At 52.1% G+C, this 461,373-nt stretch carries 420 protein-coding genes, 9 tRNA genes, 2 other RNA genes, 6 pseudogenes, 2 CRISPR repeat arrays and 1 other annotated feature (1 of these 440 only partly in view); of the genes and pseudogenes, 175 read left to right on the top strand and 262 right to left on the bottom strand.

The window, feature by feature from the left end; translation table 11 throughout:
* Positions 1 to 503 precede the first annotated feature (503 nt).
* The 3 genes from clpB to rluD form a co-directional block, all read right to left on the bottom strand.
* Complete coding sequence (gene clpB, locus J4614_RS12735) at positions 504 to 3,077, bottom strand: ATP-dependent chaperone ClpB (protein WP_001235092.1); 2,574 nt, start codon at positions 3,075 to 3,077, stop codon at positions 504 to 506.
* 129 nt (positions 3,078 to 3,206) lie between these two features.
* Entirely contained in the window at positions 3,207 to 3,938 is a 732-nt protein-coding gene (yfiH, locus tag J4614_RS12740; protein WP_000992639.1) for a purine nucleoside phosphorylase YfiH, read from the bottom strand.
* Positions 3,935 to 4,915, bottom strand: coding sequence for a 23S rRNA pseudouridine(1911/1915/1917) synthase RluD (rluD, locus tag J4614_RS12745; RefSeq protein ID WP_023138905.1), 981 nt, complete (start codon positions 4,913 to 4,915; stop codon positions 3,935 to 3,937). Before rluD ends, yfiH begins: the two co-directional genes overlap by 4 nt.
* A 131-nt stretch (positions 4,916 to 5,046) precedes the next feature.
* On the opposite strand from rluD, the gene bamD reads away from it, so the two are divergent.
* The 4 genes from bamD to pheA all read left to right on the top strand — a co-directional run bounded on the left by bamD (position 5,047) and on the right by pheA (position 7,805).
* Positions 5,047 to 5,784 (top strand): outer membrane protein assembly factor BamD, encoded by a 738-nt coding sequence (gene bamD / locus J4614_RS12750; protein ID WP_000197660.1) that lies wholly within the window; start codon positions 5,047 to 5,049, stop codon positions 5,782 to 5,784.
* 271 nt (positions 5,785 to 6,055) lie between these two features.
* The gene (gene raiA, locus J4614_RS12755; RefSeq protein WP_000178449.1) at positions 6,056 to 6,394 is read left to right on the top strand and encodes a ribosome-associated translation inhibitor RaiA; all 339 of its coding nucleotides are present in this window, start codon (positions 6,056 to 6,058) and stop codon (positions 6,392 to 6,394) included.
* A 102-nt stretch (positions 6,395 to 6,496) separates the two neighbouring features.
* Positions 6,497 to 6,622: a sequence feature (Phe leader region), on the top strand.
* The gene (gene pheL, locus J4614_RS12760) at positions 6,498 to 6,545 is read left to right on the top strand and encodes a pheA operon leader peptide PheL (RefSeq protein ID WP_010989056.1); all 48 of its coding nucleotides are present in this window, start codon (positions 6,498 to 6,500) and stop codon (positions 6,543 to 6,545) included. It overlaps the preceding feature by 48 nt.
* A gap of 22 nt (positions 6,623 to 6,644) precedes the next feature.
* The gene (pheA, locus tag J4614_RS12765; protein WP_208293192.1) at positions 6,645 to 7,805 is read left to right on the top strand and encodes a bifunctional chorismate mutase/prephenate dehydratase; all 1,161 of its coding nucleotides are present in this window, start codon (positions 6,645 to 6,647) and stop codon (positions 7,803 to 7,805) included.
* On the opposite strand, the gene J4614_RS12770 is transcribed toward pheA, so the two are convergent.
* From J4614_RS12770 to aroF, 3 genes are read right to left on the bottom strand one after another with little or no spacing between them, the layout of a single operon-like run.
* A complete protein-coding gene (locus J4614_RS12770; RefSeq protein ID WP_000210991.1) occupies positions 7,766 to 8,674 on the bottom strand; it encodes an SMP-30/gluconolactonase/LRE family protein in 909 nt (302 codons plus the stop codon). The two genes, pheA and J4614_RS12770, sit on opposite strands and share 40 nt — an antisense overlap.
* A 57-nt stretch (positions 8,675 to 8,731) precedes the next feature.
* The gene (tyrA, locus tag J4614_RS12775; RefSeq protein ID WP_000225191.1) at positions 8,732 to 9,853 is read right to left on the bottom strand and encodes a bifunctional chorismate mutase/prephenate dehydrogenase; all 1,122 of its coding nucleotides are present in this window, start codon (positions 9,851 to 9,853) and stop codon (positions 8,732 to 8,734) included.
* 9 nt (positions 9,854 to 9,862) lie between these two features.
* Positions 9,863 to 10,933, bottom strand: a complete 1,071-nt coding sequence (aroF, locus tag J4614_RS12780) for a 3-deoxy-7-phosphoheptulonate synthase AroF (RefSeq protein ID WP_001168062.1) — start codon at positions 10,931 to 10,933, stop codon at positions 9,863 to 9,865.
* Positions 10,934 to 11,372: 439 nt separating this feature from the next.
* Between aroF and J4614_RS12785 the strand changes: the two genes are divergently transcribed.
* The gene (locus J4614_RS12785; RefSeq protein WP_079827262.1) at positions 11,373 to 11,891 is read left to right on the top strand and encodes a YfiR family protein; all 519 of its coding nucleotides are present in this window, start codon (positions 11,373 to 11,375) and stop codon (positions 11,889 to 11,891) included.
* Complete coding sequence (gene dgcN / locus J4614_RS12790; RefSeq protein ID WP_001030990.1) at positions 11,884 to 13,104, top strand: diguanylate cyclase DgcN; 1,221 nt, start codon at positions 11,884 to 11,886, stop codon at positions 13,102 to 13,104. Before J4614_RS12785 ends, dgcN begins: the two co-directional genes overlap by 8 nt.
* A gap of 156 nt (positions 13,105 to 13,260) precedes the next feature.
* Here dgcN and rplS read toward each other — a convergent pair whose 3' ends face one another.
* The 5 genes from rplS to ffh all read right to left on the bottom strand — a co-directional run bounded on the left by rplS (position 13,261) and on the right by ffh (position 16,890).
* Positions 13,261 to 13,608 (bottom strand): 50S ribosomal protein L19, encoded by a 348-nt coding sequence (gene rplS, locus J4614_RS12795; RefSeq protein WP_000065257.1) that lies wholly within the window; start codon positions 13,606 to 13,608, stop codon positions 13,261 to 13,263.
* Between the two features lie 40 nt (positions 13,609 to 13,648).
* The gene (trmD, locus tag J4614_RS12800) at positions 13,649 to 14,416 is read right to left on the bottom strand and encodes a tRNA (guanosine(37)-N1)-methyltransferase TrmD (protein ID WP_000469813.1); all 768 of its coding nucleotides are present in this window, start codon (positions 14,414 to 14,416) and stop codon (positions 13,649 to 13,651) included.
* A gap of 44 nt (positions 14,417 to 14,460) precedes the next feature.
* Positions 14,461 to 15,009, bottom strand: a complete 549-nt coding sequence (rimM, locus tag J4614_RS12805) for a ribosome maturation factor RimM (protein ID WP_000043266.1) — start codon at positions 15,007 to 15,009, stop codon at positions 14,461 to 14,463.
* Positions 15,010 to 15,027: 18 nt separating this feature from the next.
* A complete protein-coding gene (rpsP, locus tag J4614_RS12810) occupies positions 15,028 to 15,276 on the bottom strand; it encodes a 30S ribosomal protein S16 (protein ID WP_000256453.1) in 249 nt (82 codons plus the stop codon).
* 252 nt (positions 15,277 to 15,528) lie between these two features.
* Positions 15,529 to 16,890 (bottom strand): signal recognition particle protein, encoded by a 1,362-nt coding sequence (gene ffh / locus J4614_RS12815; protein ID WP_000460052.1) that lies wholly within the window; start codon positions 16,888 to 16,890, stop codon positions 15,529 to 15,531.
* 165 nt (positions 16,891 to 17,055) lie between these two features.
* Here ffh and J4614_RS12820 point away from each other — a divergent pair, with 165 nt between their 5' ends.
* From J4614_RS12820 to J4614_RS12830, 3 genes are all read left to right on the top strand, one after another.
* On the top strand, positions 17,056 to 17,847 hold the full coding sequence (locus J4614_RS12820) for an inner membrane protein YpjD (protein ID WP_001537507.1): 792 nt from the start codon (positions 17,056 to 17,058) through the stop codon (positions 17,845 to 17,847).
* 19 nt (positions 17,848 to 17,866) lie between these two features.
* Positions 17,867 to 19,153 carry an HlyC/CorC family transporter gene (locus J4614_RS12825; protein WP_127172650.1) on the top strand — a complete coding sequence of 429 codons (1,287 nt, stop codon included), beginning with the start codon at positions 17,867 to 17,869 and terminating at the stop codon, positions 19,151 to 19,153.
* A gap of 120 nt (positions 19,154 to 19,273) precedes the next feature.
* The gene (locus tag J4614_RS12830; RefSeq protein ID WP_023243603.1) at positions 19,274 to 19,879 is read left to right on the top strand and encodes a hypothetical protein; all 606 of its coding nucleotides are present in this window, start codon (positions 19,274 to 19,276) and stop codon (positions 19,877 to 19,879) included.
* 34 nt (positions 19,880 to 19,913) lie between these two features.
* On the opposite strand, the gene grpE is transcribed toward J4614_RS12830, so the two are convergent.
* Positions 19,914 to 20,504: a nucleotide exchange factor GrpE gene (gene grpE / locus J4614_RS12835; RefSeq protein WP_001518875.1), complete on the bottom strand. Its 591-nt coding sequence runs from the start codon at positions 20,502 to 20,504 to the stop codon at positions 19,914 to 19,916.
* Between the two features lie 122 nt (positions 20,505 to 20,626).
* Here grpE and nadK point away from each other — a divergent pair, with 122 nt between their 5' ends.
* From nadK to bamE, 3 genes are all read left to right on the top strand, one after another.
* The gene (nadK, locus tag J4614_RS12840) at positions 20,627 to 21,505 is read left to right on the top strand and encodes an NAD(+) kinase (protein ID WP_001059155.1); all 879 of its coding nucleotides are present in this window, start codon (positions 20,627 to 20,629) and stop codon (positions 21,503 to 21,505) included.
* An 85-nt stretch (positions 21,506 to 21,590) separates the two neighbouring features.
* Positions 21,591 to 23,252, top strand: coding sequence for a DNA repair protein RecN (gene recN / locus J4614_RS12845; RefSeq protein ID WP_000880965.1), 1,662 nt, complete (start codon positions 21,591 to 21,593; stop codon positions 23,250 to 23,252).
* Between the two features lie 148 nt (positions 23,253 to 23,400).
* Positions 23,401 to 23,739, top strand: a complete 339-nt coding sequence (gene bamE, locus J4614_RS12850) for an outer membrane protein assembly factor BamE (RefSeq protein WP_001203445.1) — start codon at positions 23,401 to 23,403, stop codon at positions 23,737 to 23,739.
* A 160-nt stretch (positions 23,740 to 23,899) separates the two neighbouring features.
* On the opposite strand, the gene J4614_RS12855 is transcribed toward bamE, so the two are convergent.
* Positions 23,900 to 24,190: an RnfH family protein gene (locus J4614_RS12855; protein WP_001112990.1), complete on the bottom strand. Its 291-nt coding sequence runs from the start codon at positions 24,188 to 24,190 to the stop codon at positions 23,900 to 23,902.
* A complete protein-coding gene (locus J4614_RS12860) occupies positions 24,180 to 24,617 on the bottom strand; it encodes a type II toxin-antitoxin system RatA family toxin (protein ID WP_001543334.1) in 438 nt (145 codons plus the stop codon). Before J4614_RS12860 ends, J4614_RS12855 begins: the two co-directional genes overlap by 11 nt.
* A 188-nt stretch (positions 24,618 to 24,805) precedes the next feature.
* Between J4614_RS12860 and smpB the strand changes: the two genes are divergently transcribed.
* The 6 genes from smpB to ssrA all read left to right on the top strand — a co-directional run bounded on the left by smpB (position 24,806) and on the right by ssrA (position 42,633).
* Positions 24,806 to 25,288, top strand: a complete 483-nt coding sequence (gene smpB, locus J4614_RS12865; protein WP_001518569.1) for an SsrA-binding protein SmpB — start codon at positions 24,806 to 24,808, stop codon at positions 25,286 to 25,288.
* Between the two features lie 614 nt (positions 25,289 to 25,902).
* The gene (gene bapA, locus J4614_RS12870; protein WP_208293193.1) at positions 25,903 to 37,377 is read left to right on the top strand and encodes a biofilm-associated protein BapA; all 11,475 of its coding nucleotides are present in this window, start codon (positions 25,903 to 25,905) and stop codon (positions 37,375 to 37,377) included.
* Between the two features lie 64 nt (positions 37,378 to 37,441).
* The gene (locus tag J4614_RS12875; protein WP_000533851.1) at positions 37,442 to 38,851 is read left to right on the top strand and encodes a TolC family outer membrane protein; all 1,410 of its coding nucleotides are present in this window, start codon (positions 37,442 to 37,444) and stop codon (positions 38,849 to 38,851) included.
* Positions 38,848 to 41,028, top strand: coding sequence for a type I secretion system permease/ATPase (locus tag J4614_RS12880; protein ID WP_208293194.1), 2,181 nt, complete (start codon positions 38,848 to 38,850; stop codon positions 41,026 to 41,028). The genes J4614_RS12875 and J4614_RS12880 overlap by 4 nt, the downstream gene beginning before the upstream one ends.
* A gap of 7 nt (positions 41,029 to 41,035) precedes the next feature.
* The gene (locus J4614_RS12885) at positions 41,036 to 42,199 is read left to right on the top strand and encodes an HlyD family type I secretion periplasmic adaptor subunit (RefSeq protein ID WP_074416939.1); all 1,164 of its coding nucleotides are present in this window, start codon (positions 41,036 to 41,038) and stop codon (positions 42,197 to 42,199) included.
* A gap of 71 nt (positions 42,200 to 42,270) precedes the next feature.
* Positions 42,271 to 42,633: a transfer-messenger RNA gene (gene ssrA, locus J4614_RS12890) on the top strand.
* 254 nt (positions 42,634 to 42,887) lie between these two features.
* On the opposite strand, the pseudogene J4614_RS12895 reads toward ssrA, so the two are convergent.
* From J4614_RS12895 to J4614_RS12905, 3 genes and pseudogenes are all read right to left on the bottom strand, one after another.
* A pseudogene (locus J4614_RS12895) lies at positions 42,888 to 43,109 on the bottom strand (helix-turn-helix domain-containing protein); the annotation flags it as partial.
* A 27-nt stretch (positions 43,110 to 43,136) separates the two neighbouring features.
* Positions 43,137 to 43,676 (bottom strand): phase 1 flagellin gene repressor FljA, encoded by a 540-nt coding sequence (gene fljA, locus J4614_RS12900; protein WP_094888730.1) that lies wholly within the window; start codon positions 43,674 to 43,676, stop codon positions 43,137 to 43,139.
* Between the two features lie 67 nt (positions 43,677 to 43,743).
* The gene (locus tag J4614_RS12905) at positions 43,744 to 45,264 is read right to left on the bottom strand and encodes a FliC/FljB family flagellin (protein WP_023213078.1); all 1,521 of its coding nucleotides are present in this window, start codon (positions 45,262 to 45,264) and stop codon (positions 43,744 to 43,746) included.
* 91 nt (positions 45,265 to 45,355) lie between these two features.
* On the opposite strand from J4614_RS12905, the gene hin reads away from it, so the two are divergent.
* The 5 genes from hin (at position 45,356) to J4614_RS12930 (ending at position 54,063) form a co-directional block, all read left to right on the top strand.
* A complete protein-coding gene (hin, locus tag J4614_RS12910) occupies positions 45,356 to 45,928 on the top strand; it encodes a flagellar phase variation DNA invertase Hin (RefSeq protein ID WP_000190917.1) in 573 nt (190 codons plus the stop codon).
* Between the two features lie 961 nt (positions 45,929 to 46,889).
* Positions 46,890 to 48,005, top strand: a complete 1,116-nt coding sequence (gene iroB, locus J4614_RS12915) for a salmochelin biosynthesis C-glycosyltransferase IroB (protein ID WP_001221111.1) — start codon at positions 46,890 to 46,892, stop codon at positions 48,003 to 48,005.
* An 80-nt stretch (positions 48,006 to 48,085) separates the two neighbouring features.
* Positions 48,086 to 51,742 carry a salmochelin/enterobactin export ABC transporter IroC gene (gene iroC, locus J4614_RS12920; RefSeq protein WP_023208257.1) on the top strand — a complete coding sequence of 1,219 codons (3,657 nt, stop codon included), beginning with the start codon at positions 48,086 to 48,088 and terminating at the stop codon, positions 51,740 to 51,742.
* 109 nt (positions 51,743 to 51,851) lie between these two features.
* Positions 51,852 to 53,096: an esterase family protein gene (locus J4614_RS12925; protein ID WP_023208258.1), complete on the top strand. Its 1,245-nt coding sequence runs from the start codon at positions 51,852 to 51,854 to the stop codon at positions 53,094 to 53,096.
* Between the two features lie 31 nt (positions 53,097 to 53,127).
* On the top strand, positions 53,128 to 54,063 hold the full coding sequence (locus J4614_RS12930; protein WP_001645728.1) for an alpha/beta hydrolase: 936 nt from the start codon (positions 53,128 to 53,130) through the stop codon (positions 54,061 to 54,063).
* A 41-nt stretch (positions 54,064 to 54,104) separates the two neighbouring features.
* Here J4614_RS12930 and J4614_RS12935 read toward each other — a convergent pair whose 3' ends face one another.
* Together J4614_RS12935 and pipB2 are read right to left on the bottom strand one after the other, a co-directional pair.
* A complete protein-coding gene (locus J4614_RS12935; protein WP_063916899.1) occupies positions 54,105 to 56,279 on the bottom strand; it encodes a TonB-dependent siderophore receptor in 2,175 nt (724 codons plus the stop codon).
* Positions 56,280 to 57,322: 1,043 nt separating this feature from the next.
* Positions 57,323 to 58,375 carry an SPI-2 type III secretion system effector PipB2 gene (pipB2, locus tag J4614_RS12940; protein WP_208293195.1) on the bottom strand — a complete coding sequence of 351 codons (1,053 nt, stop codon included), beginning with the start codon at positions 58,373 to 58,375 and terminating at the stop codon, positions 57,323 to 57,325.
* A 516-nt stretch (positions 58,376 to 58,891) separates the two neighbouring features.
* On the opposite strand from pipB2, the gene J4614_RS12945 reads away from it, so the two are divergent.
* Both J4614_RS12945 and J4614_RS12950 read left to right on the top strand, forming a co-directional pair.
* Positions 58,892 to 59,821, top strand: a complete 930-nt coding sequence (locus J4614_RS12945; RefSeq protein ID WP_000178742.1) for a VirK family antimicrobial peptide resistance protein — start codon at positions 58,892 to 58,894, stop codon at positions 59,819 to 59,821.
* 293 nt (positions 59,822 to 60,114) lie between these two features.
* A complete protein-coding gene (locus J4614_RS12950; protein ID WP_000701508.1) occupies positions 60,115 to 61,011 on the top strand; it encodes an antimicrobial resistance protein Mig-14 in 897 nt (298 codons plus the stop codon).
* Positions 61,012 to 61,732: 721 nt separating this feature from the next.
* On the opposite strand, the gene J4614_RS12955 is transcribed toward J4614_RS12950, so the two are convergent.
* The 3 genes from J4614_RS12955 to tctD all read right to left on the bottom strand — a co-directional run bounded on the left by J4614_RS12955 (position 61,733) and on the right by tctD (position 64,955).
* Positions 61,733 to 62,746 (bottom strand): HoxN/HupN/NixA family nickel/cobalt transporter, encoded by a 1,014-nt coding sequence (locus J4614_RS12955; RefSeq protein ID WP_001059353.1) that lies wholly within the window; start codon positions 62,744 to 62,746, stop codon positions 61,733 to 61,735.
* A gap of 132 nt (positions 62,747 to 62,878) precedes the next feature.
* The gene (locus J4614_RS12960; RefSeq protein ID WP_134935839.1) at positions 62,879 to 64,294 is read right to left on the bottom strand and encodes a sensor histidine kinase; all 1,416 of its coding nucleotides are present in this window, start codon (positions 64,292 to 64,294) and stop codon (positions 62,879 to 62,881) included.
* Positions 64,281 to 64,955: a transcriptional regulator TctD gene (gene tctD, locus J4614_RS12965; RefSeq protein ID WP_001237934.1), complete on the bottom strand. Its 675-nt coding sequence runs from the start codon at positions 64,953 to 64,955 to the stop codon at positions 64,281 to 64,283. Before tctD ends, J4614_RS12960 begins: the two co-directional genes overlap by 14 nt.
* A 154-nt stretch (positions 64,956 to 65,109) precedes the next feature.
* Here tctD and J4614_RS12970 point away from each other — a divergent pair, with 154 nt between their 5' ends.
* The 9 genes from J4614_RS12970 (at position 65,110) to csiR (ending at position 75,652) form a co-directional block, all read left to right on the top strand.
* Positions 65,110 to 66,087, top strand: coding sequence for a tripartite tricarboxylate transporter substrate binding protein (locus J4614_RS12970; RefSeq protein WP_000744413.1), 978 nt, complete (start codon positions 65,110 to 65,112; stop codon positions 66,085 to 66,087).
* Between the two features lie 11 nt (positions 66,088 to 66,098).
* Positions 66,099 to 66,533, top strand: a complete 435-nt coding sequence (locus J4614_RS12975) for a tripartite tricarboxylate transporter TctB family protein (RefSeq protein WP_208293196.1) — start codon at positions 66,099 to 66,101, stop codon at positions 66,531 to 66,533.
* 10 nt (positions 66,534 to 66,543) lie between these two features.
* Complete coding sequence (locus J4614_RS12980) at positions 66,544 to 68,058, top strand: tripartite tricarboxylate transporter permease (RefSeq protein WP_000382034.1); 1,515 nt, start codon at positions 66,544 to 66,546, stop codon at positions 68,056 to 68,058.
* A 301-nt stretch (positions 68,059 to 68,359) separates the two neighbouring features.
* On the top strand, positions 68,360 to 69,337 hold the full coding sequence (gene glaH / locus J4614_RS12985) for a glutarate dioxygenase GlaH (RefSeq protein WP_023233242.1): 978 nt from the start codon (positions 68,360 to 68,362) through the stop codon (positions 69,335 to 69,337).
* Between the two features lie 25 nt (positions 69,338 to 69,362).
* On the top strand, positions 69,363 to 70,631 hold the full coding sequence (gene lhgO, locus J4614_RS12990) for an L-2-hydroxyglutarate oxidase (protein ID WP_183054833.1): 1,269 nt from the start codon (positions 69,363 to 69,365) through the stop codon (positions 70,629 to 70,631).
* 21 nt (positions 70,632 to 70,652) lie between these two features.
* Positions 70,653 to 72,101 carry an NADP-dependent succinate-semialdehyde dehydrogenase gene (gabD, locus tag J4614_RS12995; RefSeq protein WP_001176532.1) on the top strand — a complete coding sequence of 483 codons (1,449 nt, stop codon included), beginning with the start codon at positions 70,653 to 70,655 and terminating at the stop codon, positions 72,099 to 72,101.
* 14 nt (positions 72,102 to 72,115) lie between these two features.
* Positions 72,116 to 73,399 carry a 4-aminobutyrate--2-oxoglutarate transaminase gene (gene gabT / locus J4614_RS13000; RefSeq protein WP_031571310.1) on the top strand — a complete coding sequence of 428 codons (1,284 nt, stop codon included), beginning with the start codon at positions 72,116 to 72,118 and terminating at the stop codon, positions 73,397 to 73,399.
* Positions 73,400 to 73,532: 133 nt separating this feature from the next.
* Positions 73,533 to 74,933, top strand: coding sequence for a GABA permease (gene gabP / locus J4614_RS13005; RefSeq protein ID WP_000531288.1), 1,401 nt, complete (start codon positions 73,533 to 73,535; stop codon positions 74,931 to 74,933).
* Positions 74,934 to 74,974: 41 nt separating this feature from the next.
* Positions 74,975 to 75,652, top strand: a complete 678-nt coding sequence (gene csiR, locus J4614_RS13010) for a DNA-binding transcriptional regulator CsiR (RefSeq protein ID WP_000126152.1) — start codon at positions 74,975 to 74,977, stop codon at positions 75,650 to 75,652.
* Between the two features lie 21 nt (positions 75,653 to 75,673).
* Here the strand turns inward: csiR and lysM are convergent, their stop codons facing one another.
* Together lysM and J4614_RS13020 are read right to left on the bottom strand one after the other, a co-directional pair.
* On the bottom strand, positions 75,674 to 76,123 hold the full coding sequence (gene lysM / locus J4614_RS13015; RefSeq protein ID WP_000522406.1) for a peptidoglycan-binding protein LysM: 450 nt from the start codon (positions 76,121 to 76,123) through the stop codon (positions 75,674 to 75,676).
* Positions 76,124 to 76,222: 99 nt separating this feature from the next.
* Entirely contained in the window at positions 76,223 to 76,381 is a 159-nt protein-coding gene (locus J4614_RS13020; protein WP_000508175.1) for a YqaE/Pmp3 family membrane protein, read from the bottom strand.
* A gap of 182 nt (positions 76,382 to 76,563) precedes the next feature.
* On the opposite strand from J4614_RS13020, the gene J4614_RS13025 reads away from it, so the two are divergent.
* The 3 genes from J4614_RS13025 (at position 76,564) to J4614_RS13035 (ending at position 77,658) form a co-directional block, all read left to right on the top strand.
* Positions 76,564 to 76,863 carry a metalloregulator ArsR/SmtB family transcription factor gene (locus J4614_RS13025; protein WP_000137434.1) on the top strand — a complete coding sequence of 100 codons (300 nt, stop codon included), beginning with the start codon at positions 76,564 to 76,566 and terminating at the stop codon, positions 76,861 to 76,863.
* 9 nt (positions 76,864 to 76,872) lie between these two features.
* Positions 76,873 to 77,400 carry a rhodanese family protein gene (locus J4614_RS13030; protein ID WP_000022011.1) on the top strand — a complete coding sequence of 176 codons (528 nt, stop codon included), beginning with the start codon at positions 76,873 to 76,875 and terminating at the stop codon, positions 77,398 to 77,400.
* A gap of 78 nt (positions 77,401 to 77,478) precedes the next feature.
* Entirely contained in the window at positions 77,479 to 77,658 is a 180-nt protein-coding gene (locus tag J4614_RS13035) for a hypothetical protein (protein ID WP_000494935.1), read from the top strand.
* A gap of 89 nt (positions 77,659 to 77,747) precedes the next feature.
* Here the strand turns inward: J4614_RS13035 and stpA are convergent, their stop codons facing one another.
* Entirely contained in the window at positions 77,748 to 78,149 is a 402-nt protein-coding gene (gene stpA, locus J4614_RS13040) for a DNA-binding protein StpA (RefSeq protein ID WP_001051100.1), read from the bottom strand.
* A gap of 899 nt (positions 78,150 to 79,048) precedes the next feature.
* Here stpA and alaE point away from each other — a divergent pair.
* Positions 79,049 to 79,498, top strand: a complete 450-nt coding sequence (gene alaE, locus J4614_RS13045; protein ID WP_000492669.1) for an L-alanine exporter AlaE — start codon at positions 79,049 to 79,051, stop codon at positions 79,496 to 79,498.
* Positions 79,499 to 79,532: 34 nt separating this feature from the next.
* Here alaE and J4614_RS13050 read toward each other — a convergent pair whose 3' ends face one another.
* Positions 79,533 to 79,883: a DUF2002 family protein gene (locus J4614_RS13050; RefSeq protein ID WP_000281304.1), complete on the bottom strand. Its 351-nt coding sequence runs from the start codon at positions 79,881 to 79,883 to the stop codon at positions 79,533 to 79,535.
* Positions 79,884 to 80,044: 161 nt separating this feature from the next.
* Between J4614_RS13050 and J4614_RS13055 the strand changes: the two genes are divergently transcribed.
* Positions 80,045 to 80,371, top strand: coding sequence for a DUF883 domain-containing protein (locus J4614_RS13055; RefSeq protein ID WP_001549924.1), 327 nt, complete (start codon positions 80,045 to 80,047; stop codon positions 80,369 to 80,371).
* Between the two features lie 83 nt (positions 80,372 to 80,454).
* Here the strand turns inward: J4614_RS13055 and J4614_RS13060 are convergent, their stop codons facing one another.
* Entirely contained in the window at positions 80,455 to 81,789 is a 1,335-nt protein-coding gene (locus J4614_RS13060; protein ID WP_001138473.1) for a PLP-dependent aminotransferase family protein, read from the bottom strand.
* 88 nt (positions 81,790 to 81,877) lie between these two features.
* Between J4614_RS13060 and J4614_RS13065 the strand changes: the two genes are divergently transcribed.
* The 12 genes from J4614_RS13065 (at position 81,878) to emrB (ending at position 95,226) form a co-directional block, all read left to right on the top strand.
* A complete protein-coding gene (locus tag J4614_RS13065; RefSeq protein WP_000209808.1) occupies positions 81,878 to 82,309 on the top strand; it encodes a carboxymuconolactone decarboxylase family protein in 432 nt (143 codons plus the stop codon).
* Between the two features lie 271 nt (positions 82,310 to 82,580).
* Positions 82,581 to 82,826, top strand: coding sequence for a glutaredoxin-like protein NrdH (gene nrdH, locus J4614_RS13070; protein WP_000028870.1), 246 nt, complete (start codon positions 82,581 to 82,583; stop codon positions 82,824 to 82,826).
* Positions 82,823 to 83,233, top strand: coding sequence for a class Ib ribonucleoside-diphosphate reductase assembly flavoprotein NrdI (gene nrdI, locus J4614_RS13075; protein WP_001275402.1), 411 nt, complete (start codon positions 82,823 to 82,825; stop codon positions 83,231 to 83,233). The genes nrdH and nrdI overlap by 4 nt, the downstream gene beginning before the upstream one ends.
* Positions 83,206 to 85,350 carry a class 1b ribonucleoside-diphosphate reductase subunit alpha gene (gene nrdE / locus J4614_RS13080; RefSeq protein ID WP_079822423.1) on the top strand — a complete coding sequence of 715 codons (2,145 nt, stop codon included), beginning with the start codon at positions 83,206 to 83,208 and terminating at the stop codon, positions 85,348 to 85,350. The genes nrdI and nrdE overlap by 28 nt, the downstream gene beginning before the upstream one ends.
* A gap of 10 nt (positions 85,351 to 85,360) precedes the next feature.
* Positions 85,361 to 86,320, top strand: a complete 960-nt coding sequence (gene nrdF, locus J4614_RS13085) for a class 1b ribonucleoside-diphosphate reductase subunit beta (protein WP_000777911.1) — start codon at positions 85,361 to 85,363, stop codon at positions 86,318 to 86,320.
* A gap of 354 nt (positions 86,321 to 86,674) precedes the next feature.
* Positions 86,675 to 87,877 (top strand): glycine betaine/L-proline ABC transporter ATP-binding protein ProV, encoded by a 1,203-nt coding sequence (gene proV / locus J4614_RS13090; RefSeq protein ID WP_208293197.1) that lies wholly within the window; start codon positions 86,675 to 86,677, stop codon positions 87,875 to 87,877.
* Entirely contained in the window at positions 87,870 to 88,934 is a 1,065-nt protein-coding gene (proW, locus tag J4614_RS13095) for a glycine betaine/L-proline ABC transporter permease ProW (protein WP_208293198.1), read from the top strand. Before proV ends, proW begins: the two co-directional genes overlap by 8 nt.
* Before the next feature lie 69 nt (positions 88,935 to 89,003).
* The gene (proX, locus tag J4614_RS13100; protein ID WP_001216613.1) at positions 89,004 to 89,999 is read left to right on the top strand and encodes a glycine betaine/L-proline ABC transporter substrate-binding protein ProX; all 996 of its coding nucleotides are present in this window, start codon (positions 89,004 to 89,006) and stop codon (positions 89,997 to 89,999) included.
* Positions 90,000 to 90,163: 164 nt separating this feature from the next.
* A complete protein-coding gene (locus J4614_RS13105) occupies positions 90,164 to 91,348 on the top strand; it encodes an MFS transporter (protein ID WP_208293199.1) in 1,185 nt (394 codons plus the stop codon).
* Positions 91,349 to 91,844: 496 nt separating this feature from the next.
* Complete coding sequence (gene mprA, locus J4614_RS13110) at positions 91,845 to 92,375, top strand: transcriptional repressor MprA (RefSeq protein ID WP_000378431.1); 531 nt, start codon at positions 91,845 to 91,847, stop codon at positions 92,373 to 92,375.
* A 126-nt stretch (positions 92,376 to 92,501) separates the two neighbouring features.
* On the top strand, positions 92,502 to 93,674 hold the full coding sequence (gene emrA / locus J4614_RS13115) for a multidrug efflux MFS transporter periplasmic adaptor subunit EmrA (RefSeq protein ID WP_001275603.1): 1,173 nt from the start codon (positions 92,502 to 92,504) through the stop codon (positions 93,672 to 93,674).
* A 16-nt stretch (positions 93,675 to 93,690) separates the two neighbouring features.
* Positions 93,691 to 95,226: a multidrug efflux MFS transporter permease subunit EmrB gene (emrB, locus tag J4614_RS13120; protein ID WP_001528552.1), complete on the top strand. Its 1,536-nt coding sequence runs from the start codon at positions 93,691 to 93,693 to the stop codon at positions 95,224 to 95,226.
* A gap of 48 nt (positions 95,227 to 95,274) precedes the next feature.
* On the opposite strand, the gene J4614_RS13125 is transcribed toward emrB, so the two are convergent.
* The 15 genes from J4614_RS13125 to pncC all read right to left on the bottom strand — a co-directional run bounded on the left by J4614_RS13125 (position 95,275) and on the right by pncC (position 107,083).
* Positions 95,275 to 96,645, bottom strand: a complete 1,371-nt coding sequence (locus J4614_RS13125; RefSeq protein WP_000645140.1) for a carbohydrate porin — start codon at positions 96,643 to 96,645, stop codon at positions 95,275 to 95,277.
* A gap of 345 nt (positions 96,646 to 96,990) precedes the next feature.
* Complete coding sequence (luxS, locus tag J4614_RS13130; protein WP_001130194.1) at positions 96,991 to 97,506, bottom strand: S-ribosylhomocysteine lyase; 516 nt, start codon at positions 97,504 to 97,506, stop codon at positions 96,991 to 96,993.
* A gap of 149 nt (positions 97,507 to 97,655) precedes the next feature.
* Entirely contained in the window at positions 97,656 to 99,212 is a 1,557-nt protein-coding gene (gene gshA / locus J4614_RS13135) for a glutamate--cysteine ligase (protein WP_000611821.1), read from the bottom strand.
* 76 nt (positions 99,213 to 99,288) lie between these two features.
* Positions 99,289 to 99,714, bottom strand: coding sequence for a YqaA family protein (locus tag J4614_RS13140; protein WP_208293200.1), 426 nt, complete (start codon positions 99,712 to 99,714; stop codon positions 99,289 to 99,291).
* Positions 99,711 to 100,277, bottom strand: a complete 567-nt coding sequence (yqaB, locus tag J4614_RS13145; RefSeq protein WP_000271296.1) for a fructose-1-phosphate/6-phosphogluconate phosphatase — start codon at positions 100,275 to 100,277, stop codon at positions 99,711 to 99,713. Before yqaB ends, J4614_RS13140 begins: the two co-directional genes overlap by 4 nt.
* Before the next feature lie 236 nt (positions 100,278 to 100,513).
* A tRNA-Arg gene (locus J4614_RS13150) sits at positions 100,514 to 100,590 on the bottom strand.
* A 193-nt stretch (positions 100,591 to 100,783) separates the two neighbouring features.
* Positions 100,784 to 100,860: transfer RNA gene (locus tag J4614_RS13155), tRNA-Arg, on the bottom strand.
* A gap of 62 nt (positions 100,861 to 100,922) precedes the next feature.
* Positions 100,923 to 100,999, bottom strand: a tRNA-Arg gene (locus tag J4614_RS13160).
* 61 nt (positions 101,000 to 101,060) lie between these two features.
* Positions 101,061 to 101,137: transfer RNA gene (locus tag J4614_RS13165), tRNA-Arg, on the bottom strand.
* A gap of 3 nt (positions 101,138 to 101,140) precedes the next feature.
* Positions 101,141 to 101,233: transfer RNA gene (locus tag J4614_RS13170), tRNA-Ser, on the bottom strand.
* A 303-nt stretch (positions 101,234 to 101,536) separates the two neighbouring features.
* Entirely contained in the window at positions 101,537 to 101,722 is a 186-nt protein-coding gene (csrA, locus tag J4614_RS13175) for a carbon storage regulator CsrA (RefSeq protein ID WP_000906486.1), read from the bottom strand.
* A 234-nt stretch (positions 101,723 to 101,956) separates the two neighbouring features.
* Positions 101,957 to 104,587 carry an alanine--tRNA ligase gene (alaS, locus tag J4614_RS13180; protein ID WP_000047220.1) on the bottom strand — a complete coding sequence of 877 codons (2,631 nt, stop codon included), beginning with the start codon at positions 104,585 to 104,587 and terminating at the stop codon, positions 101,957 to 101,959.
* A 235-nt stretch (positions 104,588 to 104,822) separates the two neighbouring features.
* The gene (recX, locus tag J4614_RS13185; protein WP_001294862.1) at positions 104,823 to 105,323 is read right to left on the bottom strand and encodes a recombination regulator RecX; all 501 of its coding nucleotides are present in this window, start codon (positions 105,321 to 105,323) and stop codon (positions 104,823 to 104,825) included.
* Positions 105,324 to 105,439: 116 nt separating this feature from the next.
* On the bottom strand, positions 105,440 to 106,501 hold the full coding sequence (recA, locus tag J4614_RS13190; protein ID WP_000963150.1) for a recombinase RecA: 1,062 nt from the start codon (positions 106,499 to 106,501) through the stop codon (positions 105,440 to 105,442).
* Positions 106,502 to 106,585: 84 nt separating this feature from the next.
* Complete coding sequence (pncC, locus tag J4614_RS13195) at positions 106,586 to 107,083, bottom strand: nicotinamide-nucleotide amidase (protein ID WP_023251531.1); 498 nt, start codon at positions 107,081 to 107,083, stop codon at positions 106,586 to 106,588.
* A gap of 194 nt (positions 107,084 to 107,277) precedes the next feature.
* Here pncC and J4614_RS22155 point away from each other — a divergent pair, with 194 nt between their 5' ends.
* On the top strand, positions 107,278 to 107,523 hold the full coding sequence (locus J4614_RS22155) for a hypothetical protein (protein ID WP_000053776.1): 246 nt from the start codon (positions 107,278 to 107,280) through the stop codon (positions 107,521 to 107,523).
* Positions 107,524 to 107,560: 37 nt separating this feature from the next.
* Here J4614_RS22155 and mltB read toward each other — a convergent pair whose 3' ends face one another.
* Complete coding sequence (mltB, locus tag J4614_RS13200; RefSeq protein ID WP_023251532.1) at positions 107,561 to 108,640, bottom strand: lytic murein transglycosylase B; 1,080 nt, start codon at positions 108,638 to 108,640, stop codon at positions 107,561 to 107,563.
* A gap of 252 nt (positions 108,641 to 108,892) precedes the next feature.
* Here mltB and srlA point away from each other — a divergent pair, with 252 nt between their 5' ends.
* The 7 genes from srlA (at position 108,893) to gutQ (ending at position 113,954) form a co-directional block, all read left to right on the top strand.
* Complete coding sequence (gene srlA / locus J4614_RS13205; RefSeq protein WP_000573333.1) at positions 108,893 to 109,456, top strand: PTS glucitol/sorbitol transporter subunit IIC; 564 nt, start codon at positions 108,893 to 108,895, stop codon at positions 109,454 to 109,456.
* The gene (locus tag J4614_RS13210) at positions 109,453 to 110,424 is read left to right on the top strand and encodes a PTS glucitol/sorbitol transporter subunit IIB (RefSeq protein ID WP_000199042.1); all 972 of its coding nucleotides are present in this window, start codon (positions 109,453 to 109,455) and stop codon (positions 110,422 to 110,424) included. Before srlA ends, J4614_RS13210 begins: the two co-directional genes overlap by 4 nt.
* Before the next feature lie 11 nt (positions 110,425 to 110,435).
* On the top strand, positions 110,436 to 110,798 hold the full coding sequence (gene srlB / locus J4614_RS13215; RefSeq protein ID WP_000111555.1) for a PTS glucitol/sorbitol transporter subunit IIA: 363 nt from the start codon (positions 110,436 to 110,438) through the stop codon (positions 110,796 to 110,798).
* A gap of 11 nt (positions 110,799 to 110,809) precedes the next feature.
* Positions 110,810 to 111,589, top strand: a complete 780-nt coding sequence (gene srlD, locus J4614_RS13220; RefSeq protein WP_001077372.1) for a sorbitol-6-phosphate dehydrogenase — start codon at positions 110,810 to 110,812, stop codon at positions 111,587 to 111,589.
* 76 nt (positions 111,590 to 111,665) lie between these two features.
* A complete protein-coding gene (gutM, locus tag J4614_RS13225; RefSeq protein ID WP_000255198.1) occupies positions 111,666 to 112,025 on the top strand; it encodes a transcriptional regulator GutM in 360 nt (119 codons plus the stop codon).
* Between the two features lie 197 nt (positions 112,026 to 112,222).
* Positions 112,223 to 112,996 carry a glucitol operon DNA-binding transcriptional repressor SrlR gene (gene srlR / locus J4614_RS13230; protein ID WP_000804536.1) on the top strand — a complete coding sequence of 258 codons (774 nt, stop codon included), beginning with the start codon at positions 112,223 to 112,225 and terminating at the stop codon, positions 112,994 to 112,996.
* A complete protein-coding gene (gutQ, locus tag J4614_RS13235) occupies positions 112,989 to 113,954 on the top strand; it encodes an arabinose-5-phosphate isomerase GutQ (protein WP_001278204.1) in 966 nt (321 codons plus the stop codon). Before srlR ends, gutQ begins: the two co-directional genes overlap by 8 nt.
* On the opposite strand, the gene norR is transcribed toward gutQ, so the two are convergent.
* The gene (gene norR / locus J4614_RS13240) at positions 113,951 to 115,471 is read right to left on the bottom strand and encodes a nitric oxide reductase transcriptional regulator NorR (RefSeq protein WP_023206437.1); all 1,521 of its coding nucleotides are present in this window, start codon (positions 115,469 to 115,471) and stop codon (positions 113,951 to 113,953) included. The two genes, gutQ and norR, sit on opposite strands and share 4 nt — an antisense overlap.
* A gap of 184 nt (positions 115,472 to 115,655) precedes the next feature.
* Here norR and norV point away from each other — a divergent pair, with 184 nt between their 5' ends.
* Together norV and norW are read left to right on the top strand one after the other, a co-directional pair.
* Positions 115,656 to 117,095 carry an anaerobic nitric oxide reductase flavorubredoxin gene (gene norV, locus J4614_RS13245; RefSeq protein WP_000026004.1) on the top strand — a complete coding sequence of 480 codons (1,440 nt, stop codon included), beginning with the start codon at positions 115,656 to 115,658 and terminating at the stop codon, positions 117,093 to 117,095.
* Positions 117,092 to 118,225, top strand: coding sequence for an NADH:flavorubredoxin reductase NorW (gene norW, locus J4614_RS13250; RefSeq protein WP_114053085.1), 1,134 nt, complete (start codon positions 117,092 to 117,094; stop codon positions 118,223 to 118,225). Before norV ends, norW begins: the two co-directional genes overlap by 4 nt.
* A gap of 96 nt (positions 118,226 to 118,321) precedes the next feature.
* Here the strand turns inward: norW and hypF are convergent, their stop codons facing one another.
* The 12 genes from hypF to hycA form a co-directional block, all read right to left on the bottom strand.
* Positions 118,322 to 120,562: a carbamoyltransferase HypF gene (gene hypF / locus J4614_RS13255; RefSeq protein ID WP_208293201.1), complete on the bottom strand. Its 2,241-nt coding sequence runs from the start codon at positions 120,560 to 120,562 to the stop codon at positions 118,322 to 118,324.
* Positions 120,563 to 120,707: 145 nt separating this feature from the next.
* Positions 120,708 to 121,253 (bottom strand): electron transport protein HydN, encoded by a 546-nt coding sequence (hydN, locus tag J4614_RS13260; RefSeq protein ID WP_001078787.1) that lies wholly within the window; start codon positions 121,251 to 121,253, stop codon positions 120,708 to 120,710.
* A 200-nt stretch (positions 121,254 to 121,453) separates the two neighbouring features.
* On the bottom strand, positions 121,454 to 122,263 hold the full coding sequence (locus J4614_RS13265) for a hypothetical protein (RefSeq protein ID WP_023214350.1): 810 nt from the start codon (positions 122,261 to 122,263) through the stop codon (positions 121,454 to 121,456).
* Positions 122,264 to 122,289: 26 nt separating this feature from the next.
* Entirely contained in the window at positions 122,290 to 122,760 is a 471-nt protein-coding gene (gene hycI, locus J4614_RS13270; RefSeq protein ID WP_000132981.1) for a hydrogenase maturation peptidase HycI, read from the bottom strand.
* Positions 122,753 to 123,163, bottom strand: a complete 411-nt coding sequence (locus J4614_RS13275; RefSeq protein ID WP_001660787.1) for a formate hydrogenlyase maturation HycH family protein — start codon at positions 123,161 to 123,163, stop codon at positions 122,753 to 122,755. Before J4614_RS13275 ends, hycI begins: the two co-directional genes overlap by 8 nt.
* Positions 123,160 to 123,927 carry a formate hydrogenlyase subunit HycG gene (gene hycG, locus J4614_RS13280; RefSeq protein ID WP_000067419.1) on the bottom strand — a complete coding sequence of 256 codons (768 nt, stop codon included), beginning with the start codon at positions 123,925 to 123,927 and terminating at the stop codon, positions 123,160 to 123,162. Before hycG ends, J4614_RS13275 begins: the two co-directional genes overlap by 4 nt.
* Entirely contained in the window at positions 123,927 to 124,469 is a 543-nt protein-coding gene (gene hycF, locus J4614_RS13285) for a formate hydrogenlyase subunit HycF (RefSeq protein ID WP_000493767.1), read from the bottom strand. Before hycF ends, hycG begins: the two co-directional genes overlap by 1 nt.
* 9 nt (positions 124,470 to 124,478) lie before the next feature.
* Positions 124,479 to 126,188, bottom strand: a complete 1,710-nt coding sequence (gene hycE, locus J4614_RS13290) for a formate hydrogenlyase subunit HycE (protein WP_208293202.1) — start codon at positions 126,186 to 126,188, stop codon at positions 124,479 to 124,481.
* A 17-nt stretch (positions 126,189 to 126,205) separates the two neighbouring features.
* On the bottom strand, positions 126,206 to 127,129 hold the full coding sequence (locus J4614_RS13295) for a respiratory chain complex I subunit 1 family protein (RefSeq protein ID WP_000110563.1): 924 nt from the start codon (positions 127,127 to 127,129) through the stop codon (positions 126,206 to 126,208).
* A 2-nt stretch (positions 127,130 to 127,131) separates the two neighbouring features.
* Positions 127,132 to 128,958 carry a formate hydrogenlyase subunit 3 gene (hycC, locus tag J4614_RS13300; protein ID WP_208293203.1) on the bottom strand — a complete coding sequence of 609 codons (1,827 nt, stop codon included), beginning with the start codon at positions 128,956 to 128,958 and terminating at the stop codon, positions 127,132 to 127,134.
* Positions 128,958 to 129,566 (bottom strand): formate hydrogenlyase subunit HycB, encoded by a 609-nt coding sequence (gene hycB, locus J4614_RS13305; protein ID WP_001079163.1) that lies wholly within the window; start codon positions 129,564 to 129,566, stop codon positions 128,958 to 128,960. The genes hycC and hycB overlap by 1 nt, the downstream gene beginning before the upstream one ends.
* A 145-nt stretch (positions 129,567 to 129,711) precedes the next feature.
* Entirely contained in the window at positions 129,712 to 130,173 is a 462-nt protein-coding gene (gene hycA, locus J4614_RS13310; RefSeq protein WP_000158074.1) for a formate hydrogenlyase regulator HycA, read from the bottom strand.
* Positions 130,174 to 130,382: 209 nt separating this feature from the next.
* Here hycA and hypA (J4614_RS13315) point away from each other — a divergent pair, with 209 nt between their 5' ends.
* The 6 genes from hypA (J4614_RS13315) (at position 130,383) to flhA (ending at position 136,368) form a co-directional block, all read left to right on the top strand.
* Positions 130,383 to 130,739, top strand: a complete 357-nt coding sequence (hypA, locus tag J4614_RS13315; RefSeq protein ID WP_000544461.1) for a hydrogenase maturation nickel metallochaperone HypA — start codon at positions 130,383 to 130,385, stop codon at positions 130,737 to 130,739.
* Between the two features lie 68 nt (positions 130,740 to 130,807).
* Positions 130,808 to 131,680 carry a hydrogenase nickel incorporation protein HypB gene (hypB, locus tag J4614_RS13320; protein WP_000337636.1) on the top strand — a complete coding sequence of 291 codons (873 nt, stop codon included), beginning with the start codon at positions 130,808 to 130,810 and terminating at the stop codon, positions 131,678 to 131,680.
* Positions 131,671 to 131,943 (top strand): hydrogenase 3 maturation protein HypC, encoded by a 273-nt coding sequence (gene hypC / locus J4614_RS13325; protein ID WP_000334871.1) that lies wholly within the window; start codon positions 131,671 to 131,673, stop codon positions 131,941 to 131,943. The genes hypB and hypC overlap by 10 nt, the downstream gene beginning before the upstream one ends.
* Positions 131,943 to 133,064 (top strand): hydrogenase formation protein HypD, encoded by a 1,122-nt coding sequence (gene hypD / locus J4614_RS13330; RefSeq protein WP_001540773.1) that lies wholly within the window; start codon positions 131,943 to 131,945, stop codon positions 133,062 to 133,064. The genes hypC and hypD overlap by 1 nt, the downstream gene beginning before the upstream one ends.
* Positions 133,061 to 134,071 carry a hydrogenase expression/formation protein HypE gene (gene hypE, locus J4614_RS13335; RefSeq protein ID WP_001059959.1) on the top strand — a complete coding sequence of 337 codons (1,011 nt, stop codon included), beginning with the start codon at positions 133,061 to 133,063 and terminating at the stop codon, positions 134,069 to 134,071. Before hypD ends, hypE begins: the two co-directional genes overlap by 4 nt.
* A gap of 218 nt (positions 134,072 to 134,289) precedes the next feature.
* A complete protein-coding gene (flhA, locus tag J4614_RS13340; protein ID WP_000122691.1) occupies positions 134,290 to 136,368 on the top strand; it encodes a formate hydrogenlyase transcriptional activator FlhA in 2,079 nt (692 codons plus the stop codon).
* A gap of 61 nt (positions 136,369 to 136,429) precedes the next feature.
* Here flhA and J4614_RS13345 read toward each other — a convergent pair whose 3' ends face one another.
* Positions 136,430 to 136,774, bottom strand: a complete 345-nt coding sequence (locus J4614_RS13345) for a nitrous oxide-stimulated promoter family protein (protein WP_001117938.1) — start codon at positions 136,772 to 136,774, stop codon at positions 136,430 to 136,432.
* 181 nt (positions 136,775 to 136,955) lie between these two features.
* On the opposite strand from J4614_RS13345, the gene sitA reads away from it, so the two are divergent.
* The 4 genes from sitA to sitD are packed head-to-tail and all read left to right on the top strand — an operon-like array spanning position 136,956 to position 140,387.
* A complete protein-coding gene (sitA, locus tag J4614_RS13350; RefSeq protein WP_000182930.1) occupies positions 136,956 to 137,873 on the top strand; it encodes an iron/manganese ABC transporter substrate-binding protein SitA in 918 nt (305 codons plus the stop codon).
* The gene (sitB, locus tag J4614_RS13355) at positions 137,870 to 138,691 is read left to right on the top strand and encodes an iron/manganese ABC transporter ATP-binding protein SitB (protein ID WP_000083153.1); all 822 of its coding nucleotides are present in this window, start codon (positions 137,870 to 137,872) and stop codon (positions 138,689 to 138,691) included. Before sitA ends, sitB begins: the two co-directional genes overlap by 4 nt.
* Positions 138,688 to 139,548 carry an iron/manganese ABC transporter permease subunit SitC gene (sitC, locus tag J4614_RS13360; RefSeq protein WP_001104336.1) on the top strand — a complete coding sequence of 287 codons (861 nt, stop codon included), beginning with the start codon at positions 138,688 to 138,690 and terminating at the stop codon, positions 139,546 to 139,548. Before sitB ends, sitC begins: the two co-directional genes overlap by 4 nt.
* Positions 139,539 to 140,387, top strand: coding sequence for an iron/manganese ABC transporter permease subunit SitD (sitD, locus tag J4614_RS13365; protein WP_000480209.1), 849 nt, complete (start codon positions 139,539 to 139,541; stop codon positions 140,385 to 140,387). Before sitC ends, sitD begins: the two co-directional genes overlap by 10 nt.
* A gap of 98 nt (positions 140,388 to 140,485) precedes the next feature.
* On the opposite strand, the gene avrA is transcribed toward sitD, so the two are convergent.
* The 10 genes from avrA to prgH all read right to left on the bottom strand — a co-directional run bounded on the left by avrA (position 140,486) and on the right by prgH (position 148,119).
* Positions 140,486 to 141,394 (bottom strand): type III secretion system YopJ family effector AvrA, encoded by a 909-nt coding sequence (gene avrA / locus J4614_RS13370; protein ID WP_077905364.1) that lies wholly within the window; start codon positions 141,392 to 141,394, stop codon positions 140,486 to 140,488.
* 160 nt (positions 141,395 to 141,554) lie between these two features.
* Positions 141,555 to 142,310 carry a transcriptional regulator SprB gene (sprB, locus tag J4614_RS13375; protein ID WP_001246662.1) on the bottom strand — a complete coding sequence of 252 codons (756 nt, stop codon included), beginning with the start codon at positions 142,308 to 142,310 and terminating at the stop codon, positions 141,555 to 141,557.
* A gap of 384 nt (positions 142,311 to 142,694) precedes the next feature.
* Positions 142,695 to 143,582 (bottom strand): invasion transcriptional regulator HilC, encoded by an 888-nt coding sequence (hilC, locus tag J4614_RS13380; protein ID WP_058344396.1) that lies wholly within the window; start codon positions 143,580 to 143,582, stop codon positions 142,695 to 142,697.
* A gap of 345 nt (positions 143,583 to 143,927) precedes the next feature.
* Entirely contained in the window at positions 143,928 to 144,380 is a 453-nt protein-coding gene (locus J4614_RS13385) for a type III secretion system effector protein OrgC (protein ID WP_000612177.1), read from the bottom strand.
* A gap of 15 nt (positions 144,381 to 144,395) precedes the next feature.
* Complete coding sequence (orgB, locus tag J4614_RS13390) at positions 144,396 to 145,067, bottom strand: type III secretion system linker protein OrgB (RefSeq protein WP_000916655.1); 672 nt, start codon at positions 145,065 to 145,067, stop codon at positions 144,396 to 144,398.
* The gene (gene orgA / locus J4614_RS13395; RefSeq protein ID WP_001591231.1) at positions 145,024 to 145,623 is read right to left on the bottom strand and encodes an oxygen-regulated invasion protein OrgA; all 600 of its coding nucleotides are present in this window, start codon (positions 145,621 to 145,623) and stop codon (positions 145,024 to 145,026) included. Before orgA ends, orgB begins: the two co-directional genes overlap by 44 nt.
* Positions 145,595 to 146,353: a type III secretion system inner membrane ring lipoprotein PrgK gene (prgK, locus tag J4614_RS13400; protein WP_000621238.1), complete on the bottom strand. Its 759-nt coding sequence runs from the start codon at positions 146,351 to 146,353 to the stop codon at positions 145,595 to 145,597. The genes orgA and prgK overlap by 29 nt, the downstream gene beginning before the upstream one ends.
* Positions 146,350 to 146,655: a type III secretion system inner rod protein PrgJ gene (gene prgJ / locus J4614_RS13405; RefSeq protein ID WP_138019897.1), complete on the bottom strand. Its 306-nt coding sequence runs from the start codon at positions 146,653 to 146,655 to the stop codon at positions 146,350 to 146,352. Before prgJ ends, prgK begins: the two co-directional genes overlap by 4 nt.
* Before the next feature lie 18 nt (positions 146,656 to 146,673).
* Positions 146,674 to 146,916, bottom strand: a complete 243-nt coding sequence (prgI, locus tag J4614_RS13410) for a type III secretion system needle filament protein PrgI (protein ID WP_001143113.1) — start codon at positions 146,914 to 146,916, stop codon at positions 146,674 to 146,676.
* A 24-nt stretch (positions 146,917 to 146,940) separates the two neighbouring features.
* On the bottom strand, positions 146,941 to 148,119 hold the full coding sequence (gene prgH / locus J4614_RS13415; RefSeq protein WP_000450196.1) for a type III secretion system inner membrane ring protein PrgH: 1,179 nt from the start codon (positions 148,117 to 148,119) through the stop codon (positions 146,941 to 146,943).
* A 315-nt stretch (positions 148,120 to 148,434) separates the two neighbouring features.
* Here prgH and hilD point away from each other — a divergent pair, with 315 nt between their 5' ends.
* From hilD to iagB, 3 genes are all read left to right on the top strand, one after another.
* Positions 148,435 to 149,364, top strand: coding sequence for a transcriptional regulator HilD (gene hilD, locus J4614_RS13420; protein WP_000432701.1), 930 nt, complete (start codon positions 148,435 to 148,437; stop codon positions 149,362 to 149,364).
* A gap of 1,087 nt (positions 149,365 to 150,451) precedes the next feature.
* Complete coding sequence (gene hilA / locus J4614_RS13425; protein ID WP_001120090.1) at positions 150,452 to 152,113, top strand: transcriptional regulator HilA; 1,662 nt, start codon at positions 150,452 to 150,454, stop codon at positions 152,111 to 152,113.
* 17 nt (positions 152,114 to 152,130) lie between these two features.
* On the top strand, positions 152,131 to 152,613 hold the full coding sequence (gene iagB, locus J4614_RS13430) for an SPI-1 type III secretion system invasion protein IagB (protein WP_058344397.1): 483 nt from the start codon (positions 152,131 to 152,133) through the stop codon (positions 152,611 to 152,613).
* A 53-nt stretch (positions 152,614 to 152,666) separates the two neighbouring features.
* On the opposite strand, the gene sptP is transcribed toward iagB, so the two are convergent.
* The 22 genes from sptP to invF all read right to left on the bottom strand — a co-directional run bounded on the left by sptP (position 152,667) and on the right by invF (position 174,519).
* Positions 152,667 to 154,298 carry an SPI-1 type III secretion system effector GTPase-activating protein SptP gene (gene sptP / locus J4614_RS13435; protein WP_208293204.1) on the bottom strand — a complete coding sequence of 544 codons (1,632 nt, stop codon included), beginning with the start codon at positions 154,296 to 154,298 and terminating at the stop codon, positions 152,667 to 152,669.
* Complete coding sequence (sicP, locus tag J4614_RS13440; protein WP_001147854.1) at positions 154,285 to 154,677, bottom strand: chaperone SicP; 393 nt, start codon at positions 154,675 to 154,677, stop codon at positions 154,285 to 154,287. Before sicP ends, sptP begins: the two co-directional genes overlap by 14 nt.
* Before the next feature lie 26 nt (positions 154,678 to 154,703).
* On the bottom strand, positions 154,704 to 154,964 hold the full coding sequence (locus tag J4614_RS13445; protein ID WP_000692251.1) for a hypothetical protein: 261 nt from the start codon (positions 154,962 to 154,964) through the stop codon (positions 154,704 to 154,706).
* Positions 154,965 to 155,007: 43 nt separating this feature from the next.
* The gene (locus J4614_RS13450) at positions 155,008 to 155,256 is read right to left on the bottom strand and encodes an acyl carrier protein (RefSeq protein ID WP_001055579.1); all 249 of its coding nucleotides are present in this window, start codon (positions 155,254 to 155,256) and stop codon (positions 155,008 to 155,010) included.
* 18 nt (positions 155,257 to 155,274) lie between these two features.
* Positions 155,275 to 157,332 carry an SPI-1 type III secretion system effector SipA gene (gene sipA, locus J4614_RS13455; RefSeq protein WP_208293205.1) on the bottom strand — a complete coding sequence of 686 codons (2,058 nt, stop codon included), beginning with the start codon at positions 157,330 to 157,332 and terminating at the stop codon, positions 155,275 to 155,277.
* Between the two features lie 18 nt (positions 157,333 to 157,350).
* On the bottom strand, positions 157,351 to 158,373 hold the full coding sequence (sipD, locus tag J4614_RS13460) for an SPI-1 type III secretion system needle tip complex protein SipD (RefSeq protein ID WP_208293206.1): 1,023 nt from the start codon (positions 158,371 to 158,373) through the stop codon (positions 157,351 to 157,353).
* A gap of 70 nt (positions 158,374 to 158,443) precedes the next feature.
* The gene (gene sipC, locus J4614_RS13465) at positions 158,444 to 159,673 is read right to left on the bottom strand and encodes an SPI-1 type III secretion system needle tip complex protein SipC (protein WP_000909028.1); all 1,230 of its coding nucleotides are present in this window, start codon (positions 159,671 to 159,673) and stop codon (positions 158,444 to 158,446) included.
* Between the two features lie 27 nt (positions 159,674 to 159,700).
* The gene (gene sipB, locus J4614_RS13470; RefSeq protein WP_000245782.1) at positions 159,701 to 161,482 is read right to left on the bottom strand and encodes an SPI-1 type III secretion system needle tip complex protein SipB; all 1,782 of its coding nucleotides are present in this window, start codon (positions 161,480 to 161,482) and stop codon (positions 159,701 to 159,703) included.
* Positions 161,483 to 161,484: 2 nt separating this feature from the next.
* Positions 161,485 to 161,982, bottom strand: coding sequence for a SycD/LcrH family type III secretion system chaperone SicA (gene sicA, locus J4614_RS13475; RefSeq protein ID WP_000386309.1), 498 nt, complete (start codon positions 161,980 to 161,982; stop codon positions 161,485 to 161,487).
* A 137-nt stretch (positions 161,983 to 162,119) separates the two neighbouring features.
* Positions 162,120 to 163,190 carry an SPI-1 type III secretion system export apparatus protein SpaS gene (spaS, locus tag J4614_RS13480; RefSeq protein WP_000097719.1) on the bottom strand — a complete coding sequence of 357 codons (1,071 nt, stop codon included), beginning with the start codon at positions 163,188 to 163,190 and terminating at the stop codon, positions 162,120 to 162,122.
* Positions 163,177 to 163,968, bottom strand: coding sequence for an SPI-1 type III secretion system export apparatus protein SpaR (gene spaR, locus J4614_RS13485; RefSeq protein WP_000498965.1), 792 nt, complete (start codon positions 163,966 to 163,968; stop codon positions 163,177 to 163,179). Before spaR ends, spaS begins: the two co-directional genes overlap by 14 nt.
* 3 nt (positions 163,969 to 163,971) lie before the next feature.
* Entirely contained in the window at positions 163,972 to 164,232 is a 261-nt protein-coding gene (gene spaQ, locus J4614_RS13490) for an SPI-1 type III secretion system export apparatus protein SpaQ (protein WP_000342503.1), read from the bottom strand.
* A 25-nt stretch (positions 164,233 to 164,257) separates the two neighbouring features.
* Positions 164,258 to 164,932, bottom strand: coding sequence for an SPI-1 type III secretion system export apparatus protein SpaP (spaP, locus tag J4614_RS13495; RefSeq protein ID WP_000526016.1), 675 nt, complete (start codon positions 164,930 to 164,932; stop codon positions 164,258 to 164,260).
* A complete protein-coding gene (gene spaO / locus J4614_RS13500; protein ID WP_000058731.1) occupies positions 164,922 to 165,833 on the bottom strand; it encodes an SPI-1 type III secretion system protein SpaO in 912 nt (303 codons plus the stop codon). Before spaO ends, spaP begins: the two co-directional genes overlap by 11 nt.
* The gene (spaN, locus tag J4614_RS13505) at positions 165,833 to 166,843 is read right to left on the bottom strand and encodes an SPI-1 type III secretion system protein SpaN (protein WP_023212176.1); all 1,011 of its coding nucleotides are present in this window, start codon (positions 166,841 to 166,843) and stop codon (positions 165,833 to 165,835) included. Before spaN ends, spaO begins: the two co-directional genes overlap by 1 nt.
* A complete protein-coding gene (gene spaM / locus J4614_RS13510) occupies positions 166,843 to 167,286 on the bottom strand; it encodes an SPI-1 type III secretion system protein SpaM (protein ID WP_000555884.1) in 444 nt (147 codons plus the stop codon). The genes spaN and spaM overlap by 1 nt, the downstream gene beginning before the upstream one ends.
* A complete protein-coding gene (gene invC / locus J4614_RS13515) occupies positions 167,264 to 168,559 on the bottom strand; it encodes a SctN family type III secretion system ATPase InvC (RefSeq protein WP_000856766.1) in 1,296 nt (431 codons plus the stop codon). Before invC ends, spaM begins: the two co-directional genes overlap by 23 nt.
* Positions 168,556 to 168,963: an SPI-1 type III secretion system chaperone SpaK gene (gene spaK, locus J4614_RS13520; protein WP_001164066.1), complete on the bottom strand. Its 408-nt coding sequence runs from the start codon at positions 168,961 to 168,963 to the stop codon at positions 168,556 to 168,558. Before spaK ends, invC begins: the two co-directional genes overlap by 4 nt.
* A 23-nt stretch (positions 168,964 to 168,986) precedes the next feature.
* Complete coding sequence (gene invA, locus J4614_RS13525; RefSeq protein WP_000927219.1) at positions 168,987 to 171,044, bottom strand: type III secretion system export apparatus protein InvA; 2,058 nt, start codon at positions 171,042 to 171,044, stop codon at positions 168,987 to 168,989.
* 24 nt (positions 171,045 to 171,068) lie between these two features.
* Positions 171,069 to 172,187, bottom strand: coding sequence for a type III secretion system gatekeeper InvE (gene invE, locus J4614_RS13530; protein WP_000612171.1), 1,119 nt, complete (start codon positions 172,185 to 172,187; stop codon positions 171,069 to 171,071).
* On the bottom strand, positions 172,184 to 173,872 hold the full coding sequence (gene invG / locus J4614_RS13535; protein WP_000848101.1) for a type III secretion system outer membrane ring protein InvG: 1,689 nt from the start codon (positions 173,870 to 173,872) through the stop codon (positions 172,184 to 172,186). Before invG ends, invE begins: the two co-directional genes overlap by 4 nt.
* A complete protein-coding gene (gene invF, locus J4614_RS13540; protein WP_001674874.1) occupies positions 173,869 to 174,519 on the bottom strand; it encodes a type III secretion system transcriptional activator InvF in 651 nt (216 codons plus the stop codon). The genes invG and invF overlap by 4 nt, the downstream gene beginning before the upstream one ends.
* A gap of 456 nt (positions 174,520 to 174,975) precedes the next feature.
* Between invF and invH the strand changes: the two genes are divergently transcribed.
* From invH to J4614_RS13560, 4 genes and pseudogenes are all read left to right on the top strand, one after another.
* On the top strand, positions 174,976 to 175,419 hold the full coding sequence (gene invH, locus J4614_RS13545; protein WP_000715100.1) for an SPI-1 type III secretion system invasion lipoprotein InvH: 444 nt from the start codon (positions 174,976 to 174,978) through the stop codon (positions 175,417 to 175,419).
* 431 nt (positions 175,420 to 175,850) lie between these two features.
* Positions 175,851 to 176,300 carry an STM2901 family protein gene (locus tag J4614_RS13550; protein ID WP_000381614.1) on the top strand — a complete coding sequence of 150 codons (450 nt, stop codon included), beginning with the start codon at positions 175,851 to 175,853 and terminating at the stop codon, positions 176,298 to 176,300.
* Positions 176,285 to 176,632: a DUF1493 family protein gene (locus J4614_RS13555; protein WP_001543246.1), complete on the top strand. Its 348-nt coding sequence runs from the start codon at positions 176,285 to 176,287 to the stop codon at positions 176,630 to 176,632. The genes J4614_RS13550 and J4614_RS13555 overlap by 16 nt, the downstream gene beginning before the upstream one ends.
* Before the next feature lie 49 nt (positions 176,633 to 176,681).
* Positions 176,682 to 176,774: pseudogene (locus J4614_RS13560) on the top strand (GNAT family N-acetyltransferase); the annotation flags it as partial.
* Positions 176,775 to 176,846: 72 nt separating this feature from the next.
* Here the strand turns inward: J4614_RS13560 and J4614_RS13565 are convergent.
* Positions 176,847 to 177,277: pseudogene (locus J4614_RS13565) on the bottom strand (transposase); the annotation flags it as partial.
* A gap of 223 nt (positions 177,278 to 177,500) precedes the next feature.
* Between J4614_RS13565 and pphB the strand changes: the two are divergent.
* Positions 177,501 to 178,157: a protein-serine/threonine phosphatase gene (pphB, locus tag J4614_RS13570; RefSeq protein ID WP_023262722.1), complete on the top strand. Its 657-nt coding sequence runs from the start codon at positions 177,501 to 177,503 to the stop codon at positions 178,155 to 178,157.
* Between the two features lie 171 nt (positions 178,158 to 178,328).
* Here pphB and J4614_RS13575 read toward each other — a convergent pair whose 3' ends face one another.
* Complete coding sequence (locus tag J4614_RS13575; protein ID WP_208293207.1) at positions 178,329 to 178,850, bottom strand: cytoplasmic protein; 522 nt, start codon at positions 178,848 to 178,850, stop codon at positions 178,329 to 178,331.
* A 157-nt stretch (positions 178,851 to 179,007) separates the two neighbouring features.
* Between J4614_RS13575 and mutS the strand changes: the two genes are divergently transcribed.
* Complete coding sequence (gene mutS / locus J4614_RS13580; RefSeq protein WP_001005807.1) at positions 179,008 to 181,575, top strand: DNA mismatch repair protein MutS; 2,568 nt, start codon at positions 179,008 to 179,010, stop codon at positions 181,573 to 181,575.
* Between the two features lie 55 nt (positions 181,576 to 181,630).
* On the opposite strand, the gene J4614_RS13585 is transcribed toward mutS, so the two are convergent.
* Both J4614_RS13585 and J4614_RS13590 read right to left on the bottom strand, forming a co-directional pair.
* Entirely contained in the window at positions 181,631 to 182,011 is a 381-nt protein-coding gene (locus J4614_RS13585) for a DUF4440 domain-containing protein (protein ID WP_001070458.1), read from the bottom strand.
* Positions 182,008 to 183,216 carry an MFS transporter gene (locus tag J4614_RS13590; protein ID WP_208293208.1) on the bottom strand — a complete coding sequence of 403 codons (1,209 nt, stop codon included), beginning with the start codon at positions 183,214 to 183,216 and terminating at the stop codon, positions 182,008 to 182,010. Before J4614_RS13590 ends, J4614_RS13585 begins: the two co-directional genes overlap by 4 nt.
* Positions 183,217 to 183,303: 87 nt before the next feature.
* Between J4614_RS13590 and J4614_RS13595 the strand changes: the two genes are divergently transcribed.
* On the top strand, positions 183,304 to 184,236 hold the full coding sequence (locus tag J4614_RS13595) for a LysR family transcriptional regulator (RefSeq protein WP_000216305.1): 933 nt from the start codon (positions 183,304 to 183,306) through the stop codon (positions 184,234 to 184,236).
* Between the two features lie 41 nt (positions 184,237 to 184,277).
* Here the strand turns inward: J4614_RS13595 and J4614_RS13600 are convergent, their stop codons facing one another.
* Genes J4614_RS13600 through ltnD form a run of 6 tightly spaced genes read right to left on the bottom strand, consistent with a single transcriptional unit; the run spans position 184,278 to position 190,356 of the window.
* Positions 184,278 to 185,774 (bottom strand): gluconate:H+ symporter, encoded by a 1,497-nt coding sequence (locus J4614_RS13600; protein ID WP_000202725.1) that lies wholly within the window; start codon positions 185,772 to 185,774, stop codon positions 184,278 to 184,280.
* Positions 185,771 to 186,721 carry a D-erythronate dehydrogenase gene (gene denD / locus J4614_RS13605; RefSeq protein ID WP_208293209.1) on the bottom strand — a complete coding sequence of 317 codons (951 nt, stop codon included), beginning with the start codon at positions 186,719 to 186,721 and terminating at the stop codon, positions 185,771 to 185,773. The genes J4614_RS13600 and denD overlap by 4 nt, the downstream gene beginning before the upstream one ends.
* A gap of 39 nt (positions 186,722 to 186,760) precedes the next feature.
* Entirely contained in the window at positions 186,761 to 187,537 is a 777-nt protein-coding gene (locus J4614_RS13610) for an HPr family phosphocarrier protein (protein ID WP_001136896.1), read from the bottom strand.
* A 4-nt stretch (positions 187,538 to 187,541) separates the two neighbouring features.
* Positions 187,542 to 188,180: an aldolase gene (locus tag J4614_RS13615; RefSeq protein WP_000209068.1), complete on the bottom strand. Its 639-nt coding sequence runs from the start codon at positions 188,178 to 188,180 to the stop codon at positions 187,542 to 187,544.
* Complete coding sequence (gene otnK / locus J4614_RS13620; RefSeq protein ID WP_208293210.1) at positions 188,177 to 189,439, bottom strand: 3-oxo-tetronate kinase; 1,263 nt, start codon at positions 189,437 to 189,439, stop codon at positions 188,177 to 188,179. The genes J4614_RS13615 and otnK overlap by 4 nt, the downstream gene beginning before the upstream one ends.
* Positions 189,433 to 190,356, bottom strand: coding sequence for an L-threonate dehydrogenase (gene ltnD / locus J4614_RS13625; protein ID WP_000206958.1), 924 nt, complete (start codon positions 190,354 to 190,356; stop codon positions 189,433 to 189,435). The genes otnK and ltnD overlap by 7 nt, the downstream gene beginning before the upstream one ends.
* Before the next feature lie 196 nt (positions 190,357 to 190,552).
* Here ltnD and ygbI point away from each other — a divergent pair, with 196 nt between their 5' ends.
* Positions 190,553 to 191,317 (top strand): DNA-binding transcriptional repressor YgbI, encoded by a 765-nt coding sequence (gene ygbI / locus J4614_RS13630; RefSeq protein ID WP_000613178.1) that lies wholly within the window; start codon positions 190,553 to 190,555, stop codon positions 191,315 to 191,317.
* A gap of 18 nt (positions 191,318 to 191,335) precedes the next feature.
* Here the strand turns inward: ygbI and J4614_RS13635 are convergent, their stop codons facing one another.
* Complete coding sequence (locus J4614_RS13635) at positions 191,336 to 191,740, bottom strand: MarR family winged helix-turn-helix transcriptional regulator (protein ID WP_000423338.1); 405 nt, start codon at positions 191,738 to 191,740, stop codon at positions 191,336 to 191,338.
* 170 nt (positions 191,741 to 191,910) lie between these two features.
* On the opposite strand from J4614_RS13635, the gene J4614_RS13640 reads away from it, so the two are divergent.
* The 3 genes from J4614_RS13640 to J4614_RS13650 are packed head-to-tail and all read left to right on the top strand — an operon-like array spanning position 191,911 to position 194,178.
* Positions 191,911 to 192,504, top strand: a complete 594-nt coding sequence (locus tag J4614_RS13640; RefSeq protein ID WP_001237180.1) for a non-oxidative hydroxyarylic acid decarboxylases subunit B — start codon at positions 191,911 to 191,913, stop codon at positions 192,502 to 192,504.
* Positions 192,504 to 193,931 (top strand): non-oxidative hydroxyarylic acid decarboxylases subunit C, encoded by a 1,428-nt coding sequence (locus J4614_RS13645; protein ID WP_000863167.1) that lies wholly within the window; start codon positions 192,504 to 192,506, stop codon positions 193,929 to 193,931. The genes J4614_RS13640 and J4614_RS13645 overlap by 1 nt, the downstream gene beginning before the upstream one ends.
* Positions 193,932 to 193,941: 10 nt before the next feature.
* The gene (locus J4614_RS13650; protein WP_000562967.1) at positions 193,942 to 194,178 is read left to right on the top strand and encodes a non-oxidative hydroxyarylic acid decarboxylases subunit D; all 237 of its coding nucleotides are present in this window, start codon (positions 193,942 to 193,944) and stop codon (positions 194,176 to 194,178) included.
* Between the two features lie 45 nt (positions 194,179 to 194,223).
* Here the strand turns inward: J4614_RS13650 and rpoS are convergent, their stop codons facing one another.
* Positions 194,224 to 195,216, bottom strand: a complete 993-nt coding sequence (gene rpoS, locus J4614_RS13655; RefSeq protein ID WP_000081498.1) for an RNA polymerase sigma factor RpoS — start codon at positions 195,214 to 195,216, stop codon at positions 194,224 to 194,226.
* A gap of 62 nt (positions 195,217 to 195,278) precedes the next feature.
* Positions 195,279 to 196,361, bottom strand: coding sequence for a murein hydrolase activator NlpD (gene nlpD / locus J4614_RS13660; RefSeq protein WP_223163312.1), 1,083 nt, complete (start codon positions 196,359 to 196,361; stop codon positions 195,279 to 195,281).
* Here nlpD and J4614_RS22160 point away from each other — a divergent pair.
* Positions 196,291 to 196,449 (top strand): peptidase, encoded by a 159-nt coding sequence (locus J4614_RS22160; RefSeq protein WP_223148970.1) that lies wholly within the window; start codon positions 196,291 to 196,293, stop codon positions 196,447 to 196,449. The two genes, nlpD and J4614_RS22160, sit on opposite strands and share 71 nt — an antisense overlap.
* 138 nt (positions 196,450 to 196,587) lie before the next feature.
* Here the strand turns inward: J4614_RS22160 and J4614_RS13665 are convergent, their stop codons facing one another.
* The 10 genes from J4614_RS13665 to cysD all read right to left on the bottom strand — a co-directional run bounded on the left by J4614_RS13665 (position 196,588) and on the right by cysD (position 204,029).
* A complete protein-coding gene (locus J4614_RS13665) occupies positions 196,588 to 197,214 on the bottom strand; it encodes a protein-L-isoaspartate(D-aspartate) O-methyltransferase (protein WP_000253542.1) in 627 nt (208 codons plus the stop codon).
* On the bottom strand, positions 197,208 to 197,969 hold the full coding sequence (surE, locus tag J4614_RS13670; protein WP_001221538.1) for a 5'/3'-nucleotidase SurE: 762 nt from the start codon (positions 197,967 to 197,969) through the stop codon (positions 197,208 to 197,210). Before surE ends, J4614_RS13665 begins: the two co-directional genes overlap by 7 nt.
* Positions 197,950 to 198,999 carry a tRNA pseudouridine(13) synthase TruD gene (gene truD / locus J4614_RS13675; RefSeq protein WP_079972093.1) on the bottom strand — a complete coding sequence of 350 codons (1,050 nt, stop codon included), beginning with the start codon at positions 198,997 to 198,999 and terminating at the stop codon, positions 197,950 to 197,952. The genes surE and truD overlap by 20 nt, the downstream gene beginning before the upstream one ends.
* Positions 198,996 to 199,475 (bottom strand): 2-C-methyl-D-erythritol 2,4-cyclodiphosphate synthase, encoded by a 480-nt coding sequence (gene ispF, locus J4614_RS13680; RefSeq protein WP_001219244.1) that lies wholly within the window; start codon positions 199,473 to 199,475, stop codon positions 198,996 to 198,998. The genes truD and ispF overlap by 4 nt, the downstream gene beginning before the upstream one ends.
* Positions 199,475 to 200,185 (bottom strand): 2-C-methyl-D-erythritol 4-phosphate cytidylyltransferase, encoded by a 711-nt coding sequence (gene ispD / locus J4614_RS13685; protein WP_000741649.1) that lies wholly within the window; start codon positions 200,183 to 200,185, stop codon positions 199,475 to 199,477. Before ispD ends, ispF begins: the two co-directional genes overlap by 1 nt.
* Before the next feature lie 18 nt (positions 200,186 to 200,203).
* On the bottom strand, positions 200,204 to 200,515 hold the full coding sequence (gene ftsB / locus J4614_RS13690; protein WP_000517480.1) for a cell division protein FtsB: 312 nt from the start codon (positions 200,513 to 200,515) through the stop codon (positions 200,204 to 200,206).
* 190 nt (positions 200,516 to 200,705) lie between these two features.
* Complete coding sequence (locus J4614_RS13695) at positions 200,706 to 201,029, bottom strand: DUF3561 family protein (RefSeq protein ID WP_180312717.1); 324 nt, start codon at positions 201,027 to 201,029, stop codon at positions 200,706 to 200,708.
* Positions 201,030 to 201,079: 50 nt separating this feature from the next.
* Positions 201,080 to 201,685: an adenylyl-sulfate kinase gene (cysC, locus tag J4614_RS13700; protein WP_114053080.1), complete on the bottom strand. Its 606-nt coding sequence runs from the start codon at positions 201,683 to 201,685 to the stop codon at positions 201,080 to 201,082.
* Complete coding sequence (gene cysN, locus J4614_RS13705) at positions 201,672 to 203,111, bottom strand: sulfate adenylyltransferase subunit CysN (RefSeq protein ID WP_023214376.1); 1,440 nt, start codon at positions 203,109 to 203,111, stop codon at positions 201,672 to 201,674. The genes cysC and cysN overlap by 14 nt, the downstream gene beginning before the upstream one ends.
* 9 nt (positions 203,112 to 203,120) lie before the next feature.
* Positions 203,121 to 204,029: a sulfate adenylyltransferase subunit CysD gene (gene cysD / locus J4614_RS13710; protein ID WP_000372384.1), complete on the bottom strand. Its 909-nt coding sequence runs from the start codon at positions 204,027 to 204,029 to the stop codon at positions 203,121 to 203,123.
* A 250-nt stretch (positions 204,030 to 204,279) separates the two neighbouring features.
* Here cysD and J4614_RS13715 point away from each other — a divergent pair, with 250 nt between their 5' ends.
* Positions 204,280 to 205,326 carry an aminopeptidase gene (locus J4614_RS13715; RefSeq protein ID WP_079972097.1) on the top strand — a complete coding sequence of 349 codons (1,047 nt, stop codon included), beginning with the start codon at positions 204,280 to 204,282 and terminating at the stop codon, positions 205,324 to 205,326.
* Between the two features lie 14 nt (positions 205,327 to 205,340).
* Positions 205,341 to 205,613: direct repeats of the CRISPR family, unit length 29 nt; unit sequence CGGTTTATCCCCGCTGGCGCGGGGAACAC.
* Between the two features lie 96 nt (positions 205,614 to 205,709).
* Here the strand turns inward: J4614_RS13715 and cas2e are convergent.
* The 8 genes from cas2e to cas3 are packed head-to-tail and all read right to left on the bottom strand — an operon-like array spanning position 205,710 to position 214,160.
* Positions 205,710 to 206,003, bottom strand: coding sequence for a type I-E CRISPR-associated endoribonuclease Cas2e (gene cas2e / locus J4614_RS13720; protein WP_023204590.1), 294 nt, complete (start codon positions 206,001 to 206,003; stop codon positions 205,710 to 205,712).
* Entirely contained in the window at positions 206,003 to 206,923 is a 921-nt protein-coding gene (gene cas1e, locus J4614_RS13725; RefSeq protein ID WP_000144832.1) for a type I-E CRISPR-associated endonuclease Cas1e, read from the bottom strand. Before cas1e ends, cas2e begins: the two co-directional genes overlap by 1 nt.
* Positions 206,920 to 207,570, bottom strand: coding sequence for a type I-E CRISPR-associated protein Cas6/Cse3/CasE (gene cas6e / locus J4614_RS13730; RefSeq protein WP_000281480.1), 651 nt, complete (start codon positions 207,568 to 207,570; stop codon positions 206,920 to 206,922). The genes cas1e and cas6e overlap by 4 nt, the downstream gene beginning before the upstream one ends.
* Entirely contained in the window at positions 207,552 to 208,298 is a 747-nt protein-coding gene (cas5e, locus tag J4614_RS13735) for a type I-E CRISPR-associated protein Cas5/CasD (protein ID WP_000085108.1), read from the bottom strand. The genes cas6e and cas5e overlap by 19 nt, the downstream gene beginning before the upstream one ends.
* Positions 208,299 to 208,308: 10 nt before the next feature.
* A complete protein-coding gene (gene cas7e, locus J4614_RS13740) occupies positions 208,309 to 209,367 on the bottom strand; it encodes a type I-E CRISPR-associated protein Cas7/Cse4/CasC (protein WP_208293211.1) in 1,059 nt (352 codons plus the stop codon).
* Between the two features lie 13 nt (positions 209,368 to 209,380).
* Positions 209,381 to 209,929, bottom strand: a complete 549-nt coding sequence (casB, locus tag J4614_RS13745) for a type I-E CRISPR-associated protein Cse2/CasB (RefSeq protein WP_138019901.1) — start codon at positions 209,927 to 209,929, stop codon at positions 209,381 to 209,383.
* Positions 209,926 to 211,485, bottom strand: a complete 1,560-nt coding sequence (gene casA, locus J4614_RS13750) for a type I-E CRISPR-associated protein Cse1/CasA (protein WP_138019902.1) — start codon at positions 211,483 to 211,485, stop codon at positions 209,926 to 209,928. Before casA ends, casB begins: the two co-directional genes overlap by 4 nt.
* 11 nt (positions 211,486 to 211,496) lie before the next feature.
* On the bottom strand, positions 211,497 to 214,160 hold the full coding sequence (gene cas3 / locus J4614_RS13755; RefSeq protein ID WP_138019903.1) for a CRISPR-associated helicase Cas3': 2,664 nt from the start codon (positions 214,158 to 214,160) through the stop codon (positions 211,497 to 211,499).
* Between the two features lie 443 nt (positions 214,161 to 214,603).
* Between cas3 and sopD the strand changes: the two genes are divergently transcribed.
* Positions 214,604 to 215,557, top strand: coding sequence for an SPI-1 type III secretion system effector SopD (sopD, locus tag J4614_RS13760; protein ID WP_080177019.1), 954 nt, complete (start codon positions 214,604 to 214,606; stop codon positions 215,555 to 215,557).
* Positions 215,558 to 215,644: 87 nt separating this feature from the next.
* Here the strand turns inward: sopD and cysH are convergent, their stop codons facing one another.
* The 3 genes from cysH to cysJ form a co-directional block, all read right to left on the bottom strand.
* A complete protein-coding gene (gene cysH / locus J4614_RS13765; RefSeq protein WP_000080398.1) occupies positions 215,645 to 216,379 on the bottom strand; it encodes a phosphoadenosine phosphosulfate reductase in 735 nt (244 codons plus the stop codon).
* A 75-nt stretch (positions 216,380 to 216,454) separates the two neighbouring features.
* On the bottom strand, positions 216,455 to 218,167 hold the full coding sequence (gene cysI / locus J4614_RS13770; RefSeq protein WP_023217766.1) for an assimilatory sulfite reductase (NADPH) hemoprotein subunit: 1,713 nt from the start codon (positions 218,165 to 218,167) through the stop codon (positions 216,455 to 216,457).
* A complete protein-coding gene (gene cysJ / locus J4614_RS13775) occupies positions 218,167 to 219,966 on the bottom strand; it encodes an NADPH-dependent assimilatory sulfite reductase flavoprotein subunit (RefSeq protein ID WP_208293212.1) in 1,800 nt (599 codons plus the stop codon). The genes cysI and cysJ overlap by 1 nt, the downstream gene beginning before the upstream one ends.
* A gap of 435 nt (positions 219,967 to 220,401) precedes the next feature.
* Here cysJ and queD point away from each other — a divergent pair, with 435 nt between their 5' ends.
* Complete coding sequence (queD, locus tag J4614_RS13780) at positions 220,402 to 220,764, top strand: 6-carboxytetrahydropterin synthase QueD (RefSeq protein WP_000108312.1); 363 nt, start codon at positions 220,402 to 220,404, stop codon at positions 220,762 to 220,764.
* Between the two features lie 87 nt (positions 220,765 to 220,851).
* Here the strand turns inward: queD and J4614_RS13785 are convergent, their stop codons facing one another.
* The 5 genes from J4614_RS13785 to mazG form a co-directional block, all read right to left on the bottom strand.
* Positions 220,852 to 221,649, bottom strand: coding sequence for an MBL fold metallo-hydrolase (locus tag J4614_RS13785; RefSeq protein WP_001208007.1), 798 nt, complete (start codon positions 221,647 to 221,649; stop codon positions 220,852 to 220,854).
* A 97-nt stretch (positions 221,650 to 221,746) separates the two neighbouring features.
* Positions 221,747 to 222,873: direct repeats of the CRISPR family, unit length 29 nt; unit sequence CGGTTTATCCCCGCTGGCGCGGGGAACAC.
* Positions 222,874 to 223,169: 296 nt separating this feature from the next.
* On the bottom strand, positions 223,170 to 223,841 hold the full coding sequence (queE, locus tag J4614_RS13790; RefSeq protein ID WP_001199956.1) for a 7-carboxy-7-deazaguanine synthase QueE: 672 nt from the start codon (positions 223,839 to 223,841) through the stop codon (positions 223,170 to 223,172).
* A 135-nt stretch (positions 223,842 to 223,976) separates the two neighbouring features.
* On the bottom strand, positions 223,977 to 225,275 hold the full coding sequence (gene eno, locus J4614_RS13795) for a phosphopyruvate hydratase (protein ID WP_000036734.1): 1,299 nt from the start codon (positions 225,273 to 225,275) through the stop codon (positions 223,977 to 223,979).
* An 82-nt stretch (positions 225,276 to 225,357) separates the two neighbouring features.
* Complete coding sequence (pyrG, locus tag J4614_RS13800) at positions 225,358 to 226,995, bottom strand: CTP synthase (glutamine hydrolyzing) (protein ID WP_000210864.1); 1,638 nt, start codon at positions 226,993 to 226,995, stop codon at positions 225,358 to 225,360.
* A gap of 227 nt (positions 226,996 to 227,222) precedes the next feature.
* Entirely contained in the window at positions 227,223 to 228,023 is an 801-nt protein-coding gene (gene mazG, locus J4614_RS13805) for a nucleoside triphosphate pyrophosphohydrolase (protein WP_000210451.1), read from the bottom strand.
* Between the two features lie 605 nt (positions 228,024 to 228,628).
* Between mazG and J4614_RS22165 the strand changes: the two are divergent.
* Positions 228,629 to 228,772: pseudogene (locus tag J4614_RS22165) on the top strand (fimbrial protein SteA); the annotation flags it as partial.
* Positions 228,773 to 228,790: 18 nt separating this feature from the next.
* On the opposite strand, the gene J4614_RS13810 reads toward J4614_RS22165, so the two are convergent.
* From J4614_RS13810 to rlmD, 4 genes are all read right to left on the bottom strand, one after another.
* The gene (locus tag J4614_RS13810; RefSeq protein WP_001261199.1) at positions 228,791 to 229,087 is read right to left on the bottom strand and encodes a type II toxin-antitoxin system RelE/ParE family toxin; all 297 of its coding nucleotides are present in this window, start codon (positions 229,085 to 229,087) and stop codon (positions 228,791 to 228,793) included.
* Positions 229,053 to 229,409, bottom strand: a complete 357-nt coding sequence (locus tag J4614_RS13815; protein ID WP_000480218.1) for a type II toxin-antitoxin system ParD family antitoxin — start codon at positions 229,407 to 229,409, stop codon at positions 229,053 to 229,055. The genes J4614_RS13810 and J4614_RS13815 overlap by 35 nt, the downstream gene beginning before the upstream one ends.
* Before the next feature lie 84 nt (positions 229,410 to 229,493).
* On the bottom strand, positions 229,494 to 231,728 hold the full coding sequence (relA, locus tag J4614_RS13820) for a GTP diphosphokinase (protein ID WP_000226841.1): 2,235 nt from the start codon (positions 231,726 to 231,728) through the stop codon (positions 229,494 to 229,496).
* 51 nt (positions 231,729 to 231,779) lie between these two features.
* On the bottom strand, positions 231,780 to 233,075 hold the full coding sequence (rlmD, locus tag J4614_RS13825; protein WP_000046857.1) for a 23S rRNA (uracil(1939)-C(5))-methyltransferase RlmD: 1,296 nt from the start codon (positions 233,073 to 233,075) through the stop codon (positions 231,780 to 231,782).
* A gap of 57 nt (positions 233,076 to 233,132) precedes the next feature.
* Between rlmD and barA the strand changes: the two genes are divergently transcribed.
* Positions 233,133 to 235,889 carry a two-component sensor histidine kinase BarA gene (barA, locus tag J4614_RS13830; protein WP_000186400.1) on the top strand — a complete coding sequence of 919 codons (2,757 nt, stop codon included), beginning with the start codon at positions 233,133 to 233,135 and terminating at the stop codon, positions 235,887 to 235,889.
* Between the two features lie 43 nt (positions 235,890 to 235,932).
* Here barA and J4614_RS13835 read toward each other — a convergent pair whose 3' ends face one another.
* From J4614_RS13835 to syd, 8 genes are all read right to left on the bottom strand, one after another.
* Positions 235,933 to 237,075, bottom strand: coding sequence for a glycerate kinase (locus tag J4614_RS13835; protein ID WP_023251880.1), 1,143 nt, complete (start codon positions 237,073 to 237,075; stop codon positions 235,933 to 235,935).
* A gap of 77 nt (positions 237,076 to 237,152) precedes the next feature.
* Positions 237,153 to 238,493, bottom strand: a complete 1,341-nt coding sequence (gene gudD, locus J4614_RS13840) for a glucarate dehydratase (protein WP_000107109.1) — start codon at positions 238,491 to 238,493, stop codon at positions 237,153 to 237,155.
* 20 nt (positions 238,494 to 238,513) lie between these two features.
* On the bottom strand, positions 238,514 to 239,854 hold the full coding sequence (locus J4614_RS13845; RefSeq protein WP_000211804.1) for an enolase C-terminal domain-like protein: 1,341 nt from the start codon (positions 239,852 to 239,854) through the stop codon (positions 238,514 to 238,516).
* Positions 239,851 to 241,209, bottom strand: a complete 1,359-nt coding sequence (gudP, locus tag J4614_RS13850; protein WP_079779773.1) for a galactarate/glucarate/glycerate transporter GudP — start codon at positions 241,207 to 241,209, stop codon at positions 239,851 to 239,853. The genes J4614_RS13845 and gudP overlap by 4 nt, the downstream gene beginning before the upstream one ends.
* 481 nt (positions 241,210 to 241,690) lie before the next feature.
* Positions 241,691 to 242,140, bottom strand: a complete 450-nt coding sequence (locus tag J4614_RS13855) for a flavodoxin (RefSeq protein WP_000807739.1) — start codon at positions 242,138 to 242,140, stop codon at positions 241,691 to 241,693.
* A gap of 18 nt (positions 242,141 to 242,158) precedes the next feature.
* A complete protein-coding gene (gene truC / locus J4614_RS13860) occupies positions 242,159 to 242,941 on the bottom strand; it encodes a tRNA pseudouridine(65) synthase TruC (RefSeq protein WP_000890034.1) in 783 nt (260 codons plus the stop codon).
* A complete protein-coding gene (locus tag J4614_RS13865; RefSeq protein WP_000207010.1) occupies positions 242,941 to 243,270 on the bottom strand; it encodes a YqcC family protein in 330 nt (109 codons plus the stop codon). Before J4614_RS13865 ends, truC begins: the two co-directional genes overlap by 1 nt.
* Before the next feature lie 612 nt (positions 243,271 to 243,882).
* Entirely contained in the window at positions 243,883 to 244,428 is a 546-nt protein-coding gene (gene syd / locus J4614_RS13870; protein WP_000343990.1) for a SecY-interacting protein, read from the bottom strand.
* A gap of 68 nt (positions 244,429 to 244,496) precedes the next feature.
* Here syd and queF point away from each other — a divergent pair, with 68 nt between their 5' ends.
* The 5 genes from queF to xni all read left to right on the top strand — a co-directional run bounded on the left by queF (position 244,497) and on the right by xni (position 251,028).
* Positions 244,497 to 245,345: an NADPH-dependent 7-cyano-7-deazaguanine reductase QueF gene (gene queF, locus J4614_RS13875; protein ID WP_000100465.1), complete on the top strand. Its 849-nt coding sequence runs from the start codon at positions 244,497 to 244,499 to the stop codon at positions 245,343 to 245,345.
* Between the two features lie 113 nt (positions 245,346 to 245,458).
* Positions 245,459 to 246,823, top strand: a complete 1,365-nt coding sequence (gene ppnN, locus J4614_RS13880; RefSeq protein WP_000627973.1) for a nucleotide 5'-monophosphate nucleosidase PpnN — start codon at positions 245,459 to 245,461, stop codon at positions 246,821 to 246,823.
* A 564-nt stretch (positions 246,824 to 247,387) separates the two neighbouring features.
* A complete protein-coding gene (gene sdaC / locus J4614_RS13885; protein WP_000450462.1) occupies positions 247,388 to 248,677 on the top strand; it encodes an HAAAP family serine/threonine permease SdaC in 1,290 nt (429 codons plus the stop codon).
* A gap of 58 nt (positions 248,678 to 248,735) precedes the next feature.
* Positions 248,736 to 250,103, top strand: coding sequence for an L-serine ammonia-lyase II (sdaB, locus tag J4614_RS13890; RefSeq protein WP_000626384.1), 1,368 nt, complete (start codon positions 248,736 to 248,738; stop codon positions 250,101 to 250,103).
* Positions 250,104 to 250,272: 169 nt separating this feature from the next.
* Complete coding sequence (gene xni / locus J4614_RS13895) at positions 250,273 to 251,028, top strand: flap endonuclease Xni (protein WP_001530269.1); 756 nt, start codon at positions 250,273 to 250,275, stop codon at positions 251,026 to 251,028.
* A 91-nt stretch (positions 251,029 to 251,119) separates the two neighbouring features.
* Here xni and fucO read toward each other — a convergent pair whose 3' ends face one another.
* Complete coding sequence (gene fucO, locus J4614_RS13900; RefSeq protein ID WP_000013562.1) at positions 251,120 to 252,268, bottom strand: lactaldehyde reductase; 1,149 nt, start codon at positions 252,266 to 252,268, stop codon at positions 251,120 to 251,122.
* A gap of 16 nt (positions 252,269 to 252,284) precedes the next feature.
* Positions 252,285 to 252,932: an L-fuculose-phosphate aldolase gene (gene fucA / locus J4614_RS13905; protein WP_000440831.1), complete on the bottom strand. Its 648-nt coding sequence runs from the start codon at positions 252,930 to 252,932 to the stop codon at positions 252,285 to 252,287.
* A 555-nt stretch (positions 252,933 to 253,487) separates the two neighbouring features.
* On the opposite strand from fucA, the gene fucP reads away from it, so the two are divergent.
* The 5 genes from fucP to fucR all read left to right on the top strand — a co-directional run bounded on the left by fucP (position 253,488) and on the right by fucR (position 259,322).
* The gene (gene fucP / locus J4614_RS13910; RefSeq protein WP_000528622.1) at positions 253,488 to 254,804 is read left to right on the top strand and encodes an L-fucose:H+ symporter permease; all 1,317 of its coding nucleotides are present in this window, start codon (positions 253,488 to 253,490) and stop codon (positions 254,802 to 254,804) included.
* A 31-nt stretch (positions 254,805 to 254,835) separates the two neighbouring features.
* On the top strand, positions 254,836 to 256,611 hold the full coding sequence (gene fucI / locus J4614_RS13915) for an L-fucose isomerase (RefSeq protein ID WP_000724131.1): 1,776 nt from the start codon (positions 254,836 to 254,838) through the stop codon (positions 256,609 to 256,611).
* Positions 256,612 to 256,711: 100 nt separating this feature from the next.
* Entirely contained in the window at positions 256,712 to 258,130 is a 1,419-nt protein-coding gene (fucK, locus tag J4614_RS13920) for an L-fuculokinase (RefSeq protein ID WP_208293213.1), read from the top strand.
* 1 nt (position 258,131) lies between these two features.
* Complete coding sequence (gene fucU, locus J4614_RS13925; protein WP_000920848.1) at positions 258,132 to 258,554, top strand: L-fucose mutarotase; 423 nt, start codon at positions 258,132 to 258,134, stop codon at positions 258,552 to 258,554.
* A gap of 57 nt (positions 258,555 to 258,611) precedes the next feature.
* The gene (fucR, locus tag J4614_RS13930; protein WP_023262703.1) at positions 258,612 to 259,322 is read left to right on the top strand and encodes an L-fucose operon activator; all 711 of its coding nucleotides are present in this window, start codon (positions 258,612 to 258,614) and stop codon (positions 259,320 to 259,322) included.
* 58 nt (positions 259,323 to 259,380) lie between these two features.
* Here the strand turns inward: fucR and rlmM are convergent, their stop codons facing one another.
* The 4 genes from rlmM to J4614_RS13950 all read right to left on the bottom strand — a co-directional run bounded on the left by rlmM (position 259,381) and on the right by J4614_RS13950 (position 262,379).
* Positions 259,381 to 260,481 carry a 23S rRNA (cytidine(2498)-2'-O)-methyltransferase RlmM gene (gene rlmM, locus J4614_RS13935; protein WP_001045494.1) on the bottom strand — a complete coding sequence of 367 codons (1,101 nt, stop codon included), beginning with the start codon at positions 260,479 to 260,481 and terminating at the stop codon, positions 259,381 to 259,383.
* On the bottom strand, positions 260,474 to 260,869 hold the full coding sequence (locus J4614_RS13940) for a DUF423 domain-containing protein (protein ID WP_000203913.1): 396 nt from the start codon (positions 260,867 to 260,869) through the stop codon (positions 260,474 to 260,476). Before J4614_RS13940 ends, rlmM begins: the two co-directional genes overlap by 8 nt.
* 18 nt (positions 260,870 to 260,887) lie before the next feature.
* Positions 260,888 to 261,805 carry a glycine cleavage system transcriptional regulator GcvA gene (gene gcvA, locus J4614_RS13945; RefSeq protein WP_000044409.1) on the bottom strand — a complete coding sequence of 306 codons (918 nt, stop codon included), beginning with the start codon at positions 261,803 to 261,805 and terminating at the stop codon, positions 260,888 to 260,890.
* 346 nt (positions 261,806 to 262,151) lie between these two features.
* Complete coding sequence (locus J4614_RS13950; protein ID WP_000750393.1) at positions 262,152 to 262,379, bottom strand: YgdI/YgdR family lipoprotein; 228 nt, start codon at positions 262,377 to 262,379, stop codon at positions 262,152 to 262,154.
* Between the two features lie 192 nt (positions 262,380 to 262,571).
* On the opposite strand from J4614_RS13950, the gene csdA reads away from it, so the two are divergent.
* The 3 genes from csdA to rarD all read left to right on the top strand — a co-directional run bounded on the left by csdA (position 262,572) and on the right by rarD (position 265,407).
* Positions 262,572 to 263,777, top strand: coding sequence for a cysteine desulfurase CsdA (gene csdA, locus J4614_RS13955; RefSeq protein WP_000991053.1), 1,206 nt, complete (start codon positions 262,572 to 262,574; stop codon positions 263,775 to 263,777).
* Positions 263,777 to 264,220 carry a cysteine desulfurase sulfur acceptor subunit CsdE gene (gene csdE, locus J4614_RS13960; protein WP_000184198.1) on the top strand — a complete coding sequence of 148 codons (444 nt, stop codon included), beginning with the start codon at positions 263,777 to 263,779 and terminating at the stop codon, positions 264,218 to 264,220. The genes csdA and csdE overlap by 1 nt, the downstream gene beginning before the upstream one ends.
* A gap of 299 nt (positions 264,221 to 264,519) precedes the next feature.
* Complete coding sequence (rarD, locus tag J4614_RS13965) at positions 264,520 to 265,407, top strand: EamA family transporter RarD (RefSeq protein ID WP_077248417.1); 888 nt, start codon at positions 264,520 to 264,522, stop codon at positions 265,405 to 265,407.
* Positions 265,408 to 265,458: 51 nt separating this feature from the next.
* Here rarD and tcdA read toward each other — a convergent pair whose 3' ends face one another.
* Complete coding sequence (tcdA, locus tag J4614_RS13970; protein ID WP_001528031.1) at positions 265,459 to 266,265, bottom strand: tRNA cyclic N6-threonylcarbamoyladenosine(37) synthase TcdA; 807 nt, start codon at positions 266,263 to 266,265, stop codon at positions 265,459 to 265,461.
* A gap of 109 nt (positions 266,266 to 266,374) precedes the next feature.
* Entirely contained in the window at positions 266,375 to 267,472 is a 1,098-nt protein-coding gene (gene mltA, locus J4614_RS13975) for a murein transglycosylase A (protein ID WP_000678626.1), read from the bottom strand.
* A gap of 207 nt (positions 267,473 to 267,679) precedes the next feature.
* On the opposite strand from mltA, the gene J4614_RS13980 reads away from it, so the two are divergent.
* A tRNA-Met gene (locus J4614_RS13980) sits at positions 267,680 to 267,756 on the top strand.
* 29 nt (positions 267,757 to 267,785) lie between these two features.
* Positions 267,786 to 267,862: transfer RNA gene (locus tag J4614_RS13985), tRNA-Met, on the top strand.
* Between the two features lie 109 nt (positions 267,863 to 267,971).
* Here J4614_RS13985 and amiC read toward each other — a convergent pair.
* Positions 267,972 to 269,225: an N-acetylmuramoyl-L-alanine amidase AmiC gene (gene amiC, locus J4614_RS13990; protein WP_000011919.1), complete on the bottom strand. Its 1,254-nt coding sequence runs from the start codon at positions 269,223 to 269,225 to the stop codon at positions 267,972 to 267,974.
* A 232-nt stretch (positions 269,226 to 269,457) separates the two neighbouring features.
* On the opposite strand from amiC, the gene argA reads away from it, so the two are divergent.
* The gene (gene argA, locus J4614_RS13995; RefSeq protein WP_000588963.1) at positions 269,458 to 270,789 is read left to right on the top strand and encodes an amino-acid N-acetyltransferase; all 1,332 of its coding nucleotides are present in this window, start codon (positions 269,458 to 269,460) and stop codon (positions 270,787 to 270,789) included.
* Positions 270,790 to 270,891: 102 nt separating this feature from the next.
* On the opposite strand, the gene recD is transcribed toward argA, so the two are convergent.
* The 12 genes from recD to rppH form a co-directional block, all read right to left on the bottom strand.
* Positions 270,892 to 272,727, bottom strand: a complete 1,836-nt coding sequence (gene recD, locus J4614_RS14000) for an exodeoxyribonuclease V subunit alpha (protein WP_000155138.1) — start codon at positions 272,725 to 272,727, stop codon at positions 270,892 to 270,894.
* Positions 272,724 to 276,269: an exodeoxyribonuclease V subunit beta gene (gene recB, locus J4614_RS14005; RefSeq protein ID WP_208293214.1), complete on the bottom strand. Its 3,546-nt coding sequence runs from the start codon at positions 276,267 to 276,269 to the stop codon at positions 272,724 to 272,726. The genes recD and recB overlap by 4 nt, the downstream gene beginning before the upstream one ends.
* Complete coding sequence (gene ptrA / locus J4614_RS14010) at positions 276,262 to 279,150, bottom strand: pitrilysin (protein ID WP_023201475.1); 2,889 nt, start codon at positions 279,148 to 279,150, stop codon at positions 276,262 to 276,264. Before ptrA ends, recB begins: the two co-directional genes overlap by 8 nt.
* 177 nt (positions 279,151 to 279,327) lie before the next feature.
* On the bottom strand, positions 279,328 to 282,699 hold the full coding sequence (recC, locus tag J4614_RS14015) for an exodeoxyribonuclease V subunit gamma (protein ID WP_208293215.1): 3,372 nt from the start codon (positions 282,697 to 282,699) through the stop codon (positions 279,328 to 279,330).
* 15 nt (positions 282,700 to 282,714) lie between these two features.
* A complete protein-coding gene (locus tag J4614_RS14020) occupies positions 282,715 to 283,035 on the bottom strand; it encodes a prepilin-type N-terminal cleavage/methylation domain-containing protein (protein ID WP_000019288.1) in 321 nt (106 codons plus the stop codon).
* Positions 283,020 to 283,427, bottom strand: coding sequence for a DUF2509 family protein (locus J4614_RS14025; RefSeq protein WP_001078532.1), 408 nt, complete (start codon positions 283,425 to 283,427; stop codon positions 283,020 to 283,022). Before J4614_RS14025 ends, J4614_RS14020 begins: the two co-directional genes overlap by 16 nt.
* Positions 283,424 to 283,987 (bottom strand): prepilin peptidase-dependent protein, encoded by a 564-nt coding sequence (locus tag J4614_RS14030; protein WP_000029156.1) that lies wholly within the window; start codon positions 283,985 to 283,987, stop codon positions 283,424 to 283,426. The genes J4614_RS14025 and J4614_RS14030 overlap by 4 nt, the downstream gene beginning before the upstream one ends.
* Positions 283,978 to 284,448, bottom strand: a complete 471-nt coding sequence (locus tag J4614_RS14035; RefSeq protein WP_000744665.1) for a prepilin peptidase-dependent protein — start codon at positions 284,446 to 284,448, stop codon at positions 283,978 to 283,980. Before J4614_RS14035 ends, J4614_RS14030 begins: the two co-directional genes overlap by 10 nt.
* A gap of 184 nt (positions 284,449 to 284,632) precedes the next feature.
* Positions 284,633 to 285,427: a thymidylate synthase gene (gene thyA / locus J4614_RS14040; protein ID WP_000816247.1), complete on the bottom strand. Its 795-nt coding sequence runs from the start codon at positions 285,425 to 285,427 to the stop codon at positions 284,633 to 284,635.
* Between the two features lie 6 nt (positions 285,428 to 285,433).
* Entirely contained in the window at positions 285,434 to 286,309 is an 876-nt protein-coding gene (gene lgt, locus J4614_RS14045) for a prolipoprotein diacylglyceryl transferase (protein ID WP_000204645.1), read from the bottom strand.
* A 215-nt stretch (positions 286,310 to 286,524) separates the two neighbouring features.
* Positions 286,525 to 288,771, bottom strand: a complete 2,247-nt coding sequence (ptsP, locus tag J4614_RS14050; RefSeq protein WP_000957887.1) for a phosphoenolpyruvate--protein phosphotransferase — start codon at positions 288,769 to 288,771, stop codon at positions 286,525 to 286,527.
* Positions 288,772 to 288,783: 12 nt separating this feature from the next.
* Positions 288,784 to 289,314, bottom strand: coding sequence for an RNA pyrophosphohydrolase (gene rppH, locus J4614_RS14055; RefSeq protein ID WP_000564481.1), 531 nt, complete (start codon positions 289,312 to 289,314; stop codon positions 288,784 to 288,786).
* Positions 289,315 to 289,996: 682 nt separating this feature from the next.
* On the opposite strand from rppH, the gene mutH reads away from it, so the two are divergent.
* The 4 genes from mutH to J4614_RS14075 all read left to right on the top strand — a co-directional run bounded on the left by mutH (position 289,997) and on the right by J4614_RS14075 (position 293,206).
* Positions 289,997 to 290,692, top strand: a complete 696-nt coding sequence (gene mutH, locus J4614_RS14060) for a DNA mismatch repair endonuclease MutH (RefSeq protein WP_001274930.1) — start codon at positions 289,997 to 289,999, stop codon at positions 290,690 to 290,692.
* Positions 290,693 to 290,873: 181 nt separating this feature from the next.
* Positions 290,874 to 291,587 (top strand): TerC family protein, encoded by a 714-nt coding sequence (locus tag J4614_RS14065; protein ID WP_000895635.1) that lies wholly within the window; start codon positions 290,874 to 290,876, stop codon positions 291,585 to 291,587.
* A gap of 169 nt (positions 291,588 to 291,756) precedes the next feature.
* Complete coding sequence (locus tag J4614_RS14070) at positions 291,757 to 291,975, top strand: YgdI/YgdR family lipoprotein (protein ID WP_000758662.1); 219 nt, start codon at positions 291,757 to 291,759, stop codon at positions 291,973 to 291,975.
* 190 nt (positions 291,976 to 292,165) lie between these two features.
* Positions 292,166 to 293,206: an NADP(H)-dependent aldo-keto reductase gene (locus J4614_RS14075; protein WP_023212722.1), complete on the top strand. Its 1,041-nt coding sequence runs from the start codon at positions 292,166 to 292,168 to the stop codon at positions 293,204 to 293,206.
* An 86-nt stretch (positions 293,207 to 293,292) separates the two neighbouring features.
* Here the strand turns inward: J4614_RS14075 and lplT are convergent, their stop codons facing one another.
* Complete coding sequence (gene lplT, locus J4614_RS14080; RefSeq protein WP_000004690.1) at positions 293,293 to 294,495, bottom strand: lysophospholipid transporter LplT; 1,203 nt, start codon at positions 294,493 to 294,495, stop codon at positions 293,293 to 293,295.
* Entirely contained in the window at positions 294,488 to 296,647 is a 2,160-nt protein-coding gene (gene aas, locus J4614_RS14085; protein ID WP_000896095.1) for a bifunctional acyl-ACP--phospholipid O-acyltransferase/long-chain-fatty-acid--ACP ligase, read from the bottom strand. The genes lplT and aas overlap by 8 nt, the downstream gene beginning before the upstream one ends.
* 592 nt (positions 296,648 to 297,239) lie before the next feature.
* Between aas and galR the strand changes: the two genes are divergently transcribed.
* Positions 297,240 to 298,268, top strand: a complete 1,029-nt coding sequence (gene galR / locus J4614_RS14090) for an HTH-type transcriptional regulator GalR (protein WP_000201030.1) — start codon at positions 297,240 to 297,242, stop codon at positions 298,266 to 298,268.
* Between the two features lie 10 nt (positions 298,269 to 298,278).
* Positions 298,279 to 299,301, top strand: a complete 1,023-nt coding sequence (locus tag J4614_RS14095) for a LacI family DNA-binding transcriptional regulator (RefSeq protein ID WP_000968338.1) — start codon at positions 298,279 to 298,281, stop codon at positions 299,299 to 299,301.
* 9 nt (positions 299,302 to 299,310) lie between these two features.
* Here the strand turns inward: J4614_RS14095 and lysA are convergent, their stop codons facing one another.
* Positions 299,311 to 300,573: a diaminopimelate decarboxylase gene (gene lysA / locus J4614_RS14100; RefSeq protein WP_001657232.1), complete on the bottom strand. Its 1,263-nt coding sequence runs from the start codon at positions 300,571 to 300,573 to the stop codon at positions 299,311 to 299,313.
* Between the two features lie 117 nt (positions 300,574 to 300,690).
* Here lysA and J4614_RS14105 point away from each other — a divergent pair, with 117 nt between their 5' ends.
* A complete protein-coding gene (locus J4614_RS14105; RefSeq protein WP_000741798.1) occupies positions 300,691 to 301,626 on the top strand; it encodes a LysR family transcriptional regulator in 936 nt (311 codons plus the stop codon).
* On the opposite strand, the gene J4614_RS14110 is transcribed toward J4614_RS14105, so the two are convergent.
* The 6 genes from J4614_RS14110 to J4614_RS14135 form a co-directional block, all read right to left on the bottom strand.
* Positions 301,598 to 302,305 carry an aspartate/glutamate racemase gene (locus tag J4614_RS14110; protein ID WP_000848629.1) on the bottom strand — a complete coding sequence of 236 codons (708 nt, stop codon included), beginning with the start codon at positions 302,303 to 302,305 and terminating at the stop codon, positions 301,598 to 301,600. The genes J4614_RS14105 and J4614_RS14110 overlap by 29 nt on opposite strands.
* Positions 302,306 to 302,417: 112 nt before the next feature.
* A complete protein-coding gene (gene araE, locus J4614_RS14115) occupies positions 302,418 to 303,836 on the bottom strand; it encodes an arabinose-proton symporter AraE (RefSeq protein ID WP_000253650.1) in 1,419 nt (472 codons plus the stop codon).
* 352 nt (positions 303,837 to 304,188) lie between these two features.
* Complete coding sequence (kduD, locus tag J4614_RS14120) at positions 304,189 to 304,950, bottom strand: 2-dehydro-3-deoxy-D-gluconate 5-dehydrogenase KduD (protein WP_000602478.1); 762 nt, start codon at positions 304,948 to 304,950, stop codon at positions 304,189 to 304,191.
* A gap of 56 nt (positions 304,951 to 305,006) precedes the next feature.
* Positions 305,007 to 305,843, bottom strand: a complete 837-nt coding sequence (gene kduI / locus J4614_RS14125) for a 5-dehydro-4-deoxy-D-glucuronate isomerase (RefSeq protein WP_000383274.1) — start codon at positions 305,841 to 305,843, stop codon at positions 305,007 to 305,009.
* A gap of 429 nt (positions 305,844 to 306,272) precedes the next feature.
* Positions 306,273 to 307,451, bottom strand: coding sequence for an acetyl-CoA C-acetyltransferase (locus tag J4614_RS14130; RefSeq protein WP_208293216.1), 1,179 nt, complete (start codon positions 307,449 to 307,451; stop codon positions 306,273 to 306,275).
* Between the two features lie 122 nt (positions 307,452 to 307,573).
* Positions 307,574 to 308,437, bottom strand: coding sequence for a LysR family transcriptional regulator (locus J4614_RS14135; protein ID WP_001270773.1), 864 nt, complete (start codon positions 308,435 to 308,437; stop codon positions 307,574 to 307,576).
* A 103-nt stretch (positions 308,438 to 308,540) separates the two neighbouring features.
* Here J4614_RS14135 and J4614_RS14140 point away from each other — a divergent pair, with 103 nt between their 5' ends.
* Positions 308,541 to 308,996 (top strand): multidrug/biocide efflux PACE transporter, encoded by a 456-nt coding sequence (locus J4614_RS14140; RefSeq protein WP_017465480.1) that lies wholly within the window; start codon positions 308,541 to 308,543, stop codon positions 308,994 to 308,996.
* Between the two features lie 141 nt (positions 308,997 to 309,137).
* On the top strand, positions 309,138 to 310,367 hold the full coding sequence (locus J4614_RS14145; protein WP_079946110.1) for an amino acid permease: 1,230 nt from the start codon (positions 309,138 to 309,140) through the stop codon (positions 310,365 to 310,367).
* 30 nt (positions 310,368 to 310,397) lie between these two features.
* Here the strand turns inward: J4614_RS14145 and rcnR are convergent, their stop codons facing one another.
* A complete protein-coding gene (rcnR, locus tag J4614_RS14150) occupies positions 310,398 to 310,670 on the bottom strand; it encodes a Ni(II)/Co(II)-binding transcriptional repressor RcnR (RefSeq protein ID WP_000019953.1) in 273 nt (90 codons plus the stop codon).
* Between the two features lie 121 nt (positions 310,671 to 310,791).
* Between rcnR and J4614_RS14155 the strand changes: the two genes are divergently transcribed.
* Positions 310,792 to 311,646, top strand: a complete 855-nt coding sequence (locus tag J4614_RS14155; protein WP_023207641.1) for a nickel/cobalt efflux protein RcnA — start codon at positions 310,792 to 310,794, stop codon at positions 311,644 to 311,646.
* A 209-nt stretch (positions 311,647 to 311,855) separates the two neighbouring features.
* Here J4614_RS14155 and J4614_RS14160 read toward each other — a convergent pair whose 3' ends face one another.
* The 9 genes and pseudogenes from J4614_RS14160 to vapC form a co-directional block, all read right to left on the bottom strand.
* Positions 311,856 to 312,614, bottom strand: a complete 759-nt coding sequence (locus J4614_RS14160; protein ID WP_023262941.1) for a hypothetical protein — start codon at positions 312,612 to 312,614, stop codon at positions 311,856 to 311,858.
* Positions 312,601 to 313,107: a CaiF/GrlA family transcriptional regulator gene (locus J4614_RS14165; protein ID WP_000093331.1), complete on the bottom strand. Its 507-nt coding sequence runs from the start codon at positions 313,105 to 313,107 to the stop codon at positions 312,601 to 312,603. Before J4614_RS14165 ends, J4614_RS14160 begins: the two co-directional genes overlap by 14 nt.
* Before the next feature lie 107 nt (positions 313,108 to 313,214).
* Positions 313,215 to 314,297, bottom strand: coding sequence for a fimbrial protein (locus J4614_RS14170; RefSeq protein ID WP_080176963.1), 1,083 nt, complete (start codon positions 314,295 to 314,297; stop codon positions 313,215 to 313,217).
* Positions 314,294 to 315,037 (bottom strand): fimbrial biogenesis chaperone StdC, encoded by a 744-nt coding sequence (gene stdC, locus J4614_RS14175; protein WP_023213846.1) that lies wholly within the window; start codon positions 315,035 to 315,037, stop codon positions 314,294 to 314,296. The genes J4614_RS14170 and stdC overlap by 4 nt, the downstream gene beginning before the upstream one ends.
* 40 nt (positions 315,038 to 315,077) lie before the next feature.
* Positions 315,078 to 317,567, bottom strand: coding sequence for a fimbrial outer membrane usher protein StdB (gene stdB, locus J4614_RS14180; RefSeq protein WP_000705477.1), 2,490 nt, complete (start codon positions 317,565 to 317,567; stop codon positions 315,078 to 315,080).
* A 119-nt stretch (positions 317,568 to 317,686) separates the two neighbouring features.
* Positions 317,687 to 318,271, bottom strand: coding sequence for a fimbrial protein (locus J4614_RS14185; RefSeq protein WP_001244639.1), 585 nt, complete (start codon positions 318,269 to 318,271; stop codon positions 317,687 to 317,689).
* Positions 318,272 to 318,989: 718 nt separating this feature from the next.
* On the bottom strand, positions 318,990 to 319,622 hold the full coding sequence (locus J4614_RS14190) for a YfdX family protein (protein ID WP_000835269.1): 633 nt from the start codon (positions 319,620 to 319,622) through the stop codon (positions 318,990 to 318,992).
* 46 nt (positions 319,623 to 319,668) lie between these two features.
* Positions 319,669 to 320,205 (bottom strand): STM3031 family outer membrane protein, encoded by a 537-nt coding sequence (locus J4614_RS14195; RefSeq protein ID WP_001038499.1) that lies wholly within the window; start codon positions 320,203 to 320,205, stop codon positions 319,669 to 319,671.
* 803 nt (positions 320,206 to 321,008) lie between these two features.
* A pseudogene (gene vapC / locus J4614_RS14200) lies at positions 321,009 to 321,179 on the bottom strand (tRNA(fMet)-specific endonuclease VapC); the annotation flags it as partial.
* A gap of 190 nt (positions 321,180 to 321,369) precedes the next feature.
* Between vapC and J4614_RS14205 the strand changes: the two are divergent.
* Positions 321,370 to 322,176 carry a DUF1460 domain-containing protein gene (locus tag J4614_RS14205; RefSeq protein ID WP_077905450.1) on the top strand — a complete coding sequence of 269 codons (807 nt, stop codon included), beginning with the start codon at positions 321,370 to 321,372 and terminating at the stop codon, positions 322,174 to 322,176.
* Positions 322,177 to 322,298: 122 nt separating this feature from the next.
* On the opposite strand, the gene J4614_RS14210 is transcribed toward J4614_RS14205, so the two are convergent.
* Both J4614_RS14210 and actS read right to left on the bottom strand, forming a co-directional pair.
* Positions 322,299 to 322,372 (bottom strand) — tRNA-Gly (locus tag J4614_RS14210).
* 79 nt (positions 322,373 to 322,451) lie between these two features.
* Positions 322,452 to 323,210, bottom strand: a complete 759-nt coding sequence (gene actS, locus J4614_RS14215; RefSeq protein WP_000244328.1) for an amidase activator ActS — start codon at positions 323,208 to 323,210, stop codon at positions 322,452 to 322,454.
* 264 nt (positions 323,211 to 323,474) lie between these two features.
* Here actS and idi point away from each other — a divergent pair, with 264 nt between their 5' ends.
* Positions 323,475 to 324,020 (top strand): isopentenyl-diphosphate Delta-isomerase, encoded by a 546-nt coding sequence (idi, locus tag J4614_RS14220; protein WP_000133994.1) that lies wholly within the window; start codon positions 323,475 to 323,477, stop codon positions 324,018 to 324,020.
* 75 nt (positions 324,021 to 324,095) lie between these two features.
* On the opposite strand, the gene lysS is transcribed toward idi, so the two are convergent.
* The 5 genes from lysS to xerD form a co-directional block, all read right to left on the bottom strand.
* Positions 324,096 to 325,613 carry a lysine--tRNA ligase gene (lysS, locus tag J4614_RS14225; RefSeq protein ID WP_000003339.1) on the bottom strand — a complete coding sequence of 506 codons (1,518 nt, stop codon included), beginning with the start codon at positions 325,611 to 325,613 and terminating at the stop codon, positions 324,096 to 324,098.
* Between the two features lie 9 nt (positions 325,614 to 325,622).
* Positions 325,623 to 326,721 (bottom strand): peptide chain release factor 2 gene (prfB, locus tag J4614_RS14230; RefSeq protein WP_010989230.1). Its coding sequence is split into 2 segments (ribosomal slippage): positions 325,623 to 326,645 and positions 326,647 to 326,721, totalling 1,098 coding nucleotides; the frame shifts between segments, so codons are not numbered across the junction.
* Between the two features lie 104 nt (positions 326,722 to 326,825).
* On the bottom strand, positions 326,826 to 328,559 hold the full coding sequence (gene recJ, locus J4614_RS14235; RefSeq protein ID WP_000813394.1) for a single-stranded-DNA-specific exonuclease RecJ: 1,734 nt from the start codon (positions 328,557 to 328,559) through the stop codon (positions 326,826 to 326,828).
* Between the two features lie 5 nt (positions 328,560 to 328,564).
* The gene (gene dsbC, locus J4614_RS14240) at positions 328,565 to 329,278 is read right to left on the bottom strand and encodes a bifunctional protein-disulfide isomerase/oxidoreductase DsbC (RefSeq protein WP_000745614.1); all 714 of its coding nucleotides are present in this window, start codon (positions 329,276 to 329,278) and stop codon (positions 328,565 to 328,567) included.
* Between the two features lie 23 nt (positions 329,279 to 329,301).
* On the bottom strand, positions 329,302 to 330,198 hold the full coding sequence (gene xerD / locus J4614_RS14245; RefSeq protein WP_000434302.1) for a site-specific tyrosine recombinase XerD: 897 nt from the start codon (positions 330,196 to 330,198) through the stop codon (positions 329,302 to 329,304).
* Positions 330,199 to 330,310: 112 nt separating this feature from the next.
* Here xerD and fldB point away from each other — a divergent pair, with 112 nt between their 5' ends.
* Positions 330,311 to 330,832 carry a flavodoxin FldB gene (fldB, locus tag J4614_RS14250; protein ID WP_001055885.1) on the top strand — a complete coding sequence of 174 codons (522 nt, stop codon included), beginning with the start codon at positions 330,311 to 330,313 and terminating at the stop codon, positions 330,830 to 330,832.
* A 52-nt stretch (positions 330,833 to 330,884) separates the two neighbouring features.
* Here the strand turns inward: fldB and J4614_RS14255 are convergent, their stop codons facing one another.
* Together J4614_RS14255 and sdhE are read right to left on the bottom strand one after the other, a co-directional pair.
* Positions 330,885 to 331,298, bottom strand: a complete 414-nt coding sequence (locus tag J4614_RS14255) for a protein YgfX (RefSeq protein WP_000244757.1) — start codon at positions 331,296 to 331,298, stop codon at positions 330,885 to 330,887.
* Entirely contained in the window at positions 331,279 to 331,545 is a 267-nt protein-coding gene (sdhE, locus tag J4614_RS14260; protein ID WP_000351186.1) for an FAD assembly factor SdhE, read from the bottom strand. Before sdhE ends, J4614_RS14255 begins: the two co-directional genes overlap by 20 nt.
* Positions 331,546 to 331,794: 249 nt before the next feature.
* Between sdhE and ygfZ the strand changes: the two genes are divergently transcribed.
* Positions 331,795 to 332,775, top strand: coding sequence for a tRNA-modifying protein YgfZ (gene ygfZ / locus J4614_RS14265; protein ID WP_000874170.1), 981 nt, complete (start codon positions 331,795 to 331,797; stop codon positions 332,773 to 332,775).
* 115 nt (positions 332,776 to 332,890) lie between these two features.
* On the opposite strand, the gene J4614_RS14270 is transcribed toward ygfZ, so the two are convergent.
* Together J4614_RS14270 and yqfB are read right to left on the bottom strand one after the other, a co-directional pair.
* On the bottom strand, positions 332,891 to 333,550 hold the full coding sequence (locus tag J4614_RS14270; RefSeq protein ID WP_000250289.1) for a hemolysin III family protein: 660 nt from the start codon (positions 333,548 to 333,550) through the stop codon (positions 332,891 to 332,893).
* A gap of 163 nt (positions 333,551 to 333,713) precedes the next feature.
* On the bottom strand, positions 333,714 to 334,025 hold the full coding sequence (gene yqfB, locus J4614_RS14275) for a N(4)-acetylcytidine aminohydrolase (protein ID WP_001182976.1): 312 nt from the start codon (positions 334,023 to 334,025) through the stop codon (positions 333,714 to 333,716).
* A gap of 158 nt (positions 334,026 to 334,183) precedes the next feature.
* On the opposite strand from yqfB, the gene bglA reads away from it, so the two are divergent.
* Positions 334,184 to 335,617, top strand: a complete 1,434-nt coding sequence (gene bglA, locus J4614_RS14280) for a 6-phospho-beta-glucosidase BglA (protein ID WP_001230152.1) — start codon at positions 334,184 to 334,186, stop codon at positions 335,615 to 335,617.
* Positions 335,618 to 335,664: 47 nt separating this feature from the next.
* Here the strand turns inward: bglA and J4614_RS14285 are convergent, their stop codons facing one another.
* The 8 genes from J4614_RS14285 to J4614_RS14320 form a co-directional block, all read right to left on the bottom strand.
* Positions 335,665 to 336,558, bottom strand: a complete 894-nt coding sequence (locus tag J4614_RS14285) for a transporter (protein WP_001527943.1) — start codon at positions 336,556 to 336,558, stop codon at positions 335,665 to 335,667.
* 455 nt (positions 336,559 to 337,013) lie between these two features.
* The gene (gcvP, locus tag J4614_RS14290) at positions 337,014 to 339,887 is read right to left on the bottom strand and encodes an aminomethyl-transferring glycine dehydrogenase (RefSeq protein ID WP_031566498.1); all 2,874 of its coding nucleotides are present in this window, start codon (positions 339,885 to 339,887) and stop codon (positions 337,014 to 337,016) included.
* Positions 339,888 to 340,049: 162 nt separating this feature from the next.
* Positions 340,050 to 340,439, bottom strand: a complete 390-nt coding sequence (gene gcvH / locus J4614_RS14295; protein ID WP_001295377.1) for a glycine cleavage system protein GcvH — start codon at positions 340,437 to 340,439, stop codon at positions 340,050 to 340,052.
* 25 nt (positions 340,440 to 340,464) lie between these two features.
* The gene (gcvT, locus tag J4614_RS14300; protein WP_000068736.1) at positions 340,465 to 341,559 is read right to left on the bottom strand and encodes a glycine cleavage system aminomethyltransferase GcvT; all 1,095 of its coding nucleotides are present in this window, start codon (positions 341,557 to 341,559) and stop codon (positions 340,465 to 340,467) included.
* Positions 341,560 to 342,013: 454 nt separating this feature from the next.
* Positions 342,014 to 343,216 carry an FAD-dependent 2-octaprenylphenol hydroxylase gene (gene ubiI, locus J4614_RS14305; RefSeq protein WP_001192144.1) on the bottom strand — a complete coding sequence of 401 codons (1,203 nt, stop codon included), beginning with the start codon at positions 343,214 to 343,216 and terminating at the stop codon, positions 342,014 to 342,016.
* Between the two features lie 125 nt (positions 343,217 to 343,341).
* A complete protein-coding gene (ubiH, locus tag J4614_RS14310; protein WP_000111137.1) occupies positions 343,342 to 344,520 on the bottom strand; it encodes a 2-octaprenyl-6-methoxyphenyl hydroxylase in 1,179 nt (392 codons plus the stop codon).
* Positions 344,517 to 345,833 carry a Xaa-Pro aminopeptidase gene (gene pepP, locus J4614_RS14315; RefSeq protein ID WP_000193681.1) on the bottom strand — a complete coding sequence of 439 codons (1,317 nt, stop codon included), beginning with the start codon at positions 345,831 to 345,833 and terminating at the stop codon, positions 344,517 to 344,519. Before pepP ends, ubiH begins: the two co-directional genes overlap by 4 nt.
* A 25-nt stretch (positions 345,834 to 345,858) precedes the next feature.
* Positions 345,859 to 346,437: a YecA family protein gene (locus J4614_RS14320; protein WP_000027236.1), complete on the bottom strand. Its 579-nt coding sequence runs from the start codon at positions 346,435 to 346,437 to the stop codon at positions 345,859 to 345,861.
* Positions 346,438 to 346,603: 166 nt separating this feature from the next.
* On the opposite strand from J4614_RS14320, the gene zapA reads away from it, so the two are divergent.
* From zapA to J4614_RS14335, 3 genes are all read left to right on the top strand, one after another.
* Positions 346,604 to 346,933 carry a cell division protein ZapA gene (gene zapA, locus J4614_RS14325; RefSeq protein ID WP_001276011.1) on the top strand — a complete coding sequence of 110 codons (330 nt, stop codon included), beginning with the start codon at positions 346,604 to 346,606 and terminating at the stop codon, positions 346,931 to 346,933.
* A gap of 41 nt (positions 346,934 to 346,974) precedes the next feature.
* Positions 346,975 to 347,158, top strand: a non-coding RNA gene (gene ssrS / locus J4614_RS14330) — 6S RNA.
* 20 nt (positions 347,159 to 347,178) lie between these two features.
* Positions 347,179 to 347,775, top strand: coding sequence for a 5-formyltetrahydrofolate cyclo-ligase (locus tag J4614_RS14335; protein WP_001528060.1), 597 nt, complete (start codon positions 347,179 to 347,181; stop codon positions 347,773 to 347,775).
* Positions 347,776 to 348,155: 380 nt separating this feature from the next.
* Here the strand turns inward: J4614_RS14335 and serA are convergent, their stop codons facing one another.
* Positions 348,156 to 349,388, bottom strand: coding sequence for a phosphoglycerate dehydrogenase (gene serA, locus J4614_RS14340; protein WP_001151627.1), 1,233 nt, complete (start codon positions 349,386 to 349,388; stop codon positions 348,156 to 348,158).
* Between the two features lie 266 nt (positions 349,389 to 349,654).
* The gene (rpiA, locus tag J4614_RS14345) at positions 349,655 to 350,314 is read right to left on the bottom strand and encodes a ribose-5-phosphate isomerase RpiA (protein WP_000189741.1); all 660 of its coding nucleotides are present in this window, start codon (positions 350,312 to 350,314) and stop codon (positions 349,655 to 349,657) included.
* Positions 350,315 to 350,467: 153 nt separating this feature from the next.
* Here rpiA and argP point away from each other — a divergent pair, with 153 nt between their 5' ends.
* The gene (argP, locus tag J4614_RS14350; RefSeq protein WP_000828345.1) at positions 350,468 to 351,361 is read left to right on the top strand and encodes a DNA-binding transcriptional regulator ArgP; all 894 of its coding nucleotides are present in this window, start codon (positions 350,468 to 350,470) and stop codon (positions 351,359 to 351,361) included.
* A gap of 167 nt (positions 351,362 to 351,528) precedes the next feature.
* Here the strand turns inward: argP and J4614_RS14355 are convergent, their stop codons facing one another.
* The 6 genes from J4614_RS14355 to epd all read right to left on the bottom strand — a co-directional run bounded on the left by J4614_RS14355 (position 351,529) and on the right by epd (position 357,700).
* Complete coding sequence (locus J4614_RS14355; RefSeq protein ID WP_000669854.1) at positions 351,529 to 352,275, bottom strand: oxidative stress defense protein; 747 nt, start codon at positions 352,273 to 352,275, stop codon at positions 351,529 to 351,531.
* A gap of 93 nt (positions 352,276 to 352,368) precedes the next feature.
* Complete coding sequence (gene argO / locus J4614_RS14360; protein ID WP_000626876.1) at positions 352,369 to 353,004, bottom strand: arginine exporter ArgO; 636 nt, start codon at positions 353,002 to 353,004, stop codon at positions 352,369 to 352,371.
* A 200-nt stretch (positions 353,005 to 353,204) separates the two neighbouring features.
* Positions 353,205 to 354,065 carry a small-conductance mechanosensitive channel MscS gene (locus J4614_RS14365; protein ID WP_208293217.1) on the bottom strand — a complete coding sequence of 287 codons (861 nt, stop codon included), beginning with the start codon at positions 354,063 to 354,065 and terminating at the stop codon, positions 353,205 to 353,207.
* Positions 354,066 to 354,287: 222 nt separating this feature from the next.
* Positions 354,288 to 355,367: a class II fructose-bisphosphate aldolase gene (gene fbaA / locus J4614_RS14370; protein ID WP_000034387.1), complete on the bottom strand. Its 1,080-nt coding sequence runs from the start codon at positions 355,365 to 355,367 to the stop codon at positions 354,288 to 354,290.
* A 101-nt stretch (positions 355,368 to 355,468) separates the two neighbouring features.
* A complete protein-coding gene (gene pgk / locus J4614_RS14375) occupies positions 355,469 to 356,632 on the bottom strand; it encodes a phosphoglycerate kinase (protein WP_000111274.1) in 1,164 nt (387 codons plus the stop codon).
* A gap of 21 nt (positions 356,633 to 356,653) precedes the next feature.
* On the bottom strand, positions 356,654 to 357,700 hold the full coding sequence (gene epd, locus J4614_RS14380; protein WP_000218338.1) for an erythrose-4-phosphate dehydrogenase: 1,047 nt from the start codon (positions 357,698 to 357,700) through the stop codon (positions 356,654 to 356,656).
* A gap of 373 nt (positions 357,701 to 358,073) precedes the next feature.
* On the opposite strand from epd, the gene J4614_RS14385 reads away from it, so the two are divergent.
* From J4614_RS14385 to J4614_RS14405, 5 genes are read left to right on the top strand one after another with little or no spacing between them, the layout of a single operon-like run.
* Entirely contained in the window at positions 358,074 to 358,499 is a 426-nt protein-coding gene (locus J4614_RS14385) for a PPC domain-containing DNA-binding protein (protein ID WP_000218562.1), read from the top strand.
* 25 nt (positions 358,500 to 358,524) lie between these two features.
* Positions 358,525 to 359,103, top strand: a complete 579-nt coding sequence (locus tag J4614_RS14390) for an ECF transporter S component (protein WP_000124001.1) — start codon at positions 358,525 to 358,527, stop codon at positions 359,101 to 359,103.
* The gene (locus tag J4614_RS14395) at positions 359,104 to 359,811 is read left to right on the top strand and encodes an energy-coupling factor transporter transmembrane component T (RefSeq protein ID WP_000553281.1); all 708 of its coding nucleotides are present in this window, start codon (positions 359,104 to 359,106) and stop codon (positions 359,809 to 359,811) included.
* Entirely contained in the window at positions 359,799 to 360,476 is a 678-nt protein-coding gene (locus J4614_RS14400) for an energy-coupling factor ABC transporter ATP-binding protein (RefSeq protein WP_001520421.1), read from the top strand. The genes J4614_RS14395 and J4614_RS14400 overlap by 13 nt, the downstream gene beginning before the upstream one ends.
* Positions 360,470 to 361,159 (top strand): ATP-binding cassette domain-containing protein, encoded by a 690-nt coding sequence (locus J4614_RS14405; protein WP_208293218.1) that lies wholly within the window; start codon positions 360,470 to 360,472, stop codon positions 361,157 to 361,159. Before J4614_RS14400 ends, J4614_RS14405 begins: the two co-directional genes overlap by 7 nt.
* Here the strand turns inward: J4614_RS14405 and J4614_RS14410 are convergent.
* The 7 genes from J4614_RS14410 to tkt all read right to left on the bottom strand — a co-directional run bounded on the left by J4614_RS14410 (position 361,128) and on the right by tkt (position 368,983).
* Positions 361,128 to 361,844: a nucleoside/nucleotide kinase family protein gene (locus tag J4614_RS14410; RefSeq protein WP_001630723.1), complete on the bottom strand. Its 717-nt coding sequence runs from the start codon at positions 361,842 to 361,844 to the stop codon at positions 361,128 to 361,130. The genes J4614_RS14405 and J4614_RS14410 overlap by 32 nt on opposite strands.
* Complete coding sequence (locus tag J4614_RS14415; protein ID WP_000209974.1) at positions 361,841 to 362,350, bottom strand: MltR family transcriptional regulator; 510 nt, start codon at positions 362,348 to 362,350, stop codon at positions 361,841 to 361,843. Before J4614_RS14415 ends, J4614_RS14410 begins: the two co-directional genes overlap by 4 nt.
* A 213-nt stretch (positions 362,351 to 362,563) precedes the next feature.
* A complete protein-coding gene (gene glpX, locus J4614_RS14420; protein WP_001549372.1) occupies positions 362,564 to 363,535 on the bottom strand; it encodes a class II fructose-bisphosphatase in 972 nt (323 codons plus the stop codon).
* Entirely contained in the window at positions 363,532 to 364,806 is a 1,275-nt protein-coding gene (locus tag J4614_RS14425) for a zinc-binding dehydrogenase (protein WP_000853170.1), read from the bottom strand. Before J4614_RS14425 ends, glpX begins: the two co-directional genes overlap by 4 nt.
* A 23-nt stretch (positions 364,807 to 364,829) precedes the next feature.
* Positions 364,830 to 366,209 (bottom strand): PTS mannitol transporter subunit IICB, encoded by a 1,380-nt coding sequence (locus tag J4614_RS14430; protein ID WP_000400411.1) that lies wholly within the window; start codon positions 366,207 to 366,209, stop codon positions 364,830 to 364,832.
* A gap of 27 nt (positions 366,210 to 366,236) precedes the next feature.
* A complete protein-coding gene (gene cmtB, locus J4614_RS14435) occupies positions 366,237 to 366,680 on the bottom strand; it encodes a PTS mannitol transporter subunit IIA (RefSeq protein WP_001518319.1) in 444 nt (147 codons plus the stop codon).
* Between the two features lie 311 nt (positions 366,681 to 366,991).
* Positions 366,992 to 368,983, bottom strand: coding sequence for a transketolase (gene tkt, locus J4614_RS14440; protein ID WP_000098648.1), 1,992 nt, complete (start codon positions 368,981 to 368,983; stop codon positions 366,992 to 366,994).
* Positions 368,984 to 369,258: 275 nt separating this feature from the next.
* On the opposite strand from tkt, the gene J4614_RS14445 reads away from it, so the two are divergent.
* Entirely contained in the window at positions 369,259 to 370,017 is a 759-nt protein-coding gene (locus tag J4614_RS14445; protein WP_061377831.1) for a M48 family metallopeptidase, read from the top strand.
* 100 nt (positions 370,018 to 370,117) lie between these two features.
* Here the strand turns inward: J4614_RS14445 and speB are convergent, their stop codons facing one another.
* From speB to J4614_RS14470, 5 genes are all read right to left on the bottom strand, one after another.
* A complete protein-coding gene (gene speB, locus J4614_RS14450; RefSeq protein ID WP_000105550.1) occupies positions 370,118 to 371,038 on the bottom strand; it encodes an agmatinase in 921 nt (306 codons plus the stop codon).
* Between the two features lie 228 nt (positions 371,039 to 371,266).
* A complete protein-coding gene (gene speA, locus J4614_RS14455) occupies positions 371,267 to 373,243 on the bottom strand; it encodes a biosynthetic arginine decarboxylase (RefSeq protein ID WP_001278580.1) in 1,977 nt (658 codons plus the stop codon).
* A gap of 8 nt (positions 373,244 to 373,251) precedes the next feature.
* On the bottom strand, positions 373,252 to 373,383 hold the full coding sequence (gene yqgB, locus J4614_RS14460) for an acid stress response protein YqgB (protein ID WP_000729109.1): 132 nt from the start codon (positions 373,381 to 373,383) through the stop codon (positions 373,252 to 373,254).
* A gap of 85 nt (positions 373,384 to 373,468) precedes the next feature.
* The gene (locus J4614_RS22260; RefSeq protein WP_001751809.1) at positions 373,469 to 373,618 is read right to left on the bottom strand and encodes a hypothetical protein; all 150 of its coding nucleotides are present in this window, start codon (positions 373,616 to 373,618) and stop codon (positions 373,469 to 373,471) included.
* Between the two features lie 59 nt (positions 373,619 to 373,677).
* Positions 373,678 to 373,977, bottom strand: a complete 300-nt coding sequence (locus J4614_RS14470; RefSeq protein WP_001540882.1) for a hypothetical protein — start codon at positions 373,975 to 373,977, stop codon at positions 373,678 to 373,680.
* Positions 373,978 to 374,032: 55 nt separating this feature from the next.
* Here J4614_RS14470 and metK point away from each other — a divergent pair, with 55 nt between their 5' ends.
* The 8 genes from metK to ruvX all read left to right on the top strand — a co-directional run bounded on the left by metK (position 374,033) and on the right by ruvX (position 381,423).
* Positions 374,033 to 375,187, top strand: a complete 1,155-nt coding sequence (metK, locus tag J4614_RS14475) for a methionine adenosyltransferase (protein WP_001062140.1) — start codon at positions 374,033 to 374,035, stop codon at positions 375,185 to 375,187.
* 492 nt (positions 375,188 to 375,679) lie between these two features.
* Positions 375,680 to 377,074 (top strand): galactose/proton symporter, encoded by a 1,395-nt coding sequence (gene galP, locus J4614_RS14480; protein WP_001113171.1) that lies wholly within the window; start codon positions 375,680 to 375,682, stop codon positions 377,072 to 377,074.
* Between the two features lie 78 nt (positions 377,075 to 377,152).
* Positions 377,153 to 377,650: a SprT family zinc-dependent metalloprotease gene (locus J4614_RS14485; protein ID WP_000856775.1), complete on the top strand. Its 498-nt coding sequence runs from the start codon at positions 377,153 to 377,155 to the stop codon at positions 377,648 to 377,650.
* 94 nt (positions 377,651 to 377,744) lie between these two features.
* The gene (gene endA / locus J4614_RS14490) at positions 377,745 to 378,452 is read left to right on the top strand and encodes a deoxyribonuclease I (RefSeq protein WP_000286123.1); all 708 of its coding nucleotides are present in this window, start codon (positions 377,745 to 377,747) and stop codon (positions 378,450 to 378,452) included.
* 77 nt (positions 378,453 to 378,529) lie between these two features.
* Complete coding sequence (gene rsmE / locus J4614_RS14495) at positions 378,530 to 379,261, top strand: 16S rRNA (uracil(1498)-N(3))-methyltransferase (protein ID WP_001222488.1); 732 nt, start codon at positions 378,530 to 378,532, stop codon at positions 379,259 to 379,261.
* A 19-nt stretch (positions 379,262 to 379,280) separates the two neighbouring features.
* Positions 379,281 to 380,228 carry a glutathione synthase gene (gene gshB, locus J4614_RS14500; protein WP_208293219.1) on the top strand — a complete coding sequence of 316 codons (948 nt, stop codon included), beginning with the start codon at positions 379,281 to 379,283 and terminating at the stop codon, positions 380,226 to 380,228.
* Positions 380,229 to 380,443: 215 nt separating this feature from the next.
* The gene (locus J4614_RS14505) at positions 380,444 to 381,007 is read left to right on the top strand and encodes a YqgE/AlgH family protein (protein WP_001053167.1); all 564 of its coding nucleotides are present in this window, start codon (positions 380,444 to 380,446) and stop codon (positions 381,005 to 381,007) included.
* On the top strand, positions 381,007 to 381,423 hold the full coding sequence (gene ruvX, locus J4614_RS14510; RefSeq protein WP_000017096.1) for a Holliday junction resolvase RuvX: 417 nt from the start codon (positions 381,007 to 381,009) through the stop codon (positions 381,421 to 381,423). Before J4614_RS14505 ends, ruvX begins: the two co-directional genes overlap by 1 nt.
* A 31-nt stretch (positions 381,424 to 381,454) precedes the next feature.
* On the opposite strand, the gene J4614_RS14515 is transcribed toward ruvX, so the two are convergent.
* Both J4614_RS14515 and J4614_RS14520 read right to left on the bottom strand, forming a co-directional pair.
* Positions 381,455 to 382,156, bottom strand: coding sequence for an IclR family transcriptional regulator (locus J4614_RS14515; protein ID WP_208293220.1), 702 nt, complete (start codon positions 382,154 to 382,156; stop codon positions 381,455 to 381,457).
* Positions 382,157 to 382,287: 131 nt separating this feature from the next.
* Positions 382,288 to 383,268, bottom strand: coding sequence for a type IV pilus twitching motility protein PilT (locus J4614_RS14520; protein WP_208293221.1), 981 nt, complete (start codon positions 383,266 to 383,268; stop codon positions 382,288 to 382,290).
* A 17-nt stretch (positions 383,269 to 383,285) separates the two neighbouring features.
* On the opposite strand from J4614_RS14520, the gene J4614_RS14525 reads away from it, so the two are divergent.
* From J4614_RS14525 to hemW, 5 genes are read left to right on the top strand one after another with little or no spacing between them, the layout of a single operon-like run.
* Entirely contained in the window at positions 383,286 to 383,990 is a 705-nt protein-coding gene (locus J4614_RS14525; protein ID WP_000997790.1) for a YggS family pyridoxal phosphate-dependent enzyme, read from the top strand.
* Positions 383,991 to 384,008: 18 nt separating this feature from the next.
* Positions 384,009 to 384,575 (top strand): YggT family protein, encoded by a 567-nt coding sequence (locus J4614_RS14530; RefSeq protein ID WP_001094848.1) that lies wholly within the window; start codon positions 384,009 to 384,011, stop codon positions 384,573 to 384,575.
* Complete coding sequence (gene yggU, locus J4614_RS14535; protein WP_001277205.1) at positions 384,572 to 384,862, top strand: DUF167 family protein YggU; 291 nt, start codon at positions 384,572 to 384,574, stop codon at positions 384,860 to 384,862. The genes J4614_RS14530 and yggU overlap by 4 nt, the downstream gene beginning before the upstream one ends.
* Positions 384,863 to 384,869: 7 nt before the next feature.
* Positions 384,870 to 385,463: an XTP/dITP diphosphatase gene (locus J4614_RS14540; protein WP_001174769.1), complete on the top strand. Its 594-nt coding sequence runs from the start codon at positions 384,870 to 384,872 to the stop codon at positions 385,461 to 385,463.
* Positions 385,456 to 386,592: a radical SAM family heme chaperone HemW gene (gene hemW / locus J4614_RS14545; protein WP_001096532.1), complete on the top strand. Its 1,137-nt coding sequence runs from the start codon at positions 385,456 to 385,458 to the stop codon at positions 386,590 to 386,592. The genes J4614_RS14540 and hemW overlap by 8 nt, the downstream gene beginning before the upstream one ends.
* Before the next feature lie 91 nt (positions 386,593 to 386,683).
* Here hemW and J4614_RS14550 read toward each other — a convergent pair whose 3' ends face one another.
* The 5 genes from J4614_RS14550 to trmB all read right to left on the bottom strand — a co-directional run bounded on the left by J4614_RS14550 (position 386,684) and on the right by trmB (position 390,873).
* Complete coding sequence (locus J4614_RS14550) at positions 386,684 to 387,691, bottom strand: DUF1202 domain-containing protein (RefSeq protein WP_000252191.1); 1,008 nt, start codon at positions 387,689 to 387,691, stop codon at positions 386,684 to 386,686.
* Positions 387,692 to 387,823: 132 nt separating this feature from the next.
* A complete protein-coding gene (gene ansB / locus J4614_RS14555; protein ID WP_000394189.1) occupies positions 387,824 to 388,870 on the bottom strand; it encodes an L-asparaginase 2 in 1,047 nt (348 codons plus the stop codon).
* Positions 388,871 to 389,058: 188 nt separating this feature from the next.
* Positions 389,059 to 389,778, bottom strand: coding sequence for a DUF2884 domain-containing protein (locus J4614_RS14560; RefSeq protein WP_000984827.1), 720 nt, complete (start codon positions 389,776 to 389,778; stop codon positions 389,059 to 389,061).
* A gap of 49 nt (positions 389,779 to 389,827) precedes the next feature.
* Positions 389,828 to 390,154, bottom strand: a complete 327-nt coding sequence (locus J4614_RS14565) for a YggL family protein (protein WP_001107559.1) — start codon at positions 390,152 to 390,154, stop codon at positions 389,828 to 389,830.
* Positions 390,154 to 390,873, bottom strand: a complete 720-nt coding sequence (trmB, locus tag J4614_RS14570; RefSeq protein ID WP_000786890.1) for a tRNA (guanosine(46)-N7)-methyltransferase TrmB — start codon at positions 390,871 to 390,873, stop codon at positions 390,154 to 390,156. The genes J4614_RS14565 and trmB overlap by 1 nt, the downstream gene beginning before the upstream one ends.
* A 154-nt stretch (positions 390,874 to 391,027) precedes the next feature.
* On the opposite strand from trmB, the gene mutY reads away from it, so the two are divergent.
* The 4 genes from mutY (at position 391,028) to J4614_RS14590 (ending at position 395,054) form a co-directional block, all read left to right on the top strand.
* Positions 391,028 to 392,080, top strand: a complete 1,053-nt coding sequence (gene mutY / locus J4614_RS14575) for an A/G-specific adenine glycosylase (RefSeq protein ID WP_001148959.1) — start codon at positions 391,028 to 391,030, stop codon at positions 392,078 to 392,080.
* Between the two features lie 27 nt (positions 392,081 to 392,107).
* Positions 392,108 to 392,383 carry an oxidative damage protection protein gene (locus J4614_RS14580; RefSeq protein ID WP_000091706.1) on the top strand — a complete coding sequence of 92 codons (276 nt, stop codon included), beginning with the start codon at positions 392,108 to 392,110 and terminating at the stop codon, positions 392,381 to 392,383.
* Between the two features lie 112 nt (positions 392,384 to 392,495).
* The gene (gene mltC, locus J4614_RS14585; RefSeq protein WP_000976289.1) at positions 392,496 to 393,581 is read left to right on the top strand and encodes a membrane-bound lytic murein transglycosylase MltC; all 1,086 of its coding nucleotides are present in this window, start codon (positions 392,496 to 392,498) and stop codon (positions 393,579 to 393,581) included.
* Between the two features lie 216 nt (positions 393,582 to 393,797).
* Positions 393,798 to 395,054 carry a nucleoside permease gene (locus tag J4614_RS14590; protein ID WP_001049804.1) on the top strand — a complete coding sequence of 419 codons (1,257 nt, stop codon included), beginning with the start codon at positions 393,798 to 393,800 and terminating at the stop codon, positions 395,052 to 395,054.
* Positions 395,055 to 395,115: 61 nt separating this feature from the next.
* On the opposite strand, the gene J4614_RS14595 is transcribed toward J4614_RS14590, so the two are convergent.
* Positions 395,116 to 397,251 carry an ornithine decarboxylase gene (locus J4614_RS14595; protein ID WP_000839721.1) on the bottom strand — a complete coding sequence of 712 codons (2,136 nt, stop codon included), beginning with the start codon at positions 397,249 to 397,251 and terminating at the stop codon, positions 395,116 to 395,118.
* A gap of 425 nt (positions 397,252 to 397,676) precedes the next feature.
* Here J4614_RS14595 and J4614_RS14600 point away from each other — a divergent pair, with 425 nt between their 5' ends.
* Both J4614_RS14600 and J4614_RS14605 read left to right on the top strand, forming a co-directional pair.
* Positions 397,677 to 398,384: a DUF554 domain-containing protein gene (locus tag J4614_RS14600; RefSeq protein WP_000234466.1), complete on the top strand. Its 708-nt coding sequence runs from the start codon at positions 397,677 to 397,679 to the stop codon at positions 398,382 to 398,384.
* A 105-nt stretch (positions 398,385 to 398,489) separates the two neighbouring features.
* A tRNA-Phe gene (locus tag J4614_RS14605) sits at positions 398,490 to 398,565 on the top strand.
* 157 nt (positions 398,566 to 398,722) lie between these two features.
* On the opposite strand, the gene J4614_RS14610 is transcribed toward J4614_RS14605, so the two are convergent.
* The 4 genes from J4614_RS14610 to ripC all read right to left on the bottom strand — a co-directional run bounded on the left by J4614_RS14610 (position 398,723) and on the right by ripC (position 401,911).
* Positions 398,723 to 399,103, bottom strand: a complete 381-nt coding sequence (locus tag J4614_RS14610; protein WP_000582672.1) for a VOC family protein — start codon at positions 399,101 to 399,103, stop codon at positions 398,723 to 398,725.
* Positions 399,104 to 399,167: 64 nt separating this feature from the next.
* Positions 399,168 to 400,493, bottom strand: a complete 1,326-nt coding sequence (gene ripA / locus J4614_RS14615) for an itaconate CoA-transferase RipA/Ict (RefSeq protein WP_000982331.1) — start codon at positions 400,491 to 400,493, stop codon at positions 399,168 to 399,170.
* Between the two features lie 24 nt (positions 400,494 to 400,517).
* Complete coding sequence (ripB, locus tag J4614_RS14620; RefSeq protein WP_001094308.1) at positions 400,518 to 401,045, bottom strand: (R)-specific enoyl-CoA hydratase RipB/Ich; 528 nt, start codon at positions 401,043 to 401,045, stop codon at positions 400,518 to 400,520.
* Between the two features lie 23 nt (positions 401,046 to 401,068).
* Positions 401,069 to 401,911, bottom strand: a complete 843-nt coding sequence (gene ripC / locus J4614_RS14625) for an itaconate degradation C-C-lyase RipC (protein ID WP_001112897.1) — start codon at positions 401,909 to 401,911, stop codon at positions 401,069 to 401,071.
* A 91-nt stretch (positions 401,912 to 402,002) separates the two neighbouring features.
* On the opposite strand from ripC, the gene ripR reads away from it, so the two are divergent.
* A complete protein-coding gene (gene ripR / locus J4614_RS14630) occupies positions 402,003 to 402,881 on the top strand; it encodes an itaconate degradation transcriptional regulator RipR (RefSeq protein WP_000423178.1) in 879 nt (292 codons plus the stop codon).
* A 47-nt stretch (positions 402,882 to 402,928) separates the two neighbouring features.
* Here ripR and J4614_RS14635 read toward each other — a convergent pair whose 3' ends face one another.
* Both J4614_RS14635 and J4614_RS14640 read right to left on the bottom strand, forming a co-directional pair.
* On the bottom strand, positions 402,929 to 404,668 hold the full coding sequence (locus J4614_RS14635; protein ID WP_208293222.1) for an arylsulfatase: 1,740 nt from the start codon (positions 404,666 to 404,668) through the stop codon (positions 402,929 to 402,931).
* Positions 404,669 to 404,736: 68 nt separating this feature from the next.
* Positions 404,737 to 405,921 (bottom strand): anaerobic sulfatase maturase, encoded by a 1,185-nt coding sequence (locus J4614_RS14640; RefSeq protein ID WP_000933446.1) that lies wholly within the window; start codon positions 405,919 to 405,921, stop codon positions 404,737 to 404,739.
* 510 nt (positions 405,922 to 406,431) lie between these two features.
* On the opposite strand from J4614_RS14640, the gene J4614_RS14645 reads away from it, so the two are divergent.
* Positions 406,432 to 407,115 carry a LuxR family transcriptional regulator gene (locus J4614_RS14645; protein ID WP_001275356.1) on the top strand — a complete coding sequence of 228 codons (684 nt, stop codon included), beginning with the start codon at positions 406,432 to 406,434 and terminating at the stop codon, positions 407,113 to 407,115.
* Between the two features lie 104 nt (positions 407,116 to 407,219).
* On the opposite strand, the gene J4614_RS14650 is transcribed toward J4614_RS14645, so the two are convergent.
* The 4 genes from J4614_RS14650 to J4614_RS14665 all read right to left on the bottom strand — a co-directional run bounded on the left by J4614_RS14650 (position 407,220) and on the right by J4614_RS14665 (position 411,153).
* Positions 407,220 to 407,777, bottom strand: coding sequence for a DUF3156 family protein (locus tag J4614_RS14650; protein WP_000100109.1), 558 nt, complete (start codon positions 407,775 to 407,777; stop codon positions 407,220 to 407,222).
* A complete protein-coding gene (locus tag J4614_RS14655) occupies positions 407,755 to 409,254 on the bottom strand; it encodes an APC family permease (RefSeq protein ID WP_000475960.1) in 1,500 nt (499 codons plus the stop codon). The genes J4614_RS14650 and J4614_RS14655 overlap by 23 nt, the downstream gene beginning before the upstream one ends.
* 208 nt (positions 409,255 to 409,462) lie before the next feature.
* The gene (locus tag J4614_RS14660) at positions 409,463 to 409,837 is read right to left on the bottom strand and encodes a cupin domain-containing protein (RefSeq protein ID WP_024154915.1); all 375 of its coding nucleotides are present in this window, start codon (positions 409,835 to 409,837) and stop codon (positions 409,463 to 409,465) included.
* 14 nt (positions 409,838 to 409,851) lie between these two features.
* Positions 409,852 to 411,153, bottom strand: a complete 1,302-nt coding sequence (locus J4614_RS14665) for an FAD-binding oxidoreductase (RefSeq protein WP_001092825.1) — start codon at positions 411,151 to 411,153, stop codon at positions 409,852 to 409,854.
* A gap of 161 nt (positions 411,154 to 411,314) precedes the next feature.
* Here J4614_RS14665 and J4614_RS14670 point away from each other — a divergent pair, with 161 nt between their 5' ends.
* Positions 411,315 to 412,799 (top strand): NAD-dependent phenylacetaldehyde dehydrogenase, encoded by a 1,485-nt coding sequence (locus J4614_RS14670; protein ID WP_208293223.1) that lies wholly within the window; start codon positions 411,315 to 411,317, stop codon positions 412,797 to 412,799.
* Positions 412,800 to 412,933: 134 nt separating this feature from the next.
* Here J4614_RS14670 and iraD read toward each other — a convergent pair whose 3' ends face one another.
* The 5 genes from iraD to J4614_RS14695 all read right to left on the bottom strand — a co-directional run bounded on the left by iraD (position 412,934) and on the right by J4614_RS14695 (position 417,274).
* Positions 412,934 to 413,314, bottom strand: a complete 381-nt coding sequence (iraD, locus tag J4614_RS14675) for an anti-adapter protein IraD (RefSeq protein WP_094888462.1) — start codon at positions 413,312 to 413,314, stop codon at positions 412,934 to 412,936.
* Positions 413,314 to 413,799 carry an Hcp family type VI secretion system effector gene (locus J4614_RS14680; RefSeq protein ID WP_000338753.1) on the bottom strand — a complete coding sequence of 162 codons (486 nt, stop codon included), beginning with the start codon at positions 413,797 to 413,799 and terminating at the stop codon, positions 413,314 to 413,316. Before J4614_RS14680 ends, iraD begins: the two co-directional genes overlap by 1 nt.
* Positions 413,800 to 414,524: 725 nt before the next feature.
* Positions 414,525 to 415,448 (bottom strand): polysaccharide deacetylase, encoded by a 924-nt coding sequence (locus J4614_RS14685; protein WP_000540892.1) that lies wholly within the window; start codon positions 415,446 to 415,448, stop codon positions 414,525 to 414,527.
* Between the two features lie 38 nt (positions 415,449 to 415,486).
* Entirely contained in the window at positions 415,487 to 416,365 is an 879-nt protein-coding gene (locus J4614_RS14690) for a carbon-nitrogen hydrolase family protein (RefSeq protein WP_000089258.1), read from the bottom strand.
* 312 nt (positions 416,366 to 416,677) lie between these two features.
* Positions 416,678 to 417,274, bottom strand: a complete 597-nt coding sequence (locus J4614_RS14695) for a TetR/AcrR family transcriptional regulator (RefSeq protein ID WP_000428463.1) — start codon at positions 417,272 to 417,274, stop codon at positions 416,678 to 416,680.
* Between the two features lie 374 nt (positions 417,275 to 417,648).
* On the opposite strand from J4614_RS14695, the gene uidA reads away from it, so the two are divergent.
* Genes uidA through uidC form a run of 3 tightly spaced genes read left to right on the top strand, consistent with a single transcriptional unit; the run spans position 417,649 to position 422,131 of the window.
* Positions 417,649 to 419,460, top strand: coding sequence for a beta-glucuronidase (gene uidA / locus J4614_RS14700; RefSeq protein ID WP_000945953.1), 1,812 nt, complete (start codon positions 417,649 to 417,651; stop codon positions 419,458 to 419,460).
* Positions 419,457 to 420,830 carry a glucuronide transporter gene (uidB, locus tag J4614_RS14705; RefSeq protein WP_001075549.1) on the top strand — a complete coding sequence of 458 codons (1,374 nt, stop codon included), beginning with the start codon at positions 419,457 to 419,459 and terminating at the stop codon, positions 420,828 to 420,830. The genes uidA and uidB overlap by 4 nt, the downstream gene beginning before the upstream one ends.
* A gap of 35 nt (positions 420,831 to 420,865) precedes the next feature.
* Positions 420,866 to 422,131, top strand: a complete 1,266-nt coding sequence (gene uidC, locus J4614_RS14710) for a glucuronide uptake porin UidC (RefSeq protein WP_000712675.1) — start codon at positions 420,866 to 420,868, stop codon at positions 422,129 to 422,131.
* Positions 422,132 to 422,210: 79 nt separating this feature from the next.
* On the opposite strand, the gene J4614_RS14715 is transcribed toward uidC, so the two are convergent.
* Positions 422,211 to 423,515 carry an MFS transporter gene (locus J4614_RS14715; RefSeq protein ID WP_000784371.1) on the bottom strand — a complete coding sequence of 435 codons (1,305 nt, stop codon included), beginning with the start codon at positions 423,513 to 423,515 and terminating at the stop codon, positions 422,211 to 422,213.
* A gap of 404 nt (positions 423,516 to 423,919) precedes the next feature.
* On the opposite strand from J4614_RS14715, the gene uxuA reads away from it, so the two are divergent.
* The 3 genes from uxuA (at position 423,920) to uxaC (ending at position 428,111) form a co-directional block, all read left to right on the top strand.
* A complete protein-coding gene (uxuA, locus tag J4614_RS14720; RefSeq protein ID WP_000815491.1) occupies positions 423,920 to 425,104 on the top strand; it encodes a mannonate dehydratase in 1,185 nt (394 codons plus the stop codon).
* 110 nt (positions 425,105 to 425,214) lie between these two features.
* Entirely contained in the window at positions 425,215 to 426,687 is a 1,473-nt protein-coding gene (locus J4614_RS14725) for a fructuronate reductase (protein ID WP_061377608.1), read from the top strand.
* 11 nt (positions 426,688 to 426,698) lie between these two features.
* Positions 426,699 to 428,111, top strand: a complete 1,413-nt coding sequence (uxaC, locus tag J4614_RS14730; protein ID WP_000190180.1) for a glucuronate isomerase — start codon at positions 426,699 to 426,701, stop codon at positions 428,109 to 428,111.
* A gap of 299 nt (positions 428,112 to 428,410) precedes the next feature.
* On the opposite strand, the gene J4614_RS14735 is transcribed toward uxaC, so the two are convergent.
* Both J4614_RS14735 and gss read right to left on the bottom strand, forming a co-directional pair.
* A complete protein-coding gene (locus tag J4614_RS14735) occupies positions 428,411 to 429,466 on the bottom strand; it encodes a methyl-accepting chemotaxis protein (protein WP_000475253.1) in 1,056 nt (351 codons plus the stop codon).
* 658 nt (positions 429,467 to 430,124) lie between these two features.
* Positions 430,125 to 431,981 (bottom strand): bifunctional glutathionylspermidine amidase/synthase, encoded by a 1,857-nt coding sequence (gss, locus tag J4614_RS14740; RefSeq protein WP_000033690.1) that lies wholly within the window; start codon positions 431,979 to 431,981, stop codon positions 430,125 to 430,127.
* Positions 431,982 to 432,207: 226 nt separating this feature from the next.
* Here gss and yghU point away from each other — a divergent pair, with 226 nt between their 5' ends.
* Positions 432,208 to 433,074 (top strand): glutathione-dependent disulfide-bond oxidoreductase, encoded by an 867-nt coding sequence (gene yghU / locus J4614_RS14745; protein ID WP_000774852.1) that lies wholly within the window; start codon positions 432,208 to 432,210, stop codon positions 433,072 to 433,074.
* 67 nt (positions 433,075 to 433,141) lie between these two features.
* Here yghU and J4614_RS14750 read toward each other — a convergent pair whose 3' ends face one another.
* The 14 genes from J4614_RS14750 to J4614_RS14815 all read right to left on the bottom strand — a co-directional run bounded on the left by J4614_RS14750 (position 433,142) and on the right by J4614_RS14815 (position 445,267).
* Positions 433,142 to 433,852: a molybdate ABC transporter substrate-binding protein gene (locus J4614_RS14750; RefSeq protein ID WP_001543521.1), complete on the bottom strand. Its 711-nt coding sequence runs from the start codon at positions 433,850 to 433,852 to the stop codon at positions 433,142 to 433,144.
* Positions 433,852 to 434,904, bottom strand: a complete 1,053-nt coding sequence (locus J4614_RS14755; protein ID WP_001032015.1) for an ABC transporter substrate-binding protein — start codon at positions 434,902 to 434,904, stop codon at positions 433,852 to 433,854. The genes J4614_RS14750 and J4614_RS14755 overlap by 1 nt, the downstream gene beginning before the upstream one ends.
* A gap of 75 nt (positions 434,905 to 434,979) precedes the next feature.
* On the bottom strand, positions 434,980 to 435,228 hold the full coding sequence (hybG, locus tag J4614_RS14760) for a hydrogenase maturation factor HybG (protein ID WP_000334887.1): 249 nt from the start codon (positions 435,226 to 435,228) through the stop codon (positions 434,980 to 434,982).
* Positions 435,229 to 435,255: 27 nt separating this feature from the next.
* Positions 435,256 to 435,597 carry a hydrogenase maturation nickel metallochaperone HypA gene (gene hypA / locus J4614_RS14765; RefSeq protein ID WP_000544945.1) on the bottom strand — a complete coding sequence of 114 codons (342 nt, stop codon included), beginning with the start codon at positions 435,595 to 435,597 and terminating at the stop codon, positions 435,256 to 435,258.
* Positions 435,590 to 436,078: a hydrogenase-2 assembly chaperone gene (gene hybE, locus J4614_RS14770; RefSeq protein WP_000004951.1), complete on the bottom strand. Its 489-nt coding sequence runs from the start codon at positions 436,076 to 436,078 to the stop codon at positions 435,590 to 435,592. Before hybE ends, hypA (J4614_RS14765) begins: the two co-directional genes overlap by 8 nt.
* On the bottom strand, positions 436,071 to 436,565 hold the full coding sequence (locus tag J4614_RS14775; RefSeq protein ID WP_001221960.1) for a HyaD/HybD family hydrogenase maturation endopeptidase: 495 nt from the start codon (positions 436,563 to 436,565) through the stop codon (positions 436,071 to 436,073). Before J4614_RS14775 ends, hybE begins: the two co-directional genes overlap by 8 nt.
* Positions 436,565 to 438,268, bottom strand: coding sequence for a hydrogenase 2 large subunit (gene hybC / locus J4614_RS14780; RefSeq protein WP_000083045.1), 1,704 nt, complete (start codon positions 438,266 to 438,268; stop codon positions 436,565 to 436,567). The genes J4614_RS14775 and hybC overlap by 1 nt, the downstream gene beginning before the upstream one ends.
* Positions 438,265 to 439,443 (bottom strand): Ni/Fe-hydrogenase cytochrome b subunit, encoded by a 1,179-nt coding sequence (hybB, locus tag J4614_RS14785; RefSeq protein ID WP_000017678.1) that lies wholly within the window; start codon positions 439,441 to 439,443, stop codon positions 438,265 to 438,267. Before hybB ends, hybC begins: the two co-directional genes overlap by 4 nt.
* The gene (hybA, locus tag J4614_RS14790; protein WP_001081721.1) at positions 439,433 to 440,419 is read right to left on the bottom strand and encodes a hydrogenase 2 operon protein HybA; all 987 of its coding nucleotides are present in this window, start codon (positions 440,417 to 440,419) and stop codon (positions 439,433 to 439,435) included. The genes hybB and hybA overlap by 11 nt, the downstream gene beginning before the upstream one ends.
* A 2-nt stretch (positions 440,420 to 440,421) precedes the next feature.
* The gene (gene hybO, locus J4614_RS14795) at positions 440,422 to 441,540 is read right to left on the bottom strand and encodes a hydrogenase 2 small subunit (RefSeq protein WP_000145429.1); all 1,119 of its coding nucleotides are present in this window, start codon (positions 441,538 to 441,540) and stop codon (positions 440,422 to 440,424) included.
* A 189-nt stretch (positions 441,541 to 441,729) separates the two neighbouring features.
* Positions 441,730 to 442,017 (bottom strand): DUF2623 family protein, encoded by a 288-nt coding sequence (locus J4614_RS14800; protein ID WP_001059119.1) that lies wholly within the window; start codon positions 442,015 to 442,017, stop codon positions 441,730 to 441,732.
* An 84-nt stretch (positions 442,018 to 442,101) separates the two neighbouring features.
* On the bottom strand, positions 442,102 to 443,745 hold the full coding sequence (locus J4614_RS14805) for a methyl-accepting chemotaxis protein (protein WP_001238427.1): 1,644 nt from the start codon (positions 443,743 to 443,745) through the stop codon (positions 442,102 to 442,104).
* Positions 443,746 to 444,051: 306 nt separating this feature from the next.
* On the bottom strand, positions 444,052 to 444,546 hold the full coding sequence (locus tag J4614_RS14810) for a TIGR00645 family protein (protein WP_000439335.1): 495 nt from the start codon (positions 444,544 to 444,546) through the stop codon (positions 444,052 to 444,054).
* A 217-nt stretch (positions 444,547 to 444,763) separates the two neighbouring features.
* Complete coding sequence (locus J4614_RS14815; RefSeq protein ID WP_001084409.1) at positions 444,764 to 445,267, bottom strand: hypothetical protein; 504 nt, start codon at positions 445,265 to 445,267, stop codon at positions 444,764 to 444,766.
* Between the two features lie 103 nt (positions 445,268 to 445,370).
* Here J4614_RS14815 and J4614_RS14820 point away from each other — a divergent pair, with 103 nt between their 5' ends.
* The 3 genes from J4614_RS14820 to J4614_RS14830 all read left to right on the top strand — a co-directional run bounded on the left by J4614_RS14820 (position 445,371) and on the right by J4614_RS14830 (position 447,180).
* Positions 445,371 to 445,781: a hypothetical protein gene (locus tag J4614_RS14820; protein ID WP_000936443.1), complete on the top strand. Its 411-nt coding sequence runs from the start codon at positions 445,371 to 445,373 to the stop codon at positions 445,779 to 445,781.
* On the top strand, positions 445,768 to 446,172 hold the full coding sequence (locus J4614_RS14825; protein WP_000665656.1) for a hypothetical protein: 405 nt from the start codon (positions 445,768 to 445,770) through the stop codon (positions 446,170 to 446,172). The genes J4614_RS14820 and J4614_RS14825 overlap by 14 nt, the downstream gene beginning before the upstream one ends.
* Positions 446,173 to 446,295: 123 nt before the next feature.
* Positions 446,296 to 447,180 (top strand): SDR family oxidoreductase, encoded by an 885-nt coding sequence (locus tag J4614_RS14830; protein ID WP_000019032.1) that lies wholly within the window; start codon positions 446,296 to 446,298, stop codon positions 447,178 to 447,180.
* Positions 447,181 to 447,292: 112 nt separating this feature from the next.
* On the opposite strand, the gene exbD is transcribed toward J4614_RS14830, so the two are convergent.
* Positions 447,293 to 447,718 carry a TonB system transport protein ExbD gene (exbD, locus tag J4614_RS14835; RefSeq protein WP_001251476.1) on the bottom strand — a complete coding sequence of 142 codons (426 nt, stop codon included), beginning with the start codon at positions 447,716 to 447,718 and terminating at the stop codon, positions 447,293 to 447,295.
* Between the two features lie 6 nt (positions 447,719 to 447,724).
* Positions 447,725 to 448,459: a tol-pal system-associated acyl-CoA thioesterase gene (gene exbB / locus J4614_RS14840; RefSeq protein ID WP_000527859.1), complete on the bottom strand. Its 735-nt coding sequence runs from the start codon at positions 448,457 to 448,459 to the stop codon at positions 447,725 to 447,727.
* A gap of 251 nt (positions 448,460 to 448,710) precedes the next feature.
* On the opposite strand from exbB, the gene metC reads away from it, so the two are divergent.
* Both metC and yghB read left to right on the top strand, forming a co-directional pair.
* Positions 448,711 to 449,898 carry a cystathionine beta-lyase gene (gene metC, locus J4614_RS14845; protein ID WP_000130270.1) on the top strand — a complete coding sequence of 396 codons (1,188 nt, stop codon included), beginning with the start codon at positions 448,711 to 448,713 and terminating at the stop codon, positions 449,896 to 449,898.
* 139 nt (positions 449,899 to 450,037) lie between these two features.
* Positions 450,038 to 450,697 carry a DedA family general envelope maintenance protein YghB gene (yghB, locus tag J4614_RS14850; protein ID WP_000268441.1) on the top strand — a complete coding sequence of 220 codons (660 nt, stop codon included), beginning with the start codon at positions 450,038 to 450,040 and terminating at the stop codon, positions 450,695 to 450,697.
* Between the two features lie 63 nt (positions 450,698 to 450,760).
* On the opposite strand, the gene J4614_RS14855 is transcribed toward yghB, so the two are convergent.
* Complete coding sequence (locus tag J4614_RS14855; RefSeq protein ID WP_001078198.1) at positions 450,761 to 451,660, bottom strand: AraC family transcriptional regulator; 900 nt, start codon at positions 451,658 to 451,660, stop codon at positions 450,761 to 450,763.
* Between the two features lie 192 nt (positions 451,661 to 451,852).
* Here J4614_RS14855 and yqhD point away from each other — a divergent pair, with 192 nt between their 5' ends.
* The 9 genes and pseudogenes from yqhD to J4614_RS14900 all read left to right on the top strand — a co-directional run.
* The gene (gene yqhD, locus J4614_RS14860) at positions 451,853 to 453,016 is read left to right on the top strand and encodes an alcohol dehydrogenase (RefSeq protein ID WP_001058720.1); all 1,164 of its coding nucleotides are present in this window, start codon (positions 451,853 to 451,855) and stop codon (positions 453,014 to 453,016) included.
* A 105-nt stretch (positions 453,017 to 453,121) separates the two neighbouring features.
* Positions 453,122 to 453,949, top strand: coding sequence for a 2,5-didehydrogluconate reductase DkgA (gene dkgA, locus J4614_RS14865; RefSeq protein ID WP_000013100.1), 828 nt, complete (start codon positions 453,122 to 453,124; stop codon positions 453,947 to 453,949).
* Positions 453,950 to 454,114: 165 nt separating this feature from the next.
* A pseudogene (locus tag J4614_RS14870) lies at positions 454,115 to 455,600 on the top strand (DASS family sodium-coupled anion symporter).
* Positions 455,601 to 455,914: 314 nt separating this feature from the next.
* Positions 455,915 to 456,649, top strand: a complete 735-nt coding sequence (locus J4614_RS14875; RefSeq protein WP_238075551.1) for a hypothetical protein — start codon at positions 455,915 to 455,917, stop codon at positions 456,647 to 456,649.
* Positions 456,650 to 456,703: 54 nt separating this feature from the next.
* On the top strand, positions 456,704 to 457,756 hold the full coding sequence (locus tag J4614_RS14880; protein WP_000680458.1) for a DUF3828 domain-containing protein: 1,053 nt from the start codon (positions 456,704 to 456,706) through the stop codon (positions 457,754 to 457,756).
* A 29-nt stretch (positions 457,757 to 457,785) separates the two neighbouring features.
* Positions 457,786 to 458,028: a lipoprotein YqhH gene (gene yqhH, locus J4614_RS14885; RefSeq protein WP_229578409.1), complete on the top strand. Its 243-nt coding sequence runs from the start codon at positions 457,786 to 457,788 to the stop codon at positions 458,026 to 458,028.
* Between the two features lie 125 nt (positions 458,029 to 458,153).
* Positions 458,154 to 459,860 (top strand): amidohydrolase, encoded by a 1,707-nt coding sequence (locus J4614_RS14890; protein ID WP_000214883.1) that lies wholly within the window; start codon positions 458,154 to 458,156, stop codon positions 459,858 to 459,860.
* Positions 459,857 to 461,002, top strand: a complete 1,146-nt coding sequence (locus J4614_RS14895) for a hypothetical protein (RefSeq protein WP_208293224.1) — start codon at positions 459,857 to 459,859, stop codon at positions 461,000 to 461,002. Before J4614_RS14890 ends, J4614_RS14895 begins: the two co-directional genes overlap by 4 nt.
* Positions 461,003 to 461,146: 144 nt before the next feature.
* Positions 461,147 to 461,373: the start of a hypothetical protein gene (locus tag J4614_RS14900; protein WP_000286273.1), read on the top strand. It continues 508 nt past the right edge of the window; 227 of the gene's 735 nt are visible here — the first part of the coding sequence; it begins with the start codon at positions 461,147 to 461,149; the stop codon falls past the right edge of the window.

Below are 461,373 nucleotides of genomic sequence, written 5' to 3' on the forward strand. Positions count from 1 at the left end.
GGCCTGCCGCCAGCGTTCAATCTGAGCCATGATCAAACTCTTCAATTTAAAAGTTTGATGCTCAATGAATTAAACTTCGTAATGAATTACGTGTTCACTCTTGAGACTTGGTATTCATTTTTCGTCCGAGGACGTTAAGAATCCGTATCTTCGAGTGCCCACACAGATTGTCTGATAAATTGTTAAAGAGCAGGTGCGACGCGGCTTTCAGCTCACCGTCGCGAGGTGGCGTATATTACGCTTTCCTCTTTTTGAGTCAAGCCTTTATTTTCGCTTTCCTCACAGACTTCTTAACGAAGCCTTTCTGACCAGGCGGCCTGTATGCCGTTGTTCCGTGTCAGTGGTGGCGCATTATAGGGAGTTATTAGAGCCTGACAAGACCTAAATGCAAAAAAAAGCTCAACCGTTCACTTTTCAAACAACATTTGAACTAAAAGCCTATTTTCGCCTGGTTTTTAAACAAAAACGAGCCCGTCAGGGCCCGTTTTATTCAAATTTGTGACTTACTGCACTGCCACAATACGATCATCATTGGCTTCAAGGCGAATCACTTTGCCAGGAACCAGTTCACCAGACAGGATTTGCTGCGCCAGTGGGTTTTCGATCTGCTGTTGAATAGCACGTTTTAACGGACGCGCCCCGTAGACCGGATCGTAACCGTTGGCGCTCAACAGTTTCAGCGCCTCGTCGGAGATATGGATTTCATAACCACGTTCTTCCAGACGTTTGTACAGACGCTGCAGTTGGATCTGAGCAATAGAAGCGATGTGTTGTTCACCTAACGGATGGAATACCACAACTTCATCAATACGGTTGATAAATTCCGGACGGAAGTTTTGGCTAACCACACCCAGCACCATCTCTTTCATTCGACCGTAATCCAGTTCGCCAAAGCGCTCCTGAATGAGATCGGAACCGAGGTTAGAAGTCATAATGACCACCGTATTACGGAAGTCGACCGTTCTCCCCTGCCCGTCAGTCAGTCGACCGTCGTCCAGCACCTGCAACAGAATGTTGAATACATCCGGATGCGCTTTTTCCACTTCATCCAACAAGATGACGGAATAAGGGCGACGGCGCACCGCTTCCGTCAAATAACCGCCTTCTTCATAGCCGACATATCCCGGAGGCGCCCCGACCAAACGAGACACGGAGTGTTTCTCCATAAACTCAGACATGTCGATACGCACCATCGCGTCGTCGCTGTCAAACATAAAGTTAGCCAGCGCTTTACACAGTTCGGTTTTACCGACCCCCGTCGGCCCAAGGAACAAGAAGGAACCAATCGGACGATTCGGATCGGACAGCCCCGCGCGGCTACGACGTATGGCGTTCGATACTGCTTCAACGGCTTCATTCTGCCCGATCACACGGCTGTGTAACTCTTGTTCCATACGCAACAGTTTTTCACGTTCGCCTTCCAGCATTCTGGCAACCGGAATACCGGTCCAGCGCGCCAGCACTTCGGCAATTTCCGCATCCGTTACTTTGTTACGTAACAGACGCATGGTTTTACCTTCCGACTGGGTCGCGGCTTCCAACTGTTTTTCCAGCTCCGGAATTTTGCCGTACTGCAGTTCAGACATTCGCGCCAGATCGCCCACACGACGCGCCTGCTCAATGGCGATCTTCGCCTGCTCCAGCTCCGCTTTAATAGTTTGCGTACCAGAGAGCGACGCTTTTTCCGCTTTCCACTCTTCTTCTAACTCAGAGTACTGGCGCTCTTTATCGTCCAGTTCTTCGTTGAGCATATCGAGACGTTTTTTACTCGCCTCGTCAGACTCTTTCATCAACGCCTGCTGTTCCAGTTTGAGCTGAATAATGCGGCGGTCGAGCCTGTCCAGCTCCTCCGGCTTAGAGTCAATCTGCATACGAATGCTGGATGCCGCTTCATCGATGAGGTCGATAGCTTTATCCGGCAACTGACGGTCGGCGATATAGCGGTGAGATAATGTTGCCGCCGCCACAATCGCCGGGTCAGTGATCTGCACATGGTGGTGCAGCTCGTAACGTTCTTTCAGGCCACGCAGAATAGCGATGGTGTCTTCCACTGAGGGTTCTGCGACAAACACTTTTTGAAAACGACGTTCCAGCGCCGCGTCTTTTTCAATGTACTGACGGTATTCATCCAGCGTGGTGGCGCCCACACAGTGCAGTTCACCACGCGCCAGCGCCGGTTTCAGCATATTCCCGGCGTCCATTGCGCCATCGGCCTTACCTGCGCCAACCATGGTGTGCAGCTCATCGATAAACAGGATGACGTTGCCTTCCTGTTTTGCGAGGTCGTTCAGCACGCCTTTCAGACGCTCTTCAAATTCGCCGCGATATTTCGCCCCGGCCACCAGCGCGCCCATATCCAGCGCCAGTACGCGGCGACCTTTTAAGCCTTCAGGGACTTCACCATTAATAATGCGCTGCGCCAGCCCTTCAACAATTGCCGTTTTACCGACCCCTGGCTCACCGATTAACACTGGGTTGTTTTTAGTACGACGTTGCAGCACCTGAATGGTGCGGCGAATTTCTTCATCACGACCGATAACCGGATCGAGCTTGCCCTGTTCGGCGCGCTCGGTCAGATCGACGGTATATTTTTTCAAGGCCTGACGTTGGTCTTCAGCCCCTTGATCGTTCACGCTTTCACCTCCGCGCATCTGTTCAATTGCCTGAGTGATATTGGCCGTGGTCGCACCGGCTGATTTCAGCAGATCGGTTAACGTGCCGCGAGACTCAAGCGCCGCCAGAACAAACAGCTCTGACGAAATAAAATTGTCCCCCCGTTTTTGCGCCAGCTTGTCGCAAAGGTTCAGTACGCGTACCAGTTCCGAAGAAGGCTGTACGTCGCCGCCGGTGCCTTCCACCTGCGGTAAACGGCTCAGCGCCTGATCGATAGCGGTGCGCAACTGGCCAGCATTAATGCCGGCGGAGGTTAATAAAGGACGTATCGATCCCCCTTCCTGGTTCAGCAAGGCGCTCATTAAATGAAGAGGTTCGATGAATTGGTTGTCGTGCCCCAGCGCGAGCGACTGGGCATCGGCAAGAGCAAGCTGGAATTTGTTAGTAAGACGATCCAGACGCATAACTCCTCCCATAACAGGTCAAAATTGCTACTGGAGATTAAATGAGGTCATCCCTCAATTATTCAAGGTGAATGACCTGAATTATGTGAAAAGAAAGTTACCCGTACCGGATCGTCTTGATTCTTTAGGTTATATCAGCCAAATAAAACTTGCCATACGACCTGTCGTCTTGTCGCGACGATAAGAGAAGAAAGTCTCACTTTCGCTAAAGGTGCAGCGATCCCCGCCATAGACATGTTCAACGCCGGTATTCGCCAGACGTTGGCGTGCAAGCTGATAAATATCCGCCAGAAATTTTTCCCCGTGCGGCAAAAATGCGCTATCGGCTTGCGCATCTTTTGCTAAAAATGCGTCCCGCACTTCCGGCCCCACTTCAAACGCGGTCGGGCCGATCGCCGGACCTAACCAGGCGATGATATTTTCTGGTTTGTCAGCAAAGCAGGTGACAGTTTCCTCCAGTACGCCTTCACATAATCCGCGCCAGCCCGCATGAGCCGCCGCCACTTCTGTTCCCTCACGGTTACAGAATAGCACAGGCAGGCAGTCTGCCGTCATTACCGCGCAGACGGTTCCTGGCGTATTGCTGTAAGACGCATCCGCACGTTTGGAGGCATAAGGTTCCCCGGTAAGCCTCAACACATTTTTACCGTGAACCTGTTCAAGCCAGACAGGTTTCGAAGGCAGATTGCCCGCCGCAAACAGACGCTTGCGGTTCTCTTCAACATGCTCCGGGTTATCGCCGCAATGCGCGCCCAGATTCAGCGAGTCGTAAGGCGGTAAACTCACCCCGCCAATACGGGTAGAACTACAGGCTGCGACGCCTTTCGGCAGCGGCCACTGCGGGACAATCAGTGCATTCATAACCAGTCCACATCATCTTTATGATCTTCGAAATCGACGCGCATCGCATCAATAAGGTCCACCATATCCTGTGGAATCGGCGCGTGCCACTCCATTTCGATACCCGATACAGGATGGTAGAGACGCAGCATCGTTGCATGAAGCGCCTGGCGGTCAAACTTACGCAACGTGGAAATAAACTCTTCCGATGCGCCTTTCGGTGGACGTGGACGACCACCGTAGACCTGATCGCCCACTAACGGGTGCGTAATATGCGCCATATGCACGCGGATCTGGTGCGTACGCCCGGTCTCCAGACGCAACCTAAGACGCGTGTGCACACGGAAATGTTCCATAATGCGGTAGTGGGTCACCGCCGGTTTGCCCATAGGATGCACCGACATATGGGTACGTTTGGTCGGGTGACGACTAATGGGTTCATTCACCGTTCCTCCCGCCGTCATATGTCCGATCGCGACCGCTTCATATTCGCGGGTGATCTCGCGCAGCTGCAAAGACTCCACCAGGCGCGTTTGCGCCGGAACGGTTTTGGCCACCACCATCAGCCCCGTCGTGTCCTTATCCAGACGATGCACAATGCCCGCGCGCGGAACATCCGCAATCGGCGGATAATAATGTAGCAACGCGTTCAGTACCGTACCGTCCGGGTTACCCGCGCCAGGATGTACCACCAGATCGCGTGGTTTGTTGATAACCAGAATATCGTCATCTTCATAAACAATATCTAACGGGATATCCTGCGCTTCAAAACGAATCTCTTCGTCGATCTCCGCATCAATAGCCACCCGCTCGCCGCCTAACACTTTTTCTTTTGGCTTATCGCAAAGTTGACCATTGACCAACACGCGTTGATTCAAAATCCATTCTTTTATACGCGAACGTGAATAATCCGGGAACATTTCGGCCAAAGCCTGATCTAAGCGTTGACCGAGTTGGTTTTCGGAGACCGTTGCGGTGAGTTGTACTCGTTGTGCCATATACAGCTTCTTCGTTTAACGTTGGGTTTTACGGCTTTGCCGTTTAATATAGTGTGCTATTGTAGCTGGTCTTAACCGGGAGCAGGAACAGAGAATCTCCCGTAAAACATTTTGAGGAAAGTCAAAACGTCATGACGCGCATGAAATATCTGGTGGCAGCAGCCACGTTGAGCCTGTTTCTGGCGGGTTGCTCGGGTTCAAAGGAAGAGGTGCCCGATAATCCGCCGAATGAAATCTACGCGACTGCTCAGCAAAAGCTGCAGGACGGTAACTGGAAACAGGCAATAACGCAATTGGAAGCGTTAGATAATCGTTATCCATTCGGACCGTATTCTCAGCAGGTGCAGTTGGATCTTATCTACGCCTATTACAAAAACGCCGATTTGCCGCTAGCGCAGGCCGCTATCGATCGTTTTATGCGTCTTAATCCAACGCACCCTAATATTGACTATGTCATGTACATGCGCGGCCTGACGAACATGGCGCTGGATGATAGCGCGCTGCAAGGTTTCTTTGGCGTCGATCGCAGCGATCGCGATCCGCAACATGCGCGGGCGGCGTTCAATGACTTTTCGAAACTGGTACGCAGCTATCCTAATAGCCAGTACACCACCGACGCCACTAAGCGTCTGGTATTCCTGAAAGACCGTCTGGCGAAATATGAATATTCCGTCGCAGAGTACTATACCGCGCGCGGCGCATGGGTTGCGGTCGTAAACCGGGTAGAAGGTATGCTACGCAATTATCCTGATACGCAGGCCACGCGCGATGCGTTGCCGCTGATGGAAAACGCCTATCGTCAGATGCAGCTGAATGCGCAGGCTGACAAAGTCGCGAAAATTATTGCCGCTAACAGCAAAAACACCTGAAGCAATACCAACAAGCAAAACGGCAGCCTTCCGGCTGCCGTTTTTTTATTCGATATCTGATGCAACAGAAATGATTTCACTGCAACGCATCCAGTCAAATATGGCCTGCTTTCAGCCATTCCTCAAGTAAAAGATCGCTTCTTCCTGCGATGCCTCACAAAAAGTTCGCCTTGACAAAAAGTGACAAAATAATGTGATTTACATCACACATTTTGACATTAAGAACGGTATGCTGGAATCACCAAGACGGGAAAGACAAGAGGTAAAATTTATGACAATGAACATTACCAGTAAACAAATGGAAATTACTCCGGCAATCCGCCAACATGTCGCAGACCGTCTCGCCAAACTGGAAAAATGGCAAACTCACCTGATTAATCCTCATATCATTCTGTCTAAAGAGCCACAGGGCTTTATTGCTGACGCAACCATTAATACACCGAACGGACATCTGGTCGCCAGCGCAAAACACGAAGATATGTACACCGCTATTAATGAATTGATCAACAAGCTGGAACGGCAGCTCAATAAAGTGCAGCACAAAGGCGAAGCCCGTCGTGCCACCGCATCGGTGAAAGATGCCAGCTTCGTCGAAGCAGAAGAAGAGTAGTCCCTTACATTGAGTGTATCGCCAACGCGCCTTCGGGCGCGTTTTTTGTTGACAGGATTAAAACAGTACGGGTACTGTACTTACGTACACAAAGGAAACAGTTATGAAGCTAACCCGGTTTTTCTTCGCATTCTTTTTTATCTTCCCCTGACCGGGAGGCGTTTCGTCATGTGATAAAGAATGCGAAGACGAACAAGAAGGCCTCCCCCACCGGGAGGCCTTTTTTATTGATAACAAAAAAGGCAACACTATGACATCGGAAAACCCATTACTGGCGCTGCGAGATAAAATCAGCGCTTTAGACGAAGAGTTACTGGCCTTACTGGCAAAACGACGCGCGCTGGCGATTGAAGTGGGACAAGCAAAACTACTGTCGCATCGTCCGGTTCGGGATATCGATCGTGAACGCGCGCTGCTGGACAGGCTCATCCATCTCGGTAAAGCCCACCATCTCGACGCACACTACATTACCCGTCTGTTCCAGCTTATCATTGAAGACTCCGTGCTTACTCAGCAGGCGCTACTGCAACAACATCTGAATAATATTCACCCTCATTCGGCACGTATTGCGTTTCTTGGGCCGAAAGGCTCCTATTCTCATCTCGCGGCGCGCCAGTATGCCGCACGTCATTTTGAGCAATTTATTGAGAGCGGTTGCGCAAAATTCACCGATATTTTTCATCAGGTCGAAACCGGCCAGGCCGATTACGCCGTGGTTCCGATAGAGAACACCAGCTCCGGCGCTATCAACGATGTGTACGACTTATTGCAACACACCAGTCTGTCGATTGTCGGTGAGATGACCGTCACTATCGATCACTGCGTACTGGTTTCCGGCGCTACGGATCTGAATACCATCGAAACGGTGTACAGCCATCCGCAGCCGTTCCAGCAGTGCAGTAAGTTTTTGAGCCGCTATCCGCACTGGAAAATCGACTATACCGAGAGTACGTCGGCAGCGATGGAAAAAGTCGCGCAGGCGAACTCTCCGCGCGTCGCGGCGCTCGGCAGCGAGGCAGGCGGCATGTTGCACGGTTTACAGGTGCTGGAACGCATCGCCGCAAACCAGACGCAGAATATTACCCGCTTTCTGGTACTGGCGCGCAAAGCCATCAACGTTTCCGATCAGGTTCCGGCAAAAACCACTCTGTTAATCGCCACCGGGCAACAGGCAGGCGCGCTGGTCGAAGCGCTGCTGGTGCTGCGTAACCACAATCTCATCATGACGAAACTGGAGTCGCGCCCCATTCACGGCAATCCGTGGGAAGAGATGTTTTATCTCGATGTTCAGGCGAACCTGGAGTCGCAGGTAATGCAAAGCGCGCTAAAAGAGCTGGGCGAGATCACGCGCTCAATGAAAGTGCTTGGCTGCTATCCCAGCGAAAACGTCGTGCCGGTAGAACCTGCCTGACGTTCAATAAAACGGCTTTTCTTCATCCCTGCGACGGCTACCTGCAGGGTGAAGATGGCGCCGGAGAGCGGATAATCCGCCACTTCCTGAGCAGACATATTTTCTCTGGTAGTTGTAATAAACAGCGTTTTCATGTCTGCGCCGCCAAAACAAACCATCGTCGGACAACGTACCGGCAACCGGTACTCTTCCAGCTGCTCTCCTTGCGGTGAGAAACGCGCCACGCGCCAGCCGTCAAACATCGCGCTCCAGTAGCACCCTTCGCTATCCATCGCCGCGCCGTCGGGAAGTCCTTCTCCTTCGCCAAAATGGCGAAAAAGTTCACGCTTGCCCGGTTCGCCATGTTTATCAAGTAACGTGCGGTATATCACGCCATTCGGCGTATCGGAGGTATACATCCACTGGTTATCCGGGCTGAACGCCAGGCCGTTGTGTCCCTGGATATCGCACTGGATCACTTTTGCCGTCAGGTCATGATCGATCCGCATCAGCAACGCGCCATTATAGTCACCTGGCGCCCAGAACGTTCCGGCATAAAAACGTCCATCGCCATCAGTGCCGCCATCGTTGAAACGCGCCAGTTTCGTATTAGAGGGATTGTCGCAAACCTTACGCTGCAATAATCCATTTTTATCGGCCAGCCAGATAGCATGACGCATGGCCACAATAAATCCGCCCTGCTCACGCAAGGCAAAACAGCCCACCTCTTCCGGAAACGCCAGCACGCTATGCGTCCCGCTCGCCGGATGGTAACGATGGATCTCCTGTTCCAGGATATCGGTCCAATATAGCGCGCTTTCATCCTCGCTCCATGTGGGACATTCTGGTAAATGTCCGACATAATCAAATAAAACGTGCGGCGTAGTCATAACGGTTCCTTAAACGAAAAAAGCCAGCAAAGCTGGCTTTTAGTATAGATGTCATCGTTATGGTCGGCTGTCATTCGCCTGACGCAATAACACACGGCTTTCATTCTGGAAACGTCTGGCATAATCGCCAAACCAGTGTTCAACTTTGCGAAAACTGTCGATAAAAGCCTGCTTATCGCCCTGTTCCAGTAACCCGATCGCATCGCCAAAACGTTTATAGTAACGCTTAATAAGCGCCAGATTGCGCTCCGAGGACATAATAATGTCCGCATACAGTTGCGGGTCCTGGGCGAACAGACGCCCGACCATCGCCAGCTCCAGTCGATAAATCGGCGATGATAGCGCCAGAAGCTGCTCAAGCTGGACGTTCTCTTCCGCCAAATGCAGCCCATAAGCGAAGGTAGCAAAGTGGCGCAGCGCCTGGATAAAAGCCATGTTCTGATCGTGCTCGACAGCGCTAATTCGGTGCAACCGCGCGCCCCACACCTGGATTTGCTCAAGGAACCACTGATACGCTTCCGGTTGACGCCCATCACACCAGACCACCACCTGCTTCGCCAGGCTCCCGCTGTCCGGGCCAAACATCGGATGCAAGCCCAACACGGGGCCATCATGGGCCGCCAACATTGCCTGCAACGGACCGCTTTTCACCGATGCCAGATCGACCAGAATACAGTCGGACGGCAGGGGCGGCAGTTGCGCTATGACCTGTTCAGTAACATGAATCGGCACGCTGACGATCACCATTCCGGCATCGGCGACAATGTCCCTGGCGCGCGGCCAGTCCTGTTGTTCCAGAATACGGACCTGATAGCCCGACAGCGTGAGCATTTTTTCAAACAGACGCCCCATCTGTCCGCCGCCGCCCACAATGACGACCGGACGCAGAGAAGGACAAAGCGTTTTGAACCCCTTATCATTTTCGCTGGAGTAAGATTCACGCATTACCCGGCGCAGGACATCTTCAATGAGATCGGGCGGGACACCGATCGCTTCCGCTTCCGCCCGTCGTGAAGCCAGCATAGAGGCCTCACGCTCCGGCACGTAAATAGGCAGGCCAAAACGGCTTTTCACCTCGCCGACTTTGGCAACCAGTTCCAGGCGCTTAGCCAGTAAATTCAACAACGCTTTATCGACATCATCTATTTGATCGCGTAATGCGGTCAATTCAGCAACCATAACAACCTCTTATGCGACGCGCACCGCCAGCTGGCCGCTCAAATCTTTATGAATTTCACGTAACAGGGCATCGGTCATCTCCCAGCTAATACAAGCATCGGTGACGGAAACGCCATACTTCATTTCGCTGCGCGGCTGTTCGGAAGACTGATTACCCTCATGAATATTACTTTCAATCATTAAGCCAATGATTGAACGATTGCCATCTTTAATCTGCGCAACCACAGATTCGGCAACGGCTGGCTGGCGGCGATAATCTTTATTGGAGTTACCATGACTGCAATCTACCATCAGCGAAGGACGTAGTCCCGCCTGTTCCATCTCTTTTTCACACTGAGCGACATCTGCCGGGCTATAGTTTGGCGCTTTGCCGCCACGCAGAATTACATGGCCATGCGGATTTCCCTGGGTTTGCAATAACGCAACCTGACCGGCCTGGTTAATGCCAACAAAACGATGAGGTTGCGCAGCGGCGCGCATGGCGTTAATCGCTGTCGCCAGGCTGCCATCCGTGCCGTTTTTAAAGCCGACCGGCATAGAAAGACCAGACGCCATTTCGCGGTGGGTTTGCGATTCGGTTGTGCGCGCGCCTATCGCCGACCAGCTAAACAGATCGCCCAGGTATTGCGGGCTGTTCGGATCCAACGCTTCGGTCGCTAATGGCAACCCCATATTCACCAGTTCCACCAGTAGCTGACGCGCTATTTTCAACCCGGCTTCCACATCAAATGAGCCATCCATGTGAGGATCGTTAATCAGCCCTTTCCAGCCGACGGTAGTCCGCGGCTTTTCAAAATAGACGCGCATTACCAGATAGAGGCTATCGCTGACCTCTGCGGCAAGGGCTTTAAATCGACGGGCATATTCCAGAGCGGTTTCAGGATCGTGAATAGAACAAGGACCGCATACCACCAACAGACGCGGATCGCGCCCGGCAATAATGTCAGAAATGATTCCCCGGGACTGCGCTATCTGCGCTTCCTGCGCCAGACTCAACGGAAAGGCCGCTTTAAGCTGCTCCGGCGTCATTAATACCTGTTCATCGGTGATACGTACGTTATTCAGCGCGTCTTTTTGCATGATGGCGATCCTGTCTTTTCTTGTTTGCGATAGTTGATCCTCCACGAGGATGTTTAAACCATACCACAAAAAGTAAAGATTTCAATCCATATTACGTAAAATAAACTTTACACCATGCGCAATCGTCGATTAAACCCCTTCATTTCGTATCAAAAAATTTACACAACAAGTGAATTATTTTATTCCCAGCCTCAGAAAAGCGGTAAAATGAGCGATGCTCGCTATTTTTTGATTATTTTTTCTCCGCACACATATTTTTACTTTCTGATATAGGGTGATTAATACCATTATCACAAGAATTTAATATCAGGGATGCCATTTAAATTATTCATATTATCAATAAGAAATAATGACGATATGGCAAAATAATGTTATTTTGCTACAAACAATCACGGATGTATTTTAATGCTTTACGACTGAAGATGGTGGGGACTTGTTAATGCGTTTTTCTCACCGATTTATCCTTCTGTTATCGCTATTATTAGCAAGCTTGCCTCTGTATGCTCAACGCGTCACGGAAGAAGAGAAATCCGTACGCGCCATCGTCTCCGGTATCGTCAGTTATACACACTGGCCGGCGTTATCCGGGCCGCCAAGGCTATGCATATTTTCATCTGCGCGTTTTGTCAGGGTACTTAGCGAAGAGGCTGACTGGGCTTTCCCTTATCAACCGCTTGTCATCCGTACCACACAAGAAGCCCTGAGCGCCCACTGTGATGGTTTTTACTTTGGCAATGAATCGCCAGCTTATCAGGTGGAGTTAACGCGTCATTATCCCGTTAATGCCTTGTTATTAATTGCCGAGCAAAATGCCGAATGTATTATTGGCAGCGCATTTTGTCTGATCATTAACAATGATGAAGTCAAATTTTCCGTCAACCTGGACTCCCTCGCGCATAGCGGCGTGAGAGTGAATCCAGAAGTATTAATGCTTGCACGGAATCAAAAGCATGAATAAGGAATTTTCTCTGTCCAGACCAACATTTAAACGCACACTACGGCGGATTAGTATAATCAGCGTGCTGCTTACGATGACATTGATCTGGCTATTAATTTGCGTTGCGTCTGTCCTTACGCTCAAACAGTATGCGCAAAAGAATCTCGATTTGACCGCCGCCACAATGGCCCATAGCCTTGAAGCGGCACTGGTATTTTCCGATAACACGGCCGCAGCGGAAACGCTCGCCACACTGGGACGCCAGGGACAATTTTCAGCGGCGGAGGTCCGCGATAAAAATGGCCGTATTATCGCCTCATGGCGCTATGATGCGCGAGCCGCAGACGATAAGCTCATTGGCTTAATTAGCCACTGGCTTTTTCCATTGCCGGTATCACAACCCGTCTGGCACAACGGCAGGGCCATCGGCGAAGTACGGCTTGTCGCCCGCGACAGCCTTATTGGTCATTTTATCTGGCTATCGCTGGCAGTGCTGACAGGATGTATTCTGCTGGCATCCGGCATTGCCCTGCTGCTCACGCGTTATTTACACAATGGCGTTGTGGATGCGCTGCAAAATATTACTGAAGTTGTACACGACGTTCGCACTAACCGAAATTTTTCACGCCGGGTACCTGATGAGCGTATTGCGGAATTTCACCTGTTTGCGCAGGATTTCAATAGCCTTCTGGATGAGATGGAAGAATGGCAGCTACGGCTTCAGGCTAAAAATGCCCAGTTACTACGTACCGCGCTGCACGACCCGCTGACGGGGCTTGCCAATCGCGCGGCATTTCGCAGCTGTATTAACGCGCTAATGAAGGACAATTCCGCTCGTAGCAGTTCGGCATTGTTATTTCTGGATGGCGATAACTTTAAATATATTAATGATACCTGGGGACATGCGGCAGGCGACCGCGTACTTATAGAGGTTGCCAAAAGATTAGCGGAATTCGGTGGTAGCCGTTATCAGACTTACCGACTCGGCGGCGATGAATTTGCGATGGTGCTTTACGGTGTACATTCGGAGTATGAAGTACAACGTATTTGCGCAGCGCTATCCCAGGCGTTTAATCGACCTTTTGAACTGCATAACGGCCAGCGGATAACGATGACCCTGAGTATTGGCTTTGCGCTGACATGGGAACATGCCACTGCCGAAAAACTACAAGAACTGGCTGATCGAAATATGTATCAGGCTAAACACCGGCGTGCGGAACGCTCGCTAAACTAAGGAACGGGCCTGGCCGTTTCTGACTCAGCGTTGAGACCACAGACCCAACCTAATCATGCAACCGTCTATGGCGTGGAGCAAACCCATAAAAAAGGGGCCAGCGTAATGCCAGCCCCTTCTTTTCTACAAGCTTTCGGATGTTGCGAAAGCGCGTTCTTAGTTAAGACGCTCTTTGATACGAGCCGCTTTACCAGTACGCTCACGCAGGTAGTACAGTTTAGCTTTACGAACAGCACCACGACGTTTAACAGCAATGCTGTCAACTACCGGAGAGTGAGTCTGGAAGACACGCTCAACGCCTTCGCCGTTGGAAATTTTACGAACAGTGAATGCAGAGTGCAGACCGCGGTTACGAATAGCGATAACCACGCCCTCGAATGCCTGCAGACGTTTCTTGGTACCTTCAACAACCCATACTTTCACTTCCACGGTATCGCCCGGACGGAAGGAAGGTACGTTCTGCTTCATCTGCTCTTGTTCAAGTTGCTTAATAATGTTGCTCATAATTTAATCTCTTATCCTGGGTAAACTGATATTCGGGGGCCTATGCCATCCCATCATGTTTATGCTGCTGTTGTGCGTGTTCTGTTTTGAACTCCGCCAGCAACCTTGCTTGCTCTTCAGTCAGAGCCAGGTTTTCCAGAAGTTCAGGTCTTCTAAGCCAGGTTCGGCCCAGCGACTGTTTCAAACGCCAGCGACGTATCTCAGCATGGTTTCCCGACAGCAATACTGGCGGTACTTCCATCCCCTCTAACACTTCAGGGCGCGTATAGTGCGGACAATCCAGCAACCCATCAGCAAACGAATCTTCGATTGCTGATGCCTCATGCCCCAGAACCCCCGGTATAAACCGGGCGACGGAGTCAATCAGCGTCATTGCCGGTAGTTCGCCACCGCTGAGAACGTAATCGCCAATTGACCATTCTTCGTCAATTTCGGTCTGAATTACGCGCTCATCTACGCCTTCGTAGCGACCACACACCAGAATGAGTTTCTGATTCGTGGCCAGCTCGCTAACGCCCGCTTGATCAAGCTTGCGTCCCTGAGGCGACAGATAAATCACTTTAGCGCCTTCACCTGCCGCGGCTTTTGCTGCGTGAATGGCGTCCCGCAAGGGTTGCACCATCATTAACATCCCCGGTCCGCCGCCGTAAGGACGATCGTCCACGGTACGGTGCCGGTCATGAGTAAAGTCTCGAGGACTCCAGCTCTGGATGTTCAGCAGGCCATTTTTTACTGCCCGGCCAGTTACCCCGTAATCGGTAATTGCGCGGAACATTTCAGGAAACAGGCTAACGATACCTATAAACACAAGCCAATCCCCATAACGCCGACTTTTACCGTTTATCCGGTGGTTTAAAAACCAGGATCCCAGTCTACTTCGATAGTACGAGTAGCGAGATCGACTTTCTTGATAACCTGCCCATCGAGGAACGGTACTAGTCGTTCCTTGATACCAAATGCATCTTTCAGGTTCGCCTTAATGACGAGAACGTCATTCGACCCGGTTTCCATCATGTCGATAACTTTACCGAGATCGTAGCCTTCAGCGGTGACTACCTGGCAACCCATCAGGTCTTTCCAGTAGTAGTCTCCCTCCTCAAGCGCAGGAAGTTGCGAGGAATCCACGACAATTTCGCAATTCGTCAGAAGATTCGCGGCATCTCGATCGTCAACGCCTTTCAGCTTGATGATCAGATCCTGATTGTGGTGCTTCCAGCTTTCCAGCTGTACCTGCTGCCACTGACCCGCCTTCTGGATAAACCAGGGCTGATAGTCAAAAATGCTTTCGGCGTCTTCAGTGGAGGAAAACACTCTGAGCCAACCACGGATACCGTATGAAGAACCCATTTTCCCCAGTACAACCGGTTCAGCGGGTACTTGTGCGGCGAGTTGCTTGCTCATCATGACCACCGTGACAGATTAAGCTGCTTTTTTTACTTCTTTGATCAGCGCCGCAACGCGATCGGAAATGGTTGCGCCCTGGCCAACCCAGTGAGCGATGCGATCCAGATCCAGGCGGGTGCCTTCTTCTTTTTCGCTAGCGATTGGGTTGAAGAAACCAACGCGCTCAATGAAGCGACCGTTGCGTGCATTACGGCTGTCGGTGACAACAACCTGGTAGAACGGACGCTTTTTAGCGCCGTGACGAGCTAAACGAATAGTTACCATAACATCCTCTTGTGTGAATAAAACAACCGGGCCCCATCGAGGAACGGAGCCCGGCGTCATATTAAAAGCCCGAAAATTTTACTGATTTCTGGGAAAAAAGCAATCAACATGTGATGAAGCTTGATTCCAGGGCGTGACCGTTGCAGCCAGTTTGGCGTCGGCGTGCGCGCAGAAAGCGGAGCGTACACGCAGTACGTGAGCATTTCGAGCACACTCCGGCGTCAAAATGGCAAATAAGGTAGCCCGATATATTTATCTACCCGGGAAGCCTGGCGGCATCATCCCCTTCATACTCCGCATCATCTTCGCCATCCCGCCCTTCTTCATCTTCTTCATCATGCGCTGCATGTCGTCGAACTGTTTCAGAAGGCGGTTAACGTCCTGCACCTGCATCCCACAGCCCTGCGCGATACGACGCTTGCGGGAACCTTTGATGATTTCCGGCTTCGCGCGTTCTTTCAGCGTCATCGAATTGATGATCGCCTCCATACGCACCAGCACCTTGTCATCCATCTGCGATTTAACGTTGTCCGGAATCTGCCCCATGCCCGGTAATTTGCCCATCAGACTGGCCATGCCGCCCATGTTTTTCATCTGTTTGAGCTGTTCCAGGAAGTCGTTCAGGTCGAAACCGTCGCCTTTCTTCAGTTTGGTCGCCAGCTTTTCAGCCTGTGCGCGGTCAACTTTGCTTTCGATATCTTCGATCAGCGACAGCACGTCGCCCATGCCGAGAATACGCGAGGCGATACGATCCGGATGGAACGGCTCCAGCGCGTCGGTTTTCTCGCCGACACCGAGGAATTTAATCGGCTTGCCGGTGATATGACGAATAGAGAGCGCCGCACCGCCACGCGCATCACCATCAACTTTGGTCAGCACCACGCCGGTCAGCGGCAACGCTTCGTTAAAGGCTTTTGCGGTATTCGCGGCATCCTGACCGGTCATCGCATCGACGACAAACAGCGTTTCTACTGGCTTGATAGAAGCGTGGACCTGTTTGATTTCGTCCATCATCGCTTCGTCAACGTGCAGACGACCGGCGGTATCCACCAGCAGCACGTCGTAGAATTTGAGCTTCGCTTCTTTCAGCGCGGCGTTGACGATATCAACCGGTTTCTGGCCGACATCAGACGGGAAGAAATCCACGCCAACCTGCTCAGCCAGCGTTTCGAGCTGTTTGATCGCCGCCGGGCGATAGACGTCGGCAGAGACGACCAGCACTTTCTTCTTGTGCTTCTCGCGCAAGAATTTACCCAACTTACCGACGCTGGTGGTTTTACCCGCCCCCTGCAGACCCGCCATCAATACTACGGCTGGCGGCTGCGCAGCTAAATTCAGCGTCTGGTTCTCTTCGCCCATCGCCGCAACCAGTTCGCTACGGACAATCTTGACGAACTCCTGCCCTGGGGTCAGGCTCTTGTTAACTTCATGACCAACCGCTTTCTCTTTTACGCGATTGATGAACTCACGCACTACCGGCAGCGCAACGTCAGCCTCCAGCAGCGCCATGCGCACTTCGCGCAGCGTCTCTTTAACGTTGTCTTCAGTAAGGCGCCCACGGCCACTGATATTGCGCAGCGTGCGCGACAAACGATCGGTTAAATTATCAAACATTGTCTCTCGCCTGGGGTGGAAACGGTTGGTCGCCGCAGCGACACAGTTACAGAATTTCGCCACAGTATACCATGAAGCCGTCTTTGTTGTTATGCAACGGTTGGAGCTGCGGTCACGTAACGCTATACTGCTTCTCTTTCTCACTGGTCAACTGTCGACACAACTATGCCCGTTTTTGCTTTACTTGCCCTTGTCGCCTACTCCTTCAGCCTCGCGCTGATCGTTCCCGGACTGTTGCAAAAAAACAGCGGCTGGCGGCGTATGGCTATTCTTTCTGCGGTCATCGCGCTGGTGTGCCATGCTGTCGCGCTGGAATCGCGTATTCTGCCCGGCGGCGACAGTGGACAAAACCTGAGCCTGCTGAATGTCGGTTCGCTGGTCAGCCTGATGATCTGCACGGTGATGACCATTGTCGCGTCGCGTAATCGCGGCTGGCTACTTCTACCCATTGTCTATGCTTTTGCGCTGATTAACCTGGCCTTCGCCACGTTCATGCCTAATGAATATATTACGCATCTGGAAGCGACCCCAGGCATGATGGTGCACATCGGTCTGTCGCTTTTCTCTTACGCGACGCTGATAATCGCCGCTCTGTATGCGCTACAACTGGCGTGGATCGACTATCAGTTGAAGAACAAAAAGCTGGCGTTTAGTAATGAAATGCCGCCATTGATGAGCATTGAGCGCAAAATGTTTCATATCACGCAGATTGGCGTCGTACTGCTGACCCTTACTCTGTGTACCGGCCTGTTTTACATGCATAACCTGTTCAGTACTGAAAATATTGATAAAGCCGTGCTCTCTATCGTGGCATGGTTTGTCTATATCGTTCTGCTGTGGGGGCATTACCATGAAGGCTGGCGGGGTCGGCGGGTCGTGTGGTTTAACGTCGCAGGCGCGGGTATTCTGACGCTGGCCTATTTTGGTAGCCGCATATTACAGCAATTTGTAAGCTAAGCTTTTAAAGGAGTTTCCCCTGGAACACATCTCCACCACCACGCTGATTATCATATTAATCATCATGGTGGTCATCTCGGCCTATTTTTCCGGTTCCGAAACTGGAATGATGACGCTAAACCGTTACCGTTTACGCCATATGGCGAAGCAAGGTAATCGCTCGGCAAAACGGGTAGAAAAATTACTGCGTAAACCCGACCGACTGATAAGCCTGGTGCTGATCGGCAATAACCTGGTCAACATTCTTGCCTCGGCGCTCGGCACGATTGTGGGTATGCGGCTTTACGGCGACGCCGGCGTGGCTATCGCCACCGGGGTACTGACGTTTGTCGTGTTAGTTTTTGCCGAAGTCCTGCCCAAGACTATCGCCGCGCTCTATCCGGAAAAAGTGGCCTATCCCAGCAGCTTCCTGCTGGCGCCGTTACAGATACTGATGATGCCGCTGGTGTGGTTACTTAACACCATCACCCGCCTGCTGATGCGTCTGATGGGAATTAAAACGGACATCGTGGTCAGCGGGTCGTTAAGCAAAGAGGAATTACGCACTATCGTGCATGAGTCCCGTTCGCAAATCTCTCGCCGCAATCAGGATATGCTGCTGTCGGTTCTCGACCTGGAAAAGGTCAGCGTGGATGACATCATGGTGCCGCGTAATGAAATTATCGGGATCGATATCAATGACGACTGGAAGTCTATCGAGCGGCAGCTCACCCACTCGCCGCACGGACGCATTGTGCTCTATCGCGATTCGCTGGATGACGCCATCAGTATGCTGCGCGTGCGTGAAGCCTGGCGGTTAATGGCCGAGAAAAAAGAGTTTACCAAAGAGATGATGCTGCGCGCCGCCGATGAAATCTATTACGTCCCGGAAGGTACGCCGCTCAGTACGCAACTGATTAAATTTCAGCGCAATAAAAAGAAAGTCGGACTGGTCGTCAACGAATATGGCGATATCCAGGGGCTGGTCACCGTGGAAGATATTCTCGAGGAGATCGTTGGCGACTTCACCACATCGATGTCGCCGACACTGGCGGAAGAGGTCACGCCGCAAAACGACGGTTCGGTCATTATTGACGGTACCGCCAACGTCCGGGAAATCAATAAAGCGTTTAACTGGCACCTGCCGGAAGATGACGCGCGCACCGTCAACGGGGTGATTCTGGAGGCGCTGGAGGAAATTCCGGTTGCTGGCACGCGCGTGCGCATTGAGCAGTACGATATCGATATTCTCGATGTACAGGAAAATATGATTAAGCAGGTAAAGGTTGTACCGGTAAAACCGCTGCGCGAGAGTGTGGCGGAGTAACCCAATGGCGAACTCCGGTTCGCCTTTTTTATCGCCGTCTTTTAAGATTCCATCAATTCCTGCCATTTACTTAACAATGCAATAATGTCTTTTCAGGCATTCAGAAAGGATATTGATGTTATGTCAGAAGATTATGTAATTGAATGGGATAAGAATTTTGCAGACGACCTCAACGTCGTCGCCAGCGTTTTTTTATCGCACAACCCAACCTTATGGCCCACTATTTTCTCTCAACTTTCGACGCAACCTGAAATCTTTGAAGACGAAGATGAAGACGAATATGGGTTGCAGGACGTCCTGGATTGTAGCGGTGGCGATCTCGGAAATAACGAGCTGGCACAGGCATTTTTACAAGTTCTACGCGGCGAAGGATTTATTCACCTCGTTGACTGGAAAGGTGAAGATGAAGAAGGCGAACTGGCTAATTTTGCCGCAGATCGCTTTTATGAACTCACAAAAAACCTGACGGATTCTGAGGAATTAAGAAATCTTCTTGTCGAAATAACCCAAGAGGATGAAATCTCCGATGTCTGTGAAGCCGGGGATCGTTACCTTGACGAGATCTTTGAACGCATCCAGACCGAACTCAATAAGAGGGGCTTCCAGATTTTTGATCTGAATGAAGGATCTGACACCTATAATGTGGTCGTTCTGCCAATGAGCGAATATAAAAAAATAGAGGATTTCAACACGCCGTGGCTGGAAGTGCAGGATTTTTTAAGCTAAAAAAATGGCCGACTTTACATCGGCCATCAGACTTTTACTTCGCCTTCGCTACCGTCACCATCGCCGCGCGAATGGTACGACCGTTCAGCGTATAGCCTTTCTGCATAATACCCAGCACATTGCCTGCCGGAACCTCTTCCGACTCCACCATCGCAATCGCCTGATGCACGTTCGGGTCCAGCGGCACGTTGGTCTCAGCAATCACTTCCACGCCGAACTTACGCACCACATCCAGCATAGACTTCAGCGTCAGCTCAATCCCTTCGACCATTGCCGCCATATCCGGATTGGCTTTGTCTGCGACTTCCAGCGCGCGATCCAGGCTATCGATTACCGGCAGCAATTCGTTGACGAACTTCTCGAGAGCGAATTTATGCGCTTTTTCGATATCCTGTTCAGTACGACGGCGCAGGTTTTCCATTTCCGCTTTGATACGCAACACGGTGTCGCGTTCGCGAGTCTGGGCTTCTGCAAGCTGAACTTCCAGATTCGCAATTTTTTCATCGCGCGGATCCACCTGCTCAGCAGAATCGTTTGGTTCAACTGCCTCAACCTCTTCGTGCTGATCCATGATAATTTCTTCCGGGGCTTGCCCCTCAGGCGTTTTCTGTTCTTTACTACTCATGAATTTCTCCGCGTTTTTTTCGCATTCATCTCGCTAACTTCGCTTATTATGGGGATCAGATTCAGGGTTTCAAGGGAAGTACTCACATTGTCATCAATCTTCGCTACAAGGACCTCAGAAAAATGAATAATCATTTCAAGTGTATCGGCATTGTGGGGCATCCGCGTCATCCCACCGCACTCACGACACATGAAATGCTCTACCGTTGGCTATGCGATCAGGGTTATGAGGTCATTGTGGAGCAACAAATCGCCCACGAATTACAGCTAAAAAATGTACCAACCGGTACGCTGGCGGAAATTGGTCAACAGGCGGATCTGGCGGTAGTCGTGGGCGGCGACGGTAATATGCTTGGCGCAGCGCGTACGCTGGCGCGTTATGACATCAATGTGATTGGCATTAACCGCGGTAATCTTGGCTTCCTGACCGATCTCGATCCGGACAACGCCCTGCAACAATTATCTGATGTGCTGGAAGGGCGCTATATCTCCGAAAAACGTTTTCTGCTGGAAGCGCAGGTCTGCCAACAGGACCGCCAGAAGCGTATCAGCACAGCCATTAATGAAGTGGTGCTGCATCCGGGAAAAGTGGCGCATATGATCGAATTCGAGGTTTATATTGATGAAACCTTCGCTTTTTCACAGCGGTCTGATGGTCTGATCATTTCTACGCCGACCGGCTCCACCGCCTATTCGCTCTCCGCAGGCGGCCCTATTCTGACCCCTTCACTGGATGCCATCACCCTGGTGCCGATGTTCCCGCATACCTTGTCGGCGCGCCCGTTAGTCATTAACAGCAGTAGCACGATTCGTCTGCGTTTTTCGCATCGCCGTAGCGATCTGGAAATTAGCTGCGACAGCCAGATAGCGCTGCCTATTCAGGAAGGAGAAGATGTGCTGATTCGCCGCTGCGACTACCACCTCAACCTGATACATCCCAAAGACTATAGCTATTTCAATACATTAAGCACAAAACTCGGTTGGTCAAAAAAATTATTCTAATTTTACGTTAGCCTCTTTACTGTATAAAAAACCAGTTTATACTGTATTTAATTACAGTCATGGTTTTTCATACAGGAAAACAGCTATGTTGGCGCAACTGACCATCAGCAATTTTGCTATCGTTCGTGAGCTTGAGATCGATTTTCAGAGCGGAATGACCGTCATTACTGGTGAAACCGGCGCGGGTAAATCTATTGCGATTGATGCCCTGGGTCTGTGTCTGGGCGGTCGCGCTGAGGCCGATATGGTCCGTACCGGAGCAACCCGCGCCGATTTGTGTGCCCGCTTTGCACTGAAAGACACGCCTGCGGCATTGCGCTGGCTGGAAGAAAACCAGCTTGAAGAAGGGCGCGAATGCTTACTTCGCCGCGTTATCAGCAGCGATGGTCGCTCACGGGGCTTTATTAACGGCACCGCTGTGCCCCTGTCTCAATTGCGCGAGCTAGGTCAGTTGCTGATTCAAATTCATGGTCAACATGCGCACCAGCAGCTTACCAAACCCGAACAGCAAAAATCGCTGCTGGATAGCTATGCCAACGAAGCCGCTTTAGCGCAGCAGATGGCTGCCCGCTACCAATTATGGCATCAAAGCTGCCGCGATCTCGCCCATCACCAGCAACAAAGCCAGGAACGCGCCGCGCGCGCGGAACTGCTGCAATATCAGTTAAAAGAGTTGAACGACTTTAACCCGCAGGCCGGCGAATTCGAGCAAATTGACGAAGAGTACAAACGGCTGGCCAACAGCGGACAGTTGCTTACGACCAGCCAGAACGCTCTGGCGCTACTCGCGGACGGCGAAGACGTTAACCTGCAAAGCCAGTTATATAGCGCAAAACAACTGGTTAGCGAGCTGGTGGGTATGGACAGCAAGCTTTCCGGCATCCTGGATATGCTGGAAGAAGCCACTATTCAACTCACCGAAGCCAGCGATGAATTACGCCACTATTGCGAGCGTCTGGATTTAGACCCCAATCGCCTGTTTGAACTTGAACAGCGCATCGCTAAACAAATTTCGCTGGCGCGAAAACATCACGTCAGCCCGGAAGCGCTGCCGCAGCTTTATCAGTCACTGCTCGAAGAACAGCAGCAGCTCGACGATCAGGCCGATTCGCTGGAAACGCTGACGCTGGCGGTTAATAAGCATCACCAACAAGCGCTGGAAACGGCGCAAGCGCTGCATCAACAGCGTCAATTTTACGCCCAGGAGCTGGGGCAGTTGATCACTGAAAGTATGCATTTACTTTCAATGCCGCACGGTCTGTTTACTATCGACGTGAAATTTGATGAGCATCATCTGAGCAACGACGGCGCCGATCGCGTGGAGTTTAAAGTGACGACAAACCCAGGTCAGCCGCTGCAGCCTATCGCTAAAGTCGCGTCTGGCGGTGAACTGTCGCGCATTGCGTTGGCTATTCAGGTGATTACCGCGCGCAAAATGGAAACGCCGGCACTGATTTTTGACGAGGTCGATGTTGGCATCAGCGGCCCAACCGCCGCCGTGGTCGGTAAACTCCTGCGTCAGCTTGGCGAATCCACTCAGGTGATGTGCGTCACTCACCTGCCACAGGTAGCCGGGTGCGGTCACCAGCACTTCTTTGTCAGTAAAGAAACAGACGGGGCAATGACCGAAACCCATATGCAACCGTTGGATAAACGTGCGCGTTTACAGGAACTGGCCCGCCTGTTGGGAGGAAGTGAAGTTACGCGTAATACGCTGGCAAACGCAAAAGAACTGCTGGCGGCGTAAACTTTTTTACCTCCCGAAGGTCTGAGTTCACAACAAAAACGCCGTAAGACCCGACAGCAAAAGGTTTTAAAGTGATGAAAGGTCTATTATCATCGGCATATTAATATGAGCCACGTACTGCTCAGGCCCGAAAAGGAACCCAATCACTATGCGCTGTAAAACGCTGACTGCTGCCGCAGCAGTACTCCTGATGTTGACCGCAGGCTGTTCCACTCTGGAGCGAGTGGTTTACCGACCTGACATCAATCAGGGGAACTATCTTACACCTACGGATGTCGCCAAAGTGCGTGTTGGTATGACGCAACAACAGGTTGCGTATGCTTTAGGCACGCCGATGATGACCGATCCTTTTGGTACGAACACCTGGTTTTATGTCTTCCGCCAGCAGCCAGGACATGAGAACGTGACGCAGCAGACTCTGACGCTCACCTTTAACAGCAGCGGCGTGTTAACCAATATTGATAACAAACCGGCGTTGACGAAGTAATTTTGTGATACCGCCTGATGAGGTTACGTTCATCAGGCCTGCAAACCTCTCCCCACCATTTGGTACGAATTTGCCTGATGGCGCTACGTTCATCTGGCTTACAGGCACACCTGTGCTTCAGGTGTGGTACGGCTTTCACACCGTTATCCGGCAAGGTTAATTATCTGCCAGCCGATTTTTCGGCGCGCTGGCGGCGTAATGCTTTTGGATCGGCGATTAAGGGACGGTAAATTTCAACCCGATCGCCATCCTGCACCGTATCGGTGAGTTTTACCGGACGACTATAGATGCCCACTTTATTTTTCGCCAGATCGATATCCGTGCGCAATTCCAGCAAGCCGGAAGCGCGAATCGCCTCTTCGACCGTCGCGCCCTCCTCCAGCGTTACGCGCTGCAAATACTGCTTTTCCGGCAGCGCATAAGCCACTTCAACCACAAGTTTATCCGGCACGGTAAACCTCTTTGGCGCGAACCGTAAACGCCTGCACCATGTTGGACGCTAACTCTTTGAATACACGACCAAACGCCAGCTCAATGAGTTTATTGGTAAACTCAAAATCAAGCTGAAACTCAATACGGCACGCCTCGGGGCTGAGCGGGGTAAATTTCCAGCCGCCGATCAGCTTTTTAAAGGGGCCATCCACCAGATGCATCAGAATGCTCTGGTTACGCGTTAGCTGATTACGCGTCGTAAACGTCTTGCTGATACCCGCCTTCGACACGTCAACAGCCGCCGTCATCTGTGCTGGCGATGACTCCAGGACGCGACTACCAACACACCCAGGCAAAAACTGGGGATACGATTGCACGTCATTCACTAACTGATACATCTGTTCCGCACTGTAGGGGACTAAAGCAGTCCGACTAATCTGAGGCATAGCAATTCCCATCAACATAAATCGTGTAAATAATACCACTTATCAGCGAGTAAAAAAAATGCTGTCCCCAACCGTCATGCCTTAATTGTGCGTGCATAGCCCAACTCATGCTAAGATAGATTTTTGCACCTCATCAGGACGTAATGGGGTGTTTTCGATATCAGATTACCTATGAATTCACGACACTTATGACGAAGAAAAAAGCACATAAACCGGGCTCAGCCACCATCGCGCTGAATAAGCGCGCCCGGCACGAATACTTTATCGAAGAAGAGTTCGAGGCTGGTCTCGCCCTGCAAGGCTGGGAAGTAAAATCTCTGCGCGCAGGAAAAGCCAATATCGGCGACAGTTACGTTATCCTCAAAGATGGCGAGGCCTGGCTGTTTGGCGCAAACTTTACGCCGATGGCGGTCGCCTCGACACATGTTGTATGCGACCCAACCCGAACCCGCAAACTGTTGTTAAATCAGCGTGAGCTTGATTCGCTGTATGGCCGTATTAATCGTGAAGGTTATACTGTCGTCGCGCTTTCTCTGTACTGGAAAAATGCCTGGTGCAAAGTGAAGATCGGCGTGGCGAAAGGTAAAAAACAACATGATAAACGTTCCGATCTTAAAGAACGTGAGTGGCAACTGGATAAAGCACGCATTATGAAAAATGCAGGCCGATAATAGACATTTTTTGTGACCAGCTTCTCAGTATGAAGCTGGTCAATATTCATATCTCATTCATGCCTCGAAAATATATTCTCTGTGCCTGACGCTTATCAATAGCAATAAATACCACAACAAGAATATATTCTTTGTTTAAAAAATTTTTATAGCCTAATAACACAATACTTCAAATGATTTTTATAAAATTTAATAATGCTGAATACCTTCACAAAAGGTATTGTTTTTATGTTAAAAAAGAAAAAGACGAAGAAATTAAAATTCATTATAAAACATAAAGATAAATAAAAAATCATCATGCGTTGTTAGCCCACCCCACCTCTCCTTAACACAAACTCCGTTATATTTCAGACGCACTAACACCTTTATCAATAGATCTTAATTTGCAGAAAGATTTTTTTCTGACTATATCATCTAATACGAAAGCACTAGTCAGGCACAAAAAACAAAGGGTTATTCGGCGAGAAAACCAGACCTTCACCTACGCTCATAAAAAAGAATATGGCTACGGAAATTCATCTCTCACGATGAACGGGAAGGCTCGTCTACGCATTTTGCCCTGAACGTCGTGCCCGTTAATTAATACACAGAGCAAATCCATCAGGAGCTAATTTATGCGTCTACTCGCCGTGGTTTCGAAATTGACTGGCGTCTCCACCACTGTGGAATCCTCAGCGGTCACTCTTAACGCCCCGTCAATTGTTAAATTATCAGTGGCCCGGGAAGAAATTAGTCAACTTACGCGCATTAATCAGGATCTGGTGGTGACGCTCCATTCCGGCGAAACGATCACGATTAAAAACTTTTACGTTACCAACGATCTGGGCGCAAGCCAGCTGGTACTGGCGGAAAATGATGGCACGTTATGGTGGGTAGAAAATCCGCAAGCCGGGCTACATTTTGAACAAATCGCTGATATTAATGAGCTGCTGGTCACTTCCGGCACTTCCCATGAAGCAGGCGGCGCCGTTTGGCCGTGGGTACTGGCTGGCGCGGTGGCGGCTGGCGGCATTGCCGCTATCGCGTCTTCCGGCGGCGGCGATTCCCACCATCATTCGGATGGCGATAATCCGCCCCCCGATAACACCAATCCTGACGGTAATCCCCCTGATAACAGCAATCCCGGCGGCAGTAACCCTAACGGCAATACTCCAGGTAGCAGTAATCCTGTAGATACTACCCCGCCTCTCGCTCCCGGCAAGTTGCTGATTTCAGCGGACGGAAAAACGGTGAGCGGCGAGGCCGAAGCGGGCAGTACCATTACCATCAAAGATCCTTCAGGCAACGTCGTTGGCGAGGGCAAAGCGGATAGCGACGGTAAATTTAGTATTGATCTGACAGCGCCACAGCTTAGCGGCGAACAACTTACCGTGACCGCGACTGACGATGCCGGCAATACCGGCCCATCCGCAACCATTGATGCGCCCAACATTCCTCTCCCCGATACACCAGCTATCACCGCCGCTATCGATGATGCCGCTCCCCTCACCGGCACGCTGAGCAATAATCAGTTTACGAACGACAATACCCCCACGCTGGAGGGAACCGGCAGCGCTGGCACAGTCATCCATATTTACGCCAATGGTCAGGAAATAGGCTCCACAACGGTTGATAGCAGCGGAAACTGGCATTTTGCCATTACCAGCGCGCTAGCGGATGGGGAAAATCATTTCACCGCCATTGCGACTAACGTTAAAGGCGAAAGTAGCGAATCAGCCCGCTTTACACTGACTATCGACACACTCAGCCCCGATGCCCCACGCGTTGAAGTGATTGCCGATAACACCGGTTTGCTCACCGGGCCGCTACAGAATAATGACCGGACTGACGAGGCAAAACCGCTATTTTCCGGGCAGGGAGAGGCAGGCAATACCATCACGATTAAAGAGGGTTCAACCGTTATCGGCAGCGCTACCGTAGACGAAAATGGACGCTGGACCTTTACCCCGACTACACCGTTAAGCGATGGCGAACATACCTTTACCGTCGAACAAAGCGACAAAGCCGGAAACGTGAGCCGCGTGACGACAACGCCTACTATCATTGTGGACACCACGCCGCCTGACGCCGCTATCATTGATAATGTCGCGAAAGACGGCACAACCGTTAGCGGCACCGCTGAAGCTGGTAGTACCGTGTCGATCTATGACCCGGCGGGAAATTACCTGGGCTCCACGATTACCGGAGAAAATAACCACTTCAGCATCACGCTGAATCCGGCTCAGACCCACGGCGAGCGTCTGGAAGCGCGTATTCAGGACGCCGTTGGTAACATCGGCCCCGCCACGGAGTTTACCGCTTCTGACTCACAGTATCCTGCCCAGCCGACTATCCTTACCGTGACGGATGACGCTGGCACCGTTACCGGGCTGCTGAAAAATGGCGATGCCACAGATGATAACCGCCCAACCCTCAGCGGTACTGCTGAACCAGGCAGTACGATATCGATTAACGATAATGGCTTTCCTGTACCGACCTTTCCGCCCATTGTCGCTGACGCTGACGGCAAATGGAGCTTTACCCCCTCGCTGGCACTTGCCGATGGCAACCATGTCTTTACCGCTACCGCGACCAACGATCGCGGCACCAGCGGGCAGTCCGTCTCCTTTACCATTGATATCGACACGCAGCCGCCGGTGCTGGAAGGCCTGGCGGTTAGCGACGTCGGCGACAGACTTACCGGCACTACGGAAGCTGGCAGTACTGTGGTTATCAAAGACAGCCTGGGAAATACGCTCGGTAGTGGAACGGCAGGCGACGACGGCACCTTCTCAATAGGTATTAGCCCGGCGAAAATTAACGGCGAAACATTAAGCATTAGCGTTACCGATAAAGCCGCGAATAGCGGTCCGGTAGAAACGCTGAACGCGCCGGATAAAACTGCGCCTGCGGCACCGAACGGTCTTATCGTGGCGACCGACGGTCTGTCCGTAAGCGGTCAGGCGGAAGCCGGGGCAACGGTCACTATCCGTGACAGTAGCAACACCGTACTTGGCAGCGCCGTCGCTAACGGCAACGGACAATTTATCGTTCCGCTGAATACGGCGCAGACTAACGGCCAGGCGCTTATCGCTACCGCCACCGATGTTGCGAAAAACGAAAGCGCCGCCGCGACGGTTATCGCGCCGGACAGTACCGCGCCGGAAATGCCGAAAAACGTGGTAATTAGTGAGGATGGCACCAGTATTAGCGGCACCGCCGAACCGGGTAGCGCCATTACGATCGCCACGCCGGACGGCACGCCGCTTGGCAGCGGCAAAGCAGATGGCGAAGGTCATTTTACCCTTCCCCTCGTCCCCGCACAGACCAACGGCGAACAGGTTACCGTCACCGCCACCGACAGCGCCAACAACGTTAGCCCGCCAACCACAGCGCAAGCGCCCGATATCACCGCCCCGGATAAGCCCATTATCACTCAGGTGCTGGACGATGTTGAAAGCTTCACCGGGCCGCTGGTTAACGGACAAACCACCAATGACAACCGCCCCACCCTTAGCGGTACGGCGGAGGCTGGCGCGCGTGTCGAAATTTTTGATAACGGTGTTTCGCTGGGACTCGCCACGCTACAGCCCAACGGCACCTGGACGTTTACGCCGTCGCAAAATTTAGGTGAAGGCGCGCATCGACTGACCGTAATCGCAACCGACGCTAAAGGCAATGCCAGTCCGGCCGCGTCATTCGACCTGGTGGTCGATACGCAATCGCCGCAGCAACCGGTAATCACCTTCATTACAGATGATGCGCCGGGTATTCTCGGTAGCGTCGCGCATCTGGGGCTCACTAACGACAGCACGCCAACGATTAACGGTACAGGTGAACCGGGTTCCACAGTACACCTGTATCAGAATGGCGCACGGATAGCGGATATTATCGTCGGTAATTCCGGCGTCTGGAGCTACGCCTACACCACGGCCTCGCCACTGGCGGACGACACCTACACCTTTACCGTGACGGCCAGCGACAGTAACGGCAACACCACGCCTTTTTCGACCGATTTTACGATTACCATTGATACCCAGGCCCCTGCCGCCCCCGGCGTTATCGGCGTAACTGACGGCGACGGAAATACGATTGATACCAATCAGATTACCCAGGAATCCCAGCCCCGGTTGAGCGGTAGCGGCACCGCAGGCGACACAATCATCCTTTACGATAACGGCAATGCCATAGGTCAGGCGCTGGTCGGCACGGACGGGCGCTGGCAGTTTACGCCGCCTGCCGCGCTGGGCGACGGCGACCACCTTCTGACCGCTCGCGCCAACGATCCGGCGGGGAACGAAAGTCCCGAATCCCTCAGCTTTACCCTGCGCGTCGATACCCAGGCGCCGGATGCGCCGCAGATCGTGTCAGCCGCCATCACAGGCGGAGAAGGCGAGGTGCTACTGGCAAACGGCAGTATTACCAATCAGCGTATGCCGACCCTCAGCGGCACCGGCGAACCCGGCGCCATCATCACCCTGTACAATAACGGCGTAGAACTGGCTACCGTCCAGGTCAATCCACAGGGTAGCTGGACCTATCCGCTAACCCGTAATCTGAGCGAAGGGTTAAACATCCTGACGGCCACCGCCACGGATGCCGCAGGCAATAGTAGCCCCACCTCCAGCGTTTTCTCCGTTACCCTTGATACCCAGCCTCCAGCGCAGCCTGACGCGCCGCTAATCAGCGATAACGTCGCGCCGATTATCGGCAACATCGGCAATAATGGCGCAACGAACGATACCACGCCGACCTTCAGCGGCACGGGAGAGATCGGCAGCACGATAATTCTCTACAATAATGGCAGTGAAATTGGTCGCACAACGGTAGGCGATAACGGAAGCTGGAGCTTTACGCCTGCGGCACTGACGCCAGAAACCTATACCATTACCGTCACGGAAACCGATATAGCGGGCAATATCAGTCCACCTTCCGCCTCAGTCACTTTTACGCTAGACACCACTGCGCCCGCCAATCCAGTTATCACTTTTGCCGAAGATAACGTCGGCGAAGTCCAGGATACTATTGTCAGCGGCGCAACCACTGACGACAATACACCGGTCATTCACGGCACTGGCGACATCGGCAGCGTGATCACGCTCTATAACGGCAGTAGTGTCGTGGGCGTAGTCACCGTCGATGAGACCGGCACTTGGACGCTGCCGGTGACCAGCGCGTTGCCGGATGGCATCTACACCCTGACCGCCATTGCCGCCGACGCCGCCGGAAACAGCAGCGGCGTATCGAACAGCTTTACCTTCACCGTCGATACCGTTCCGTTGCAGCCGCCCGTCGTCAATGAAATCCTCGACGATGTTGCGCCAGTGACCGGGCCATTAACCGATGGCGCCTTTACTAACGATCGGACGCTGACTATCAACGGCAGCGGCGAAAACGGCAGCACCGTCACGATTTACGACAATGGCGTGGCAATCGGTACGGCGCTCGTCACCGACGGGGGCTGGACATTCAATACGCCCGAATTGTCAGAAGCCAGCCATGCGCTAACCTTCAGCGCGACTGACGATGCTGGAAATACCACGGCGCAAACCCAACCGATCACCATTACTGTGGATATCACCGCCCCGCCCGCGCCAACGATCCAGACGGTGGACGACGATGGCACGCGCGTCGCCGGACTTGCCGATCCTTACGCTACCGTTGAAATTCATCATGCCGATGGCACCCTGGTCGGCAGCGCTGTCGCTAATGGCATCGGTGAATTCGTCGTTACGCTCAGTCCGGCGCAAACCGATGGCGGTACGCTGACGGCAATTGCTATCGATCGCGCGGGGAATAACGGCCCGGCTACGAATTTTCCCGCTTCCGACAGCGGTCTGCCCGCCGTCCCGGCCATCACGGCGATTGAAGATGATGTCGGGAGCGTACAGGGGAATATTGCGGCGGGCGGCGCCACGGACGACACCACGCCGACGCTGCGCGGCACTACGGATATCGGCTCTACCGTTGAAATTTTCATTGATGGCGATTCGGCAGGCTTTGCCACCGTTGACGCCAGCGGGAACTGGATCTTTGAGATTGCGACGCCATTAAGCGAAAGCACACATTACTTCACCGTCCAGGCAACCAATGCGAATGGCCAGGGCGGCCTGTCCGCACCGGTCGGGATCACTGTCGATCTTAGCGCGCCGGCGCAACCGGTTATTACCAGCGCAACGGATGATGTCCCCGGCATGACCGGTACGCTGGATAACGGCGCGCTCACCAATGATTCACGCCCGACGCTCAACGGAACGGGAGAAGCAGGCGCCACCATCCGCATTCTGGATAACGGCGTAGAAATCGGTTCCGCTACGGTAGATCAAAGCGGCAACTGGCGCTTCACCCCGAACGCGCCGCTGGAGAGCAACGCGCACATCTTTACCGCCGTAGCGACCGATCCCGTCGGCAATAGCGGCCAGCCTTCGGACGGTTTTACGCTGAACATTGACGCGCAGGCGCCAGATGTGCCGGTTATCACGTCCGTGATTGACGATAACAATCAACCGACCGTTCCGGTGTTACCGGGGCAATCCACCGACGATCGGCAGCCAATACTGAACGGAACTGGCGAACCTGGCGCGACAATCACCATTTTTGATAACGGTACGCCGCTTGGCACGGCTCAGGTAGGCGAAAACGGTAGCTGGACCTTCCCGGTGCCCCGCAATTTGTCAGAGGGAAGCCATAATCTGACGGTTAGCGCTACCGATCCGGCGGGCAATACCAGCGCGGTCTCCGCGCCGTGGACGATCGTGGTCGATATTACGCCTCCGGCGATCCCGGTTCTCACCTCCGTCGTGGATGACCAGCCCGGTATTACCGGCAACCTGGTAAGCGGGCAGCTAACGAACGATGCGACGCCCACCCTGAACGGGCGCGGAGAGGCAGGCGCGACGATTAATGTCTATCTTGACGGCAATCCAGCGTCCATCGGTACCACGACGGTGAATAGCGACGGCACATGGAGTTTCACGCCGCAGACGCCGCTTGCAAACGGTAGCCACACGTTCACCCTTAGCGCCACCGATCCGGCGGGTAATAGCAGCGCGGTGTCCAGCGGATTTGTGCTGACGATTGACGCCACACCGCCCGCCGCGCCGGTTATCGCCAGCGTGGCAGACAATACGGCTCCGGTGACGGGCATCGTCCCCAACGGCGGCTCGACGAACGAAACCCGACCAACACTCTCGGGTACCGGTGAGGCGGGTACAACCATCTCGATTTATAATGGCAGCACGCTGGTCGGCACGGCGCAAGTTCAGGCCAACGGTAGCTGGAGCTTTACACCGTCTACCTCGCTGGGCGCGGGCGTCTGGAACCTGACGGCGATAGCAACCGATGCGGCAGGCAATACCAGCGCCGCGTCCGAAATACGCTCGTTTACTATTGATACCACGGCTCCCGCCGCGCCTGTTATTGATACGGTCTACGACGGTACGGGCCCCATTACCGGCAATCTGAGTTCAGGACAGATCACAGACGAGGCGCGCCCTGTCATTAGCGGCACCCGTGAAGCCAACACAACTATTCGTCTCTACGATAACGGCACGCTGCTGGCTGAAATTCCCGCCGACAATAGCAGTAGCTGGCGCTACACGCCCGATGCCTCTCTGGCGACGGGCAACCATGTAATTACCGTCATTGCCGTTGATGCCGCAGGCAACGCCAGTCCCGTTTCAGACAGCGTTAATTTCGTCGTCGATACCACGCCGCCGCTGACGCCGGTAATCACATCAGTCAGTGACGATCAGGCGCCAGGCCTCGGCACGATCGCGAACGGCCAAAATACCAACGATCCTACGCCAACCTTCAGCGGCACCGCAGAAGCCGGCGCCACGATCACGCTCTATGAAAATGGTACGGTCATTGGCACGACAACGGCTCAACCTGACGGCGCGTGGAGCGTCTCCACCTCAACGCTGGCAAGCGGAACGCACGTCATCACCGCCGTCGCCACCGATGCCGCAGGAAACAGCAGCCCGAACAGTACGGCTTTCACCCTGACGGTCGATACCACCGCGCCGCAAACGCCAATCCTGACGTCCGTGGTGGATGACGTCGCGGGTGGGGTCACAGGAAATCTCGCTAATGGTCAGATAACCAATGATAACCGCCCCACGCTGAACGGCACTGCCGAAGCGGGCAGCGTGATCAGTATCTATGATGGCAACACTCTGCTTGGCGTCACCTCGGCTAACGCAGGCGGCGCGTGGAGCTTCACGCCGACGACAGGGTTAAACGATGGCACGCGCACATTAACAGTGACCGCCACCGACCCGGCAGGCAACGTTAGCCCGGCCACCAGCGGTTTTACTATCGTGGTCGATACCCTTGCGCCAACGGTTCCGCTTATAACCAGCATCGTTGATGATGTCCCGAACAATACCGGCGCCATTGGCAATGGACAATCGACCAACGACACACAGCCGACGCTCAACGGTACCGCGGAAGCCAACAGCGCGGTAAGCATCTTCGATAATGGCGCGCTGGTTGCGACCGTGAACGCCAATGCCAGCGGCAACTGGAGCTGGACGCCAACCGCCGCGCTCGGCCAGGGAAGTCACGCCTATAGCGTTAGCGCCGCCGATGCGGCTGGCAACGTTAGCGCCGCTTCGCCATCGACAACGATTATCGTGGATACCATTGCGCCCGGCGCGCCCGGCAACCTGGTCATCAATGCTACCGGTAATCGGGTGACGGGCACCGCGGAAGCAGGCAGTACAGTGACGATTACCTCTGAGACTGGTGTGGTACTGGGAACCGCCACCGCCGACGGTACAGGCAGCTTCACCGCCACACTCACGCCCGCGCAGACCAATGGTCAGCCGCTACTGGCATTTGCCCAGGATAAAGCAGGCAACACCGGCATTGCCGCCGGATTTACCGCGCCCGATACGCGCGTGCCGGAAGCACCGATCATCACCAACGTAGTAGATGATGTGGGTATTTATACCGGCGCTATCGCCAACGGTCAGGTCACTAATGACGCACAACCCACATTGAATGGTACCGCTCAGGCGGGCGCCACGGTGAGCATTTATAACAACGGGGCGCTGCTCGGCACCACCACGGCGAACGCCAGCGGAAACTGGAGCTTTACCCCGACAGGCAATTTGACCGAAGGCAGTCACGCCTTCACCGCCACCGCGACTAACGCCAACGGTACAGGCAGCGTCTCCACCGCCGCGACGGTGATTGTCGATACGCTGGCGCCCGGTACGCCGTCAGGTACGCTCAGCGCCGATGGCGGTTCACTTTCCGGACAGGCAGAGGCAAACAGCACCGTAACCGTCACGCTGGCGGGCGGCGTGACGCTCACCACCACCGCCGGCAGCAACGGCGCATGGTCTCTCACCTTGCCGACAAAACAAATTGAAGGTCAACTCATTAACGTGACGGCCACTGACGCTGCGGGTAACGCCTCCGGCACGTTAGGCATTACCGCGCCGATTCTGCCGCTGGCGGCAAGGGATAACATCACCAGTATTGATCTGACCTCTACCGCCGTCACCAGCACGCAAAACTATTCGGATTACGGCCTGCTGCTGGTTGGCGCGCTTGGCAATGTCGCCTCGGTTTTGGGTAACGATACCGCTCAGGTTGAGTTCACCATTGCTGAAGGTGGTACGGGCGACGTCACCATCGATGCCGCCGCAACGGGAATCGTGCTTTCGCTGCTCAGTACTCAGGAGATTGTGGTACAGCGCTACGACACCAGCCTCGGCGCCTGGACAACGATCGTCAACACCGCCGTTGGCGACTTCGCGAATTTGCTTACCCTGACCGGGAGCGGCGTTACCCTGAACCTGAGCGGCCTGGGCGAAGGCCAGTACCGGGTACTCACTTATAACACCAGTCTGCTCGCCACCGGGTCGTATACCAGCCTGGATGTCGATGTACACCAGACCAGCGCAGGTATTATTAGCGGGCCAACCATCAGTACCGGCAACGTCATGGCTGATGATACCGCGCCGACGGGCACCACGGTCACCGCCATCACCAACGCCAACGGTGTCAGTACGCCGGTCGGCGCGGGCGGCGTGGATATCCAGGGACAATACGGCACGCTGCACATTAATCAGGATGGCAGTTACACCTACACGCTGACTAACCCCACGGCGGGATACGGACATAAAGAGAGCTTCACCTACACCATTACCCAGAATGGCGTCGGTAGCAGCGCCGCGCAACTGGTTATCAATCTGGGTCCCGCGCCTGTACCGGGCAGCGTGATAGCGACAGACAATAACGCCTCTCTGGTCTTTGATACTCACGTTAGCTACGTCAACAACGGTCCCTCGACACAAAGCGGCGTCACGGTATTAAGCGTCGGACTTGGTAATGTACTGAACGCGAATCTGCTTGATGATATGACTAATCCGATCATCTTTAACGTTGAAGAAGGCGCTACGCGAACCATGACGTTACAGGGAACCGTCGGCGGCGTCTCACTGGTTTCCACGTTCGATCTGTACGTTTATCGCTTCAACGATGCCATTCAGCAATATGAGCAGTTTCGGGTGCAAAAGGGCTGGATTAACACCCTGCTGTTAGCCGGACAGTCCCAGCCGCTGACCCTGACGTTGCCTGGCGGCGAATACCTGTTCGTGCTGAATACCGCCAGCGGCATTAGCGTCCTCACTGGCTATACGCTGGCGATTTCCCAGGACCACACCTATGCCGTTGACAGTATCACCGCCAACACCACCGGCAACGTACTGACCAATGATGTCGCCCCTACGGACGCCCTCCTCACTGAAGTAAACGGCGTGGCGATTGCGGCGACCGGCACGACGGAGGTAAACGGACTGTATGGCTCGCTCATCATTGACGCAAGAGGCAACTATACCTACACGCTGAAGAACGGCGTCGGCGCCGACAGCATTAAAACGCCGGACAGCTTTATCTATACAGTCAAAGCGCCAAACGGCGATACCGATACGGCCTCGCTCAATATCACGCCAACCGCCAGGGCGCTGGATGCGATTAATGATGTCAGCGATACCCTTAGCGTCGCCACGCTTCAGGATACCTCTGCCTGGCTGGACTCCAGCGTCGGCAGCGCCAGTTGGGGGCTACTCGGCAAATCGGGCAGCGGGAGCGGCACCTTTGACGTTGCAACAGGTACCGTACTTAAAGGCGCGTCACTGGTCTTTGATGTCTCCACGCTCATTACGCTGGGCAATCTGAATATTAGCTGGGCCATTCAGGAGAACGGGACCGTCATACGCAACGGAACCGTTCCGGTGGCGAATATCACGCTGGGCAGCGCGACGGTGACCGTCAACCTGAGCGGCCTGGAGCTGGATGCCGGAACGTACACGCTTAACTTTACCGGCACCAATACCCTGGCCGGGGCGGCGACGATCACGCCACGCGTCATCGGCACCACCGTCGATCTGGATAATTTTGAAACGTCCGGAACGCATACCGTTCTCGGCAATATTTTTGACGGCAGCGATGCGGCGGGGGCGATGGATCAGCTTAATACGGTGAATACCCGCCTGAGCATTAGCGGGTATAACGGCAGCGCCGCCACGCTGGACGCCGCGGCGAATACCACCAGCGCCACGATTCAGGGACATTACGGCACATTGCAAATTAACCTCGATGGCGCTTACACCTACACCCTGAATAATGGCGTCGCGATGTCGTCCATCACCAGTAAAGAGGTCTTTACCTATCAACTGGATGACAAGATGGGTCATACGGATAGCGCCACATTGACCATTGATATGGCGCCGCAAATCGTCAGTACCAACCAAAACGATGTTCTCATCGGCTCCGCCTATGGCGATACGCTGATTTACCACCTGTTAAACGGCGCGGACGCGACCGGCGGCAACGGCGCCGATCGCTGGCAAAACTTCTCCACCGCGCAGGGCGACAAGATCGATATCCACGAACTGCTGACCGGCTGGGATCACCAGGCGGCGACGCTGGGTAACTTTGTTCAGGTTCATACCAGCGGCGCCAATACGGTGATATCCGTCGATCGCGACGGCGTCGGCAGCGCGTTTAAATCCACTGACCTTGTCACTCTGGAGAATGTGCAGCTCACGCTAAATGATCTTTTGCAAAACAACCACCTGATAACCGGCGGTTGATAAAAAAGCCCCGAACGCCACGACGTTCGGGGCAACAAGCGGTGATATTTAAAAGGGATAAACTATGGGAAGAGTCGCGCCTGTCGCCATCGTACTGGCATTTGCTTTGTTTCATCACCAGCCCCGGGGCGCAGAAGCGCCGCCAATTATTACATCCGAAGGATTAGCAACGGACCAGATGCTTCCTTCGCTGGATGGCTCCGCCGCTGAGTTGCCGCTCAGCGCCGCCGCGCCGGGCAACCTGACGCTCAATGACGCGGTCAATCGCGCCGTTAACTGGCATCCTTCTATTCGCGAAGCCGTCGGCAAACTGCTCGCACAGAATGAACAAATAGAGGTCGCCAAATCGAAATATTATCCGCAAGTCAGCGCTGGCGTGAACAATGGGTACAGCAATACCTACACCGATCACGGGTATAACCCCTCGCTGGTGCTGTCGGTATCGCAAATGCTTTATGACTTCGGCAAAGTGGCAAGCCAGGTTCGCGCCGAAACCGCAGGCGCAGCGCAGCAACAGGCCAATGTGTTGCTCAGTATTGATACCGTCGCGCACGAAACCGCCAACGCCATTGTACAAACGCAGAGCTGGCAGCAAATGGTAGAAGCGGCGGAAGAACAGCTCGTCGCGCTGGACAGCATCGGTAAACTTATCCGGCAGCGCAGCGATGAAGGCGCTACGTCGCTATCTGACGTAGTGCAAACCGAAGCCAGAATCGAATCCGCCCGCTCGCAACTGGCGCAGTATCAGGCCAATCTCGACAGTGCGAAAGCCTCACTGATGAGCTGGCTGGGCTGGAATTCGCTTAACGGCATCAATAATGACTTCCCGGCGAAACTTGCTCGCAGCTGTGAGACGGCAACTCCCGACGATCGACTGGTGCCCGCGGTACTGGCCGCCTGGGCGCAGGCCAACGTTGCGCGGGCGAATCTGGACTATGCCAGCGCGCAAATGACGCCGACAATTTCGCTCGAACCTTCCGTTCAACATTATCTTAATGATAAATATCCCAGTCATGAAGTGCTGGATAAAACCCAGTATTCCACCTGGGTGAAAGTTGAGATGCCGCTTTATCAGGGCGGAGGGCTGACTGCCCGACGCAACGCCGCCAGCCATGCGGTAGACGCGGCTCAGTCGACCATTCAGCGCACCCGGCTTGATGTCCGCCAGAAACTAATGGAGGCACGCAGCCAGGCAATGAGTCTTGCCAGCGCGTTACAAATCCTTCGTCGGCAACAGCAGCTTAGCGAACGCACGCGCGAACTGTATCAGCAGCAATACCTTGACCTCGGTTCCCGCCCGCTGCTCGACGTGCTGAATGCGGAGCAGGAAGTTTACCAGGCGCGTTTTGCCGAACTGCAAACGGAAAGCCAGTTGCATCAGTTGCAACTGAACTGTCTGTATAACACCGGCGCGCTTCGTCAGGCGTTCGCGTTAAATCATCGCAGCATTCAATCCGTGGAGATCCAGCCATGACCCGCGCCGCCCCCGATGTAGAAGAGGTACTCAGTGAGCGCGCGCTAAGCCAATGGGCGCAGGCCATCAGCTATGTCGCCGGTCATTATCGCGTTGCCTGTTCTCCCGGTTCAATTCAGGCCAACGCCCCGTGGTTTAGGGGTAAAAGCAGAACGACCGCCTTAACGCAGCTCGCGCGGCAGGCGGGTTTATCCTTTCATGCGCCGGACATAGACAAAACGGCATTTAGTCAGTGGCGATTGCCGTTGGTTGTCGAGCTCCGGGACGGGCAGTTATTGGTCATCGAGCATGTTAATGGCGAAGATGCGGTAGACGTTTTTGTGATTGAAGAAGAGGGCCAGCGTAACCGCCTGACGCTCAGCGAGTTATTGCCGGAGATCCTCTATGTTGCCGCGCTACGCCCGCTATCGGCGCTCAAGGATAGCCGCGTCGACCGCTATATCTCCCGCTTTAAACCTGACTGGATGCGCGAGCTGGTTCTGCAGGATATTCGCCCTTATTTACCGGTAATGGTCGCCGCCTTTCTGATTAACGTGCTGTCGCTGGCCGGGATTGTGTTCTCTATGCAGGTTTACGATCGGGTGATCCCCGCTCAGTCATATCCTACCCTGTACGTTCTCTCCTTCGGCGTACTGGTAGCGGTGCTGTTCGGTTTTCTGCTGCGTGAAGCGCGTACGCACATTATGGATGTGCTCGGTAAACGCGCCGATATGCGCATTTCCGATCGGGTATTCGGTCATGCGTTAAGGCTGCGCAACAGCGCTATCCCCCGTTCCACTGGCAGTTTTATCTCGCAGTTACGCGAACTGGAGCAGATCCGCGAGATGATTACCTCTTCAACGCTGGCGACCATTGTCGATCTGCCTTTCTTTTTCCTGTTTATGGTAGTCCTGGCGATTATTGCCCCACCGCTGGCATGGATAGCGCCCGTGGCGGCGCTGCTGATGATCCTGCCGGGCGTCGCACTGCAAAAAAAACTGGCTGTCCTCGCCAACCAGGCCGCCCACGAAGCGACGCTACGCAATGCAGTCTTGGTCGAAAGCGTTCAGGGGCTGGAAGATATTAAACTGATGCAGGCGGAGAACCGCTTTCTTCAGCAGTGGAATAGCTATATCCGTATTACCGGCGAGTCGGGTCTACGCACCCGCAAACTCACGCAAGGGCTTATTAGTTGGGGGATGTCGGTACAAAGTCTGGTGTATGCCGCAGTGATTATGTTCGGCGCGCCGATGGTCATTGAAGGCAGTATGACTACCGGCGCCGTGGTCGCCGCGTCGATGCTCGGCTCGCGGATGATCGCGCCAATGGCTAACCTGTGCGGCGTGCTGGCGCGCTGGCAGCAGGTGAAAGCGGCGAAGATGGGTCTCGACAACATTATGCAACTGCCCACCGAGACACAGCATGATGACAGCCTGATACACCACGACATCCTCCACGGGCATTACCTCTTTGAAAACGCTCAGTTTCGTTACCATAACGACGATCAACGCATACCGTTGCGCCTCGTGCGTCTGGAGATCATGCCAGGCGAGCGGATTGCGATACTGGGGCGTAACGGTGCGGGTAAATCCACACTTTTACAGGCGATGGCGGGTGGCCTGGAGATGATTCAGGGAGATGCCCGGCTTGATAATCTCAGCTTGTCGCACATCGATATGGCGGATTTACGCCGCAACATCGGCTTTCTTAGCCAGAACGCGCGGCTTTTCTTCGGCACCCTACGAGAGAACCTGACGCTCGGCGCGCCGCACGCCAACGATGAACAGATTTTTGACGCGCTCGAAGTCAGCGGCGGCGCCGTCTTCGTCAGGCGGCTGGCAAAAGGGTTGGATCATCCCATTATGGAGGGTGGTAACGGCCTGTCCGGCGGGCAGCGTCAGTCCCTGTTGCTGGCGAGAATGCTGCTGCGCTCCCCCAATATTGTGCTACTTGACGAACCCAGCGCCTCGCTGGACGAGCATACGGAGCGAGAGTTTATTCAGCGGTTACATCAGTGGCTTGGCAATCGTACCCTGGTCGTTGCGACGCACCGGGTACCAATACTGGAGCTGGTTGAGCGTGTCATTGTCCTGAAAGAAGGACAACTGGTGATGGATGCACCAAAAGCGCAGGCGCTTAACGCGGATCGGATGCAAAGTCACCGTCGGGAGTGGAAAAATGAAAATCAGTCAGCATGATGCCGCGATGGACGATTTCGATATTCAGCGTGAACGGGCGTTTTCCGGCGCGGGTCGTATTGTTCTGATCTGCTCACTGTTATTTCTCATTCTCGGCATCTGGGCGTGGTTTGGCCGGCTGGATGAGGTTTCCACCGGCAACGGGAAAGTGATCCCCAGTTCACGCGAACAGGTTCTGCAGTCGCTGGATGGCGGCATTCTGGCGCAGTTGACGGTGCGGGAAGGCGACAGAGTTCAGGCTAACCAGATTGTCGCCCGGCTTGATCCGACGCGTCTGGCGTCCAATGTGGGTGAAAGTGCGGCAAAATATCGCGCTTCACTCGCCTCCAGCGCACGGTTAACTGCGGAAGTCAGCGACTTACCTCTCGCCTTTCCCGCTGAGCTGAACGGCTGGCCGGATCTGATTGCCGCAGAGACGCGTCTCTATAAAAGCCGCCGCGCGCAGCTGGCCGATACCGAAGCCGAGCTACGGGATGCGCTGGCGTCGGTTAATAAAGAGCTGGCCATTACCCAGCGTCTGGAGAAAAGCGGCGCGGCCAGTCATGTTGAAGTGCTACGCCTGCAACGACAAAAAAGCGATTTAGGCTTAAAAATTACCGATCTGCGCTCACAATATTATGTGCAGGCACGCGAAGCGTTATCGAAAGCGAACGCTGAAGTCGATATGCTCTCCGCCATTTTAAAAGGACGCGAGGATTCCGTCACCCGCCTCACCGTGCGTTCGCCGGTACGCGGCATTGTTAAAAATATCCAAGTCACGACGATTGGCGGCGTGATCCCGCCTAACGGCGAGATGATGGAGATAGTGCCGGTAGACGATCGTCTGCTGATTGAAACCCGCCTTTCGCCGCGTGATATCGCCTTTATTCATCCCGGCCAACGCGCATTGGTTAAAATTACCGCTTATGATTACGCCATTTACGGCGGGCTTGACGGCGTGGTGGAGACCATTTCACCGGACACCATTCAGGATAAAGTGAAACCGGAAATTTTCTACTATCGCGTGTTTATCCGCACCCACCAGGACTATCTACAAAATAAATCAGGACGCCGTTTTTCGATTGTTCCAGGCATGATCGCCACGGTGGATATCAAAACCGGTGAAAAAACCATTGTCGACTATTTAATCAAACCGTTTAATCGCGCGAAAGAAGCGCTGCGCGAGCGGTAAATCGTTGAAGATAAGAAGATACGGGGGCTGGTCACGCGTGTCACAAGTCTGTTATACTTACCTTACACATTGGGGCTGATTCTGGATTCGACGGGATTTGCGAAACCCAAGGTGCATGCCGAGGGGCGGTTGGCCTCGTAAAAAGCCGCAAAAAAATAGTCGCAAACGACGAAACCTACGCTTTAGCAGCTTAATAACCTGCTTAGAGCCCTCTCTCCCTAGCCTCCGCTCTTAGGACGGGGATCAAGAGAGGTCAAACCCAAAAGAGATCGCGCGGATGCCCTGCCTGGGGTTGAAGCGTTAAAACGAATCAGGCTAGTCTGGTAGTGGCGTGTCCGTCCGCAGGTGCCAGGCGAATGTAAAGACTGACTAAGCATGTAGTACCGAGGATGTAGGAATTTCGGACGCGGGTTCAACTCCCGCCAGCTCCACCAAATCATGATCCGGATACGTCCGGTGAAGTACAGAAAGCCCGTACGGCACAAGCCCTGCGGGCTTTTTTACATCTATTGCCGCCTGGTGAGAATTGCTGAGAGCCTCACGGGCATTGACGTCAAATGACGCAATGGGTGACAGGGCAAAACGCCAAAAGTCTCACCAATAACTCCCGAAAGAATTGGAATACGAGAGTCAAAGAAAATAGAACACTCACTGAGAGTCCTGCCTGGCTGGGGCAAAGCTCGCAGTCAGACTGTCGAGCATAAAGATAAGCAGTTGCCCGTGAGACGCCAGGATGTTGGGCTACGGTATCCATAGATTTACGAAGATTCAGCAGACCTTCTTTGCGAAGCTTAATGATCAATTCTTTTCTGTCAGCTGCTTTAAGCGTCCTGGCCGTAGTGGCACGAGCAGCGGCGAAACTATCTATGCGCTGTCGAATGGTCTCTGTTCCTCCAGGATCAATATTTTCTCACGGAATTTTTTATTACCGTATGCGTTATTCAGCGTAGTCCGAAGACGTGATCCTGCTCACCCAGTCAAACATAACTTGCATATGATTGCCATTGGATGTCCTCACACCAACCTGACACGCATTTACGCCTGTCGTTTTGCCAGTCAAAACCTGTCCATACTTCATATAAATTTTGATACCGACTCCCTGTTTATAGCACTTATTGCAAATCGAGAAATAATCTCTTCTTGATGGAGTATCTTGCTGAAGATTAAATTCGTCAGCCGGCACCAGCGAAAGATTAAAAGCGCCATTACCTGATAATTCTTCAAGAATTGCCAGAGACTCTAATTTAACTTCAATGCGCTTATTTCCTTTAGGTTTATCCGAAGCCAGAATCAAATTTTCACTCGGATTAAACTTCGCAATGTAGCCTGTGATTATCCGTGCATTATTACTCACCAATCGAACAGGGATATCATTAAAACGTAGAAATTGAACTCGACGAGCAAGCATAGAATAATCCCGCGGCCATATTTCAGCCTCTCGCCCGTAGGAAATATCATTTACAGCTATACATTCCATAAAGATATATTCATCTATGCTGAATGAAAAAGCCCCGAATTCACGGGGCTGAATAAAACGAAATAAATTAACGTAACAGAGACAGCACGTTCTGCGGGACCTGGTTAGCCTGTGCCAGAACGGAAGTACCGGCCTGCTGCAGGATCTGCGCGCGAGACATGTTGGAAACTTCGGTCGCATAGTCAGAATCTTCGATACGGCTACGCGCTTCAGACAGGTTGTTTACGGTATTGCCCAGGTTGGTGATAGCGGAGTTAAAACGGTTCTGTACCGCACCCAGGTCAGAACGCAGCGCATCCACCTGCGCCAGCGCGGCATCAATTTTCTGCAGCGGGTTTTCGGTGGTTTTAGCGGCTGCTTCAGCCAGCTCTGGCTGTGCTTTAAAATCATGACCAGCGGCTTTGCTGGCATTGTAGGTTTTACCGTCGATGGTAACGACTTCGGTTTTACCGTCTACGCCACCCAGTTGGTTAGCCGCTGTTTTGGTAGTGCCGTCAGCAGCAGTATAACTTGTGGTTTTAGCTTTAATTGCTCCTGTCGCTTCATCGTAATCTGCGGCGTAATACTTATCGCCAGCTTTAAGCGCATAACCGCCTTCAATTGTCTTACCATTTTTATCGGTATAAGACATTTTGACCAACTCAGCGCCATTAGCATCGGTAGCATCAACGCCGCCAGCAATTAAGGCATTTTTAGCATCTGCTGAAACAACTGTCGGTGTATCTTTTAACTCCTGTACTTCTGTTTTGGTTGTAGCACCTGCCGGTATTGTGGTTTTAGTTGCGCCAGGCGCAAGGGTTACTTTACCGTCAGTAGCGACGTTAACTTCATAATCGCCATTTTTGGTGGCATCAGCACCGGTATAGCCACCAATAGTAACAAAGTACTTATTATTATCTGCGTCAAATTTAACTGTACCACCGGTTACAGAAGCCGTGCCAAGCGTACCACCTATAGCCGCTTTGATAGCTGTATCATCAAGGCCTGAGGCATCCAGTGTAGTACCATTATCGGCATAAGTTTTCGTTGTTACTGCTGTATCTTTCACATCATACGCTTTCTGCACGTTCAGTGAATCCAGACCCAGGGTCTGCGAGTTGATCTGCTTCAGATCGATATCGATAGTTTCACCGTCGTTGGCACCAACCTGGATGGTCAGGGTGTTGTCCTGCGCCAGGACTTTCACGCCGTTGAACTGAGTCTGGCCGGATACACGGTCGATTTCGTTCAGGCGCTGGGTGATTTCAGCCTGGATGGAGTCGAGGTCAGACTGGGAGTTGGTGCTGTTAGCAGACTGAACCGCCAGTTCACGCACACGCTGCAGGTTGTTGTTGATTTCGTTCAGCGCGCCTTCAGTGGTCTGCGCAATGGAGATACCGTCGTTAGCGTTACGGGAAGCCTGAGTCAGACCTTTGATGTTCGCGGTAAAACGGTTAGCAATCGCCTGACCTGCCGCATCGTCTTTCGCGCTGTTGATACGCAGACCAGAAGACAGACGCTCAATAGCGGTGCCCAGTGCGGACTGGGATTTGTTCAGGTTATTCTGGGTCAGCAGCGACAGACTGTTAGTGTTGATTACTTGTGCCATAAAATTTTCCTTTTGGAAGGTTTTTGATAAAACAATCTCCCATGAGAAAAGCGACTAAAATTCTTCTTTATCTGATGTAAAGGAGAAAATCATGGCTACTATTGGGTATATTCGGGTGTCAACAATTGACCAAAATATCGATTTACAGCGTAATGCGCTTACTAGTGCAAATTGTGACCGCATTTTTGAGGACCGTATCAGTGGCAAGATTGCAAACCGCCCCGGCCTGAAACGAGCGTTAAAGTATGTAAATAAAGGCGATACTCTTGTCGTCTGGAAATTAGACAGACTGGGCCGCAGCGTGAAAAACCTGGTGGCGTTAATATCAGAATTACATGAACGTGGAGCTCACTTCCATTCTTTAACCGATAGTATTGATACCAGTAGCGCGATGGGGCGATTCTTTTTTCATGTAATGTCAGCACTGGCCGAAATGGAGCGAGAATTAATTGTCGAGCGAACCCTTGCCGGACTGGCTGCCGCCAGAGCGCAAGGACGACTGGGAGGGCGCCCTCGGGCGATCAATAGACATGAACAGGAACAGATTAGCCGGCTATTAGAGAAAGGCCATCCTCGGCAGCAATTAGCTATTATTTTTGGTATTGGCGTATCCACCTTATACAGATACTTTCCGGCAAATCGTATAAAAAAACGAATGAATTAAAATAAAAATTACAACAGGATGGATATAACATTTTTGTAATACAGACGTATGGCATGAATAAACCGAAAGGGTATACGAAAAGACAGCATCTAATAAAAAAGAGAAAAAATTCAACGCATTAACATATATAGTATAACACACTCACGATAAAGCCTATGTTATATCCAGCTATAGACGACATCGCTCAAAACACTACCAGACGCAGTGTTCACATAGAAAGGCTTTTTAATCAAACTGTTAGATGTAAGCATTTACGGATAGAAAAAGTAGTAAAGTTTATGCCTTAAGTGTCGATAACCTGGATGACACAGGTAAGCCTGGCATAACATTGGTTATCAAAAACCTTGGTTTTCAAGAACCAATAAATCGTGTGGCTAATGCGCTATAAAAATCGCAGAGCGGTGACGATATTCCGCATAAGGAGCTGTTCGTTCGTAACATTCGAACGGTGACGTTAAAGCCGGTTTCATTGGTTAATGAAGACGAAGGGGAAAAAATTACTACAGAGTTGATACCACAGAGATAGTCCAGGCTCGCAGGTGATACGGGATTTAACGCCGGAAAGTCTGCACAGAACACGATCTGCCGCCGGATACCATTAAATTGCCCCGCAACGCGTTATCAATACAACTACCGACGTTTCCCGTTACCTTGTTGTCGGTACGTTTACCTCATTGCCTGAAAGGTTATTTGCAAAGTTATCATTAATAATCCACGGGCGTCTGGTATGCGAATCCAGTTCCCCAATCCTGGCGCTTTGCCTTCGCGACCATACGCGCGTAAATAAGTCTGAAACCAAACTTCACCGCTTAACGCTCTCCTCTTCCCCGATTTTTACGCAAAAAATCATCACATGATCAAGTGTCGTATTAGTTATTGCATTTTACAAATGATATTGGTAATTATTATCATTCTCATTAACGACTTGTTCGATTTATGACGTGGAGAGAGAGGATTTCTCATGCGTATTCTGTTTGTCGGTCCACCACTGTATGGACTGCTATACCCTGTGCTGTCCCTGGCGCAAGCGTTTCGTGTTAATGGCCATGAAGTGCTGATTGCAAGCGGTGGAAAATTTGCACAGAAAGCAGCCGAAGCTGGGTTGGTGGTATTTGACGCTGCGCCTGGTTTCGATTCGGAAGCGGGTTATCGCCGTCAGGAGGCATTACGAAAAGAAAATAACATTGGAACAAAAATGGGGAACTTCTCATTCTTCAGCGAAGAGATGACTGACCCGCTGGTCGCGTTCGCCGGGCAGTGGCGACCAGATCTCATCGTCTACCCTCCCCTTGGGGTCGTTGGACCACTGATTGCCGCTAAGTATGACATTCCGGTAGTGATGCAAACCGTCGGCTTCGGTCATACGCCCTGGCACATCAAAGGCGTGACGAAATCACTTTCTAACGCCTACCGCCGCCATGGGGTCAGCGCGCCACCAAGAGATCTGGCGTGGATAGACGTCACACCGCCCAGCATGAGCATACTGCAAAATGACGGAGAGCCGGTTATCTCCATGCAATACGTCCCGTATAACGGCGGCGCCGTCTGGGAAGAATGGTGGGAACGTACACCTGATCGCAAGCGTCTTCTGGTCAGCCTCGGCACCGTCAAACCGATGGTGGATGGCCTGGATCTGATTTCCTGGGTAATGGATTCTGCCGGCGAAGTAGATGCCGAAATCATCCTGCATCTTCCGGCAAATGCCCGCTCGGATTTACGTTCACTACCGCCGAATGTCCGTCTGGTCGACTGGCTTCCGATGGGCGTTTTCCTTAACGGCGCCGACGGTTTTATCCACCATGGCGGCGCAGGCAACACCCTGACGGCACTACATGCCGGCATTCCGCAGATAGTCTTTGGTCAGGGTGCCGACAGACCCGTCAATGCCCGCGCCGTGGTCGAGCGCGGATGCGGAATTATTCCCGGTAAGAGCGGGCTTACGAGCAGCATGATCAATACCTTCCTCGGTAATCGCGCGCTTCGCGAGGCGTCGCAGGAGGTCGCGGCGGAAATGGCGGCCCAGCCTTGCCCGACCGAGGTGGCAAAAAAACTGATCGCCATGCTGCAACACAGCTAACCGCGGCAGCGCAATGACAATGTGGCGGCTGAACCTAGATTGCGCCGCCATATCTCATCTTTCACCGATAAGGAGGCTTAATGCCCGCGACTCATTCCCCCATGCCCGCTCGTGCCTGGATAGTTCGCCTTGCTCGCGTGTGTTGGGAACGTAAAACACTGAGCATCATTGTCATCGTAGCATCAGTATCGACCATTTTACTGGCTGCGCTGACGCCGCTAATAACGCGTCAGGCCGTCAATGACGCGATAGCAGGCGATACGACCCACCTGCCGTTACTTGCCTGCGGCCTGCTGTTAATTGCCCTTTTTGATTTTATCGGGAATTACGTGCGCCGCGGCTATGCCGGAGAACTCTCGTTGTGGGTTCAGCATACGTTACGTAGCCGTGCGTTCGACAGTATTCAAAAACTGGACGGCGCAGGCCAGGACGCCTTGCGTACCGGGCAGGTCATTTCGCGTACCAACAGCGATCTTCAACAGGTACACACCTTGCTACAGATGTGTCCGGTGCCGCTGGCGGTGCTCACTTACTATGTGGCCGGTATCGCGGTGATGCTATGGATGTCGCCATCCATGACGCTTATCGTGATTTGCGTACTGGCCGCCCTTGCTATTACCGCCCTGCGCGCCCGTCGCCGTGTTTTCGCGCAAACGGGGCTTGCCTCAGACCGGCTGGCGCACATGACGGAGCATATGCGCGAAGTATTGGAACAGATCTCAGTGGTGAAGTCCTGCGTGGCGGAGTTACGCGAAACGCGTTGGCTCGATGGTCAGTCGCGGCAGATGGTGCGGGTACGCATCGGCGCCGCTATCTCGCAGGCGATGCCGGGCGCAACCATGCTGGCGCTACCGGTGATAGGGCAAATCGTCCTGCTGTGCTATGGCGGCTGGTCGGTAATGAATGGGCGCATCGATCTGGGAACCTTCGTTGCGTTCGCGAGTTTTCTCGCTATGCTGACCGGCCCCACCCGCGTACTGGCATCGTTTTTGGTTATCGCACAGCGCACACAGGCGTCGGTGGAGCGCGTCTTCGCGCTTATCGACACGCGTTCTCGCATGGAAGACGGTACTGAGTCGGTTGAGGGTCAGATTATCGGGCTGGACGTGGAGAAGATGAGTTTCCACTACGACAACGGTAACCGTATCCTCAATGAGATCTCGTTTTCCATTCACGCCGGTGAAACCGTGGCAGTGGTTGGCGCATCCGGCTCCGGGAAATCAACGTTGCTGATGTTGCTGGCGCGCTTTTACGATCCCACCTCCGGCGGGGTGTGGCTCAACACCACTGCGGGTCAACAGAATATTCGCGACCTGAAACTGACGGCGCTTCGTCGTCGCGTTGGCGTAGTGTTTGAAGACGCGTTTCTGTTTGCCGGTACGGTGGCGGAAAACATCGCCTATGGGCACCCGCAAGCGACTCAGGACGACATCCGACGCGCCGCCGATGCCGCAGGCGCCAGCGGGTTCATCAATGCGTTACCGCAGGGGTTCAACACCCGACTGGCCGAACGCGGAAACAACCTCTCCGGCGGCCAACGACAGCGTATTGCGCTAGCACGGGCACTGATTACCGCGCCGGAACTGCTGATTCTCGATGACACCACCTCGGCGGTCGATGCCGGTACTGAAGCGGAAATTAATACGGCTCTTGGTCGTTATGCCGATAATGAGCATATGCTGCTGGTGATTGCGCGCCGCCGCTCAACACTGCAGTTAGCCGATCGGATCGTCGTGCTGGATAAAGGCCGCGTCGTGGATATCGGTACCCAGGCGGAGCTGGATGCAAGGTGTCCGACGTTTCGCTCGCTGATGAGCGGCGAGGGTGACTTTCTCGCCCTCGCCCCGGCGGAACAACGTGCGCTATGGCCAACAACGCCGACGGTAAAATCCGACGACGCGCATGAGCGCCAGCCCCCCGCCGGAAAAGGTTTTGTCGACCGGATGACGCGCGTTCCGGAACGCGCCGTACAGATGGCGCTGGCAGGCCACGGGCGTCAAGTCTCATCGCTGCTGACGCCAGTAGCCTGGATGTTCGTCATCGCCGCCCTGCTTATCGCGCTTGATTCCGCCGCAGGCGTTGGCGTGCTGGTGCTTTTGCAGCGCGGTATTGACTCAGGCGTTGCCGCAGGGGATATGTCGACTATTGGCATATGCGCCCTGCTCGCGCTGTGCCTGGTGGCGATCGGTTGGTGCTGCTATGCGCTGCAAACGATCTTCGCCGCCCGCGCGGCAGAGTCGGTACAGCATACGGTACGCTTACGCAGCTTCAGCCACCTGCTACGCCTGAATCTTCCCTGGCACGAGAAGCACATCGACTCGCGTCTTACTCGCATGACCGTCGACGTTGATTCACTCGCCCGATTTCTGCAAAACGGTCTTGCCAGCGCGGCCACCAGCATCGTGACGATGGTCGCTATCGCCGCGGCAATGTTCTGGCTTGACCCCATTCTTGCATTAACGGCATTAAGCGCCGTGCCTGTAGTGATGCTGGCGACGTGGATTTACCGCCGTTTGAGCTCGCCTGCCTACGCCCAGGCACGGCTGGAAATTGGTAAGGTGAACAGTACGCTTCAGGAAAAGGTCTCCGGTATGCGGGTAGTGCAGTCACACGGCCAACAGAAGCAGGAAGCCGCCAGGCTACGGGCGTTATCAGACAACTTCCGCGCCACCCGCGTGCGGGCGCAAAAATACCTTGCTGTCTATTTTCCGTTCCTGACCTTCTGCACCGAGGCCGCCTATGCCGCCGTGCTTTTAATCGGGGCGACCCGGGTCGCCGGAGGCGAAATGACGCCCGGGATACTGGCGGCGTTCTTCCTGCTACTGGGACAATTTTATGGCCCGGTACAGCAGTTGTCAGGCATTGTTGATTCCTGGCAGCAGGCAACCGCCAGCGGCAAACATATCAATGCGCTATTGGCGACTGAGGAAACGGAGAATATTGAACCGTCATCCATAACGCCTGGCACTGGCGGCGCGCTACGTCTGGAGGCATTGACATTCCGCTATCCCGAAAAAACGCAACCTGTGCTTGATAAGCTCTCGCTCACCATTCCGCCAGGAACGGTAGTCGCGGTGGTCGGACGTAGCGGCGTCGGCAAATCGACGCTGATCAAGCTGCTGGCCGGGCTCTACTCTCCCGGCAGCGGGCAAATCCGTGTCGGTGAGCGCCTAATTGATGCCGCGTCGCTTAGTGATTATCGTCGCCAGACGGGGCTGGTCACTCAGGATGTCGCATTATTTAGCGGCGATATTGCCGAAAATATCCGCTATTCGCGGCCAGACAGCAGCGACACGGAGGTGGAGATCGCGGCGCGACGGGCGGGACTCTTTGAAACTGTGCAACATCTGCCGCTGGGGTTTCGTACTCCGGTCAATAACGGCGGCACGGATCTGTCCGCGGGCCAGCGTCAGTTGATTGCCCTCGCCCGCGCCCAACTGGCGCAGGCGCACATTCTGCTGCTCGACGAGGCGACAGCGCGTATCGACCGCAGCGCCGAGGAGCGCTTAATAACCTCGCTTACCGGAGTGACGCATACCGAGAAACGCATCGCGCTTATCGTCGCGCACCGGCTGACCACCGCTCGCCGCTGCGATGTTATTGTCGTAATCGATAAAGGATGTATCGCTGAATATGGTAGCCATGAGCAGTTGATAGCGGCTCATGGCCTGTATGCTCGTCTGTGGCGGGACAGCGTCGGCCAGACACGCGATACGCAAGGAGAGGTCACAGGATAGTTTTTATCGCCACGATTTACGCAAAAGAAAGCCCGCAAGCGGCTGTTCCTGTAACAGCCGCTTTAGCTATTGATACTGACCGAAATATAAATGAGATGGAATACAAAGAATGAGACTGAGCCCGCCCGTCGCTCCTGTCGCTATACAGACCGCTACGCGCCTTCGCCGCCAACTCGCCGCCGGAAGCCAGGTTGACGCTTCTCACTTCTGGCGAGAAGCAAACTCGCTCGCGCTGCCGCTGGTGACAGCCATTAACGACGCAGACGATGAACGGGAAGTCACCTTCCTGTGGCGTGCCGCCTCTCCTCTGCGGGGGGTTTATGTTCGCCTGAACCGTGTCACCGATAAAGATAACGTGGCGAAAGGTATGATGACGCAACTGCCCACAACGGATATCTGGCATCTGACGCTTCGCTTACCGGCATCCTACTGCGGTTCCTATACGATGGTCGAAATACCACCGGAAACCCCGGACGAGACGGTGTTGCAGCTTGGAAGCCGTTTCGCCTCCCTTGTCGGGAAGGCGGACCCGCTGAACAACACGCCGGGAATAAATGTTCGGGGCAATGCGCAGGAATCCGTTCTGGCGCTGGATCACGCCCCGGCACAGGAGGAGTGGTCAGGCTGTCGCGCTTACGCCGGGCAGCTTTTCACCTCAGAACATCGGCTCGCCGGACAACGTCGCCGTGTGCGGCTGTATCTTCCTGACGTTCCTGTCGTACAACCGCTGGGCTTACTGGTACTCACGGATGGCGAGATCTGGTTCGACCATCTTGGGGTAAGTGCCGCCATTGACGCTGCCATCCGCAGCGGACGCATCGCGCCGGTGGCCGTACTCGGCATTGATAACATCAACGCGCGTGAACGCGTCGCAATCCTCGGCGGTCGCCGCGAGCTGGTGCTCGACATTGCCGAACGCCTGCTGCCAACCCTTCGCGCCAAATACCCGGAACGGCGGTGGGCGGACCGTACACAAACGGTGCTGGCAGGGCAAAGCCTCGGCGGCGTGACCGCGCTGATGGCGGCCCGCCACGCGCCAGAGAGCTTCGGCCTGGTGCTGAGCCACTCCCCCTCAATGTGGTGGACGCCGGACAACCGCAATCGCCCGGACCATTTCAGCGCAGAAGAGCGTTCATGGGTCAGCGAACATGTGTTATCCGCGCCCTCGCCAGCCGTACGTACGCATCTGTGCGTGGGATCGCTGGAAGGTTCGACGGTCCCGCAGGTCAAACAGTTGCATGAAAAATTGCGCGCCGCCGGCGTTGAAAGCCATTGCAACGTGTACACCGGCGGTCACGATTATGCCTGGTGGCGCGGCGCGCTGATTGACGGATTACGTCTACTGCCCCGATAAAACTTCACCTACCAAAAAGGAATCACATCCGATGTATGGTCGCCAGTACCACAACAAGCGCTATCGCATGGCGCTATTTTTAGTGAGTTTTTGTTTTAGCGCGCTGAGTTATGCGCAGCCGGATATGCAGCCATTAGGGCCGAATATCGCTGATAAAGGTTCGGGATATTACCATTTTAGGGTCAATGACTTTCAATCTGCCGATGGCGCAAGACATTACCGGGTATGGACCGCTATCCCCAATAAAGCCGCCCCGCCGTCGGGTTATCCTGTCTTATATATGCTGGACGGCAACGCAGTGATGGACAGGCTGCCGGAGGCGCTGCTCAAACAACTGGCAGACCGCTCGCCGCCGGTGATTGTGGCGATTGGCTATCAGACTAACCTGCCGTTTGATCTTAACGGCAGAGCTTATGACTATACGTCGGTGCCGGGAATCGATCGCGATGACAGTGAAAATAGCCCGCGTTTTCATCGTAAGACCGGCGGCGGGCCAGCGTTCCGCCAGCTACTGGAGAGACATATCGCGCCGCAGGTGGAACAAGGAATAACCATCAACCCCGAACGGCGCGGGGTATGGGGACATTCTTATGGCGGCCTGTTCGTTTTGGACTCCTGGCTGTCGTCATCCTTCTTTCATATCTATTACAGCGCCAGCCCGTCACTCAGCAGGGATAACTTTGCCCTGTTGAATCGCCTTACGACAGTGAAGCCGTCGCCGTTCTGCCATAAAAAACTCATCATAATGGAAGGTTCAGCGTCGAATGGGGATAGCAGGCAACGCCAGATGGCCGAGCTCCTGCAAAAAGTTCAGGAGACCGTGAGAACGCTTGAGAACAACGGCGTTAACGCGGCCCTGCAGCATTACCCGGGCCTGGGCCACGGGCCCATGTTTAACGCCTCTTTTCGTAGTGCATTGCTGGATATCAGTCGCGAACCGGCAAGCCAAGAACCACGCTGCCATTAACCCGTCGCCAGAATATGCCCGCCAGCGGCGGGCATAACCCATCAAAACGAGGCCGTCACACCGGCATAATAAGCCCGCCCCGGTTCGTTATAGGTATTTGCCCCTTCGGCGGAGCGATAGATCTGTTTATCGAAGATATTGCTGATACCGACATTAAGACGCAGGTTCTTATTGATATCGTAGTTAACGTTAGCGCCGACCAGTGAGTAAGCCCCCAGCGCTTTCCCGGACAATCCTTTGGTCTCTTCACTACGCGACTCCGCATGTGTTCGCGGTTTTTGCTTGCCGTATAACGTCCAGTTGACGTTAGCGGAGAGCGCGCTGGTGATAGTCCAGTCGAGGAAGGTATTCACCGTATATTTCGGGATTATCGATAAGGGATTACCGGTATCTTTTTGCTCAGAAGCGATCATATAAGTCGCATTGGTATTCCAGTTCAGACGGTCCGGCATCAGCGGAACAGCCATGCTGGCTTCAATACCTTCAATCAGCGCTTTACCGCCGTTCTGCCACTGCAATACATAAGCGCCAGATGCGCTTCTGCCAATAATTTTATCACCTGCGACAATCTTATTCTGATAATCGTTACGGAAATACGTGACGCTTGCGTGGTAATCGTCTACGGTAAATTCCAGCCCAATCTCTTTATTGATACTAATTTCAGGATCGAGATTCTTATTACCGACCAGGTAACAGCCGCCCGACGTAATATCTTTTGGACAACCGTTGCCTTTCGAATAGAGTAAATACCCCTCACTGGTTTGATACAAGTTCGGTGCCTTAAAGGCCCGGGCAATACCGGCTTTCACCTTGACGTATTCACCTAACTCCTGGGAAAGGTTAAGACTGGGACTAAAATTACTCCCGGATTCGCTCAAATAGTCAAAACGCAGACCCGGAATAATATTGGTACCGGCCATGGGTTCGATATTATCTTCAACGTACAGCGCACTGATTTCCGATTTATTTTTGCTGCTACGGTTAGCCGCCGAACCGGGAATCCCGGCGATATTGCTATCCTTAACCGTCAGACTGGTAGAGGAAGGATCGTTCAGTTCATCGCGGTTCCACTCCGCGCCGACGGTGAGCGTTTGCTCAAATAGCCATATCACCGGGACATTCACCTCGCCGCTGGTGCGATACGAGGTCAGGCGGTTAGTGGTGAACGTCTGGTCGTTGGTAATACGCCCCTCGCCGCCGCCGGAGAGCCCCTCATTCATGCGGGTATTATCGGTTTTTTCATAGTAGAACCCCAGGCGGCTTTGCCCCCAGTCCCAGATGCCGTTATGAGTTAGACCGTAATTCTGCCGGTACAGGCGATTGGTCTCCCGCCCGGACTGCGCGAGACTTTTGGTAACCGCGTTTGAAGTACTGTTTTGCGTATCGCCGGCATAGATATTCCCCTGCCGACTGTATCCCGCTTCAAAATCAAGGATTTGCTGCGGGGTCATTTTCCATGAGAAGACGCTATTAATATCTTTATTGGTGACCCCCTCCCGTCCGGCGGCATTTTTGGTACCGGCGGAGGAGTTAATATCCCAGCTATCGGCATCGGTTCTGTTGAGATTACCGTACAGGCGCATCGTCAACGTATCTCCAGCCAACGGGCCGCTAAGGCTAAAGTTACCCCGCCGGGTGTCACCTTCTTTGCTGCTTTCCGGCTGGTTGGTATAGAGCGACAGCGAGCCGTGCCAGTCATTAGTGGGGCGTTTGGTGATGATATTCACCACCCCACCTGCGGCACCGGAGCCATAACGCGCGGCGGCGGGCCCACGGATCACTTCAATACGCTCTACCATCTCCGGCGGCACCCAGTTCGTATCGCCACGGGTGTCGCGTTCTCCGCGCCAGCTATAGCGAACCGAATTTCGCGACGTCACCGGCACGCCGTCAATCAGCACTAAGGTATTTTCCGGCCCCATACCACGAATATCAATTTGTCGGTTATTTCCGCGCGTTCCCGAGGCACTATTGCCGGTAAGATTAACCCCAGGCATCTTACGAATAATATCGGCAAGATCGTTAACGGGAGGATTCTTCTGAATATCGTCACGAGTAATAATCGAAACGCCCGGCTGTTGCTTTAATACTTGCTCGGCGGTGGATTCAACCACCATCGTTTCGCCGTTGTCGTCAGTAGATTCTGCTGCTGATAATGGACTATTAACCCCTGTAGAAACCACGGTTATTAACCAGAGGAACTTATTAACTCTCATACCCATTCCCTAAATAATGTCTAAAGTAGCGCTGTTGCCCTCAAGCTCACATCCTTGCCAGGTTACGTCTATATAGTAATTATTATCATATGCTAATGATAATAATTATCATTCAATTAAGGAAAAGGCAATCTTTCGACCACAAAAATCTGGTAATAAAAAAACGGAAACGGGATTTTGCAATATGACTCTCTGTCCGGGCTCCGCTTTGCCAGTAAATCCGGGAAGGGGGGCAGAATGCGCCTACTGAACGGAGGTTTTACAAAACAGGAGTAGAGAAATAAAACTATTTTTCAAAGCGTTAATGACAAGAAACACCCTGGTAAGATGGTATAGCGCGGTTCAGGGTTCACCGGCGCTTCCCTGCCGACGGCGAACCGTTCTTACAGTTTGCCAGCGACTTTCCCTCTGGGTAATGGTGGGATCGGATACGATTGTAGTCATTCGATATTTGATGATGAAAGTGATGTTGGCGCCAAAATACAAAGCGCCTGGTAATATTTATCAGGCGCTTTGCAGACTGAAAACCGTCAGACATCGGTTTCTCGTTCTCCATGATCTACCGGGAAAAATGGCAACCCACAGTTAGTGGGTTTTACTGTCGGGTCTTGAGAAGTACCTTCTTGTATTCCCAAGTCGTCCAGGAGACGCCGCAACCAATAAAGCTCAATCGCCTGCACTTTTCTCTGTCGTTTGTCTTCCCTTTCAGAAGGCGGGCGAATATCAGACTCATGAGTACATGTAACACAATAACCTTTTAACTCTATCCACTTAGGCTTAGGGGGGCCCTTAGGCTCGGGAGGCGTTGGGCTGGCAACGCACGAACAGGCACTTATACATCCAGGCATAGCGTTTTCCTTTTCAAACAATTCGCTTTAGTTGGAAGTTCTACTTGAGAAAATAGAAATGGTTATTCAGATATTTTTACCGTCGCATGCTCCTGTAATAATAAAAGATACTGTAAATAATTTACTCTCAGCTACTATTCAGTAGCAGATTGTCATTCTTACATTGCTTTTATTTCAGATTTACGTCAAATAGGGCTAAATATTTTCACTATAAAATACGTTAAAAAGTGTTTGTGTACTTGTAGACATTGTGGCGTCTTCGGTACGCAAATCGGTTAGTGTACAATCTTTAAAACTGGTATTTCTTAAATTAGCCTCAGACAAATCAGCCCCGTCCAGGTTCGTAGCAGTAAAACTAGCCTTTTGCAGGTTTGCCCGAGTTAAGACAGCGCCTTCCATAATAGCAGCCATTATAGTAGCACCCTTTAATGTCGCACCGCTCATATCGGCACGTATAAGGGTTGAGCCTGAAACATTAGCGTGATCCATATTCGCACCGGAACAATTACATTCTACCATGCTACAGCCTAACAGACTTGTGTGTTGTAAATTGGCGCCAGTAAGATTAGCGCGATCGAGGGTAGCGCCACACATAATACTATCTTCCAGACAGGCGTTCGTTAAGTTACTGTCGCCTAATGATGCTCCCGATAGATTTGCGCCCTTAAAATTTGCACCGTCACAATCCGCCATAAACAGTATTGCCCCCTCTAAATCTGCGCCGCTTAAGTCTGCGTCACATAAATTTTCTGCCGTCAGATTTGCTCCGGTAAGGACAGCGCCTTTAAGATTCATGCCTCCCTGGGCAGTTAATATTACAGAATCCTGAGGAAGAGAAAATTCGCATCTGAATAGTAAAGCTCGACATATTTTTTCAAAAGAGGCAAGCGGAATTTCTCTTGTCTCAGAATGGTCGCCTTTACTGACTCGTACAATAACTTGTCCAGCTTCGTTATTCTCACCAGGAAGATTAAATTCGACACGAAACCCGCCCATATCCTCCAGTATAATGTTTTCTGGCAACGGAGCACCTCTGTCAGACATTGAACTTTTCAATGTATCAGCCATAGTGTCTATCAATTCCTGATATTGTGCTTCATTTTTCCGACGCACCCCACCACAGGTAAAAAAGTTAATGATATATTCCAGAATGGTTTTGGGAGAGGTGGCTTGCCGCATAGCAGCAGAAGTCCCCGCGCCAAAAGCAGATGTAGCCATACCAGCCAGACTATCGAGTGAACGCTCCATAATATTTTCTCCCAGAGAGCAACATAGTACATGATAAAATTTATCATATAGATTTGCATTTAGAGATAAGGTGAATACCCCCTTTGCGTCTGGTTACATAATCACGTATCACGACGCGTTGCTGTCTGACTTACACAATACCAGCCAAATAAATATATTGGCTTATACTCGTCATACTTCAAGTTGCATGTGCTGCGGCTGCGTTCCCTCACCCCAGTCACTTACTTTAGTAAGCTCCTGGGGATTCGCTCGCTTGCCGCCATCCTGCAACTCGAATTATTTAGAGTATAAACATTATTTAAAATAATAAACGCGGCATTCGTTTTAATACTACGTTCAGGACTCATCCCACTCATTAGCAGAAAATCTATTAAAAAGCGTGTTCAGGCGTTTTATTGCTGCCATTGATAAACTGTTTAACAACGTCGTCTGTACAGGCCTTCTTCGTTGCCTTTACGTTTAACTCAATCAGGCTACCGTCTCGGTTATAAGTCTATCGAGTAGTAGGGACGTAGTATGACGATGCAGCAAAGTGATATGGAAAGATATAATCCATTATTAATGTTAAAAGAAGTCATGGCGCAGACGCCTTATCGCCATAAACGCTGGGGAGAGCGTAAGTTTCGCTATAAATTTGTATTACGTTGCCTTATTAACCCCGTAACGACAATTAAATACTTCAATGAATTATGCCATCTGTCTCAGCCCAGAACGCTGATCATTCATCGTCCCCTATTGCCGGCAAAAATCCAGCGGCCCTATTTGTATACCGGGCTTAGCATACGTTGCCGGGCAAGAGCTATTCTGGAACACTACCAGTTCGTTCAGTCCTTTCCGGAAAGTAAAATTAAAAAGATCCTTCTGTCCGAGGAACAAATCTTACTCGCTCACCTGGAAGGAAAAAACGGTGCTCTGGTAGATATCTACTGCGGTCCCTGTGGCTATGACAGAGAAGGTGAGCTGACATTAACGCTGTGCTTCAATGATACGCCGTTGGCACGTTTATCATTTTCCTTTATCCGCCATGAAGGGAAGCAAATAGCGCTGGTTGCCGGGTTACAAGGGCCCAGTAAACATATCGGCCCACAAGTCATACGTAACGCCACCAAAGATTGTTACGGTCTCTTTCCTAAACGGATGCTGTATGAAGCATTTGCGACATTGATGCAGGCCTGTAATGTCGACGAGATTTATGCGGTAAGTGAAAACAACCATGTTTATCGTCAACTCAGGTACTTATTCCAGAAGAAAAAAACTTTTGTGGCCAGCTATAGTGAATTCTGGGAGTCGCTAAACGGCGTTAAGAAAGGTGCCTTATATCATCTGCCATCACAGGTGATGCGTAAAGCTCCTGAAAGTATCCCCAGCAAAAAACGCGCAGAGTATCGGAAACGCTATCATATTCTGGATACAATAATACAAGAGGTTAACAGCCTCTCCCGGTAGAACTATTTCATACGCGGATGTGCAGATCCTGCTACCGTTCAGCGGATCTCTTTGAAATCTGTATCGCTACTGAATGATTAAATACAGAATGGCTTGCGAGTGAATAGCGCGGCATTAAACCGTCGCTTTCACTCATGCTATGATCAACATCTTAATCTTATTCCCTTCACCATAACGTCATCGATTAGCATGTTAACCATTAAATACAAGCTAAACATTTGTCACATTTTTATTTGGTTAAGCAAAAAAATAATACAAAATAGAATTTTCAGTAAGCCAAGTCAGGAGTTTTGGTGAAAATACAAGAAGTTAAGCGTATATTAACCCGCTGGCAGCCGTCTTCCTTTACCCTATACCGGGAGGTGTTTGCGCAATACGGCGGTAGTATCAATATGCACCCAGATATTGTTGATTATTTTATGAAGCGCCATAACTGGCATTTTAAATTCTTCCACTATGAAGAAGATGATAAGATTAAAGGCGCCTACTTTATTTGTAATGATCAGAATATTGGCATCCTGACGCGCAGAACCTTCCCGCTATCGTCAGACGAGATACTTATTCCGATGGCACCAGATTTACGCTGCTTCTTACCCGATCGTACTAACCGGCTTTCGGCGTTACATCAGCCACAAATACGCAATGCCATATGGAAACTCACCAGAAAAAAACAAAATTGTCTGGTCAAAGAAGCGTTCTCTTCTAAGTTTGAAAAAACACGCCGTAATGAATATCAGCGATTTCTTAAAAAAGGCGGAAGTGTAAAAAGCGTTGCTGATTGTTCTTCTGATGAACTGACTCATATTTTTATCGAGTTATTTCGGTCTCGTTTCGGTAATACTTCATCCTGCTATCCCGCTGATAACCTTGCCAACTTTTTTAGTCAACTGCATCACCTTCTGTTTGGGCATATTCTTTATATTGAAGGGATACCCTGTGCATTTGATATCGTACTGAAATCTGAAAGCCAGATGAACGTCTACTTTGACGTATCTAATGGTGCAATTAAAAATGAGTGCAGGCCACTCAGTCCCGGCAGCATACTAATGTGGCTAAATATTAGCCGCGCCAGAAATTACTGCCAGGAAAGACAAAAAAAATTACTTTTTTCCATCGGCATACTAAAGCCTGAATGGGAATATAAGCGCATGTGGTCGACCCCCTATTTTACCGGGAAATCGATTTGCTAAAAAGAAAGCCTGGACGTAAATATGTTTTTTACGTCCAGATTTTTCATAAATCCTGATGAACTGATAAAAAACTAAAATTTAATCAGAATTTAAAAAATAAGTTAACCACCATATAATCATAATGACAATTACTCGAAATTCACTTACACTATACTCGGTTTTATGGAATTGATTAACACGGTATGTTACAGATAACGTGCTAAAAAGCGTGCAGCGGTTATACATTTTCATATGTGTGTGTCATTAACCTGGCGTCAGGAACAGATGATGATGACAACCACCATTTTATCTCTTCTGGCCTGGCATACCGTCAGTAGATTAAAGGTGTAGCCTTGCTTTATGGCATTACAAAAATGCGGGTGGGGTCTATGCTCAATGCATACGTTATTTGTAACAACGCTCTTGTGCATAAACAATACGTTATTGTCAACAGCACTGAACGGGTACAGTGGTTCTTGCTGACAACAGGCTTAAAGATCGCCTTAACACGGGATACCTGATAACTGGATTATATTATGACACATGCAGACTGGCTGATTCTTGGGTATACAACTGTTATTATTATTTTTGGTATTGTATGTTATATCGGATTGCTTAAATTGATAACGAAAGGCAAGCATGAAAAATAACGCACTTACCGGGAAGAATATACTCTCAGGAGATAAAATGCTTCGGCAATGATATGACACCACTGCCGAAATGTTATTTTTACAGAAATCAATCAGGTATTGAGGGTGATTTTATCATAGCCGCGCCAGCGATAATTCAACAACGAGAGCAGCCAGAATAGCACAAAAGCGCCCACTACCCAGAAGCCCACATTCCCCATATGATCGTTAAGCGTGCTTACGGTCTGCCAAAATGTTCCGCTTAACTGTAACGTATCATCAATCAACCCCAGCGCCTCAAGCCCGCCAATCGCCAGCGCGACAATGACGGATGCGGCGGTAATGGTCATATTATAATAAAGCTTACGTAATGGATGCGAGAAAGCCCAACCGTAAGCGCCGACCATGACAAAGTTATCCAGGGAATCCACCAGCGCCATCCCGGCGGTAAACAGCACAGGAAAAATCATCATCGACCAGAGAGATAGCCCCTGGTTGGCTGCTGAAGCGGAAATGCCCAGCAACCCAACCTCGGTTGCGGTATCAAATCCCAGACCAAACAGAAAACCGACAAAATACATATGCCAACTGGAAGTGACTAAACGAAACGTACGCTGAAATATACGCGTCATCAGCCCGCCAGGTATCGCCTCGTCATGCGCCCTCACTGACTCGCCGCGGGTAACCGAGCGAAATTGCCGCCAGACGTTGAACAAAATAAACAGGTTAAGCAGGGCCATCGCCAGCAGAAAAAAAGCGGAAACAGCCGTACCGATCAACGAACCATATTGATGCAAAACATCAATACGATCGCGAAATGCCATCGACGTCACAACAATCGCCAGACATGCCAGAACGACAATGGTCGAATGACCCAATGAAAAAAACGCCCCCACGCCTAAAGGCGTTTTACCCTGCTGCATCAGTTTACGGGTGACGGTATCGATGGCTGCGATATGATCGGCATCAACCGCATGACGCAGCCCAAAGCTATACGCCAGTATGGCTGCGCTTAGCATGACGGCATGGTGATGAAAAACACAGAACGCCCAAATCCAGGCCAGGATGTTAACCCCGACAAGAAAGACGGTTAATGCTATTCCCCGTCGTTTAGTATGATTATTCATGCCCCTGCACCCACTATAGTTTTAATTAACGCTACGGTTTGTAGGGGGAATGTATGATCATTTGATTAAAACGTCACACCTCAAGATGCGACTTTTTGTAAACGTGCTTTACCACTGACACATTTGTGCGCATTACTGCGGAACAAGGCTTAAAAAGCGTATCCGAACGTATAGCCCTCCCAACGCTTCGCTACGGGAAAAATGGGGATGAGTACGGTGCAGGCGTGCGATATCATTGACCAAAGCCAGACCAATGCCCGCCCCGGCCACATTTCCTACGTTATCGAGCCGGTGGAACGGCTGTAGCGCCAGATGGATGTGTTCATCATCAATGCCGGGGCCGCTATCTTCGACAACCAGCGTCACGGCATCGCCATCCCGTTCAAGCCGCGCGGTGACGATGCCTTGCTCAGGCGTGTATTTCAGCGCATTATCCAGCAAGTTTCCGCACAGCTCGCTAAGCAGTACCTCATCCCCCTCGATCCACATCGCTTCCTGTTCGCCTTCGTAGCCCAGGTCGATATGTTTACTGCGCGCCTGCGCCAGGCGGGTAAAACAGCCGCTCTGTACGATATCGTACAGATTCACCGGGGAAAAACGCCGCTCGCCCTGCTCTTTATGCTTTACCGCAGAAAGTTGCAACAATCTTTCCGTGAGCTGAATGGTGCTATCCAGCGTTACGCTCATCGCCTGCAGGCTTTCGTACCAGTGATGAGGGTGCTGGCTGGCTAACGCCACCGCCGCCTGCGTTTTTAACACCGCCAGCGGCGTTTTTAACTGGTGAGAAGCATCGGCGCTAAAGCGTTCCTGCCGGGAGAGGATGCCGCGGAGCCTGTCAATGTAGCGATTAAACGCCACGATTAACAAGCGTGTTTCCGACCACGGCAGCAGTTCCGGCAGCGGCGTTAGCAGACCCGGTTCGCGGCGTACCATTAATGACGAAAGTTGACGCATAGGGCGCAGGATCCGGCGTAATAACCAGCCAACCAGCACCAGGGTCAGCAACACCAGCAGCCCCTGTGAGATCCAGGAAGAGAACAGCAGTTGGCCCGCCAGATAACGACGGGACTGCAGCGTCTCTGCGACATAAATCTCCGCCATGCCGATAATGCCGCCTTCGTTGATCGGCTGTAGCAAACGCGCCACGCGGATCGCCTCGCCGCGATACTCGGTATGATAGAACCACGCCAGCGCCGGATAAAACCGGGTACGAGGCGTAGCGGGCGGCATGGCAGGCAGATCGTCATAACCGGAAATCACCTTTCCGGAAGGGTCGACGACTTTGTAATAGAGTCGATCATTCATATTAAGCTCGAAGCTATCCAGCACCACCCAGGGCACGTTAACTTCCAGATGGTTATTGCGCACCACCAGCCGTTCCGATACCGTTCGCGCCGAGGAGAGCAACGTACGATCATAAGCCTGAGTGGCGGCCTGTAGCGCATTGACATAGCTGTTAAACGCCGACAGCCCCCATAGCAGAATCAGCGGCAACCCCAGGAACAGTAAGAGTTGCAGGTACAACGATTGCGGCTTAACCCACTTCATCGCCGCGCTCCAGCACATAACCCAGGCCGCGCAGCGTCGTAATTCGTACATCGCTTCCCTGGAGTTTTTTACGCAGTCGATGAATATAAAGTTCGATGCTTTCAGGGCTTACCTCATCGTTCAGGCTGAACACCTGTTCAAAAAGCTGCTGACGCGAAACTGGTCGCGTTCGTCGGTACATCAATACGGTTAAGAGCGCCTGCTCACGCGGCGTCAGCGCTAACGGCTGTCCCTGTAACAGAAAATACCCTTCATCATGAAAGATCAATTCACCCAGTTGCTGAACTTCATGAACCTGCCCAGCGCTGCGTCGGAGCAAGGCCCGTAAACGGGCATCCAGCTCCTCCAGTTCAAAGGGTTTCGGCAGATAGTCATCGGCGCCGACGTTGAGACCTTTTACGCGATCCGCCACCGCGCTTCGCGCCGTGAGCAGCAAAACGGGCAAGGTCTGACCGCGTTTACGCAGCCGTTGCACCACCTCCAGTCCATCCATTCCCGGCATATTGATATCCAGCACCGCCAGCGCGTACATTTCACTGTGCAGAAGATGGTCAGCCGCCAGGCCGTCAAATACGCAGTCCACGGCAAAGCCGTTTTGCACCAGCGCTTTCTCCAGCCAGTGAGCCAGCTCACGGTTATCTTCCGCCAATAAGAGACGCATATCACATCCTGTAAAGTTTCTGCCGCATTGAAAGGGAATTGAAAGGTTATTGTTTTAACAATCACGCAACCGAACTGCTACATGTCGGCTCACATAATCACAAAAATCTTCTTCCGAACCTGAAAAATCCGGACGTCCGGCGTGAGGATAAAAAATGAAAAAACAATTACTTCGTACCCTTACTGCAAGCATTTTATTAATGAGTACCTCTGTTCTGGCGCAGGAGGCGCCGTCGCGAACGGAATGTATCGCGCCAGCCAAACCTGGCGGCGGTTTCGACCTTACCTGTAAGCTGATTCAGGTGAGTTTGCTGGAGACTGGCGCTATCGAGAAACCCATGCGGGTAACGTATATGCCCGGCGGCGTCGGCGCTGTGGCCTATAACGCGATAGTCGCCCAACGCCCTGGCGAACCCGGGACAGTGGTCGCCTTTTCCGGCGGTTCGCTGCTCAACCTGTCGCAGGGAAAATTTGGTCGCTACGGCGTGGATGATGTGCGCTGGCTGGCAAGCGTGGGCACTGATTACGGCATGATCGCCGTGCGTGCGGATTCCCCGTGGAAAACGCTGAAAGATCTGATGACGGCGATGGAAAAAGATCCCAACAGCGTGGTCATTGGCGCTGGCGCCTCTATTGGCAGCCAGGACTGGATGAAGTCGGCGTTGCTGGCGCAAAAGGCGAACGTCGACCCGCACAAGATGCGCTACGTTGCCTTTGAGGGCGGCGGCGAGCCGGTGACAGCATTAATGGGCAACCATGTTCAGGTTGTCTCCGGCGATCTCAGTGAAATGGTGCCTTATCTGGGCGGCGACAAAATCCGCGTGCTTGCCGTCTTTTCAGAAAATCGTCTGCCGGGCCAGCTTGCCAATATCCCTACCGCTAAAGAACAGGGCTACGACCTGGTGTGGCCGATTATTCGCGGCTTCTACGTCGGGCCCAAAGTCAGCGATGCCGATTACCAGTGGTGGGTGGATACCTTCAAGAAGCTTCAGCAAACCGACGAGTTTAAAAAGCAGCGCGATCTGCGCGGCCTGTTTGAGTTCGACATGACCGGCCAGCAGCTCGATGACTACGTGAAAAAACAGGTTACTGATTACCGTGAACAGGCGAAAGCCTTCGGACTCGCGAAATAATCGCGGAGGCAATGATGAGCGATCGTATCTTTGCGGGTATCTGGCTGTTGCTCTGTATTGCCGGGCTATTCATCGCCTGGCGGATCCAAAGCGAATACAGCTATGAACCCGTCGGCCCCCGCCCTTTTCCGCTGGGGATTATCGGCCTGATGGCGCTCTGCGCGCTGGCGCTGTTATTGCGCCATCCCGACACGGTGAGCTGGCCGCGCCGCCATGTTCTGCAAAAGCTAGTTACCATGATCATCATCCTGTTGATGTATGCCTGGGGATTCGAATGGCTGGGTTTTCCCATCGCCACCGCGCTTCTCACCATGGTTATCGGGATGCTGTTCGGCGCCACGATTCCAGCGGCGGGTATCTCCGGCGCGGTATTAGGCATTCTGCTGTGGTATGCCTTTGACCGGCTGCTTGATGTCACCTTACCTCTCGGCGCCTGGCTGAGTTAACGGAGCAACGATGGATACCTGGATATATCTTTCTCAGGGCTTTGCGGTGGCGATGACGCCGGAAAACCTGGTTATCGCGTTGATTGGCTGCTTCGTGGGCACGATCGTCGGTCTGCTGCCGGGCCTGGGACCGATCAACGGCGTGGCAATTTTACTGCCGCTGGCCTTTGCGTTGCATCTGCCTGCGGAGTCGGCGCTAATTCTGCTGGCGACGGTGTACATTGGCTGTGAGTATGGCGGCAGGATCTCCTCCATATTGCTCAACGTCCCCGGCGATGCGGCGGCGATCATGACGGCGCTGGACGGTTACCCAATGGCGCAGCAAGGGAAAGGCGGCGTAGCGCTGTCGATTTCCGCAGTCAGCTCATTTTTCGGTTCATTAATCGCTATCGGCGGCATCATTCTGTTCGCCCCTTTACTGGCGCAATGGTCGCTGGCCTTCGGTCCGGCGGAATATTTCGCCTTAATGGTTTTTGCCATCGCCTGTCTTGGCAGCATGATGGCGCAAAACCCGCTTAAATCATTTCTGGCAGCGCTGATCGGTCTTGGCCTTGCGACCGTCGGCGTGGACGCCAACACCGGGGTTTATCGCTTTACCTTTGACAGCGTTCATCTTTCCGACGGCGTACAGTTTATCGTCGTGGTGATCGGCCTGTTCTCGGTATCAGAAATACTTTTAATGCTGGAACATACCAGCAGCGGGCAAACAATGGTCCGCAAAACGGGTCGAATGTTGTTCAACCTGAAAGAAGGCGCGCAGTGTATCGGCACCACCCTGCGTTCTTCGGTAATCGGCTTTTTTGTCGGCGTATTGCCCGGCGCCGGGGCGACCATCGCCAGCGCCATTACCTATATGACCGAGAAAAAACTCAGCGGCAACAGCGATAGCTTCGGCAAAGGGGATATTCGCGGCGTCGCGGCGCCGGAGGCGGCAAACAACGCCTCTGCCTGCGGCTCCTTCATCCCGATGCTGACGCTGGGCGTTCCCGGTTCCGGCACTACGGCAGTGATGATGGGGGCGCTGACGCTGTACAACATCACGCCAGGCCCGGCGATGTTCACCGAACAGCCGGATATCGTCTGGGGACTCATCGCTGCGCTGCTGATTGCGAACGTGATGCTGCTGATCATGAATATCCCGTTGATCGGTCTGTTTACCCGTATGCTCACCATTCCGCTGTGGTTCCTGGTACCCGCCATCGCTGCCGTATCGGCGGTAGGGGTGTATGCGGTACACAGCACCACCTTCGATCTGGTGCTGATGGTCGCGCTCGGCGTGTTAGGGTACATTTTACGTAAAATGCACTTCCCCATGTCGCCGCTGATCCTGGGATTCGTACTGGGGGAAATGCTGGAGCAGAACCTGCGCCGCGCACTCTCCATCAGTAACGGCAATATGGCGATTTTGTGGCAAAGCGGCGTTGCCAAAGCCCTGCTGATCATGGCGATCATGGTCATTGTCGTACCGCCAGTGTTACGTCTGATCCGTAAACACAGCCGTAAACCGCAGGTTGACGCCGGTTAATTGACTGCTGAAATACATTGTACTTGTCCGGCCTACGCGCTCATGTGCCAGGCCGGGCAACCCCGCCAGCATCACTCTCCCATAACTCGCTCATTTTACCCCCCTTCTTGCCGTTGTCAGGCTCGTGGCGCCGTTAACCTCACCTTTCGCATTGTTAAATATTTGTTGTTTTTGATCACAATAATTAAACAAAAGCGGTTATTTCATACGCGTTCCTGAAAAATGTCGATATTTTTAATTTATGGCTACGAAATGAGCATCGCCATGTCTCCCTGACCATCTACCGAGAGGAATGATTCTGATGAATGCACTGACTGCCGTAAAAGCGAACACAGATGATTTAGCCCAACGCCATACTGGTTTCACCCTTGCCCCTTCGGTGCAGTCGCCGCGCCTGCTGGCGTTAACGTTTACGGCGGATACCACAAGACAATTTCTCCATCAGGTTGCGCAGTGGCCGGTGCAGGCGCTGGAATACAAATCTTTCTTACGTTTCAAAATCGGCAAGATCCTCGACGATCTGTGCGGCAATCAGCTACAACCGCTGTTGATCAAAACGCTCCTCAACCGTGCACAAGGCGCGCTGTTGATCAGCGCCGAAGGGATCGATGATGTCGCACAGGCAGAAGAGATGGTCAAACTGGCGACGGCGGTGGCGCATCTTATTGGTCGCTCCAACTACGATGCGATGAGCGGCCAGTATTACGCGCGTTTCGTGGTCAAAAACGTCGACAACTCCGACAGTTATCTGCGCCAGCCCCACCGCGTAATGGAACTGCACAATGACGGTACCTATGTTGAGGAGGTGACCGACTACGTGCTGATGATGAAAATCGACGAACAGAATATGGAAGGCGGTAATTCGCTGCTGCTGCACCTTGATGACTGGGAACATCTGGAGTCGTTTTTTACCCATCCGCTGGCGCGTCGCGTCATGCGCTGGGCGGCGCCGCCAAGCAAGAATGTTATCCATGACGTCTGGCACCCGGTGTTTGATGTCGACCAACAAGGCCGCCCGGTCATGCGTTATATCGACCAGTTCGTCCAGCCAAAAGACTTTGAAGAAGGCGTCTGGCTCAGCGAGCTTTCAGACGCGCTGGAAACCAGTCAAAACATCCTCTCCGTACCGGTACCGGTCGGCAAATTCCTGTTGATTAACAATCTGTTCTGGCTACATGGACGCGATCGTTTTACGCCGCATCCTGACTTGCGTCGCGAACTGATGCGCCAGCGCGGTTACTTCGCCTACGCCGCCAGCCATTATCAAACTCACCAATAAGCGCCACGGCGAAGGAATTACGCGGATGTATGATTTTGTGATTATCGGCGGCGGCATTATCGGCATGTCGACCGCCATGCAACTTATTGATGTCTACCCGGATGCGCGCATCGCGTTGCTGGAAAAAGAGTTCGCGCCAGCCTGCCACCAGACCGGGCATAACAGCGGCGTGATCCATGCCGGGGTGTACTACACACCCGGCAGCCTCAAAGCGCAGTTTTGTCTGGCAGGCAATCAGGCGACCAAAACCTTTTGCGATCAAAACAACATCCGCTACGACACCTGCGGCAAAATGTTGGTCGCCACCTCGGAGCTGGAAATGGCGCGGATGCGCGCGCTATGGGAGCGGACGGCGGCCAACGGCTTAGAGCGCGAGTGGTTAAGCGCGGCGGAGCTGCGTGAACGCGAACCCAATATCATTGGCCTGGGCGGGATTTTTGTCCCTTCCAGCGGGATTGTCAGCTATCGCGATGTCGCGACGGCCATGGCGAACCGCTTTCAGGCCAAAGGCGGCGAGATCATCTACCATGCCGAGGTCAGCGCGCTAACAGAACATGCCGCTGGCGTTGTTATTCGCACCTCGCAAGGTCGGGAAATAGAAACCGCTACGCTTATCGGCTGTGCAGGACTGATGGCGGATCGGCTGGTCAAAATGCTGGGCGTGGAGCCCGGTTTTATTATCTGCCCTTTCCGCGGCGAGTACTTTCGTCTGGCCCCGCGACACAACCGGATCGTTAACCATTTGATCTACCCGATCCCCGATCCGGCAATGCCGTTTCTCGGCGTCCATCTTACCCGCATGATCGACGGCAGCGTCACGGTCGGGCCGAATGCGGTGCTGGCGCTTAAACGCGAAGGCTACCGTAAGCGCGACGTTTCCTTCACCGACACCCTGGAGATTTTCCGCTCCGCCGGCATTCGCCGCGTACTGCAAAACCATCTGCTTTCCGGACTGGGCGAGATGAAAAACTCGCTGTGCAAAAGCGGCTATTTGCGGCGAGTACAAAAGTATTGCCCCAGCCTGACCGTCAACGATCTCCAGCCCTGGCCGGCAGGCGTGCGGGCGCAGGCGGTTTCGCCGGACGGCAAACTGATTGATGATTTTCTGTTTGTCACGACGCCGCGTTCCATTCACACCTGTAACGCCCCCTCCCCGGCGGCGACATCCGCGATACCTATCGGCGCGCATATCGTCAGCAAAGTTCAGGCGCTACGCGCAAGCCAGAGCAACCCCGGACGTACGCTGCGTGCGGCACGCAGCGTGGACGCATTACACGCCGCATTTACCCGTTAACCCTTCAGACAGGAAGCAATTATGCAACTTAACGACTCTACCCTGTTCCGCCAGCAGGCCTTTATCGATGGCGACTGGCGCGACGCGCGCGGCGGCGATGTCATCCCCGTGAGCAACCCCGCCAACGGGAAACCGCTCGGCAATGTGCCCAAAATGGGGGCGGAAGAGACGCGCGACGCCATCAACGCCGCCAATCGCGCCCTGCCCGCCTGGCGCGCGCTCACCGCCAAAGAGCGAGCCAATATCCTGCGTCGCTGGTTCAATCTGATGATGGAACATCAGGACGATTTGGCGCGTCTGATGACGCTGGAACAGGGCAAACCGCTGGCGGAAGCGAAAGGCGAAATTAGCTACGCCGCCTCGTTTATTGAATGGTTCGCCGAAGAGGGGAAACGTATCTATGGCGACACGATTCCAGGTCATCAGGCCGATAAACGGCTGCTGGTGATTAAGCAGCCCATCGGCGTCACCGCCGCGATTACCCCGTGGAACTTTCCCTCGGCAATGATCACCCGTAAAGCCGGCCCCGCGCTGGCCGCAGGCTGCACAATGGTACTCAAACCCGCCAGCCAGACGCCGTTTTCCGCGCTGGCGCTGGCGGAACTGGCCCGGCGCGCCGGAATTCCCGCAGGCGTATTTAACGTCGTTACCGGTTCGGCAGGCGATATCGGCGGCGAGCTGACCAGCAACCCGCTGGTACGCAAACTGTCGTTTACCGGCTCGACGGAGATTGGCCGCCAGCTAATGGAACAATGCGCCAAAGACATTAAAAAAGTGTCGCTGGAGTTGGGCGGCAATGCGCCGTTTATCGTCTTTGACGATGCCGATCTGGATAAAGCCGTCGAAGGCGCGCTGGCTTCGAAGTTTCGCAACGCCGGGCAGACCTGTGTCTGCGCCAATAGATTGTATGTTCAGGACGGCGTTTACGATCGTTTTGCGGAAAAACTCAACCAGGCGGTAAATAAGCTCGCGGTCGGCGACGGTCTGCAAGCCGACGTTGCTATCGGGCCGCTGATTGATGAAAAAGCCGTGGCGAAAGTCCAGGAGCATATCGCCGATGCGCTGGAAAAAGGCGCCCGCGTCATCACGGGCGGTGAAGCGCACAAATTGGGCGGCAACTTCTTTCAACCGACCATTCTGGCGGATGTTCCTGATAACGCGAAAGTCGCCAAAGAAGAGACATTCGGGCCGCTCGCGCCTCTGTTCCGCTTCAGCGACGAGGCGGATGTCATCAGGCAGGCTAACGATACCGAGTTCGGCCTGGCAGCCTATTTTTATGCACGCGATTTAAGCCGCGTTTTCCGCGTCGGCGAAGCGCTGGAATACGGCATCGTCGGTATTAATACCGGCATTATCTCCAACGAAGTCGCGCCTTTCGGCGGTATTAAGGCCTCCGGATTAGGCCGTGAAGGTTCCAAATACGGCATCGAAGATTATTTAGAAATCAAATATATGTGCATCGGCCTTTAACAGGAGAGTCGCTAATGAATACCAATAACGCTTTAATGCAGCGCCGTCATAACGCCGTTCCTCGCGGCGTGGGCCAGATTCACCCGATTTTCGCCGAGCGGGCGGAAAATTGTCGGGTCTGGGATGTCGAAGGCCGTGAGTATCTCGATTTCGCGGGCGGCATTGCCGTCCTGAACACTGGTCATTTACATCCGGGCATTGTTTCAGCGGTCGAAGCGCAGTTGAAGAAATTGTCGCATACCTGTTTTCAGGTGCTGGCCTATGAACCGTACCTGGCGTTGTGCGAACGCATGAACCAGAAGGTACCGGGCGATTTCGCCAAAAAAACGTTGCTGGTCACGACCGGTTCAGAAGCGGTTGAAAACGCCGTGAAAATCGCCCGCGCGGCGACAAAACGCAGCGGTGCTATCGCGTTTAGCGGCGCTTACCACGGTCGTACCCACTACACGCTCTCTCTGACCGGGAAAGTACACCCGTACTCTGCTGGTATGGGATTGATGCCAGGCCACGTCTACCGCGCGCTTTATCCTTGCCCGCTTCACAACATCAGCGATGACGACGCGATCGCCAGCATTGAACGCATCTTTAAAAATGATGCCGCGCCGGAAGATATCGCCGCCATTATTATTGAGCCGGTACAGGGCGAAGGCGGATTTTACGCCACCTCTCCCGCGTTTATGCAGCGACTGCGCGCGCTATGCGACCAACACGGCATTATGTTGATTGCCGACGAAGTGCAAAGCGGCGCGGGCCGGACCGGTACGCTGTTCGCCATGGAACAGATGGGCGTTGCGGCAGATATTACCACGTTTGCGAAATCGATCGCCGGCGGCTTTCCGCTGGCAGGCGTTACCGGCCGGGCAGACGTGATGGACGCTATCGCGCCGGGCGGTCTGGGCGGCACCTATGCCGGAAACCCGATTGCCTGCGCCGCCGCGCTGGCGGTACTGGACATTTTCGAGCAGGAAAATCTACTGCAAAAGGCAAATACGCTTGGCAAAACGCTGCGCGATGGCCTGATGGAGATAGCGGAAACGCACCGTGAGATTGGCGACGTGCGCGGACTGGGCGCCATGATCGCCATTGAGTTGTTCGAAAATGGCGACCCCGGCAAACCGAACGCGACTCTGACCGCCGACATTGTGGCCCGCGCCCGCGAGAAAGGGTTAATTCTGCTCTCCTGCGGTCCTTACTACAACATCTTGCGCATCCTCGTTCCACTCACTATTGAGGCCTCGCAGATTCGGCAAGGCCTGGAGATTATCGCCCAGTGCTTTGATGAGGCGAAACAAGCGTAATGTCCAATAAGCAGCGTCGGATGGCGACGTAACTGTCTTATCCGGCCTACAAAAACCGTTTCGATTGTAGGCCGAATAATTAAGCCAGGCGCCATCCGGTAAACGAGCGCAATAACAATAAAGAGGTTTTAGGATGGGGCAATTGTCAGAATCACATGCATTAGGGGGCGGGCTGAAATCACGCCACGTCACCATGTTATCGATCGCCGGCGTCATCGGTGCCAGCCTGTTTGTCGGCTCCAGCGTGGCGATTGCGGAGGCCGGCCCTGCGGTACTGCTGGCCTATCTGTTCGCAGGACTTTTAGTCGTCATGATTATGCGAATGCTGGCTGAAATGGCCGTCGCCACGCCGGATACCGGTTCTTTTTCCACCTATGCGGATAAAGCGATCGGCCCCTGGGCCGGGTATACCATCGGCTGGTTATACTGGTGGTTTTGGGTGCTGGTTATTCCGCTGGAGGCCAATATTGCCGCCATTATTCTGAATTCATGGATACCGGGTATTCCGGTGTGGCTATTTTCATTAGTGATTACGCTTGCCTTAACTGGAAGCAATTTATTGAGCGTCAAAAATTACGGCGAATTCGAATTCTGGCTGGCGCTATGTAAAGTGATTGCTATCCTGGCGTTTATCGCGCTGGGCGCGACGGCGATTAGCGGTTTTTATCCATATGCCGAGGTAAGCGGTATCTCCCGGCTATGGGATCACGGCGGTTTTATGCCTAACGGCTTCGGCGCGGTGTTAAGCGCCATGTTGATCACCATGTTCTCTTTTATGGGCGCGGAAATCGTCACTATTGCTGCCGCGGAATCCGATACGCCGGATAAACATATCGTACGCGCCACCAATTCTGTTATCTGGCGAATTTCCATCTTTTACCTGTGTTCCATTTTTGTGGTGGTGGCGCTGATCCCGTGGAATATGCCGGGTCTGAAAAGCGTAGGTTCGTACCGTTCGGTACTGGAGCTGCTTCATATTCCGCACGCAAAATTCATTATGGACTGCGTGATTTTGTTGTCGGTGACCAGTTGTCTGAACTCCGCATTATATACCGCCTCCCGGATGCTCTATTCCCTTAGCCGCCGCGGCGATGCGCCTGCGATAATGGGAAAAACTAACCGTAGCAAAACGCCCTGGGTGGCGGTTCTCCTCTCTACCGGCGCGGCGTTTTTAACCGTTGTCGTCAATTATTACGCCCCGGCAAAAGTGTTTAAATTTCTTATCGACAGTTCCGGCGCCATCGCGCTGTTGGTCTATCTGGTGATTGCGATTTCGCAATTGCGGATGCGTAAAATTCTGCTGGCGCAGGGCGGAGAAATTAAGTTGAAAATGTGGCTTTATCCGTGGCTCACCTGGCTGGTTATCGGCTTTATCTGCTTTGTCCTGGTGGTGATGCTGTTTCGACCGGCACAGCAATTAGAAGTCATTTCGACGGGGCTGTTAGGGCTGGGCATAATAGGTACTGTACCCATTATGTCTCGCTGGAAAAAACTGATAAGGTGGCAAAAAGCCCCCCTGCAAAACCTACGTTAGTTATTCCCGGCGTCAGCCGGGAAGCTTCTCAGGAGTAAAAGATGACCGCCCTTTCCCAACCGACGGCCATAGATGGCTATCGCTGGCTTAAAAATGACATTATTCGCGGCACTTATCAGCCGGATGAGAAACTGCGGATGAGTTTATTAACCGCCCGCTATGCGCTCGGCGTAGGGCCGCTGCGCGAGGCGCTGTCGCAACTGGTGGCGGAACGGCTGGTCACCGTGGTGAATCAAAAAGGCTATCGCGTGGCATCCATGTCAGAGGCGGAACTCCTCGATATTTTTGACGCGCGCGCCAATATGGAAGCGATGCTGGTACGCCTGGCGATTGAACGCGGCGATGATGCGTGGGAGGCGGAGATCCTGGCGCGAGCGCATATGCTCAGTAAACTGGAAGCCAGCGATGCCAGTGAACATATGCTCGATGAATGGGACCAGCGCCACCAGGCGTTCCATTCCGCCATTGTCGCCGGGTGCGGCTCCCACTATCTGCTACAGATGCGTGAACGCTTATTTGACCTGGCGGCCCGCTACCGCTTTATTTGGTTACGTGAAACCGTTCTGTCCGTCGAGATGCTGGAAGATAAACATATTCAGCATCACACGCTAACCGAAGCGATACTGGCGCGCGAGGCGGCACGCGCCAGCGAATTAATGCGTCAGCATTTGCTGACGCCGATTCCCATTATTCGCCAGGCGATGGCAGGAAAAATGTAGCCTGGCGCGGCCTGATAGCCATTATTCTTCAGGAATACGCAACACTTGTCCCGGATATATTTTTTCCGGGCTTTTCAGCATCGGTTTATTTGCCTCGAAGATTTTATTATACAGATTGGCGTTACCATACACTTGCTTTGAAATAGCGCTCAGGGTGTCGCCTGATTTTACGGTATAAAACTGACTTTCAGCCGCTGGCGTCGTGGTTTTAACCTGATCGTCAACGCTGCTAATCCCGGCGATATTCCCCACGGCAACCAGAATTTTTTCTTTTGCCTCCTGACTCAGCCCATCACCCGTCACTGTCGCTTTTCCATCCGCAATTTGCACATTCACTTTGTCAGCGTCGGGTATTCCCGTTTTATTTAAATGTTCCTGGACTTTTTTCGCCTGATCGTCCTTATCATGATTAGCGGTTACCGCGTCCCAGAGTTTTTCACCTGCATCTTTTACAAAATTGAAAAGTCCCATATTCACCTCGCTTGTCAAAAATACACACAAAGAAAAGTGTAGCAGAGGGAATGAGGTTATCCTGATAAGCGGCGCTTATGCGCCGCCGGTGGCCGGTAATTAATGACGCATCTGAACCCAAAATGCGTGGATAAGCCCCGGAATATATCCGAGTAATGTCAGCAGGATATTAAGGATAAATGCCCAACCGAACCCTTTTCCTAAAAGTACGCCGAGCGGAGGCAAAATAATCGTAAATACAATTCTCCAGAAACCCATATACACTCCATACAAGCAAAATTAGTCATTGTTTAAAAAGAGATTTTATCTCTAAGCATAGTCAGTTTACCTGAGCCTGCCAGTCGCGCGCCGCGCTTTTACCCTCCTTTACGCTTTTTACGCTGGCATCAGGTTGACGTTTATTTTAGAATTAACTAAATTTAGAAAATGCTTAAATAACTATGACAGAGCTTGAACAACTTCAGGCCAGCGCAGAACAGGCGGCGGCCCTGCTCAAAGCGATGAGCCACCCAAAAAGATTACTGATTTTATGTATGCTTTGCGGTTCGCCAAAAACCAGCGCAGGCGAACTGGCGCGCATTACCGGGCTAAGCCCCTCCGCGACATCGCAACATCTGGCGCGGATGCGGGAAGAAGGGCTGATTGATAGTCAACGCGATGCCCAGCGCATTCACTATTTCATTAAAAATAAGGCGGTTAATACGATTATCGCCACGTTAAAGAATCTCTATTGTCCATAAGGAGGCACGATGTCCATTGGGATAGTTTCCCCCCGTGAGGCGCAAGCGCTGATAGCGCAAGGCGCGAAACTGATTGATGTGCGCGACGCCGATGAATATCTGCGCGAGCATATTCCACATGCGCAACTGGCGCCGCTCTCCCGGCTTGAACAGGGCGATTTGCCCGCCAACCTGCGAGCGGAACAGATTATTTTTCACTGTCAGTCAGGTAAACGAACCAGCAGCAATGCAGCAAAACTACAGGCCATTGCCGCCCCTGCTCAGGTCAGTCTACTGGAAGGCGGTATCGACGGATGGAAAGCGGCAGGATTGCCCGTCACAGAAGACAAATCGCAACCGTTGCCACTGATGCGTCAGGTGCAAATCGCCGCCGGCGGGTTGACGTTGCTTGGGGTGATTCTGGGCTATACGGTCCACGGCGGCTTTTTCCTCATTAGCGGTTTTGTCGGGGCCGGGTTAATGCTGGCAGGCATGACCGGCTTCTGCGGAATGGCGCGACTACTGGAAAAAATGCCCTGGAATACCCGTACTCATTAAGCGGTACCTTCACCACGCGTCGGTAAGTGTGTAGTAGACTGAAGGCGGGTTTATAGCATTGTTCAACAGGAGGGCGTGATGTTCACACCAGGCGATTTTGTACAGCCCCGAATGGGGGGGCCGAAACTGAAAGTGATTGAAGTCAACGAGGATCATATTGTCGCGGTACAGGCCAGCAATGAGCAGGGCGAAAAATTGATCCTCAAAGCGGAAGATGTCACCCCCTATTGCGAAGAGGGCGATTTTGGCGTGTGCTGATTTATCAGAATGAGCATGGCGCAACGTTCCCTGAGTCCCGGTTAATAGAGACAGGAAACGAAGCGCCATCCGTTAAAGGTTATCCGTGATTAGATTAAGAAATCATCCAGAGATTTCCCCGCCGCCAGCGCCTGGGCAATCGGTTTAGGCGTACGACCTTGTCCGGTCCAGGTTTTTTCTTCGCCATTGAAATCAGTAAAACGATATTTTGCCGGACGCGGCTGGCGCTTTTTAGCAGAACGCGGCATTGCTGAATCCATGGCAAATAACTCTTCCGGGTTAATACCGTCTGCTTTCATCAGCTCCAGAAAGGCATTAATTTTCTCCTGCTTCTCGGCAAGCTGGCGTTGCTGCAATTCTTCTTCTTCGCGTCTTTCTTTAGTGACAACCCTGAATTTTTCGAGCATTTCTTCAAGAACGTCAATGGAGAATTCGCGAGCCATAGCACGCAGCGTGCGGATATTATTTAAGTTCTGTAACATCAAATTCATATCAATAAAAACCTTTTAACGCAGAAAACAAAAAACTATTACAGGCGGTATTGTATGCGATTATTGATTATATTTCCAGATCCTAAAGTTCATACAGATATACTCAGTATAACTCCATTAATTATATTAATCTGTTAACCAGAAGGTTATATTCATTACCCCCTGTGTATTTCAGGTTATTCTGCCTACGGTATATCTGTAGGTTTCCCGTTCAGCTGTTTATACCCTTCATACTTCAAGTTGCTTATGTGTTGGCTACGGATTACCCGGCCCATCCATGGGCCTCGCCCTGACGGGCCGTCGCACGCGACGTTCAAATCTGCTCCCGGCAGATTTGCCGCTCACCCCAGTCACATCGTTATCTATGCTCCTGGTGACTCACTCTCTTGCCGCCTTTAAGCAATTCGAAATCCATAGAATATATAGCGTATTGCGTATCTCAGTAGCCACGGTGACCCTCACGGTGGCTGACCTTATACAGAAGTGAATATTTCATCATAATAAGAGATTAACCATTCAAAAATTATCATCAGAGCTTTATGCTAAAAATCACCCTGCAATAGCTATGATTATGCTGAGAAAAGTAGAACGCGTGCCGTTAGCCGAGAATAGATCGCATCTGACAACATTTGGAATGTGGCTGAAAATCGCCAGAAAAACAATGCATTATAATACATTGATTTAAAAGTAATTAATGACTAACAACAACGAAAATCTCGCCGCGAGCAAAAAACACACAATCGTAGAGTATTTTATCGACAAAAAGCCTATAAATAAAAATATTACACTAGTTGATAGTTATTATATAGGGATATACTCTATGCAAAGACAAAAGTGCTTTATGATTTCACTACCAACCATCACTTCATTCTGATCGATACGCTACAAGGAGCATTAACATGTTCTCTCCACAGTCACGCTTGCGTCATGCCGTAGCAGACACGTTTGCGATGGTTGTTTACTGTTCTGTTGTGAACATGTTGATCGAGATATTCCTCTCCGGAATGAGCTTTGAGCAGTCGCTTTCTTCCAGGCTGGTGGCGATACCTGTCAACATTTTGATTGCATGGCCATACGGCGTTTACCGCGATCTGATTATGCGCGTCGCGCGTAAGGCAAGCCCGGCGGGATGGGCCAAAAACCTGGCGGATGTATTGGCTTATGTCACCTTTCAGTCACCCGTTTATATTATCATCTTGCTGACCGTCGGCGCCGGCTGGCATCAGATAGTGGCCGCCGTGAGTTCAAACATTGTTGTTTCAATGTTAATGGGCGCGGTTTATGGCTACTTCCTGGATTATTGTCGTCGCCTGTTTAAAGTGAGCAGCTATCATCAGGCTAAGGCATAAGTTAACGTCGCGACTGGCATTGCCAGTCGCGCTTTTAGTCGCTTTTTTCGTCGCCAAAAAGCCCGTTCAGATAACGTTCTAACGCTATTCGGGAGCTAAAGCCGTGGGGAATACCGTAATGTTCGTGGGTCTCGCCGCCTAAATAGAGCGGAAAATTTTGGTAGTGATCGCAGGTTTTAATATCCGAAGCCGGGTCAGCCAGTGATGAGCTACGGTCTTTTAATCTGGGGTGAATGATCAGCGCGGTACGCCCCATACGCGCCTCGCGGTTAACATAAACATAATTCTCGCCGCGTCGATAACCATACGTCTTATTCGTCACCACATCGACGGTAAACCCTGCCTTTTCCAGTACCCGCGCCACCTCGTCAGGTCGTAAATACATATTTTATCCTCATTCTCTTTTACTGCGGGCTTACCTTACCCGATAGCGCGTTATCAACGCTTTCAGAAAAGTCCAGAAACGCATGATATCGCCGTAACAAGCCTCAGCAGGTAAAAATATGAACTACACTGAAAGCTACATCGAAATCAATGGAGGATCATATGCTTAAAAAACCGAACCGAAACGACGTCGATGATGGTGTTCAGGATATTCAGAATGATGTCAATCGATTAGCCGACAGTCTGGAAGATGTCCTTAAATCCTGGGGAAGCGATGCGAAAGACGAAGCCGAGGCTGCGCGACGTAAAGCACAGGCGTTGCTGAAAGAGACCCGGGCGCGGATGCAGGGTCGTACTCGCGTAAAACAAGCCGCCTGTGATGCGATGGGGTGCGCGGATACGTTTGTGCGTGAAAAACCCTGGTGTAGCGTAGGAACCGCCGCAGCGGTAGGGATTTTTATCGGGGCGCTGCTCAGCCTGCGTCGCTAACGACGTGCGCTGCCGGATGGCGACATACTTTATTGGGCCTGCATCATTGCCGCAGGCCCAGGTCGCGCCATTCGGCGAAACGGTTACTGTATCGCCTGTCGAAGCTGCCATGCGACCTGTTTCGCCATGCCAGCGGAAGTAATATTGGTAAACGACAGTAAAATGCCCCCCTTTCCTGACGAAACCACTCGCCAACGGCTTAGCGCCTGTACCGCCAGTCCGGCCTGATTCGCTTTCGCTACCTGCGCTTTATCATCGCCTTCAACCTCAATAACCAATTGAATACCGCCTTTCTGTAATGTCACGACAAATCCCTGTTCTGCCAGCGCCTCTTCAATCCATAACCGTCGCTGAGCATAATGTTGACGCATCTTTTTCAGATGCCGCCAGAAATGGCCATCACGGATAAAATCAGCCAGCGTGTGCTGCCATAACAACGGTACGCTACAGGGCATCAGCGACGCCTGCTGGCGGAAATGCTCAATCTGCTTTATCGGCACCACCAGCCAGGCGGTACGTAATGCCGGAAAGAGCGACTTACTGAACGTTCCGGCGTAAATCACTCGCTGCGGGGCATCCAGACTCTTGAGCGGCGGAAGTGGTTTACCGTGATAACGAAATTCGCTGTCGTAATCATCTTCAATAATCCAGGCCTGCACATTCGCCGCCCATGCCAGAAGTTGCCGTCGGCGAGTTAACGACAGCGCTACCCCCAAAGGACTTTGATGGGCGGGCGTCACCAATGCAAAGCGCCCCTGCGGGCAATCCCGCATCCCCGCCGCGACACTCAGCCCATCGGCATCGACCGGAATCGGCGCCAGCGTAATCCCCTCCTGCGTTATCACCGGGCGAATTAACGGAAAACCGGGATCTTCCACCCACATGCTGTCTCCCGGCACAGACAATGTACGCAGGATTAGCCGCATAGAATCCGCATATCCGGAGGTAATAAATACCTGTTCCGGCAGACATTCAATGCTACGTGAAACCCGCAGGTAATCGACTATCGCCTGGCGCAAAATCGCCTCGCCGCAGACGTCGCCTAATGCCAGATCGAAGCGCGTCTGCGTGCGCAACCGACGCCCCATCACTCGCGCCCACTTCTCGCGTGGAAAGAGATCCAGCGCCGGTAACCCCATCTGAAAGGGTTTCGGTTCCGGACTTTCTCCGGCAAAAACAGCGGGTATCGGCGGCGCCGTCTCAAACCGTAGAGCGTTGCTCACAAACGTGCCTGCCTGGCCACGTCGCTCCAGCCAGCCCTGCGCCACCAGCTCGCCATAGGCATTTTCCACCGTGGCGCGAGAAACGCCCAGTTCCTGCGCCCACGTCCGACTGGACGGCAAACGCGTTCCGGGCGCGAGTTCTCCTTGCTCAATGGCCGTTTTTAACTGACGAGCGATGTGCTGATAGCGCGGCATATGGTCTGCTTTTTCTGTAAAAATATGGCTCTCTTTTACAGACCATTATAGTGCTACAGTGCTCGTCATCAACACGAGGAGAAACATGATGACGACGTTACGCCAACCCTATTATGAACTGAGCCCGGAGGTTTACAGCGCTCTGGTGCAGGCGAAAAACGCGCTGGAAAAGAGCACGCTTGACCTCACTCTGATGGAGCTGATTTACCTGCGTGTTTCGCAAATAAATGGTTGTGCATTTTGCCTGGAGATGCACAGTAAAGCGCTGCGTAAGGCTGGCGTAAATCAAGCTAAATTAGATGCGCTGGCAGGATGGCGGGTAAGCCACCATTTCAGCGAGCAAGAGTGCGCGGCGTTAGCCTGGGCGGAATCGGTGACGCACATTGCTGAAACCCACGCCGAAGATAATGTTTACCTGCCGCTGCTCGATCATTTCAGCGCGCGTCAAATCAGCGATCTGACCTTCGCCATCGGTTTAATGAACTGCTTTAACCGTCTGGCGATCGGTATGCGAATGTGACGCATTGTTGCCGGATGGCGCTGATGTCAGCCAACTCTGTTATGCGTGAACCTGCAGGCCGGATCTGGCATTCACGCCGCCATCCGGCAAAAATTAGCCATGCCGCCCCTACCCCACTGCGTTCATCAGCGGCGTTAAAACCAATCGAAAATTCCCATATCTTGTATGGTTGAATCTTAATTCAACTACATCTAGTATTTCCTGTATCAACACCCGACAATCCGACGCGTTTCATCGCGCCGTTTTCTCATTTTAAATGGAAATACGAATCATGAGCATTACTATTTACACTCGCAATAACTGTGTTCAGTGCCACGCCACAAAGCGGGCGATGGAAAGCCGTGGATTTGAATTTGAGATGGTGAACGTCGATCTGGTGCCGGATGCAGCGGATACGCTCCGGGCGCAAGGATTTCGTCAATTACCGGTGGTGATGGCGGGCGATTTGAGCTGGTCTGGCTTCCGCCCGGACATGATTAACCGTCTGCACCCGACACCCCACGCGGCAAACGCATGAGCGCGCTCGTCTACTTCTCCAGCAGCTCTGAAAATACGCACCGTTTTATGCAGCGTCTGGGGCTGCCTGCCACGCGTATTCCGCTCAATGAACGGGAGCGAATTCAGGTAGACGAACCGTACATTCTGGTTGTGCCGTCATACGGCGGCGGCGGGATGGCCGGTGCGGTGCCGCGACAGGTGATCCGCTTTTTAAATGATGAACACAACCGGGCGCGCATTCGCGGCGTTATCGCCTCCGGTAATCGCAATTTCGGCGATGCCTGGGGATGCGCTGGCGATGTGATAGCACAAAAATGCGGCGTTCCCTGGCTGTACCGCTTTGAGCTCATGGGCACACAACGCGACATCGATAACGTCCGAAAAGGAGTAAATGAATTTTGGCAACAACTATCCCGGAGCGCGTAATGCAGGAAACCATGGATTACCACGCCCTGAACGCGATGCTGAATCTTTATGATAAAGCAGGCCATATTCAGTTCGACAAGGACCAGCAGGCGATCGACGCCTTCTTTGCCGCCCACGTCCGCCCGCATTCCGTGACGTTTGCCAGCCAGCATGAACGTCTGGAGACGCTGGTTCGGGAAGGGTATTACGATGACGCTGTCCTCGCGCGTTACGACCGCGCCTTCGTCCTCCGCCTGTTCGAGCACGCCCACGCCAGCGGCTTTCGCTTCCAGACGTTTCTTGGCGCCTGGAAGTTCTATACCAGTTACACGCTGAAAACCTTCGACGGCAAACGTTATCTGGAACACTTTGAAGATCGGGTGACTATGGTGGCGTTGACGCTGGCGCAGGGTGACGAAACGCTGGCCACCCAACTGACCGATGAAATGCTTTCTGGTCGCTTTCAGCCCGCTACCCCGACTTTTTTAAATTGCGGTAAACAGCAGCGTGGGGAACTGGTCTCCTGCTTCCTGCTCCGTATCGAAGACAATATGGAGTCGATCGGGCGAGCGGTGAATTCGGCGCTGCAACTCTCCAAACGCGGCGGCGGCGTCGCGTTTTTACTCTCCAATCTGCGCGAGGCGGGCGCGCCGATCAAACGCATTGAGAATCAGTCTTCCGGCGTGATCCCGGTGATGAAAATGCTGGAAGACGCGTTTTCGTATGCCAACCAGCTTGGCGCGCGCCAGGGGGCCGGCGCGGTTTATCTCCATGCGCACCACCCGGATATTCTGCGTTTTCTGGATACCAAACGGGAAAATGCTGACGAAAAAATCCGGATCAAAACGCTCTCTCTCGGCGTGGTGATCCCGGATATCACCTTCCGGCTGGCGAAAGAAAACGCGCAAATGGCGCTCTTTTCGCCCTATGACGTACAACGACGCTACGGCAAACCGTTTGGCGATATCGCCATTAGCGAACGGTACGATGAATTAATTGCCGATCCACACGTGCGTAAAACCTATATTAACGCCCGTGACTTTTTTCAAACACTGGCGGAGATTCAGTTCGAATCCGGGTATCCCTACATCATGTTTGAAGATACGGTAAACCGCGCGAATCCCATTGCTGGTCGCATTAATATGAGCAATCTGTGCTCGGAAATTTTACAGGTCAATAGCGCCTCCCGTTACGACGATAACCTTGACTATACCCACATCGGGCATGACATCTCCTGCAATCTCGGCTCGCTGAATATCGCTCACGTCATGGATTCACCGGACATTGGTCGTACCGTAGAAACCGCTATTCGCGGCCTGACGGCGGTGTCGGACATGAGCCATATACGCAGCGTGCCCTCAATAGCCGCCGGTAATGCCGCCTCTCATGCCATCGGTCTGGGCCAGATGAATCTGCATGGCTATCTGGCAAGAGAAGGCATTGCCTACGGTTCGCCGGAGGCGTTGGATTTCACCAATTTCTATTTTTACACCATTACCTGGCATGCCGTGCATACTTCAATGCGGCTGGCCCGCGAACGCGGCAAAACCTTCGCCGGATTTGCGCAGTCGCGCTATGCCAGCGGCGACTATTTTACGCAGTATTTACAGGACGACTGGCAACCGAAAACGGCGAAAGTCAGGGCGCTATTTGCCCGCAGCGGCATTACGCTGCCCACACGAGAAATGTGGCTAAAGCTGCGCGACGATGTGATGCGCTATGGCATCTATAACCAAAATTTGCAGGCGGTGCCGCCGACCGGTTCGATTTCTTACATTAATCATGCGACTTCCAGCATTCATCCGATTGTGGCCAAAATTGAGATTCGCAAAGAGGGCAAAACCGGGCGTGTGTATTACCCCGCGCCGTTTATGACCAATGAAAATCTGGACATGTATCAGGATGCTTACGATATCGGTCCGGAAAAAATTATTGATACCTATGCCGAGGCCACGCGCCACGTCGATCAAGGGCTGACGCTCACCCTGTTTTTCCCCGATACCGCCACGACCCGCGATATCAACAAAGCGCAGATCTATGCCTGGCGAAAAGGTATTAAGTCACTGTATTACATCCGGCTTCGCCAGTTGGCGCTGGAAGGTACTGAAATTGAAGGCTGCGTATCCTGCGCGCTATAAGGAAAGCCATATGAAATTATCTCGTATTAGCGCCATCAACTGGAACAAGATCCAGGACAACAAAGATCTGGAGGTGTGGAACCGGCTGACCAGTAACTTCTGGCTGCCGGAAAAAGTGCCGTTATCGAATGATATTCCGGCCTGGCAGACGCTAAGCGCCGCCGAACAGCAGCTCACCATTCGCGTGTTTACGGGTCTTACGCTGCTCGACACTATCCAGAACATCGCAGGCGCGCCGTCGTTAATGGCAGATGCCATCACGCCGCATGAAGAGGCAGTACTGTCGAACATCAGCTTTATGGAAGCGGTACACGCCCGCTCTTACAGTTCTATTTTTTCCACGCTGTGCCAGACGAAAGAGGTTGATGCCGCCTACGCCTGGAGCGAAGAAAACCCGCCGCTTCAGCGTAAGGCGCAGATTATTTTGGCTCATTACGTCAGCGATGAACCGCTAAAGAAAAAGATTGCCAGCGTCTTTTTAGAGTCTTTTCTGTTCTATTCCGGCTTCTGGCTGCCGATGTATTTCTCCAGCCGCGGTAAGCTCACGAACACTGCCGACCTGATTCGTTTAATCATTCGCGATGAAGCGGTTCACGGTTATTATATTGGCTATAAGTATCAGATAGCGCTACAAAAACTATCGGCAATCGAGCGTGAAGAGTTAAAGCTTTTCGCGCTGGATTTGTTGATGGAACTGTACGACAACGAAATCCGCTACACAGAAGCGTTATATGCGGAAACCGGCTGGGTTAACGACGTCAAAGCCTTCTTGTGCTACAACGCCAATAAAGCCTTAATGAACCTGGGTTATGAGGCGTTATTTCCGCCGGAGATGGCAGACGTGAATCCCGCAATCCTTGCCGCGCTCTCGCCGAATGCCGACGAAAACCATGATTTCTTTTCCGGCTCAGGTTCATCTTATGTGATGGGGAAAACAGTCGAAACCGAAGACGAAGACTGGAATTTTTAACCTTACGGGCATGGGAAATAACGTTACATTTCCCATGCCTTTATTTCAGGCAATACCGGGTTAAATCGCGCAAATATTACAACATGTCCTACACTCAATACGAGTGACATTATTCACCTGGATTCCTCCAATTCAGGTGGATTTTTGCTGGTTGTCTCAAAAAATATCTCTCCCTCCCCATTCGCGTTCAGCCCTTATATCATGGGAAATCACAGCCGATAGCACCTCGCAATATTCATGCCAGAAGCAAATTCAGGGTTGTCTCAGATTCTGAGTATGTTAGGGTAGAAAAAGGTAACTATTTCTATCAGGTAACATATCGACATAAGTAAATAACAGGAATCATTCTATTGCATGGCAATTAAATTAGAAGTGAAGAATCTGTATAAAATATTTGGAGAGCATCCGCAGCGTGCCTTCAAATATATTGAAAAGGGACTATCGAAAGAGCAAATACTGGAAAAAACGGGGCTATCGCTTGGCGTTAAAGACGCCAGTCTGGCCATTGAAGAAGGCGAGATATTTGTCATCATGGGATTATCCGGCTCGGGTAAATCCACAATGGTACGCCTTCTCAATCGCCTGATTGAACCCACCCGCGGACAGGTACTGATTGACGGCGTTGATATTGCCAAAATATCAGACGCTGAGCTTCGCGAGGTGCGCAGGAAAAAGATTGCGATGGTCTTCCAGTCATTTGCGCTCATGCCGCATATGACCGTGCTGGATAATACGGCATTCGGTATGGAATTAGCGGGCATCGCGGCGCAAGAGCGTCGCGAAAAAGCGCTGGACGCCTTGCGTCAGGTAGGGCTTGAGAATTACGCTCACGCCTATCCGGATGAACTTTCCGGTGGGATGCGTCAGCGTGTTGGGCTTGCCCGCGCGCTGGCAATCAACCCTGATATCTTATTAATGGATGAAGCATTTTCCGCCCTCGATCCATTAATTCGTACCGAAATGCAGGATGAGCTGGTGAAATTACAGGCGAAACATCAGCGCACCATTGTCTTTATTTCCCACGATCTTGATGAGGCTATGCGTATTGGCGACAGGATTGCCATTATGCAAAATGGCGAGGTCGTACAGGTTGGTACGCCGGATGAGATCCTGAATAATCCGGCAAATGATTATGTCCGCACGTTCTTCCGTGGCGTGGATATTACTCAGGTCTTTAGCGCCAAAGATATTGCCCGTCGCAGTCCGGTCGGCTTAATTCGTAAAACGCCAGGTTTCGGTCCCCGTTCGGCACTGAAATTATTACAGGATGAAGACCGTGAATATGGTTACGTCATTGAGCGTGGCAATAAATTCGTGGGCGTCGTGTCCATCGACTCATTAAAAGCGGCATTAAGCCAGGCGCAAGGGATTGAAGCGGCGCTTATCGACGACCCTTTAGTCGTTGATGCGCAAACCCCACTCAGCGAGTTGCTCTCTCACGTCGGCCAGGCACCCTGCGCAGTGCCGGTTGTCGATGAAGAACACCAGTATGTTGGCATTATTTCAAAACGTATGTTGCTACAGGCTTTAGATCGCGAGGGGGGTAACAATGGCTGATCAAACGAATCCGTGGGATACCGCACAGGTGGCCGATACTACGACGCAAACGGCTGATGCCTGGGGAACACCGGCAGGCGTAGCCACGGACGGCGGCAGTACCGACTGGTTGAACAGCGCGCCCGCGCCAGCCCCTGAACACTTTTCTCTTCTGGACCCATTCCATAAGACGCTGATCCCGCTGGATAGCTGGGTCACAGAGGGAATCGACTGGGTCGTCACCCATTTCCGTCCCCTTTTTCAGGGGATTCGTGTGCCGGTGGATTACATCCTTAACGGCTTTCAGCAACTGCTGCTGGGAATGCCCGCCCCTGTGGCGATTATTCTCTTTGCGCTGATTGCCTGGCAGGTTTCCGGCGTGGGCATGGGGATCGCGGCGCTGATATCGCTGATCGCCATCGGCGCGATCGGTGCCTGGTCGCAGGCGATGATTACCCTGGCGCTGGTATTGACCGCCCTGTTGTTCTGCGTCGTGATCGGATTACCGATGGGAATCTGGCTGGCGCGCAGCCCGCGTGCGGCCAAAATAGTTCGTCCGCTGCTGGATGCGATGCAGACCACGCCCGCGTTTGTCTATCTGGTGCCGATTGTCATGTTATTCGGCATCGGTAACGTGCCGGGCGTGGTGGTGACGATTATTTTTGCTCTACCGCCGATTATACGCCTGACGATCCTGGGCATTAACCAGGTGCCTGCCGACTTAATTGAAGCGTCGCGCTCGTTCGGCGCCAGCCAGCGCCAAATGTTGTTCAAAGTGCAGCTACCGCTGGCGATGCCCACCATTATGGCAGGTGTTAATCAGACGCTGATGCTGGCTCTCTCGATGGTCGTCATCGCCTCGATGATTGCGGTCGGTGGGCTTGGCCAGATGGTACTACGCGGTATTGGTCGTCTTGATATGGGGCTGGCAACCGTCGGCGGCGTCGGCATTGTGATTCTCGCCATCATTCTGGACCGTCTGACGCAGGCCGTCGGGCGCGACTCGCGTAGCCGCGGTAACCGTCGCTGGTATACCACCGGTCCTGTTGGGCTAATCACCCGCCCTTTCGTTAAGTAACTCTCCTGACGCCCGGTGACGCTGCGCTTACCGGGCTTACAACTCCCTACCATAATTAAAGGAACAACGATGCGACATACTGTGATATTTGCCTCAGCGTTTGCCACCCTTGTCACCGCCAGCGCTTTCGCTGCCGACCTGCCTGGCAAAGGCATTACCGTCCAACCTATCCAAAGCACTATTTCTGAAGAGTCCTTCCAGACGTTACTGGTCAGCCGGGCGCTGGAAAAGTTGGGTTATACCGTAAATAAGCCGAGTGAAGTCGATTACAACGTAGGCTATACCTCCATCGCCTCTGGCGATGCGACGTTTACCGCCGTGAACTGGCAGCCGCTGCATGATGATATGTATGCCGCAGCAGGCGGAGACAAAAAGTTTTACCGCGAGGGTGTCTTCGTCTCCGGCGCTGCGCAGGGCTATCTGATCGATAAAAAAACCGCCGAGCAGTACAACATCACCAATATCGCTCAGCTAAAAGATCCGAAAATCGCCAAAATCTTCGATACCAATGGCGACGGAAAAGCGGACATGATGGGCTGCTCGCCGGGCTGGGGCTGCGAAGCCGTGATCAATCACCAGAATAAAGCGTTTGATCTGCAAAAAACCGTTGAGGTCAGCCACGGTAACTATGCGGCGATGATGGCTGATACCATTACCCGTTTTAAAGAAGGCAAGCCGGTGCTGTATTACACCTGGACCCCGTACTGGGTGAGCGACGTAATGAAGCCGGGTAAAGATGTCGTCTGGCTACAGGTGCCGTTCTCCTCCCTGCCGGGCGAACAGAAAAATATTGATACTAAACTGCCGAACGGCGCGAACTATGGGTTCCCGGTTAATACCATGCATATTGTCGCCAATAAGGCATGGGCGGAGAAAAACCCGGCGGCGGCGAAACTGTTCGCCATCATGAAGCTGCCGCTGGCGGATATCAACGCGCAGAACGCCATGATGCATGCCGGTAAATCGTCTGAAGCCGATGTTCAGGGCCATGTGGACGGCTGGATCAACGCCCACCAGCAGCAGTTTGACGGCTGGGTGAAAGAAGCGCTGGCCGCGCAGAAATAAGATCGTTTTTTATGCCGGATAAGGCGCAGTTCATGCGCTGCTATCCGGCCAACGCAATCTCTCCTCAAAGCGCACGATTCATCACGTCACTGTTCCCCTTTATTCATCAACATCCGCTATGATTGTTTTCCCAGGAAATAATTATCTGAATCACGATTACCATAATGACGAAACCCACTCATGAGCTTAGCCCGGCGCTGATCGTTTTAATGTCTGTGGCCACAGGTCTGGCGGTCGCCAGCAACTACTATGCCCAGCCGCTGCTTGATACCATCGCGCATCACTTTTCGCTTTCCGCCAGCTCCGCAGGGTTTATCGTTACCGCCGCGCAGTTGGGCTATGCCGCTGGCCTGTTGTTTCTGGTGCCGCTCGGCGACATGTTTGAACGCCGAACGCTGATTGTCTCCATGACGTTGCTGGCGGCTGGCGGAATGCTGATCACCGCCAGCAGTCAGTCGCTTAGCATGATGATACTCGGAACGGCCTTAACCGGACTGTTCTCCGTGGTGGCGCAGATTCTGGTTCCGCTGGCCGCCACGCTTGCGACGCCCGCCACCCGCGGTAAAGTGGTCGGCACCATTATGAGCGGCCTGTTGCTGGGGATCCTGCTGGCGCGAACGGTCGCCGGACTGCTGGCAAACCTCGGCGGTTGGCGCACCGTATTTTGGGTAGCGTCGGCGCTGATGGCGCTGATGGCCGTCGCGTTGTGGCGTGGACTGCCAAAACTCAAATCCGACACCCATCTTAACTACCCGCAACTGTTGGGTTCTGTATTCAGCCTGTTTATTCACGATAAGCTGCTGCGTACCCGCGCGCTGCTGGGCTGTCTGACCTTTGCTAATTTCAGCATCCTCTGGACGTCAATGGCCTTTTTGCTCGCCGCGCCGCCGTTTGGCTACTCCGAGGGAATGATTGGCCTGTTTGGCCTGGCGGGGGCCGCCGGCGCTTTAGGCGCGCGTCCGGCGGGCGGATTTGCCGATAAAGGTAAGTCTCACCTCACCACCACGTTCGGCTTACTGCTGCTGTTACTCTCCTGGCTGGCTATCTGGCTTGGGCACACCTCGGTACTGGCGCTGATTATTGGCATTCTGGTACTGGACCTCACCGTTCAGGGGGTACATATCACCAATCAGACGGTCATCTATCGTTTGCATCCGGATGCGCGTAACCGGCTCACCGCCGGCTATATGACCAGCTACTTTATCGGTGGCGCCGCGGGGTCGCTGATTTCCGCCTCCGCCTGGCAACATGCCGGCTGGGCCGGCGTTTGTCTGGCGGGTGTCACGGTAGCCTTACTTAATTTACTGGTCTGGTGGCGAGGTTTTCACCGACAGGAAGCCGTAAATTAAGCGGATAGTGAGCGTTTACCTTTGTTTAAGCTCCTTAGGGTGTTAAGGAGCTCCCCAGTCTGTTAAGGTTATGCTATTCATTTATCATGGTTATTTTTATACCGGTGAAGAATAATATAATTCTATGGAAAGCCCTGCATCCCCATCTGCTCCCAGGCCAATAGCGCCCGTTCAAGGATTCGAAGGTCGTTCACCGATAGCTATCCGTGATATTCCGGTGGCTTTTGCATCGGGTTGTAAGGCCGTTTACCCGGCTTTCGCCCCTCCCGCTTATCGTTCTCTCCTGATTTTTTCATGCAGGCACTCACGCTTTTCTCGTCATTCCTGGATTTGCCGCAGGCGGCGCTTTACCGGGCCCAATGTTCCCGCTGGCGTCTCAGTCTGCGTATCATTGGTTGCTTTATAGCCTGAAAGAATGATTTTGTATTAATAATACATTTACTTTATTTGTCACTGTCGTTACTATATCGGCTGAAATTAATGAGGTCATGCCCAAATGGATAGTTCGTTTACGCCCATTGAACAAATGCTAAAATTTCGCGCCAGCCGTCACGAAGACTTTCCTTACCAGGAAATTCTTTTGACTCGTCTTTGTATGCACATGCAAGGCAAGCTCCTGGAAAACCGCAATAAAATGCTGAAGGCTCAAGGGATTAACGAGACGTTGTTTATGGCGTTGATTACGCTGGAGTCTCAGGAAAACCACAGTATTCAGCCGTCTGAATTAAGCTGCGCGCTGGGTTCATCTCGCACCAATGCGACACGCATTGCAGATGAGCTGGAAAAACGCGGCTGGATTGAGCGTCGTGAGAGCGATAACGACCGCCGTTGCCTGCATCTGCAATTAACGGAGAAAGGCCAGGCATTTTTGCAAGAAGTGCTTCCACCTCAGCATCATTGTCTGCATCAACTCTGGTCATCACTTAGCACTGCCGAAAAAGATCAACTTGAGCACATCACTCGTAAACTCCTGACGCGTCTTGATCAAATGGAGCAGGAAGGCACTGTTCTTGAGGCGCTGCGCTAAAGCGCCGACCCGCTCAAAAATCCAGATTAATAACAGGAAAGCGGACAGGCCGGCACGCGTTACTGCTGGCCTTTCTGACAACAGGTCGGCTCAGCCGATGTGAATAATAAGATCGTGGAGAACAACATGAGCGCAAATGCGGAGATCCAAACCCCGCAGCAACCGGCTAAGAAGAAAGGCAAACGCAAAACAGCGCTGCTACTTCTTACCTTGCTCTTTGTTATTATTGCCGTGGCATATGGAATTTATTGGTTTTTAGTATTGCGTCATATTGAAGAGACAGATGATGCTTACGTGGCAGGGAACCAGGTTCAAATCATGGCGCAGGTGTCAGGCAGCGTGACGAAAGTCTGGGCTGATAACACCGACTTTGTAAAAGAGGGCGATGTTCTGGTCACGCTCGATCAGACTGACGCCAAACAAGCGTTTGAAAAAGCCAAAACGGCGCTGGCCTCCAGCGTGCGTCAGACGCACCAATTGATGATTAACAGCAAGCAGTTGCAGGCGAATATCGACGTGCAAAAAACCGCCCTGGCGCAAGCGCAAAGCGACCTTAACCGTCGTGTGCCGCTGGGGAATGCCAATCTTATTGGCCGTGAAGAGCTGCAACACGCCCGCGATGCCGTCGCCAGCGCGCAGGCACAGCTGGATGTCGCCATTCAACAGTACAATGCCAACCAGGCAATGATACTCAACAGTAATCTGGAAGATCAGCCCGCGGTTCAACAAGCGGCGACCGAAGTGCGTAACGCCTGGCTGGCACTGGAGCGTACTCGCATCGTCAGCCCAATGACTGGTTATGTCTCTCGCCGCGCCGTCCAGCCTGGCGCGCAGATCAGCCCCACCACGCCGCTGATGGCCGTCGTGCCTGCAACCGATCTGTGGGTGGACGCTAACTTTAAAGAGACCCAATTAGCGAACATGCGCATTGGGCAGCCAGTGACGGTGATTACTGATATTTATGGCGACGACGTAAAATACACCGGTAAAGTCGTCGGTCTGGATATGGGAACAGGCAGCGCCTTCTCCCTGCTGCCCGCGCAAAATGCGACGGGTAACTGGATTAAAGTGGTTCAACGTCTGCCGGTACGCGTCGAACTGGACGCCCGCCAGTTAGAACAACATCCGCTGCGTATTGGTTTATCGACGCTGGTCACCGTGGATACCGCTAATCGCGACGGTCAGGTACTGGCCAGCCAGGTACGAACGACGCCGGTTGCCGAAAGTAACGCACGCGAAATTAATCTCGCGCCGGTCAATAAACTGATCGACGACATCGTACAGGCTAACGCGGGTTAATCCTGAGGTGCGTGTGATGCAACAGCAAAAACCGCTGGAGGGCGCGCAGCTCGTCATCATGACGATCGCGCTGTCGCTGGCGACATTCATGCAGGTGCTGGACTCCACCATTGCCAACGTGGCGATTCCGACCATCGCCGGGAACCTGGGTTCTTCCCTAAGCCAGGGGACATGGGTTATCACCTCTTTCGGGGTGGCGAACGCTATCTCGATTCCCTTAACCGGCTGGCTGGCGAAACGTTTTGGCGAAGTTAAACTGTTCATGTGGTCGACGGTCGCCTTTGCCGCGGCCTCCTGGGCCTGTGGCGTATCCAGCAGCCTGAATATGCTGATCTTCTTCCGCGTGGTGCAGGGCGTGGTCGCCGGGCCGCTGATTCCGCTCTCGCAAAGCCTGTTGCTGAATAACTATCCGCCTGCAAAGCGCTCCATTGCGCTGGCGCTCTGGTCAATGACCGTCATTGTCGCGCCGATTTGCGGCCCGATTCTGGGGGGCTACATCAGTGATAATTACCACTGGGGATGGATTTTCTTCATCAACGTTCCGATTGGCATCGCCGTCGTCCTGATGACGTTACACACGCTGCGCGGACGTGAAACGCATACCGAACGGCGACGTATTGACGCCGTCGGGCTGGCGCTACTGGTGATTGGCATCGGCAGCCTGCAAATTATGCTCGATCGCGGTAAAGAGCTGGACTGGTTCTCCTCGCAGGAAATTATCATCCTGACCGTGGTCGCCGTCATCGCCATCAGTTTCCTGATCGTCTGGGAACTGACCGACGATCACCCTATCGTCGATCTTTCTCTTTTTAAATCGCGTAACTTCACGATTGGCTGCTTGTGCATCAGCCTTGCCTATATGCTCTATTTCGGCGCCATTGTTCTACTGCCGCAGCTTTTGCAAGAGGTGTACGGCTATACCGCAACGTGGGCAGGTCTGGCGTCGGCGCCAGTCGGCATTATTCCGGTAATTTTGTCGCCGATTATCGGACGCTTCGCGCATAAACTGGATATGCGCAGGCTGGTCACGTTCAGCTTCATTATGTACGCCGTCTGTTTTTACTGGCGCGCCTGGACGTTCGAACCGGGTATGGATTTCGGCGCTTCTGCATGGCCGCAGTTTATTCAGGGATTTGCCGTCGCCTGCTTCTTTATGCCGCTGACCACCATTACGCTCTCCGGGTTACCGCCCGAACGGCTGGCGGCGGCATCAAGCCTGTCGAACTTCACGCGAACGCTGGCGGGCTCCATCGGCACCTCGATTACCACCACTATGTGGACCGATCGTGAGTCGCTACACCATGCTCAGCTCACGGAGTCGGTTACAGCGTATAATCCAAACGCTCAGGCTATGTACGATAAACTGGAAGGCTTAGGGATGACGCACCAACAGGCGTCAGGCTGGATAGCCCAGCAAATCACGAATCAGGGGCTGATTATTTCCGCCAACGAAATCTTCTGGATGTCGGCGGGGATCTTCCTGGTGCTGCTCGGCCTGGTGTGGTTCGCCAAACCGCCCTTCGGTGCGGGCGGCGGCGGCGGCGCGCACTAACTATCTGATAAAAGGGATCTGCGGATCCCTTTTTTAGTAGACCAACAATCAGAAGAAATATTTGAATCTCAGACGCCCGCCGTAACGCGCATCTTCACTGTTATCGCCATTATTCGGATTGGCCTCTACCCATGAAGCATAGGCACCGAGGTAGATGTTAAAGTTTTTCATATCCATCACGTTGGGGAATAAATATGAGGCATGAATAGTGTGAATGTCATAATTGCCGGGATCGGTGATCCAGCAATCGTCCTCACAAACGGCATCGATATTAGTAGCATTGAAGGCTTCGATTTTGTTATGCGCATAGATATAACCCAGTTCAAATCGATGCCACAGCGCATTCACCCCAGCGGTAAAATCTGTCTCATCGGTCGCATCCATATAGGCGGTATTCAGGTTAATCACTGCGCCATCTTCCGGGTCAGTTTTTTGACCATTCCAGGTCATGGTAAAACCATAGCCCGTACGATCTGACTGATCGATCCACTTCCCATTCTCATAATAGCCATAGGCGTTGTTAACGACGTTACTTTCCATCGCTATCGCCGTTGAAAAACGCCCGTTTTGCCAGGCGATAACCGGACGGACGTAAGCCACATTTTTATCGTTGCTTAAATCCATTCCGTGGTACTGCTTCTCGGTATATAACGTACTGCCATTTTCCAGCAATGTGTTAACTTCGAAATACCAGTTGTCGATGGTTTTACTCAGCAGGAAGTTACCCCCACTGTCACTACGTCCCCGCCCTTCTTTCATCATATAGATATAGCCGTAACCGTCACTGTAAAGATCGTTCGCTGTATTCCCCGAATATTCAATAAACGTATCCTGATTCAGCGGGAACATATCGTAGGCTTCAAAACGACCAACCTTAATTTTCCAGTCATTCTCACGACCAAAGAAGAAAACGGCATCATCAAGGTTCATTTTTCCGGTCAGGTCCGCCAGAGGCTGTACAGAGAACCCGGCAAAATTACCGTTGTCCAGCCGCTGGTAGCCATCAAAGCCCAGTAACAGGCGTCCGTTAATATCCCAGCGTTCATTGGTTCCTGATGCCCAATCTTTATTTGCTGACGTTCTCATCGAGGTCAGGCTACCGGAACGGCTTGCCGCATCCATATTAAATTCGACATCGCCATAGAACTTAATATCGCTGAATCCGGATAAGGTCAGCTTCGGCGGCGTTTTACCTGCTGCTATGGGCTCGGCGGACTGGACATTCACCGTCGGCGTAGCGGCGACCTGCTGCTGTTTCAGCGAGCGAATTTGCGCCTCGGCATCGGATGCCCGTTTTTCAGCATTAACAACACGTTGCTCCAGTTCAGCCAGACGCTGCTCAATAGTGATATTATTCGCTGCCCAAAGGTTATGAGAAAAGCAAGCACCGATCATCAGCGCCAAATATTTAGCCTTCATTTTTTATCCCTTAAGTTTGATGTATACCAGATAAGATTTGCTAAAAACCCCATCGACCGGCTATTAGTAGAGTCTTGTTATTACCTGGATATCTGGCGCATTCCATTATGTTTTTCTATTAATTATTTATGATTTTTAGTTTATGTGATCAATACACTCTGGCATCGTGAGTTATCCGCCTTTTCTGTTTGCCAGATCACATTTTATTATTTAACAGGCCAGGCATTACTTAATTTAAAATGTATTCTCTCCGCAAATATAATAAACGCAAATTATATTAAGCAATAAAAAACCCCGGCCATAAACCGGGGTTAATTTAAATACTGGAAACGCTTACCAATAAGACTAAATATGCAGTTCCTGCAGTTTTTCTTTCGGCAGCGCCAGCTCTTTATTGCTGTTCACGCGCACATCACGCTCCAGAATATGACGGGCAATGTCCTGCGCTTCACTGAGCGAGTGCATCTGATACGTACCGCACTGGTAAACGTTCAGCTCCGGGATCTGGTTTTGATCCTGCACTTTCAGCACATCCGCCATCGCCGCTTTCCACGCGTCGGCAACACGCTGCTCGTCCGGCGTGCCAATCAGGCTCATGTAAAAGCCGGTGCGGCAGCCCATCGGCGAGATATCGATAATCTCAACGCCGTTACCGTTGAGGTGGTCGCGCATAAAGCCAGCAAACAGATGCTCAAGCGTATGAATCCCTTTTTCCGGCATCACTTCTTTGTTCGGAATGCAAAAACGCAGATCAAACACGGTGATTGCGTCGCCATGCGGGGTGTTCATCGTTTTTGCAACCCGGACCGCCGGCGCTTGCATCCGGGTATGATCGACTGCGAAGCTATCTAATAATGGCATTTAGTCACCTCCGATAATTTTTTAAAAATAAACTGAACTCTTTGTTCCGGGGCGAGTCTGAGTATATGAAAGACGCGCATTTGTTATCATCATCCCTGTTTTCAGCGATGAAATTTTGGCCACTCCGTGAGTGGCCTTTTTCTTTTGGGTCAGGCGTGTTTCGCAAGCCACGCGGCAAACGGCTCGGTATCCGCCGCCTCAATCTCCTGCTGACGACGTACTGAAGCGTCACGTTCAGCAATAAACTCTTCTTCCTGTAAAATCTCCAGCGGCTCTTCGCGTAACAGATTACGGTAAGCCTCACCGAACGCTTTCCCGGTGCCGCCAATGCCTTCATCAATCATAGACCGTAGGATCCGGGCGGAGAATGTCAGTTCAGGATTATCAAAGCAGGCGACCAACTCGTCACACACCTTTTGATACTCCTCTCCCCCGTGGATACTGTCCAGCGTTTGCGCCACGCGTTTCAGATCGCGGAAGAGATCTTTTCCTACTTTGGGCAGCGGGAATTGCGCAGTTTCACAGCCAATGCCTAACGTCAGGCCCGGCTTACGCCCTTCCAGAATAACGCGATTCCAGTTAGTACGCGTACATAACAGCTCATCGCTACTCATTTCCGGCGCATCGGCCAATACGCACCAGACCATAAACAGATCGAGGAAGCGCACCTGTTGCTCGTCTACGCCGATCGGTGAGAACGGATTAATATCGAGAGAACGAACTTCAATATACTCAATACCACCACGCAGAAGCGCGTCAGAAGGCGATTCGCCGCTGCGCGTCACGCGCTTGGGACGAATGGGCGCGTACAGCTCATTTTCAATTTGCAGAACGTTGCTGTTAATCTGTAGCCGCTTACCGTCTTTTTCCACACCAATCCGCGCGTACTCCTCGGAAGGGGTTTTAATCGCGCGCTTCAGACCTGCCACATACTCATGCAAATCGTTAAACGTAATTCCGAGATTGCTTTGCGACTTATTGGTATAGCCCAAATCACTCAAACGCAGCGACGTCGCATACGGCAGGTAGTACATACCGCAGTCCGTTTTTTCAAACGGTAATGTGGTTGGCTTCCCTTGCAGGAAAGAGGAACAAATGGCCGGAGACGCGCCAAACAGATAGGGGATGACCCAGCCAAAACGGTAATAGTTGCGAATCAGACGAAAATAGCCGGCAGAAATTTTTTCTTTTGCCGCTTCGCCTTCCGTAACGCCGCATTTCGCCTGCCAGAACGCCATCGGTAATGAAAAATTGTAATGTACGCCGGAGATGGTTTGCATCAAAGCGCCATAACGATTTTTCAGCCCTTCGCGATAGAGCGTTTTAAAGCGCCCGGTATTGGATGTGCCGTACTGCGCCAGCTCTATGTCCTGCCCTTCCGCAATATAGCAGGGCATACTTAATGGCCACATCCGCTCATCGCCCAGTTTCCTGGCCGTATACCGATGGAGATCGCGCATAAAAGTGAGCATATGCTGGATATCGCCATCGACTGGCGTAATAAACTCCAGTAGGGCTTCCGCAAAATCTGTGGTAATCCATTTATGGGTCAGCGCTGAACCTAACGCTTCAGGATGACCTGTTGTCGCCAGCGTGCCATCAGCATTGACACGCAGCGTTTCGCGCTCTAACCCGCGCTGTATCCCCTTTAACGCCTGAGGATGTTTTTCCAGCCAGGCCAGAGCCTGTGATACGTCCGGGATCAAATTGACCTCCCGCCTGTCCAAATCGTTTTAATAAGCATAACTGTAATGGCGGCCATACATGCCAAACCTACAATTATTACCACCACATCATGCCCTGAACCGTCGCCGCTGCGAGCGCAACATAGCGCAGCGCCTTACCAAGACACAAAAAAAAGATCGTCCGCCCCCACGGGATGCGCATCCATCCCGCTAACAGGCACAACAAATCACCGATGACCGGCATCCAGCTTAATAATAGTGTGGCTGCGCCATAACGCTTTAGCCAGCCAGTCGCTTTTTCCTGCCAGTGCGACGTTTTGCGCAGCGGAAAGAAACGCCCAAGAATAACGTTAGTTACCCCTCCAAGGCTATTACCCATTGTTGCTGTTAAGACTAAGACCCAGGGATGACTGACGCCGGAGACCAGCATAGCAACCAAAACCACCTCAGAATTACCGGGTAACAGCGTCGCGCTGAGAAAACTACTGGCAAACAGAGACAGGAGCGACAGTCCGTCACTCACAATAGTCGAACATCCACGGCATCCATTCCCGCCGCCCGCGCCGCCTGTAAACCAAAATCGGCATCTTCAAATACCACGCACTGCGTCGGCATGACGCCCATCCGCTGGGCGCACAATAGGAAGGTGTCAGGCGCAGGTTTGTGATGCTGTACGTGATCTGCCGCCACAACCGCATCAAAATAACGACGCAGCCCCAGATGCGCTAACAAGGCTTCCGCGATAGCGCTTTCGCTACCGGTACCGACCGACATGGGACGCCGCCCATGCCACGCTTTAACCACCTCAACCAGCGGCAGCGGTTCTACGCAGTCCAGCAGGATGCTTTTTACCGCGTCGGTTTTCTCACGCGCCAGTGACAGGGGATCAAGATCGGCATGGTTAAGCTCAATGATTGACTGGGCGATAAGCCAGGTTGGCGAACCGTTAAGCGCGACCATTGCCTGTTCATCAAAACGAAGACCATAGCGCCCCAAAACCTCACGCCACGCTTTGCGATGCGTGGGTTCGGTATCCAGGAGAGTACCGTCCATATCAAAAATCAAACCAGCATAACGTGCGTACATCGTGTTCTCGCAAACCGAATAACCAGACAGTACTTTATCGCAATTGGTTGATTTTGTCGCTAATAGAGATGAAGAGGTATATTCAGGATAAGGGGAAAAGCGATTGCAGGGCAGTGACGTATCCGGGAGGATTATTCGCCTTATGGGCCGTTGCTGACGCAACGTTATCCTTCCTGGTGCCAGCGGTGATTACCGCTATCTTATCTGCATCTTCATCGCTGAAAGTATGAAGAATATGGTGCATCCGGGAGGATTCGAACCTCCGACCGCTCGGTTCGTAGCCGAGTACTCTATCCAGCTGAGCTACGGATGCATTGGAAATGATGTTTACTACAAGATTTGATGTCGCATTTACTGCCACACTAAATAAGATGGTGCATCCGGGAGGATTACTCGCCTTACGGCTCGCCCTTCGGGCCGTTGCTGATGCAACGTTATCCTTCCTGGTGCCAGCGGTGATTACCGCTATCTTATCCGTATCTTCATCACTGAAAGTACGGAGAATATGGTGCATCCGGGAGGATTCGAACCTCCGACCGCTCGGTTCGTAGCCGAGTACTCTATCCAGCTGAGCTACGGATGCATCGGAAAACTTGCTTTACTGCCGATATTGATACCGCGGTGAAAGCCGTATCAAGTAAGAGATGGTGCATCCGGGAGGATTCGAACCTCCGACCGCTCGGTTCGTAGCCGAGTACTCTATCCAGCTGAGCTACGGATGCATCGGGAAACTTACTTTACTGCAGATTTTGATACCGCGGGAAAGCCGTATCAAGTAAGAGATGGTGCATCCGGGAGGATTCGAACCTCCGACCGCTCGGTTCGTAGCCGAGTACTCTATCCAGCTGAGCTACGGATGCAAATGGCGGTGAGGCGGGGATTCGAACCCCGGATGCAGCTTTTGACCGCATACTCCCTTAGCAGGGGAGCGCCTTCAGCCTCTCGGCCACCTCACCACACGCCTCTTACGAGTGCTTCGAAGAACTTGTTCTGCTCATCGTCGCTGCGTGGCGCACATATTACTTTCTGGGACTTATAAGTCAAACAATTTTTCCAGAGCTTTTATCGTTTGCACACTTCACGCTCAATTAGTCTGTAAAAAAGCCAAAAAGAGTGTTTTATCAACAGATAATTTGATGACACGCTGGCCGCCAAAAGCGCACCATATCAACAGTGGGGTTGAAAAAAGTCATGAAGGGACAACGCGGGCGAGCGAGAAGAGAGGCTGCGTCTCACCCGAAAAGTGAGACGCGAAAACCTTAGTAACTGGACTGCTGGGATTTTTCAGCCTGGATACGCTGGTAGATCTCTTCACGATGGACAGAAACTTCTTTCGGGGCGTTCACGCCAATACGCACCTGGTTGCCCTTCACCCCTAAAACTGTCACGGTGACCTCATCGCCAATCATGAGGGTCTCACCAACTCGACGAGTCAGAATCAGCATTCTTTGCTCCTTGAAAGATTAAAAGAGTCGGGTCTCTCTGTATCCCGGCATTATCCATCATATAACGCCAAAAAGTAAGCGATGACAAACACCTTAGGTGTAAGCAGTCATGGCATTACATTCTGTTAAACCTAAGTTTAGCCGATATACAAAACTTCAACCTGACTTTATCGTTGTCGATAGCGTTGACGTAAACGCCGCAGCACGAGCTGCGGCGCCAACGAACGCTTATAATTATTGCAATTTTGCGCTGACCCAGCCTTGTACACTGGCTAACGCTGCAGGCAGAGCTGCCGCATCCGTACCACCGGCTTGCGCCATGTCCGGACGACCGCCACCCTTACCGCCCACCTGCTGAGCGACCATACCAATCAATTCCCCTGCTTTAACCCGGTCGGTCACATCCTTCGACACGCCCGCAATCAGAGAAACCTTACCTTCAACAACCGTTGCCAGTACGATAACGGTAGACCCCAGTTGATTTTTCAGATCATCAACCATGGTTCGCAGCATTTTCGGCTCAATACCAGCAAGCTCGCTGACCAGGAGCTTCACGCCGTTGAGATCGACCGCTTTACTGGAAAGATTTGCACTCTCCTGCGCTGCGGCCTGGTCCTTCAACTGCTGCAACTCTTTTTCCAGCTGACGTGTACGTTCCAGCACGGCACGCACTTTGTCGCCCAGATTCTGGCTGTCGCCCTTCAGCAGATGCGCAATATCGTTTAAACGATCGCTTTGTGCGTGAACGGTGGCCATAGCGCCTTCACCGGTTACCGCCTCAATACGACGAATGCCCGCTGCGGTGCCGGACTCAGAGATAATACGGAATAGACCGATATCACCGGTACGACTAGCGTGAGTACCACCGCACAGTTCGGTAGAGAAATCGCCCATGCTCAGAACGCGTACACGTTCGTCATATTTCTCGCCAAACAGCGCCATGGCCCCTTTCGCCTTCGCCGCGTCGAGATCCATGATGTTCGTTTCAATCGGCAGGTTGCGGCGAATTTGCGCATTCACCAAATCTTCAACCTGACGAATCTCCGACGGCTTCATCGCTTCATTGTGCGAGAAGTCGAAGCGCAGCACTTTATCGCTAACCAGCGAACCTTTCTGCGCAACGTGTGTCCCAAGCACCTGGCGCAACGCCGCGTGCATCAGGTGCGTGGCGGAGTGGTTCAGACGGATACGTGCGCGGCGCGCTTCATCTACGTCAGCCTGTACCGCATCGCCCACTTTCAGAGCGCCCGCAGACAATTTGCCGATATGACCAATCGCCTGACCATATTTTTGCGTGTCGTCCACAGCGAAAGTAAATCCAGCGCCTTTCAGCTCGCCTTTATCGCCAACCTGACCGCCTGATTCCGCATAGAATGGGGTCTGATCCAGCACGACAACAGCTTCCTGTCCCGCGTTAATCGCTTCAACCGCTTTACCATCGACAAACAGCGCAGTCACTTTGCCGTTCAGTTCCAGATGGTCATAGCCTTTAAATTCAGAAGCGCTATCAACGCGGATCATCGCGTTGTAGTCCGCGCCAAAACCGCTAGCTTCGCGCGCGCGACGGCGTTGCTCTTCCATGGCTGCTTCAAAACCGGCTTCGTCGACTTTGATATTGCGCTCACGGCAGACGTCCGCCGTTAAATCGACCGGGAAACCATAAGTATCATACAGACGGAAAGCGGTTTCGCCGTCCAGGGTATCACCCTGCAATTTCGCCAGTTCTTCATCCAGCAGCGCCAGACCGCGCTCCAGCGTACGGGCGAACTGCTCTTCTTCCGTTTTCAGAACCTGCTCGACCTGCGCCTGCTGACGTTTCAACTCTTCGCCTGCGGAGCCCATTACCTCAATCAGCGGCCCAACCAGCTTGTAGAAGAAGGTCTCTTTCGCGCCCAGCATGTTGCCGTGACGCACCGCGCGACGAATAATGCGACGCAGCACATAGCCACGGTTTTCATTCGACGGCAGCACGCCATCGGCAACCAGGAATGCGCAGGAACGGATGTGGTCGGCGATAACGCGCAGCGATTTATTACCCAGATCGGTGGCGCCGGTGACTTTCGCTACCGCTTCAATCAACGTGCGGAACAGGTCGATGTCATAGTTAGAGTTAACGTGTTGCAGTACCGCGGCAATACGCTCCAGCCCCATACCGGTATCTACAGACGGTTTCGGCAATGGTTCCATCGTCCCGTCAGCCTGACGGTTGAACTGCATAAAGACGATGTTCCAGATCTCAATATAGCGATCGCCGTCTTCTTCCGGGCTTCCCGGAGGGCCGCCCCAGATGTGGTCGCCATGATCGTAGAAGATTTCGGTGCACGGACCGCAGGGACCGGTATCACCCATCTGCCAGAAGTTATCCGATGCGTATGGCGCGCCTTTATTGTCGCCGATACGGATGATACGCTCGCGCGGGATGCCGACTTCTTTTTCCCAGATCTCATAGGCTTCGTCGTCGGTTTCATAGACGGTGACCCATAAACGCTCTTTTGGCAGAGCAAACCAGTTTTCACCGGTCAGTAATTCCCATGCGAACTGAATGGCGTCGTGTTTGAAGTAATCGCCGAAGCTGAAGTTGCCCAGCATTTCGAAGAAAGTATGGTGACGTGCAGTGTATCCGACGTTTTCCAGATCGTTGTGTTTACCCCCCGCGCGTACGCAACGCTGGGAAGTGGTTGCACGGGAATAATTACGTTTATCGAGCCCAAGGAAAACATCCTTGAACTGGTTCATCCCGGCATTGGTAAACAACAGAGTGGGGTCATTGTTAGGCACCAGGGAACTGCTGGCAACTACCTGATGCCCTTTACTATGGAAAAAGTCGAGAAACGCCTGACGGATCTCAGCGGTGCTCTTGCTCATAATTATCCTGAAATCAAGCTACACTTCATCCTTCAGGCCGCCTCTGCGTTGGCTGCGAGTTTCCCGGTCACGCGTTCCCGAGGCTCACTTGCCGCTTTGATGCGGCTTGAATGATTTTGTGTATTTAAGGAATATTCGTCGCAGACGCTGTTCGCCGTTAAGCAACCCGCGTCCAGACGGAAAAAGTGGGAATAAGATAAGTTTTCTTTACCGGGAAGTAAAATCCCGTATGCGCTCAATCTGCAAAATTTCGCCATATTTGCTGGATATCGTCCATCAGATACCCGCGATAGAGCAAAAAGCGCTGTACCTTAACCTTTTCTGAAAAGTTTGAAGGGAGCGGCTCGCCATATTTGCGAATGGCCTGTTCACGTGCCATTTCACTCCAGTCAATTTCACATTCTCGCATTGCTTTTTCAGTCGATTCACGGGAAATGCCTTTCTGATTCAACTCCTGGCGAATACGCGCCGGGCCATAGCCTTTGCGGCTACGACTGGCGATAAAGCGCATCACGAAGCGCTCGTCATCAAGATAGTGATGTTCGTGGCACCAGGCGATCACGCGTTCATAATCGTCTGCCGTCGCATCAATCTCTTCCGGCCCATTTTTGCCCATCACCGGCGCGGAGAGTTTACGCCGTAATTCCTGCTCGCTGTGATCGCGGACAGCAAGAATACGTACCGCACGATCAAGGAGACGAGCATAAGCGGGACGGCGCGATGTGGGTTCACTCATAAAAAACCTTAACAGGGAGAAATGCCAAAAGGGCCGCATAAATGCAGCCCTTGATGGTAATTTAACGTTTTGCTGAATGGCGGCTTCGTTTTGTCCGACCCACCATCACCTGATGATTAAAAATCTTCGTTGGTTTCGGCAACGCCTTCGCTATCGTCAACGGCGAAATCGGGCGTGGCATTCTGATTACTCAACAGTAATTCACGAACCCTTTTCTCGATCTCTTTCGCTGTCGCCGGGTTCTCTTTCAGCCAGGTAGTCGCGTTCGCTTTGCCCTGGCCAATCTTCTCGCCGTTGTAGCTGTACCATGCGCCCGCTTTCTCGATCAGCTTCTCTTTCACGCCCAGGTCAACCAGTTCGCCATAGAAGTTGATACCTTCACCGTAGAGGATCTGGAACTCGGCCTGCTTAAACGGCGCGGCGATTTTGTTTTTCACCACTTTCACACGCGTTTCGCTACCCACGACATTATCGCCCTCTTTCACCGCGCCAATACGACGGATATCAAGACGAACAGAGGCGTAGAATTTCAGCGCGTTACCGCCGGTGGTGGTTTCCGGGTTACCGAACATCACGCCAATCTTCATACGGATCTGGTTGATGAAAATCAACAGCGTGTTGGACTGTTTCAGGTTCCCCGCCAGCTTACGCATCGCCTGGCTCATCATACGCGCCGCGAGGCCCATGTGAGAGTCGCCAATTTCGCCTTCGATTTCCGCTTTCGGCGTTAGCGCCGCTACGGAGTCGACCACAATGACGTCCACCGCGCCTGAACGCGCCAGCGCGTCACAGATTTCCAGCGCCTGCTCGCCGGTATCCGGCTGAGAACAGAGCAGGTTATCGATATCGACGCCCAGCTTGCGTGCGTAAACAGGGTCAAGCGCGTGTTCCGCATCGATAAACGCACAGGTTTTACCTTCACGCTGCGCAGCGGCAATCACCTGTAGCGTCAGGGTCGTTTTACCGGAAGATTCCGGCCCGTAAATTTCGACGATACGCCCCATCGGCAGACCGCCCGCACCGAGTGCGATGTCCAGTGAAAGCGAACCGGTGGAGATAGTTTCCACATCCATAGAACGGTCTTCACCCAGACGCATGATGGAGCCTTTACCAAATTGCTTTTCAATTTGGCCCAGTGCTGCCGCCAACGCTTTCTGTTTGTTTTCGTCGATAGCCATTATTACTCCTGTCATGCAACTTGGTATTGAACCGGATAGTGAATTCGTACTGTTGAAGCAATTATACTGTATGCTCATACAGTATCAAGTGTTTTGTAGAAATTGTTGCCACAGGGTTTGTAGCGCGTACGTCGTCGCCTGTCGACGCACCGATTCACGGTCGCCGCTGAAGCATTCCCGACGCGTAATCCCTTCTCCACTGACGCTGGCGAAAGCAAACCACACCGTACCAACCGGCTTTTCTTCACTGCCGCCATCCGGCCCGGCAATTCCGCTAATAGCGACAGCAAAATCGGCGCGAGCGGCCTTCAACGCCCCGATCGCCATTTCGACCACTACGGGTTCGCTGACCGCGCCATGCTGCGCCAGAGTCTCTTCACGCACGCCAATCATCTGCGCTTTGGCTTCATTACTATAGGTGACAAAGCCGCGTTCAAACCAGGCGGAGCTTCCGGCGATGTCGGTAATGGCTTTCGCCAGCCAGCCGCCGGTACAGGACTCTGCTGTCGTTACGGTCGCCCCGCGCGCTTTTAACGCCAGCCCGACCTGCTCGCTAAACCGCATCAGTTCACTGTCAGTCATCATGACCTCTGTCAGTTAGAAATCCTGCCGCACAAGATAGCACTTTCTCACCAGAGATGGGGACGAGCAGTCGATTTTACGAGTCGGATTCCGAAAAAATGCCAGCAGGTTATTTATGCAGAATGAAAGAGGTAACACATGACTAAATAGCAGTACCATGTCGCTAAATTTACACGCACGGAGAGAAAGCAAGGATGTCACTCAAAAAAACGGAAAGCACACAGCACAAACTAAAACAAACCACCCAACTACGGCTGTGGGCCACAATTGGCGGCGTCTGTTCACTTGTCATGGGAGTACTGAATATATTGTCGTCAGGCTATTTTGAACCGTATGATGGCGGTCAAATTATCTTAGGCCTGGGATGTCTGGGATATAGTCTAGCACTATCAAAGAAGATATCCCATTTGCAGGCAGAGAATCAGCCCCAAAAGCCATAATAATAGCGGAGGGGGTGCTCCCCTCCCTAAGCGTAAATTAGCGCACCCGCGCCAGCGCTACCGCCTGGCCCAGCTGCCAAACCGCCATCGCATAATGCGTGCTGTGGTTATATCGGGTAATGGTGTAGAAGTTCGGCAAGCCGTACCAGTACTGGTAGCCCGTACCGATATCCAGACGCAGCAGGCTGGCTTCCTGATGATTGCCCAACGATTGCTGCGGCGTTAAGCCTGCGGCGGCAAGCTGAGAGAGGCTATATTTTGTTTTGAAACCATTCGCCAGCCCAGGCGCCTGACCATTCGCCGGCACCGCAACCGTATCGCCTTTCACCCAACCATGCGCCTTGAAGTAGTTCGCCACGCTGCCGATGGCATCAACCGGGTCCCAAAGGTTGATGTGATTGTCGCCATTGAAATCGACCGCATATTCTTTATAGGAAGATGGCATAAACTGGCCGTAGCCCATCGCGCCCGCAAAGGAACCTTTCAGATTGAGCGGATCGTCTTGCTCATCGCGCGCCATGAGCAGGAAGGTTTCCAGCTCGCCGGAGAAATATTCCGCCCGACGCGGATAGTTAAATGACAGCGTCGCCAGCGCGTCCAGAATCCGCGTTTTCCCCATGATACGTCCCCAACGGGTTTCCACGCCGATAATCCCCACGATGATTTCCGGCGGTACGCCGTATACCTGCCAGGCGCGGTTCAGCGCGTCTTCATACTGATTCCAGAACGCGACGCCGTTTTGCACATTATCCGGCGTAATAAATTGTTTGCGGTAGCGAAGCCAGGCGCCATTTGGTCCGGCGGGCGGCTGAGTGGTCGGCGCTTGTCTGTCCATCAGACGCAGGACGTAATCCAGTCTTTTAGACTGCGAGAGGATCTCCTGCAGCTGCTGACGGTCGAAACCGTGTTTACTGACCATTTTATCAATGAACTGCTGCGCATTAGGGTTGTTGGCGAAGTCGCCGCCCATTTGCATGACGTTATGCTGCGGCTCAAGCAGGAAGCCGCCGGAAGACGTGCCCGTCGTCGCTTGAGTCTCGGAAGATTTTGGCGTGCTGCTACAGGCAGCAAGCAATACGCAAAGTGGAAGTAACGCTACATAACGACGCTTGAACATGAGACATCCATTAAACAAATTCAGCCAGGGAGAAGTATGGTAAAGCATCCCCCGCCGCACAAGGAAGCGGCACAAGAGAATAAATCACCTTTCTCCTCTTTTCAGTTTGTATCCTCTCCCTCGCCCCACAATCTTTCAACTTAAAATATTTTTCTTTTATTTTGCGATCACAATAACACTTTTGAATCTTTCAACATGATTACAATGAACAGGAAATTAGCAAGAAAACTAAAAACCCTACAGGAGAGAACAATGATCGAAACCATTACACATGGTGCGGAGTGGTTCATCGGGTTATTCCAGAAAGGCGGAGAGGTGTTTACCGGTATGGTGACAGGTATTCTTCCGCTACTGATAAGCCTGCTGGTTATCATGAATGCGCTCATCAATTTTATCGGCCAGCAGCGTATTGAGCGTTTTGCCCAACGTTGTGCCGGAAATCCGCTATCTCGTTACCTGCTTTTACCGTGTATCGGGACATTTGTTTTTTGTAATCCGATGACCCTGAGCCTGGGACGCTTTATGCCGGAGAAGTACAAGCCGAGCTATTACGCGGCGGCCTCCTATAGCTGTCACTCCATGAACGGTCTGTTTCCGCATATCAATCCCGGCGAACTGTTTGTTTATCTGGGTATCGCCAGCGGACTCACCACGTTAGGGCTTCCTCTCGGCCCGCTCGCGGTGAGCTATCTGCTGGTAGGTCTGGTGACGAACTTCTTCCGCGGTTGGGTAACCGATCTCACCACCGCTATTTTTGAGAAAAAAATGGGGATTCAACTTGAGCAGAAAGTTCATCTGACAGGAGCGGTATCATGACACGGGTTCGTATTGAGAAAGGCGCCGGCGGCTGGGGCGGCCCGCTTGAACTGGACGTTACGCCAGGCAAAAAGATCGTCTATATCACAGCCGGTACGCGCCCGGCGATCGTCGACAAACTGGCGCAACTAACAGGCTGGCAAGCGGTGGACGGCTTTAAAGAAGGCGAACCGCCGGAAGCGGAGATCGGCGCGGCCATTATCGACTGTGGCGGTACGCTGCGCTGCGGTATCTATCCGAAACGCCGGATTCCAACCATTAATATTCACTCGACGGGTAAGTCCGGCCCACTGGCGCAGTATATTGTTGAGGATATTTATGTCTCCGGCGTAAAAGAAGAAAACATTACTCTTGTCGGCGAAACGCCTGACAGTCCCCAGCCTGCCAAAACGACATTAGGACGTGACTACGACACCAGCAAAAAAATCACCGAGCAGAGCGACGGGCTGCTGGCAAAAGTTGGTATGGGAATGGGCTCCGCCGTGGCGGTACTGTTCCAGTCCGGTCGCGACACCATTGATACGGTCCTGAAAACAATCCTGCCGTTTATGGCGTTCGTTTCGGCGCTGATCGGCATCATTATGGCCTCAGGTCTTGGCGACTGGATCGCCCACGGTCTGGCGCCATTAGCCAGCCATCCACTGGGGCTGGTGACGCTGGCATTGATCTGCTCTTTCCCGCTGCTGTCGCCCTTTCTCGGCCCTGGCGCGGTTATCGCTCAGGTCATTGGCGTCCTGATCGGCGTTCAGATAGGCCTGGGCAATATCCCCCCGCATCTGGCGCTTCCCGCCCTGTTCGCGATTAACGCGCAGGCGGCCTGCGACTTTATCCCGGTCGGCCTGTCACTGGCGGAAGCGAAACAAGACACCGTTCGCGTCGGCGTACCTTCCGTGCTGGTCGGACGCTTCCTGACTGGCGCGCCCACGGTACTTATCGCCTGGTTTGTTTCCGGCTTTATCTATCAATAAGAGGTTTAGACATGAGCGTGATTTATCAAACCACTATCACCCGTATCGGCCAGAGCGCGATGGAGGCGCTCGGCGAACAGATGCTGATTACGTTTCGGGAAGGCGCGCCGGCGGATATCGAAGAATTTTGCTTCATCCATTGTCATGGCGAACTGACCGGCGCGCTGCAGCCTGGCGCGCGGTGTGAATTGGGCCAACATTGCTATCCGGTCACGGCGGTCGGCAGCGTAGCCGAGCAAAACCTGCGTGAACTGGGGCATATCACTTTGCGCTTCGATGGTCTGCGCGAAGCAGAATTTCCCGGCACCGTACACGTTGCGGGGCCTGTACCGGACGATATCGCGCCGGGCTGTATTTTGACGTTTGTCGCTTAAGGAGAAAAAACATGAATCAAGTTGCCGTTGTCATTGGCGGAGGCCAGACCCTGGGGGCATTCCTTTGCCGTGGGCTTGCAGAAGAAGGATACCGCGTGGCGGTCGTTGATATTCAAAGCGATAAAGCCGCGAATGTCGCCCAGGAAATTAACGCCGATTTTGGCGAAGGTATGGCGTACGGTTTTGGCGCCGACGCTACCAGCGAGCAGAGCGTGCTGGCGCTGTCCCGCGGCGTAGACGAGATTTTCGGGCGCGTCGATCTGCTGGTTTACAGCGCGGGTATCGCCAAAGCGGCGTTTATCAGCGATTTCCAGCTGGGCGATTTTGACCGCTCGCTACAGGTGAATCTGGTGGGCTATTTCCTCTGCGCCCGGGAGTTTTCCCGCCTGATGATCCGCGACGGCATTCAGGGGCGCATTATTCAGATTAACTCTAAATCCGGCAAAGTGGGCAGTAAACACAACTCCGGCTACAGCGCGGCGAAATTCGGCGGCGTGGGGTTAACCCAGTCTCTGGCGCTGGATCTGGCGGAATACGGCATTACCGTACACTCGTTGATGCTCGGCAACCTGTTGAAATCGCCAATGTTCCAGTCACTGCTGCCGCAATACGCTACTAAACTGGGCATTAAGCCCGACGAGGTGGAGCAGTATTACATTGATAAGGTACCGCTCAAACGCGGGTGTGATTATCAGGATGTGCTGAACATGCTGCTATTTTATGCCAGCCCGAAAGCGTCTTATTGCACCGGGCAGTCGATCAACGTAACCGGCGGTCAAGTGATGTTCTGACCGTGAATTGCCGGATGGCGCCGTAGGCCGGATAAGACGGTTACGCCGCCATCAGGCAAAACAACAGGAGCACATTATGGTTTCCACTCTGATTACCGTCGCCGTTATCGCCTGGTGTGCGCAACTGGCGCTGGGCGGCTGGCAGATTTCCCGCTTTAATCGGGCTTTCGATAAACTTAGCCAACAGGGGCGGGTCGGCGTCGGGCGCTCCGGCGGGCGTTTTAAGCCCCGGGTGGTGGTTGCCGTGGCGCTGGACGAACAGCAGCGGGTGACGGACACTTTATTGATGAAAGGCCTTACGGTATTCGCCAGACCAGTTAAAATTGCCGCAATGCAAGGAAAACATTTGCATGAATTACAGCCTGATGTGATCTTTCCCCATGATTCGCTCGCGCAGAATGCACTATCATTGGCGCTTAAACTGAAACATGGGTAATTTCGTTGTGAATGCGTATAGCTTGCGAAATTATCATTTTGCAACCAATACCCTAAATAATTCGAGTTGCAGGAAGGCGGCGACGCAGTGAATCCCAGGAGCGTACATCAGTACGTGACCGGGGTGAGCGAGGAAAGCCAACGCACATGCAGCGTGAAGTATGACGGGTAAATACATAAGTCAGGGTAATCACGCCTATGAAACCTCGTCAGCGTCAGGCCGCGATTCTGGAGCACCTGCAAAAACAGGGAAAATGCTCGGTTGAAGAACTGGCCCAGTACTTTGACACGACAGGCACCACTATCCGTAAAGATCTGGTCATTCTGGAAAATGCCGGAACCGTCATCCGCACCTATGGCGGCGTGGTGTTGAATAAAGAAGAGTCCGATCCGCCTATTGATCACAAAACGCTTATCAACACCCACAAAAAAGCGCTGATAGCCGCAGCCGCTGTGAAATATATCCATGATGGCGATTCCATTATTCTGGACGCCGGAAGTACCGTGTTACAGATGGTGCCGTTGCTTTCGCGTTTTAGCAACATCACGGTGATGACCAACAGCCTCCATATTGTTAACGCGCTATCGGAACTGGACAACGAACAAACTATCCTGATGCCCGGCGGCACCTTCCGTAAAAAATCGGCGTCGTTTCACGGTCAACTGGCGGAAAACGCCTTTGAGCAATTCAGCTTTGATAAACTTTTCATGGGAACTGACGGTATTGACCTGAACGTCGGTGTGACCACGTTCAATGAGGTTTACACCGTCAGTAACGCAATGTGCAATGCAGCACGCGAGGTGATTCTGATGGCGGACTCCTCAAAATTTGGTCGTAAAAGCCCCAATGTGGTGTGCAGTCTGGAAACCGTCGACAAACTGATCACGGACGCGGGGATCGATCCGGCATTTCGTCAGGCGCTGGAAGCAAAAGGGATTGAAGTAATCATAACCGGAGAAAGCAATGAGTGATGCACTACTAAACGCGGGCCGTCAGACCTTAATGCTGGAGCTACAGGAAGCCAGCCGTCTGCCGGAGCGTCTGGGCGATGATTTTGTCCGCGCCGCCAATATCATTATTCACTGTGAAGGCAAAGTGATCGTTTCCGGCATTGGTAAGTCAGGCCATATTGGTAAAAAAATCGCCGCGACGCTTGCCAGTACCGGTACTCCCGCTTTTTTTGTTCATCCGGCGGAAGCACTGCATGGCGATCTGGGGATGATTGAAAGCCGCGACGTGATGTTATTTATCTCCTATTCCGGCGGCGCAAAAGAACTCGACCTCATCATCCCGCGTCTGGAAGATAAATCCGTCGCGCTGCTGGCGATGACCGGTAAACCTCACTCTCCGCTGGGGCGAGCGGCAAAAGCCGTTCTGGATATTTCCGTCGAGCGTGAAGCCTGCCCGATGCATCTGGCGCCGACGTCCAGTACCGTCAATACGCTAATGATGGGCGATGCGCTGGCGATGGCGGTCATGCAGGCGCGCGGTTTTAACGAAGAAGATTTCGCCCGTTCGCATCCGGCTGGCGCACTGGGCGCGCGTTTGCTCAATAATGTGCATCACCTGATGCGCCAGGGCGATGCAATACCGCAGGTGATGCTCGCCACCAGCGTGATGGATGCCATGCTGGAACTTAGCCGTACCGGACTGGGGCTGGTGGCGGTTTGCGATGAGCAACATGTTGTGAAAGGCGTCTTTACCGACGGCGACCTGCGTCGCTGGCTGGTGGGCGGCGGCGCGCTCACCACGCCGGTAAGCGAAGCCATGACGCCCAACGGTATTACGCTCCAGGCGCAAAGCCGCGCCATTGACGCCAAAGAGATCCTGATGAAACGCAAAATTACCGCCGCGCCAGTGGTCGATGAAAACGGCAAACTCACCGGCGCCATTAACCTGCAGGATTTCTACCAGGCAGGGATTATCTAATCCTTCAGTCCCAGACGCTTCGCCAGCCGATGCAGGTTGGCGACGTCGGTTTCCAGCGCCCGCGCGCTGGCCGCCCAGTTATGATTATTTTGCGCCAGCGCCTGGCGAATCATCTCTCGCTGGAAGTTCTCCGTCGATTCGCGCAAATTGCGGCAGGTTGGCAGCGCCAGAAAGCTTTCCGCAGGCGGCGCGGGTAAAACGTCCTCTGACAAGGCAAAATGCTGCGCCTCCAGTATCACCTCATCCCCTGCCCGAGTCGCTCTCGCCAGCACAACCGCACGGTGAATGGCATGTTCCAGCTCCCGGACGTTGCCCGGCCAGCCATAGTTGAGCAAATGGCGGCGCGCGTCGGGACTCAGCACCACGCGGGACAGCCCCAGCCGCAGTCGGCACTGCTCGCAAAAATAGCCCGCCAGCAGCACCACATCATCGCCACGCTCGCGCAGCGGCGGCACAAAGAGCGGAAAAACGCTCAGGCGATGGAACAGATCGGCGCGAAAACGCCCCGCCAGCACCTCTTCACGCAGGTCACGGTTGGTCGCCGCCAACACCCGCACATCCACGCGCAGGCTACGATCGTCGCCGACGCGCTGAATATCGCCATACTGCAACACGCGAAGTAGCTTGGCCTGTAGCGCCAGCGACAGTTCGCCAATCTCATCCAGAAACAGCGTACCGTTATCTGCCATTTCGAACTTACCGCTACGATTACTGATAGCCCCGGTAAAAGCCCCTTTTACATGACCAAACAACTCGCTCTCCGCCACGCTTTCCGGCAGCGCGGCGCAGTTGAGATAGACCAGCGGATTGACCGCTCTGGGGGAGCCCTGGTGAATAGCTTTCGCCACCAGCTCTTTACCGGTCCCCGTTTCACCGCCGATCAGCACGTTAAGATCGGAGCCCGCCACAATCTCGATCTCTTTTTTCAACTGCGTCATCGCCGACGACAGGCCGATCATGTGCGTCTCTTTTATCGGTTCAAACACGCCTGACGACCCCGGCAGCATGTTCTGGCTTTCCAGTTGTTCAATTAACAGCGCATTACTCAATGCCCCGGCGGCCAGCGCGGCGACAAGCCGTAGTTCTTCATCGCTAAATACCTCGAACTGCTCCGGCGTCATAGCATCAAGGGTCAGCGCACCGATGAGGTTCTGTCCGGCAAACAGCGGCAGACCAACACAGGCGTGGACTTTCAGGCTTTCCTGTCCGGGAATTAACCCGTCATACGGATCGGGCAAATCGCTATCAGCCGGAAAACGCACCACGTCCCCCGCGCGGGCGATGGCTTCCAGGCGCGGATGCCCTTCCAGGGTAAAACGTCTGCCGAGAACGTCCTGCGCCAGGCCATCAATCGCCAGTGGAATAAATTGTCGTGATTCATAGCGCAGCAGCGCCGAGGCGTCGCACGCCAGCACCTGACGCAGCGTAGTAATCAGCCGCTGAAAACGATCCTGATGCCCAATGCCGCGTTGTAACTCAATGGCGATGCCCGCCAATACCTCCACGGAAAAACTCATGGTTACCTCATTGTCATTTTGACAATCTATAGTGTCATATTGACAGCATCATTTATAGTCTTTTTGACTACACCAAAAATAAAAAACCAATATAACTTCATACAAATCAATAAGATGAAAAGTTGGCACACTACCTGCAATAAGCAAAACAACTTTTTGTAAACGTTGATGAATTGAGGTGGTTATGTCTATTCTGGTTAAAAATAATATTCATTGGGTTGGCCAACGCGACTGGGAAGTACGTGATTTTCACGGCACTGAATACAAAACGCTGCGTGGCAGCAGCTATAACAGCTATCTCATTCGTGAAGAAAAGAATGTGCTGATCGATACCGTCGATCATAAGTTTAGCCGTGAGTTTGTGCAAAATCTGCGCAGTGAAATCGACCTCGCGGACATCGACTACATCATCATTAACCATGCCGAAGAAGACCATGCAGGCGCGCTGACCGAACTGATGGCGCAGATCCCGGACACGCCTATCTACTGTACCGCCAACGCCATTGACTCTATCAACGGCCATCACCATCACCCGGAATGGAATTTTAAGGTGGTGAAAACCGGCGATACGCTGGATATCGGCAACGGCAAGCAGTTGATCTTCGTGGAAACGCCGATGCTGCACTGGCCGGACAGCATGATGACCTATATGACCGGCGACGCGGTGTTATTCAGCAACGACGCCTTTGGTCAGCACTACTGCGACGAGCGCCTGTTCAATGATGAAGTGGACCAAACTGAACTGTTTGAACAATGCCAGCGCTACTACGCCAATATCCTGACGCCGTTCAGCCGTCTGGTAACGCCAAAAATTACCGAAATCCTCGGCTTCAACCTGCCGGTGGATATGATTGCCACCTCACACGGCGTGGTATGGCGCGACAACCCAACGCAAATCGTGGAACTGTATCTGAAATGGGCGGCAGATTATCAGGAAGATCGTATCACTATTTTCTACGATACCATGTCGAACAATACTCGCATGATGGCGGATGCCATCGCGCAGGGTATCAACGAAGTGGACCCCAACGTGGCGGTCAAAATCTTTAACGTCGCCCGCAGCGATAAAAATGAAATATTGACCAACGTCTTCCGTTCGAAAGGCGTTCTGGTCGGCACTTCTACCATGAACAACGTGATGATGCCGAAAATCGCTGGTCTGGTGGAAGAGATGACCGGCCTGCGCTTTCGCAACAAGCGCGCCAGCGCCTTCGGTTCTCATGGCTGGAGCGGCGGCGCGGTGGATCGACTGTCCACGCGCTTACAGGATGCCGGTTTTGAAATGTCCCTGAGCCTGAAAGCGAAATGGCGTCCGGATCTGGATGCGCTGGAGTTGTGCCGTCAGCACGGTCGCGACATCGCGCGTCAGTGGGCGCTTGCTCCGCTGCCGGAAATCACACAGAAAACCACGCCAGCCGAAGAAACCACAACCTGCGCCGCCGCAGACCTCGGCCCTAAAATGCAATGCAGCGTATGCCAGTGGATTTACGACCCTGCGCTGGGCGAGCCGTTGCAGGATGTCGCGCCGGGTACGCCGTGGAGCGACGTGCCAGATAACTTCCTGTGCCCGGAATGTTCATTAGGTAAAGACGTGTTCGACGTACTGGCGACGGAGGCAAAATGAGTCGGGGGATCATCATTATTGGATCGGGCTTCGCCGCCCGCCAGCTCGTCAAAAATATCCGTAAACAAGATGCGCATGTGCCGTTAACCCTGATTGCGGCGGACAGTATGGATGAGTACAACAAGCCCGATCTCAGCCACGTTATCAGCCAGTCGCAGCGCGCCGATGATCTCACCCGCCAGTTAGCGGGGGAATTTGCTGAACAGTTTAATCTGCGACTGTTCCCGCATACCTGGGTTGCTGACATTGATGCCGATGCCCATGTGGTGAAAAGTCAGGATAAGCAGTGGCAGTACGACAAGCTGGTACTGGCGACCGGGGCGACAGCCTTTGTACCGCCGATTACAGGACGTGAGTTAATGCTTACTTTGAATAGCCAGCAGGAGTACCGCGCCTGTGAGACACAACTGCGCGACGCGCAGCGAGTGATGATTGTCGGCGGCGGTCTCATTGGCAGTGAATTAGCGATGGATTTCTGCCGCGCCGGGAAAACGGTAACGTTGATGGATAACGCCGCCAGCCTTCTCGCCTCACTGATGCCACCGGAAGTGAGCAGTCGCTTACAGCATCACCTGACCGATATGGGGGTGCATCTGCTGCTGAAATCGCAGTTGCAAAAACTGGAGAAAACCGAAGCCGGTATCCGCGCTACGCTGGTAAGCCAGCGTAGTATTGAGGTCGATGCGGTGATTGCCGCCACCGGCTTACGCCCGGAAACCGCTCTGGCGCGCCGCGCCGGGGTAGCCGTCAACCGCGGCGTCTGCGTGGATAGCTATCTACAGACCAGTCACCCGGATATTTATGCGATCGGCGATTGCGCGGAAATCAACGGTCAGGTGCTGCCCTTCCTGCAACCGATCCAGTTAAGCGCGATGTACCTGGCGAAAAATCTGTTTGGCGGCAACGCGCCGCTGAAGCTACCGGCGATGCTGGTCAAAGTCAAAACGCCGGAACTGCCGCTGCATCTGGCGGGAGAAACTCAGCGCCGCGATTTAAGCTGGCAGATTACCGCAGAATCTGACGGTATGATTGCCAAAGGCATGAGTGGAGAAGGCCAACTACGCGCCTTTGTGGTGAGTGAAGACCGCATGAAAGAGGCCTTTGCACTACTGAAAACGTTGTCCGTATAAGCCTGTGATGCCGGATGGCGCCGCTTCGCGTCTTATCCGGCCTACGAGTGAGCATCTGTTTACAGGCCAGATAAGGCGCAGCCGCCATCCGGTGCCCTACACTTCCCTTAATGCTCGCGCTGCGGCAATCACGCCCTGTCCAAACGACAGTCCGCCGTCGCCCGCCGGTAACCGCTGCGGAAATAACAATTTAAAATCAGAAAGATAAAAGGCAAGACGCGCGCGAAGTAAGCGGTTGTGTATCACCCCGCCGCTGAAGACCAGAGTGGTTATCCCCCGCGCCGTAGCCTGCTGGCGCATTAGCGTGGCAAACCCGCACGCCAGCGCATCATGAAAAGCCCAGGCGCGTTGCGCGGGCGTGGCCTGCCAGTTCAACCATTGCCGCCAGAAAACAGCGACGTCCAGTTGAGCGCCGTTAAGCGGCATCGTTACCGGATGCTCAACGTTAGCGCATTGAGAGGCCAGCGCCTCCAGCGCGCAGGCGGCCTCGCCCTCATAGCTAAGCGATGCTGGCGCGCAGCGAAGCGCGGCAGCCACCGCGTCGAACAACCTCCCGCAGGAAGAGGCCAACGGGGAATTGACGCCGCGCTCAATGGCGCGCGCCAGGACACTCCAGTTTTGCTGTTGCAGCCCCGCTGTCTCCGGGTAATCCTGCCAGTCCGGCACAAAGCGCAGGCACTGCGCTAACAGATTACGCCACGGCTGTTTGGCAGCCAGATCGCCTCCCGGCAGCGCCACGGCGGGTAAACCACCTAAATGTTCGCATTCGCGATAATTGACCCGCAAACATTCTCCGCCCCATAGCGCGCCATTCTCACCCATGCCGATACCGTCTACCGTCAGGGCAATCACCTCTCCGCCGTCCAGCGGCCAACCATGCTCGGCCAGGCAAGCCGCCGCATGGGCATGATGGTGTAACACCGTCTCTGTCGGCAGACGCATCTCACTGGCCCACTGACTGGAAACATAGCCCGGATGCGCATCACAGACGATACGCTCTGGGGTAAAATCGTAGATTGACTGGATCAAACGCAATGCCTCGCGCCACTGCGCCTGGATACCGTCATCGCTGAGATCGCCCAAATGTTGGCTGACAACCGCCTGTTCGCCGCGTACCAGACAGAACGTGTTTTTCAGATCCGCGCCCAGACAAAGTATCGGCGGCACATCGCGAAATCCGGGCGGCAACGCAATCGCGTCCGGCACGTATCCCCGCGAACGACGCAGCATTTCGCCGCTGTCGCGCACGACAGAGTCGTCCATGCGCTGAACAATGTCGCGATTGTGCAACAAAAAACCATCGGCAATATCGTGTAAATCGTCCAGCGCCTGTTCGTTGGTGATGGCGGGCGGTTTGCCGCTCAGGTTGCCGGATGTCATCACCAGCGGGTAATTGAGCGCCTGCAACAAGAGATGTTGCAACGGGTTGGCTGGCAGCATCACGCCCACCTCCGTAAGCCCTGGCGCGATGCCCTCACTCAGCGAAGGTACATACTGCTTATCCACCAGTACAATCGGGGCCGCTGGCGTGGTCAGCAGCGAACGCGCCGCGCTCGGCAGCGTTTGCGCCGTGGGCAACATCACCGCCAATGGTTTCGCCGGGCGATGTTTACGCGCCCGCAGCATCGCCACTGCGTTATCGTTGCGCGCATCGCAGGCCAGATGAAAACCACCCAGCCCTTTAACGGCAATAATGCCTCCAGCGTTCAGTTGGGCGACCGCCGCCTGCAAAGCCGCCTCTTTTTCCGCTCGTTCATGTTGGCTCCGCCACTCAAGATGCGGCCCGCATGACGGACAGGCAACGGGCTGGGCATGAAAACGGCGATCGTACGGATCGCGGTATTCGCTGTCGCATTCCGGACACAAGGGAAACGCCGCCATCACCGTAAATGGTCGGTCATAGGGCATAGCACGAATAATGGTGAAGCGTGGTCCGCAGTGGGTGCAATTGATGAAAGGATAACGGTAGCGCCGCTCGCCTGGGGTATTCATCTCGGCAAGACATGCCGGGCAGGTCGCCGCATCCGGCACGATTTGCGTGTTCATCGAACCGCCTGCGCTCTGACGAATGGTAAAATCCGTCGGTGCGCGCTCCCATATCAACGACGCGTGTTCAACGCTGTCAATCCGCGCCAGCGGCGGGCAATCCTGATAAAGCGCGGCAATAAATTGCGACGGCTCTTCCAGCAGCCGAACGACGACGCCGTCGCCGTCATTACACACGTCGCCGTGTAATCGCAACTGCTGCGCCAGCTGCCAGACAAAAGGACGAAAACCGACGCCCTGTACTTTGCCCCGAATGCGTAGCTGTACGCCGGAAGGTGTGTCTATCGCCATCTTATTTTCCCGCCATCATCGAACCCGGATGCCTGATGGCGCGACGCTTATCAGGCCTACAACCGCACGGACCGTAGACCGGATAAGGCATTGATGCCGCCATCCGGCAATGCTTTGTGGCGTATTCTACGCGCAATCGCAGAAATCAGAAAAGCAACGATGCCGTTGAATCCAGCGCCGCACGACGGCGTTTTTCCGCGCTCAGCTGTTCAAGCTTATTGCGGTCAACGCAGATTAGGGCGTGCGTTGGGCAAGCGGCCATACAGGCTGGACCAGCTTCACGGTGGTGACACAGATCGCACTTGTTGGCTTCGGCTTTTTCGGCACGCACGTTCAGCCCCGCGCCGCTATTGCGAACCACCGGACGTACCACCACGTCCATGGCGCCGTAAGGACATGCCACTACGCAAGTTTTACAGCCAATGCAGCGTTCCTGCATCACATGAACAAAGCCTTTGTCACGGCTGATGGCGCCATTCGGGCAAACGTTGGCGCACGGCGCGTCTTCACACTGGCGACACAGCGTTGCCGTGGAAACGTTCACGCCTTTGATGACATGGATACGAGGTAAAAAGGTTTCAGGGGTCAGCGATGCGCAATCCTGATTTTCCTGATGGGATACGACGCAAGCCACTTCACAGGTACGGCAACCAATGCACTTACTCGCGTCTGCAATGATGAAACGGTTCATCAAATTCTCCAGCAATAACAGATGATGTGCCGATATATACACGAATCGTGCCAATTTTTATTTCATTGTTATTTAAGAATATTATTTCTATTTTCGTGAGCATTTACGTGTCATCGTCACAAGTGTCGATGACACGTAATGTCGCCAGTGGTGGTCAAGATTTGCAGTGATAGCCAGCCAACTCTGCACCGAAACTGGCATCAATCCTGATTAACACCTGGCAATACGTTACCGCGTATTAAACAGCGCTGCGTAAGGGAAAGATCGTCCGTTTGTGGATTCCTTCCGGCAATAGGTTTGATAATTAATTTACGGCCAGGATAGTGATTAAAACGGGTCAGCGCCGGATAACTCAACCGGCCAAACCAGCCGTGTACGCGCTGCCAGCGGGCGTCCTTCACCTGATATAAATTGGTTATCCAGTAGCCTGAGTCAAACTGCATATCCAACAGTTGCGTGCGCCCATTGCCCTGTAAATCAAGCAAATCATCGACGCCATTATCGCTGGCGGTATAAAACCCCCACGGTTCAAAGACGCAGGGGCGGCCATTATTGAGAAAGGTGAAAATGATGTATTGCGCGCTCGGCGCCAGGCCCAACCCAGGATTGCCCAACCAGATAACCAGATCCTGAATGCCGTTACGATCGAGGTCAGCGCGATAAAATTGCGCATTACCCGCCAAATTAATCAGCATTCCCACCGGGACAACCCACGAATTACCGGCGCTGTCTTTTCCGCTAATCCGCCATTCGTTATCTTTTTTCGGCTCCGGCAGTAGCGTCACGCCACTGACTCCAACCTGGCGAAAATGCCATGTCTGGTCGGGCGATACAGAATAAGGCAGGGTCAACAGCGGCTTCAGCGCACGCTTTTGCGCATATTCACCGTCGCTCATCGGCAGGTAACCGACAAAATCGGTGGCCAGCGCGCGCACGGCGATGCAGAAAAATAACAGTCCGCTCCATACGATAATCTTCACGTCCTTCTTACAACCTTTGCCGGGTAACACAAATTATCCCTAAATATGTGCGCATTTTACGCCTCCGGCGCTTCCAGCGCGGCAAATCCGCCGTTTCCCTGCCACCCTTCCAGGCGCTGATAGACGATGTTTACCGCGTCCTTAATCGGTTGAGTCATCGGATAATAAAACCCGACGATATCCGGCTGGATACCAAGAAAAATCACCTCGCCGACATCCTCTTTGAGCTGATCGATAAGGTAGTTGAGCGGCATATTGTGGGTGGTCATCATAAACATTTCGGCGATATCATCCGGATCGATAATGCGGATCTCGCCCGGATTAAGCCCCATGTCGGTGGCGTCGACAATCAACAGACGCTGCGGGCGCAGTTCGCGAATCGCCACAATGTCGTTTTCCGGCGCGCTGCCGCCGTCGATGACAACCCAGTTGCCCTTCGGCTGCGCTGCGCACATTTCCGCCAGTAACGGGCCTGCGCCGTCGTCGCCCATCATGCTGTTGCCGACACAGAGTAAAACGTCAGTCACGAAGCCTCCTCACCATCAGGTAGATGGCGCTTTCCTGATGAATGTCATGCAGCATACTGAGCATCAGTTTGCTCCATTCTTGCTGCTGCGGGGTCTGCGCGGCGCGTGCATCATCAAACGCGCGCGCCAGCATTTGCACATGGTTGAAATCGATAACGATCTCGCCATACTTCGGCACGCCTTCCATTTTACGCCGGGCATCGCTACCGGCTTCCAGGGTGGCGATCCACGCCAGATACTCATCCCATGGGCAGGTGAGCGCGGCCTCCAGACAATCGATAACCCCCAGGTGGTGACCAATCGCCAGGCTGTAATAGACAACCTGCTGCGCCTCGGCAGGCGTCGCATCGTTCTCATCAATAAACTTACGGCTCAGTTGACTGAACACCACCTGTTCGCTCATCGGATACGCGCCTCTTCAACAACATGATTGAGATGGGTGACAATTTCGGTTAAACGCGGATCGTTTTCCGCTTCCAGCCAGCGCGCCACTTGCTGCTCGCCCTGCCCCAACTGTGTCAGGTAATCATCAGCGATCTGACGACCATAGCGATAACCCGCCAGCCGGCGCGCCGCGCGATCCACCTTCACGCGCAGCGGCTGCACCATATCCGGATGCAGGATCTCTGCGGGCTGATCGTCCAGCTCACCCGGCGCGCGGGCGTGGATTTTCTGCTCCAGCAGGCCAAGCGCCATCGCAAAGCCATACAGCGTCGCCGCAGGCGTTGGCGGGCAGCCTGGAATGTACACATCCACCGGGACGATTTTGTCGGTACCGCCCCATACGCAGTACAGATCATGGAAGATGCCGCCGCTGTTGCCGCAGGCGCCGTAAGAGATACAAATTTTCGGGTCCGGCGCCGACTGCCAGGCGCGCAGCGCCGGAGAGCGCATGGCGCGGGTCACCGCGCCGGTAAACAGCAGAATATCGGCATGACGCGGCGACGGTACCACTTTGATGCCGAAACGCTCGGCATCAAACAGCGGCGACAGCGTCGCAAAGATTTCGATTTCACAGCCGTTACAGCCGCCGCAGTCCACGCGGTAAACGTATGCCGAACGCTTAATATTTTTCAGTAGAGACGCCTTCATGCTGGCGATGGATTCATCCACCGTCATCGGTACCGGAATGCCGTTGGCGTCACGCGGGCCTAATAAATTGCTCATTAGCTGACCTCTTTCATATGGCGAGTCAGTTCAATACGGTCGGACGGCACCAGGCATTTCTGACGCTTACAGTCCGGGCAGGTCTCAAAGCTTTCGCGGTGGTTTTCCGCGCGGCTGTCGCCGTTGTGCGCAAGCAGCGCAATGGCGTAGTCAATCTCTTTCTGTACCGCGAAAGGACGATTGCACACGCGGCAGTTGCACAGCGCAAAGCGGGACTGTTGCAGGAAATCTTCTTTCTTCCACACCGCCAGTTCGTACTCTTGCGACAGTTTAATCGCCGCCGTCGGGCACACCTCTTCGCAGCGACCGCAGAAGATACAACGGCCAAGATTGAACTGCCACGCCAGCTCATTGGTTGCAAGATCGGTTTCCACCGTCAGCGCGTTCGACGGGCAGGCATTAACGCAGGCGGCGCAGCCGATGCACTGCTGCGGATTATGTTCCGGCTTGCCGCGGAAGTTTTTATCAACCGCAATCGGCTCCAGCGGATAAGACGAGGTCGCCGTGCCGGTTTTGATAACTTTTTTGATAAAGGTAAACATGGCGATTCCTTATTTCAGCGGCGAGTTTTTACGCTCAATGCTGTAGCGCTCAAGTTCTTTGTACGGCACGACTTTGCTCTTCTTCTTACGCACATCGACCACGGTCATCCGGTCGGTACAGGAGTAGCACGGGTCGAGGCTGCCGATAATCAGCGGCGCGTCGGAGACGGTGTTGCCGCGCAGCATATAGCGCAGCGTCGGCCAGTTGGCGTAGGTCGCCGCACGGCAGCGCCAGCGGTACAACTTCTGGTTGTCGCCGGTCATGCTCCAGTGGATATCGTCACCACGCGGCGCTTCAGCGAAGCCGAGCGCAAAACGGTGCGGAATATAGGTAAAGCCTTCCACCATCAGCGGGCCGCCCGGCAGATTATCCAGACCGAAATCGATCATATTCAGAGAGGTGTAGACTTCGTTGATACGGACTTTCAGACGAGAAATCACATCGCAGCCCTGCTCGCTATGTACTTCCATCGGCAGCAGACCGTAACCGACAAACGGGTGATCGGCGCGGGTGTCGCGGGCGTGGCCGCTGGCGCGCACCATCGGGCCGACATTACTGAAGTCGCGGGCAATTTCCGGGTCCAGACGGCCGATACCCACGGTACGCTGTTCCATATTCGGCGTGCTCAGCAGCATGTCCACCAGCTCCTGCACGTCACGACGCATCTGCTGCGCCAGTTGACGGGTCTGGATCATGTCTTCTTTCAGCAGATCGCGGCGAATCCCGCCGATCAGGTTCAGACCGTAAGTTTTGCGCGCGCCGGTCAGTATCTCCGCCATCTTCATGGAGGTTTCACGCACGCGGAAGAACTGCATAAAGCCGGAGTCAAAGCCGGTGAAGTGACAGGCCAGGCCGAGGTTGAGCAGATGCGAGTGCAGACGTTCCACTTCCAGCAGAATAGCGCGGATCATTTGCGCACGTTCCGGCACCTGAATGCCCATCGCGTTTTCCACGGAAGTGGTGTAGGCGGTGCTGTGCGCGAAGCCGCAGATACCACACACGCGATCCGACAGGAACGTCACTTCGTTATAGCCCATACGGGTTTCCGCCAGTTTTTCCATGCCGCGGTGGACATAGAACAGACGGTAGTCGGCGTCGATAATGTTTTCGCCATCGACGAACAGACGGAAGTGGCCCGGTTCATCGGAAGTGACATGCAGCGGGCCAATCGGCACCACGTTATTTTTCTTGTCACCCAGCTCGTTAATGAACTCGTAGGTTTCCGCATCGGTGGTCGGCGCCGGGCGCTGACGATAATCCATGCTGTCTTTACGCAGCGGATAGAGTTCATCCGGCCAGTCGTCCGGCAGCACCAGACGGCGCTCGTCCGGCAGACCGACCGGGATTAAACCGTACATGTCGCGTACTTCGCGCTCACCCCACACGGCAGCCGGCACGCGCGGCGTAACGGATGGGAATTCCAGCTTATTGGCATCCACTTCAACGCGGACGGTAATCCAGCACTTCGTGCCCTGCTCCATCGACAGCACGTAATAAACGGCATAGTGGCCGCACAACTGGCGTTCGTCATTACCGAACAGCACCGACAACCACCCACCCTGCTGGTAGTAAAGAAACTCCACCACTTCCAGCAGATAGTTCACTTTTACCGTAATAGTCAGCTGATCTTTGGTCTGCCAGGCTTCGTCCAGCACGACGCCCGGAAACGCCTGGTGCAGCGCCGCAAGGTATTGTTGACCTAATTTTTCTTCAGACATGCTCAAACTCTCTTAAATCACGCCGCCAGCAAGGAGACGAAGGCTAAAAACGCAAACCCAAAACCGGCCCAGGTCACGCGTGAAGTGGCGCAAAAACGCAGTCGCGCCATGCTGTTTTCAAACAGGGCGATCACCAGTACGCCGACAATCAGCTTGACGACGGCAATCACCAGCGCCAGCAACAGTCCGCCTGCGCTGAAGGTTTCCATCTGTCCCCACGGCAGAAACACGCCGACGAACATTTGCAGCACCACCAGTTGCTTAAGGCTGATGCCCCATTTCAGCACCGCAAAGCCGCTACCGCTGTATTCGGTCAACGGCCCTTCCTGCAACTCCTGCTCCGCTTCCGCCAGGTCGAACGGCAGCTTGCCCATTTCGATAAAGGTGGCGAAGGCGCAGGCGCACAGCGCCAGAATCAGCGGAATACTACGCGCGACAGGCCAGTGATAAATGGTATCGGCGATATTGCTGATATGAGTTGAACCCGCCACCTGCGCGGCGACCCACAGACCCAGCAGCAGAATCGGCTCCACCAGCACGCCGAGCATCGCTTCACGGCTGGCGCCGATCGCGGTGAACGGACTGCCGGTATCCAGGCCTGCAATAGAGAAGAAGAAGCGCGCAATCGCGAACAGATAAATCAGGGTGATTAAATCACCCAGTTGCGGCAACGGAGATCCAACGGTGACGACCGGCAGCGCGGTGGCGATAGTCAGCATCACGCCGACCATCACAAACGGCGTCAGGCGAAAAACCCAGCCGGAATCCGCGGGCGCAATACTCTGACGACCGAGCAGTTTGATAATGTCGCGGTACTCCTGCAACACGCCCGGCCCTCGGCGATTGTGTAGACGGGCGCGCGCCACGCGAGTAATACCGGACAGCAATGGCGCAACGGCAAATAGCACCAGCGCCTGAATTAACGGATAAAACACACTCATTTTCAGGCTCCTCGTGAAACCACAATCACCACCAGCACCGCCAGCTCAATCAGCGCCAGACGACGGAACAGCACCGCGGCCGCCGCGTTCTGCCAGCCCGGCACCAGCGATACCGGGTTCAGCCATTTACGCAGTTTAAGTACCGGGGCAAAGGCCTCTTTCACCGGCATGGCGAAACCGTGCGCGGTAATCACCATCGACTGCTCATGGTCGTAGCCGCACACCCAGGCCGCGCCGCGAGAACGCGACGGCAGACGGTTGCCTTTGAACATCGCCATAATGATGAACGGCAGTAGCGGACAGGCGACCAACAGCAGCGTGATCATCGGCTGCGATACGGTGGTGTGCGCGGTTTCCAGCGGCAACGGTACCGCAATGGAAATCATCGGCAGCAGCCACGGCGCGGCAACCCCGCCCAGTACGCAGCAAATCGCCAATGCCACCACGCTGACGCCCATCAGGATCGGCGCGCAGCTGGCGTTTTCAGCTTCCTTCGTGCGCGGCGCGCCAAGGAACGTCACGCCATACACTTTCGCCATACACATCACCGCCAGCGCGCCGGTAATCGCCAGGCCAACCGCCAGCAGCGGTCCTAACAGACGACCAACAAACGCGCCGCTGTTGCCCAGTTTGAAGAAGGACTGGTAAATCACCCACTCGCCGGCAAAGCCGTTCAGCGGCGGCAGCGCGGCCATCGCCATCAGACCGACCAGCATGGCGATAGAAATAACCGGCATCCGTTTACCAATACCGCCCAGTTTTTCGATATCGCGGTGACCGGTACGGAACCAGATGCTGCCCGCGCCCAGAAACAGCACGCTTTTAAACAGGCTATGGTTCAGCAGGTGATAGAGCCCGCCGGTCAGACCCAGCGCGATCAGTACCGGCTGATTGAGAGCAATCCCGGTAACGCCTGCGCCCAGACCGAGCAAAATGATGCCGATATTTTCCAGCGTGTGATAGGCCAGCAGGCGCTGAATGTTATGCTCCATCAGCGCGTACAGACCGCCGACAAAGGCGGTGATCATCCCAAGCACCAACAGCGCCACGCCCCACCACAGCGGCGCATTGCCGCCAAGCAGAGATAGCGTGAGAATGCCCAGCAGCCCGATTTTCATCACCACGGTCGAGAACAGCGCGGCGGCGGGAGCGCTGGCGTTGGCGTGCGCCTGCGGCACCCAACCGTGTAGCGGGATAATCCCGGCCAGCAGACCAAAGCCGATAACGCCGAGCAGCCAGATATCGGAGCCCAGCGGCAGTTGCTGAGCGCGTTGATCCAGCAGCCCCAGATCCAGCGTGCCGTAGCGCTGCCACACCAGCCAGCAGGCGATTGCCAGCAGCAGCGTACCGAGACGGCCCAGCGCAAACCACAGTTTGCCCTCTTTGCTACCGCCGGTGAGGAACACGGCGCAGAGCGCCATGATTTCCGCCATCACCACCATCGCCCCCAGATTACTGGCGACCACGGCGCAGACGGCTGCCGCCATCAGCAGGTTGATCAACAGTCCGTTGGCTTTTACCTGTGGATGGCGATGCCAGTCGATATTGAACAGGCTGACGAACAGACCGCACAGCCCCAGCGTAATCAGCCAGATAGCATTCAGCGGCGTAATTTGCAGCATGTGACCGGTAAACGGCATCACGCCGCTCACCGTAACGGCGCTGGCCAGCGCGGTGAACCCCGCGCCAGCCGTACACAGGCTGCCGACCGCGCCGCCGATACCGGCAATCCAGCCGCTCAGCGCTTTATGAAACGAAAACAGAAACGCCAGAACGGCGGCGGCGGCAAACCACGCGACGCCGCTAGTAATCAGTGAAAGTGAACTCATTATGCATCCCCACTCTGAGCCTGCTGAAACAAGGTGAGATCGCCAAAATCGGTATTAAACGTCAGCTCACGTTTACGTTTGCTGGCGCGGGCGATATCCGTGTTATCCACCAGGTGTAGCGCTTTAGTCGGGCACATCCGCACACAGGCCGGGCCTTGCTCGTCAAAGCTGCACAGGTCGCATTTCACCGCGATAGCGCGTACGCCCGGCACCCAGTCGAGCAACGTACTGACGCGCGCAGGCGCTGGCGGCGCGGGCGGCGCTTTCGGCGTATTGGCGTTCGCCGGAATATGCAGCGGACGGCTGCCGGAAAACTCAATAGCGCCAAACGGACAGGCAATACCGCACAGTTTGCAGCTCACGCACAGGCTTTCATTAAGCTGGACAGCGCCGTCAACGCGATTAATCGCGTTAACCGGGCATACCGTGGCGCATGGCGCATCTTCACAGTGGTGACAAAGCTGCGGCGCAGATTCTTTTTCATTCAGCATCACTTTCAGGCGCGGCATTGACTGCAGGCCATGCTGGCGATGCGTCTCTGAACAGGCGGCCTCACAGGTGTGGCAGCCGATACAGAGAGTGGAGTCAGCAATTACAAAACGATTCACCAGGCATTCCTCAGGTGATTGTCATTTTTGACGAAAACATGCCGTTGAAATGTCATTTTCGACACTTATCGACACGCCCATCCCCAAAACATTCATGACATGGCGCAACGCCACATCGCGAATCAAAGCGGGCAACGCCTCAGGCTTATACCGCCGGGCTGTGACCCTTTACCAATTGACGCAAATTAACCGGCGAGTTGGTTTCTACAGCGGTATAGAGGCTGTCGTAAACGCTGGCGATTTTTTCCAGATAGTGCTCCAGCACCTGCTCGCGATCGCGGTTGTTAACCCGTTCATCAACCTTGCCGTCGATATCGAGCTGCGCCTGTGCAATCAATTGCTTATCTTCGCCATCTTTGGTTTCAACGTAGTACTCAATGGTGTGGCTGTTAAAACCATCCGCCAACGCGACGTAAATACGAAAGTGCTCAAACAGGACAAAGCAAAGATCCCTTTCCGGCGCGCAGCTCATTGCGTGATGCAGGCGCGCTTTCGAGAGGGTGATCCCCTGAACCAGCGAGTTGCAGTAAATATGCCACTGGTCCTGTAGGCGACGATGCCGTTGCGCGATGTAATCGGCCTTTTCGCTTATTTCCCAAATAGTCATGTCAGGTTACCCGTTTAACAGAGATGCCTGCGTTAAGCATTTTCCATGCCAATTTTTAACTTGTTGTTTTTAATGGCAGACGAGCGCAGTTACTGCCGTTTCGACGCGGTGACGACATGTCATTTCGTCATCGTCGACATTAACCTGCCAGGGGATAAAAATATTGGCATAAATATTGCTTTACAGGGGCAACCACTACGGGAGGCGATATGCACGAAATCACCCTCTGCCAACGGGCACTGGAATTGATTGAACAACAGGCTTCAGCATACGGTGCAAAACGTGTGACAGCCGTCTGGATCAAAATTGGCGCATTTTCTTGCGTGGAAACCAGCGCTCTTTCCTTTTGTTTTGATCTGGTATGCCGCGGCACGATAGCAGAAGGTTGTAAACTGCACCTCGAAGAACAGGAAGCCGAATGCTGGTGTGAGCATTGTCAACAATATGTCACGTTGTTAACCCACCGTGTACGTCGTTGTCCGCAATGTCATAGCGATACGCTGCGAATTGTGGCCGATGACGGCTTACAAATTCGGCGCATAGAGATTGATGAAACTGAAGATTAATGCCGGATAGGCGCTCGCGTCGCCATCCGGCAGAAAGCCTGTAACAAGAAAAAGATCAGGAGTAAGCGATGTGTACGACTTGCGGTTGCGCTGAAGGCAACCTTTATATAGAAGGCGATGAACATAATCCGCACTCAGCGTTTCGTAGCGCGCCCTTTGCCCCAGCGGCCCGCCCGGCGCTGAATATTACCGGCATTAAAACGCCTGACTTTGCCCCAAGTCAGACCGCAGAAGGCGATCTGCATTACGGCCACGGCGAAGCCGGAACCCACGCGCCTGGTATGAGTCAGCGGCGGATGCTTGAGGTTGAAATCGACGTGCTGGACAAAAATAATCGTCTGGCTGAGCGCAACCGCGCCCGTTTTGCCGCCCGCCAGCAACTGGTGCTCAACCTGGTGTCCAGCCCCGGGTCCGGTAAAACCACCCTGCTGACCGAAACGCTGATGAAATTGAAAGACCGTGTACCGTGCGCGGTGATTGAAGGCGACCAGCAGACAGTGAACGACGCCGCCCGCATCCGCGCTACCGGCACGCCCGCCATTCAGGTCAACACCGGTAAAGGCTGCCATCTTGACGCGCAAATGATCGCCGACGCCGCGCCGCGCCTGCCGCTGGATGACCACGGTATTCTGTTTATCGAAAACGTCGGTAATCTCGTCTGCCCGGCCAGCTTCGATCTGGGCGAAAAGCATAAAGTCGCAGTGCTTTCCGTGACCGAAGGTGAAGATAAGCCGCTGAAGTATCCCCATATGTTTGCCGCTGCGTCGCTCATGCTGCTCAATAAAGTCGATCTGCTGCCCTACCTCAATTTTGACGTTGAGAAGTGCATCGCCAGCGCGCGTGAAGTGAACCCGGAGATTGAAATTATCCTGATTTCCGCCACCAGCGGCGAAGGCATGGATCAGTGGCTGGCCTGGCTGGAGGCGCAGCGATGTGCATAGGCGTGCCGGGTCAAATCCGCGCCATTGACGGCAATCAGGCAAAAGTTGACGTCTGCGGCATTCAGCGCGACGTCGATCTCACATTAGTTGGCAGTTGTGATGAAAACGGTCAGCCGCGTCTGGGTCAGTGGGTGCTGGTTCATGTCGGATTCGCCATGAGCGTCATTAACGAAGCGGAAGCGCGCGACACGCTCGACGCGCTACAAAATATGTTTGATGTTGAGCCGGACGTCGGCGCACTGCTGTATGGTGAGGAGAGATAATGCGTTTTGTTGACGAGTACCGTGCGCCGGAACAGGTAATGCAGCTCATTGAACACCTGCGTGAACGCGCCGCCCTTCTTCCTTACACTGCCGAACGTCCGTTGCGCATTATGGAAGTCTGCGGGGGTCATACCCACGCGATTTTTAAATTTGGTCTCGATCAGTTACTGCCCGAAAACGTGGAGTTTATTCATGGCCCCGGTTGTCCGGTCTGCGTGCTGCCGATGGGACGCATCGACAGTTGCGTGGAAATCTCCAGCCATCCGGAGGTGATTTTCTGCACCTTTGGCGATGCCATGCGCGTGCCGGGGAAACAGGGGTCTCTGTTGCAGGCTAAAGCGCGCGGCGCGGATGTCCGTATTGTTTACTCTCCGATGGACGCGCTGAAGCTGGCGCAGGATAACCCGACCCGCAAAGTGGTATTTTTCGGGCTGGGCTTTGAAACCACCATGCCGACCACCGCCATCACGCTGCAGCAGGCAAAACAGCGTGACGTGCGAAACTTCTACTTTTTCTGCCAGCACATTACGCTGATCCCGACGCTGCGTAGCCTACTGGAGCAGCCGGACAACGGCATTGACGCCTTTCTTGCGCCAGGCCACGTCAGCATGGTCATCGGCACCGAGGCGTACCAGTTTATCGCCGCCGATTTTAATCGCCCGCTGGTGGTGGCTGGATTCGAACCGCTTGATCTACTGCAAGGCGTGGTCATGCTGGTTGAGCAGAAAATAGCGGCCCTAAGCCAGGTTGAAAACCAATACCGTCGCGTGGTGCCGGATGCCGGAAACATGCTGGCGCAGCAGGCCATCGCCGATGTGTTCTGCGTTAATGGCGATAGCGAGTGGCGCGGTCTGGGCGTGATTGAATCCTCCGGCGTCCACCTGACGCCAGAGTATCAGCGCTTTGACGCCGAAGCGCATTTCCGCCCAGCGCCGCAGCAGGTCTATGACGATCCGCGCGCCCGCTGCGGCGAAGTGCTGACCGGCAGATGCAAGCCGCATCAGTGCCCGCTATTTGGTAAAACATGTAATCCAGAGACCGCGTTTGGCGCGCTGATGGTCTCTTCCGAAGGCGCATGCGCCGCCTGGTATCAGTATCGTCAGCAGGAGTGTGAAGTTTGAACAATATACAACTCGCCCACGGCAGCGGCGGCCAGGCTATGCAACAGTTGATTAATAGCCTGTTTATGGAGGCCTTTGCCAACCCGTGGCTGGCGGAACAAGAAGATCAGGCGCGTCTGGAGCTGGCGCAACTGACGGCGGAGGGCGACCGTCTGGCGTTTTCTACCGATAGCTATGTGATCGATCCGCTCTTTTTCCCCGGCGGCAATATCGGCAAACTGGCGATTTGCGGTACGGCGAACGACGTAGCGGTGAGCGGCGCGATCCCCCGCTATCTCTCCTGCGGCTTTATCCTTGAAGAAGGGCTGCCGATGGAGACATTAAAAAGCGTGGTCAATAGCATGGCGGCGACCGCGCGGGAAGCGGGTATCGCCATTGTAACCGGCGACACCAAAGTTGTGCAGCGCGGCGCGGCGGATAAATTGTTTATCAACACTGCCGGCATGGGGGCGATTCCCGCCGATATTCACTGGGGCGCGCAAACGCTGAGCGTTGGCGATGTGCTGTTAGTCAGCGGTACGCTTGGCGATCACGGCGCCACTATCCTCAACCTGCGTGAGCAACTGGGGCTGGATGGCGAGCTGGCGAGCGACTGCGCAGTATTAACGCCGCTTATTCAGACGCTGCGTCATATTGACGGAGTGAAGGCATTGCGTGACGCCACGCGCGGCGGCGTGAATGCGGTCGCCCATGAGTTTGCGGCGTCCTGCGGTTACGGTATTGAATTGTCCGAATCCGCACTGCCGCTCAAACCTGCCGTGCGCGGCGTCTGCGAGCTGTTGGGGCTGGATGCCCTGAACTTTGCCAACGAAGGAAAACTGGTGATTGCCGTTGAACGGCAGGCCGCAGATCGGGCATTGGCGGCATTACGCGCGCATCCGCTGGGACGTGATGCAGCGCTGATTGGCGAAGTCGTGGAACGCAAAGGCGTTCGCTTAGCCGGACTCTATGGCGTGAAGCGAACCCTTGATTTGCCACACGCCGAACCATTACCTCGTATATGCTAGCAGCCTGTTGGCAGCATACTGTAGGCCGGATAAGACGCATTTGCGTCGACATCCGGCATTAACGCTGCATTAACGCCTGATGGCGCTTTGCTTATCAGGCCTACGGAGTGTGTGACCAGCGAGTTTGCGGTCAGCCATCCGGCAATAACTTACGACTTATACCTATAATTCATTTACCGTTTTCGCACCGTTTTGCGGTATTTTCCTGGAAAAGCAACATGTCGTATACACCCATGAGCGATCTTGGACAGCAAGGCTTGTTCGATATCACTCGTACCTTATTGCAGCAGCCCGATTTGGCGTCGCTCAGTGAAGCGCTTTCACAACTGGTAAAGCGTTCAGCGCTCGCCGACAGCGCCGGCATTGTGCTATGGCAGGCGCAGTCGCAACGCGCACAATATTATGCGACGCGAGAAAATGGCCGTCCTGTTGAATATGAAGATGAAACCGTACTGGCGCACGGCCCGGTACGTCGCATCCTTTCTCGCCCCGATGCATTGCACTGTAATTTCCATGAGTTTACCGAAACCTGGCCGCAGCTTGCCGCGAGCGGCCTCTACCCTGAATTTGGTCATTACTGTCTGCTTCCTTTAGCCGCGGAGGGCCGTATTTTCGGCGGCTGCGAATTCATCCGTCAGGAAGATCGCCCCTGGAGTGAAAAGGAATATGACCGTCTGCATACGTTTACCCAAATTGTCGGCGTGGTCGCCGAGCAAATTCAAAACCGGGTAAACAATAATGTCGATTATGATCTGTTGTGCCGCGAACGCGATAACTTCCGTATTCTGGTTGCGATTACCAACGCCGTCCTGTCGCGTCTGGATATTGATGAGCTGGTAAGCGAAGTCGCAAAAGAGATCCACCACTATTTCAATATCGACGCAATCAGCATCGTGTTGCGCAGCCATCGCAAAAATAAGCTGAATATCTACTCCACCCACTACCTTGATGAGCATCATCCGGCGCACGAACAGAGCGAAGTCGACGAAGCCGGCACGCTCACGGAGCGCGTCTTTAAAAGTAAAGAGATGCTGCTTATCAACCTCAACGAACGCGATCCGCTTGCCCCCTACGAACGCATGCTGTTCGATACCTGGGGCAATCAGATCCAGACGCTTTGCCTGCTGCCGTTGATGTCCGGCAAGACGATGCTTGGCGTGCTCAAACTGGCCCAGTGCGAAGAAAAAGTGTTTACCACCGCCAACCTCAAGCTGCTGCGTCAGATTGCCGAACGGGTAGCCATTGCCGTGGATAATGCGCTGGCCTATCAGGAAATCCACCGCCTGAAGGAACGCCTGGTCGACGAAAACCTGGCGCTCACGGAGCAGCTTAATAACGTCGACAGCGAGTTTGGCGAGATCATCGGACGCAGCGAAGCGATGTACAACGTGCTAAAGCAGGTTGAGATGGTGGCGCAGAGCGACAGTACCGTGCTGATTCTGGGCGAAACGGGAACCGGTAAAGAGTTGATTGCCCGCGCCATTCACAACCTGAGCGGACGTAGCGGACGCAGGATGGTAAAGATGAACTGCGCCGCGATGCCGGCGGGGCTGCTGGAAAGCGATCTGTTTGGTCATGAGCGCGGCGCGTTTACCGGCGCCAGCGCGCAGCGGATTGGCCGTTTCGAGCTGGCGGATAAAAGCTCGCTGTTTCTGGATGAAGTGGGCGACATGCCGCTGGAGCTACAGCCTAAGCTGCTGCGCGTCCTTCAGGAGCAAGAGTTTGAACGTCTTGGCAGCAATAAACTGATCCAGACCGACGTGCGGCTGATCGCCGCGACTAACCGCGATCTGAAAAAAATGGTCGCCGATCGCGAATTCCGTAACGATCTCTACTATCGGCTGAATGTTTTTCCGATCCAGCTTCCTCCGTTACGCGAACGTCCGGAAGATATTCCACTACTGGTCAAAGCGTTCACCTTCAAAATCGCCCGCCGAATGGGGCGTAATATCGACAGCATTCCCGCCGAAACGCTGCGCACGCTCAGCGGCATGGAATGGCCGGGGAACGTTCGCGAGCTGGAGAATGTCGTCGAGCGCGCCGTGCTGCTGACGCGCGGCAATGTGCTACAACTGTCGCTGCCGGATATTACCGCCGTAACGCCCGATACCTCGCCTGTTGCGACTGAAAGCGCCAAAGAAGGCGAAGATGAATATCAGCTTATTATACGCGTGCTGAAAGAGACCAATGGCGTAGTGGCTGGACCAAAAGGCGCGGCGCAGCGTCTGGGGCTTAAACGAACCACCCTGCTGTCGCGTATGAAGCGATTGGGTATTGATAAAGACGCGTTAGCGTAACGGGTTGCCGGATCTGATCCGGCCTGGAGATGATGCGCGCCGTAGGCCTGGCGCTTCCCCTTCACTTCTTGCGCTGATATTTTTCCGGCAATTCCGGAACGGGGCGCTTATCGTCGATAAGGTGCCGCACGGTCAGGACAGGGTGTCGCCAAAGCATTCGCGGACCTGCCCAACGCATAATCTGCTTCATCTCCTCGCGTTTAGCCGGCTGATAGCAGTGCACCGGGCACTGCTTACAGGCGGGTTTTTCCTCGCCAAATACGCATTTATCAAGACGTTTTTGCGCGTAGGCGAACAGCGCGTCGTAATGCCCCTGCACCGCTGACGCCTGTGGGCACTGGCTTTCATACAGCGCGATCATTTTTTTGATCGTCAGTTTTTCACGAGCGATACGTTTACCAGGCATCGTGTTCTCTCCGAACATTAAGGTGTATTTATTTTACACCTTATCCCTCTTTAGCACTATCACTGCATATCGTCGCCATTACGCAAATAAGAATTATTTTCATTTATTCATGCCTTGTGCTATATAACATAGCAAAGGCTATATTCGATGATTAATTAACCACATTGTTGCGAGGGATACTATGACGAATCTACATCGTCTGAAAACACTCCTGATTGCCGGTATTGTTGCGATACTCGCGCTATCGCCAGCCTATGCAAAAGAGAAATTTAAAGTCATCACCACGTTTACCGTTATTGCCGACATGGCGAAAAACGTGGCGGGCGACGCAGCGGAAGTCAGCTCGATTACCAAGCCCGGCGCTGAAATCCATGAGTATCAGCCAACGCCCGGCGATATTAAACGAGCGCAGGGGGCACAGCTTATCCTCGCGAATGGTCTGAACCTGGAGCGATGGTTCGCCCGCTTTTATCAGCACCTTTCCGGCGTGCCGGAAGTCGTCGTCTCCACCGGTGTCAAACCGATGGGCATTACCGAAGGCCCGTATAACGGTAAACCGAACCCGCACGCCTGGATGTCGGCAGAAAACGCGCTGATTTATGTCGATAACATTCGCGACGCCCTGGTGAAGTACGATCCGGATAATGCGCAGATCTATAAGCAAAACGCCGAACGCTATAAAGCGAAAATTCGCCAGATGGCCGATCCGTTGCGTGCCGAACTGGAAAAAATTCCCGCCGATCAGCGCTGGCTGGTCACCAGTGAAGGCGCGTTCTCTTACCTGGCGCGCGATAACGACATGAAAGAGCTTTATCTCTGGCCAATTAACGCCGATCAACAGGGGACGCCAAAACAGGTGCGTAAAGTGATTGATACCATTAAAAAGCACCATATTCCCGCCATCTTTAGCGAGAGTACGGTTTCCGATAAACCGGCCCGTCAGGTCGCGCGTGAATCCGGCGCGCATTATGGCGGCGTACTGTATGTCGATTCTCTGAGCGCCGCTGACGGCCCTGTGCCAACCTATCTGGATCTGCTGCGCGTCACGACCGAAACCATCGTCAACGGCATTAACGACGGACTGAGGAGTCAACAATGAGTCAATCTGCGATTACCGTTGATCAGGTCACGGTGACGTATCGCAACGGTCATACCGCCCTACGGGACGCCACTTTTCAGGTGCCTGGCGGTTCAATCGCCGCGCTGGTAGGCGTAAATGGTTCCGGTAAGTCTACGTTATTTAAAGCGTTAATGGGCTTTGTGCATCTTGCGCAGGGCGATATCACTATCCTGCAACAGTCAGTCAACAAGGCGCTGAAAAAAAACCTCATTGCTTATGTTCCACAATCGGAAGAAGTGGACTGGTCATTTCCGGTGCTGGTAGAAGATGTGGTGATGATGGGACGCTACGGCCATATGGGCTGGCTACGCCGCCCCACTGCGCATGATCACGCCTGTGTTGACGCCGCGCTGGCGCGGGTGGATATGCAGGAGTATCGTCACAGGCAGATTGGCGAGCTGTCCGGCGGGCAGAAAAAACGTGTGTTTCTTGCCAGGGCCATCGCTCAGGATGGACAGGTAATCCTGCTGGATGAACCTTTTACCGGCGTGGATGTAAAAACCGAAGCGCGAATCATCGATCTACTGCGGGAACTGCGCGATGAAGGCCGCACGATGCTGGTCTCAACGCATAATCTCGGCTCCGTCACCGAGTTTTGCGACTATACGGTAATGATTAAAGGAACCGTACTGGCCAGCGGCCCTACCGAAACCACGTTTACCGCCGCGAATCTGGAACAGGCGTTTAGCGGCGTTCTACGTCATATCGCGCTAAGCGGAGGTGAAGAGCACATCATCACCGATGACGAGCGCCCCTTTATTTCCCGGCGCGTGGCCAGCGGAGGAAAATCGTCATGAACTGGCTTGTTGAGCCGTTTGGCTACCAGTATATGCTCAACGCGATGTGGGTCTCCGCGATGGTGGGCGGTCTGTGCGCGTTTCTCTCCTGCTATTTGATGCTCAAAGGCTGGTCGCTCATTGGCGATGCGCTATCTCACTCTATTGTGCCTGGCGTCGCTGGCGCCTGGATGTTAGGGCTGCCCTTCTCGCTCGGCGCGTTTCTTTCCGGCGGACTGGCGGCAGGCAGTATGCTCTTTCTTAACCAACGCTCACGCCTGAAAGAAGACGCGATTATCGGGCTTATCTTCTCCTCTTTTTTTGGCGTCGGCCTTTTTATGGTGTCGCTCAATCCGATGTCGGTGAATATCCAGACGATTATTCTCGGCAACGTGCTGGCTATCGCGCCAGCGGATATTGCGCAACTGGCGATTATCGGCGCGGTCTCGCTGACTATTCTGCTGTTAAAGTGGAAAGATTTAATGGTCGTCTTTTTCGATGAAACCCATGCGCGTTCTATCGGGCTTAATCCGGGTCGACTAAAGCTGTTGTTTTTCACTCTGTTGTCCGTCTCCACCGTGGCGGCCCTGCAAACCGTTGGGGCGTTCCTGGTGATCTGTCTCGTCGTCACGCCGGGCGCGACGGCCTGGTTACTCACCGACCGTTTTCCACGTCTGCTCATGATTGCCGTCGTGATTGGCAGCCTGACCAGTTTTCTGGGCGCATGGCTTAGCTACTGGCTGGATGGCGCCACGGGTGGAATTATTGTCGTCATGCAAACCTTACTGTTCATCACAGCCTTTATTTTCGCCCCGAAACACGGTCTGTTAGCCAACCGTCGACGCGCCCGCCTGCAGAAGGAGCCGACATGTTCTTAACAACGTTACTGGAACCCTTTCAGTTTGATTTTATGGTGAACGCCCTTATGGTTTCGGTCATTGTGGCGATTCCCTGCGCCTTGCTGTCCGTGTTTTTAGTGTTAAAAGGCTGGGCGTTAATGGGCGACGCAATGAGTCATGCGGTATTCCCCGGGGTCGTGCTGGCATATATTGTGGGGATCCCCCTGGCGATTGGCGCTTTCATTGCCGGATTATTTTGCGCTATCGCGACCGGCTATCTGGACGATAACAGCCGCATCAAACGTGATACGGTGATGGGCATCGTCTTTTCCGGGATGTTTGGCGCAGGTCTGGTGCTCTATGTTTCTATTCAATCGGAAGTGCATCTGGATCACATCCTGTTTGGGGATATGCTGGGCGTATCGCTGGGGGATATCGTACAAACGTCGGTTATTGCACTGGGTATTGCGTTAATCATAGGGCTGAAATGGAAAGATCTCCTGCTACACGCTTTTGACCCGCACCAGGCGAAAGCCAGCGGGCTGAATACGACGCTACTGCATTATGGCCTGCTATGTATGATTGCGCTGACTATCGTCGCCACGCTGAAATCGGTGGGCATTATTCTGTCGATTTCATTGCTTATCGCCCCCGGCGCAATTGCCATTTTGCTGACGCGACGCTTTGCGCGCGCGCTGGGATTAGCGGTGAGTCTGTCAGTTATTACCGCTTTTGCGGGCGTCTATCTGTCTTTTTATCTTGATAGCGCGCCAGCGCCGACCATCGTGGTATTATTTGCCATCGTGTTTATTGCGGTATTTATTTACGCAACATGGCGCGACAGGCGTAATGAAATCGTACCAGAGGCGCAAGGTTAACACTTTTTTGCCTGCTATTCAGGAAACATACGGTCATAATATAGAGTAGTCTTATGGCGCTGGAAGGATTTCCTCTGGCAGGCAACCTTATAATTTCATTACGGTTTAAGTAAAGACTTATATTCAGCTATCCTTTTTTTATGAGCGGATATAGAGAGTTTTTTATCGTTTAGCATAACGGCATTGTTATCGAATCGCTCATAAAGCGTTTCATTCTTTTTGTTTACTATACTGCTTCCCGCCGCCGGATTGGCCTCCACATATTCATTTAATCGTTGTACGCCTTGAGTATGTTTGTAAAAACTCACCGGCAGATAGCGGTCTGCTTTATCGGACGGGAGAAAAGGTTCTTCACCACACAGACGTTCACAAATATTATCTTCATGAATTTTTACTAAGTTCATAAATTCAAGCTGAAGTTTTTTGGCGAGCGCCAGGCTAAAAATACCGCATTCAGAAGAGCTTCGTTGAATGTCCAGCTCGACCATAGCAAAATAACAATCAGGCAGTTGTTCACGTTCAAGAGCTGCTTTGGTCCTCAACGCCAGTAAAGCAGGTCCAAAAGCGCTACACGCTGCAGGTTCGAACAAAATCACCGATGTCTTTCCGTCCATAACTCTAAAATCGACGACTGAAATATGGATACCTGAACTTCCCATATTTACGAGAAATCGGGCAGATTCAACGCCTTCCATTCTGGTCTCCTTTATAGAGGAAACAAGCTCATGGACTGACATAACAAATTTAAGATTTAACTCTGGATACTTCTTATTGGCCTGTGCAACAAGAAAAGGCATCATTTCGAGATCGGTTTCCTCGTAACTGATATGAATCCAGCTGCCATCTATAATTTCACTTTCCAGACGCTCAACAATACAGGTCAATGCTTCGGTGTTTAGCTCCCCGCTGACGTCAGGCTGAGGCGATAAACTCGCCCCCATATTACGAGTCGTAGGACTTAGCATACTTTTCCCTCCACATGATAGCTCCTGCACCGAAAATATCATCTTTAACTTTTCAGATTCAATATATTGCCTGCAAAAATATGCCTCAATGATTGAACCAGGTTACCAACCACCTCCGGATGATTATATATAAGAATTACTACTCAAAAAATCTTTTTTATAATAAAAGCTCAACACATGGTCATAAATGATAAAAAATATTTTAATTCATTCCTACCGCAATCGGTAACGCGCAATTATCGTCAGGTACAGCAGGGTTATGTGCAAAAGCAGTGCGCTGTAAATGCGCGTCTAGTTTCAGTCCCCGGAACAGCGATAGCGGTGAAGAGTCCATCCCCAAACGATACATAACCTTCTTACGATAAATACTAACGGTTTTTGTTCCCAGACCAAATTTTTTCGCCAGTTCAATTGCTGGATGTCCGGAGGATAATAATATCAGCAGCGCATATTTCGCCTGAGTGACGCCGGGAGGTAGATTCCACCAGGCGTATTGATTGATATTAAACAATACCTCTTCCGGCGTCTCGCCGGCATTAAAAGCATACGTAGCAGCCACGGTTTTCTTTTGTGGCCTGTGGCAGAAACGCAGCCAGGCTTCCGGAAGACGGAGCTTCTCTCGATCCGAGCGGATAGCGCAGGATAGTTCGTCTTTTAAAACATAATCCATAACGCCAAAATATTGCAGCACACAGCGATCGATATAATACAAGCGATCTGCCACTACCAAAACTTTACGGTTCTGCAACCGCGCCTGCAACGCATGAAAAAGATAAACATGCTCATGCGGGTTCAAAGCTAAAATCAGCCCGGCGTCCGGCATATCGGATAGAGAATGCAAAAGTGCAGTTAATGAGTTACACGTTTTAACGCACTTTTCCGGATATTTTTGCTTAAAAATAGACTGAAGGGCATAACAATTAGTCCAGTTAATACCGTATATAATTACATTTCTCATTTATTTATCCTTTTTTGAAAACTGACCACAGCTTCGGTAATGATTTTTCTTCCTGGGCGACTACTGCGCAAGTAGATAACGCCTTCTTACTACAAAGGTAATAAGACCAGATACGTTATTACATGCGCAATGTCGTTACCGAAATGAATTCCTTTTACAAATCTGATAATGATTAAATTTGCTGTTTTACTTTACAGTAATCTCTTAGAGTACAACGATTGCCCGGCGCCTGGTGGCCATGTATGTCTGACAATGAACGCTTTCGATTCCCTTTCATTAACTACATATCACTGGTGTAGCGATACTGAAATATACACTACGATTAAAAAAATATTTGGTATCTGTAACGCAAACAGATAGTAACGTTTAAAATAATTTCACAAATCAATGGTTCATTGTACGCATAAAGCTAAGCGGTGTAATCTTAAAATGCCGTTTAAAAATAGCGATAAAATAAGAAGGCGTATCATAGCCACACATCGTCGCGACTTGTGAAATATTTCCAGCCCCCATACGTAATAATTTTATAGCCTGATTCATACGAGCATCCAGGTATATTTTGCTAAAACTCACCTCTTCAGCGGCCAGTTTTCGCTTCAGACTTGATACGCTCATAAACAGCTTTCCTGCCACCTCAGCCTGTGACCATTTGCGGGTGAGATCGCTGATAATAATGTTATAAACTTTCTCTTTTGTCGTAATTTTTATTGCTCGCTCAAGGAAATCAAACCCACCGGGCTTACGTACAAATGCCGATATAAGATACATCAATGAGAAATATGAATAATCATGATCATCAATACTCACGTTACTACAAACCCGTGGACATGCCACACCATGCAAAATAGAGTCAAAAGTATCACTCATCCCTGGCAACAAGTCCGCATGAAAAAAATACTTTGGTTTCGTTTTTAATGATAGCTCTCGATCATTATAGTTTCTTGTACTGTAAAAAACTTTGTAGAATTTTTGCATTAAGTCATAGGAAACTTCCAGTGAAGAAAAATCAATATGCCCTTCTATTTCGCTCATACTAAGCGTGATTGTTTGATCTTTTTCCAATAAAAATAAACACGGCGCAGATTGTTCGATGAACTCCCCAAATTCGTTTTCAATTCGCAAACTACCTTTATTAAGTTTAAACAATAAGCAGTTTGCGACATAATAGTCTCTTACGTCAGCTAATCCATTTGTTAATGGAAATTTGTTCGGCTGTTGAAGGTGATTATTGCTAATGGCCTCAACTGATTTATTCATTGAAGGCAATACCATATTTTATCCTGTGTGCTATAAGGAACTCAAAATCGTTATATTCTTATAAACAAATAATTAAAACTCACAGAGATGATTTAAATCCGATTTTTTTATTATTATAGCCAATAATTACATTCCAACGCGCGTTCATTTCGTCACAAAAAGATACTCTTACAAACTTTATGCACAATTTTGTAATGGAAGCTTACAATATTAATATAATCATTTCAGAATAAAACGCCTGGCAGATACCTTAATAATCCATATACATCAATAAGATAGACACACTGACATGGTGCATTTTCTGCATTATTTGCTGATATATACACCATACCTTATCACAAATCGCCAGCAATGGGGGGTTCACCAGTCAATTGCCTCTTTGTTTTCCCCGCCCGATAAAATAATCTCCTGCATCCAGGAGGTCATTTGTGACTGTGCATTCATTGTACCAACTAATACCCCGTTTAAAGCCTCATATAAATGGGTGCCCGGTTCAACTTTTGCTAACATGTTTTGTAGCATGGCTGTTTGCTGCTCAAAAGAAACAAAAGCCGAATCACCACTTTTAGGATCTTTGAAGGCATTCATCTCTTGATAAATGCTATCTTTAAGCGTTTCAGAAGAGGCTGACTCAGGAAGCGCCAAAAGTCGTTGGTAGAATGCATCATAAAGATCAACGTCGCCGCCATTGCTTAAAGGCGCGCTATCCACATTATTCAGCATAGCGGCCCTGGCACTCAACGAAACCACACCCGTCGCTTCAGTATCCGCTGTCGGGACCAAATAAGAAGTCGGAATCGTACCCGGTATCACCTTATAACCTCCATTTTACAATGCTTGCGTTTTTGTCTTCCATTCATCAATAAGTGCGTTAATGGCGTTATCAGAAATTGTCCGGCAGTCTTGTGGAAGTTCATCAAGATGATGCTTAATGACGCCTACTGCCGTTTCAACAAATTGTTCAGGTGAAAATTCTGCGATCTGATCGCCGCAACTCATGATAAAGCGCTGTTCCTGATGATATTTAAGATTAAAAGTGCCTGGCCAGTTCTCCATAAGCAACACCATCAGTTTTTGGTGATCTTTTTTCGCATTAACTGGCAGTGTTAAAAAAAGTTGCCCCTCCGGCTTATCGAAATCCCTCAGCCACTCATCCAGGACGGTTAAAAGCGTTTCGGGATGATCGACCGCAGCTGAAAATAACTCGCGGGCATAAATCTGTATTTTTTCCATCCACTTCCAGGCCATTGTCTGATTATCAGTAAGATAAGCGGCGACCTGCTGTAACGCGTCTATCATTCCCTGCTCGTAACCTTCCTGATAGGCGTACATCCGCAAGGTCTTTGCCTCTTCTTCCGCCTCTCGCAAAATACGCTTAGCCCGTTGATGCGCCTGCTGTTCTAATCTTTCAATAGAGAAATAACGTTCCAGCGTTTTACGCTTTATCAGTATCCCCTCAACAGGCGAAAGCGGGGACGGAATTGGGATATTTTTGAGCATATTGTAAGGCCAGTAGCAAAATTGACATTTCTACAGCATCCTGCTTCGATGCCTCCTCAATAAATGGAGGAAAAAGCAAAGGAAAACGCTGTGCTAAAGATTCAGGTAAAAATTCATTCAGGGCATTTAACTGTGCATACCCGACGCTAAGTAAAAATCGGTGATTCGGCGCCTTATTGCAGACAGATAAACTTGTTCCCTGATGCATTGCCAAAAATGCTTGCGCCCAATCCGGCAGGCCAAGCAAGGCTCCCTGCCTTGCCAGATCGGCTCTCAGTTTATGGCAACCGAGTAAATACGCTACTTGTGGCAGTCGGCGCCACTGACGCAGCCACAGCTGCGTCAGTGAGTTTTGAATACACTCCTTTTCTCCGTTCTTAAGCCGCCATGCCGCCAGTATTAACTCATTTGCCGCCGCCCTGGCGGCGGGTCTGACAATCATTTCCGGCGCTATCTGCAACCGCTGAGGATGGATATACGATAACGGATCAAAAATGATTCTTTGCCAGATAATGGGTAATGGCTGCCTATTCATTTGACGATTTCGCCTTATCATCAGCCGTTATGCCTTTCTTATTGCGGGCATAATGGTTTTTGTAATACCAGACGCCAAAGCCTGCTGACATCACGGATAACAAAATAATCAACACAATCCAACTGGTTGCAAAAGAATTACGTTTTACTGGTGTGCCGGGAGCCTGTAATTGGGCATCAGAACGTTCTGACAACACAACAGAAATGTTGTCATAATCCACATCGGCAAAACTATTCTTTAAGAAACGCTTGATATCGCTGATCTGATGCGCAAGCGGCGAACCTCGTTCATATACGGCTAATGCCGACAGATGAACAGGTTTTGGCGGACGGCCATTTTCACCAGCATCAATATCATAACTAATATGGACCCTGGCGGAGAGCACGCCCTCCATCGTCTGTAATGACTGTTCCAGTCGCTGTTCAATAGCCGAATATAACCTGGCCTTTTCAGCTCGCGGAGAGGATACCAGCGAATCCGCCGGGAACATCTGCGCTATTTCCACCCGTGGCCGGGGAGGAAGCTGATAAGTTTTAATCCAGTACACCGCAGCGGTAAAATCAGGCTCAGCAACGGTAATGCTATAGCCCAATTTTCCGCTATCAATTTTATTCGCCTCTATATTGTGCATTTGCAGAACGGCAATGACCTCATTAGCCTGTTCCTGGTCCAGTCCTTTTAAAAGATCCTTATCCTTACAGCCGGCAAGGGTCATTACCAGCAGAAAGGTATATAGATATCGACGAATCATGAGCGTAATAGCGTTTCAACAGCCCCGACTCCTTTACGAGTAAGGGTACTTACCATAGAAACATACAGGTTATAATCTGAAATCATCTCTTGCGAAATAGCCAGCTCTTTAGGATCCGTCACCAGATTAGGGTTCTCAATCCTGTTGGTAATCGTCTGTTTATCCACAGCCGTGGCAATCGCCGAACCAGAAAAAGCCTGGAGTAGCCGGTCATCCAGCGAGACAATGTCCGTCTCCATAGACCTGATATTGACCGCCTGCCCTATAACGGCATTCTCAGGGACAATAGTTGCAATCGACATAATCCACCTTATAACTGATTAACGGAAGTTCTGAATAATGGCAGCATCAATATCCTTAAAGACTTTTACCGTGTTCGATTGCGCGTTACGGTACAAGTTATATTCCGAGAGCTTACTCTGATACGCCGCCAGTAGCGCCGGATCGGAGGGTTTTGCTGCTAATTTATCCAGCGCCTCTGTTACCTGCGTTTGTAGATTATCAACGCCCGTATCAAATTTTGCTGAAACTTCATCCAGATAGCCTGACCAAGGTGTTGGCATAATGACTTCCTTATTTGCGTTAAATTAAAGTGGGCTTGGGAAATACCAATGGCCTGGGCTCATTTTGATATAACCTTCCGCCCCGTACTGAAATGAGCGCCCCTTGAGCCAGTCATCTTTTAATTCGATCGCAAACTGCACATAGCGTCCTCCCCATGTGCGGTAATAGCTATCGACAAATTGACGAGCTCTGAGTATTTCTACATCATCGAGCGCCCCCTGAATAACAAACGTTACGCCCCCCTTATGATTCCTGCGGGAATAAGGTAACGCCTGCTGTTTTAGCCCCGCTTCCGCCTGGCCTGCGGCGGTAACATCGTCCATCAACGTGATGTTAACCGAATCCGCGTAAGGCATTAGCGCTCTCAGCTTTTGACTTAACACCTCGAGCTCTTTCTTGCTCATCGTGTTTCGCTGGCGGCTTAGCCAGAAAACGGGTTTACGCGGCTCATCGAAATGAAGCCGATAATAAGCCAGCTGCGGATAATAGGTATCCAGCCAGGTAGAGATACGCTTATTTTCTTCGTTTTCGTTAATCACTCGCGCATTTTTATCATAATCGCCCCTCGCTAAAACCTGACGAGCCCACAGCGTATCTCTTTCATTTTGCGCAGCGACATAGAGCATTTTGTCCCGTCCTGGCAACACCTGAAAGCGCTCCTTCTCCTGCCCCAATAACGAATCGAGCTCTGCGGCCTGCCGCTGCGGCGAGTTAAGTATCCATAACGTCCCCACCGTCCCAATTCCCAATATAAAAAACCCGGCCAGTGCTGCTACAATTCCGTTTTTAAAACGCGGCTCGTTCTTTTTTGCAGACGTTTCTAACTTCTCAGGCTGCTCGGGCACCCACGGCTCGCTTTCCGGGCGAATCAGGATAAGCAATTCACCGACCTGTATTGGCGTATTTAATTGCACCGAACGAGATTCAGAATTTCCTTCTTTCAGCTCATGGAGTATAATTTCGGTCGCATCCGTATCTACCTGGATTTCAAAATTTACTCCGCCATGGTCCAGCGGGATAAAAAAGCTATCGGCAGGTATATCAGGGAGTTGGCCTGAAGCAGTGAGCGCATCACTCTGACCTACCACAAAGAGTGTTCGGCCTGTCAGCAATGGAAACTCACAGCCGTTCAGTGAGCTGTTAAGTAATCGAACTATGTATGGCCCTGGGCTTGTTATCGTCTTCTCTTTTGATGTTTCCATATATACTGTTAGCGATGTCTGTCGTTCTCGATAGCAGCAGATTACCGCACAGGACACAGGGATTCCTGATGAAAATAGAATGAAAAGTGAGAAATAAAATCAATTTATTCTGTATAATGCGTCTCAACACATATTAAAAGAACCATCATCCCCATTGGGGCTTAAACTACTGTAGATAAATTACCCAAATTTGGGTTCTTTTGGTGTAACAATCAGACCATTGCCAACACACGCTAATAAAGAGCATTTACAACTCAGATTTTTTCAGTAGGATACCAGTAAGGAACATTAAAATAACATCAACAAAGGGATAATATGGAAAATGTAACCTTTGTAAGTAATAGTCATCAGCGTCCTGCCGCAGATAACTTACAGAAATTAAAATCACTTTTGACAAATACCCGGCAGCAAATTAAAAGTCAGACTCAGCAGGTTACCATCAAAAATCTTTATGTAAGCAGTTTCACTTTAGTTTGCTTTCGGAGCGGTAAACTGACGATTAGCAATAATCACGATACGATTTACTGTGACGAACCTGGGATGTTGGTGCTCAAAAAAGAGCAGGTAGTTAGCGTGACGCTTGAAGAAGTCAATGGCCATATGGATTTCGATATACTCGAGATACCGACGCAACGACTTGGCGCTCTCTATGCACTTATCCCAAACGAGCAGCAAACCAAAATGGCGGTACCCACAGAGAAAGCGCAGAAAATCTTCTATACGCCTGACTTTCCTGCCAGAAGAGAGGTATTTGAACATCTGAAAACGGCGTTCTCCTGTACGAAGGATACAAGCAAAGGTTGCAGTAACTGTAACAACAAAAGTTGTATTGAAAATGAAGAGTTAATTCCTTATTTTCTGCTGTTCCTGCTTACTGCTTTTCTCCGACTCCCGGAGAGTTATGAGATCATCCTTAGCTCGGCTCAGATAACGTTAAAGGAGCGCGTTTACAACATTATATCTTCGTCACCCAGTAGACAGTGGAAGCTTACGGATGTTGCCGATCATATATTTATGAGTACGTCAACGCTCAAACGGAAACTTGCAGAAGAAGGTACCAGCTTTAGCGACATCTACTTATCGGCAAGAATGAATCAGGCAGCAAAACTTTTACGCATAGGCAACCATAATGTTAATGCTGTAGCATTAAAATGTGGTTATGACAGCACGTCCTATTTCATTCAATGTTTCAAAAAATATTTTAAAACTACGCCATCGACATTCATAAAAATGGCGAACCATTAACATTTTTTGTATCTGTCACTCAAGTAAAGATTTTTATTAAAATTGTAATAATTTAAAATTCAGACTGCGCATTAACACGCTATATCAGGATGGGAGGCTATTCAATATCATTGTTCTGTCAGGAAGACAGCTTATACTGATATCTCTGGTAATTTAAAGTAAGGCTGATTATATAACACGATTTTTGTGAACTTGTCATCGCTATGATGACTGGTAAATCGATATTGCCTTATTCACAGCGTAACAATCCATCCAGATGACACTATCTCCTTCCGGCTTTAACCCTGTGGATTAAGGCCGGCATTTTATTCATATTTATACATCATCCGTTCCCTCTGGGAACTATTTGCCTGAACGGTCTACACCGAAACAGTCACGCTTGTTAGCTTCTGCCTGGCATACCTCTTCTCTTCCTCCTGATATCGATATAATGCCTGGGGGCCAGCCTGAGGATGATACTGCTCATAACCCCCTGCCTTTTTGACGCTATAGCTGAAGGGTGTAAAGAAAAGACGATATCATTATTTTGCAAAAAAATATAAAAATAAGCGCACCATTAAAAACAGTCTTTCATTTATATTTTGGAACCTAAGACAAATTACACTCTTAAACTTTCAACGAATGGTCATTTAGTGGAAATCTTCGAGAAAAATGGTTCTGATGGTGTAATTATCAGACCATTAACCATGAAGATATAATAAGCAGCATTTACACCCCCAAAAAATGCAGTAAGATAGCTACAAAACTAATCTCTATTGCAATGAGGCCAAGTTAAATATGTAAATATTTAGATGCCCGGCGCTGACTCTCTGCACCAGGATATACGACAGCGTCCATTCGATAATCACGGTTAGTTATAACAATATTATTACCAACATGTCAGTTATTTAAAGCACAGGCATAAGCTAAATAATCAAATGTTAAAAACATATAAACCCGAGCCCGTAGAATATGACATTAAGCTCATAATAAAAGCTCAACCTGACCGTTAGTACTAACAGCAGAATTACTGAAACAGTAGATTCTATCCTAACGACTTGTATTAGCTATTATAACTTTTCACCCTGTAAGAGAATACACTATTATCATGCCACATTTTAATCCTGTTCCTGTATCGAATAAAAAATTCGTCTTTGATGATTTCATACTCAACATGGACGGCTCCCTGCTACGCTCAGAAAAGAAAGTCAATATTCCGCCAAAAGAATATGCCGTTCTGGTCATCCTGCTCGAAGCCGCCGGCGAGATTGTGAGTAAAAACACCTTACTGGACCAGGTATGGGGCGACGCGGAAGTTAACGAAGAATCTCTTACCCGCTGTATTTATGCCTTACGACGTATTCTGTCGGAAGATAAAGAGCATCGTTACATTGAAACACTGTACGGACAGGGCTATCGGTTTAATCGTCCGGTCGTAGTGGTGTCTCCGCCAGCGCCGCAACCTACGACTCATACATTGGCGATACTTCCTTTTCAGATGCAGGATCAGGTTCAATCCGAGAGTCTGCATTACTCTATCGTGAAGGGATTATCGCAGTATGCGCCCTTTGGCCTGAGCGTGCTACCGGTGACCATTACGAAGAACTGTCGCAGTGTTAAAGATATTCTTGAGCTCATGGATCAATTACGCCCCGATTATTATATCTCCGGGCAGATGATACCCGATGGCAATGATAATATTGTACAGATCGAGATAGTTCGGGTTAAAGGTTATCACCTGCTGCACCAGGAAAGCATTAAGTTGATAGAACACCAACCCGCTTCTCTCTTGCAAAACAAAATTGCTAATCTTTTGCTCAGATGTATTCCCGGGCTTCGCTGGGACACAAAGCAGGTTAGCGAGCTAAATTCGATTGACAGTACTATGGTTTACTTACGCGGTAAGCATGAGTTAAATCAATATACCCCCTATAGCTTACAGCAAGCGCTTAAATTGCTGACTCAATGCGTTAACATGTCGCCAAACAGCATTGCGCCTTACTGTGCGCTGGCAGAATGCTACCTCAGCATGGCGCAAATGGGGATTTTTGATAAACAAAACGCCATGATCAAAGCTAAAGAACATGCGATTAAGGCGACAGAGCTGGACCACAATAATCCACAAGCTTTAGGATTACTGGGGCTAATTAATACGATTCATTCAGAATACATCGTCGGGAGTTTGCTATTCAAACAAGCTAACTTACTTTCGCCCATTTCTGCAGATATTAAATATTATTATGGCTGGAATCTTTTCATGGCTGGTCAGTTGGAGGAGGCCTTACAAACGATTAATGAGTGTTTAAAATTGGATCCAACGCGCGCAGCCGCAGGGATCACTAAGCTGTGGATTACCTATTATCATACTGGTATTGATGATGCTATACGTTTAGGCGATGAATTACGCTCACAACACCTGCAGGATAATCCAATATTATTAAGTATGCAGGTTATGTTTCTTTCGCTTAAAGGTAAACATGAACTGGCACGAAAATTAACTAAAGAAATATCCACGCAGGAAATAACAGGGCTTATTGCTGTTAATCTTCTTTATGCTGAATACTGTCAGAATAGTGAGCGAGCCTTACCGACGATAAGAGAATTTCTGGAAAGTGAACAGCGTATAGATAATAATCCGGGATTATTACCGTTAGTGCTGGTTGCCCACGGCGAAGCTATTGCCGAGAAAATGTGGAATAAATTTAAAAACGAAGACAATATTTGGTTCAAAAGATGGAAACAGGATCCCCGCTTGATTAAATTACGGTAAAATCTGAGAGAGGAGATATGCATTATTTTTTTATCATCGTAATCTGGTTGCTTAGCATAAATACTGCATGGGCTGATTGCTGGCTTCAGGCTGAAAAAATGTTCAATATTGAATCCGAACTACTTTACGCTATCGCCCAGCAGGAATCGGCGATGAAACCAGGCGCCATTGGTTATAACCGAGATGGTTCAACCGATCTTGGCCTGATGCAAATTAACAGCTTCCATATGAAAAGGCTGAAAAAAATGGGGATTAGTGAAAAACAGTTGTTACAGGACCCCTGCATTTCTGTCATTGTGGGCGCATCCATTTTATCAGATATGATGAAAATCTACGGTTATAGCTGGGAGGCCGTTGGCGCTTATAATGCCGGGACGTCACCGAAACGATCGGATATAAGGAGGCGTTATGCTAAAAAAATTTGGGAGAATTACAGAAAATTAAAAGGGATGTCAGCAGAAGAGAAAAACAAAAGACTTTCTATCGCGGTAAACAAATAATTATACAGAAATAGCTTACTTTCAGATAGTTCTAAAAGTAAGCTATGTTTTTATCAGCTTGCTGTCGTCATAAGCAACTGGGCTTGCATTGCTTTTAGTTGTACAAACTGTGAGGCGTCTTCCAGCATTCTATTGTTCCGTGAATCCCGGAAATCTGCACGTACCTGCTCCAGATTACTATGAGGATTATCCTTAAGTACAAGAGCCGCCGCCATCGTTCCGGTTCTCCCCACTCCGTCCAGACAATGAATCATCGGTAAATACTTATCTGATGAACTACGCCCCGGCGCGCCATTTTGGTTACTATTTTTCACCCTATCTGCCAGGTATTCTAACTGATCAGTAGACGGTAACGGCTGGTGATCTGGCCAATTTTTCACATGCAATACCGGGATTGTATACTGCTTTTCCCCGCAGGACAGGTGCATATTGTATTGGTCTATCGCTCCTCCCTGACTGGCTGAGCTCACTTTTTGGCTGTTGGTATGCACCTCGCCAAAAGTGTAGCTCCCTCTGAAATAGGGTGGTAATTGTTTTGCCTGCATCTGATCTTCCGACGTTAACACCACCAGGCACGAGCATTCTTTTTCAAGAAGCATTTTCATATGCGCTTCCAGCGCGTCCGGCGTATTTTTTGGGTACGAACCGGCTAATGCCACAGGCTTACCGTCAAAAGTTAACGTATTCACTGGCACAGGCATTCCATCGCTCAGTTTCACTTGGGTTTGCTGATTAATTGGAATGCTGCTGACCGCAAACCGTGCCAGGCCCAGTGTCGGTCCGCTCATCGTCTGTGGCATTGGCGCGCCGGCTTCTATTTTCTCAAGTTCAGCTGTAACGTTTTTCAGTTCTTTAGCAATAACGTGAATTTTTTTTACAGCCTGGGTTAATTCATGAGTAGAGGCTTTATCAATCCACCTCTCAACCACTCCCCCACAGGTTCCCCATTGTGAGAACCTGTCTGCTCCTATCTGAATATTTTTTAACGTTGTAACATAATCATTAAATTGTTTAGCCTCTGGAATTTTATTTAAATTCTGTAAATTCGTCATTAATGAACGTAGCGGGCCGTTACCTGAAGCCATCTCCTGGAAGTTTTCTCGCAGGCTATTTCCATCCATTTGTTCCAGTTGCGGTATTGTTCTCTTAAGTCCTTTTAGCGCGATATCGAGTAAAGGTTGCTTACTTTCTGCTCCAACATCGTTATTTTTTTCTGCCACTTTTGTATCGCCGCCTTTTATGACTAAAGCGGCATTCATGACACCAACATTATCCTTGCTCTTAATAAGGTTTATAAACCCTTCGTCAGCAGCTTTTACACACTCCGTGATCTGCACTGCTAAACGTTGGGTAAGGGGTTTGTTCATATTTATACGGGACATTAACAGTGCGTTATTGACCGCTGTTTCCCCATATTTTTCCGTTAGTGCCTGGAGAAATGTTTGTAAAATTTTCTGATCCTGTCCCTTGATGTTTTCCGTATGTTTTTGCACCACTTCAGTGTTTTTAAATAACGGCATTTTTCCAAGCCAGGTTAATACTTTTGACGAAAATTTTTCAGGCGCAACATATGCCTTATCAGTATTTTCCTTAGCAATATAAAGTCGGGCATCATTCGACACACCAACTTTTGAAAACGAAGACAACGTTAAATTATTCAATTTTCTCTCCTCATACTTTAGCATATTCCTGCAGTATGTTTTTGAGCGCTTCCTGCTGATTCACAAATGACTCAAGCTGCGATATAATATGGTAAGTATTTGTCAGATCGGTAATTGCATGTATAAACAACAACGTCTCTGCGGCCTCAATATACGCTAACGTACCTTCATTATTCGCAGCCAGTTCACCATTAATCACCATAATCTGCCGCCAGATAGAATCGCCACAAACAGGCGATAACGGTATAATCATACCGTTCAATAACCAGATATCATCTTTAGCTTCAATAGACGTAAAAATATCGCTATCGAGTAGTAATAAGCACTGATTGTTGTCGTCAAAAGTGAGCGGTAAACCCAATTTCTCACCAATATTAGCGATAATATCCTGGTGTGCTTGCAATTTACTTTCCTCTTGAATTATATCTTTTATAAGATTGCTTCTTCAAATTTAATCTGGTTACACAATGTCTTGATACTTTTTCGCGCCCATCGCCGGGCGCAATATTTCTCTCCTTTAATCCAGTAGAATAGCCATTCACTACGCATCGGAACACATATCAGCAGCTCCTTCGGATCATTTTCAACATGACGTAACTTGCCTTTAATAACAAAACGCGGACTGTCAGCAATATCATCATATATTGCAGCCATACCTGAACCGGGTACTACGTGTGTGATGATTTTCATAACAATTAATCTTGTTCAATTGTTGTCGAGCGAGAGAAAAATACTACACCCTGGACTCAAGACTTTTTTTAACAACACGGCATATATCCGCAAAGGTCGTCATATCAGGAAGATCGTTTTCATTGCAACTAATGTCAAACTCCTCACTAAGACCAAATACAATATCAATTAAATCCAATGAGTCAGCATAAAGATCCTCAACCAGATGGGTCTGACCATTGATACTATCAACATCAACGGCAATACAGGAGGTGATCACTTTTTTGACTCTTGCTTCAATATCCATATTCATCGCATCTTTCCCGGTTAATTAACGCTGCATGTGCAAGCCATCAACGGTAGTAATAACCCGATCTACGCCAGGTTTATTCAGGTATGACTCGTAAGCCGGGCCAGCTCGCCAGCTACCGTCTCCGATAAGGCCGTCCAGCACATTACTTAACACATAGTCAGTTTCCCCTTTTTGCCTGGTCAACCCCGCCTCTCTGGCAAACTGCAGTGCAATCTCAGCCAGTTTTTCTTTTTGTGGATGATGAGTAATGACCTCTTTAAGCGTATCCATTTTCGCTTTCAATTCTGGGTGCTTGTCAATATCGCTACATTGCGCTTTCAACGCTGCACTCTTTATCGTGTCATTGGGTAATATTTCCGCACGCAAGCCGTCAAACGCTCTGCGTACAGGGAACGGTGTCGAGGTATCCGGCTCCAGGGCTTTACGTATCACACCCAAAAACGCCTCACGGGCGTTGAAATGCATTGAATGCATATTCGTAACGCTCGGTACTGTTGAGAGGAAACTATTTTGCTTAAACTTCAAACCAGAAAATGGGCCAGTCTTATCTGTCTGGCTATTATCATTATCGGTCGTACCGGCTTTATTACCTGTAATTACCGTCGAGTCTGATTGTAAGGTATCGATATTAACATTCTCGACGCCAGCCAGTTGACTGGCAAGCGGCTTCACATTCACAATCTCTGCCGTCTGGCTTTGCTGTTTATTATCATCAACGCCGTGCACCGTGGCCTGTACCGGCTTGCCGATAATGCTCTTGCTGGTTACGCCATCAACTTCATCAAAAGAGGTTGTTTCACCCGTAGTGCCCTTTTCTGACGTGACCACCTTTCCATCTTTACTTTCGGATGAAGAGTTGGTCACAGCCTCTGCCGTCGCATGAGCCGTGATGTCAATTTTACCTGCGATGCCATGGTCAATTGCCCCTGTGTTGGCGCTGTGTGCCGTCTCCGTTTGATGCGTAGTCGAATCCACACGCGAATGACTATGACTTACGTTGCTGCTGTTAGTCGAATGGTGTGACTCGCCATGGCGTTGGCTGTTATCAATAAATGTTCGGCTATTATCAATCGTCTTCCGGCTATTATCATGGTTGCTATTATCGATATGGCGCTGGCTATTATCGACATGGCTTCGGCTATTGTTAATATGCTTACTGTTATCCACGCTATGGTTACTGCTATCAATATTAATATTGATATTAATACCCGTAGGTTCTGCTTTTTTCCCACCATCAGGTACTGGTCCAGCCGCAGGTTCCGGAATTTTAGGGTCAGGCAGTTTATCTGCAGGAATTTGTGCAAAAACATTACGTAGCAGCAGGGGTATCAACGTTTGCATTTCAAGGTGCCGGGCTTCCCGTCCTACGCTGGTACCCTGCTCTTGCGTTAATTTTTGGTGGCACATATCAAGCGCCTCAACCGCCTTCGCCGCCGCTTTGTCAACAAGGTGCGTAAGATTGCTGCGGGTTAACGGATCTAACGTACAGCCAAAGTTATGTTCAATGCAGCTGGCAATATAGGGCATCACCTCCTGCATAACAAGATTCGTCGATAATTTACTTAATTCACCGCCAGTGTTATTTTTGATAATATCTAACAGCTGCTTTTCCAGGTTTTCCAGCTTCGCTTCCGCTTTCTTTGTTTCTGGCAGCCATGGCCCAAAAGCTGACTTTTCTTTCAGGCCATCTTTTATGATTTGCGCGGTATACTCTGCCCCCACCTTCATCAGTAGCGTCTTCGCCTCAGGAGAATCACTGGTGGCGTTGAGCGCTGAACGAAAGAGCCCGGCAAACTCCATTATCGCTTTCTTACCGGCGACATTATTTGAATTGGTAAAAACTTCTTTTAACGCCTCAGCGTCTTTCCCGCATTTAAACAATGCATCCAGACTCGCCTGTTTGATCAGCGCGGGAAAATCTTCCAGTTGCGGGCCTTTAATTTCCCCTGACAGCGTCGCTGTGGCACTTTCTCTGACTGCGGAAAGATTCGCCGCAAGATTCGTGGCCTGCGTTTTGATCTCGGTCTGCATACCTGGCATCATGACGGGGGGCTGAGTTCTTACACTTGTAACCATTATTAATATCCTCTTCTATTATCCTTGCAGGAAGCTTTTGGCGGTTTCCAGGCTGCTACTTATCGTACTGCTCAGCACTTTTACCAGGTTGTCGTACAATGAATTGGCATTGCTGTATTTTTGCGTCAGCGTCTGTAATGTGGTTTTCAGATTTTCTTCCTGTGCTTTAAAACCCGACTGCCAGGCTTGATATTTGGCGTTATCCAGTTCAAGGGCTGAACCCGATCCTATTCCATTAAGATCGCTAACCATTTTGCTCAGTGGCCCCGTATCCACCAGTACGACATAACCAGAACCAGACGCCTTTAGACAGCTGTCCGGTAAATTCAATTCTTTAATCCACTGCTCAGCTTCCGCTTTCGTTGCTGTTGTCACTCCGCTGCCAGTTTGCGAGGGAAATAAAATCGTATTTTTATTTATTTGAGTGTATTTATTAATTAAACTACTTATTTCACTTTTAAGTGAGTCAACATTTAGCTTAATGGTATTTCCATCCTTACCAGGCGATAACCAGCCTCCCATTTTGGAAAGAATATCACTGAAGGCCTGATAAAAATCGGTATAGACTGCGACAACGTTTTCATAAACGCCCAGATAGCTGTCACCTATCGCCGATATATTTTGGGAAACCATATCCCAAATCTCAGCATCAGAAATGGTTGTTCTCGGCTGCGCCATAGGCGAAGCGCTAAATAAGGCCGACGTCGGCGCAGAAAACGCGCTCCGCAGGTTCTCATTTTGTTCTGCGGATAATGACACGCCAGACTTCGCCAGCGCATTCAGGCTGCTGGTCAACTGCTGGCGCGCCAGCGTGCGCTCGTCATTATTCTCTTCAGAGATCGGTGGCGTTGACTGCAGCGTCTGCTGTGCCTGCTGGATTTTAGTAGCCGCCTGCGATAATGAAATGATATCTGTGCCGCGATGTTCTGTGGTAGACGGTACCACGGTAGTCTCGACGTGCTCGCTCGCCGAGGGAGTCTGCGGCCGTTCGGCAACGATCCCCGGATGAGGAGAAGCGGAATAATTTTGAATATTAAGCATAATATCCCCAGTTCGCCATCAGGAGCGCGATTAAATCACACCCATGATGGCGTATAGATGACCTTTCAGATTAAGCGCGAATATTGCCTGCGATAGCAGCAAGTGCGGATGCTTTCGACTGGTTAATGCTCTCCATTGTTTTCAGCATTTCCTGAATCAGGCTGGTCGATTTACGTGAACTTTCACGGGCTTCGTCCGATGCGGTGCTGGCAACACGGTTATTCACCTGGCTAATTTGCTGCTCGGAACGTTCCTGAGTAGCGGCGTACTGCCCGGACGCCCCTGCAATACCACCGACCGTGACCGAGTTCTTCATAATCAGATCGCCCGTCATCTGCATCTTGCGCGCATCAATTCGGGTCATATCCATGGTATTCTGCTCAAGACGAATATCGGATTCGACAGACTCAAGACGTTTCGACAGAATAGCCTGATGTTCAGGGGAGATTTGTTTATTACTGTCTTTAATACCCAGACTTTCCGTGGCGCTGGTTCCGGCATTAGATTTAAGCGTCGCATCATTAAGATTTTTCGTCGCATCGGTACCGGTTTTCTTCATATTTAACGATTTCAGAGAATCGACGCCTTCAGCACCGAGTTTGACGCTATTCTGCCCGTTCAGCACGTTTTTAATACTGTGGCTTTCAGTGGTCAGTTTATCGATCTTCGCGGCATTATGTTTAAGCGCGCCTCTTTCATTCTGCAGCCCCTTATATTCCAGTTTGGCGCCCACGCCAGTGATCCCCAACTGAAGCGCGCTCTGGGAAATACTACCGGACAACGCATTCATCCCTTCGCGCATCATGGAGCTTGCCGTCGTTTTAGCTGCATCAAAGCTGACTAATGACAACTTACCAGACAGTTTGCTATCAGCCTGGTTCAACGTCAGCATTAACGTATTCGCGGCAGCCAACAGCGCAACGGCACTGGAAGACATTCCGCTAATATCAAAAAACTTTCCGACTTCTGCCTGCTGCTCGCGTAACTGGGTTTGCACAACCTCATTCGCTTTAGTCGTGACATTATTTGCCAGGGCATTCAAATCCTGATTCATGTCGGTATTTTGAATACTGGCTTTTAAAAAGGACGTGATCGTTCCGGGGGTTTGCGTTAATACCCCTGGCGCAGGCGCGCTCAGTGTAGGACTCAACCCCAGGTCACTGACTTTACTGCTGCTAATACCAATACTATTCAGAATATCTTTAGCGCTAACGGATTGCGAAGCTGTCTGTGAACTATTCTCAACAGAATGATTATTTAAATAAGCGGCGGGATTTACTCCCACATTACTAATTAACATATTTTTCTCCCTTTATTTTGGCAGTTTTTATGCGCGACTCTGGCGCAGAATAAAACGCGAAGCATCCGCATTTTGCTGTACCGCAGAAGACATGGCTTTTTGCAGTTCCGCCGTTACCTTCTGGTTTTCACCAAATATTTCTACGGATTGTTTAAGCCACTGCTGAATCTGATCCATGGCAAAACGGGCGAGCATAAAATCAGCAAGCGCCTCGCTGGCATTTTTAATAAATACGCCCTCGGCAACACCACCGGCTGACTGGGCTGCGGTATTCGTGACTTCCATGCCCAACGCCACTTTATTTAGGGTATTACCTACCAGCTCTTTACTTAAGGCATTCGTTTGCAGGCCCATCTTGCTACCCACATTACCCAGACCGCTAGTAATACGTTGCATCCCCTGGGTAAAGAGTTTGCTGCCGTTTTGTGCCAACTGTTTCAGCACGTTAGGCACCAACTTCTTAATCGTTTCGCCCATCATTTTGCTCAGCGCGTTACCCAGTTTCGCCGCCGCGCCTTTCCCGACAACTGCGACCACCACAATGACCGCTACCATGGCAATAGCGGCGACAATCGCACCAACAATGCTGCCGGCCATCTCTGCCGTTTTCTTATCGACGCCTAATCCTTCCAGCGCTTTGGTAATCGCCTTGCCAATCAGCTCCATTAACGGCTTCAGCACATGCTCCATAATCGGGTTCAGCGCCTGCTGAATAAACGACACCCCCGTCGCCGCCTTCACAATTTCATCGGCAACCATTACCGCAAGTCCCACCGCAGCCAGCGCCAGACTCGCCCCACCGGTAAAAACAGCGGCCACAACGCTGACAATGGTTAGCAGCGCGCCGAGGACTTTCCCGATACATCCCATAATGCGGTTCGTTTCCTCGGCTTTGCGCGTCTCTTCCTGGAATTCAGCCGATTTCTTTTCCATCTCCGCCTGACGCCCTTCCTGCAAGGCGTTGAAAAGCGCAAGATCGTTTTGCAGGCTTTCTTCCGTATTTTTGCCCACAATCTCAATAAACATGGCCATGAGCATAGTGAGGCGGGCGACATTAGACAGATTATCCTGCTCACCCTGGGAAACCTGATTCTGAGAGGCGGCATTAGCCGTTCCCTGGAATTTGGTCAGAATGTTATCCGCTTTCTCGGCTTTCGCTTTGGCGTCTGTGCCTGCTTTAACCGTCGCATCCGTGGCCTTATCTAATGCCTCTTTCGCCTCTGTCGCTTCTTTTCCGGCCTGTTCTACCGCGGCTTCAGCTTGTGCATAGCCGGGGTCAGCCGGGTCCAGCGATTGCAATTTATTTTGCGCCTGCGTCAGTTTTTTGGCCGCTGCGTCATAAACACTCTTGGCGGTATCCGTCTTTTTGATGCTGGCTTCATAGAGATCCGTCGCCTCCTGAGCCTCTCCCAGAGCTGTCTGGAATTCTTTCGATACCTGAATCCCCATCTCTTTTTGTGACTCAATCATCGCCTGCCATACCGCCAGACGAGACTCCAGTTGAGACAGCGAAACATCGCCCAGTAGGGTCATTAACTTGCCAAGCAGTAATGTCAATTGCCCTTCGCTGGAGAGTTTTTCCCGGGCGGCGTCCGTAGGCGGCTTTAGACCCACCGTATTAATAGCGCTCTCGCCGGACTTTGTTCCAGCTTTAAGGTCGCCCGCTTTCGTTGCCACCACATCTTTAAAAGCTTTATCCGCCGCTTTTAAAAAGTCCGTGTTCTTACGAACGCCTTCAAAAGCCGCCTCAGCGAGGCGCGGATTTTGGGTATATCCGCTACGGCTAATGCTACTTGCGTCATTTACCATAATTATTCCTTTTCTTGTTCACTGTGCTGCTCTGTCTCCGCCGTTTTTAGCGCCTCCAGATAGACCAACGCTTTTGCCCGCAGAGACTCATCTTCAGTACGTTCATTGACAAGTTCAAAACACTGTCTGGCTTTTGCCGCCTTACGCATTAATAATTGACACTGCCCGGTAAAAAAAACGGGGCGATAATCATTTTTAAGTAACGTAAACGCTACTGCATAAAGGTCACATGCTTTCTGAAATTGTTTTTTCAGTTGGCATACCGCCGCCAGTCCCATGGTGTAATCGGGATTGTAAAAATCATAAATGCATAAGAAACGAAAGAACGTCTCAGCTTCATCCAGTCGTCCCTGGTTATAAAACTCATAAGCATGAGCATATAAACCGTCCATCATATCTTGAGGGATCCCATGAACGTCTTTTAGCGTGGCGCCTTCACTAACGGCATCCCAAATCATTTCCGCAACACGTTCTTCGCTGACATTATTTTGATAATCCATTACTTACTCCTGTTATCTGTCACCGACTTTGTAGAACTTAACGACTGCGTTTATCTGATGCAGTTATTAAACCCCGACGGTGGTTAGTGAACATTCAAAAAATGCCCAATGAATACATCGCTACTGCTTTACGCGGCTCAATGCCGTACCTCGTTTTCTTGTGGCTGAATAACGTCTTTGCCCGCGTTTTCTACCTCTTCCAGCCAAACCAGAAGACGTAAAACTTCATCAATTTCTTCCAGACTCACCAGATCATAACGGCGATGGGTTTTGAAAAGACTGCGCGCCAATTTGATATCGACGATCACAGGTACGCCAACCTTCTCCGCATAGGCGCGGACGGCCAGGGCGCGCTGATTCGTTTCATACACCGAGATCATCGGAATCGGCATCAGTTCGGGTTTAAAATAAATCCCGATCGTAATATGCGTGGGGTTGGCAACAATCAGGCGTGAGTTTTCAATATCGGATTTCACCTGTTCAGACAGAATTTCCATATGAACTTCACGTCTTTTAGATTTAACCTCTGGGTTCCCTTCCTGCTCCTTCATTTCACGCTTCACTTCTTCCTTATCCATTTTCATATCTTTCATGGTCAGGAAATATTCCGCAATAGCATCCAATAATAAGACAATCAATGCGCAAGCAAGGCAAGTTAATACCAACGCGAGAAGAAGCTCACGCCAAATGACGGCAATACCTACAATATTGCCATTTAGCTGAGAAAAGATTTCAACCTTATATTTCTTCCAGCAAATGATGGCGGCCACCACAAAGGATGAGAGATACAGTAGGGTTTTGACCGTATCTTTAACCGTTCGCATACTAAAAAGTTTTTTCGCCCCTTCTACCGGGTTTAACGCCGATAAATTAGGTTTTAATGCTTCTGTCGCCAGCACAAAACCGGCCTGTAATAACGCCGGTAATGCGGAACACACTAAGCAGAGCAGCATAAATGGAATCAGATATTTTAACCCTATCCCAAAAACGGCCAAACTGTAGTCAGCCATGCTCTGATCAAAATTATCCGCAATAATGATCTTAATTATCCCCATAAACTCATTAAATGAGCCATACGACACCAGATAGGCAATTCCTCCCAGCGTCAGGCAGGCGATAATGAGATCTTTACTTTTAAATGACTGGCCTTTTTTAGCGGAGTCTTCCAGCCGTTTTTTAGTCGGTTTTTCTGTTTTATTCGAGGACATGCGTCGCCCCTCGCTCGTAAAACCAACTGCTTAATCCTGTGGCCTGGAAAGAGAGTCGCAGTACATTGTCCGGTAGTACCGGGGAGAAATAAAGCAGCATAATTAAAACAGCAATACCGCTTTTTACCGTCAGTGAAATCGCAAAGGCGTTCATTTGCGGAGCAAAGCGCGACAATAAACCCAGGAATACTTCTGACAGCAACAGCACTAATACCACCGGACTGGCCAGAACCAACGCGTTTTGAGCCACCTGATTAATAAACGTTAATAGCGGCGGTAATGAAGGCGTGCACTCGTTCATCGGATCGCATAGCTGATAGCTTTTATTTAACACGTCAACCATCGTGACCAGACCGCCGTTTTGTAAATAAACGACAGCGGCAAACATATTCAGGAAATTAGCCATTTCCGAGGTATCAATGCCGTTTGCCGGATCGATACTGCTACTTAGCGTTGCCCCTCGCTGGTTATCGATAATACAACCCAGCGCATGCATAACCCAAAAAGGCCATGACAGCAGACAGCCCAGCATGACGCCTACCGCCGCTTCTTGCAGAACTAACGGGATCATCGCCACCGATAAAAACGGCGGCGCCTCGTTCAATGCATGCGGCCATACTCCCAATGCCACCAGGATGATAATGGCGTTTCTCGGCGCGCCGCTTAATACCCCGCTATTCAAAAACGGCAGGAAGAAAAAAATCGGCGCCACGCGAGCAAACCCTAGTGCCGCAGACGCAACCAGGTGATGAATTTCAAAGTACAACGCGTAAAACATTTTTTACCCCTTAGCCAACGCCAGGAATATCACCTGACGCCCGTAAGAGAGTAAAACTTCGCCATACCAGCCAGACAGTAAAAACAAGCACAAACACACGCCAAGTAATTTAATGCCAAAAGGCAGAGTCTGTTCCTGTAATTGCGTTACCGTCTGGAATAACCCTACCAGGAGGCCGATAATCGTTGCGACAATCGTCGGCCACCCTGACAGGATCAAAACAAGATAGAGCGCCTTATTACCTGCAAACACTAAATCATCCATTTAACTATCCCGTCTCGTAATGATGTCATGTTGCAATGTCCATATACTGTAAAATCAATCCCTTAGACAGTAATGTCCAGCCATCAAGCGCGACAAAAAGCACCAGCTTAATAGGTGTAGATATCGTCACCGGACTCATCATCATCATCCCCAGCGCCAGTAGCACGCTGGATACCACCAGGTCGACGACAACAAAGGGCAAATAGAGATAAAAACCAATTTTAAACGCGCTTTTTATTTCGCTCAGCGCATAAGCAGGTAATAACGCAAATATTGATGGCTTTTCAATTTCATCTTTGTCACGCTTTACCGTCTCGGTCTCTTCTCCATACTGACGCTTCAGTTGCGCGTTTTCAAAAAACTGAACTAACTCGCGATCTGAATATTTGATCAGATAATCGCGATAACCATCCAGACCTTCATCAACGTGTTTACTTAATGACGAAATATCATTAAAGGTGACATCTTCGTCCTCAAAATAGACGTAGGCATCATGCATTATGGGCCACATAACAAACATAGAAAGCAGCAATGCGACGCCGTTAAGCGTCATATTTGAAGGTATCTGCTGCAATCCCAGGGCGTTACGCACCATGACAAATACAATAGAAAATTTAACGAAACAGGTTCCTGACGCAATAATAAATGGCAACAGGGTGGAAAATGCCAGTAAGGCAATTAATGAGATATCATTCCCCATTACCAGACTCGCTCAGCCATTCATGGATCTCAACGCCTAAGGTGTCATTCATCTGTACCAGTTCGCCATTACCCAGCAAAACACCATTCGCCATAATTTCAACGTTAAGTTCAGCATTGGTCGGCAGTGATAATAGCTGCTGCTGCCCCATGGTTTCGAGTTCGGCGAGGGTAACGTTCTTACGATACAAAACAAATTCCAGTTTGACGGGCAATTGGTTCAAGCCAGGCAGAGTTTCTGCAGTTTCAGTTGTATTATTTTCTTCTTCGATATGTTGAATATCTAACGTTTCCACAATAATTCCCCCTTCAACACGGTTGAAATGACCTAACTTTTTCGCGTAGCAATAAACTTCCGCACGGGAAGTACGAATCAGGAGTACATCTCCGATCCCGATTCGGCCCAGCAACGAACGCTGCGTATCACTGCTACCGATTACAAAGCGCAACGGCCAACGCAGCATTTTCGGCCTGCCGCCCCCGACTGCAGGCAGTTCAGGAAGATATTCAAACCACAGGCCGCCCCGATCGCTCATAATGTGCAACAATTTCCCTTCCGGCAGCGCGCTTCCCGGCACGGGGTTCTCTACGCATAAACGCCGACAGGACAAATGCGGCACGGGCAACTCAAACGGTCGCTCTGTTGCAGCAAGCCAGGGAACGACCAGGTGCTCAGCGCCAGCAGAAACCGCCGCCCCCGCCAGAGCGGGAGAGACATGCTCAAGCCAGTCCCCAGGTTGAATCCACGCCGACCACCGTTTTTCTGCATCGCTCAACCGAACCCACATTCCCTGTCGCGTCGGATATTCCAGCGTAGCTTCCTGGCCATGGCGCTGGCATTCTGTCGCGGTTTGCGCCAATAGCCATTCGCGACGATCAATCTGTCTCACACGCAATGACATCAGGCGTCATCCTCCTCGCCAGATTGCTGTCTGTGCTGTTGCTGCTGCGGATTTTGTTGATCGTCTCGCGTCAGGTGCCAGCGCTGGGGATTACCGTTTTGCCATTGATCATGCAAACGATGTTCAACCTGCGTATTTGACGGTATTAACGAAAACTCCCCTGCTTGCCGCGCCTGAATATTGACGGAATAGTCATTTCCCCAGCGCTGAAAACGGTAAGTCAGCGAGCTATCCTCCCCTTTCACGCCATCGGCAGTGGGAAAAATAGTCATCATCGGCTTTGATTGCGCCGCTAAAGGCATTTTTTCATCGCCGCCGGTTAATTGGCTAAGATCGGCGATAGTGGTTGGTTGCAGCGGAAGCTGAGAAACATCTTTAACCTTTTTATGATCTTTATCGTCAGGCTTACCGGTATTGGCTGCGGCCATTCGGGCAGGTGCGACATCCCGCGCCAGCGGCGCGCCCTCTTTACGAACGCCTTCACCCGCGATGGCTTTATTATCCCCAGGCAATGCCTTGATATTATCGTCAGAGATTCCCGTGGCGTTATCGGTTACTTCACTAACGGATTCCACAGCTTTTAAATCAGCAGATAATTTTTTACCACTTACGCTTTCTAACGGCCTATTTTTAGACGATAGCAACGCTGCGGATTTATCTACTTTGGCCTCCGCAGAAATTAAACCGACAGATTTTTCAGCAGTGGCTTTCAACAGTTTTTCAGCAATCCTGAGTTCGCCTTTTCCGTTATGATGCAGACCAGAAACGTTGCCATTGTGATGTTCTGATTTCGCTGGCGCGCCATGTCGCCATGCCGCCAGCAATACCGGTAAAGCCGTTTCTTTATGCATTACGAAAGCATCGCCATAGTCGCGATCTTTTTTATGATCGGAATATTCTGTCTTATGTTTTTCCACCGCTTTTTTTAATGCTTCTGATAAACCGCCAACCTCATCCTGCTGCGGCAGTAAAATGTTCCCGGATGAACTGACAGCTGACACATCGCCCATTAAATTATCTCCTCTGACTCGGCCTCTTCCTGCTGTATCTCTCGCTGGATATAGTGTCTTTTCTGACGGATTATCCAGCGTTGATAGTTCCCTTCTTTGCGCAACCAATATTTACTTTTTTTCTGAAACTCTTCCCTTTTCTTTTCCAGCTCGCTCCGTTTTTCCTGAATTTGTATAATCTGGAGTTCTAAATCTTTTATCTGCCGGCGAACAATAGACTGCTTACGTAATAACGTATAAATTTCCTCACGACTGAGCTGTCTGTTTTCTGCACGCAGCGTATCTAATAACAATTTCAGACCCGCTATTTGTTCAAGGATCGCCTCCTCCTCGGCCTGCAGCCCGCGGTCCTCATCCTGATAGCGAAGTAATATCGACTCACACTGTGAATGAAATACCGTACAGCGCCGCTGCAATACTTTAATTCTGGTCAGCGAATGCATTCATACCGCTCAACGTGTCATCAAAGGATGAATACTGCGCTACCGGCTGGCATAACCAGGCTTTCAGGCTATCCCGCATCTGCATCGCCCGATCGTTATCGATATTTTCGCCAGGACGATATTCTCCCAAGTCAATGAAAAGCTGGAGCTCTTCCAGACGCGTCATTAATTTACGCACGGCAGATGCCTGTTCAGCATGTGTCGGCGTCGTGACTTGTCCAAAAACGCGGCTTACGCTTTTCAGTACATCGATTGCCGGGTAATGTCCCTGCCCGGCCAGCTTTCTGCTCAGATACAGGTGACCGTCAAGGATAGAGCGAATTTCATCCGCCATCGGGTCCGCCTCTTCCTCGCTTTCCAGCAGTACCGTATAAAAGGCAGTAATGCTTCCCTCGCTGGTCGCCCCGGGGCGTTCCAGCAAGCGGGGCAAATTATCGAATACGGAGGCTGGATAACCTCGACGGGCCGGACGCTCTCCCGACGCCAGTGCCACGTCTCGCAAAGCACGCGCATAACGGGTCATGGAATCGATAAAAAGCACAACCCGTTTTCCCTGGTCACGAAAATATTCCGCTACGGTTGTCGCCAGTTGCGCCGCATTGCAGCGATCGACCGAGGGGAAATCGGAAGTGGCAAAAACCAGCACGCATTTTTCTTTCTTATGCGAAGCGCGCAACATATCCACGAATTCAGTGACCTCGCGGCCTCGTTCACCGATAAGACCGATAACAAAGACATCCGCCTCCGTTTGCTCGATCAGCATATGCATCAGCATGGTCTTACCGCATCCTGCGGAGGCAAAAATGCCCATTCGCTGGCCTACGCCACAGGTCAATAACCCGTCAATCGCGCGCACACCGGTAATCAGCGGTTCACGGACGCCAACGCGCGAAGCGTAAGAAGGCGGTGCGACATCAATAACGCGTTCTTCGCTAATCGGCGCCACTTCAGGGGTAAAACGCTCAACGATTTTCCCCGTCGGATCCAACACCGCGCCTAATACCGAGTATCCCACCCACGCCGATAACGCACGTCCAGTGGGATAAAGCACGACATCGCGGCTCAGCCCCTGGGCATTGCCGATAAGACTTAGCACGGTGCGTTCCCGCTGTAAGCCAACCACCTGCGCACGTGCAACAACCTGTTTTTGGTGCCAGCCACGGCGTATTTCACACAGTTCGCCAATGGCTACATCGCGCAATTCCGCCTCAATAATTGGGCCGGTTATTTTTTGTGGGTAGGCCAGATATTGCAGTAAACGAGGTGTTTTCATCTCATTAGCGACCGACTAAAAACTTCCAGATAGTTGTAAAACCCATTCAAGGCAGTAGAGAACTTTTCACCGTCAGATAAAAAATCCGGATGCACTAAGGCTTTAAGCGTTAGCTCCCCATTCTGCTCCCCCAGTAGTAATTGCCCGCCGCGGGCAAAATGGCATCCTTCCATTATGGTCATTAAGATTTCATAAGCCCGCTGTTGTAATACCACCATGCTGTCAGCACCCAATTGCGCCCAGATCCATACATCATCGTCCTTGACGCTGATACAGATACTTGGCAATGCAAATAAATCCAGAACAATTGTTGAATGGCTATCTATTCCTCCAATTAATGAAGGATCGCAACCACTTACTTCCAGTGCGGAACGAACTAATTCAGCGATATCCAAATGTTGCATAGATCTTTTCCTTAATTAAGCCCTTATATTGTTTTTATAACATTCACTGACTTGCTATCTGCTATCTCACCGAAAGATAAAACCTCCAGATCCGGAAAACGACCTTCAATCATTTTCTTAATAAATCGACGGACATCGACAGACGTAAGGAGGACAAGATCTTTATGTGCAATCAATAAATCATCCAACTTAAGTGTAATGAGATCCATCAAATTAGCGGAGGCTTCCGGGTCAAGGCTGAGGAAGGTACTGCCAGAGGTCTGACGGATCCCTTTGCGAATAACATCCTCAACTTCAGCAGATACCATTACTGCTCGTAATTCGCCGCCATTGGCGAATTTATGACAAATATAACGCGCCATTGCTCCACGAATATGCTCCACAAGGTTAATGACATCTTTTTCTCTTGGCGCCCACAATGCGAGCGCTTCCATAATTAATTTCATATTACGCACGGAAACACGTTCGCTTAACAAACGCTGCAAAACTTCAGATATACGTTGTACCGTGGCATGTCTGAGCACTTCTTTAAGTAAATCAGGAAATTTCGCTTCCAGTTGGTCCAGCATATGTTTTGTTTCCTGAATACCGAAATATTCATTGACGTTGCGCGCCAGCGTCACCGCCAGACAGTGGTAAAGCTCATCAAGCGCGTTCCGCAACACATAGCCAAGCTCCCGGAGTTTCTCCCCCTCTTCATGCGTTACCCAGAAATACTGACTGCTACCTTGCTGATGGATTGTTGGATTAATACCAAAGGACACGACTTCATCGGAATAATTTACCACTCGCATCAAATCAAAATAGACCGTAAATTGTTCAACACGGATCTCATTAATCAACAATACGATGCTGTTATCGTCCAGGCCCTCGCCATCGCGTAACAATACTTCCGGCAGGCGCACGCCATAATCAATAAAGAACTGACTACGTAGACGCTCCGCAAGTTGAGCTTTTTCCAGATCTTCACGCCGGCTCTTCGGCACAAGTAATATCAACGGTACGGTCTCTGTAGAGACTTTATCGAGATCGCCAATCAGTCCCAACGACGACCCTTCTTTTTCCTCAATACTGAGCGGCTGCTCGCCTTTACTGGTTTTAGGTTTGGCGGCGCTACGTTTTGCTTCACGGAATTTAAAATAGAAGAGTACGCTTAAAACCACCGATAAAATAACAAATACCGGCAGCGGGAATCCCGGCAGAGTTCCCATTGAAATGGTCAAAATAGCCGTAACAACCAATACAAATGGGTTGTTCAACAGCTGCGTCATGATATTCCGCCCCATATTATCGCTATCGCCATTTACGCGAGTCACGATAAAACCGGCACTAATCGCAATCAACAATGCGGGGATCTGGGCGACAAGACCATCACCAATGGTCAGCATGGTATAAGTAGACAGGGCGGAGGACAAATCCATACCATGGCGGGTCATCCCCACCGAAATACCGCCAATAAAGTTCACAAAGATAATAATGATGCCGGCAATAGCGTCACCTTTGATAAACTTCATCGCACCGTCAAAAGAACCGTAAAGCTGGCTTTCCCTTTCCAGTACACTTCGCCGTTCGCGCGCAGCATCCGCATCAATAATACCGGCCTTCAAATCGGCATCAATACTCATCTGTTTACCGGGCATACCATCCAGAGAAAATCGGGCCGCGACTTCCGCGACGCGTTCTGAACCTTTGGTAATAACGATAAACTGGACCACGGTGACAATAGAGAAGACAACAAAACCCACCGCCAGGCTATCGCCAATAACGAATTGCCCGAACGTGGCGATAATTTCACCGGCATCGGCTTCAATCAAGATAAGACGGCTGGTACTGATCGATAATGCCAGACGAAAGAGCGTGGTAATTAACAGTACCGCAGGAAACGTTGAAAAACTGAGGATTCTGTCAATATAGAACGACCCCATAAACACCAATATCGCCAGTACGATATTCAGTGCGATCAGGAAATCAACCAGATAGGTAGGCAATGGAATGACGAACATAGAAATGATCATCACCATTAGTACCAGAATCAGTAATTCAGGTCGTAAACGAGCACTGTTAAGTAGAGAAAGCAGCACTATAGGTATCCTGTTAATATTAAATTAAGACAGCTTTTCAATAGTACGACGCTGTTCTGCCATTTCATGCTTGTAGGCAATATCGGTCATACTACGTAACGCCATTAACAATTCTTCCTGCCAATATTCTTCATAAAAGAGTGAAGAGGGTATGGCTTTACATACTTGATAAAATATCTGCAAAAAGGATGCATGTTCTTTATGACTAAGCAATAACGCATTCAAACCTATAATATCGGCTAACAGCGAATCCACTTCATGTGGCTGTTGCAATAGCGAAAGCATCAGTAGTAGCCACGACGACTCCTCCGCATTAAACGCTTTGGTAAACGAATACGACAACAATGTACTCACAAACAGTAGATCAGCGGAGCGCAACATTTTGAGTTGCGTCAGGCGTCGTAAAAGCTGACCAAACTCCAGACGCGAACAGCTGGCGTCATTCGCGTCAATATCGGTTAATAGCGAACCCTCAATAAAATCCAGTACCACCAGTCGACGTTGATAGCCATAACTGGCTATCCAGTCAGAGTAAATCTCCACTTCATGTGATTCACTCTGGATAAATTGCCGATAGCTGGCGCGCAATAAGCCTGGTTTTAACGATAATGTTTTTCCAAAAAGCCGGGCCTTCAACGCACAATTGATCCCTGCCTTGAGGGTCTTCGGATCGGTTTGCTCTTCAACGTGCTTAAGTAACGACTCCAGCTTTTTCCGCACGATCTCTTCCAGGTCTTTACGACGAAGCAATTCGCGTAACACAAGGACTAAATCACTGGGGTCAGGAAATAAGCTACGCGCCTGACGTAAAAAATCTTCTAACGCGCCGCCATGTACGCTAATTAGCTTTAATATTTGCTTCGCCTTCGGTAAAGCCTCATCCTCCAGCACGCGTTCAAAACTGTTAGATAAATTACTGGATTTTTTTTCATAATCGCGACGGTTACGAAATTGCGCCAGCGCCGCTGACATTTCGTCCGTCGACTGGACAAATTTTTGTACTTCCGCCCCTGGAGACGAATCCTCTGCGGCCTGTTGTATTTCCGCCTGTTGCGCATCAGTATGCTGGGTCGCATCCTGATGAGATGTCTGCCGGGACAATATTCTGGAAAATGAAATACCGGAGGTTGAGCCAGGAATCATTTAATTGCCTCCTGACCTCTATCCAGATAAACACGAACCCATTTCTGTAACTTATCGTCCCCACTCCAGGCACCGCTTTGCTTCAGAATATTGTTTACCGATTCGCTGGCATCCGGCGTTAACGGGTCGACAATTTCTTTTGGTTCAATCATGAACACACGAACAACATTACTTTTATTCTTACTGGAATAACGGAACAGGCTACCAATAAGCGGTAATTTGCCTAAAAACGGAATACTTTGGACAGTATCGGTATTTGCATCCCGTGTATAACCACCGACCAGCAAACTTTTTCCGTGCGGAACTCTCGCAATAGTGCTAATTAACGTTCGCCCGACTTCGGGTAACGCATCTACGGAGGTGGTAGTATCAGATTGCGGCGTCTTATCGTTGCCATCTTCAATGTCCAGCGACATTTCTATCTGACCATCTGCGGAAAAACGGGGCAGCACTCGGATCATTGTTCCGTATGTTACATGCTCAAGCGCCACATTACGTTCCCCAATCAGCTTGGTGTAAAACGTTCTGTTGTTATCAAAAATAGCGGGAACATTTTCCTGAGTCAGTAATACCGGGCGCGAAACCACCGTCGCCTGTTTCTTCTCTTCTAACGCATTTACCGCGGCGATGAATCGACTGCCATCGAGGGTACTTATTGAAGACTGGTTTAATGACACGCCAAGTTTGTCCCCAATAGTTATGCTGCCGCTCCATGAAGTGCCCAAACGCTCCAGATCGCTTTTATTAAGATCGACAATCCACAGGGATAATTCTACGTGACGTTTGGCGACATCCAGCGCTTTAACCAGCATTTCGATAAAATGCACCTGCTCAGCCGTTCCCTTTACTAACAAACTGTTGGTATCCGGATAGGCCACGATTTTAATATTGCCCGCCGCGGCATTTTGCTTTAAAGCTTCCTGCAGACTCATGCCACCGGCATAATTTGCTGCTTTACCTTTTTCTCCATTCGCTGAAAACGCTGGCATCGCCGGGGGTTCGCTACTGACAATATTACCTAAGGGTTGCTCTTCTCCCTGCAATAACCTTTCAATGGCCGTGGCAATACCGGGGATAACCATTTTCTGATCGCGCAGATTGTAGGTACGATCGCCCACGAAGGTATTGTTCAGACGCATCACCCCTATTTTCTGGCGTCCCAGCTCAATACCATCGTTTTGCTTGTCCATCATGGTGGCAGCGTTGACCACCATATCAACATAGACGGGTGGCCCTGAAACATAGAATGTTCCTTTACGGTTATCGCCACGTAGCGGGTAATTTTTGTTATATAAACCTGAGCGTTTTAGAAAATTGTTGAACTCATTGAGTGAGACGTTGCGTAAAGAAACCACGGCATTGCGCATTTCACTGGCGTCATAAATATAGATAGCCTGCCCATCGAAATACCAAATCAGCCCCAGTTGTAGGGAAAGCTTCTCCAGTAATGCGTTAGGATCGTGAAACTCAAAGTTGCCCGTAATTTTTTTTCGTGCCGCCATTTTGCTAACAATGACAGGCTCCTTTAGCTGTAGCGCCATGGCATCGAAAAATGTCCGCAGGCTATCGTCTTTCGCAACAAACCCACTTCCCGTTACAGGTATTTTTTCACTAGAATAACCAGGTGCAACCAGAACAAGCGCGGCACATGCCAGCACTCTGGCCAAAAGAATATGTGTCTTCATTTGTCTGCCAATTGAATAATATTTGATAATTTCCGCGGCGAAACGCCGATCAGCTCTTTGATCTCACTAGAAAAATGTGAAGGCGATGAGTAACCATGATTAACGGCTAATTGGGTGATGTTCTCGTGGCCTTCTACACTATTCAGCAGCGATTGCGCCATACGCCAGTTTCGTAATTCACTCTTCGCTTTTCCGCCCAACGCTCTGCTGCACAAACGACGAAAATGGGTATAAGAAACGCCATAGTCTTCTCCCAGCATTCTCATCGTGTTGCCGCTGGTTGACTGAGCGAGTAAATAGCCAACCAACCAGTAACTCTCGCTTTTTCGTAACAGCGCCAGTACCTTATTGAAGGCCGGAGAAGGCGTAATAATTTGCTGCAAAAACCAGTACTCGCAGCGTTTACGATCTTGCCAAATAGCGCGAAACTCAGGACTCAGCAAAACCCATTTATCGGATTCAGCATATGTCGTGTCCACTAATCCTGCGCCATCGATAAATGCCAGTAATTTGCTGAGTACTTCAATTTTTAACGGTCGAAAAACCAGGTCTCCTGATACTGGTGCGACAACAGCCTGCTCGCAAAAAAGCAGCGCGCCTTCCTGAATCAGGCAGTTTTCATTGTGTCGGCTTTCAGAAAATGACATATGCAGCTTTTGCGCGGAACACGTCTGTATAAACCATGCTTCCGGGCTGCGGATTTTCCGCTTCTCTCCTTCTTTAAGTACTTCCTGCGTATTTAGCATAGTTGTCAGCACCAGTTAAAAATCATTTTAATATGTAAACAATACCGGGAGCGAGTGGCAAAATCCTGATGCAATCATTATGAAACTGATGCCACCCGCTAATTAAATTGGCCCACTTGCACAGCGCTTGATAATTTAAAATAGAAAATCAGCTCATAGTGTATAAATTCTGGCTTATTATTCTGCAGCAGCAAAAAATCAAATATTGTCATCGGGATGAAGAATTAATTATTTATATCAGAAGTTTTTTTTGCTAGCATTCCTGAAACGCATTCGCCCCCTTATCACTATTGTCAGATAACGTTCTGACGGTTGTGTAAAAACATTGTGCCTCATTCTTCTGTAGTTGGAGTTAATATGAAAAAATTTTATAGCTGTCTTCCTGTCTTTTTACTGATTGGCTGTGCCCAGGTGCCCCTCCCTTCCTCCGTGAGCAAACCGGTACAGCAACCTGGCGCTCAGAAAGAGCAACTGGCCAACGCAAATAGTATTGATGAGTGTCAGTCTCTTCCGTATGTGCCGTCAGACCTTGCGAAGAATAAATCATTATCAAACCAGAACGCTGATAATTCCGCATCAAAAAATAGCGCAATCAGCTCAAGCATTTTTTGCGAAAAATATAAACAAACCAAAGAACAGGCGCTCACCTTCTTCCAGGAACATCCACAATACATGCGTTCGAAAGAAGATGAAGAGCAACTCATGACCGAATTTAAAAAAGTTTTACTTGAACCCGGAAGTAAGAATTTAAGCATATATCAGACGTTACTTACTGCCCATGAAAGACTGCAAGCCTTATAAGGCCATATCACAGTTGGCTGAACTCATCATGATATAATTAAGACCATATTTTGCATTGCCACTTAATATCAATATAATTATTATAGCTATGGTCACTTTTACGGTTGGCCATTTGTCTCTTACGTTGCATTTATCAATCTGCTTTTTGATACAGCAGCACCTCGCTGCTGCTTTTTTTATTTGCGATAAAGAACTGCCTCCCAGACTCGGGAAAATAGCCGAAACTTATACTGACAAACTATCGTCTCGTATATCGCGGTAAACTGACATCCCCCTCTTTCTCCACATGTTGGCATTCTTACGATATCCCATCCACTTTTCGCGGATAACGTTCTTTTTACCTGTGACAGCGTATTGACTACCAGGCTAGTATAGCGGCAGAAACGTCCCGATGTCTGGAATGAATGGCAAACAGTCTATAAGGTGATTGAATGGATACGACAGAAGAACTAAACGGAACCTACTTCTACCACGGACAATCGAACCTGTCAGCAGGTGAACTATTTGATGTAATTTTCCTTGAGCAATTTTGTGATGAACCTGGGATTGGCATTGAGTCAGGTGCTGCTATCCTCGCCGGGCAACCGTGGTTAAAAACCAGAACGAAACCGGGAGAGGCAATCAAAGGGACAAGTGTTATCTCCAGGTATGGGAGAATGCTTTTACGAAATGCACAAACTCCTTTCGGTATTAGAGTTCCTACACCCGTTGGTATAAGAATGCGAAAAACAAATAATCTTGCCGCAGTCATAGCACGATATGTTCCATGGTTAGGTTGGGTTGGTCTTGTGAATTCAATTTACCAGGTATCAAGGAGAACTCAGGCAAAATACAACCTAATAGCACGCCCTAAAGATCGTATACAATGGACATCCTTTTGATGGACACAATTCAGCAAGAGGTGTTAACACTCTTCCGTGAAGAGATTCCCGGATATTTAGACAGCAATTGGAAAGAAATCCCTTTAGAACTTGATTCTGATTTATTTGAAGCTCCAGGCGATGACCTACATGAAGCTTTGGATAAATTTGAAAAAAAATTTAATGTAGATTTATCACAAGTTAAATGGTCGTGTTATTTTCCTTGGGAGAATACTCCACTGCTTACACGATGGTTTAAATTAAAACGGGAAGATGTAGAACGAACTCGTAAGCCTTTAACAATCAGAATGTTTTCTGAATCAGCGAAAGCTGGGAAATGGCTTTATGATTAATGAAAAATATGTCGAATTAATCAGGAGTTAATTACTATGAATTTTGTTATTTGGCGCAGTATCATTAAACGATCAACCCCTTTCCTTGTTGCTGTCGTTTAAAACGCTTTATGCTACTTTATCTACATCTGGTAGGTTATGACAACATGAGGCTTTGTTGAATAATTCAGAATCGGCCAACGATAAGGATACAGGACTCCCACCGGAGCACTCGTTATACGAGCCTGACGCTGGTCGGCATTGCCAACAACGTCATCCAGGTCAGCGCTTTGACCATCGCCATCGCTTCACCCACCTGCGCGTCATAGTTCCGCTGGCTCAGATGACCGCCCAGCAAGGTTTTGATACGGAACATCGCTGTTTCCACTACTGAACGACGGTGATAGCCCACTTTCTTTTCCAGGCCTCATTGCTGCCGCTCCGATGTTGATTCGCCACCGCGTGGTTACGCTCATGGTACTACTTGTCCGGCCAGTATCGCGCACCGCTTCGTGGCGGGATTAGCGGCCTGATTTTTTTCCTCAATAACACATCATGGCAATAGCGCGTGTCATAAGCGCCGTCAGCCGAGGCTTCCCTGATTTTACAGTGAGTCTGGCTAATCAGCCCCGGCAGTGCCTGCGTATCCGTCGTGCCGCTGAGCGAGAAAGTATGCCTTTGCAATTAATCAGTAAAGTGTTGCGCGAGAAATCGTGCATCTTTCAAGCACATCGTCTACTTTAATTAACCGATTCATAAAATATATATTATCTATTCATTTCTAGCTTGTAGGCTATTTTAATAACTGTGTATTTTAAAGAATAAAAATTAATATCACCCTACTTCTTTGTTATAATACCAGCCTCCAAAATTGTGCTATAGGAACATCATGGAATTAATTCGTTATGCTGACATCAACAGCGATCTCTATCGCCACATTTGGGTCGTTGGTGATATTCATGGATGTTACTCCTTATTGTTAACCAGACTGGCTCAATTAAATTTCTCTCCTGATACCGATCTCTTGATCTCCACTGGAGATAACATTGATCGAGGAAAAGAAAACCTTGAAACACTGAGACTGTTAAATACCTCATGGTTTATTTCTGTAGTGGGTAATCATGAAGCTATGGCGCTTGACGCTTTTGAAACACAGGATGGCAATTTCTGGTATGTAAACGGTGGTTACTGGTACGACTCGGTCACCGAAAAAGACAGGCAAGAAGCCACTGAGCTATTACTAACTTTTAAGCAGCGTCCTCACATCATAGAGGTTGAAACGTCCTCAAAGAAGTACGTGATTGCCCATGCCGATTATCCAGATGACAGCTACGATTATGGGAAGCAAGTTGATATTGATGGCGTTCTATGGTCACGCGATCGTCTGCTTGGTTCGTTACAGGGGAATATCCATCCAATACGCGGTGCGGATACTTTCATCTTCGGCCATATGATTGTTGACTACACAACAACATTCGCCAATCAAATCTACATTGACACAGGTTCTTTCTGTTCAGGCAATCTGTCTTTTTTTAAAATAAAGTAATCTGGAAATAGAATTATATAATATCAACCCTCCCTGCATTATGGGCAATGATATAGCCTTCAATAAGTACCATTGCCCATTCGTAATAGCGTCTAAATTTCGCGTTTTTCTGCCCATTTCAGCATTAAGATCGCAGGCCAAAAAAACGAAGCCGTAATCCGACGCAGGTAGTTACTCGATCGCCTGAGACGAGTAAAGATCGCACAGCTCCAGATACCTAACGGAAGAAAGCGCAATAACCGTGGTGGCGAAATGGAGCGGCTTGCCTTCATGCAACACAATCTTGATTACAGTCTCGAGTTTGGAAGCATCCGCTCCCCTCTTAATTTTGTTGGGATTTCTCTTTGTTGCGAGCATGGTCTGAACTAATTGCCTGGCTACTTGCCTTGTTTCACCAATATTTGGAAAATCGAACACATTTCCAACTTTTACTTTCAAGACAGAACTTGGCTTCCTACCCTCACTGACATTACGATCTGACGAGGCTACTCTTCGCTGGATTACGTAGGTTTTTTTCGTCAAACTGGCTTTTACCCCGAAACCAGCAGGAGCTTCTCTGTGGTCATCGAAAACAATGTAGAGTTTTTGAGCTGGGTTAGCTTCGAAAACGATTTTTCCAGAGCGACTGAGTGCAGGCTTAACATTGATACTTAACTTGTTGATAATGAAAGGCTGGCTGAGAGTTGTTTTCAAAGTATCACCCCTGTTGTAGTCCAGGAATGATGAGAATGTAACCTGTCACATTTTAGGCTACAGGTGAGCTACAAATTTATGGGTTTATGTGAGTTTATAAGGGTTTTCCCCGGGGCCACATGAGCACTTGAAAGAATAAAAAACGAGTAAAATCAATATGAATGAGTCATTTGATAAGGACTTCTCCAACCACACACCGATGATGCAGCAGTATCTCAAGCTGAAAGCCCAGCATCCGGAGATCCTGCTCTTTTATCGTATGGGAGACTTTTACGAGCTGTTTTATGACGACGCAAAGCGTGCGTCGCAGTTGCTTGATATTTCGCTGACCAAACGCGGCGCATCGGCTGGCGAACCTATCCCTATGGCGGGTATCCCGCACCATGCCGTAGAAAACTACCTCGCGAAACTGGTCAATCAGGGCGAATCCGTCGCTATTTGCGAACAGATTGGCGATCCGGCCACCAGCAAAGGTCCCGTTGAACGTAAGGTCGTGCGTATCGTTACGCCTGGCACCATCAGCGATGAAGCCCTGTTACAGGAGCGTCAGGATAACCTGCTGGCGGCTATCTGGCAGGATGGTAAAGGCTACGGTTACGCCACGCTGGATATCAGCTCCGGGCGCTTTCGTCTGAGCGAACCCGCCGACCGTGAAACGATGGCCGCAGAGCTGCAGCGCACCAATCCCGCTGAACTGTTGTATGCCGAAGATTTTGCTGAAATGGCGTTAATAGAGGGACGCCGGGGTCTGCGCCGTCGCCCGTTGTGGGAGTTTGAGATTGATACCGCCCGCCAGCAGTTAAATCTGCAATTCGGTACGCGGGATCTGGTCGGTTTCGGCGTCGAAAATGCCTCGCGTGGATTATGTGCGGCAGGCTGCCTGTTACAGTACGTAAAAGATACCCAGCGCACCTCCCTGCCGCATATTCGTTCCATTACGATGGAACGCCAGCAGGACAGCATCATTATGGATGCCGCCACCCGCCGCAATCTGGAAATTACCCAGAACCTGGCCGGTGGTGTCGAAAATACCCTCGCCGCGGTGCTTGACTGTACCGTGACGCCAATGGGTAGCCGAATGCTTAAACGCTGGCTGCATATGCCGGTACGAAATACCGACATATTGCGTGAACGCCAGCAGACAATCGGCGCCTTGCAGGACACCGTCAGTGAACTGCAACCGGTGCTGCGTCAGGTCGGCGATCTGGAGCGTATCCTTGCGCGTCTGGCGCTGCGCACCGCGCGTCCGCGCGATCTCGCCCGAATGCGTCACGCCTTCCAGCAACTGCCAGAATTGCACGCTCAGCTTGAAACCGTTGACAGCGCGCCGGTACAGGCGTTGCGTAAAAAAATGGGCGATTTCGCCGAGCTGCGCGACCTCCTGGAACGCGCCATTATTGACGCGCCGCCGGTACTGGTCCGCGACGGCGGCGTTATTGCGCCCGGCTACCATGAAGAGCTGGACGAATGGCGCGCGCTGGCGGACGGCGCCACCGATTATCTCGATCGTCTGGAAATTCGCGAGCGCGAGCGTACCGGGCTGGATACGCTGAAAGTCGGCTATAACGCGGTACATGGTTATTACATTCAGATTAGCCGTGGTCAAAGCCATCTGGCGCCCATCAATTATGTGCGTCGCCAGACGCTGAAAAATGCCGAACGCTACATTATTCCTGAGCTAAAAGAGTACGAAGATAAAGTTCTGACCTCGAAAGGCAAAGCGCTGGCGCTGGAAAAACAGCTATATGACGAATTGTTTGATCTGCTGTTGCCGCATCTGGCCGATTTACAGCAGAGCGCCAACGCGCTGGCGGAGCTGGATGTGCTGGTTAACCTGGCCGAACGCGCCTGGACGCTGAATTACACCTGCCCGACATTTACCGATAAACCCGGTATCCGTATTACCGAAGGTCGCCATCCGGTGGTTGAACAGGTACTGAATGAGCCGTTTATTGCTAACCCTCTCAATCTGTCGCCGCAGCGCCGGATGTTGATCATTACTGGCCCCAATATGGGCGGTAAAAGTACCTATATGCGACAAACGGCATTGATCGCCCTGCTGGCCTATATCGGCAGTTACGTTCCGGCGCAAAACGTGGAAATCGGCCCCATCGACCGTATTTTTACCCGCGTCGGCGCAGCGGACGACCTGGCTTCCGGGCGTTCGACCTTTATGGTGGAGATGACCGAAACCGCGAACATTCTGCATAATGCCACAGAAAACAGTCTGGTATTGATGGATGAAATCGGGCGCGGTACCTCCACGTATGACGGGCTGTCGTTGGCCTGGGCCTGCGCGGAGAATCTCGCGAATAAGATTAAAGCGTTAACGCTGTTCGCTACCCACTACTTCGAGCTAACCCAATTACCGGAGAAAATGGAAGGCGTGGCGAACGTCCACCTGGATGCGCTGGAACACGGCGATACTATCGCGTTTATGCACAGCGTGCAGGACGGCGCGGCAAGTAAGAGCTATGGCCTGGCGGTCGCGGCGCTTGCGGGCGTCCCTAAAGAAGTCATCAAACGCGCGCGCCAAAAACTCCGCGAGCTGGAAAGCATCTCGCCCAATGCGGCGGCAACGCAGGTGGACGGCACGCAAATGTCGTTGCTTGCGGCCCCGGAGGAGACATCGCCTGCCGTTGAAGCGCTGGAGAATCTCGATCCGGACTCCCTGACGCCACGCCAGGCGCTGGAGTGGATCTATCGGCTGAAAAGTCTGGTGTAAACGTGTCGGGCCCGATAGCGCCGCGTTATCGGGCCCACGCGCCAGCACAGGCTTTTCAGGCTGTGACTGTCGTTTCGTGTAAATGACGCCAGACTATCCGTCCTCTTTCCCTTTTTAAAATGACCGTCGACCAGCGTACCGTCTCGGCCTGGCCCGGTAGTTGCTGGCGCTCACGATAACGCAGCGCGGCGCCTTCCGGCCACTCCGCCACAAGGTCAATGTGCTCAACCACGATAACCAGACCCGGGCGACACGCGCGCTGCGCCTGGAAAAAAGCGCCCAGCGCCGGATAATCCAGACAAACACCGCCTGGCGTTATCATCGTAAAATCAGCAGCGAAACGCGCTATCAACGCCTCCAGGCTACCCATCCCCTTACTAAGCCAGTTCTCAATCGCCGCATGGGCGTGAATAATTTCATCTTTATATGGATTCATGATCTTTCCTTTTTCAGGCACAGAAGCGCCTGTCTATTGTTTAGACAGACAGCGTAAATAAGGGGCAGCAGGGTGATACCGGCGGCGGCAATAAAGGTCCAGCGATAAGCAACCTCAAGCGACATAACGCGCTGGAGCGCGTTTAACAGCAGCGTCAACAGCGTCGCGCCAAGGAAAAAGCTGAGCTGACGATTAAGATTCCATAGCGCGCTGGCGTCAGGCATGTCCCGGCAAGCAATAGTCAGGAAAGCGCCACTCTGCGCGGTACTGCTGCACAAACTGCCGCCAGCGCCCATTAAGGCGAATATCATCATCAGTACACGGTGCGATGTCGCAGGCGTAACGTTAGTTAAAAGCAGTATCCCTGCGGCCTGAAGAAGACAGCCGACGATAATCAGCGGACGCGGCCCAAGCCGATTGAAGTAACGTCCGGTAAGCATAATGGCGACAAATGAAGCGATCGACCAGGGGAGCATCAGCGACCCCGCCGCCGCAGGCGATAACTGCGCGACGTTCTGTAGATAAAACATCCCGACCACGCTGATACCAATGAACATACCCGGCACACACAGATAGACGATCATGGCAAAACGCAGCAGCTTGTCCATCAACAACGGCAGATGGAGCAATCTTGCTGACGCCATTGTTGTCGAAGCGGCGTTCAGCCAACGATAAGCGAGCAATAAGGTAAGAACGGCCACCGGCAGCGTGGCAAAGAATATCCAGCGCCAGCCGTACGTTTCCACCAGCAGCCCGCCAATCGCAGGCGAACATGCCGGCGCCAGTAGCGCCACCATCATGACAACCGATGACACGCCAGCGCGTTCATGCGGTTTAAACTGTTGCCAGGTTAACGCCTGACCAACCGGGATCAATAAGCCACCGCCCACCCCCTGCACAATACGCCAGAAAACAAGGCTGTGTAAGGAATCGGCAAAACCTGCGGCAGCGGCGGCAACGCTAAACAGAATGAGCGAAAATATGATCAGCCGTCGTGCGCCGAGATAACGCGAAAGAAACGCGCTAAACGGAACGATCAGCGTTAATCCTGCGATATAACCATTACTCACCCATGCCAGCGCCGATATGGACGTATGCAGATCCACGGACATCGCAGGAAAAGCCACGCTGGCAATAAACAGATTAATCAGATCAAGAAAGAAGCCGAGCAGGTAAACCACTGCCACTTTACTGCGATACGTCATTATGCATCCTCCGTCAGAGGCGCTAATGTAGCCGTCCGGAGAAAGCCAGATAAGTCCGCGCTTCAACGATATACTGTCAAAATAATTTTGACAGTAAAGGAGCTCGCCATGCTCAATTTGCAGCGTATGTCGCTGTTTATCGCCGTGGTAGATAGCGGCAGCTTCACGGCCGCCGCCGCCGCATCGGGCCAAACAAAAGCGGTAGTGAGTTTTAATATTCGGCAGCTTGAAAAAGAGCTTGGCGTAACGTTACTGCTACGTTCCACCCGACGATTGACGCTCACAGACGCCGGCGTCCTCTTTTACCAAAAAGGCGTGAATTTACTCAATGCCGCGAAAAATTTGCAGGATGAAGTGCGTGCCAGCCATAGTGGGCTGGGCGGCGAGTTACGTATTACCACTACGCCCGAGTTTGGCGAACAGGTGGTCATTCCGGTACTGGCGCAGTTTAGTCAGCGCCATCCCGATCTCCGTATTCGGCATATGTCCTCATCACATCATGCCGATTTAATTGCCGAGCGCTTTGATGTGGCGATTCGGCTTGGCTCGCTGGCGGACTCCCGCTATCGCGCCGCGCTGATATCCCGCTTTACCATTCTGCCGGTCGCCGCGCCGCAGTGGCTCGCCCGCCACCCCGTGTCGTCGCTGGAGTCGTTGGCTCAGGCGGAATGGATTATTCATGAGCGATTACCTACGCCGCTACGGTGGACAGTAACGAATAATCATGGCCAACACTCACGCCTGGAGATAAGCAAAGCCGGCAAAATTTCTGTCGACAGCGCGCGCTCGCTGATGGCCTTCGCTCTCGCGGGAAGCGGCGTCGCATTACTGCCGCAATGGTTAGTCAACACCGCACTGGAGGATGGAACGTTAATTCACGTGTTACCCGACTATCATTTTCCCCGTCAGGGCATTTATGCCGTTTATCCGGACGCCCGCCATGTATCGACAAAAGTACGCGCATTTATTGATTTTTTACGTTCGCAATGGGATTGCGGGGAGCACGCCCCATCATTGTAGCCAGCCCGGGAGCATTGCGCTCCCGGACGGATAATACCGTCTTAATCCTTAACTACCAGCTTGTCTTTGATCCCCTGCGCCTGCCAACGCACCCACAGCATAATTGCCGCCAGAACGACAATCGGCAGTAACGGATCGAGCCAACTGCCGCCGGAACCGAACAGCAGGTTAATCAGCGCCACGCCGGTGCCGCCAATCGCCCAGGCAATGGTCGTCGGTACAGACCAAACCACCATCTGCTGTTTGACATCAGAGACGCCCATCATGCGGTTAACCACCCAGAACAGGCTATCGTTGAAGTAGCCGAAGAACAGCGACCCCATCGTTGCGGCCTGAGCGGCAAGCAACATATTGATGCCGGGGATCTGCGCCAGGATCGGCGCGGAAATCGAGGCGGCAGTGATCATCGCCACCGTCCCCGATCCCTGAATCAGGCGTACCAACGTCGCCACGATAAACGGGATCAGGATCGGCGAGATCGGCAGGTTGGCAACCTGCTCCGCCAGCTGTTGCCCCGCGCCGCTGTCGCGCAGGATCGCGCCCAATGCGCCGCCAGCGCCCGTGACCAGTAAGATAATCCCGGCGCTTTGCAAGCCCTCTTCCAGACGCTCTGCGGTGGTATGTTTATCCATGCGCGGCACCAGCGTATACACCGCCAGCAGAACGCTGATGGCCAACGCGATCACCGGACTTCCCACAAAGTTGATTGCCTGTACCACCGGATGCGTCGCCAGGCCGGACCATCCTTCTACAGTGGCGAGGGTGGAACAGATAGCCTTCAGGAAGATCAGCACGATCGGCACCACAATAGGCAGCAGAGAGAGCGTCAGGCTCGGCAGATCCTTTTGCTCTTTCTCTTTATTGTACTGCTCCAGCGCGGCATTGACTTCATCGGCGTTCAGCGTGCGCGGCACGAAATCAGGGTAGCGTTTATCCAGCCACTGCGCATAGAACACAATGCCGATCACACAGGGCACCGCCAGCGCCATCCCGGTCAATAACATTGCGCCGATGTCGACGTTAAAAATCCCGGCTACCCCCAGCGGGCCTGGCGTCGGAGGTACCGTATGGTGAGTGACCACCAGCCCGCCCGCCAGCGCGACGCCCAGCGTCAGTAGCGAACGTTTACCGCTTTTCGCCAGCGCTTTCGCCACCGGATAAAGAATGACAAAAGCGGAATCGACGAAAATGGGAATGCTGACAATATAACCCGTGATCGCCAGCGCCCACTCTTCACGGCGTTTCCCCAGCCATTTGATAAAGCTCCAGGCGATACGCTCCGCCGCGCCGGAAACCTCCAGCAAGCGCCCCATCATTACGCCGAGACCAATCACCAGGCCAATGCTGCCCAGCGTCGTACCGAATCCGCTGGTGATGACAGAGAGCGTTTTATCAATGCCCATTCCCCCCAACAGACCGGCGATACAGGCCGCCGCCAGCATCGCGATCAGCGCATGAACACGGGTGCGTAACACCAGCCATACCAGAACGAAAACGGCAACGATCAGGCCGATAATTGGGGTCGGTAAACTTGTCATGACCTCCCCTCCATATCATCTTGTCGAAAGCGTTCGATAATGTCATCGAAGCGTTTATCGGCGACAAAACCTAACGCCAGCGCACGCTGGTTATCGATACGTCCCGGCCAGGAGGCGACAATTTTCTCGACGCCTTCGTCGCGCTGATGCGTAACCCGATCGCGCGCCGCCTGACCGCCCGCCTGACGCAACGTTTCCAGCATCTCGCCCACGGTTACGCTGATCCCCGGTAAGTTGATGCTGCTCGCCTCGCCAGGCGCGGGTAACGTTGCGGCCAGCGACAGGTTATGGATCACCGTCGCCGGGCTGGAAATCCACAGCCGCAAACTTTCCGATACCGGGCAGATGGTCGTCTCGCCCTGCAACGGTTCACGAATAATCGCGCTGACAAAAGAAGAAGCGGCGCGGTTTGGTTTACCCGGGCGAACACAGATCGTCGGCAAACGCAGCGCCAGCCCATCCACATAGCCTTTGCGGGTATAGTCGTTGACCAACAGTTCACAGGCGGCCTTCTGCGCGCCATAAGACGAGCGCGGCGTGAGCGCGGTGGTATCGGTGACGCATTCCGGCAGCGTACCGCCATAAACGGCAAGCGAGCTGGAGAAGACAAAACGAATTTTCTGCGGTTGTCGACGACACGCCTCAAGTAACTGGCGGGTAAGATCCAGGTTAACTTTCCATCCCAGATCGAAATCGTCTTCCGCATGACTGCTGACAATCGCAGCGAGATGATAAACAACAGAGGTATTAGCGGTAATCACATTCTCCAGCACGCCCGACTGGGTTAAGTCAGCCTCCAGGCAGCGTAAACGAGGAGAATCTGATAACCGTGCAGGCATTTTTAAATCAACAAGAAGCAGTTCGTTAAACGCCAGCGATGAGTTTAATAAGGCGCTTGCGAGTTTCTGGCCTAAAAAGCCGCCCCCGCCGGTAATGATAATCTGCATCCGGATGTCCTCTTTATTGTTGTGTAGGGTAGTTCAGGGTTAGCGCCAGGCGTTAAACCAGCCAAGCCCGTCCTGAGTGGTATTCCGTGGTTGGTATTCGCAGCCTATCCAGCCGCGATAACCGACGTCATCGAACAGCCGGAACAGCCACGGGTAGTTGATCTCGCCATCATCCGGTTCATGTCTGTCCGGTAGCGAAGCGATTTGTACATGGGCATAGCGGCCCGCGTACTCGCGAATCAGGTGACTCAAATTGCCATCCACTTTTTGCGCGTGGAAAGTGTCGAGCTGGATGAATACATTCGGGCGGTTAACCTCTTCTGCGATGCCCAGCGCCTGATATTGGCTGGAAAAGAGGTAGCCGGGTTTAACGCCGGGACTCAGCGCTTCGATCAAAATACGTTTATCGTGGGCGGCAAACCGGTCGGCGGCATAACGCAAATTATCGATAAACGTGGCGCGATAACGTGCGCCATCAGCGCCATCCGGCACTACGCCCGCCATGATGTGAACCTGCTCACATTCCAGCGCCAGAGCGTATTCCAGAGCCAGATCGATATCGGCGCGCGCGTCGTGTTCGCGCCCCGGTAGCGCGGCGCGTCCCCACTCGCCCGCCGCGGTATCGCCCGCCGAAGTATTAAACAGCGCCAGCGTCAGATCATGACGCGATAGCTGGGCTTTAATCTCGCTGGCGGCAAAGTCGTAGGGGAACAGAAACTCAACGGCCTGAAAACCGGCTTCGGCAGCGGCGGCAAAACGCTCGATAAACGGCACTTCGGTAAACATCATCGACAAATTGGCGGCAAAACGCGGCATCGGGTTATCTCCTTAACTGCGCAATTTCTTCGGTGGTTAAATAACGAATCGGGCGTTCGCCAAGGATAAAAATCAGCTTTGCCGTCTCTTCCAGCTCCTCGGTATTATTAGCGGCTTCCTGCAAATTCTCCCCGCACACGACCGGCCCATGATTAGCCAGTAAAAAGGCCTGATGCCGGGCCGCCAGCGCAGCCAAATCGCGGGCAATTCGGTCATCCCCCGGGCGATAGTAGGGAACCAGCGGAATGTCTCCCATCCGCATCACCACATAGGGGGTAAACGGGCGAATCACATTTTGCGGGTCCAGCCCTTCGAGACAGGAAAGCGCCGTTGACCAGGTGCTGTGCAGATGTACCACGGCCTTGCAGCAAGGGTTATTGCGATACAATGCCAGATGAAAACGCACCTCTTTAGACGGTTTATCGCCGCTGAGCCATTCGCCCTGCGGGTCCACTTTGGATAGCCGCTGCGGGTCGAGATTACCCAGACACGAACCGGTGGGCGTCGCCAGAATATTGCCGTCCGGCAGTAACAGCGAGAGGTTGCCTGCCGAGCCGGTGGCATAGCCGCGCTGGAAAAACGAGGCGGCTATCCTGACCATCTCTTCTCGCAAAGCGTGCTCTTCTTTTGCCAGTGTCGTCATATCTGAAACTCCCTTTGAGCGCGGATGAAAAAGGATTCATCGCCAAAATTGCCTGACTTTAGCGCCAGTGAGACTGGCGCATGGAGCGCGTTGACCCACGGCACGCCGGGTGAAATGCACGGTCCAATGTGAAAACCGGTAATACCGAGGCTTTGCGTCACCACGCCCGAGGTTTCGCCGCCCGCCACGATAAACCGGGTGATACCGCCTTCCGCTAAGCGAGCGGCCAGCAGGGAAAAGAGCGCCTCTACCGCATGGCTGGCTTCGGTAGCGCCATATTGCTGCTGGATGGCGGCCAGCGCCTGCGTGGAGGCGGTGGCGCTAATCATTGGCGCCAGTTCGCTGTCCTGACTGAGCACCCACTGCGCCAGCGCTTCAGCGTAGGCCTCGCGCGTCTCGGATGACAGGCAGCGCGCCACGTCAACGTCGCGTGTGGGAGAATGTTGTCGATAGAAGGCCACCTGCTGATTCGTCATTTGCGAACAGGAACCGGAAAGCACCACCGCACGACCGCTCAGCGGATAGCCTGCGGAACGGGCCTGAGACGCGCCGCGCTTCGCCCACTGACGCGCCAACCCCATTGCCAGCCCGGAACCGCCAGTCACCAGCGGGGCATCACGCAAAACCTCGCCCTGGATTTCCAGGTGTCGCTCATTGAGCGCGTCAAGTACCGCGTAGCGATATCCTTCCTGCTGTAAACGCGACAGCGCCGCACGGGTCGCGGCAACGCCTTCATCAAGCGTCTGAGCCGGAATAACGCCGCAGCGCCCTTGCGCCTGCGCTTCCATCAGACGCGGCAGGTAGCTGTCGGTCATCGGATTGATAGGGTGGTGGCGCATACCGGACTCCGCCAGCAAGTGGTTCATGACAAACAGATAGCCCTGATAAACCGTGCGTCCGTTAACCGGCAGCGCGGGAGAAATCACGGTAAATGAGGTATCCAGCGCCACCATCAGCGCATCGGTGACCGGGCCGATATTGCCTTCGGCGGTACTATCGAAAGTCGAGCAATATTTGAAATAGACTTGCTGGCAGCCCTGTTTTTTCAGCCATACCAGCGCCGCCAGCGATTGTTTTATCGCCTCTTGCGCCGGGCATGAGCGGGTTTTCAGGCTGATAACCACCGCGTCGCACCCTTCCGGTTGCGTCCCGGTTGGGACATCATTGATCTGCACTGTCGGCATCCCGTTTTCGACCAGAAAACTGGCGATGTCGGTCGCGCCGGTAAAATCGTCGGCAATGACGCCAATTTTTAACATGACGGCTCCTCAGGCGTGACGCCAGGCAGAGTAATCCCTGAGAAAATTTTGATCACAGCGCTGTCATCCTCTTTGCCATAACCGGCGTTACTGGCGCTGGTGAACATATTTAACGCCGTAGAGGCCAGCGGTAAGGGGAAGCGCAGCGCTTTCGCCGTGTCGGCAACCAGCCCCAAATCTTTGACAAAAATGTCGACGGCCGAACGCGGGGTATAGTCGCCATCAACGACATGCTGCATACGGTTTTCGAACATCCAGGAGTTTCCGGCGGCATGGGTCACGACGTCATACATCACGTCCAGAGGAATACCGGCCCGCGCGGCCAGCGCCATCGCTTCGGCCGCCGCCGCAATATGCACGCCAGCCAGCAGTTGATGAATAATTTTGACGGTTGAGCCTGCGCCCGGCGTATCGCTGATGCGATAAACGTTGCTGGCAACGGCGTCCAGCACGGGCTTCAGGCGGGTAAACGCCGCCTCGCTCCCGGAGGCCATCACCGTCATTTCGCCCTGCGCCGCTTTTACCGCGCCGCCGGAAACCGGCGCATCCAGCATATTAAGATTCAATGCCGTCAACGCCGCGGCGATCTCTTGCGCGTCGGCGCTTGAGATCGTAGACGAAACCATCACCGCGCTTCCGGGTTTCATCAGATGGGCGACGCCATCCTCACCGAATAACACCTGTCTGACCTGGGCGGCATTGACGACCAGAATGACTAACGCATCCACGACGCCGGCGAACTCCCTGGCGCTGGCGGCAGCCCCACAAGCCCCTTCAGCGAGAAGATTCGCGCACGCTTGCGGGTTAAGATCGGCCCCCCATGTGGAAAGCCCGGCGCGCAGGCATGAACGCGCAGCGCCCATTCCCATTGAGCCAAGCCCCACAATGCCGACATGAAAATCAGTTCCTGTTGTCATTATCACTCCATGTTAATTTACGTGATATTATGTTTTGTTATGTGAATATAGGCGTTTTTGTAAACAATTGCGGTGAGTTGTTTCACAAAAAATAACAAAATGTGTTATTTTTTGTGAAGGCAATCCTCATAGAACTTCACACGCTGTGACGAGAAATCGCGTAAAATCGCGACAGGACTAAAGAAAGGAGCAGACGTTGATACCTACTGAGCGTCGACAAATCATTCTTGATATGGTGGCGGAGAAAGGCATCGTCAGTATCGCTGAACTGACCGAGCGCATGCATGTATCCCACATGACTATCCGCCGTGATTTACAAAAACTGGAGCAGCAAGGCGCGGTAATCCAGGTCTCTGGCGGCGTGCAATCATCGACTCGCGTGGCGCACGAACCCTCGCATCAGATCAAAACCGAACTGGCGACGCCGCAGAAAGCGGCGATTGGCAAACTGGCCGCCAGCCTGGTACAGCCAGAAAGCTGTATCTACCTTGATGCAGGTACTACCACGCTGGCGATCGCCAGGCAGCTGGTTACGATGAATAAACTTACGGTGGTGACCAATGATTTCGTTATCGCCGATTACCTGATGGACAATAGCGATTGCACAATTATTCACACTGGCGGGGCGGTATGCCGGGAAAACCGGTCGTGCGTCGGTGAAGCCGCGGCGACGCTTTTGCGCGGGCTGATGATTGACCAGGCCTTTATTTCCGCCTCTTCCTGGAGCGTGCGCGGTATTTCAACGCCGGCAGAAGATAAAGTCACGGTGAAACGGGCCGTCGCCAGCGCCAGCCGCCAAAAAATTCTGGTGTGCGACGCGACCAAATACGGCCAGGTCGCTACATGGCTGGCGTTACCGCTGGCGGAATTCAACCAAATCGTCACCGATGACGGCCTGCCGGAAAGCGCAATTCGGGCGCTGGCTAAAGTGGATATCTCACTGCTGATGGCCAAAAAATAGCGAAGCGGCGCAAGCCGCTTACGTCATCATCTTGCGTACCAGTTGCGTAAACTGTTCGCGTTCTTCAGCGCTCAGTCGCCCCAAAAACTCATCGTCAACGCGATCCCCCAGTGGTATCGCGGCGGCGAGCAACGTCTGGCCCTGAACGGTGAGATAGACAAAACGCCGACGTTTATCCAGCGGATCGTTTTCTCGCTTTACCAGCCCACGATTTTCCATCCGGCTTAACATCTCCGCCAGCGTCGCTTTAGTGCTAACCGCCGCTTCGGTCAGATCGACCTGTTCAATACCCGGATGTTCAGCAATAACGCGCATCACCGCATATTGAGGTTTGGTGAGTTCCGGTAGTTCATGCTGCCAGCGTGCGGTATGTTGCTGAAAAAGTTGGCGTAACAGATGAAACGCGGTGTTTCGTAACTCCATGAGCGCTCCGGATAAATTAACTTTTTCTATCATAACGACTTATGCACGGTTTTTTAATGACGAATGCTTTAGCTAAACGTGCGCAGGCGTCGGGAGCGATCTTGTCGCAAAGGCCGTGTGGGCGTATTTTGATTAAAATGTTCGTATACGAACGATATTTGAGGTAAGAAATGAGATTGATTGTGGGGATGACCGGTGCGACCGGCGCGCCGCTTGGCGTCGAGCTACTCCAGGCATTGCGGGCGATACCTGATGTTGAAACGCATCTGGTAATGTCAAAGTGGGCGAAAACCACTATTGAACTGGAGACGCCCTACACGCCCGCTGAGGTAGCCGCCCTGGCAGATTATTGTCATAGCCCGGCCGATCAGGCGGCGACCATTTCCTCCGGCTCATTTCGTACCGACGGCATGATTATTATCCCCTGCAGTATGAAAACACTGGCGGGGGTTCGCGCCGGCTATGCCGAGGGGCTGGTGGGACGCGCTGCCGATGTCGTGTTGAAAGAGGGTCGCAAGCTGGTGCTTGTACCGCGGGAAATGCCGCTCAGCACGATTCATCTGGAAAACATGCTTGCGCTTTCTCGTATGGGGGTGGCGATAGTGCCGCCCATGCCCGCGTTCTACAACCTGCCGCAAACCGTTGACGATATTATCCAGCACATCGTAGCGCGCGTTCTCGACCAGTTTGGTCTGGAGCATACGCGCGCGCGTCGCTGGCAAGGACTGCGACAGGCAGCAAATTTTTCACAGGAGAATGGATAATGGCATTTGATGATTTGCGCAGTTTTTTACATGCGCTGGATCAGCAGGGACAACTGCTGAAAATCAGCGAGGAAGTGAATGCGGAGCCGGATCTCGCCGCCGCTGCCAACGCAACGGGACGAATCGGCGATGGCGCGCCCGCGCTGTGGTTTGACAATATTCGTGGTTTTACCGACGCCCGCGTGGCGATGAATACCATCGGTTCCTGGCAGAACCATGCCATCTCACTGGGTTTGCCGCCTAACACGCCGGTTAAAAAACAGATCGATGAATTTATTCGCCGCTGGGACAATTTTCCGGTAGCGCCGGAACGACGGGCGAATCCGGGCTGGGCGGAAAATACCGTCGACGGCGACGCGATCAACCTGTTTGATATCCTGCCGCTGTTTCGTCTGAACGACGGCGACGGCGGATTCTATCTGGATAAAGCCTGTGTGGTATCACGCGATCCGCTCGATCCCGATAACTTCGGCAAGCAGAATGTCGGCATCTACCGTATGGAAGTTAAAGGCAAGCGTAAGCTGGGTCTGCAACCAGTGCCGATGCATGATATCGCATTGCACCTGCACAAAGCTGAAGAGCGTGGCGAAGATCTGCCGATTGCGATCACGTTGGGTAACGATCCGATCATTACCCTGATGGGCGCAACGCCGCTGAAATACGATCAGTCAGAGTATGAAATGGCAGGCGCGCTGCGTGAAAGCCCCTATCCTATCGCCACCGCGCCGCTGACCGGTTTTGATGTGCCGTGGGGATCTGAAGTCATTCTTGAAGGGGTCATCGAAAGCCGTAAACGTGAAATTGAAGGACCGTTCGGCGAATTTACCGGCCACTATTCCGGCGGTCGCAACATGACCGTGGTGCGTATCGATAAGGTCTCTTACCGCAGCAAACCCATTTTTGAATCGCTCTATTTAGGTATGCCGTGGACGGAAATCGACTACCTGATGGGGCCGGCGACCTGCGTGCCACTGTATCAACAGCTGAAAGCCGAATTTCCGGAAGTGCAGGCGGTAAACGCCATGTACACCCACGGCCTGCTGGCCATCATCTCAACCAAAAAACGCTACGGCGGCTTTGCCCGTGCGGTGGGCCTGCGAGCGATGACGACGCCGCACGGTCTGGGATATGTGAAGATGGTGATCATGGTCGATGAAGATGTCGATCCATTCAATCTGCCACAGGTGATGTGGGCGTTGTCGTCGAAAGTGAATCCGGCAGGCGATCTGGTACAGCTACCGAATATGTCCGTCCTGGAACTGGATCCGGGCTCAAGCCCGGCGGGGATTACCGACAAGCTGATCATTGACGCCACCACGCCGGTTGCGCCAGATAACCGTGGTCACTATAGCCAGCCGGTTTTTGATTTACCGGAAACTAAAGCCTGGGCTGAAAAGCTGACCGCCATGCTGGCCAACCGTAAATAAGGAGTAACCGATGATTTGTCCACGCTGTGCCGATGCACATATTGAACTCATGGCGACTTCGCCGGTAAAAGGAGTCTGGACGGTATATCAGTGTCAGCATTGTCTGTATACCTGGCGCGATACCGAACCGTTACGTCGTACCAGCCGCGAACACTATCCACAAGCGTTTCGCATGACGCAAAAAGATATTGATAACGCGCCAATGGTGCCGAGTATCCCGCCGTTGCTGGCAGAAGACAAACGGTAAAAAAAAAGGCCAGTCTGTCGACTGGCCTTTTTTTGACAAGGGTACTTACTCGCGGAACAGCGCTTCGATATTCAGCCCCTGCGTCTGCAGAATTTCGCGCAGACGGCGCAGGCCTTCAACCTGAATCTGACGAACACGTTCACGCGTAAGACCGATTTCACGGCCTACATCTTCCAGTGTCGCAGCTTCATATCCCAGCAGACCGAAACGGCGCGCCAGCACTTCACGCTGTTTGGCGTTCAGTTCGAACAACCATTTGACGATGCTCTGTTTCATATCGTCATCTTGCGTGGTGTCTTCCGGACCGTTCTCTTTTTCATCGGCCAGGATGTCCAGCAACGCTTTTTCGGAATCACCGCCCAGCGGGGTGTCTACCGAGGTAATGCGCTCGTTGAGACGAAGCATACGGCTGACGTCATCAACCGGTTTATCCAGTTGCTCTGCAATTTCTTCCGCACTCGGTTCGTGGTCCAGTTTATGCGACAACTCACGTGCGGTGCGCAGGTATACGTTCAGCTCTTTAACAATGTGAATCGGCAAGCGAATCGTACGGGTTTGGTTCATAATCGCCCGTTCGATTGTCTGGCGAATCCACCAGGTTGCGTATGTTGAGAAGCGGAACCCGCGTTCCGGGTCAAACTTCTCGACTGCACGGATAAGCCCCAGGTTGCCCTCTTCAATCAGGTCCAGCAACGCCAGTCCACGATTGCCATAACGGCGGGCAATTTTTACCACCAGACGCAGGTTACTCTCAATCATGCGACGGCGAGAAGCGACATCTCCACGCAGTGCGCGACGCGCAAAATAGACTTCTTCTTCGGCTGTTAACAGTGGTGAATACCCAATCTCACCAAGGTAAAGCTGAGTCGCGTCCAACACACGCTGTGTGGCCCCTTGCGATAACAGCTCTTCTTCAGCCAGGTCGTTATCACTGGGTTCCTCTTCACTCAAGGCTTTTTCGTCAAAAGCCTCTACTCCGTTCTCATCAAATTCCGCGTCTTCATTTAAATCATGAACTTTCAGCGTATTCTGACTCATAAGGTGGCTCCTACCCGTGATCCCTTGACGGAACTAGCAAGTCAAAGCCTGGTTCCGCCGCTTTATCGCTGCGGTAAATAACGCAGCGGGTTTACGGATTTCCCCTTGTAACGAATTTCAAAATGCAAGCGTGTAGAGCTGGTGCCGGTGCTACCCATAGTAGCGATTTTTTGCCCCGCCTTAACTTCCTGTTGTTCCCGGACCAGCATCGTATCATTATGGGCGTAGGCACTCAGGTAATCATCGTTATGTTTGATGATAATAAGATTACCGTAACCACGCAGCGCGTTACCGGCATATACGACGCGCCCATCAGCGGTTGCGACGATAGCCTGTCCCTTACTGCCTGCAATGTCGATCCCTTTATTGCCCCCTTCGGAAGCGCCAAAGTTTTCGATCACTTTGCCATCCGTCGGCCAGCGCCATGCGGAAATCGGCGCGCTGGTTGACGTACTGCTTGCATTTGGTTCGGTCGTGCTTACCGTTGGTGCCGTTACAGGCGCTGTGACAACCGTCCCAGCAGGCTTGTTGTTTGGCAACATTTTGTTAGCACTTTGTTCACCTGAGCCCTCAGAATACGTAATTGTTGGTTGAGACGCAACTGCAACGGTGGAATTTTGTGCAGACCTGGTCACAACTCCTTGCTGTGCTGCATCCGCCTGGGTGATCGCATTTCCGCCAGTAATTGGCGTACCGGATGCGTTACCAACTTGCAAAGTTTGCCCTACATTCAGGCTATACGGGGCAGGAATACTGTTTCTCTGGGCCAGATCGCGGAAATCGTTCCCGGTAATCCAGGCGATGTAAAAAAGCGTATCACCCTTTTTCACGGTGTAAGTACTGCCACCCGTATAGCTACCTTTCGGAATATTCCCATACTGGCGATTGTATACGATTCGCCCATTTTCCATCTGCACGGGCTGTTCCGCGACCGGTTGAGTTTGCATGGGCTGCGTTACAGGACGCTGAACGGGTTGAATTTGCGGCGCTTGTTGCGGCGTTTGTTGCGTCGTCGCGCCCATTTTTGGCGGCGGTGTGATCAACATCCCGGAATTGGTATTTGATGACGAACCACTGTCCACAGACGTAACCGGCGCCGGAGGGTTTGACGAACTGGTACAACCTGCCAGCCATAGTGAAACCAGTGATAGTGCCGCAATGCGACTAACGGTGAATTTTGGGCTTCCCGCGCTCATTTATCCCCCAGGAAAAAATTTGGTTAACAACCAGTGACGTAAGAACCGTGCAACACATTAAGTGAACACGGGAAAATGTGTTCACGATACGCTTAACCCACCGGGAATAACCAGGAAAACTCCAGGTATTCGTTTCGGCTTCATCAGGCGTAATAGTGGGTGTTTGCAGGGCAAACTAGGCCAGCTCTCCCTTGACTAACGGGACGAAGCGAACGGCCTCCACGGTATCGATAATAAATTCGCCGCCCCGGCGACGCACGCGTTTCAAAAACTGCTGCTCATCGCCCACGGGCAGAACAAGAATGCCGCCTTCATCCAACTGTGCCATGAGCGCGGTAGGAATTTCCGGCGGCGCGGCCGTCACAATGATAGCGTCAAACGGCGCACGCGCCTGCCAGCCTTGCCAGCCATCGCCATGACGGGTAGAAACATTATGTAAATCGAGCTGCTTCAGGCGGCGGCGCGCCTGCCATTGCAGCCCCTTAATCCGCTCAACGGAGCAAACGTGATGCACCAGATGCGCCAGAATCGCCGTCTGATAGCCGGAACCGGTGCCAATTTCCAGCACCCTGGACTGCGGCGTCAGTTCGAGCAGTTCCGTCATTCGCGCCACCATATAGGGCTGCGAAATCGTCTGACCCTGGCCTATCGGCAAAGCGATATTTTCCCAGGCCTTATGTTCAAACGCTTCATCAATAAATTTCTCGCGCGGCACTGCGGCAAGCGCATTAAGCACCAGCTCATCTCTGATGCCCTGCGCGCGCAATTGTTCAAGAAGAGCCTGTACACGTCCACTTACCATTGCGTGCCAACTCCCACGCTGTCTAACCAGTCTGAAACCACATCATGCGCGCTGTGCGCGGTTAAATCCACATGCAACGGCGTGACGGAGACGTAGCCTTCATCCACCGCCGCGAAATCGGTATCCGGCCCGGCATCGTATTTATCGCCCGGCGGGCCAATCCAGTACAATGTATTACCGCGCGGATCTTCCTGCGGGATTACTTTATCCGCTGGATGGCGGCTACCGCAGCGAGTCACGCGGATACCTTTAACCTGCGCTAACGGTAGATCCGGGACATTCACGTTGAGAATACGCCCGGTACGCAACGGCTCCCGGCTTAACCCTCGCAAAAGCGCGCAAGTCACGGCCGCAGCCGTATCATAATGCTGATAGCCGTTAAGGGAGACCGCTAATGCCGGAAAGCCGAGATGACGACCTTCCATCGCCGCGGCGACAGTACCGGAATAGATCACATCATCGCCCAGATTCGGACCCGCGTTAATACCGGAAACGACAATATCCGGACGCGGACGCATTAAGGCATTAACGCCCAGATAGACGCAATCGGTCGGCGTCCCCATCTGTACAGCGATATCGCCATTATCAAAGGTAAAAGTACGAAGCGAAGATTCCAGCGTGAGGGAATTAGACGCGCCGCTGCGGTTACGATCCGGGGCTACGACCTGTACATCAGCAAACTCACGCAGCGCTTTCGCCAGCGTTTGTATACCGGGCGCGTGAACCCCGTCATCGTTACTCAGCAATATGCGCATAATCACCCATTGTGTTGATCAGTTCCCTTACTACGCTGGTGGCAAAACTGCCTGCGGGCAGCCAGAAACGTAACTCGACGGTAACGTCATCCCACCAGTTCCAGCTTAATTGTTGCGGATAAAGCAGCATCGCTCTGCGCGACGCCTCTACTTTTTCGCGCAGCAACAGCAATTGCAACACCGTTTCCTGGGCAATGGCATCTTGCTCAAACGCCAGCGCCGCACGCTGTGTTCCCCACTCTCCGCTGCCCGGCAACGACGCTGTAATCATCAGCTCTTTTTCGTCTACCCGGCGCTGCAATTCAGGCAGTTCTTCAGATGTCGCGACGAACCAGCTTCCACGCCCCGCTAATTGTAGCGCATCGCCGTCAACAACTTGATTAAAGTCTGGTTTCTTCAGCCGCTGGTGAACAATTTGATTAAACAACGCGCTACGTGCCGCCGACAACCAAAAACTGCGTTTATTGCGATCGCGCACCGGCGCGTTACTTTGCGCCCAGCGCAGCGCGCCCTGCAAGTTGCTGCCGCCAATGCCGAATCGCTGTGCGCCAAAATAGTTCGGCACGCCGCTATCGCGAATCGCCTGCAATCGTGTTTCGACATCGCGGCGATCGCTTATTTCACGCAACACCAGCGTAAAAGCATTGCCTTTCAGCGCGCCTAAACGCAGCTTACGCTTGTGACGCGCGTATTCCAGCACTTTACAACCTTCCAGCTGAAAGGCGCTGAAATCGGGCATCTCTTTCCCCGGCACGCGCGCGCACAGCCACTGCTCGGTAACGGCGTGTTTATCTTTTTGCCCGGCAAAGCTCACTTCGCGAGCGTGAATTTTCAGGAATTTCGCCAGCGCGTCAGCGACAAAACGGGTATTGCAACCGTTTTTCAAAATACGCAGCAGAATGTGCTCGCCTTCACCATCCGGCGTAAAGCCTAAATCTTCAACCACCACAAAATCTTCCGGATTCGCTTTCAGCAATCCGCTACCTTGTGGCTTTCCGTGCAGCCAGGTGAGATTGTCAAACTCTGTCATTTCGCCGCCTTCATCAGCAGCGCGACCGCTTCGCAGGCAATGCCTTCTCCGCGTCCGGTAAATCCGAGCTTTTCCGTCGTCGTCGCCTTCACGTTAACGTCATCCATATGGCAGCCGAGATCTTCGGCGATAAAGACACGCATTTGCGGAATATGCGGCAGCATTTTCGGCGCCTGCGCAATAATGGTGACATCCACGTTGCCGAGGGTGTACCCCTTCGCCTGAATACGACGCCAGGCTTCGCGCAGCAGTTCGCGGCTATCCGCTCCCTTAAATGCCGGATCGGTATCCGGGAAGAGCTTGCCGATATCGCCAAGCGCCGCCGCGCCCAGCAGCGCATCGGTCAGCGCATGTAACGCCACATCGCCATCGGAATGCGCCAATAGCCCTTTTTCATAAGGGATACGCACGCCGCCAATGATAATCGGCCCTTCTCCGCCAAACGCGTGTACGTCAAAACCGTGTCCAATTCGCATTATGCTTTCTCCTGGTGGATGGTTCGGGTCAGATAAAATTCCGCCAGCGCCAGATCTTCCGGACGGGTGACCTTGATGTTATCCGCGCGACCTTCTACCAGCGCCGGATGAAAACCACAATACTCCAGCGCTGACGCTTCGTCGGTGATGGTCGCGCCTTCATTCAGCGCACGCGTCAGACAATCGTGCAAGAGTTCGCGGGGGAAAAACTGCGGGGTGAGCGCGTGCCATAAATCGGCGCGCTCTACGGTATGGGCAATAGCGTTTTTCCCCGGTTCGCCGCGTTTCATGGTGTCGCGCACCGGACTGGCGAGGATACCGCCGACCCGGCTGTTTTCGCTGATAGCCAGCAACCGCGCAAGGTCATCCTGATGCAAACAGGGTCTTGCCGCATCGTGCACCAGCACCCACTGCGCCTTTGCAACGGCCTGCAACCCGGCCAAAACGGAATCAGCGCGTTCGTTGCCACCATCCACAACGGTGATTTGCGGGTGATTCGCCAACGGAAGTTGGGCAAAGCGATGATCGCCAGGGCTGATAGCAATAACAACGCGTGTCACCCGAGGATGCGCCAGCAGCGCATGAACTGAGTGCTCCAGAATGGTTTTATTACCGATTGAGAGATACTGCTTAGGACATTCTGTTTGCATTCGGCGGCCAAATCCGGCAGCCGGCACCACGGCGCAAACGTCCAATAAAGTGGCTGCCATGTTAAATCCCTGGATGGTTTATCGATGAGTTTGCCCCGCCGTTGCCGCGCGTTTTGAGGCGTCAGGCACCAGACGATAGAAGGTTTCGCCCGGTTTGGTCATGCTAAGTTCGTTGCGCGCGCGCTCCTCAATCGCTTCCTGGCCGCCATTGAGATCGTCAATTTCGGCAAAAAGCTGATCGTTACGCGCTTTAAGTTTGGCGTTTGTCGCCTGCTGCGCGACCACATCATCGTTGACGCGGCTATAGTCATGTATGCCGTTCTTACCGAACCACAGCGAGTACTGTAGCCAGACCAGTAAAGCCAGCAACAGCAGCGTTAGTTTACCCATCCTGCCCCCTGAAAAACGGCATCATCATCCCATAACGTCCTCTGTGACTCCACATTCAGGACGGGATTGCCGCGACAACGCCGGCAAATGTACCACATTTGCCGGATGTTACGTATACCCGAGTAAGGAGAACATAATCTCATTGTTGGTTACGGTTTGAATTATGACCGGAGGCGCAGTGATAACCCGTCTACCCTAATAGCCATATAAATAACGCGCCGAACAGCGCGCCTACCGCCAGTAGAGTAAACATGATGCTAAAAAGTATTTTGCCCTTTACCAGCAGATGCAACGCAATGCCGATAATCACCGATACCGGCATTAACGCGAGGAAAAAGGGCCAGGTATAGAGGAAAAAAAACAGCGTGTTAGGGCCATAAAGCAGAAAAGGGATCCCCAACGCCAGCAGCCATGACACAAAGCCGACCACCGCCCCCGGAAATGCACCGGTGGCGTCATCGTCGACCATGAAGGCGTCTGACCTTGTGAAAGTAATGTTATGGCTATTACGCATATTAAATCCTGTAACCTTGACCATACCGGGCATACAAGCCCGGTGGTGTCTCAGGATCTGATAATATCGCGCCGTCTCAGTAGATCTAATAATTGGGAAACCAAATTTGTTACTAATTGTTCACCATTTAGATGAACCAGGGGCGAGTCAGGCGCTTCGTAAATGGCGTCGATACCGGTAAAGTTACGCAACTCGCCCGCGCGCGCTTTTTTATACAACCCTTTAGGATCGCGCTGTTCACAGATAGCCAGCGGCGTATTGACATAAATCTCGATAAAACGATCGTGGCCGACGCACTCTTTTACCAGTTGCCGCTCGGCGCGGTGCGGAGAAATAAATGCCGTCAAAACAATCAGACCGGCGTCCGCCATCAGACCGGCCACTTCGCCTACCCGCCGGATATTCTCCTGGCGATCGGCATCGCTAAAGCCTAAATCACGGCACAAACCGTGGCGCACATTATCGCCATCCAACAGGTAGGTACTGACGCCACGCTGATGTAACGCCTCTTCCAGCGCGCCGGCCACCGTTGATTTTCCCGAACCGGAGAGTCCGGTAAACCACAGCACCACGCCACGGTGGCCGTGGAGCTGTTCACGGGCGGCGACAGTAACGGGATGAGAGTGCCAGACCACGTTCTCATCATGCAGCGCCATGTTTATCTCCCAGCAAATCGCGGGCGTCCCAGTGCGGAAAATGACGGCGTACCAGCGCATTCAGCTCCAGCTCAAACGCACTGTATTCCACGGGCGGCGTCGCTCCGCGTTCGTTCAGTTCCCGCACCATGCCAGCGCCCACGGTGACGTTAGAAAGCCGGTCGATAAAAATCAGTCCGCCCGTCACCGGATTTTGCTGATAAATATCCAGCGCGAGCGGCTCATCGAATGTCATCTCTACCAGACCAATACCGTTTAACGGCAGGCTCTCGACGTCTCGTTGGGTCAGATTGTTGATATCAATCTGATAGCGAATAGCTTCGATACGCGCGCGGGTTTTCTTACCCGCGAGTTTAACGTCGTAGCTTTGGCCCGGCGCCAGCGGCTGTTCCGCCATCCATACCACGTCGATCGCGGCATGACGCGCAGGTGCCAGCGTCTCGTTTGCCGCCAGCAGCAGATCGCCGCGGCTAATATCAATGTCGTCGTTGAGTACCAGGGTAATGGCTTCGCCCGCACAGGCTTCTTCTTTATCGCCATCAAAAGTGACGATACGCGCCACGCTGGATTCCACGCCGGACGGCAGCACTTTAATGCGCTCTCCGACTTTGACGCTACCAGACGCCAGAGTGCCGGCATACCCCCGAAAATCAAGATTCGGGCGATTGACGTATTGTACCGGAAAGCGCATCGGCTGACGGTCTACCGCACGCTGTATGTCTACCGTTTCCAGGACTTCCAGCAGCGTCGGACCGCTGTACCAGCGCATATTCGCGCTCTGCGCGGCGACATTATCCCCTTCCAGCGCCGAAAGCGGGACAAAGCGAATGTCCAGATCGCCTGGCAACTGTTCAGCAAAGGTCAGGTAATCTTCGCGAATACGGGCGAAGGTCTCTTCGCGGTAGTCAACGAGATCCATTTTGTTGATTGCCACCACCAGGTGTTTGATCCCCAACAGAGTGGAGATAAAGCTATGGCGACGCGTCTGATCCAGCACGCCTTTACGCGCGTCGATCAATAGGATCGCCAGATCGCAGGTGGACGCCCCGGTCGCCATATTACGGGTATATTGTTCATGGCCCGGCGTGTCGGCGATAATAAATTTTCGTTTTTCCGTGGAGAAATAGCGGTACGCGACGTCAATAGTAATGCCCTGCTCACGCTCAGCCTGCAGCCCATCTACCAGCAGCGCCAGATCGAGTTTTTCTCCCTGCGTGCCATGACGTTTACTGTCATTATGCAGAGAAGAGAGCTGATCTTCATAAATTTGCAGGGTATCGTGCAGCAAACGACCTATCAGCGTACTTTTACCGTCATCAACGCTGCCACAGGTTAAAAAACGCAACAGGCTTTTGTGCTGTTGGGCAATCATCCAGGCTTCGACGCCGCCTTCATTGGCGATTTGTTGGGCAAGTATGGTGTTCATGGCGGCTCCTTAGAAATACCCCTGACGTTTTTTAAGCTCCATCGACCCCGCCTGATCGCGGTCAATCATCCTTCCCTGGCGCTCGCTGGTGGTAGAAACCAGCATCTCTTCGATAATTTCCGGCAGCGTTTGCGCGTGGGATTCCACCGCCCCGGTGAGCGGCCAACAGCCAAGTGTACGGAAGCGCACCATCCTTTTTTTGATGACTTCGCCAGGCTGGAGATCGATACGATCGTCATCCACCATCATCAACATGCCGTCACGTTCCAGAACCGGGCGTTCAGCAGCCAGGTACAGCGGCACGATGTCGATGTTTTCCAGCCAGATGTATTGCCAGATATCCTGCTCTGTCCAGTTGGAGAGAGGGAAGACGCGTATACTTTCGCCTTTATTAATCTGACCGTTATAGTTACGCCACAACTCTGGCCGCTGATTTTTCGGGTCCCAGCGATGGAAACGGTCACGAAAGGAGTAAATACGTTCTTTCGCGCGGGATTTTTCCTCATCGCGCCGTGCGCCGCCGAACGCGGCATCAAAACCGTACTTATTCAGCGCCTGCTTTAACCCTTCGGTTTTCATAATGTCGGTGTGTTTAGCGCTACCGTGAACGAACGGATTGATGCCCATCGCCACGCCTTCCGGATTTTTATGTACCAGCAATTCGCAGCCATATGCGTTGGCGGTACGATCGCGAAAGGCGTACATCTCACGGAATTTCCAACCGGTATCAACGTGCAATAGCGGGAACGGCAACGTACCCGGATAAAACGCCTTACGCGCCAGATGCAGCATGACGCTGGAGTCTTTACCAATGGAGTACAGCATGACCGGATTAGCGAATTCCGCTGCCACTTCACGGATAATGTGGATACTTTCCGCCTCCAGTTGCCGCAGGTGGGTGAGTCGTTTTTGATCCATAACCGTTCCTTTGCAATACCGTTTTTTGCTAAACATTTCGATTACACGACTATAGGGAGCGCAGGAGAGTGAATGAAATGACGAATTGGAATGAGTAGTTCCTCAAAGGAATAACGCGGCCCAAAAACCAATATCAAAAAATGCTTAACGTACCGGATTGCCAGCATTTAGGAGCAAATGAAATTGTATTAACACGATCGCGGTTTCATACTAGCCACGTAAAATTTTGTTCTGTATTTAAGGACTCATTATGTTTTCCGCAACGCGCCGCTTTGCCGTCATTCTGGCGCTCGGCGTAGGCTTTATCCTTCCTGCACAAGCAGCATCACCAGAGCCTGGTGAAATAGCGAATACTCAGGCACGACATATCGCCACCTTTTTTCCCGGGAGAATGACTGGCTCCCCCGCCGAGATGTTATCTGCCGATTATTTACGCCAACAATTTACCCAGATGGGATACCAAAGCGATATTCGAACGTTTAATAGCCGATTTATTTATACTACGAAGGATAATCGCAAAAACTGGCATAACGTGACGGGCAGTACGGTCATCGCCGCCCATGAAGGGCGCGTGCCGCAACAGATCATTATTATGGCGCATCTGGATACCTACGCTCCGCAGAGCGACGCTGATGTCGATGCCAATCTGGGCGGTTTAACGTTACAAGGAATGGATGATAATGCCGCGGGATTAGGCGTTATGCTGGAACTGGCGACGCGCCTGAAAGATATACCGACCCATTATGGGATTCGTTTTATCGCCACCAGCGGGGAAGAAGAGGGAAAGCTAGGCGCGGAAAATTTACTCAAACGAATGAGTGACGCTGAGAAGAAAAATACGCTGCTGGTCATTAATCTCGATAACCTGATTGTTGGCGACAAGCTCTATTTTAATAGCGGGAAAAATACGCCGGAAGCGGTGCGTACACTGACCCGCGATCGGGCATTAGCGATTGCGCGCCGTTATGGTATCGCCGCCAACACCAATCCGGGACGCAATCCATCCTACCCCAAAGGAACGGGTTGCTGTAATGATGCGGAGGTTTTCGATAAAGCGGGAATATCGGTGCTTTCTGTTGAGGCGACGAACTGGAATCTGGGTAAAAAAGACGGATACCAGCAACGCGTGAAAAATGCATCCTTCCCGAACGGCAATAGCTGGCACGACGTACGGCTTGATAATCAACAGCATATAGACAAGGCGCTGCCTGGGCGAATTGAGCGCCGTAGCCGCGATGTAGTGCGGATAATGCTGCCGTTGGTAAAAGAGCTGGCGAAAGCGGAAAAAACGTCTTGATATGCTGGTGAAACGTGTTTATCCCCGCTGACGCGGGGAACACTTTTTAGAGATGTACACACCGTCGGCCTTTTGCGGTTTATCCCCGCTGGCGCGGGGAACACTGTTCGATGTAGGTTTCTTCCTGAAGGCGAAGCGGTTTATCCCCGCTGGCGCGGGGAACACTTTTCCGCGACGCTTGCAAATGGGGCATTCCCCGGTTTATCCCCGCTGGCGCGGGGAACACAATGCAAACTCAACTGGAAAGGCTACAACATACGGTTTATCCCCGCTGGCGCGGGGAACACACCAAAACTATATATTTGTTCTAAAAGCCCTTTTTTACTACCTAACAAACTACCAACGGTAAGATAACAATTCCTTATTATTAAAGAACATTCAACTTATTGATTTTCAACAGGAAGGAAAGAAACCAAACGCAGTCCATCCAAATCTACCGGAATACGTCGGTTTTCACCCCATGTCTGAAACTCAAATCCCGATTCCGTGTTAGTCGCCCAGGCCATGACGGCATTCCCGCAACCGCCAAGCTGTGTGATCTGTTGCCAAATCATTTCCCGAATACGCTTCGAGGTATCACCAACATAAACACCTGCACGAACCTCGAGTAACCAGACGGCAAGACGTCCCCGCAGGCGCGGCGGTACGTTTTCCGTGACCACAACCACCATACTCATCAACCATGCCCCCGATGGCCGCTATCCCCCAAGGATTCAGGTTCCGGTATTGCTGGCGGCAGCATATCCGGCGCAGGCTGAGGCGGTTCAATTTCACCGGCAGCGAGCACCTCTTCGATCAGTGGGATCAACTTTCCGGTCAGCTTCGAACTGCGAAAAATATCACGGCAGGCCAGGCGCACTTCTTTATCTGGTTCCGCCGGGTGACGAGCGGCGATCTCAAATGCTTTGGGCACCACCGATTCAAATTTGATGATATCGGCAATGTCATAAACAAAAGAAAGCGGCTTACCGCTATGGATAAAACCGATAGCCGGCGCATATCCCGCCGCCAGGATAGCCGCTTCTGAAATCCCGTACAGGCACGATGTTGCCGCGCTAATACATCGGTTGACGACATCCCCCTTCTCCCAGTCTTTCGGATCATAGTTACGACCATGCCATTTCACGCCATACTGCTTCGCCAGTAATGCATAGGTCGCCCGCACACGGGATCCTTCAATACCGCGCAGTTGCTCAACGGAGCGACGGGCGGGCGGCGGTTCGCGAAAACGCAGTTCATACATTTTGCGCACCACCTTCAGCCGCAGATCGTCATCTAACGCCAGCTTTGCCTGATAAAGCAACTTATCGGCTCGTGCGCCGCCGGGTTGTCCGGAGGAATAGACCCGCACTCCCGCCTCGCCCACCCATACCAGCAGCGTTCCTACCGTCGATGCCAGACGCACAGCCGCATGGGAAACCCGCGTTCCCGGTTCCAGCATGATGCAGGCAACCGAACCAACAGGAATATGCGTGCGGATTCCTGTTTTATCGATCAGCACGAATGCCCCATCCAGCACGTCGATCTGACCGTACTGGAGGAAGATCATCGAGGTTCGATCTTTTAACGGGATCGGGTTGAGCGGTACGAACGTCACGCGTCCTCTCCGGGTTTGATCATCATCATTCCGCAGCCAAACGCCCGGCTTTTACCGTACCCCTGCGCCAGACGTTGCAGGAAAAGCGCGGGATCGTTAATCACCAGCACGCCGGTATAGTCCACGCTGCTAAACTGAATCATCTGCCGGGATTTCTCGCGACGTATCTGCTGCTGCCGGTAAGCATCAACGCTCGCCTCGCGTAGGGTAAAGCCATTTTGTTCCCCCTGGCGCACCAGCCATTCCAACGCCGCCTGCTGCTGATAAGACCAAATATCCTGGCTATCGCCCTGCGTTTTACGCTGGCGTTTCGCCTCCATCAGCAAATCGTGACGCTTACCGTTTTTGCAAATTGTCGGATTGGCGCGCAGGTTAAACCGCAGCGTCTGCCCCGCGCTCAGCGTTGGCGCAAACGGGCGAGTCTGCACGTCAAAAATCGCGCTGGCGGCAGGCTGTTCCTGCGAGAGGACAAAAAAGCGAAACGCGCCCTGTAACTCTTCGCGGCGATACAGAAACTGCCGTTCCTTGCCGCCGGGAAAGAGATCCCATAACCACTGGTGCATCACGTACTCACCGCGCTCCACCAGATGCAAGAGTTGTGCTGGCGAAAGCTCGCTGGTGTGCAGCGTTATTCTTGAGAGATACACGCGTCCTCCTTGCTGAGCCACGGCCCCTGATTCACGCTACGTTCACCGAACAGCCATTGCTGGCGGCTCAATGGCATGTCGCGACGACGTAAAATTTTGTTCGCCGTTAAGCCATCGTGTTCACCTTCCCACCAGCATTCGTTCTGTAGCCTGGGAAGAGGTAGTCTCAGCGCATTAAATTTATCCTGGTACTGACGATACGCTTCGCGCAGGGCATCCGGCGCGCGTCCTTCCAGCAGTTGCGGCGCAAGCGGCAACGCCAGAGGGTGACTTTTGCGCCCCAGATACAGCGGGAACACAGGATGTTGTAACGCCGCCTGAAGCTGCGCCAACGTGTAAGGCGCGTCCGGCGTCGCGCTGACAGCAATCATCCACCAAGCGTCGGTGTAGTAGTCGCGTCGGGAAATCAGCGCGCTCAGTAATTCAGGATCCTGCAACTCTTCACGGCGGCTGAAGTAACGTGCCTTACGTACCTCTTTCGGCATCTGCACCGTGTGATAATCCCGCGCCCAGCGCGGGTTGCCACTGGCGCACAGCAAAAATTGGTAATGACGATTGAAGGCGTTTAGCCGTTCCTCCTCATCGCGGCGAATTCCCAGCGCCGCAGCTAATAACCCCAACAGCGCCGAGCGCGAGGGTAGCTCATGGCTGTGGCGCACTTCGCCTGGCGCATCCACGCCCCAGGAGGCCATCGGCCCGTGAAGCTGAAAAACCAGATATTGGCTCATAAGCCGCCCCTTACGCGCAGATGAAGTCAAGCACGTCTTTCATGCTTCCCTGCTGATTCATCACGTCGAAACTGGCGGTATCAGTCCGCTGGCCATAAACCTTATTCATATTCTTATGCAGCGATGTAATACGCTTAACCGCAACGTTCAATTGGTCTGTACCGTTGATCGGTTCATAAAACGCAGCCGCCAGTGAACGTGGTTGGTCGGTGCCTTTTTCGGCCAGCGCCCACGAGGCATAGGCACGGCTGGCAAAGCTGTTCTGTTTGCCGGTCGGCGACACTTTCAGCGCCGCTTCAGTAAAGGCGCGCAGCGTTTTGTTTGCCAGTTCTTCATTGTCGTTCAGGTTTTTCACCAGCAGATCTTTGTTGATGCAGATATAGGTGTAAAACAGCGCGGAGCCAAAGCCGGTTTCGCCGAGATGGCCTGCGCCTGCATCTTCTGCCGATGCCTGGCGTAGGTCATCCACAGCAGTAAAGAAATCGTCTTCGATGATCGTTTCGCTGACGCCGAAGGCGTGGGCGACCTGGCAGGCGGCTTCAACGTTAAAATCAGTTTTCTCCGCTAACATCCGGCCAAACATGGCAATATCGACGGCCATGCGATCTTTACGTAGCAGTGCAAGCTCTTCCTCTTTTGGCGCGCGTTTTTCTTCTGCCAGACGGTGCGCCAGCGCTTTCACAGCCTCAAACTCAGCTGGGCTGATATGCACCAGTTGCCCGGTTTCAGCATTCGTCAACTCATCTTTGGGTTTCTTTTCCGCCTTTACCTTGCCAAAATAGTTAGCGATGTTCTTGACGTACTCAACCGCTTTTTTGGCGTCAATGCCGCTTTCAACGAGGATCTGCGCCGCTTCGCGCGCAATACGTCCGCTACGAATACCGATATTCCCGGCAAGCGCCTGCTCAAACAGTTCCGAGGTACGCCAGGCACGTTTCAGGCTCTGAGAGGAGATACGCAGACGCGTCGCGCCGCCAAGCACCACGGTTTTTGGCGCGCCGGTATCGTCACGGTTGAGGTTGGCGGCAGGATAAGCGGTTAATAAATGGAGTTGAATAAACGTTGTCATAAAGATATCCCTGTTAATCTTGTTCGTTATCGCCAGCCTGGTAGTATTCCAGCGCCCAGCGGATACGGAGAAATTCGGTTGGCCGCTGCTGGCGGCAATGGTGGTTCAGCAAGTCATTCTGCTCCTGGCACCAGCAGAAAATATCGTCTGCAAGAGAAAACAGGTTGACCGAACCATCTAACAGCTTCACCGCACGCCGTAACTGGCGCAGCAGTTCATCCGGCGTTTTTACCGCTAATAGGTGGGAGAAGCGTAATTTTGACATCACCGGAGTGTCGCCACCTTTCTTCTGTCCAAGCTGCGCAGCAAAACTCTTTTGCTCATCAATAAATTTGATATGTGCAGCCAGTGCCGCTGTGATTGCCAATGCAGTAACATTCCAGGGTGCTTTGTTTTTCCATAAAGAATGTGTTTGCATTAACAATGAATGAAGCCCCTCAGCCAAACAGGCATCATTCACCGTTTTACTACGTCGTAAGCTGGCACGTAATCCACGTTTTTCTTGTAGTTCCTCATGCCACTGACGCAAAGTGGCTTTATCATCTTTCGTCACAACACTCATTCAGCAGCCTCCTGTTTCTTTGCTTTGGCGGCTTTTGCGCTTTGTTTTTCCGCCGATGTCGTAAAATATTTCTTGCGCGCGGTCATGATGCGTTCCAGATCGCTGCTCTCGTAGGGGTTGGTAAAGACGTGATCATCGAAGTAATGACGGGTAAACAGCCAAAGTTCTCTTTGCCATTTATTCAGCCTTTCGTCCGGCTTGTGGCCGTTTTCCAGATCGTGAATCAGATTGAGAAAGCGCCCCTGCGTCAGGTTCCAGAAATCAATGTCGATAAAACTGAAATCACCGCGGGCGCCCTTCGCATTGGCGAACCACGCTTCTTTTAGCGCACTGCGCAGCAGGCTGAGGAGTCGGGTAGCAGTTTGTATTGCTTTACGTAAATCAGGGATCAGACCTTCCGTCATCAGCAACGGAAAGTGGTGCTCATACCAACAGCGGATTTTCATTTTTTTGAAATCGGCACCAAATCCCCACAAGCCTACTTTGATATTCCTGAGCTCTCGGGCATTAAACACTTTGATCACCTGTGCCGGATATTCGGTATTCTTTTCCGTCGGGTTTTCTTGACTTAGTCCCAGCCAATCTCGCCAAAGAAGTCCACCAGGTTGGGTTATAACAGGTTCAAATCCCTTACTATTCTTTATTTGCAGGCGATGTGGTGTTAATGGGTGCCGCCAGCGGTCATAATTAACGCCATAATTCTTGACCAACATCTGGATTAGCAGCTCATCGCTATTATTACCGCAGATATTGCACACTCCCTGACGTATTGTCGCGAAATCCAGACGGATACGGCGTGGCATCCCCCAGTATGCTTGTAATTTATTTACCTGCTCATCTGTTGTAATAGTATGAGCTGGTGGCTCGCTGGTACGTGTTGCGGCAAGCCAGGGAAATACAGCCGCATCATAGACGACAGGCAAAGGCAGATCCGCAGCATCCTGCGGCATCACGTTGAGCCACAGCTTGCGCCAGAGCGGCGTTTGCCGCTCTCCCTGATATTCCTGCAATTCAATCAATGTAGTCAGCGGCCCGCCGCCGCGCAGCCCAGTGCGGTAGCCTTGTCCGCCGGAAGGAGCGTTAAGCTGCATAGAAAACAACGCCAACGCGGCACAATGCGGGCAAAAACATTCCATTACGCCACGTTTGATAAAATGATCTGTATTTAACTCAGTAGTTTGAATACCTGGTGTTTCCGGTAATAGCGAAGCTATAGTTATTTTATTGTCGGGTAATTCTTCAAAATCCTGCATAAAAGACGGCGTTTCCGCGCCAAACTGAAAAGCGTGTTCTAACGGTGCTAATGCCTTATGGAGCGCATCGGCATGCAATCCATCAAACCAGATATCCTCCCAGTTTTTGTATCTTTTCGGCGCGATACTGCATTGCAGCAATCCCAACAGAAACTGCCAGGCCGCTCCCTGCAAATCTGCTCGCGTTGCGGCGATATCCACCACGTTTTCATCTGCCAGATTGACAGGAGCCAGTTTGCCCGTGGAACCGTCTTTGAAACGGACGGGGAGCCAGGGCGTTGTTAAAAGCGAAAAATTGTCCATATCTATATTCGTTATTCCCCCATCATGCCAATCAATCCCTCATTCGCCGAATAACCACAAGCGGCACAATCCGTCACCACAATCACCGTGGCAAAATCCTTATCCTGATGCTGTTGCGCACACCACTTACGCAGGGGTTCGCCATCTAATTTTTCAAACTCGCCTTTATGTTTATCCCACCAGCTCTGACGTACCCGCAGCACGCTCATCTCCCAGGCATGTTCACCGCTGGCATAAGGGGTTACGACGCCATCCACGATTTTCGCCAGCCACAGCGTGACAGACTCTTCCGCCAACCGCGTTGACATTTTCTCCGGTAGAGAATCGCTAATTTCAGCACAATAGCCCGGCGCAAAGTTAAGCAGCATCTGTCTGGCAAATGCCCGGTCGCAATAAAATTTGCCTTTCTGCAATTGCTCGGTTTTTGCAAATCCAACCGGCATGTTGACGTCCTCGCCGTAGACCGACTCAATCAACAATCGGGCAGATTGCGGCATCCGAATCGTCCCCTGCTCACGTAATATGCGCTGCGTCAGCCACATGCGCCCATGATCGGGATAGACATAGGCGCTGTTACGCATGGCGCTGGATAACCAGTTCTCTCGCGGCGCGTCATCCCACTCCGGAGCAAGAATGCGCAGCACTGGCGTCTCTCGCTCATCCTGCCCACTCTTTTTCACCAGACCGTTACGATCGCGAATATGACGCTGTAGTCGACCGGCCCGCTGAATTAATAAATCCACCGGCGCTAAATCAGAGATCATCTCATCGCAGTCAATATCCAGACTTTGTTCGATTACCTGCGTGGCGATAATGACCTTACCGGCACGTTGCGCGCCGCTCTGTTTGCCAAAGAGATTCAGCGTCTGCGACTCAATCCGCTGACGATCGTGAAAAGCAAAGCGACTATGGAAGAGTAAAAGGTTTTCCGTGGCGACGACCTTACTCAGTTGAAGCTGGCGATAGATACGAATCGCATCATCAACGGAGTTACGTATCCAGGCGATACAGTTTCCTTTTTCCACTGCTTCACCTATACGTTCAAGACACGCCTCTTCACTATGTAGCCAGCCAATATCTACGCTGCGCTCAACCTCTTTGCGTGTATCAACCCGCTGAGAAATCAGCTCTGTTTGTGTGACCTGAGTCAGCCAGGGATAATCGTCATGGCCTAGCAACGGCGCCTGCACACTACGCCTCACCCCACGGGAAAATGCCGCCACCAGCTTATCTCGCTGCTGCTGCGATAGCGTCGCGGATAAGAGAATAGTGGCGTTGCCATTACTGGCCTGCCGTTCGATCAAACCTTCAAGTATTCGGGACATCCATGCATCACAGGCATGGATCTCATCAGCCAGTAAAATCTTGTTGCTAAGACCCAATAACCGCAGGTTGTTATGTTTAAATGGCATTACCGCCATCATCGCCTGATCCAACGTGCCTACACCAACCTCCGCCAACAACGCTTTTTTATTGCTGTCGGCAAACCAGGCGGCGCATCCCTGACTATCAGGCTGCGCTTCATCGGGTTCTTCCGTACCGGAAAGAGTGACCGACCATATTGACTGATTGAAACGATCCATTAAGCGACGCGCGCTATGCGCCAGAATCAGGCTGGGACGGGAGTCCGGCTGATACAGCGCCAGCCAGGTGTTCGCCATACGTTCAAACATCGCGTTGGCTGTCGCCATTGTCGGCAGTCCAAAATAGAGTCCCTGCGCTTTACCTGCCGCCATCAGTCGATGAGCTAATATGAGCGCCGCCTCTGTTTTTCCGGCCCCGGTGACATCTTCAAGAATAAAGAGTTGGGCGCCATCCACGTTGATATCCAGCTCTAGCGCCTTTTGTTGTAACGGTGTGGGATGCTGAATAAAAGGGAAAAGCGTTTCTATGCCCGTAAAGGCAGACACATTCGCCGCTGAGGGAAATAGCGTGATGGCAGTTTGTGCTTTAGCGAGAGCTTGCTGCCAGTAGGTATCAACAGGCATTTTTTCCGCAGTACGCGGAAAATAACGGCTGGCAGAACCAGTCCAGTCAGCCAGTACAACCGCAGCGGAAATAAACCAGGAAAGTTGCTGAAATTGGTCGATACCCTCATCTTCATCCCAGGATTCAGGCAAAGTAATTAAAGGAAAGAGCGCTTTTATTCTCAGAAGAAAATCTCTTGCCGCGTCTTTATCCTGCTGGCGAAAATGGTCCAGCTCCTGGATTGCCTCTGGAGGGCGTCCATGATGACCTGTAGTGACTGGCATCCAAAGCGCCATAACGCGCTTACTTTTACGAACTGAAAGCGAAGAAGGAGGAAACAATTCAGGGCATTCACTTAGCCAGGAGTTCCACAACACGTATCCCAGCGTGGTATGCGCGATTTTTTCATAATGCCGTGTAGGCTCATTAAAGACATTTAAAGCCTCATGACGGTATAGCTGCTGGAAGGAATGAGCAAACTTTCCAATATCATGCCAGCATAAAATCCAGGCAAAAAATTGCGCCGCCTGCTCCTTATCCTGAATGCCTAATTTTTTTAGATAGTGGTCAATAAAATAAATATTATTTATCACCATCCAGTAACCCACAGCCGCAACATCTAAAGAATGCCAGCAAAGCAAATGGTAATCATCACCGCCGTCAATTTCTCCTCGTCGAGACTTTCCCCAATAGTGATATATCGACACGTAAACTCCAGCATGTGGATAATAAAAGCACTCTACGCCTTTTTAATGGTCTTTTTTGTTGATATATCTCACAAAAATCGCATACTATGAGATTATATTTAAATATACTCACTCAAGTTTATATATTCTTCGGAAATATTTATTTCACGAATAATTATTATAAATTTTTCCGCCCTTTTCTTCTGGAAGAAGCGTTCAAAGAGGCTTCGTCCAATGCCCCCTGCATGAGACAAAATTTAAAAAAACGACCATTTGCGGCGAATCATCTACCTTTTGTCTGAATTATCGTCACCACAAAGGATTACCAACCATAAATGTGCTGTATTGATAATGCCGTTCAAATTCTCTCCTGTAGTAAACCTTGTCTGTTTAATAAAAAAGAGGGAGTTGAACGATATATTTTACTCCGGATATTAAATAATATAAATTTGAAGGAAAATATTATGCCAGTCACTTTAAGCTTCGGTAATCATCAAAATTATACGCTTAATGAAAGTCGGCTTGCTCATCTGTTAAGCGCAGATAAAGAAAAAGCAATCCATATGGGGAGCTGGGATAAAGTCCAGGATCATTTTAGAGCGGAAAAAAAGGACCATGCGCTGGAAGTGTTACACTCCATCATTCACGGGCAGGGCCGTGGTGAACCTGGAGAGATGGAAGCTAACGTAGAGGATATAAATAAAATTTACGCCTTTAAACGGCTACAACATCTGGCCTGCCCGGCTCATCAGGATCTGTTTACTATCAAGATGGACGCCTCTCAGACACAATTTTTACTTATGGTCGGCGACACGGTGATCAGCCAAAGCAATATTAAGGACATCCTCAATATATCAGATGATGCAGTGATAGAATCTATGAGTAGGGAGGAGAGACAGTTATTTTTACAAATATGCGAGGTGATTGGTGCGAAGATGACCTGGCACCCGGAATTACTTCAGGAGTCGATTTCAACTCTACGAAAAGAAGTGACGGGCAATGCACAAATCAAAGCGGCGGTTTATGAGATGATGCGTCCCGCAGAGGCTCCAGACCACCCGCTTGTCGAATGGCAGGACTCACTTACTGCAGATGAAAAATCGATGCTGGCCTGTATTAATGCCGGTAACTTTGAGCCTACAACTCAGTTTTGCAAAATAGGTTATCAGGAGGTACAAGGTGAAGTCGCTTTTAGCATGATGCATCCGTGCATCTCCTATTTACTACACAGCTATTCACCGTTTGCAGAGTTTAAACCAACAAATTCTGGTTTTTTAAAAAAACTTAATCAGGATTATAACGACTATCATGCAAAAAAAATGTTTATTGATGTAATTCTTGAAAAACTATATCTAACCCATGAACGTTCTTTGCACATTGGTAAAGATGGGTGCAGTCGTAATATATTACTGACATAAAGATAGTCAGTAATATAACCAATTTAAAATCCGGCTGCCTGCCGGATTTTTCATAGCAGCAAGTATAATCATACCGCGTAAGGACAATTACCCTTCATGCAGCCCGCACTCACGTTTCAGTCCGAAGAAGCGTGTCTCTTCTTCCGCCATGCCCGGCTCCCACTTGCGGGTAGTATGTGTATCGCCCACCGACAGATAGCCCTGATCCCACAGCGGATGGTATTTCAGACCATGCTTTTGCAGATACTGGTAAACCGTGCGGTTATCCCAGTCGATAATCGGTAGCACTTTAAACACGCCGCGCTGGATAGCGAGAACGGGTAAATGCGCGCGGCTACCGGACTGCTCGCGACGCAGACCGGCAAACCAGGTCTGCGCGTTTAACTCTTTGAGCGCCCGGTTCATCGGCTCGACTTTGTTGATCTCATTGTATTTCTCAATACCTTCTACGCCCTGCTCCCACAGTTTGCCGTAGCGCGCTTCCTGCCAGGCCGGACTTTCGCCCGCGCGGTAAACTTTCAGGTTGAGTTTGAGTTTGTCCGTTAACTCATCAATAAACTGGTAGGTTTCCGGGAACAAATAGCCGGTATCGGTGAGGATCACCGGGATATCCGGGCGAATCTGGTTCACCAGGTGCAGGCTCACCGCCGCCTGGATGCCAAAGCTTGAAGAAAGCACGTATTCGCCGGGCAGATTTTCCAGCGCCCAGACCACGCGTTCTTCGGCAGTTAGCGTTTCCAGTTGGGCGTTGGTTTCCGCCAACGCCAGTACGCGATCGACTTTTGGCAGTTCATTCAATGCGTTGAGATCGAGTTGGGACATAAGTTCCTCACTGTTTGCCTTGCCTGATGGCGCTGCGCTTATCAGGCCTACACAGACGCCATCCGGCAATTCAGGTTATTCCCAGAAATCACGCGCGGGATCGAGCACCGGGCGAATGATGCCCGCACGCACCGTAAAGTCGCCGAAGCCTTCACCCGCTTCGCGCTCTTTCGCCCAGCGCCCAATCAGTTGATCCAGCGAGGCCAGAATATCCGGCTCGGTGATATTTTCTTTATACATCCGAGGGATACGACTCCCGATGCGGTTGCCGCCAAGATGCAGGTTATAACGACCAGGCGCTTTCCCTACTAAGCCAATTTCCGCCAGCATCGCGCGACCACAGCCGTTCGGGCAGCCGGTCACGCGCATCACGATATGCTCATCAGGAATGCCGTGTTTTTCCAGAATCGCTTCCACTTTGTCAGTAAACGACGGCAGGAAACGCTCGGCTTCCGCCATCGCCAGTGGGCAGGTCGGGAACGACACGCAGGCCATTGAGTTTTCACGCTGCGCGCTCACGGCATTCATCAGCCCATGATCGCGCGCCAGTTTCTCGATCTTCGCTTTCTGGCTTTCCGGCACGCTGGCAATAATCAGGTTCTGGTTAGCGGTAATACGGAACTCGCCCTGATGAATCTTCGCGATCTCCAGCAGGCCGGTTTTCAGCGGACGCCCCGGATAGTCCAGAATGCGGCCATTTTCGATAAACAGCGTCAGGTGCCAGTTGTTGTCGATCCCTTTCACCCAACCGATACGATCGCCGCGACCGGTAAATTCATACGGACGAATGGGTTCAAATGTGATCCCCGCGCGACGCTCGACTTCCGCTTTAAACGTCTCCAGTCCCACGCGCTCAAGGGTATATTTGGTTTTGGCGTTTTTCCTGTCGGTACGGTTGCCCCAGTCGCGCTGCGTAGTCACTACCGCTTCGGCCACCGCCAGGGTGTGCTCCAGCGGCAGGAAGCCAAACTCGCTCGCGGTACGGGCATACGTTTTCTTATTACCATGCTCAATAGACAGACCGCCGCCCACCAGCAGGTTAAAGCCGACCAGCTTGCCGTTCTCGGCAATCGCCACAAAGTTCATGTCGTTGGCGTGCAGATCGATATCGTTTTGCGGCGGGATCACTACCGTGGTTTTGAACTTACGCGGCAGATAGGTCTGACCGAGGATCGGCTCTTCATCGGTGGTCGCCACCTTCTCCTGATCGAGCCAGATCTCCGCATAGGCGCGAGTACGCGGCAGCAGATGTTCGGAGATCTTCTTCGCCCACTCGTAGGCTTCAGCATGCAGCTGAGACTCGTACGGGTTAGAGGTACACAGCACGTTACGGTTCATGTCGTTGGCGGTTGCCAGCGCATCCAGCCCCACCGAGTGCAGCATCTGGTGCACCGGCTTAACGTTCTTCTTCAGAATGCCGTGGAACTGGAAGGTCTGGCGGTTGGTCAGACGGATACTGCCATAAATCGTGTTATCCGCCGCGAATTTATCGATCGCCTGCCATTGCGTCGTAGTAATCACCCCGCCCGGCAGGCGGCAGCGCAGCAGCATCGCGTGGCGCGGCTCCAGCTTCTGCGCCGCACGCTCGGCGCGAATATCGCGGTCATCCTGCTGATACATGCCATGAAAGCGTATTAGCAGGAAGTTGTCGCCTTTAAAACCGCCGGTGAGACCGTCGTTCAGATCTTCCGCAATGGTACCGCGCAGGTAGTTGCTTTCCAGCTTCATGCGCTCGGCATCGGACAGTTTACCTTCGACCACCAGTGGGCCTGGATGTTTTTCGCTCATTAGTAGACATCTCGCTGATAACGGCGCTCGACGCGCAGCTCACTTAAAAATTCATCCGCCGCTTCGATGTCCATTGCACCGAATTCAGCAATCACTTCCAGCAATGCTTTTTCGACATCTGCGGCCATACGCCTGGCGTCGCCGCAGACATAAATATGCGCGCCATCATTGATCCAGCGCCACAGCTCGGCGCCCTGTTCACGCAACTTGTCTTGTACGTAAATTTTTTCTTTTTGATCGCGTGACCAGGCGAGATCGATACGGCTTAACAACCCCTCTTTCACGTAGCGCTGCCACTCCACCTGATAGAGGAAATCTTCGGTAAAGTGCGGGTTGCCGAAGAATAACCAGTTCTTGCCTTCCGCCCCTTCCGCCGCACGCTGTTGCATAAAGGCGCGGAACGGCGCGATGCCGGTGCCAGGGCCAATCATAATGACCGGCGTCTGTGGGTTAGCAGGCAGGCGGAAGTTATCGTTATGCTCAATAAAGACGCGAACTTCGCCCTCTTCTTCCACGCGGTCAGCGAGGAAGCTGGAAGCGCCACCGGCGCGGGCGCGGCCTTCAATGTCATAACGAACCACGCCAACGGTGATATGCACTTCGCTCTCCACTTCAGCCTGTGCGGAGGCGATGGAGTACAGACGCGGCGTTAGCGGACGTAGCAGGTCGATTAGCGCCTGAGCATCCAGCTGCGCCGGAGAGAAACGCACCATATCAACGATCGGCGTGGTGGCGGCATACTGTTGAAGCTGGGCTTTATCGCCCACCAGCGGCAACAGCGACTCACTGCGCGTCAGGGTCGCGTAGTTCTCAACAATGTTGGCGGTATTCACCGTCAGCTCGAAGTGCCACTCCAGCGCTTCGGCGAGCGGCAGGCTTTTACCGTCAACCGTCACCGGCTCATCGCCTTTCAGCCACAGCAATTCCACGATCTCTTTGACCAGCGCGGGATCGTTCTGATACCAGACGCCCAGCGCATCGCCCGGCTGATAGCGCAGGCCGGAGTCGCCTAAATCAATCTCAATATGGCGCACATCTTTTTCTGAATCGCGACCGGTGATTTTCTGATTCACGGCGAGGGTCGCGGTCAGCGGCGCGTCTTTGGTATAGGGGCTGGTGTGGATGTCGTTTACCGCGCCAGTAGCGACGGATTGCGAAGGTGCCGCGACAGGTGCGCGGGACTTCAGAACATCAACCACGCGGGCGCGCCATTCGCTGGCAGCTGCCTGATATTCAACGTCAGCATCGACACGGTCGAGCAGACGTTCACCACCCAGTTCCGCCAGCTTATTGTCAAAATCTTTACCGGCCTGGCAGAAAAATTCATAAGAGGTGTCGCCGAGGCTAAACACGGCAAAAGCGGTGTTTTCCAGTTTCGGCGCTTTTTTCGAGAACAGGAACTTATGCAGCGCGACGGCCTCTTCCGGCGGCTCGCCTTCTCCCTGGGTGGACGTCACTATCACCAGCAGTTTTTCACTGGCAATCTGTTTGAATTTATAGTCGCCGGCGTTCACCAGTGTCACATTAAGGTTGGCCACCAGCAGATCATCACGCAGCGCTTCCGCCACACGACGCGCATTGCCGGTTTGCGAAGCGGAGATAAGCGTAACCCCCGGCATCTTCCCCTCAGGAGCAGGCGTGACGGCAACAGCGCCTGAGCGCGGGTTCAGTACGCCCCAAAAATAGCCGGAGACCCAGGCAAGCTGTTCGGGAGTAAGGTCGGTTGTCGCGGCCTGAAGGCGCGCCAGTTGCTCCGGATTAAGCGGAAGCAACCCAGTCAGTGGAGCCGGTGTCGTCATGCGTCGTTATGTTCCAGTAAGCAAAGCGGATCTATACACAAAATCATTCAAGTTCGCTGTAGCCCAGACTGTAAGCTGATCGCGCCCCAGGAGCGTACATAAATACGTGACTGGGGTGAGTAAACGCAGTCAACACAGATGCGGCTTGAAGGATGAAGTGTATAAGCGATAAATCCCAAACTGAGGATAAGGTTAACGGTGAGAGGAATAACAATTAAAGAAGGGTTGGAAATAACAAATAACCAAATGAACTAACCTGTTTTAGTTATCGTGATTAACGCCAAAATCGATTTTATAATTGATTGATAATTATTGAATTTTCTGGAAATTCTTAAATTAATTGCCCGTCACAAGGCGGAGAATGGTTTTAGTTAATGATAAAAAATGCGCTTTCCGGTACCCTACGGCGGTTTTTTTATTGCCTGAGAGTTCATCATGTCCACCACGTTGTATAAAGATTTCACCTTTGAAGCCGCTCACCGCCTGCCTCACGTGCCTGAAGGGCATAAGTGCGGCCGCCTGCACGGACACTCGTTTATGGTGCGTCTCGAAATTACCGGTGAAGTCGATCCGCATACCGGTTGGATTATGGATTTCGCGGATCTCAAAGCGGCGTTTAAACCTACTTACGATCGTCTTGATCACTACTATCTGAATGATATTCCAGGGCTGTCCAATCCCACCAGCGAAGTGCTGGCAAAATGGATTTGGGATCAGGTTAAGCCCGTCGTGCCGCTACTGAGCGCCGTGATGGTGAAAGAGACCTGTACAGCCGGCTGCATCTATCGCGGCGAATAAGGTTTATTAACGCGTGGGCTGGATGGCAAATTGATTCCAGCCTATTCACACGACGTTTTATCAGTGAAAACATTGTCCAGCGCGGTGTTAAAAGCGCAGCACATCACCGGTTGCAGGTGCGGTTATTTCCGGTAGCCACAACCGCCCCCAAGCCCCTGTACAGTGACAACCGCATAGTTTTTCAGGTTTTTGTTCTTGCAGAAAGCGCCTGACTCGCCACAGCGTGAACGGTGATGCGCAACGGAGATGAAATCCGCCGACAAGCGCGTAAATCCGCTTTATACCGGTAATGTTCTGACAGTGCCGGACAATATTTGCGATCCCCCGATGCCCGCATCCCGTAATGATGACTAATCCTTTTGTCGATTGGTAAATCAGTACGCCCTCATCCAAAATAGAGTCCGGCTCCGCATCGTGGCCGCCAAAAATGCCGTAGGCTTCAGGCGCGACCACCGGTATTTCCCCTGACCAGATAAAGTTTTCGCCAATCGGCAGGGGGTCACGCGTGTACATCATTCGGTAGCGTGAATAGTCCACCTCACGCGACAATTTTTTTATTTTGCGGGTAATACCGAGAAAAGTCATTGCCGCATAACGTTCGCGCGCAATATCGGGATGGCAGATGATTCGACTGTTATCAGGAAGCCATGGCACGCCACCGCAATGATCGTAATGACCATGCGAAAGCACCACAGCAGACACATCGGACAGGTCGATCCCCATCGCCAACGCGTTTTGCATAAAACTGCCATCAGGGCCGGTATCGAACAAGATCGACGTAGACTCATCCTCAACCAACAGGCTTAACCCTGGCCGGGCCTTCAACGATTTATCCGCTCCAGCTCCCTTATGATTTTCGAGCAATACCCTGATCCTTAACGCCATGGCCTTCTCCTGTATAAAAGCCTCCCCGGGAAAACGCGGCCTTTTTACTTTACAGGTGTGTAGCAGCCATTACTGGTACACAGATTATGATTATGCAACGGTTATCCTTGTTGGCGCGGGGAACACGTTACCGTTGGCGTAACGCTGAATTGTTGGTACGGTTTATCCCCGCTGACGCGGGGAACACACGGCAACGGATGCGACCGCCAGCGCGATCCCCGGTTTATCCCCGCTGGCGCGGGGAACACCTCAGAACTCGGCCGGAACGGCGAGCAAATGGCGGTTTATCCCCGCTGGCGCGGGGAACACCTGAACTTGATGCCTCAATTACACACCTTGACCGGTTTATCCCCGCTGGCGCGGGGAACACGCGTAATCCAGATCCGCTTTTTCTCGGGCGGCCGGTTTATCCCCGCTGGCGCGGGGAACACCCCAGTCAATGACGCGTGAAGACTACCTCATTCGGTTTATCCCCGCTGGCGCGGGGAACACTACAGGAGTACGGCCGCCGCCGGGCATCTGCGCGGTTTATCCCCGCTGGCGCGGGGAACACCTATGTCATGGTGCTGGTATATGCCAGCGTCCCGGTTTATCCCCGCTGGCGCGGGGAACACGTTCGTCGCCCTGATGCTCACGCCCTGCATGACGGTTTATCCCCGCTGGCGCGGGGAACACTAGTGAAAGATCGCCAGCGTGTGATTGATGGACGGTTTATCCCCGCTGGCGCGGGGAACACTCGCCGCGGTCACACCAGGAGTGTGTAAAACGCGGTTTATCCCCGCTGGCGCGGGGAACACCCAACGACAACTAACTCTATATCGTTGCGTTCCGGTTTATCCCCGCTGGCGCGGGGAACACGCGAACACGCCTGACGCTGAGTCTGTTCTGTGCGGTTTATCCCCGCTGGCGCGGGGAACACCAGTAGTTCGACGATTTCATCAAGTGCGATTTCGGTTTATCCCCGCTGGCGCGGGGAACACAGAACCAGCGTCTGAATAAAACTCCCTACTACCGGTTTATCCCCGCTGGCGCGGGGAACACCCCAGTAGACTGATGATTCAGCATATCCGGCGCGGTTTATCCCCGCTGGCGCGGGGAACACAATGAAATTCCGGTCACTCTCAATTATTACGGCGGTTTATCCCCGCTGGCGCGGGGAACACGATAAGCAGGTCGCGGAATTCATTGGCGATCGCGGTTTATCCCCGCTGGCGCGGGGAACACACTAAACGTATATCATTGTTTATAAACTACTTTTTGTCAGCACCACATTCTACCAACATAATCGCAATAATTTAAATTATTAAAGAACAGCTAATTTGCTGATTTTGATCCAAAAAAGTTCATAGAATGATTTTTTCTTTAAATTTACCAAAATAGCGTGATCCGTGCATCGCTATGGAAAAATTTATCAGCGCTTTTATACACTCATCGAAATTCACATAGAGAAAATAAACAAGGCGAGGTAATGGATGACTCACAGACGGCATCGGCAGGCCGTCCGTAAAATTAGTAATGCATCAGGCAATATTTAAATATTTATGTGTTTGCATCGACAAACGCCAGTTACGCGCAATACAAGTTTCAATACACAGACGCGTCGCGTCTTCTTTCTGGCTAATGGGCTGCAAAGCAATCACGCGCGGTTTATCATCGCTCAGCGTGGCTAACAGTTCATCCAGCGCCTCAATATCACGAACTCGCCCAACGGGATGCTTGATTTCATTGGCGCGCTCCAGCGCCTGGGAAAGCACGTCATATCCCCCGCGCATATTCACTTTTGGTGAAACCGTGACCCAGGTGTTAGGCGTACAGCGCACTTCGTGCGTCCCGCTGGTTTCAATCTGACAACTAAAACCACTCTTTTCAAGCAGATCGGTGAGCGGCATGAGGTCGTGAATACAGGGTTCGCCACCGGTGATGACAACGTGACGCGCGGTATAGTCCTGACGATTAATCACCGCCAGCAGATCTTCACTGCTCGCAGCACCCCATTTGTCGCTCTCTTTGGTTTTTGCCAGAATGCTGAACAGAGACACTTCCCGATCGCTCAGTTTATCCCAGGTATGCTTAGTATCACACCAGGCACAGCCGACCGGACATCCCTGTAAACGAATAAAAATAGCGGGGACGCCGGTAAAATAACCCTCGCCTTGTAGGGTCTGGAACATCTCGTTAATCGGGTACTGCATAGCGTTCTCTGTTAAGGGGATAATCGTTAATTATTGCAGATTTCGTCTGCCCGGTCATGCACAGCGGCTGCGCTATTGAACAGATACAAAAAAACCCGCCGAAGCGGGTTTATACGTTAAGAGGTAAAAGCAGGATTACGCCTGGCCTTTGATCTCTTTACGACCGTTGTACGGTGCTTTTTCGCCCAGAGCTTCTTCGATACGAATCAGCTGGTTGTATTTAGCAACACGGTCAGAACGGCTCATAGAACCGGTTTTGATCTGGCCTGCAGCGGTACCAACAGCCAGGTCAGCAATGGTAGCGTCTTCAGTTTCGCCAGAACGGTGAGAGATGACAGCAGTGTAGCCAGCGTCTTTCGCCATCTTGATTGCAGCCAGAGTTTCGGTCAGAGAACCGATCTGGTTGAATTTGATCAGGATGGAGTTAGCGATGCCTTTCTCGATGCCTTCTTTCAGGATTTTGGTGTTGGTTACGAACAGGTCGTCACCAACCAGCTGGATTTTGTCGCCCAGTACTTTGGTCTGGTATGCAAAACCGTCCCAGTCAGACTCGTCCAGACCATCTTCGATGGAAACGATCGGGTACTGTTTGGTCAGTTCTTCCAGGAAGTGGGTGAATTCTTCGGAGGTGAACGCTTTGTTGCCTTCGCCAGCCAGAACGTATTTACCATCTTTGTAGAATTCAGATGCTGCGCAGTCCATCGCCAGGGTGATGTCTTTACCCAGCTCGTAACCAGCCGCTTTAACCGCTTCAGCGATAACAGCCAGTGCTTCCGCGTTGGAGCCCAGGTTCGGCGCATAGCCGCCTTCGTCACCCACAGCGGTGTTCATGCCTTTGCCTTTCAGCACTTTTGCCAGGTGATGGAAAACTTCAGAACCCATACGGATGGCTTCTTTAACCGTTTTCGCGCCAACCGGCTGGATCATGAATTCCTGGATGTCGACGTTGTTGTCAGCGTGCTCGCCACCGTTGATGATGTTCATCATCGGAACCGGCATGGAGTATTTGCCCGGAGTGCCGTTCAGTTCAGCAATGTGCTCGTACAGCGGCATACCTTTAGCGGCAGCAGCAGCTTTGGCGTTAGCCAGAGAGACAGCCAGAATGGCGTTTGCACCGAAGTTAGATTTGTTTTCAGTACCGTCCAGGTCGATCATGATTTTGTCGATGCCAGCCTGGTCTTTAGCGTCTTTGCCAAGAATAGCCTGAGCGATCGGGCCGTTAACCGCGCCAACAGCTTTGGTTACGCCTTTACCCAGGAAACGGGATTTGTCGCCATCGCGCAGCTCCAGCGCTTCGCGGGAACCAGTAGAAGCACCTGACGGAGCCGCCGCCATACCTACGAAACCACCTTCCAGGTGTACTTCAGCTTCAACAGTCGGGTTACCACGGGAGTCGATGATTTCACGACCGATGACTTTAACGATTTTGGACATTAGGTTTTCCTCAAGTCACTAGTTAAACTAAAACTTCAGACAAACGGTGCACCGCTTAGGGTGCACCGCTGTTCTAACTTTTTTACTTCGCCTGACGTTTCTGATGCTCGCTGGCGGCTTTAACAAAGCCGGCGAACAACGGATGTCCATCACGCGGCGTGGAAGTAAATTCCGGATGGAACTGACAGGCCACGAACCACGGATGATTCGGTACCTCAATGATCTCGACTAACTGATCATCACCGGAACGGCCTGCGACACGCAGACCCGCTGCTTCAATTTGTTTCAACAACATATTGTTGACTTCGTAACGATGGCGATGACGTTCAACAATCGTCGACGCGCCGTACAACTGACGTACCAGACTGTCATCGCTAAGCTGGCACTGCTGCGCGCCCAGGCGCATGGTGCCACCCAAATCGCTCTTCTCGCTACGGACTTCAACGTTACCGTCTTCATCGCGCCACTCGGTAATTAACGCCACAACCGGGTACTTACAGTCTGGCACAAATTCCGTTGAGTTGGCGTTGTCCATGCCGGCCACGTTACGAGCGAACTCAATCAACGCAACCTGCATCCCCAGGCAAATGCCCAGATAAGGAATATTGTTTTCACGCGCATAGCGCGCAGTGGCGATTTTACCTTCAACGCCACGATAGCCGAAGCCGCCGGGGATCAGGATAGCGTCCAAATCTTTCAGAATTTCGACGCCGCGCGTTTCAACATCTTGCGAATCGATCAATTTGATGTTGACGGTAACGCGGTTTTTCAGACCACCGTGTTTCAGCGCTTCGATCACCGACTTATAGGCATCCGGCAGTTCAATATATTTGCCGACCATGCCGATAGTCACTTCGCCTGCCGGGTTCGCTTCTTCGTAAATGACCTGTTCCCATTCAGACAGGTTAGCTTCCGGACAGTTCAAGCTGAATCGTTTACAAATATAATCATCAAGCCCCTGAGATTTCAACAGGCCTGGAATTTTATAAATGGAATCGACATCTTTCATTGAAATAACGGCTTTTTCCGGCACATTACAGAACAATGCAATTTTTGCACGCTCGTTGGCAGGAACTGCGCGATCGGAACGACAAATCAGAATATCGGGCTGAATACCGATAGACAGCAGCTCTTTCACGGAGTGCTGAGTCGGTTTAGTTTTCACTTCGCCCGCAGCCGCCAGGTAAGGTACCAGCGTCAGGTGCATAAACAGCGCGTGTTCACGACCGATATCTACCGCCAATTGACGAATCGCCTCAAGAAACGGCAGCGATTCGATATCACCAACGGTACCACCGATTTCCACCAGTACCACATCGTGGCCTTCGCCGCCTTCCAGAACGCGCTCTTTAATCGCGTTAGTGATGTGAGGGATTACCTGTACGGTTGCGCCCAGATAGTCGCCACGGCGTTCTTTACGCAGAACGTCGGAGTAGATACGGCCAGTCGTGAAGTTGTTGCGGCGAGACATCTTGGTGCGGATGAAACGCTCGTAGTGCCCCAGGTCCAGGTCGGTTTCAGCGCCGTCTTCAGTAACGAACACTTCCCCGTGTTGGATTGGGCTCATAGTACCCGGATCAACGTTGATGTACGGATCCAGTTTCATGATGGTCACGTTGAGACCACGGGCTTCCAGAATGGCTGCGAGGGAGGCTGCGGCAATGCCTTTACCCAGAGAGGATACGACCCCGCCGGTCACAAAAATATAGTTCGTTGTCATGCGGAACCTGAGAAGTTAGGTTTAAAAGACGATGGAATAACCAGGACGGGAAAGCAGTATACCCGAACATGACCTACGCCACAAACTTTCATTATTCCTCCTCTTCGTCAGGCTGACATTCACACAGGGAGGGAGAAAATAGCCCCTTTGAGGTAAATGTTTTTGACGTAAATCAAGCGCTTGTTATTTAAAAAATCACACAAATCGCTCTTGACCGCCTAAAACCTTTAGAGATCAATTTCCTGGCGTTTTACTTCCTGCCAAACTTCTTCCATTGTTTCCAGGTCCACCCCGGTCATTTCCAGGCCTCTGGCTGCGACAATACGTTCAACTTCGCGAAAACGACGTTCAAATTTATCGTTCGCTTTTTGCAAAGCGAGCTCCGCTTTCGTACCTAAATGACGCGCCATGTTGACCGTGGCAAAGAGCAAATCGCCCATTTCCTCTTCCAGTTTAGCCTGATCAACAACCGCCTGCCGCGCCTCGAACATCACCTCATCGATCTCTTCATAGACCTTATCGACGACCGGTCCCAGCGTCGTCCAGTCAAAGCCCACGTTTGAACACCGTTTCTGGATTTTTTGCGCGCGCATTAAGGCCGGTAAGCTGCGCGGAATATCGTCCAGCGCGGAATGCTGCGCTTTTTGCGCGCGCTCTTCCGTTTTGATTTGCTCCCAGCGAACTAATGCTTCTTCGCTATTATCCGCGGAAAGCTCGCCAAAAACATGCGGATGGCGGCGCTCCAGCTTGTCGCTGATGGCAGCGCAGATATCATTAAAATCGAAGCGGCCTTCTTCCTGCGCCATCTGCGCGTAAAACACCACCTGGAACAACAGGTCGCCCAGTTCGCCGCGCAAATCGTCAAAATCCTCACGCGCAATAGCATCCAGTACTTCATAGGTTTCTTCCAGCGTATAAGGCGCGATGCTGGCGAAGGTCTGCTCTTTATCCCACGGGCAGCCGTTTTCCGGGTCACGCAGGCGCTGCATGAGGGTGAGAAGACGGTCAATTTGATGGTTAGTTGTCATGGTTTTTAATCGGTTGTAAATACTAGCGACAATTGTAACGTATTATTCTTAACCATTCACGCACAGAGACACTACGGCAACGCCTATATAATAAAATATATTGTTAACAGGTGTTGAACGCTACCTCTCCCGTATAATTTTAAAATTATTAATCGATACACAACAATATAATAATCATATAACTAACTTATTAAAAAAACAGATATTTGTACCAGGCATTATAAATAACATCAATTAAGCAAAAAAAATTATGCAAACGCTATAAGTACCCCACCCAAAGAGCCTTCCCTTTCAAAAAAATAAATTATTTCACTTTTACGGAAAAACGAGTAGCATGCACGCCAGTTTAATATCCAAAAAAGACCACTTTTTTGTTTTTTCTGGAATATACATGAAATAAACATATTGAAAGTATTACATATAATATTTTATGAGCCTGTACGATCATTCAGCCCTTAAGAATACACTCATAAAAATGTAGAAATATAATATTTTTATTATGACCTATTTTTTACCCAAAGCCCGCAGCATGGCTCTATGCCGCATATCCCTTGGTATACGCGTACAAAATGCTGCCATAAAATACGTTAATTAAGGATAACACGATGAAGTCATCTCATTTTTGTAAACTGGCAGTAACTGCATCTTTAGTTATGGGAATTGTCTCCGGCGCTCAAGCCGCGGGTAGCAACACAGCAAAGGTCACTTTCCTTGGTAATATTGTTGATTCCCCCTGCTCAATCACACTTGTTTTTTAGATAAAAAGGCTATAACCAATTTACATGCTTACCAGCATCCTGATTCTGGCTCAGAATACGTATCACGATAACTTCCGTAACTGATTGTATAAAATAGATAATATGCCTTTCAAACGGTAAGGCATAAATGTATTCACCCAGTTCAGGTCGAGGCGTGCCAATGTTATTGGCACTCATGATGCTGAATATTTCTGATAGATGATTAATATATCGATCGGCCTGTATTTCGCCAAAATACAGCCAGCCGTAATGCCAGATATTTTCCAGATCTTCACTGGCCTTTGGCGTTAATTTTACCGTTCTCATCGGGTTTGATCATCCCTGTTTTGACCTTCCGTAAAAAGGCGTCCTTTTCCCAAGCCTGGGGCTCTCCGCTGTTCAGACCTTCAGCCAGAAGTTCACGTAACGCCTGAAGTCGTGACTCGGCCTGTTTTTCCCTCAGCAGACGAAGAGACTCTCTGATCACTTCACTTTGTGTTCTGTAATCACCTGATTCTATGAGCGATTCAATAAACTCGCGCAGTTCATCGCCAAGATCAACGGTCATTGTTCTGGCCATAACAGCCTCCACTGTAAGTATAAATCTTACATAAGAGTACACCGGAAATGAAATGTACGTCAAAAACATACCCCATGTCTCATGCTTATGGGGTTGGCTAATGCGGCTTTGCTGAACGAGTAGCAAAGCCGCTACATTATTACTGTCTGGGGTTTACCCCCCGTGCAAACGACGGGCATCAATCACATCCGGCACCTGGTTCAGCTTACCGAGCACCCGGCCCAGCACCTGCAGGTTGTAGATCTCGATGGTCATATCAATGGTGGCGATCTGCTGCTTAATGTCGCTGCGGCTGGCGACGCCCAGCACGTTGACTTTTTCGTTAGCCAGAATGGTGGTGATATCGCGTAGCAAGCCGCTGCGATCGTTGGCCTGGACGCGCACCACCAGCGAATATCCCGCCGAATAGCTTTCACCCCATACCGCCTCTACGATCCGCTCCGGCGCATGGGAGCGCAGTTCCGCCAGCTGTTCGCAGTCGGCCCGGTGCACGGAAATACCCCGCCCCTGAGTAATGAAGCCGACAATTTCATCCCCCGGAATCGGCTGGCAGCAGCGGGCAATGTGGTGCATCAAATTACCCACGCCTTCTACCACCACGCGCCCGTCGTCTTTACGACGATTTTGCGGCGCGTATGTTTTTTGCTGAAGCTGTTTCAGCGCCGCTGCATCCTGCTCCTCCGCACTCGGCTTATTGAACTGCGATTGCAGGAAATTCACCATCTGATTAAGACGGATATCGCCGCCGCCTATCGCCGCCAGCAACTCTTCCAGCTCATTAAAGTTGTAGCGCGGCAGCAGATGTTTCTCGGCCTCTTTCAGGCTAATCCCCAAATGCGCCAGCTCATCGTCGAGGATCTGCCGTCCAGCCAGGATATTTTTGTCACGGTCCTGTTTACGGAACCAGGCGTGAATTTTCGAGCGCCCGCGGCTGGTCGTCACATAGCCCAGGTTTGGATTCAGCCAGTCGCGGCTGGGATTCGGCTGCTTCTGCGTGATAATTTCAACCTGATCGCCCATCTGCAACTGATAGGTGAATGGCACAATACGGCCGCCGATTTTAGCGCCAATGCAGCGGTGCCCGACATCGCTGTGGATGTGGTAAGCAAAATCGAGCGGCGTAGAACCGGCAGGCAAGTCAACCACGTCGCCTTTTGGCGTAAAAACGTAGACCCGATCGTCAAACACCTGGCTGCGCACTTCATCCAGCATTTCGCCGGAATCGGCCATCTCTTCCTGCCAGGCGATCAGCTTACGCAGCCACGCAATTCTGTCTTCATGACCGGAACGCACGCCGCCGGACGCGGCGCCTTCTTTATACTTCCAGTGCGCCGCCACGCCCAGTTCGGCGTCTTCATGCATCTGTTTGGTACGAATCTGGATCTCAACGGTTTTACCGCCCGGCCCCAGGACCACGGTGTGGATAGACTGGTAACCGTTCGGTTTCGGGTTAGCGACATAATCATCGAATTCATCCGGCAGGTGGCGATAGTGCGTATGCACTATCCCCAACGCGGCGTAGCAGTCTTGCAGACGTTCAGCGACGATACGCACGGCGCGCACGTCAAAGAGTTCATCAAACGCCAGATGCTTTTTCTGCATTTTGCGCCAGATGCTATAAATATGTTTTGGTCGTCCGTAGACTTCCGCCTGCACGCCTTCGTTTTTCATTTCGGCGCGCAGATGTCCAACAAACTCTTCGATGTAATGTTCGCGATCGAGACGGCGCTCATGCAGCAGTTTGGCGATGCGTTTGTATTCCGCCGGATGCAGGTAGCGGAAACAGTAGTCTTCCAGTTCCCACTTCAGTTGCCCGATGCCCAGACGATTAGCGAGCGGCGCATAGATGTTGGTACATTCTTTCGCCGCCAGCACGCGCTCATCTTCCGGCGCCTCTTTCACTTCGCGCAAATGAGCGATTCGCTCGGCCAGTTTGATGACCACGCAGCGGAAATCATCCACCATCGCCAATAACATTCGACGGACGTTATCAACCTGCTCCGAAGAAACAGAGTCGTTATGAGTGGCGTTTAGCTGACGGATCGCCGCCATATCTCGCACGCCATGAATCAGGGTCACGATAGATTTGCCGACGCTTTCGCGCAGTACATCTTCGCTGACTACGTTGGCGTCGGCCAGAGGGAACAGTAGCGCCGCCCGCAGCGTGTCGATATCCATACTCAGAGTGGAAAGAATTTCTACCATCTCCACGCCACGCCACAGCAACAGATCCGCATCCGGATGTCCTTGTGTCTGTTGCAGGCAATACGCCCAGGTTTCGGCTAAGCGCTCACACGACTGCTGGCTGGAAATTCCCAGGCTTGCGATCCACTTCTTCGGATCAAATTCACCAGCTTTATTAATATGTGCACTTCTTACCGCGACCATCGTCCTCTCCTTAAGGGACCAGGCCTACCGAAGTCGGTAAGCCGGTAATCATTACATGCGCTCGAACAGAACCATTGATTCCAGATGTCCTGTGTGCGGGAACATGTCGAGCATCGCTAAACGCGTAACCTCATATCCCGCATTGACCAGCGCTTCACTATCGCGCGCCAGCGTCGCCGGGTTACAGGATACATAAACAATGCGAATAGGTTTTAATTTTATAATATGTCGCATCACTCCTGTAGCCCCCGCACGCGCAGGATCGAGTAAGACTTTGTCAAAGCCGTTTTTCGCCCACGGCTGCTTCGTGACATCTTCCTCCAGGTTCTCATGGAAGAATGTCACATTATGTAAACCATTGCGGATGGCGTTTTCACGGCCTTTTTCTACCAGCGCCGGAACGCCCTCAACCCCTACCACGCTTGCCGCGCGCGTTGCCAGCGGCAGCGTAAAATTCCCCATTCCGCAGAACAGATCCAGGACACGATCCTCGGCGCGCACATCAAGCCACTCCAGCGCGCGTGCGACCATTTGCTGGTTTACCGCCTCATTAACCTGAATAAAATCTCGCGGACTGAAGGCTAAACGTAAGCCGTGCGAATCATACCAGGGCGCCTCGCCAGATACCGTTTCCAGTATCTCGCTAAACGGCGCCAGAAACAGAGACAATCCCTCAGAATGCGAAAAGCGTTCCAGTTTTTCTTTATCCGCCGCACTTAATGGCGCGGTATGGCGCAGAATCATCAGCGTACCGCTTCCCGCCTGTACCAGCTCAACATGCCCAAGATGTCGGGTGCCGTGTAAACTCGCCAGACACGCCCTGATTCGGGGCAGCAATGCTTCAAGCCGGGGCGCCAAAACGGGGCACTGTTCGACATTGACGATATCGCTGGAACCCGCTTTGCGAAATCCCATTTGCAGCGGTTTATCCGGCGGGCAATTCAGACTTAACCGCGCACGACGCCGATAACCCCAGGGCGCGCCGGCGATGATGTCATTCACCTCGTGTTTCATCAAACGCGCCAGCGCCGCGCTTTTGCTGCGTTGTTGCAGGGCGATGCTGACATGCTGTTGCTGACAACCGCCGCAGACGCCAAAATGCGGGCAGCGCGGCGTTTCTCGTTCCGGGCTATCATTCAAACGACGCGAAACGCGTGCGCGGGCAAATTGCTTTTTATCTTCTGTAATAATGACTTCTGCGCTTTCCTCAGGCAATAAACCGGGGATAAACAGCGCCTTCCCGTTATGACGGGCTACGCCCTGACCAAATGAATCGAGGTCATTGACTTTAACGGTTATGATCTGACGCGTCGTCACGCGCCGTTTTGCAGAGTAGAATTGCGCCATCGACCAGCTTTTTCTCAATTTAACAGTGTGACCCTAATTGTCCCATAACGGAACTCCATGACCAACTACAGCCTGCGCGCACGCATGATGATTCTGATCCTGGCCCCGACCGTCCTGATAGGTTTGCTGCTCAGTATCTTTTTTGTAGTGCACCGCTATAACGACCTGCAGCGTCAACTGGAAGATGCCGGCGCCAGTATTATTGAACCGCTCGCCGTCTCCAGCGAATATGGTATGAACTTACAAAACCGGGAGTCTATCGGCCAACTTATCAGCGTCCTGCACCGCAGACACTCTGATATTGTGCGGGCGATTTCCGTTTATGACGATCATAACCGCCTGTTTGTAACGTCTAATTTCCATCTGGACCCCTCACAGATGCAGCTTCCCGCCGGAGCGCCGTTTCCACGTCGTCTGAGCGTCGATCGCCACGGCGATATTATGATTCTGCGCACTCCGATTATCTCGGAGAGCTATTCGCCGGACGAGTCAGCCATTGCCGACGCGAAAAATACCAAAAATATGCTGGGGTATGTGGCGCTTGAACTGGATCTCAAGTCGGTAAGGCTACAGCAATACAAAGAGATTTTTATCTCCAGCGTGATGATGCTTTTTTGTATTGGCATTGCGCTGATCTTTGGCTGGCGGCTTATGCGCGATGTCACCGGGCCTATCCGTAATATGGTGAATACCGTTGACCGCATTCGCCGCGGACAACTGGATAGCCGTGTGGAAGGATTTATGCTGGGCGAACTGGATATGCTGAAAAACGGCATTAATTCCATGGCGATGTCGCTTGCCGCCTATCACGAAGAGATGCAGCATAATATCGATCAGGCCACTTCAGACCTGCGTGAAACCCTTGAGCAGATGGAAATCCAAAACGTTGAGCTGGATCTGGCGAAAAAGCGTGCCCAGGAAGCGGCGCGTATTAAGTCGGAGTTCCTGGCGAACATGTCGCACGAACTGCGAACGCCGCTGAACGGCGTCATTGGCTTTACCCGCCTGACATTAAAAACGGAGCTGAACCCCACCCAGCGCGACCATCTGAACACCATTGAGCGTTCCGCGAATAATCTGCTGGCAATCATTAATGACGTGCTCGATTTCTCCAAGCTGGAAGCCGGTAAGCTCATTCTGGAAAGTATCCCTTTTCCACTGCGCAACACGCTGGATGAAGTGGTTACGCTGCTGGCCCACTCGTCGCATGATAAAGGGCTGGAGTTGACGTTAAATATTAAAAACGACGTCCCGGATAATGTGATTGGCGACCCGCTGCGCCTGCAACAGGTCATTACTAATCTGGTGGGTAATGCCATTAAGTTCACCGAGAGTGGCAATATCGACATTCTGGTAGAAAAGCGGGCGCTCAGTAACACCAAAGTACAGATTGAAGTGCAGATCCGCGATACGGGGATCGGCATTCCAGAACGCGACCAGTCGCGACTGTTTCAGGCGTTTCGCCAGGCCGATGCCAGTATTTCTCGCCGTCACGGCGGCACCGGGCTTGGGCTGGTGATTACGCAAAAGCTGGTCAACGAAATGGGCGGGGATATCTCTTTCCACAGCCAGCCTAATCGCGGCTCGACCTTCTGGTTTCATATTAATCTTGATCTTAACCCAAATGTCATTATTGACGGGCCGTCGACCGCATGTCTGGCCGGAAAACGGCTGGCTTATGTCGAACCGAATGCTACCGCCGCGCAATGTACCCTGGATCTGCTGAGCGACACGCCGGTGGAGGTGGTTTACAGCCCGACCTTCTCCGCGCTGCCGTTAGCGCACTACGATATTATGATTTTGAGCGTTCCGGTGACCTTCCGCGAGCCGCTCACCATGCAGCATGAACGTCTGGCGAAAGCGGCGTCAATGACGGACTTTCTACTGCTGGCGCTACCTTGCCATGCGCAAATTAACGCCGAAAAGCTGAAACAAGGAGGCGCGGCGGCCTGTCTGTTAAAACCATTGACGTCAACGCGCCTGTTGCCAGCACTGACGGAATATTGCCAGTTGAATCACCATCCTGAACCGCTGCTAATGGATACCAGTAAAATCACCATGACGGTTATGGCGGTTGATGATAATCCCGCCAATCTGAAGCTTATCGGCGCGTTACTGGAAGATAAAGTCCAGCACGTAGAGCTTTGTGATAGCGGACATCAGGCGGTGGATCGGGCGAAACAAATGCAGTTTGATCTGATTTTGATGGATATTCAGATGCCGGATATGGACGGCATACGCGCCTGCGAATTGATTCACCAGCTTCCTCATCAGCAGCAAACACCGGTTATTGCCGTTACGGCACATGCGATGGCCGGGCAAAAAGAGAAGTTGCTCAGCGCGGGCATGAACGACTATCTGGCTAAACCGATAGAAGAAGAGAAGTTGCATAATCTGTTGCTGCGCTATAAACCCGGCGCCAACGTAGCAGCGCGCCTGATGGCGCCGGAACCGGCTGAATTTATCTTCAATCCGAATGCGACGCTCGACTGGCAGCTTGCGCTCCGCCAGGCTGCCGGTAAGCCCGATCTGGCGCGGGATATGCTGCAAATGCTGATTGATTTTCTGCCGGAAGTGCGCAACAAAATTGAAGAACAACTGGTGGGAGAAAATCCCAACGGTCTGGTCGATCTGGTCCATAAGCTACACGGGAGCTGCGGCTATAGCGGCGTACCGCGGATGAAGAACCTTTGCCAGCTTATTGAGCAACAGCTTCGCAGCGGCGTCCACGAAGAGGAGCTGGAGCCTGAGTTTCTGGAGCTGCTGGATGAGATGGATAATGTCGCGCGTGAAGCGAAGAAGATATTGGGCTGATATTCGCCGGATGGCGGCGTGACCGCCTTATCCGGCCTACAACTCAGCGTAACTGTTGCCCCGCTTTCAGCGTTGCAGCCACGTTGCGCGCGGTCATTCGTACGTTTTCACTCGCATTCTTCAGCGCGTCCTCCAGCGTGCAGATGGTATAAATCACGCTGAAAACGGCATCAAGCCCATGTTCATGAACCACGCCAACGTCCGCCGTCAGGCTACCCGCAATACCAATTACCGGCTTGTTATACCGTTTGGCGATGTTTGCCACGCCAATAGGGACTTTACCGTGAATGGTCTGACTGTCGATGCGTCCCTCGCCGGTGATGACTAAATCAGCATCCGCAAGACACGCTTCCAGATGAAGCGCATCGGTGACAATCTCAATACCACGCCGTAGCTGCGCGCCGCAAAACGCGTATAACGCCGCCCCCATGCCGCCTGCCGCGCCGCCGCCTGCCAGATCCAACACATCGACATGCAGATCGCAAGCAATCAAATGCGCATAGCGAGTCAATGCCGTATCCAGGCGTTCAATCATTTCCGGCGTCGCCCCTTTTTGCGGACCAAAAACCGCAGACGCGCCCTCTTTGCCGGTAAGGGGATTCGTGACATCGCAGGCGACCTCTATATGGCACGCCGACAAACGCTTATCCAGGCCGCTGATATCAATGCTGGCGAGTGTTTCCAGCCCAATGCCGCCTTGCGCAATATCATTGCCCTGCGCATCCCGTAGCCTGGCCCCCAGCGCCTGCACCATCCCCGCGCCGCCATCGTTGGTGGCGCTACCGCCGATACCAATAATGATATGCTCAACGCCCGCATCCAGCGCATGACGGATCAGCTCGCCGGTTCCCCATGATGTGGTCTTCAACGGATCGCGTTGCGCGGGCGGTACCTGCTCCAGCCCACTGGCGGCCGCCATTTCAATGAACGCGGAACGCGCATCGCCGGAAAGCCCATAAAACGCATTGACGCGATGCCCCAACGGCCCGGTGACCTCAACATGCACGATTCGACCCGCCGTCGCTTCAACCATCGCTTCGACAGTACCTTCTCCGCCATCAGCCAGCGGTAATTTCAGGTAATCGGCGTCAGGCCAGATCTCGCGAAATCCTTGTTCAATGGCGGTCGCTACCTCAAGAGCACTCAAACTTTCCTTATACGAGTCTGGTGCGATCACTATTTTCATAAGTCGTCCTTACGCATGTTGATCCTGTTAAGCATACACCCAGAGAAGGACCGGTTCCTTACGGAACCGGCTCTGACTTAACGCACCATGCAAGGACGCTTATTATCAAACGTCCAGCCAGGAATTAAGTACTGCATTCCCATCGCGTCGTCACGCGCGCCTAAGCCATGCTTTTGATAAAGCTCATGCGCTTTCATCACCTGATCCATATCGAGCTCAACGCCCAGCCCCGGTTTGGTCGGTACTTGCACCATGCCGCCTTTAATTTCAAACGGTTCTTTAGTCAGACGTTGGTTGCCTTCCTGCCAGATCCAGTGGGTATCGATCGCGGTGATCTTGCCCGGCGCCGCCGCGGCAACATGGGTAAACATCGCCAACGAAATATCAAAGTGGTTGTTAGAGTGCGAGCCCCAGGTCAGACCGAACTCATGACACATTTGCGCCACGCGTACAGAGCCTTGCATAGTCCAGAAGTGCGGGTCCGCCAGCGGGATATCGACGGATTGCAGCGACAGCGTATGCCCCATTTGACGCCAGTCGGTCGCTATCATATTGGTGGCCGTCGGTAATCCGGTCGCGCGACGGAATTCCGCCATCACTTCACGTCCGGAAAAACCCTGCTCCGCGCCGCACGGATCTTCTGCATAGGCCAGAGAACCTTTCAGGTATTTACCAATGCTGATCGCTTCGTTCAGCGACCAGGCACCGTTTGGATCGAGCGTGACGCGCGCTTGTGGGAAACGTTTCGCCAGCGCTACGATTGACTCGGCCTCTTCTTCGCCCGCCAGCACGCCGCCTTTCAGTTTGAAGTCGTTGAAGCCGTATTTTTCATAGGCGGCTTCCGCCAGACGCACTACCGTTTCCGGCGTCATCGCCTCTTCATGGCGCAGACGATACCAGTCGCATGGCTCATCCGGCTGGCTCTGATACGGCAGTGGCGTGGCCTTGCGATTGCCGACAAAGAACAGATAACCCAGCATTTCGACTTCGCTGCGCTGCTGACCGTCGCCTAACAGCGAAGCGACGTTGACGCCCAGGTGTTGGCCTAAAAGGTCAAGCATTGCCGCTTCAATACCAGTCACCACATGGATAGTGGTACGGAGATCGAACGTTTGTAAACCGCGTCCGCCCGCATCGCGATCGGCAAACTGGTTGCGAACGGCGGTCAGGACATTTTTATATTCACCCAGCGTTTTTCCCACCACCAGTGGGATCGCATCTTCCAGCGTTTTGCGGATTTTTTCGCCGCCCGGAATCTCGCCGACCCCGGTATGACCGGAGTTATCTTTAATAATGACGATGTTGCGCGTGAAGAACGGGGCATGCGCGCCGCTCAGGTTCATCAGCATACTGTCATGGCCCGCAACCGGGATAACCTGCATTTCAGTCACTACAGGCGTCGTAAATTGAGTACTCATAACTGTGTCCTTATTCAGAATTAGTGACGACCAAAAACAGGGCGTTTGCGGTCAAAAGTCCAGCCGGGGATCAGGTATTGCATCGGGCCTGCATCATTACGCGCGCCGCCTGGCAGCGTTTTATACGCGTCATGCGCTTTTCGCACCTGTTCCCAGTCAAGCTCCACGCCCAGTCCTGGCGCATCCGGAACGGCAATTTTGCCGTTTTTAATTTCCAGCGGATTTTTAGTCAGGCGGCAATCGCCCTCCTGCCAGATCCAGTGCGTATCAATAGCGGTGGGTTTGCCTGGCGCCGCCGCGCCGACATGGGTAAACATCGCCAGTGAAATATCAAAATGGTTATTCGAATGGCAGCCCCAGGTTAGCCCCCAGTCATCGCACAGTTGCGCCACGCGAACGGCGCCGGTGAGAGTCCAGAAATGCGGGTCGGCAAGAGGAATGTCTACCGCATTGAGCATCGCCGCGTGTCCCATTTCACGCCAGTTGGTGGCAATCATATTGGTCGCTACCGGCAGTCCTGTAGCACGGCGGAACTCCGCCATGACTTCACGACCAGAGAATCCTTGCTCCGCGCCGCACGGATCTTCCGCGTAGGTCAGTACATCATTCAGCCCTTTGCACAACGCAATGGCTTCATCCAGTAGCCAGGCGCCGTTCGGATCCACGGTAATACGCGCGTCCGGGAAGCGTTTTTTTAGCGCGCGAACGGTATCAATCTCTTGTTCGCCCGGCAGCACGCCACCCTTGAGTTTAAAATCTTTAAAACCGTAGCGATCCTGAGACGCTTCCGCCAGCCGCACGACCGCGTCGCTGTTCAGCGCTTCCTGATGGCGCAGACGGTACCATTCATGACTGCCCGGCGTGCTTTCCAGATACGGCAGATCGGTTTTAGTACGATCGCCAATATAGAAGAGATAGCCTAACACGGTGACGGCATCGCGCTGTTTACCGGGTCCTAACAGTTCACAGACCGGCACATTAAGCGCCTGTCCCAGTAGATCAAGCAGCGCCGCTTCCAAAGCCGCCACCGCGTTAACCCGCAGTTCAAACGTCCATGCGCCTTTACCAAAGGTGTCAAAATCAGCGGCCTGGTTGCCTTTATGCACCTGCTGCACCACTTTGTTCAGGCGGGCGACTTCCTGGCCTAATACCATCGGAATAGCATCGACCAGCGTCTGATAAATCACTTCTCCGCCCGGCGCCTCACCGACGCCAGTATGCCCGGCGTTATCGGTGAGGACGACGATGTTACGGGTGAAGTACGCGTTATGCGCGCCGCCGATGTTGAGTAGCATACTGTCATGTCCGGCAACCGGAATGACCTTCATGTCCGTAATAACGGGACTGGATTGCGTTGTCATGATAATTGTCCTGCGACAGGTTTCAGTTCAATACGCTTAATATCGCCTACCAGCACCAGATAGCTGATGATGGCCACCAGGGCATGTACGCCGACATAGATCAACGCGCCGTTGAAGGAACCGGTGGTGCCAACGATGTAACCAATCGCGATTGGCGTCACAATACCGGAGATATTGCCGAACATATTAAACAAGCCGCCGGAAAGACCGCTGATCTCTTTCGGCGCGGTATCCGCCATTACTGCCCAGCCCAACGCGCCGATACCTTTACCGAAGAAAGCCAACGCCATAAAGCCGATGATCATCCATTCCACGTTCACATAGTTACAGAACACCATAACCATTGACAGCAACATCCCCAGCACAATCGGCGTCTTGCGCGCGATATTCAGGGAGCCAGTACGACGCATCAGCCAGTCGGAAATGATGCCGCCCAACACGCCGCCGATAAAGCCGCAGACCGCAGGAACCGAGGCGACAAAGCCCGCTTTGAGAATCGACATGCCGCGCGCCTGGACCAAATAGACCGGGAACCAGGTAATAAAGAAATAGGTCAATGCGTTAATACAGTACTGACCGATGTAAACGCCAATCATCATACGAGAGCCCAGCAGCTGTTTGATCTGGCCCCATTTGACGCTAAACGGTACTTTCGCTTTGGTGTCTTTCTGATCCATATTGATCAGCGCGCCGCCTTCTGCGATGTACTCCAACTCTTTCTTATTTACGCCCGGATGGTTATTTGGTTCATGGATAACTTTCAACCAGATAAAGCTGATGATGATCCCTAACCCGCCCATAAAGAAGAAGACATGCGACCAGCCCACTTCGTGCGTCAGCCAACCCATAATCGGCGCGAAAATAACCGTGGCAAAGTATTGCGCGGAGTTAAAGATGGCCACTGCCGTTCCCCTCTCCTGCGCCGGGAACCAGGCTGCAACGATGCGACTGTTGCCCGGGAAAGAAGGCGATTCCGCCAGACCAACCAGGAAACGAAGCGTAAAGAGGGCGACAATAATGCCGAAACCACTAAAGATATCGACAAAACCCTGCAACAGGGTGAAGACTGACCAAATGAAAATAGACCAGAAATAGACGCGTTTGGAACCAAAGCGGTCCAGCAGCCAGCCGCCCGGGATCTGCCCGATAACATAGGCCCATGAAAAAGCAGAAAAAACATAGCCCATGCCTACCGGATCAAGGCCGATATCTTTGGCCATTTCTGAGCCGGCAATGGACAATGTGGCGCGGTCGCCGTAGTTGAAGGATGTGACGATAAACAGCATCACCACTATCCAGTAGCGGGCGTTCGTGCGTTTCTCCACACTACTCGCCGCGTGACTTAATGAACTCATTGTTGCACTCCTGAAATTTCGCGTTAGCTACGCTCACTCTGAACTGCACAACCGGTAGGGAATCAGAGATAACGTTTCCTTGTTGCAGCTTTTATTAGGTCGTTTGCTTTGCACGCTGCATGCTTTTATTCACTGGCAGGAGAAGTATAAAAAGCGCGCCACACACACTCACCGTGCAACAACACAGTATTTTGGCGATGAATTACGCCTGTTTATGGCAAAAGCCCAGGACAGTGGAAGCCACTTCACGGAAATGAAATCAGAAGGCGTCAGGCGTCGACGCAGGAGGAATAAAAAGAGAAGAATGTGAAACAGGTCGCTTGATTACATGAAAACGCCCGTAAAAAACTGCCGCTTTTGCGGGCATATGCCCAAAGCTAACACGATTCAGTTACTTTACACTGTGTACAGGTCGTGATTTTGCTTACTGGCAACGCAAGCAAACGAAAAGGTACCCTCCCGTAGGGGGGAGGGATTTACCTCAGGAAAGTAAAGTTCCCCAGTTTTCAACCCAGGGATTGGATTGGCTCTCCGGCTCCGGATGTTCGCTGGCGTCAATGAATAACATCTCCCCCACCCGCTGCGCGCTTTGCTCCTGCAACAGGGCATCAAACTGTTTGCCGCCATTACAGAAATTGGGGTAGCTGCTATCACCTAGCGCAATCACCCCGTAACGCAGGTTTGGTTGAAAACCGACTGTATCTTTAATGCCGTGAAAGAGCGGCGCAATGCTATCCGGTAGATCGCCCTGCCCGGTCGTCGAGGTAACGACCAGCGCAACCTTATCCTGATATTGCTGCCAGTCGGACAGTTCAGGATCTTCAAACACGGTCGCGCTGTGGCCCTGTCTGGCGAGGATCGCTTCCGCTTCTTCCGCCACCAGCAGTGAGTTGCCATACATGGTCCCGACAAAAATACCAATTTCCGCCATTATGCGTATCTCCCTGAATTATGCCTGATGAGTCTCATCCTGCCGGGACGCCGCCGTAAACTCAACCCTTTCATTGTCAGGGAGAAGTCCACGCCAGCCAAACTGTGTCAGCGCCTGCATCCAGGTTTCATCCAACCCGGCCTGAATCATCAACGGCTGTCCGGTGAAGGGGTGCGTCAGTTCAAGCCGACTGGCATGAAGCATCAGGCGACGACAGGCAAAATGCTCTGCGGCGCTGCGGTTTTGTCGCAAATCGCCATGCTTGCTGTCGCCGATGATAGGATGACGCAGATGCGCCAGATGACGACGAAGCTGGTGCTTGCGTCCCGTTTTTGGTTCCAGCTCAACCAGACCATAACGCGTGGTGGGATAACGTCCGGTCGGCACCGCCATTTCGACCGTCGCCAGTCCGCGATACTGCGTTACAGCCGGCTGGGGCGCTTTATCCTCGCGGGCGAATTTATCAGCAATTTTATCGCGCTCTTCCACCAGTGGATAATCCAGTACTGCGTCATCCATCAGCCAGCCGCGCACAATGGCATGGTAGCGTTTACGGATGTGGTGCTGCTCGAACTGCTGCGCCAGACGGCGTCCCGCTTCGCTGGACAGCCCCATTAACAGTACGCCCGACGTGGGTCTGTCGAGACGGTGGGCGGTAAAAACATGCTGGCCGATTTGGTCGCGCACCGTTTGCATGACCACGACTTTTTCGTCGCGATCCAGCCAGCTCCGGTGAACAAGCCAGCCTGCGGGTTTATTCACGGCAACCAGCCACTGGTCTTGATAGAGGATCTCCAGCATCAGGATTTATCGCGGACGAATAGCGCATCCAGATCCTGCAAAACCGCCAGGATCGCCTCCCTCTGCGGATGATCCGCCGCCAGCGCCATTTCATAATAAGGGGCGACGGCAAACGCCTCGGGCAGTGGCTGCGCATTATCAAGTAGGGTATGCATACGTGGGATCAATACCCATTGCAGCCATTCCAGCGGTTCCATGGTATCCATAAAAAATGGTTGGGTGCTGGTAAACAGGTGCGCCTGCGGCGCATCCAGCCGCCAGTGGCGATGCTCGCGCAGCAGCGTTTCAAGCGCATGTAACTGCTGACGCACACGGTCATGAGTCGTCATGTTAAAAACCTCAATGATGAAAATCTGGCGCGAAGAATAACAAAAAAAAAGGGAGCACTGTATAAACAGTGCTCCCGGTTCGTTTCGCAGCATTCCAGCTACTTTTCGTGCTCCCTGCTCATCCGTGACAACTTTTCCTGTGACCTTACGGCCTGTTCATCCTGAACGTTTGCATCCTGCGCACATCGCCCGATGTGATAGCTTCTTCCTGAAGCGTCCCTGGTCATCCAGACCCGCCGAACATCCTGATCGGCTCTCGTTCTCCGTCCTGGAGGTGTCCTTTAACGCATCCTGCGCTTTCCACTTTGCTTCATCCTGAAGCCTTTCCTTGTAACACCATCCTGGCGTGTCCTGCTGAAGCGTCATCATCCTGACGTTCGCTTCGTTGTACGACTCCCTGTCGACGAAGATAGAATCGCCTGTTTCACCTTGTCTTACAAGACACCTACAGACAATACCTTAAGTAAATTTTCATATGAAAGTGCGCAAAAACATTTTAACAGGTTGTTTTATATAGACTTACATAAGAAAACGGGACTCAGTATCCGCTGATATCCTGGCGATCTCCTACAGACTTTGTAAGAGATCTCTCACACCTGTTAGGGCAAACGATTACAGAAGAGGATTAAGTTGCGTAAGGAATTCCGCAAGCGTTGCGGCAAGAACGGTACGATTGCGGGTGCCCAGCGTTTCTTTAATCACCTCGCCGGACAGATTACAGACCGAAATGACCTCAAGCTCATTTTCCTGCGTCGCAATAAAAAGCGTGGGAGGAAGCTTGAGCCGCTTTTGCGTGACCAGGTGGCCTATCAGATTTTCCTGCACGCGCCGAAAGTCATCCTGACTCCAGGTTTGCAGTAGCGTAAGCTTTTCATCCGCGAACTGCGCGGGCATGTCGCCAGCAAACTGCGTGGTGTAAAACGCGTGGAGCGCAGGTTGTACCATAATATCGAAGGCGCGTTCAACCGCGTTTACATTTTCTTCGCCTTCAAAAGGTTGCGGCTGCCAGTAAACGGCATCGCGGGTTGAAGAAATAATGCACGGAGAAGGTACGCCATACAGTTCTTCGCTCAACGGCCAGCTACCGTGTTTTTCTTGCCACGCGTCGCAGTAACGCGTCGTAAAGGCTTTCAATGCCTGCGCTGTCAGTTCGTCCACCAGTTTCTCTCTTCATAAAAGCCAGGATACACTTGGCGCATAGTGTATCTGGTTTATGACGGTGAAACATGTCTTCTTATGAAAACCATCAGGCTCTCGATGGCCTGACTCTCGGAAAATCAACGGATTACCGGGACAATTATGACGCCAGCCTGCTGCAGGGCGTACCGCGCAGTTTGAATCGCGACCCGCTCGGATTAACAGCCGATAATTTGCCGTTCCACGGCGCGGATATCTGGACGTTGTATGAACTTTCCTGGCTTAACAGCCGTGGTCTTCCGCAGGTCGCCGTCGGGCATGTCGAACTGGATTACACCAGCGTTAATTTAATCGAATCCAAAAGCTTTAAACTGTATCTGAACAGCTTTAACCAGACGCGCTTTGACACCTGGGAGACGGTGCGCCAGACGCTGGAGCGCGATCTGCGCGCCTGCGCGCAGGGCAACGTTAGCGTGAGGCTTCATCGTCTTGATGAGCTGGAAGGACAGCCTGTCGCCCATTTCCACGGCACCTGTATTGACGATCAGGATATCAGTATCGACAACTACCAGTTTACTACCGACTATCTGCAACATGCGGTCAGCGGCGAGAAGCAAGTAGAGGAGACGCTGGTCAGTCATCTGCTGAAATCCAACTGCCTGATCACCCACCAACCGGACTGGGGCTCAATACAAATTCAGTATCGCGGGCGCAAAATCGACAGGGAAAAACTGCTGCGTTATCTGGTCTCCTTCCGTCACCATAATGAATTTCACGAGCAGTGCGTAGAGCGTATTTTTAATGACATTCTGCGCTTCTGTCAGCCGGAAACGTTAAGCGTTTATGCGCGCTATACCCGCCGCGGCGGGCTGGACATTAATCCCTGGCGCAGCAATGCCGATTTTGTGCCCGCCACGGGCAGGCTGGCGCGTCAGTAATCTTTTTTGTCAATTTTGCGTGCCGGATTGCGCATGTAAGGTTGTGAAAGGTCATCAGCCAGGGCTATTGTAATCAACAGGGAATGGCGTGTTGCGTCCCATAAGGAGTTTACTTGATTACACATATTAGCCCGCTTGGCTCAATGGATATGTTGTCGCAACTGGAAGTGGACATGCTGAAACGCACGGCCAGTAGCGACCTGTATCAACTGTTTCGTAACTGTTCACTTGCCGTTCTTAACTCCGGCAGCCTGACCGACAACAGCAAAGAGCTGCTGTCCCGCTTTGAAAATTTCGATATTAACGTGCTGCGCCGCGAGCGCGGCGTGAAGCTGGAATTGATTAATCCGCCTGAAGACGCCTTTGTTGACGGGCGGATTATTCGTGCGCTACAGGCTAACCTGTTCGCGGTGCTGCGCGACATTCTCTTTGTGAATGGGCAGATCCATAATGCCGGTCGTTTCCAGCATCTGGATCTTGAAAGCTCAACACATATCACCAATCTGGTGTTCTCCATTTTGCGCAACGCCCGGGCGCTGCACGTCGGCGAAGCGCCAAACATGGTGGTATGCTGGGGCGGCCACTCAATTAACGAAAACGAGTACCTGTATGCCCGTCGCGTCGGCACACAGTTGGGATTACGCGAGCTGAACATCTGCACCGGCTGCGGCCCTGGGGCGATGGAAGCCCCCATGAAGGGCGCGGCGGTCGGTCACGCGCAGCAGCGTTATAAAGACAGCCGCTTTATCGGCATGACTGAACCTTCCATTATTGCGGCTGAACCGCCTAACCCGCTGGTGAACGAACTGATCATCATGCCGGATATCGAAAAACGCCTGGAAGCGTTCGTCCGTATCGCACACGGTATCATCATCTTCCCGGGCGGCGTGGGTACGGCGGAAGAGCTGCTTTATTTGCTGGGGATTCTGATGAATCCAGCCAATAAAAATCAGGTGCTGCCGCTGATCCTGACCGGACCAAAAGAGAGCGCCGATTACTTCCGCGTGCTGGATGAGTTTATTACCCATACGCTGGGCGAAGCGGCCCGCCGTCATTACCGCATCATCATTGACGATGCGGCGGAGGTAGCGCGGCTGATGAAGAAAGCGATGCCGCAAGTGAAAGAGAATCGCCGCGATACCGGCGACGCCTATAGTTTTAACTGGTCGATGCGTATTGCACCGGATCTGCAGGTGCCGTTTGAGCCGTCGCATGAGAATATGGCCAACCTGAAACTGTACCCGGATCAGCCGGTTGAGATTCTGGCGGCGGATCTGCGACGCGCCTTCTCCGGTATTGTCGCGGGGAACGTGAAGGAGGTCGGGATACGCGCCATTGAAGCTAATGGTCCGTATAAAATCCACGGCGATCGAGAGATGATGCGTCGCATGGACGATCTGCTGCAGGGATTCGTCGCGCAGCATCGTATGAAATTGCCAGGTTCCGCCTACATCCCCTGTTACGAGATCTGCGCTTAGCGCTTATGCCCGGTTGCCGCCAGCAGCCGGGCGCTTCCCCCATTCCTTTCATTGCGGTATGGCGATTAACGTATGCCTTCATTTTTTATGATGATCATCAGAGGCATAGCCCGCATTGTTTTATAAACACCATTTATAATTCACCATAAATAGATTGCCAGGCAAACGTTTACCTCACTCCTCTTACCGTGATTTATCGGTTCAAACTCTTATTCTTCGCCAGAATTCACTAAAAACCTTGATTTTTATAGTCAAACCTCCGTATCTTGCGCCCCAATCTTTCCGGCCTTATATCGTTAATGGTAGCCTTCGCGCCCGGAAATTCGTTATGACGTTTTTTTAATAGATTAATGGTCCAAATTTATCCATGTAAGAAGCGGATTATTGCATTTGAGATCGGGATCACTGATAGATTCATCACTTAAATGTATCTTTCCGCCCGAAAATTATTACGGCGAAAAATTATATAAAAAGCGTCCCTAAGCAGATTTCATTTTACGATCAGGTCTTTTTTCATTGGATTAGACCAGCAACCTGATTTTTAGCATCCTCCAGGAGAAATAGATGGAAACCACTCAGACCAGCACGATTGCTTCGATTGACTCTCGAAGCGCATGGCGCAAAACGGATACCATGTGGATGCTGGGCCTTTACGGCACGGCTATCGGCGCGGGCGTTCTGTTCCTGCCGATCAACGCAGGCGTCGGCGGCATGATTCCGCTTATCATCATGGCGATTCTCGCTTTCCCGATGACCTTTTTCGCACACCGTGGTTTAACCCGCTTCGTGCTGTCCGGTAAAAACCCGGGTGAAGACATCACTGAAGTCGTTGAGGAACACTTCGGTATCGGCGCAGGTAAACTGATTACCCTGCTCTACTTCTTCGCGATTTACCCCATCCTGCTGGTTTACAGCGTGGCGATTACTAATACCGTGGAAAGCTTCCTGACCCACCAGTTAGCGATTAATCCGCCGCCGCGGGCGATTCTTTCCCTGATCCTGATTGTTGGCATGATGACCATCGTGCGCTTCGGCGAGCAAATGATCGTTAAGGCGATGAGTATCCTGGTATTCCCGTTCGTCGCTGCGCTGATGCTGCTGGCCTTGTACCTGATCCCGCAGTGGAACGGCGCGGCGCTGGAAACGCTGTCCTTTGATTCCGCCGCGTCTACCGGTAACGGTCTGTGGATGACGCTGTGGCTGGCGATTCCGGTGATGGTTTTCTCTTTCAACCACTCCCCGATCATCTCCTCCTTCGCGGTTGCGAAGCGTGAAGAGTACGGTGAAGGCGCTGAGAAGAAATGTTCTAAAATTCTGGCCTTCGCCCACATCATGATGGTGCTAACCGTGATGTTCTTCGTCTTCAGTTGCGTGCTGAGCCTGACGCCGGCAGATCTGGCGGCAGCAAAAGAGCAGAACATCTCTATTCTGTCTTACCTGGCGAACCACTTTAACGCGCCGATCATCGCCTGGATGGCGCCGATCATTGCGATGATTGCTATCACCAAATCCTTCCTCGGCCACTACCTGGGCGCGCGTGAAGGCTTTAACGGTATGGTGATTAAATCGCTGCGTGGTAAAGGTAAATCCATCGAAATCAACAAACTGAATAAAATTACCGCGCTGTTCATGCTGGTCACCACCTGGATTGTGGCGACGCTGAACCCCAGCATCCTGGGCATGATTGAAACCCTGGGCGGCCCGATCATCGCGATGATTCTGTTCCTGATGCCGATGTATGCCATCCAGAAAGTACCGGCAATGCGTAAGTACAGCGGTCATATCAGCAACGTATTCGTTGTGATTATGGGCCTGATTGCCATCTCCGCTATTTTCTACTCACTGTTCAGCTAAGTCCTTTAGCGCCGCTTACCGCGGCGCTTCTCTATGATACAACCGCAATGGATGCCCTATGATTAGCGTATTCGATATTTTTAAAATCGGCATTGGCCCTTCCAGTTCTCACACCGTCGGACCAATGAAAGCAGGCAAGCAGTTCACGGACGATCTGATTGCCCGCCATATCCTTACAGATGTCACCCGCGTCGTGGTGGATGTCTACGGCTCTCTGTCATTGACGGGTAAAGGCCACCACACTGATATCGCCATTATTATGGGCCTGGCGGGGAATCTGCCGGACACCGTCGATATCGACGCCATTCCGTCCTTTATCCAGGATGTGAACACCCATGGGCGTTTACTACTGGCCAATGGGCAGCATGAAGTCGAATTTCCGGTCGATAAGTGCATGAATTTCCACGCCGACAACCTGTCTCTGCATGAAAACGGGATGCGTATTACCGCGCTGGCGGGCGATAAGGTGCTCTACAGCCAAACCTACTACTCCATTGGCGGCGGCTTTATCGTCGATGAAGAGCACTTTGGTTTGACGAATAGCGAACCTGTTAACGTGCCGTACCCTTACAAAACCGCCGCGGATTTACAGCGCCACTGCCAGGAGACGGGTCTGTCGCTCTCCGGTCTGATGATGCAAAACGAACTGGCCCTGCACAGTAAAGAAGCGCTGGAGCAGCACTTCGCCAGGGTCTGGGAGGTAATGCGCAGCGGTATCGAGCGCGGTATCACCACCGAGGGCGTATTGCCGGGCAAACTGCGCGTTCCGCGTCGCGCGGCGGCGCTGCGTCGGGTGCTGGTCAGTCAGGATAAGACCACCACCGATCCGATGGCGGTCGTCGACTGGATCAATATGTTCGCGCTGGCGGTGAACGAAGAGAATGCCGCAGGCGGACGAGTAGTCACTGCGCCGACTAACGGCGCATGTGGTATTGTTCCGGCGGTGCTGGCGTACTATGACAAGTTTATCCGCGAAGTAAATGCTAACTCACTTGCTCGCTATATGCTGGTCGCCAGCGCGATTGGCTCGCTGTATAAGATGAACGCCTCTATTTCCGGCGCCGAAGTGGGTTGTCAGGGAGAGGTCGGCGTGGCCTGTTCCATGGCGGCAGCGGGTCTGGCCGAGCTGCTGGGCGGTAGTCCGGCGCAGGTGTGTATCGCCGCAGAAATCGCCATGGAGCATAATCTGGGGTTAACTTGCGATCCGGTTGCCGGTCAGGTACAGGTTCCCTGCATTGAGCGTAACGCGATTGCTTCAGTCAAAGCAGTCAACGCCGCGCGTATGGCGCTGCGCCGTACCAGCGAACCGCGTGTATGCCTCGATAAAGTGATTGAGACCATGTACGAAACCGGTAAAGACATGAACGCTAAGTACCGCGAAACTTCGCGCGGCGGCCTGGCGATGAAGATCGTTACCTGCGATTAATTCTCAGCACATTTTAGGATCTGTAGGCCGGATAAGGCGCTCGTCGCCATCCGGCTTTGTTGCCTGATGTCGCTTCGCTTATCAGGCCTACGGATAGCGCTATTTCGCAATGCTCGCCTCCCCCCGCCGTGAATGTTACCCTACGCGCAGGTTTGTAAGGGAGAACACCGTGGCTGCTCATCTGCTTATCGTCGACGCGCTCAATTTGATTCGCCGTATTCACGCCGTTCAGGGATCGCCCTGTGTGGAAACCTGCCAACACGCGCTCGATCAATTGATTATCCACAGCCAGCCAACCCATGCCGTAGCGGTATTTGATGACGACGCGCGCAGCAGCGGCTGGCGTCACCAGCGTTTGCCGGACTACAAAGCAGGACGTCCGCCGATGCCTGACGATTTACATAATGAAATGCCCGCCCTACGCGCCGCGTTTGAACAGCGCGGCGTACGCTGTTGGGCATCAGATGGTAATGAAGCGGACGATCTGGCGGCGACGCTGGCGCTAAAAGTTACCGAAGCCGGACACCAGGCAACCATTGTGTCAACCGATAAAGGCTATTGCCAGTTGCTCTCTCCGGGATTGCGCATTCGCGACTACTTCCAGAAACGCTGGCTGGACGCGCCGTTTATTGAAAAAGAGTTTGGCGTACTTCCCCGACAGTTGCCGGATTACTGGGGTCTGGCAGGAATCAGCAGTTCGAAAGTCCCCGGCGTTGCCGGTATCGGCCCCAAAAGCGCGACCCAGCTATTGATTCAGTTTCAAAATCTGGAGGGAATTTACGCCCATCTGGACGAGGTGCCGGAAAAGTGGCGCAAAAAGCTTGAGATGCATAAAGAAATGGCATTTCTCTGCCGCGATATTGCACGTCTGCAAACCGATTTACATATCGACGGAAACTTACAGCAGCTACGGCTGGCGCGGTAGTTTTGTTGCCGGATGGCGGCGTGAACGCCTTATCCTGCCTACAGGACTGCACGAAATGTAGAGCGGATAAGCGCAGCGCCATCCGGCAAAATTACCAGGCGATATGATACAGTTCGACAATGTCCGCCAGACTCGCTTCACGCGGATTGCCGCCCGTACAGACATCATCGAACGCCGCCTGCGCCAGCGCCGGGATATCCTCTTTTCGAACGCCGACATCACGCAAATGCAGCGGAATTCCCACATCGCGATTTAACGCAAATACGGCTTCCACTGCGGCATTACGCGCCTCTTCAAGGCTCAATCCTTCTACCTTCACCCCCATCGCCCGGGCGATATCACGGAATTTCTCGTTGGTAGACCCGGCATTGAAACGCATCACATGCGGAAGCAAAATAGCATTCGCGACGCCGTGCGGCGTGTTGTAAAACGCGCCCAGCGGATGCGCCATCCCATGCACCAGTCCCAGCCCCACATTGGAAAACCCCATCCCGGCAACGTATTGCCCCAGCGCCATCGCCTCACCGGCCTCTTTTTCTCCGGCTACGGCGCCGCGCAGCGCGCCAGCAATAATCTCAATGGCTTTGATATGTAATGCATCCGTCAGCGCCCATGCGGCCCGGGTAATATAGCCTTCAATAGCATGGGTTAGCGCATCCACGCCCGTTGCCGCTTTCAGCGCGGGCGGCATACCGTCCATCATATCGGCATCGATAAATGCCGCCTGCGGAATATCATGTGGATCGACACAAACGAATTTGCGCCGTTTCTCTTCATCGGTAATCACATAATTGATAGTGACTTCCGCCGCGGTTCCCGCCGTTGTCGGGATCGCCATAATCGGCACGCTGGGTTTACGGGTCGGCGATAGCCCTTCCAGACTGCGCACATCGGCAAATTCCGGATTGTTACTGATAATACCGATCGCTTTGCAGGTATCCTGCGGAGAACCGCCGCCAATGGCGATGAGATAGTCCGCGCCGCTTTGGGTAAAGACCTTAAGCCCTTCCTGGACAACGGAAATCGTAGGATTAGGGATCACGCCCGCATAGATTTCCCACGCCAGCCCTGCGGCATCCATTCTGCTTGTCACTTTATCGACCACACCGCATTGCACCAGCGTTTTATCCGTAACAATCAGCGCTTTATGATAACCGCGGCGCGTCACCTCATCGGTTAATGCGTCCACCGCTCCCCGGCCAAACCATGCCGTTTCATTCAGAATCATTCTGTTCGCCATCGCCTGTCTCCTGACATCACTCTTCAATACGTAATCCGTAAGTTTTAAATTTCTCCAGTACGATAGCGATCGCCTCGTCATCCAGTACCGGTACCGGATCGACAATGGCCAGCGTACTTAAATAGAGCTGCGCCAGCACTTCCACTTCATGCGCCAGCCACAACGCTTTGTCTAAATTTTCTTCACAAGCGATAAGCCCGTGATGCTGTAACAGTGTCGCTTTACGATTTTTAAGCGCCACGGCAACATAGTCAGAAAGTTCGCGGGTGCCAAAAGTGGCGTAGGGCGCGCAGGGAATAGAGTTTCCCCCTGCGGCGGCAATCATGTAGTGAATTGCCGGAATCGGGCGATTCAGGATCGAGACTGCCGTACAATGGACAGCGTGGTTATGTACCACAGCATTGGCGTCAGGGCGCGTCTGGTATGCCGCCATATGAAAACGCCACTCGCTGGAAGGCAGCTTGCCCTGCTCATGCTGACCGTCAGCATCAATAAAAACAATGTGCGACTCTGTCAGCTTCTCGTAGGGGATCCCCGTCGGCGTAATCAGCATTCCGCCCTGATAACGTACGCTCACGTTACCTGCCGTCCCCTGATTTAACCCTAACCGCGTCATTTCCAGACAGGTATCAATAATCTGCCGCGCCAGTCTATTTCGTTCCATTATTTACCTCTCTCTGTGATTCAAAATGAGACAACAAAACCGCCTTTCGCATCGCGCTGCTGTCCTGTTGAAATAATCGAATAGTTAGCAACTATCATCATACTGAATAAAGAGAAGGGAATTTAAATAACGATATTTTGTGATTCACATCAATTAATTCGCCACGATAAACCAGACGACTACCGTTTCTCTCGCCGATAAATGCCCGCTCTTAATAATATTTTTTAAAACGGGCAAAGATGAAGAATAAGTTACTACTGCCCGTTTTCGTGGCAATAATTTAATTCGGGCATTCAGTCTGTGGTTTTTTAAATTAAACATCTCAAACGGTCATTTTTTTATGAAAATTAAAGTGATGATAATCACAGAACGCTCTGCTCTCAGGTATAAATGTGACCGCCATCATATTAAAAGGCCTTTTTTATTTGAAAATGAATCCATGAGTTCATTCCGGACGCCAATTTATTACCGGTAAGAAAAGCGAACTCACCTAATTTTACGGTCTGGTGACCAGAACCGACCGCACGCAAAAGCTTCTGAACCGATGAGGATGCTATGGGAAACACAACAATACAAACGCAGAGTTTTCGTGCTGTGGATGCAGAGCAAAGCAAGAGCAAGCGCTACATTATTCCATTCGCCTTACTTTGCTCGCTATTTTTTCTGTGGGCCGTCGCCAATAATCTGAATGACATTTTATTACCGCAGTTTCAACAAGCTTTTACGCTAACTAACTTTCAGGCTGGGCTTATTCAGTCAGCGTTTTATTTCGGTTATTTCGTCATTCCAATCCCCGCTGGGATTTTGATGAAAAAACTCAGTTATAAAGCAGGGATTATCACCGGGCTTTTTTTGTATGCTGTTGGCGCCGCATTATTCTGGCCTGCCGCCGAGATAATGAATTACACATTATTTTTAATTGGCCTGTTTATCATCGCCGCCGGTTTAGGCTGCCTTGAAACTGCAGCCAACCCTTTTGTTACGGTATTAGGTCCAGAAAGCGGCGGACATTTCCGGCTTAATCTGGCGCAAACTTTTAACTCCTTTGGCGCTATTATCGCCGTTGTGTTTGGGCAAAGCCTTATTTTGTCTAACGTGCCGCATCAATCGCAAGAAGCGCTTGATAAAATGACGCCGGATCAGCTTAGCGCCTATAAACACAGCCTGGTGTTATCGGTACAAACGCCATACATGATTATCGTCGCCATCGTATTAGTAGTTGCGCTGCTGATTATGCTGACCAAATTTCCGGCCCTGCAAAGTGACGATCATAGCGATGCTAAACAAAGCTCTTTCTTATCTTCTCTCTCCCGACTCATCCGTATCCGCCACTGGCGCTGGGCGGTGCTGGCGCAGTTCTGCTACGTGGGGGCGCAAACCGCCTGCTGGAGCTATCTGATCCGCTACGCCATTGAGGAGATCCCTGGAATGACGCCCGGTTTCGCCGCCAATTACCTGACCGGCACGATGGTGTGCTTCTTTATCGGCCGTTTCACCGGGACCTGGCTTATCAGCCGCTTCGCTCCGCATAAAGTGCTGGCCGCCTACGCCCTGTTTGCCATGCTCCTGTGTCTGATTTCCGCCTTTAGCGGCGGACATATCGGCCTGCTGGCGCTGACGTTGTGTAGCGCATTTATGTCAATCCAGTACCCAACCATCTTCTCGCTGGGTATCAAAAATCTGGGACAGGACACTAAGTACGGCTCGTCTTTTATCGTCATGACCATTATTGGCGGCGGTATTGTCACGCCAGTAATGGGCTTCGTTAGCGACGCCGCAGGCAAAATCCCGACCGCCGAACTGGTTCCGGCATTGTGCTTTGCCGTCATCTTCATTTTTGCCCGTTTCCGTTCACAAGCGGCGACAAACTGAACATTTATCCGAATAACGTGAGGAATCTGTCATGAAAAAAATCAGCTTACCGAAAATCGGTATCCGCCCGGTGATTGATGGACGTCGTATGGGCGTACGCGAGTCGCTCGAAGAGCAAACCATGAACATGGCGAAAGCGACGGCGGCGCTCATTACCGAGAAAATCCGCCACGCCTGTGGGACACAGGTGGAGTGCGTCATTGCGGATACCTGTATTGCCGGAATGGCGGAATCCGCCGCCTGTGAAGAAAAATTCAGTAGCCAGAACGTGGGCGTGACCATTACCGTTACGCCGTGCTGGTGCTATGGCAGTGAAACCATTGATATGGACCCGATGCGTCCAAAAGCCATCTGGGGCTTTAACGGCACAGAGCGTCCCGGGGCGGTTTACCTTGCCGCAGCGCTGGCGGCGCACAGCCAGAAAGGCATTCCGGCGTTCTCCATTTATGGCCATGACGTGCAGGATGCCGACGATACCTCCATTCCCGCCGACGTCGAAGAAAAACTGCTGCGTTTTGCGCGGGCAGGGTTAGCGGTTGCCAGTATGAAAGGCAAAAGCTACCTCTCCGTCGGCGGCGTGTCGATGGGGATCGCGGGTTCCATTGTCGATCATAATTTCTTTGAATCCTGGCTGGGCATGAAGGTGCAAGCGGTAGATATGACCGAACTGCGCCGCCGTATCGATCAAAAAATTTATGATGAGGCCGAACTGGAGATGGCGCTGGCGTGGGCGGATAAAAACTTCCGCTACGGCGAAGATCAAAACGCCTCGCAGTATAAGCGCAATGAAGCCCAGAACCGCGCGGTGTTAAAAGAGAGCCTGCTGATGGCGATGTGTATTCGCGACATGATGCAGGGCAACAAGACGCTGGCGGACAAAGGGTTAGTTGAAGAATCGCTGGGCTACAACGCCATTGCCGCCGGCTTCCAGGGCCAGCGCCACTGGACCGATCAATACCCGAACGGCGATACCGCCGAAGCGCTGCTCAATAGTTCTTTTGACTGGAACGGCGTACGCGAACCGTTTGTCGTCGCCACCGAAAATGACAGTCTGAACGGCGTAGCGATGCTGTTCGGCCATCAACTCACTGGTACCGCGCAGATCTTCGCCGACGTGCGAACCTACTGGTCGCCGGAAGCCGTAGAACGCGTCACCGGCCAGGCGCTTAGCGGACTGGCGGAGCATGGCATTATTCACCTGATTAACTCCGGTTCTGCCGCTCTGGACGGTGCCTGTAAACAGCGCGACAGCGAAGGCAAGCCGACTATGAAACCGCACTGGGAAATCAGCCAACAAGAGGCGGATGCGTGTCTGGCGGCCACCGAATGGTGCCCGGCGATTCACGAATACTTCCGCGGCGGCGGCTACTCATCCCGTTTCCTGACCGAAGGCGGCGTGCCATTCACCATGACCCGCGTGAATATCATCAAAGGCCTGGGGCCAGTACTGCAAATCGCCGAGGGCTGGAGCGTCGAACTGCCGAAAGCGATGCACGATCAGCTCGATGCCCGCACCAACTCTACCTGGCCTACCACCTGGTTTGCGCCGCGTCTTACCGGCAAAGGCCCGTTTACCGATGTCTATTCGGTGATGGCGAACTGGGGCGCTAACCACGGCGTACTCACCATCGGCCATGTAGGGGCGGACTTTATTACTCTCGCCGCGATGCTGCGTATCCCGGTATGTATGCACAACGTGGAGGAGGCGAAGATCTACCGTCCTTCCGCCTGGGCGGCTCACGGTATGGATATCGAAGGCCAGGATTATCGTGCCTGCCAGAATTATGGCCCGCTGTATAAACGTTAATGCGGCTTAGCCCGGTGGCGCAGGCTTACCGGGCCTACGGGCGCGTGAACCGTAGGCCGGATAAGCGTAGCGCCATCGGGCGGCGTTTATGGAGTTATCTATGAAACAAGACGTTATCCTGGTTCTCGACTGCGGTGCGACTAACGTTCGGGCGATCGCCGTTGATCGCCTGGGGAAAATTGTCGCCCGCGCCTCAACCGCTAACGCCAGCGACATTGCCGCAGAAAATAGCACCTGGCATCAGTGGTCGCTGGACGCCATCCTGCAACGTTTCGCCGACTGCTGCAGGTCACTCTCCAGCGCCCTGTCGGAGTGTGTTGTTCGCGGTATTACGGTGACTACGTTCGGCGTCGATGGCGCGCTGGTCGATGCGCAGGGTAAGCTGCTCTACCCGGTCATCAGTTGGAAATGCCCGCGAACCGCTGCCGTGATGGAAACGATTGAGCGCTCTATCTCGCCCCGGCAATTGCAGACGCTCTCCGGCGTCGGCGCGTTCAGCTTTAACACGCTGTATAAACTGGTCTGGCTTAAAGAGAATCATCCGCGCCTGCTGGAACAAGCTCACTGCTGGCTGTTTATCTCGTCGCTGATTAACCACCGTCTGACCGGCGAGTTTACGACCGATATCACTATGGCAGGCACCAGCCAGCTCCTGGATATCCATCAGCGCGACTTTAGTCCGGAAATCCTGCAGGCGACGGGCCTGGCGCGCCGCCTGTTCCCGCGTATCGTGGAAGCGGGCGCCCAGATAGGCACGCTACAGACAGACGCGGCCAGGCTACTCGGTCTCCCGGCGGGTGTGCCGGTGATCTCTGCCGGACACGATACTCAGTTCGCGTTATTCGGCGCTGGCGCGCAGCAAGGTGAACCGGTGCTCTCCTCAGGAACATGGGAGATTCTGATGGTGCGCAGCGGTCAGGTGGATACCTCGCTGCTCAGCCAGTATCCAGGCTCGACCTGTGAACTGGACAGTCAGTCGGGGCTTTATAACCCCGGAATGCAGTGGCTGGCCTCCGGCGTACTCGAATGGGTACGAAAACTGCTGTGGACGCCGGAAACGCCATGGCAAACGCTGATCGACGAAGCGCGCGCTATTCCCGCTGGCGCGGAAGGCGTGCGGATGCAGTGCGATCTGCTTGCCTGCCAAAATGCAGGCTGGCAGGGCGTGACGCTCAATACCACCCGCGGCCATTTCTATCGCGCCGCGCTGGAAGGCCTGACGGCGCAACTGCAACGTAATCTGCGCACGCTGGAGAAAATCGGCCATTTTAACACCACAGAACTGTTACTGGTTGGCGGCGGCAGTCGCAACGCTTTATGGAATCAAATTAAAGCGAATCAGCTTGCTCTCCCTATCAAGGTGCTGGACGACGCGGAAACCACCGTGGCCGGCGCTGCCATGTTTGGCTGGTACGGCGTAGGCGAATTTAATAGCCCGGAACAGGCGCGTGCGCAGGTCAATTATCAGTATCGCTATTTCTGGCCGCAAACCGAACCTGAAATTATTGAGGGAGTATGAAATGCTAAAAACCATTTCACCGTTAATTTCCCCGACACTGCTCAAAGTGCTGGCCGAGATGGGCCACGGGGACGAAATCATTTTTTCCGACGCTCACTTTCCCGCGCATAGCCTGGGCCCGCAGGTGATTCGCGCCGATGGTCTTAGCGTCAGCGATCTACTGCGGGCAATTATTCCGCTCTTTGAGCTGGATAGCTACGCCCCTCCGCTGGTGATGATGGCCGCCGTGGAAGGCGACACGCTCGATCCCAGCGTTGAAGCGCGCTATCGCGATGCCTTGTCATTAGAAGCGCCGTGCCCGGATATCGTTCGTATCGACCGCTATGCGTTTTATGAGCGGGCGCAAAAAGCGTTTGCGATCGTTATCACAGGTGAGTGCGCGAAGTACGGAAATATTCTTTTAAAAAAAGGGGTAACGCCGTAATCTCTTGCCGGTGCGCCCGCATGACGCGGGCGTTCATCGAATGATGGGGTGAGAAAAATGAAAGCGGCACGCCAACAAGCGATAGTCGATCTGCTGATCAATCATAAAAGTCTGACCACCGAAGCGCTGGCCACCCGGCTTAACGTCAGTAAAGAGACCATCCGCCGCGATCTCAGTGAACTACAGACGCAGGGAAAAGTGCTGCGTAATCACGGACGAGCTAAATATATTCATCGTGAAAATCAGGACAGCGGCGATCCATTCCATATCCGCCTGAAAAGCCATTATGCGCACAAAGCCGATATTGCCCGTGAAGCGTTAGCGTGGATAGAAGAAGGAACGACGATTGCGCTGGATGCCAGTTCAACTTGCTGGTATCTGGCCCGCCAGTTGCCGGATATTCCCATTCAGGTTTTTACCAATAGCCATCCTATCTGTCAGGAGCTGGGAAAACGCGAACGCATTGCGCTGATAAGTTCCGGCGGCCAGCTTGAACGTAAATATGGCTGTTACGTTAACCCGTCGCTTATCTCACAGCTAAAATCGCTTGATATCGATCTGTTCATCTTTTCCTGCGAGGGAATCGACGGCGGCGGCGATCTGTGGGACTCCAATGCGATCAACGCCGATTTTAAATCTATCCTGCTCAGGCGCGCCTCGCAGTCTTTATTATTGATTGATAAAAGTAAATTTAATCGTTCAGGAGAGGCGCGCATCGGCCATCTGGATGACGTGACGCATATTGTTTCAGATGCGCCGCAGTCATAGGCCGGACAAGCGTGCGCCATCCGGCGCTGATGACGCGCCGGATGACGGCAGCGCGTTTTTATCGCTCGTCGCGACGTCCGCCAACAGCCGCCCACAACCGACGCACGTGCACCGTCACTTCTTCGCGATCGTGATAAAGCTGACGTGCCTGGATCTGCGCATTAACGCCATGCTCATCCAACTGCGCCTGAAGATACGCCAGGTTATGCGATACCTCTTCATAGCGTTTTTTCATCGGCAGTTTAAGGTTAAAAATCGTCTCCCGACACCAGCCGTTCACCAGCCACTGCGCCATTAACGCGGTGACTTTGGCCGGCTTCTCCACCATATCGCAGACCATCCATGAAATATTATTCCGGTTCGGACGGTACCTGAAGCCATCCTCACGCAACCAGGTCACCTGTCCGGTGTCCATCAGGCTTTGCGCCATCGGGCCGTTATCTACGGAGTAGACCCACATATTGCGCTTCACTAACTGGTACGTCCATCCGCCGGGACAGGCGCCCAAATCCACCGCATACATGCCGTTCGCCAGACGTTCATCCCACTCATCTTCCGGGATGAAAACGTGGAGCGCCTCTTCCAGTTTCAGCGTTGAGCGGCTCGGCGCATCAGACGGAAACTTCAAACGCGGGATGCCCATATAAAACGGTGAATTGTTATGCGCGAACGAATAACCAGTATAGCAGCATCCTGGCGCGATAAAAAAGACATGAACGACCGGACGCTTCGGCGTTTCATAATTCGTCAATACGCCCGCATCACGCAAAGCCGCGCGCAGCGGCACCGTAAATTTGCGGCAGAACTTCATCAGTTCTTTACTTTCATTGGTGTCGGCGACTTCAACCCGCAGCTCGCCACCCTTTTCCACTACGCCCTGCAACATGCCGACAATCGGCGTAATTCTGTCTTCCGGCGGTAAATGTTGCAGCAGTTCACCCACCACAAACCACTGGCGGGCGAAAATCAGCGAACTGAACGGCAGTTCTGAAATCAGCTTTTCGCCATCTTCCGGCTGGTAGCATTCATAAATGACATAGCCTGCGTTCTCTTTTACGCGTGCAAAACCAAATATTTCCCGTTTTCCCGCTTTATCGGTAATTTCTGCAGCGCACTCTTTTTCAAACCCCGGACGGCAGAGCAATACAACTTTATTCATGGCTCGCGCCCTTACGTTTCATACGAATGGCGCCAATCAGCAATAGCGCCCAGCCCACCAGGAAACTGACGCCGCCGACAGGCGTGATATACGCCCACAGGCGCAGATGCGAAAGCGCAAGGCAGTACAGGCTGCCGCTAAACAGCACCGTGCCCAGCGCCAGAAAAACGCTGCTCCAGTAAAACCAGATGCTGATACGGCGCTGCATCGCCACCGCCAGGCCAAAGATCGCCAGCGTATGGAACGCCTGATATTGCAGGCCGGTCTGAATCCAGCCCATTTCAACCACGCCCAGGGTTTTACTCAAAACATGCGCCCCGAACGCGCCCAGAGCAACGTAAATAAAACCGCTGATAGCGGCGACAATCAGCATAAAACGGCTGGTCATGGTCATACCCTAAGTTAATTATTGTTCGTAACGAAAACGGAATTTTTCTTGCTCCGTCGCCGCCTTCGCCAAAATCCACTGACGGAAGGCGGCTATTTTACCCAGTTCTGCCTGGCTGTCATGACAAACCAGATAAAAAGCATTCTTACTCACCAGAACATCGTTAAATGGACACACCAGTCGCCCGGCTTCAATTTCCGACTGCGCCATAACATTATTCGCCAGCGCGATCCCCTGTCCGTGAATAGCGGCCTGTAACACCATCGCGCTGTGGCTAAATATCGGCCCTTGCTGAACGTTAATATGGTTGAGCCCTAACTGACGAGTATAGGCCTGCCAGTCACGCCGGGAAGCATCGTGCAATAACGTGTGTTTCGCCAGATCTTCCGGCGTTTTTAACGGTTTTTCGCCTGTGAGCAATAAAGGAGAACAGACGGGCAGTAAATATTCTGCGTATAATTTTTCGACGCGCAAGCCCGGCCAGTTTCCCCGGCCATAAAAAATCGCGACATCGACATCGTCTGCCAGTTTATCTTCCTGACGGTCAACGGCTTGTATCCGAACGTCAATTCCCGGATAAGCTGAGTTAAAGCTGGAGAGTCTGGGCACCAGCCACTGGATGGCAAAACTGGGCGGTAAACTCACCGTCAGCGCCCCTTTGGCACTGCGCGCCTGGAGCTTACGCGTTGCTTCCGTGAGCTGGGAAAATATCTCTTTAATGTCGAGAAAATAGCTTTGGCCTTCTTCCGTCAGCAGCAGCGAACGATTGCGGCGGCGGAACAGTTTTAGCCCCAAAAAATCCTCAAGTGACTTAATTTGGTGGCTTACTGCGGCCTGCGTCACAAAAAGTTCTTCCGCTGCTCGCGTAAAGCTCAAATGGCGCGCGGCAGCATCAAAAACGCGTAACGCATTTAAAGGAGGTAATCGTTTTGACATGGCCTCTGGACTTAATGTCGAATGAATTTAACAAATAGGTAACAATATGTAACCTATTAGTTTTTTTAATCTGAGACATTATAAATTGTCCGTTGAGGTTCTACCAGCAAATACCTATAGTGGCGGCACTTCCTGAGCCGGAACGAAAAGTTTTATCGGAATGCGTGTTCTGATGGGCTTTTGGCTTACGGTTGTGATGTTGTGTTGTTGTGTTTGCAATTGGTCTGCGATTCAGACCACGGTAGCGAGACTACCCTTTTTCACTTCCTGTACATTTACCCTGTCTGTCCATAGTGATTAATGTAGCACCGCCATATTGCGGTGCTTTTTTTTGTATAACAAACGGTTAGTTTTCCAGAGCCACCATCTCTTTCACGTCAGTACGATTGATCTGCTGTTTGTTGCCATTAGCGTCTTTATACGAAATCATACCGGTATCGTTATCGGTCTGGGGTTTACCGTCGGTCACAATGCTACGTCCATCATTGGTGTGCATAACGTAATTAGGACCGGAACAGGCGCTCAGGGCAAAAGTCAGCATACATGCAGAGATAATTGCGGCAGTCTTTTTCATCTTCTTCTCCTTAAAGCTGTTTGTGCTATTTAAAGCGGACTCCGTAACAGGCTTAAACATTCGCCTAACATTATTCAGCATAACCTCCTTTACATAATTCGCCAGGATATACAGACGATTCCGATGGTTAGGACAAACCTTGTATCAGCCGCGCTTTTACGCCACGATCGGTAAACTGAACCGAGGAATATCATGAACGCTTTTAATCCCACGCAGTTTCGCGCGCAGTTTCCCGCGCTAGCCGATGCGGGTGTTTATCTCGATAGCGCCGCCACGGCATTAAAGCCACAGGCAGTCATTGACGCCACGCACCAGTTTTATTGTTTGAGCGCCGGTAACGTTCATCGTAGCCAGTTTGCACAGGCGCAGCGCCTGACGGCGCAATATGAAGCGGCCAGAGCAAAAGCAGCGCGACTGTTAAACGCGCCCGATGAAAAAAGTATCGTCTGGACTCGCGGCACCACCGAAGCGATCAACATGGTGGCGCAGTGTTACGCCCGTCCTCGTCTGCGCCCCGGCGATGAAATTATCGTTAGCGTCGCCGAGCATCACGCCAACCTTGTGCCCTGGCTGATGGTGGCGCAACAAACCGGCGCGCAGGTCATAAAACTGCCGCTTAATGACCGACGTCTTCCTGATGTTGAGCGTCTGCCGGAACTGATCACGTCGCGCAGCCGGATTCTGGCGCTGGGGCAAATGTCGAACGTAACGGGCGGCTGCCCGGATCTCGCAAGCGCTATCAGCGCCGCTCACGCGGCGGGAATGGTAGTGATGGTAGATGGCGCGCAAGGAGCGGTACACTTCCCGGCGGATGTCCAGCAGCTTGATATCGATTTTTATGCTTTTTCCGCTCACAAACTGTATGGCCCGACCGGTATCGGCGTGCTGTACGGTAAGCCGGAGCTTCTTGAGGCGATGTCGCCCTGGCTCGGCGGCGGCAAGATGATCCGTGACGTTAGCTTTGAAGGCTTCACCACTCAAAGCGCTCCCTGGAAACTGGAAGCGGGGACGCCGAACGTCGCCGGGGTCATCGGCCTGAGCGCTGCGCTGGAATGGCTGTCCGATATCGATATTGAACAGGCCGAAAACTGGAGCCGCGGGCTGGCGACGCTGGCGGAAGACGCACTGGCGAAACGTCCGGGCTTTCGTTCGTTCCGCTGCCAGGACTCCAGCCTGCTGGCCTTTGATTTTGTCGGCGTGCACCACGGCGATATGGTGACGCTGCTGGCGGAATACGGTATTGCGCTCCGGGCCGGGCAACATTGCGCCCAGCCATTGCTGGCGGAACTTGGCGTCACAGGGACTCTGCGCGCCTCTTTTGCGCCGTATAATACCCAACATGATGTGGATGCGTTGGTTAACGCCGTTGACCGCGCGCTGGAACTGCTGGTGGATTAATGACAAACCCTCTTTATACCGGACACCCGTTCGGCACAACGGTAACGGAAGAGACGTTACGCGCTATCTTTCTCCCGCTGACCCAGTGGGAGGATAAATATCGTCAGTTGATTCTGTTAGGAAAACAGCTCCCCGCTCTGCCGGATGAATGCAAAGCGCAGGCGAAAGAGATAGCCGGCTGCGAGAACCGCGTCTGGCTGGGCTTTACCCGATCAGATAACGGAACGATGCACTTTTTCGGCGACAGTGAGGGGCGGATTGTCCGCGGCCTGCTGGCGGTATTGCTCACCGCAGTGGAAGGAAAAAACGCCGCCGAATTACAGGCTCGTTCACCGCTGGCGCTGTTTGATGAGCTGGGTTTACGCGCCCAGCTTAGCGCCTCACGCAGTCAGGGGCTGAACGCGCTGAGCGAAGCGATTGTTGCCGCAACGCATAAGGGTTGAAATAGCGTAAATATTCTGTCGCCTGACAGCGCCGTCCGCGGCGGTCAGGCGATGCAGATAAAATAATCCAGTCACTTTATTAGTTTCGGCGTCAGATTTCCCTGATAAACATTCTTTTGATTTTTATCAGCTATCACAATGAAATTACAATGTTAGAATCCATGTTAAAATGGCGTGAAGATTTTAGAGTAAATAAAGCCACTCGATGTAGCGTAGCAGGAGAACTGGAAAATTCATACGTATCGGGTGAAGTTATAACAGGATATGGATAAGTGGAAAAATATCTGCGTAGCGGTACCATGTTTGTGGTACTGGCATTTATATTATGGGGGTTAACACCTTTATATTATCAATATTTATCAGGGGGGAACCTCGCACAAATATTGATATACCGGGTGTTCTGGTCAATTCCATTATTACTGGCAGTAAGATTGTTATTTCGGCAGCGAACGCGATTTCATGATGCCTGGAAAGATAAAAAATCTTTTTTCTTCTGCATGATCGCCGGACTTTTGATGATTGTCTCATGGTCATCTTTTATTTATGCGCTAACCCATCATCTGGTACTTGATGCCAGCCTCGGCTATTTTATCAACCCGCTATTTGTTATTGCGCTGGGATGCATTTTTCTTAAAGAAAAACTGTCGTTGTTTCAGGCCATCGCCGTTTTTTCTGGTGTCTGTGGCCTGACTTTTCAAATTATCATGCTACGGCATTTCCCGGCGCTGGCGCTAACCATGGGATTATCATTTGCGCTATATGGCCTGGCGCGAAAGTTTATACATTATGATGTGATGACATCGATAACTATTGAAACATTATGGGCATTGCCTGTCTCACTATTAATTTTTCTCTTTAGCGATAGCGGACCAATTATATCCGCTAATACTCCTTTCTTTTTGTATGTTATGACGGCGCCAGTGACGATCATTCCACTGGTATTATTTGCCATCGCGTTAAATCACACCTCGTTGATTGTCACCGGACTGGCGCAATATATAGAGCCGTCTTTACAGTTCTTACTTGCCATTATGATATTTGGCGAGCACATTAATTACGCGGAACTGCTCTGCTTTTGTGCGGTATGGTTCGGGTTGTTTCTATGCATATCTGAAAATTTATATTCCCATTATCTCCGCGCCCGTCTGAAACCGGTGTTCGGCAGGGTACAGCGCTTCTTTCGCTAACGAAGGGCGCAGGGCCGGATACGCGTCTGCGTGACACTCCGCCCCGTCCTTTTATTCTTGTCGCGCCGCTTTAGCCATGATCTTCTTCAGCGCATGGGAAACGGCGACAAAACCGAACGTTGCCGTCACCATCGTCGCCGCGCCGAAGCCAGAGGCGCAATCCATCCGTTTTGGCCCTTCTGCGGTAGCTTTCATCGCGCATACGGAACCGTCCGCCTGTGGGTAAACCAGCGCTTCAGTGGAAAAAACGCAGTCCACGCCCAGTTTACCTTTACTGTTCTTCACTACGCCAAAATTATGTTTCAATCTCTCACGCAGTTTTGCCGCCAGCGGATCCTGGATGGTTTTCGCCAAATCAGCGACCTGGATTTGCGTCGGATCGATCTGCCCGCCTGCGCCGCCAGTGGTCACTAAAGGAACCTTATATCGGCGACAGTACGCAATCAGCGCGGCTTTTGGACGAACGCTGTCAATGGCGTCAATGACATAGGTAAAACCCGCGTCCATATAATCCGCCACATTATCCGGCGTGATGAAATCATCGATAACCGTTACCCGGCACTCCGGGTTAATTTGACGAATCCGTTCGGCCATCACTTCCGCTTTCGCCAACCCGACGTTATCACGCAACGCATGGATCTGACGGTTCGTATTGGTCACGCAGACATCGTCCATATCAATCAGCGTAATCGCGCCGATGCCCGTACGCGCCAGCGCCTCTGCCGCCCATGATCCCACCCCGCCGATTCCCACGACGCAGATATGCGCCTCAGCAAACCGCTGCAGCGCTTTTTCACCGTACAGACGCGCGGTGCCGCCAAAGCGTTGGCGCCAGGCATCACTTATCACCACTGACATATGACCTCAGAATAAAAAAAGGTGAGGTTATTCCTCACCCCTGCTCACTATTTTCAGGCCCGATAGCGATCGCGTTATCGGGCAATCCGGTTGTCGCAGAATACCACAATCAGCCGCTAAACACGTTACCGGCGCCCGGCGCGCTTTTTAACACCCAGACGCGACCATAGTGATTATACCATCCGGCACGATGCCCGGCATCCGGGCCAATCCCCTGGTAAATATCAAAGTGCTGGCCTTTAATCGCTCCGCCGACATCCAGTGCGACCATCAAACGTAGCTCATACTGACCGCTAAATTTACCGTTGTTATCCAGCAACGGTACTTCCGCCAACAAGGTCGTGCCAGGCGGAATGATGCTGCGGTCGGAGGCGACGGATGCTCGCCCAATCAGCGGTACAGCGCTGGCACCTTTGACCGGCGCAAAAGATTGCGGCTTAAAGAAGACGAACGACGGGTTCTGCTCCAGTAATTCACGCACTTCCGCTTCGCTGTGCTTCTCTCCCCATTCGCGTATAGCCTGCATCGACATATCTTCTTTTTTCACTTCACCGCGATCGATAAGCACTTTACCAATACTGCGATAAGGCCAGCCGTTTTTACCGGCATAACTAAAGAAGTTCAGTGGACTACCGTCACCAAAATCAATATAGCCGCTGCCCTGGACATCCATAATAAAGTTATCCATCAGCGAATTACTCCAGGCCAGGATGTACTTATCGCTCAGCGCGCCTGCGTAGATCTGAGCGCGGGACGGTAAGCGTCCGCGTTTTGGCGGCATACTATAGATAGGATACTGGAACGCGCCCTGGCGCGTATGGCGAGCCTGAACGACGGGCGTATAGTAGCCCGTGAACTGGACGTTACCGTAGTTGTCGGTGCCTTCCATCTGCCAGGCATCAATACCAAACTGGCGCATAGTGCGCGTATCGCCTCCGGAACGTAACCAGTTCTGGACAGCGTTATAGACGTTGCTTTGATTGGTGTATAAACGCGGCGACGCGGAACGGATCTGGTTGACCTGCTCGGCAAAGTCACCAGCATTAATCGGCGCGCCCACCGCGTCCGGCTGGTTTACCAGGGAGAAGGGCTGGGTAAATTTCCCGTCCTTATATTGCTGACCGCGATCGGTCGGTTTTGATGAACAGGCAGCCAGCATTGCCAGCATTACGCCTGTCGCCACATATTTTGCCCAACGTCCTTTCATGGTGTCTCGTCTTCTGCGTAATCGAAAGTGCCCGGTGAAGATAACAAACCGTCCGAAGTAATGAAATGCGATCGCGATCTCATTATGTAAATTCGTTTAAAAATCGCGCTATCTGCGGTGTATTTGCGCAATTCATGAGAAATTAGCGATTTATATGAAAAAAGGGTTGCAACAAAAGCTCAGCGGAGTATAGTGCGCATCCACGGACGCGGGGTGGAGCAGCCTGGTAGCTCGTCGGGCTCATAACCCGAAGGTCGTCGGTTCAAATCCGGCCCCCGCAACCAATTACAATGAGAATGCAAGTTTAGACGGACGCGGGGTGGAGCAGCCTGGTAGCTCGTCGGGCTCATAACCCGAAGGTCGTCGGTTCAAATCCGGCCCCCGCAACCAACTTAATGAACACCCTTACGGGTGTTTTTTTGTATCTGTCGTCTGGTCCGCAACGACAGTGCGGGCAGCATCCTACTTACCCGCGCAATAAACTCGCCGTCATCTCAGGTTAACTTCTTCTCGCCAGCGTCGCCCCATCGGCAAAATACGCTTTAATGCCCGCCAGAATCGACTCTGCGACCTGTTGCTGGAACGTCGCGGTCTTGAGCTTGCGTTCTTCTTCAATGTTACTGATAAACGCCGTCTCGACCAGAATAGACGGAATATCGGGCGCCTTTAACACCGCAAACCCCGCCTGCTCGACCTTGTTTTTATGCAGGTCATTAATTTTACCAAGCTGCTTCAACACCGCTTTACCGAATTTCAAACTATCGGCAATGGTCAGCGATTGCACCATATCGAACATCGTATGGTCGACATAACGGTCACCGCTTTTGCTCACGCCGCCAATTAAGTCCGAGGCGTTCTGCGTTTGCGCCAGATATTTCGCTGCGGTACTGGTGGCGCCTTTGGTCGATAGCGCGAATACGGATGAACCGCTAGGCTGCCGGCTGGTGAAGGCATCCGCATGAATAGAGACAAACAGGTCGGCGCGCTGTTTCTGCGCTTTCGCCACCCGGACTTTTAACGGAATGAAGATGTCTTCATTGCGCGTCATATAGACCTTCATGTTGCCTTCTTTTTCGATTAACGCGCGCAGGCGGCGGGCTATCTGGAGCACCACGTCTTTTTCACGCGTTTTGTATTTGCCTATCGCGCCGGGGTCTTCGCCGCCGTGTCCCGGATCAAGCATAATAACAATGGGGCGGTCGCGCCCCGCTTTACCGGGCTGCGGCCCGCTTTGCGAAGGCGGCACCTGTTTATCCAGATCGCCTTTATTGTAGTCTTCCAGCAGCGCCAGCAGCGGATCCTGCATATCCTGCGCATTGGCAGGATAAAGATCCATCACCAGACGTTCTTTAAAGCCTGCCACAGGCGCCAGCGCAAATAGCTGCGGCTTCACGTTTTGTTTTAGCTCAAAGACCATACGCACAGTCTTAGGATCAAACTGCCCTACCCTTGCGGATTTGATATACGGATCGTCGCTGCGAATCTGCGCGCCAATGCCTTTAAGCACCGAGTTCAGATTCACATCCTCAATATCTACCACCACGCGGTCCGGGTTACTTAAGGCAAATTGTTTATATTTCAGCAGACGATTCGACTCTACCGTGACGCGGGTATAGCTGGACGCAGGCCAGATACGCACCGCAACGACCTGGCTTACGGCAGCCAGCCCGACCTGGCTCACGCTTAATAGCCACATGGCGCCCGCGCCTTGTAGTAAACGGCGACGGCTGATTGCTGAATTGGCTCCCGACATGCTTCTCCCGAGCAAAAACTAAATAGAGATCATACAAAGTTCATCCAAATTGACCGGAAACTTTAGCGAATGACGCATAATCTGTCATCTATAAAAGGGTAAACATTCTTTTTATATTCACGGCATTACTAAGAAAAGCGATCGGACCGCATAAAATTTACGCTTGCACAGAGGGCAAAAACAGAATAAAAATACACTAATTTCGAATAATAATTCACTAGTGGGGCGCGCAATGATAAAGGAACGTAAAACCGAACTGGTAGAAGGGTTTCGCCATTCAGTTCCCTATATCAACACCCATCGCGGAAAAACCTTTGTCATTATGCTCGGCGGCGAAGCCATTGAGCATGACAATTTTTCCAGCATCGTTAGCGATATCGGGCTACTGCATAGCCTCGGTATTCGCCTTGTCGTGGTGTATGGCGCGCGACCGCAAATCGACGCCAATCTGGCCGCGCATCATCATGAACCGATTTACCACAAAAACACGCGGGTGACGGACGCCAAAGCACTGGAGCTGGTGAAACAGGCCGCCGGTTTACTCCAGCTCGATATTACCGCCCGTCTGTCGATGAGTCTGAACAATACGCCGTTGCAGGGCGCGCACATTAATGTCGTCAGCGGCAATTTCACCATTGCGCAGCCGCTGGGCGTTGATGATGGCGTGGACTACTGTCATAGCGGCCGTATCCGGCGCATTGATGAAGATGCGATCAACCGCCAGTTGGATAACGGCGCGATCGTTCTGATGGGGCCGGTCGCCGTCTCAGTGACCGGCGAAAGTTTTAATCTGACCTCAGAAGAGATTGCCACTCAACTCGCCGTTAAACTGAAAGCGGAAAAAATGATCGGTTTCTGTTCTTCTCAGGGCGTTACCAATAGCGAGGGCGGCATCATTTCTGAACTCTTCCCGAATGAAGCGCAGGCGCGGGTGGAAGAGTTGGAAGCGCTGGGCGATTACAACTCCGGAACCGTACGTTTTTTGCGCGGCGCGGTAAAAGCCTGTCGTAGCGGCGTCCGTCGTTGCCATCTGATCAGCTATCAGGAAGATGGCTCGCTATTACAGGAATTGTTCTCGCGTGATGGTATCGGTACGCAGATCGTCATGGAGAGCGCCGAGCAGATCCGCCGCGCCACCATCAACGATATTGGCGGTATTCTGGAGCTTATCCGCCCACTGGAACAGCAGGGCATTCTGGTACGCCGTTCCCGTGAACAACTGGAGATGGAGATCGATAAATTTACCATTATTCAGCGCGATAATATGACTATCGCCTGCGCGGCGCTGTATCCTTTTGTGGAAGAGAAAATAGGCGAAATGGCCTGCGTTGCGGTGCATCCGGATTATCGCAGCTCATCGCGTGGAGAAGTGCTTCTGGAGCGGGTTGCCGCCCAGGCGCGGCAAATGGGGCTGAGTAAATTGTTTGTGCTGACGACGCGCAGTATTCACTGGTTCCAGGAACGCGGTTTCACGCCTGTCGATATTGAGTTACTGCCTGAGAGCAAGAAAAAAATGTATAACTATCAGCGACGTTCAAAGGTGCTGATGGCGGATTTAGGATAACAAGAGGGGACTGATGGCGCTGCGCTTATCAGGCCTACGCTCGAAAGCATCATTTGGAGGCCGGATAAGACGCTACGCGTCACCATCCGGCGAGAACTCGTCTTATCCGGTACGACTGACTTCATCAAATAAGGTGGCTAATCCGCTGCGCCGCTCCGTACGCGTCACAATCGCGCTTGCCAGGATCCGTTCATCGGCATACAGCGATAACCGCCGCCGCGCCCGCGTAACAGCGGTATACACCAGCTCCCGCGTCACGACCGGCGAACGCTGGCTGGGTAAAATCAGCGCGGCGTGATCAAATTCAGACCCCTGTGATTTATGTACCGTCATCGCCCAGGTTGTATCATGTTCCGGCAGACGGCTGGGCTGAACGGACTTGATCGTGCCGTCCGGCATCACAAACCAGACGCGTAACCCCTGCCCGCGATCGAGCGCAATACCAATATCGCCGTTAAATAGCCCCAACGCGCTATCGTTGCGCGCAATCATTACCGGACGCCCTTCATACCAGCGAGAGTGCGGATGCCGCTGAATTTTTCGTTGCTGCACCATCGCCTGCTCAATGCGGTCATTCAGTCCCCTCACGCCAAATGGGCCTTCGCGCAGCGCGCAAAGCAGTTGATACTCATTGAAAGCCTGAAGGATTGCCTCCGGCGTTGCTTTTTCATGCAGCAACCGCAGGTAGCGACCATAGCCCGCCAGCGCTTCATCCAGCATCCCGGCATAATCGTCGCTGCTTTGCAATGTACGCTTCTCTATATCGCTAAACCCCTGCTGAAAAACAGCCTGGATTGCCGACCTGTCGCCGCAGTTAATCGCCGCCGCCAGCTTGCCGATGCCAGAATCGCTGCCGAAACGATAGCTCTTTTGCAACAAACAGAGGCTATCGCGTAAAGACGCGGCTTGCGTTCCGGCCCCCGCCGGAATGGCGCTCCCTGTTAGTCGACTTAGCTGTCGGGCGCGTTCCGCCGTAAACCCTGCGTTGACATAGGCGCAAATATCGCCCAACACAGCACCCGCCTCAACGGATGCCAACTGATCGCGATCGCCAAGAAAAATGACCCGCCCGTGCGGCGGCAGAGCGTCAATCAAACGTGACATCATCGGCAAATCAATCATTGATGCTTCATCGACCACCAGCACGTCCAGATGCAGCGGGTTGCCCGCATGATGGCGTAATCGCTGGCTGCCGGGCTGTGCGCCCAGCAGTCGGTGCAGCGTACTGGCGTCCTCCGGTATACGCTTTTTCTGCGCATCGGTAAGAGGAAGCTGACGCAACGCCGCGCCGAGCGACTCCGTCAGGCGTGCGGCCGCTTTCCCGGTCGGTGCCGCCAGCCGGATACGGCAACGTTCGCCATCCGCCATTTGAATTAATGCCGCCAGCAGCTTCGCGACGGTGGTGGTTTTACCGGTACCGGGACCGCCTGAAATCACGGAGATACGGCGAGTTAGCGCTACGGCGGCGGCCACCTTTTGCCAGTTCACCTCGTCTGTCGGAGGGAATAGCGCGTCCAGAATACGGGATAACTGATCTTCATCTACGGCGATGGCCTGGTTAACCTCGTTAAAAAAGCGCGCAACCGTACGCTCGTTGCACCACATGCGATTCAGGTAGAGACGATCGCCGCACAGAATTAACGGCGCGGGGCTATCGCCGCAGCTAACCGCCGCAGACGCCAATAACCGCTTTTTCCAGTCGATTGGCGTAGCCGTTTCGCTTATCCAGGCGACCAGTAAGGGATGCGCCTCCTCCGTTAACGTTAAACGCGACAACGGCAGACACACGTGACCTTCACCTGCGTCATGACTAAGCAGCGCTGCCGCCAGCGTCACGGCGGGATCGTCGTTACCGGCGACGGTTAAAGCAAACTGGGCATCAATGGGCCGTAAGAGTTTTTGTTCAACGGCCTCCAGCAACCGCTCCTGGATTGTCATTGCGCCTCCTCACTCATTTCACCTGCAAACATATCATCCAGTTGGTTAATTAACGCCGCCGCAGGGCGAGTGGTAAAAATACCCTGCTGCGGACGTTCGCTATCCACCCCGCGTAAAAAGAGATAGATGACGCCGCCGAAATGGCGTTCATAGTCGTAATTCGCCATTCGATGACGAAGGTAACGGTGCAATGCCAGCGTATAAAGCTGGTACTGCAAATCATAGCGATGCGCCTGCATCGCCGCAGCCATCGCCGTCTGGGTATAAGCGGCGCTATCCTCGCCCAGCCAGTTAGATTTATAGTCGAGCAGGTAATAGCGCCCCTCATAACGGAACACCAGGTCGATAAAGCCCTTTAACATGCCGCGAACCTGCATAAAATCCAGCGCAGGGCAACCTGCTGAAAGCGGGTCGTATCGACGAATCAACGCATCCAGCTCTCCGGCGGTAAGCGGCTGGGCAATCGGCAGATAAAACTCCATTTCGACCTGTTTTTCACGCCCGGTCAGCACGCTCAGACTAACGCCCGTCTCGTTAAGGGGAACATGCAACACGGTGTCCAGCCAGCGGGTAAGTACGGGCTCCCATCGCGTTTCAAAACCACTCAGCTCCAGTTTTTCCTGTACCCATTGGGGGTCTATCGGTTGAGTAAAATCAAGCTCTTCAAACAGGCTGTGCAAAAATGTTCCCGGCGATGCCCCGCGAGGAAAGTGATGCGGCGTCATTGTCGGCGCTTCCGCCGCTTCGCCAACGCCTGCGGCGTCAATGTCGAGACGAGGAATAAGATCTTGCGCCACGCTATGTCCCCGCTGCTGCAAACCGGAATAACTGGTGACGCGCCAGCTATCATAAAGCAGACGTTGCAGCGTTCTGGCGCTGAGTTCCGCGTGCGATGCAGCGGAAATTTGCCAGCGGTCGTTATCCGTATTGCCTGGCGTTCGACACACGATATCCTCGTCGCATAGCGCCTCAATACAGGCGCGAAGGCCTGCGGCATCCATCGGTTCGCCTTTTTGCAGGAGTCGCCCAAGCGCGCTTTGGTGCACATCCGTCTCGCCTTTCTTATCGCTGCGACTCCGCACCAGCGGCGCGACGCCGAGGCTGCAATGCCACACTGCACGGGTCAGCGCGACATAAAGTAGGCGCAGGTCTTCCGCCAGGCGTTCGGCTTCCGCCAGTGCTATGCTCTCTTCGGCGTGACTAAGGTCCAGCACCGCCTCATAGGAGTGCCTGTCGTGATAAAAAGCCTGGTCCTGCACGCGGAAATGGGTGATAAAAGGTAACCAGACCAGCGGGTATTCCAGACCTTTCGATTTATGAATGGTGACGATTTGCACCAGATGCTTATCGCTTTCCAGACGTAGTTGCTGGCTGGAAGCATTGCTATCGGGTTCAAGGATATGTTGCGCCAGCCAACGCACCAGCGCATGTTCGCTTTCCAGCTGCGAACCGGCTTCCTGTAACAGTTCGCTAATATGCAGAATATCCGTCAGCCGACGTTCGCCTCCCGCTGTCGCCAACAGGTTTTCAGCAATATTGCGCGCCGACATTAGCGCGCGCAGCATAGGCATCACGCCGCGTTTATGCCAAATCTGCCGGTAGCCATCAAACTCTTCGACAACCGCATCCCACGCATTTTCATCATTGTTAAGCGTTTCGATATCCAGCGCGGTAAGGCCCATCATTGATGTCGCCAGAGCGCTACGTAGCGTATTCTCACGTTCGGGCGCCATCACCGCCTGCAACACCCACAGCATTTCCTGCGCTTCGAGCGTTTCGAATACGCTGTCGCGGTTAGAAAGATAGACGGAGGGGATCGCCAGTAAGGTCAGCGCATCCCGTATCAGCGCGGCCTCACGCCTGCTGCGCACCAGCACGCTGATATCCGAGGCGCGAACGGGCCGCGACGAATCGCCATTCGTCAGCAGCGCGTCGCCCGTTTGTCCGGCGCGCAGCCAGTCGCGAATTTGCGTGGCGCACACCTGCGCCATATAACTTTGATAATCGCCCGAACCGCAGCTTTCCCCCTCCATTAGCCACAGGGTCATCGCCGGTTGAGGCGCGTCATTCACTTTAAATTGCAGCGACTGGTTTCTGGGCGCAAACTTTACCGGACTGAAGGGAATATCGCGGAACATAAAGGCGTCGTTCATCTGACTGAACAGCTTGTTAACGCTATTCACCATCCCCGGCGTGGAGCGCCAGTTAGTGTCAAGCGTATAGTGCGCGCTCACTTCGCTGCGAGCCTTCATGTAGGTAAAGATATCCGCGCCACGAAACGCATAAATCGCCTGCTTAGGATCGCCAATCAGCAATAGCGCCGTATCGGGTTGATGTCGCCAGATACGGCGAAAAATACGGTACTGTTGTGGGTCGGTATCCTGAAATTCATCGATCATCGCCACCGGAAAACGGGTACGAATCGCCGTAGCCAGCGCCTCGCCGCTTTCACTACGCAGCGCGGTATCTAAACGGCTGAGCATATCGTCAAACCCCAGCTCGCCGCGCCGTCGTTTTTCCTGAGCCACCGTTTCACGGATCTCTGAGAGCGCTCGGGTAAGAACCAGATCTTTAATCGATAGCGGTTCGCCCAACAGGTTATCAATGGCGACAAACAATGGGTGCTGGGGCGTCACGCCGCCAGCTTTGGTGCGCTCAGCTAAAAAACGCTGTGAAAATTTTCCCAACGCCTCGGGTAATTGATAATTTTTGGTCTCTTCTTGCGCCCACGCGGTGATCTTTTCGATCCATTTCGCCTGATTGCCGCGGTTGAATTTTCTGCGATCGATGCCGGATGATTCGATTAGCGCGTCCAGCTCGCTAACCGCCTCACACCACTGCTGCTTCACCTGGTTGATGCGCGCCAGGATCTGTTCATGACGCGATGCCAGCGTCTCCTCCTGCGATGGCGGCGCTTTAATGACCGGCGCTTCGCCCTGCAGATAACGATCGATATCCTTTAAGAGCGCCTTCGGCCCCTTCCATACGTCAAACACCACCTGCGCGATGTCGCGCGGCAGCGGATAGCAATGACGCCGCCAGAAATCGGCGCAGGCCTGATAACGCAACAAAGATTCGTCTTCAATAAGCTGTTGCTCAAACAACATACCGGATTCGAAAGCGTTCAGGCTGAGCATACGCTGGCAAAAACCGTGGATGGTAAAAACCGCGGCCTCATCCATTTGTCGTTCCGCCAGTAATAACCACTGCGCGGCCTGCTTTTTGTCGCTAATTTCTTCCAGCAAGCGGGCATACAGCGGATTATCCGTGCTTTCTCGCAGACAGGCGATGCGCAACTCATGGATATTACTGCGAATTCGCCCACGCAGCTCTTCAGTGGCGGCCTCCGTAAAGGTTACCACCAGCAGTTCTTCAACGGTCAACGGACGGGGAAATGCGGCACTGCCGCCCAGACCGAGCAATAACCGCAGATACAGCGCCGCGATAGTAAACGTTTTGCCTGTGCCCGCTGATGCTTCAATCAGACGCTCGCCTGTCAGGGGCAAGCGCAGAGGATCAAGAGTCTCGGCGACATCATTCATTCTTTTCGCTCATTAGAGGTAACGTTTGCTGCAATGCGCTGACGTTATCCCACACTTTCCAGCCTGTCGGATGCACGTATTCTGCTTTTCCATTCTGGCTACCGGCAATCTGTGACAATATTGCCATACCTTGTGGTTCCACCACCGCCTGGTGGAAGAAGTCGGCAAGCTTTTGTGGCGTCAGCAATTTTATCTGAGCGATGATTTTATCACGCGAGTCAAAGCGCATATTACCCCGATCGAAATCCTTGCTTAAACGGGATGCTTCTTCGCCCAACGTTTGCGGCGCCTGGCGCATTTGCGTAATGATCGCCTGCTGAATTTGGGCGAACTCTTCCGGCTTCATCGCCCTCAGCTTCGCCTCGGCGTCAGGGAAAAATGCCTGATAGCGTTGCCACAGGTAAGAGGGCTGTTTATCGTTGCTCTGTAGCAGGAATCCCATTCCCCACTGACGGCCAACGCTCATCGGAAAGGCGAAAACGGCGTATCCCAGTTGCTCTTCGGTTCGTAGCTGATTGTAAAACCACGGTTGAACAATCTGACCTAACATCGCGCTGTAGGCGGCGCTGACGTACTCGTCGTAGCCGACCGGGACAAAGACCGCTGCTAACGCGGAGTCGGTGCTACTGCCCGCTTTTTCAAATATTACGGACTGCTTTTTCTCAACCACCACGTCTTTGTTGCGACACCACGCCGATCCGTTCGCCGCGAGCTGTTTTTGAACATCTTGCGCCAGAGAGGTCGCCTGGGCTTCGCTCATATTCCCTATAACCAGAAATTCCGGACGAGCGCCCGTTTTTAACGCATTACGATAGGCCATTACCTCTTTCAACGTAATGGACGGCAGCAAAGCGCGACGTTCATCACGGGAAAAATAAGGCACCTGCGAAATCATCTGCACCGGCATAATCGCCTGCTCGTAGGCTTTTCCCTTCTCCGCAGAATCCATCATCTGCGTATACCAGGATTTCGCCTGCGCCAGCTGTTCTTCCGTGGCGTCGTAGCTAAAATATCCTTCCAGCAACGCCAGGAAAAGCTGCGGCAAACGCTGGGTATAACCGTTCGCAGTGACCATCAGACCATTGTTGGCGTTAGTAGAAAAGCTAATGCCGCCCACTGCCGCCTGGTTGCTGAGCTGATCGAGCGCCATTCCCGCCAGATAATCATTAAGGGCGAACAGTACCTGATTGCGGGCGCTGTCCATCGCCTGCGGATTACGCAATACCACGCTCACGTCAGCTTTTGGCTCGCTGGCGAAATAACGACTCGGCGCATAAACCACGCGCAAATCCGCTTTATCGACAATCAGTTCTGGCCGCACGTAGTTTTTGTCATTCTTAACAAGCGTAAAATCATCAGGAATATAGGGGTTTAACTCCGGCAGCGACAACGCAATGCCCTGTGCTTTTTGCTGCCAGTTTTTAAACGTCTGTTCGCTAATCTTATCGACCTGATAAGGCGCATCCACAAAATACGCAATCTTATTATGGGGTTCCTGGGGACTGATGTACCAGATGCGCGCATTCTGCGGCGTCATCATCGCCAGGCGATTTTTGATAGCGGCAGGATCGTAACGATCGGCGATATTCGCCGCATCCAGCGTATGCGCTACCGGGACGCGGATCATAGTGTCCGCCAGCCATTCGACATAGTCCATATCGCGGGTAATCGACGGATAGCGGAAGTCGAGATCCAGCACATGCGCCAGCTCGTCAAAGTAACGTTTATCTATCCCTTTTTCACGTAACGTATTGAGATAGCTAAAGATAGCTGCGACGACTTCATCACGATTGGCCAAACCTTTATCGGTCAGCGTTGCCGAAATGGCAAATACGCCGCTGTTACCATTAACAATTGGATCGGAATCCGCGCTAATACCTTCGACCAGTCCTTGTTTTTGCAGCCAGTCAGAGAGCGTCCCCGGGCTACGATTGCCAATCAGATAAGAGACCAGTTCATCGGTCTTGCTACGGAACTGCGCGCTATTGTTATCAATACGAAACTCCACGCGCAGCACTTTACGCGGTAGCGCCGGCACGTAATGAATAATGATGCCCTTCTGCGCCTCGGTGATGACAGGTACGTTAATTTCCGGTTTTTTAATCTGTTTATTCGGCACGCGACCATAGGTTGCGGCGGCAATACTCGCCAGTTCCGGCAAGGGTTTATTACTGTAAATCACCGCCTTCATCAGATTAGATGAATAGTATTTTTCATGAAAAGCGATCAGCGCCTGTTGCACCGGATTGCCCGGCTTATCGCTTAGCGTTTCCAGATTGCCGCCAGAAAAGTGCGAGCCTGGATGCGCCGGGTTAATGGTTTCGGCGCTTACCTGCGCCATACGCATACCGTCGCGGGTACGCGCCATCGTCAGCTCGGCATTCACCGCGTTTCGCTCGCGTTCGGCGTACTTTTTATCGAGCAATGGCGCGGCAATGGCGTCGGCCAGGCGATCTACGGCGCCTGGAAGCGCATCGTTTTCAACCTCCAGGTAGAAGGCTGTTCGATAAGGCGCAGTGCTGGCGTTATGGCTACCGCCATGTCTTTTAAGGTATTCGGCAAGGCTATCCGCCTGCGGATATTTTTTTGACCCCATCAGGCACATATGCTCAAGATAATGAGCAAGCCCCTGATGAGCCTCAGGATCTTCAAGCGATCCAACGGGCACCACTAACGCTGAAAGAGACTTTACAGCCTGCGGATCGGATACCAGCAACACCACCATGTCATTATCAAGACGTATCGCCTGATACTGCCGAGTATCTTTATCGCTTTTACGGATAGTTTCTTGCAGCGGTTGCCAACCGATATCCGCCTGAACTGCAGGCCCCCAGAGGGCGACCAATAACAATAACGCTTTGAACCAGGTGCTGCGGGGCATTCACGGACCTCATCATTAACTTTCATTCCCACTCATCTGTATGGTCACGTAAACCATCGACCTGAGCAGAACGGGATATTATTGTGCTGAACCAGGCAGCATCTTTTTATCAGTCATCAGTCCGTGACGAAGAGCGCATCATAGTCGAAGCCTTTTAATGGCGCGATTTTCATACAATCAACGAGACTGATTAAAACGAAACAGCGGTAACAGGTAATGTCGGGACTGCGCAATGATAGCCTGCAACGTTTCAGATTCCAGCTGACGCCAAAGACGTTGATACCAGATATCTTCGCCTTCGCCGCTCACCATCATGTTGCCTTCATAAGCCAGTAAAAACTTTGTCCTGGCCTTCTGTAAGGTATCATCATCGTCTAACATGACATCATTTTCAGCGTCATAACAGGCTTTTATCCATGCGCCGCCGCTTTCCGGCAGTACCAATAGCGGAGAAGACATGCCTTCCCGGTAGCCTTCAATCAGTTGCGCCAGGTAAGCCATTGCCTGCGCTTTATCAAGTGGCGGAAATCGCCATTCTCCCTCTTTGCGCAAAAACAGGCGACTTTCGCCACTACCGCCGCTGGCACAATAGACAAGGTGTTCCAGCCAAAGTTGCACACCTTGCGCAACGCTGATTAAAGCGGGACGCCAGCGCAATAATCCATCCTCCTGTACCTGCGGTAGCCAGCCGGTTAGCTGAACGCCATTGCAAAGCAGATCCACTTCCAGGCTTTGGCTCGGCTTACGGCAGGCGATGACCCGGCTTGCCAGTTGCTGCATCTCCTGACATTGCGCATCCCAGAATATTTCGCCAAACGCGCCGTAAGGCAGCTCTCCCGCTGCCCGGAAACGGCGGAACAAGCGTTCGGCGTCGTCCTCTTCAACCAGCGTATTGAGCAACTGTTGGTTAAGTTGATATCGCGTCAACCCCTCTAATTCAAACGGTTCCGCATCAGGAATCTCACTCTCTTCCGAGCGGAAATTAACCTGAAGCCGCATCTGAAAAAATGCGCGAACCGGATGGGCCCAAAAACGCTGCAGACTTTCCAGAGTCAATGTTTCCGGCATCGTAAAAGGAAGCGGCTGCACAAAGTCAGAATGCGCTTTTCCCGACTGACTCGCCGCAGGCAACCACTCTCTGGCATAACTTTGCTGTTCGCCGGGTTGGTAATTTTGCGCATCAAAAGGCATACGGGTATGCAGACGCGTAATATGCGCTTTGACTCGTGCTTCGCTCTCATCACAGGTCAGCATTTCGTCGCCAGGCAAATAGTGGCTTTGCCCGATGTAATCCACCAATTCTTGCACCAGTACAGAGGGAAAGCGTTCGCTATTATCCTGGATGGAGCGACCGATGTAGCTGATATACAGCGTCTGCTGCGCCGAGATTAACGCTTCCAGAAACAGATAGCGGTCATCGTCGCGACGGCTTCGATCCCCGCGCATGGGTTTTTGGCTCATCAGGTCAAAGCCCAACGGCGCAAGCTGGCGCGGGTATACGCCGTCGTTCATTCCCAGCAGGCAAACGACTCTGAACGGAATGGAACGCATCGGCATCAGCGTACAAATATTGATGGGGCCCGCCAGGAAGCGCTGGCTAATACGTTCCTGATCCAGACGCTGCGCCAGTTCATCCCGCAGTAGCGAAATCGGTACCGCGTCGCCATATTCCGCCGCGACGCCTTCGGCGATAATGGCCTGCCACTGCTGTTCAATCAATGTCATTGCCGCTTCCGTGTCCGCATCGGGCAGGAAGAAATCATTGAGCATGTCGCGACAAACGGGCAACCACTCTTCCAGCGGTCGCTCCTGCGCCAGACCGCGCCGCCAGATATTAAGCTGCATCAGCAGCGAAGCCAGATGCCCGACCAGCTCAGCAATCAGACCGCTGGATTCGTCATAAGGCAGAACCGACTGCCACTCACCCTGGGCGCTTTCCATCGCATACCCCAGCAGCATACGCGTCAGGCCAAATTGCCACGTATGCTGCCCCGTGGCAGGAAGTTCCAGCTCGCGCACGTTGTCATCGTCAATTCCCCAGCGAATGCCTGACTCATTGACCCACAAGCGCAGATAACGCAGCCCTTCTTCGTTGATCGTAAAGCGGGCAGCCAATACCGGTACGTCTAACAACGCCAGAACATCCTCGGAGACAAAGCGGCTGTCCGGTAACGAAAGTAGGCTGATAAATGCCTGTAACACCGGATGTGACTGACGCGCCCGCCGATCGGAAATAGCATAAGGCAGATAGCGCTCCGTTGGCGCGCTACCAAATACCGCCTGGATAAACGGGCTATAGCTGTCAATATCAGCCACCATAACGATAATGTCGCGCGGCGTTAGCGTCGGATCGGCTTCCAGCATCGCCAGCAGGCGATCGTGCAGTATCTCCACCTCGCGCTGCGGGCTGTGACAAACGTGAAAAGAGAGGCTGTTATCCTCGGGATCGAGCAGACGCTTATTGTCGCTGCGCGAATACTCCTCAAGGTTTACGCCCGCCACCGCATGGCTTTCCAGTTCAAGAATATCCGCCTGAATCCGATGCAAAAGATTATCTGGCGTAATATCAACAAACGCATCCAGCTCCTGGCTGTTTTCCAGTTCAGATAGCAGGTAGATATAATCCCGCCCCAGTTTTCCCCATGAGGCCAGTAGCGGATTACCGATATCCTGTTCACCGTCGCTGTTAAATAAGGCTTCCGGATTCTGGTTTTCACGGAACAACGGTAAATGACGGTCTTCAAAACTGTGACGACGCTGGCGGGCCATGAGTTTTGCCAGCCAGGCTGGGTCTTTAATGTCTCCCCAGTAATACCGACACGGATTAGTAAAAAGGAGATGGATTTCAATATGTTTGCCCAGCGCCTGCAACGCTCTGAGATACACTGGCGGTAACGCGGAAATGCCGCAAATAAAAACGCGGGACGGCAACCCTGGCGGGCAGGCGATCGCGCTTTCCAGCGTTTGAATAAAGCGTTGGTAGAGATTGGCGCGATGCCAGCGTGGCTGCCCCAGCGTGGCGGTATATTCCACCAATGCTTTCCACAGCGGCGCCTGCCAGTTTTGCGCCTCCCCCAGACCTTCCACGCTTTTTCCTGCTTCCCACTGCGTAAGCCAGTCAGGCCGATAAACCAGATACTGATCGAACAGGTCGGCAGCGCGCGCGGAAAGCTGAAAGAGTTTGCGTTTATCGGTGTCGTCGGTCAGATAATGGCGCAGCAGTACAAACTCATCCTTATCCAGCAACTGCGGCAGCAAGGTCATCAGTTTCCAGCTCATGCTTTGTTTGCTGAAAGCGCTTTCTTTGGGGATATCCGGCAACACGCGGACAAACATCTCCCAGATAAAACTCGCCGGTAACGGAAAAGCGATATTCGCCGCAATACCAAACTTTTGTGAAAGGGTCATCTGCAGCCACTGCGCCATACCCGTGCTTTGTACCAGAATCATTTCTGGTTCAAAGGGATCATCCAGCCGCTCGCGTTCGACGATGAACTCCATCAACGCTTCCAGCACATCCAGACGATTGGAGTGGTAGACCCTTAACATAATTACTCCTGACGATTAACGATTTGGACAATGCAAGCGCGTCATCTGCCCCTGCCTGCCAGAGGGTGAAACCATCGTGACGCTGATGCTGACACATCCCGATTGCGTTGTCTGCATCCGGTTGGCCTTCCAGCCGTCAGCAGGCGAAAATGGATACAGCGCCGTTTGCTGCCACGCCTGCCGCCAGATCTGGAGATACTGGTGTCGTAATGCAAAACTGTGCATTAATACCCGCTGATAGCCTGACAGCGCGGTGACGATCATTACCATTAGAACCATCGCCACTAAAACTTCCGGGAGGCTAAACCCGCGTTGTAAATTCAGGGGATGCGACATAACGCCACCTCTTTTAACGGACAAAAATCACTCCAGCCGTGGGGAGAAAAGACAATACTTCCCTGAATGACGTTGCCCAAACGCCATAACGTCATGCCGTCATCTTGCGCCGCCATCACCACCTCATCCCCCGATAATCTCCGCAAACAGACTCTTGCTCCTGAAGAGGAATAGCGCCGACATTCCATTTCGGTTACGCCTGACCATAGCTGCCCCCGCCCCCATTCCAGCGCCGACTGTACGAGCGCCTGGCGTTGTATCGCCAGGCTCTGCGTCGTCACGCGGGCGGCATAGCTGGCCTGCTGCTGATTTACGCCTTGCAGTAGCAGACTACCCAGAATCAGTATTAAAAGCGCCAGTATTAGCGAAGAAGCGCCACGTTCCCGATTCACAGATTAAATCCCGTTACGCTGTATTGCGCGTCAATAACCGTCTGAGGCTCGGCTTTGCTGGCGCCGCGCAGATGCAGCATGAGCACTGGCGAGAATCCCGTTATATCCCGGCGCTCAACGGTAAACGCCGTGATGAGTACCGTATTGGGATCGGTCATTTTTTCCCATCCCTTCCCCTGGCAAGATGTTGCTCCGCGTAATGTTTCCAGAACGTTATCCTTCATACGGAACCCGGTCTGGTCGGCCTCTTTCGCCGGTATGGTATCCCAGACACCGTTATTATTCCCGTCCCACTGAACGATGACGCATTGCCCCTGTTCAGCAAGATGTAACCCTTCGCCAGTACAGTGGCCATGACAGTAACCCGCACGTTGAAGATGCTTCGCTACGGTATAGGTTCGCTGCCAGATTTCATCTTCCAGCGATAACTGTCGCGTGTTGTGCCAGATCTCACGCTGTAGCGCCGGTAAAAATCGTGCGGATCCAAGCAGTAAAATGGAACCTATCGCCATCGCCAGCACAACCTCCAGTAGCGAGAACCCCCGCGTGGTTATTGACACGTGGCGGCCTCGTTACGCTCGCATAGCCTGATTCGCCCCCAGGAGGAGACGACCAGACGCCACTCTCCGGCAGCGTTTTTCAGTACGATGTGCCCTGCCCATGCCGTATTGCGCAGGCCAAAGAAGGCTAACGACGGCGTGATATCGGCAAGGACGACATCATGCCAGTCGGGCGTAAACACAAAGGGGGAAGATGGCGTACACGATGTTTGCGTAGCAACAGAGCTGACAAAGCACCATGAACCGCCTTCGCTAACCACGCGAAGAATGTGATCGCGGTTATGCCAGTGAGCGTCCTCACGAAGTTGCAGCAGGTAATCCCGCACCTGACATGCGGTTTGCCACAGGCGCTGTTGCTGCTGCCAGCGTTGCCAGCCATAAAGTCCTGTGGCGCTGAGAATGATAATGAGCGACATCGCGACCACCGTTTCAATGAGCGTATAGCCCTGTTGTTTTTTCATGTCGGCAGTATGGCGGGCGGAAGAAAAATAACGAGCGCCAAATACAGATTGTTCGGCGCGTTACGGAAAAAAGTTCATGTCTTGCAGCGCGTTGCAAAATTTCAGGAATCCGCGCCGAAGATTGAGACAAAGGGTAAAAAAAACCGACGCGCGATAACGTCGGTTATGGCAGGATCGTCAGCGCTTAGATAGCGACCGGCGCTTTAATACCGGGGTGCGGATCATAGCCTTCAATTTCGAAATCATCGAACCGGTAGTCAAAAAGCGAATCAGGTTTACGCTTAATGACCAGCTTCGGCAGCGCGCGCGGTTCACGGCTTAATTGCAGGTGCGTCTGCTCCATATGGTTGCTGTACAGGTGCGTGTCGCCGCCGGTCCAGACAAAATCGCCGACGTCCAGGTCGCACTGTTGCGCCATCATATGCACCAGTAACGCGTAGCTGGCAATGTTGAACGGCAGACCGAGGAACACATCGCAGGAGCGTTGATAAAGTTGGCAGGAGAGTTTTCCATCTGCGACATAAAACTGGAAAAAGGCGTGACACGGCGCCAGCGCCATCTTATCCAGCTCGCCGACGTTCCACGCAGAAACGATAATACGACGAGAGTCCGGGTCGTTTTTAAGCTGGCTTAAAACCGTGGCGATCTGATCGATATGGCGGCCATCCGGTGTTGGCCATGCACGCCACTGCTTACCATAAACCGGGCCTAAATCGCCGTTCTCATCGGCCCATTCGTCCCAGATGGTGACATTATTTTCGTGCAGGTAAGCGATGTTGGTATCGCCCTGCAAAAACCATAGCAGTTCGTGAATAATTGAACGTAAATGGCAGCGTTTCGTCGTCACCAGAGGAAAGCCTTCCTGCAGGTTAAAACGCATCTGATGGCCAAAAATGGAAAGCGTGCCGGTGCCGGTACGGTCGTTTTTCTGTGTGCCTTCATCCAGCACTTTTTGCATCAGTTCTAAATACTGTTTCATGGTTCCTCAGGAAACGTGTTGCTGCGGGCGGCGGCGATATGCCCAAACCATCATGATCGCGCCAGCGATAATCATCGGGATAGAGAGAATCTGCCCCATGCTGATGTACTGTACCCACGCGCCGGTAAATTGCGCGTCCGGCTGGCGGAAGAATTCAACAATGATACGAAACGCGCCATAGCCAATCAGGAATAATCCGGAGACTGCGCCCATCGGACGCGGTTTGCGAATAAAGAGATTAAGGATGATAAACAGCACCACGCCTTCTAATGCCAGCTCATACAACTGGGAAGGGTGGCGCGGCAATACGCCGTAGGTATCAAAAATAGGCTGCCATTGCGGATGTGACGGCAGCAGCGCAATATCTTCCGCGCGTGAGCCAGGAAAGAGCATGGCAAACCGGAAGTCAGGATCGACTCGCCCCCACAATTCACCGTTGATAAAGTTGCCCAGACGCCCGGCGCCCAGGCCGAACGGAATTAACGGCGCAATAAAATCAGACACCTGAAAGAACGAGCGCTTCGTGCGCCTGGCGAAAATAATCATCACCAGTATCACGCCGATAAGCCCGCCGTGGAAGGACATGCCGCCGTCCCAGACGCGGAATAAATAGAGCGGGTTATCCAGAAACAGAGGGAAGTTATAAAACAGGACATAGCCAATACGCCCCCCCAGGAAGACCCCCAGGAAACCTGCATAGAGTAAATTTTCAACTTCGTTTTTGGTCCAACCGCTTCCCGGACGGTTAGCACGACGCACCGCCAACCACATCGCGAAAACGAACCCCACCAGATACATCAAGCCATACCAGTGAAGCGCGACGGGCCCAATTGAGAAAATGACCGGATCAAAGTCCGGAAAATGCAGATAGCTACTGGTCATCTGTCACCACAATTTCTTGTTATTTCGCTGAAGAGATAGCGATTGATAAGCGCGCCTGCGCGTTGCAGACGCTCCAAAGGTGCGAATAATAGCACAAGGGTTAAAAGCGAGATGCCGATTACCGTTAAAAGATATGTATACGCATTGTCTTTCATCTTGCAGGCGTGTTGTCTGCGCCGTGAATCCACAGTCACTCTCTTTTCCCGCTCCAGTCGTTACAACCCTCCTCGAATCAATCCCCCCATCCCGCGGCGCTCCATAAACGCCGCCACCTGATGACGCACTTCGGTCGCCATCTGCGCCTCAAGGCTGCGTCTGGCAAGGGTTTGCGCGTCTTCAAAATCGATATGCCGCAGCAGATATTTCACACGCGCTACCGAACGGCCATTCATCGAAAGATGGCGATATCCCAGACCGATAAGAATCGCCACGCACATCGGATCACCCGCCATCTCGCCGCACAAGCGAAGATCGAGACCATGTTTTTCGGCTTCCTGCGCAATCATGGACAGTGCGCGCAGCATAGCCGGATGCAAACTGTCATAAATACTGGCCACGCGGGTATTGTTGCGATCTACCGCCAGGATATATTGCGTTAAATCGTTGGTGCCGACCGAGATAAAGTCGATCCGGTTAGCCAGATGCGGCAGCATAAATACCATGGACGGCACTTCCAGCATAATGCCGATACGCGGTTTCGGGATCGCATAGCCGATCATCTCCTCGACCTCGCGCCCGGCGCGTTCGATCAGACGCCGCGCTTCATCGACTTCATCAATACTGGTGACCATCGGCAACAAAATGCTGAGGTTGCCAGTCGCCGCATTGGCGCGCAGCATCGCGCGGACCTGGATCAAAAAGATCTCCGGCTGATCCAGCGTAATGCGGATCCCGCGCCAGCCCAGACACGGGTTCTCCTCGCTGATCGGCATATAGGGCAGTTGCTTATCCGCTCCCACATCCAGGGTCCGCAGCGTCACCGGTTTATCGTTAAACATTTGCAGCATCCCTTGATACTGCGCCACCTGCTCTTCTTCCGAGGGAAACCCGCTTTGCAGCATAAAGGGAATTTCAGTACGGTACAGGCCGATACCGTCGATCCGACTGCCTAACTTTTCCTCATGCTCGGGGCTGAGCCCGGCATTCAGCATCACTTTGACTCGCTCGCCGCTTTTCAGTTGGGCGGGAAGATTGACGTCGTCCTCCGCCAGACGACTGAGTTCTATCTCTTCACTAATGAGTCGCTGATATTCCTGAATAAGCACGGGTTCAGGATCGACCAGTAATTCACCGCGATAGCCATCCACCACCAACGTACGGCGATGTAGCACCGAAGGCTGGATATCCGCGCCCATGACGGTCGGGATACCGAGCGCGCGCACCATAATCGCCGCATGCGAGTTTGCCGCGCCGTCGCGCACTACAACGCCCGCCAGCCTGTCCTGCGGCAGCTCCGCCAGGGTGGTCGCCGACAGCTCATCCGCGACCAGAATAAAACGTTCCGGCCAGGCGTTTGGCCCCTGAACTGAATCATCAAGGTGGAATAACAGCCGCTGCCCCAGCGTGCGTAAGTCTCCCGCACGTTCTTTGAGGTAGTTATCGGTTAGCGCCGCAAATTGCTCGGCAAATTTTTCGATGATTTTTTTAACGGCCCACTCCGCAACAGCGCCTTTGTCGACCTCGGCGAAGAGTTCGCGACGCAGTCTGGCGTCTGAAAGCAGGTGTGAGTACAGATCGAAAATGGCCGCCGTCTCTTTTTGCGCGCCGGCGGCAAAGCGTTTGCTGTATCGTCGGAATTCGTTCGCCGCCTCTTCCAGCGCGCCGGTCAGTCGTTCGCGTTCAAGAGAGGTATCCAGCGTAGACGCTTCGTAAACCTGTTCCATCAGCGGCATGGTCGCGTCTTGCCAGCCCGTTGCGATAGCCACGCCCGGCGCCGCAGGAAGCGCGCGGATTCGCGTCTGCCGGTATTGCCCGAACAGCGCTGTGACCTGCGACTGTGACAGGATAGCCGCCATCTGCGTAGCGAGCGTGACGAGGAAAGACTCTTCGCTTTCATCGTACTGGCGCAATTCGCGCTGCTGTACGACCAGCACGCCGAGAAGTTGGCGACGCTGAATGATCGGCACGCCGAGAAACGCGCGAAAACGCTCCTCTTTTACCGAAGGAATGTATTTAAAGCTGGGATGTTTTTGCGCATCGGCAAGGTTAATGGGTTCCGCCAGTCTGCCCACCAGACCGACGATCCCCTCATCAAACGCAAGCGCAACGGTTCGACCACGCGGTTTTTTCAACCCCCGCGTCGCCATCAAGTAATAACAGCGTCGGTCATGATCGGCCAGGTAAACCGAGCAAACCTCTGTATCCATCGCAAGACAGATATCCGTGACCAGAATATTCAGCGCCTCGTTCAGACGCGGCGCACTGGCCACTTTTTCGACTATTTCGCGCAGGCGAGTGAGCATAATTTGCGTGGCTTAACCTCTTTTACGTCGATAAGCAGGCGCGCTTTGTAGCTTAGGGGGATTATCCTGAAGCGCCATGACAACACTTGCAAACTCTTTCATTACCCTGCGGTAGACATCGCGTTTAAATGACACCACTTGTCGAACCGGATACCAGTAACTTACCCAGCGCCAGCCGTCAAATTCCGGCGTACTGCTGGTTTGCATATTGATTTCGGCGTCGGCGCTCATTAACTGCAAAAGAAACCACTTTTGTTTCTGGCCGATACATACCGGCTTTGTGTCCCAACGCACCAAACGTTTTGGTAACTTGTAACGCAACCAGTTGCGAGTAGAAGCAAGGATCCGCACATCTTTACGGCTTAACCCAACTTCTTCAAACAGTTCCCGGTACATCGCCTGTTCTGCCGACTCCCCTGGATTTATCCCGCCCTGCGGGAACTGCCAGGAGTGCTGACCAAATCGCCGGGCCCACATCACCTGCCCCTGACGATTACAAATTACGATACCTACATTTGGGCGGTAGCCATCGTCATCAATCACCGGACTACCTCAACATAAACCTTATATATGAACGATTGTTTCATACTCCAGTGAGGCGGTAAACCACTCTGTAATAGTGACACAGCCTAATAAGAATTGAATAACTCACAGTAAATAGCCGAGTTATAAACAGATGATGACGCCCTTGCGCCATTTTATTCACCTTTTCTGTGGATATAGTTGTGAAGAAGTATGGAATTACCACGGGAAAACCCAGAACAGTCTGAATTCCTCATACTGGAGGCAGTAAAAATAGTTCCTTATATTCATTGTGTTATAGACAAATCTTACATGCCACCTTCATAAAGCGTGACCAGCATCACATCTAAGATCCTTATGCTGATGAAAGATCAACCAGCGTCGGTTTTATCCACAGATTGTGCCAATAACTTACGCACTATTTGTCTGAATTTTCGATTTTCGTCGCACGTCAAGGCTGTAAATGGAAACAGTAGTGGTGGTTTTACACAGTTATCCCAACTTTCTGTGGATAACATAGTGTAAGATCCTGTTTATTGTCAGTGACCAGAATTGGAAAACCCGCTTCAGCGTTGCGCAACACGAAGAAACAACACAAAAAAGGCAATAAAAATCAGTCTATTGAATATAAGACACAGAAAAAGATAAACTCTGCCCATACGGTATAAAATCACTGCTCACTTTTTGACCTAAGGTAATTGTCATGTCCGCTCTTTGTCCGCTACTGACTCCGCCTGCTTCGGAAGCATTGCTGTTAGCCCAGGCGCGGCAGCTTTCCGGCTATACGTTAGGCGAGCTGGCGGCGATGGCCGGCATTACCACGCCTAAAGATTTGAAGCGAGACAAAGGCTGGATCGGCGTCTTGCTGGAGATCTGGCTCGGCGCCAGCGCCGGGAGCAAGCCGGAGCAGGATTTCGCCGCGTTAGGCGTAGAACTGAAAACCATCCCGGTGGATAGTCTGGGTCGTCCTCTGGAAACAACCTTTGTTTGCGTGGCGCCGTTAACCGGTAACAGCGGCGTGACCTGGGAGACAAGTCACGTACGGCATAAATTGAAGCGCGTGCTATGGGTACCGGTCGAAGGCGATCGCAGCATACCGTTAGCCGAACGCCGCGTAGGTTCGCCGCTACTCTGGAGTCCGAGTGAAGAAGAGGACAGGCAGCTACGCCTCGACTGGGAAGAGCTGATGGACATGATAGTGCTGGGCCAGGTGGAACGCATTACCGCCCGCCATGGCGAAGTCTTGCAACTGCGACCCAAAGCCGCCAATGCCAGGGCGCTCACCGAGGCTATCGGCGCACGCGGGGAACCTATTTTGACGCTACCGCGTGGATTTTATCTGAAAAAAAATTTTACGCAGGCGCTGCTGGCTCGCCATTTTTTATTGCAGAATCCGTAACGTCCATTACACGCAAATGCGCCTCCGCTATGGCTACGCATCGGGCCGATGCCGGATAAACGTAAGCGTATTGTCGCCGCTATTTTACACCGTTCCTGGTTGCGCAAATTCAGCCTGGGCTTTCGCCCGTCACTCGACGGGCCTATAATTACCGCTTCTTTTTTTGGCAGGACTTTGTTCGATGTTATTTGCATGGATAACCGATCCTAATGCCTGGCTGGCGCTCGGTACGCTGACGCTGCTGGAGATTGTACTTGGGATCGACAACATTATTTTTCTTTCTCTGGTGGTAGCAAAACTTCCTACGGCGCAACGGAACCACGCACGGCGGCTTGGGTTGGCGGCGGCGATGGTCATGCGCCTGGCGCTGCTGGCGTCAATCGCCTGGGTCACTCGTCTGACTAATCCGCTGTTTGAGCTTTTCGGCGAAGCGATTTCCGCCCGCGATCTCATTCTTCTACTGGGTGGGTTATTTTTAATCTGGAAAGCCAGCAAGGAGATCCATGAGTCCATCGAAGGCGAAGAAGAAGGGTTAAAAACCCGGGTTTCTTCTTTCCTGGGCGCAATAGTGCAGATTATGCTGCTGGATATTATTTTCAGCCTTGATTCAGTTATCACAGCGGTTGGCCTCTCCGATCATCTGTTTATTATGATGGCGGCAGTCGTTATTGCCGTGGGCGTCATGATGTTTGCGGCACGGCCCATCGGCGAGTTTGTCGATCGTCATCCGTCGGTAAAAATGCTGGCGCTCTCCTTTCTGATCCTGGTTGGCTTTACCCTGATTCTGGAAAGTTTCGACGTTCACGTTCCGAAAGGGTATATCTATTTCGCCATGTTCTTCTCTATCGCAGTAGAGAGCCTGAACCTGTTGCGTAATAAAAAGAATCCGCTGTAATCCTGTTTCGCTCCCCCGCCGGGGAGCGAATACTCACTTTATTTCCTTTCTTCTCACAGATTAAGATTTTGCTGCTTCCGACATGCAGAGCTGCGCGTTATTACTAGACTATTATCAGACATATGATTAACAGACTATTATCAGATACAGGCTACGTGAGGACAAACGGATGAAAAAGTGGGCAGTTGTAATTTCCGCAGTAGGGTTGGCTTTTGCGGTATCCGGATGCAGCAGCGATTATGTAATGGCGACGAAAGATGGTCGTATGATCCTGACCGATGGAAAACCACAAGTTGACGATGATACCGGTCTGGTCAGCTATACCGATGCACAGGGAAACGAGATGCAAATCAACCGTGACGAAGTGTCTCAAATCATCGAACGTTAAGCGGTGGCCTGTGATTGAGGTCAGCGTTCTGCAAGCCTTCAGGCTGCGTCCCGTAACGGTGCGTGGCGACCACGCCCGGTAACAATTACGCCGTGCAGCCTGCAATTTTACTTTCCCTTTTGCCTTCCCTCTGCCATTTTTATTGTCCTTTGTCGGGAATTTCTGACTTCATAATAAAAAGGAAACGGCTATGCACTATCACCGTATACCCCACAGCTCGCTCGAAGTAAGTACGCTAGGGCTGGGCACAATGACATTTGGTGAACAAAACAGCGAAGCCGACGCTCACGCACAGCTCGACTATGCCATCGCAAATGGCATTAACCTTATCGACGCCGCCGAGATGTATCCGGTACCGCCGCGCCCGGAAACACAAGGGCTGACGGAATCCTATATCGGTAACTGGCTCGCCAAACGCGGCAACCGTGAAAAACTGATCATCGCCAGCAAAGTTAGCGGACCGGCACGTAATAATGATCAAGGCATCCGGCCTCATCAGGCGCTGGATCGTAAAAATATTCGCGAAGCGCTACACGGCAGCTTGACCCGATTGCAGACCGACTATCTGGATTTGTATCAGGTGCACTGGCCGCAGCGCCCCACTAACAGCTTCGGTAAACTCGGCTATAACTGGACAGACTCCACGCCAGTAGTAAGTCTACTAGAGACGTTAGACGCGCTAAGTGAGTTTCAGCGAGCGGGTAAGATTCGTTATATTGGCGTTTCAAATGAGACAGCGTTTGGCGTTATGCGCTATCTGCATCTGGCGGAAAAACATGACCTGCCGCGTATTGTCACTATCCAGAACCCCTATAGCCTGTTAAACCGCAGTTACGAGGTCGGACTGGCGGAAGTCAGCCAGTATGAAGGTGTTGAATTGCTCGCCTATTCCTGTCTGGCGTTTGGCACATTAACCGGTAAATACCTGAACGAGGCCAAACCCGCAGGCGCGCGGAATACCTTATTCAGCCGCTTCACACGTTACAGCGGCGAACAGGCGCAAAAAGCCGTTGCCGCCTACGTCGATATCGCGAAGCGTCACAATCTTGATCCGGCGCAGATGGCGCTGGCCTTTGTTCGCCGCCAGCCGTTTGTCGCTAGTACGTTACTGGGCGCAACCACGATGGCGCAGCTCAAGACGAATGTGGAAAGTCTGCATCTGACGTTAAGCGAAGAGGTTCTGGCGGAGATTGAGGCGGCGCATCAGGTTTATACCTACCCGGCGCCGTGATGGTCAGTGCCCGGTGGCGCTACGCTTCCGGGCTTACAGAGACAATGTAAGCCGGATAACGCGCACTCGCCGCCCGGCATATTCACTCAGTATGATGCCTGCCGGCGCTGCCAGATCCACAGCGCCGCGATCGCCAGTGCGAACAGCACGCCAAAGCCGATACCTATCGCCACTGCCGGAACGCCAACCAGCACCGCGAGCGAGTACAGTCCCAGCATTAATAGCATGGCGCTATTCTCGCCCAGATTTTGTACGGCAATGGCATTCCCGGCGCCAACGCTCTTCTTACCGCGCTCCTGGAGCAAGGCGTTGAGCGGCACCACAAAAAAGCCGCCCAGCATACCTATCAACAGCAACAAGGCATAAGCAGGCAGCAATGCGTGCTGTAATGAGAAGATCGCAACCACAACGCCAATCAAAATCCCGGCGGGCATACAGCGCGATACGGTCTCCAGCGTCACCAGTTTTGCCGCCGCGCCCGCGCCGACCACAATGCCTACCGCCACCATGGCGTTCAGGTAAGTCGGCGTGGCGTTATCCGTAATACCCAGCGCCACCGGCACCCACAGCACCAGCAGAAAACGCAGCGTCACGCCTGCGCCCCAGAATAGCCCGGTCCCCACCAGCGAAAAACGCGTTTCACCGTTACGCCAAAGGACAACGCAAGCGCAGAAGAAGCTACGCGTCATCGCCGACAACCGCCAGGATTGTCCTGGACGCGCCGCCACAAGCTTCGGGATAAACAGGTTCGCCGCCACTGCGCCAGCGTAGGCCAACGCGCAGGCAACCAGCGCGGCGATGACATGCCAGTCGGCCAATACGCCGCCCGCGACGGAACCGAGCAAAATCGCCGCAATCGTAGAGGCTTCCATCAGGCCATTGGCTTTCACCAGCTTATCGCCCGTCGTCAGTTCGCCCAGAATACCGTATTTCGCCGGAGAATAAGCCGCCGCGCCAATCCCGACCAACGTATAACCGACAAAAGGATTTATGCCGAGGCAGACACCTGCCGCTCCCGCCAGTTTAAGACCATTGGCGACCATCATCACCCGGCCTTTGGCAAAGCTGTCCGCTATCTGGCCGACAAACGGCGCAAAAAGAATGTAAGCGCCCACAAACACCATTTGCAAAACAGGCTGGCTCCAGTCCGGGTAAAACTGAGCTTTCAGCAGTGCCAGCGTCGCGAACAGCAGCGCATTATCGCCAAAAGCCGAGAGAAACTGCGCGACAATCACCGACAGCATCCCTTTCGACCAGATGGAAGTGTTAGTACGTACTGACTCACTCATGATGTTGTTCCGGCGCATCCACCCAACTTTTCAGCGTCACAAAATCGGGTTTCCCGCTGCCAAGCAAGGGAAGCTGTTTCAGATAACGGATATCGCGCGGGACGGCAAGTTCCGGAATACCGTGTTCACGGGCATAGTGCTGTAACTTTTCGCGGGTGAGTTCGCTGTCAGTCGTAAACAGTACCAGCGCTTCACCTTTGCTGGCATCGCTTTTAATGGCGGTAGCGTGCATTTTGTCCGCCGAAACGCCAAGCGCCAGTTGCTCGACCATCTCCAGCGAGACCATTTCGCCAGCAATTTTCGCAAAGCGTTTCGCGCGCCCTTGAATCTGCACAAAACCATTTTCATCGAAGCGTACAATATCGCCCGTGTCGTACCACCCGCGCTCGGTTTCGCCTCTGGCGTTTTCCGCTGACGGCACCTCCAGCACGCCCGGTTTTTCCACGCGCAGATAGCCATTCATGATATTCGGCCCTTTCAGCTGTAGCCGACCGCCGTTTTCAATACCGGGCACCGCCAGCAGACGCGCGTCCATGCCAGGCAGAATGCGGCCAACAGTGCCCGGCTTAGCCGCCATCGGCACGTTAATCGAGACTACTGGCGCGCATTCCGTTACCCCGTAGCCCTCAAGAATGCGCAGACCGAATTTATCCTGCCACAGTTGTTTGGTGCTCTCCTGAAGTTTTTCCGCACCGGCCACCACATAGCGCAGGCGATAAAAATCATACGGATTGGCAAAGCGCGCATAGTTGCCGAGGAAGGTTGACGTACCAAACAACACGGTACAGTTACGGTCATAGACCAGTTCCGGCACAATGCGGTAGTGCAGCGGACTTGGATAAAGAAACACTTCCGCGCCGGTCAACAACGGCGTAAACAGGCCCACCGTCAAACCGAACGAGTGAAAGAGCGGCAGCGCCGACATAAAACGGTCATTGGCGGTGAAATCCGCAATCGTTTTTATCTGCTCGACGTTCGCCAGAATGCTTTTATGGCTGTGCACCACCCCTTTCGGGTGCCCTTCCGAGCCGGAGGTAAAAAGAATGATCGCCGCGTCTTCCGGCTGCTGTTTTACCTGCGCCAGTCGCGGCGCCAGGAGGTGGGCAAAAATCCACAGCTTGTCGGCGAGTGTGACGTCCGCTTTTAAATCTTCCAGGTAAACCCAGCGAACCTGCGTTAGCTGTTCCGGCAGGTGCCACAATTTACCTTTATCGAGGAACTGGCGGGAGGTAAAAATCGTTTTAATTTCCGCCGCGGTAATCGCGCTGGTCAGCCCTTTTACCCCCGCCGTGTAGTTCATCATGGCCGGAATGCGGCGACGAGAAACCGCGCCGAAAATCACCGCCGCGCTGATGGCGGCATTCGGCAGCATTAAACCGATTTTCTCGCCCTCAACGCTGTACTTTTCCAGAATCCGGCCAACAAAAAGCGTCTTGGTCAGTAACTTACGATACGTATCCGGCGTAAAGTTAATGTCCTCAATACAGTTTTTACCTGCGCCGTAACGATATTGCGCCGCCAGCAACGATTCGTATAACGTCTCGCGCGGGCGCACCGCCATACGCGCTTCCATCATGATCTGGTGCAGCATCTCACCCGCTATCTTACGTCTGTCGCGCGCGCGCGGCGCTTCCGGCATCGGTATTTGCGTCGGCGGTAAAATATGAAGCTGAATGCGGGGGAATAAGCGCCGTTTAACCAGACCTTTAAGGCGACTGAAAGGCGTAAGCTCCGCGCCGTCAATACGGAGCGGAATGACGGTTGCGCCCGATTTTGCCGCCACAAAGCCTGCGCCGTCATAAATTTTCATCAGCGAGCCGGTCACGGAAATCCGCCCTTCCGGGAAAATCACCACTGGACGCCCCTGCTCCACCAGGCGCACCAGGTGTTTAATGGACATGGGTTTAGTGGGATCGAGCGGCACAAAATCGATCAGCGGCGTTAACCAGCGCATATACCATTGCTGGCTGATGGAGGTATATACCGCAAAGACAGGCCGTACCGGCAAAAACAGCGCCAGTAGCATACCATCGATAAATGAAACGTGATTGGGGGTAATTAAGACCCGGTTCCCCTGTAGCGCCCGGACATCGCCAGTGACGCGCACACGATAAAGCACGCGAAACAGGTTACGGAAAAATCCAAACAGCATTTCAACTCCCTTTGGCCGACAATTCGCTAAAACATGAATTGTGGCAGATTACACGAGTTGCGTAACAGGAGCGATAGCAAAATAGGTTCGAAAAAAAACCTGCGCATCCGCGCAGGTTGGTGCAAGAGACAGGTACGAAGAGCGTACCGAATAATCTCACCAATCAATACCTCTGGGATCTTGATTGTGGGCTTCGCGCGTCTGCATCGCCAGTCCGAAAACGCAAAGGAATAAACGGAAATGCAACGAGTTGTGTAAATTATCCGTTACTGTTACAGGTTCAGGCGAAACAAAAAAAAACCTGCGCATCTCTACGCAGGTTGGTGTAATTCGTGTGATCAACAATGACGTTGATTCCACCTATCAATACCTCTGGGATCACCACTCTATCAACCTGACTCGCTGGCCTGCCAGCAGACAATCGCAACAGCGCTTCGCAAACTGTAACGAAAGATTTGTATTGTCACTTTACAGACGCATTTCTCCCGTGCAGGTCACATTTGCCCGACACGGCGGGGCAAGAGGCTTGAACAGACGTTCATTTTCCGTAAAACTGGCGTAATGTAAGCGTTTACCCACTATAGGTATTATCATGGCGACCATAAAAGATGTAGCCCGACTGGCCGGTGTTTCAGTCGCCACCGTTTCTCGCGTTATTAACGATTCGCCAAAAGCCAGCGAAGCGTCCCGGCTGGCGGTGACCAGCGCAATGGAGTCCCTGAGCTATCACCCTAACGCCAACGCGCGCGCGCTGGCACAGCAGGCAACGGAAACCCTCGGTCTGGTGGTCGGCGACGTTTCCGATCCTTTTTTCGGCGCGATGGTGAAAGCCGTTGAACAGGTGGCGTATCACACCGGAAATTTTTTACTGATTGGCAACGGGTATCATAACGAACAAAAAGAGCGTCAGGCTATTGAACAGTTGATTCGTCATCGTTGCGCAGCGTTAGTGGTACACGCCAAAATGATTCCGGATGCGGACCTGGCCTCATTAATGAAGCAAATCCCCGGCATGGTGCTGATTAACCGCATTTTACCGGGGTTAGAACACCGCTGTGTCGCGCTGGATGACCGTTACGGGGCATGGCTGGCGACCCGACATCTGATCCAGCAAGGTCATACGCGTATTGGGTATATCTGTTCCAACCACACCATCTCTGATGCCGAAGATCGCCTGAGGGGCTATTACGATGCGCTGGCGGAAAGCCATATCCCGGCTAACGATCGGCTGGTGACGTTCGGCGAACCGGATGAAAGCGGCGGCGAGCAGGCGATGACTGAGTTATTAGGTCGCGGCAGAAATTTTACCGCGGTGGCCTGCTATAACGACTCGATGGCGGCTGGCGCGATGGGAGTATTAAATGATAATGGCGTGGGGGTGCCGGGCGAAGTATCGCTCATCGGTTTTGATGATGTACTGGTCTCACGCTATGTGCGTCCCCGACTGACCACCATTCGGTATCCGATCGTCACCATGGCGACACAGGCGGCGGAGCTGGCGTTAGCGTTGGCGGGGAAATGCCCTACGCCAGAAGTAACTCATGTATTTAGTCCGACACTGGTACGCCGACATTCGGTATCCACGCCGACGGATACCGGACACCTGTCGACAACCGATTAATCAGGGTAGCATGATGGCGACAATGCTGGATGTTTCCCGCCATGCGGGCGTATCAAAGGCCACCGTCTCACGAGTGCTGAATGGGACGGGGCAGGTAAAAGAAAGCACGCGCCAGAAAGTGTTTACGGCGATGCAGGCTCTGGACTATCGCCCCAACCTGCTGGCACGCTCGCTGGCGAATCGCACCAGCAACAGCATCGGTCTGGTCGTCTCTACGTTTGACGGCTTCTATTTTGGCAGTTTGTTGCGCCGGGCGTCGCGCCAGGCGGAGTTTCATAACAAGCAGTTGATCGTCACCGATGGTCACGATACGCCGGAACGAGAGCAGAAAGCCGTACAAATGTTGGCCGACAGACAGTGCGACGCTATTATTCTTTACACTCGCTATATGGATGAGCCGGCGATTTTGTCGTTGATTGACGCCACGGAAATGCCGCTGGTGATTATTAATCGCAACGTCACTCAGGCCCGCGATCGCGCTATTTTCTTCGAGCAGGAGACGGCGGCATTCCAGGCGGTGGAATATCTGATTACGCAGGGCCATCGCGATATCGCCTGTATTACGCTGCCTGTTCATACTCCCACCGGCACATCACGCGTAGCGGGTTATCGCAAGGCGCTGGAAAAATATGGCATTCCCTGGCAACCGGCAAAAGTGAAATACGGCGATTACACGCTGACGCGCGGCTATGACGCCTGCCGGGAATTACTGGAGGAAGGCGTCACGTTTAGCGCGCTATTCGCCTGTAATGATGACACGGCGCTGGGCGCGGCAAAAGCGCTGCGCCAGGCCGGATTACGCATCCCGCAGGATGTGTCGCTGTTTGGTTTTGACGATGCGCCGGGCGCAACCTGGCTTGAACCGGGGCTTTCAACAGTCTATTTACCCATCGAGGATATGATAGCCACCGCAATCGATCAGGCCGTTCGTCTGGCGAACAGCGAGCCGGTCGCCCCGATCCCGCCCTTTACCGGCACGCTGATTCTGCGCGAGTCCGTCGCCGCGGGCCCGTTTTTTCAACGTCCGGCCTAATGATGCGCTTCAGAACATCTCCAGCGCTAACAGCTCTTCAATGGTCTGACGACGGCGGATCAGCCGCGCCTGTCCATTGTCAAACAGCACTTCCGGCAGGAGCGGGCGGCTATTGTAATTCGATGACATAGACGCGCCGTACGCGCCGGTATCGTGCAATACGAGGTAATCGCCGGGGATGACCGCAGGTAAGGCGCGTGTTTCAACCATTCCCCCTTCCTGCTGCGTAAAAACATCGCCTGATTCGCATAGCGGCCCGGCGACCACCGTCTCGACCCACGGGCCATTTTCAAGCGCGCGACCATCCGCCGCCAGCGCCGAAATACGGTGATAGCTACCGTACATCGCCGGGCGCATCAGATCGTTAAAACCCGCATCTACCAGCACGAAATGGCGGCTTCCCATCTGTTTTACGCTACGCACCTGCGTTACCAGCACGCCCGATTGCGCCACCAGAAAACGTCCGGGTTCGATCTCAAGTTTGACCGCATGTCCCAGATGGCGGGCGATTTGCTCGCGCGCCGCGTTCCACAGGCCATAGTAATGACGCGTATCAACGGGCTCTTCTCCCTCACGATAAGGTATCGAGAGTCCGCCGCCTGCCGAAATCGCCTCCACATCCTGACCACATTCCAGTACCTGGCGTACCATCGCGCCGCAAACCTGCTCCAGATGTCCATAATCGACGCCGGAACCAATGTGCATATGGATACCGACAAGTTTCAGTCGGTATTTCTGCATTACCGCCAGCGCCGCCGGAAGATCGCTATGCCAGATGCCGTGTTTGCTGTTTTCGCCCCCGGTGTTGGTTTTCTGGCTGTGGCCGTGACCAAAGCCAGGATTTACGCGCAACCAGACGCGATGCCCAGGCGAAACCTGACCAAGCTGCGTCAGCATATCTACCGAGCCAGCATTGACCGGAATATGCAGTTCACTGACGCGCGCCAGCGTGGCGGCGTCAATCACATCGGCGGTAAAAACGATATCATCAGGGCACGTTTGCGGATCGTAGCCCGCCGCCAGCGCACGTTCGATCTCCCCCAATGAAACAGAATCCACCTTGACGCCCTGCGCGCGCATTAAGCGCAGGATATGAATGTTCGAACAGGCTTTTTGCGCAAAACGCACGACGTCAAACTGCTGCAGGGCGGCTATCTGACGGCGAATAATGTGCGCGTCATAGACCCAGACCGGACAGCCAAATTCAGCAGGCAATCTGAGCAAATTTTCAGCGTTAAGGTCAGTTTCAGCGTGATAATGCGGCAATGACATAACAAACTCCGGAACAGGCTTTTTAACGATTACGCCATACCTTAGAAAGAATAAAAAATATCGTTTTATTGTCAGCCTATGCAAAAATGATATGGGATAAATGATTCAGGGAAACGTATGGCTGCCGTTAATTTACGTCACATTGAAATTTTTCACGCCGTAATGACTGCCGGAAATCTCACCGAAGCGGCGCGGCTGCTGCATACCTCGCAGCCTACGGTCAGTCGCGAGCTGGCGCGTTTTGAGAAAGTGCTGGGATTAACGCTGTTTGAGCGCACACGCGGGCGTTTACATCCGACGGTGCAAGGGCTACGCCTGTTCGAAGAGGTACAACGCTCCTGGTATGGGTTGGATCGCATCGTCAGCGCGGCGGAAAGCCTGCGCGAGTTCCGTCAGGGCGAGCTCTCTATCGCCTGCCTGCCGGTCTTTTCACAATCCTTTTTGCCGCCGTTACTACCGCCTTTTCTGGCGCGTTATCCGGATGTCAGCCTGAATATTGTGCCGCAGGAGTCGCCGTTGCTGGAAGAGTGGCTCTCCGCCCAGCGCCACGACTTAGGGCTGACGGAGACGCTTCATGCCCCGGCAGGAACAACCCGTACCGAGTTACTAACGCTAAATGAAGTGTGCGTACTGCCCTGCGACCATCCGCTTGCCGCCAAAACGGTACTGACGCCAGACGATTTTCAGGGGGAAAACTTTATCAGCCTCTCCCGCCTGGACAGCTATCGACAGTTGTTGGATACGTTATTTGCCGAACATCAGGTGAAGCGCAGAATGGTGGTGGAAACGCATAGCGCGGCCTCCGTCTGCGCGATGGTGCGCGCCGGGGCGGGCGTTTCGATCGTTAACCCGCTAACCGCGCTGGACTATGCCGCCAGCGGCGTCACCGTTCGCCGCTTCAGCATTGACGTGCCCTTTACCGTCAGCCTGATTCGCCCGCTACACCGCCCCGCCTCCGCGCTGGTTGACGCCTTCAGTAAGCATTTACAAACGCACCTTTCGCGCCTGGTCGAACCGCTGGAGGTTATTCTGGGGCCGATGACGAAAGCATAAAGCTCACGGCATCTGCGGCATGAATTGCCGTGGTATCGAAAACCGGTAGCGCGCTTTGCGTCTGGGGAACAAGCAAACCTATTTCAGTGCAGCCAAAAATAACGCCCTGCGCGCCTTGCGCAGCCAGTTGTTCGATAACCTGTAAATAATAGTGGCGCGACGCGTCAGTGAATGTCCCCTGGCAGAGCTCGTCAAAAATGACCTGATTGATACGCGCCCGATCGTCCGCCTCCGGCACGATGGTCTCAATCGCAAATTGCTGTTCCAGCCGCCCGCGATAAAAATCCTGCTCCATCGTATAGCGAGTCCCTAATAGCGCCACGCGATGCAACCCCTGACGGGCGATAGCTCGCCCGGTAGCATCCGCGATGTGTAGGAAAGGCAGAGAACAACGAGATTCAATAATGTGCGCGATTTTATGCATGGTGTTGGTACACAGCACAATGCCTTCTGCGCCCGCCTGCTGTAACCCCTGCGCGGCCTGCGCCAGGATATCGCCCGCTTTATCCCATTCGCCGCGGCGTTGACATACTTCAATATCGTGAAAATCTACGCTATGCAGCAGTAAGCTCGCCGAGTGCAGGCCTCCCAACTGCTGTTTAATGCCTTCATTGATTAAACGGTAATAAGGGATAGTCGATTCCCAGCTCATCCCCCCCAACAGCCCGATCGTTTTCACTGCGCTCTCCTTTTTTTAAAGCATTATGGCAGTGAAGCAAACTTACACATCCGTTTCCAGTCTATTTTTCATCATGCCGGATAACAGGCGTCATCCGGCATGGGAGGGGGGATTACACGCCAATATTTCTTAGCTTCTCGCCCGCCATCAGCTTGCGTTCGATGTGCTCCAGGGTGACATTTTTGGTTTCCGGAATCAGCCAGAAAGTGATGCCGATAAAAGCGATATTCAGCGCGGTGTAAAGCCAGAATGTACCTGCCGCGCCAATGCTGTCCAACAGTGTCAGGAATGTCGCGCCGATGATCATGTTCGATACCCAGTTTGTCGTGGTTGAACAGGTAATGCCAAAATCACGGCATTTCAGCGGCTGGATTTCCGAACACAGTATCCACACCACCGGAGCGGCGCTCATCGCGTAACCGGCGATACACATCATCGTCATCCCAACGGAAAGCCAGGAGAGGCCGCTTGATGCCGTACCGTTATCAAACTGCATCAGGCAGTAGCCCAACACCAATGTCCCTAACGCCATTACGCTGAAACCGATTTTTAACGCCGGTTTACGCCCGGCCTTATCTACCGTAAAGACGGCGATAAACGTCGCGAACATAAAGGTCAGTCCGACCACCAGCGTAGCGATCATTTGCTGTTCCGTGGTGGTAAAGCCGGCCATTTTAAAAATGCGCGGCGCATAGTACATAATGATGTTCATGCCGGTGAACTGCTGCATTGCCTGTAGCAGCATACCGAGGAACACGGCGCGGCGAACATTGCGGTTAGCTTTAAATAATGCCCACCCGCCCTGCTTGAGTTTGAGGCTTTCCCGAATCTCATTCAGTTCATCACGGGCTTTTTCCGAGGTATCGCGCAGCATACGCAGCACCTCTTCCGCTTCAATATGGCGACCTTTTTGCGCCAGCCAGCGCGGACTATTCGGCAGGAATACCACCAGAATAATGAGCAACACCGCAGGCAGCGCCAGTACGCCCAACATCGCGCGCCAGTTGCCGCTGTAGCTGAATGCCGTATCGGATAAAAAAGCCAGCACAATGCCTAACGTCACCATCAGTTGATACATACTGATCATTTTGCCGCGAACATTTTCACTTGCCATTTCAGATAGATAAAGCGGCGCGGTATAGGAGGCAATCCCTACTGCTACGCCCAGTATCACGCGGGCACCAATCAATACTTCCACGCTGGAAGCAAACGCCGACCCCAGCGAGCCGAGCACAAACAAAATCGCGCCAGCCATCAGGCTATACTTACGCCCCAGCCGGAATGAAAGCCAGCCGTTAAATAATGCGCCAATTGCCGCGCCAAGCATCATACTGCTGACGACCCATTCCTGCAGCCGGCTGGTCAGTACGAAATGGTCGGTAATAAAAGGCAGCGCCCCGGCGATAACGCCGATATCCAGACCAAATAACAGTCCCGCTACCGCTGCAGAAACCGAAACAAACATATTCATACGTCGTGTGTCGCGAAGCGAACGCGGCGTTAAAGCAGAGTCATGATTAATAGAGACCATATTTTCCTGCCACAACAGAGTAAGACATAGCCTGAAAGTACGGGATACTCTTCCCCAAGTGTCAGGCTGGAAACGGCATAAATATGGATTAAATGGCTACGCTATAGCGATATGTGATGGATATTACACTTTTTAAATTTAACGCCGTTGCCGGGTATTTTTTTAAACTACCAATATTTCAATCAATTAAAGCATTGATCATAGCTATTATTTAACAATATATGGATTAAGTTAAACCCACAATATGGACTATGCTAATGAGATCATAAAAAAACCCTGTACCAGGACAGGGCTTTATCAGTTTTTCGGCCAAAGAGTCGATTTTCCCAGAAACGCATTTGTCAGTAGCGGATTAACGCGCCAGCCAACCGCCATCTACCGCTATGGTATAGCCGTTAATATAATCAGCGGCGCTGGATGCCAGGAAGACTACCGGGCCCATTAAATCGCCCGGTAGCCCCCAACGTCCAGCCGGAATACGGTCGAGAATTTCGGCGCTACGTTGTGCATCAGCGCGCAATTGCTGGGTATTATTCGTGGACATATAGCCCGGTGCGATGGCGTTCACATTGATATTGTGTTTCGCCCACTCGTTCGCCATCAGACGTGTTATTCCCATTACGCCGCTTTTCGACGCGGTATAAGACGGAACGCGAATGCCGCCCTGGAAGGAGAGCATAGACGCGATATTAATAATTTTGCCGCCGTTGCCCTGGGCAATAAAATATTTTGCCGCCGCCTGAGACATAAAGAACACGCTCTTGATGTTCAGGTTCATGACGTCATCCCAGTCTTTTTCCGTGAAATCAATCGCATCTTCACGACGGATCAAACCCGCGTTATTCACCAGAATATCAATATGACCGTATTCCGCCACCGCCCGTTCCAGTAATGCCGGAATACCATCGATTTGACGCAGATCGGCTGTCAGGCTTAAAAAACGACGTCCCAGAGCGGTGACGCGCGCAATAGTGTCCGTCGGTTCAACAATGTTAATACCGACAATGTCACAGCCCGCTTCCGCCAGCCCTAACGCCATCCCCTGCCCCAATCCGGTATCGCACCCCGTCACAACCGCGACTTTACCTTCAAGAGAAAATGCATTCAAAATCATTGTTAATCCTTATTTTTGTCATGCCTGTCACGCACAGGCGTTATCACCGGTCGCGACTAGCGCAGATCTTGTACCGCAACGTGATCCATGTCATCGAAGACCTGATTTTCTCCCACCATGCCCCAAATAAACGTATAGGCTTTGGTGCCAACGCCGGAATGTATTGACCAGCTTGGGGAAATAACCGCCTGTTCATTACGCATCACAATATGACGGGTTTCCTGAGGCTGCCCCATCATATGGAAAACGCAACTGTCTTCTTCCATATTGAAATAGAGGTAAACTTCCATACGGCGCTCATGGGTATGGCATGGCATGGTGTTCCATAGATTGCCGGGCGCCAGTTCGGTGAGTCCCATACTGAGCTGACAGGTTTCCAGTACATCCGGTACGAAGTATTTATTGATGGTGCGACGGTTACTGGTGAGGTTATCGCCTAAGGTGACGGGCGCAACGTCGGCAGGCGACACTTTTTTCGTCGGATAAGCGGTATGCGCTGGCGCGCAGTTGTAATAAAACTTCGCCGGTCTGCTCGCCTCATTGCTGACGAAGACCAGCTCTTTCGCCCCTTTACCAATATACAGAGCATCACGATGACCAATGTCATGACGCTGCCCGTCAACGATAATGGCGCCCGCGCCGCCAATATTAATGACGCCCAGCTCGCGGCGGTCCAGTAACCGGGAAACGCCAAGCTGTTTACCCACCTCTCCGCCGATTTCAACAGAATGGCTGACGGGCATAATGCCGCCGACAATAATACGGTCGATATGGCTGTAGACCATCGTATATTCATCAGCGACAAAAATATTTTCTATTAAAAACTCGCGTCGCAGCGCCTGGGTGTCCAGCGTTTTAGCGTGCTCGCTATGGATGCTTTGCCTTACGTCCACTTTTCCCTCCAATGATAAATCGATCGCAACGGCATAAAATCAAAACACTGTTTTGATTTATTTAACGGCATCATAGTCGCCTGGATGAAGGTTTTCAACAATAAATAAAACAACGTTTCATTTATATGGTTGGTTATTTTTAAAACTGCTGTAGCGATCACGAACGGCGCTAAAACTTACACACATGTCTGATTTTCAGACATGTGCGCCAGATGCTGTATGCGGTTACTCAGATAAAAATTGGAGCTTGTTTTGGAACGGGGTCTGATGTGCGAATTGAATTAAAAGCGGTATGCGTCTGCAATGCCCGACGCGGCAAGACGTTCTGCGCTATAACGAAAAAGGGGGGTCTGTCACTGGCTTTGCCCTCGTGATAGAGGGCTTTTTATGACGGAATAATGAAGCAGAAAAAGGATGGCTGGCGCAGGATCAATCGCGTTCAATGGTTAAAGCAACGCCCTGGCCGCCACCAATACACAGCGTCGCCAGGCCTTTTCGCGCGTCGCGTTTAACCATTTCGTGCACCAGTGAAACCAGAATTCGACAGCCGGAAGCGCCAATAGGATGCCCCAGCGCAATCGCGCCGCCATTAACGTTTACCCGTCGCTCATCCCATTCCAGCATTTTTCCTACCGACAACGCCTGGGCGGCAAACGCTTCGTTGGCTTCGATAAGGTCGACCTCCGCCAGTTGCCAACCGGCACGCTCCAGACAGCGCCGGGTAGCATATACCGGCGCAATCCCCATTAGCGCAGGATCGACGCCGACGCTGGCAAACGCGCGGATGCGCGCCAGCACCGGCAGCCCCAGCGCCTGGGCTTTCGCCTCGCTCATCATCATCACCGCGGCGGCGCCATCGTTGATTGAGGAGGCATTACCCGCCGTCACCGAACCTAAACTATCAAACGCCGGGTGCAGCAGAGCTAACCCCTCCGCACTGGCGTCGGCCCGCGGTTGTTCATCCGTATCGACAATTGCGGTCTGCCCATTACGTTGCGTGACGATGGGGACAATCTCATCTTTAAAACGCCCGGTATCAATCGCGGTCCTGGCTTTTTGCTGCGAACTGAGCGCATAAGCATCCTGTAACTCGCGGCTGATGCCATATTCCCGCGCCAGGTTTTCTGCCGTCACGCCAATGTGATAATCGTTGAAGGCATCCCATAAGCCATCATGTACCAGACTATCCACCAGATTGTCGGCATCAGGCAACGCGCCGGTACGGCTATCATTGAGGACATGCGGCGCACGGCTCATATTCTCCTGCCCGCCCGCGATAACAATGTCCGCTTCGCCGCACTGAATAGCCTGCGTCGCCAGGTGCAACGCTTTTAAACCGGAACCACAAACGTCATTAATGGTAATGGCGGAAACGGTTGTCGGCAGCCCTCCTTTGATGGCTGACTGGCGCGCCGGATTCTGCCCGGCGCCAGCCGTCAGTACCTGACCGAGGATGACCTCATCGATAGCGTTAGCGTCCACGCCGGTGCGCTCAATTAACGCTTTTACGACCATGCTCCCCAGCTCGACGGCGGAATGACGGGCCAGCGTTCCCTGAAAACAGCCGATGGGTGTCCGTAAAGCCCCCACTATCACAACCTCTTTCATTACCACCTCAGCGCAAAATGACACCGCCATAGTAGAGCATTGTTAAAATTAGTTATCTTGATTGTTTAAAAAAAGTGAGTTTTATCACAAAGGAAATGACGCTGATTTGACGGTGGTACAGCTTATTTCTGCTGCAAATGGTAGCGAAGCCAGTTCCCCGCCGTTCCGGGCGGCGTTTTCTTGTTCCACAGCAAATCAATAGCAATCGCCCTCGGCCAGCCAGGAACATCCAGCTGCGCCAGCGGTTTTTCCGCCGCAAACTCTTCCACCAGTGCGCAGGGCAATACGCACCAGCCAAATCCCTGAACCGCCATGCTCAACAGCAATAAATAGTTTGGCGCTGACCAGGCCGGGCCGCGCGTAATGTTGGCGTTAGATTCAAGGTAGGTATTCAGACGCAGCTCGCGCCAGGTATGCAGTTGCTCCCATTGCAGGTTCGTCTGCGACGCCAACGGATGCGTGGTCGCCACATAAACCCCCATCCAGCTTTGAACAGGCAGACGCGTCGCGCCAATGTCTGTGGGATAGTCATCACGCGCTTCAATCAGGCCTATCTGGGCGCGCCCTTTTTGCAGCAGGTCGATGACATCATCATTTTCTCCGATCAAACATTCAAACTCGGTATGCGGAAATTGACGATCAAACTGCGCCATTAACTCTTCCAGACTGTCAGGGTGCAGGGTATCAGAGAGGACGAACGTGAGTCTTGCCTCCGTCTCGCCGGATAACGTCAGCGCCACCTCATCCAGACGGTCGCTCGCCGATAAAATAGCCTGAACATAGCTAAGCACCCGTTTTCCTTCTTCGGTCAGAACGGGCTGGCGCGATGATCGATCAAATAATGAAAATCCCAGATCCGCCTCCAGATGCGCAATGGCGGTACTAATGGTGGACTGGCTTTTACGCAGGCGGCGCGCCGCCGCAGAAAACGAACCGCAAGAGACGGTCTCAACAAATGCCATTAACGCTTCAGGTGAGTAACGCATAACCTATCTACTTTATCGATGGATATTATCTTTTAGGTATCACATTAAACGATAAAATAGCGGAAATTTCTTTAGTTTGATTAAGAGTAAGGTTTTTTCGTTTATGCAACATGACGCCATACAACGTCGCTCGCTGCCGGAGCGTATTTTCCATGCTGTCTGTTTTGAAGGTATTGCAACTGCGATACTGGCGCCAACGACCGCCTGGCTAATGCAGCGCTCGGTGCTGGAGATGGGCGGCCTAACGATATTGCTGGCAACGACGGCCATGATCTGGAATATCATTTATAACGCTCTGTTTGATCGACTGTGGCCTGCGCATCAGGTGAGACGAACCGCCAAAGTGCGCGCATTCCATGCGTTAGGATTTGAAAGTGGGTTTATTGTCATTGGCGTGAGTATTGTCGCCTGGGTACTGAATGTCAGCCTGCTACAAGCATTCACCCTGGAGATTGGTTTCTTCCTGTTCTTTTTGCCGTACACGATGCTGTACAACTGGGCATACGATGTTTTACGCCAGCGAATAGTGACCCGCCGCCAACAGCGCGTTAGTGCATGATATTGCTCTTTTTTGCCGGGATCGCAACGCTCCCGGCCCATCTCCTCCACGACATCCATCTGCTTAAAACGCCCCCAACTGACGCTATTTATGGTAAATTGCGCTTCTTTTTGTGTGTTTTATAGTTGATAAATTCAAATAATGTCTAAAATTTGGTCAAAAGATGAGACTCTCTGGAGTTTTGCATTATACGGAACGGCTGTAGGCGCAGGCACTCTTTTCCTTCCCATCCAGTTGGGATCGGCAGGCGCAATCGTGCTATTTATTACCGCGCTGGTCGCCTGGCCTCTGACATACTGGCCGCATAAGGCGCTGTGTCAGTTTATTCTCTCCTCAAAGACTTCTGCCGGTGAGGGAATTACTGGCGCCGTTACTCATTATTACGGCAAAAAAATCGGCAATATTATTACCACGCTTTATTTCATTGCGTTTTTTGTCGTGGTATTAATTTATGCGGTGGCGATTACCAATTCCCTGACAGAGCAATTAGCGAAGCATATTCAGATAGATATTCGCATCCGGATGGCAGTTAGCTTCGGCGTAGTACTTATCCTGAATATGATTTTCTTAATGGGAAGACATGCCACTCTTCGCGTAATGGGCTTTTTAGTCTTTCCACTTATCGCTTACTTCTTGTTCCTTTCGCTCTACTTAACCGGAAGCTGGCAACCCTCGTTACTGACCGGGCAGATGTCTTTGGATAGTCACACGTTGCACCAGGTATGGATTTCTATTCCGGTGATGGTTTTTGCTTTTAGCCATACGCCCATTATTTCGACGTTTGCCATCGACAGACGGGAAAATTTTGGCGATCAGGCCATGGATAAATGCAGAAAGATCATGAAGGTCGCCTACCTGATTATCTGCCTGAGCGTGCTATTCTTTGTCTTTAGCTGCCTGCTCTCCATTCCGCCGTCATACATTGAAGACGCGCGCAACGAAGGCGTTACCATCCTTTCCGCGCTCTCGATGATGCCCAATGCGCCGGCCTGGCTCTCTATTTCCGGTATTATCGTTGCCGTCGTGGCCATGTCGAAATCTTTCCTCGGCACCTATTTCGGCGTCATTGAGGGCGCAACCGAAATGGTAAGAACCACCCTACAGCAGGTTGGCGTGAAAAAAAGCCGGGCGTTCAATCGCGCGCTGTCTATCATGCTGGTTTCCGGGATTACGTTTATTATTTGCTGTATTAACCCGAATGCCATCTCTATGATTTATGCCATTAGCGGCCCGCTCATTGCGATGATTCTGTTTATTATGCCCACGTTGTCAACGTACCTGATACCGGCATTGAAACCCTACCGTTCAGTAGGTAATTTCATTACGTTGGTCGTCGGTTTACTTTGCGTATCGGTGATGTTTTTCGGCTAAAGTAAAAGATAGCCGGGATATAACTCCCGGCTATTTTATATAAGAATCCAGCACCTTTAATATTACGTCCAGATCTTCTTCACGCCTGGCTTCATCACTCTGATGAACGATATGCTCGGTCAGATGCCCTTTAATCACCTCGCGCATTAAGCCATTTACCGCGCCGCGAATCGCCGCGATCTGTTGTAACACGGCCGCGCATTCATGCGGTTCATCCAGCATTTTTTTTAGCGCTATCACCTGTCCCTGAATCTTGCTGGTTCTGGCTTTAAGCTTTTGTTTGTCCCGGATGGTATGTGACATTGCAACACCTCACTTACATTAACGAATACAAATTATAGCATTACGATGCTACTGGGGGGTAGTATTCCATACTGGGGGGGAGTAGAATAACGCCCACATAAAACAACTAAGAATCATTCTCATGGGTGAATTTTCGACACTTCTTCAGCAAGGAAACGGCTGGTTCTTCATTCCCAGCGCCATTTTATTAGGTATTTTGCACGGGCTTGAACCAGGGCACTCCAAAACTATGATGGCGGCTTTTATTATTGCCATTAAAGGTACGGTTAAACAGGCCGTCATGCTCGGTCTGGCAGCAACGCTTTCTCATACCGCGATCGTCTGGTTAATCGCGCTGGGTGGGATGTATCTTAGCCGGGCATTCACCGCACAATCAGTGGAACCATGGCTGCAGTTAATTTCTGCGATTATTATTCTGAGCACCGCGTGCTGGATGTTCTGGCGGACATGGCGAGGCGAGCAGCAGTGGCTGGCGGGAAACCACCATCACGACCACGACCACGACCACGACCACGACCACGACCACGACCACGACCACGACCACGACCACGACCATCATGGTCACATACATCCGAAAGGCGCAACGTCAAAAGCGTATCAGGATGCCCATGAACGCGCCCATGCTGCCGATATTCAACGCCGTTTTGATGGTCAAACAGTGACTAATGGACAGATCCTGCTGTTCGGCCTGACCGGAGGGCTTATCCCCTGTCCGGCTGCGATCACCGTTTTACTGATTTGTATCCAGCTTAAAGCGTTTACGCTGGGCGCCACGATGGTGCTGAGCTTTAGTCTTGGCCTGGCATTAACGCTGGTGACGGTAGGCGTGGGCGCGGCGATAAGCGTTCAACAGGCAGCAAAGCGCTGGAGTGGTTTTTCGACGCTTGCCCGGCGGGCGCCCTATTTTTCGAGCATTCTGATTGGTCTGGTCGGCGTGTATATGGGAATTCATGGCTATACCGGGATCATGCAGTAAATATATAACGCTTCTGCTCAGGCCGTATCATTCACTTCGGGTTTCATTCCAGAAGCGTTTTTACTTATCAAACGGTATGAAAGGCCATACATTCAGCGTCCCGCCTGAATTCTGTATTTTACTCCACTACACCACAGGCAAAACACGCCCCACCGCCACCGGGTGTAGCCGGAGTGTCAGTGTTTCTGGATAGGGTCGCCGGAGGCGGGTTATTGCGGAGCGATAAACGGAGTTCGCTGCAGTGATTTACAAAACCGGGTACCAAACAGCAGTTCCCGTAATCGGTTCCGCATTCCCAGCTTCACCAGTAACCGGTATTTGTCCTGCCAGATTTGCTTCTCCTGCGTATTCAGCCTTCCACACAACGCTGACAACCTTCCCCGTCCACGGTAAACTTCCTGAAGCAAGCGTAACTGGGCCAGGCTCACTCCGCATGCCAGTATCTCCCGGTGCATCAACTGGTCCATATAGTTCATCAACCGCTTCGGATTGTTAAATATCGGTGGCACTTCCAGAAAGCCCGTCACCGGAGCCGGAGATAACAAAAAGGCGTCCAGCTCTCCTGTCCTGCGCAGGCGTGCGCCCCCGGCCCACTGTTCACCCCGCCGCCCCCGGATAAGTATCTCCGCCAGTTCCTGCTCCAGCAGCGCCGGGATGCCGCCGTATACCTTCAGTACCACCCGGTCGCTGAAAAACAGCTCATCGCTGATAATCATAACCGGGTAGTCCGGCAGGATCTGCCTCAGGGAATAGAACAAAAAGAGATGTTCACGGGGACGCAGACACAGTATCAGTATGGCCTCCGGTTTCCGACGTAATTGCTGCAACAGAACAGGCAGCCTGTATGCGGTTTCACAGTTGCAGCCCGGCAGAAATCTTCGGACCAGGTGTGCCACGGCGCTCGTCACCGGCCAGCAGTCACCGTAAACGATAATCTGCCGGGCCGGCATCCGGTTATGTTCCGTCATCCTCATCCTCCTTCTTTTTCAGGATCTTCCCCGCATTTCTGTTACTGCACAGCCGGTTCCACAGTTCATTTGCCATCGACCTGTCACCATTACCGACCCGGCGTTTTGATACCGGCGGCGGTCCGGCCTTTTCACGGCGCGTGGACGGGGTGGGACTGTCAAGAACCCGGATAACATAAATCTCATAGCGTCGTGCTTTATTGGGCAGGGTCTGGTGACGGCAGATGCTGACCACCCGCGATGTTTTGCTTCGCAGATAGGCAATCAGGTAGCTGGCCCGTCTGGCCGTGATGTGAAACGCCTCTGCTATCTGGTTACGCTGAACCCAGTTCTGCTGCAACAGGCACCAGTGTGCCACGATGATATACAGGGGCTCGCCGGCATACTGGCGGACACTTACCGGAATAAAACAGGCATCATGGTTAGTCTGTCCGGGATAATGAATATCGTTACCTGAAAAAACTATCTTCTCTTTTGATTTATCAGAAGACATGCAGACTCTCCGTTTTTTAGTGAAAAAGACCGAGAAGAAAAAATAATCATAAAGATAAATTTATAGCTATTTTTTAATTAACTATCAGGAAATGGTATTTAATCCTGCTAATTGTAAGTAACAATAACTGTCATTGCGGCTGAAAAAGCACCTGTTTTAATTACCGCACCGGGTATAGCTTCGACCTTTGCTTTATACTGTTTTATAATTCTGCCACCGGCACCGTTATCAAGATGGATAGATCCCATATCTGCTTTCACATTAAATTTAACTGGTGTGTTATTATCCACATCCATTACCGACAGTCTGAAACCATTGTTTTCTTGTTTATTATTCTTAAGAATCACGGTGCTGTCAGCATCTGCCAGTGTCAGACCGTTGGTCCTGAACTCTATAGCCAGTGGGGCGACGAACGGGATCTGCGTTCCGACATTCTGTTGTGCTGTAACGGTGAAAGGTACTTCCCTGGGCACCATGGTTTCCTTATATTCCGTATAAAAACGCCCCATATTGATGGTAGCAGAAGGAGAGATAATAACCTTGCCTGAGTTGTCAGGAATAAACCTGAGATTAAAGGCAGAAACAGTTAAAGGTCTGAATGGAACAGTTGGTGGTTCAACAGACAGTCCGGGTTGTGACGGGCTATAGGGATATATATTAATTTTACTTCCCGGAATATTTATGTCCAAAAAATTATTATTAAAAACCCGTTCGACAAAAATACGTACTGTAATAGTTCCGCTCCGGTTATATGTTTTTTGCGCTTCCATACGTTGCCCGAATGCTTTTGAACTGGACCAGCCTGAAAACCCTGCCTGTATATCCCTCCACGTAAATGTCACGGGAGTCAAGCTCCCTTCCTGAACAACGATATCCATTCCAAGACCGCGATCTCTTAGCGCAGTGGCTACCTGTCTCATATCGGAAAGCGAAACTGCTGTAGAGTAAACAAGTGAATTAAAACTGCTCCATGTTGTAGTACAGGTATAACTTATGGGAACAGTAATCTTCTGCAGTTCCTGCCCTTGTAAATATTGTCCTCCCTTCAGACTGATATTCTGAATATTTACATTTCCATTGGCATCACATTTTGACCAGTCATAGTTTGCCCGCGCAGAATCACAGACAGCAAAGAAAAGAAACACACCTGACAGTATCAGTGATTTCATATTGAATAATCGTCCTGTCATGATGTCGCCCCTGCGTCCTTAAACGCGCAGTTCAGGGCATCGCAGGTGTAGCGGTTCATCTGCAGTCCACCGTAATCATCAATATACCCCACCCACAGCGTCCGGGTTTCTGCCGGCAGAACAGCCTTTAAAGGCAGGCTCCCCAGGGGCGGCACCATCACGCCCTCGCGGAAACCGCTGAGCCTGTGGCTGCGGTCTGCTCCCAGCCACGCCACAGTGATGTAGTACGGCGTCGGGTTTCTGAGGGTCAGATGTCCCGCATTCCGCTCAGCAGTCAGCTTTCTTTCCGGCTGGTCACTGCTGCTTCTGATAATGGCTTTCGGACGGTAAAACAGTTTCAGCTGGCTCTGCATGGCCAGTTGCAGGACGTTGTCGTCTTCCGGCTTCGGGGGAACGCCCCGCACGTTAAACCAGAACAGTGTTTCCCTGTCCTGAGGGAGCTTATCTGTCAGCCCACGAACCTGGGTGATGCGGACCTGGGATTTCTGTCCGGCATCAATACGCTGCAGCGGCGGCAGCGCCATCAGCGCATCCGTTCTCACCCCGTCAGCATCCGTCACCCAGGACTGCGCCAGGAACGGCGTGGTTTTGTCATCGTTATTCAGCGTGATGGCCACCGTTTTCTGCGATGCATCCATGATAATACGGGTCCGGTCGACATTGACGGCCGCCGGGCTGCACTGGCTCCATGCTGCCGCCAGCGCGAGTAAAATCACACGGCTTCTTCTGCTGTTTTTCACCTGTTTTCTCCGTTAGTCCTGCTCTGTGACAGGGATATTTTTATCTGCAGGGCAGTAACAGCGGCCCCCGGCTGAGTGTCACCGTTTCCGGCAGGGTGAGTCTGCACTGCACCCGGCCATCCCAGGACACGTTCAGGGTCCGGCGGTCTTCCCCGCTGAGGCCTGTCAGGTAAGCCAGACCGTCATCCCCGACCATCCCCGCGGTTCTGCCGGTTTTCCCGGACACCACCAGGGAGCCAAACGGCGGACTGGCGCCATCAGCCAGTCGGATATGACCGAGCACCTGCTCCCCCTGGCTGGCGTCAATCTTCCGGTAGCCCACCGCGCCCTCCGTCAGCACCTGGCTGATGACGGAGCTGCTGACGTCCACGTCCTCCGGCAGGGCGGCCACATCAACCGAAATATCACTGCGGCGGTAGCTGCTGCCGGCGCTCACCACGCCCACCCCGAAGCGGTTGGTCACCCCGCTGTTGCCGTTTACCGGCACACCGGCCACGTCTCCGGTATCTATCATCATGCGGGGCTCATTCCCGGCCATCGACTGGCTGAAAGCGGCGCCGTGGGCGGTGGCGGTCACCGAGCCGTACCAGCTCAGGCCCAGGCTGCGGTACTGTCCGGGCTGCAGGGTGGCGTCCGCTGCCGCCTGGCCCCACGGTAGACGGCTCTGCACGCTGCCGCTAAAGCTGCTGTTACTACCAGTGTCATAGCGGTTATGACCGGCGCTGATGTTCCATGTGGTGTCCGGGTTATGGAAATCGCTGTAATTCACGGTCTGCTGCAGGCCGCCCCGGTTATCTTTCTGTACGCTGTAACTCACCTGGCGGCTGTCTCCCCACGGGATACTGATGGTGGCGTAGACCTGGTTCTGGCTCCCCCCGCCGGTGTACTGGTTACGGGCAAACGACACCGAGGCCGAGAGCCCCTGAAGGTCGCCGAGACTGAACACTTTGTTGAAGCTGAGCATGTAGTTATTGTTGGACTGCGCATTCCAGTAATTGAGCCGGCTTACCGAGAGGGCAGCGCTCATATTGAGTACCGGAACGGACTGGCTATAAGTCACGGTGTAGCTTTGTTTTTCATGCCATGCATCGCCGCCGTCGGTGGCCCGACGCTGCAGGTACTCCGGCATGGAAAGAAAATGGCGGTCCGAGAAGCGGTATCCGACGAACGCCAGGGTACTGCCGGTTTTATCAAACGTTTTGGCATAGTTGATACGGTAGCTGTAACCGGACTGCTTCTGCCCATGCGGCAACCGCGCATCTGAGCGGGTGACGTCCGCAGACAGAGCGCCCAGCAGCCCCATATTCTGGCCGATCCCGAGCGCCGCGGACTGGTAGTCGCCGGTGGAGGCAATGAGGCCGCCATACAGCGACGTGTTGTTAAATGCTCCCCAGGTGGCCTCCCCGAGCAGAAAGTCAGGGCTGACCGTGCTGTTGTTATGCGTCCCGCCGTACAGCGGACGTCCGGCGGCCACCTTATAGCGAACCTGTCCCTGGCGTGCCATAAAGGGGACGCTGGCCGTGTTGACCTGCCAGGTCCGGACGCTGCCGTCGCTTTCCCGGACGCTGACATCCAGGTTGCCGCTGATATTCTGGCTCAGGTCGGGAAGCTCAAAAGGCCCCGGCGACACCCGGGTCTGGTACAGAATGCGGCCATTCTGGCTGACGGTAACCTGTGCATTACTGTTCGCAATGCCGCTGATTTTCGGGGCATACCCCTGAAGAGAGGGTGGCAGCATGCGCTCATCGCTGGCCAAAGTGAGCCCGGCAAAGCGGAAGGAGTCAAAAATAGCGGAGCTGAGGTACGTCTGTCCGAGCGTCAGTTTTGAACGCAGTGCTGGCAGGGCACGGAACAGATACGTCTGCGGCAGATAAAAATCAGACTGTGATGCGCCCTGCCCACTGTCAAAACGGCTGTACTGGTAATCGCTCCGCAACCGCCAGGCGCCGAGATTAAACCCGGCGGTGCCGTAGAGGCTGTAGCTGGTAGAGGTCTCCCCCTGCTGCGGCATATAGCGGTTGACCATCAGGCTGTAATCGAGCAGGCCGGCGGTGACGCCGTCGCTCCAGCGTGAAGGGGGGATCCAGTCCGGGTCCTGATATCGCATCCAGGCCTGGGGGATAATGAAGGTCAGACGCTGATTTTCAGCGCTGTACCGTACCTGACTGTCAGCGGAGCGCAACTCAAGGCATTGCCCGTCCGGGATACCGGTAACGGGTTTCAGGCCATGAATAATCTTATCCTTAAGACCCAGCATGGCCACCATGTCTGTTGTCACACAGATGACGGCCGCGTCGAGTCCGGCAACCGGTACAACCCTGACCGGATACTGTTCCCGTACCGGCTGGTCATTGAGCCAGATATCGAGAATATAGTTACCGGGCGCCACATACCCCTCGCGACTGAAGGCCGTGAGGTCCACGTTAGACAGGTTCCCGCTGTCCAGCAGGCTGGCATTGAACTCCGTGGCCTGCGACTTCAGGACGGAAAATGTCAGGGTAATCAGAATGGCAAGCCGGGTAATTTTCATGGCATGGCGCTTTCGTGTTGTCGTCCGTGTAACAGACAGCCCGCAGGCACAGTCAGATATAAAAGCCGTCCGATCCCCTCCGTGGACGGCTTCTCCCTGTCGTTATTTACCGCGTAAAATCACAAGTATTTCAGGGTGTAGGTGACGGAGGCGTTAACATCGCCAGGAGTTGCGGCATCTGTCAGGGCTATCAGGCGGGCAAAGAAGTTGAGTTCGTTATTCCCGGCCTGCAGTTGCTGGGCGTCGCCATCCGGCATCGGGGTATTGGGTGTAATCAGTGAGGTGTTGTCACTTTTCAGAAGCTGCACACCAACATGCTGGGCACTGCCGGTGCTGACGTAAGCTTTACCTGAGGTATCAGCTGTGCCACTGAAAGAGACGGTTACTTTAGACATTTTCCCTGCGGAGCCGGCTATTGTAGTTTCATTCGGATCGAAGGCGCAGTTCTGCAGATGAATGGTGAACGGTTTTGAGTCCGTGGTTGCATTGGCGGTATTCAGTTTACGGTAAGAAATCTGTCCAAACGGAACGGTGATTGCATCGTCGCCCGGTGCGATATCACAGGGTGAGTTGGTGATGGTACCAGTGAAGGTAATTTTACCTGAGCCGAACGGGCCTGCTGTGGGTGTAGTATCGGCGGCAAATACAGAAGCACCATACATCATACCGGCAGCCGCCATGGCAAGTATTATTTTATTACGCATAGATAATATGTCCTTTGGGTGAATGAGAATTATTTTGCAAAGGCTGAAAACAAATCTGAGGGTATTAATGAAAGCGTTCAGAAAAGATTCGTATGAATAATAAACGCCTGGTGTTAAACGAAGCACCTGAACTTTCCATCGAAAAATATTGATTTCAGCTAATGCCTAATCAGTTGTAAGAAAATTCTTATTCAAATTAAAACAATAAAAATAGATCGATACGATCGATGATTATGATCGTAATTTAAGAATAATCATCAAAGAAATACTTTTTAATGTAATTATAAGCGGATGAATACCTAACAGACAGATATTCGCAGCGGACATGAAATATTTTGTAATATGTTATCGGGAATGTATGTTTTGCTTTTCCATCACACTGGATATTTACAAAACATAATACTAACCATATATAACAATAAAACTACTGGTAGCATAAAAAACTAGATATAACGCAAGTAAAAGGCATTTAATTCCAAAACATTAACTTAATAAATCATTATGAACCATCATAAGCGGAAGGGATAAAAAATAATAAATGAAATGATATTCTTCTGTATTTGTGATGAGCATCACAATAGATATGAATGCAGGTACCCTGACATTACTGAACTTCACGGATGAAATTTAAAAGCAATGCCGACAGCAAAGAACAAACTGGTAATAGCTGTCAGACATAATGCTGCCTGCTGTAATATATACAGCAGGCTGGGGGATATTAATGCGCGGAATCGTGCTGCACGGGGGCCGTGGGTAATTCCTGAACTGACTGAGAATCCACAATTATGCCATCCTGAGCTGATTTCAGTATCAGACCTGCCTGATAGTATTTTCCTTCGTTCATCAAGGAAAGCGCTGTGGTCACATCCTTACGGGTTTGCTGAAGAGGAATGAGTTCCTGATTTTCAATCATACTGACGCCTGCTAGTTTCAGGGCCTCTATAGTCCCTTTTTTATCTCCTTCTTTCATTTTCTGGTTTGCTTTATTAATAGCATCATTTTTCTGCCCCGCAGGGAGATAATCTTCGGCTACCGTAATCGATGAATTTATCCGAATATAGCGGTCTCCTTCAACTGGGGCTTTTTTATCTGATTTGACATACAGGTTCCAGTCAGTGCTGTCATCGTTCAGGAGTTTTTCTGCTTGCGCAGCCAGTTGTTCCGCCTTTTGGGTTCGACCATTAAACAACTCGAATCGCGACATTCCGATATCACGCATGGCCTGCCAGGCCTGTCCGGATATCTTGTCATTATTCAGAGTAACATTATCAGTCATGTTTGTTGCGGCCATAACATTTCCTGAAAACAGGATAACCATCAGCGCAACGCCTGGCATAATATGGCTTTTCATAATCCATCATCTCCACAAAGTAACATTTTTTATCGAATTATCCTATTCAGAACCGGTAACCCACGCCAAGATTAAAGCCGTTGCTATTAAGGCTTCCGCTGTTATGGGTAGCATCAAAATCCGCACCCTCATAACCCAGATTTATAGCGACATTACTGACCGGGGTATAAGCCACGCCTGCAGAATAACCATATCCGACCTTACTGTCAGACTCATTTATTCCGTGATCACGCTGATGCAATAATACGGGGCCCACTTGACTATACAGGCTTAACTGGTTATTTATTTTCCATGAAGGGCCTGCAAGCAGGGAGTAATAACGGGTTGTTACACGACCATTACTGCTTTCATCGGAATAGCGCTGGCTTCCATTTAGCCAGGCAAATGAGGTTGTCAGCCCCCAGTCCGGTGACATTTCATAGTTGTTTGCCAGCCGAACCCCACGCAACGTCCCGGCGTGATTAGTATGGGACTGGGCGTATCCAAGCGAAAATGTACTGGCATTATCGTCTGCCCATACCGGACTGGCTGCAGCAGACAGCAGAACAATACCGGCACTTCCGGCTAATAGCATTTTGTTCATCTTCTTCTCTCCGGTTATTTTTACCTGATGCCTTACTGGCATGTATTAAGTTAAAATCTTTCCGTGATAACAAACTATAAATAAATCTTTTAAATTATGAGCGCTGTTACGCCAGCAAATATCTTTGTCTGCGGCTGTCGGGAGGCTATTCACGAAAATATATCCAGGCCAGAAACAGTATTTAATAATAAATAAACTGAAAAATAAAAACTGACAAAAATAGAAGTTCACTGATATATACCCAAAATAATTTGAGTTGCTTAAAGGCGGCAAGGGAGTGAGTCCCCAGGAGCATAGATAACTCTGTGACTGGGGTGAGCGACAAATCTGCCGGGAGCAGATTTGAACGTCGCGTGCGACGGCCCGTCAGGGCGAGGCCCATGATGGGCCGAGTAATCCGTAGTCAACACATAAGCCACTTGAAGTATGAAGGGTATATAACGGGAAAGAAGTCATATCGGCCTGGTAAACCAACGTCTGTGACTTAGTTGCAGGAAAAGGCTATGGAGAGGGGATGCGGCAGTTATCGGGCAGTAACGGCATTGTTCAGTGAGTATCCAGGAAACAAAAAAAGAAGGGAGCGGTACTCCCTTCGTAAACATGTCAGAATACGACATTTTGGTACTCTTTTATTTATTATCTGGCCGTAAAAGTTATGCTGTTGGCAGGTATCTCCAGTCAACATAAAAAAATACCACCAGCTAAAAATGTGATGCAAACCACCATTAAGCAGGTAACCAAACTGACTGTGCCACTAAATCCGGAAAAGAGTTTGAATCCGGGGATAACATCTGATGCAGAAATTAGCACCAGTCTTCGATTCGGATACCCGGAATGCGTTCAAACTCGCGGAGATTGTTTGTGACGACGACCAGTCCGCGGCTACGGGCATGGCCAGCAATCATCTGGTCATAAGGCCCGACAGGTGTTCCCTTGCGGGCCAGTTCGGCACGGATTTGACCGGTATGTATCGCCAGCCTGAAGGGGCATGTTGGCTTTGACGATCAGGCAAAAAACAACTGCGAATAAAGTCGTATGATGATCTTCACATTTATCATCATCAGCGTTCATATTACTCAACCTGTAATCAACCTCTGGCGTTTTTCTGTATCCATCACAACCATTTCCGGTAAAGGTAAAAAAGGGATTTGAACCTTTCCGGAGATGATAATGAAGGTAAATACATGGACAATTTTGCTTATGTCGGCGCATCTGACGGCCTGTACCGTCCCTGGCACAGAAAAATATCAGACCAGCATGGACAGCGTTACGGCAGAAAAAGTAAGCCGGATTATCCAGTCGGATGTCATTCCTTATAAAGGCGAAAACCATGGAGAAGTTATCAGCCGCGTATCGTCTGCTTTTCTCGGAACACCTTATCAGGCAAATACGCTCATCGGTGGGCCCGGCACACCCGAAGTCCTTGTAGCGAATTTCAACGGCGTGGACTGCTTTACCCTGGCTGATTACGTTGAGGCCCTGGCCCGCAGCGATAATCAGAAATCGTTTCTGCATAATCTTGCCAGGACTCGCTACGCCGCGGGCAAAGTTGCTTATCTCAGCCGCCGGCACTTCTTCTCTGACTGGTTCGCCGCAGCACCGCGTAATGCACGGGATGTAACGCCGGATATCAGCCCTGATTATGTCGTTGTTGACAAGCAGCTTAACCATAAACCTGATGGCAGCGAGTACATTCCTGGTCTGGGCATCCATCCTCGTAAAATAAATTACATTCCCGGAAGAGCCATCAACCAGCAGGTCATGAACCACCTAAAAAACGGGGATTATATCGGTGTCTACTCCCCGCTTGACGGGCTGGACGTTTCACATGTGGGTATCGTAGTTCGTCATGATGAACAGGTGTGGTTCAGGAACGCCTCCTCATTGGCCGCAAACAGAAAAGTGGTGGATACACCGTTTATGGAATACATGCATTCCAGACCGGGCATCGTTGTGCTGCGGGCTGAATGATAAAGTCATTACCGGAGTCGCCAGCGGATAATAGCCGTCCGACATAGGCATTGAAACCCTGTGTACTGTGGGGCAGTACAGGAAAAATGGCTGTAAATTTGTGGATTTAGTAGATATTTGTCTGGAGCGGGCGAAGGGAATCGAACCCTCGTATAGAGCTTGGGAAGCTCTCGTTCTACCATTGAACTACGCCCGCTTTGAGATGCGTAAGGCATTATAAACCTTACGCTCTGGTTGGCAAGAGACTTACTGGCTGACTGGCGATTAATTCACCGTCAGCACTTCGGTTTACTCCCCTGCGGCGGCAGATAACGCAGCGGATCGATGGCCGTCGCCCGGTAGCGAATCTGGAAGTGCAGTCTTACGGATGCGGCATCCGTGCTGCCCATCGTAGCGATTTTTTGCCCCGCTTTAACGCTTTGTCCATTATTAACCAGCATGGTGTCATTATGAGCGTAAGCCGTAATGTAATCTTCATTGTGCTTAATCATGATGAGATTGCCGTAACCGCGCAGCTGGTTCCCGACATAGACAACTTTACCCGCTCCCGCCGCATAAACAGGCGTTCCGCGCGCGCCCGCAATATCGATCCCCTTATTTCCGCCCTCCGCGGTGGAATAAGGTAAAATCACTTTACCGTTGGCAGGCCATACCCAACAGCGCTGCCCCACCGGCGGCCAGGAGGATTTTGGCACCGAAGATGACGGTCTGACCGCGGCAGTTTTTGTTGCTGTTTTATTGCTGGTTTTGCGTGTTGAACTGCTACTCTTTGCACTGCCGCGCACTTTAATTCGCTGCCCCACCTCAATAGTATAAGGCGGAGAAATGCCATTCAGTCGGGCCAGTTCTTTCACGCTGGTTCCCGTGGCGCGCGATATACGATACAACGTATCGCCGCGCTTAACGGTATAGACGGAGCCGGAATACGTTCCTGAGCCGGAATTACTGGAACACCCCGCCAGCAGCAGCCCTGTGCATAACAGCACCGCAATACCCAGGCTATTTTTGTTCAGGCGTCCTGCGCTCAAAACCATTCCTCACTCTATTGACAGACGCCTTATGATAGCAGCCAAATGCCGTATGCCCAATCCATTGACGCCGGAAAGGGTCCGCGCGGATGATGATGCCGCGAATATCCGATATGCCAGCATAATATCGACTCACGGCGCAATGGCGCTCGTCTGCGTTCTGTCAGGGCCTGTTTTGGTAATGCCTTTCTTTCTGTTATGCGCTACGCTGATCGTCTGAGTATATGGCCTGGCCATGCTGCTGGGTCATTTTAATTTTCAGGAGCTTTCATGACTGAGGAACATGTCGTTTTATTGGATGAGCAGGATAAGCCTTCCGGCACACTGGAAAAGTATGCGGCTCATACGCTTAATACGCCTTTGCATCTGGCTTTCTCCTGCTGGCTATTTAACGAAGATGGTCAGTTGCTGGTAACACGACGGTCGCTGAGCAAAAAAGCCTGGCCAGGCGTGTGGACGAATTCGGTTTGCGGTCATCCGCAACAAGGCGAAACCACCGAAGAGGCGATCATCCGCCGTTGTCGGTTCGAACTCGGCGTGGAAATTACCGATCTCACCCCCGTCTATCCGCACTTCAGCTATCGGGCGACAGATCCAAACGGTATTGTGGAAAATGAAGTCTGTCCGGTATTTGCCGCGCGGGCAACCAGTGTGTTGCAGGTTAACAGCGAAGAGGTGATGGACTATCAGTGGAGCGAATTTAAAAGCGTATGGAAAAGCCTTCTCGCTACGCCGTGGGCATTTAGCCCGTGGATGGTCATGCAAGCGTCAGACGAACAAGCGCGTGAACGACTGCTCAATTACTGCCAGCGTTAAAGATTGCCTGATGGCGCTACGTCTGAACGAAGAGATGCCGGATGGCGGCTAATGCCCCATCCGGCAATTTACATCTTATTTCACCGGACGCATCGCCGGGAACAGAATAACGTCGCGAATCGTGTGGCTGTTAGTAAACAGCATCACCATACGGTCGATGCCAATTCCCAGACCCGCTGTCGGCGGTAAACCGTGTTCCAGCGCCGTCACGTAGTCTTCGTCGTAGAACATGGCTTCGTCATCGCCCGCCGCTTTTGCATTAACCTGATCCAGGAAACGCTGCGCCTGGTCTTCCGCATCGTTCAACTCGCTAAAGCCATTACCGATTTCACGACCGCCGATAAAGAACTCGAAGCGGTCAGTGATTTCCGGGTTCACATCATTACGACGCGCCAGCGGAGACACTTCAGCCGGATATTCAGTGATGAAGGTCGGCTGAATCAGATGCGCTTCAGCGACTTCGTCAAAGATCTCAGTGACGATACGGCCCAGCCCCCAGCTCTTCTCGACGTGAATGCCGATGCTTTCAGCAATCGCCTTCGCGGAGTCGAAGTTGTCCAGATCAGCCATATCCGTTTCCGGACGATATTTCTTGATCGCTTCACGCATGGTCAGTTTTTCGAACGGCTTACCGAAGTCAAACACTTCATCACCGTACGGAACCTGGGTGGTGCCCAGAACATCCTGCGCCAGCGTACGGAACAGAGACTCCGTCAGTTCGATCAGGTCTTTGTAGTCCGCATACGCCATATAGAGTTCCATCATGGTGAACTCAGGATTATGGCGCACGGAGATGCCTTCGTTACGGAAGTTACGGTTAATTTCGAATACGCGTTCGAAGCCGCCAACCACCAGACGCTTGAGGTACAGTTCCGGCGCGATACGCAGGTACATGTCCAGATCCAGCGCGTTGTGATGGGTGATAAACGGACGGGCAGACGCGCCGCCTGGGATCACCTGCATCATCGGCGTTTCGACTTCCATAAAGCCGCGAGCAACCATAAACTGGCGAATACCGGCCAGGATCTTCGAACGGGTTTTGAAGGTGTTACGGGATTCATCGTTAGAGATGAGATCCAGATAACGCTGGCGATAGCGCGCTTCCTGGTCCTGCAGGCCGTGGAATTTATCCGGCAACGGACGCAGCGCTTTCGTCAGCAGGCGCAGTTCGGTGCAGTGGATAGACAGCTCGCCGGTTTTGGTTTTGAACAGCTTACCTTTCGCGCCGAGGATATCGCCAAGATCCCACTTCTTGAACTGCTCGTTGTAAACGCCTTCCGGCAGATCATCGCGCGCCACATACAGCTGAATGCGGCCGCCTACGTCTTGCAGGGTAACAAAAGAGGCTTTACCCATAATACGGCGAGTCATCATACGGCCCGCGACGGACACTTCAATATTCAGCGCTTCCAGTTCTTCAGCTTCTTTCGCGTCAAACTCTGCGTGCAGTTGGTCTGAGGTACGGTCACGACGGAAATCGTTCGGGAACGGGATACCCTGCTCACGCAGTGCAGCCAGCTTCTCGCGACGTGCCTTCATTTCATTGTTAAGATCGACTACCTCGTCAGCGCCCTGTGCGTTTTGTTCAGACATGTTGATTCCTCATAGCCCTGCTTTCAAACTTGCTTCGATAAATTGATCCAGACTACCGTCCAGTACCGCCTGTGTATTGCGGGTTTCCACCCCAGTACGCAGGTCTTTAATGCGGGAATCGTCCAGGACATAGGAACGAATCTGGCTTCCCCAGCCGATATCGGACTTAGTGTCTTCCATCGCCTGTTTTTCAGCGTTCTTTTTCTGCATCTCCAGTTCATAAAGCTTCGCTTTCATCTGCTTCATGGCCTGGTCTTTGTTTTTGTGCTGCGAACGGTCGTTCTGGCACTGCGTCACAATCCCGGTGGGAATATGGGTGATACGCACTGCGGATTCAGTACGGTTAACGTGCTGACCGCCTGCGCCAGACGCGCGATAGACGTCGATACGCAGATCCGCCGGGTTAATGTCGATATCGATATCGTCGTCCACTTCCGGGTACACAAACGCGGAGCTAAACGAGGTATGACGGCGACCGCCGGAGTCAAACGGGCTTTTACGCACCAGACGATGTACGCCGGTTTCAGTGCGCAGCCAGCCATAGGCATATTCGCCGGAGATTTTGATAGTCGCGGACTTAATGCCGGCGACTTCCCCTTCCGACTCTTCAATGACTTCCGTCTTGAAGCCGCGCGCTTCCGCCCAACGCAGATACATACGCAGCAACATGCTGGCCCAGTCCTGCGCTTCAGTACCACCAGAACCGGCCTGAATATCGAGATAGCAATCGGCGCTATCGTACTCGCCGGAGAACATCCGGCGGAATTCCAACTGCGCCAGTTTCTCTTCCAGCGTATTCAGCTCCGCGACGGCTTCGTTAAACGTCTCTTCGTCGTCAGCTTCTACCGCCAGTTCCAGCAGCCCGGAAACGTCGTCCAGCCCCTGAGTCATTTGATCAAGCGTATCGACGATCGCTTCGAGCGATGAACGCTCTTTTCCCAGCGCCTGCGCGCGCTCAGGTTCGTTCCAGACATCCGGCTGTTCCAGCTCGGCGTTTACTTCTTCCAGACGCTCTTTCTTAGCATCGTAGTCAAAGATACCCCCTAAGAACGTTGGTGCGTTCCGTGAGGTCCTGAATGCGGTTATTCACCGGGTTAATTTCAAACATGGTCTGATTTCTTTTATTTGACTTGTCAAAATGCGGTTATAAGGGCGAAATATTAGCGGATTTCGCCCCTTAATTACAGCGAAAGTGTTGTTAAATCGCCCCGATCATAGCGGCCAAATATCATCGATAATAATCTGTAAACTACGGTTGCCGCGAAACTCGTTAATGTCCAGTTTATAAGCCAGTTCTACCTCCCGCACGCCGTTATCCGGCCAACAGGTCGTATCAATATTAAATGCGATGCCATCCAACAGCGGGCCGCCGCCGACGGGCTCCACCATCACCTTGAGGTGGCGCTCGCCCACCAGACGCTGTTGTAGCAGACGGAAACGACCATCGAATAACGGTTCCGGGAACATTTGCCCCCACGGTCCGGCATCCCGCAACAGTTGCGCCACTTCCATAGACATCTCCGCCGCGCTTAATGGACCATCGGAGATCACTTCGCCTTGCAACAGGGCAGGATCGAGCCATTCCGTTACCAGCTCGCCAAAACGTTGCTGAAACTGCTCGAATTTATGCTCTTCCAGCGACAATCCCGCCGCCATCGCATGACCGCCGAACTTGATCATCAGATCAGGGTAAAGCGTATCCAGCCTTTCCAGCGCATCGCGCATATGCAACCCCTGAATCGAACGGCCTGAGCCTTTTAGCGTGCCGTCGCCCGCAGGCGCAAAGGCGATCACCGGGCGGTGAAAACGCTCTTTAATGCGCGACGCCAGAATTCCGACCACGCCCTGATGCCATTCAGGATGATACATCGCCAGACCGCCCGGAAGCGTTTCACTACTGCGCTCAAGCTTTTCGCACAGGATAAGCGCTTCCGCCTGCATCCCCTGCTCTATTTCTTTGCGCGTCTGGTTAAGCGCATCCAGCTCGCTGGCCAGAACACGCGCTTCGCCGAGGTTGTCGCACAACAGTAACGCCACGCCAACGGACATATCATCCAGCCTGCCGGCGGCATTCAGGCGAGGCCCCAACGCGAAGCCTAAATCACTGGCGGCAAGCTGCTGCGGATCGCGATTCGATATCTCCAGCAACGCTTTAATTCCCGGACGGCATTTCCCGGCACGAATACGACTTAGCCCTTGCCAGGTCAGAATACGGTTGTTAGCGTCCAGCGGCACAACGTCTGCTACCGTTCCCAACGCCACTAAATCCAGCAGCTCCGCCAGATTCGGCGGCGCGATGTTGCGCTCGTCGAACCATCCTTTGTCGCGCAAAAATGTTCGCAACGCCAGCATCAGGTAAAACGCCACGCCGACGCCCGCCAGCGACTTAGACGGGAATTCGCAGTCGCGCAGATTAGGATTAATAATCGCTTCGGCATCCGGCAACGTGTCGCCTGGCAGGTGGTGATCGGTCACGATCACCGGAATCCCCAACGTCTTTGCATGCGCTACGCCGGCGTGGGATGAAATGCCGTTGTCTACGGTGACGATAAGCTGCGCGCCGCGCGCCTTCGCCTGATCGACCACTTCCGGGCTTAAACCGTAGCCATCTTCAAAGCGATTAGGCACCAGATAACTGATGTTGTCACATCCCAACGCACGCATTCCCAATACGCTTAGCGCAGTACTGGTCGCGCCGTCGGCGTCAAAATCGCCAACAACAATAATGCGGGTACCTTCGCGAAAGGCGTTGTAGAGGATCTCCACCGCGTTATCTATGCCGCTAAGCTGTTGCCAGGGCAGCATTCCTTTCACGCTGCGCTCCAGTTCGCGGGCGCTACGAACGCCCCGGCTGGCATATAAACGTCGTAGTAATGGAGGAAGATCGGCGGGGAGTTCCGCTGTCTCATCAGCCTCACGCCGACGAAGTTGTCTCTGTTGTTTCACGCGTATTATTTACCACTGGTCTGTTTTTGATGCTCATCAAGAAACGCTTTCATCTCTTTCGGTCCCTGATAGCCAGGCACCACATAGCCGTTACTCAATACAATGGCTGGCGTACCGCTAACGCCCAACTGCACGCCCAACGCATAATGATCAGCAATGTTCACGTCACAGCTTGCCGGTTTCACGCCCTTACCTGCCATGGCGTCATCAAACGCTTTGTTTTTGTCTTTGGCGCACCAGATAGATTTCATATCCTGCTCCGCCTGGCTTTCCAGCCCCTGGCGCGGGAAGGCCAGATAACGTACCGTGATCCCCAACGCGTTATAATCTTTCATCTCTTCATGTAGCTTATGACAATAGCCGCAGGTGATATCGGTAAAAACAGTAATGACATGTTTCTCATCCGGCGCTTTATAGACGATCATCTCTTTTTCCAGCGCATTTAGCTGGCTCATCAGCAGTTTGTTCGTCACGTTTACCGGATGCGCGCCGCTCACGTCATACATCGGCCCTTGAATAATATGTTTGCCGTCGTCAGTGACGTACAGTACGCCGCTGTGAGTGAGGACGGTTTTCATTCCTGCCACTGGCGAGGCCTGAATTTCCGTACTCTGAACGCCCAGCTTAGCCAGCGACTGACGGATAGCCGCATCATCCGCATGGGCCACGCCTGAAAACGCCGCCGCCAGTAAAGTGAACATCATAAAACGCTTTTTCATAAACTATCCTTTCCTGTCAGCACTCATGCCCGCGGATGGTGCTGTTGATGAAGTTGACGCAAACGCTCCGTTGCGACATGCGTATAAATTTGTGTCGTCGAAAGATCGCTATGCCCAAGTAGCATTTGTACAACGCGCAAGTCGGCGCCGTGATTCAGCAAATGCGTGGCGAAAGCGTGACGTAAAACATGCGGCGATAGTTTTTCGCTATCGATTCCAGCCAGTACCGCATAATGTTTAATACGGTGCCAGAAGGTCTGCCGCGTCATCTGCTGCGCACGCTGGCTGGGGAACAATACGTCAATCGATACGCCATTGAGTAACCAGGGACGCCCATGCTCCAGATACGTTTCCAGCCAATATACCGCCTCTTCGCCTAACGGCACCAACCGCTCTTTATTGCCTTTACCGATAACCCGCACCACGCCCTGCCGCAGACTGATATCGCTCATTGTCAGCCCCACCAGTTCCGACACGCGCAAACCGGTGGCATACAGCACTTCCAACATAGCTTTATCGCGCAACTCCAAAGGTTGATCAATAAGCGGCGCCTGCAAGAGCCGTTCAACCTGTGCCTCGCTAAGGTCTTTCGGTAAACGCTGCGGAAGCTTAGGCGAGGCCAACTGCGCGCTCGGATCATCCTCACGATACTTTTCACGGTACAGATGCTGGAAAAAGCGCCGCATAGCGCTTAACAGGCGTGCGGAACTGGTCGCTTTGTATCCGCCCTCCACCCGTTCAGCCAGCAGCGTTTGTAAATCATCAGCCTGCGCCGTCGCAAGCGTTTTTCCGCGATGATGCAACCACGCAACGACCATCGATAAATCGCGACGATACGCGCTTAATGTATTTTCCGCCAGATTTCGTTCCAGCCACAGGGCATCCAGAAACTGCTCAATACGCGCTAAATCCTGTTCCATTCGCGCTCCCCACTTCACGCTGACTTTGGGTGCATTATGCCTCATTGTGCCGTGAATGCAGCGATTCTGTTACACTACCCGCAACGCTATAGCAGAATCGAGATGTAACGTAATGAACATGGGTCTTTTTTACGGTTCCAGCACGTGCTACACCGAGATGGCCGCAGAGAAAATTCGCGATATCCTCGGCCCGGAGCTGGTGACATTACATAACCTTAAGGATGACGCCCCCGCCTTAATGGAGCAGTACGACGTGCTCATTTTAGGCATTCCCACCTGGGATTTTGGCGAAATTCAGGAGGACTGGGAAGCCGTCTGGGAGCAACTGGACGATCTCAATCTGGAAGGCAAAATCGTTGCGCTTTACGGTATGGGCGACCAGCTCGGCTACGGTGAGTGGTTCCTGGATGCGCTGGGTATGTTGCATGACAAACTTGCCCTCAAAGGCGTTAAATTTGTCGGCTACTGGCCCACAGAAGGCTACGAATTTACCAGCAATAAACCGGTCATTGCGGATGGGCAACTGTTTGTCGGCCTGGCGCTGGATGAAACGAACCAGTACGATCTCAGCGATGAGCGTATACAGACCTGGTGTGAACAAATTCTCGGCGAAATGGCCGAACACTACGCCTGAAACCTTACTCGCTGTATTTCCCTCTCGACGGAACCGCGTTTACGCCGTTCCGTCAGTGTTGGCGCGATATCGGCTGCTGTAACAGTATCCGACGCAACTCACGCCATTCCGCTTCTTCCATGCTATCCGCCGCCAGCCATAAATGCTGATGACGTCCAGACTCTGCGCGTAAACGCAACACCATCCCGCTCTTCAGTAACCAGGGCGGACGCAAGAGCGTCCAGTCCTGCCCCTGCCAGCGTAAGCGCCCGTCCATGAGTAGCTTGATCTCTCCCTGGCAGGTATTAATCCTGCGCTGGCTACGTACACAGTCAAACACGACCAGCGACAGTAGTATCATCCATAACGGGGTATAACTCAGCGGCCAGGGCATCAATAAAATCACCGCGGCAACCAGCCCATGAATGAGCAATGAGATCCACTGAGCGCGCCATGAGACGCGTAAATCAGATTGCCACAGGACCACGTTCCCGATTCCGTGTCTGAATGAGTCGGACCATCTGTTCCAGTTCAGCGTCAGCCGGTTTACCGTGATTCATTAACCAGTTAAATAAATCCGGGTCATCACTCTGCAACAAACGGACAAAAATACGCTTTTCTTCATCACTTAAACTATCGTACTCATGTTCAAAAAACGGCATGATGGAAATATCAAGTTCGCGCATACCGCGACGACATGCCCAGTGAATACGTGCTTTATTGTGAATATCCATGTTCTTCCTGCCTCGCGAAAATGAAGTACCGGGCTATTGTAACGTGTTTTTGGCGTTGTTTTACGGGAATCTCAGTAATCTGGAACGCGATCGCGAAATAAAAGGCTGGGAATCAATACGTTCATCCGTTTTGGATACCGCCTCGCAAAACGATCAATCCGCTCTCAATGGGCTATTTAAAGCACTTGCAATGACCGATGGCTCTTTTACCATTAACCATTATTGTTGCAGCTAACCAGGACATTATTTATGGCTTTTATCTCCTTTCCGCCACGTCATCCTTCATCGTCAGCCCGCCTGCCGCTGACGCTGATCGCGCTTGACGACTGGGCGCTGTCGTCCATCACCGGCGTAGACAGTGAAAAGTATATTCAGGGCCAGGTCACCGCTGACGTAAGCCAGATGACTGAACAGCAACACCTTCTCGCCGCCCACTGCGATGCTAAAGGTAAGATGTGGAGCACTCTGCGCCTGTTCCGTGAGCGCGACGGTTTCGCCTGGATTGAACGCCGTAGCGTGCGTGAAGCGCAATTAACGGAGCTGAAAAAGTACGCCGTATTTTCCAAAGTGGTCATCGCGCCAGATGACGAACGCGTATTGCTTGGCGTGGCAGGTTTTCAGGCCCGCGCGGCGCTGGCTAATGTCTTTAGCGAACTGCCCAATAGTGAAAATCAGGTGGTCAGAGACGGCGCCTCCACGCTGCTATGGTTTGAACATCCTGCGGAACGATTCCTGCTTGTCACTGATGTCGCGACGGCCAACATGTTAACGGAGAAGTTGCATGGCGAAGCCGAACTGAATAACAGTCAACAGTGGCTGGCATTGGATATTGAAGCAGGCATTCCGGTGATTGACGCGGCGAACAGCGGTCAGTTTATCCCCCAGGCGACTAACCTACAGGCGCTGGGCGGCATCAGCTTCAAGAAAGGCTGCTACACCGGGCAAGAGATGGTCGCACGGGCAAAATTCCGCGGCGCCAATAAACGCGCGCTTTGGTTGCTGGCGGGCAAAGCCAGCCGGGTACCGGAAGCAGGAGAAGATCTGGAGCTACAGATGGGCGAGAACTGGCGTCGTACCGGCGCTATTCTGGCGGCGACGCAGTTGGACGATGGTCAGTTACTGGTTCAGGCCGTCATGAATAACGATTTAGAAGCCGAAAGCGTCTTCCGCGTTCGCGACGATGCCAACACCCTGCATATCGTCCCGCTGCCCTACTCGCTGGAAGAGTGATATCACGTTAAAAGCCGGATAGCCTGATAGCGCAACGCCATCAGGCTCGCACGTGCTATTCTCGTAGGCCGGATAAGGTGCGACAGCGCCGCCATCCGGCACGGGCATCCGGGAATTATGCCTGTCCCACATACAAATAGATGGCCAGGAAGTGGCACACGCTGCCACCCAGCACAAAGCCATGCCAGATGGCGTGGTTATAAGGTATGCGTTTGCAAACATAGAAAATTACGCCCAGCGAGTAAACGACGCCACCTACCGCCAGCAGCGTCACGCCGCCTATCGCCAGCTTAATCGCCAACTGATAAACCACTATCAGCGACAGCCAGCCCATTGCCAGATACGTAACCAGTGAAAGCACTTTAAATCGGTGCGCAATCGTCAACTTGAAGAGGATACCGAATAGCGCCAGGCTCCAGATCACAATCATTAGTCCGCGCGCCAGCGGCGAATCCAGACCTACCAGCAGAAATGGCGTATAGGTTCCGGCAATGAGCAGATAGATAGCGCAGTGATCAAATTTCTTTAACCAGATTTTTGCCCGCTGATGAGGAATGGCATGATAAAGCGTTGAAGCAAGAAAAAGCAGGATCATGCTCCCGCCATATAAACTGTAGCTGGCGATAGCCGTCATACCCGCATTCGCCTCTACCGCCTGAACCAACAACAGCACCAGGCCGACAATACCAAATACCAATCCAATGCCGTGGCTAATACTGTTGGCGATTTCCTCAGCCAGCGAATATCCCTGCGTCATTAATGGTTTTTGCACCATAACTTACTCCGGAGAAACGTTCATAACGATGAACTGCGCCTCTAGCGTAACTGAGAATGGTTCCAGTGAACACATGTTAGCTAAAATAAATTCGCAAAATTAAATTTTCTTTCTTATTCAAGAAGTTAATTACAAAAACTCAACTAACACGCGTTCATATTTATCAAAGACATTTAAAATCAATCACATAAAATTGCGTCTGGTTGGGATAGATTTCAGCAATGACCCGTTTCAGCTCATCAAGCGACATATTTTCCTGTTGCGCATGTTTTTCGTTCAGCGTATCCAGCGTCACAGTTGACGTTCCTGTCACTTCGATTGTGCAAAAATAGCCATCATCTTCGAACCGTCCCACGCGTAGCACATCGCCTGCTTTAAAGTGGGACTCGGAGGCATCACGAATAGTGATGGTTTTACGCCCTGCCAGAATGTCATTCTGGAAACGTTGAAAGAAAGTAATGTCGTTTGGCTGCATGTGGTTATCCCCCTGAATATGGCCTCTTGAAGTGAATGCTACGATCTGAATATGTTCCTGCCCCGACACGCGAGCATCCTGGAATTTTGCGTACGCTTTACATGTCATTTGGTGCAGAATGAATGATAACAGACTAAATAAATTGAGATTATGCAACAATGAGAAAACTCACCTTGCCAAAAGATTTTTTATGGGGCGGCGCGGTTGCTGCACACCAGGTTGAAGGCGGCTGGAATAAAGGCGGTAAAGGCCCCAGCATCTGCGATGTGCTAACCGGCGGCGCACACGGCGTGCCACGCGAAATTACCCAGAATGTCGTTGCTGGCAAATACTATCCGAACCACGAGGCGGTGGATTTTTACGGACATTACAAAGAAGACATCCGTCTTTTCGCCGAAATGGGGTTCAAATGCTTCCGTACCTCTATTGCCTGGACGCGTATCTTCCCGAATGGCGACGAATCCCAGCCAAACGAGGCCGGTCTGAAATTCTACGACGACATGTTTGATGAATTGCTCAAATACAACATCGAACCGGTCATCACCCTTTCCCACTTTGAAATGCCGTTACATCTGGTCCAGCACTACGGCGGCTGGACCAATCGTAAAGTCGTTGATTTCTTTGTCCGTTTTGCTGAAGTCGTGTTTGAACGCTACAAGCATAAGGTCAAATACTGGATGACCTTCAACGAAATTAACAACCAGCGAAACTGGCGCGCGCCGCTGTTTGGCTACTGCTGTTCCGGCGTGGTGTATACCGAGCATGAGAATCCAGAAGAAACCATGTATCAGGTCTTACATCATCAGTTTGTCGCCAGCGCCCTGGCGGTGAAAGCGGCACGTCGTATTAATCCACAGATGAAAGTGGGCTGTATGCTGGCGATGGTCGCGCTGTATCCCTTCTCCTGCAAACCAGAAGATGTGATGTTTGCTCAGGAATCGATGCGTGAACGCTACGTCTTTACCGATGTACAGCTGCGCGGCTATTACCCGTCCTATGTGTTGAACGAGTGGGAGCGCCGCGGATTTAACATCAAAATAGAAGATGGCGATCTTGAAGTGCTGCGCGAAGGCACCTGCGATTATCTTGGTTTCAGTTATTACATGACCAACGCGGTCAAAGCCGAAGGCGGTAGCGGCGATGCGATTTCCGGTTTTGAAGGCAGCGTACCGAACCCCTATGTTAAAGCATCTGACTGGGGCTGGCAGATTGACCCGGTGGGCCTGCGTTATTCATTGTGTGAACTGTACGAACGCTATCAAAAGCCGCTGTTTATTGTCGAAAACGGTTTTGGTGCTTACGACAAAGTAGAAGAAGATGGCAGCATCAACGACGACTATCGCATTGACTACCTGCGCGCCCATATTGAAGAGATGAAAAAAGCGGTGACTTACGATGGTGTCGACCTGATGGGCTACACGCCGTGGGGCTGCATCGACTGCGTCTCGTTCACCACCGGTCAGTACAGCAAGCGCTACGGCTTCATCTACGTGAACAAGCACGATGACGGTACGGGCGATATGTCGCGTTCGCGTAAGAAAAGCTTCAACTGGTACAAAGAGGTGATTGCCAGCAACGGCGAGAAGCTTTAACTCCTGCACGTTACCCACCAGTCGGCGGGTAACACTTTGAACGAGTCTTACCAGGTCTTACCTATTTTAAATTCCCAGCGTACATCTTCCATTTTGGTTGGCGACTTCGCTTCCTGCATTACCGGGAAGAAGGCTCCGGCACCAAACCATAACTTCAGTGAATCGACAGCAATATTAAATGATGGACCAACAACCCATTCGGTAGTTCCAGAATGGTTATTAACTACGCTGCCATTAGACAGTTTTTTCGTTCCAGAGGCATTATTGCTGTAGGCACTTTCCAGACCAAGATCCAGCGGTAAATCGCTAAACATATACCGCACCTGGGTATTCCACTGGAATTCGTTACCTCGTTTCACGTCCTGGTTACCGCGCTCAAATGGTCCCTGATAGACAAAACCCATATCCCCTTTAATGTTAGGAGTAAATAATTTTGTTAAAGTGAGTGTTACTCTTCCTCCCCAGGCGCTATTCCCAGGCAAATGATTATCTCCATCTTGCCCGGTGGGTAGTAATACTGCCCCACCTACCGTAACCCAAAACGGATCACCTCTTCGCTGGCTCATTAAAGCATAATTGACCCCCACCGATTGGTCGCCCATTCCCTCTATGTGCTCAGGAGACAGATTGTCTCGTTTGTTATTGATATAGGAACCCACAGTTGATAATTCCAGTCTGTCGGTCAAACCGTAACGAATCTTCAATAACCATATCTGGGAGTAAACATCCGGACTTCCGTGCCCCTCGATTTGATGATCTTTATCGCGAAATGAGCTATTCACGGCGGTTAATAACTTTCCTTCCGGCAATACTGAACCACCAGAAATAGCGGTATTAACAGGTGCACCTAATAGATTACTGGGATTATTTTCTCCGTCAGCTGCCATTGCATTCATTAATATAAAATATGTCATTAATGGCAGAAATATAAATCGTTTCATTATTCCCTCCAGGTATAAAAAACAAAGCACTAAGTTAATAAATATTTACGTTATTTATGGTTATTTTTAATTTATAATTTAAATTAATAACTTGATGAATTTAATATACGGAAATTTTTGTAACTATATTGAGAGGTAAATAACGATTCCGGAGAGAAACTATTTGTAATCACATGTAAATACACCGTGTTATTTTGATTAAATAACAGCAAGGTAAAAATGATGCACAATGAATCATTAGACTCTAAAAAACCGGTAATTTAATTCTGGCTAATACACTGATACAAACGCCAGGTTACCTGACAGGAGCCAACGATTTACTGTAATATATTGAATTAGTAACACTTTGTAGCCTGAATAAGGCACTCACACTGTATCCGACATAAACAAAGCGCACTTTATTAACAAGCTGAAAAGGCGCCGAAGCGCCTTTAGAAGACAGTCGAATCAGTAAATTACTGGTAGTCGCTAATCGGTACGCAGGAGCAGAACAGGTTACGGTCGCCATAAACATCATCCAGACGTTTCACCGTCGGCCAGTATTTGTCTGCCACGCCTGCCGGGAATACGGCAACTTCACGGCTGTACGGATGCGCCCACTCGGCGACCAGTTCGTTCTGAATGTGCGGCGCGTTCACCAGCGGGTTATCTTCCAGCGGCCAGACACCGGCTTTCACCTGGTCAATCTCTGCGCGGATAGCCAGCATCGCATCGATAAAGCGATCCAGCTCGGCCTTACCTTCAGATTCCGTCGGCTCTACCATCAGCGTGCCCGCCACCGGGAACGACATGGTTGGCGCATGGAAACCGTAGTCGATCAGACGCTTGGCAATATCCAGCTCGCTGATGCCGGTTTCTTCTTTCAATGGGCGAATATCAAGAATACATTCGTGCGCCACACGGCCATCGCGACCGGTATACAGTACCGGGTACGCGTCTTTCAGACGGCTGGCAATGTAGTTAGCGTTAAGAATCGCGACCTGGCTTGCCTGCTTCAGGCCTTCTGCGCCCATCATGCGGATGTACATCCAGCTGATTGGCAGGATAGAGGCACTACCGAACGGCGCGGCAGACACCGCACCCTGACGGGTGAGCATCCCTTCGATTTGCACCACGCTATGACCAGGTACAAACGGTGCCAGATGCGCTTTCACGCCGATCGGTCCCATGCCTGGGCCGCCGCCGCCGTGCGGAATGCAAAAAGTTTTATGCAGGTTAAGATGCGAAACGTCCGCGCCAATAAAGCCCGGTGAGGTGATGCCGACCTGGGCGTTCATGTTCGCGCCGTCAAGGTAAACCTGACCGCCGAACTGGTGCACAACTTCACACACTTCACGGATCGTTTCTTCATAGACGCCGTGGGTGGACGGATAGGTCACCATGATGCAAGAGAGGTTCGCAGCATGTTGTTCTGCTTTTGCTCGCAGATCGTCCAGGTCGATGTTGCCGTTCTTATCACACGCCACAACCACCACCTGCATTCCTGCCATATGTGCAGAAGCAGGGTTAGTGCCGTGAGCAGAGGCCGGAATCAGGCAGATATCGCGATGCCCTTCGTTGCGGCTTTCGTGATAGTGACGAATCGCCAGCAGCCCCGCGTATTCCCCCTGTGCGCCGGAGTTCGGCTGCATACAGACGGCGTCGTACCCGGTGAGTTTCACCAGCCAGTCAGAAAGCTGGCTAATCATCTGATGATATCCTTCGGCCTGTTCCGGCGGGCAGAACGGGTGCAGTTCAGCGAATTCCGGCCAGGTGATAGGAATCATCTCGGCGGCGGCGTTCAGCTTCATGGTGCAGGAACCCAGCGGGATCATCGCCTGATTCAGCGCCAGATCTTTACGCTCCAGCGAGTGCATGTAGCGCATCATCTCGGTTTCGCTGTGGTAACGGTTAAATACCGGATGCGTCAGAATCGCATCGTCACGCAGCATACTTTGCTGAATGGAACGGCTATCAAGCGCCACGTCTTTATCCAGTGTTTCAATGTTCAGACCGTGGCTGTCGCCCAGCAAAACATTGAACAACTGCGCCACATTCTCACGGGTGGTGGTTTCATCGAGCGTAATACCAACCGCGTTATGAATATCGCTGCGCAGATTGATCTCCGCCGCTTCCGCACGCGCCAGTACCGCAGCTTTATCAGCCACTTCCACACACAGCGTGTCAAAGTAATGCGCATGACGCAGCTTTAAGCCTTTCTGCTGCAGACCTGCCGCCAGAATATCGGTCAGGCGGTGGATACGATTAGCGATGCGCTTCAGACCGACCGGACCATGATAAACGGCATACAGACTGGCGATGTTAGCCAGCAGTACCTGCGAGGTACAAATATTGGAGTTCGCTTTCTCACGACGGATATGCTGCTCGCGAGTCTGCATCGCCATGCGCAGTGCGGTATTGCCCGCCGCATCTTTTGAGACGCCGATAATACGGCCTGGCATGGAGCGTTTAAATTCGTCTTTGGCGGCAAAGAACGCCGCGTGCGGGCCACCGTACCCCATCGGTACGCCGAAGCGTTGCGCAGAGCCGAAAACAATGTCCGCGCCCTGTTTGCCCGGAGCCATCAGCAGCACCAGCGCCATAAAATCGGCGGCGACGCTGACCACAACTTTACGGGATTTCAGCTCAGTAATCAGTGCGCTGTAGTCGTGAATTTCGCCCGTGGTGCCTACCTGTTGTAACAGCACGCCAAACACATCCTGGTGATCCAGTGCTTTCGCCGCGTCATCAACAATGACGTCAAAGCCAAAGGTTTCGGCGCGAGTACGCACGACGTCCAGAGTTTGCGGATGGACATCAGAGGCGACAAAGAACCGGTTGGCATTTTTCAGTTTGCTGACGCGCTTTGCCATCGCCATCGCTTCAGCGGCGGCGGTCGCTTCATCCAGCAGCGAGGCGGAAGCCATGTCCAGTCCGGTCAGATCCAGCGTCACCTGTTGGAAGTTGAGCAGCGCTTCCAGACGCCCCTGAGAGACTTCCGGCTGATAAGGGGTGTAGGCAGTATACCAGCCTGGATTTTCCAGCATGTTGCGCAGGATAACCGGCGGTAGCTGTACTGCGGTGTAGCCCATGCCAATGTAGGACGTGAAGCGCTTGTTACGCCCGGCGATGGCTTTTAATTCCGCCAGTGCGGCATATTCGGTTGCCGCCTCGCCAACCTGCGGCGGAGTCGCGAGCTGAATGTCTTTCGGCACAATCTGACCTGTCAGCGCGTTTAACGACTCGGCGCCAACCGCATTCAGCATCTCTTGCTGCTGCGCGGCGTCCGGTCCGATGTGGCGTTCAATGAAAGCGCCGCGGTTTTCAAGCTGGCTTAACGTCTGTGTCATGGGCGATGGTTCCTGAAACGTGCAGTGAATCGTGATTGTCTCTAACTCAATTGCCCGGTGGCGCTGACGCTTACCGGGCCTACGCGTGCGAAAACGAATACGCAAAATCATTCGCGTTGCAGTGAGTAGGCCGGATAAGCATTAGCGCCATCCGGCACAACATTATTCGTCTTCTAACAATGCCTCGTACGCGGTGGCATCCAGCAGCGATTCAAGTTCGCTTTCATCGCTGGCTTTGATTTTAAAGATCCAGCCACCGGCATACGGTTCGCTGTTCACCAGCTCCGGGGAGTCGCTCAGCGCATCGTTTACCGCCACGATCTCGCCGCTTACCGGCGCATAAATGTCGGACGCCGCTTTTACGGACTCCGCCACGGCGCAGTCGTCGCCCGCGCTTACGGTCGCGCCGACTTCCGGCAGATCAACAAAAACCATATCGCCCAACAGCTCCTGAGCGTGTTCAGTAATGCCAACGGTGTAAGTGCCATCCGCTTCTTTACGCAGCCATTCGTGTTCTTTGCTGTATTTCAGTTCTGCGGGTACGTTGCTCATCAATTAATCTCCAAAAAAGGATGAATCACGCGACGGCTTTGCCGTTACGCACAAAAACAGGTTTAGTCACTTTTACCGGCATTTCACGGTTACGAATTTGTACAATCGCCGTCTCGCCGATGCCCGCCGGAACGCGCGCCAGCGCAATGCTGTAGCCCAACGTTGGGGAAAACGTCCCGCTGGTGATAATGCCTTCTTGCTGATTGCCCTGCGCATCGGTAAAACGCACCGGCAGTTCATTACGCAATACGCCTTTCTCGGTCATCACCAGACCGACAAGCTGCTCATGGCCTTTTTCACGCTGCATCTCCAGCGCCTCACGGCCAATAAAGTCGCGGTCAGCAGGTTCCCAGGCGATAGTCCATCCCATATTAGCCGCCAGCGGAGAGATACCTTCATCCATCTCCTGACCGTACAGGTTCATGCCTGCTTCCAGACGCAGCGTGTCGCGCGCGCCAAGACCGCACGGCTTCACGCCCGCCTCCACCAGCGCACGCCAGAAATCCGCCGCTTTTTCATTCGGCATGGCGATTTCATAGCCCGCTTCGCCGGTATAACCGGTGGTGGCGATAAACAAATCATCCGCCTGTACGCCGAAGAACGGCTTCATACCTTCTACTGCATGGCGCTGTTGGTCAGTAAACAGAGTCGCCGCTTTTTCCTGCGCATTCGGCCCCTGTACCGCAATCAGCGACAGGTCGTCACGAACGGTGATGTCGATGGCATAAGGTTCAGCATGTTGGGTAATCCAGGAGAGGTCTTTTTCGCGGGTGGCGGAGTTAACAACGAGACGGAAGAAATCTTCAGTGAAGTAGTAGACGATAAGGTCATCAATCACGCCGCCCGATGCGTTAAGCATACCGGAGTAGAGGGCTTTACCCGTCTTCGTTAGCTTCGCGACGTCGTTTGCCAGCAGATAACGTAGAAACTCTCGTGTACGGCTACCATGAAGATCGACAATGGTCATATGCGATACATCAAACATCCCGGCATCGGTGCGCACAGCGTGGTGTTCATCAAGCTGAGAGCCGTAATGCAGGGGCATCATCCAGCCATGAAAATCGACCATGCGGGCGCCGCATAGCGTGTGTTGTTCGTACAAAGGCGTCTGTTGGGCCATCTTTTCCTCGTTGAATTAGCGGGGGCTAACAACCATTTTCATGGGAAATCTTCGCCACGAAACCTGGCATCGACGCCCTTTTTCCTGCGCCGACGCAAACGTTCTCTTGCTCCTGAACTTACCACCGAACCAGGCGCTAAACCATAAGGCTGAATTTACCATCACATTAGCTTATGACTAAAAAACGCTAAAATCCCATCAGCACAAAAAACCACTATTACGCTAAATACTCGTCATAAAAAGGAAGCTGATACGATTTACCACAACATAAATTAATATTAAATGCGGAAAAAATGTCGAAAATCGCGTTCGCCAAAAATAGTGGCATTAGAAAATATAATGCGAAATAAGCGGTGAAATTAGATTATTTCAAACGAGGAAAGCCCCCCGGCGCGATAGCCGGGAAAGCAAAGTGTGACGGGTTTCAAACTCTTGCTGGCGTGCAGTCAGACGCTTAACGAAGCCATTGCGGAAGGTCGTTTAGCCCCATTGCCTGGCGAAGCAGTTGGGGTTTGACGCCGGGGAGCGTATCCGCCAGTTTCAGTCCGATGTCGCGCAACAATTTTTTTGCCGGGTTTTCGCCGGCAAACAGGTCACGAAAACCTTGCATCCCGGCAAGCATCATCGCCGCGCTATGTTTACGGCTACGCTCATAACGACGAAGATAAAGATGTTGACCAATGTCTTTGCCCTGACGCTGAAGCCGGCGCAGATCGTCCACCAGTTCGGCCGCGTCCATAAAGCCGAGGTTGACGCCTTGCCCTGCCAGCGGATGGATGGTGTGCGCGGCATCGCCGACCAACGCCAGACGATGCGCGGCAAACTGGCGAGCATAGCGGCCCGTCAGCGGAAAAACCTGCCGTTCGCTTTCCAGGCGGCATAAGCCCAGCCGATTATCGAAGGCGATAGTCAACGCCTGGTTAAACGCCTCGTCGCCGCTCTGTTGCATACGCTCCGCATCCTGCGGAGAAAGCGACCAGACAATGGAACACAGATGCGGATCGCTTAACGGCAAAAACGCCAGAATACCTTCACCATGAAACACCTGGCGAGCAACCGCGCCGTGCGGCTCTTCGGTGCGGATAGTCGCTACCAGCGCATGGTGACGGTAGTCCCAGAAAGTTAAGGGAATATCCGCTTTGTTACGCAGCCAGGAGTTGGCGCCATCCGCGGCAATCACCAGACGCGCGGTTAACATCGCGCCGTCTTTTAAAGTCAGGAAGGCGTCGTTTTCCCCCCAGGCGACCTGCTGTAATTCCGCTGGCGCCATTAAGGTGATATCCGCCGCTTGCTGCGCTTTTTGCCACAGTGCATAGTGAATGACGCTGTTTTCAACAATATGCCCCAGATGGCTATATCCCATGCTTGCGTCATCAAACGTAATACGGCCAAAGCTGTCTTTATCCCAGACTTCCATACCGTGGTAGCAACTTGCCCGTCGCGCCACAATGTTTGACCATACGCCAAGACGGGTAAGCAGTTTTTCGCTGGCGGCATTAATCGCCGACACCCGAAGCTGAGGCGGCGCATCGTTCGCCAACGGCTGGGGGACTACGTGATCCAGTACCGCAACGCGCAAACCGCTCCCCTGCAAGCCGCAGGCAACAGCCAGTCCCACCATGCCTCCGCCAACTATTGCTACATCAACACTTTGCACTATTTACTCCTGGAAACCGGAACAATCAAAACCGTAGGCCGGATAAGGCGAAGCTGCCATCCGGCATTTTTACGAACACGATGCCGGATGGCGGCATAAATGCCTTATCCGGCCTACAGATCTGCTTAACGCGCAACCCAACCTAAGGTCCGCTGTGCCAGCGCATCGCGCGCAGGCGGTAATAACTCCATCGCCATTAAACCGATATTGCGCCCAATAACCAGCGGCGCCCAACGATTTGCAAACAGATGGACCAGACCGTTCGTTACGCCAATCGTCGTATCCCGGTCAACCTGACGACGCTGCTGATAGCGCGATAACACGTGCCAGGCGCCAATATCCTCGCCCGCGTCCTGTGCCGCGACCAGCGTTTCCGCCAGGCTCATGACATCACGCAGACCGAGATTAAACCCTTGTCCGGCGATAGGATGCAACGTCTGCGCCGCATTGCCGACCACGACAGTCCGGTGAGTAAACACTTTTGCCGCCGTAGTAAGGGCAAGCGGATACGCGCTGCGCTTACCGGCCTGAGTAATTCGCCCCAGCCGCCAGCCAAACGCGGCCTGCAACGCATGACAGAACTGCGCGTCGGACCAGCTCAGCACCTCATCGCGCTGGTCGAGCGGGTGACACCAAACCAGCGAACATCGGTCATGCGACATCGGCAACATCGCCAGCGGGCCATTGGGAGTAAAACGTTCAAAGGCGCGTCCCTGATGCGGGATCGCGGTCGCGACATTCGCTATCACCGCTAACTGTTCGTAAGGCTCCTGATGCCAGTCAACGCCGCAGGCTGACGCCAGCGCGGAGTGGGTACCGTTAGCCGCCACCAGCACGCTGCCAGCTATCACATTGCCATTTTCCAGTGTGACGTTAACCTGCTGTTGGGTACGCGACACGCTGGCTACGCGCTCCGGGCAGTGCAGCGTAACGCCTGGCGCTTTACGCAAGAGCGCAAACAGACGCAGCCCGATATCATGCAGCTCCGCAACGTGACCCAACGCTGCCAGACTGTAGTCCTGCGCGTCGAGAGTCACAAATCCGGCATGGCCGCGATCGCTGACGTGTACGGTGTTGATTGCCGTTGCGCAATCGGAAATCGCCTGCCAGACGCCAATTCGCGCCAGTTGCTGGCAAGTGCCCGCCGCCAGCGCAATCGCTCTGGCGTCAAAGCCGGGATGGCCGTCGGCTTCAGGCGCTTTCGCTTCAATCAGGTGTACCGGCAACGTCCCATGACTGAACTGAGAGATGGCCAGCGCCAGCGTCGCGCCTGCCATGCCGCCGCCAACGATAATGACGCTCATTGCTGCCGCGCCGCCGCCATTAATGCCTCAATGTCATCCGCCTTCTTCACAACGCCAGCGGTCAGGTTTTCATTACCGGTTTCGGTAATGACAATGTCATCTTCAATTCGAACGCCAATGCCGCGATACGCTTCCGGCACGTCGGCATCCGGCGCGATATAGAGGCCTGGCTCTACGGTCAGCACCATGCCCGGCTCCAGGATGCGGGAGCGATCCGGCCCATAAACGCCGACATCATGAACATCCAGCCCCAGCCAGTGGCTCAAGCCATGCATAAAGAAAGGACGATGCGCATTTTCGGCAATCAGTTGATCAACCTCTCCTTGCAAAATCCCCAGCTTCACCAGCCCGGTTATCATGATGCGCACGACTTCGCCGGTCACCTCCTGAATAGAGGTGCCAGGACGGAACAGTCGCAGGCTGGTCTCCAGCGATTCCAGAACGATGTCATAAATTTCACGCTGAGCTGGCGTGAATTTCCCGTTCACCGGGAAAGTACGCGTGATGTCGCCCGCGTAACCTTTATATTCACAGCCCGCGTCGATAAGCACTAAATCGCCGTCGCGCATTTCACTTTCGTTTTCAGTGTAATGCAGGATACAGCCATTTTCGCCGCTGCCGACAATGGTGTTATAGGAGGGATAGCGCGCGCCGTGGCGATTAAATTCGTGGTGAATTTCACCCTCCAACTGATACTCAAACATCCCCGGACGGCATTTTTCCATCGCGCGGATATGCGCCAGCGCGCTAATTTCCCCGGCACGGCGCAGGACAGCAATCTCTTCCGGCGATTTGAACAGGCGCATCTCATGGACGATCGGTCGCCAGTCAGTCATGGTGGCCGGCGCGGTCAGATTCTGGCGGGAGCCTTTACGCAGCTTCTCCAGCGCAGCCAGAACAATCTCGTCGGCATACGCATATTCGCCCTGCGCGTGGTACACCACATCCAGACCATTAAGCAACTGAAAGAGTTGCTGGTTGATTTCGCTAAACGCCAGCGCCCGGTCAACACCCAGTTTTTCCGGCGCGGCATCCTGTCCTAAACGGCGACCAAACCAGATTTCCGCCGTCAGGTCGCGAACGCGGTTGAACAAAACGCTGTGGTTGTGGGTGTCATCACTCTTAATCAGTACCAGCACGGCTTCCGGTTCGTTAAAACCGGTGAAATACCAGAAGTCGCTACTCTGGCGATACGGATATTCACTGTCTGCGCTGCGCGTCGCCTCCGGCGCGGCAAAGATCAGCGCGGCGCTGCCGGGCTGCATTTGCGCCAGTAATGCCTGGCGACGGCGTTGGTATTCCTGCTGAGTCATGACATGGCCTCCATTTCGTTTTTTCTTAGTGTAGCGTCGGTTTACGCACTTCCGGCGCGGTCGGCTGTTGGCGCGTGAAAGTGTCATGACATAACAGCGCCGCAACACGGACATATTCGATGATCTCTTCGAGCGACATCTCCAGCTCTTCCTGATCTTCGCTCTCATCATAACCAAGCTGCGCAATATTACGCAGGTCGTCAATCGCTTCACCCGTTTCGCCGGTGACTTTATCAAGTTTAGGCTGCGTTACGCCGAGGCCAAGCAAAAAGTGGTTAACCCACCCGGCTAATGCATCAGCGCGATCGAATACGCTGACATCGTCGCCTTCAGGCAGATAAAGCTGAAAAAGAAAGCCGTCGTCTTCCAGCGCGTCGCTGGTCGCCGCGTGCATTTTGCGCAGCGCCTGAGCAAGCTCATGCCCGAAGGCCAGACCTTCGTTCGTCAGGTCGTGCAACAGCGGCTGCCATGAGCTGTCGTTGTTGCCGCCGCAAATCATCCCGCTGATTAAACCATGCATTTCAGCCGGGGTCAGACCGGCCCCTTGTTGATTCAAAAACCGGTTCATTTCGTTGTAACCAGGCATTTCGTTCTGTATAGACATAAGCATTCGTCATCAAAGGGAGGATATTCATGATATGCTACCACTTTGGACCCTGGTGAACCAGAAAAGGGCTTGTATCTTCACACCAGGGTAGCTATAGTGTCGCCCCTTCGCGGACCTTGGGTCTGGAGACGAAGGCAGCGCAGTCAATCAGCAGGAAGGTGGCATGTCTGCACAACCCGTCGATATCCAAATATTTGGCCGTTCACTGCGAGTGAATTGCCCGCCTGACCAAAGGGATGCGTTGAATCAGGCTGCGGACGATCTGAATCAGCGGTTGCAAGATCTGAAAGTTCGCACTAGAGTCACAAATACTGAGCAGTTGGTTTTCATTGCCGCATTGAATATCAGCTATGAGTTAACTCAGGAAAAAGCGAAGACCCGCGATTACGCGGCGAGCATGGAACAACGTATTCGGATGCTACAACAGACCATCGAACAGGCGTTGCTTGATCAAGGTCGCATAACCGAAAAAACGGGCCAAAACTTTGAATAACACTTTTCGCTTTACTATGGTAAAGTGATTGTGAAAACAGAATTTCTCTGAGATGTTTGCAAGCGGGCCAGTCCCCTGAGCCGATATTTCATACCACAAGAATGTGGCGCTCCGCGGTTGGTGAGCATGCTCGGTTCGTCCGAGAAGCCTTAAAACTGTGACGACACATTCACCTTGAACCAAGGGTTCAAGGGTTACAGCCTGCGGCGGCATCTCGGAGATTCCCCTTCTGACTGGCAACAGCCATGACGCAACTTCCCGAACTCTCTTTATCACGACAAGAAATCCGCCGAATGATTCGGCAACGTCGCCGTGCGCTAACGCCAGAGCAGCAACGCCGCTTTGGTCAACAGGCCGCCGCCCGAATGCTCAGCTTTCCTCCCGTCGTGATGGCGCACACTGTCGCCGTGTTTCTCTCCTTTGATGGCGAACTCGACACCCAGCCGCTGATAGAACAGCTATGGCAAGCGGGCAAGCGCGTCTACCTTCCGGTTCTTCATCCCTTCAGCCCTGGCAACCTCCTGTTCCTGCACTATCATCCGCAGAGTGCACTGGTGACCAACCGCTTAAAGATCCGGGAGCCACGGCTTGATGTCCGCGACGTATTGCCGCTGGCAAAGCTGGATGTGCTGGTAACGCCGTTAGTGGCGTTTGACGAAGGCGGGCAGCGCCTGGGGATGGGCGGCGGATTTTATGACCGTACGTTGCAAAACTGGCAGCAGCATAAGATCCTACCTGTGGGCTACGCGCATGATTGCCAGTTAGTGGAAAAGCTGCCGGTTGAAGAGTGGGATATCCCGCTGCCTGCGGTGGTGACGCCGTCCAAAATTTGGGAGTGGTAGCCGTGTTTTGTCGATTGACAGCGTCGCTTTTTTGACCTAAATTTCTCGGTGAAGGGTGAGGGAGGCGAACCTCCCTCCTGCGTACTCACTGTTAATATGCTGGGCAAGCGATGATTAACAGGATCAGCAGCATGATGACGTATCTCATCATCGTCCCTTTCCTTTTTAGAGCCCCTGCCTCGGTAGGGGCTTTCCCGTTTCAGCGCTATGCTGAGCCCTTATCGTAAATTCCTTTTATTGCTGTACAACACGCAACGCTGCCTTTAATTACCAATTGCGGCAAGGCTCGAAAACAGAATGTATGCGTTACACGAAGAGATGTTGAGGCAGGGAAACCAGAGAAAGGATGGGCAGGTCATCTCCTGCCCATTTAGAGGAAATTAGTACAGCAGACGGGCGCGAATGGTGCCCGGAATCGCCTTCATCGCCAGCAGCGCTTTCTCCGCCACATCGCCATCGGCTTCTATATCAATTACCACATACCCCATTCGGGCGGAGGTTTGCAGATACTGCGCGGCAATGTTAACGCCCTGCTCGGCAAAGATCTGGTTAAGCGCGGTCAATACACCTGGGCGGTTTTCGTGGATGTGCATCAGGCGACGACCACCGTGCAGCGGCAGCGACACTTCCGGGAAGTTCACGGCGGAAAGCGTCGAGCCGTTATCCGAATACTTAATCAGTTTTCCTGCAACTTCCAGACCGATGTTTTCTTGCGCCTCCTGCGTCGAGCCGCCGATATGCGGCGTCAGGATCACGTTATCGAATTCGCACAGCGGAGAGGTAAACGGATCGCTATTAGTGGCCGGTTCCGTCGGGAAGACGTCGATAGCCGCCCCCGCCAGATGTTTCGTCGCCAGCGCGTCGCACAAAGCCGGGATATCCACTACCGTACCGCGCGCGGCGTTAATCAGCAGCGAACCCGGCTTCATCAGGGCAATCTCTTTAGCACCCATCATGTTTTTGGTGGAGGCGTTTTCAGGTACGTGCAGACTGACCACATCGCTCATATTCAGCAATTCAGACAGGTGCTGCACCTGAGTTGCGTTACCAAGCGGCAGTTTATTTTCAATATCATAGAAATAGACATGCATCCCCAGCGATTCCGCCAGAATGCCCAACTGCGTTCCGATATGGCCGTAGCCGATAATGCCAAGCTTTTTACCACGCGCTTCGAACGATCCCGCCGCCAGTTTATTCCATACGCCGCGGTGCGCTTTGGCGTTCGCTTCCGGCACGCCGCGCAGCAGCAGCAATAGCTCGCCAATCACCAGCTCCGCCACGGAACGGGTATTCGAGAATGGCGCGTTAAAGACCGGAATACCGCGTTTTGCCGCCGCATTTAAATCCACCTGGTTGGTGCCGATGCAAAAACAGCCAATCGCCACTAGCTTCTCTGCGGCGTTAATCACTTCTTCTGTCAGATGAGTACGGGATCGCAGACCGATGAAGTGGGCATCGCGGATGGACGCTTTCAACTGTTCAGCGTCCAGCGCGCCCTTGTGATATTCAATGTTGGTGTAACCTGCCGCACGAAGGCTTTCCAGCGCCTTTTGATGCACCCCTTCAACCAGCAGAAATTTAATTTTATCTTTCTCCAGCGATACCTTTGCCATTTCCCCGATCCTGTCTTTTTTTGCCATCTGATGTTGTGTGTGGATTTGCATCCGTCCTTCAACATATCAAAAAAAATTATCACGGCAATATGAACGTTTGCGCCAGCGTCGTGAAGGAATCGCATACAGCGGGAAATAGCAGATGAAAATACCGGGAATAACTTTTTCTTTGGAGGGATCGGCAGGGCAAACGATTAAACGTGATACATGTCACCAAATTTGCCCTGACCGAATTTTTTACGCGGCAGGAAATACGCCTGGCGGGATCATTTTACGATGGTTTTCACCCCGTCCGGCGTGCCGATCAGTGCGACATCGGCGCCACGGTTGGCGAACAACCCTACGGTCACGACGCCCGGAATCGCGTTAATGGCGTTTTCCAGCGCGATGGGATCAAGGATTTCCATACCATAAACATCCAGAATCACGTTGCCGTTATCCGTGACCACGTTCTGACGGTACTCCGGACGCCCTCCCAGCTTCACCAGTTGACGAGCGACCGCGCTGCGCGCCATCGGAATCACTTCGACCGGCAACGGGAATTTGCCAAGAATATCCACCTGTTTAGAGGCATCCGCAATACAGATAAATTTCTCCGCCACGGAAGCAATAATTTTCTCACGGGTTAATGCCGCGCCGCCGCCTTTGATCATCTGCATATGACCGTTGATTTCGTCCGCGCCATCGACATAGATACCCAGGCTATCCACTTCGTTGAGATCAAACACATGAATACCGAGGCCTTTGAGTTTTTCAGTCGAGGCGTCCGAGCTGGAGACCGCGCCTTCAATCTGGCCTTTCATTGTGCCCAGCGCATCAATAAAGTGTGCGGCCGTTGAGCCTGTACCAACGCCCACAATGGTGCCGGGCTGTACATACTGAAGTGCCGCCCATCCTACCGCTTTTTTCAGTTCATCCTGCGTCATAGATCGTTTCGCCTGTGGTGTGAAAATACAGCCGCATTATAGAACATTGTCGGGAAAAATCTCCGTGTCCGTACACAGGCTACGGATTTCATCTGTACCGACGGCAAATTTATGTCATAGTGCGGAAAAAAATAACAGGAGCATGACACAACAATGAAACGTCCGGACTACAGAACACTACAGGCGCTGGATGCCGTTATACGTGAACGAGGATTCGAGCGCGCCGCCCAGAAGCTGTGCATCACGCAATCCGCCGTCTCACAGCGCATAAAACAGCTTGAGAATATGTTCGGACAACCTTTGTTGGTGCGTACCGTTCCTCCTCGCCCCACGGAGCAAGGGCAAAAATTACTGGCTCTGCTGCGTCAGGTTGAACTGCTGGAAGAAGAGTGGCTGGGCGATGAACAAACCGGCTCTACGCCGCTGCTGCTGTCGCTGGCGGTTAACGCTGACAGTCTGGCGACCTGGCTGCTTCCGGCGCTGGCGCCGGTGCTGGCGGACTCCCCTATCCGTCTCAATTTACAGGTGGAAGATGAAACGCGCACGCAAGAACGTCTGCGTCGCGGCGAGGTGGTGGGCGCGGTGAGTATTCAGCATCAGGCGCTGCCCAGTTGCCTGGTAGACAAACTGGGCGCGCTCGACTATCTGTTTGTCGCGTCAAAGCCGTTTGCCGAGCGCTATTTCCCCAATGGCGTTACCCGGTCGTCGCTGCTGAAAGCGCCCGCCGTCGCGTTCGACCATCTGGATGATATGCATCAGGCCTTTTTGCAACAGAATTTCGATCTACCACCCGGCAGCGTGCCGTGCCATATCGTTAATTCATCCGAAGCGTTTGTACAGCTTGCGCGTCAGGGCACGACCTGCTGCATGATCCCTCACCTGCAGATTGAGAAAGAGCTGGAAAGCGGCGAGTTGATCAACTTAACGCCTGGTTTGCTACAACGCCGGATGCTTTACTGGCACCGCTTTGCCCCGGAAAGCCGGATGATGCGCAAAGTAACCGACGCGCTGCTGGAGTACGGGCACAAGGTGCTGCGTCAGGATTAGCCTCTCAATGAATGCCGGATGGCGGCGTGAACGTCTTATCCGGCCTGCATGACCCATTATTCCCCCGTCGCTTCTTTGAAATTCATCACAAAATCATTGCGTTCAGGCGGCAAAAAACGAGAACACCGGGAGAAAACGCGGCCTGGAAGCGCCCAGGCCGGGCGAGATTACTGCGTGCTGGCGGCCGTTGTCGACGTCTGCCCTGTTCCAGGTTCAAGCTGGAATACCACATCGACCTGATCGTCGAACTGAATAGTCGGCTGCTCGTAAGTTTCCTGCGCGGATACCGGCGCAGCATCTGCGGCTTTCATCATTCGCACCACCGGACTCGGCTGATAATTAGAGACATGGTAACGAACGCTGTAAACCGGCCCCAATTTGCTGTTAAAACCGGCTGCCAGCGCTTGCGCCTGATGAATCGCGTCATCAATGGCGGCTTTGCGGGCCTTGTCTTTATAGGCGTCCGGTTGCGCCACGCCCAGCGATACCGAACGAATCTCGTTCAGACCCGCCTTCAGCGCGCCGTCCAGCAGCGAATTGAGTTTATCTAACTGACGCAGCGTCACTTCAACGGTTCGCACCGCGCGATACCCTTTCAGAATGCTTTTACCGTTTTGGTAATCATAATCCGGCTGCGTGCGCAGATTCGCCGCGCTAATGTCTTTTTTCGCAATCTGATTTTGCTCAAGGAAGGAAAGATATTGCGCCACGCGCTCATCGGCCTGCTTCTTCGCCGTCGCCGCATCCTTCGCCGCGACGTTCACTTCAATCGCTAAGGTGGCGATATCAGGCACAGCATCGACGCTTGCCGTACCGGAAGTCACGATGTGCGGGCCTTCCGGCAATTCGCTTGCCTGCGCCGACATTGCACTTAAACCCACTAATGCCGCCAGGGCCATCACTTTGAACTTCACAGTCTCTCCTCCATATTGCAGTCATTGCCCTGATATACAGGGCGCATGCAGGCAAGCTTAGCGGATATCGGCCTGTTGTCCATCAGACAACGCTTAGTTGAAAAGCGCGTGCATATGCGCGACGCCTTCCCGCGCCAGTTGGAAGGCGATAAGCCACATCACCACCCCAACCAGAATGTTGATAATGCGTTGAGCTTTCGCCGTACGCAGTCGAGGCGCAAGCCAGGCCGCCAGTAGCGCTAACCCAAAAAACCATAAGAACGACGCGCTAATCGTGCCGAGAGCAAACCAGCGCTTTGGCTCCATAGCCAGTTGCCCGCCGAGACTGCCCAACACGACAAACGTATCCAGATAAACGTGCGGATTCAGCCACGTTACCGCCAGCATCGTAGCAATAATTTTCCAGCGCCCCTGCTTCATAACCTCGGCGCTGGCCAGCTCCAGATTACTGCTCATTGCCGTTTTCAGCGCGCCAAAACCGTACCATAACAAGAACGCGACCCCGCCCCATGTGACCAGCGCCAGCAGCCACGGCGACTGCATCAGCAACGCGCTGCCGCCAAAAATACCGGCGCTGATCAGGACTAAATCACTTAACGCGCAAAGCAGCGCTATCATGAGGTGGTACTGGCGACGAATTCCCTGATTCATCACAAACGCATTTTGCGGGCCAAGCGGAAGGATCATGGCGGCGCCAAGGGCAAGCCCTTGAAAATAATAAGATATCACGTTAACTACCCTGAGCTGTTTTTCTTAAAGGCAGACTATAGCGCGGGAATATTATTAGCGGAAATTGATAATTTTAATCACTAATAAGAAAAGCTAATGAAGAGACTGAATAACGGATGGCGGCTACGCTTATCCGCTCAATAACCAGAGAATACTGGAGGCGGATAAGCGCAGCGCCGGCAGGCAGCGCGGGAGAAAAATTACTCCGCGGCGTTATCTTTCACACGTTTAAAATTGACGTCCATCTGCGGGTACGGGAAGCTAATACCAGCGGCGTCGAATTCACGTTTAATACGTTCCAGCACGTCCCAGTAGACATTTTGCAGGTCGCTGCTTTTACTCCAGACACGCACCACAAAATTAATTGATGAGGCGCCCAGCTCATTCAAACGTACCGTCATTTCGCGATCTTTTAAAATACGATCGTCGGACTCGATAATCGTGGTTAGCAGCTGTTTCACCTGATCGATATCCGAATCGTAGGCCACCCCAATAATGAATTCGTTACGGCGAACCGGCTCACGAGAATAGTTGATGATATTTCCCGCGATAATTTTGCCATTCGGAATCACAATAATTTTGCCGTCTACCGCGCGCATTGTCGTGGAAAAGATTTGCACGTTCAGTACCGTACCGGCAACGCCGCCCAAATCGACATACTCACCGGCGCGGAACGGACGGAACATAACCAGCAATACCCCAGCCGCAAGGTTAGAAAGCGATCCCTGTAATGCCAGGCCAACGGCTAAACCGGCGGCGCCCAGTACGGCAATAACCGAGGCGGTTTGAACCCCCACGCGACCCAGAGCCGCAATCAGCGTAAAAGCGGTAACCCCATAGCGCACCAGCGCGGAAAGAAAGTCGGCCACTGTCGCATCAATATGACGCGCACGCATCAGACGATTTACCGTATTGGAGATCACGCGCGCTACAATCAAGCCGATGATGATAATAGCGATAGCCGCAACAATATTCACAGCATAGCTGAGCAATAACGCCTGGTTGCGTACCAGCCAGGTGCCCGCACCATTTATGCTGTCGACAACATTCAAATCTTCCATTCAATATTCCTTGGTCATAGCAAAACAAGCAAATGAGATCATTCTCACGAAAAGAACTTTTTAAAGGTAAACAAAAACAGAGGAATATGCCATTTTTCGGCATCATCCCAAAAAAGGCAGGTACACTGTGAGTTGGCCGGATGAAAGCGTTAACGCCGCTCTCCGGAAATAACGATAAAAAAATGGCTTCCCGAGGGAAGCCATTTTAATCAACAGACTACATTACAGAACGTCAATCGCGTTCAGTTCTTTAAATGCTTTTTCCAGACGAGCGATCATCGAAGTCTGGCCAGCACGCAGCCATACGCGCGGGTCATAGTATTTCTTGTTCGGCTGATCTTCGCCTTTCGGGTTGCCCAGCTGGCCTTGCAGATACGCTTCGTTTTCTTTGTAGTAGTTCAGAACACCTTCCCAGGTTGCCCATTGGGTATCGGTATCGATGTTCATTTTCACTACGCCGTAGCTTACGGAGTCTTTGATTTCCTGAGCAGTAGAACCGGAACCGCCGTGGAAAACGAAGTTCAGGCTGTTGTGCGGCAGGTTGTGTTTCTTAGAAACATACTCCTGAGAATCACGCAGAATGGTCGGGGTCAGAACCACGTTACCCGGCTTGTAAACGCCGTGTACGTTACCGAAGGAAGCGGCAATGGTGAAACGCGGGCTGATTTTGCTCAGCTCAGTGTACGCGTAATCAACATCTTCCGGCTGGGTGTACAGGGCAGAAGCGTCCATGTGGCTGTTGTCCACGCCGTCTTCTTCGCCACCGGTGCAACCCAGTTCGATTTCCAGAGTCATGCCAATTTTGGACATGCGCGCCAGGTATTTGGAGCAGATTTCGATGTTTTCGTGCAGAGACTCTTCAGACAGGTCGATCATGTGAGAAGAGAACAGCGGTTTACCGGTCGCTGCGAAGTGTTTTTCACCCGCGTCCAGCAGACCGTCGATCCACGGCAGCAGTTTCTTGGCGCAGTGGTCAGTGTGCAGGATAACCGGAACACCGTAGTGCTCAGCCATCTGGTGAACGTGATGCGCGCCAGAGATAGCGCCCAGGATTGCCGCGCCCTGAGGTACGTCAGTTTTCACGCCTTTACCCGCGATGAAGGAAGCGCCGCCGTTGGAGAACTGAACGATGACCGGTGCTTTAACTTTTGCAGCGGTTTCCAGAACAGCGTTGATGGAATCAGTGCCCACGCAGTTAACTGCCGGCAGAGCAAAATTGTTTTCTTTTGCTACCTGGAACACTTTCTGTACGTCATCACCAGTGATCACGCCTGGTTTTACGAAATCAAAAATTTTAGACATGTTTCGTTGTCCTGTATCGTCGGGCTTTGGGAAAAAACACGGGCCGCCCTGAATGTCAGATCGGCGATAAATCAACGGGCAGGAATCCCTGCCCGTAACGATTACTTCTTAGCGCGCTCTTCGAGCATCGCTACGGCTGGCAGAACTTTACCTTCCACGAATTCGAGGAATGCGCCGCCGCCAGTAGAAATGTAGGAAATTTTGTCAGCAATGCCGAACAGGTCGATTGCCGCCAGGGTGTCGCCGCCGCCAGCGATGGAAAACGCTTCGCTATCAGCGATGGCATTCGCCACGATTTCAGTCCCTTTACGGAAGTTCGGGAACTCAAACACGCCAACCGGGCCGTTCCACAGAATGGTTTTGGCATTCTTGAGGATTTCAGCCAGCTGCTGAGCGGAAGCATCGCCGATATCCAGGATCTGCTCGTCTTCTTTCACGTCGTTAACGGATTTCAGAGTCGCCGGTGCGGTTTCGGAGAACTCGGTGGCAACGCGAACATCGGTCGGAACCGGGATATCGCAGGTGGTCAGCAGACGTTTTGCTTCGTCAACCAGGTCAGCTTCGTACAGGGATTTACCGACGCTGTGGCCCTGAGCGGCAACGAAGGTATTGGCGATACCGCCGCCGACAATCAGCTGGTCAGCGATTTTAGACAGGGAATCCAGAACGGTCAGTTTGGTAGATACTTTAGAACCACCAACGATAGCCACCATCGGACGAGCCGGCTCTTTCAGCGCTTTACCCAGCGCATCCAGTTCAGCGGCCAGCAGCGGGCCTGCGCACGCGACGTCAGCAAATTTGCCGATACCGTGGGTAGAAGCCTGCGCGCGGTGCGCAGTACCAAAGGCGTCCATCACGAATACGTCACACAGGGCGGCATATTTTTTAGACAGCGCTTCGTCGTCTTTCTTTTCGCCTTTGTTAAAGCGAACGTTTTCCAGAACCACCAGCTCACCTTCGGCCACGTCGACGCCGTCCAGGTAATCTTTGACCAGGCGAACCGGGTTAGACAGTTTGTCTTTCAGGTAGTTAACAACCGGCAGCAGAGAGAATTCTTCGTTGTACTCGCCTTCGGTAGGACGACCCAGGTGGGAAGTTACCATCACTTTCGCGCCCTGTTTCAGAGCCAGTTCGATGGTCGGCAGAGAGGCGCGGATACGCGCGTCGCTGGTCACTTTCCCTTCTTTAACAGGTACGTTCAGATCCGCACGGATAAAAACGCGTTTCCCGGCCAGATCCAGATCGGTCATCTTAATTACAGACATGGTGAATCCTCTCAATGATGCTTAAAGTTTTGTCGACGCTGACGCGTCGAGCCTGAAACCAACTGCGGCCATCGCTAACGTGGTGTCGAGCATCCGGTTAGCAAAGCCCCATTCATTATCGCACCAGACCAGCGTCTTGATCAGGTGGGCGCCACTGACCCGGGTTTGCGTGCCATCAACAATGGCGCTGTGCGGGTCGTGGTTAAAATCTATCGAGACCAACGGTGATTCCGTATAGTCAACTATACCATGAAATGCACCTTGTGCTGCTTTTTGCAGCAACTGGTTGACTTCACTGGCTTTTACTGGTTTTTTCACCGTTACGCTTAAATCGATCGCCGTCACATTAATGGTTGGAACGCGCACCGCAATCGCCTCAAAACGATCGTTAAACTGCGGGAATATACGCGTAATGCCTGCCGCCAGTTTCGTATCTACCGGGATAATCGACTGGCTGGCCGCGCGCGTGCGCCGTAGATCGGAGTGATACGCGTCGATCACCTGCTGATCGTTCATCGCGGAGTGGATCGTCGTGACGGTACCAGACTCGATGCCGTAAGCATCATCCAACAATTTAATGACGGGAATTATGCAATTCGTGGTACAGGACGCGTTTGAGACAATACGATGTTCCGCACGCAGTTGGTTCTGGTTCACGCCAAAAACGACGGTGGCGTCAAGATCGTTGCTGCCCGGATGAGAAAAGAGCACTTTCTTCGCGCCAGCGGCAATATGCGCCTCGCCATGCTCCCGGTTGCCATATACGCCCGTACAATCCAACACGACATCCACGCCCAGTTCGCGCCACGGCAGATCCGCCAGCGTTCGTTCATGCAGAATACGAATGACATCGTCGCCGACAAAAAGCTGCTCGCGCTCGTGGCGAACCTCCCATGCAAAACGCCCGTGGCTGGTATCGTATTTCAACAAATGCGCCATGCCTGCGGCATCCGCCAGCTCGTTGATGGCCACCACGGTAATTTCCGCCCGACGTCCGGATTCATACAAAGCACGAACCACGTTACGCCCGATGCGACCAAAGCCATTAATCGCTATGCGTACGGTCATAGGTCTCCTGCAAGGCTATCCCGATTCAGATGAGGCTGACAGAGTAATGCAGCTCATCGTCGAGTAAAACCTCACCTGTCGCAAACTGCGACTGATTGGTTAATTGTCGAACATTTAATTAACTGAAACGCTTCAGCTAGAATAAGCGAAACGGGGAATAAAAGGAATGTTTGTCCAGTCGAAGAAGACAGTTATCTGACCTGCATCACATTTCATGGCCGCTTACGCTGCAATTTATTCCATATTTAAGAATCACCAGTACATCCGTCAGATCTTTTCATCGCCGCGTCACAAATACTGATTTATATCAGAAAGCGCTGCCGCCAGCGTCTATATTATCAGCGCCACGTCCGAGTCTCGGAGTCCTGTAACGATGACTGTATCTCACCACAATGCCTCTACAGCGCGCTTTTACGCGCTTCGTCTGCTTCCCGGCCAGGAAGTGTTTTCCCAATTACACGCCTTTGTGCAACAGAACCAATTACATGCCGCCTGGATTGCAGGGTGTACCGGCAGTCTGGCCGATGTTGCGCTGCGTTATGCCGGGCAAGAGGCGACCACATCGCTCACCGGCACGTTTGAAGTTATCTCGCTAAACGGCACGCTTGAATTGACCGGCGAGCATCTGCATCTCGCGGTATCAGATCCCTACGGGGCTATGCTCGGCGGCCATATGATGCCAGGGTGTACCGTGCGTACCACGCTGGAACTGGTTATCGGCGAGCTGCCAGCACTGACGTTCAGCCGTCAACCGTGCGCCATTTCCGGTTATGACGAACTGCATATTTCTTCCCGTTAATTGACGACTCTTTAAGAGGTACTTTATGGCGCGTCGCCCGTTTTCCAGCCAGTCTCTGGTGCTGATTGTCATCGCTATTGCCATCAATATGATTGGCGGACAGCTTATTAGCATGTTGAAGCTGCCTATTTTTCTCGACTCGATCGGCACCTTAATTAGTGCGGTGCTGTTAGGGCCGTTCATCGGCATGTTGACTGGGCTTCTGACCAACTTGCTGTGGGGGCTACTTACCGACCCTATCGCTGCCGCGTTTGCCCCGGTAGCGATGGTTATCGGTCTGGTCGCCGGGTGGCTGGCGCGCGCAGGCTGGTTTCGTACCCTGCCCAAAGTGATCGTCAGCGGCGTCGTCATTACGTTAGCGGTGACGCTGGTCGCCGTACCGCTTCGTACCGCGCTTTTTGGCGGCGTTACCGGTAGCGGCGCTGATTTATTCGTCGCCTGGATGCATTCAATGGGCCAAAACCTGGTGGAGTCGGTCGCGATTACCGTCATAGGTGCTAATCTGGTCGATAAAATTCTGACGGCGATCATCGTTTGGGTGCTGCTGCGTCAGCTACCGTTACGTACGACACGGCATTTTCCTGCGATGTCAGCCGTACGCTAAATGCATCCGTTTACCTCGTTAACCTTATGGGCGCTGGCGGCCTGCACCACGCTGCTGCTCTCTGCGCAGACCGTGCTCCCGATTTATAGCGCGGCGGCCTTCCTCTGTCTGCTGGCGCTGAAATCAACGCGGCGGCGGGCGAAGTATGTCGCCTGGCTGATGCTGTCTTTAGGGTTTGGGCTATGGCTGGTACATGGCGGTTGGCTAACGGAATGGATAAGCGGGCAGCCTCGCGATCCGCAGCGCTGGGTATATGCCGTTACGCTATGGCTACGTCTGCTGGCGATCGTGTCGACGTCGCAGCTATGGATGCAGTATGTGCCGGTTCAGCGGTTTATTCGCGCCCTGTTCGCTTCACGTCTGCCACCCGGCATCGCTTACCTGTTCGCTGGCCCGCTGCTGGTCGTCGAACAACTCAAACGACAACTGACGATCGTTCATGAAGCCCAGCGCGCGCGCGGCGTACCGCTGGATGAAGGCTGGTATCAGCGGCTACGGGCTATGCCTGCGCTGATCGTGCCGCTTACGCAAAATGCGCTTAACGATCTGACAATACGCGGCGCGGCGTTGGATATGCGGGGGTTTCGGCTGCATCGAGCCCGAACCACGCTGTGGGCGCCGAAAGATAGCATGTTACAACGGGTTGCGCGGTATGGCATGGTACTGCTAATACTAGCGGAAGCGGGAGTATGGATATGGTTACGTTAGAGCAGTTTCGTTATCTTCCGTCCGATGCGACACGCCCGCCGGCATGTTTTGATTTCCACTATTCAACACCCGGAATAGTGGCAATAGTCGGCGATAACGGCAGCGGAAAAAGTACGCTGGCGCAACTGATGGCTGGCTGGTATCCGGATTATCTTCCCGGCGATATTGACGGCACAGGCTTACTGCTTGGCGTCCCTATCGGGCGGCTCCCGCTGGTAGAACAGTCGCCCACCATCCAGTTGGTGCAGCAATCGCCATATTTACAGCTTTCCGGCTGTACCTTTAGCGTAGAGGAAGAGGTGGCGTTTGGCCCGGAGAATCTCGGCCTCCATGAAGCGGAAATTTTACGGCGCATTGACGAGGCGCTGACTCTGACAAACTGCCAGTCGTTACGCCATCGCCATCCCGGCACGCTCTCCGGCGGCGAAACGCAGCGGGTAGTAATTGCCAGCGCGCTTGCCATGCAGCCCAGACTGTTAATTCTTGATGAAGCCTTCAGTCGGCTGACGTCAGCGGCCACCGGGATGCTGCTGGAACGGTTACAACAGTGGGCGCTGGAACGTCATTCTCTCATTGTGCTTTTTGAGCGTAACCATTTTCCTTTTCTGACGCGATGCCAGCGGGTATGGCAATTGCGCGACGGAGCGCTAACCCCATTATGTTGACGTTAAATCAGGTCGCTTATCGCTGGCCGGATGCCGCAGCCGACTGTTTGCACGCTATCTCGCTTGAACTTCGTGACGGCGAATGGCTGGCGTTGACCGGCGATAACGGCGCGGGAAAATCAACACTGTTACGGATTATGGCCGGCCTGCTTTCCCCCACTTCCGGCTCGGTAACGCTTAATGGAGAGCCGATTGCGCAGCTTAAAAATCGTCAACGCGCCGCCGCTATCGGCGTACTCTTTCAGGAAGCAGAAAACCAGATTTTCCACAGCAATGTCGCGCAAGAGGTCGCTTTTGGGCTGAAACTACAACGCTTATCGGCGGAGGAAATTTCACGGCGCACGCAGGCCGCGCTGCGGTTATGCCAGCTAACGGACGTCGCCGAGGCACACCCGCTTGATCTGCACGCCGCGCAGCGCCGGATGGTGGCGGTCGCCAGTCTGGAGGCGATGGCGCCGCCTGTGTTATTGCTGGATGAACCCAGCCGGGATTTTGACGCCCACTGGCTAACCGTATTTGAACACTGGCTGGCGACATGCCGGGCCCGGGGAACCAGCGTCGTGGCGATTAGCCATGACGCTGCGTTTACCCGGCGTCATTTTTCACGGGGGGTACGGCTGCATAATGGCGCGATAACGCCGCGTAACATCATTAAGGACACGCCATCCGATATTCGCCCGTAGAGGTCATTTCCAGCATGAGATCGGCTGGCAGGCTACTTTCCAGCACCCGGCGCACATTTGGGCCGTCGGTGCGTTCATAAAAGGTTTCCGCCTCCGCCTGTGATAATCCTCCCGCCAGTTTACGTCCAATCAACCGGGCGCGTAAGGTTTCCGCCGGGGCGCGAATAAATAATGAGAAATCGCAAAACTCCGCTAACGCGCGCCATCTGTCGTCATCACGCAGGAGCCAGTTTCCTTCCACAATCACGATCGGCGCCGTGACCATAACAGCGTGTTCCACCGGGTCGTGCCGCTGTCGGTCGTACTGCGGCCAGGTCGCTTCGCCAGCCCGCACCAGACGCAGATTTTCCGCCAGCTTATCAACGTCAAAGGTTTCCGGCGCGCCTTTACAGGCACGTAAATGATGCGCCTCCAGCCAGCGGTTATAGTAATGAAAGCCATCCATGGGAAGCGTTTGAATTTCCGGCAGGCCAGCATCCTGACGAGAGAGATATTCCCAGAAGGTGGTCAGCGTGGATTTGCCTGTGCCGGGCGGCGCGCTAAGAAAAACGATGGTACGGCGCTCAGGTTTAGCGGCATGTACTTTAGCCAGTTGTTGCAGTAAGGGCTTGTGAACCTTCTCTATTTCATCATCATGATAATGTGCTTCAACGTGCAGCCCATTAACCGTTAATGCGATTTTCACGGCGTTAATTCCTTTAAAATTGTCGTTACCGCCAGCGCCATCGCCGTTTTGACCATACCGGTAAAACGCACCTCAGACCACGCGGCGAAGTCGGCAAACTTCATCGACTCCAGCGCGCCATATAAGGGCGCATTACGGGTAATACAGTTAACGTTACTGATGAAGTCCCAGGTAATGTCGTCGGCAAAACCGGGAATCGCGTCCTGTTCATGCAGGTACTGATAAAACTGAGAAAAATGGGTGATGTCAGCGTAGAGCCATTTATCCATTTTCCCCAGCGCATAAATCAGACGTAATGCAACGTCGATATCGTCAAGCGGCCCGCTTTGAGCGAGTAACGGCTTCACTGCATATTCCACAATTTCTTCATCATTATCGACAAACAGCGACGGCAGAAAGCGCTTAATGCCCTGGAGCAAAATGTTATGTGCCGTCGTCATAAACGAAAGTAAATTATTTTGAGCATCCAGTTGCTCAAGCACATCGTCTTCTGTCAGCGTCGTCATTTGTGTCCCGATATACTCATCGTCTTTCAAGCTACAGGTGGGCGTGGACTTGCCACCGTCCTTCATCCTGAAAAGCCCAGAGTATATACCCTAAATAATTCGAGTTGCAGACAAGCGGCAAGAGAGAGAACCACCAGGAGCTTACATAAGTAAGTGACTGGTGTGAACGCGCGTCGCCAACGTACTTGCAACGTGAAGAATGACGGGGATAAGTCACCATGAATGCAGAGAGTCTATAATATTACACGTTCGATCTGCGCTACCAATCAGTAAAGTTTGCGTGCGCACACCGTTCGCAACCCGTTGGATCCCGTTAACCAGATCGCCGCCCGTAACGCCCGTCGCGCTAAAGAGAATGTCGTTACCGGCAGCCAGCTCATCAAGGGAGTAGACACGGTTAACCGCAACGCCCATTTCTTCGCAGCGTTGACGCTCCTGTTGCGCCACCAGGCGGTTGTCAGCGTTGTCCCCTTTCGCTTCACAAAAGTCGAGTAGCTCCGCCTGCATATCACCGCCCAGCGCTTTTACCGCACAGGCGGAAATTACGCCTTCAGGCGCGCCGCCAATGGTATACATCAGATCATAAGGGTTATCCTGCAAACAGGTCAGGACGCTGGCCGCTACATCACCATCGGGGAGAGCGAATACCTTAACCCCAAGTTGCGTCGCCTGTGTAATGGCCGGTTTCAGCCGCGGTTTATCTAACGTGACCATACGCAGATCCTCCAGCGGCTTATTTAGCGCCCTGGCGACATTTCGCAGATTATCGGTTAACGATAACGCCAGATTGATCACGCCTTTCGCCTGCCGATTTACAACCAGCTTTTTCATATACATATCGGGCGCATGTAACAAGCTGCCCCGGGGCGCAAACGCCATGACGGCCAGCGCATTACTTTGTCCCATGGCGACCATTCGGGTGCCTTCTATAGGATCGACGGCGATATCCACCTCCGGCCCCTCGCCGTTACCCACCTCCTCGCCAATCCATAACATGGGCGCATGATCGAGCTCCCCCTCGCCGATGACGATCCGCCCACGGATGGCGATATCATTCAATGCCTGTCGCATCGCGGTAACAGCCAGCCCATCAATTCTGTTCTTATCGCCGCATCCCGTTTGCGGCCAGGCAGCCAGTGCTGCCTGCTCCGTAATGCGAAATAGCGGCCATGCCAGAGACATCATGCCGCCTCCCCGATATCCACGCCAAATTGCGCCAGCAGGTATCTTTCCGCTTTTTCGTTCCAGATGCCGTGCGTCTCTTCAACCAGACGCGCCAGCTCCCTGAACAACGGATCCGTTTTTCCTTTTTCGGCGAAATCAGTAATCGCCGTCAGCGGCATGGTGACGCCGTTATAGATAAGCTTCTTACCGCCGGGAATATCCGGCAGGTTGAGTACGGTGTCCGGTACTGCATCCAGCCCACCAATATGCGTCACCATGAATGAAGGCTGAAGCTGTGCTGTTGCGCTTAACGTAATAGCCTCTTTCATATCCTCCGTGGAGCCGCCGGATGTCCCTACGACATGGGTACTGTTGTAATGCACATTGTAGAAATTAAACGGTACCTTGAACTGGCTATCTGTCGGCCCGGCAAAGAAATTCAGGCAACCGTCTTCGGCGAGAAGATCGTCAGCCATTTCAACGACGGACGGAACGGCGGCATAAACAAAGACATCATCAAATCCTGCGCCATCGGTTAATGTCCGAAGTTGCGCAGCAGGATCAGCCATGCCCGCGGTATTCACATAGATAAGCTCAATGCCCTTCTCAGCGGCCTGTTTGACCGGCAGCAGTTTTTTAGCCTGCGCCAGGCGGGCTTCATCGATATCGACCACCACAACTCGCGCCGGCTGGATCCCGCCGTTAATGGCATAATCAATCGCACCAATGCCCATCGGTCCGGCACAGGCCAGGAGCGCGATATTACCGCCGGGTTTGACTCCCATCCGATGTTCATAAACATAAGGTGTTGTATGGTAATTGGCGTTATAAGCGCCAATAATGCAGCACATCGGTTCCGCCAGCGATGCCGCGGCAAAATATGAGCCGTGATACGGTAAAACACAGCCCAGATTAATCGCTACTTCCGGGATTATCATGTACGTGGCGTTACCGCCAAAATATTCGTAACTGTAGCCAGCAGAATAACCGCTCGGCAGGCCCATCGCCGGTTGTAAAACAAAACGCTGTCCTTTTTTATATTTATCAGTCAGATTTTTTCCTACTTCGACGATAATTCCAGCACATTCATGCCCCGTAATGACTGGATGATTTTCCAGATCATCTGGCACTCGTTTATGTTCACTGCCTAATAAAGCGGCTTTCCAGGTAGAGAGACATACGCTGTCGGAAATTACGCTTACGAGCAGCTCATTCTCCGTAATGTCGGGTAATTCAAACTCACGGATACGGACATCCCGCTTGCCATATATAGCAGCTACTTTCGTTTTCATATTTACTCCAGAAACCTGAAATATTAATTCGATGTCAAATGGTTAAATAAATCATCAAGGCACGGATCGCCAATATAGTTTTTAATAAGTATTAAGGGCTTATCGCTGACTCGCTTAACCCGTCCTTCAAGGCTGGCGTGGGTAACGATAATATCGGCATCATCCGGTACATTTTCGATAGCGTAATGTTTAACGTCGATAGTCAGGCCCGCCTTTTCCAGACGTCGGCGGAACGTTGTGGCGCCCATTGCGCTGGAGCCCATCCCCGCATCGCAGACAAAGGCGATACGTTTCACGTCGCGATATGAAAATTTGCCTTCTTGCTTCATGGCTTTCACCGCTTTAGCGGAATCACTAAAAGTATCTTCGCTGTCGGCTTCGCTACTTTTTTCCATTTTCAAAATGAAAGCGGTGATAATAAAGGTCACTGCCGTTCCCGCCGTTACGCCAGCAATCGTAGCAAGGAAAGAACCTTTCGGCGTCAGCGCCAGGTAAGCGAAAATTGACCCCGGGCTTGGCCCTGCAACCAGGCCGCCATCCAGCAGGTTAAACACCCATGTTCCGCTCATCCCGCCGGCAATCATGGCGATGAGTGTTAATGGCTTCATCAGCACATAGGGGAAATAGAGCTCATGAATCCCCCCGAGGAAATGGATAATCATGGCGCCAGGCGCAGATTTCTTTGCCATTCCTTTGCCGAATAGCGTAAAGGCAAGCAGCAAACCTAAGCCAGGCCCCGGGTTAGAGGCCACCATAAAGAAAATGGACTTTCCGGTTTCCGACGCCTGTTGCATTCCCAACGGATAATAAACGCCCTGATCGATGGCATTGTTCAAAAAGAGGATTTTTGCCGGTTCATTGATTAAAGACAGCAGCGGCAGATAGCCCGCATGTACCAATGATTCAATACACTCCTTCACAAAGTTATTGGCAATAAGTACCGCCGGACCAATCACTTCAAAACCCAGCAGGCACAAAATCATCCCGGCGATACCCAGCGAGAAGTTATTAATCACCATCTCAAAACCGGCGGGAATCCGCTTTTCCAGCAACCGATCAATATATTTAATGACCAGACCGCCGAGAGGCCCCATAATCATTGAGCCAAGAAACATGGGGATATCAGCGCCGATGATAACGCCAATGGTGCCAATTCCCCCCATCACGGCGCCACGCTTTCCACCGACCAAATGTCCACCGGTAGAACCAATCATTACCGGCAGTAAATAGGTAATCATCGGGCCGACAATTTTGGCGAAATGCTCGTTTGGCATCCACCCGGTTGGAATAAATAATGCAGTGATAAAACCCCAGGCAATAAAAGCGCCGATATTGGGAATGACCATCGCGGTCAAAAATCCCCCAAAAGCCTGGACCTTTGCACGAGCAGACTTGTGTTCCATATTAATATCCTGTAAAGGAGAGAATAATTATGCGCGAGCTATAATATCCGCCAGCTCTTTTTCTGATTTCGCAGCTAATAACGCCGCTAAAACATCCTCTTCACATAATAGTTCGCTTAACGCCTGGATAGCGCCAATATGTGAATCTGAATCTGCTGCTGACAGGCCGATTAATAATTTTATGCCGTCATCCTCGTCGGTAAACTGCACATCCTGCCTGAGCAATGTTAATGACATCCCGGTTTTTAACGCGCCGCATTCGGGGCGAGCATGAGGCATCGCGACACCAGGTGCCAGAATATAGTAAGGACCATTACTGATTGTTGAATCTTTGATAGCCTGAATATAATTTTCATTTATATAACGATTAGCCAAAAGGGATGACATGGAAAAATCAACAGCTTCCTGCCAATTTTGTGCCAATGGTCTTATTGTAATAGATGCTTCAGGAAAATAATCTATTAACCGCATAAACTATCCTTATTTTATTTTTAGGGTACAACTTGTCGTTAAAAATAAAATACGCGGGCAGCAAAATGAAATCAATCCAGGCGAAAAAGCGAGCGCTTAAAATGACATGATTATAATTTATCTATAAAACAACCTGTTATATTTATAAAAATAAAAAGCAAGCTTCATTTTGTGATGTTAATTGCAAATTCAACAAATAACAAAATATCAAAATTGTGATAAAAATCACAAATAAAGCCTTGTTAGCGATAAAATAAATGTATCTAAAAAAACGGGTCGCCGAAGCGACCCGTTTTATGCCGTATTAAGGATTACAGCAGCGCTTTCGCTTTGGCGATCACGTTGTCCACCGTGAAGCCAAACTCTTCAAACAGCAGCTCTGCCGGGGCGGATTCACCGAAGGTGGTCATCCCGACAATAGCGCCGTTCAGGCCGACGTATTTGAACCAGTAGTCAGCGATACCCGCTTCAATCGCCACACGCGCAGAGACCGCCTTCGGCAGCACGGATTCACGGTAAGCCGCATCCTGTTTGTCGAACGCGTCGGTGGACGGCATGGAAACCACGCGCGCCTTCACGCCTTCGGCAGTCAGTTTTTCGTAAGCGGCAACCGCCAGCTCAACTTCTGAACCGGTCGCAATGAAGATAATCTGCGGCTGGCCCGCACAATCTTTCAGTACGTAACCACCGCGGGCGATATTCGCCAGTTGCTCTTCAGTACGTTCCTGCTGCGCCAGGTTCTGACGGGAGAGGATCAGCGCGGTTGGGCCATCCTGGCGCTCTACGCCATATTTCCACGCCACCGCGGATTCCACCTGGTCGCACGGACGCCATGTGGACATGTTCGGCGTTACGCGCAGGCTTGCCACCTGCTCGACCGGCTGGTGCGTCGGGCCATCTTCGCCCAGACCGATGGAGTCGTGGGTGTACACCATCACCTGACGCTGTTTCATCAACGCTGCCATACGCACTGCGTTACGGGCATATTCGACGAACATCAGGAAGGTGGAGGTGTACGGCAGGAAACCGCCGTGCAGGGCGATACCGTTGGCGATAGCGGTCATACCGAATTCGCGCACACCGTAGTGAATGTAGTTACCCGCCGCGTCTTCGTTGATAGCCTTAGAACCGGACCACAGGGTCAGGTTAGACGGTGCCAGGTCTGCAGAGCCGCCGAGGAATTCCGGCAACAGCGGACCGAAGGCTTCGATGGCATTCTGGGACGCTTTGCGGCTGGCGATTTTCGCCGGGTTAGCCTGCAGTTTAGCGATGAATTCATTCGCTTTCGCATCGAAGTCAGCCGGCATGTCGCCTTTCATACGACGGGTGAATTCAGCAGCTTCCTGCGGGAAGGCTTTCTCATAAGCCGCGAATTTCTCGTTCCATGCGGATTCTTTCGCCTGGCCGGCTTCTTTCGCATCCCACTGGGCGTAGATTTCAGACGGGATTTCGAACGGCGCGTATTTCCAGCCCAACTGTTCGCGGGTCAGCGCGATTTCCGCGTCGCCCAGCGGCGCGCCGTGGGAATCGTGGGTCCCCTGTTTGTTCGGCGAACCGAAACCGATGATGGTTTTGCACATCAGCAGGGACGGTTTGTCAGTCACGGCGCGAGCTTCTTCCGTGGCGCGTTTAATGGCGTCGGCATCGTGACCGTCAATGCCACGGATAACGTGCCAGCCGTAGGCTTCAAAACGTTTCGCGGTGTCATCGGTGAACCAGCCTTCAACATGACCGTCGATAGAGATACCGTTGTCATCATAGAACGCGATCAGTTTGCCCAGTTTCAGAGTACCAGCCAGAGAGCACACTTCGTGAGAAATGCCTTCCATCATGCAGCCGTCGCCCATAAAGACGTAGGTGAAGTGGTCAACGATGTCGTGGCCAGGACGGTTAAACTGCGCCGCCAGAGTTTTCTCGGCAATCGCCATCCCGACGGCGTTGGCAATACCCTGACCCAGCGGGCCAGTAGTGGTTTCAACACCAGCGGTGTAGCCCACTTCCGGGTGACCAGGGGTTTTTGAATGTAGCTGACGGAAATTCTGCAGTTCGGACATCGGCAGGTCATAGCCGGTGAGGTGCAGCAGGCTGTAAATCAGCATTGAGCCGTGGCCATTGGACAGCACAAAGCGGTCGCGGTCGGCCCAGGACGGGTTGGTCGGGTTGTGGTTCAGGAAATCACGCCACAGGACTTCGGCAATGTCAGCCATACCCATCGGGGCACCCGGGTGACCGGATTTGGCTTTCTGTACTGCGTCCATGCTCAGCGCACGAATAGCATTGGCAAGCTCTTTACGTGAGGACATTTTGACTCCAGATCGGATGTTGAAAGGCCATGCCCGTAACGACTTGACGACAGCGCGTTTTGGGCTACGCCGGAAAATTTGCCAACAATTTACCCCAAGCCGCGCGTCATGTACATGGAACATCCTTTTACCGCTTCAGAAATCTCCGGATCGTGCTCGTATGTTGCGCAATTAGCTAACTTGCCTGCCATGCTTTTCTTTATACTTAACCCAGGCGCTAATTCATCTGCAACGGGCGCATTTCAAAATAATATTAATTCGTATGGAAGAGAAAAATGAAAATTCGCGCTTTACTGCTTGCTTTGGGCATGGCGACGGTGCTGACCGGTTGCCAGAATATGGACTCTAATGGACTGCTTTCTTCGGGCGCTGAAGCTTTTCAGGCCTATACGTTAAGCGATGCGCAGGTAAAAGCGTTGAGCGATCAATCCTGTCAAGAGCTCGACAGCAAAGCGAAAATCGCGCCGGCGAGCAGCGAATACACTAAACGACTGGCAAAAATTGCCGCCGCGCTGGGGGATAACATTAACGGCCAGCCGGTGAACTATAAGGTTTACGAGACGAAAGACGTCAACGCGTTTGCCATGGCGAACGGTTGTATCCGCGTCTACAGCGGACTGATGGATATGATGACCGACAACGAAATTGAAGCCGTGATCGGCCATGAAATGGGCCATGTCGCGCTGGGTCATGTAAAGAAAGGGATGCAGGTCGCGCTGGGCACTAACGCCGTGCGCGTCGCGGCGGCATCGGCAGGAGGAGTTGTCGGCAGCCTGTCGCAATCACAGCTTGGCGATCTTGGCGAAAAACTGGTGAACTCGCAGTTCTCTCAGCGTCAGGAGTCCGAAGCGGATGATTATTCTTACGATCTGTTGCGCAAACGCGGTATCAGTCCGGCAGGACTCGCTACCAGCTTTGAGAAACTGGCAAAACTGGAAGCGGGTCGTCAAAGCTCAATGTTCGACGATCACCCGGCGTCCGCCGCACGCGCACAGCATGTGCGCGATCGTATGAGCGCGGACGGGATCAAATAATCTCCGAACAGTGCCGGATGGCGGCGTGAACGCCTTATCTGGCCTACAAGCATCAATCAGCTGTAGGCCGGATAAGCGCAGTGCCATCCGGCAAAACAACTTACTCGCCCTTCTTCGCCGCCTGGATATAGAGCATTTCTAATGCCAGCGTCGCGGCCGCCAGAGCGGTGATCTCTGACTGATCGTAAGCCGGCGCGACTTCCACTACATCCATACCGACAATGTTCAGATCTTTCAGACCGCGTACCAGCTTAATGGCGCGATCGGAGGTCAAACCACCGATCACCGGCGTACCGGTGCCAGGCGCAAACGCCGGGTCCAAACAGTCGATATCAAAGGTCAGATAGACCGGCATATCGCCGACGATCTGTTTCACCTGAGCGAGAATATCATCCACGCCGCGATCGTTGACCTGGCAGGCATCCAGCACGGTAAAGCCATTGTCTTTGTCAAACTCAGTGCGAATACCGATCTGTACCGAATGATGCGGATCGATCAGGCCTTCTTTCGGCGCGGTGTAGAACATCGTGCCGTGATCGAATTCGCAGCCGTTAGCGTAGGTATCGGTATGCGCGTCAAAATGTACCAGCGCCATTTTGCCAAAATGTTTCGCGTGGGCGCGCAGCAGCGGCAGCGTGACGAAGTGGTCGCCGCCGAAAGAGAGCATACGCTTGCCTGCAGACAGCAGTTTTTCAGCGTGCGCCTGTAATTTTTCGCTCATTTCACGGGCATCGCCAAACGCATACACTAAATCGCCGCAGTCTACGACGTTCAGGCGCTCGCGCATGTCAAAATTCCACGGGAAACGGTGATGTTCCCAAGCGAGGTTGGTCGACACCTGACGGATCGCCGCCGGGCCATGACGACCGCCAGCGCGACCGGACGTTGCCATATCAAACGGTACGCCAGTGATCACCCAGTCGGCATCGCTGTCATACGGCTGGAAGTTCATTGGCAGACGTAAAAAACCAAACGCATTAGAAACCAGTGAGTTATCGTACTGATGACCTAAGGTGCTCATGTCCTGACCTCTTTTAGAGTCGTTGCATTAAAACAGATGAAAAAAAATCCCCTCCGCGTCGTTAAACCCGACGAGGAAGGGATTGATTTGTAAATCGCTATTGCGGCGAATTATCGCCGTTAATTCATACGGGTTCAAGTGAGTATAGCATTCTGCCGGGTGGTGGCTTTACCTTATCCAGCCTGCATTCGTAGGCCCGGTAAGCGCAGCGCCACCGGGCATCAACGGCTACTCATCTTCAAGATAAGTATAACCGTACAGTCCCGCTTCAAATTCCTCAAGGAACTGCTGCTGCAACGCATCGTCCAGATCCGTCTGTTTTACCTGGTCGCGGAAATGCGTTAACAGCGTTTTCGGATCCAGTTGCACATATTGCAGCATATCCGCAACGGTATCGCCTTCGTCCGACAGCTCAACCTCGACGCTACCATCCGGGAAGACAAACACGTCAACCGCTTCAGTATCGCCAAACAGGTTGTGCATGTTACCGAGGATCTCCTGATAAGCGCCGACCATAAAGAAGCCGAGCATCGGCGGATTCTCTGGATCGTATTCCGGCATCGGCATCGTCGTGGCGATACCGTCGCCATCGATATAGTGGTCAATAGCGCCATCGGAATCACAAGTAATATCCAGCAGCACGGCACGACGTTCCGGTACCTGATCTAACCCTTCCAGCGGCAGTACCGGGAAGAGCTGATCGATTCCCCACGCGTCCGGCATTGACTGGAACAGCGAGAAGTTGACGTACATTTTGTCCGCCATTCGCTCTTGCAGTTCGTCGATAATCGGACGATGCGCACGGTTTTGCGGGTCCAGTTGCTTCTGCACTTCATGGCACATGCTGAGATAAAGTTGCTCCGCCCAGGCGCGCTCCTGCAAACTAAACGCGCCGGAAGAGTAGCCGATATGAATATCGTGCAGATCCATTTGGCTATCATGCAGCCATTCACGCAGCGAGCGGCGGGTGCCAGGCTTATGCATCTCCTGCCAGGTTTCCCAGAGATTTTGCAGCGCGCGCGGCGCATCTTCAGCAGGGGCAGTCGGATCCGTGTATTCGTTACGCTCCACGCCGATAATGTTAGAGACCAGTACCGTATGGTGCGCAGTGACGGCGCGGCCAGACTCGGTAATCACCGTCGGATGCGGTAAACCATGCTCTTCGCAGGCATCGCCAATCGCCCAGATGATGTTATTGGCATATTCGTTCAGGCCATAGTTCACCGAACAGTCGGACTGCGAGCGGGTACCTTCATAATCCACGCCCAGACCGCCGCCCACGTCGAAGCACTGGATATTCACGCCCAGCTTATGCAGCTCAACATAGAAACGCGCGGACTCGCGCACGCCGGTCGCGATATCGCGAATGTTCGCCATCTGCGATCCCAGGTGGAAGTGCAACAGTTGCAAACTGTCCAGGCGCCCGGCGTCACGCAGGGTCTCCACCAGTTGCAGCACCTGCGTCGCCGCTAGGCCGAATTTTGATTTTTCGCCGCCGGAGGATTGCCACTTACCGGATCCCTGAGAGGCCAGACGCGCACGCACGCCCAGGCGAGGAACCACGTTCAGGCGCTCGGCCTCTTCCAGCACAATCGCGATTTCAGACATCTTTTCGATGACCAGATAAACCTTATGGCCCATCTTCTCGCCAATCAGCGCCAGCCGAATGTATTCACGGTCTTTATAACCATTACAGACGATCACGCTACGGGTCATGCCGGCATGCGCCAGCACCGCCATCAATTCCGCTTTCGACCCCGCTTCCAGCCCCAACGGTTCACCGGAATGGATAAGGGACTCGATCACGCGGCGATGCTGATTGACCTTAATCGGATAAACGAGGAAGTAGTCGCCGTTATAACCGTAAGATTCACGCGCACGCTTAAACGCCGCGTTAATTGAACGCAAACGGTGTTGCAGGATCTGCGGGAAGCAAAACAGCGCCGGCAAACGCTGACCTTGCGCTTCGCGCGCTTTCACCAGTTTGGCAAGATCGACACGCGCTTCCGGTACGTCGGGATCGGGGCATACGCTAATATGGCCCAGCTCGTTGACGTCGTAGTAGTTATTGCCCCACCAGGCAATATTGTAAGTGCGCAGCATCTTGCTGGCTTCCTGGGAGCTCATTGCAACCTCCTGCATGGAGCGTAGTACACCCTGTTCGCCTGCTGACGAAGGCGAACCCATAGACATGTCGTCAGACATAGCGAACCTCAATTTTTATTAGCAAGTGTAAAACAGTTGACTACTATCGCAATCCGAAGACGCGATAACAACCCATAGACAAGCGGATTTTCCAGCAGATAGCGCTGATGCTCCGCCTGCGCGACCGGTTTCTTTTTCATATCATTGTAAACACGTAACCGAACTCACAGATAACGGTTCGGCGAAACCACGAGAAAACTCTTGCGTTAACAAGAGCGCCCTTGTTCAGTCTTCAGCGCCATTGCCGGCTCTGGAATCCTGAGAAGCGCCGAGATGGGTATAACATCGGCAGGTATGCAAAGCAGAGATGCAGATTGCGGGGGACATGCGCGCACCAGAACGATGCGACAGATTCAGCAGAATACAACGGTTCATTATCTCGTATCACCTCCACGGCCGCCTCGTAAGACGAACCCACAAGCCAAAGCAACGTTTTAACCCGGCTGGAAGTGGCGACACGAAGAAAACGTCGTGTGCTTTTGTATGAGCCGCGCGTCGCGTTTTATACCCAGAACGCAGAAAAAAAGCAAAGCATAAATGCGCATAATGTCAGCATTATCAGAAACGTTTACCGCCTGATTTTGACCGACATTGCGACGGCCTTCAAAAAAAGCTGGAAATTGGGCGAAGAAGTGACCTAAAATAGCCGTCCAGATGTTAATCCATCCATACTGATTAACACTCAGACTGCCAGTGTCAGCGACCTTCAGACTCATGGTAGAATCTTCTGTCATGACTATTCCGCACAACAGTTTGAGCTAACTAAATTCTCCTTAGGTGAAATTAAATATGGCAAAACACCTTTTTACGTCTGAGTCCGTATCAGAAGGGCATCCTGACAAAATCGCAGACCAAATCTCTGATGCCGTGTTGGACGCTATCCTGCAACAGGATCCGAAAGCACGCGTCGCCTGTGAAACCTACGTTAAAACCGGCATGGTTTTAGTTGGCGGTGAGATCACCACCAGCGCCTGGGTCGATATCGAAGAGATTACCCGTAATACGGTGCGCGAAATTGGCTATGTGCATTCCGACATGGGCTTTGACGCCAACTCTTGCGCGGTACTGAGCGCAATTGGCAAACAGTCTCCGGATATCAACCAGGGCGTTGACCGCGCAGACCCGCTGGAACAAGGCGCGGGCGACCAGGGCCTGATGTTTGGCTACGCGACAAATGAAACCGACGTACTGATGCCTGCGCCAATCACCTACGCGCACCGTCTGGTACAGCGTCAGGCTGAAGTGCGTAAAAATGGCACCCTGCCATGGTTGCGTCCGGATGCAAAAAGCCAGGTCACTTTCCAGTATGACGACGGCAAAATCGTCGGTATCGACGCCGTGGTTCTCTCTACGCAGCACGCAGAAGATATCGACCAAAAATCGCTGCAAGAAGCGGTGATGGAAGAGATCATCAAACCCATTCTGCCGTCTGAATGGTTAAATACGTCCACTAAGTTTTTTATCAACCCAACCGGGCGTTTTGTTATCGGCGGCCCGATGGGCGATTGCGGTCTGACCGGTCGTAAGATCATCGTTGATACCTACGGCGGTATGGCGCGTCACGGCGGCGGCGCCTTCTCCGGTAAAGATCCGTCTAAAGTTGACCGTTCTGCAGCTTACGCTGCGCGTTATGTCGCGAAAAACATCGTGGCGGCAGGTCTGGCGGATCGCTGTGAAATCCAGGTCTCCTACGCTATCGGTGTAGCGGAGCCGACGTCCATCATGGTGGAAACGTTCGGTACTGAAAAAGTGCCTGCTGAACAGTTGATTCTGCTGGTACGCGAATTCTTCGACCTGCGCCCGTACGGCTTGATTCAGATGCTGGATCTGCTGCACCCGATCTACAAAGAAACTGCGGCTTACGGCCACTTCGGTCGCGAAAACTTCCCATGGGAAAAAACCGACAAAGCGCAACTGCTGCGCGATGCTGCCGGTCTGAAATAATCGCCCGCACCTGACGCTGTTTTTCAGTCAGGTAAACCATACCGTACTTATCAAGGCCAGCGCCCTGCTGGCCTTTATCATTGCTGATACACGCAACGTTATCAGATGTTCCAGCGTGTATTTATACTGACCTTTTTGTGATGCGCAGCACAATCCACTCTCCCCTTTCGTTTCTTCGACTACACTTTTTATCATTCAGTTTCAGTCATCATGAAAGCGGTTACATTCATTTTCATTAAGAACTGACCGCATCACTATCGGTATGCTAATTCTGCGATGAAAATATTACATAATTTTTCAACTTTGTCTGAATACCAGGCGATTGATATAGTTATAAGATTATTAAAACTATTATTTTTCAGATAATTAAATAATCACCGAGATAAATAGTAGTGTAAACGATTACACCATTGTGATTAGCCTCACATCTTTTTACGGCGTACTCACCTACTCTTAACATCGATAAAATTGCTAACCCAACCGGAGGGCATAATGCCTGACAATAAAAAACAAGGGCGTTCCAACAAGGCCATGACATTTTTTGTCTGCTTTCTTGCAGCCCTGGCAGGATTACTTTTTGGCCTGGATATCGGCGTTATCGCCGGTGCTTTACCCTTCATTACCGACGAGTTTCAGATTACCGCACACACTCAGGAATGGGTGGTCAGCTCCATGATGTTTGGCGCGGCCGTCGGCGCTGTCGGCAGCGGCTGGCTCTCCTTTAAGCTGGGTCGTAAAAAAAGCCTGATGATCGGCGCTATCCTGTTCGTCGCCGGTTCGCTGTTCTCCGCTGCGGCGCCTAACGTTGAAGTCCTGATTATTTCTCGCGTGCTGCTGGGTCTGGCCGTCGGCGTCGCTTCCTACACCGCACCGTTATACCTGTCCGAGATCGCGCCGGAAAAAATTCGCGGCAGTATGATCTCAATGTACCAACTCATGATCACCATCGGGATTCTGGGCGCTTATCTGTCCGATACCGCGTTCAGCTACAGCGGCGCATGGCGCTGGATGCTCGGCGTGATCATCATCCCAGCCATTCTGCTGCTGATCGGCGTCTTCTTCCTGCCGGACAGCCCGCGCTGGTTTGCGGCGAAACGCCGTTTCCATGATGCTGAACGCGTCCTGTTGCGTCTGCGTGACACCAGTGCGGAAGCAAAACGTGAGCTCGATGAAATTCGCGAAAGTTTGCAGGTTAAACAGAGCGGTTGGGCGCTGTTCAAAGAGAACAGCAACTTCCGCCGCGCCGTGTTTCTTGGCATTTTGTTGCAGGTAATGCAGCAATTTACCGGGATGAATGTCATCATGTATTACGCGCCGAAAATCTTCGAACTGGCGGGGTACACGAATACTACGGAGCAGATGTGGGGCACCGTTATTGTTGGTCTGACTAACGTCCTGGCAACCTTCATCGCTATCGGCCTGGTTGACCGCTGGGGTCGCAAACCTACCCTGACGCTGGGCTTCCTGGTCATGGCGATTGGTATGGGGATTCTGGGTACGATGATGCACATCGGCATCCATTCGCCGTCTGCGCAATACTTCGCTATCGCTATGCTGCTGATGTTCATCATTGGATTTGCGATGAGCGCTGGTCCGCTGATTTGGGTACTGTGCTCCGAAATCCAGCCGCTGAAAGGCCGCGATTTCGGCATCACCTGCTCCACCGCGACCAACTGGATCGCCAATATGATCGTCGGCGCAACGTTCCTGACCATGCTGAACAATCTGGGTAACGCCAACACCTTCTGGGTCTACGCTGGCCTGAACGTGCTGTTTATCCTGCTGACCCTGTGGCTGGTGCCGGAAACCAAACACGTTTCGCTGGAACACATTGAACGTAACCTGATGAAAGGTCGTAAACTGCGCGAAATCGGCGCCCACGACTAATCCCTCCACGCTTCCTCCTGCCACAGGAGGAAGCGTTTTTCTTGCAGTCCCTCTTCCGTCGCACTATTCTCTGCCGCTATGAAAACCCCTCGTCTCCCTATCGCTATCCAGCAGGCCGTGATGCGCCGTCTGCGGGAAAATCTCGCCCAGGCGAACCTCAAGCTCGATAGACATTATCCGGAGCCGAAACTGGTGTATACGCAACGCGGCACCTCGGCGGGCACCGCCTGGCTGGAGAGCTACGAAATCCGCCTCAACCCGGTGTTACTGCTGGAAAACATCGACACCTTTATTGCAGAGGTCGTGCCGCATGAACTGGCGCATCTGTTGGTGTGGAAGCACTTCGGACGCAAGGCTCCGCATGGCAAGGAATGGAAGTGGATGATGGAAAGCGTGCTGGGCGTTCCGGCCAGACGTACTCATCAATTTGCGCTGCAATCCGTACGGCGCAATACCTTTCCCTACCATTGCCAATGCCAGCAACATCAACTCACCGTCCGCCGTCATAATCGGGTAGTACGCGGCGAAGCGGTTTATCGTTGCGTTCACTGCGGCGAACCACTGGTCGCCGGGTAGTTCCCGAAACGTCCGGGAACTTTCCTGAGCGGACTGATTGCATACAGACACAACTTTCGTTACGTTGCGGGCTCGTTTTGCTATGGAGTGTGCAATGTACCGTAATTTTTCTTTTGCCGCTGCGTTGCTGGCCGCAGCGTTTTCAGGCCAGGCCCTGGCCGATGGCATTAACAATTTTTCTCAGGCCAAAGCGGCGAGCGTCAAAGTCAATGCTGACGCGCCCGGCAGCTTTTACTGCGGGTGCCAAATCCGCTGGCAGGGTAAAAAAGGCGTCGTAGACCTGGAGTCCTGCGGCTATAAGGTGCGTAAAAACGAGAATCGCGCCAGACGCATTGAGTGGGAGCACGTTGTCCCCGCCTGGCAATTCGGTCATCAGCGCCAGTGCTGGCAGGACGGCGGGCGAAAAAACTGCGCTAAAGATCCGGTCTACCGCAAAATGGAAAGCGATATGCATAACCTGCAGCCCGCCATTGGCGAAGTGAATGGCGATCGCGGCAACTTTATGTATAGCCAGTGGAACGGCGGCGAAGGCCAGTACGGGCAATGCGCCATGAAAGTGGATTTTAAAGCGAAAATCGCCGAGCCGCCCGCCCGCGCCCGTGGCGCAATCGCCCGCACTTATTTTTATATGCGCGACCAATACCAACTGAAACTTTCCCGCCAACAAACGCAGCTTTTTAACGTCTGGGATAAGCAGTACCCCGTTACCGCCTGGGAGTGCGAGCGCGATGCGCGTATCGCGAAGGTCCAGGGTAATCATAATCCCTATGTGCAACGCGCTTGCCAGGCGCGAAAGAGCTAACCTACACTAGCGGGATTCTTGTTAACCCATGCCCTGGATAGCCAAACGCCGGGGCCATGACGCGGATTTTTTTTATTATGCGTATTCCCCGCATTTATCACCCTGAATTGTTGACGTCCGGTACGCAGATTTCGTTATGCGAAGATGCGGCCAACCATATTGGTCGTGTACTGCGCATGGGACCGGGACAAGCGTTACAGCTGTTTGACGGCAGTAATCAGGTATTCGATGCTGAAATCATTAGCGCCAGTAAGAAAAGCGTTGAAGTGCAAGTGATGAAAGGCGAAATCGACGATCGTGAATCGCCGCTGCATATCCATCTGGGCCAGGTGATGTCGCGCGGTGAAAAAATGGAATTTACTATCCAGAAATCGATCGAACTGGGCGTAAGCCTCATTACGCCACTGTTCTCTGAGCGCTGCGGCGTTAAACTGGATAATGAACGTCTGAACAAAAAGCGCCAGCAGTGGCAAAAGATCGCCATCGCCGCCTGCGAACAATGCGGGCGTAACCGGGTGCCGGAAATTCGCCCGCCGATGGCGCTGGAAGCCTGGTGCGCCGAGCAAGATTCCGGGCTGAAGCTCAATCTTCATCCGCGCGCCCATGCCAGCATCAACACTCTGCCTCTGCCGGTTGAACGCGTCCGACTGCTGATCGGCCCGGAAGGCGGGCTGTCGGCGGACGAAATCGCGATGACCGCGCGCTATCAGTTTACTGATATTCTGTTAGGACCTCGCGTTCTGCGTACTGAGACAACCGCGCTCACCGCCATTACCGCGCTACAGGTGCGTTTTGGCGACTTAGGATGAAGCGTTAACGGAGAAAATAATGATCAAGCTCGGCATCGTGATGGACCCCATCGCACACATCAACATCAAGAAAGACACCAGTTTCGCTATGCTGCTGGAAGCCCAACGTCGTGGTTATGAACTTCATTATATGGAGATGGCCGACCTTTATCTGATTAACGGCGAAGCCCGCGCCCGCACGCGAACGTTGAGCGTGGAGCAAAATTACGATAAATGGTACGAGTTCGGCAGCGAGCAGGAGATTAAACTCGCCGATCTGGACGTCATTTTGATGCGCAAAGATCCGCCGTTTGATACCGAGTTTATTTATGCGACCTATATTCTGGAACGCGCTGAAGAGAAAGGGACGCTGATCGTCAACAAACCGCAAAGCCTGCGCGACTGTAATGAAAAACTGTATACCGCCTGGTTTTCCGACCTGACCCCGGAAACGCTGGTAACGCGCAATAAAGCGCAGCTCAAAGCGTTTTGGGAAAAGCACGGCGATATCATTATGAAACCGCTGGACGGTATGGGCGGCGCGTCCATTTTCCGCGTTAAGGAAGGCGATCCTAACCTAGGCGTTATTGCCGAAACGCTGACCGAGCTGGGCAACCGCTACTGCATGGCGCAGAACTATTTGCCCGCGATCAAAGATGGCGATAAGCGCGTACTGGTCGTCGACGGCGAGCCGGTGCCTTACTGCCTGGCGCGTATTCCGCAGGGCGGCGAAACCCGCGGCAACCTGGCGGCTGGTGGTCGCGGCGAACCCCGTCCGTTGAGCGAAAGCGACTGGGAAATCGCCCGCCGCGTTGGGCCGACGCTTAAAGCCAAAGGGCTTATTTTCGTCGGTCTGGATATTATCGGCGACCGCTTAACGGAAATTAACGTGACCAGCCCAACCTGCGTGCGTGAAATTGAAGCGGAATATCCGATCTCTATCACCGGGATGTTGATGGACGCCATCGAAGCGCGTCTGGCGAAGTAAACGTTTATTGCCCGGTGGCGTGCGCTTACCGGGCCTGAGCAATCACGCCGCCCCGGTCGGATAAGGCGGCGCATCAGCATCGCCATCCGGCAATCAATTGCCCGATAAGGCAGCCGTCCTTTGGCAAAAGACGGCTTATATGAGTGACAACCGTCCGCTTTCCCCACATACTGAACGCTGTCGTTTTTTTGAACCAGGAAACAGAACCTCTGACAATGAATTTACAGCATCACTTTCTTATTGCCATGCCTGCGCTCCAGGACCCGATTTTCCGCCGTTCCGTGGTGTATATTTGCGAGCACAACCAGGACGGCGCTATGGGGATTATTATTAATAAGCCTTTGGAAAATCTGCAAATTGAAGGGATTCTGGAAAAACTAAAAATTACGCCGGAACCGCGCGATTCGGCAATTCGTCTTGATAAAGCCGTGATGCTCGGCGGCCCGCTGGCGGAAGATCGCGGATTTATTCTCCATACTCCGCCGTCACGTTTCGCCTCCAGCATTCGTATCTCAGACAATACCGTGATTACCACCTCCCGCGATGTGCTGGAAACGTTAGGTACCCAACAACAGCCTTCCGATGTGCTGGTCGCGCTGGGCTACGCCTCCTGGGATAAAGGCCAGCTTGAACAAGAGCTGCTTGATAACGCCTGGCTTACCGCGCCCGCCGATCTCAATATTTTGTTCAAAACGCCCATTGCCGAGCGCTGGCGCGAAGCGGCAAAACTTATTGGCATTGATATTCTGACCATGCCTGGCGTTGCGGGGCACGCCTGATGAGCGGCACCTTACTGGCCTTTGACTTCGGCACAAAAAGCATCGGCGTTGCAATAGGACAACGCATTACCGGCACCGCCCGTCCGCTTCCGGCAATCAAAGCACAGGACGGCACGCCCGACTGGACGCTCATTGAACGTTTGCTGAAAGAGTGGCAGCCGGACGAAATTATTGTCGGGCTACCGCTCAATATGGATGGCACTGAACAGCCGCTGACGGCGCGCGCCCGTAAATTCGCCAACCGTATTCATGGGCGTTTCGGGGTAACTGTCACGCTGCACGATGAACGACTCAGCACCGTTGAAGCACGCTCCGGTCTGTTTGAACGAGGTGGGTATCGCGCGCTGAACAAAGGCAAAGTGGACTCGGCCTCCGCCGTGATTATCCTCGAAAGCTATTTTGAACAGGGGTATTAAAGCCGTTTTTGTCAGCAGGCGGATAACGCGGTCACGGTTGCCAGGCTTGCTGGGCAATACGCTGGTTTAATGCCTTCAACGCCTGTAAACGCGCAGCCGCCTCCGCCTCATCAATCCGCCACATTCCCGCAAAGGCCAGCGCTGCGGCGTGCTTGCCTAGCGGTTGCGCCATAGAAACTTCACCATCAGCGTGATGCCACAGCACGTATCCCCGCTGGCGCTGCTGCGCCACATGCGGCGCCAGATTACGCCACTGCTCCGGAGTAAAGCGCTGCATTAGCGCCTCATCGCTTTCTGCCGCCAGTAACGCTACCCCTGGTACCGACTGCCAGGCCGGGCACATGCGAAACCCCGCCAGCGCCTGACTTCCCTGCGACCCCGGCGTAGAGTGATAAATATAGATAATCTGGTCCTCCCATAGCACGCCTAATGCCACCACGATGTCTTTGGGCGCATGGCGCTCAAGGATAGGCAACGCATGGGAGAACAGCGCTGAACCGCGAATCGCCTGCACCGCCAAAGCATGAATGCCTGGCCCGGGTAAATAGCGTCGGTGCTCATCCTGCATCGTGAGTCCAATAGAGGCCATCGTCATTAACAGGCGATTAACGCGCGTGGTATTAATATCCATCAGCCGGGCAAGCTCGCGACATCCGATAGCACGGTCGCTGGAAACCAGATATTGCAGACAGCGAATGCCATCTATCAGGCTTTGATTCGGTTGTGATGACATCGTTAAATGGCTTCGCTGTGGTTTTAACAAAGCTGCGATTTTAACGCCGGTTCGCCAGGATACAAGCCTGTATACCGTTCAATCCACCGCGCCAGTCAACACTTTACAACGCCCCTACGCCGCCATGTTCGCTACAGCCGTCCCTGCGCCTGACGCCATTGCGCGCTCTGGGCGAATGTCATCATCCCCTGCTGCTGCCCGGTTTGTATCACGTGGGCCAACTGATGGAGTTTGCCTTCACGGATCAAATTCCCTGTGGCTGGCGTATTAATCAGTAATTCAAACAACGCCACGCGCCCCTCCTGCCTGTCGACCTCCAGTTTTTGCGATAGTACAGCGCGCAGACTACCCGCCAGTTGACTGCGTACCGGTTCTTTTTCCTGCGCCGGAAAACTATCCACTAATCTTTCCACCGCCTGCGCCGCACCGCGAGTATGCAGGGTTGCCAGTACCAGATGCCCCGTTTCCGCCGCCGTCAGCGCCAGGCGAATGGTCTCGCTGTCACGCAGCTCTCCCAGCAAAATGACATCGGGATCTTCACGCAACGCCGCGCGCAGCCCGGCGGCAAAAGTGGCGCAATGCTGGCCGATTTCCCGCTGCTGTATCAGGCAACGCTTGCTGGTGTAACGGTACTCAATAGGATCTTCCAGCGTCAGGATGTGTTTATCGGCATGTTGATTAAGATGTCCCACCATCGCCGCCAGCGTGGTGGACTTCCCGCAGCCAGTAGCGCCAGTGACCAGAATCAGTCCGTTCTCGCTGGCAAGCAGTGCGGGTACTATCGGCGGCGTCTGGATTTCCGCCAGATCAGGACAACGCTCGGGCAATAGCCGTAGCGCCAGCGACGTTCCCTGTTGATGTGTGAACGCACTGGCGCGTAGGCGCCGCGTGCCAGACAGCGAGACGGCGAAATCAAGCTGGCCGTGCGTTCGCCACTGATATTGTTGCGCGTCATTAAGCCAATCAAGCAGAAGCTTGTCGACATCTGGCGCGGTAAAAGGCGCGATCTCCATGCGTCCTTGTTTGCGCCATCGCGCAGGCCAGGCGTTACACAGGTGTAGATCCGAGACGTTATGCTTTACACTAAGCGTCACAATTTCTTCCATATTCATATAAACATCCTCGGAAAATGAACGATATCGCGCATAACCTGGCACACATCCGGGACAAAATCTCCGCCGCGGCGACGCGTTGCGGCCGCTCTTCAGAAGAAGTTACGTTGCTTGCAGTGAGTAAAACCAAACCTGCGAGCGACATCGCAGAAGCCATTGCCGCCGGACAACGGGCATTTGGTGAAAATTATGTACAAGAGGGGGTGGAAAAAATCCGCCACTTTCAGGAAGCGAAAGTGGAAGGCCTGCACTGGCACTTTATTGGCCCTTTACAGTCCAACAAAAGTCGGCTGGTGGCCGAGCATTTTGACTGGTGTCATACCATCGATCGCCTGCGTATCGCCTCGCGGCTGAGCGAACAGCGTCCGGATAATCTGCCGGCGCTAAATGTTCTGATCCAAATTAATATCAGCGATGAAAACAGCAAATCAGGCATTCCGCTGGCGGAACTGGATGAGCTGGCCGCGGCGGTGGCTACACTGCCGCGTCTGCGGCTTCGCGGACTGATGGCGATCCCGGCCCCAGAGTCAGATTATGTAAGGCAGTTTGAAGTCGCACGTCAAATGGCTGTAGCATTTGCCGGGCTGAAAGCGCGCTACCCTGACGTTGATACCTTATCTCTGGGTATGAGCGACGATATGGAAGCCGCGATTGCGGCAGGTAGCACAATGGTGCGCATCGGCACCGCTATCTTTGGTGCTCGTGATTACACAAAAAATTAAGGAAAACTGAGGAACGCCATGAATACGTTGACCTTCCTGCTCTCAACGGTAATTGAGCTGTATACCATGGTGCTATTATTGCGCGTGTGGATGCAGTGGGCCCGCTGTGACTTTTACAACCCTTTCTCCCAGTTCGTGGTGAAAATTACGCAGCCCATCATCGGACCGCTGCGTCGTATTATCCCGCCAATGGGGCCGATCGACAGCGCTTCCCTGCTGGTGGCGTTTATTCTTAGCGTTATTAAGGCGATAGTGCTGTTTAAGGTCATTACGTTTCAGGCGATTATCTGGATTGCCGCGGTGCTTATCTTACTTAAAACAATCGGTCTGCTGATCTTCTGGGTGCTGCTGGTCATGGCTATCATGAGCTGGGTGAGCCAGGGTCGTAGCCCGATTGAATATGTATTGATTCAGCTTGCCGAGCCGCTGCTCAGCCCGATTCGCCGTATACTGCCTGCGATGGGCGGCATCGACTTCTCGCCGATGGTTCTGGTGCTGCTGCTGTATGTCGTTAATATGGGAATCGCTGAAGTCTTACAAGCGACGGGCAACATGTTGCTGCCGGGGCTGTGGATGGCGTTATGAGTGCTGTGACTCGCTGCGAAGACGGTCTGGTGTTACGGCTTTATATTCAGCCGAAAGCCAGCCGCGACAGTATTGTGGGCTTACATGGCGACGAGGTGAAAGTCGCCATTACCGCCCCGCCGGTTGATGGTCAGGCAAACAGCCATCTGACCAAGTTTCTCGGTAAACAGTTTCGCGTGGCGAAAAGTCAGATCGTCATCGAAAAAGGCGAGCTGGGCCGTCACAAACAGGTAAAAATTATTCACCCGCAACAGATCCCGCCGGAAATTGCGGCGTTAACTGAGTAGGTATTCCATGCAAAAAGTTGTTCTCGCAACCGGCAACGCCGGTAAAGTGCGCGAGCTCGCGTCGCTGTTAAGCGATTTTGGGCTTGATGTGGTAGCGCAAACGGAACTGGGCGTTGACTCCGCGGAAGAAACCGGCCTGACGTTTATTGAAAACGCGATTCTCAAAGCGCGCCATGCCGCCAAAATGACCGGTCTGCCCGCCATTGCCGATGACTCCGGTCTGGCCGTTGACGTTTTAGGCGGCGCGCCGGGTATCTATTCCGCGCGCTATTCTGGCGAAAACGCGACAGATCAGCAAAATCTGGAAAAACTGCTGCATACTCTACGGGATGTTCCGGACGACAAACGCCAGGCGCGATTCCATTGTGTGCTGGTTTATTTGCGTCATGCCGAAGATCCCACACCGATAGTCTGTCACGGTAGTTGGCCTGGCGTCATTACTCGCCAGGCGGCCGGAAATGGCGGATTTGGCTATGATCCCATTTTCTTCGTACCGTCTGAAGGCAAAACCGCCGCAGAACTGACCCGTGAAGAAAAAAGCGCGATTTCCCACCGTGGACAAGCGCTCAAGCTGCTGCTGGATGCGTTACGCAATGGCTAAACTACCGCCGCTCAGTCTTTATATTCATATTCCCTGGTGTGTACAAAAATGTCCATATTGCGACTTCAATTCCCATGCGTTGAAGGGCGAGGTGCCGCATGACGACTACGTCCAGCATCTGTTAAGCGATCTGGATGCCGACGTCGCCTGGGCGCAAGGGCGTGAAGTAAAGACCATTTTTATTGGCGGCGGTACGCCAAGCCTGCTTTCCGGGCCGGCGATGCAAACGCTGCTGGACGGCGTGCGTGCGCGCCTGAATCTGGCGGCGGATGCGGAAATTACCATGGAAGCGAACCCCGGCACGGTCGAAGCCGACCGCTTCATCGACTATCAGCGCGCCGGCGTAAACCGGATCTCCATTGGCGTGCAGAGCTTTAGTGAGCCTAAGCTGAAACGTCTTGGCCGTATTCACGGTCCACAAGAGGCGATGCGGGCAGCAAGACTGGCAAATGGGCTTGGGCTACGCAGCTTTAACCTCGACTTGATGCATGGATTGCCGGACCAAACGCTGGAAGAGGCGCTGAATGATTTGCGACAGGCGATTGCGCTTAATCCGCCGCATCTCTCATGGTATCAATTGACGATTGAACCCAACACTCTGTTCGGTTCGCGTCCGCCGGTTTTACCGGACGATGACGCACTGTGGGATATCTTTGAGCAGGGCCACCAGTTATTAACCGCCGCGGGCTATCAGCAATACGAAACGTCGGCCTATGCCAAACCCGGTTATCAGTGCCAGCATAATCTGAACTACTGGCGCTTTGGCGACTATCTGGGGATTGGCTGCGGCGCCCACGGTAAAGTCACCTTCCCGGGCGGCAGGATCCTGCGCACCACCAAAACCCGTCACCCACGCGGTTATATGCAGGGACGTTACCTGGAAAGCCAGCGTGACGTGAGTGATGACGATAAACCCTTTGAGTTCTTTATGAACCGTTTTCGGTTGCTGGAGCGCGCGCCTCGCGCCGAATTTGTCGACTACACCGGGCTTACGGAAGCGGTTATTCGTCAGCCAATCGACGAGGCTATTGCCCAGGGCTACCTGACCGAATGCGAGCAATACTGGCAGATTACCCGGCACGGTAAACTGTTTTTAAACTCTCTTCTTGAGTTGTTTCTCGCGGAATAACAAGGAATAAGCCTGTAGCGCCAGCGGGTAAAATACCTGATGGCGCGACGCTTACCGATCTGTGGCGGTTAATGCGCCGCCGGCAAGCGCATTATTTAATAACGCCTTTACGACGCAAATCGTCCGTATCTTTTTTCCAGCGCTCGTAACCGTCATTAATATCCATGATTTTCATGCGGATATCACTCTGTTGCATCTGAAGTTTCTGTACCGCTATATTCAGCGGATATTGTCCTTTCTCTAACGTTATCCAGTCATTCTGCGCTTTTCGACGCAGCTCTTCTGATTTCAAAAATACCTGCCGCCGTTGCTCGTGTATGTCTAAATCTCTTTTCTGCTGAATAGCCGCTTCATTGCACGGCTCACTCTGCTTACGGCACGCGTCTAATGCCGGTTGATAGACCTCTTTTTCGTATTTCTCGGCATATACGCTGCTATCGTTGGCTTTTACATAATCATCGCGCTCTTTTAACGTCTTTTTAAACGCCTCGGCGCGGGTCAACGGTTTCCCATCAGCGCCTTTTCCCCAATATGCGTCCGCTTCTTTTTTAGCTACCGCTATTTTCTTATCCAGGGCAGAGAGTTGTTTTTCAAGACCGGGGATCGACGCTTTCTGCGCACGCCAGGAGGCTTCAATGTTGCCAAACCGATAGTTAAAGTCATCACTGTTGACGATCAGGTATTTATCATTCGTTTTAATGTCGTCAATAGCCCGGCCCTGATCGCTGGCTGCCATTTGTAATGAGTAATAGCTCACCGTCCAGCCAGAGGCTGGCGTCCCTTTGCTGGTTAACATGGCAGAAAATTTAACGGGACGATCTTTGGTCCAGGTTTTTTCAACAAAATAATAATCCGCCGCCATACCAACGCCGGTATACATATCTTCACGGGAAGAAATATCCCCTTCGGCAGACCAGGTGGCCTGATTGCCCCTCGAATCAAGATTTTTTAAGGTAATGGAATCCAGTTTAAGTATGCCGTGGTACTGCTTACTAAACTGTTCTTTTAAGATGTTATCGGAGGGTTGAGCAACCTCTGCCCAACTATAGCCTGAAATCAGGGCAAACAGCGCTGCGCCAGCAATCCATTGTCGAACCACTTGTGGACCTCCCGTCCAGAGACATGACGCCCACGATTATCATAACCATGATGATAATTAGCAAGATAATAGTGTTGATTGTGCGAGAGGTCTTCCAAAGATAGCCCCGGCCTTCCGACCGGGGCATTATCTTTAATACTGATTAAACATCGTCTGGATCTGTTTTGGATCTTTAGTCTGGGTTAACGCCAGTTGCAGTAAGACACGCGCTTTTTGCGGGTTCAGCGTGCCAGAGGCGACAAAGCCGTATTTTGCATCGTCCACTTCCGCATCCTGCGTGGTTGCGCCAGTCGGCACACGTGAAGAACGCACCACTACCGTACCGTTGTGCGCAGCGGTCGCCAGGGTATCAAAGACCGTTTTATACAGGTTGCCGTTACCCACACCTGCGCTCACGATCCCGTCATAACCCGCGTCTACCAGCGCTTTTGCCGGCAGATCGGACGCATTCGCATAGTTATAAACGATACCGACTTTCGGCAACGCGGTCAGCTTCGACACGTCGAACGGGGTGGAGGTGGTATGTTTACGCTCTGGCGTACGCTGATAGTCAATTTTACCGTTGTGGATATAACCCAGCGGGCCATAGTTAACCGCTTTAAACGTCGCCACGTCAGTCGTATTGGTCTTAGTGACGTCGCGTCCGTCCATCACGGTATCATTCATTACCACCAGCACGCCGCGATTGGCAGACTGTTTATCAGCCGCTGTTACTACCGCATTATAGAGGTTGAACGGGCCATCTGCGCTCATTGACGTGGAAGGGCGCATCGCGCCGACCAGTACCACCGGTTTATTGCATTTCACGGTCAGATCGAGGAAATAAGCGGTCTCTTCCATCGTATCAGTACCGTGGGTGATCACGAAACCGTCGGTGCTGTCGCACTCGGTATTGATTTTTTTCGCCAGCGTGAGCCAGACTTCATCGTTCATATCCTGCGAGCCAATGTTAACGACCTGCTCGCCTTTCACTACCGCAATGTCCTTCAATTGAGGAACGGCATCCACCAGATTTTCGACGCCGACTTTACCTGCCGTATAATTTGATTTTGTTGCTGAATCACCACCGCCAGCGATCGTTCCGCCGGTCGCTAAGATGGTGATATTCGGTAAAGCGAACGCTGCGCCGCTGAAACCCATTACCAGAGCAGCTAATGCCGTTTTCCTGAAAAACTCCATGTTATATCTCCAGTTATGTCAACTGGTCGCATTATCCCTATATTGCAGACGAATAATGTGATGTCATACGATTAACCAGCGATATATATCCAACAGAGAGTATTTTTTAGAGATGGATAACAAAATGCAGGAAAAAACAGAATAAAAAGGCGCAGATACGATCTACGCCATTGTTTAAAAAGGAAAGATTACTTCAGGCTGCCAACCAGCGCTTTGCGGCTATCTTCTAAGGTTACTACGCGGCTACAGACATCTTTGCCAAACTGCTGGAAATCTTTCTCCTGGTTTTTCCATTCGTTCTGGATAGCGGTTTGCAAACCACCGAGACTGCCCATCACACCCTGTAAAGGATTACCGCCGCCTTTAAGCACCGCTTTGGCGCCCATTTCGTTAATGCTGTCCTGCAAAATACCGCCCATCGCCTGATTCACCAACTGCTGACCGTCGGCACGCACCTGGTCGATAGCCTTATAGTGGAACGTCAGGCCGTCCGTACGATGTTCAATAATGCGGTTCATTTGCGCTTTTAATTGCGCATCAAGCTTCGTCAGACGGCTACGCATGTTGCTGCTTTCGCCCACCTCTTTAGCGATGATTTTATCCAGCGCCACGCGGCCTTTTTCGACGCGCGATCGGGCGCCCTCATCAATCCACGGCAGCGCGCTTCGCAGCTCCGCCTGGTAATCTTTCGCCTGCTCGCGCTGCGCGGCGCTAAGGGTGTACTGCTTACCGTTGTACATCACATTGCCGTCCGGCGTGATCACCAGGTTGCCGTTTTCACCTTTCACCTGCACCGTTTGTGGACTCAGGATCACATCGTCACGCGGCGTGACGCTGCATTTGTAATCTGCATGAGCGGCCATCGCCGTAAACGTTAGCACTGCCGCCAGCAGCGTTTTGCGCATCATAACTTTCCCTCAAGACAAAGCGGGCCGGCATTTGCCGACCCTGTACTTATTAGTCCCACCAAACGTCGAAAAGTTCGCTGGTTCGGACTTCCTCAAGGTTGCGCGCTTCCAGCCACTTACGCACAATCGCCTGATGTTCTTCGGTACATTTACCGATTTCCTGCATACAAATCAGCCCTTCCCAGGCCAGGTAGCCGCTGCCGTCAAACGCCAGTTTATTAGGCTCAATAACGTCATTAATAAAGTCATCGACAGTCTTATCGATCTGCTCTTCAGATGTACCTTCCGGAAAACGCCATGCCACCGAAAATCCTAATTCCTGGAATTCGTCAATGTGCATTTTTTTACGCAGACGACGACTACGGTTCTTTGCCATTATTTCACCCTCTCGAACATTAAGTCCCATACGCCATGACCAAGACGATGGCCACGTTGTTCAAATTTCGTTACCGGGCGCGATTCCGGGCGCGGTACATAATCATTGCTCTCTGACAGATTTTTGTACCCGTCGATAGAAGACATGACTTCAAGCATGTGTTCCGCATACGCTTCCCAGTCGGTCGCCATATGGAAAACGCCGCCCAATTTCAGCTTGCTCAATACCAGTTCAGCAAACGGCACCTGAACGATACGGCGTTTATTATGACGCGCTTTATGCCACGGGTCAGGGAAAAAGAGCTGAACCATCGATAAAGAATTGTCAGGAATCATTTTATGCAACACTTCTACCGCGTCGTGGCACATGACGCGCAGGTTTTCAACGCCCTCTTCATGAGCGGACGCCAGACACGCGCCGACGCCGGGCGAATGCACTTCAATACCGAGGAAATTCTGCTCCGGGCGCGCTTTCGCCATCGCCACGAGAGACGCCCCCATGCCAAAACCAATCTCCAGCGTCACCGGCGCTTCGCGACCAAACAACGTGGCGAAATCTACCGGCGCTTCGCTGAACTCGACGCCCATCACCGGCCAGTAGTTTTCCAGCGCGTGCTCTTGCCCCTTTGTCAGTCGCCCCTGGCGACGAACAAAACTACGAATACGGCGCAGCGGGCGACCGTTTTCATCAAATTCCGGTGAAATGACGTCGTTTTTCATAAAAGTGTAGTCTGCTGTGTTTGAGTTCTGAAAACGGGCATTATCCAAAGTTAGTTGCCGGATGCAAGCATGAAGCGCACTGCGGAAAGTTCCGGTTTACACCCTGCGGCCTCTGTGCTGCAATCTTGCCCCCGGCAATAATGAATGAGTTTCCATGCAAGCGTCTCAATTTTCAGCCCAGGTTCTGGACTGGTACGACAAATACGGGCGGAAAACGCTGCCCTGGCAAATTAACAAGACGCCTTACAAAGTATGGCTCTCGGAAGTCATGTTGCAACAAACGCAGGTGACGACGGTGATTCCTTACTTTGAGCGATTTATGGCGCGCTTTCCGACGGTAACGGATTTAGCGAATGCGCCGCTGGATGAAGTACTCCATTTATGGACCGGGCTCGGCTATTACGCCCGCGCACGTAATTTGCATAAAGCGGCGCAACAGGTGGCGACGCTTCACGGTGGAGAATTCCCGCAAACTTTTGCCGAAATCGCCGCGCTCCCCGGCGTCGGACGTTCAACCGCCGGCGCAATTCTCTCCCTCGCGTTAGGTAAACATTATCCGATTCTTGATGGAAACGTTAAACGTGTGCTGGCTCGCTGTTATGCTGTTAGCGGCTGGCCTGGAAAAAAAGAGGTGGAGAATACGCTGTGGACGTTGAGCGAGCAAGTGACGCCCGCACGCGGCGTGGAGCGTTTTAATCAGGCGATGATGGATCTGGGCGCGATGGTTTGTACACGTTCAAAGCCAAAGTGCACCCTGTGTCCGCTGCAAAACGGTTGTATCGCCGCTGCGCATGAAAGCTGGTCACGCTATCCGGGCAAGAAACCGAAACAGACGTTGCCGGAGCGGACGGGTTACTTTTTATTGTTACAGCATAATCAGGAGATTTTCCTGGCGCAGCGCCCTCCCAGCGGTTTATGGGGCGGACTCTACTGCTTCCCGCAGTTCGCCAGCGAAGATGAATTACGTGAATGGCTGGCGCAACGGCATGTTAACGCTGATAATTTGACCCAGCTTAACGCGTTTCGCCACACATTTAGCCATTTCCACCTGGATATTGTGCCTATGTGGCTTCCCGTGTCGTCACTGGACGCCTGCATGGATGAAGGCAGCGCGCTCTGGTATAACTTAGCGCAACCGCCGTCAGTCGGACTGGCGGCCCCCGTGGAGCGCTTGTTACAGCAGTTACGTACCGGAGCGCCAGTTTAACGCCCCGGTCGATGAAGAGGATGACTTATGAGCAGAACGATTTTTTGTACTTACCTGCAACGCGACGCTGAAGGGCAAGATTTTCAGCTCTACCCTGGCGAACTGGGAAAACGTATCTATAACGAGATCTCTAAGGACGCGTGGGCGCAGTGGCAGCATAAGCAGACCATGTTGATTAACGAGAAAAAGCTCAACATGATGAACGCCGAGCACCGTAAGCTGCTGGAACAGGAGATGGTGAGCTTCCTGTTCGAAGGCAAAGACGTTCATATCGAAGGTTATACGCCAGAAGATAAAAAATAGGCCCGTTGCTGAATGAAGCTGCGCTTATTCGGCCTGTGAGTTATGCCGGATAAGCCCTTAGCGCCGCTGCCCGGCAACATGGCATAACGACAACACAACATGCACTCCCGGAATGATGAAAAAATTACTCGCGCTTGCTGTTATTGCGCCGTTGCTCATCTCCTGCTCCAGTTCGACCAAAAAAGGCGAGACGTATAATGAAGCCTGGGTCAAGGATACCAACGGCTTTGATATTTTGATGGGGCAATTTGCCAACAATATTGAAAATCTGTGGGGATATAAGGAAGTCCTGATCGCCGGGCCGAAAGACTACGTCAAATATACCGATCAGTTCCAGACCCGCAGCCACATCAACTTTGATGATGGGACCATTACCGTTGAAACCATCGCCGGGACGGAACCTACCGCACATCTGCGCCGGGCCATTATTAAAACGTTGCTCATGGGTGACGACCCAACCTCCGTCGATCTTTACTCCGATGTCGATGACATAAAAATTTCTAAAGAACCCTTCCTGTATGGTCAGGTCCTCGACAATACCGGCCAGCCTATTCGCTGGGAAGGCCGCGCCACGACATTCGCGGATTACTTGCTGAAAACGCGGCTCAAAAGCCGCAGTAACGGCCTGCGTATTATTTACAGCGTCACCATTAATCTGGTGCCGAACCACCTTGATAAACGCGCGCATAAATATATTGGCATGGTACGCCAGGCCTCCCGTAAATACGGCGTTGACGAGTCGCTGATTCTGGCGATTATGCAAACGGAGTCCTCGTTTAACCCGTATGCGGTCAGCCACGCGGATGCGCTGGGCCTGATGCAGGTGGTGCAACACAGCGCCGGGAAAGATGTTTTCCGTTCTCAGGGTAAGTCCGGCACGCCAAGCCGTAACTTCCTGTTCGACCCCGCCAGCAATATCGATACCGGCACAGCATATCTGGCGATGTTGAATAATGTCTATCTGAGCGGTATTGAGAATCCGACGTCGCGGCGCTATGCGGTCATTACCGCCTACAATGGCGGCGCAGGCAGCGTATTACGCGTATTCTCGAACGATAAAATTCAGGCCGCGAATATGATTAACCGCATGTCGCCGGGGGATGTGTACCAGATATTAACCACCCGACATCCATCTGCGGAGTCGCGCCGCTATCTGTATAAGGTGAATTCCGCCCAGCGATCGTATCGCCGCCGATAAACCATCGCATCCCGCCTCTGGCTGGCACAGGACAGCGGCGGGAAAGGCAAAAGTGTTAACTCCGTCACTCTTTTGCTTTGCAATCAGAAATTGTTTGCAAATATTTGTCACAGGTAACAAAAAAAGCCCGCCTCTCATTGATAGAATCACACCAAATCACAACGGCAAATGTGCCTTTTAAAACATTCATCCGCTCTCAGGTGTGAGGAAATTAACATGAATCTTAAGCTGCAGCTTAAAATACTTTCTTTTCTGCAGTTCTGTCTGTGGGGAAGCTGGCTCACTACCCTGGGCTCGTATATGTTCGTCACCTTAAAATTTGACGGCGCATCTATTGGCGCAGTTTATAGTTCACTGGGGATTGCTGCCGTCTTTATGCCGACCTTGCTAGGCATTGTGGCTGACAAATGGCTGAGCGCGAAATGGGTCTATGCCCTGTGTCATGTCGTCGGCGCCATCACGCTATTCATGGCCGCGGAAGTCACTACGCCTGGGGCGATGTTCTTTGTGATCCTGCTTAACTCGTTGGCCTATATGCCGACGTTGGGCTTGATCAATACCATATCGTATTACCGCCTGCAGTCTGCCGGCATGGATATTGTGACTGACTTCCCGCCTATCCGTATCTGGGGCACCATTGGCTTTATTTTGGCGATGTGGGGCGTGAGTTTCTCCGGTTTCGAGCTGAGCCATATGCAGCTTTATATCGGCGCGACGCTTTCTGTTCTGCTGGTACTGTTTACTTTTACCCTGCCGCACATTCCGGTGGCGAACCAACAGAAAAACCAGAGCTGGACATCAATGCTGGGCCTTGACGCTTTTGCGCTGTTTAAAAATAAGCGGATGGCGATTTTCTTCATCTTCTCCATGATGCTGGGCGCGGAACTGCAGATCACCAACATGTTTGGCAACACCTTCCTGCATAGCTTTGATAAAGATCCGCTATTCGCCAGTAGCTTTATCGTGCAGCACGCCTCGGTGATGATGTCGATTTCGCAGATTTCTGAGACGTTATTCATCCTGACCATTCCGTTCTTCCTGAGCCGTTATGGTATTAAGAACGTTATGCTTATTAGTATTGTGGCGTGGATGCTGCGTTTCGGCCTGTTCGCTTATGGCGACCCGACGCCGTTCGGTACCGTTCTGCTGGTATTGTCGATGATTGTGTACGGCTGCGCCTTCGACTTCTTCAACATTTCTGGCTCGGTGTTTGTCGAAAAAGAAGTACGCCCGGAAATCCGCGCCAGCGCGCAGGGGATGTTCCTGATGATGACCAATGGCTTCGGCTGTATCCTGGGCGGCATTGTGAGCGGTAAAGTGGTGGAGTATTACACTCAAAACGGCATTACCGACTGGCAGACCGTGTGGCTCATCTTCGCAGGCTACTCGCTGGTGCTGGCCTTCGCGTTCGTAGCCTTGTTCAAATACAAACACGTTCGCGTTCCGGCAAGTTCGCAACCCGTTGCACATTAATTCTTGCCCTGTTTCGCAGGCCGGATAAGGCGTAAATGCCTTATCCGGCCTGCAGGCAACGTTACTTTAAAACATATCCGTACAAGCGTTGAATTCCATCGGCATCAGTCTCGCTATATACCCCCTGCAATTCAGGCGAAAAACCGGGCAACAGATTGATGCCCTCTTCCAGCGCCAAAAAATAACGCTGCGCCGCGCCGCCCCAAATCTCCCCCGGCACCACGCACAGTACGCCCGGCGGGTATGGCAATGCCCCCTCGGCAGCAATACGCCCGTCCGCCTCGCTGATACGCACCAGCTCTACATCGCCGCGAATAAAGGCGCTGTTGGCGTCCTGTGGGTTCATCGCCACATGCGGCAGGCTTTCTTTGCGGAACATCGCTTTTTGCAGATCCTTAACGTCAAAGCTAACGTACAGGTTGTGCATCTCCTGACATAGCTCACGCAGGGTGTAATCGCGGTAGCGCACCGGGTATTTCTGAAAAACCGTCGGCAATACATCCGCAAGCGGCGTATCGTCTTCAATGTGTCGTTCAAATTGCGCCAGCATCGCGACCAGCCGCGCCAGTTTCTCTTCGCTCTCAGCGGGTGTCAGCAAGAACAGAATCGAGTTGAGATCGCACTTCTCAGGCACAATACCGTTCTCACGCAGATAGTGGGCGAGAATGGTCGCCGGGATGCCGAATTCGGTGTACTGCCCACTATCGGCATCAATACCTGGCGTGGTCAGTAACAGTTTACAGGGGTCGACAAAATACTGGTCATCCGCATAACCCTCAAAGCCATGCCATTTCGCCCCGGGCTCAAAACTGAAGAAACGACGATTGCTGGCAATGGTCTCCGTCGGATATGCCTGCCACGGCTTGCCGTCAACCACCAGTGGGATAAAGGGCTGAAGCAGTTTGCAACGGGCGAGAATGGCTTTACGCGCGTCAATGCCCAGCGCAACGCACTCCGCCCACAGGCGGCGACCGCTCTCCCCTTCGTGGATTTTGGCATTGATATCCAGCGCCGCAAACAGCGGGTAGAACGGACTGGTCGAGGCGTGCAACATGAAGGCGTTGTTCAGGCGTTTGTGCGGGCAAAAACGCGCCTGGCCGCGAATATGGTTATCTTTTTTGTGGATCTGCGAGGTTTGTGAGAACCCCGCCTGTTGCTTATGTACCGATTGGGTCACAAAGATCCCAGGGTCGTTTTCATTAAGCTCCAGCCGCAACGGCGAGGTATCCGCCATCATATTGATAAACTGCTCATAGCCTACCCACGCGGAGTCAAACAGAATGTAATCGCAGAGATGCCCGATTTTATCCACCACCTGACGGGCGTTGTAAATAGTGCCGTCATAGGTACCCAGCTGAATGATCGCCAGGCGGAACGGACGCGACGCATCGGCGCTTTCCGGCATCACGTCACGAATCTGGTCGCGCAGGTACGTTTCATCAAAACAGTGCGCATCAATGCCACCGATAAAACCAAACGGGTTACGCGCCGCTTCAAGATAGACTGGCGTCGCCCCGGCCTGAATCAGGGCGCCGTGGTGGTTGGATTTGTGATTATTACGATCAAACAGCACCAGATCGCCGCGCGTCAGCAGGGCGTTGGTGACCACTTTATTCGCCGCCGAAGTCCCATTCAGCACAAAGTAGGTTTTATCCGCATTAAACACTTTTGCCGCAAATTTCTGCGCGTGTTTGGCAGAACCTTCATGTATGAGCAGATCGCCAAGTTTCACATCGGCGTTACACATATCCGCACGAAACAGGTTTTCACCAAAAAAGTCATAAAAATGGCGGCCTGCGGGATGTTTTCTAAAAAACTCGCCATGCTGGTGCCCCGGGCAAGCAAAGGTACTATTCCCCATGTCGACATACTGGGTCAGGGTGCCATAAAAGGGCGGCAGAAGTTCTGCTTCGTAGAGACAGGCAGCGTTTTCCAGCTCCAGCCATTCCTGCGCGTTCCCACCTATTACCGCCGTAACGCCGACAGGCGCGCTGACGGGTTCATCCGCAAGCATAAACACCGGCAGGTGAAAACCGGTGCGTTTAAGCAACGCCAGAATACCGCTACGGCTGTCGGCAGTGGTAATGACGACTGCGGCCACATCGGTAAAGTCGGTACTGTCCAGCGCCACTACGTTTCGGTGGGTGGAGAGACGGGGGATGAGTTCACCGCTGGCGGCAATATTCATTGATTTCATAAGCGCAAATACCCGTTTCGGGAGTAGAGTAACCCCGGACAAAGCCCGATGCCTTGCCCAACGAGATGCCGGGTCAAACTGGATACCAGCTCCGACCGCCAGACATCAGTAAAAACAGACTGTTTCTGATTTTACTGTTGTCCTGCAGTGAGCGTGCGCTGCCCTCACCGCATAGCGGGGACGACAAAAAAAAGGAAAGAAAGGGGCAAACCTCGCGCAGTCAGGCGACAGTGAAAACAATATAAAGGCGCTATGTTCATCCCGGCGAGCCCCATGCTGGCAGGAGAAATTTCGCGCAATCATGGCACCTTTCACCAGACGGCGCAAGGTAAAATCAGCGCTCTATACGTCACAGATAATCAAGCTATTAACAGCTTAATCGCGTGATAATAAGGCAATTTGAAAGACAAATAACAGGAGTCATTGTGGTAATTGGACCTTTTATTAACGCTGGCGCAATTTTATTCGGCGGCGTTATTGGCGCGCTGTTAAGTCAGCGTCTGCCAGAACGGATTCGCGTCTCAATGACGTCTATTTTTGGTCTGTGCTCTCTGGGTATTGGCATTCTGCTGGTGATGAAGTGCGCTAATCTTCCGGTGATGGTGCTGGCGACGCTGGTCGGCGCGCTTATCGGCGAGTTTTGTTTGCTGGAAAAAGGCATTAATGGCGCAGTCGCGAAAATCCAACAATTATTTATGGCATCGGGTAAGAAGCCAACACACGACTCATTTATTCAAAGTTACGTCGCTATCATTGTACTTTTTTGCGCCAGCGGCACCGGTATTTTCGGCGCGATGCATGAAGGGATGACTGGCGATCCAAACATTTTGATCGCTAAATCTTTTCTGGATTTTTTCACTGCCATTATTTTCGCCTGTTCGCTTGGCATCGCCGTTTCGGCGATTTGCGCGCCGATGTTGATTATCCAGTTAACGCTTGCCGCCTGCGCCACCCTCATTCTTCCGTTGACCACGCCGGCAATGATGGGCGACTTTAGCGCTGTGGGCGGACTGCTGCTGGTGGCGACCGGCTTGCGTGTATGTGGAATCAAAATGTTTCCGGTAGTGAATATGCTCCCGGCGCTGTTGCTGGCGATGCCGATTTCCGCCGCATGGGCGATGTTTTTTGCCTGATTCTGCGTGCAATAGCAACAAAGTGGTGATAGATTGTGCAGTCTACGTTGATTTGAAGAAATTTCGTTGACGAAGCGAGGCGATTACGGTTTAATGCGCCTCGTTGCCCGGATAGCTCAGTCGGTAGAGCAGGGGATTGAAAATCCCCGTGTCCTTGGTTCGATTCCGAGTCCGGGCACCACCTTTCCTTTTTATGCTTCCTTATGAATTCCTCGATGTCTTCAAGTCAATAAGTTTGAACATAGACTCTTTCCAGAAATTATTGCCATATGATCTCTATTAGACCAATATAAACGGATGCGTGATCATAATAAAGGCAGTAATAGTAAGTTTTAACATTAAACATACTGCGAAATTTCAATTAAGTTTCCATCAGGGTCCCTGATGTAGATAGACATTATCTCGCCTGTAGCTCCAGTTCTCTCAACCGGGCCTTCAACAATGGGAATGCCTGCCTGTAAGATCTCAGACACAACATCATTTATCGGTGTCGATGTAATAAAACATAAATCGGCAGATCCCGGCGTTGGTCTACTCGCTTTTGGTTCGAACTCCATTTCTTGCTGATGGAGGTTAATTTTTTGCGCTCCAAATATTAACGCTTTTCTGTTTTGTTTAAATGTTACCGCAGAAAAACCAAGTACCTCTTCGTAGAATCTTATTGTGGTTGATATATCAGATACCGTTAATACAAGGTGATCAATTCTGTCAATTATCATTTGAATAGACTCATGATGTTTATATTTTGGGGATGCTACATTAAAAAATAGCATTAACCTACTTTTAAATCAGATGCATTTTTTTTGCATCTACTCTAAGTTGCTGCCGAAAATTGGGATGCGCCAATTCAATGATCCTGAGCGCACGCTCGGTTGAAGAGAGCCCCTTCAGGTTTACGGAGCCAAATTCAGTGACTATCCAGTGCGTATCCGTTCGTGGGGTTGTTACAGGCCCCTCAAGGCGGGGAACAATACGAGAAATCGTATCATTCGCGGCCGTTGAGCGTGTCGTAATAATGGAACGACCTCCTTTAGATGCATATGCGCCTCTGACAAAATCCAATTGCCCTCCTGAAGCGCTGTACTGGTGTCCAAGCAAATATTCAGAGTTACAGGCACCAGTGAGATCGATTTGTAAGGTAGCGTTAATGGAGACAACATTCTCATTTTGCGCAATGATCCCCGGATCGTTAACATAATCGACAGGCCGACTAAAAAAAGAGGGGTTGTCGTTGAGATAGTCATACATATCCTTTTGTCCCATAGCAAAAGTAAATACAGACATTCCCCGGTCGATATTTTTACGCTGGTTGGTAACGACGCCTTGTTGAATCAAACTTACCAACCCCGGATTCAGCGCCTCTGTATGGACCCCCAGATCATTATGTTCCTTGAGCGCATTACAGATGAGCTCCGGTAATGCGCCGACCCCCATCTGGAGACAAGCGCCATCTGGCACAAGAGAGGCGATAATCTGACTGATAGCAATATCTTCGGCTACGGCAGTACGTATTGGTAGTTCAATTAAAGGGACATGGTTTTCAACAATGGCGTCAATTTCTGAAATATGGATTGCAGCACCTTCTCCATGAACGCGCGGCATATATTTGTTAACTTCGACAATAAGCTTTTTAGCTGTCCTCGCAATCCGGGTGGAATAATCGTTTCCAGTTCCAAAATTAAAATAGCCATACTTATCCATAGGGGACACGGTGTGAATAAAGGTATCAATACCAATATCATCAGCCAGTAATCGCGTCGCCTGATGAAAATTTGAAGGTACATAGTTAACTATTTTTCGCCCGGAACTCTCAATCCCCTGACGTATTAAAGCCCGTTCAATACCGGTAATAAACATACTGTAGAGATGAATATAGTCACTTAGCTCATAACGGAAAATAGTGTTCCCGGCAATGCTGGCTGTTTCATAACAGTAAACCCGCAGATCGTTGATTTCTCCCCTTTTCGCTCGCTTTGCCAGCGCATTCAGCAAAGCTGGAGGCTCTGCTGCAAACATTCCCATAGAGAGGTGACTGCCGGAGGTAATTAAAGTAACCGCCTCGTCAGGCGTCACGCATTTTTCGGCATACGCTGCATTAACATTCATCATGACTCTAAACCTCAGGGCGATTTCTCAATAAGCGGCGTCTTCTTCAGGCGAACATCCACAGCAATAAACTAACATTGTTCGTTCGAAGCGCATGACCTCTACACCATTCTGGTTAATACCACATGTCCGAACGGTAACGATGCCTTGTCCCGGGCGACTATTTGACAGGCGTTTGCTGAGTACAGTGCTTTCAGCATAAAGTGTATCCCCTGCGAAAACCGGATGGACGGCTTGTACCTTATCCCAGCCAAGATTGGCCACGACCCTGGCGCTGACAGTACGCACGCTCATACCGGTTAAAAGCGCCAGAGTGAACGTTGAATCAACCAGTAACTTTTTCCATTCCGTTTTGCTGGCGTAAGCCGCATCGAAATGGACCGGCTGCACATTGAGAGTGAGCAGGGTAAACCACACATTATCGGCGTCCAGAACCGTCCGGCCGGGACGATGTTCAAAAACATCACCGGGATGAAAATCCTCCCAGTAAAGACCCGAAATTTCTCGGTAGCGCCCCTCGCTAATGGTTTTATAAGCGGGTAATAACGTGTTCATAATCAATTCCTCTGTTAATAAAATCAGGAAAAGATCCCTGCCCGGGCGAGTAATCTCCGGGCCTGACGGGCAACGGCTGCATCTATCATCATGCCGCTAACGATCCCGACGCCTTTGGCATTCTCTGTCAGTACTGCACGAGCATGATTAATTTCTGCCGTTGTAGGAGTAAATGCGGCGTTGATTACACTAATCTGAGCGGGGTGAATAGCCGATTTTGCAGAAAAACCAAAACTGAGCGCCTGCAGCGTTTCCTCTTTCAGACCTGAAAAATCGCCTATATCAAAGAAGGGAGCATCTATTGCAAGAAGCCCTTTCATAGCGCAGGCAGCCACTATTCTGGCCCGCGCCAGCGCAAGAGGCTCCCAGGCGGGTGTGGCGCCAATGTCAGCCGCCATATCTGCGGCGCCAAACATCAACCCGCAGAGTCTGGGGGTGGCGTCCGCAATAGACTCTACGGCATTAAGTCCGACAACTGACTCAATAATGCCAATAAGGCGAGTATCAGAACCAGCCATCATGATAAGACTATCCACGATTTGCAGGTGCGCGGCTGACTCTGTTTTCGGAAGAATAATGTAATCAGGAAAAAAACGGCATTCCAGTAACATATGCAGGTCTTCAATGCCAGCATGAGTATTCATTCCATTAATTCTTAATGCTATTTTCAGCGATGAGTTTGGTCGGGATGAAAGGAACTGCATCGCAATTTTCCGGGCCTGCGCCTTGTCATTCGGGGTGACGGAATCTTCAAGATCGATAATAGAAATGTCCGCCGCACTTTCAACTGCTTTTATGAAACGTTCTGGTCGAATTGCTGGGGTAAAAAGCCAGCTACGTGTCGGTGTATGAGAAATATCGGGCATATTGCACCTCCTGTTAACCTCACTATGCGCTCGCCGGTTTCATTCTTCCAATATATGATGGTGCCATTCTTAATTGCTTTTGGAGATGAGGATGGAACTGCGCCATATTCGCTATTTTCTCGCCGTCGCTGAAGAGCGGCATTTCACGCGGGCTGCGACAAAAGTAGGCATAGGTCAGCCGCCGCTAAGCCAACAGATTAAGGATCTGGAAAGAGAGCTGGGAGCGCAGCTATTCCGGAGAGTGCCTCATGGCGCGGAATTAACCGAGGCTGGAAAAGCATTTTATGATGTTGTTAAAGGGATGCCTGCTACCGCGACAAGAGCCGTGCTGGCAGCGCAGCGTGTTGCCAGGGGGGAATCGGGCGTGTTAAGGGTGGGTTTTACTGCCTCTGCGGCATTTAACAGTGTGGTGCCCGGCGCAATCCGTACTTTCAAGCGGGCTTATCCTGACGTTCGTTTGCAGCTTGAGGAAGGAAATACAACTCAACTGGCTGATGAATTGAATGAAGGATCGCTGGATGTTGCCTTTCTGAGACCCGGTTTTACAGGCAATGAACGGTTCCAGCTCAGGTTACTGTCTGAAGAGCCAATGGTTATTGTGCTGGCAGAAACGCATCCTGCTGCGGCGTGTAAACAGATTGCACTCTCGATTCTCAAAGATGAGTTTTTTTTACTCTTCCCACGTGAAATCGGCCTGTCGCTTTATGACGTAGTGATCGAGGCCTGCGGTAAAGCGGGCTTTGAACCGAAAATTGGTCAACTCGTGCCGCAAATTTCGTCAGTCATTAACCTTGTGTCGGCAGAGATGGGCGTGTCGATGGTTCCAGATTCAATGAGACAGGTTAATGTCAAGGGAGTAGTATACCGCCCCGTTGCAGACCAGATGCCCGTCGCAAAGCTGGCTCTGGCATACCGGCGCGGCGATACATCACCAACGCTGAGAAACTTCATCCTGAAAGTCACTGGCTGAATGCGGTTATGTGAGCGTTGAATAATCATTTGAAACGTAACCAATAATTATTGGTCCGATTTTGTGTCTAAAGGAATCGCTAACGGAGCAGGAACTGGCTGCAATGTCTGTGGATCGACAGCCAGATAACGCCCGGTTTTACTGTCGATACCCACATAATCGATAAGCTTGCCTTTGGCATAAAGCACCATTGTCTGTTTTGCAAATGCCTCATATGCACTGCTCAGTATTTTCACTTTATCCACATAATCTGCTGCGAGATTATGCGTTTCCAGGGGGGCACGTTGCAGGTTGAATAATTCCCATGGCGCATTACCCGCCAGTGGGAATACTGTGACAAGACGACGCAATTTCCATTCCCCATCTATCCAGGCCGCCTGATTATGGAGTTCAACACCATATTGTGTGCGAGGCGCGTGCAGACTTTCACCGGTCAGATAGCGTTTAAAACTCACGCCGATCATTGGCAGTGTCGGTCTTTCAGATAATGATTTACTGACATCAATACCTGCAAATTCATAGAGCGTGGGCGCGACATCATACGCCGCCATTGTGGCGTTATCTATGGCGCCATTATGGATGATACCAGGACCGGAAATCATAAAACTGGTATTAATTCCCCCCTGACCGCTGGTCGTTTTGTGATAGCGACCATAAGGCGCATTGCTGACATCAGCCCAGTGTGGACCATAAGAGATAAATGAATTTTTACGACCAATATTTTCGTAACGATTATCGAATTGCTTCCAAAAATCCGGTTCAGATTCATAGTGAAAGCCCTCCGCCGGATTCACCCCATTATCACTTAAGAAGACCAGAATCGTGTTTTTATCGCGCCCGGTCTTTTTTAACGTCTCAATAACGGTACCAATCTGTGCATCCATATTGGCGATCATAGCAGCGTAAACCTGCATCACCTTCGCCGTATATTTCTGCTGTTCCGGGGTCATCGCCTGCCATTCTTTATCAAGTTCCAGTCCTGGCAGAGGTATGTCATCACGCAGGAAACCCAGTTTCTTCAAACGAGCAATACGCTGACGATAGACGTCTGCATAGCCCTGTTCATACTGATTTTTAAAACGACTAATCCATTCATCCGGCGCCTGCAGAGGATCATGTGGCGCAGTAAAGGCCAACCACGCGAAGATAGGTTGTTCCCGTGGCGTCTCGCTGATCCAGCGATTAATCTGGCTGGCATAGGCTTCGCTGGAGTAAAAACTGGAGGGCAGTGAAATGCGCTGATTGTCACGGGTATAATAGGTATGAAATATCTCCACGGTTCCCAGCGGCACGGCATCATCAAAGTGACTGGCGCCTCCCCCCATCAAGGCGAAAGAATGACGAAAGCCCCGATCTTTTGGCGTCGAGCCTGGCGTAAAACCAAGATGCCATTTACCCGCCATCAGCGTATTGTAACCAGCATCTTTAAAGCGTTCAGCCATGGTCGTCACCCGATCAGTCAGGCGCAATTCATAGCCTTCCTTACCTATGGTATTTTCATACCACCACATACCGCCTATACCCGCTTGCTGACTGGTGTTCCCGGTTAATAGCATCGCACGGGCGGGAGCAGACATGGGAGACGTGTAATATTGACTCATCCGCACGCCGTTCTCAGCCATCGCCTGCAAATTAGGCGTTGGGATTTCCCCACCGAAGGGAGTGATATCAGAATATCCCATATCATCAGCGATAATCACGATAATATCAGGACGTTCGTTTTGCGTACTGTGCGCCGTACCGGAGAAGATAATGCTGAGTGTGGCAAGTGTTACTTGTTTTTTCACGGCTTATTCTCCATTTCAGACTACGGATGTTGTACAAGAGCGGCGGGCAAATGCGGCAAGATGGACCATCAGCCCGAAAATCTGCCCATAACGTCAGCACGCCAGGCTTTCAGTCCATTCAGATTCCGGGGCCAGGCGCGTAGCGGAGCCAGAATCTCAGTGAAAAAAGAGTAATAGCCGCTACAAAGTCGGTTGTAGCCGGCACTGTTGATATGTGCGGGGCAGCCTCCCTGGCAGACTATTTTCACAGAACACCGTTGACACTCCCGGCGCTGGCTTTTCTTAATACCAAAGGGAAGCCGGGTTGCGGTATCTACGGCTGGCGCTAACATATTATTAGAAAGCTGTCCCAGGTAATGCTGGCTATTAATCAGATGATCGCAGGCATAGAGTTTGCCGTCCGGCTCCATGACCAGATTCGTTCCGCAGCGGGCGGAATGGACACAGGTGGCGCTGATATGCGTAAAATATTGTGCCCATGCCTGTTCAATGTTGATCACAAAAACCCGTCCCATATCGCCGCGTTTGCGCCATTGACGCCAGATATCAATCATGAAACGCCCCCAGTTATCCGCACTCAATTGGTAATTTTGCTGTAGGGCGTTGCCTTCGTTCATCAGTGGCTGAAATTGCAGATAACGAGCGCCAAGGCTAACAACATGATCGTAGATGGCTGCCGCATGGCTAGCCATGTCATCATGCACGACAATCAGTACGTTAAAATCGACTCGATAGTGTTGTAACAATGTGATTCCCCGCAACACCGCCGGATAACTGGACTCGCCGCGTTTGCCCGGACGATGGTAATTTTGCAAGTCTTCACTGCCCTCAAGACTGATGCCAATAGTAAAATTATTGTCGCGAAACAGACGACACCAGGCATCGTTTAACAACGTCGCGTTCGTTTGCAGACTATTACTGATCGTCACGCCGTCAGGCGCATATCGTTGTTGAAGCGCTATTACCTTTTTATAAAAACCGATTCCGGCTAAAAGCGGTTCACCGCCTTGCCAGACAAAATTAATTTCACGCGCACTGGCAGGTTGCGCCGCAATATAGCGACAAATAAAAACCTCCAGCGTTGATTCATTCATTTTTTCTACGGGCGTTTCGCCCTGTGGGTAATAACAATAGCGGCAGGCCAGATTACATGCAGGGCCTATGGGTTTTGCCAAAATATGAAAGGGTATCTGCGCGCGATATTCAGTCATTACGGGGATTTGTTGTTGCCGTAATGTGTTGAGATTCAACATTATTCTGTCCTGTAATTGTCATTTCTGATGCGGAGACATGACTCACATTTCGCAATAGCGTCCGTCTGGTGCTGCGGGCAGAATGCCGCAAGCAAGCTTTATCTATTGATACGCCGGTTTTCTGCATAGCGAATGACGCTATTGAAACGTTATTTAGCAAATCCTGTCTGAGCCAGAAATTAAGTCTCTGTTAACCTGCGCTATTACAGAAAATCATAGAACAGTCGTCTCAAAAGAATATCGTCCTGAAGGACGAGAACCCACGGCATTTTCAGGAGATGAGTCAACCGCGACAGAAAAAATTATATTAATAATTTTAAATTATTTTTTAGAAAACCAAACAGGATTTAAATTAAAACTGTTTTATTTCAAATATTTATAAAAAATACCGTAACACGCATCACATTATTAACATGTGAATGATTGTGTTAATCGAATGTAAATTGTATGTTTCAACATACCACTATTTTACTGCGTCCCGGCGCGCTCATCCGGATGGAAGGAGATAACATGTCAGCCTTATCAACTACTGGCCATAATGACGGGATCACTCTCCATTGCTTACAGAGCATTGCGCAACTCATTCCTCTGTCGTCGGCGGTTTTTTATCGTGTTAATGCTTATTTAAAGCCGGAAGCCTATGTTTTACATAACATTTCTAATAGCACACACCAACAATATCTGGAGCATTTTCAACCATTAGACCCGCTATCGCCTTCCCGGTTCGGCCAGCAGGTTATTACCGTAGCGACGATGACGCCCGGTATCTGTGCCCGTCATCGCCATTATTATCATGAATTTATGCTACCTAATCATGTGTGCGACATGATTGAGATCTTTATTCGTCGGGGCCATCGTATTATCGCGGGCATTTCATTAATGCGCGATATACCTTTTTCCAGCGAAGAGCGTTTGCGAGCCCAGGCAGTACAACCATTACTGGGACTGGCAATTCATGATTCTCTTCAGGAAGACAACAATCTGGCGTCAATATTGACCGCAAAAGAGCGTGAAATTGTGGGAATGGTCTGCGAAGGGGCCAGTAACAAATTGATTGCCCGTCAGTTGAATATATCTCTCTCAACAGTGAAAACGCATTTACGTAATATTTTTGCTAAAACAGAAGTGATAAATCGCACGGAACTGGTTTCCCGAACCAGAATGTCCTCGGTACAACATTCACAGCATATGTGAAAGCGTGCTTTTTACCCCGCGTCAATTGCGGGTCTTTTCCCCATGTGTCATATATGCCTGAATTAATACCACTCTCTGAGCTGATGCCTCAATAAAATGTCATATTATCTGGCGTCGGTATCCTGTTGCAGCCATTGATTCATGGCCTGATTGATCATATTTATCACACTCAGCAGAAGAACACGCTGGTGTCGCTCAAGCCGCAGATAACGGCGCAGCGGCGGCATTTTACAAACCACTTCGCTCGCAGCCCATAGCTCAATGCTGCAATACCATTCCTTATGATGTAAAACCAGCGTGAACCGACGATAATCCAGTTCACTCAGAGCCTGTTGTAAATTGGGGAAACGATTAAGATAGTTAATCAGCCCGGCGGTACTTTTGCTGCCAGTAAAAATGACGGGATAACGTTTCAGCCATCCGGGCTGATGAACGCGAATTTTGCCCTGCAAAGGATAATTGATTGTGCCTTTCACCCTGAATTCACAACTGTGAATACTGGCCATGAATAACCGTTTTTGCTGAACATGGCAGATAACCTGGGTAAATGCATTCAGATGCAGCACGGCGCTATGTTCGGTCAATTTTTCACAACGCCAGCCGCTCAAATCACGTAACACCATGTTCATTAATGTGCTCTTAAACCAGGGGACGGAGGACATCTGGCGTCATCTCTTCATTGTTTCGCTTTTCATAATTGCCCATCGCCCGTTCCACGACCTCTTCTACCGGAAGTGGGAGGAAAGGATTAACCCGTTGCACACATAATGTCCAGAATAAGGCATAGGCGGCAGTCAATCCAAGCATAATACCGAATGGTATAAGTACATCCCGACTGTTCATTCCTGGAGGCGCGATATTAATAATGGCGATAATAATACCCACGCTCGAAATAATCTGAGGTAAGGGGAACCAGGGGGCCCGGTAAGCGCGTGGCAAATCGGGGCGCCGAATACGTAAGATAACGACCGATAACGTTACCAGCAGATAAGCTACCCCCCAGGCGCAGACCGCAGCGAGGATCAGCGGAACAATGTGGTCGATATCACCGTTCAGATACCAGGCATGTAAACAGGGGATCGCAACACCGAAAGCGATGGCGATGACCGGTGTTTTAAAGCGGGGGTGCAACCAGGTCAGAAACCGCGGCAAAGCGCCGTCCAGCGCCATGCCGTATATAATACGCGGTACTGCCGCCATCAGCGTATTAATCGTCGCACATCCCGCTAACAACAACCCCACGCCCAGCCAGTATTGCCCGACATGTCCCATGACACGATTGGCAAAGGCGGGAATAGCCATCGGCGTATCCAGTAAAAAGATATGGTTTGCCGCATCGACAACCACATTATTTACCTGCCGGTTAATCGCAGCGCCATAGAGGAACATACAACCTGCCACCGCTAAAAGGCCAAGCGCCATCGCTCTGGGAATCGTACGATGCGCTTTTTTAATTTCCGGCGCCATTGGCGTTACCAGTTCACAACCGACGAACATAAACATCGCCATGCCAATATAACCAAACAGACCAGAAAGATTACTGACATCAAGCGGTGCGCCAAACCACCCAGAATGATGAGTGACCGGGGATAACAGGATCCCGCATAAACCGAAGATGGTCAGGGTAGTCCACATACCGAAAGTAAGAAATACTTCCACCTTGCCAAATACTTCAACACCAATGGCATTCAGTAACCCGAAAACCACTACCATGCCGACGCCAACCATCCAGGTATTGTGCTGCATGGCCACGTGTTCGCTAACAGACTCAAAGTTCACCAGCGCCATGACGCCAGCGAGAATCGTTTCTGCCGTGCCGGCAAAAATGTGTACGATCAGGTAAGCGCAAAGCGCACCGGTGATAGCGAAAAAACGCCCCATTCCGCAGGAAATATAGTCGTAGACGGAGCCAGTTGTGGGAATAAGCGTTGCCGCTTCGGCAAAGGTGGTAATCTGCGCTTGCATCATAATAAATGCCAGTAATACCGCAAGGGCAAAGGTATCTCCCCCTGAGCCAAAACCACTGGTCACGGTCAGGATCACCGGGCTTGCCATAATCAGCCCGACGGAGCTGGCAAGCGTCGTGGGGAAACCAATAACGCCACGTTCAAGATGGCTGGCAAGTCTGTTTTTAAACATGGTCAACCTCTTCACTATTATTACAACAATAAATTACCGCTCCGGAATAACGCTTATTTATGGCAGGCAGCGCATCTAACAGGTATCGTCCTGAAGAGGGATAACGGTAAATAACGTTGTGACGCCGTCCCCGCATGCGCTAATAGCAAGTGGGGAGCGCGTTATTCTCCCCAGTGATACCAACGCTACTGACGAACAATTAAAGGATTCAATCCTGTTTATGGCTTTCAACGTTTGCCAGATAATGTTTTACAAAACGGGGCGTTAAAACTTTCCATGCCACTTCGGTTCCCTGTTCAACAAACCAACTATCGCCCGGTGAAAAACGTATCGGTTCCTGACCAGCGACAGTGAGTTCCACTTCCCCTTCCAGCACGGTTGCGTGCTCGGTAAAGGGATAAATCATCGTGAAACCGCCGCGGGTCGATGAAAACAGTCCACAGGTAAATACATCCTCAGGTTTACCGTAAATCATCGCAACGGCGACCTGGGGATCGCCTTCTGTTGGCAACGCCCCTAACAGGCTGACACTCCCGACTGACTGTAATTCAGGAACAGGTTGATTGAGTTTAAAAGCGTGCATTAATGTTCTCCTGGTTAATTCCGGCCTTTCCAGAAACCGGCTGTTTGATGTATCAGTTTTCCCGCACTGACCAGCAATAGACGTAGACTGTCGCGACCATAAATTGTCGCGTGGGGAATGCTACTCATCAGACGATACCGCTCGGAACCGCCATTTATTCCTTCGGCCAGGATTTTGCATACAATATGGGAAGGCGTGACGCCAAATCCGGAATAACCCTGAACATAAAAAACATTATTGTGTTCACGAAGCGTGCCAATCTGCGGAAACAGATTCGCGCTACAGGCCATCGGTCCGCCCCAGGCAAAATCGATTTTAACGTCTTTCAAATAAGGGAAGACCTCCGTCAACAGAGTGCGGTTCCAGGCAGCAAAATCGTGCGGGGTATATTCAAGAAACCTTGTGGCGCTGCCAAACAGCAGACGGTTTTCTTTTGTGAGACGGTAGTAATTTATCACCGGGCGGATATCACTAAAAGCCCCGCGCAAGGGACTGATCCGCTCAACAAGCTCGCTGGAGAGAGGTTCTGTAGAGACCTGATAAGAATAAGTAACCAGCGTTTTCTTATAAATTTCTGGTTCCAGATTATTGAGAAAACTATCACAGGCCCACAGCAATTTGGCTGCTTTTACGCTGCCCATCGCAGTACGTACCCGCACAGTTTTACCGTAACTGACCTCAACCACAGGTGAATATTCGAATATCTTCACCCCCAGCGAATTCGCAGCCTGAGCGGAGCCCAGCAATAAATTCAGCGAGTGGACATGCCCTCCCCCCATATGCTTGAGAACACCGCAGTAGACGTCGGAACCGATAACCTGCTGCACGTCTTTACCGGTATAGAGTTCAATATCGTCTTCCGGCGTAGCGGCTTTGAATTCTTTTTCCCATTGTTGCAGCGTTTTTAACTGCCGCTGGTTGTAGGCCAGATAACCATATCCGGGGACAAAATCAGCATCAATATGGTATTTACGAATTCGCTCCCGAATAATACCTGCGCCGAGGTTCGAGATTTTAAACAGCGTCTCCATTCCCGCTGCGCCTACATATTTTTTAACGGCTTCGATGTCGTGACCTATACCGGCCATCACCTGACCGCCGTTTCGTCCGGTGCCGCCATACCCAAGATGACGGGCTTCCAGAACGACAACATTAGTGATCCCCTGCTCCGCCAGTTCCAGCGCGGTATTGATGCCTGAAAAGCCACCGCCAATGATCACCACATCGGCATCAATATCCTCTTGCAAAGCAGGAAAATGCAACGGGTATTTTTTCGTCGCGCCGTAGTAATTCAACGCATCGATTTTTGTATTCATCGCGTTACCTTGTCATCACGCTTGACTAAGACCGCTATCACAGCACGGTAACGTTTTATAAAATATCGTCCGGAAGAATGACGTTCTTTGGAACGATATTCAGCTCCGAAAAAGTATGTTGGGATGGAAAAACGTACATTCCTGACCTACAGGCACTTCTGATGAGCGATGTGACATTACTTGCCGAAGTAACGACTTTTTTACGCCAACAACACGGACAATTTATTGCAGGTGAACGTCAGGCCGGAAACGGCACGAACTTTTCGGTCACTAACCCAGCCACCGGCAAAATCATCGCCGACGTTGTGTCGGCAACCCCTGCGCAGGCAGAAGAGGCCATGCAGAGCGCCAGACGGGCGTTTGATGTCTGGCGTAAAATGCCAACGTTACAACGCGGCGCATTACTGCTGAAACTGGCTGATACTCTTGCCGCTCATCGTGAAGAGTTAGCTCAGCTGGAAAGCGTCTGTTCAGGTAAAACGATTCTGCTGTCGCGCGGTCTTGAACTCGATCAGTCAGTGGCCTTCCTGCGTTACTTTGCCGGTTGGGCAGGAAAAATAACCGGTGAAACGCTGAATGTCTCCCTGCCATCAATGGGAGAAGAGAGATACACAGCGTTTACCCAACGCCAACCCATTGGCGTGGTCGTCGGTATTGTGCCGTGGAATTTCTCAATCATGATTGCTATCTGGAAGTTGGCCGCAGCGCTGGTATGTGGCTGCACCATCGTCATTAAACCAAGTGAATATACCCCGCTGACACTGCTGCGAGTTGCTGAGCTGGCTAAAGAGGCAGGTTTCCCTGATGGCGTAATTAACGTGGTAAACGGTACTGGCGGTGAGATAGCGCAACAGCTGATCGCGCATCCAGATTGCGCCAAAGTGAGTTTCACCGGGTCAGTTGCGACAGGTGAGAAAGTCCGGCGTTCGGCAACATCGTCAGGAAAACGCGTTACCCTCGAACTAGGAGGGAAAAATGCGGCGCTGTTTCTCAATGATCTCTCGGCACAAGCCATGGTCAACGGTATTCTTGAAGCCGGTTATCTGAATCAAGGACAGATTTGTGCTGCCGCAGAGCGTTTTTATCTGCCCCAGGAAAAACTGGATACGGTCATGACGCTCCTCAGGCAACGGTTATCGGGGATCGTGCCCGGCTCGCCTTTAGATGAAAAAACGGTGATGGGCCCGCTGGCGAATCAGGTTCAGCTTGAAAAAGTGCTGCATCTGATTCAACGCGCACGGGAAGAAGGGGATACTATTGTTTACGGCGGTGAAACTTTACCCGGCGAAGGGTACTTTTTACAGCCGACGGCGGTAAAAGTGCGTAGTAAAAACAGTACGCTGATGCACGAGGAGACCTTTGGCCCTGTCTGTAGCTTTATCGGTTATCAGAATGAAAAAGAGGCGCTTTCGCATATCAACGCTTCGCCATTCGGCCTTGCTGCAAGTGTGTGGTCGGAAAATATATCTAAGGCATTACGCTACGCTGAAGATATTGATGCTGGCATGGTGTGGGTCAATATGCATACCTTTCTCGATCCCGCGGTACCCTTTGGAGGGATGAAAGGATCGGGTAGTGGTCGTGAATTTGGCAGCGCGTTTATTGATGACTATACCGAACTTAAATCTGTCATGGTCCGTTATTAACCATCCTGAAAATGATGCAGGCAGATCAACCATACCGAAAGGTGGACTGTCTGCCTGATTATCAGGTTCGTTCGCTGCGTTTTATTGCTTGTGAGTAATGTTAAACGCCCGGCCCGGCGTTCCTTCCTGCATTACTAGCGCCATCTACCGTTAGAGTAGGCTATCTCCAGTCTTAACGGTTCAGACTCATCCTGTAACATCGCTTCCAAAGACAACGCCAGCGTCTGATGATAGGCATCTTTTACACTGACTTTCAGCATGTTGATGCTCGGTTCATAACGTAAAATAGCAGCGCGAAGCTCACGGCAAAACCAGTTGAGAACCCGTTTGTCACCCACATTCACCTCGTGCCATTCCGGCATACCCCGAGTGAGCAGCGGCGGTAATGTCTCTCCACCTGCTACAGCGCAAGAGTTGAATAAACACATTAACTTGCGGCGTACCAATTCATGTGGGCTTATCCCCTCAACCAAGAGCCTGTCGAATAGCGCGACCGGAATGGTTGGCGTCATCATCATTTCCCTATCTGGTCCATCGCCAGATCCCATACTGACGTTCTGGACTCCTGTTGAGCGCCGTCTGATTTCTCGGCAGTGATTTGCCATTCGATTTTCGTGAAGTTCAGCGACATCGTTTCCACCGGCTTACCGCCGGCGCCGCCGCTAACACTGAGTTGTGATATCAGCACGTTTGTCAGGGTATAAACGATAAGCGACCGCATTTTGCCGTCGTCATTGCGGCACAACGTCAGCACCGCAGTTCTAATTAGCCTCCCGCTACAGCAGTACTCATTGAGCACAGGCGTGGCGAGGTCGACAAATTTGGTGAGCGACATTTCACCAACATGCGCACGCCCGGAAGTCCGCTCAGTGAGGCTAACATCGTTATTTACCTGCATTGCCACATTGTGGCTATAAGACATGATCTCTATCTGATCTTCAAAGCCTTCAACCTGGCTTTCGCCTTTGATATTGTCGAGCTTTAAAAAAATCGCATCCATGATTTATCTCCTTGTTGATCAGGTGGCAGTTCAGCAGCCAGACGAATACCAGCAGCCAACGCTTGTGACTCTTATTAAAAGCGCAACTACCAAAAAACACAGCGTGAAAAGCGCCAGGTTTGCAGGGATTTTACCAACGTTTACCCACGTCTGATAAACGTTATTCCGCTGGTTGCAATGCAATAGAGGGTTTTGGCCCGCTGTGGCCAAATACAATTGAGGTTATACTGAACGCTCTCTGCCATATTCAATCCCTTTTATCGCAAAGTATCCCTGGTGCCGGTATCACAGCGTCGTTATTCAAAAATTGACATTTCAGAATAATAATCAGCTATATATAAAAAACACATCAAAAAGCAAATATCAACTTAATTTTTACTTATTTAATAAAAAACCCCAAATTGATTTACATCAATTAACACATACAAAAACATTAAAAATCAAAGCGTTAAATAAAAATTAATCACTATGGAAATTTTATTTTTCTTAATACTCACATTATAAATGCTATTTGCTTATCTTCCTGTGAACACTAAAAAATGATTTAAATCAAAAAACAAACTATTCTCGTTGATTAACGTTTTGACCGAAATAAAAAAGATTTTATACGTCCCGGGATAGTCTCCCTTTCTGATGGACAATATGCATTAACGAGCGAGCAAACAGGTAACTTCTGCCCGGGTAATCCGTTACCCGACTGATATTAACATTGTCATGAGGTGATATCATTTGCCTGGCCAGCCATAATCATCCGGAACCGGCGCTACGCCACGAACATCAGGACGGAGCATTTTTTGTCGATCCTCTTCGTCATCCACCCAGACACTGGCTATCTCTTCACAGGTTGCAAACCATACGCCATCATGCCCTTTAATATGTTCAATCAAGCGTGACAACATCATCATATGATGCCCATGACCGATTATCTGCGGATGAAGGGCCATCGCATATAAACCGTTTTCCTGATGGTTATAAGCATAGGTAAAAATATCCTTCCAGCGTCGCAGAACACCGTCAGTATCGCTCATCCCCTCCTGGTTGCCGGTATACGCCAGTGCGGGAAAATCATCCAGATACCAGCTAACAGGAATTTCCAGAATCGCGCTGGCCGGGCCTGCGATATTTCCCGTCTCCCAATTCACCTGCCAACGTTGAGGATGGTAAGGCACAAGATCTCTCGCCATCAGGCTACTGTCATAGAGAAAACCGGCTTCCTCCAGAAGATCCAGCGTATTCTCGCTATAATCCCAATAGGGAGAACGGTATCCCACAGGACGTATGCCGAAATGTCTTTTATAACAGGCGAACGCCAGATCCATAAGTCGGCGCTCTGTATCACGATTCACCAGCGTCGGATTTTCATGATAGTAGCCATGGTGAGCGATTTCATGCCCGGCATCAAAAATCGCTTTACTGATTTCCGGGAAGGTGTCTACAGTGTGTCCGGGAATAAAAAAGGTGGTTTTGATATTATTTTCTTTGAACAATTTCAGAAGCCTTGGTACGCCAACTTGTGCACCAAACTCTCCTCGTGACATAAAGGATGGCGACGGTCGATTAAATCCGCCCAGCCATAAAGACTGAGCATCTACATCGACACCAAGATTGACCGCAATCCTTTTACCCTCAGGTAATTTTAAATATCCCATAACGACCTCCAGCTAATACATAGAAGGGACACATTCTGTTATTTAATGTGTGATGGCCAGATATTATATATGCCTGCTTTTCTGCGTCTGTCCTTGAACGTTGTTGCTGCCCCACCGAGTCTATTTTCATATAGAACATCGAGGTTAATTTCTCCTGAAATGACATCCTCTTGATTGACGTGCGCCTCTGCGATAATACCTTGTGGATTTTTCCACACGACATCACAGGGGCTTAAAATTGAACTTCGGGCCCAGCAGCCTGGCAGTGGTCCACCCGGGTTTCCGCCCAGGCAACAGTGAACAAGATAAATTTGATTTTCAATACAACGTGCGTGGCAACAATGCCTGACTCGCCAAAATCCCTGTTCAGTAAACGTAGCGGAAGGCGTTAAAATTAACTCCACACCCTGTTCCGCCAGCGTCGCGGCACACTCCGGTATTTCTGCTTCATAACAAATATTAAAACCCACCTTTGCAAATGGCAGTTGAAAAACAGCCATTTTATCGCCTTCCTGAGTATACCAACCCCGTTCAGCCGGGAAGATATGCGTCTTACTGTGGGCATAATGTTCGCCATCGGGTCCCCATATATGCGCAACATTCTCATAGCGATCTACTCCGGTCTGCTCCAGATGAGAGCCAGCAATAATGAACTGTCCTCTTTCTTTCGCTTCCTGTTGAAAAAGCTGCTTATAGGCATCCGTGAACTGATCAATTAAAGTAAGGTGTGAAATGGGTCTTTCTTGCCATTTTTTCAATAGTGTAAATAGCTCAATGGTAAATAGCTCCGGGAAGATAACGACATCAGCTCCCTGACTTTTATTAAGAAGTATCCTTACCTTTGTTATGAAATCTTCAAAAGTGTTTATTTCAGTAACAATATACTGACAGGCTGAAACAGTAAAATTACGTGACATCGTGATATCCCCGGCATGAAATTTAAACTTAAATTAACGTATAGCGCATGGAGAATATTAGGGAGTGGGCATTACGACATCAGGTTATTTTTTGTGAAGCTACGCAAAATATATGGAGAAAAGAGTAGAAGCATTGAAGCTTTATTTACATAAAGGGGACTTTATCGATGATCGCAGCGAGACAGAGAGTCGATAAAAATCCAGGCGAAAAACAATAACCCTTACCACAATATTATTTTCATCATCTAAAAATAATCAGGCAAACTAAATGATAACGCGCTCGTATAAAACGAACGCGTATTTTTACCGACACTAGCTTGCAGAGTTGCATTTTAGTAGCCCGGTTAACATAGTTCTTAACGTCGTCGCAAAACTGACGTGCCGGGCATTCTCAGCAGAGCTGCTATCCGATAAAACACCATACGTGGTAGCTAATAATAGCCTTGCCGCCATTTCTTTATCCACATCGGCGCCAATTTCCCCCTTCGCCTGCGCATCGTTAAAACGTGCAACCAGCGAGGCGATAATAGTGTGGTATTTATTGGTTAGCATTTCCGCGACCTGAGGATTACGCATCCCTTCAGCCATAATCTCTACGACCAACGCCCGCTGCGCGCAGTCTTCACGCGTGACGGCAATAGTTGACTCCACCAGATAATCCACCAGCCCAACGCCCTCCAGCGGCTCACGAAAATGGGTTAGTGCTCTTTCCTGATCTTCTAAAATAATGGCTTCAATCAGGGCCTCTTTAGAGGGGAAGTGATGATAGAGTGTGCCGGGGCTCATGTCGCTGGCCTTACAGATCGTTTTCATTGATGTACTATGAAAACCGTTTTCAGCAAAACACTGCCTGGCGGCGCGTAAAATTCGCATCCGCGTCGGTAGTGATTCGGTAAGTTTATTCTCCATTACGTTGACCCATTTTTCACTCTGCGTGGTGGCAGTGTACCCGGGCGCACTTCAGGCGCCTACTCTTCATCCTATTTTCTTTGATCCTCATGATGTCCCTCCCGCCCCCTCCCCCTCACTTCCTGTATAAAAAACAGTAGAACGAACGTTCGATTGAACATTTTTTGCCATATGTCAACGGATGAAAATGGTTTTATGTGACAAAAGAAACAAAAATCAGGTTGCAATCCTGTTTTTTTTGATCCGCCTTAAGATCCTTCCTTTCTGCATTTTCCCTCTCGATCGCTGCGTGATAACTATTGCCTCAGACAACTGGTTAACTTGTTTTATTGCTGGTTGACCAATGAAAATTCATCAGGATTAAGGAGTGAACAATGTTACGTCCCGTAGAAACCCAGAGCCGCGAAATCAAAAAACTTGATGGACTGTGGTCGTTTTGCACGGATGCAGACGATTGCGGTATCGCGCAACAATGGTGGCGACAACCGCTCCCCCAAAGCCGCGCTATCGCCGTACCGGGTAGTTATAACGATCAGTTTGCCGATGCAGAGATCCGCAACTATGTCGGCAATGTCTGGTATCAGCTCAACGTCCGCATCCCCAAAGGCTGGGAGCATCAACGCATCGTTCTACGTTTTGATGCCGTCACGCATTATGGAAAGGTATGGGTAAATGACCACGCCGTGATGGAACACCAGGGAGGCTATACACCTTTCGAAGCGGATATCAGCCACCTGGCGGCAGCCGGAGAGAGCATACGTATCACAGTATGCGTCAATAACGAGCTGAGCTGGCAGACTATCCCTCCGGGGGTGGTGACCCGTGATGAAACGGGGAAAAGGCAGCAATCATACTTCCATGATTTCTTTAATTACGCCGGTATCCACCGTAGCGTCATGCTCTACACCACACCAAAAACGTTTGTTCAGGATATTACGGTGACGACGGAGGTCGCGAACGATCTCTCCCGGGCCACACTGAGCTGGCGGGTGGAGGCCAACGGTGAAGTACGCGTAGAACTGCGGGATGCCGGGCAGCATATTGTCGCCTACGGCGAAGGGGCAAAGGGCGAATTACAGATAGCAGCGCCACGATTATGGCAACCGGGCGAAGGATATCTGTACGAGCTGCGGGTTATCGCACAGCATCAGGACGAACGTGATGACTATCCGCTTCGGGTAGGAATCCGTAGCGTAGCGGTAAAAGGCGAACAGTTTCTGATAAATCATAAACCTTTTTATTTTACCGGCTTCGGTCGCCATGAAGATGCCGATCTACGAGGGAAAGGATTTGATAACGTGCTGATGGTACACGATCACGCGCTAATGTCGTGGATTGGCGCCAACTCTTATCGCACGTCGCACTATCCTTACGCCGAAGAGATGCTCGACTGGGCGGACGAGCATGGCATTGTCGTCATTGATGAAACAGCAGCTGTTGGTTTCAATCTCTCTTTAGGTATCGGCTTTGATTCCTGCGAAAAACCGAAGGCGCTATACAGCGAGGAAGGCGTCAATGATGAAACACAGCGGGCGCATCTCAAGGCTATTCAGGAATTGATCGCCCGCGATAAAAACCATCCCAGCGTGGTGATGTGGAGTATCGCGAATGAGCCGGATACCCGTCCAGAAGGCGCCAGAGACTATTTTGCGCCACTGGCGCAGGCCACGCGCGAACTGGACCCGACCCGCCCTATAACCTGCGTGAACGTCATGTTTTGCGATGTGGAAACCGACACCATCACCGACCTCTTCGATGTGGTGTGCCTGAACCGCTATTACGGTTGGTATGTACAAAGCGGCGATCTTGCGAAAGCAGAAAAAGTGCTGGAGAAAGAGTTACTGGCCTGGCAGGAGAAACTCCACCGCCCCATCATCATGACGGAATATGGTGTCGATACGCTGGCAGGGCTGCATTCGATGTACAGCGACATGTGGAGCGAAGAGTACCAGTGCGCCTGGCTGGAGATGTATCACCGAGTATTCGATCGCGTTAGCGCCGTTGTCGGCGAGCAGGTCTGGAACTTTGCCGATTTCGCGACTTCACAGGGCATTATGCGCGTCGGCGGTAATCGAAAAGGGATTTTTACCCGCGACAGAAGACCAAAATCGGCGGCCTTTATACTGCAAAAACGCTGGACCGGTATGACCTTCGGCGAAAAGCCACAGCAGGGAGAGAAATCATGAACCAGCCGCTTTCCTGGCGCGTTATCGTAGGCTACAGCCTGGGTGATGTTGCCAATAATTTCGCCTTCGCCATGGGGGCGCTGTTCCTGCTAAGTTATTACACCGACGTCGCAGGCGTCGGTGCCGCCGCTGCCGGTACGATGCTCTTACTGGTACGAATATTTGACGCCTTCGCCGATGTGGTGGCGGGACGCATAGTAGATAGTGTAAATACCCGCTGGGGGAAATTTCGCCCGTTCCTGCTGTTCGGATCGGCGCCGTTAATGCTGTTTAGCGTACTGGTATTCTGCGTCCCGGCAGAGTGGAGTCATAGCAACAAAGTTATTTACGCATATCTCACCTATATGGGACTTGGGTTCTGCTATAGCATGGTCAATATTCCCTATGGATCGCTGGCGACGGCAATGACTCAGGAACCGCGTTCGCGCGCCCGTCTCGGCGCGGCGCGCAGTATTGCGGCCTCGCTAACGTTTGTCTGTCTGGCCTTCCTGATCGGGCCGCGTATTACTCATTCCAGCCCGACAGAAATGGCGTCGGTCTACCTCTTCTGGACCATTATCCTGGCCATTGCCGGTATGGCGCTGTATTTCATCTGTTTTAAATCTACCCGCGAAAACGTGGTGCGTATCGTCGCGCAGCCGTCGTTAAAAATCAGTCTGCAAACGCTTAAACAGAACCGCCCGCTAATGATGCTTTGTACCGGCGCGCTATGCATTCTGATCTCGACCTTCGCCGTCAGCGCATCGTCACTGTTCTATGTACGCTATGTTTTGAATGATACCGCCCTTTTCTCGGTTATCGTGCTGGTACAAATGCTGGTAGGTTCTGTGGCGTCAGCACCTCTGGTTCCCCGTCTGGTGGCGAAGATAGGTAAGAAGAATACCTTCCTGGCGGGCGCCTTAATGGGCACCCTTGGGTATTTGCTTTTCTTTTATATGTCTGACCATTCAGTGCCCGTGGCCTTAACCGCTCTGGCGATTGCCGCTATTGGCCAGGGGATCACCATGACGGTAATGTGGGCGCTGGAGGCGGATACCGTGGAGTACGGCGAATATCTCACGGGCGTGCGCATAGAAGGTCTGACTTACTCGCTATTTTCTTTTACCCGTAAATGCGGCCAGGCTATCGGCGGTTCTATTCCGGCCTTTATTCTTGGGTTAAGTGGCTATATCGCCAATCAGACGCAGACGCCGGAAGTCATTACCGGTATCCGGATGTCTATATCGCTCATACCGTGCGGCTTTATGTTACTGGCTTTTATTATTATTTGGTTTTACCCATTAACGGATAATAAATTTAAGGAGATTGTTCAGGAGATAGATAAACGAAAACAGTCACAGCAACAACTTATTAAAGATTTTAATAAATAGCTTTTCGATAACAATAATATACAACAGGTTAAACAATGAAAAAATTCGCGAAGATAGCGGCTATTCCAATAGCAGTAGTCGCGGCCTGTCCTTCTGCCCTGGCCCTACAAATTTCTGATGATGAGTCCGCCTTACGTTTTAGACTGAAAAATGAGTTACGAAGAGCTGATAAGCCCAGCGCGGGCGCAGGCAGAGATATTTATGCCTGGGTTCAGGGTGGGTTAATTGATTTTAATAGCAGCTATTATTCACAACGGATCGGCGTCGAGGGTAGCGCGTATTATGTTTATAAACTCGGTGCTCGCGATAATATGAGTACACGCTGGTACTTAGACGGACACGAGAGTTTCGGCTATGTGCTTGGCGCAATAAAAATAAAGCCAACAGAAAATAGCCGCTTAAAAATAGGTCGTTTTGGCACCGATTATAGTTATGGCAGCCTCCCCTGGCGAATTCCACTCATCGCCAGCAGCTCACAACGCACGCTACCGACCGCTTCCGAAGGCGCGCTGGGCTACCTGGCGCTGACGCCAAATGTAGAGTTCTGGGCAATGTGGCGTACCCGCGTTTTTCAGTGGACAGACTCAACGACCGGTATTCGCAATGAAGGCGTCTACAACAGTAAAACGGGTCAATATGATCATCATCGTCCACGCGCATTTTTCGCCGCCAGCTGGCACGACGAGAGCAGCCGCTATTCCATAGGCGGCTCGCAGCAAAACGATGTCTCCCGTCAGGTACAGGGTATCTTTGAAAAACGGATACCACTAGACGATGGTTATGCCCTGAAAGGCGAGCTGCTCGGTTTTTACGCCCGGCTGGAGGGGCTAAGTCGTTCATCCACCCAGCCTAATGAGACCGGGTTGGTTAGCGCTCAGTTTACCTGGAGCGCCCCCTGGGGCAGCCTGTTTGCCAGCGGCGGCTATCTGCAACACGCCATGAACGGCGCAGTGGTCGATACCGATATTGGTTATCCCTTCTCTTTAAGCCTCGATCGCAACCGGGAAGGCATGCAGTCCTGGCAGGCGGGCGTTAATTACCGTGTTACGCCACAGCTCACCATGACATTCGCGCCTGTCGTCACGCGCGGTTATGAGTCCAGCCAGCGCGCTGTTCAAATTAAGGGGTTGGGTCTGCTGGGAGCCATAAATTATCGTATTGAAGAGGGGCCGCTAGAGGGCATGAACATTTTTCTTGCCGCTGACAAAGGGCGCGAAAAACGCGACGGTAGCGCGCTGGGCGATCGCTTGAATTACTGGGATGTGAAGATGAGCATCCAGTATGATTTTATGCTCAGGTAAGATGAAGACGGCCACCCGAAGGTGGCCGTTAGAGGCCGGTAGCGCTTTCGCTTATCAGGCCTGTGAAACCGAGACAGCTTTAGCGGTGAGACGCCAGCGGCTGTTCCGTCATTGGCGGGTGGTGCTTTTCCGGATCTTTAATCAGTACCCACAGGATGATGGCGCCGATAATATCGAACAGACTGAGTGCAATGAAGAACGGGCCGTAACCGATAATAGCGACCAACGCCCCCATAAACAGGTTGAAGCTTAACTGTCCCATCCACGCCGCAGATCCTGCCAGACCGGCAACCGTCGCGACCTCATTTTTCTTGAACAGGTCAGCGCTCATGGTAATCACGACGGTAGACAGCGTCTGGTGCGCAAAACCGCCAATACTCATCAATGCAATGGCGACATACGGGTTAGTCGTAATGCTGACAAAACCGATCGAAATCATCAAAACAGCGCCGATGGTAAAGCTACAACGACGCGCATTGATCGTGGTCATGTGCATCTTTTCCATGAAGAACTTCGCCAGGAAACCGCCTGCAACGCAGCCAAAGTCCGCCGCCAGGAACGGCAACCAGGCAAACATGGCGATCTCTTTTAACGGCAGATGCATCACGTTAATCAGATACAGCGGCATCCAGAAACTCAGCGTTCCCCATGCCGGGTCAGCCAGAAAACGGGTAATCGCCAACGCCCAGAAGTTACGCTTTTTAACGATCTCTTTAACGGCCGGTTTTTTGTTATCGTCCTGGAGATAGCTTTCCTGGCCGTCTTCGATATAACGCAGCTCTTTGTGGGTGATCCACGGGTGTTTATTTGGCGAGTTATAAATCAGGAACCAGGTGATGGCGAACAGCACGCCGATCCCACCGGTAATCACAAACGCCATTTCAGTACCGATGCCGCTATCAGCAAAGGTCAGCATCGCCCAGACCACCAGCGGCGGCGCCAGCATCGCGCCAATCGAAGTACCGATATTAAACAGCCCCCCCGCAATACCGCGTTCTTTCGTCGGGAACCATTCGGCGCTGGCTTTAATCCCGGCCGGAATCGCCGACGCTTCGGTCAGCCCCATCAGACCACGCAGAAATGCCAGGCTTATCCAGCCGCCGGCCAGCGCGTGCGCCATGTTGATCAGCGACCACAACAAGGCAAAGATAAAGAAGCCGATTTTCAGTCCGATGACATCCATCAAATAGCCGGTGATCGGCTGCGCAATGGTGTAACAAAGCTGGAAGGCGCTCACCACCCAGGAATATTGTTGCTCATCAAAATGGAGTTCTTTCATCATCGCTGGCGCCGCAACGCTAAGCGAGCTACGGGACAGGTAGTTTACGATGGTCCCTACGCAGACCAGGCCGATAATCCACCATCTTAATTTTGTCATCTTCATGATAAAGCCTCGTTAAAAAACATTAGCTCCGCGCCGTCTGACCTGTAGCGGGAAAACTGAAATCACAAAAATTGGTTGACCAATCAATATTTTCTCATCCGGACCGGTCAAAATCTGGCGGCAACTCCCGCACTTAGTATTCTTGAAATAAATACATCAACTCATTTCAAGTTGAATGGTGAATGCTTTTCACCCAGTAAAAATTGACACAGATCAAATAAATAAAATTGGCAGACCGTGAATGATGATATTTGTGATTTGGTTAGCCAATTTAGACAATAAGGTTGACATGAGAAAATTTTTGGTTGAATTTAGGAGCCAGAACGGGTTTACAAAGCACGTTTCGATCTTGGCTGGCAATGGGTCAACCACGAAGACGTTATCGCAAGAAGAGGAAACGAGATATGAAACAAACCTGGCGCTGGTACGGACCTAACGACCCGGTAACGCTGTCAGATGTACGCCAGGCTGGCGCAACCGGCGTGGTAACGGCGTTACACCATATCCCGAATGGAGAAATTTGGTCGGTAGACGAGATCCAGAAACGTAAAGCAATCGTTGAAGAGGCGGGTCTGGAGTGGTCTGTGGTAGAGAGCGTACCTATCCACGAAGACATCAAAACCCACACCGGTCAGTACGATTTATGGATCAAAAACTACCAGCAAACGCTACGTAACCTGGCGCAATGCGGTATCTATACGGTTTGTTATAACTTTATGCCGGTGCTGGACTGGACACGTACGGATCTGGAATACGTATTACCGGATGGTTCCAAAGCGTTGCGTTTTGACCAGATTGAATTCGCCGCGTTCGAACTGCACATCCTGAAGCGTCCGGGAGCAGAAGCCGACTATACGGCAGAAGAGATTGCTCAGGCAGAGCGGCGTTTCGCCACCATGAGCGAGGAAGACAAAGCACGTCTGACCCGCAACATTATTGCCGGTTTACCTGGCGCGGAAGAAGGCTATACGCTGGAGCAGTTCCGTCAACACCTGGCGACGTATAAAGATATCGATAAAGCAAAACTGCGTGAACATTTTGCCTATTTCCTGAAAGCCATTATTCCGGTTGCCGACGAGGTTGGCGTGCGTATGGCCGTTCACCCTGACGATCCGCCGCGCCCTATTCTCGGCCTGCCGCGCATTGTCTCTACCATTGAAGACATGCAATGGATGGTGGAAACCGTTAATAGCATGGCGAACGGCTTCACCATGTGTACCGGATCTTACGGCGTGCGCGCCGACAACGATCTGGTTGATATGATCAAGCAATTTGGTCCGCGCATCTACTTTACGCATCTGCGCTCTACGCTGCGCGAAGAGAATCCGAAGACCTTCCACGAGGCCGCCCATTTGCACGGCGATGTGGATATGTATGAAGTCGTTAAAGCGATTGTGGAAGAAGAGCACCGTCGTAAAGCCGAAGGTAGCGACGATCTGATCCCAATGCGCCCGGACCACGGTCATCAGATGCTGGACGATCTGAAGAAGAAAACGAATCCGGGTTATTCCGCCATTGGCCGTCTGAAAGGGCTTGCGGAAGTCCGCGGCGTCGAACTGGCTATCCAGCGCGCTTTCTTTAGCAAATAACCTTCTTTCGCATGGCGCGACGCGTCATGCGATTTCCCCTACTCAATGCAATAGCAACATGCCTCGCCCCGGAGATCGCGGGCGAAGACGTCGAATGACAGGAGTTTGCAATGGAACAGAATATCGCCACCGCCCAGGTTTCCGTCGCCCGCCCAAACTGGGACAAATCACGTCTGGTATCCCGTATTGTGCATCTGGGCTGCGGGGCGTTTCACCGCGCGCACCAGGCGCTCTTTACTCATCATCTACTGGAAAAGAGCGACAGCGACTGGGGCATTTGTGAAGTGAACCTGATGCCGGGTAACGACGCGCGGCTGATCGCGAACCTGAAAGCGCAAAATCTGCTGTACACCGTTGCAGAACGCGGCGCAGAAAGCACCGAACTGAAAATTATCGGTTCAATGAAAGAAGCGCTACACCCTGAATTCGACGGTCATGCAGGGATTCTGGCGGCAATGGCGCGCCCGGAAACCGCCATCGTCTCCTTAACCGTGACCGAAAAAGGCTACTGCACCGACCCCGCCAGCGGCGAGCTTGATGTCAATAACCCGCTGATCCAAAACGATCTTGCCCATCCACAGCAGCCTAAATCCGCCATTGGCTATATTGTCGAAGCGCTAAACATGCGCCGGGAGCAAGGACTGAAAGCTTTTACCGTGCTGTCGTGTGATAACGTGCGCGAGAATGGTCACGTCGCGAAGGCTGCCGTCCTCGGTCTGGCAAAAGCTCGCGATGCCGCCCTCGCCGCATGGATTGCCGACAATGTGACCTTCCCCTGCACCATGGTTGACCGCATTGTTCCGGCAGCGACCGAAGAGACGCTACAACTGGTTGCCGACCAGTTAGGGGTTTATGATCCCTGCGCTATCGCCTGCGAACCCTTCCGCCAGTGGGTCATCGAAGATAACTTTGTGAATGGTCGCCCGGACTGGGACACCGTCGGCGCGCAATTCGTTGCAGACGTCGTACCGTTTGAGATGATGAAGCTGCGTATGCTTAACGGCAGTCACTCTTTCCTCGCCTATCTGGGTTATCTCGGCGGGTATGACACTATCGCCGATACCATGACCAACCCGGCTTACCGTCGCGCGGCGCTGGCGCTGATGCTTGATGAACAAGCGCCGACGTTGTCAATGCCGGAAGGCACCGATCTGGAAGGGTATGCGAATTTGCTGATTGCGCGTTTCACTAACCCCTCGTTGAAACACCGCACCTGGCAGATCGCGATGGATGGCAGTCAGAAACTGCCGCAGCGTTTGTTGGACCCGGTACGTCTGCACTTACAACAGGGCGATGACTATCGCCACCTGACGCTGGGCGTCGCCGGATGGATGCGTTACGTCGGCGGTGTCGATGAACAAGGTAAAACCATTGATGTCGTCGATCCGCTGCTTGCACAGTATCAGGCGATTCATCAGCAATATCAGACGCCGGAAGAACGCGTTCGCGGGCTACTGGCCATCGAGTCTATCTTTGGCAACGACCTGCCGAAGAACCACGAATTTGTGCAAGCCGTTACCGACGCTTACCAACAGCTATTGCAGAACGGCGCGAAAGCCACGGTAGAAGCGCTGGCTAAGTAAGGAGATAAATCATGGCTACGTTTATGACTGAAGATTTTCTACTTAAAAACGACATTGCCCGCACGCTGTACCATAAATACGCCGCGCCCATGCCGATTTATGACTTCCACTGCCATTTAAGTCCGCAGGAAATCGCCGACGATCGCCGTTTCGATAACCTCGGTCAGATCTGGCTGGAAGGCGACCACTATAAATGGCGAGCGCTACGAAGCGCAGGCGTGGATGAGTCGCTGATCACCGGCAAAGAGACCAGCGATTATGAAAAATATATGGCCTGGGCCAATACCGTACCAAAAACGCTGGGCAATCCGCTGTATCACTGGACGCACCTTGAACTACGCCGTCCATTTGGCATTACAGGTACGCTGTTCGGACCGGATACCGCAGAAAGTATCTGGACGCAGTGTAATGAGAAACTGGCGACGCCGGCCTTTTCCGCGCGCGGTATTATGCAGCAGATGAATGTGCGGATGGTCGGAACCACCGACGACCCGATAGATTCTCTGGAATATCACCGCCAGATAGCCGCCGACGACAGCATTGATATTGAAGTCGCGCCAAGCTGGCGCCCCGACAAAGTTTTCAAAATCGAACTGGACGGCTTTGTCGATTACCTGGGGAAACTGGAAGCGGCGGCAGATGTCAGCATTACCCGTTTCGACGATTTACGTCAGGCGCTCACTCGCCGTCTCGACCATTTCGCCGCCTGCGGCTGCCGCGCGTCGGATCATGGCATTGAAACGCTGCGATTTGCACCGGTGCCCGACGATGCGCAGCTTGACGCCATTCTGGGCAAACGTCTGGCTGGCGAAACGCTGAGCGAACTTGAGATCGCCCAGTTTACCACAGCGGTGCTGGTCTGGCTGGGCCGTCAGTACGCCGCGCGCGGCTGGGTGATGCAGCTACATATTGGCGCGATCCGTAACAATAATACCCGGATGTTCCGCCTGCTGGGGCCGGATACCGGCTTTGACTCCATTGGCGATAATAACATTAGCTGGGCGCTCTCCCGTTTGCTCGACAGTATGGATGTGACCAATGAACTGCCCAAGACTATCCTCTATTGCCTGAACCCACGTGATAACGAAGTCCTGGCGACCATGATCGGTAACTTCCAGGGGCCGGGAATTGCCGGAAAAGTGCAGTTTGGTTCCGGCTGGTGGTTTAACGATCAGAAAGACGGGATGCTGCGCCAATTGGAGCAACTGTCGCAAATGGGCCTGTTAAGTCAGTTTGTCGGGATGCTGACCGACTCCCGCAGTTTCCTTTCTTATACGCGACATGAATATTTCCGTCGTATTCTCTGTAACCTGCTGGGACAGTGGGCGCAGGACGGAGAGATTCCTGATGATGAAGCGATGCTAAGCCGTATGGTTCAGGATATCTGCTTCAATAATGCCCAACGTTATTTCACGATTAAATAATCGCTATTAATCTGTGAGCACAGGTTTCAGGTATTCCGAGGGGCAGGAAGGCGGTAAGAGAGTGAGAAATTTAGCAGTAACGCACTTTTCCAGCCAAAGTCTGGCCGCCGATAAAAAGCAAAGAGGTTGCTGATTAATCCCGAATCACTTACTAAGGTAAGTGATTCGGGTGAACAAACACAGCCATCTTCTGCGTCATGCTTCTTTTCTCTGTCCGGAATAACTCCAGTGCAGAAAGTGCGATACATCAGTCCTGTTGATGATGGCTCCTGTTGGTTATACGGTAATAACTCATGACTTCACAGTGTGGTTTCTTTTAACAAATCGACAGCCAGCATTTCCAGCTGGTTAACCACCTCATTACTGGATCGCTCCATTCTGTCAAGTTCTTGCGACATCGCATTCATATCGCCTGCGGCAAAATAGTTCAGCGCAGAGTGACCAGCGGTATGCACCTCTTTATGCGGCGCTTCCAGACTACGGAAACTGTAGTAATTGCTAAACTGCTGCCCTTCGAAACCATAGTACCATTTCCCCAGCCGACACTGATCGTGCATCGTTATTTTACTGTTTATGTCTTTATTTAAGAGTAATTTGTAGACTTCCATTTTCCAGATAACATGGTCAACTTTGACAATATTCAAAAACTGCACCGTAGAGATGTACTGCATGACCGATTTCATGCTCAGCGATTTATCGATGACGATGCCAATAGACTCCACAATTTGATTTATGTTAGTCGTAATATTATCAATAACCGGCTGTTGGTTATCCAGCACCTCACTCACTCTGGCCGTATTATCTTTGATTACAGAGGTTAACGTACTGACGCTTTTCGAACTGTGTTTAACATCTTCGGACAGGTTTTTCACCTCTTTCGAAATAACGCTAAAACCACGCCCGGCATCCCCTACGCGCGCGGCCTCGATCGCGGAGTTAATCGCTATCAAATTGGTCTGGTTAGCGATCTTCTGTATCTCTTTAATACACGCATTAATTTGCGTTAAAGAGGTATTTAAGTCGCCCATACGACAGCCAATATCCGATGAAGTCGTGCCAATTTCGGTGATAAATTCCACGAGCGATTTTAATGAACTTCTGGCTTTATCATTCTGTTCGTTAAGTTCATTAATGCGTTCTTTTTCAATGTTGAGCTGCTCACAGGACTTAATGATGGCATTACGAATGATATCGATCGTCGAGATCCCCATCAGAATTTTTTGACACAATATCCGCTCATAAGGCTCAGGAGTATCCACCACCACGTCAGACGCATTAGCGCCAGATTCTGCTGGCGGCGGTATTTTTACAACATTATTATTCCAGTGGCGCAAGCCTAATACTTTTTTAAACATATACCATTCTCCTTATTATATGTGGACATCCTGATCTATGCCTGGATAAAGTATTATCAACTCATGCTAACATAATGAAAAATTGGATGTCATCTGCCATAACCATACGTTCACCAGAATAAGACAAAACGTCCACCAAACTTAAATAATTACAAGGTAAACTATTCAACAACACCATTAATAGTCACAATGGAAGTCGCCCCGCTTTATACGCAAATATCATTTACAAGGCTGATAATAATAATTAACTGCATTTACTTAGGTGTATCTATATCTCGGCCCGAAGATTGCAGACAGGGTTTAAACGCAAACTTTTGCGATAGAAAAATAACCTAACGTAAACTTTTTATATGACTAACAATATCATTTAAACTCGTCAATATATTATGCTGTCCGTTTACCAGCCAAACAGGCATGACCTAAATCCAAAGGGATAGGGGCGGCGTAACCAGCCGCAAAAAGTACCGATTAGACGAAAATCAGGAAACGGATGCGCCAACGCGGCGAGCGTCACCGCCTGCGTCAGAAAAGTTAAGAATAATTTGTGATATTATTTCTCATATGTTACCAGTAAATGGCAGGCTGACAGCCGTTCGCTGGTAAACACAACAGGCGGGATATCGGCACCCACGCCGATATCCCGACGAGAATGACCCCGTTACGCTTTGATGACGATTAACGGTTCAATATCGCTCTCTTTTTTAATGACTAATGAATCATCGCCGCGCAGGCACGTACCGCCGTAGTTACCGCCCACGGTAAACGTACAGACCTGAATATACTTCCCGGCGACCTTCGGCAGGCACCACAACTGCTGATAGATATTTTTCTGCGTGGCGAACTTGCCACTGGTTTTATCCAGGAGTTCTTCCTGATGACTCACCAAATCAATATTACTACCGCAACGTCCGGCAATCGGTTTTACCGCATAGCCGGTCTGCACCAGCTCATCGTTAACGGTAAAATCCGTGTCGAGCAAATAGCGATGATGTGGGAAGAGCGACCACAGGATGGGCAGGATCGCTTTGTTACCCGGGATCACCGTCCACAGCGGTTCAAACACCAACACTTCCGGGCGCAGTAATACATCAATCAGCCGGACTTCATTTTCCGGGTGCCCGGTACGAATAGGCACTGCGGCGTACTCCGTCTCGCTGACTTCGCGTATCTGCTCCATCGCCGTTTCCCACGCCCAGGTTTTCCAGACACAATTCACCAGCCGTCCGTCGCCATCGATCAACTGCCCGGCGTCATCCCAGCGCAACTCGCCCAGCCCGCGGAGAATTTTGCTCGCGAAGCCGGCCTGATGCAGCGCCTGCTGCATAAACTGCGCGTGATAGTCCTCCTCGATATCATCATCCTGCATGATATGGACGAAAGGACGCGCTTTACTGTGTTTCCAGGCGCCTGCCAGCTCGTTAATTAAGCCCTCTGCCGGGTTATGCCCTTTACCGGTATAGCCCTGCTCAGCCCATTTTTCGAGAATTAATCCCGCTTCGGTATGGCATGATGCGGAATCGGCATTGTATTCATAGACTTTCAGCCCGCGTTCATCCATGCAGAAATCCATACGACCGGTGATCATATGGTGACGACGGCGCTGCCAGGAGAGACGCAGGCGCGGCCAAAGAATTTTGGGGATATCGAATAGCGCCAGCAGATTATCGTCTTTTAAAACTTTGTCCGTGGCGTGCAGGTACATCAAATGCAACTCATTGGTCGCTTTGATAAGCTCCTGTTCAGCGCTCTCGGTGATGGTAAAATACTGGTACGGGTCCTGATTGATAACGTGTCCGTTCGCCTGTACATAGGCTTTTTGTAACGGATCGCGCTCATCCAACCACTGACCGTCAAACTGACCTTTCTCTGGCAGTCTTGCGCCGCGAATCGCCAGCGACTGATTCGCGATGTCAGGCTGTGACAAACTGTATTGCGTGTCGTCGGTCTGGATCATCCAGCCTAAAATCGTCGTGTCATCAAAGGTGTCGCGCAGGGTGTAACACCCGTTTTCTACGACCATTTCCAGTTCGCGAGTCCACTGCTGCCCTGGCGGCAATGGCGTGTGGATAACGTTTTGCTCAGCAATACGAATTTTGTTATCCAGGAGTTGGGTGATAATCGCGACGTGCCCGGTTTCGTTAAACTCGCCGCCCTTTTGCCAGATGAGCAGCGCCCCGGCCTCCGGCGCGCGCGGCGAACCGTTCGGGAAGGCCTGCAAAGGCAAAATATTGTCATTCACGACCTCGCGCAGAAAACGCAGCGAGAAGATTTCCCAGGCCATGCCGACGTCAGTAAAAACAACGCCATAATTCAGAAAGAGAAAACGGCGGGCAAATTCCACGCACTGCCATTTATGCCCCATGTATTCATCGTCGATGTAGCTACGAAAAGCTGCGTCGTCGTCGTCCCACGGATCGAGGGAATTGTAATCTGAAGAGTAGATCGCTACGCCGCCGGGGGCGTAACCCAATAATGTCCCGAAGGGGGCATCCTGACTGGTGGTTCCTTTGCTCATGCACTTACCTCAAAACAAGACCGCCTGAGCAGCCTGGCGTAATTTCGCTCTGATTGTCTGCTCTGTGACACTAACCGGACAGAGGTCGACATAATCATACACCTCAATAAGGCACACTGAGGCCAGAAGGTTAAAATTTCACTCGCCGGAATGTCCCAATCGGTTAAATGTCCGGTTAGCAAGCTGCTACACTGCTTCAACACCACCACTGTGAAGGCAGGTCAATATGGCAGATAATACTTATCAACCCGCAAAAGTCTGGACGTGGGATAAATCCGGCGGCGGCGCGTTCGCTAACATTAATCGCCCGGTTTCCGGCCCGACGCACGACAAAACGCTGCCCGTCGGCAAACATCCGTTACAGCTTTATTCGCTGGGGACGCCTAACGGCCAGAAAGTGACCATTATGCTGGAAGAGCTCCTGGCGCTGGGCGTGACCGGCGCCGAATATGACGCCTGGTTGATTCGCATCGGCGAGGGCGATCAGTTCTCCAGCGGCTTTGTTGACATCAATCCGAACTCAAAAATCCCGGCGCTGCGCGATAACTCACACAACCCGCCGATTCGAGTTTTTGAGTCGGGCGCAATTCTTGTTTATCTGGCGGATAAGTTTGGCCATTTCCTGCCGCAGGATCTGGCTAAGCGCACAGAAACCCTTAACTGGTTGTTCTGGCTACAGGGCGCGGCGCCGTTCCTCGGTGGCGGTTTCGGTCATTTCTATCATTATGCGCCGGTAAAAATTGAGTACGCCATTAATCGCTTCACCATGGAAGCCAAGCGTCTGCTGGACGTGCTGGATAAGCAGTTAGCTCATCACCCGTATGTCGCGGGAGAAGAGTACACTATTGCCGATATGGCCATCTGGCCGTGGTTCGGCAACGTGGTGCTGGGGAATGTCTATGATGCAGCGGAGTTTCTGGATGCCGGAAGTTATCAAAACGTACAACGCTGGGCGAAACAGGTAGCCGAACGTCCGGCGGTAAAGCGGGGGCGCATTGTCAACCGGACCAACGGCCCATTGAACGAACAGCTTCACGAACGCCATGACGCCAGCGACTTCGAAAACCATACCGAAGATAAACGTCAAAGTTAAACCATAATGCCGGATGGGGTAGTAATGTCGTCATCCGGCATGGTATTTCCTGCTGACGCTTCGCTTATCAGTTCTGCGAGCGTGTCATATGCGGCGCTTCACTAAACCCATGTTGCATGAGAATCGACCTCGCCCGTGCTGATAGTAAAAAGTCGGCAAGCGTTTTTCCCTGCTCGCTCAGGCAGGCAAAGCCATATTCAGCCACGGGATTATAAGGTTCCGGGATATCAACCACTCGCAGCGAATTAACCAGCCGTAGCCTGGGAGCATAGCTGGCATAGCCGATAAAGATATCGGTGTAATCATGATTGATGAGCCATTCCGCCGCCAGCCGGCCCGCCGGTAACGGCAAAGTCTGCCTGCCGCCAACCAGCGCTACCGCGCGTTTTCGGACCGCTTCGCCTTCCTTGCCCATCCGCGAAAAAAGCTGTTGCGTATAATCGCCGGAAGGATCGCAACCTGCTGTTGAGGTGCCGATCCGCAGATCCCGCCGGGTTAACAGCGACAGCCAGTCCTCGCCTTCACGCATCGCCTGCGCCCGCACGCTCAGACACAAACGGTTCGTCGTAAAAGGCGCGACCCACAGCGCCCGCCCGCTTTCCAGCAGCGCCTGCGGATGCGCCAGGTTCGCCGAAGCAAAAAAGTCGCACGCTTCGCCCGCTTCGATGCGTTCACGTAACAACCCCGCCGGACCGAAATCACATACCGCATCCGCCTGAAACGCCGCCATTAGCTGCGGCCAGACGACACGCAAGCTCCCCGCAGCCAGTATTCGCATCACTGTACGCCCTGATAGTCAGTACGGTAAAAACGTTGATACCAGTCGTTAGCGGCCTTTTGCATGTCAATATCGTGGAATTTTTCCGGATAGAGTTTTTTCGCCATCCACAGTTCGCCGATTCCCACCGCCTCCGGCATCGGATATCCCCAGGCTTTGGCATAATCCGGCATCAGGTAAACCCGATGATGCTTCACCGCGTCAATGACCTGCCACTGGGGATTGTGCAGGATCTCATTGACGACCTTCGGATAGCGATTCTGGACAAAGATCACCTGTGGATCCCAGGCGATCACCTGCTCCATTGTCACCTGCTTAAAGCCTTTCACCGAGGATGCCGCTACATTCAGCGCCCCCGCATGGGCCATCATCAGACCGGTATATTTACCGGAACCGTAGGTGGTCAGCTCCGGATTCGCCATATAGGCGCGAACCCGCTCATTTTCAGGAACCGACTGCAAACGGTCGCTGACCATTTTGCGACCTTTATCCATCGCCTCAATCAGCGCTTTCGCCTCCTGCGGTTTATTGACGATATCGCCAATCAGCGTTATTCCTTCACGCAGCCCGCGGTTGTAAGCCTGCTCTTCATCGGCCAGGGTCGGGTTCATTTTAGCCTGCTCGCCAACAACATCATGGCGCAGCGAAATCGCCACCACCGGAATGCCAAGACGGCTGATCTTGTCGATCATCTCCTGCGGAGCGTAATTCGTGACAAACACCACCTGCGGGTGCAGCGCCACCAGTTTTTCAGGATCAACGTGCGTTAGATCGCCCAGCGAGGCTTTTTGCGCCAGTTCCGGCGCCAGACGCGCATAGCCGTCGCCTAATTGCTGTTTCCAGTTCGCCATGACCCCAACGATTTTGTCAGTGGCATTCATCTGTACAAGGAGATTGAGCGTTTGATGCTGGAGCACCACCACTCTGTCGACGGTGTCGGGAACCGTGACCTGGCGGCCAAGTTGATCGGTAAAAGTACGCGCCGCCTGTGACATTAACGGCCAGCAAAAAAGCAACGCCAGCAGAGAGAGCTGGCGCAAAAATTTATTCATAGGTTTCGCCCCATAATCGATATATAAATAATTATACAACGATTATAGAGCGATATAATAGAGGTGATTAAGGGATCACGCGCTGGTGATGTCGTACTCCATGCGGCGCAGCGCATCTAACGTGGCTTTCGCTTCGTCTTCGTCAATGATGCTCATCGCAAAACCAACGTGTACCAATACCCATTGCCCTATCAGATCGGCTGGCTTACCTTCACAAATCAGAGCAATATTGACATCACGTTTGATGCCACACACTTCCACCTGCGCAAGCTGGTGAATATCATCTCCGACGGCCAGCACCTGACCGGGGACGCCAATACACATAATTAACCACCTGGAATAAAATGCGGGTTATTCGACCTCAATACTTTTTACTTTCAACGAATCGCCGGTATCCACCCGCAGGCGATCGCCATGACAATGCGGACATTGCGCGTCATGCCTGAGAATTTCCACCACCTGACTGCAATCCCAGCACCAGGCCTGGGCCGGTCTGTAGTCGATGTGCAATTCGCACCCTTGCGCTAAAGTCCCCTGGCAGGCGATGTCAAAGCTGAAACGAACCGCGCGCTCTTCAACGCACGAAAGCGCGCCTATCTCCAGCCATACGCCGGTGACGCGCGCCACGCCGTGCTGTTCTGCCTGCTGCTGAATAATTTCAACGGCGCTTTGGCAAAGAGACAGCTCATGCATTCTCACAGCTCCGACGGCCAAACAGCAACGCACGCCGGCTTGTCTGCGGCGCATCAGGATTGCTTACCGGCAGGGATAACAGCATCCGCGCGCAGTCATCCGCCAGCCGGACGCCCTCTTCCGGCGACAGGCTACGGGAAAGCGGCGACATCAACGAGCAGGCAAGATATTGCGAAACGCCTTCCAGTTCGCCAACGGTAAAGGTCATCGTGCCATAAGGCAGTTGCAGACCGAGTTTTTCACCGACGGTACGCCCGGGCCAGATCTGGTCCGGGCCAGGGAAGATTAATGCGCTTAACATCCACGGCGTAATTACCGTGCCCGTCCATTGTCCTTCAAACAACGTAAAATCAGAGACATGCACAGGCATAGTCGGATGCAGAAACGAAAGATCGTGCATCGAACGATGGGCTATCTCTTCAAACGCCGCCTGAACCCGGGCGACGGGCGCCGTGTCGAATCCGGAAAACGTTTCAGACATGCGCCGTCTCCTTAGGAATTGCTTCGACGCCGGATTCACGCAGCGCAGCAAGAACCTGCTCAAGCGCAGGTTCAATCATCGCCTCGACGGTTGGCGTTAAGCCGATGTGCGGTTCCAGCGACTGTGGAATAACGCCGACTAGGGTCAACTTCTTCGGAAACTCGCCGGTAAAGCGGAGGGCCGACAATACGTCGGCCAGTCCAAGCTGATGGGGGGAGATTTTGTTGGTGAACAACGCCGGAACTTCATCGTCGCGCAGTACCATAATGGTTCCCGGCGCGTTCTTTTTCGACACGATGGCGTCGGCAATGATCAAATGATCCCGATTCGCCATATCGCCAAGAAGTTCCATTCCCGCCGTACCGCCATCCAGAATCTCAACGAAATCCGGCAGGGTGTATCGTTGCTCTAACGCTTCAACAATACGCACCCCGATGGCTTCATCGGTCAGCAAAATATTGCCGACCCCTAAGACTAATATCCGCATTACAAAACCTTCACCGAGACCACTTCATTGCCATCGGCGTCCACCACGTGTACCGCGCACGCCATGCAAGGGTCGAAGGAGTGGATGGTACGTACCACTTCCAGCGGCTTCGCCGGATCGGCGATCGGCGTACCGACCAGCGACTGTTCGTACGGCCCCACGTCATCGTTGAAGTTACGCGGACCTGAGTTCCAGGTCGATGGCACCACTGCCTGATAGTTACTGATAATACCGTCTTTAATCACCATCCAGTGAGACAGCATACCGCGCGGCGCCTCCAGGAAGCCCACGCCTTTGAACTCGCCCGTCGCCGGAATGTTCGGCTTCACAAACGTGGTGTAATCGCCTTTGCCGATATTTACAATCAGCGCGTTGTATTGATCCTGCAATACGTTTTGCAGTTCACAACAGTGAACGGTACGCCCGATGATACGACCCAGCGTAGAGTGAAGTTGCGCCATTTCCAGCGTTTTGCCGGTCAGCTTCTGATAAAGCGCAATGATTTCATTGAGCTTGGTCTGGGTGGATTCACGACCTGCAGCCAGTTTACACAGCATGTTCGCCAGCGGCCCGACTTCGACGGTTTTGCCGTAGAATGTCGGCGACTTGACCCATGAGTATTTACCGTCATCCGACCAACCGTCGTAAGCCGGAATCGTGGTGCCTTCCCACGGTGCCTGCGGCGCTTCATCTTTATACCAGGCGTGCTTCGCGCTCTCCTGAATACCTTTAATCAGGAACTCGTCGGAGTGAGAGGTGATCGGACGGTATGTCGACAGATCGGCATTGGTAATGTAACCGCCCGGGAACAGGAAACTGCCGTTTTTACCGTCGGTCGGGAATTCTGGCGCGCTCAGGTAGTTCACCGCGCCTTTGCCGCGCTCCAGCCATTCCGGATAGTAGGCCGCGATGACTGCGGTATCCACTTTATACACCTGCTCGACAAAATCGCTCAGCTTATCGATAAACGATTTGATGTACATCAGGCGTTCAAGGTTCAACGTACCGATGCTGTCGAGATTGATCGGGTTCGCCACCCCACCGACCGCCAGGTTCTGGATATGCGGCGATTTACCGCCCAGCAACGCCACCACGCGGTTAGCGTCACGCTGACATTCCAGCGCCTGCAGATAGTGGGCGACCGCAATCAGGTTGACCTCCGGCGGTAACTGCATTGCCGGGTGCCCCCAGTAGCCATTGGCGAAAATACCTAGCTGACCGCTGGCGACAAGATCCTTGATCTTGTTCTGAACTTTCGTGAACTCTTGCGCGCTGTTCAGGTGCCAGCTCGACACGCCATCCAGCATCGCGGAGGCTTTTTCCGGATCGGCTTTCAGCGCAGAGGTAATGTCCACCCAGTCCAGCGCAGAGAGCTGGTAGAAATGGACAATGTGGTCATGGGTGGTATGCGCCGCCAGAATAATATTACGGATATACTGCGCGTTGACGGGAACATCAATATTCAGCGCGCTTTCCGCCGCACGAACGGAGGAGATCGCGTGAGTTGTCGTACAAACGCCGCAAATACGTTGCACAATCATCCACGCATCGCGCGGATCGCGGTTCTTCACGATCTCTTCCATACCGCGCCACATGGTGCCGGACGCCCATGCTTTGGATACGACGCCGTTCTCAATTTCGCAGTCAATGCGTAAATGACCCTCAATACGGGTTACCGGATCAATAGTAATTCTCTGGCTCATGCTTTGCTCGCCTCATGACGATTATGATCGTTTTGTTTTAAAGGAGGAAGTATCGGCAGTAGACGAATGAGTACGATGTATGCACAAATCTCAATGGCCACAAAACCAATAGAAATCAACAATTCTTCCCAGGTTGGGAAGTAGTGGTAGCCGCCACCCGGGTTGAATGCCACCAGCGAATAGGTCAGACGCCACGTCGCGCAGCCCAACAGCGCGCTCAGCGCCGACAGGTACAGCATACGAGAGTCATTACGCAGTTTCGCCACACGCAGCACCACTAACGGGAAGACCATCAGGACGACTTCAATCCAGAACATAGCGGAGTAAAAATCGCCGGCAAACGCATAGGACAGCTTGTCGCGATAAATCAGTTCGCCAAAGCGCAGGACGACGAAAATCGCCAGCAGCACGCTGATGGTATTCGTCAGCTTAACAAACAAATTTTTCTCATCCGGACCGTTTCCTTTCAGGCCTGCCTGAACCAGCGAACCCTCAAATATGACAATGGAGAAGCCCATGATAAACGCGGTCAGAACCGAGAACAGCGGCAGCATTTCATAGCTTTGCCATAGCGGATGTACTTTATAGCCCGCCGAGATCATCAATGACCCCATTGAGGACTGGTGCATCGTCGGCAGCAGCGCGCCCAGCGCGATAATAAAGAACATCACCTTATTCAGACGCTTGAGCGACACTTTCCAGCCCAGACGTTCAAACAGGGCAGGCGCAAACTCCAGCGCCATCACGCCGATGTAGATGGTCATACAGACCGCCGTCTCAAACAGTACCGAGTTCACGTTGAAGTGACCTGGAATGTAGAAGTACGGCAGGTTCCAGTAACGACCGACGTCGATAGTGATCGACAGGCCGCCCAGCGAGTAACCAAACAAGCTTGCCAGCAACGCCGGGCGCACCAACGGATGGTATTGCCCACGGTTAAAGACATACACCGCCCATGCCAACGCCCAACCGCCGCAGGCAAAGCCGGTGCCGATCAACAGGTCAAAGGCAATCCAGACGCCCCACGGGAAACCGCCGTTCAGGTCGGAAACGGAGCCCAACCCGAAGACCAGACGCTTCACGATAAGGAGCATACACAGGACGATTAACGGTCCAAAAATAATGACCGGTTTACTGATGATTTTTCCGCCCAGCGGTTTTGGATCATGACTCATGATCGTCTCCTCCATCGTGATGGTCGTTTTTGCTATTACGACGAACCAGCACGGTTAAGCCCGCCAGCGCAGCCAGGGGTAGTATCATGCCTTTATAAAGCGTGTGTTGAACATGCTCGGAGCGCGCTCCGGTTGAAAGGTCATCCAGCTTCGGCAGATCCAGATCTTCATAAGGAACGCCTGTCAACACCAGCACCTGAGTACCACCGCCCTCTTTTTCACCGTAGAGGTGTGGGTAGTATTTAGGCACCGTATGTAGATAGGTGTCGTCCGTTTTCAACGTCTGGCGCGGATAGTGATATTCACTGCCTGGTTTGAGGGCCAGACGTTTTTTCGCTTCCGCCATCAGCTCTTCACGAGTACCGAAAATGACGGCCCCTGCCGGACAAACTTCCACACACCCAGGCAAACCGCCTTTATCCAGACGCTCAACGCCTTTCTGGTTACACAGCTCACACTTGTGAAGCGCGCCAAACGGGTTGTTGTAGTCGTACTTAGGTACGTTGTACGGGCAGGCAACCATACAGTAACGGCAGCCGGTGCAGACATCTTTGTCATAGTGGACGATGCCGGTTTTCGGATCTTTTTTCAGCGCCGACACCGGACAAACGGAAACGCAGTTAGGATCAACGCAGTGCATACACTGTTTCTTGATGTAGGCATAGCCGTTCTCTTCCTGATCTTTGTTCACGCCCGTGCCGCTACGCCATACCTGGATAATGTTATTGGTATACGGCGACAGCTTGTCGTTGTTCGACCAGGTCTGCTCCCCTTCCGGGTTACGCGCCGGGAAGTTGATATCCTGACACTTTGTGACGCAGGCCTGACAGCCCACGCACAGAGTGGAGTCATACAGCATGCCCAGCGAACCTGGAATTGGCGGACGGTTTTCTGCAGCCGCATGGCTGACAGACGGCGCGGCGCCCAACAGCAATGCTCCACCGGAGGCTGCTTTAATAAAGTCACGTCTGTTCACGGTTATTCTCCCCGTGAGTCAGCGTTATCTTTCTTTTGCTGACGCCCCAGTTCACGTACCGCCATCACGCTGACGCCGGCAACCAGACCGACTACGCCGCCAAGCAGACCGACAGCGCCCGCAGAGATATTGCCGCCTTCTTTCATATTGACGTCAGGTTTCTCTGAACGCGGAGTTTGGTTTTCGACATGAGCAAGCTGGTGAATGCCCTTATGGAAGCCGATACCTTCTTCGTTACAGCCATAGCAAGGATGACCGATCGCCACTGGCCAAACGCCGCCAACGTCGCAGAACTGTAACGTAGAACAGTTGCCCCAGGTTTCCGGCCCTTTACAGCCAAGATGGTAGAGACACCAGCCCTGACGGTGGCCTTCGTCGCCAAATTCTTTGGCAAAACGGCCTGCGTCGAAGTGTGGACGACGTTCGCAATGCTCATGAATCAGACGGCCATAGGCAAAGGTTGGACGATTTTTCGCATCCAGCTTCGGCGGCGTGCCGTAAGTGATGATATGCGCGACGGTCGCCAGGAAGTTATGCGGGTTTGGCGGACAACCTGGAATATTGATAACCGTTTTGCCCGGTAAGACTTCCTGCAGACTGACAGCGCCGGTTGGGTTTACGCCAGCCGCAGCAACGCCGCCCCATGCCGAGCAGGAACCGATAGCGATAATCGCAGCTGCGCCGTCGGCGGCTTTGCGGATGTGATCCACGATCGGCTCGCCGGCAACCATGCAGTAGATACCGTTATCTTTTAGTGGGATAGAACCATCCACCACCAGAACATATTGCCCTTTATACTTCTCCAGAGCGTTATGTTTGTTTTCTTCGACCTGGTGACCGAATGCGGCGGAAAGTACCTCGTGGTATTCCAGAGAGATGGTCTCCAGAACGAGGTTTTCAACGGTTGGGTGTGTAGCACGAAGCAGTGATTCGGTACAACCGGTACACTCCTGAGCGCCAATCCAGATAACGGGCGGACGCTGTGGATTGGATACCGATTCTGCCATTTCTGCGGCGGCTTTGCTACTGAGCCCCATAGTAGCGGCCAGTGCTGCACAAAGCTTCATGAAATCACGACGGTTAATGCCGTGAGAAGTGATGAGAGTATTATCTCCAGTCATTTTATAGTTATTCCGTTACGAAGACCTGGCTTTTATTTTGCACTGTTCGCGAAGAAGTTATTGCGATCGGTACGCCATTTACCACACTTTTTTTATGGTTATGTGCGCCATAATACTTCGACGGAACAGTAAAACGAAGGGAAGAGGCGATAGTGTAATTAATTAAAGCAAGATAATACCCCTGTTGGATCAACCTTCGAGTCGATAACCGGCCATAAAGAAGCGAACCGCCATCCCGGAATGATTCTCTTTAAAGAAATCCATCACCATTTCTTTATCCAGACCATAGCGACGCGTCAGAATTCCGGCCTCCCACGCGCTAAGTTGACGATCGCCGGTCTTTTCGAACATACGGTGTGTAAAACCCAATACAAAGCCACGTTTATACTCAGAACAGAAATTCACCGCATGATGCGCGCTATATGCATATGGCGCGTGCAACCCAGCCATTAACCCTTTCCCAAAATGATTATTCATCTGACCTCCTTAGCCGCTATATAATAAATTATATAGCGGCTGGTTAAATGAAGGCCAGCGCATTACGCGCTTTTTTGCTTCACATCAGAAGGAAACCCATTCATCAGTAGACTGTGCAGGAGCCGACGCCATTCTCTGAACGCCAGGCGCCGCTTTCGCCGTTACGCGTTGTTGCGGCTCACTAGCGGAAAGCCGGAACTGCTGTACGGAGCGTTGCAAATCCTCCGTCTGCCGTTCCAGCGCCGCCGCCGCCGCGGAAACCTGCTCAACCAGCGCGGCGTTTTGTTGCGTAACGCTATCCATTTGCGTGATCGCCACGCCAACCTGAGAGATACCTTTACTCTGATCTTCGGAGGCGGATGCGATCTGTTTCATAATCGTCGTCACTTCCGTGACGCCGCGGAGGATGGCTTCCATCGTCGCGCCGGTCTCCTGGACCAACTGCGCGCCCTGCGCTACGCGACGTACCGATTCGCCAATTAAGGCTTCAATTTCTTTCGCCGCCCCCGCGCTGCGGCTGGCCAGGTTACGTACCTCACCGGCGACCACCGCGAAGCCGCGTCCCTGCTCGCCCGCTCTGGCCGCTTCTACCGCTGCGTTCAAGGCCAGAATATTGGTCTGGAAAGCAATACTATTAATTACGGTAGTAATTTCGGCGATCTGCTGCGAACTAGCGGAAATACCGTCCATGGTTTCTACCACATCGGAAACCAGTTCACCGCCTTTTCCTGCCGTTAGCGAGGCGGCATCCGCAAGTTGACTCGCCTGGCGAGCGTGTTCGGCGTTCATTTTCACCGTTGCGGTAAGCTGTTCCATGCTGGCGGCAGTTTCTTCCAGCGCGGCGGCCTGTTCTTCCGTTCGGGAAGAGAGATCGTTATTACCGGTAGAAATTTCCGTCGCGCCGCGCCAGATATTGTCACTTCCGGCGCGGATCGTACTCACGGCTTCGCGTAAACTGTCCTGCATCGCGCGCAGTAGCGGCACCAACCGGCCTACGCAGTTACGCCCCAACGCTTCAATCGGCTGGCTAAGATCGCCTTGCGCGATGCGCTGAAATTGCTGACGGATGCGCTCCAGCGGTTTCACCATCATTGCAACCAGATAGCGATCGGTAAAAATCAGGATAGCAATGCCCAGAATCACCGCCGTGATAAGCAGGATGCGGATGGTATAGGTTTTACCATCGACCATCACACGTGTGTTATCCAGCATGGCGCCAGCTTCATGACTAAACCGTTCCGCGCTGGCACCGAACGCGCGACTGAGTGCGGGCGTGACCGTACTGGCATGTTCGCTCCAGGCGGTTAGCGATCCTTGCTGCGCCAGTTGCATTTGAGGAACGACGCCTTTCTCCAGCAAGGCCTGCCAGTTGGACAAGACCTCCCTTGAGATATCAGGGTTCATCGGCCCTGGCGATAGCGCTTTCATCTCCTCCAGCTTCTGACGCATATTCTCGAGCGACTGCCGGGCGGGCGCAAAATCGGGCGTGCCGCCGCCGATTTTTACATCCATCGCGCGGCTAAGGCGGGTAACAAAGCGGAAATATTGATCGTTACCCTGGCTTAGCACCGTCATTTGCCGCACAAGATGCCGGTCAATATCATTTCCTTCCGAAACTTCGGATAAAGCATGGACGCTGTATAACCCCACCCCCGACCAGAGTAGACAAAAAAGTCCCAGTATCGTCAGCATGACCATACGAATAGTAAAGTTTTGCAGCAAACGCATATGAATTTCCTTGCTGAATATAAGAGATTAGTCATCAGACGATGACGCACTCTCGTTATCGGCAAGGCGCGGAGAATATATAATGCATTCTCCATTTTTTTACAGTTATCGCCGTTCACGTACCCGCAGATGTTATATATCTGTGAACGCAGAGAAAATCTTTTAGTCTTATTACTGGGTAAATGAATAGATGTAGTAAAAATATTGCGTAAGGCTGCAGGGAGGCGGTTATCCGCCGTTAAAGAAGTGCTGTTTTACAGCCGGGCTCAGTGTCCTTTGCCCGACTGCCCCGCCGTTGACGGCGGCTCAATGGTTATGCCGCGTCAATCTGTCCAGATAGCCCATCACGAACGCCGACAGGACAAAGGTCAGATGGATGATGACATACCACATTAATTTGTTATCCGGGACGTTTTTCGCGTCCATAAACACGCGTAACAGGTGAATGGAAGATATAGCGACTATCGATGCCGCCACCTTATTTTTTAGCGAAGTCGCATCCATTTTCCCCAGCCAGTTCAGCTTCTCCTTGCCCGCAGAGATATCCAGCTGAGAGACAAAGTTTTCATACCCGGAGAACATGACCATTACCAGCAATCCGCCAACCAGAGTCATATCAACCAGCGATAACAGCACCAGGATCAGATCGGCCTCCGCCAGGGCAAAAACGTTCGGCAGAACGTGTAGAATTTCCTGGAAAAATTTTAGCGCTAAAGCGATCAGCGCCAAAGAGAGGCCAAAATACACCGGCGCGAGCAGCCAGCGAGACGCATACATTACATTTTCAAGAAAGCGTTCCATAGGGACCTGTCAGGTAACTAAAATCAGCAACAGTATATCTCAACCATGCAACATCAGATCAACATGCAGTTAAGAGCCTATCCCACCAGGCGTTATTGGCGCAGCCAGTTTGGACACGGACAGCGCGCAAAAACCGGAGCGTACACGTAGTACGTGAGGATTTTGAGCACTGCCCAGGTCCAAAATGGCAAGTAAAATAGCCCTAATGGGATAGGCTCTAAATCTCATCCGGTTTAACCTGTGGACGCTGATATTCCGGCCATACCAGCGCGACCAATGCCGGGTAGGCCTCAAGACTGAACTCCCGAAAACACTGACGTAAATTCAGGACGTCCAAATCCGAATACGGCACCTTTTCTCCGTTCAGACAACGCTTCTTAATATTGTCGTAATACTTATAAACGGCAGAGTTAAGGTCGCTGCAACGACGCTGTGCGTCAAATAATCCAGGCGTTTCATTCAACTCAGTCATTGTCATTCGTTTTATCGTTGCATGAAGGAAATCGATATATTCATGGTTAACGCGCCAGTACCATACCGGCGTTATCGAATTCATTAATACTGAGAAATGATCTTCGCCCTCTTCCTTTGTCATGGGTTCAGTTTGATTTAAATTTACGATTTTTCCACCAGGACGTTTTTTATTAACCTCCCACATCAGGAAGAGTATCGCGCCGGTCAGTAATAGCAATATAATAACAGAATAAAAAATACTGTTCATAGCAGGCTCCATTTTTTTTGATTTTAAAATTACACCATGTTATTGTCAACGAAACCTACACTATTAAAAATAGTATACCACTGATCGTAAAGGATATTTAGTCATGCTTCCTGAGCATCTGGTTTCCTCTCATTTTCGCCTGTCATCGCCGCCCCCTGAAGCCACAGAAAACAGTAAAAATTTGCCTAAGGGAAAGACAAAACTCAGCGATTACGAGCCCGATATTTTAATTAGCGCTAACGCTGCCGGGCAACACAGAAACGTATTATTTGAAGAACGCGACCGTCATATTAAAGAACGTCTGTATTGTGTGGCTAAAATTGAAACGTTTGCCCGCCTGATAAACGCACTACAGGCAGAAGGCGATATTGATGCCCAAATGCTAAGTAAAATACTGGCGGATAAAACCGCAATGATAAATGAAAAAGGCAATGCCATTTGGCTTAATTTAATCACTCGCGAAACCAATATGCCGCTATTTTATTCACTGGAAGATAAAGATGAAAGAAGTTGAAGACAATAACGTTTATTTGGCTTTAGACAACCATAAAAGTGATGAATTTATCTTAAAGCAAAATCTTGCAGCGCTAATCGCCAGCAAAAATGCCACCCTGGAAAAGGTAACGCAGGAGGTGGTATCCATACCGGCGGCGTTAGTACGCCTGAAGTGGCAAAACCGACGGGAGATGTATGCGTTACAGGTCAAAGAGGAGATTTATGGCGCGACCATCAATGCCATTATCGAGCAGCATCCTGAATTACGAGACAAAATTATGTCTCGTCTTGAAAGTGACTGGCAGCATCTGCTGGCTCGCGAGACGGCAACCTTACGTCTGATGCGTAAGCTTTCCGATGGCGACTACCGGACGCGCAACGTCACCACCGTCGCACGGCAAGAAAAATAACCTTCATGGCTAGTTAACTCTGTTGTGAATACGGGTGAAGCATAAGGATCGTTCTGATTCTCCCTCTTACGGTAGTAAAAGTGTCTACGCTTAAAGGGTGTTCAACCTGAAGGGAGAAGCTCAATGTCTCATCTATACGACCCTACCACGCAGTATTACACCGGCGAGTATCCTAAGCAAAAACAGCCGGCGCCCGGCGTCCAGGCGAAAATGACGCCTGTTCCTGACTGTGGCGAAAAAAGTTATGTCGGCAGTGGTCGCCTTAAAGATCGTAAGGCGCTGGTGACAGGGGGCGACTCCGGGATTGGGCGCGCTGCCGCTATCGCTTACGCGCGTGAAGGCGCAGATGTCGCGATCAACTATCTGCCAGCGGAAGAAGAGGACGCCCAGCAGGTTAAAGCGCTGATTGAGGAGTGCGGCCGTAAAGCGGTGTTATTGCCAGGCGATCTTAGCGACGAATCTTTCGCCCGTTCGCTGGTCCATAAGGCGCGTGAAGCGCTGGGCGGGCTGGACATTCTGGCGCTGGTGGCCGGTAAACAGACGGCAATCCCGGAGATAAAAGATCTGACCAGCGAGCAATTTCAGCAAACCTTCGCCGTTAACGTTTTTGCCCTGTTCTGGATAACCCAGGAAGCAATTCCGCTGCTGCCAAAAGGCGCCAGTATTATCACGACGTCGTCTATCCAGGCGTATCAGCCCAGTCCGCACCTGCTGGATTATGCGGCAACCAAGGCGGCAATCCTCAATTACAGCCGTGGCCTGGCGAAACAGGTGGCGGAAAAAGGAATTCGTGTGAATATTGTCGCGCCTGGCCCTATCTGGACAGCGCTGCAAATTTCCGGCGGTCAAACCCAGGATAAAATTCCGCAGTTTGGTCAGCAGACGCCAATGAAGCGGGCCGGCCAACCGGCAGAGCTGGCACCGGTGTATGTCTATCTGGCAAGCCAGGAATCAAGTTACGTTACCGCAGAAGTGCACGGCGTGTGCGGCGGGGAGCATTTAGGCTAACGCATGAAGTCGATTAAGGTGGCGCAATTCTGTTAAGCAAGGCGCCACTTTAGGCAATAAAAAAGCCGGGTGGCGACTTCGCCTTACCCGGCCTACAGCGTCAGCAGAATACTTATTTCGCTTTCGCGGTCTCTTCGCCGACCAGACCAATTTTGAGATAGCCCGCCTGATGCAGCATATCCATCACTTTCATCAGGGTTTCATACTCTACGGTTTTATCCGCGCGGAAGAAAATCGTAGTATCCTTTTTCCCTTCCGTCAGGGCCGTTAGCTCGGCAATCATCGTATCATCCGTCACCGGATCGTTACCGATAAACATGGTGTTATCCGCTTTCACCGACAGATAAACCGGTTTTTCCGGACGCGGCTGTGGCGTACTGGTAGAAGCGGGCAGATTCACCTTGACGTCTACCGTCGCCAGCGGCGCAGCCACCATAAAGATAATCAGCAGAACCAACATGACATCGATAAACGGCGTCACGTTGATTTCATGCATTTCGCCGTTGTCATCCAGGTTCTCGTTAAGACGCATTGCCATGACGCATTACCCTACCCGTAATTTCTGCGCGGCGCGTACCGGCTGCGCACTGGCGCTCGCATTCAGATCGAGATCGCGGCTTTGCAGCAGCAATACCTGCGCCGCCACGTCGCCCAGAGTCGCTTTGTAACTGCCTATCTGACGTGCGAAGATGTTGTAAATGACGACCGCCGGGATCGCGGCTACCAGCCCAATCGCCGTCGCCAGCAGCGCTTCCGCAATACCAGGAGCGACCACCGCCAGGTTGGTGGTCTGCGTTTGCGCAATACCGATGAAGCTATTCATAATGCCCCATACGGTGCCAAACAACCCGACGAAGGGGGAAATGGCGCCGATCGTCGCCAGATAACCGTTGCCTCGCCCCATGTAGCGGCCAACCGCTGCGACGCGACGTTCCAGACGGAAGCCGGTACGTTCTTTAATCCCTTCGTTATCTTCGCTGCCCTGAGAGAGTTCCAGTTCATTCTGCGCTTCATTGATGAGCTGTGCGCTGAGGCTTTTTGCGCTGAAACCTGCCGCAATGTCGGAAGCCTGATCTAAAGAGCGCGCATCGGCTAATTGCAGTTGTTCGCGCTTTAAGCGGCGCTTTTGAGTGAAAAATTCAACACTTTTACTGAAGAAGATAGCCCAGGTGACGACTGACGCCAGAATCAAACCAATCATCACGCACTTCACGACAATATCGGCGTGCTGATACATACCCCAGACGGAGAGATCCGTCTGCATCAAATTATTACCCACTCTGTATCTCCAGGACGCAAATCACAAAATCTGAGCATAATAATATCAAAACGACGTCGAATTGATAGTCGTTCTCATTACTATTTACATACTGCCGCACCTTTACTGCTTTTTCTTTGCGCTTACGCATTAAAAAAGCCACCTGTTTTTATTTTGGCAAAATTTTCATCTGTATCACACGTCGCCAGGGTGCAGATGGTTATATTCATGCTAGTTTAGACATCCAGACGGTTAAAATCAGGAAACGCAACATGACGGATAAACAGTTGGATACCAAACTGGTAAACGCAGGACGCAGCAAAAAATACACGCTTGGCTCAGTGAATAGTGTGATTCAACGCGCTTCTTCACTGGTGTTTGACACCGTCGAGGCCAAAAAACACGCTACCCGCAATCGCGCCAACGGCGAATTATTTTACGGACGCCGGGGAACGCTGACCCACTTTTCGCTCCAGGAAGCCATGTGTGAACTGGAAGGCGGCGCCGGATGCGCGCTCTTCCCGTGCGGCGCGGCGGCGGTCGCCAACACCATTCTGGCATTCGTTGAGCAGGGCGACCACATCCTGATGACCAACACAGCCTATGAACCCAGCCAGGATTTCTGCAGCAAAATTCTCGGCAAACTGGGCGTGACGACAAGCTGGTTCGACCCGCTCATCGGCGCTGATATCACGCAACATATTCAGCCGAACACGAAAGTCGTTTTTCTGGAATCCCCCGGTTCTATTACCATGGAGGTACATGATATTCCGACCATTGTCAGTGCGGTCAGACGCGTCGCGCCAGAAGCCGTCATCATGATTGATAATACCTGGGCGGCTGGCGTTCTGTTCAAAGCTCTGGAATTCGATATTGATATCTCTATCCAGGCGGGCACTAAATATCTGATTGGTCATTCTGATGCGATGGTCGGGACTGCCGTTGCAAATGCGCGCTGCTGGGAACAATTGCGGGAAAACGCCTATCTGATGGGGCAAATGCTCGACGCCGACACGGCTTATATGACCAGCCGCGGTCTGCGCACGCTCGGTGTCCGACTGCGCCAGCATCAAGAAAGCAGCCTCAAAATCGCCGCATGGCTGGCTAACCATCCTCAGGTCGCGCGCGTTAATCATCCGGCCCTGCCGGGTAGCAAAGGTCATGCCTTCTGGAAACGAGACTTTACAGGCAGCAGCGGCCTGTTCTCCTTTGTGCTCAATAAAAAGCTGACCGAGGCAGAATTATCAGCCTATCTGGATAACTTTTCGCTGTTCAGTATGGCCTACTCCTGGGGAGGCTACGAATCGCTGATTATTGCTAATCAGCCGGAACAGATCGCCGCGATTCGTCCCGCAGGCGGCGTAGATTTTACCGGTACGCTGGTTCGGGTGCATATTGGTTTAGAGAGTGTTGATGATTTGATCGCTGATTTAGCCGCCGGCTTCGCCAGAATTGTGTAAAGTTGCCGGGGATGGACATATATGCAGACAATTTCCGTGGAAAAGTCTGCGTTTGTTGCGTCCGGGATCAAGGCATCCCGGACGATTCAGGAGTACAATAGGCAGATAAAAGCGTAAATGCTGTTCCACAGGAAAGTTCATGGCTGTCATTCAAGATATTATCGCTGCGCTCTGGCAACATGATTTTGCCGCGCTGGCGAATCCACACGTTGTTAGCGTCGTCTACTTTGTCATGTTCGCCACGCTATTTTTAGAAAACGGTCTGCTGCCAGCGTCATTCTTACCCGGCGATAGTCTGCTACTACTGGCAGGCGCGTTGATCGCCCAGGATGTGATGCATTTTTTGCCGACGATTGGCATTCTCACCGCCGCGGCCAGTCTCGGCTGCTGGCTAAGTTATATCCAGGGACGCTGGCTCGGTAATACGCGTACCGTCAAAGGCTGGCTGGCGCAGCTTCCGGCAAAATATCATCAGCGCGCCACCTGCATGTTTGACCGTCACGGTTTGTTAGCGTTACTTGCCGGGCGCTTTCTGGCGTTTGTCCGCACTCTGCTGCCAACAATGGCGGGTATTTCCGGCCTGTCCAACCGCCGGTTTCAGTTTTTTAACTGGTTAAGCGGCCTGCTGTGGGTGACTGTCGTGACCAGCTTCGGCTACGCGCTCAGTATGATCCCGTTTGTTAAGCGCCATGAAGACCAGGTAATGACATTTTTAATGATCCTTCCCGTCGCGCTACTGGTCGCCGGGCTGTTAGGTACGCTGGTCGTGGTGATTAAAAAGAAATACTGTAACGCCTGACGTATCCATAATCGGCCAGGATGGCCCGGTTACGCTTCGTTGACCCGTGGCGGGATGCCCCACTTAGCTCCCTTGCATTGTCCGCATTCTTGCCGCATCTTCGCCCGGCGTAACGCCAAAATAACGTTTAAACTCCCGGCTAAACTGCGATGCGCTCTCATAGCCGACCCGCATCGCCGCGGCGCTGGCCTTCATACCATCGTGAATCATCATCATCCGCGCTTTATGCAGTCGGTAGCTTTTTAAATACTGCAACGGCGAGGTGCTGGTGACCGCCTTAAAATTATGGTGAAACGCCGACACGCTCATGTTCGCTTCTGCCGCCAGTTGCTCAACATTCAGGTTCTCGGTGTATTTCATTTCGATCTGTTTAAGTACGCGACTGATCAGGCTAAAGTGCGTCTGGCGACTAACCAGTGCAAGCAGCGCCCCGCCGCGCGGTCCCATCAGCACATGATAAAGAATTTCGCGAATAATCTGTTTTCCCAGAATCCGCGCATCCAGCGGGCGCTCCATCACATCCAGCAATCTTTCCACCGCGCATAAAATCTCGTCCGACAGCGTGGCGGAGTTAATCCCACTGGCCGCCATCGGCAACTGGAAACGCTCATCTTCGCCAATGTCCATGAGCAACTCTTGCAGTTGCAGCACATCAATGTCGAGCCGAATACCGGCCAGCGGTACCTCGGGCGTCGCCCAGGTCTCGCATTCAAAAGGGAGCGGCACGGTCAGTAAGAGATATTCATTAGCGTCATAACGAAACTTGCGCTTGTTAATATAGCCAATTTTATGACCGGAAAAGAGAAATATGATGCCAGGCTGATACATGACCGGCGTGCGCGGTCCCGGTTCAACACCATACAACAGACGAATGCCCGCCAGCCGCTCGCTGATTATTTTATCATTATTTTTTAAATGATTAATTTTATCCGCCAACTGTAAGCAAATTGCTTCACGATTCATAACGCGCCATTTTTTCATCAAATCCACTCCGCTGGATTGTGCGCATTTTTAGCGATTTTCTCCAGCATTCTGGAGAAATAGGCAAAACATTGGCAGAAATGTGCATTGAGAGACATCCCTCACAAGACCACAATGATGACCATCAGGCAGACAGCCGCCTGCCCTCTTTTTACCCACATAAGGGAATGAGCAATGAACAATTTCAAATTACATACCCCTACCCGCATTCTGTTTGGTAAAGGCGCTATCGTCGATCTTCGCGATCAGATCCCGCAGGACGCCCGCGTGCTGATTACCTATGGCGGCGGTAGCGTGAAAAAGACCGGCGTACTGGCGCAAGTTCAGGAAGCGTTAAAAGGACTGGATGTTCGGGAGTTTGGCGGTATTGAACCGAACCCGTCCTATGAAACGCTGATGAAGGCCGTGCAGCTTGTGCGCGACGAAAATATTACCTTCCTGCTGGCCGTTGGCGGCGGTTCCGTACTGGACGGCACCAAATTTATCGCCGCAGCGGCGCAGTATACGGACGGCGTCGATCCGTGGCACATTCTGGAAACCGGCGGTACTGAGATTCGTAGCGCAATCCCGATGGGGTCTGTGCTGACCCTACCGGCAACCGGCTCAGAATCGAACGCCGGCGCAGTCATTTCCCGTAAAACCACTGGCGACAAACAGGCCTTCCACTCCTCGTTCGTGCAACCGGTCTTTGCCGTACTGGACCCGGTCTACACCTATACATTGCCGCCACGCCAGGTTGCGAATGGCGTCGTGGATGCTTTCGTCCATACCGTTGAGCAGTACGTCACTTACCCGGTTAACGGCAAAATTCAGGATCGTTTCGCCGAAGGTATTTTACTCACACTGATCGAAGAAGGTCCCAAAGCGCTGCAAGAGCCTGAAAATTATGACGTCCGCGCCAACGTGATGTGGGCCGCTACTCAGGCGTTGAATGGCCTGATTGGCGCTGGTGTTCCGCAGGACTGGGCGACGCATATGCTGGGCCACGAGCTTACCGCGATGCACGGTCTCGATCATGCCCAGACGCTGGCTATCATTCTGCCTGCGCTATGGAACGAAAAACGAGACGTTAAACGTGCAAAACTCCTGCAATATGCTGAACGTGTATGGAATATCACCGACGGTTCCGACGACGAGCGTATTGATGCTGCCATTGCCGCCACCCGCCGTTTCTTTGAACAGATGGGCGTGCCTACCCACCTGTCCGATTACGGTCTGGATGGCAGCACTATTCCGGCGCTACTGGCTAAACTTGAGGCGCATGGATGCACAAATTTAGGTGAAAATCAGGATATTACGCTGGATGTCAGCCGTCGGATTTATGAAGCGGCGCGCTAAGGTTTTTTCGCCTCTGACTTTCGTTTTTGGCCATTTCGTCCAGACTTAAGTCACTTAGTCTCGCCGGACCCGACTCCGGCGAGCCAATTAAAAGAGGAACACATCATGGCTAATCCAACCATTATCAGGCTACAGGATGGCAACGTAATGCCACAACTTGGGCTGGGAGTCTGGAAAGCAAGCAATGAAGAGGTGATCGCGGCGATTCATAAAGCGCTGGAGGTGGGCTATCGATCGATTGATACCGCCACAGCATATCAGAATGAAGAAGGCGTCGGCAAAGCGCTAAAAGCAGCGAGCGTGGCGCGGGAAGAGCTGTTTATCACCACCAAGTTGTGGAATGACGATCAAAAACGTCCCCGCGAAGCCCTGCAGGAGAGTCTGAAAAAACTGCAGCTTGATTATCTCGATCTCTATCTGATGCACTGGCCTGTACCGGCTATCGATCACTATGTCGACGCCTGGAAGGGCATGATCGCGCTGCAAAAAGAGGGGCTGGTAAAGAGTATCGGGGTCTGTAACTTTCAGATCCATCACCTCCAGCGTCTGATCGATGAAACCGGCGTTACCCCTGTGATCAACCAGATCGAGCTTCACCCCTTGATGCAACAGCGCCAGCTACATGCGTGGAATGCGACGCATAAAATCCAGACCGAGTCCTGGAGCCCGCTGGCGCAGGGTGGCGAAGGCGTATTCGATCAGAAAGTGATTCGCGAACTGGCGGATAAATACGGCAAAACGCCCGCCCAGATTGTTATTCGCTGGCATCTGGACTGCGGGCTGGTCGTCATTCCGAAATCCGTCACCCCTTCCCGTATCGCGGAAAACTTTGCTGTCTGGGATTTCCGTCTCGATAAAGATGAATTAGGCGAGATCGCAAAACTGGATCAAGGAAAACGCCTCGGTCCCGATCCGGATCAGTTCGGCGGTTAAGCCGGATTTATCGCACGCCATGCCCGACGATGTCGTCGGGCTTTTTTGCATTCCGAAACATTAAGAAACAATTACGCGCATTTAACAGTATATTTCCCCCACACACAAGCGCAGAATTATTCTGATTTTGTGAATATTTATTCATATTTATTATGAATTTACTTAATACATATAAAATATTTATGGATGTGTGATTGTGGCGGAAAAAAAATCTCAGGGCGTCAAATGGCTCCCATTTATTCTTATTCTGGTTATCGCCGCCGGACTGTGGCAGCTAACGCCCCCTTCCGGGTTAAGCGCACCGGCCTGGCATTCCGCGATTATTTTTGTCGCGACGATCGCCTCTATCGTGGCGAAAGTGCTGCCTATTGGCGCAGTCGGTATTATCGGCATCACCGTCTTTGCGCTCGCCTATGCTGCCGGCGACAAAACGGCCAGCGGCGCGATTACCACGGCCTTGAGCGAGCTGAACAGTTCGCTGATCTGGCTTATCGTCGTCGCCTTTATGATTGCCCGTGGGTTTATCAAAACCGGGCTGGGTCGGCGTATCGCCCTACAAATGATCCGTCTGTTAGGTAAACGAACGCTGGGCCTGGCTTATGGTCTGGCGTTTGCCGATCTGATCCTCTCCCCCGCGATGCCCAGTAACACCGCGCGCTGCGGCGGCGTGATTTACCCGATCGCCGACTCGCTGGCGCGCAGCTTTGATTCACATCCGGAAGATGAGTCTCGCAGCAAAATCGGCACCTTTCTGATCACCTGTATTGGCAATGTTAACGACGTCACCGCCGCACTGTTTATGACCGGTTATACGGGTAACCTGCTGGCGGTAAAACTGGCGGCGAACGCCGGCGTTACGTTGAGCTGGGGAAGCTGGTTTATCGCCGCGCTCCTGCCTTGCCTGGTCTCTTTTCTTGTCGTCCCGCTGCTGGTCTACTGGCTGACCCGTCCGGAAATTAAACATACGCCGGATGCGCCGGATCTGGCGCGCAAAGAGCTGGCGCAAATGGGCAGTATGACGCGCGGCGAGTGGCTCATGCTGGCGACCGTCGGCGTGTTGCTGGTGCTATGGATTTTTGGCAGCTCGCTCGGCGTGGATGCCACGACGGCCTCTTTTGTCGGTCTCTCGATTTTATTACTGAGCGGCGTGCTCACCTGGGAAGACGTTAAAAGCGAAAAAGGCGCCTGGGATACGTTGATTTGGTTTGCCGCGCTGCTGATGATGGCTAACCAGTTGAAGAAACTAGGATTCACCAGTTGGTTTGGCAACCTGATTGGCGACAGCATCGGCAGTACGATGCATGGAACCAGTTGGATAATCATCCTGCTGCTGCTTAACGCAGCCTATTTTTATACCCACTATTTTTTCGCCAGCGGCAACGCGCAAATCGCCGCGCTGTATGCGGTATTTCTGGGTGTCGGTCTGCATCTGAATATACCGGCAGCGCCGATGGCGCTTATGCTGGCGTTTACCAGCAGCCTGTACTGCTCTCTTACGCAGTATACCCACGCACGCGGCCCCATTCTATTTGGCGCCGGCTATGTGCCAACGGGCGTCTGGTGGCGAACGGGATTTATTATCAGTCTCTTTAATCAGGCGGTCTTTTTGACAGTCGGCCTCGCATGGTGGAAAGTGCTGGGTCTTTATTAAACTCAGTCGCGAAGATAATTGAGCGGTTAATCGTCTCTTCCGGCCCGACAATTGTCGGGCTTTTCGGAAATCATCAATTTCCCCCGTTAGCCCTCACTTGTTAATATTTACAACTCCGCCTCTTCATCAGGGATGTCATCATGAAAGCGTGGTCAACAGGGTTGTTGCCTCTGCTTCTTCTGCTATTTAGTACTGCGGTGTTTGCCGGGTAATCCCCGGCGCAGGCGATTACCCGACTGTATCAGCCGCTGGTGGAAAATAGCGACAAAATATTGTCAGGGGGATTTATCGTCGATTTACGGACGAATGCCAATGTGACAAAGGGAGGTACAACGCCCTGGCTGAGCAATAATCTTCTTTGCCGCTGTCAGGACGAGATGTTTGTCTCCGCCGAATTGATTGATACCACGCCGCTGAATGCCGGACGTATTCATGCTCTGGTACAACTGACGCTTAATAAAGAGAACGTCGGCGCTCATCGCTTGTTAGGGCTAACGCTGGTTCGCGATCGCGACAGCGAACTCTGGTTAGTGGAAGATACCGACGACGGAAGCGAACTCCCCAAAAGTCTGCGCAGTGAAATCCGTGAAGATACGAGGATAAAAAGTACGGCGACAAGTGCTGAACCGGGGAGAGATTCATTCTCCTGGCCGATATCTATGGCGGCCTTGCTGGCCAATCCAGAAAAATACCATCTGCAAAAAATAGTGGTCATCGGCGTCGGAAATATCGAATTTGAAGGTAACGCGCTATTCCTTGATAAAGACGCCTGGTTAAATAACGTTGACGGCAATAGCCTGTGGCTGGATATTGGCTTTCCTAACCCGGTCATTACCCTCGCCAAAGCGCGTCAGCTTAACGGCGATTATGTAATGATCGCGGGAACGTTCGATATGGACATGAACGGCCATTTCGGCGCGTGGCCCGGTGGCATTACCGATATCACACGCTACGGGCGCGTAGCAACGCGGGCGGAAAATGAACGTAAAAGGCAGCAAGATATTAAAGAACTCGAGGCCGAAATGGCTAAACAAAAGAGTAAAAAATAATACCGCTTACAGACTCAGATCGGATGGATTAAACCGGGAATAAGGAAACGCCCAATGAAGCATATATTCCTCTTGCTCAGTTTTTTTTTGACGATTCCCGCGCTGGCGCAAACGCCGCCGTTATCGCCAGAGCAGACGGTCAGACAGATTTACCATAGCTATGAAATAGAATCTGATTCCCTCTATTTTGGTGATACAACGGAAAAATCGCTTATTTCCACGCGGATGAAAAACGTCATTCTCCTGAACGATCGGTTGACCTTACCGGGCGATATTGGCTGGCTGGACTCCGATCCGCTTTGTGGCTGCCAGGAATATGACCACTTGGTTTTGGAAAACATAACCATTCATCAGACGGATGTCTCTCATGCTGACGCCACCGTACAGTTTCGCCCTTTCAAAGACTCTCCGGAAGCCATCACACAAACGCTGAAACTGATCGCCGAAGGCGACCGCTGGCTTATTGACGATATTATCAGCCCGCAAGGCAGTCTCTGGCAGGCAATTAATAGCGAAAACCAGAAAACCCTTGCGTCGCTGCGATCGCTGCAAAGAGAGCGCCCACAACATTTTGTCCGTGAACTTTTCAACCGTCTGGATGATTATAGCTGGCCGTGGACATGGGTTGTTTCCGCACAGTATCGCCAGGCGGTGAATGATTATTCTCAGGCAGCATATAAAAATAATGATATTCCTGCATTTGGCCGCCTTAGCCATTTTGCCTGGCCGTGGCGCTGGACGACGTCATCTGCGTATCGTAACGCCTTTCTTGCCGACGCCCCTATAACCGTCGAATCTGATAACAGTCAGTATATGGAAATGGAAACCGATAAGTTATATTTCTATGATAATCCGATATTTTTTGGCAAAGAATCGCAATTTGCCAGGTTGAATAGCATTCAGGTGATTGCAGAAAATAACGATCGCGCACGTATCCATGTCCGTTTTACGCTGACCGATTCGTCAACGAAAGAGCAGGATTTATTGCTTCACCGCACGCAGGGCCAATGGGAGATTGAAGACTTTATCCGCCCGGATGGCGGAAGCCTGCTAAAAGCAATGCAACAGACCACCCGCCGGCGCTTATCTACTATTTCACCCAAATAAGAGAAAATTAAGGAACAATAAATGAAAAAATTTTTACTGTGGGAACCATTATTCTGGCGACCAGTCTGTTAAGCGGTTGCGTGAATGAAGAAAGAGTTAATCATTTGTCCTCTGATATTCAGACTCTGAATGCCAAAATAGACAGGCTCCAGCGGGATATCAACGCCCTGCGCCCGGAGGTTTATGCGGCCAAAGCCGAGGCCAGTCGTGCGAACACGCGTCTTGATGCGAAGGATTTCTTCGATTGCCTGCGCCTGTATTCAGATTATTAAGCTGTTGCGTTGCTGGCTATCGCACAATAACAGGATATCGCCGGGTTCAGATCCATCCCGATAAACGAAGCGCCGTTTATTACGCTGGTACGGAGATTTCCCGCCAACAAACACAGGAGAAAATGATGACCGTTGCAGATACCGTATTGATTAACGGCAAAGTGGCGACAGTCGATCGTCATTTTCGTTTCACCCGCGCCATCGCGGTGAAAAACGGCTGGATCATCAACGTCGGCGAAGATGAAGAGATAAAAACGCATATCGGCCCCGACACGCAGATTATTGATCTGCAAGGCAAGCTGATTCTGCCCGCCGCCCACGATGCCCATGTGCACATTAGCTGGCTGGCGGCGAGCTGGAAATGCGTTAACTGCAGCACGGCACGCACACTGGAGGCGCTTTTAGCGCTGCTGCGCGAGCGAGCGGCAACTACGCCTCCCGGCCAGTGGATCCACGCCTGCGGCTTCAACCCTGCCATCATCGACAGTAGCCGCCCGCTGACGCGTCATGATATCGACAGCGCGACGCCCAACCACCCTGCCTTTCTGGCCCTCTGGGATGGTCACTCCTGTCTCGTCAACAGCAACGCGCTGGAGATCGTCGGCATCACCCGCGAGACGCAAGATCCCATCGGTGGGTACATTGGTAAAACGCCAGACGGCGAACCGGACGGCAACTTCCTGGATATCCCGGCGCTGCAATTGATTACACAAACCATGCCGCGCCCGACGGTGGAAGAACTAAAAGAAAACATTATCGCGGCCCAGCGCTTTATGAACCGCGAAGGCTATGCCAGCTATACGGAGGGCGCTTTGGGGCCGGGCGAGACGGGCGCCGCTGGCGTATGCGGCATTGCCGCTTACCGCCAGCTACTGGAAGAAAAAAAACTTACGGCGCGCGTCTCTATCGCCTTTTATGCCGCCGATAAAGGCGTTCAGTCTTATGAGATTTTAAAACACACGCTGGACGCCAGCGGGCTACCGGAATTCCCCGATAAAAACTGGCTGAACTGCCACAGCGTGAAGATATTCTGCGACGGCGTGCCGATGTCGCACACGGCGTGGATGAATCAGGATTACGCCGACAGGCCGGGCTGGGCTGGCCGTTCGGTATTTTGCGGCCCAATGGCCAGCGAAGAAGAACAAATTCAGGAGTTCCATAAAATGGCCCTGCTGGCGCATCAGCGCGGCTACCAGTTGGCCGTTCACGCGGTCGGCGATAAAGCGGTAAAGGTCACCATCAACGGCTTCATTAACGCCATTCAAACCTGCCCTGGCCCGCAGCGCCGCCACTATGTGCTGCATGGCTCAATGGGGGATCGCGAAGATTTCGTCAAGGCGGCAAAATACGGCATTATCCTGTCTGAACAACCCTCTCCCGGAGGATCGGCATACGACTACGAGCGCCGGGCGCAGGTCTGCGGAATCAAAGGCGAAATCGGCAAGGGGCTGAAAGATATCATCGACCTTGGCGTTACGGTGGCGGGCGGCTCCGACGGTATTATGGATCTCGTCAACTGGCGGCAAATGGTGCAGGCGGCGGTCACGCGCAAATCGGCATCCAGCGGCAAGATTATCCGGCCAGAGCTGGCGATAAGCGTGGCGGACGGCGTGCGAATGTATACCATCAATGCGGCGTATCAGGAGTTTCAGGAACAGGTTCGCGGCTCTATCGAAGTGGGAAAAGTAGCCGATTTTCAGGGGCTGGACAGGGACATTTTCTCGGTCCCGCATGAGGATATCGGCAATAGCCAGGTGCTGCTGACGATGGTTGACGGCAACATCGTCTGGCAATGCAAGGAACAGGTATTGCAGATAAGGAAAGGCGGATGAAAGCCGGGCGGCGGTGTTTTTTCTTGTTAATACTTTGCGCTTTTAGCCAGGGTGCGCAGTGCAGTGAAACGCTTGCGCAGGCGATTACGCGTATTTACGGCTCCCCACAGGATCGGATGAATTATGACATCTGGCTGCGCGGTGAGATGTTAGAGAACCACCGTACCGCATCCGTCACCAGTAAACCACTTTTTGACACGCTGGCTAATGCGCTGTGTTTTTGCCATAACCCAAACGATATCTCCGTTGAAATACGTCAGGCAAAATCCTTTACCGGTGATAAATTCGCTGAAGCGGAGATTACTCTGAAAGAGAAAAATCACTCGCACTGGCTAACGCTTCAGTTGCATAAACCGCACGATCGCTGGCTGATTGCCGATGTTGATAATATAGATGATCCGCTACCGTCACTGGGGCGACAGCTTCACGATAACACACAATTAAAATTATCAATCGCCCCGCAACTGGCAACCAATAATCAAAAAATCGCAGATGTGACTATTGCAGAATTACTTGCTCATCCAGACGAATACCATAGTAGAAAAGTTCGCGTTCGTGGTCTGGTCCTCACTGGCTTTGAGCGCCACGCTATTTATGGCGATCCACAGCAAGATGGATTATGGCTGGAAAATTTTCTCGTGCCCTATACCGTAAGCCGTAACCACACAGAGGAGTCGATGGTAGTTGAAGGCACCTTTGATATGCGTGTATCCGGACATTTAAGTCAATATCCCGGTGGAATAACAAATATTACCCATTATGAGGAAGTGCAGCCCACAAGGGCGAGTACTGTTACAGATATTTCATTCACCGATCTTCTTCAGCACCCGGATAATTATCATCAGAAAAAAATACGTTTACGCGGATACGTTATTCTCGGTTTTGAACATGCGGCGATTTATGCCAATAAAGATGCAATGCAGAGAGAAAATGGATTTTGGTTGGGAAACTTCGTCACTAATATTCCTCTCGACCTCCAGAAGGACGGAGGATACGAGGTGCTAATTGAAGGCTCTTTTAATAAAGACGAGCATGGTCATATGGGGCTCAGCGCAGGCGAAATAACCGACATCTCTCATTACGAGGCAATAGCGCTACCAGAAAACGTAATTCAGATTAAAAACCAGGGAGCAAAGGAATGAACAACCTCCTGATTTTAAATAGCAATAATATTCTCTCTACCGGGTTTATCGTCGATTTACGCAGTAATGCAAATGTCACTACAAGACGGCAGCCTGCTGGCGCAAATGCGCGCGGTAATCACCCGCATAGAAAGGAGTAAAAATATGTATCGTTCACTTTGCCCAATCTGCCGTGTAAACCGGCTAATGACGCCTCACGAAGTGTGCGACGTCTGTTTTAATAAGATAAAGAGGCGCTGGGTTCATTCCCGTCAATTCTGGGAGAACGATTTAGGAGAGAGCGAAGCACAACGGCGCGGCCACAGAGAAACCAGTGTAACGCAAGAGCAACATAAACATAACGTTGATTTTCGCATCAACAGCGAAATAGA

Source organism: Salmonella sp. 32031103-2018-00083-FB-01-SM-01 (genome assembly GCF_017571995.1).
GTDB classification, from domain to species: Bacteria; Pseudomonadota; Gammaproteobacteria; order Enterobacterales; family Enterobacteriaceae; genus Salmonella; species Salmonella enterica.

Bases quoted from the DNA above. Each gene is read 5' to 3' on its own strand.
- invH (WP_000715100.1), top strand. From the start codon at position 174,976: ATGAAAAAATTTTATAGCTGTCTTCCTGTCTTTTTACTGATTGGCTGT.
- J4614_RS13585 (WP_001070458.1), bottom strand. From the start codon at position 182,011: ATGAATCCATATAAAGATGAAATTATTCACGCCCATGCGGCGATTGAG.
- J4614_RS12925 (WP_023208258.1), top strand. From the start codon at position 51,852: ATGAGACTGAGCCCGCCCGTCGCTCCTGTCGCTATACAGACCGCTACG.
- ripR (WP_000423178.1), top strand. From the start codon at position 402,003: ATGGAACTGCGCCATATTCGCTATTTTCTCGCCGTCGCTGAAGAGCGG.
- hycG (WP_000067419.1), bottom strand. From the start codon at position 123,927: ATGAGCAATTTATTAGGCCCGCGTGACGCCAACGGCATTCCGGTACCG.
- J4614_RS13295 (WP_000110563.1), bottom strand. From the start codon at position 127,129: ATGAGTGTGTTTTATCCGTTAATTCAGGCGCTGGTGCTATTTGCCGTT.
- gcvH (WP_001295377.1), bottom strand. From the start codon at position 340,439: ATGAGCAACGTACCCGCAGAACTGAAATACAGCAAAGAACACGAATGG.
- glaH (WP_023233242.1), top strand. From the start codon at position 68,360: ATGAATGCACTGACTGCCGTAAAAGCGAACACAGATGATTTAGCCCAA.
- yghB (WP_000268441.1), top strand. From the start codon at position 450,038: ATGGCTGTCATTCAAGATATTATCGCTGCGCTCTGGCAACATGATTTT.
- J4614_RS14810 (WP_000439335.1), bottom strand. From the start codon at position 444,546: ATGGAACGCTTTCTTGAAAATGTAATGTATGCGTCTCGCTGGCTGCTC.
- J4614_RS13640 (WP_001237180.1), top strand. From the start codon at position 191,911: ATGAGATTGATTGTGGGGATGACCGGTGCGACCGGCGCGCCGCTTGGC.
- J4614_RS13835 (WP_023251880.1), bottom strand. From the start codon at position 237,075: ATGAAAATAGTGATCGCACCAGACTCGTATAAGGAAAGTTTGAGTGCT.
- J4614_RS14205 (WP_077905450.1), top strand. From the start codon at position 321,370: ATGATAATGAAGGTAAATACATGGACAATTTTGCTTATGTCGGCGCAT.
- J4614_RS14020 (WP_000019288.1), bottom strand. From the start codon at position 283,035: ATGTCGCATCCCCTGAATTTACAACGCGGGTTTAGCCTCCCGGAAGTT.
- J4614_RS14735 (WP_000475253.1), bottom strand. From the start codon at position 429,466: ATGTTTAAAAAAGTATTAGGCTTGCGCCACTGGAATAATAATGTTGTA.
- invE (WP_000612171.1), bottom strand. From the start codon at position 172,187: ATGATTCCTGGCTCAACCTCCGGTATTTCATTTTCCAGAATATTGTCC.
- J4614_RS14715 (WP_000784371.1), bottom strand. From the start codon at position 423,515: ATGAAGATGACAAAATTAAGATGGTGGATTATCGGCCTGGTCTGCGTA.
- J4614_RS12935 (WP_063916899.1), bottom strand. From the start codon at position 56,279: ATGAGAGTTAATAAGTTCCTCTGGTTAATAACCGTGGTTTCTACAGGG.
- metK (WP_001062140.1), top strand. From the start codon at position 374,033: ATGGCAAAACACCTTTTTACGTCTGAGTCCGTATCAGAAGGGCATCCT.
- aas (WP_000896095.1), bottom strand. From the start codon at position 296,647: ATGCTGTTTGGATTTTTCCGTAACCTGTTTCGCGTGCTTTATCGTGTG.
- truD (WP_079972093.1), bottom strand. From the start codon at position 198,999: ATGACAGAGTTTGACAATCTCACCTGGCTGCACGGAAAGCCACAAGGT.
- fucP (WP_000528622.1), top strand. From the start codon at position 253,488: ATGGGAAACACAACAATACAAACGCAGAGTTTTCGTGCTGTGGATGCA.
- J4614_RS14145 (WP_079946110.1), top strand. From the start codon at position 309,138: ATGTCTAAAATTTGGTCAAAAGATGAGACTCTCTGGAGTTTTGCATTA.
- J4614_RS14365 (WP_208293217.1), bottom strand. From the start codon at position 354,065: ATGGAAGATTTGAATGTTGTCGACAGCATAAATGGTGCGGGCACCTGG.
- J4614_RS14565 (WP_001107559.1), bottom strand. From the start codon at position 390,154: ATGGCAAAGAACCGTAGTCGTCGTCTGCGTAAAAAAATGCACATTGAC.
- J4614_RS13715 (WP_079972097.1), top strand. From the start codon at position 204,280: ATGTTTTCCGCAACGCGCCGCTTTGCCGTCATTCTGGCGCTCGGCGTA.
- bapA (WP_208293193.1), top strand. From the start codon at position 25,903: ATGCGTCTACTCGCCGTGGTTTCGAAATTGACTGGCGTCTCCACCACT.
- gudP (WP_079779773.1), bottom strand. From the start codon at position 241,209: ATGAGTTCATTAAGTCACGCGGCGAGTAGTGTGGAGAAACGCACGAAC.
- J4614_RS14590 (WP_001049804.1), top strand. From the start codon at position 393,798: ATGAATCTTAAGCTGCAGCTTAAAATACTTTCTTTTCTGCAGTTCTGT.
- ptrA (WP_023201475.1), bottom strand. From the start codon at position 279,150: ATGCCCCGCAGCACCTGGTTCAAAGCGTTATTGTTATTGGTCGCCCTC.
- J4614_RS13055 (WP_001549924.1), top strand. From the start codon at position 80,045: ATGCTTAAAAAACCGAACCGAAACGACGTCGATGATGGTGTTCAGGAT.
- J4614_RS14445 (WP_061377831.1), top strand. From the start codon at position 369,259: ATGAAAATTCGCGCTTTACTGCTTGCTTTGGGCATGGCGACGGTGCTG.
- J4614_RS12975 (WP_208293196.1), top strand. From the start codon at position 66,099: ATGATGAGCGATCGTATCTTTGCGGGTATCTGGCTGTTGCTCTGTATT.
- J4614_RS13210 (WP_000199042.1), top strand. From the start codon at position 109,453: ATGACACGGGTTCGTATTGAGAAAGGCGCCGGCGGCTGGGGCGGCCCG.
- csrA (WP_000906486.1), bottom strand. From the start codon at position 101,722: ATGCTGATTCTGACTCGTCGAGTTGGTGAGACCCTCATGATTGGCGAT.
- uidC (WP_000712675.1), top strand. From the start codon at position 420,866: ATGAAAAAATTCGCGAAGATAGCGGCTATTCCAATAGCAGTAGTCGCG.
- gshB (WP_208293219.1), top strand. From the start codon at position 379,281: ATGATCAAGCTCGGCATCGTGATGGACCCCATCGCACACATCAACATC.
- ripC (WP_001112897.1), bottom strand. From the start codon at position 401,911: ATGCCCGATATTTCTCATACACCGACACGTAGCTGGCTTTTTACCCCA.
- J4614_RS14665 (WP_001092825.1), bottom strand. From the start codon at position 411,153: ATGAATACAAAAATCGATGCGTTGAATTACTACGGCGCGACGAAAAAA.
- zapA (WP_001276011.1), top strand. From the start codon at position 346,604: ATGTCTGCACAACCCGTCGATATCCAAATATTTGGCCGTTCACTGCGA.
- norV (WP_000026004.1), top strand. From the start codon at position 115,656: ATGTCTATTCTGGTTAAAAATAATATTCATTGGGTTGGCCAACGCGAC.
- rpiA (WP_000189741.1), bottom strand. From the start codon at position 350,314: ATGACGCAGGATGAACTGAAAAAAGCGGTAGGATGGGCGGCACTTCAG.
- J4614_RS13050 (WP_000281304.1), bottom strand. From the start codon at position 79,883: ATGTATTTACGACCTGACGAGGTGGCGCGGGTACTGGAAAAGGCAGGG.
- J4614_RS13105 (WP_208293199.1), top strand. From the start codon at position 90,164: ATGACGAAACCCACTCATGAGCTTAGCCCGGCGCTGATCGTTTTAATG.
- prgJ (WP_138019897.1), bottom strand. From the start codon at position 146,655: ATGTCGATTGCAACTATTGTCCCTGAGAATGCCGTTATAGGGCAGGCG.
- J4614_RS13645 (WP_000863167.1), top strand. From the start codon at position 192,504: ATGGCATTTGATGATTTGCGCAGTTTTTTACATGCGCTGGATCAGCAG.
- J4614_RS13650 (WP_000562967.1), top strand. From the start codon at position 193,942: ATGATTTGTCCACGCTGTGCCGATGCACATATTGAACTCATGGCGACT.
- J4614_RS14395 (WP_000553281.1), top strand. From the start codon at position 359,104: ATGCATCCGTTTACCTCGTTAACCTTATGGGCGCTGGCGGCCTGCACC.
- bamE (WP_001203445.1), top strand. From the start codon at position 23,401: ATGCGCTGTAAAACGCTGACTGCTGCCGCAGCAGTACTCCTGATGTTG.
- rluD (WP_023138905.1), bottom strand. From the start codon at position 4,915: ATGGCACAACGAGTACAACTCACCGCAACGGTCTCCGAAAACCAACTC.
- J4614_RS13665 (WP_000253542.1), bottom strand. From the start codon at position 197,214: ATGGTAAGTGGACGTGTACAGGCTCTTCTTGAACAATTGCGCGCGCAG.
- J4614_RS12880 (WP_208293194.1), top strand. From the start codon at position 38,848: ATGACCCGCGCCGCCCCCGATGTAGAAGAGGTACTCAGTGAGCGCGCG.
- gabD (WP_001176532.1), top strand. From the start codon at position 70,653: ATGCAACTTAACGACTCTACCCTGTTCCGCCAGCAGGCCTTTATCGAT.
- J4614_RS13615 (WP_000209068.1), bottom strand. From the start codon at position 188,180: ATGACGACACTGGCAAAAGAAGAGCACGCTTTGCGAGAAGAGATGGTC.
- iagB (WP_058344397.1), top strand. From the start codon at position 152,131: ATGCATTATTTTTTTATCATCGTAATCTGGTTGCTTAGCATAAATACT.
- gss (WP_000033690.1), bottom strand. From the start codon at position 431,981: ATGAGCAAAGGAACCACCAGTCAGGATGCCCCCTTCGGGACATTATTG.
- sipD (WP_208293206.1), bottom strand. From the start codon at position 158,373: ATGCTTAATATTCAAAATTATTCCGCTTCTCCTCATCCGGGGATCGTT.
- dsbC (WP_000745614.1), bottom strand. From the start codon at position 329,278: ATGAAAAAGCGTTTTATGATGTTCACTTTACTGGCGGCGGCGTTTTCA.
- galP (WP_001113171.1), top strand. From the start codon at position 375,680: ATGCCTGACAATAAAAAACAAGGGCGTTCCAACAAGGCCATGACATTT.
- eno (WP_000036734.1), bottom strand. From the start codon at position 225,275: ATGTCCAAAATCGTTAAAGTCATCGGTCGTGAAATCATCGACTCCCGT.
- spaM (WP_000555884.1), bottom strand. From the start codon at position 167,286: ATGCATTCGCTGACCAGAATTAAAGTATTGCAGCGGCGCTGTACGGTA.
- stdB (WP_000705477.1), bottom strand. From the start codon at position 317,567: ATGAAAATTACCCGGCTTGCCATTCTGATTACCCTGACATTTTCCGTC.
- spaK (WP_001164066.1), bottom strand. From the start codon at position 168,963: ATGCAACATTTGGATATCGCTGAATTAGTTCGTTCCGCACTGGAAGTA.
- J4614_RS13550 (WP_000381614.1), top strand. From the start codon at position 175,851: ATGGATACGACAGAAGAACTAAACGGAACCTACTTCTACCACGGACAA.
- pgk (WP_000111274.1), bottom strand. From the start codon at position 356,632: ATGTCTGTAATTAAGATGACCGATCTGGATCTGGCCGGGAAACGCGTT.
- glpX (WP_001549372.1), bottom strand. From the start codon at position 363,535: ATGATGTCTCTGGCATGGCCGCTATTTCGCATTACGGAGCAGGCAGCA.
- J4614_RS12785 (WP_079827262.1), top strand. From the start codon at position 11,373: ATGCGTTTTTCTCACCGATTTATCCTTCTGTTATCGCTATTATTAGCA.
- J4614_RS13445 (WP_000692251.1), bottom strand. From the start codon at position 154,964: ATGAAAATCATCACACACGTAGTACCCGGTTCAGGTATGGCTGCAATA.
- J4614_RS14695 (WP_000428463.1), bottom strand. From the start codon at position 417,274: ATGGAGAATAAACTTACCGAATCACTACCGACGCGGATGCGAATTTTA.
- rsmE (WP_001222488.1), top strand. From the start codon at position 378,530: ATGCGTATTCCCCGCATTTATCACCCTGAATTGTTGACGTCCGGTACG.
- tcdA (WP_001528031.1), bottom strand. From the start codon at position 266,265: ATGTCAGTGGTGATAAGTGATGCCTGGCGCCAACGCTTTGGCGGCACC.
- hydN (WP_001078787.1), bottom strand. From the start codon at position 121,253: ATGAACCGTTTCATCATTGCAGACGCGAGTAAGTGCATTGGTTGCCGT.
- otnK (WP_208293210.1), bottom strand. From the start codon at position 189,439: ATGTTAAAAATTGGCGTCATTGCCGACGATTTTACCGGCGCGACCGAC.
- tctD (WP_001237934.1), bottom strand. From the start codon at position 64,955: ATGCGTCTCTTATTGGCGGAAGATAACCGTGAGCTGGCTCACTGGCTG.
- J4614_RS13020 (WP_000508175.1), bottom strand. From the start codon at position 76,381: ATGGGTTTCTGGAGAATTGTATTTACGATTATTTTGCCTCCGCTCGGC.
- cas2e (WP_023204590.1), bottom strand. From the start codon at position 206,003: ATGAGTATGGTGGTTGTGGTCACGGAAAACGTACCGCCGCGCCTGCGG.
- endA (WP_000286123.1), top strand. From the start codon at position 377,745: ATGTACCGTAATTTTTCTTTTGCCGCTGCGTTGCTGGCCGCAGCGTTT.
- hycF (WP_000493767.1), bottom strand. From the start codon at position 124,469: ATGTTTACCTTTATCAAAAAAGTTATCAAAACCGGCACGGCGACCTCG.
- rplS (WP_000065257.1), bottom strand. From the start codon at position 13,608: ATGAGCAACATTATTAAGCAACTTGAACAAGAGCAGATGAAGCAGAAC.
- pheA (WP_208293192.1), top strand. From the start codon at position 6,645: ATGACATCGGAAAACCCATTACTGGCGCTGCGAGATAAAATCAGCGCT.
- J4614_RS14075 (WP_023212722.1), top strand. From the start codon at position 292,166: ATGCACTATCACCGTATACCCCACAGCTCGCTCGAAGTAAGTACGCTA.
- hypA (WP_000544461.1), top strand. From the start codon at position 130,383: ATGCACGAAATCACCCTCTGCCAACGGGCACTGGAATTGATTGAACAA.
- lgt (WP_000204645.1), bottom strand. From the start codon at position 286,309: ATGACCAGTAGCTATCTGCATTTTCCGGACTTTGATCCGGTCATTTTC.
- J4614_RS13695 (WP_180312717.1), bottom strand. From the start codon at position 201,029: ATGCGTAATAGCCATAACATTACTTTCACAAGGTCAGACGCCTTCATG.
- J4614_RS12860 (WP_001543334.1), bottom strand. From the start codon at position 24,617: ATGCCTCAGATTAGTCGGACTGCTTTAGTCCCCTACAGTGCGGAACAG.
- orgA (WP_001591231.1), bottom strand. From the start codon at position 145,623: ATGATAAGGCGAAATCGTCAAATGAATAGGCAGCCATTACCCATTATC.
- hycA (WP_000158074.1), bottom strand. From the start codon at position 130,173: ATGACTATTTGGGAAATAAGCGAAAAGGCCGATTACATCGCGCAACGG.
- speA (WP_001278580.1), bottom strand. From the start codon at position 373,243: ATGTCTGACGACATGTCTATGGGTTCGCCTTCGTCAGCAGGCGAACAG.
- lhgO (WP_183054833.1), top strand. From the start codon at position 69,363: ATGTATGATTTTGTGATTATCGGCGGCGGCATTATCGGCATGTCGACC.
- hilC (WP_058344396.1), bottom strand. From the start codon at position 143,582: ATGGTATTGCCTTCAATGAATAAATCAGTTGAGGCCATTAGCAATAAT.
- recB (WP_208293214.1), bottom strand. From the start codon at position 276,269: ATGAATGATGTCGCCGAGACTCTTGATCCTCTGCGCTTGCCCCTGACA.
- orgB (WP_000916655.1), bottom strand. From the start codon at position 145,067: ATGCTCAAAAATATCCCAATTCCGTCCCCGCTTTCGCCTGTTGAGGGG.
- prgH (WP_000450196.1), bottom strand. From the start codon at position 148,119: ATGGAAACATCAAAAGAGAAGACGATAACAAGCCCAGGGCCATACATA.
- J4614_RS14825 (WP_000665656.1), top strand. From the start codon at position 445,768: ATGAAAGAAGTTGAAGACAATAACGTTTATTTGGCTTTAGACAACCAT.
- hemW (WP_001096532.1), top strand. From the start codon at position 385,456: ATGGCTAAACTACCGCCGCTCAGTCTTTATATTCATATTCCCTGGTGT.
- ffh (WP_000460052.1), bottom strand. From the start codon at position 16,890: ATGTTTGATAATTTAACCGATCGTTTGTCGCGCACGCTGCGCAATATC.
- J4614_RS14895 (WP_208293224.1), top strand. From the start codon at position 459,857: ATGAAAGCCGGGCGGCGGTGTTTTTTCTTGTTAATACTTTGCGCTTTT.
- yfiH (WP_000992639.1), bottom strand. From the start codon at position 3,938: ATGAATGCACTGATTGTCCCGCAGTGGCCGCTGCCGAAAGGCGTCGCA.
- J4614_RS14640 (WP_000933446.1), bottom strand. From the start codon at position 405,921: ATGTTGAATCTCAACACATTACGGCAACAACAAATCCCCGTAATGACT.
- csdE (WP_000184198.1), top strand. From the start codon at position 263,777: ATGACAAACCCTCTTTATACCGGACACCCGTTCGGCACAACGGTAACG.
- fucR (WP_023262703.1), top strand. From the start codon at position 258,612: ATGAAAGCGGCACGCCAACAAGCGATAGTCGATCTGCTGATCAATCAT.
- ripA (WP_000982331.1), bottom strand. From the start codon at position 400,493: ATGATGAATGTTAATGCAGCGTATGCCGAAAAATGCGTGACGCCTGAC.
- raiA (WP_000178449.1), top strand. From the start codon at position 6,056: ATGACAATGAACATTACCAGTAAACAAATGGAAATTACTCCGGCAATC.
- ptsP (WP_000957887.1), bottom strand. From the start codon at position 288,771: ATGCTCACTCGCCTGCGCGAAATAGTCGAAAAAGTGGCCAGTGCGCCG.
- J4614_RS14580 (WP_000091706.1), top strand. From the start codon at position 392,108: ATGAGCAGAACGATTTTTTGTACTTACCTGCAACGCGACGCTGAAGGG.
- stpA (WP_001051100.1), bottom strand. From the start codon at position 78,149: ATGAATTTGATGTTACAGAACTTAAATAATATCCGCACGCTGCGTGCT.
- hypF (WP_208293201.1), bottom strand. From the start codon at position 120,562: ATGGCGATAGACACACCTTCCGGCGTACAGCTACGCATTCGGGGCAAA.
- sitD (WP_000480209.1), top strand. From the start codon at position 139,539: ATGTTCTTAACAACGTTACTGGAACCCTTTCAGTTTGATTTTATGGTG.
- queF (WP_000100465.1), top strand. From the start codon at position 244,497: ATGTCTTCTTATGAAAACCATCAGGCTCTCGATGGCCTGACTCTCGGA.
- rpoS (WP_000081498.1), bottom strand. From the start codon at position 195,216: ATGAGTCAGAATACGCTGAAAGTTCATGATTTAAATGAAGACGCGGAA.
- J4614_RS13590 (WP_208293208.1), bottom strand. From the start codon at position 183,216: ATGACGTATCGCAGTAAAGTGGCAGTGGTTTACCTGCTCGGCTTCTTT.
- J4614_RS14170 (WP_080176963.1), bottom strand. From the start codon at position 314,297: ATGACAGGACGATTATTCAATATGAAATCACTGATACTGTCAGGTGTG.
- sitA (WP_000182930.1), top strand. From the start codon at position 136,956: ATGACGAATCTACATCGTCTGAAAACACTCCTGATTGCCGGTATTGTT.
- sipB (WP_000245782.1), bottom strand. From the start codon at position 161,482: ATGGTAAATGACGCAAGTAGCATTAGCCGTAGCGGATATACCCAAAAT.
- csdA (WP_000991053.1), top strand. From the start codon at position 262,572: ATGAACGCTTTTAATCCCACGCAGTTTCGCGCGCAGTTTCCCGCGCTA.
- J4614_RS13450 (WP_001055579.1), bottom strand. From the start codon at position 155,256: ATGAATATGGATATTGAAGCAAGAGTCAAAAAAGTGATCACCTCCTGT.
- argA (WP_000588963.1), top strand. From the start codon at position 269,458: ATGATAAAGGAACGTAAAACCGAACTGGTAGAAGGGTTTCGCCATTCA.
- gabT (WP_031571310.1), top strand. From the start codon at position 72,116: ATGAATACCAATAACGCTTTAATGCAGCGCCGTCATAACGCCGTTCCT.
- truC (WP_000890034.1), bottom strand. From the start codon at position 242,941: ATGCTGGAGATCCTCTATCAAGACCAGTGGCTGGTTGCCGTGAATAAA.
- mutS (WP_001005807.1), top strand. From the start codon at position 179,008: ATGAATGAGTCATTTGATAAGGACTTCTCCAACCACACACCGATGATG.
- J4614_RS12930 (WP_001645728.1), top strand. From the start codon at position 53,128: ATGTATGGTCGCCAGTACCACAACAAGCGCTATCGCATGGCGCTATTT.
- J4614_RS14660 (WP_024154915.1), bottom strand. From the start codon at position 409,837: ATGCACGCTTTTAAACTCAATCAACCTGTTCCTGAATTACAGTCAGTC.
- sipC (WP_000909028.1), bottom strand. From the start codon at position 159,673: ATGTTAATTAGTAATGTGGGAGTAAATCCCGCCGCTTATTTAAATAAT.
- sicA (WP_000386309.1), bottom strand. From the start codon at position 161,982: ATGGATTATCAAAATAATGTCAGCGAAGAACGTGTTGCGGAAATGATT.
- J4614_RS14880 (WP_000680458.1), top strand. From the start codon at position 456,704: ATGAAGCATATATTCCTCTTGCTCAGTTTTTTTTTGACGATTCCCGCG.
- barA (WP_000186400.1), top strand. From the start codon at position 233,133: ATGACCAACTACAGCCTGCGCGCACGCATGATGATTCTGATCCTGGCC.
- ruvX (WP_000017096.1), top strand. From the start codon at position 381,007: ATGAGCGGCACCTTACTGGCCTTTGACTTCGGCACAAAAAGCATCGGC.
- metC (WP_000130270.1), top strand. From the start codon at position 448,711: ATGACGGATAAACAGTTGGATACCAAACTGGTAAACGCAGGACGCAGC.
- cysJ (WP_208293212.1), bottom strand. From the start codon at position 219,966: ATGACGACACCGGCTCCACTGACTGGGTTGCTTCCGCTTAATCCGGAG.
- amiC (WP_000011919.1), bottom strand. From the start codon at position 269,225: ATGTCGGGAGCCAATTCAGCAATCAGCCGTCGCCGTTTACTACAAGGC.
- invF (WP_001674874.1), bottom strand. From the start codon at position 174,519: ATGTCATTTTCTGAAAGCCGACACAATGAAAACTGCCTGATTCAGGAA.
- recD (WP_000155138.1), bottom strand. From the start codon at position 272,727: ATGACAATCCAGGAGCGGTTGCTGGAGGCCGTTGAACAAAAACTCTTA.
- hilA (WP_001120090.1), top strand. From the start codon at position 150,452: ATGCCACATTTTAATCCTGTTCCTGTATCGAATAAAAAATTCGTCTTT.
- tkt (WP_000098648.1), bottom strand. From the start codon at position 368,983: ATGTCCTCACGTAAAGAGCTTGCCAATGCTATTCGTGCGCTGAGCATG.
- proX (WP_001216613.1), top strand. From the start codon at position 89,004: ATGCGACATACTGTGATATTTGCCTCAGCGTTTGCCACCCTTGTCACC.
- clpB (WP_001235092.1), bottom strand. From the start codon at position 3,077: ATGCGTCTGGATCGTCTTACTAACAAATTCCAGCTTGCTCTTGCCGAT.
- ltnD (WP_000206958.1), bottom strand. From the start codon at position 190,356: ATGACAACAGGAACTGATTTTCATGTCGGCATTGTGGGGCTTGGCTCA.
- ftsB (WP_000517480.1), bottom strand. From the start codon at position 200,515: ATGGGTAAACTAACGCTGCTGTTGCTGGCTTTACTGGTCTGGCTACAG.
- gudD (WP_000107109.1), bottom strand. From the start codon at position 238,493: ATGAGTACTCAATTTACGACGCCTGTAGTGACTGAAATGCAGGTTATC.
- J4614_RS12980 (WP_000382034.1), top strand. From the start codon at position 66,544: ATGGATACCTGGATATATCTTTCTCAGGGCTTTGCGGTGGCGATGACG.
- fucK (WP_208293213.1), top strand. From the start codon at position 256,712: ATGAAACAAGACGTTATCCTGGTTCTCGACTGCGGTGCGACTAACGTT.
- nadK (WP_001059155.1), top strand. From the start codon at position 20,627: ATGAATAATCATTTCAAGTGTATCGGCATTGTGGGGCATCCGCGTCAT.
- gutQ (WP_001278204.1), top strand. From the start codon at position 112,989: ATGAGTGATGCACTACTAAACGCGGGCCGTCAGACCTTAATGCTGGAG.
- J4614_RS14890 (WP_000214883.1), top strand. From the start codon at position 458,154: ATGACCGTTGCAGATACCGTATTGATTAACGGCAAAGTGGCGACAGTC.
- spaO (WP_000058731.1), bottom strand. From the start codon at position 165,833: ATGTCATTGCGTGTGAGACAGATTGATCGTCGCGAATGGCTATTGGCG.
- ygfZ (WP_000874170.1), top strand. From the start codon at position 331,795: ATGGCTTTTATCTCCTTTCCGCCACGTCATCCTTCATCGTCAGCCCGC.
- J4614_RS14755 (WP_001032015.1), bottom strand. From the start codon at position 434,904: ATGAATAAATTTTTGCGCCAGCTCTCTCTGCTGGCGTTGCTTTTTTGC.
- lplT (WP_000004690.1), bottom strand. From the start codon at position 294,495: ATGAGTGAGTCAGTACGTACTAACACTTCCATCTGGTCGAAAGGGATG.
- cysC (WP_114053080.1), bottom strand. From the start codon at position 201,685: ATGGCGCTGCATGATGAGAACGTGGTCTGGCACTCTCATCCCGTTACT.
- hycE (WP_208293202.1), bottom strand. From the start codon at position 126,188: ATGTCTGAAGAAAAATTAGGTCAACAATACCTTGCGGCGCTGCACCAG.
- J4614_RS12905 (WP_023213078.1), bottom strand. From the start codon at position 45,264: ATGGCACAAGTAATCAACACTAACAGTCTGTCGCTGCTGACCCAGAAT.
- sprB (WP_001246662.1), bottom strand. From the start codon at position 142,310: ATGAGAAATGTAATTATATACGGTATTAACTGGACTAATTGTTATGCC.
- cas5e (WP_000085108.1), bottom strand. From the start codon at position 208,298: ATGAGCCAATATCTGGTTTTTCAGCTTCACGGGCCGATGGCCTCCTGG.
- hilD (WP_000432701.1), top strand. From the start codon at position 148,435: ATGGAAAATGTAACCTTTGTAAGTAATAGTCATCAGCGTCCTGCCGCA.
- srlA (WP_000573333.1), top strand. From the start codon at position 108,893: ATGATCGAAACCATTACACATGGTGCGGAGTGGTTCATCGGGTTATTC.
- gcvP (WP_031566498.1), bottom strand. From the start codon at position 339,887: ATGACACAGACGTTAAGCCAGCTTGAAAACCGCGGCGCTTTCATTGAA.
- alaE (WP_000492669.1), top strand. From the start codon at position 79,049: ATGTTCTCTCCACAGTCACGCTTGCGTCATGCCGTAGCAGACACGTTT.
- tyrA (WP_000225191.1), bottom strand. From the start codon at position 9,853: ATGGTTGCTGAATTGACCGCATTACGCGATCAAATAGATGATGTCGAT.
- araE (WP_000253650.1), bottom strand. From the start codon at position 303,836: ATGGTCTCTATTAATCATGACTCTGCTTTAACGCCGCGTTCGCTTCGC.
- J4614_RS14140 (WP_017465480.1), top strand. From the start codon at position 308,541: ATGCAACATGACGCCATACAACGTCGCTCGCTGCCGGAGCGTATTTTC.
- J4614_RS14320 (WP_000027236.1), bottom strand. From the start codon at position 346,437: ATGTCTATACAGAACGAAATGCCTGGTTACAACGAAATGAACCGGTTT.
- J4614_RS22260 (WP_001751809.1), bottom strand. From the start codon at position 373,618: ATGAACCGTTGTATTCTGCTGAATCTGTCGCATCGTTCTGGTGCGCGC.
- rimM (WP_000043266.1), bottom strand. From the start codon at position 15,009: ATGAGCAAGCAACTCGCCGCACAAGTACCCGCTGAACCGGTTGTACTG.
- J4614_RS13065 (WP_000209808.1), top strand. From the start codon at position 81,878: ATGACGACGTTACGCCAACCCTATTATGAACTGAGCCCGGAGGTTTAC.
- fldB (WP_001055885.1), top strand. From the start codon at position 330,311: ATGAACATGGGTCTTTTTTACGGTTCCAGCACGTGCTACACCGAGATG.
- yqhD (WP_001058720.1), top strand. From the start codon at position 451,853: ATGAACAATTTCAAATTACATACCCCTACCCGCATTCTGTTTGGTAAA.
- J4614_RS14405 (WP_208293218.1), top strand. From the start codon at position 360,470: ATGTTGACGTTAAATCAGGTCGCTTATCGCTGGCCGGATGCCGCAGCC.
- srlR (WP_000804536.1), top strand. From the start codon at position 112,223: ATGAAACCTCGTCAGCGTCAGGCCGCGATTCTGGAGCACCTGCAAAAA.
- J4614_RS14035 (WP_000744665.1), bottom strand. From the start codon at position 284,448: ATGAAAAAACAACAGGGCTATACGCTCATTGAAACGGTGGTCGCGATG.
- pipB2 (WP_208293195.1), bottom strand. From the start codon at position 58,375: ATGGAGCGTTCACTCGATAGTCTGGCTGGTATGGCTACATCTGCTTTT.
- norW (WP_114053085.1), top strand. From the start codon at position 117,092: ATGAGTCGGGGGATCATCATTATTGGATCGGGCTTCGCCGCCCGCCAG.
- J4614_RS14685 (WP_000540892.1), bottom strand. From the start codon at position 415,448: ATGGGATATTTAAAATTACCTGAGGGTAAAAGGATTGCGGTCAATCTT.
- gutM (WP_000255198.1), top strand. From the start codon at position 111,666: ATGGTTTCCACTCTGATTACCGTCGCCGTTATCGCCTGGTGTGCGCAA.
- ubiH (WP_000111137.1), bottom strand. From the start codon at position 344,520: ATGAGCGTCATTATCGTTGGCGGCGGCATGGCAGGCGCGACGCTGGCG.
- prgI (WP_001143113.1), bottom strand. From the start codon at position 146,916: ATGCCAACACCTTGGTCAGGCTATCTGGATGAAGTTTCAGCAAAATTT.
- J4614_RS22155 (WP_000053776.1), top strand. From the start codon at position 107,278: ATGTCACTCAAAAAAACGGAAAGCACACAGCACAAACTAAAACAAACC.
- pyrG (WP_000210864.1), bottom strand. From the start codon at position 226,995: ATGACAACGAACTATATTTTTGTGACCGGCGGGGTCGTATCCTCTCTG.
- yqaB (WP_000271296.1), bottom strand. From the start codon at position 100,277: ATGTACGCACGTTATGCTGGTTTGATTTTTGATATGGACGGTACTCTC.
- uidB (WP_001075549.1), top strand. From the start codon at position 419,457: ATGAACCAGCCGCTTTCCTGGCGCGTTATCGTAGGCTACAGCCTGGGT.
- J4614_RS14415 (WP_000209974.1), bottom strand. From the start codon at position 362,350: ATGACGACGCTGACAGAAGACGATGTGCTTGAGCAACTGGATGCTCAA.
- yqfB (WP_001182976.1), bottom strand. From the start codon at position 334,025: ATGCAGCCAAACGACATTACTTTCTTTCAACGTTTCCAGAATGACATT.
- J4614_RS14655 (WP_000475960.1), bottom strand. From the start codon at position 409,254: ATGTTTAAAAACAGACTTGCCAGCCATCTTGAACGTGGCGTTATTGGT.
- rpsP (WP_000256453.1), bottom strand. From the start codon at position 15,276: ATGGTAACTATTCGTTTAGCTCGTCACGGCGCTAAAAAGCGTCCGTTC.
- J4614_RS13025 (WP_000137434.1), top strand. From the start codon at position 76,564: ATGACAGAGCTTGAACAACTTCAGGCCAGCGCAGAACAGGCGGCGGCC.
- aroF (WP_001168062.1), bottom strand. From the start codon at position 10,933: ATGCAAAAAGACGCGCTGAATAACGTACGTATCACCGATGAACAGGTA.
- mazG (WP_000210451.1), bottom strand. From the start codon at position 228,023: ATGACAACTAACCATCAAATTGACCGTCTTCTCACCCTCATGCAGCGC.
- J4614_RS13810 (WP_001261199.1), bottom strand. From the start codon at position 229,087: ATGAGAACGGTAAAATTAACGCCAAAGGCCAGTGAAGATCTGGAAAAT.
- iraD (WP_094888462.1), bottom strand. From the start codon at position 413,314: ATGATGACGCCAACCATTCCGGTCGCGCTATTCGACAGGCTCTTGGTT.
- relA (WP_000226841.1), bottom strand. From the start codon at position 231,728: ATGGTCGCGGTAAGAAGTGCACATATTAATAAAGCTGGTGAATTTGAT.
- J4614_RS14130 (WP_208293216.1), bottom strand. From the start codon at position 307,451: ATGAAAGAGGTTGTGATAGTGGGGGCTTTACGGACACCCATCGGCTGT.
- J4614_RS12960 (WP_134935839.1), bottom strand. From the start codon at position 64,294: ATGAAGTGGGTTAAGCCGCAATCGTTGTACCTGCAACTCTTACTGTTC.
- recN (WP_000880965.1), top strand. From the start codon at position 21,591: ATGTTGGCGCAACTGACCATCAGCAATTTTGCTATCGTTCGTGAGCTT.
- fucI (WP_000724131.1), top strand. From the start codon at position 254,836: ATGAAAAAAATCAGCTTACCGAAAATCGGTATCCGCCCGGTGATTGAT.
- sitC (WP_001104336.1), top strand. From the start codon at position 138,688: ATGAACTGGCTTGTTGAGCCGTTTGGCTACCAGTATATGCTCAACGCG.
- J4614_RS13950 (WP_000750393.1), bottom strand. From the start codon at position 262,379: ATGAAAAAGACTGCCGCAATTATCTCTGCATGTATGCTGACTTTTGCC.
- invG (WP_000848101.1), bottom strand. From the start codon at position 173,872: ATGAAGACACATATTCTTTTGGCCAGAGTGCTGGCATGTGCCGCGCTT.
- nrdH (WP_000028870.1), top strand. From the start codon at position 82,581: ATGAGCATTACTATTTACACTCGCAATAACTGTGTTCAGTGCCACGCC.
- J4614_RS14595 (WP_000839721.1), bottom strand. From the start codon at position 397,251: ATGAAATCAATGAATATTGCCGCCAGCGGTGAACTCATCCCCCGTCTC.
- J4614_RS14270 (WP_000250289.1), bottom strand. From the start codon at position 333,550: ATGGTGCAAAAACCATTAATGACGCAGGGATATTCGCTGGCTGAGGAA.
- norR (WP_023206437.1), bottom strand. From the start codon at position 115,471: ATGAGTTTTTCCGTGGAGGTATTGGCGGGCATCGCCATTGAGTTACAA.
- J4614_RS13030 (WP_000022011.1), top strand. From the start codon at position 76,873: ATGTCCATTGGGATAGTTTCCCCCCGTGAGGCGCAAGCGCTGATAGCG.
- uxaC (WP_000190180.1), top strand. From the start codon at position 426,699: ATGGCTACGTTTATGACTGAAGATTTTCTACTTAAAAACGACATTGCC.
- uxuA (WP_000815491.1), top strand. From the start codon at position 423,920: ATGAAACAAACCTGGCGCTGGTACGGACCTAACGACCCGGTAACGCTG.
- mutY (WP_001148959.1), top strand. From the start codon at position 391,028: ATGCAAGCGTCTCAATTTTCAGCCCAGGTTCTGGACTGGTACGACAAA.
- J4614_RS14520 (WP_208293221.1), bottom strand. From the start codon at position 383,268: ATGAATATGGAAGAAATTGTGACGCTTAGTGTAAAGCATAACGTCTCG.
- J4614_RS14725 (WP_061377608.1), top strand. From the start codon at position 425,215: ATGGAACAGAATATCGCCACCGCCCAGGTTTCCGTCGCCCGCCCAAAC.
- J4614_RS14095 (WP_000968338.1), top strand. From the start codon at position 298,279: ATGATGGCGACAATGCTGGATGTTTCCCGCCATGCGGGCGTATCAAAG.
- J4614_RS13275 (WP_001660787.1), bottom strand. From the start codon at position 123,163: ATGAGCGAACAGGTGGTGTTCAGTCAACTGAGCCGTAAGTTTATTGAT.
- J4614_RS12830 (WP_023243603.1), top strand. From the start codon at position 19,274: ATGTCAGAAGATTATGTAATTGAATGGGATAAGAATTTTGCAGACGAC.
- yggU (WP_001277205.1), top strand. From the start codon at position 384,572: ATGAGTGCTGTGACTCGCTGCGAAGACGGTCTGGTGTTACGGCTTTAT.
- lysS (WP_000003339.1), bottom strand. From the start codon at position 325,613: ATGTCTGAACAAAACGCACAGGGCGCTGACGAGGTAGTCGATCTTAAC.
- grpE (WP_001518875.1), bottom strand. From the start codon at position 20,504: ATGAGTAGTAAAGAACAGAAAACGCCTGAGGGGCAAGCCCCGGAAGAA.
- spaQ (WP_000342503.1), bottom strand. From the start codon at position 164,232: ATGGATGATTTAGTGTTTGCAGGTAATAAGGCGCTCTATCTTGTTTTG.
- emrB (WP_001528552.1), top strand. From the start codon at position 93,691: ATGCAACAGCAAAAACCGCTGGAGGGCGCGCAGCTCGTCATCATGACG.
- J4614_RS12970 (WP_000744413.1), top strand. From the start codon at position 65,110: ATGAAAAAACAATTACTTCGTACCCTTACTGCAAGCATTTTATTAATG.
- J4614_RS14155 (WP_023207641.1), top strand. From the start codon at position 310,792: ATGGGTGAATTTTCGACACTTCTTCAGCAAGGAAACGGCTGGTTCTTC.
- fucA (WP_000440831.1), bottom strand. From the start codon at position 252,932: ATGGAACGAAATAGACTGGCGCGGCAGATTATTGATACCTGTCTGGAA.
- J4614_RS14185 (WP_001244639.1), bottom strand. From the start codon at position 318,271: ATGCGTAATAAAATAATACTTGCCATGGCGGCTGCCGGTATGATGTAT.
- J4614_RS14855 (WP_001078198.1), bottom strand. From the start codon at position 451,660: ATGAATCGTGAAGCAATTTGCTTACAGTTGGCGGATAAAATTAATCAT.
- J4614_RS14385 (WP_000218562.1), top strand. From the start codon at position 358,074: ATGACTGTATCTCACCACAATGCCTCTACAGCGCGCTTTTACGCGCTT.
- J4614_RS14470 (WP_001540882.1), bottom strand. From the start codon at position 373,977: ATGACAGAAGATTCTACCATGAGTCTGAAGGTCGCTGACACTGGCAGT.
- nrdI (WP_001275402.1), top strand. From the start codon at position 82,823: ATGAGCGCGCTCGTCTACTTCTCCAGCAGCTCTGAAAATACGCACCGT.
- spaS (WP_000097719.1), bottom strand. From the start codon at position 163,190: ATGTCCTCGAATAAAACAGAAAAACCGACTAAAAAACGGCTGGAAGAC.
- gabP (WP_000531288.1), top strand. From the start codon at position 73,533: ATGGGGCAATTGTCAGAATCACATGCATTAGGGGGCGGGCTGAAATCA.
- rcnR (WP_000019953.1), bottom strand. From the start codon at position 310,670: ATGTCACATACCATCCGGGACAAACAAAAGCTTAAAGCCAGAACCAGC.
- prgK (WP_000621238.1), bottom strand. From the start codon at position 146,353: ATGATTCGTCGATATCTATATACCTTTCTGCTGGTAATGACCCTTGCC.
- dkgA (WP_000013100.1), top strand. From the start codon at position 453,122: ATGGCTAATCCAACCATTATCAGGCTACAGGATGGCAACGTAATGCCA.
- bglA (WP_001230152.1), top strand. From the start codon at position 334,184: ATGAGAAAACTCACCTTGCCAAAAGATTTTTTATGGGGCGGCGCGGTT.
- cysD (WP_000372384.1), bottom strand. From the start codon at position 204,029: ATGGATCAAAAACGACTCACCCACCTGCGGCAACTGGAGGCGGAAAGT.
- pepP (WP_000193681.1), bottom strand. From the start codon at position 345,833: ATGACTCAGCAGGAATACCAACGCCGTCGCCAGGCATTACTGGCGCAA.
- recA (WP_000963150.1), bottom strand. From the start codon at position 106,501: ATGGCTATCGACGAAAACAAACAGAAAGCGTTGGCGGCAGCACTGGGC.
- sitB (WP_000083153.1), top strand. From the start codon at position 137,870: ATGAGTCAATCTGCGATTACCGTTGATCAGGTCACGGTGACGTATCGC.
- J4614_RS14775 (WP_001221960.1), bottom strand. From the start codon at position 436,565: ATGCGGATATTAGTCTTAGGGGTCGGCAATATTTTGCTGACCGATGAA.
- hin (WP_000190917.1), top strand. From the start codon at position 45,356: ATGGCTACTATTGGGTATATTCGGGTGTCAACAATTGACCAAAATATC.
- J4614_RS14190 (WP_000835269.1), bottom strand. From the start codon at position 319,622: ATGAAAAGCCATATTATGCCAGGCGTTGCGCTGATGGTTATCCTGTTT.
- uidA (WP_000945953.1), top strand. From the start codon at position 417,649: ATGTTACGTCCCGTAGAAACCCAGAGCCGCGAAATCAAAAAACTTGAT.
- ripB (WP_001094308.1), bottom strand. From the start codon at position 401,045: ATGAACACGTTATTACCCGCTTATAAAACCATTAGCGAGGGGCGCTAC.
- idi (WP_000133994.1), top strand. From the start codon at position 323,475: ATGACTGAGGAACATGTCGTTTTATTGGATGAGCAGGATAAGCCTTCC.
- sdaB (WP_000626384.1), top strand. From the start codon at position 248,736: ATGATTAGCGTATTCGATATTTTTAAAATCGGCATTGGCCCTTCCAGT.
- srlD (WP_001077372.1), top strand. From the start codon at position 110,810: ATGAATCAAGTTGCCGTTGTCATTGGCGGAGGCCAGACCCTGGGGGCA.
- J4614_RS12885 (WP_074416939.1), top strand. From the start codon at position 41,036: ATGGACGATTTCGATATTCAGCGTGAACGGGCGTTTTCCGGCGCGGGT.
- rarD (WP_077248417.1), top strand. From the start codon at position 264,520: ATGTTTGTGGTACTGGCATTTATATTATGGGGGTTAACACCTTTATAT.
- J4614_RS13035 (WP_000494935.1), top strand. From the start codon at position 77,479: ATGTTCACACCAGGCGATTTTGTACAGCCCCGAATGGGGGGGCCGAAA.
- ispF (WP_001219244.1), bottom strand. From the start codon at position 199,475: ATGCGAATTGGACACGGTTTTGACGTACACGCGTTTGGCGGAGAAGGG.
- sopD (WP_080177019.1), top strand. From the start codon at position 214,604: ATGCCAGTCACTTTAAGCTTCGGTAATCATCAAAATTATACGCTTAAT.
- J4614_RS14505 (WP_001053167.1), top strand. From the start codon at position 380,444: ATGAATTTACAGCATCACTTTCTTATTGCCATGCCTGCGCTCCAGGAC.
- J4614_RS14515 (WP_208293220.1), bottom strand. From the start codon at position 382,156: ATGTCATCACAACCGAATCAAAGCCTGATAGATGGCATTCGCTGTCTG.
- fljA (WP_094888730.1), bottom strand. From the start codon at position 43,676: ATGGAATGTATAGCTGTAAATGATATTTCCTACGGGCGAGAGGCTGAA.
- bamD (WP_000197660.1), top strand. From the start codon at position 5,047: ATGACGCGCATGAAATATCTGGTGGCAGCAGCCACGTTGAGCCTGTTT.
- recC (WP_208293215.1), bottom strand. From the start codon at position 282,699: ATGTTAAGGGTCTACCACTCCAATCGTCTGGATGTGCTGGAAGCGTTG.
- cysN (WP_023214376.1), bottom strand. From the start codon at position 203,111: ATGAACACCATACTTGCCCAACAAATCGCCAATGAAGGCGGCGTCGAA.
- J4614_RS12945 (WP_000178742.1), top strand. From the start codon at position 58,892: ATGACGATGCAGCAAAGTGATATGGAAAGATATAATCCATTATTAATG.
- J4614_RS14065 (WP_000895635.1), top strand. From the start codon at position 290,874: ATGTTATTTGCATGGATAACCGATCCTAATGCCTGGCTGGCGCTCGGT.
- fbaA (WP_000034387.1), bottom strand. From the start codon at position 355,367: ATGTCTAAAATTTTTGATTTCGTAAAACCAGGCGTGATCACTGGTGAT.
- J4614_RS13610 (WP_001136896.1), bottom strand. From the start codon at position 187,537: ATGCCGCGTTTTGCCGCCAATTTGTCGATGATGTTTACCGAAGTGCCG.
- csiR (WP_000126152.1), top strand. From the start codon at position 74,975: ATGACCGCCCTTTCCCAACCGACGGCCATAGATGGCTATCGCTGGCTT.
- epd (WP_000218338.1), bottom strand. From the start codon at position 357,700: ATGACCGTACGCATAGCGATTAATGGCTTTGGTCGCATCGGGCGTAAC.
- J4614_RS14530 (WP_001094848.1), top strand. From the start codon at position 384,009: ATGAATACGTTGACCTTCCTGCTCTCAACGGTAATTGAGCTGTATACC.
- cysH (WP_000080398.1), bottom strand. From the start codon at position 216,379: ATGTCCCAACTCGATCTCAACGCATTGAATGAACTGCCAAAAGTCGAT.
- srlB (WP_000111555.1), top strand. From the start codon at position 110,436: ATGAGCGTGATTTATCAAACCACTATCACCCGTATCGGCCAGAGCGCG.
- dgcN (WP_001030990.1), top strand. From the start codon at position 11,884: ATGAATAAGGAATTTTCTCTGTCCAGACCAACATTTAAACGCACACTA.
- rlmM (WP_001045494.1), bottom strand. From the start codon at position 260,481: ATGAATAAAGTTGTATTGCTCTGCCGTCCGGGGTTTGAAAAAGAGTGC.
- lysM (WP_000522406.1), bottom strand. From the start codon at position 76,123: ATGGGACTTTTCAATTTTGTAAAAGATGCAGGTGAAAAACTCTGGGAC.
- hypA (WP_000544945.1), bottom strand. From the start codon at position 435,597: ATGCATGAGCTGTCTCTTTGCCAAAGCGCCGTTGAAATTATTCAGCAG.
- hybO (WP_000145429.1), bottom strand. From the start codon at position 441,540: ATGACTGGAGATAATACTCTCATCACTTCTCACGGCATTAACCGTCGT.
- hybG (WP_000334887.1), bottom strand. From the start codon at position 435,228: ATGTGTATTGGCGTCCCCGGTCAGGTGCTGGCCGTCGGAGATGATATT.
- proV (WP_208293197.1), top strand. From the start codon at position 86,675: ATGGCAATTAAATTAGAAGTGAAGAATCTGTATAAAATATTTGGAGAG.
- iroC (WP_023208257.1), top strand. From the start codon at position 48,086: ATGCCCGCGACTCATTCCCCCATGCCCGCTCGTGCCTGGATAGTTCGC.
- fucO (WP_000013562.1), bottom strand. From the start codon at position 252,268: ATGGCGAACAGAATGATTCTGAATGAAACGGCATGGTTTGGCCGGGGA.
- pphB (WP_023262722.1), top strand. From the start codon at position 177,501: ATGGAATTAATTCGTTATGCTGACATCAACAGCGATCTCTATCGCCAC.
- ispD (WP_000741649.1), bottom strand. From the start codon at position 200,185: ATGGCAGCCACTTTATTGGACGTTTGCGCCGTGGTGCCGGCTGCCGGA.
- smpB (WP_001518569.1), top strand. From the start codon at position 24,806: ATGACGAAGAAAAAAGCACATAAACCGGGCTCAGCCACCATCGCGCTG.
- lysA (WP_001657232.1), bottom strand. From the start codon at position 300,573: ATGTCATTGCCGCATTATCACGCTGAAACTGACCTTAACGCTGAAAAT.
- J4614_RS14485 (WP_000856775.1), top strand. From the start codon at position 377,153: ATGAAAACCCCTCGTCTCCCTATCGCTATCCAGCAGGCCGTGATGCGC.
- J4614_RS12875 (WP_000533851.1), top strand. From the start codon at position 37,442: ATGGGAAGAGTCGCGCCTGTCGCCATCGTACTGGCATTTGCTTTGTTT.
- denD (WP_208293209.1), bottom strand. From the start codon at position 186,721: ATGCAGATTATCATTACCGGCGGGGGCGGCTTTTTAGGCCAGAAACTC.
- speB (WP_000105550.1), bottom strand. From the start codon at position 371,038: ATGAGCACCTTAGGTCATCAGTACGATAACTCACTGGTTTCTAATGCG.
- hycC (WP_208293203.1), bottom strand. From the start codon at position 128,958: ATGAGTTCACTTTCACTGATTACTAGCGGCGTCGCGTGGTTTGCCGCC.
- yqgB (WP_000729109.1), bottom strand. From the start codon at position 373,383: ATGAAAAAGAAACCGGTCGCGCAGGCGGAGCATCAGCGCTATCTGCTG.
- xerD (WP_000434302.1), bottom strand. From the start codon at position 330,198: ATGGAACAGGATTTAGCGCGTATTGAGCAGTTTCTGGATGCCCTGTGG.
- hypD (WP_001540773.1), top strand. From the start codon at position 131,943: ATGCGTTTTGTTGACGAGTACCGTGCGCCGGAACAGGTAATGCAGCTC.
- actS (WP_000244328.1), bottom strand. From the start codon at position 323,210: ATGGTTTTGAGCGCAGGACGCCTGAACAAAAATAGCCTGGGTATTGCG.
- spaN (WP_023212176.1), bottom strand. From the start codon at position 166,843: ATGGGCGATGTGTCAGCTGTCAGTTCATCCGGGAACATTTTACTGCCG.
- trmB (WP_000786890.1), bottom strand. From the start codon at position 390,873: ATGAAAAACGACGTCATTTCACCGGAATTTGATGAAAACGGTCGCCCG.
- recX (WP_001294862.1), bottom strand. From the start codon at position 105,323: ATGAGTGAACCCACATCGCGCCGTCCCGCTTATGCTCGTCTCCTTGAT.
- hybB (WP_000017678.1), bottom strand. From the start codon at position 439,443: ATGAGTCATGATCCAAAACCGCTGGGCGGAAAAATCATCAGTAAACCG.
- J4614_RS13785 (WP_001208007.1), bottom strand. From the start codon at position 221,649: ATGGCGTTAAGGATCAGGGTATTGCTCGAAAATCATAAGGGAGCTGGA.
- J4614_RS14195 (WP_001038499.1), bottom strand. From the start codon at position 320,205: ATGAACAAAATGCTATTAGCCGGAAGTGCCGGTATTGTTCTGCTGTCT.
- spaR (WP_000498965.1), bottom strand. From the start codon at position 163,968: ATGTTTTACGCGTTGTACTTTGAAATTCATCACCTGGTTGCGTCTGCG.
- J4614_RS12955 (WP_001059353.1), bottom strand. From the start codon at position 62,746: ATGAATAATCATACTAAACGACGGGGAATAGCATTAACCGTCTTTCTT.
- thyA (WP_000816247.1), bottom strand. From the start codon at position 285,427: ATGAAACAGTATTTAGAACTGATGCAAAAAGTGCTGGATGAAGGCACA.
- casB (WP_138019901.1), bottom strand. From the start codon at position 209,929: ATGAGTGTTGTGACGAAAGATGATAAAGCCACTTTGCGTCAGTGGCAT.
- J4614_RS14830 (WP_000019032.1), top strand. From the start codon at position 446,296: ATGTCTCATCTATACGACCCTACCACGCAGTATTACACCGGCGAGTAT.
- surE (WP_001221538.1), bottom strand. From the start codon at position 197,969: ATGCGCATATTGCTGAGTAACGATGACGGGGTTCACGCGCCCGGTATA.
- J4614_RS14165 (WP_000093331.1), bottom strand. From the start codon at position 313,107: ATGTCTTCTGATAAATCAAAAGAGAAGATAGTTTTTTCAGGTAACGAT.
- J4614_RS14560 (WP_000984827.1), bottom strand. From the start codon at position 389,778: ATGATGCGCAAAACGCTGCTGGCGGCAGTGCTAACGTTTACGGCGATG.
- gcvT (WP_000068736.1), bottom strand. From the start codon at position 341,559: ATGGCCCAACAGACGCCTTTGTACGAACAACACACGCTATGCGGCGCC.
- mprA (WP_000378431.1), top strand. From the start codon at position 91,845: ATGGATAGTTCGTTTACGCCCATTGAACAAATGCTAAAATTTCGCGCC.
- argP (WP_000828345.1), top strand. From the start codon at position 350,468: ATGAAACGTCCGGACTACAGAACACTACAGGCGCTGGATGCCGTTATA.
- hybE (WP_000004951.1), bottom strand. From the start codon at position 436,078: ATGTCTGAAACGTTTTCCGGATTCGACACGGCGCCCGTCGCCCGGGTT.
- J4614_RS14670 (WP_208293223.1), top strand. From the start codon at position 411,315: ATGAGCGATGTGACATTACTTGCCGAAGTAACGACTTTTTTACGCCAA.
- J4614_RS13940 (WP_000203913.1), bottom strand. From the start codon at position 260,869: ATGACCAGCCGTTTTATGCTGATTGTCGCCGCTATCAGCGGTTTTATT.
- J4614_RS14525 (WP_000997790.1), top strand. From the start codon at position 383,286: ATGAACGATATCGCGCATAACCTGGCACACATCCGGGACAAAATCTCC.
- cas7e (WP_208293211.1), bottom strand. From the start codon at position 209,367: ATGACAACGTTTATTCAACTCCATTTATTAACCGCTTATCCTGCCGCC.
- J4614_RS14750 (WP_001543521.1), bottom strand. From the start codon at position 433,852: ATGCGAATACTGGCTGCGGGGAGCTTGCGTGTCGTCTGGCCGCAGCTA.
- sipA (WP_208293205.1), bottom strand. From the start codon at position 157,332: ATGGTTACAAGTGTAAGAACTCAGCCCCCCGTCATGATGCCAGGTATG.
- luxS (WP_001130194.1), bottom strand. From the start codon at position 97,506: ATGCCATTATTAGATAGCTTCGCAGTCGATCATACCCGGATGCAAGCG.
- J4614_RS13845 (WP_000211804.1), bottom strand. From the start codon at position 239,854: ATGACAACGCAATCCAGTCCCGTTATTACGGACATGAAGGTCATTCCG.
- J4614_RS13125 (WP_000645140.1), bottom strand. From the start codon at position 96,645: ATGAAGGCTAAATATTTGGCGCTGATGATCGGTGCTTGCTTTTCTCAT.
- queD (WP_000108312.1), top strand. From the start codon at position 220,402: ATGTCCACCACGTTGTATAAAGATTTCACCTTTGAAGCCGCTCACCGC.
- J4614_RS14425 (WP_000853170.1), bottom strand. From the start codon at position 364,806: ATGAAAACGAAAGTAGCTGCTATATATGGCAAGCGGGATGTCCGTATC.
- mutH (WP_001274930.1), top strand. From the start codon at position 289,997: ATGTCCGCTCTTTGTCCGCTACTGACTCCGCCTGCTTCGGAAGCATTG.
- flhA (WP_000122691.1), top strand. From the start codon at position 134,290: ATGTCGTATACACCCATGAGCGATCTTGGACAGCAAGGCTTGTTCGAT.
- fucU (WP_000920848.1), top strand. From the start codon at position 258,132: ATGCTAAAAACCATTTCACCGTTAATTTCCCCGACACTGCTCAAAGTG.
- galR (WP_000201030.1), top strand. From the start codon at position 297,240: ATGGCGACCATAAAAGATGTAGCCCGACTGGCCGGTGTTTCAGTCGCC.
- J4614_RS14335 (WP_001528060.1), top strand. From the start codon at position 347,179: ATGACGCAACTTCCCGAACTCTCTTTATCACGACAAGAAATCCGCCGA.
- nrdF (WP_000777911.1), top strand. From the start codon at position 85,361: ATGAAATTATCTCGTATTAGCGCCATCAACTGGAACAAGATCCAGGAC.
- alaS (WP_000047220.1), bottom strand. From the start codon at position 104,587: ATGAGCAAGAGCACCGCTGAGATCCGTCAGGCGTTTCTCGACTTTTTC.
- mltC (WP_000976289.1), top strand. From the start codon at position 392,496: ATGATGAAAAAATTACTCGCGCTTGCTGTTATTGCGCCGTTGCTCATC.
- J4614_RS14815 (WP_001084409.1), bottom strand. From the start codon at position 445,267: ATGAACAGTATTTTTTATTCTGTTATTATATTGCTATTACTGACCGGC.
- J4614_RS13600 (WP_000202725.1), bottom strand. From the start codon at position 185,774: ATGACAAGTTTACCGACCCCAATTATCGGCCTGATCGTTGCCGTTTTC.
- sptP (WP_208293204.1), bottom strand. From the start codon at position 154,298: ATGCTAAAGTATGAGGAGAGAAAATTGAATAATTTAACGTTGTCTTCG.
- J4614_RS13345 (WP_001117938.1), bottom strand. From the start codon at position 136,774: ATGCCTGGTAAACGTATCGCTCGTGAAAAACTGACGATCAAAAAAATG.
- J4614_RS13815 (WP_000480218.1), bottom strand. From the start codon at position 229,409: ATGTTTTTGACGTACATTTCATTTCCGGTGTACTCTTATGTAAGATTT.
- exbD (WP_001251476.1), bottom strand. From the start codon at position 447,718: ATGGCAATGCGTCTTAACGAGAACCTGGATGACAACGGCGAAATGCAT.
- mltA (WP_000678626.1), bottom strand. From the start codon at position 267,472: ATGAAAGGACGTTGGGCAAAATATGTGGCGACAGGCGTAATGCTGGCA.
- gcvA (WP_000044409.1), bottom strand. From the start codon at position 261,805: ATGTCAAAACGATTACCTCCTTTAAATGCGTTACGCGTTTTTGATGCT.
- invC (WP_000856766.1), bottom strand. From the start codon at position 168,559: ATGAAAACACCTCGTTTACTGCAATATCTGGCCTACCCACAAAAAATA.
- proW (WP_208293198.1), top strand. From the start codon at position 87,870: ATGGCTGATCAAACGAATCCGTGGGATACCGCACAGGTGGCCGATACT.
- J4614_RS13060 (WP_001138473.1), bottom strand. From the start codon at position 81,789: ATGCCGCGCTATCAGCACATCGCTCGTCAGTTAAAAACGGCCATTGAG.
- kduD (WP_000602478.1), bottom strand. From the start codon at position 304,950: ATGATTTTGAATGCATTTTCTCTTGAAGGTAAAGTCGCGGTTGTGACG.
- J4614_RS14400 (WP_001520421.1), top strand. From the start codon at position 359,799: ATGGTTACGTTAGAGCAGTTTCGTTATCTTCCGTCCGATGCGACACGC.
- J4614_RS12770 (WP_000210991.1), bottom strand. From the start codon at position 8,674: ATGACTACGCCGCACGTTTTATTTGATTATGTCGGACATTTACCAGAA.
- hybC (WP_000083045.1), bottom strand. From the start codon at position 438,268: ATGAGCCAGAGAATTACTATTGATCCGGTAACCCGTATTGAGGGTCAT.
- spaP (WP_000526016.1), bottom strand. From the start codon at position 164,932: ATGGGGAATGATATCTCATTAATTGCCTTACTGGCATTTTCCACCCTG.
- J4614_RS14135 (WP_001270773.1), bottom strand. From the start codon at position 308,437: ATGCGTTACTCACCTGAAGCGTTAATGGCATTTGTTGAGACCGTCTCT.
- J4614_RS14160 (WP_023262941.1), bottom strand. From the start codon at position 312,614: ATGACGGAACATAACCGGATGCCGGCCCGGCAGATTATCGTTTACGGT.
- J4614_RS14650 (WP_000100109.1), bottom strand. From the start codon at position 407,777: ATGTCCTCCGTCCCCTGGTTTAAGAGCACATTAATGAACATGGTGTTA.
- J4614_RS12820 (WP_001537507.1), top strand. From the start codon at position 17,056: ATGCCCGTTTTTGCTTTACTTGCCCTTGTCGCCTACTCCTTCAGCCTC.
- J4614_RS14285 (WP_001527943.1), bottom strand. From the start codon at position 336,558: ATGAAACGATTTATATTTCTGCCATTAATGACATATTTTATATTAATG.
- J4614_RS14820 (WP_000936443.1), top strand. From the start codon at position 445,371: ATGCTTCCTGAGCATCTGGTTTCCTCTCATTTTCGCCTGTCATCGCCG.
- J4614_RS14430 (WP_000400411.1), bottom strand. From the start codon at position 366,209: ATGGAACACAAGTCTGCTCGTGCAAAGGTCCAGGCTTTTGGGGGATTT.
- J4614_RS14680 (WP_000338753.1), bottom strand. From the start codon at position 413,799: ATGGATGCGATTTTTTTAAAGCTCGACAATATCAAAGGCGAAAGCCAG.
- J4614_RS14540 (WP_001174769.1), top strand. From the start codon at position 384,870: ATGCAAAAAGTTGTTCTCGCAACCGGCAACGCCGGTAAAGTGCGCGAG.
- hypC (WP_000334871.1), top strand. From the start codon at position 131,671: ATGTGCATAGGCGTGCCGGGTCAAATCCGCGCCATTGACGGCAATCAG.
- queE (WP_001199956.1), bottom strand. From the start codon at position 223,841: ATGCAGTACCCGATTAACGAGATGTTCCAGACCCTACAAGGCGAGGGT.
- rlmD (WP_000046857.1), bottom strand. From the start codon at position 233,075: ATGGCGCAATTCTACTCTGCAAAACGGCGCGTGACGACGCGTCAGATC.
- J4614_RS14070 (WP_000758662.1), top strand. From the start codon at position 291,757: ATGAAAAAGTGGGCAGTTGTAATTTCCGCAGTAGGGTTGGCTTTTGCG.
- J4614_RS14800 (WP_001059119.1), bottom strand. From the start codon at position 442,017: ATGAATAATCATTTTGGGAAAGGGTTAATGGCTGGGTTGCACGCGCCA.
- ansB (WP_000394189.1), bottom strand. From the start codon at position 388,870: ATGGAGTTTTTCAGGAAAACGGCATTAGCTGCTCTGGTAATGGGTTTC.
- pncC (WP_023251531.1), bottom strand. From the start codon at position 107,083: ATGACTGACAGTGAACTGATGCGGTTTAGCGAGCAGGTCGGGCTGGCG.
- serA (WP_001151627.1), bottom strand. From the start codon at position 349,388: ATGGCAAAGGTATCGCTGGAGAAAGATAAAATTAAATTTCTGCTGGTT.
- J4614_RS14645 (WP_001275356.1), top strand. From the start codon at position 406,432: ATGTCAGCCTTATCAACTACTGGCCATAATGACGGGATCACTCTCCAT.
- sdaC (WP_000450462.1), top strand. From the start codon at position 247,388: ATGGAAACCACTCAGACCAGCACGATTGCTTCGATTGACTCTCGAAGC.
- casA (WP_138019902.1), bottom strand. From the start codon at position 211,485: ATGGACAATTTTTCGCTTTTAACAACGCCCTGGCTCCCCGTCCGTTTC.
- J4614_RS14805 (WP_001238427.1), bottom strand. From the start codon at position 443,745: ATGCGTTTGCTGCAAAACTTTACTATTCGTATGGTCATGCTGACGATA.
- iroB (WP_001221111.1), top strand. From the start codon at position 46,890: ATGCGTATTCTGTTTGTCGGTCCACCACTGTATGGACTGCTATACCCT.
- emrA (WP_001275603.1), top strand. From the start codon at position 92,502: ATGAGCGCAAATGCGGAGATCCAAACCCCGCAGCAACCGGCTAAGAAG.
- cmtB (WP_001518319.1), bottom strand. From the start codon at position 366,680: ATGCGGTTAATAGATTATTTTCCTGAAGCATCTATTACAATAAGACCA.
- avrA (WP_077905364.1), bottom strand. From the start codon at position 141,394: ATGATATTTTCGGTGCAGGAGCTATCATGTGGAGGGAAAAGTATGCTA.
- J4614_RS13865 (WP_000207010.1), bottom strand. From the start codon at position 243,270: ATGACGACTCATGACCGTGTGCGTCAGCAGTTACATGCGCTTGAAACG.
- J4614_RS14610 (WP_000582672.1), bottom strand. From the start codon at position 399,103: ATGATAATTGACAGAATTGATCACCTTGTATTAACGGTATCTGATATA.
- yghU (WP_000774852.1), top strand. From the start codon at position 432,208: ATGGCAGATAATACTTATCAACCCGCAAAAGTCTGGACGTGGGATAAA.
- J4614_RS14105 (WP_000741798.1), top strand. From the start codon at position 300,691: ATGGCTGCCGTTAATTTACGTCACATTGAAATTTTTCACGCCGTAATG.
- mltB (WP_023251532.1), bottom strand. From the start codon at position 108,640: ATGTTCAAGCGTCGTTATGTAGCGTTACTTCCACTTTGCGTATTGCTT.
- J4614_RS13555 (WP_001543246.1), top strand. From the start codon at position 176,285: ATGGACATCCTTTTGATGGACACAATTCAGCAAGAGGTGTTAACACTC.
- J4614_RS14390 (WP_000124001.1), top strand. From the start codon at position 358,525: ATGGCGCGTCGCCCGTTTTCCAGCCAGTCTCTGGTGCTGATTGTCATC.
- hypB (WP_000337636.1), top strand. From the start codon at position 130,808: ATGTGTACGACTTGCGGTTGCGCTGAAGGCAACCTTTATATAGAAGGC.
- J4614_RS13635 (WP_000423338.1), bottom strand. From the start codon at position 191,740: ATGGAGTTACGAAACACCGCGTTTCATCTGTTACGCCAACTTTTTCAG.
- J4614_RS13855 (WP_000807739.1), bottom strand. From the start codon at position 242,140: ATGGCGGAAATTGGTATTTTTGTCGGGACCATGTATGGCAACTCACTG.
- sdhE (WP_000351186.1), bottom strand. From the start codon at position 331,545: ATGGATATTCACAATAAAGCACGTATTCACTGGGCATGTCGTCGCGGT.
- J4614_RS14690 (WP_000089258.1), bottom strand. From the start codon at position 416,365: ATGTCACGTAATTTTACTGTTTCAGCCTGTCAGTATATTGTTACTGAA.
- cysI (WP_023217766.1), bottom strand. From the start codon at position 218,167: ATGAGCGAAAAACATCCAGGCCCACTGGTGGTCGAAGGTAAACTGTCC.